425 protein-coding genes, 8 tRNA genes, 1 other RNA gene and 5 pseudogenes (1 of these 439 running past the window's edge) are annotated in these 451711 nt (G+C 68.0%); 248 read left to right on the forward strand and 191 right to left on the reverse strand.

Annotated features, from left to right (window positions below; translation table 11 throughout):
* The 3 genes in view from N788_RS13655 to yidD are tightly spaced (at most 49 nt apart) and all read right to left on the reverse strand, a layout consistent with a single transcriptional unit that may run on beyond the window.
* Positions 1-701: the beginning of a peptidoglycan DD-metalloendopeptidase family protein gene (locus N788_RS13655; RefSeq protein WP_051924187.1), read on the reverse strand. It extends 853 nt beyond the left edge of the window; 701 of the gene's 1554 nt are visible here — the first part of the coding sequence; it begins with the start codon at positions 699-701; its stop codon lies beyond the left edge, outside the window.
* Positions 702-750: 49 nt separating this feature from the next.
* A complete protein-coding gene (locus N788_RS00280; RefSeq protein ID WP_051924188.1) occupies positions 751-1638 on the reverse strand; it encodes a M23 family metallopeptidase in 888 nt (295 codons plus the stop codon).
* On the reverse strand, positions 1635-1874 hold the full coding sequence (gene yidD / locus N788_RS00285; RefSeq protein WP_034219829.1) for a membrane protein insertion efficiency factor YidD: 240 nt from the start codon (positions 1872-1874) through the stop codon (positions 1635-1637). The genes N788_RS00280 and yidD overlap by 4 nt, the downstream gene beginning before the upstream one ends.
* Positions 1875-1975: 101 nt before the next feature.
* Here yidD and dksA point away from each other — a divergent pair, with 101 nt between their 5' ends.
* On the forward strand, positions 1976-2935 hold the full coding sequence (gene dksA, locus N788_RS00290) for an RNA polymerase-binding protein DksA (protein WP_051924189.1): 960 nt from the start codon (positions 1976-1978) through the stop codon (positions 2933-2935).
* A gap of 116 nt (positions 2936-3051) precedes the next feature.
* Here the strand turns inward: dksA and N788_RS00295 are convergent, their stop codons facing one another.
* Genes N788_RS00295 through cysS form a run of 3 tightly spaced genes read right to left on the reverse strand, consistent with a single transcriptional unit; the run spans position 3052 to position 6604 of the window.
* Entirely contained in the window at positions 3052-4788 is a 1737-nt protein-coding gene (locus N788_RS00295) for a DUF885 family protein (protein WP_051924190.1), read from the reverse strand.
* 14 nt (positions 4789-4802) lie between these two features.
* On the reverse strand, positions 4803-5234 hold the full coding sequence (locus N788_RS00300) for a SufE family protein (protein WP_034219835.1): 432 nt from the start codon (positions 5232-5234) through the stop codon (positions 4803-4805).
* Positions 5234-6604 (reverse strand): cysteine--tRNA ligase, encoded by a 1371-nt coding sequence (cysS, locus tag N788_RS00305; protein WP_034219839.1) that lies wholly within the window; start codon positions 6602-6604, stop codon positions 5234-5236. Before cysS ends, N788_RS00300 begins: the two co-directional genes overlap by 1 nt.
* A 120-nt stretch (positions 6605-6724) precedes the next feature.
* On the opposite strand from cysS, the gene N788_RS00310 reads away from it, so the two are divergent.
* The 9 genes from N788_RS00310 to N788_RS00350 all read left to right on the forward strand — a co-directional run bounded on the left by N788_RS00310 (position 6725) and on the right by N788_RS00350 (position 15814).
* Positions 6725-7291, forward strand: coding sequence for a glycine zipper 2TM domain-containing protein (locus tag N788_RS00310; protein ID WP_034219841.1), 567 nt, complete (start codon positions 6725-6727; stop codon positions 7289-7291).
* Between the two features lie 242 nt (positions 7292-7533).
* Positions 7534-8538 carry an N-acetylornithine carbamoyltransferase gene (locus tag N788_RS00315; RefSeq protein ID WP_034219845.1) on the forward strand — a complete coding sequence of 335 codons (1005 nt, stop codon included), beginning with the start codon at positions 7534-7536 and terminating at the stop codon, positions 8536-8538.
* A 55-nt stretch (positions 8539-8593) separates the two neighbouring features.
* Positions 8594-9790, forward strand: a complete 1197-nt coding sequence (locus N788_RS00320) for an argininosuccinate synthase (RefSeq protein WP_034219847.1) — start codon at positions 8594-8596, stop codon at positions 9788-9790.
* Entirely contained in the window at positions 9787-10887 is a 1101-nt protein-coding gene (locus tag N788_RS00325) for an acetylornithine deacetylase (protein WP_034219848.1), read from the forward strand. The genes N788_RS00320 and N788_RS00325 overlap by 4 nt, the downstream gene beginning before the upstream one ends.
* Positions 10888-10892: 5 nt before the next feature.
* On the forward strand, positions 10893-12191 hold the full coding sequence (locus N788_RS00330) for an acetylglutamate kinase (protein WP_051924274.1): 1299 nt from the start codon (positions 10893-10895) through the stop codon (positions 12189-12191).
* 2 nt (positions 12192-12193) lie between these two features.
* Entirely contained in the window at positions 12194-12799 is a 606-nt protein-coding gene (locus N788_RS00335; RefSeq protein WP_034219853.1) for a GNAT family N-acetyltransferase, read from the forward strand.
* Positions 12796-13746, forward strand: coding sequence for an N-acetyl-gamma-glutamyl-phosphate reductase (argC, locus tag N788_RS00340; protein WP_034219854.1), 951 nt, complete (start codon positions 12796-12798; stop codon positions 13744-13746). The genes N788_RS00335 and argC overlap by 4 nt, the downstream gene beginning before the upstream one ends.
* Complete coding sequence (locus tag N788_RS00345) at positions 13743-15029, forward strand: argininosuccinate lyase (RefSeq protein WP_034219857.1); 1287 nt, start codon at positions 13743-13745, stop codon at positions 15027-15029. The genes argC and N788_RS00345 overlap by 4 nt, the downstream gene beginning before the upstream one ends.
* 20 nt (positions 15030-15049) lie before the next feature.
* Positions 15050-15814, forward strand: a complete 765-nt coding sequence (locus tag N788_RS00350) for a CPBP family intramembrane glutamic endopeptidase (protein WP_084695801.1) — start codon at positions 15050-15052, stop codon at positions 15812-15814.
* Between the two features lie 72 nt (positions 15815-15886).
* On the opposite strand, the gene N788_RS00355 is transcribed toward N788_RS00350, so the two are convergent.
* The 4 genes from N788_RS00355 to N788_RS00370 all read right to left on the reverse strand — a co-directional run bounded on the left by N788_RS00355 (position 15887) and on the right by N788_RS00370 (position 21007).
* Complete coding sequence (locus tag N788_RS00355; RefSeq protein ID WP_084695802.1) at positions 15887-16633, reverse strand: TMEM175 family protein; 747 nt, start codon at positions 16631-16633, stop codon at positions 15887-15889.
* A 99-nt stretch (positions 16634-16732) separates the two neighbouring features.
* The gene (locus tag N788_RS00360; protein ID WP_034219860.1) at positions 16733-18076 is read right to left on the reverse strand and encodes a DUF3999 family protein; all 1344 of its coding nucleotides are present in this window, start codon (positions 18074-18076) and stop codon (positions 16733-16735) included.
* 4 nt (positions 18077-18080) lie between these two features.
* A complete protein-coding gene (locus tag N788_RS00365; RefSeq protein WP_051924191.1) occupies positions 18081-20834 on the reverse strand; it encodes a DUF2339 domain-containing protein in 2754 nt (917 codons plus the stop codon).
* A 96-nt stretch (positions 20835-20930) separates the two neighbouring features.
* Positions 20931-21007 (reverse strand) — tRNA-Pro (locus tag N788_RS00370).
* 129 nt (positions 21008-21136) lie between these two features.
* Here N788_RS00370 and hisS point away from each other — a divergent pair.
* The gene (hisS, locus tag N788_RS00375) at positions 21137-22525 is read left to right on the forward strand and encodes a histidine--tRNA ligase (protein ID WP_034219861.1); all 1389 of its coding nucleotides are present in this window, start codon (positions 21137-21139) and stop codon (positions 22523-22525) included.
* A 1-nt stretch (position 22526) separates the two neighbouring features.
* A complete protein-coding gene (locus tag N788_RS00380; RefSeq protein WP_034219862.1) occupies positions 22527-24425 on the forward strand; it encodes an HAL/PAL/TAL family ammonia-lyase in 1899 nt (632 codons plus the stop codon).
* Positions 24426-24501: 76 nt separating this feature from the next.
* Here the strand turns inward: N788_RS00380 and N788_RS00385 are convergent, their stop codons facing one another.
* On the reverse strand, positions 24502-26313 hold the full coding sequence (locus N788_RS00385) for a sensor domain-containing diguanylate cyclase (RefSeq protein WP_160171895.1): 1812 nt from the start codon (positions 26311-26313) through the stop codon (positions 24502-24504).
* A 118-nt stretch (positions 26314-26431) separates the two neighbouring features.
* Here N788_RS00385 and N788_RS00390 point away from each other — a divergent pair, with 118 nt between their 5' ends.
* The 10 genes from N788_RS00390 to N788_RS00435 are packed head-to-tail and all read left to right on the forward strand — an operon-like array spanning position 26432 to position 35477.
* Positions 26432-26758 (forward strand): YerC/YecD family TrpR-related protein, encoded by a 327-nt coding sequence (locus N788_RS00390; RefSeq protein WP_034219867.1) that lies wholly within the window; start codon positions 26432-26434, stop codon positions 26756-26758.
* 29 nt (positions 26759-26787) lie between these two features.
* Positions 26788-27687 carry an ATP phosphoribosyltransferase gene (gene hisG, locus N788_RS00395; RefSeq protein WP_034219869.1) on the forward strand — a complete coding sequence of 300 codons (900 nt, stop codon included), beginning with the start codon at positions 26788-26790 and terminating at the stop codon, positions 27685-27687.
* A complete protein-coding gene (hisD, locus tag N788_RS00400; protein ID WP_034219871.1) occupies positions 27684-28982 on the forward strand; it encodes a histidinol dehydrogenase in 1299 nt (432 codons plus the stop codon). Before hisG ends, hisD begins: the two co-directional genes overlap by 4 nt.
* Positions 28979-30061, forward strand: a complete 1083-nt coding sequence (gene hisC / locus N788_RS00405) for a histidinol-phosphate transaminase (RefSeq protein ID WP_034219874.1) — start codon at positions 28979-28981, stop codon at positions 30059-30061. The genes hisD and hisC (N788_RS00405) overlap by 4 nt, the downstream gene beginning before the upstream one ends.
* Positions 30058-31146, forward strand: coding sequence for a bifunctional histidinol-phosphatase/imidazoleglycerol-phosphate dehydratase HisB (gene hisB, locus N788_RS00410; protein ID WP_034219876.1), 1089 nt, complete (start codon positions 30058-30060; stop codon positions 31144-31146). Before hisC (N788_RS00405) ends, hisB begins: the two co-directional genes overlap by 4 nt.
* Entirely contained in the window at positions 31143-31739 is a 597-nt protein-coding gene (hisH, locus tag N788_RS00415; RefSeq protein WP_034219879.1) for an imidazole glycerol phosphate synthase subunit HisH, read from the forward strand. Before hisB ends, hisH begins: the two co-directional genes overlap by 4 nt.
* Positions 31739-32488: a 1-(5-phosphoribosyl)-5-[(5-phosphoribosylamino)methylideneamino]imidazole-4-carboxamide isomerase gene (hisA, locus tag N788_RS00420; RefSeq protein ID WP_034219881.1), complete on the forward strand. Its 750-nt coding sequence runs from the start codon at positions 31739-31741 to the stop codon at positions 32486-32488. The genes hisH and hisA overlap by 1 nt, the downstream gene beginning before the upstream one ends.
* On the forward strand, positions 32482-33258 hold the full coding sequence (gene hisF / locus N788_RS00425) for an imidazole glycerol phosphate synthase subunit HisF (protein ID WP_034219884.1): 777 nt from the start codon (positions 32482-32484) through the stop codon (positions 33256-33258). Before hisA ends, hisF begins: the two co-directional genes overlap by 7 nt.
* A complete protein-coding gene (hisIE, locus tag N788_RS00430; RefSeq protein WP_034219885.1) occupies positions 33248-33862 on the forward strand; it encodes a bifunctional phosphoribosyl-AMP cyclohydrolase/phosphoribosyl-ATP diphosphatase HisIE in 615 nt (204 codons plus the stop codon). The genes hisF and hisIE overlap by 11 nt, the downstream gene beginning before the upstream one ends.
* A gap of 43 nt (positions 33863-33905) precedes the next feature.
* Positions 33906-35477: a calcineurin-like phosphoesterase C-terminal domain-containing protein gene (locus N788_RS00435; protein WP_034219887.1), complete on the forward strand. Its 1572-nt coding sequence runs from the start codon at positions 33906-33908 to the stop codon at positions 35475-35477.
* Here the strand turns inward: N788_RS00435 and mtnC are convergent.
* From mtnC to N788_RS00450, 3 genes are read right to left on the reverse strand one after another with little or no spacing between them, the layout of a single operon-like run.
* A complete protein-coding gene (mtnC, locus tag N788_RS00440) occupies positions 35474-36163 on the reverse strand; it encodes an acireductone synthase (protein WP_034219889.1) in 690 nt (229 codons plus the stop codon). The genes N788_RS00435 and mtnC overlap by 4 nt on opposite strands.
* Complete coding sequence (locus N788_RS00445; RefSeq protein WP_034219890.1) at positions 36160-36717, reverse strand: 1,2-dihydroxy-3-keto-5-methylthiopentene dioxygenase; 558 nt, start codon at positions 36715-36717, stop codon at positions 36160-36162. The genes mtnC and N788_RS00445 overlap by 4 nt, the downstream gene beginning before the upstream one ends.
* Positions 36714-37349, reverse strand: a complete 636-nt coding sequence (locus tag N788_RS00450; protein ID WP_034219892.1) for a methylthioribulose 1-phosphate dehydratase — start codon at positions 37347-37349, stop codon at positions 36714-36716. Before N788_RS00450 ends, N788_RS00445 begins: the two co-directional genes overlap by 4 nt.
* A gap of 122 nt (positions 37350-37471) precedes the next feature.
* Between N788_RS00450 and N788_RS00455 the strand changes: the two genes are divergently transcribed.
* The 4 genes from N788_RS00455 (at position 37472) to N788_RS00470 (ending at position 41334) form a co-directional block, all read left to right on the forward strand.
* Positions 37472-37792, forward strand: a complete 321-nt coding sequence (locus N788_RS00455; protein ID WP_034219894.1) for a high-potential iron-sulfur protein — start codon at positions 37472-37474, stop codon at positions 37790-37792.
* 83 nt (positions 37793-37875) lie between these two features.
* On the forward strand, positions 37876-39216 hold the full coding sequence (locus tag N788_RS00460; RefSeq protein ID WP_034219897.1) for a DNA recombination protein RmuC: 1341 nt from the start codon (positions 37876-37878) through the stop codon (positions 39214-39216).
* Between the two features lie 148 nt (positions 39217-39364).
* A complete protein-coding gene (locus tag N788_RS00465; protein ID WP_211250663.1) occupies positions 39365-40900 on the forward strand; it encodes an alanine/glycine:cation symporter family protein in 1536 nt (511 codons plus the stop codon).
* Between the two features lie 170 nt (positions 40901-41070).
* A complete protein-coding gene (locus tag N788_RS00470; RefSeq protein WP_152560308.1) occupies positions 41071-41334 on the forward strand; it encodes a hypothetical protein in 264 nt (87 codons plus the stop codon).
* 101 nt (positions 41335-41435) lie between these two features.
* Here the strand turns inward: N788_RS00470 and N788_RS00475 are convergent, their stop codons facing one another.
* Together N788_RS00475 and nhaC are read right to left on the reverse strand one after the other, a co-directional pair.
* Positions 41436-42791 carry a sodium-dependent transporter gene (locus N788_RS00475; protein ID WP_034219901.1) on the reverse strand — a complete coding sequence of 452 codons (1356 nt, stop codon included), beginning with the start codon at positions 42789-42791 and terminating at the stop codon, positions 41436-41438.
* A 19-nt stretch (positions 42792-42810) separates the two neighbouring features.
* On the reverse strand, positions 42811-44307 hold the full coding sequence (nhaC, locus tag N788_RS00480) for a Na+/H+ antiporter NhaC (protein ID WP_034219903.1): 1497 nt from the start codon (positions 44305-44307) through the stop codon (positions 42811-42813).
* 96 nt (positions 44308-44403) lie between these two features.
* Here nhaC and N788_RS00485 point away from each other — a divergent pair, with 96 nt between their 5' ends.
* Positions 44404-44952, forward strand: a complete 549-nt coding sequence (locus tag N788_RS00485; protein WP_034219905.1) for an NUDIX hydrolase — start codon at positions 44404-44406, stop codon at positions 44950-44952.
* Positions 44953-45037: 85 nt separating this feature from the next.
* On the opposite strand, the gene yeiP is transcribed toward N788_RS00485, so the two are convergent.
* From yeiP to N788_RS00515, 6 genes are all read right to left on the reverse strand, one after another.
* The gene (gene yeiP, locus N788_RS00490) at positions 45038-45601 is read right to left on the reverse strand and encodes an elongation factor P-like protein YeiP (RefSeq protein WP_034219908.1); all 564 of its coding nucleotides are present in this window, start codon (positions 45599-45601) and stop codon (positions 45038-45040) included.
* 17 nt (positions 45602-45618) lie between these two features.
* Positions 45619-46389 carry an SDR family oxidoreductase gene (locus tag N788_RS00495; protein WP_034219910.1) on the reverse strand — a complete coding sequence of 257 codons (771 nt, stop codon included), beginning with the start codon at positions 46387-46389 and terminating at the stop codon, positions 45619-45621.
* 127 nt (positions 46390-46516) lie between these two features.
* On the reverse strand, positions 46517-49063 hold the full coding sequence (locus N788_RS00500) for a sensor domain-containing protein (RefSeq protein WP_051924192.1): 2547 nt from the start codon (positions 49061-49063) through the stop codon (positions 46517-46519).
* Positions 49064-49177: 114 nt separating this feature from the next.
* Positions 49178-50074, reverse strand: a complete 897-nt coding sequence (locus N788_RS00505) for a hydroxymethylglutaryl-CoA lyase (RefSeq protein WP_034219914.1) — start codon at positions 50072-50074, stop codon at positions 49178-49180.
* On the reverse strand, positions 50071-52077 hold the full coding sequence (locus N788_RS00510) for an acetyl/propionyl/methylcrotonyl-CoA carboxylase subunit alpha (RefSeq protein WP_034219918.1): 2007 nt from the start codon (positions 52075-52077) through the stop codon (positions 50071-50073). Before N788_RS00510 ends, N788_RS00505 begins: the two co-directional genes overlap by 4 nt.
* Positions 52078-52135: 58 nt before the next feature.
* A complete protein-coding gene (locus N788_RS00515; RefSeq protein WP_034219922.1) occupies positions 52136-52921 on the reverse strand; it encodes an enoyl-CoA hydratase-related protein in 786 nt (261 codons plus the stop codon).
* A gap of 123 nt (positions 52922-53044) precedes the next feature.
* Between N788_RS00515 and N788_RS00520 the strand changes: the two genes are divergently transcribed.
* The 3 genes from N788_RS00520 to N788_RS00530 are packed head-to-tail and all read left to right on the forward strand — an operon-like array spanning position 53045 to position 55396.
* Complete coding sequence (locus N788_RS00520) at positions 53045-53290, forward strand: FeoA family protein (RefSeq protein ID WP_034219925.1); 246 nt, start codon at positions 53045-53047, stop codon at positions 53288-53290.
* A complete protein-coding gene (feoB, locus tag N788_RS00525) occupies positions 53287-55122 on the forward strand; it encodes a ferrous iron transporter B (protein WP_034219927.1) in 1836 nt (611 codons plus the stop codon). Before N788_RS00520 ends, feoB begins: the two co-directional genes overlap by 4 nt.
* A 31-nt stretch (positions 55123-55153) precedes the next feature.
* Positions 55154-55396, forward strand: a complete 243-nt coding sequence (locus N788_RS00530) for a DUF6587 family protein (protein WP_051924193.1) — start codon at positions 55154-55156, stop codon at positions 55394-55396.
* 85 nt (positions 55397-55481) lie between these two features.
* Here the strand turns inward: N788_RS00530 and N788_RS00535 are convergent, their stop codons facing one another.
* From N788_RS00535 to N788_RS00570, 7 genes are all read right to left on the reverse strand, one after another.
* Complete coding sequence (locus N788_RS00535; protein ID WP_160171896.1) at positions 55482-55970, reverse strand: REP-associated tyrosine transposase; 489 nt, start codon at positions 55968-55970, stop codon at positions 55482-55484.
* Between the two features lie 148 nt (positions 55971-56118).
* Positions 56119-57726, reverse strand: a complete 1608-nt coding sequence (locus tag N788_RS00540; RefSeq protein WP_034219930.1) for a carboxyl transferase domain-containing protein — start codon at positions 57724-57726, stop codon at positions 56119-56121.
* A 97-nt stretch (positions 57727-57823) separates the two neighbouring features.
* Entirely contained in the window at positions 57824-58186 is a 363-nt protein-coding gene (locus tag N788_RS13660) for a hypothetical protein (RefSeq protein ID WP_051924194.1), read from the reverse strand.
* Between the two features lie 95 nt (positions 58187-58281).
* A complete protein-coding gene (locus N788_RS00555) occupies positions 58282-58662 on the reverse strand; it encodes a hypothetical protein (RefSeq protein WP_034219933.1) in 381 nt (126 codons plus the stop codon).
* A gap of 186 nt (positions 58663-58848) precedes the next feature.
* Positions 58849-60024, reverse strand: a complete 1176-nt coding sequence (locus N788_RS00560; RefSeq protein ID WP_034219934.1) for a thiolase family protein — start codon at positions 60022-60024, stop codon at positions 58849-58851.
* 150 nt (positions 60025-60174) lie between these two features.
* Positions 60175-61332, reverse strand: coding sequence for an isovaleryl-CoA dehydrogenase (locus N788_RS00565; protein ID WP_034219936.1), 1158 nt, complete (start codon positions 61330-61332; stop codon positions 60175-60177).
* A gap of 69 nt (positions 61333-61401) precedes the next feature.
* On the reverse strand, positions 61402-62502 hold the full coding sequence (locus N788_RS00570) for a Glu/Leu/Phe/Val dehydrogenase dimerization domain-containing protein (RefSeq protein WP_034219939.1): 1101 nt from the start codon (positions 62500-62502) through the stop codon (positions 61402-61404).
* A 492-nt stretch (positions 62503-62994) separates the two neighbouring features.
* Here N788_RS00570 and N788_RS00575 point away from each other — a divergent pair, with 492 nt between their 5' ends.
* From N788_RS00575 to N788_RS14140, 6 genes are all read left to right on the forward strand, one after another.
* Positions 62995-63645, forward strand: a complete 651-nt coding sequence (locus tag N788_RS00575) for a hypothetical protein (protein ID WP_034219941.1) — start codon at positions 62995-62997, stop codon at positions 63643-63645.
* Positions 63646-63696: 51 nt separating this feature from the next.
* Entirely contained in the window at positions 63697-65253 is a 1557-nt protein-coding gene (locus N788_RS00580; RefSeq protein ID WP_034219943.1) for a tetratricopeptide repeat-containing sulfotransferase family protein, read from the forward strand.
* Positions 65254-65268: 15 nt separating this feature from the next.
* Entirely contained in the window at positions 65269-65988 is a 720-nt protein-coding gene (locus N788_RS00585) for a tetratricopeptide repeat protein (RefSeq protein WP_051924195.1), read from the forward strand.
* A 99-nt stretch (positions 65989-66087) separates the two neighbouring features.
* Positions 66088-69831, forward strand: coding sequence for a methylmalonyl-CoA mutase family protein (locus N788_RS00590; protein WP_034219944.1), 3744 nt, complete (start codon positions 66088-66090; stop codon positions 69829-69831).
* 30 nt (positions 69832-69861) lie between these two features.
* Positions 69862-71118 carry a DUF6161 domain-containing protein gene (locus N788_RS14485; RefSeq protein WP_152560310.1) on the forward strand — a complete coding sequence of 419 codons (1257 nt, stop codon included), beginning with the start codon at positions 69862-69864 and terminating at the stop codon, positions 71116-71118.
* Between the two features lie 385 nt (positions 71119-71503).
* Positions 71504-73504 (forward strand): ATP-dependent nuclease, encoded by a 2001-nt coding sequence (locus N788_RS14140; protein ID WP_084695805.1) that lies wholly within the window; start codon positions 71504-71506, stop codon positions 73502-73504.
* A 40-nt stretch (positions 73505-73544) separates the two neighbouring features.
* Here N788_RS14140 and N788_RS00595 read toward each other — a convergent pair whose 3' ends face one another.
* The gene (locus N788_RS00595; RefSeq protein ID WP_034219947.1) at positions 73545-73778 is read right to left on the reverse strand and encodes a hypothetical protein; all 234 of its coding nucleotides are present in this window, start codon (positions 73776-73778) and stop codon (positions 73545-73547) included.
* A pseudogene (locus N788_RS14490) lies at positions 73778-73945 on the reverse strand (TFIIB-type zinc ribbon-containing protein); the annotation flags it as partial. The gene N788_RS00595 and the pseudogene N788_RS14490, both read right to left, overlap by 1 nt.
* Positions 73946-74143: 198 nt before the next feature.
* On the opposite strand from N788_RS14490, the gene N788_RS00600 reads away from it, so the two are divergent.
* Together N788_RS00600 and N788_RS00605 are read left to right on the forward strand one after the other, a co-directional pair.
* Positions 74144-75169, forward strand: a complete 1026-nt coding sequence (locus N788_RS00600; protein ID WP_152560311.1) for a M50 family metallopeptidase — start codon at positions 74144-74146, stop codon at positions 75167-75169.
* Between the two features lie 181 nt (positions 75170-75350).
* Positions 75351-76154, forward strand: coding sequence for a cytochrome c (locus tag N788_RS00605; protein WP_160171897.1), 804 nt, complete (start codon positions 75351-75353; stop codon positions 76152-76154).
* An 88-nt stretch (positions 76155-76242) separates the two neighbouring features.
* On the opposite strand, the gene N788_RS00610 is transcribed toward N788_RS00605, so the two are convergent.
* Entirely contained in the window at positions 76243-77796 is a 1554-nt protein-coding gene (locus N788_RS00610; protein ID WP_034219955.1) for a winged helix-turn-helix domain-containing tetratricopeptide repeat protein, read from the reverse strand.
* A gap of 191 nt (positions 77797-77987) precedes the next feature.
* On the opposite strand from N788_RS00610, the gene N788_RS00615 reads away from it, so the two are divergent.
* Positions 77988-78212 carry a tautomerase family protein gene (locus tag N788_RS00615; RefSeq protein WP_034219958.1) on the forward strand — a complete coding sequence of 75 codons (225 nt, stop codon included), beginning with the start codon at positions 77988-77990 and terminating at the stop codon, positions 78210-78212.
* Between the two features lie 16 nt (positions 78213-78228).
* Here N788_RS00615 and N788_RS13665 read toward each other — a convergent pair whose 3' ends face one another.
* Positions 78229-79143 (reverse strand): TolB family protein, encoded by a 915-nt coding sequence (locus N788_RS13665; protein ID WP_051924196.1) that lies wholly within the window; start codon positions 79141-79143, stop codon positions 78229-78231.
* Positions 79144-79335: 192 nt separating this feature from the next.
* Between N788_RS13665 and N788_RS00625 the strand changes: the two genes are divergently transcribed.
* Positions 79336-80688, forward strand: a complete 1353-nt coding sequence (locus tag N788_RS00625) for an MBL fold metallo-hydrolase (protein ID WP_034219960.1) — start codon at positions 79336-79338, stop codon at positions 80686-80688.
* Between the two features lie 56 nt (positions 80689-80744).
* On the opposite strand, the gene N788_RS00630 is transcribed toward N788_RS00625, so the two are convergent.
* Positions 80745-81230, reverse strand: a complete 486-nt coding sequence (locus tag N788_RS00630) for a VOC family protein (RefSeq protein WP_034219962.1) — start codon at positions 81228-81230, stop codon at positions 80745-80747.
* Positions 81231-81292: 62 nt separating this feature from the next.
* Here N788_RS00630 and N788_RS00635 point away from each other — a divergent pair, with 62 nt between their 5' ends.
* A complete protein-coding gene (locus tag N788_RS00635; RefSeq protein ID WP_211250664.1) occupies positions 81293-82231 on the forward strand; it encodes an alpha/beta fold hydrolase in 939 nt (312 codons plus the stop codon).
* 15 nt (positions 82232-82246) lie between these two features.
* On the opposite strand, the gene N788_RS00640 is transcribed toward N788_RS00635, so the two are convergent.
* On the reverse strand, positions 82247-82678 hold the full coding sequence (locus N788_RS00640; RefSeq protein ID WP_152560312.1) for a hypothetical protein: 432 nt from the start codon (positions 82676-82678) through the stop codon (positions 82247-82249).
* Between the two features lie 142 nt (positions 82679-82820).
* Here N788_RS00640 and N788_RS00645 point away from each other — a divergent pair, with 142 nt between their 5' ends.
* From N788_RS00645 to N788_RS00660, 4 genes are all read left to right on the forward strand, one after another.
* A complete protein-coding gene (locus N788_RS00645; protein WP_051924197.1) occupies positions 82821-83198 on the forward strand; it encodes a cupin domain-containing protein in 378 nt (125 codons plus the stop codon).
* Between the two features lie 3 nt (positions 83199-83201).
* The gene (locus tag N788_RS00650) at positions 83202-84434 is read left to right on the forward strand and encodes a cation:proton antiporter (protein ID WP_034219967.1); all 1233 of its coding nucleotides are present in this window, start codon (positions 83202-83204) and stop codon (positions 84432-84434) included.
* Positions 84435-84449: 15 nt separating this feature from the next.
* Entirely contained in the window at positions 84450-84872 is a 423-nt protein-coding gene (locus tag N788_RS00655; protein WP_034219970.1) for a cytochrome c oxidase assembly factor Coa1 family protein, read from the forward strand.
* 246 nt (positions 84873-85118) lie between these two features.
* Positions 85119-86282, forward strand: a complete 1164-nt coding sequence (locus N788_RS00660; protein ID WP_034219973.1) for a N(5)-(carboxyethyl)ornithine synthase — start codon at positions 85119-85121, stop codon at positions 86280-86282.
* Between the two features lie 33 nt (positions 86283-86315).
* On the opposite strand, the gene N788_RS00665 is transcribed toward N788_RS00660, so the two are convergent.
* Positions 86316-87116 carry an MBL fold metallo-hydrolase gene (locus N788_RS00665; RefSeq protein WP_051924198.1) on the reverse strand — a complete coding sequence of 267 codons (801 nt, stop codon included), beginning with the start codon at positions 87114-87116 and terminating at the stop codon, positions 86316-86318.
* Between the two features lie 117 nt (positions 87117-87233).
* On the opposite strand from N788_RS00665, the gene N788_RS00670 reads away from it, so the two are divergent.
* From N788_RS00670 to N788_RS00695, 6 genes are all read left to right on the forward strand, one after another.
* Complete coding sequence (locus N788_RS00670; protein WP_051924199.1) at positions 87234-87824, forward strand: TetR/AcrR family transcriptional regulator; 591 nt, start codon at positions 87234-87236, stop codon at positions 87822-87824.
* A 103-nt stretch (positions 87825-87927) separates the two neighbouring features.
* Positions 87928-89352: a circularly permuted type 2 ATP-grasp protein gene (locus N788_RS00675; protein ID WP_034219977.1), complete on the forward strand. Its 1425-nt coding sequence runs from the start codon at positions 87928-87930 to the stop codon at positions 89350-89352.
* Positions 89352-90293, forward strand: coding sequence for an alpha-E domain-containing protein (locus N788_RS00680; protein WP_034219980.1), 942 nt, complete (start codon positions 89352-89354; stop codon positions 90291-90293). The genes N788_RS00675 and N788_RS00680 overlap by 1 nt, the downstream gene beginning before the upstream one ends.
* A 2-nt stretch (positions 90294-90295) precedes the next feature.
* The gene (locus N788_RS00685) at positions 90296-91111 is read left to right on the forward strand and encodes a transglutaminase family protein (RefSeq protein WP_034219982.1); all 816 of its coding nucleotides are present in this window, start codon (positions 90296-90298) and stop codon (positions 91109-91111) included.
* Positions 91112-91138: 27 nt separating this feature from the next.
* Positions 91139-91882, forward strand: coding sequence for a proteasome-type protease (locus tag N788_RS00690; protein ID WP_034219984.1), 744 nt, complete (start codon positions 91139-91141; stop codon positions 91880-91882).
* 11 nt (positions 91883-91893) lie between these two features.
* Entirely contained in the window at positions 91894-92655 is a 762-nt protein-coding gene (locus N788_RS00695; RefSeq protein WP_034219986.1) for a hypothetical protein, read from the forward strand.
* A gap of 6 nt (positions 92656-92661) precedes the next feature.
* Here N788_RS00695 and trmY read toward each other — a convergent pair whose 3' ends face one another.
* From trmY to N788_RS13670, 3 genes are all read right to left on the reverse strand, one after another.
* Positions 92662-93261: a tRNA (pseudouridine(54)-N(1))-methyltransferase TrmY gene (gene trmY / locus N788_RS00700; protein WP_034219988.1), complete on the reverse strand. Its 600-nt coding sequence runs from the start codon at positions 93259-93261 to the stop codon at positions 92662-92664.
* 43 nt (positions 93262-93304) lie between these two features.
* Positions 93305-93661: a DUF1428 domain-containing protein gene (locus N788_RS00705; protein ID WP_034219991.1), complete on the reverse strand. Its 357-nt coding sequence runs from the start codon at positions 93659-93661 to the stop codon at positions 93305-93307.
* A gap of 131 nt (positions 93662-93792) precedes the next feature.
* Positions 93793-95703: a vWA domain-containing protein gene (locus N788_RS13670; protein ID WP_051924200.1), complete on the reverse strand. Its 1911-nt coding sequence runs from the start codon at positions 95701-95703 to the stop codon at positions 93793-93795.
* A gap of 122 nt (positions 95704-95825) precedes the next feature.
* Here N788_RS13670 and N788_RS00715 point away from each other — a divergent pair, with 122 nt between their 5' ends.
* From N788_RS00715 to N788_RS00745, 8 genes are all read left to right on the forward strand, one after another.
* Positions 95826-98096 carry an FdhF/YdeP family oxidoreductase gene (locus N788_RS00715; RefSeq protein WP_034220599.1) on the forward strand — a complete coding sequence of 757 codons (2271 nt, stop codon included), beginning with the start codon at positions 95826-95828 and terminating at the stop codon, positions 98094-98096.
* On the forward strand, positions 98089-98895 hold the full coding sequence (gene fdhD / locus N788_RS00720; RefSeq protein ID WP_034219993.1) for a formate dehydrogenase accessory sulfurtransferase FdhD: 807 nt from the start codon (positions 98089-98091) through the stop codon (positions 98893-98895). Before N788_RS00715 ends, fdhD begins: the two co-directional genes overlap by 8 nt.
* An 80-nt stretch (positions 98896-98975) precedes the next feature.
* Positions 98976-99899, forward strand: coding sequence for a M14 family metallopeptidase (locus N788_RS00725; protein ID WP_034220600.1), 924 nt, complete (start codon positions 98976-98978; stop codon positions 99897-99899).
* Positions 99900-99915: 16 nt separating this feature from the next.
* On the forward strand, positions 99916-100110 hold the full coding sequence (locus N788_RS14495; RefSeq protein ID WP_152560313.1) for a hypothetical protein: 195 nt from the start codon (positions 99916-99918) through the stop codon (positions 100108-100110).
* A 4-nt stretch (positions 100111-100114) separates the two neighbouring features.
* Entirely contained in the window at positions 100115-101203 is a 1089-nt protein-coding gene (locus tag N788_RS00730) for a DUF1615 domain-containing protein (protein WP_244444055.1), read from the forward strand.
* Positions 101204-101295: 92 nt separating this feature from the next.
* A complete protein-coding gene (locus N788_RS00735) occupies positions 101296-101823 on the forward strand; it encodes a type 1 glutamine amidotransferase domain-containing protein (RefSeq protein ID WP_034219996.1) in 528 nt (175 codons plus the stop codon).
* A 137-nt stretch (positions 101824-101960) separates the two neighbouring features.
* A complete protein-coding gene (locus tag N788_RS00740; RefSeq protein ID WP_034219999.1) occupies positions 101961-102608 on the forward strand; it encodes a peroxiredoxin-like family protein in 648 nt (215 codons plus the stop codon).
* A gap of 93 nt (positions 102609-102701) precedes the next feature.
* Complete coding sequence (locus tag N788_RS00745) at positions 102702-103979, forward strand: PA2928 family protein (RefSeq protein ID WP_034220001.1); 1278 nt, start codon at positions 102702-102704, stop codon at positions 103977-103979.
* 21 nt (positions 103980-104000) lie between these two features.
* Here N788_RS00745 and N788_RS00750 read toward each other — a convergent pair whose 3' ends face one another.
* On the reverse strand, positions 104001-104651 hold the full coding sequence (locus N788_RS00750) for a hypothetical protein (protein WP_034220004.1): 651 nt from the start codon (positions 104649-104651) through the stop codon (positions 104001-104003).
* Positions 104652-104792: 141 nt separating this feature from the next.
* Here N788_RS00750 and N788_RS00755 point away from each other — a divergent pair, with 141 nt between their 5' ends.
* A complete protein-coding gene (locus N788_RS00755; protein ID WP_034220006.1) occupies positions 104793-105935 on the forward strand; it encodes an NAD-dependent epimerase/dehydratase family protein in 1143 nt (380 codons plus the stop codon).
* Here the strand turns inward: N788_RS00755 and N788_RS00760 are convergent.
* Positions 105932-106531, reverse strand: coding sequence for a DUF1579 domain-containing protein (locus tag N788_RS00760; protein ID WP_051924201.1), 600 nt, complete (start codon positions 106529-106531; stop codon positions 105932-105934). The two genes, N788_RS00755 and N788_RS00760, sit on opposite strands and share 4 nt — an antisense overlap.
* Before the next feature lie 112 nt (positions 106532-106643).
* On the opposite strand from N788_RS00760, the gene N788_RS00765 reads away from it, so the two are divergent.
* Positions 106644-107723, forward strand: coding sequence for a c-type cytochrome (locus tag N788_RS00765; protein ID WP_034220009.1), 1080 nt, complete (start codon positions 106644-106646; stop codon positions 107721-107723).
* A 15-nt stretch (positions 107724-107738) separates the two neighbouring features.
* Here the strand turns inward: N788_RS00765 and N788_RS00770 are convergent, their stop codons facing one another.
* Positions 107739-110708, reverse strand: a complete 2970-nt coding sequence (locus N788_RS00770) for a ligand-binding sensor domain-containing diguanylate cyclase (RefSeq protein WP_152560314.1) — start codon at positions 110706-110708, stop codon at positions 107739-107741.
* A 278-nt stretch (positions 110709-110986) separates the two neighbouring features.
* Between N788_RS00770 and N788_RS00775 the strand changes: the two genes are divergently transcribed.
* The 3 genes from N788_RS00775 (at position 110987) to N788_RS00785 (ending at position 112212) form a co-directional block, all read left to right on the forward strand.
* The gene (locus N788_RS00775; protein ID WP_034220011.1) at positions 110987-111226 is read left to right on the forward strand and encodes a hypothetical protein; all 240 of its coding nucleotides are present in this window, start codon (positions 110987-110989) and stop codon (positions 111224-111226) included.
* Between the two features lie 75 nt (positions 111227-111301).
* The gene (locus N788_RS00780; RefSeq protein ID WP_034220013.1) at positions 111302-111565 is read left to right on the forward strand and encodes a DksA/TraR family C4-type zinc finger protein; all 264 of its coding nucleotides are present in this window, start codon (positions 111302-111304) and stop codon (positions 111563-111565) included.
* Between the two features lie 5 nt (positions 111566-111570).
* Positions 111571-112212, forward strand: a complete 642-nt coding sequence (locus N788_RS00785) for a DUF6445 family protein (RefSeq protein ID WP_051924204.1) — start codon at positions 111571-111573, stop codon at positions 112210-112212.
* An 18-nt stretch (positions 112213-112230) separates the two neighbouring features.
* On the opposite strand, the gene N788_RS00790 is transcribed toward N788_RS00785, so the two are convergent.
* From N788_RS00790 to N788_RS15160, 5 genes and pseudogenes are all read right to left on the reverse strand, one after another.
* Entirely contained in the window at positions 112231-114765 is a 2535-nt protein-coding gene (locus N788_RS00790) for a hypothetical protein (protein ID WP_034220016.1), read from the reverse strand.
* A 34-nt stretch (positions 114766-114799) separates the two neighbouring features.
* Complete coding sequence (locus N788_RS00795; RefSeq protein WP_034220019.1) at positions 114800-116479, reverse strand: dipeptidyl-peptidase 3 family protein; 1680 nt, start codon at positions 116477-116479, stop codon at positions 114800-114802.
* A 65-nt stretch (positions 116480-116544) separates the two neighbouring features.
* Positions 116545-117591 carry a diguanylate cyclase gene (locus N788_RS00800; protein WP_034220021.1) on the reverse strand — a complete coding sequence of 349 codons (1047 nt, stop codon included), beginning with the start codon at positions 117589-117591 and terminating at the stop codon, positions 116545-116547.
* A gap of 69 nt (positions 117592-117660) precedes the next feature.
* Positions 117661-117834, reverse strand: coding sequence for a hypothetical protein (locus N788_RS15010; RefSeq protein WP_244444056.1), 174 nt, complete (start codon positions 117832-117834; stop codon positions 117661-117663).
* A 219-nt stretch (positions 117835-118053) separates the two neighbouring features.
* Positions 118054-118431, reverse strand: a pseudogene (locus N788_RS15160) (histone H1-like repetitive region-containing protein); the annotation flags it as partial.
* Between the two features lie 102 nt (positions 118432-118533).
* On the opposite strand from N788_RS15160, the gene N788_RS13680 reads away from it, so the two are divergent.
* The 6 genes from N788_RS13680 (at position 118534) to N788_RS00835 (ending at position 125352) form a co-directional block, all read left to right on the forward strand.
* The gene (locus N788_RS13680; RefSeq protein ID WP_051924207.1) at positions 118534-119247 is read left to right on the forward strand and encodes a hypothetical protein; all 714 of its coding nucleotides are present in this window, start codon (positions 118534-118536) and stop codon (positions 119245-119247) included.
* Positions 119238-120098, forward strand: coding sequence for a transporter substrate-binding domain-containing protein (locus N788_RS00815; RefSeq protein ID WP_034220024.1), 861 nt, complete (start codon positions 119238-119240; stop codon positions 120096-120098). Before N788_RS13680 ends, N788_RS00815 begins: the two co-directional genes overlap by 10 nt.
* 33 nt (positions 120099-120131) lie before the next feature.
* Positions 120132-120710 carry a hypothetical protein gene (locus tag N788_RS00820; protein WP_034220026.1) on the forward strand — a complete coding sequence of 193 codons (579 nt, stop codon included), beginning with the start codon at positions 120132-120134 and terminating at the stop codon, positions 120708-120710.
* 88 nt (positions 120711-120798) lie between these two features.
* On the forward strand, positions 120799-121950 hold the full coding sequence (locus tag N788_RS00825) for a GGDEF domain-containing response regulator (protein WP_051924208.1): 1152 nt from the start codon (positions 120799-120801) through the stop codon (positions 121948-121950).
* Positions 121951-122041: 91 nt separating this feature from the next.
* A complete protein-coding gene (locus N788_RS00830) occupies positions 122042-123376 on the forward strand; it encodes a M24 family metallopeptidase (protein ID WP_034220029.1) in 1335 nt (444 codons plus the stop codon).
* Positions 123377-123678: 302 nt separating this feature from the next.
* Positions 123679-125352, forward strand: a complete 1674-nt coding sequence (locus N788_RS00835) for a beta-propeller domain-containing protein (protein WP_160171898.1) — start codon at positions 123679-123681, stop codon at positions 125350-125352.
* Between the two features lie 5 nt (positions 125353-125357).
* Here N788_RS00835 and N788_RS00840 read toward each other — a convergent pair whose 3' ends face one another.
* Positions 125358-126311 carry a DUF808 domain-containing protein gene (locus N788_RS00840; RefSeq protein WP_034220034.1) on the reverse strand — a complete coding sequence of 318 codons (954 nt, stop codon included), beginning with the start codon at positions 126309-126311 and terminating at the stop codon, positions 125358-125360.
* 141 nt (positions 126312-126452) lie between these two features.
* On the opposite strand from N788_RS00840, the gene N788_RS00845 reads away from it, so the two are divergent.
* From N788_RS00845 to N788_RS00865, 5 genes are read left to right on the forward strand one after another with little or no spacing between them, the layout of a single operon-like run.
* Positions 126453-127040: a hypothetical protein gene (locus tag N788_RS00845; RefSeq protein ID WP_034220037.1), complete on the forward strand. Its 588-nt coding sequence runs from the start codon at positions 126453-126455 to the stop codon at positions 127038-127040.
* 33 nt (positions 127041-127073) lie between these two features.
* The gene (locus tag N788_RS00850; protein WP_051924209.1) at positions 127074-127658 is read left to right on the forward strand and encodes an SRPBCC family protein; all 585 of its coding nucleotides are present in this window, start codon (positions 127074-127076) and stop codon (positions 127656-127658) included.
* Between the two features lies 1 nt (position 127659).
* Entirely contained in the window at positions 127660-128028 is a 369-nt protein-coding gene (locus N788_RS00855) for a DUF6164 family protein (RefSeq protein WP_034220039.1), read from the forward strand.
* The gene (locus N788_RS00860) at positions 128021-128959 is read left to right on the forward strand and encodes an acyltransferase (protein WP_244444058.1); all 939 of its coding nucleotides are present in this window, start codon (positions 128021-128023) and stop codon (positions 128957-128959) included. The genes N788_RS00855 and N788_RS00860 overlap by 8 nt, the downstream gene beginning before the upstream one ends.
* Positions 128959-129540, forward strand: a complete 582-nt coding sequence (locus N788_RS00865) for a DUF922 domain-containing protein (RefSeq protein ID WP_034220041.1) — start codon at positions 128959-128961, stop codon at positions 129538-129540. The genes N788_RS00860 and N788_RS00865 overlap by 1 nt, the downstream gene beginning before the upstream one ends.
* Before the next feature lie 7 nt (positions 129541-129547).
* Here N788_RS00865 and ypfJ read toward each other — a convergent pair whose 3' ends face one another.
* Positions 129548-130417, reverse strand: coding sequence for a KPN_02809 family neutral zinc metallopeptidase (gene ypfJ, locus N788_RS00870; protein WP_034220044.1), 870 nt, complete (start codon positions 130415-130417; stop codon positions 129548-129550).
* Entirely contained in the window at positions 130414-131664 is a 1251-nt protein-coding gene (locus tag N788_RS00875; protein ID WP_051924210.1) for a lytic murein transglycosylase, read from the reverse strand. Before N788_RS00875 ends, ypfJ begins: the two co-directional genes overlap by 4 nt.
* Positions 131665-131748: 84 nt before the next feature.
* On the opposite strand from N788_RS00875, the gene N788_RS00880 reads away from it, so the two are divergent.
* The 3 genes from N788_RS00880 to dbpA are packed head-to-tail and all read left to right on the forward strand — an operon-like array spanning position 131749 to position 134205.
* On the forward strand, positions 131749-132195 hold the full coding sequence (locus tag N788_RS00880; RefSeq protein WP_034220047.1) for a hypothetical protein: 447 nt from the start codon (positions 131749-131751) through the stop codon (positions 132193-132195).
* Positions 132195-132800, forward strand: a complete 606-nt coding sequence (locus N788_RS00885; protein ID WP_211250665.1) for a rhomboid family intramembrane serine protease — start codon at positions 132195-132197, stop codon at positions 132798-132800. Before N788_RS00880 ends, N788_RS00885 begins: the two co-directional genes overlap by 1 nt.
* Positions 132801-132834: 34 nt before the next feature.
* A complete protein-coding gene (dbpA, locus tag N788_RS00890) occupies positions 132835-134205 on the forward strand; it encodes an ATP-dependent RNA helicase DbpA (protein ID WP_034220049.1) in 1371 nt (456 codons plus the stop codon).
* A 66-nt stretch (positions 134206-134271) separates the two neighbouring features.
* Here dbpA and N788_RS14500 read toward each other — a convergent pair whose 3' ends face one another.
* Complete coding sequence (locus N788_RS14500; RefSeq protein ID WP_152560316.1) at positions 134272-134454, reverse strand: hypothetical protein; 183 nt, start codon at positions 134452-134454, stop codon at positions 134272-134274.
* Positions 134455-134709: 255 nt separating this feature from the next.
* Between N788_RS14500 and N788_RS00895 the strand changes: the two genes are divergently transcribed.
* Entirely contained in the window at positions 134710-135423 is a 714-nt protein-coding gene (locus tag N788_RS00895; RefSeq protein ID WP_034220052.1) for a pseudouridine synthase, read from the forward strand.
* Positions 135424-135492: 69 nt separating this feature from the next.
* A complete protein-coding gene (locus tag N788_RS13685) occupies positions 135493-136392 on the forward strand; it encodes an FKBP-type peptidyl-prolyl cis-trans isomerase (RefSeq protein ID WP_051924212.1) in 900 nt (299 codons plus the stop codon).
* Here N788_RS13685 and N788_RS00905 read toward each other — a convergent pair.
* On the reverse strand, positions 136381-137631 hold the full coding sequence (locus N788_RS00905; RefSeq protein ID WP_034220054.1) for a TIGR03862 family flavoprotein: 1251 nt from the start codon (positions 137629-137631) through the stop codon (positions 136381-136383). The two genes, N788_RS13685 and N788_RS00905, sit on opposite strands and share 12 nt — an antisense overlap.
* A 43-nt stretch (positions 137632-137674) precedes the next feature.
* Between N788_RS00905 and N788_RS00910 the strand changes: the two genes are divergently transcribed.
* A complete protein-coding gene (locus N788_RS00910) occupies positions 137675-138160 on the forward strand; it encodes an NUDIX hydrolase (RefSeq protein WP_034220624.1) in 486 nt (161 codons plus the stop codon).
* 255 nt (positions 138161-138415) lie between these two features.
* Entirely contained in the window at positions 138416-138865 is a 450-nt protein-coding gene (locus N788_RS00915) for a PA2169 family four-helix-bundle protein (protein WP_034220056.1), read from the forward strand.
* A gap of 75 nt (positions 138866-138940) precedes the next feature.
* Here the strand turns inward: N788_RS00915 and N788_RS00920 are convergent, their stop codons facing one another.
* Positions 138941-141100: a M3 family metallopeptidase gene (locus N788_RS00920; RefSeq protein ID WP_034220058.1), complete on the reverse strand. Its 2160-nt coding sequence runs from the start codon at positions 141098-141100 to the stop codon at positions 138941-138943.
* Positions 141101-141260: 160 nt separating this feature from the next.
* Here N788_RS00920 and N788_RS00925 point away from each other — a divergent pair, with 160 nt between their 5' ends.
* A complete protein-coding gene (locus N788_RS00925; RefSeq protein ID WP_034220060.1) occupies positions 141261-141743 on the forward strand; it encodes a glutathione peroxidase in 483 nt (160 codons plus the stop codon).
* Between the two features lie 6 nt (positions 141744-141749).
* On the opposite strand, the gene N788_RS00930 is transcribed toward N788_RS00925, so the two are convergent.
* Positions 141750-142526 (reverse strand): ferredoxin--NADP reductase, encoded by a 777-nt coding sequence (locus N788_RS00930; protein WP_034220062.1) that lies wholly within the window; start codon positions 142524-142526, stop codon positions 141750-141752.
* 176 nt (positions 142527-142702) lie between these two features.
* On the opposite strand from N788_RS00930, the gene N788_RS00935 reads away from it, so the two are divergent.
* From N788_RS00935 to N788_RS00980, 10 genes are all read left to right on the forward strand, one after another.
* Positions 142703-142912: a cold-shock protein gene (locus N788_RS00935; protein WP_034220063.1), complete on the forward strand. Its 210-nt coding sequence runs from the start codon at positions 142703-142705 to the stop codon at positions 142910-142912.
* 170 nt (positions 142913-143082) lie between these two features.
* Entirely contained in the window at positions 143083-143565 is a 483-nt protein-coding gene (gene slyD / locus N788_RS00940) for a peptidylprolyl isomerase (RefSeq protein ID WP_034220065.1), read from the forward strand.
* A 3-nt stretch (positions 143566-143568) separates the two neighbouring features.
* A complete protein-coding gene (locus N788_RS00945) occupies positions 143569-144015 on the forward strand; it encodes a CoA-binding protein (RefSeq protein ID WP_034220067.1) in 447 nt (148 codons plus the stop codon).
* A gap of 89 nt (positions 144016-144104) precedes the next feature.
* Positions 144105-144494 carry a hypothetical protein gene (locus tag N788_RS00950; RefSeq protein WP_034220069.1) on the forward strand — a complete coding sequence of 130 codons (390 nt, stop codon included), beginning with the start codon at positions 144105-144107 and terminating at the stop codon, positions 144492-144494.
* Positions 144495-144531: 37 nt separating this feature from the next.
* The gene (locus tag N788_RS00955) at positions 144532-146421 is read left to right on the forward strand and encodes an ATP-binding cassette domain-containing protein (protein WP_034220072.1); all 1890 of its coding nucleotides are present in this window, start codon (positions 144532-144534) and stop codon (positions 146419-146421) included.
* 71 nt (positions 146422-146492) lie between these two features.
* Complete coding sequence (locus N788_RS00960; protein ID WP_051924213.1) at positions 146493-147086, forward strand: hypothetical protein; 594 nt, start codon at positions 146493-146495, stop codon at positions 147084-147086.
* Positions 147087-147168: 82 nt separating this feature from the next.
* The gene (locus tag N788_RS00965) at positions 147169-148686 is read left to right on the forward strand and encodes a fumarate hydratase (RefSeq protein WP_034220075.1); all 1518 of its coding nucleotides are present in this window, start codon (positions 147169-147171) and stop codon (positions 148684-148686) included.
* A 261-nt stretch (positions 148687-148947) separates the two neighbouring features.
* Entirely contained in the window at positions 148948-149157 is a 210-nt protein-coding gene (locus tag N788_RS00970; protein WP_034220077.1) for a cold-shock protein, read from the forward strand.
* Positions 149158-149251: 94 nt separating this feature from the next.
* Positions 149252-149896: a glutathione S-transferase family protein gene (locus N788_RS00975; protein WP_244444059.1), complete on the forward strand. Its 645-nt coding sequence runs from the start codon at positions 149252-149254 to the stop codon at positions 149894-149896.
* Positions 149897-149900: 4 nt separating this feature from the next.
* Entirely contained in the window at positions 149901-150593 is a 693-nt protein-coding gene (locus tag N788_RS00980) for a Rossmann-fold NAD(P)-binding domain-containing protein (protein ID WP_034220084.1), read from the forward strand.
* Between the two features lie 2 nt (positions 150594-150595).
* Here N788_RS00980 and N788_RS00985 read toward each other — a convergent pair whose 3' ends face one another.
* A complete protein-coding gene (locus N788_RS00985; protein ID WP_034220085.1) occupies positions 150596-151732 on the reverse strand; it encodes a PQQ-dependent sugar dehydrogenase in 1137 nt (378 codons plus the stop codon).
* A gap of 30 nt (positions 151733-151762) precedes the next feature.
* Positions 151763-152422 carry an arylesterase gene (locus N788_RS00990; RefSeq protein WP_152560317.1) on the reverse strand — a complete coding sequence of 220 codons (660 nt, stop codon included), beginning with the start codon at positions 152420-152422 and terminating at the stop codon, positions 151763-151765.
* 27 nt (positions 152423-152449) lie between these two features.
* On the opposite strand from N788_RS00990, the gene N788_RS00995 reads away from it, so the two are divergent.
* Together N788_RS00995 and N788_RS01000 are read left to right on the forward strand one after the other, a co-directional pair.
* A complete protein-coding gene (locus N788_RS00995; RefSeq protein ID WP_034220088.1) occupies positions 152450-153148 on the forward strand; it encodes an ABC transporter ATP-binding protein in 699 nt (232 codons plus the stop codon).
* Positions 153145-155640: an ABC transporter permease gene (locus N788_RS01000; protein ID WP_034220091.1), complete on the forward strand. Its 2496-nt coding sequence runs from the start codon at positions 153145-153147 to the stop codon at positions 155638-155640. Before N788_RS00995 ends, N788_RS01000 begins: the two co-directional genes overlap by 4 nt.
* 16 nt (positions 155641-155656) lie before the next feature.
* On the opposite strand, the gene N788_RS01005 is transcribed toward N788_RS01000, so the two are convergent.
* Both N788_RS01005 and N788_RS01010 read right to left on the reverse strand, forming a co-directional pair.
* Entirely contained in the window at positions 155657-156145 is a 489-nt protein-coding gene (locus N788_RS01005) for a DUF456 domain-containing protein (protein ID WP_034220093.1), read from the reverse strand.
* A 67-nt stretch (positions 156146-156212) separates the two neighbouring features.
* Positions 156213-156719 (reverse strand): fasciclin domain-containing protein, encoded by a 507-nt coding sequence (locus tag N788_RS01010; protein ID WP_034220094.1) that lies wholly within the window; start codon positions 156717-156719, stop codon positions 156213-156215.
* Between the two features lie 179 nt (positions 156720-156898).
* Here N788_RS01010 and N788_RS01015 point away from each other — a divergent pair, with 179 nt between their 5' ends.
* Positions 156899-157738 (forward strand): alpha/beta hydrolase family protein, encoded by an 840-nt coding sequence (locus N788_RS01015; protein WP_034220095.1) that lies wholly within the window; start codon positions 156899-156901, stop codon positions 157736-157738.
* Here N788_RS01015 and N788_RS01020 read toward each other — a convergent pair.
* On the reverse strand, positions 157728-158126 hold the full coding sequence (locus tag N788_RS01020; protein WP_051924214.1) for a cytochrome c: 399 nt from the start codon (positions 158124-158126) through the stop codon (positions 157728-157730). The genes N788_RS01015 and N788_RS01020 overlap by 11 nt on opposite strands.
* Before the next feature lie 71 nt (positions 158127-158197).
* Positions 158198-158683 carry a glycine zipper 2TM domain-containing protein gene (locus N788_RS01025; RefSeq protein WP_034220098.1) on the reverse strand — a complete coding sequence of 162 codons (486 nt, stop codon included), beginning with the start codon at positions 158681-158683 and terminating at the stop codon, positions 158198-158200.
* 129 nt (positions 158684-158812) lie between these two features.
* Between N788_RS01025 and N788_RS01030 the strand changes: the two genes are divergently transcribed.
* Positions 158813-159601, forward strand: a complete 789-nt coding sequence (locus N788_RS01030) for a tRNA threonylcarbamoyladenosine dehydratase (protein WP_034220099.1) — start codon at positions 158813-158815, stop codon at positions 159599-159601.
* A 12-nt stretch (positions 159602-159613) separates the two neighbouring features.
* On the opposite strand, the gene N788_RS01035 is transcribed toward N788_RS01030, so the two are convergent.
* The gene (locus tag N788_RS01035) at positions 159614-160375 is read right to left on the reverse strand and encodes a TatD family hydrolase (RefSeq protein ID WP_034220102.1); all 762 of its coding nucleotides are present in this window, start codon (positions 160373-160375) and stop codon (positions 159614-159616) included.
* Complete coding sequence (locus N788_RS01040) at positions 160372-160605, reverse strand: DUF6116 family protein (protein ID WP_034220105.1); 234 nt, start codon at positions 160603-160605, stop codon at positions 160372-160374. The genes N788_RS01035 and N788_RS01040 overlap by 4 nt, the downstream gene beginning before the upstream one ends.
* Before the next feature lie 140 nt (positions 160606-160745).
* Here N788_RS01040 and N788_RS01045 point away from each other — a divergent pair, with 140 nt between their 5' ends.
* From N788_RS01045 to N788_RS01065, 5 genes are all read left to right on the forward strand, one after another.
* The gene (locus N788_RS01045) at positions 160746-161429 is read left to right on the forward strand and encodes a glycine zipper 2TM domain-containing protein (protein ID WP_051924215.1); all 684 of its coding nucleotides are present in this window, start codon (positions 160746-160748) and stop codon (positions 161427-161429) included.
* Positions 161430-161543: 114 nt separating this feature from the next.
* A complete protein-coding gene (locus tag N788_RS01050) occupies positions 161544-162707 on the forward strand; it encodes an acyl-CoA dehydrogenase family protein (RefSeq protein ID WP_034220108.1) in 1164 nt (387 codons plus the stop codon).
* 26 nt (positions 162708-162733) lie between these two features.
* Positions 162734-163288: a GNAT family N-acetyltransferase gene (locus N788_RS01055; protein WP_034220110.1), complete on the forward strand. Its 555-nt coding sequence runs from the start codon at positions 162734-162736 to the stop codon at positions 163286-163288.
* 22 nt (positions 163289-163310) lie between these two features.
* Positions 163311-165575 carry a thiamine pyrophosphate-dependent enzyme gene (locus N788_RS01060; RefSeq protein WP_034220112.1) on the forward strand — a complete coding sequence of 755 codons (2265 nt, stop codon included), beginning with the start codon at positions 163311-163313 and terminating at the stop codon, positions 165573-165575.
* Positions 165576-165591: 16 nt separating this feature from the next.
* Positions 165592-166494, forward strand: a complete 903-nt coding sequence (locus N788_RS01065) for an adenylate/guanylate cyclase domain-containing protein (protein ID WP_051924216.1) — start codon at positions 165592-165594, stop codon at positions 166492-166494.
* Between the two features lie 64 nt (positions 166495-166558).
* Here the strand turns inward: N788_RS01065 and N788_RS01070 are convergent, their stop codons facing one another.
* Both N788_RS01070 and ygfZ read right to left on the reverse strand, forming a co-directional pair.
* Positions 166559-167464, reverse strand: coding sequence for a phosphate/phosphite/phosphonate ABC transporter substrate-binding protein (locus N788_RS01070; RefSeq protein WP_084695812.1), 906 nt, complete (start codon positions 167462-167464; stop codon positions 166559-166561).
* 117 nt (positions 167465-167581) lie between these two features.
* The gene (gene ygfZ, locus N788_RS01075) at positions 167582-168463 is read right to left on the reverse strand and encodes a CAF17-like 4Fe-4S cluster assembly/insertion protein YgfZ (protein ID WP_034220115.1); all 882 of its coding nucleotides are present in this window, start codon (positions 168461-168463) and stop codon (positions 167582-167584) included.
* 24 nt (positions 168464-168487) lie between these two features.
* Between ygfZ and N788_RS15020 the strand changes: the two genes are divergently transcribed.
* The 25 genes from N788_RS15020 (at position 168488) to N788_RS01195 (ending at position 188655) form a co-directional block, all read left to right on the forward strand.
* Complete coding sequence (locus N788_RS15020; protein ID WP_084695813.1) at positions 168488-168664, forward strand: DUF1674 domain-containing protein; 177 nt, start codon at positions 168488-168490, stop codon at positions 168662-168664.
* A gap of 57 nt (positions 168665-168721) precedes the next feature.
* On the forward strand, positions 168722-169117 hold the full coding sequence (gene sdhC / locus N788_RS01080) for a succinate dehydrogenase, cytochrome b556 subunit (RefSeq protein ID WP_034220117.1): 396 nt from the start codon (positions 168722-168724) through the stop codon (positions 169115-169117).
* The gene (sdhD, locus tag N788_RS01085; protein ID WP_034220120.1) at positions 169114-169491 is read left to right on the forward strand and encodes a succinate dehydrogenase, hydrophobic membrane anchor protein; all 378 of its coding nucleotides are present in this window, start codon (positions 169114-169116) and stop codon (positions 169489-169491) included. Before sdhC ends, sdhD begins: the two co-directional genes overlap by 4 nt.
* Before the next feature lie 7 nt (positions 169492-169498).
* Positions 169499-171289: a succinate dehydrogenase flavoprotein subunit gene (gene sdhA, locus N788_RS01090; RefSeq protein ID WP_034220123.1), complete on the forward strand. Its 1791-nt coding sequence runs from the start codon at positions 169499-169501 to the stop codon at positions 171287-171289.
* Between the two features lie 15 nt (positions 171290-171304).
* Positions 171305-172087: a succinate dehydrogenase iron-sulfur subunit gene (locus N788_RS01095; RefSeq protein ID WP_034220126.1), complete on the forward strand. Its 783-nt coding sequence runs from the start codon at positions 171305-171307 to the stop codon at positions 172085-172087.
* A 2-nt stretch (positions 172088-172089) separates the two neighbouring features.
* Positions 172090-172506, forward strand: a complete 417-nt coding sequence (locus tag N788_RS01100; RefSeq protein WP_034220128.1) for an MAPEG family protein — start codon at positions 172090-172092, stop codon at positions 172504-172506.
* Complete coding sequence (locus N788_RS01105) at positions 172503-172751, forward strand: FAD assembly factor SdhE (RefSeq protein ID WP_034220130.1); 249 nt, start codon at positions 172503-172505, stop codon at positions 172749-172751. Before N788_RS01100 ends, N788_RS01105 begins: the two co-directional genes overlap by 4 nt.
* The gene (locus N788_RS01110) at positions 172735-173166 is read left to right on the forward strand and encodes a hypothetical protein (protein ID WP_051924217.1); all 432 of its coding nucleotides are present in this window, start codon (positions 172735-172737) and stop codon (positions 173164-173166) included. The genes N788_RS01105 and N788_RS01110 overlap by 17 nt, the downstream gene beginning before the upstream one ends.
* Positions 173167-173172: 6 nt before the next feature.
* On the forward strand, positions 173173-174417 hold the full coding sequence (locus tag N788_RS01115; protein ID WP_034220134.1) for a lipoprotein-releasing ABC transporter permease subunit: 1245 nt from the start codon (positions 173173-173175) through the stop codon (positions 174415-174417).
* Positions 174410-175111, forward strand: a complete 702-nt coding sequence (gene lolD / locus N788_RS01120; RefSeq protein ID WP_034220137.1) for a lipoprotein-releasing ABC transporter ATP-binding protein LolD — start codon at positions 174410-174412, stop codon at positions 175109-175111. Before N788_RS01115 ends, lolD begins: the two co-directional genes overlap by 8 nt.
* Position 175112: 1 nt before the next feature.
* Positions 175113-177629: a DNA internalization-related competence protein ComEC/Rec2 gene (locus N788_RS01125; protein WP_051924218.1), complete on the forward strand. Its 2517-nt coding sequence runs from the start codon at positions 175113-175115 to the stop codon at positions 177627-177629.
* The gene (locus tag N788_RS14155; RefSeq protein WP_084695814.1) at positions 177517-178137 is read left to right on the forward strand and encodes a MotA/TolQ/ExbB proton channel family protein; all 621 of its coding nucleotides are present in this window, start codon (positions 177517-177519) and stop codon (positions 178135-178137) included. Before N788_RS01125 ends, N788_RS14155 begins: the two co-directional genes overlap by 113 nt.
* Positions 178134-178556 (forward strand): ExbD/TolR family protein, encoded by a 423-nt coding sequence (locus N788_RS01135; RefSeq protein ID WP_034220141.1) that lies wholly within the window; start codon positions 178134-178136, stop codon positions 178554-178556. Before N788_RS14155 ends, N788_RS01135 begins: the two co-directional genes overlap by 4 nt.
* Positions 178553-180307, forward strand: coding sequence for a lipid A export permease/ATP-binding protein MsbA (gene msbA / locus N788_RS01140; protein WP_034220144.1), 1755 nt, complete (start codon positions 178553-178555; stop codon positions 180305-180307). Before N788_RS01135 ends, msbA begins: the two co-directional genes overlap by 4 nt.
* Positions 180304-181311, forward strand: coding sequence for a tetraacyldisaccharide 4'-kinase (gene lpxK, locus N788_RS01145; protein ID WP_244444061.1), 1008 nt, complete (start codon positions 180304-180306; stop codon positions 181309-181311). Before msbA ends, lpxK begins: the two co-directional genes overlap by 4 nt.
* On the forward strand, positions 181308-182081 hold the full coding sequence (gene kdsB, locus N788_RS01150) for a 3-deoxy-manno-octulosonate cytidylyltransferase (protein ID WP_034220147.1): 774 nt from the start codon (positions 181308-181310) through the stop codon (positions 182079-182081). Before lpxK ends, kdsB begins: the two co-directional genes overlap by 4 nt.
* A gap of 17 nt (positions 182082-182098) precedes the next feature.
* Positions 182099-182560: a low molecular weight protein-tyrosine-phosphatase gene (locus N788_RS01155; protein ID WP_034220149.1), complete on the forward strand. Its 462-nt coding sequence runs from the start codon at positions 182099-182101 to the stop codon at positions 182558-182560.
* A 28-nt stretch (positions 182561-182588) separates the two neighbouring features.
* A complete protein-coding gene (locus N788_RS01160; protein ID WP_034220152.1) occupies positions 182589-184004 on the forward strand; it encodes a redoxin domain-containing protein in 1416 nt (471 codons plus the stop codon).
* An 18-nt stretch (positions 184005-184022) separates the two neighbouring features.
* Positions 184023-185855, forward strand: a complete 1833-nt coding sequence (gene uvrC, locus N788_RS01165; protein ID WP_034220154.1) for an excinuclease ABC subunit UvrC — start codon at positions 184023-184025, stop codon at positions 185853-185855.
* Positions 185856-185882: 27 nt separating this feature from the next.
* Positions 185883-186443 carry a CDP-diacylglycerol--glycerol-3-phosphate 3-phosphatidyltransferase gene (pgsA, locus tag N788_RS01170; protein WP_034220155.1) on the forward strand — a complete coding sequence of 187 codons (561 nt, stop codon included), beginning with the start codon at positions 185883-185885 and terminating at the stop codon, positions 186441-186443.
* Positions 186444-186495: 52 nt separating this feature from the next.
* Positions 186496-186571 (forward strand) — tRNA-Gly (locus tag N788_RS01175).
* 80 nt (positions 186572-186651) lie between these two features.
* Positions 186652-186725 (forward strand) — tRNA-Cys (locus tag N788_RS01180).
* 55 nt (positions 186726-186780) lie between these two features.
* Positions 186781-186867, forward strand: a tRNA-Leu gene (locus N788_RS01185).
* 28 nt (positions 186868-186895) lie between these two features.
* Positions 186896-188524, forward strand: coding sequence for an FMN-binding glutamate synthase family protein (locus tag N788_RS01190; protein ID WP_034220156.1), 1629 nt, complete (start codon positions 186896-186898; stop codon positions 188522-188524).
* Positions 188525-188579: 55 nt separating this feature from the next.
* A tRNA-Val gene (locus N788_RS01195) sits at positions 188580-188655 on the forward strand.
* A gap of 38 nt (positions 188656-188693) precedes the next feature.
* Here N788_RS01195 and N788_RS01200 read toward each other — a convergent pair.
* The 3 genes and pseudogenes from N788_RS01200 to N788_RS01205 all read right to left on the reverse strand — a co-directional run bounded on the left by N788_RS01200 (position 188694) and on the right by N788_RS01205 (position 192039).
* Positions 188694-191072: a cation-translocating P-type ATPase gene (locus tag N788_RS01200; protein ID WP_244444062.1), complete on the reverse strand. Its 2379-nt coding sequence runs from the start codon at positions 191070-191072 to the stop codon at positions 188694-188696.
* 21 nt (positions 191073-191093) lie between these two features.
* Positions 191094-191198 (reverse strand): annotated as a pseudogene (locus tag N788_RS15165) (cation-transporting P-type ATPase); the annotation flags it as partial.
* Positions 191182-192039, reverse strand: a complete 858-nt coding sequence (locus N788_RS01205; RefSeq protein ID WP_034220161.1) for a hypothetical protein — start codon at positions 192037-192039, stop codon at positions 191182-191184. The gene N788_RS01205 and the pseudogene N788_RS15165, both read right to left, overlap by 17 nt.
* Before the next feature lie 144 nt (positions 192040-192183).
* Here N788_RS01205 and N788_RS01210 point away from each other — a divergent pair, with 144 nt between their 5' ends.
* Positions 192184-192528 (forward strand): hypothetical protein, encoded by a 345-nt coding sequence (locus N788_RS01210; protein ID WP_034220163.1) that lies wholly within the window; start codon positions 192184-192186, stop codon positions 192526-192528.
* A 63-nt stretch (positions 192529-192591) separates the two neighbouring features.
* On the opposite strand, the gene N788_RS01215 is transcribed toward N788_RS01210, so the two are convergent.
* Positions 192592-192882: a DUF1244 domain-containing protein gene (locus N788_RS01215; protein ID WP_034220165.1), complete on the reverse strand. Its 291-nt coding sequence runs from the start codon at positions 192880-192882 to the stop codon at positions 192592-192594.
* 37 nt (positions 192883-192919) lie between these two features.
* Here N788_RS01215 and folD point away from each other — a divergent pair, with 37 nt between their 5' ends.
* The 8 genes from folD to tadA all read left to right on the forward strand — a co-directional run bounded on the left by folD (position 192920) and on the right by tadA (position 201092).
* A complete protein-coding gene (gene folD, locus N788_RS01220; protein ID WP_034220167.1) occupies positions 192920-193795 on the forward strand; it encodes a bifunctional methylenetetrahydrofolate dehydrogenase/methenyltetrahydrofolate cyclohydrolase FolD in 876 nt (291 codons plus the stop codon).
* Between the two features lie 17 nt (positions 193796-193812).
* Positions 193813-194703 carry a TRAP transporter TatT component family protein gene (locus tag N788_RS01225; RefSeq protein ID WP_034220170.1) on the forward strand — a complete coding sequence of 297 codons (891 nt, stop codon included), beginning with the start codon at positions 193813-193815 and terminating at the stop codon, positions 194701-194703.
* A gap of 13 nt (positions 194704-194716) precedes the next feature.
* Positions 194717-195703 carry a TRAP transporter substrate-binding protein DctP gene (dctP, locus tag N788_RS01230; protein WP_034220173.1) on the forward strand — a complete coding sequence of 329 codons (987 nt, stop codon included), beginning with the start codon at positions 194717-194719 and terminating at the stop codon, positions 195701-195703.
* A 3-nt stretch (positions 195704-195706) separates the two neighbouring features.
* Positions 195707-196192 (forward strand): TRAP transporter small permease, encoded by a 486-nt coding sequence (locus N788_RS01235; protein WP_051924222.1) that lies wholly within the window; start codon positions 195707-195709, stop codon positions 196190-196192.
* The gene (locus tag N788_RS01240) at positions 196189-197469 is read left to right on the forward strand and encodes a TRAP transporter large permease (RefSeq protein ID WP_034220176.1); all 1281 of its coding nucleotides are present in this window, start codon (positions 196189-196191) and stop codon (positions 197467-197469) included. The genes N788_RS01235 and N788_RS01240 overlap by 4 nt, the downstream gene beginning before the upstream one ends.
* Positions 197470-197577: 108 nt before the next feature.
* On the forward strand, positions 197578-199035 hold the full coding sequence (guaB, locus tag N788_RS01245) for an IMP dehydrogenase (protein WP_034220178.1): 1458 nt from the start codon (positions 197578-197580) through the stop codon (positions 199033-199035).
* A gap of 9 nt (positions 199036-199044) precedes the next feature.
* Positions 199045-200613 carry a glutamine-hydrolyzing GMP synthase gene (gene guaA, locus N788_RS01250; protein WP_034220180.1) on the forward strand — a complete coding sequence of 523 codons (1569 nt, stop codon included), beginning with the start codon at positions 199045-199047 and terminating at the stop codon, positions 200611-200613.
* Positions 200610-201092, forward strand: coding sequence for a tRNA adenosine(34) deaminase TadA (gene tadA, locus N788_RS01255; protein ID WP_034220182.1), 483 nt, complete (start codon positions 200610-200612; stop codon positions 201090-201092). Before guaA ends, tadA begins: the two co-directional genes overlap by 4 nt.
* Before the next feature lies 1 nt (position 201093).
* Here the strand turns inward: tadA and N788_RS01260 are convergent, their stop codons facing one another.
* A complete protein-coding gene (locus N788_RS01260; protein WP_034220183.1) occupies positions 201094-201561 on the reverse strand; it encodes a DUF2721 domain-containing protein in 468 nt (155 codons plus the stop codon).
* A 66-nt stretch (positions 201562-201627) separates the two neighbouring features.
* On the opposite strand from N788_RS01260, the gene orn reads away from it, so the two are divergent.
* Positions 201628-202203: an oligoribonuclease gene (gene orn, locus N788_RS01265; RefSeq protein ID WP_034220642.1), complete on the forward strand. Its 576-nt coding sequence runs from the start codon at positions 201628-201630 to the stop codon at positions 202201-202203.
* Between the two features lie 8 nt (positions 202204-202211).
* On the opposite strand, the gene N788_RS01270 is transcribed toward orn, so the two are convergent.
* Together N788_RS01270 and ppsA are read right to left on the reverse strand one after the other, a co-directional pair.
* The gene (locus N788_RS01270) at positions 202212-203240 is read right to left on the reverse strand and encodes a mechanosensitive ion channel family protein (RefSeq protein ID WP_051924223.1); all 1029 of its coding nucleotides are present in this window, start codon (positions 203238-203240) and stop codon (positions 202212-202214) included.
* The gene (gene ppsA / locus N788_RS01275) at positions 203240-205612 is read right to left on the reverse strand and encodes a phosphoenolpyruvate synthase (RefSeq protein WP_034220186.1); all 2373 of its coding nucleotides are present in this window, start codon (positions 205610-205612) and stop codon (positions 203240-203242) included. Before ppsA ends, N788_RS01270 begins: the two co-directional genes overlap by 1 nt.
* Before the next feature lie 85 nt (positions 205613-205697).
* On the opposite strand from ppsA, the gene ppsR reads away from it, so the two are divergent.
* From ppsR to N788_RS13690, 24 genes are all read left to right on the forward strand, one after another.
* On the forward strand, positions 205698-206519 hold the full coding sequence (gene ppsR, locus N788_RS01280) for a posphoenolpyruvate synthetase regulatory kinase/phosphorylase PpsR (RefSeq protein ID WP_034220189.1): 822 nt from the start codon (positions 205698-205700) through the stop codon (positions 206517-206519).
* A 16-nt stretch (positions 206520-206535) separates the two neighbouring features.
* Positions 206536-207036: a DUF1249 domain-containing protein gene (locus N788_RS01285; protein WP_034220190.1), complete on the forward strand. Its 501-nt coding sequence runs from the start codon at positions 206536-206538 to the stop codon at positions 207034-207036.
* A gap of 43 nt (positions 207037-207079) precedes the next feature.
* Positions 207080-207155: transfer RNA gene (locus N788_RS01290), tRNA-Ala, on the forward strand.
* Between the two features lie 20 nt (positions 207156-207175).
* Positions 207176-207251: transfer RNA gene (locus N788_RS01295), tRNA-Glu, on the forward strand.
* 98 nt (positions 207252-207349) lie between these two features.
* Positions 207350-208081 carry a beta-ketoacyl synthase chain length factor gene (locus N788_RS01300; protein WP_034220193.1) on the forward strand — a complete coding sequence of 244 codons (732 nt, stop codon included), beginning with the start codon at positions 207350-207352 and terminating at the stop codon, positions 208079-208081.
* Positions 208074-208859: a lysophospholipid acyltransferase family protein gene (locus tag N788_RS01305; protein ID WP_034220194.1), complete on the forward strand. Its 786-nt coding sequence runs from the start codon at positions 208074-208076 to the stop codon at positions 208857-208859. The genes N788_RS01300 and N788_RS01305 overlap by 8 nt, the downstream gene beginning before the upstream one ends.
* Positions 208840-209100 (forward strand): phosphopantetheine-binding protein, encoded by a 261-nt coding sequence (locus tag N788_RS01310; protein ID WP_034220196.1) that lies wholly within the window; start codon positions 208840-208842, stop codon positions 209098-209100. Before N788_RS01305 ends, N788_RS01310 begins: the two co-directional genes overlap by 20 nt.
* Positions 209101-209134: 34 nt before the next feature.
* A complete protein-coding gene (locus N788_RS01315) occupies positions 209135-209404 on the forward strand; it encodes an acyl carrier protein (protein WP_034220199.1) in 270 nt (89 codons plus the stop codon).
* Between the two features lie 2 nt (positions 209405-209406).
* Positions 209407-209940, forward strand: coding sequence for a COG4648 family protein (locus N788_RS01320; protein ID WP_034220201.1), 534 nt, complete (start codon positions 209407-209409; stop codon positions 209938-209940).
* Entirely contained in the window at positions 209930-211612 is a 1683-nt protein-coding gene (locus tag N788_RS01325) for an ApeI family dehydratase (RefSeq protein ID WP_034220204.1), read from the forward strand. The genes N788_RS01320 and N788_RS01325 overlap by 11 nt, the downstream gene beginning before the upstream one ends.
* Complete coding sequence (locus N788_RS01330) at positions 211609-212367, forward strand: glycosyltransferase family 2 protein (protein WP_034220205.1); 759 nt, start codon at positions 211609-211611, stop codon at positions 212365-212367. Before N788_RS01325 ends, N788_RS01330 begins: the two co-directional genes overlap by 4 nt.
* On the forward strand, positions 212367-213311 hold the full coding sequence (locus N788_RS01335) for a lysophospholipid acyltransferase family protein (protein ID WP_034220207.1): 945 nt from the start codon (positions 212367-212369) through the stop codon (positions 213309-213311). The genes N788_RS01330 and N788_RS01335 overlap by 1 nt, the downstream gene beginning before the upstream one ends.
* Positions 213292-214845: an HAL/PAL/TAL family ammonia-lyase gene (locus N788_RS01340; protein WP_051924224.1), complete on the forward strand. Its 1554-nt coding sequence runs from the start codon at positions 213292-213294 to the stop codon at positions 214843-214845. Before N788_RS01335 ends, N788_RS01340 begins: the two co-directional genes overlap by 20 nt.
* Positions 214835-215251 (forward strand): acyl-CoA thioesterase, encoded by a 417-nt coding sequence (locus tag N788_RS01345; protein WP_034220210.1) that lies wholly within the window; start codon positions 214835-214837, stop codon positions 215249-215251. The genes N788_RS01340 and N788_RS01345 overlap by 11 nt, the downstream gene beginning before the upstream one ends.
* The gene (locus tag N788_RS01350; protein ID WP_152560320.1) at positions 215248-215871 is read left to right on the forward strand and encodes a LolA family protein; all 624 of its coding nucleotides are present in this window, start codon (positions 215248-215250) and stop codon (positions 215869-215871) included. The genes N788_RS01345 and N788_RS01350 overlap by 4 nt, the downstream gene beginning before the upstream one ends.
* On the forward strand, positions 215864-218173 hold the full coding sequence (locus tag N788_RS01355; RefSeq protein ID WP_034220213.1) for an MMPL family transporter: 2310 nt from the start codon (positions 215864-215866) through the stop codon (positions 218171-218173). The genes N788_RS01350 and N788_RS01355 overlap by 8 nt, the downstream gene beginning before the upstream one ends.
* Positions 218174-218196: 23 nt before the next feature.
* Positions 218197-219438 carry an NAD(P)/FAD-dependent oxidoreductase gene (locus N788_RS01360; RefSeq protein ID WP_034220214.1) on the forward strand — a complete coding sequence of 414 codons (1242 nt, stop codon included), beginning with the start codon at positions 218197-218199 and terminating at the stop codon, positions 219436-219438.
* Positions 219426-219965, forward strand: coding sequence for a DUF3261 domain-containing protein (locus N788_RS01365; protein ID WP_034220215.1), 540 nt, complete (start codon positions 219426-219428; stop codon positions 219963-219965). Before N788_RS01360 ends, N788_RS01365 begins: the two co-directional genes overlap by 13 nt.
* Positions 219962-221149 (forward strand): beta-ketoacyl-ACP synthase, encoded by a 1188-nt coding sequence (locus tag N788_RS01370; protein WP_034220216.1) that lies wholly within the window; start codon positions 219962-219964, stop codon positions 221147-221149. The genes N788_RS01365 and N788_RS01370 overlap by 4 nt, the downstream gene beginning before the upstream one ends.
* Positions 221146-221607: a hotdog family protein gene (locus tag N788_RS01375; protein WP_034220217.1), complete on the forward strand. Its 462-nt coding sequence runs from the start codon at positions 221146-221148 to the stop codon at positions 221605-221607. The genes N788_RS01370 and N788_RS01375 overlap by 4 nt, the downstream gene beginning before the upstream one ends.
* Positions 221604-222332, forward strand: a complete 729-nt coding sequence (fabG, locus tag N788_RS01380) for a 3-oxoacyl-ACP reductase FabG (protein WP_034220219.1) — start codon at positions 221604-221606, stop codon at positions 222330-222332. Before N788_RS01375 ends, fabG begins: the two co-directional genes overlap by 4 nt.
* The gene (locus N788_RS01385; protein WP_034220221.1) at positions 222329-223576 is read left to right on the forward strand and encodes a beta-ketoacyl-ACP synthase; all 1248 of its coding nucleotides are present in this window, start codon (positions 222329-222331) and stop codon (positions 223574-223576) included. The genes fabG and N788_RS01385 overlap by 4 nt, the downstream gene beginning before the upstream one ends.
* A 24-nt stretch (positions 223577-223600) precedes the next feature.
* Positions 223601-224038, forward strand: coding sequence for a hypothetical protein (locus N788_RS01390; RefSeq protein WP_034220222.1), 438 nt, complete (start codon positions 223601-223603; stop codon positions 224036-224038).
* A gap of 9 nt (positions 224039-224047) precedes the next feature.
* Entirely contained in the window at positions 224048-224731 is a 684-nt protein-coding gene (locus N788_RS13690; RefSeq protein ID WP_051924226.1) for a 4'-phosphopantetheinyl transferase family protein, read from the forward strand.
* A gap of 21 nt (positions 224732-224752) precedes the next feature.
* On the opposite strand, the gene cueR is transcribed toward N788_RS13690, so the two are convergent.
* Positions 224753-225202: a Cu(I)-responsive transcriptional regulator gene (gene cueR / locus N788_RS01400; protein WP_051924227.1), complete on the reverse strand. Its 450-nt coding sequence runs from the start codon at positions 225200-225202 to the stop codon at positions 224753-224755.
* Between the two features lie 16 nt (positions 225203-225218).
* Positions 225219-227459, reverse strand: coding sequence for a heavy metal translocating P-type ATPase (locus N788_RS01405; protein WP_034220223.1), 2241 nt, complete (start codon positions 227457-227459; stop codon positions 225219-225221).
* Positions 227460-227625: 166 nt separating this feature from the next.
* Here N788_RS01405 and N788_RS01410 point away from each other — a divergent pair, with 166 nt between their 5' ends.
* Both N788_RS01410 and N788_RS01415 read left to right on the forward strand, forming a co-directional pair.
* On the forward strand, positions 227626-227880 hold the full coding sequence (locus N788_RS01410) for a heavy-metal-associated domain-containing protein (RefSeq protein ID WP_034220225.1): 255 nt from the start codon (positions 227626-227628) through the stop codon (positions 227878-227880).
* A gap of 63 nt (positions 227881-227943) precedes the next feature.
* Positions 227944-228270 (forward strand): antibiotic biosynthesis monooxygenase family protein, encoded by a 327-nt coding sequence (locus tag N788_RS01415; RefSeq protein ID WP_034220226.1) that lies wholly within the window; start codon positions 227944-227946, stop codon positions 228268-228270.
* Between the two features lie 66 nt (positions 228271-228336).
* Here the strand turns inward: N788_RS01415 and N788_RS01420 are convergent, their stop codons facing one another.
* From N788_RS01420 to N788_RS14785, 7 genes are all read right to left on the reverse strand, one after another.
* On the reverse strand, positions 228337-228828 hold the full coding sequence (locus N788_RS01420; RefSeq protein ID WP_244444063.1) for a DUF411 domain-containing protein: 492 nt from the start codon (positions 228826-228828) through the stop codon (positions 228337-228339).
* Positions 228829-228842: 14 nt separating this feature from the next.
* Entirely contained in the window at positions 228843-230150 is a 1308-nt protein-coding gene (locus N788_RS01425) for a multicopper oxidase family protein (protein ID WP_211250666.1), read from the reverse strand.
* The gene (locus N788_RS01430; RefSeq protein WP_034220228.1) at positions 230147-231853 is read right to left on the reverse strand and encodes a TolC family protein; all 1707 of its coding nucleotides are present in this window, start codon (positions 231851-231853) and stop codon (positions 230147-230149) included. Before N788_RS01430 ends, N788_RS01425 begins: the two co-directional genes overlap by 4 nt.
* An 87-nt stretch (positions 231854-231940) precedes the next feature.
* Positions 231941-232291: a CopL family metal-binding regulatory protein gene (locus N788_RS01435; protein WP_034220230.1), complete on the reverse strand. Its 351-nt coding sequence runs from the start codon at positions 232289-232291 to the stop codon at positions 231941-231943.
* A 109-nt stretch (positions 232292-232400) separates the two neighbouring features.
* Positions 232401-232829 carry a hypothetical protein gene (locus tag N788_RS01440; protein WP_034220231.1) on the reverse strand — a complete coding sequence of 143 codons (429 nt, stop codon included), beginning with the start codon at positions 232827-232829 and terminating at the stop codon, positions 232401-232403.
* Complete coding sequence (locus N788_RS13695; RefSeq protein WP_051924228.1) at positions 232826-234943, reverse strand: toll/interleukin-1 receptor domain-containing protein; 2118 nt, start codon at positions 234941-234943, stop codon at positions 232826-232828. Before N788_RS13695 ends, N788_RS01440 begins: the two co-directional genes overlap by 4 nt.
* Positions 234940-236670: a hypothetical protein gene (locus N788_RS14785; protein WP_034220233.1), complete on the reverse strand. Its 1731-nt coding sequence runs from the start codon at positions 236668-236670 to the stop codon at positions 234940-234942. The genes N788_RS13695 and N788_RS14785 overlap by 4 nt, the downstream gene beginning before the upstream one ends.
* Before the next feature lie 124 nt (positions 236671-236794).
* Here N788_RS14785 and N788_RS01455 point away from each other — a divergent pair, with 124 nt between their 5' ends.
* Complete coding sequence (locus N788_RS01455) at positions 236795-238534, forward strand: DUF885 domain-containing protein (protein ID WP_084695817.1); 1740 nt, start codon at positions 236795-236797, stop codon at positions 238532-238534.
* Here the strand turns inward: N788_RS01455 and N788_RS01460 are convergent.
* The 5 genes from N788_RS01460 to N788_RS01470 all read right to left on the reverse strand — a co-directional run bounded on the left by N788_RS01460 (position 238524) and on the right by N788_RS01470 (position 243222).
* Entirely contained in the window at positions 238524-239174 is a 651-nt protein-coding gene (locus N788_RS01460) for a glutathione S-transferase family protein (protein ID WP_051924230.1), read from the reverse strand. The two genes, N788_RS01455 and N788_RS01460, sit on opposite strands and share 11 nt — an antisense overlap.
* A 297-nt stretch (positions 239175-239471) precedes the next feature.
* Positions 239472-240398, reverse strand: coding sequence for a hypothetical protein (locus N788_RS14510; RefSeq protein ID WP_152560322.1), 927 nt, complete (start codon positions 240396-240398; stop codon positions 239472-239474).
* An 890-nt stretch (positions 240399-241288) separates the two neighbouring features.
* Positions 241289-241636 carry a hypothetical protein gene (locus N788_RS01465; protein ID WP_034220235.1) on the reverse strand — a complete coding sequence of 116 codons (348 nt, stop codon included), beginning with the start codon at positions 241634-241636 and terminating at the stop codon, positions 241289-241291.
* Positions 241637-241819: 183 nt separating this feature from the next.
* Complete coding sequence (locus N788_RS15155) at positions 241820-242098, reverse strand: BPSL0761 family protein (protein WP_084695818.1); 279 nt, start codon at positions 242096-242098, stop codon at positions 241820-241822.
* Positions 242099-242313: 215 nt separating this feature from the next.
* Entirely contained in the window at positions 242314-243222 is a 909-nt protein-coding gene (locus N788_RS01470) for a DNA-binding protein (RefSeq protein ID WP_034220237.1), read from the reverse strand.
* Positions 243223-243327: 105 nt separating this feature from the next.
* Between N788_RS01470 and N788_RS01475 the strand changes: the two genes are divergently transcribed.
* A complete protein-coding gene (locus N788_RS01475) occupies positions 243328-244413 on the forward strand; it encodes a site-specific integrase (RefSeq protein ID WP_034220238.1) in 1086 nt (361 codons plus the stop codon).
* Between the two features lie 9 nt (positions 244414-244422).
* Here the strand turns inward: N788_RS01475 and cap2-3 are convergent, their stop codons facing one another.
* Both cap2-3 and mblB read right to left on the reverse strand, forming a co-directional pair.
* Entirely contained in the window at positions 244423-246696 is a 2274-nt protein-coding gene (gene cap2-3 / locus N788_RS01480; protein WP_034220240.1) for an anti-phage 6A-MBL system cap2_3 protein, read from the reverse strand.
* Between the two features lie 2 nt (positions 246697-246698).
* Positions 246699-247865 carry an anti-phage 6A-MBL system MBL-fold protein gene (gene mblB, locus N788_RS01485; protein WP_034220242.1) on the reverse strand — a complete coding sequence of 389 codons (1167 nt, stop codon included), beginning with the start codon at positions 247863-247865 and terminating at the stop codon, positions 246699-246701.
* Positions 247866-247999: 134 nt separating this feature from the next.
* Here mblB and N788_RS01490 point away from each other — a divergent pair, with 134 nt between their 5' ends.
* The 4 genes from N788_RS01490 (at position 248000) to N788_RS01500 (ending at position 252036) form a co-directional block, all read left to right on the forward strand.
* A complete protein-coding gene (locus N788_RS01490; protein WP_034220244.1) occupies positions 248000-248902 on the forward strand; it encodes a helix-turn-helix transcriptional regulator in 903 nt (300 codons plus the stop codon).
* Between the two features lie 267 nt (positions 248903-249169).
* Complete coding sequence (locus tag N788_RS14515) at positions 249170-249796, forward strand: hypothetical protein (RefSeq protein ID WP_152560323.1); 627 nt, start codon at positions 249170-249172, stop codon at positions 249794-249796.
* Between the two features lie 69 nt (positions 249797-249865).
* On the forward strand, positions 249866-250864 hold the full coding sequence (locus tag N788_RS01495) for a hypothetical protein (protein ID WP_034220245.1): 999 nt from the start codon (positions 249866-249868) through the stop codon (positions 250862-250864).
* A 404-nt stretch (positions 250865-251268) separates the two neighbouring features.
* A complete protein-coding gene (locus N788_RS01500; protein ID WP_034220247.1) occupies positions 251269-252036 on the forward strand; it encodes a helix-hairpin-helix domain-containing protein in 768 nt (255 codons plus the stop codon).
* A 358-nt stretch (positions 252037-252394) separates the two neighbouring features.
* On the opposite strand, the gene N788_RS14520 is transcribed toward N788_RS01500, so the two are convergent.
* The 3 genes from N788_RS14520 to N788_RS14165 form a co-directional block, all read right to left on the reverse strand.
* Positions 252395-252934, reverse strand: coding sequence for a hypothetical protein (locus N788_RS14520; protein WP_152560324.1), 540 nt, complete (start codon positions 252932-252934; stop codon positions 252395-252397).
* Positions 252935-253467: 533 nt separating this feature from the next.
* Positions 253468-254082: a cation efflux transmembrane domain-containing protein gene (locus N788_RS01505; protein ID WP_051924231.1), complete on the reverse strand. Its 615-nt coding sequence runs from the start codon at positions 254080-254082 to the stop codon at positions 253468-253470.
* Positions 254083-254164: 82 nt separating this feature from the next.
* On the reverse strand, positions 254165-254605 hold the full coding sequence (locus N788_RS14165; RefSeq protein WP_084695819.1) for a MerR family transcriptional regulator: 441 nt from the start codon (positions 254603-254605) through the stop codon (positions 254165-254167).
* 74 nt (positions 254606-254679) lie between these two features.
* Between N788_RS14165 and N788_RS01510 the strand changes: the two genes are divergently transcribed.
* The 13 genes from N788_RS01510 to N788_RS01570 all read left to right on the forward strand — a co-directional run bounded on the left by N788_RS01510 (position 254680) and on the right by N788_RS01570 (position 273010).
* Positions 254680-255330 carry a cation efflux transmembrane domain-containing protein gene (locus N788_RS01510; RefSeq protein ID WP_034220249.1) on the forward strand — a complete coding sequence of 217 codons (651 nt, stop codon included), beginning with the start codon at positions 254680-254682 and terminating at the stop codon, positions 255328-255330.
* Entirely contained in the window at positions 255327-255671 is a 345-nt protein-coding gene (locus N788_RS01515) for a DUF3703 domain-containing protein (RefSeq protein ID WP_034220251.1), read from the forward strand. Before N788_RS01510 ends, N788_RS01515 begins: the two co-directional genes overlap by 4 nt.
* A complete protein-coding gene (locus N788_RS01520; RefSeq protein ID WP_152560325.1) occupies positions 255655-256074 on the forward strand; it encodes a hypothetical protein in 420 nt (139 codons plus the stop codon). The genes N788_RS01515 and N788_RS01520 overlap by 17 nt, the downstream gene beginning before the upstream one ends.
* A 54-nt stretch (positions 256075-256128) precedes the next feature.
* A complete protein-coding gene (locus tag N788_RS01525; protein ID WP_034220255.1) occupies positions 256129-257406 on the forward strand; it encodes a TolC family protein in 1278 nt (425 codons plus the stop codon).
* The gene (locus tag N788_RS01530; protein ID WP_034220256.1) at positions 257403-258662 is read left to right on the forward strand and encodes an efflux RND transporter periplasmic adaptor subunit; all 1260 of its coding nucleotides are present in this window, start codon (positions 257403-257405) and stop codon (positions 258660-258662) included. Before N788_RS01525 ends, N788_RS01530 begins: the two co-directional genes overlap by 4 nt.
* Positions 258652-261852, forward strand: coding sequence for an efflux RND transporter permease subunit (locus N788_RS01535; RefSeq protein ID WP_034220257.1), 3201 nt, complete (start codon positions 258652-258654; stop codon positions 261850-261852). The genes N788_RS01530 and N788_RS01535 overlap by 11 nt, the downstream gene beginning before the upstream one ends.
* Positions 261853-262924: 1072 nt before the next feature.
* Positions 262925-264067 carry a TolC family protein gene (locus N788_RS01540; protein WP_244444064.1) on the forward strand — a complete coding sequence of 381 codons (1143 nt, stop codon included), beginning with the start codon at positions 262925-262927 and terminating at the stop codon, positions 264065-264067.
* Complete coding sequence (locus N788_RS01545; protein WP_084695820.1) at positions 264064-265392, forward strand: efflux RND transporter periplasmic adaptor subunit; 1329 nt, start codon at positions 264064-264066, stop codon at positions 265390-265392. Before N788_RS01540 ends, N788_RS01545 begins: the two co-directional genes overlap by 4 nt.
* A 1-nt stretch (position 265393) precedes the next feature.
* On the forward strand, positions 265394-268555 hold the full coding sequence (locus N788_RS01550) for a CusA/CzcA family heavy metal efflux RND transporter (protein ID WP_034220259.1): 3162 nt from the start codon (positions 265394-265396) through the stop codon (positions 268553-268555).
* A 187-nt stretch (positions 268556-268742) separates the two neighbouring features.
* Positions 268743-269492, forward strand: coding sequence for a c-type cytochrome (locus N788_RS01555; protein ID WP_051924234.1), 750 nt, complete (start codon positions 268743-268745; stop codon positions 269490-269492).
* Between the two features lie 25 nt (positions 269493-269517).
* Positions 269518-270054, forward strand: a complete 537-nt coding sequence (locus N788_RS01560) for a YybH family protein (protein ID WP_034220260.1) — start codon at positions 269518-269520, stop codon at positions 270052-270054.
* Positions 270055-270123: 69 nt separating this feature from the next.
* Positions 270124-272454, forward strand: a complete 2331-nt coding sequence (locus tag N788_RS01565; protein ID WP_084695821.1) for a heavy metal translocating P-type ATPase — start codon at positions 270124-270126, stop codon at positions 272452-272454.
* Positions 272455-272563: 109 nt separating this feature from the next.
* Positions 272564-273010 carry a DUF305 domain-containing protein gene (locus N788_RS01570; RefSeq protein ID WP_034220262.1) on the forward strand — a complete coding sequence of 149 codons (447 nt, stop codon included), beginning with the start codon at positions 272564-272566 and terminating at the stop codon, positions 273008-273010.
* A 257-nt stretch (positions 273011-273267) separates the two neighbouring features.
* Here the strand turns inward: N788_RS01570 and N788_RS01575 are convergent, their stop codons facing one another.
* Positions 273268-273528 (reverse strand): helix-turn-helix domain-containing protein, encoded by a 261-nt coding sequence (locus N788_RS01575; RefSeq protein WP_034220264.1) that lies wholly within the window; start codon positions 273526-273528, stop codon positions 273268-273270.
* 654 nt (positions 273529-274182) lie between these two features.
* On the opposite strand from N788_RS01575, the gene N788_RS14170 reads away from it, so the two are divergent.
* Positions 274183-274944: an SseB family protein gene (locus N788_RS14170; protein ID WP_160171899.1), complete on the forward strand. Its 762-nt coding sequence runs from the start codon at positions 274183-274185 to the stop codon at positions 274942-274944.
* Positions 274945-275000: 56 nt separating this feature from the next.
* Here the strand turns inward: N788_RS14170 and N788_RS01585 are convergent, their stop codons facing one another.
* From N788_RS01585 to N788_RS01630, 10 genes are all read right to left on the reverse strand, one after another.
* On the reverse strand, positions 275001-275993 hold the full coding sequence (locus N788_RS01585; protein ID WP_160171900.1) for an ATP-binding protein: 993 nt from the start codon (positions 275991-275993) through the stop codon (positions 275001-275003).
* A 4-nt stretch (positions 275994-275997) separates the two neighbouring features.
* Positions 275998-277869: a hypothetical protein gene (locus N788_RS14525; RefSeq protein ID WP_152560326.1), complete on the reverse strand. Its 1872-nt coding sequence runs from the start codon at positions 277867-277869 to the stop codon at positions 275998-276000.
* Positions 277853-278425, reverse strand: coding sequence for a hypothetical protein (locus N788_RS01595; protein ID WP_034220270.1), 573 nt, complete (start codon positions 278423-278425; stop codon positions 277853-277855). The genes N788_RS14525 and N788_RS01595 overlap by 17 nt, the downstream gene beginning before the upstream one ends.
* Before the next feature lie 346 nt (positions 278426-278771).
* Positions 278772-279896, reverse strand: coding sequence for a hypothetical protein (locus N788_RS01600; RefSeq protein ID WP_152560327.1), 1125 nt, complete (start codon positions 279894-279896; stop codon positions 278772-278774).
* Positions 279893-281482 (reverse strand): efflux transporter outer membrane subunit, encoded by a 1590-nt coding sequence (locus tag N788_RS01605; protein WP_084695824.1) that lies wholly within the window; start codon positions 281480-281482, stop codon positions 279893-279895. Before N788_RS01605 ends, N788_RS01600 begins: the two co-directional genes overlap by 4 nt.
* Positions 281482-281952, reverse strand: a complete 471-nt coding sequence (locus tag N788_RS01610; protein WP_034220274.1) for a hypothetical protein — start codon at positions 281950-281952, stop codon at positions 281482-281484. The genes N788_RS01605 and N788_RS01610 overlap by 1 nt, the downstream gene beginning before the upstream one ends.
* Before the next feature lie 35 nt (positions 281953-281987).
* Positions 281988-282713 (reverse strand): ABC transporter ATP-binding protein, encoded by a 726-nt coding sequence (locus N788_RS01615; protein ID WP_034220275.1) that lies wholly within the window; start codon positions 282711-282713, stop codon positions 281988-281990.
* Positions 282706-283911, reverse strand: a complete 1206-nt coding sequence (locus tag N788_RS01620; RefSeq protein ID WP_034220277.1) for an ABC transporter permease — start codon at positions 283909-283911, stop codon at positions 282706-282708. Before N788_RS01620 ends, N788_RS01615 begins: the two co-directional genes overlap by 8 nt.
* A complete protein-coding gene (locus N788_RS01625; RefSeq protein WP_034220278.1) occupies positions 283908-285059 on the reverse strand; it encodes an efflux RND transporter periplasmic adaptor subunit in 1152 nt (383 codons plus the stop codon). The genes N788_RS01620 and N788_RS01625 overlap by 4 nt, the downstream gene beginning before the upstream one ends.
* A complete protein-coding gene (locus N788_RS01630; RefSeq protein ID WP_034220280.1) occupies positions 285056-285664 on the reverse strand; it encodes a TetR/AcrR family transcriptional regulator in 609 nt (202 codons plus the stop codon). Before N788_RS01630 ends, N788_RS01625 begins: the two co-directional genes overlap by 4 nt.
* Before the next feature lie 430 nt (positions 285665-286094).
* Here N788_RS01630 and N788_RS01635 point away from each other — a divergent pair, with 430 nt between their 5' ends.
* The 3 genes from N788_RS01635 to N788_RS01645 are packed head-to-tail and all read left to right on the forward strand — an operon-like array spanning position 286095 to position 289557.
* Positions 286095-287507, forward strand: coding sequence for an MBL fold metallo-hydrolase RNA specificity domain-containing protein (locus tag N788_RS01635; RefSeq protein WP_034220283.1), 1413 nt, complete (start codon positions 286095-286097; stop codon positions 287505-287507).
* Positions 287504-288397 carry an LOG family protein gene (locus N788_RS01640; RefSeq protein WP_084695825.1) on the forward strand — a complete coding sequence of 298 codons (894 nt, stop codon included), beginning with the start codon at positions 287504-287506 and terminating at the stop codon, positions 288395-288397. The genes N788_RS01635 and N788_RS01640 overlap by 4 nt, the downstream gene beginning before the upstream one ends.
* Positions 288394-289557, forward strand: coding sequence for a lipid A deacylase LpxR family protein (locus tag N788_RS01645; RefSeq protein ID WP_034220668.1), 1164 nt, complete (start codon positions 288394-288396; stop codon positions 289555-289557). The genes N788_RS01640 and N788_RS01645 overlap by 4 nt, the downstream gene beginning before the upstream one ends.
* Before the next feature lie 197 nt (positions 289558-289754).
* On the opposite strand, the gene N788_RS01650 is transcribed toward N788_RS01645, so the two are convergent.
* Together N788_RS01650 and N788_RS14175 are read right to left on the reverse strand one after the other, a co-directional pair.
* Positions 289755-290252, reverse strand: a complete 498-nt coding sequence (locus tag N788_RS01650) for a MarR family winged helix-turn-helix transcriptional regulator (protein ID WP_034220285.1) — start codon at positions 290250-290252, stop codon at positions 289755-289757.
* Positions 290249-290845, reverse strand: a complete 597-nt coding sequence (locus tag N788_RS14175) for an ester cyclase (protein WP_160171901.1) — start codon at positions 290843-290845, stop codon at positions 290249-290251. Before N788_RS14175 ends, N788_RS01650 begins: the two co-directional genes overlap by 4 nt.
* On the opposite strand from N788_RS14175, the gene N788_RS01660 reads away from it, so the two are divergent.
* The 4 genes from N788_RS01660 (at position 290844) to N788_RS01675 (ending at position 293551) form a co-directional block, all read left to right on the forward strand.
* Complete coding sequence (locus N788_RS01660) at positions 290844-291446, forward strand: TetR/AcrR family transcriptional regulator (protein ID WP_034220287.1); 603 nt, start codon at positions 290844-290846, stop codon at positions 291444-291446. The genes N788_RS14175 and N788_RS01660 overlap by 2 nt on opposite strands.
* A gap of 22 nt (positions 291447-291468) precedes the next feature.
* The gene (locus tag N788_RS01665) at positions 291469-292398 is read left to right on the forward strand and encodes an alpha/beta hydrolase (protein WP_034220290.1); all 930 of its coding nucleotides are present in this window, start codon (positions 291469-291471) and stop codon (positions 292396-292398) included.
* Positions 292399-292419: 21 nt separating this feature from the next.
* Entirely contained in the window at positions 292420-292920 is a 501-nt protein-coding gene (locus N788_RS01670) for a DinB family protein (protein ID WP_034220292.1), read from the forward strand.
* A gap of 211 nt (positions 292921-293131) precedes the next feature.
* Positions 293132-293551 (forward strand): MerR family transcriptional regulator, encoded by a 420-nt coding sequence (locus N788_RS01675; RefSeq protein WP_084695826.1) that lies wholly within the window; start codon positions 293132-293134, stop codon positions 293549-293551.
* Here N788_RS01675 and N788_RS01680 read toward each other — a convergent pair.
* Complete coding sequence (locus N788_RS01680) at positions 293524-293784, reverse strand: heavy-metal-associated domain-containing protein (protein WP_034220294.1); 261 nt, start codon at positions 293782-293784, stop codon at positions 293524-293526. The two genes, N788_RS01675 and N788_RS01680, sit on opposite strands and share 28 nt — an antisense overlap.
* Before the next feature lies 1 nt (position 293785).
* Positions 293786-294304 (reverse strand): porin family protein, encoded by a 519-nt coding sequence (locus N788_RS13700; protein WP_084695827.1) that lies wholly within the window; start codon positions 294302-294304, stop codon positions 293786-293788.
* 351 nt (positions 294305-294655) lie between these two features.
* On the opposite strand from N788_RS13700, the gene N788_RS01690 reads away from it, so the two are divergent.
* The 5 genes from N788_RS01690 (at position 294656) to N788_RS01710 (ending at position 298742) form a co-directional block, all read left to right on the forward strand.
* Positions 294656-294994, forward strand: coding sequence for a hypothetical protein (locus N788_RS01690; protein ID WP_034220298.1), 339 nt, complete (start codon positions 294656-294658; stop codon positions 294992-294994).
* A gap of 1 nt (position 294995) precedes the next feature.
* Entirely contained in the window at positions 294996-295439 is a 444-nt protein-coding gene (locus N788_RS01695; RefSeq protein ID WP_034220299.1) for a DUF2231 domain-containing protein, read from the forward strand.
* 82 nt (positions 295440-295521) lie between these two features.
* Positions 295522-296235 carry an RNA polymerase sigma factor gene (locus N788_RS01700; RefSeq protein ID WP_034220300.1) on the forward strand — a complete coding sequence of 238 codons (714 nt, stop codon included), beginning with the start codon at positions 295522-295524 and terminating at the stop codon, positions 296233-296235.
* 107 nt (positions 296236-296342) lie between these two features.
* Complete coding sequence (locus N788_RS01705) at positions 296343-298178, forward strand: hypothetical protein (RefSeq protein WP_152560329.1); 1836 nt, start codon at positions 296343-296345, stop codon at positions 298176-298178.
* A gap of 9 nt (positions 298179-298187) precedes the next feature.
* Positions 298188-298742: a DUF2058 domain-containing protein gene (locus N788_RS01710; RefSeq protein WP_034220303.1), complete on the forward strand. Its 555-nt coding sequence runs from the start codon at positions 298188-298190 to the stop codon at positions 298740-298742.
* A 33-nt stretch (positions 298743-298775) separates the two neighbouring features.
* Here the strand turns inward: N788_RS01710 and N788_RS01715 are convergent, their stop codons facing one another.
* The 4 genes from N788_RS01715 to N788_RS14530 form a co-directional block, all read right to left on the reverse strand.
* The gene (locus N788_RS01715; RefSeq protein WP_034220305.1) at positions 298776-300440 is read right to left on the reverse strand and encodes a phosphoethanolamine transferase; all 1665 of its coding nucleotides are present in this window, start codon (positions 300438-300440) and stop codon (positions 298776-298778) included.
* 119 nt (positions 300441-300559) lie between these two features.
* On the reverse strand, positions 300560-301774 hold the full coding sequence (locus N788_RS01720) for a sensor histidine kinase (RefSeq protein ID WP_034220306.1): 1215 nt from the start codon (positions 301772-301774) through the stop codon (positions 300560-300562).
* Positions 301771-302442 carry a response regulator transcription factor gene (locus N788_RS01725; protein ID WP_034220672.1) on the reverse strand — a complete coding sequence of 224 codons (672 nt, stop codon included), beginning with the start codon at positions 302440-302442 and terminating at the stop codon, positions 301771-301773. Before N788_RS01725 ends, N788_RS01720 begins: the two co-directional genes overlap by 4 nt.
* An 8-nt stretch (positions 302443-302450) precedes the next feature.
* Complete coding sequence (locus N788_RS14530; protein ID WP_160171902.1) at positions 302451-303068, reverse strand: glycosyltransferase family protein; 618 nt, start codon at positions 303066-303068, stop codon at positions 302451-302453.
* Between the two features lie 257 nt (positions 303069-303325).
* Between N788_RS14530 and N788_RS01735 the strand changes: the two genes are divergently transcribed.
* The 3 genes from N788_RS01735 to N788_RS01745 all read left to right on the forward strand — a co-directional run bounded on the left by N788_RS01735 (position 303326) and on the right by N788_RS01745 (position 305025).
* Complete coding sequence (locus N788_RS01735; RefSeq protein WP_034220309.1) at positions 303326-303787, forward strand: DUF305 domain-containing protein; 462 nt, start codon at positions 303326-303328, stop codon at positions 303785-303787.
* Between the two features lie 90 nt (positions 303788-303877).
* Positions 303878-304375 (forward strand): hypothetical protein, encoded by a 498-nt coding sequence (locus N788_RS01740; protein WP_034220312.1) that lies wholly within the window; start codon positions 303878-303880, stop codon positions 304373-304375.
* Positions 304376-304464: 89 nt separating this feature from the next.
* The gene (locus N788_RS01745; RefSeq protein WP_051924239.1) at positions 304465-305025 is read left to right on the forward strand and encodes a BLUF domain-containing protein; all 561 of its coding nucleotides are present in this window, start codon (positions 304465-304467) and stop codon (positions 305023-305025) included.
* Between the two features lie 73 nt (positions 305026-305098).
* Here N788_RS01745 and moeB read toward each other — a convergent pair whose 3' ends face one another.
* From moeB to ndk, 10 genes are all read right to left on the reverse strand, one after another.
* Entirely contained in the window at positions 305099-306190 is a 1092-nt protein-coding gene (moeB, locus tag N788_RS01750; RefSeq protein ID WP_051924240.1) for a molybdopterin-synthase adenylyltransferase MoeB, read from the reverse strand.
* A 9-nt stretch (positions 306191-306199) separates the two neighbouring features.
* Positions 306200-307426 (reverse strand): molybdopterin molybdotransferase MoeA, encoded by a 1227-nt coding sequence (locus N788_RS01755; RefSeq protein WP_034220313.1) that lies wholly within the window; start codon positions 307424-307426, stop codon positions 306200-306202.
* Positions 307423-307995 (reverse strand): molybdenum cofactor guanylyltransferase, encoded by a 573-nt coding sequence (gene mobA, locus N788_RS01760; protein ID WP_034220315.1) that lies wholly within the window; start codon positions 307993-307995, stop codon positions 307423-307425. The genes N788_RS01755 and mobA overlap by 4 nt, the downstream gene beginning before the upstream one ends.
* Positions 307992-309392 (reverse strand): ribosome biogenesis GTPase Der, encoded by a 1401-nt coding sequence (der, locus tag N788_RS01765; protein ID WP_034220316.1) that lies wholly within the window; start codon positions 309390-309392, stop codon positions 307992-307994. Before der ends, mobA begins: the two co-directional genes overlap by 4 nt.
* A gap of 31 nt (positions 309393-309423) precedes the next feature.
* Complete coding sequence (bamB, locus tag N788_RS01770) at positions 309424-310647, reverse strand: outer membrane protein assembly factor BamB (protein ID WP_034220319.1); 1224 nt, start codon at positions 310645-310647, stop codon at positions 309424-309426.
* Between the two features lie 4 nt (positions 310648-310651).
* Complete coding sequence (locus N788_RS01775; protein ID WP_034220320.1) at positions 310652-311302, reverse strand: YfgM family protein; 651 nt, start codon at positions 311300-311302, stop codon at positions 310652-310654.
* 66 nt (positions 311303-311368) lie between these two features.
* A complete protein-coding gene (locus N788_RS01780; RefSeq protein ID WP_051924241.1) occupies positions 311369-312247 on the reverse strand; it encodes a helix-turn-helix domain-containing protein in 879 nt (292 codons plus the stop codon).
* Positions 312244-313017 carry a type IV pilus biogenesis/stability protein PilW gene (pilW, locus tag N788_RS01785; protein WP_034220679.1) on the reverse strand — a complete coding sequence of 258 codons (774 nt, stop codon included), beginning with the start codon at positions 313015-313017 and terminating at the stop codon, positions 312244-312246. Before pilW ends, N788_RS01780 begins: the two co-directional genes overlap by 4 nt.
* A gap of 13 nt (positions 313018-313030) precedes the next feature.
* The gene (rlmN, locus tag N788_RS01790) at positions 313031-314203 is read right to left on the reverse strand and encodes a dual-specificity RNA methyltransferase RlmN (RefSeq protein ID WP_051924243.1); all 1173 of its coding nucleotides are present in this window, start codon (positions 314201-314203) and stop codon (positions 313031-313033) included.
* Positions 314191-314616, reverse strand: coding sequence for a nucleoside-diphosphate kinase (gene ndk / locus N788_RS01795; protein ID WP_034220326.1), 426 nt, complete (start codon positions 314614-314616; stop codon positions 314191-314193). The genes rlmN and ndk overlap by 13 nt, the downstream gene beginning before the upstream one ends.
* 232 nt (positions 314617-314848) lie before the next feature.
* Between ndk and N788_RS01800 the strand changes: the two genes are divergently transcribed.
* From N788_RS01800 to N788_RS01810, 3 genes are read left to right on the forward strand one after another with little or no spacing between them, the layout of a single operon-like run.
* Positions 314849-315469 (forward strand): TetR/AcrR family transcriptional regulator, encoded by a 621-nt coding sequence (locus N788_RS01800; protein ID WP_034220327.1) that lies wholly within the window; start codon positions 314849-314851, stop codon positions 315467-315469.
* A gap of 51 nt (positions 315470-315520) precedes the next feature.
* Positions 315521-317890, forward strand: coding sequence for a 3-hydroxyacyl-CoA dehydrogenase/enoyl-CoA hydratase family protein (locus N788_RS01805; protein ID WP_034220329.1), 2370 nt, complete (start codon positions 315521-315523; stop codon positions 317888-317890).
* 20 nt (positions 317891-317910) lie between these two features.
* Positions 317911-319107, forward strand: a complete 1197-nt coding sequence (locus N788_RS01810) for an acetyl-CoA C-acyltransferase (RefSeq protein ID WP_034220331.1) — start codon at positions 317911-317913, stop codon at positions 319105-319107.
* A 46-nt stretch (positions 319108-319153) separates the two neighbouring features.
* Here the strand turns inward: N788_RS01810 and N788_RS01815 are convergent, their stop codons facing one another.
* The 15 genes from N788_RS01815 to N788_RS13705 form a co-directional block, all read right to left on the reverse strand.
* The gene (locus N788_RS01815) at positions 319154-319507 is read right to left on the reverse strand and encodes a tRNA-binding protein (protein ID WP_034220333.1); all 354 of its coding nucleotides are present in this window, start codon (positions 319505-319507) and stop codon (positions 319154-319156) included.
* Positions 319504-320790: an NAD(P)/FAD-dependent oxidoreductase gene (locus N788_RS01820; RefSeq protein ID WP_034220336.1), complete on the reverse strand. Its 1287-nt coding sequence runs from the start codon at positions 320788-320790 to the stop codon at positions 319504-319506. The genes N788_RS01815 and N788_RS01820 overlap by 4 nt, the downstream gene beginning before the upstream one ends.
* Before the next feature lie 18 nt (positions 320791-320808).
* Positions 320809-321687, reverse strand: a complete 879-nt coding sequence (galU, locus tag N788_RS01825) for a UTP--glucose-1-phosphate uridylyltransferase GalU (protein ID WP_034220339.1) — start codon at positions 321685-321687, stop codon at positions 320809-320811.
* 10 nt (positions 321688-321697) lie between these two features.
* Positions 321698-323587 carry a nucleoside-diphosphate sugar epimerase/dehydratase gene (locus N788_RS01830; protein ID WP_034220342.1) on the reverse strand — a complete coding sequence of 630 codons (1890 nt, stop codon included), beginning with the start codon at positions 323585-323587 and terminating at the stop codon, positions 321698-321700.
* The gene (locus tag N788_RS01835; RefSeq protein ID WP_244444069.1) at positions 323584-324591 is read right to left on the reverse strand and encodes an MraY family glycosyltransferase; all 1008 of its coding nucleotides are present in this window, start codon (positions 324589-324591) and stop codon (positions 323584-323586) included. The genes N788_RS01830 and N788_RS01835 overlap by 4 nt, the downstream gene beginning before the upstream one ends.
* Before the next feature lie 5 nt (positions 324592-324596).
* Positions 324597-325769: a lipopolysaccharide assembly protein LapB gene (lapB, locus tag N788_RS01840; RefSeq protein WP_034220344.1), complete on the reverse strand. Its 1173-nt coding sequence runs from the start codon at positions 325767-325769 to the stop codon at positions 324597-324599.
* Entirely contained in the window at positions 325762-326034 is a 273-nt protein-coding gene (locus tag N788_RS01845) for a lipopolysaccharide assembly protein LapA domain-containing protein (protein ID WP_034220346.1), read from the reverse strand. The genes lapB and N788_RS01845 overlap by 8 nt, the downstream gene beginning before the upstream one ends.
* Before the next feature lie 56 nt (positions 326035-326090).
* Positions 326091-326423, reverse strand: a complete 333-nt coding sequence (locus N788_RS01850; RefSeq protein WP_051924245.1) for an integration host factor subunit beta — start codon at positions 326421-326423, stop codon at positions 326091-326093.
* A gap of 80 nt (positions 326424-326503) precedes the next feature.
* Complete coding sequence (rpsA, locus tag N788_RS01855) at positions 326504-328186, reverse strand: 30S ribosomal protein S1 (RefSeq protein ID WP_034220347.1); 1683 nt, start codon at positions 328184-328186, stop codon at positions 326504-326506.
* Positions 328187-328336: 150 nt separating this feature from the next.
* The gene (gene cmk / locus N788_RS01860) at positions 328337-329029 is read right to left on the reverse strand and encodes a (d)CMP kinase (protein WP_034220350.1); all 693 of its coding nucleotides are present in this window, start codon (positions 329027-329029) and stop codon (positions 328337-328339) included.
* A gap of 10 nt (positions 329030-329039) precedes the next feature.
* The gene (aroA, locus tag N788_RS01865) at positions 329040-330365 is read right to left on the reverse strand and encodes a 3-phosphoshikimate 1-carboxyvinyltransferase (protein WP_034220352.1); all 1326 of its coding nucleotides are present in this window, start codon (positions 330363-330365) and stop codon (positions 329040-329042) included.
* Entirely contained in the window at positions 330362-331477 is a 1116-nt protein-coding gene (hisC, locus tag N788_RS01870) for a histidinol-phosphate transaminase (RefSeq protein WP_034220355.1), read from the reverse strand. The genes aroA and hisC (N788_RS01870) overlap by 4 nt, the downstream gene beginning before the upstream one ends.
* A 2-nt stretch (positions 331478-331479) precedes the next feature.
* Complete coding sequence (pheA, locus tag N788_RS01875; RefSeq protein WP_034220682.1) at positions 331480-332643, reverse strand: prephenate dehydratase; 1164 nt, start codon at positions 332641-332643, stop codon at positions 331480-331482.
* Between the two features lies 1 nt (position 332644).
* A complete protein-coding gene (gene serC / locus N788_RS01880) occupies positions 332645-333730 on the reverse strand; it encodes a 3-phosphoserine/phosphohydroxythreonine transaminase (protein ID WP_034220356.1) in 1086 nt (361 codons plus the stop codon).
* Positions 333731-333792: 62 nt separating this feature from the next.
* Positions 333793-336996, reverse strand: a complete 3204-nt coding sequence (locus tag N788_RS13705; RefSeq protein WP_051924246.1) for a PAS domain S-box protein — start codon at positions 336994-336996, stop codon at positions 333793-333795.
* 76 nt (positions 336997-337072) lie between these two features.
* On the opposite strand from N788_RS13705, the gene msrP reads away from it, so the two are divergent.
* On the forward strand, positions 337073-338038 hold the full coding sequence (gene msrP / locus N788_RS01890; RefSeq protein WP_034220358.1) for a protein-methionine-sulfoxide reductase catalytic subunit MsrP: 966 nt from the start codon (positions 337073-337075) through the stop codon (positions 338036-338038).
* Positions 338039-338049: 11 nt separating this feature from the next.
* Positions 338050-338674 (forward strand): annotated as a pseudogene (locus N788_RS01895) (protein-methionine-sulfoxide reductase heme-binding subunit MsrQ); the annotation flags it as partial.
* A 202-nt stretch (positions 338675-338876) separates the two neighbouring features.
* On the opposite strand, the pseudogene N788_RS01900 reads toward N788_RS01895, so the two are convergent.
* Positions 338877-339500, reverse strand: a pseudogene (locus N788_RS01900) (FHA domain-containing protein); the annotation flags it as partial.
* A 98-nt stretch (positions 339501-339598) separates the two neighbouring features.
* Here N788_RS01900 and N788_RS01905 point away from each other — a divergent pair.
* Positions 339599-339874: a polyhydroxyalkanoic acid system family protein gene (locus N788_RS01905; RefSeq protein ID WP_034220365.1), complete on the forward strand. Its 276-nt coding sequence runs from the start codon at positions 339599-339601 to the stop codon at positions 339872-339874.
* Here N788_RS01905 and N788_RS01910 read toward each other — a convergent pair.
* Positions 339819-340592: a DUF8198 family protein gene (locus N788_RS01910; protein ID WP_244444065.1), complete on the reverse strand. Its 774-nt coding sequence runs from the start codon at positions 340590-340592 to the stop codon at positions 339819-339821. The genes N788_RS01905 and N788_RS01910 overlap by 56 nt on opposite strands.
* Positions 340593-340703: 111 nt before the next feature.
* Between N788_RS01910 and N788_RS01915 the strand changes: the two genes are divergently transcribed.
* From N788_RS01915 to N788_RS01925, 3 genes are all read left to right on the forward strand, one after another.
* Positions 340704-341954 carry a patatin-like phospholipase family protein gene (locus tag N788_RS01915; RefSeq protein WP_034220367.1) on the forward strand — a complete coding sequence of 417 codons (1251 nt, stop codon included), beginning with the start codon at positions 340704-340706 and terminating at the stop codon, positions 341952-341954.
* 119 nt (positions 341955-342073) lie between these two features.
* Complete coding sequence (locus tag N788_RS01920; protein ID WP_034220369.1) at positions 342074-342751, forward strand: phasin family protein; 678 nt, start codon at positions 342074-342076, stop codon at positions 342749-342751.
* Positions 342752-342966: 215 nt separating this feature from the next.
* Complete coding sequence (locus tag N788_RS01925; RefSeq protein ID WP_034220370.1) at positions 342967-344025, forward strand: restriction endonuclease; 1059 nt, start codon at positions 342967-342969, stop codon at positions 344023-344025.
* A 3-nt stretch (positions 344026-344028) separates the two neighbouring features.
* On the opposite strand, the gene N788_RS01930 is transcribed toward N788_RS01925, so the two are convergent.
* The gene (locus N788_RS01930; protein ID WP_034220372.1) at positions 344029-346017 is read right to left on the reverse strand and encodes an SDR family oxidoreductase; all 1989 of its coding nucleotides are present in this window, start codon (positions 346015-346017) and stop codon (positions 344029-344031) included.
* Between the two features lie 150 nt (positions 346018-346167).
* Between N788_RS01930 and N788_RS01935 the strand changes: the two genes are divergently transcribed.
* The 7 genes from N788_RS01935 to N788_RS01965 all read left to right on the forward strand — a co-directional run bounded on the left by N788_RS01935 (position 346168) and on the right by N788_RS01965 (position 350926).
* Positions 346168-346425 (forward strand): acyl-CoA-binding protein, encoded by a 258-nt coding sequence (locus tag N788_RS01935; RefSeq protein WP_034220374.1) that lies wholly within the window; start codon positions 346168-346170, stop codon positions 346423-346425.
* Between the two features lie 9 nt (positions 346426-346434).
* Entirely contained in the window at positions 346435-347061 is a 627-nt protein-coding gene (locus N788_RS01940) for a TetR/AcrR family transcriptional regulator (protein WP_034220376.1), read from the forward strand.
* 120 nt (positions 347062-347181) lie between these two features.
* Positions 347182-347307, forward strand: a complete 126-nt coding sequence (ykgO, locus tag N788_RS01945; protein ID WP_005913193.1) for a type B 50S ribosomal protein L36 — start codon at positions 347182-347184, stop codon at positions 347305-347307.
* A 150-nt stretch (positions 347308-347457) separates the two neighbouring features.
* Positions 347458-347796 (forward strand): hypothetical protein, encoded by a 339-nt coding sequence (locus N788_RS01950; protein WP_034220377.1) that lies wholly within the window; start codon positions 347458-347460, stop codon positions 347794-347796.
* A gap of 6 nt (positions 347797-347802) precedes the next feature.
* Positions 347803-348834 carry an agmatine deiminase family protein gene (locus N788_RS01955; RefSeq protein ID WP_034220379.1) on the forward strand — a complete coding sequence of 344 codons (1032 nt, stop codon included), beginning with the start codon at positions 347803-347805 and terminating at the stop codon, positions 348832-348834.
* The gene (locus N788_RS01960; protein ID WP_034220381.1) at positions 348831-349715 is read left to right on the forward strand and encodes a carbon-nitrogen hydrolase; all 885 of its coding nucleotides are present in this window, start codon (positions 348831-348833) and stop codon (positions 349713-349715) included. Before N788_RS01955 ends, N788_RS01960 begins: the two co-directional genes overlap by 4 nt.
* Positions 349712-350926, forward strand: coding sequence for a TraB/GumN family protein (locus N788_RS01965; RefSeq protein ID WP_034220384.1), 1215 nt, complete (start codon positions 349712-349714; stop codon positions 350924-350926). Before N788_RS01960 ends, N788_RS01965 begins: the two co-directional genes overlap by 4 nt.
* Positions 350927-351000: 74 nt before the next feature.
* Here the strand turns inward: N788_RS01965 and N788_RS01970 are convergent, their stop codons facing one another.
* The 3 genes from N788_RS01970 to N788_RS01980 are packed head-to-tail and all read right to left on the reverse strand — an operon-like array spanning position 351001 to position 358665.
* Positions 351001-354093: an efflux RND transporter permease subunit gene (locus N788_RS01970; RefSeq protein ID WP_034220385.1), complete on the reverse strand. Its 3093-nt coding sequence runs from the start codon at positions 354091-354093 to the stop codon at positions 351001-351003.
* On the reverse strand, positions 354090-357566 hold the full coding sequence (locus N788_RS01975) for an efflux RND transporter permease subunit (RefSeq protein WP_084695833.1): 3477 nt from the start codon (positions 357564-357566) through the stop codon (positions 354090-354092). The genes N788_RS01970 and N788_RS01975 overlap by 4 nt, the downstream gene beginning before the upstream one ends.
* On the reverse strand, positions 357526-358665 hold the full coding sequence (locus N788_RS01980) for an efflux RND transporter periplasmic adaptor subunit (protein WP_152560332.1): 1140 nt from the start codon (positions 358663-358665) through the stop codon (positions 357526-357528). The genes N788_RS01975 and N788_RS01980 overlap by 41 nt, the downstream gene beginning before the upstream one ends.
* Positions 358666-358896: 231 nt before the next feature.
* Here N788_RS01980 and N788_RS01985 point away from each other — a divergent pair, with 231 nt between their 5' ends.
* Positions 358897-359223 (forward strand): c-type cytochrome, encoded by a 327-nt coding sequence (locus N788_RS01985; RefSeq protein ID WP_051924249.1) that lies wholly within the window; start codon positions 358897-358899, stop codon positions 359221-359223.
* A gap of 11 nt (positions 359224-359234) precedes the next feature.
* Entirely contained in the window at positions 359235-359588 is a 354-nt protein-coding gene (locus N788_RS01990) for a c-type cytochrome (RefSeq protein ID WP_051924250.1), read from the forward strand.
* Between the two features lie 62 nt (positions 359589-359650).
* On the opposite strand, the gene N788_RS14920 is transcribed toward N788_RS01990, so the two are convergent.
* Together N788_RS14920 and N788_RS02000 are read right to left on the reverse strand one after the other, a co-directional pair.
* Positions 359651-361123, reverse strand: a complete 1473-nt coding sequence (locus N788_RS14920) for a hypothetical protein (RefSeq protein WP_051924251.1) — start codon at positions 361121-361123, stop codon at positions 359651-359653.
* 87 nt (positions 361124-361210) lie between these two features.
* The gene (locus N788_RS02000; RefSeq protein ID WP_034220387.1) at positions 361211-361798 is read right to left on the reverse strand and encodes an NfuA family Fe-S biogenesis protein; all 588 of its coding nucleotides are present in this window, start codon (positions 361796-361798) and stop codon (positions 361211-361213) included.
* Positions 361799-361855: 57 nt separating this feature from the next.
* Here N788_RS02000 and N788_RS02005 point away from each other — a divergent pair, with 57 nt between their 5' ends.
* A complete protein-coding gene (locus tag N788_RS02005) occupies positions 361856-362194 on the forward strand; it encodes a 4a-hydroxytetrahydrobiopterin dehydratase (protein WP_034220388.1) in 339 nt (112 codons plus the stop codon).
* Positions 362195-362290: 96 nt separating this feature from the next.
* On the opposite strand, the gene N788_RS02010 is transcribed toward N788_RS02005, so the two are convergent.
* Positions 362291-363253: an RluA family pseudouridine synthase gene (locus N788_RS02010; protein WP_034220390.1), complete on the reverse strand. Its 963-nt coding sequence runs from the start codon at positions 363251-363253 to the stop codon at positions 362291-362293.
* A gap of 365 nt (positions 363254-363618) precedes the next feature.
* On the opposite strand from N788_RS02010, the gene N788_RS02015 reads away from it, so the two are divergent.
* Positions 363619-366639: an Rne/Rng family ribonuclease gene (locus N788_RS02015; RefSeq protein ID WP_084695834.1), complete on the forward strand. Its 3021-nt coding sequence runs from the start codon at positions 363619-363621 to the stop codon at positions 366637-366639.
* 65 nt (positions 366640-366704) lie between these two features.
* On the opposite strand, the gene N788_RS02020 is transcribed toward N788_RS02015, so the two are convergent.
* Positions 366705-367355 carry a response regulator gene (locus N788_RS02020; RefSeq protein WP_034220392.1) on the reverse strand — a complete coding sequence of 217 codons (651 nt, stop codon included), beginning with the start codon at positions 367353-367355 and terminating at the stop codon, positions 366705-366707.
* 265 nt (positions 367356-367620) lie between these two features.
* Between N788_RS02020 and N788_RS02025 the strand changes: the two genes are divergently transcribed.
* Positions 367621-368607 carry a CPBP family intramembrane glutamic endopeptidase gene (locus tag N788_RS02025; RefSeq protein ID WP_034220394.1) on the forward strand — a complete coding sequence of 329 codons (987 nt, stop codon included), beginning with the start codon at positions 367621-367623 and terminating at the stop codon, positions 368605-368607.
* Between the two features lie 10 nt (positions 368608-368617).
* On the opposite strand, the gene N788_RS02030 is transcribed toward N788_RS02025, so the two are convergent.
* From N788_RS02030 to serS, 3 genes are all read right to left on the reverse strand, one after another.
* Positions 368618-368707, reverse strand: a tRNA-Ser gene (locus tag N788_RS02030).
* Positions 368708-368727: 20 nt separating this feature from the next.
* Complete coding sequence (locus N788_RS02035; RefSeq protein WP_034220396.1) at positions 368728-369699, reverse strand: LysR family transcriptional regulator; 972 nt, start codon at positions 369697-369699, stop codon at positions 368728-368730.
* Positions 369696-370976 (reverse strand): serine--tRNA ligase, encoded by a 1281-nt coding sequence (gene serS, locus N788_RS02040; protein ID WP_034220397.1) that lies wholly within the window; start codon positions 370974-370976, stop codon positions 369696-369698. Before serS ends, N788_RS02035 begins: the two co-directional genes overlap by 4 nt.
* Positions 370977-371229: 253 nt before the next feature.
* Between serS and N788_RS02045 the strand changes: the two genes are divergently transcribed.
* The gene (locus tag N788_RS02045) at positions 371230-371952 is read left to right on the forward strand and encodes an RNA pseudouridine synthase (protein WP_034220399.1); all 723 of its coding nucleotides are present in this window, start codon (positions 371230-371232) and stop codon (positions 371950-371952) included.
* Positions 371953-371959: 7 nt separating this feature from the next.
* Here N788_RS02045 and crcB read toward each other — a convergent pair whose 3' ends face one another.
* The 4 genes from crcB to N788_RS02065 form a co-directional block, all read right to left on the reverse strand.
* The gene (gene crcB / locus N788_RS02050; RefSeq protein ID WP_034220401.1) at positions 371960-372349 is read right to left on the reverse strand and encodes a fluoride efflux transporter CrcB; all 390 of its coding nucleotides are present in this window, start codon (positions 372347-372349) and stop codon (positions 371960-371962) included.
* On the reverse strand, positions 372350-373621 hold the full coding sequence (locus N788_RS02055; protein WP_084695850.1) for a replication-associated recombination protein A: 1272 nt from the start codon (positions 373619-373621) through the stop codon (positions 372350-372352).
* A gap of 93 nt (positions 373622-373714) precedes the next feature.
* On the reverse strand, positions 373715-374362 hold the full coding sequence (gene lolA, locus N788_RS02060; protein ID WP_034220403.1) for an outer membrane lipoprotein periplasmic chaperone LolA: 648 nt from the start codon (positions 374360-374362) through the stop codon (positions 373715-373717).
* Between the two features lie 101 nt (positions 374363-374463).
* On the reverse strand, positions 374464-376803 hold the full coding sequence (locus N788_RS02065; RefSeq protein WP_051924253.1) for a DNA translocase FtsK: 2340 nt from the start codon (positions 376801-376803) through the stop codon (positions 374464-374466).
* Between the two features lie 169 nt (positions 376804-376972).
* Between N788_RS02065 and trxB the strand changes: the two genes are divergently transcribed.
* The 4 genes from trxB (at position 376973) to infA (ending at position 380180) form a co-directional block, all read left to right on the forward strand.
* A complete protein-coding gene (gene trxB / locus N788_RS02070; RefSeq protein WP_034220405.1) occupies positions 376973-377923 on the forward strand; it encodes a thioredoxin-disulfide reductase in 951 nt (316 codons plus the stop codon).
* Positions 377924-378020: 97 nt separating this feature from the next.
* Entirely contained in the window at positions 378021-379169 is a 1149-nt protein-coding gene (locus N788_RS02075; protein ID WP_034220407.1) for a GNAT family N-acetyltransferase, read from the forward strand.
* Positions 379135-379881, forward strand: coding sequence for a leucyl/phenylalanyl-tRNA--protein transferase (gene aat / locus N788_RS02080; RefSeq protein ID WP_152560333.1), 747 nt, complete (start codon positions 379135-379137; stop codon positions 379879-379881). Before N788_RS02075 ends, aat begins: the two co-directional genes overlap by 35 nt.
* Before the next feature lie 80 nt (positions 379882-379961).
* Complete coding sequence (gene infA / locus N788_RS02085) at positions 379962-380180, forward strand: translation initiation factor IF-1 (protein WP_034220409.1); 219 nt, start codon at positions 379962-379964, stop codon at positions 380178-380180.
* Here infA and clpA read toward each other — a convergent pair whose 3' ends face one another.
* Together clpA and clpS are read right to left on the reverse strand one after the other, a co-directional pair.
* Complete coding sequence (gene clpA, locus N788_RS02090) at positions 380181-382457, reverse strand: ATP-dependent Clp protease ATP-binding subunit ClpA (protein ID WP_034220410.1); 2277 nt, start codon at positions 382455-382457, stop codon at positions 380181-380183. It abuts the gene before it with no gap.
* Between the two features lie 38 nt (positions 382458-382495).
* Complete coding sequence (clpS, locus tag N788_RS02095) at positions 382496-382822, reverse strand: ATP-dependent Clp protease adapter ClpS (RefSeq protein ID WP_034220412.1); 327 nt, start codon at positions 382820-382822, stop codon at positions 382496-382498.
* Between the two features lie 60 nt (positions 382823-382882).
* Here clpS and N788_RS02100 point away from each other — a divergent pair, with 60 nt between their 5' ends.
* The 5 genes from N788_RS02100 to acnA all read left to right on the forward strand — a co-directional run bounded on the left by N788_RS02100 (position 382883) and on the right by acnA (position 388366).
* Positions 382883-383347: a hypothetical protein gene (locus tag N788_RS02100; RefSeq protein ID WP_034220414.1), complete on the forward strand. Its 465-nt coding sequence runs from the start codon at positions 382883-382885 to the stop codon at positions 383345-383347.
* A complete protein-coding gene (locus N788_RS02105; protein ID WP_034220416.1) occupies positions 383344-383808 on the forward strand; it encodes an NUDIX hydrolase in 465 nt (154 codons plus the stop codon). Before N788_RS02100 ends, N788_RS02105 begins: the two co-directional genes overlap by 4 nt.
* A complete protein-coding gene (gene mnmA / locus N788_RS02110) occupies positions 383805-384923 on the forward strand; it encodes a tRNA 2-thiouridine(34) synthase MnmA (RefSeq protein ID WP_034220417.1) in 1119 nt (372 codons plus the stop codon). Before N788_RS02105 ends, mnmA begins: the two co-directional genes overlap by 4 nt.
* Entirely contained in the window at positions 384920-385531 is a 612-nt protein-coding gene (hflD, locus tag N788_RS02115) for a high frequency lysogenization protein HflD (protein ID WP_034220418.1), read from the forward strand. Before mnmA ends, hflD begins: the two co-directional genes overlap by 4 nt.
* 84 nt (positions 385532-385615) lie before the next feature.
* Positions 385616-388366 (forward strand): aconitate hydratase AcnA, encoded by a 2751-nt coding sequence (gene acnA / locus N788_RS02120; RefSeq protein ID WP_034220419.1) that lies wholly within the window; start codon positions 385616-385618, stop codon positions 388364-388366.
* A 92-nt stretch (positions 388367-388458) separates the two neighbouring features.
* On the opposite strand, the gene N788_RS02125 is transcribed toward acnA, so the two are convergent.
* Complete coding sequence (locus N788_RS02125) at positions 388459-388851, reverse strand: Cif family virulence factor (protein WP_244444066.1); 393 nt, start codon at positions 388849-388851, stop codon at positions 388459-388461.
* Positions 388852-389005: 154 nt separating this feature from the next.
* Here N788_RS02125 and N788_RS02130 point away from each other — a divergent pair, with 154 nt between their 5' ends.
* Entirely contained in the window at positions 389006-390688 is a 1683-nt protein-coding gene (locus N788_RS02130; protein ID WP_034220420.1) for a long-chain fatty acid--CoA ligase, read from the forward strand.
* Positions 390689-390829: 141 nt separating this feature from the next.
* Positions 390830-391723, forward strand: a complete 894-nt coding sequence (locus N788_RS02135; protein WP_034220421.1) for a crotonase/enoyl-CoA hydratase family protein — start codon at positions 390830-390832, stop codon at positions 391721-391723.
* 52 nt (positions 391724-391775) lie between these two features.
* Here N788_RS02135 and N788_RS02140 read toward each other — a convergent pair whose 3' ends face one another.
* From N788_RS02140 to dapB, 11 genes are all read right to left on the reverse strand, one after another.
* Positions 391776-393899 carry an ATP-binding protein gene (locus N788_RS02140; RefSeq protein WP_034220422.1) on the reverse strand — a complete coding sequence of 708 codons (2124 nt, stop codon included), beginning with the start codon at positions 393897-393899 and terminating at the stop codon, positions 391776-391778.
* A gap of 10 nt (positions 393900-393909) precedes the next feature.
* Complete coding sequence (locus N788_RS02145; RefSeq protein ID WP_425476471.1) at positions 393910-394998, reverse strand: HD domain-containing phosphohydrolase; 1089 nt, start codon at positions 394996-394998, stop codon at positions 393910-393912.
* Between the two features lie 81 nt (positions 394999-395079).
* Positions 395080-396603 carry a lysine--tRNA ligase gene (lysS, locus tag N788_RS02150; protein WP_034220423.1) on the reverse strand — a complete coding sequence of 508 codons (1524 nt, stop codon included), beginning with the start codon at positions 396601-396603 and terminating at the stop codon, positions 395080-395082.
* Positions 396604-396705: 102 nt separating this feature from the next.
* Positions 396706-397828 (reverse strand): peptide chain release factor 2 gene (prfB, locus tag N788_RS02155; RefSeq protein ID WP_152560334.1). Its coding sequence is split into 2 segments (ribosomal slippage): positions 396706-397755 and positions 397757-397828, totalling 1122 coding nucleotides; the frame shifts between segments, so codons are not numbered across the junction.
* Between the two features lie 114 nt (positions 397829-397942).
* Positions 397943-399667, reverse strand: a complete 1725-nt coding sequence (gene recJ, locus N788_RS02160) for a single-stranded-DNA-specific exonuclease RecJ (RefSeq protein ID WP_034220424.1) — start codon at positions 399665-399667, stop codon at positions 397943-397945.
* The gene (locus N788_RS02165; protein ID WP_034220425.1) at positions 399664-400566 is read right to left on the reverse strand and encodes a hypothetical protein; all 903 of its coding nucleotides are present in this window, start codon (positions 400564-400566) and stop codon (positions 399664-399666) included. The genes recJ and N788_RS02165 overlap by 4 nt, the downstream gene beginning before the upstream one ends.
* 10 nt (positions 400567-400576) lie before the next feature.
* Complete coding sequence (gene greA / locus N788_RS02170; RefSeq protein WP_034220426.1) at positions 400577-401053, reverse strand: transcription elongation factor GreA; 477 nt, start codon at positions 401051-401053, stop codon at positions 400577-400579.
* Positions 401050-404292, reverse strand: a complete 3243-nt coding sequence (carB, locus tag N788_RS02175) for a carbamoyl-phosphate synthase large subunit (protein ID WP_034220427.1) — start codon at positions 404290-404292, stop codon at positions 401050-401052. The genes greA and carB overlap by 4 nt, the downstream gene beginning before the upstream one ends.
* A gap of 71 nt (positions 404293-404363) precedes the next feature.
* Complete coding sequence (locus tag N788_RS02180) at positions 404364-406274, reverse strand: S9 family peptidase (protein ID WP_034220428.1); 1911 nt, start codon at positions 406272-406274, stop codon at positions 404364-404366.
* A 4-nt stretch (positions 406275-406278) separates the two neighbouring features.
* Positions 406279-407421: a glutamine-hydrolyzing carbamoyl-phosphate synthase small subunit gene (carA, locus tag N788_RS02185; RefSeq protein ID WP_034220429.1), complete on the reverse strand. Its 1143-nt coding sequence runs from the start codon at positions 407419-407421 to the stop codon at positions 406279-406281.
* A 202-nt stretch (positions 407422-407623) separates the two neighbouring features.
* Complete coding sequence (gene dapB, locus N788_RS02190) at positions 407624-408361, reverse strand: 4-hydroxy-tetrahydrodipicolinate reductase (protein ID WP_084695836.1); 738 nt, start codon at positions 408359-408361, stop codon at positions 407624-407626.
* Positions 408362-408415: 54 nt separating this feature from the next.
* On the opposite strand from dapB, the gene N788_RS02195 reads away from it, so the two are divergent.
* Genes N788_RS02195 through N788_RS02205 form a run of 3 tightly spaced genes read left to right on the forward strand, consistent with a single transcriptional unit; the run spans position 408416 to position 411647 of the window.
* The gene (locus tag N788_RS02195; RefSeq protein ID WP_051924257.1) at positions 408416-410266 is read left to right on the forward strand and encodes an adenylate/guanylate cyclase domain-containing protein; all 1851 of its coding nucleotides are present in this window, start codon (positions 408416-408418) and stop codon (positions 410264-410266) included.
* The gene (locus N788_RS02200; protein WP_152560335.1) at positions 410263-410808 is read left to right on the forward strand and encodes an SH3 domain-containing protein; all 546 of its coding nucleotides are present in this window, start codon (positions 410263-410265) and stop codon (positions 410806-410808) included. Before N788_RS02195 ends, N788_RS02200 begins: the two co-directional genes overlap by 4 nt.
* Complete coding sequence (locus N788_RS02205) at positions 410805-411647, forward strand: M48 family metalloprotease (RefSeq protein ID WP_051924258.1); 843 nt, start codon at positions 410805-410807, stop codon at positions 411645-411647. Before N788_RS02200 ends, N788_RS02205 begins: the two co-directional genes overlap by 4 nt.
* Before the next feature lie 89 nt (positions 411648-411736).
* Here the strand turns inward: N788_RS02205 and dnaJ are convergent, their stop codons facing one another.
* The 4 genes from dnaJ to hrcA all read right to left on the reverse strand — a co-directional run bounded on the left by dnaJ (position 411737) and on the right by hrcA (position 416630).
* On the reverse strand, positions 411737-412861 hold the full coding sequence (gene dnaJ, locus N788_RS02210) for a molecular chaperone DnaJ (protein WP_034220431.1): 1125 nt from the start codon (positions 412859-412861) through the stop codon (positions 411737-411739).
* A 136-nt stretch (positions 412862-412997) separates the two neighbouring features.
* The gene (gene dnaK, locus N788_RS02215; protein WP_034220432.1) at positions 412998-414920 is read right to left on the reverse strand and encodes a molecular chaperone DnaK; all 1923 of its coding nucleotides are present in this window, start codon (positions 414918-414920) and stop codon (positions 412998-413000) included.
* Positions 414921-415019: 99 nt separating this feature from the next.
* Positions 415020-415538 (reverse strand): nucleotide exchange factor GrpE, encoded by a 519-nt coding sequence (gene grpE, locus N788_RS02220; RefSeq protein WP_034220433.1) that lies wholly within the window; start codon positions 415536-415538, stop codon positions 415020-415022.
* Between the two features lie 45 nt (positions 415539-415583).
* Positions 415584-416630 (reverse strand): heat-inducible transcriptional repressor HrcA, encoded by a 1047-nt coding sequence (gene hrcA / locus N788_RS02225; protein WP_034220434.1) that lies wholly within the window; start codon positions 416628-416630, stop codon positions 415584-415586.
* 145 nt (positions 416631-416775) lie between these two features.
* On the opposite strand from hrcA, the gene recN reads away from it, so the two are divergent.
* Entirely contained in the window at positions 416776-418449 is a 1674-nt protein-coding gene (recN, locus tag N788_RS02230) for a DNA repair protein RecN (protein WP_034220435.1), read from the forward strand.
* 3 nt (positions 418450-418452) lie between these two features.
* Here the strand turns inward: recN and fur are convergent, their stop codons facing one another.
* Positions 418453-418860 (reverse strand): ferric iron uptake transcriptional regulator, encoded by a 408-nt coding sequence (gene fur, locus N788_RS02235; protein WP_034220437.1) that lies wholly within the window; start codon positions 418858-418860, stop codon positions 418453-418455.
* Between the two features lie 100 nt (positions 418861-418960).
* Here fur and N788_RS02240 point away from each other — a divergent pair, with 100 nt between their 5' ends.
* Complete coding sequence (locus N788_RS02240) at positions 418961-419359, forward strand: outer membrane protein assembly factor BamE (RefSeq protein WP_051924259.1); 399 nt, start codon at positions 418961-418963, stop codon at positions 419357-419359.
* Here the strand turns inward: N788_RS02240 and N788_RS02245 are convergent.
* Both N788_RS02245 and N788_RS02250 read right to left on the reverse strand, forming a co-directional pair.
* Entirely contained in the window at positions 419356-419640 is a 285-nt protein-coding gene (locus N788_RS02245; RefSeq protein ID WP_034220438.1) for an RnfH family protein, read from the reverse strand. The genes N788_RS02240 and N788_RS02245 overlap by 4 nt on opposite strands.
* Position 419641: 1 nt before the next feature.
* On the reverse strand, positions 419642-420067 hold the full coding sequence (locus N788_RS02250) for a type II toxin-antitoxin system RatA family toxin (RefSeq protein WP_034220440.1): 426 nt from the start codon (positions 420065-420067) through the stop codon (positions 419642-419644).
* A 66-nt stretch (positions 420068-420133) separates the two neighbouring features.
* On the opposite strand from N788_RS02250, the gene smpB reads away from it, so the two are divergent.
* Both smpB and ssrA read left to right on the forward strand, forming a co-directional pair.
* Positions 420134-420640 carry an SsrA-binding protein SmpB gene (gene smpB / locus N788_RS02255; RefSeq protein WP_034220709.1) on the forward strand — a complete coding sequence of 169 codons (507 nt, stop codon included), beginning with the start codon at positions 420134-420136 and terminating at the stop codon, positions 420638-420640.
* A gap of 94 nt (positions 420641-420734) precedes the next feature.
* Positions 420735-421087, forward strand: a transfer-messenger RNA (tmRNA) gene (gene ssrA / locus N788_RS14185).
* A 51-nt stretch (positions 421088-421138) separates the two neighbouring features.
* On the opposite strand, the gene msrB is transcribed toward ssrA, so the two are convergent.
* From msrB to N788_RS02305, 10 genes are all read right to left on the reverse strand, one after another.
* Positions 421139-421606: a peptide-methionine (R)-S-oxide reductase MsrB gene (msrB, locus tag N788_RS02260; protein ID WP_051924260.1), complete on the reverse strand. Its 468-nt coding sequence runs from the start codon at positions 421604-421606 to the stop codon at positions 421139-421141.
* Positions 421590-422018 (reverse strand): hypothetical protein, encoded by a 429-nt coding sequence (locus N788_RS02265; RefSeq protein ID WP_034220442.1) that lies wholly within the window; start codon positions 422016-422018, stop codon positions 421590-421592. The genes msrB and N788_RS02265 overlap by 17 nt, the downstream gene beginning before the upstream one ends.
* 158 nt (positions 422019-422176) lie before the next feature.
* On the reverse strand, positions 422177-423535 hold the full coding sequence (locus N788_RS02270) for an NAD-dependent succinate-semialdehyde dehydrogenase (RefSeq protein WP_034220443.1): 1359 nt from the start codon (positions 423533-423535) through the stop codon (positions 422177-422179).
* A gap of 6 nt (positions 423536-423541) precedes the next feature.
* On the reverse strand, positions 423542-424384 hold the full coding sequence (locus N788_RS02275) for an ABC transporter permease subunit (protein WP_034220444.1): 843 nt from the start codon (positions 424382-424384) through the stop codon (positions 423542-423544).
* Complete coding sequence (locus N788_RS02280) at positions 424381-425289, reverse strand: ABC transporter permease subunit (RefSeq protein WP_034220711.1); 909 nt, start codon at positions 425287-425289, stop codon at positions 424381-424383. The genes N788_RS02275 and N788_RS02280 overlap by 4 nt, the downstream gene beginning before the upstream one ends.
* Positions 425290-425294: 5 nt before the next feature.
* Positions 425295-426392, reverse strand: a complete 1098-nt coding sequence (locus N788_RS02285; protein WP_051924286.1) for an ABC transporter ATP-binding protein — start codon at positions 426390-426392, stop codon at positions 425295-425297.
* A 54-nt stretch (positions 426393-426446) separates the two neighbouring features.
* The gene (locus N788_RS02290) at positions 426447-427577 is read right to left on the reverse strand and encodes an extracellular solute-binding protein (protein WP_244444067.1); all 1131 of its coding nucleotides are present in this window, start codon (positions 427575-427577) and stop codon (positions 426447-426449) included.
* Between the two features lie 72 nt (positions 427578-427649).
* Positions 427650-429023 (reverse strand): aspartate aminotransferase family protein, encoded by a 1374-nt coding sequence (locus N788_RS02295; protein WP_034220447.1) that lies wholly within the window; start codon positions 429021-429023, stop codon positions 427650-427652.
* Positions 429024-429037: 14 nt separating this feature from the next.
* Positions 429038-430423, reverse strand: coding sequence for a glutamine synthetase family protein (locus tag N788_RS02300; protein WP_034220448.1), 1386 nt, complete (start codon positions 430421-430423; stop codon positions 429038-429040).
* A 5-nt stretch (positions 430424-430428) separates the two neighbouring features.
* Positions 430429-431199, reverse strand: coding sequence for a gamma-glutamyl-gamma-aminobutyrate hydrolase family protein (locus N788_RS02305; protein WP_034220449.1), 771 nt, complete (start codon positions 431197-431199; stop codon positions 430429-430431).
* A 134-nt stretch (positions 431200-431333) separates the two neighbouring features.
* On the opposite strand from N788_RS02305, the gene N788_RS02310 reads away from it, so the two are divergent.
* The gene (locus N788_RS02310; RefSeq protein WP_034220451.1) at positions 431334-432701 is read left to right on the forward strand and encodes a glutamine synthetase family protein; all 1368 of its coding nucleotides are present in this window, start codon (positions 431334-431336) and stop codon (positions 432699-432701) included.
* A gap of 1 nt (position 432702) precedes the next feature.
* Positions 432703-433992: an NAD(P)/FAD-dependent oxidoreductase gene (locus N788_RS02315; protein ID WP_034220453.1), complete on the forward strand. Its 1290-nt coding sequence runs from the start codon at positions 432703-432705 to the stop codon at positions 433990-433992.
* Between the two features lie 18 nt (positions 433993-434010).
* Here the strand turns inward: N788_RS02315 and N788_RS02320 are convergent, their stop codons facing one another.
* A complete protein-coding gene (locus N788_RS02320; RefSeq protein WP_084695853.1) occupies positions 434011-435513 on the reverse strand; it encodes an FAD-binding oxidoreductase in 1503 nt (500 codons plus the stop codon).
* A 253-nt stretch (positions 435514-435766) separates the two neighbouring features.
* Between N788_RS02320 and N788_RS02325 the strand changes: the two genes are divergently transcribed.
* The 4 genes from N788_RS02325 to N788_RS02340 are packed head-to-tail and all read left to right on the forward strand — an operon-like array spanning position 435767 to position 437646.
* Complete coding sequence (locus N788_RS02325; protein WP_034220454.1) at positions 435767-436135, forward strand: ArsR/SmtB family transcription factor; 369 nt, start codon at positions 435767-435769, stop codon at positions 436133-436135.
* Between the two features lie 32 nt (positions 436136-436167).
* Positions 436168-436629 (forward strand): VOC family protein, encoded by a 462-nt coding sequence (locus tag N788_RS02330; protein WP_034220456.1) that lies wholly within the window; start codon positions 436168-436170, stop codon positions 436627-436629.
* 3 nt (positions 436630-436632) lie between these two features.
* Positions 436633-437154 carry an SRPBCC domain-containing protein gene (locus N788_RS02335; protein WP_034220457.1) on the forward strand — a complete coding sequence of 174 codons (522 nt, stop codon included), beginning with the start codon at positions 436633-436635 and terminating at the stop codon, positions 437152-437154.
* A 21-nt stretch (positions 437155-437175) separates the two neighbouring features.
* Positions 437176-437646, forward strand: a complete 471-nt coding sequence (locus N788_RS02340; protein WP_034220458.1) for an SRPBCC family protein — start codon at positions 437176-437178, stop codon at positions 437644-437646.
* 25 nt (positions 437647-437671) lie between these two features.
* Here the strand turns inward: N788_RS02340 and N788_RS02345 are convergent, their stop codons facing one another.
* Together N788_RS02345 and N788_RS02350 are read right to left on the reverse strand one after the other, a co-directional pair.
* On the reverse strand, positions 437672-439642 hold the full coding sequence (locus tag N788_RS02345) for a TonB-dependent receptor plug domain-containing protein (RefSeq protein WP_084695838.1): 1971 nt from the start codon (positions 439640-439642) through the stop codon (positions 437672-437674).
* Positions 439643-439715: 73 nt separating this feature from the next.
* Positions 439716-440126, reverse strand: a complete 411-nt coding sequence (locus N788_RS02350; RefSeq protein ID WP_034220459.1) for a MerR family transcriptional regulator — start codon at positions 440124-440126, stop codon at positions 439716-439718.
* A gap of 84 nt (positions 440127-440210) precedes the next feature.
* Here N788_RS02350 and N788_RS02355 point away from each other — a divergent pair, with 84 nt between their 5' ends.
* Entirely contained in the window at positions 440211-440840 is a 630-nt protein-coding gene (locus N788_RS02355) for a cation efflux transmembrane domain-containing protein (protein WP_034220461.1), read from the forward strand.
* Positions 440841-440864: 24 nt separating this feature from the next.
* Here the strand turns inward: N788_RS02355 and N788_RS02360 are convergent, their stop codons facing one another.
* Entirely contained in the window at positions 440865-442367 is a 1503-nt protein-coding gene (locus N788_RS02360; RefSeq protein ID WP_034220462.1) for an aldehyde dehydrogenase, read from the reverse strand.
* Positions 442368-442375: 8 nt separating this feature from the next.
* A complete protein-coding gene (locus N788_RS02365; RefSeq protein ID WP_034220464.1) occupies positions 442376-442921 on the reverse strand; it encodes a cupin domain-containing protein in 546 nt (181 codons plus the stop codon).
* Positions 442922-443028: 107 nt separating this feature from the next.
* Between N788_RS02365 and aptA the strand changes: the two genes are divergently transcribed.
* The 3 genes from aptA to N788_RS02380 all read left to right on the forward strand — a co-directional run bounded on the left by aptA (position 443029) and on the right by N788_RS02380 (position 447166).
* Positions 443029-444393 carry an omega-aminotransferase AptA gene (gene aptA / locus N788_RS02370; protein ID WP_034220465.1) on the forward strand — a complete coding sequence of 455 codons (1365 nt, stop codon included), beginning with the start codon at positions 443029-443031 and terminating at the stop codon, positions 444391-444393.
* Positions 444394-444444: 51 nt separating this feature from the next.
* Positions 444445-445560, forward strand: a complete 1116-nt coding sequence (ald, locus tag N788_RS02375; protein ID WP_034220466.1) for an alanine dehydrogenase — start codon at positions 444445-444447, stop codon at positions 445558-445560.
* A gap of 112 nt (positions 445561-445672) precedes the next feature.
* Positions 445673-447166 carry a CoA-acylating methylmalonate-semialdehyde dehydrogenase gene (locus N788_RS02380; RefSeq protein WP_034220467.1) on the forward strand — a complete coding sequence of 498 codons (1494 nt, stop codon included), beginning with the start codon at positions 445673-445675 and terminating at the stop codon, positions 447164-447166.
* Between the two features lie 88 nt (positions 447167-447254).
* Here the strand turns inward: N788_RS02380 and msrA are convergent, their stop codons facing one another.
* The 4 genes from msrA to N788_RS02400 all read right to left on the reverse strand — a co-directional run bounded on the left by msrA (position 447255) and on the right by N788_RS02400 (position 451673).
* Positions 447255-447875 (reverse strand): peptide-methionine (S)-S-oxide reductase MsrA, encoded by a 621-nt coding sequence (gene msrA, locus N788_RS02385; RefSeq protein ID WP_034220468.1) that lies wholly within the window; start codon positions 447873-447875, stop codon positions 447255-447257.
* Between the two features lie 91 nt (positions 447876-447966).
* Positions 447967-449430, reverse strand: a complete 1464-nt coding sequence (locus N788_RS02390; protein WP_034220470.1) for a WS/DGAT/MGAT family O-acyltransferase — start codon at positions 449428-449430, stop codon at positions 447967-447969.
* A gap of 47 nt (positions 449431-449477) precedes the next feature.
* Positions 449478-450926 (reverse strand): cryptochrome/photolyase family protein, encoded by a 1449-nt coding sequence (locus N788_RS02395; RefSeq protein ID WP_051924261.1) that lies wholly within the window; start codon positions 450924-450926, stop codon positions 449478-449480.
* A 6-nt stretch (positions 450927-450932) separates the two neighbouring features.
* On the reverse strand, positions 450933-451673 hold the full coding sequence (locus N788_RS02400) for an SDR family NAD(P)-dependent oxidoreductase (protein ID WP_034220471.1): 741 nt from the start codon (positions 451671-451673) through the stop codon (positions 450933-450935).
* Positions 451674-451711: the final 38 nt, after the last annotated feature.

A 451711-nucleotide genomic window follows, 5' to 3' on the forward strand; every position in this document is an offset into this window, starting at 1 on the left:
CGCAGTTCGAAGTGCAGGTGCGGCAGCTTGGAAATGCCCGAACTGCCGACCTTGCCGATCACCTCGCCGGCGGCGATGGCGCTGCCGATGGGACGCGGGGTGACCGAGCCGCGTTTCATGTGCAGGTAGCGGGCGATGCTGCCGTCGGCGTGCAGCACGATCACGTAGTTGGCGTTGTCCGGGCCGTCCCAGTTGCAGGCGCGGTCGCTGGCGCCGTCGCGCTTTTCGATCAGGGTGCCCGGCGCCGCCGCGCGGATGTCCACCGGCGCGTTGTCCATCAGGTGCCAGGGAAACGGCCAGGGGATGTAGTCGATGCCGCGGTGGTTGTAGCCGGCCGCGGTGTCGTAGGTGCGCGTGCCGCAGGTGTAGTCGCGCAGCTGGCCGGGAAAGGCCGGGTTGAGGTCGACGAATCCCGAGGTCGCGTGCCATTCGGCGGCCGGCCCGGTGGCGGGACCCATCGGCCAGACCAGGCCGGACACCTTGGCGGCGGACTTGGCGGGCAGGCGGCCTTCGCGGCGCAGCATTTCGATGTTGCGGTCCACGGCCTCGACCATCCGGCGGTCGAGTTCGGCGGGGACGTGGTCCATGGCCGGTTCGGCGTCCAGCAGCTGGCGTCCCTGCGGCGTGGTGGCCGCGACCGGCGAGGCCAGGGCGGCCAGCAGGGCGCCCAGGGCCAGCAGACGGGGGAGTGCGGGACTCATGCGCGGGCTCCTGGCGACTGACGATCCAAGCATACGCCTCCCGCCGCGCTCATTCAGGCGGGGATGTCCCGAGCGTGCCGGCGGTTGCGGGCCATTTTTCCAGCACGGCCCGCGGATCCACGCGCACGCCGAACCAGTTCATGCCCCAATGCATGTGCGGGCCGGTGGCGCGGCCGGTCGCGCCCACCAGGCCGATGACCTGGCCGGCCTCGATCCGGTCGCCGACCGCGACGTCGATGCGGCTCAGGTGCAGGAAATTCGAGCTGACGCCGTGGCCGTGGTCGAGCAGCACGGTGCCGCCGGTCAGGTACAGGTCGGCGTCGGCGAAGGTGACCACGCCGGCCGCCGGCGCACGGATCGGCGTGCCCGAGGGTGCGGCGACGTCCAGGCCCGAGTGCGGTGAGCGCGGCGTGCCGTTGTAGATGCGCTGGCTGCCATAAACACCGCTGACGCGGCCCTTGAGCGGCCACTCGAAACCACTGGCGAAGTCGCTGCGGTCGTCGTCGCGCTCGCGGGCGGCGACCACGCCGGCCTGCTCGCGGGCGATGCGCGCGGCGATGGCCGGGTCCGGGGTGACGGTCTGCTGCGGGACGCCGTCCACGCGCTCGATCTTCCACTCGCGCCTGGTCACGGCCCGCTGGGCGGTTTCAAGGCGGCCATCGGGCAATTTCACCACCAGGCTGACCGGGCCCGCTTCGTCGCGACCGACGCCGAAGACGAAGCGTCCTTCCGGGTCCACGCGCAGCGTCGTGTCACCGTACGCGACCTCGCTGCCGGGCACGGTGCGGCCGATCACCAGGTCGCCCTGGGCGACGGCATCGGGCAGCTGCACGGGACTGGCGGCTGCGCCGGCCGCGAGCAGGGCCAGCAGCGCGAACAGCGGCCACAGCAGGGCGCGATCGATGGCGGGGAGGTCCGGCAGGCGCGACGGCTTCATTCGGGGTCTTTTTCCTGGTTCCAGGTCTCGGGGACCGGGTCGGGTCCGCCAGGGTGGAGGGGGTGGCACCTGGCGATGCGCCTGGCGCCGAGCCAGCCGCCGCGCAGCACGCCGAAGCGTTCGATCGCCTCCATCGTGTAGCTCGAACAGCTGGGATAGAAGCGACAACGCTGGCCCAGCAGGGGGCTGATGGCCACCTTGTAGCCACGAAGCAGCAGGAGGACGGGTTTTTTCACTGATTGCGCCGGCGGAGCCACCGGCATAAGGTTGCTGCTGGAGAAGGACTAGGCTATAACACGCCGCCTTCGAGCCTCAAGGAAAGAGAGGAATTGCCCTAGTGGCCGCTAAGAAACCAACCAAGAAGGCCGGCAAGCCGGCCGCCAAGAAGCCCGCCAAGGCGGCCAAGTCCTCCAAGTCCGCCAAGAAGCCGGCGGCAAAGGCCAAGGCGCCTGCCAAGAAGGCCGCCAAGCCGGCCGCAAAGCCGGTGAAGAAGGCGGCTGCCAAGGCCAAGCCGGTCAAGAAGGCCGCTGCCAAGGTCGCCAAGAAGGTCACCAAGGTCGTCAAGAAGGCCGCCAAGGCGGTCAAGCCGGCCGCCAAGCCGGTCAAGAAGGCGCCTGCCAAGCCGGCCAAGAAGGCTGCGAAGCCGGCTGCGAAGCCGGCCAAGAAGGCCGTCGCCAAGCCGGCGCCGAAGGTTGCGCAAAAGCCTGCCGCCAAGGCCGTGGCCAAGCCAGCGTCCAAGGCCCCGGCCAAGCCGGTCGCCAAGGCCGTGCCGCCGCCCGCCCCGGCCGTCAAGCCGGTCCGGCGCAGCAGTGGCGTCGTGGCTGGCTACGTCAAGCCGACCACCCCGCGTCCCGAGCGCATCAAGCCGGCGACTTCGCGGGCTGTCCGGGTGGACCTGCCGGCCGGCTACAAGCCCAGCAACAAAGAGGAATACATGGGCCCGATGCACCTGGAGTACTTCCGCCAGCGCCTGCTGCAGTGGAAGGAAGACCTGGTGGAGGAGTCCAAGCAGACCATCGAGAACCTCAAGGAAGAAGTGCGTGACGTCGGCGACGAAGCCGAGCGCGCCAGCCGTGAGTCCGAGAACAGCCTGGAATTGCGCACCCGCGACCGCTATCGCAAGCTGATCAGCAAGATCGACAGCACGCTCAAGCGCATCGAGGACGGCAGCTACGGCTATTGCGTGGACACCGGCGAAGAGATCGGCCTCGAGCGCCTCGAAGCCCGCCTCACCGCCGAGCGCACCATCGACGCCCAGGAGCGCTGGGAACACCGCCAGAAACAAATGGGCGAGTGATCCAGGTCGCGCCTTGAGTCAGGAAAAAGCCCCGGGAAACCGGGGCTTTTTTTTGGTCCGCCGTGGGAGGGGCTTCAGTCCCGAAAGGCGTCGGGACTGAAGTCCCTCCCACGGGTTCAGTCGTAGAAGCGCCAGTCCGCGCGCAGGTCCGAGGCCGGCACGTTGCCCGACAGCCGGGCCCGGACGGCGGCAACCGGCATCGGCCCGCCCTTGAGGATGGCGTCGTGGAACTCGCGTTCGGTCATCTTGCCCGAGACGACGAATTCCTCGTGCAGGGCGCGGAACTGCAGGCCGCCAATCATGTAGGCGATCTGGTAGAGCGGGCCATAGTCGCCGGCGAAGCTGCGGCGCACTTCGGCGCGCGCGTTCTCGCGCTCGTGGCCGACGCGGTCGACCAGCAGTTGCACCGCCTCGTCGGGCGACAGTTTGCCCAGGTGGAACCCCAGCGAGAACAGGATGCGGGCGGCGCGGTGGCTTCGCCAGAACAGCATGCCGATCTTGTCCTCCGGCGTCTGCGCGAAGCCGCGCTCGTAGAGACGGAACTCCCAGTACAGGGCCCAGCCCTCGGTCCAGAACGGGGTGTCGAACAGCTCCCGGTGCGTCTGGTAGCGGTTGTTGTAGAAGTACTGGAGGTGATGGCCGGGGATCAGTTCGTGGTGCACCACCGCCCGCGAGAAATGCCGGTTGTTGCCGCGCAGGGCCATCAGCTTCTTTTCGTGCGGCATGGTGTCGGTGGGGTAGGCCACCCAGACGTCCTGGCCGCCGAGGAAAAACGGCGCGGTCAGCTGGTACTCCGGCGACAGCATGGTCATGCGCCAGTCGCGCTTGGCCAGCTCGGGCACCGTCAGCAGGTCGTTGGCCTCGAGGTAGTGGACGGCTTCGTCAGCCAGTTCCACGACCAGCTTGGGCTGGTCGCCGGGTGCGGGGTGCAGGCCCTTCACCCGCTCCAGTGCCTCGCGCCAGTCCCTGGCGCCCATTTCGGTGGCGGCCTTGGCCAGTTCCGCCTCGCACCAGGCAAGCTCGCGTTCGGCCAGCGCCATCAGTTGTTCGGGCGTGTAGGGGATCAGCTCGTGCTGCAGGCCGGCGAGCAGTGCATCGCGGCCGATCGGGTCGCCGATGATGGTCTCCGGGTCACTGGCGCCGGCCAGCTTGTCGCGCAGCAGTTTGGCGTGGGATTCGAGCTGGGCGTCCAGCGCTTCGTAAGGCTGGCGGGTCCACCAGGTGAACTCCGGGTCGTAGCCGGCATGGAAACCGTGCCACTGCTTGAGGTCTTCGCGCACGCGCTCGAGCAGGCCGGCCGCGCGGTAGGCGACGATGGGCGTGGTGCCCAGGGCCTTGGGGTCTTTTTCCAGGCGGGCCTGCAGGTCGGCCAGGCGTTGGCGCGTGCGGTCGAGCGTCGTTGCCGTCGTCCGGCCGTCCGGGTACTCGAGGGCGCGGCGGGCCTCGGCCAGGGCGATCAGGTCGGAGACGCCCGGTAGCAGCGGCGCGGCGTCGGTGTAGCGGCCGCGCTGGAAGTCGAGCTGTTCGAGCCGGTAGGCCAGGTCGCGGCGGAACAGGGCGTGGTCGAGCCGGTCTTCGTCGGCCAGGCTGGCCGGGTCGATCTGTGCCAGGCGCTGCTGCCAATCGCCGTACAGTCGCCGCAAGGCCTGTTCGCGGCGCGGCCCGGCGGTGGTGTCGTGCACCCGCTCGAGGCTGGCCAGGTCGGCGCGAAAACGCGCCACCACCGGGGCCATCACCTGGGCCTGGGCCGGCATCTGTGCCAGCGGCGGGGCCAGGCTGGGGGTCGCGACGGCCAGGCCGGGAACGACGAGGGCGGCAGCGAGACAGCTGGCGAGCAGGCGACGAAGCGGCATGGCGTTTCCTTGGATCAGGCCGGCGCGTGCCGGCGGGCGGTGTCCTGGATGAACTGCAGCAGCGCGGCCAGGCCGTTGCTGCGCGTGGGGGAAAGGTGCTTGGCCAGGCCGATGTCGGCGATGTAGTCGGGCGTGGTGGCCAGGATTTCTTCGGCGCTGCGGCCCGAGTAAACGCGCAGCGCGAGGTAGATCAGGCCCGAGACGATGCTCGAGTCGCTGACGGCATCGAAGTCGAGCTCGCGGGCGTCGCCCCGGGCGACGATCCAGACCATCGACTGGCAGCCGTGCAGGCGGTGTTCCTCGGTCTTGAGCGCGTCGGGGAAGTCGGGCAGCTTGCGGCCCAGGTCGATCAGGTACTGGTAGCGTTCGGACCAGTCGCCGAAGAACGAGAACTCCTCGGCGATCGCGGCCTGGGCCTCGGCGGCGCTGGGTTCGGTCGGGCGCATCAGGCGCGCCTCCAGCGTACGCCCTGGGCCGTGTCCTCGAGCAGCACGCCTTCTTCGGCCAGCTGTCGCCGGATGGTGTCGGCGCGCACGAAATCGCGCGAGGCCTTGGCGGCGTTGCGTTCCTCGACCAGGGCCTGGATGCGGGCATCGTCGCCGGCATCGCCGCCGCGGTTGAACCAGGCTTCGGGCCTCTGCTGCAGCAGGCCCAGCAGCATGCCGCCGCCAAGCAGTTCGGCCTTGAGGCTGGCGCGGGCGATCGGAGACCCGGCCTTGCGCGCCTCGGTGGCGATGCGCGAAAGCTCGGCGAGCGCCGCCGGCGTGTTGAGGTCGTCGCACAGGGCAGCTTCCACCGCCACCGGCACGATGGCCTCGGTGGACGGCACGCCGGACAGGTCGCGCAGGGTGCCGTAGAGACGGTCGAGCGTGCGTACGCTTTGTTCGATGACGGCGTCCGACCACTCCAGCGGCTGCCGGTACTGGGCCGAGAGCAGCGCATATCGCAGGGCCTCGGGCGGATGTTTTTCCAGCAGCTCGTGCACGCGGGCGACGTTGCCGACGGACTTGGACATCTTGGCGCCGTCGAAGTTGAGCAGCCCGTTGTGCAGCCAGTAACGGGCGAACACCTGGCCGCCGTGGGCGCAGGTGGACTGGGCGATCTCGTTCTCGTGGTGCGGGAACTGCAGGTCGATGCCGCCGGCGTGGATGTCGATGCTGTCGCCCAGGTGGGCCTCGGCCATGGCCGAGCATTCGATGTGCCAGCCCGGGCGGCCGATGCCCCAGGGCGATTCCCAGCCGGGCAGGTCGGGCGTGGACGGCTTCCAGAGCACGAAGTCGCCCGGGTCGCGCTTGTAGGGCGCGACCTCGACGCGGGCTCCGGCCAGCATTTCGTCCGGGTCGCGGCGCGAGAGGCGGCCATAGTCGGGATAGCTGCCGACCGAGAACAGCACGTGGCCGTCGGCGGCGTAGGCGTGGCCGGAGGCGATCAGCCGCTCGATCATCGCGATGATGTGCGGGATGTGGGCGGTGGCATGCGGCGTGACGTCCGGCGGGGCGATGCCCAGGCCGGCCATGTCCTGGGCGAAGGCCTCGGCGAACTTGCCGGTGATCTCGCCGATGGCCACGCCCTGCTCGCGGGCGGCCTGGTTGATCTTGTCGTCGACATCGGTGATGTTTCGGGCGTACACCACCCGGCCGTAATGGCGGCGCAGCAGGTTGGCGAGCAGGCCGAAGACCACGTAGGGGCGGGCATTGCCGATATGTACGTAGTTGTAGACCGTGGGCCCGCAGACGTACATCGTGACCCGGTCCGGATCCTGGGGTTGGAAAACCTCCAGCTGTCGGGTCAGGGTGTTGTAGAGGCGCAGTTCCATGGCGGGGCAGGCAGTCAAAGTCCTGAGTCTAGCAAGCCAGACCCCCCGTTTAACGAAATTCTTAGGCAAGGGTTCAGCGTCGGGATGCTTGAATTCCGCCGTCCGCCCGGAGGTTTCCCCATGTCGTTCGCCCTGCGTCTGCTCCCCCTGCTGGCCCTGGCCGCCACCCCGGCCCTGGCCCAGTACCCGTCCGATCCTTACGAGCAGGAGGATTACGGCCAGTACGAAGCCGCGCCGGTGCCGGAAAACGTCAGCTATGGCTACGCCCAGGTGCTGCGTGCCGACGAGGTGACCCAGATCGTTCGCACCCGGACCCCGGAAGAGCGCTGCGACGGCGTCGAATACCGCCAGTCGGGGCAGACCACCGGCGGCACCGTGATCGGCGCACTGGTCGGCGCGGCCCTCGGCAACCAGGTGGGCAAGGGCAATGGCCGCAAGGCCGCCACCGTCGCCGGTGCCGTCGCCGGCGGTGCCATTGGCAACAACATCGCCCGCAACAAGGCCGAGGCCGAAGCCCGCGGCTGCCGCATCGTCGAGGTCGAGCGCGAGGAGCGCCAGGTCGTCGGTTACGACGTCGAGTACATGTACAAGGGCGAGAAGTACATGTCGCGCCTGCCCTACGACCCGGGCAATCGCCTCCGCATCCGGGTCGCTGTGACCCCGGACGAGACCGGCTACAGCCGCTGAGTTGCGGCCGTGCCGGCCCGCCGGCATACTCCTCCCCCATGACCTGCACCGCCCCCACCGCCGCCGTGATGACCTCCGCCTGGATGGCGGCGGGCATGACCTCGCGTGCGCGTCGACCGGAAGCCCACATCCACGCTGGGTAGCCGGGGGCGAGTGCCTGTCCGACTGAAAGCCCAGCCCCGTGCTGGGCTTTTTTGTTTTTCGCGCCTCCCGAACCTCCTTTTCACTCCATGGAATCCCCGATGAAGCACTTCCTCAACACCCAGGACTGGTCCCGCGCCGAGCTCGACGCCGTGCTGGCCGAGGCCGCGGCGTTCCGCCAGGGCAAGGCCAGCCAGGCGCTGAAGGGCAAGTCCATTGCCCTGGTGTTCTTCAACCCCTCGCTGCGCACGCGCACCAGCTTCGAGATCGGTGCCTTCCAGATGGGCGGGCACGCGGTGGTGCTGCAGCCGGGCAAGGATGCGTGGCCGATCGAGTTCGAGCTGGGCACGGTGATGGACGGCGAGGCCGAGGAGCACATCGCCGAAGTAGCGCGGGTGCTTTCGCGCTACGTGGACCTGGTGGCGGTGCGGGCCTTCCCGAAGTTCCAGGACTGGTCGGTGGACCGCCAGGACACCGTGCTGCGCAGCTTCGCGAAGTATTCGACGGTGCCGGTGATCAATCTCGAGACCATCACCCATCCCTGCCAGGAGCTGGCCCACGCCCTGGCGCTGCAGACGCACTTCGGTACGCCGGACCTGCGCGGCAAGAAGTTCGTGCTGACCTGGACCTACCATCCCAAGCCGCTCAACACGGCCGTGGCCAATTCGGCCCTGACCATCGCCACGCGCCTGGGCATGGACGTGACCCTGCTGTGCCCCACGGCCGAATACGCCCTGGACGAGCGTTACCTGGGCTGGGCCCGCGACAACGTGGCGGAATCGGGCGGCAGCTTCCGGATGAGCCACGACATCGAGGAGGCCTACACCGGCGCAGACGTCGTGTACGCCAAGAGCTGGGGCGCGATTCCGTATTTCGGCCGCTGGGACCAGGAAAAGCCGATCCGCGACGCGCACAAGCACTTCATCGTCGACGAAGCCAAGATGGCGCTGACCAACCGCGGCGTCTTCAGCCATTGCCTGCCGCTGCGCCGCAACGTCAAGGCGACCGATGCGGTGATGGATTCGCCGCAGTGCATCGCCATCGACGAAGCCGAAAACCGGCTGCACGTGCAAAAAGCCGTGATGGCGGCGCTGGCCACGCAGTAACTCCCCTTTTCCCGCCTTTCCCTGCACGGGGAGGGGCTTTCCAGAGAAATTCCCCATGTCCGACAAGCACATCGTCCTCGCGTTTTCCGGCGGCCTCGACACCAGTTTCTGCGTGCCTTACCTGAAGGAGCGCGGCTGGGCCGTGCACACCGTCTTCGCCGACACCGGCGGCGTGGATGCCGACGAGCGCGCCTACATCGAGGCGCGCGCCGCCGAGCTCGGCGTCGCCAGCCACGTCACCGTCGATGGCGGGCCGGCGATCTGGGACGGCTTCGTCAAACCCTTCGTGATGGCGGGCGAGGGCTACCAGGGCCAGTACCCGCTGCTGGTGTCCGACCGCTACCTGATCGTCGACGCAGCCCTCAAGCGTGCCGGCGAGCTGGGCACGCGGGCCATCGCCCACGGCTGCACCGGCATGGGCAACGACCAGGTGCGCTTCGACCTGGCGGTGAAGGCCGCCGGCGACTACCAGATCGTCGCGCCCATCCGTGAAATCCAGAAGGAACACACCCAGACGCGCGCTTACGAGCAGGCCTACCTGGAAGAGCGCGGTTTCCAGGTGCTCGCCAAGCAAAAGAGCTACACCATCAACGAGAACCTGCTGGGCGTGACGCTCAGCGGCGGCGAAATCGACCGCTGGGAAATCCCGGGCGAGGGCGCCCGCGGCTGGTGCGCACCGCGTGCCGAGTGGCCGGCCGATGCCTTGCAGGTGGCGATCACGTTCAAGGCGGGCGAAGCGGTGGCCCTGGATGGCCAGGCCATGCCCGGCGCGAAGCTGCTGGCGACCCTGAATGGCCTGTTCGGCAAGTACGGCGTCGGCCGCGGCATGTACACCGGCGACACCACCATCGGCCTCAAGGGCCGGATCATCTACGAGGCCCCGGGCCTGGCCGCGCTGCTGGCCGCGCATCGCGCGCTAGAAGAAGCCGTGCTGAGCAAGCACCAGAACCGATTCAAGCCGGACGTGGCCCGCAAATGGGTCGAGCTGGTGTACGAGGGTTTTTACAACGACCCGCTCAAGGCCGACCTGGAAGCCTTCCTCGTCTCCAGCCAGCGCTGCGTCAACGGCGAGGTGGTGCTGCAGACCCAGGGTGGCAAGGTCGATGCCGTGGCCGTGCGCAGCCCGCACCTGCTGCACGCCAAGGGCGCCACCTACGCCCAGTCCGCCGACTGGGGCGTCGAAGAGGCCGAAGGTTTCATCCGCCTGTTCGGCATGTCCAGCACCCTGTGGGCCGAGGTCAACCGCAAGTGAGCGCATTGCTTCCCGACGTCCTCAAGCACCTCGAAGCCCTCGTGGCTTTCGACACGCGCAACCCGCCGCGCGCCATCGGCACCGACGGCATCTTCGACTACCTGCGCAGCCAGCTGCCGGGCTTCGAGGTCCGGGTCACCGACCACGGCGCCGGCGCTGTTTCGATGCTCGCGGTGCGCGGAAATCCGAAGCGTGTTTTCAACGTGCACCTGGACACCGTGCCCGGTTCGCCGCACTGGAGCGCCGATCCACACGTGCTGCGCGTCACCGACGAGAAAGCCATTGGCCTGGGCGCCTGCGACATCAAGGGCGCCGCCGCCGGCCTGGTGGCGGCCGCCAACGCCACCACCGGTGACGCCGCCTTCCTGTTCAGTAGCGACGAAGAAGCCAACGATGCCCGCTGCATCGCCGCCTTCCTGGCCAGCGACCATGGCTTCGACGAGGCAATCATCGCCGAGCCGACGCTGTGCGAAGCGGTTCTGGCCCACCGCGGCATCAGCTCGGCGCTGATGCGCTTCCAGGGCCAGGCCGGCCATGCGTCCGGCGCCGATGCTTTTGAACTCAGCGCGGTGCACCAGGCGATGCGCTGGGGCACGCGCGCGCTCGAGCATGCCAAGGCGCAGTCCCATGCCCGCTTCGGCGGCCTGACCGGCCTGCGCTTCAACATCGGCCGCATCGAGGGCGGCATCAAGGCCAACATGATCGCGCCGGCCGCCGAGTTGCGCTTCGGCTTCCGGCCGCTGCCGTCGATGGACATGGACGGCCTGCACGCGCGGTTCCGCGAACTGGCCGACGCCAAGGCGCTGGCCCACTACGAAGAAACCTTCCGCGGCCCCTCGCTGCCTGCCGGCGACGTCGCCCGCGCGGAGGAAAAGCGCCTGGCCGCCCGCGACCTGGCCGACGAGCTCGGCCTGCCGATCGGCAACGCGGTCGATTTCTGGACCGAAGCCTCGCTGTTCTCGGCGGCCGGCCTGACCGCCTTCGTCTACGGCCCGGGCGACATCGCCCAGGCCCACACCGCCGACGAGTGGGTGGCCCTGGAACAGCTGGCCACCGCCGCCAACACCTACCACCGCCTGCTGGAGCAAACCGCGTGACCGAGATGCGCACCACGATCGTCCGCCTGCTGTCGAACATGGCCAGCGCCAAGGAGATCCAGCAGTACCTCAAGCGCTTCTCGCAGGTGGACGCGGCGCGCTTCGCGGTCGTCAAGGTCGGTGGCGCCATCCTGCGCGACGAGCTCGATGCGCTGGTGTCCTCGCTGTCCTTCCTGCAGCAGGTCGGCCTGACGCCCATCGTCATCCACGGCGCCGGTCCCCAGCTGGACGAGGAAATGACCGCCGCTGGCATGGACAAGAAGATCGTCGACGGCCTGCGGGTCACCGACAGCGCCGGCCTGGCCGTCGTGCGCCGGGTCGCCCAGCGAGAGAACCTGCGCCTGGTCGAGGCCCTGCAGGCCCAGGGCGTGCGCGCCACGTCCATCACCGCCGGCGTGTTCGAGTGCGGTTACCTGGACCAGGCGAAATTCGGCCTGGTCGGCCAGGTGCAGCGCGTGGACGAGGCCGGCATCCAGGCGGCGATCAAGGTCGGCTCGATCCCGGTCATCGCTTCGCTGGGCGAGACCGCCGGCGGGCAGATCCTCAACATCAACGCCGACTGGGCCGCCAACGAACTGGTCAAGGCGCTGCAGCCGTACAAGATCATCTTCCTCACCGCCACCGGCGGCCTGCTCGACGGCGACGGCGAGGTGATCGACTCGATCAACCTGAGCACCGAATACGAAACCCTGCTGGCCCAGCCCTGGTTGCACTCGGGCATGCGGGTGAAGATCGAGCAGATCCACGACCTGCTGATGCAGCTGCCGCTGTCGAGCTCGGTGTCGATCACCCGGCCCGACCAGCTGGCCAAGGAGCTGTTCACCCATCGTGGTTCGGGAACCCTGGTGCGCCGCGGTGAAAAGGTGCGCAAGGTAACCCGCTGGGACGAAATGGATCCCGAGCGCCTGCGGCGGCTGGTCGAGCGTGGTTTCGGCCGCAAGCTGGCGCCGGACTATTTCGAGACCACCAAGCTGCTCAAGGCCTACGTGAGCGAACACTACCGTGCGGCGCTGCTGATCACCGACGAAGATGGCCTGCCGCACCTGGACAAGTTCGCCGTCAGCGACGACGCCCAGGGCGAAGGCCTGGGCCGCGCCGCCTGGCAGGTGATGCGGGACGATACGCCGGCGCTGTTCTGGCGCGCCCGCGAAGGCAACCCGGTGAACGACTTCTATTTTGCCGAAGCCGACGGCTGCCTCAAGGGCGAGACCTGGAACGTGTTCTGGTACGGCCTGGAGGGCTGGGACCAGATACGCTACGCCGTGGACCATTGCCTGGCCCGCCCGGCCACCCTCAAAGGTTGAACATGCAGAACCTGCACTGGACGATCCCGCCGATCCTGGAAGGCCACCACGTCAAGCTCGAGCCGCTGCAGCCCGGGCACGGCGAAGAACTGCTGGCCGCGGCCGCCGACGGCGAGCTGTGGAACCTCTGGTACACCTCGGTGCCCAGCAGCGAAACCGTGCGCGGTTACCTCGCCCGCGCCATGGCCGAGCGCGAAGCCGGCATCGCGATGCCCTTCCTGGTGCGCGACGCCAGCGGCGAGCCGGTGGGCAGCACGCGCTATTTCCGCATGGACCCGGTGATCCCCAGCCTGGAGATCGGCTACACCTGGTATTCGGCGCGGGTGCAGCGTTCGGCCCTGAACACCGAGGCCAAGCGCCTGCTGCTGGGCCATGCCTTCGATGCCATGGGCTGCAGCGTGGTCGAGCTTCGCACCCACGTCATGAACCATCGCTCCCGCGCCGCCATCGAGCGCCTGGGCGCGCACTTCGACGGCATCCTGCGCCGGCAGATGCGCATGCCCGACGGCCACCTGCGCGACACCGCGGTGTATTCGATCCTCGACACCGAGTGGCCGGTGGTGCGGCGCGGCCTGGACTTCAAGCTCGAGCACGGGGGCAGGGCATGAGCCACCGGATTTCCCTCGGCCTGGTGGGCGCCCGCGGCCATGTGGGCGCCGAGCTGATCAAGCTGGTCGTGGCGCACCCTTGTTTCGAGCTGGCCTTCGTATCGTCGCGCGAGCGCGATGGCCAGCGCCTGGCCGACCACGAGCCCACCTACGCGGGTGGACTGCGCTACGCCAACCTCGATCCCACTGCGGTGGCGGGGCAGGGCGTGGATGCCCTGGTGCTGGCCCTGCCCAACGGCATGGCGGCGACGTTCGTGGCCGCGCTGGACGCCGCCAGGGCCGACCCGGTGGTGGTGGATCTGTCCGCCGACTACCGTTTCGACGATGGCTGGTATTACGGCCTGCCGGAACTCAACCGCGGGGTCGCCGACGGCGCCCGCCGCATCAGCAACCCGGGCTGTTACGCAACGGCCATGCAGCTGGCGCTGGCGCCGCTGCGCGACGCATTGGCCGGCCCGGCGCAGTGTTTTGGTGTCTCCGGCTACAGCGGTGCCGGCACCGGCCCGTCGGACAAGAACGACCCGGACAAGCTGCGCGACAACCTGATGCCGTATGCGCTGGTGGACCACGTGCACGAGCGCGAGGTCACCCGCCAGCTGGGCCACGTCGTGGAGTTCATGCCGCACGTGGCGCCGCATTTCCGCGGCATCACCCTGACCGCGAACATGCACCTGGAACGGGCCTTCGACCGCGACGAAGTGCTGGCGCGTTTCCGCGATGCCTATGCCGACGAACCGCTGGTGGACGTGCTGGACGCTGCCCCGTGGGTCAGCCGCATCGCCGGCCGCCATGGCGCCGAAGTGGGCGGCTTCACCCTGTCGGCGGACGGTCGGCGGCTGGTGGTGGTGTCCACGCTGGACAACCTGCTCAAGGGGGCCGCCACGCAGGCCCTGCAGAACCTCAATCGGGCCTTCGGCCTGCCCGAAACCATGGGAATCGATACATGAGCGACCTGCTCTGGCAAAAACCCGGCGTGCAAGTCGACCCGCGCATCCAGGCGTTCCTGGCCGGCGACGACGTGGTGCTGGACCGCGAGTTCATCCAGGACGACATCACCGCCTCGGCCGCCCACGCGCGCGGGCTGGCGCGCATCGGCATCCTGACTGCTACGGAATGCGACGATCTGTGCCGCGAGCTTGGCACGCTGTCGGAAGACCTGAAGTCCGGCGCCTTCGTGCTCGACGACCGGTTCGAAGATGGCCATTCGGCCATCGAATCACGCCTGGTCGAGCGCCTGGGCGACACCGGCCGCAAGATCCACACCGGCCGCAGCCGCAACGACCAGGTGCTGGTGGCCACCCGCCTGTGGCTCAAGCGCAAGCTGGGCGAGCTGCAGGCCCTGTGCCGCGAAACCGCCGACGTCTGCCTGCAGCGTGCCGAAGCCGAACCCCTGCCCATGCCCGGCTACACCCACCTGCAGCGCGCCGTGGTGTCGTCCACCGCCATGTGGTGGGCCGGCTTCGCCGAAGCTTTCATCGACAACGCCGTGCGCGCCAAACAGGCCCACGACTGGATAGACGCCAACCCCCTGGGCACCGCCGCCGGCTACGGCGTGAACCTGCCGCTGGACCGCGAGGGCAGCACGAAGGAACTGGGCTTCGCCCGCATGCAGGTCAGCCCGATCTACGCCCAGCTCAGCCGCGGTAAGTTCGAGATCGCCGCCGTCGACGCGCTCGGCGCGGCGGCGCTCGACCTGCGTCGCCTGGCCTGGGACCTGAGCCTGTTCACCACCGCCGAGTTCGGATTCGTGAACCTGCCGGCGCAATACACCACCGGCAGTTCGATCATGCCCAACAAGCGCAATCCGGACCTGGTCGAGTTGCTGCGGGCGACTTACGCCAGCATTGCGGCCTCCCGCACCGAACTCGAACAGCTGCTGTCGCTGCCCAGCGGCTACCACCGCGACCTGCAGTTCACCAAGGGCGCCCTGTTCCATGCCTTCGGACGCGGCCTGGGCGCGATGGCGCTGCTGCCTGACCTTTTACGCGGGCTGGAATGGAATACCGAGCGACTGGCGAAGGGATTCGATGACGGCATGTACGCCACCGACAAGGCGGTCGAGATGGCGCTCTCCGGCCTGCCGTTCCGCGAGGCCTACAAGCAGGCAGCCGCCGAACCCCTGCCCAGGGCGGGCGCCGATCCGCAGGCGAGCCTTGACGCCCGCAGTTCCCCCGGTGGCGCGGCTGCACTGGGACTGGCCGCGCTGCGGCAGCGCCTGGCGGCCGGCTGACGCGTTCGGGAGACGCACCGATGGCTGAATCTGCACAGGCCGGATCCAGGCAGGGCGCAGGCGGGCCTGTACTGCTGCCGATGGCGGGCATCTACCTGGCGGTGATGGCAGCCCAGTTCATCAGCCTGGCCTTCGGCCGCCTCGACGCCGGGCAGAGCCTCGCTTCGATCGCCCTTCCCAGTTTCGTGTTCCTGACCCTGCTGACGTTGCCGGCGTGTTGGGTCGGGGTGGTCGCAGGGCGCCAGTTGGGACTGGGCATCCTGCGAAGCGGCGCGGGCTCGGGAGGATCGGCCGGCGGCGTGGGACGCGGCATCGCGCTCGCAAGTGGGCTCGGCCTCCTGCTCGGTGGCGTCTTGCTGGCTCTGCGCTTCGCTTGCCAACCCTACCTTCCGCCGGAGCTCCCCGAGCTCGGCTTTCGCGGCGTCGGCGGCGGACTGGCGGTTTCCGTGGGCGCCGCCGTCGGCGAAGAAGTCTGGTTCCGGTTCGGGCTGATGTCCGCCTTGCTCTGGGTGGCCGGCCGCGTCTTGCGCGTCGGCGCGCTCCGCGATGCCGTGTTCTGGCTCGTGATCGTCCTGGCATCGATGGGCTTTGCCCTGGCGCATCTGCCGCAGCTGGTCTCGTATGGCGCTTCAGCGCCCTTCGCCGTCGGGGCGACGATCGCGGGAAACGTTGCGGTCGGAATCCTCTATGGCTGGTGTTTCTGGCGCTTGGGGCTGCTGGCAGCCATCGCGGCCCACTTTTCCGTCGACCTGGTCTTGCACGTGATAAGCGCGCTGATCGTCTGAGCGGCCTCGACCGGCTCATCGTGGCGCTCGATGCGCAGGCTGCATTCGGCTGAAGCCGGGGATTGCCGGCGATCAGGTGGCGTCCGGAGGTGGCGATGGTTCCCGGTTTCTCCAGCGCGTGAACCACGCGAAGAGCGGTATCACCACGCCGAGCGGCGCATAGACCCAGCCCGCAACGGGCATGGCATGCGGCATCGCGGCAGCGACCGCCGTCGAGAGCAGGCCCGCCGTGAAAAGGACGCACCATGTGACGATTTCCACCTTGGTTTCGACCCGCTCGGCATGGCTCAGGCCCAAGAGCGCACGGCGTCGCCAGGCGTGCACGTTCAGCAGCACGATGCTCGCGGACATGGCCATGAATCCCACGCCATAGACGACGAACATCCGGTTGACGTCCTCACGTCCGGTCAGACCCAGCGTATCGAGCTCGGGGCCCACCGGCAGCCCGGTGAGCGTCGCGATAAAGCCCGAGAGCGCGCTGGTCATGTAGCGCAGCGGATAGACGAACAGCAGTACCGTGAAAACCAGCAGGCAGCTGAGGAGGATCGTATTGCTGTCATCGAGCCCGAAGCGTCGGCTCCAGCGGTGGTGGGCGTTCCAGAAGACCATGAGCAGGGTGGCGCCGAGCAGGAAGCCCGGCACATGCACCAGCGTGTCGGCCAGCGATTGCATGGTGGTCGGCGGATCAAGCGAAATGACGAGCAGCGTGAGCGCGAAGGCAAAGGCAGCATCGGTGAAAGTTTCGATGCGCGTCATTTCGCGTCCACGCACGCGAAAACCGTCCGGATCCCGATGCGCGGGCTGATGTGGATCGTTCATTGGCTGCGATCTCCCCTCGACAAGGCCTGGGGTGTCTCTCGACTCGGTGCCTGCATTCTTCCAGACATACTCAAGGCACGGCGAACCGCTGCGCCGAGGCTAGTCGGCCTTGGGGTGCCTGAGTACCTTCAGGGACACCGCCAGCACCAGGGCTGCACCCACACCCAGTACCGCCCACAGCAACCACCGCTGCCAGTCCTGGCCCCGCTTCGGCGCCAGGGCCGCTTCACCGCCGGCTTCCATCCGGATGCCCAACGTCGCGGGCGCGGGCGGGGTGCTGGAGGCTTCCAGTGCGGCCTTCACCGGGTAGTCGGCACGCTCGGCGCGCAGGCTGCCCGCGGCCAGCGTGTACGGGCCGGGGCCCTGGGCCAACAGCACGAAACGCTCGGGGCGGTAGCTCAGCAGCAGCTTGGGCGCCTTGGTGAGCGCGGGCTGGGTGGTGAGGCGCCACTCGCGGTCGCGGCGGCTGTCGATGTCGGGTGGCAGGTGCCGGACTTCGTCGCTGCCGCTGCCCAGGCGGAAGGCGGCGAAGTTGGCGACCGGACGCCACCAGTCTTCGCCGGGATTCTTCGAACCGATCTGGGTGGCGGCGACGGTGTTGGCGTCGGCCAGTTGGATGTCGGCGCGGGCCACGGCGACGGGGCCGGGGGACATGAAGTCGTAGACGCCCGGCTGCTGGGTGTAGGCGGTGCCGGTGAGTTCGAGTTCGATCCACGCGCGGTCGTCGCCGCTCTCGACACGACGTTCGGCGGACAGCGACGCCAGCGCCGGCCAGTTGCCGTCGCCTTCGATCGCCAGGCGCAGGTAGCGGGCGTCGGTGGCGGGGAATTCCAGCTGCAGGCGCTCGATGCGCAGGCCGTTGTCGTCCAGGGCGACCAGGGGCATGCCGCTGCCCAGGCGCTGCCAGTCGGCCAGGTCGTCGGAGGCGCTCAGGCGGACTCGCAGGTTCACCGGCAGCTCGGCGGTTTCGGCCAGGGCCACGTGCAGCACGGACACCGGCGGCGGCTCGTCGCCGCGGTCGATCAGCAGGTCGTGGCGTTCGTCGGGGACCGGCGCATCTTCCTGGGTGCGCAGGTCGAGGCCGCGCAGGCGGCCGCTGGCGTCGCGCTCCAGGCGCAGGGCCAGGCTTTCGGGCTGCCCGGCGGCAGGCAGGGGCACGCGCAGCCAGGGCACCGGGTCGCGCTTGGCCTCTTCAAGTTTCTTCGGCGGCCATGGCGCGAAGGCCACGGGTTCCCCATTGGCATTGAAGACGGCCAGGTCGCGCAGGTCGTTGCGGGTGACGTATTGCAGCACCTCGGCATCGAGCTCGAGCACGTAGGCCGATGCCTCGCCTTCGGTCTGGATGGGCCATTGCCAGGCGTAGTCCTGGGCGGTGTCGGCCGCGCCTGCGGCGGCGGCGAACAGGGAAGCCAGTGCGGCGGTAGTCAGGATGGAAAGGCGCATGCGCTTACTCCGAACGGGGTGGGGTGGGGGCGATGCGGCCAACGACGATCAGCAGCAGGCCCACGACCACGAAGGACACGATGCCGGCGATGTTGCCGACGAACTGGCGATCCACGACCAGCAGCTTGAGCAGCACCACGCCGAGCAGGCCAGCGCCCAGCCACCACAGTGCGCGATCGCCCCGGCGCGAGCCCAGGATCCAGACGGTCACGCCGGCCACGCACCAGGCCACGGTCAGGCTGGCCTGCGCCAGCGTCTCGCCCAGCAGGTCGGCCGACCAGGGCAGGTCGGCCAGCTGGTGGCAGGCACGCAGCACGCCCATGGAAAGCGTGAACAAGGCCGCGCCCGCCCAGGCCAGCCAGCCCAGCCGGTGCACGTCGCTGTGCGAACGCAGGAATTGCGCCGCGGTCACCAGTCCCAGCAGCAGGAACAGTTCCAGCGGGTTGAGCACCGGCAACCAGGGCAGGGGCGAGCTGTCACCCGCCAGGAAGTGGCCAAACAGCCAGCCCATGGCCAGACCGAACCCGGCCATCGCCAGCCAGGCGCTCCGCCAGCGCGGGAACTCACCCGCGACCGGCCAGCCGCCGATGTCGGGGCGTTTCCAGGCCAGCACGAACAGCACCGCCAGCGGCGCCAGCACCGCCGGCAACAACCAGCCGTCGGCCAGTCCTTCCCTGTCGCCAAGCACGCGCACCAGGGTGATGCCACCGGCCATCGCGACGGTGCTCAGCCAGGCCAGGTGGGCGAGGATCAGACCGAACGAGCGCGGCGCGCGCAGGGCCCGCAGCGTCAGCAGGGCGCCTGCCAGCAGCGGCCACCACAGCAGCAGCGGCCAGTCGAACAGCGTCGTGTCGTAATGGTCCTGCGAGAACAGCGACAGCGGCAGCAGCATCACCACCGAGGCGGCGACCGGCCAGGACAGGCGCGGCCAGACCATCGGCTTGCGCAGGGCGGCGGCCAGCGCGGCGGTCAGCAGGCAGAAGCCGGCGTAATACAACGCATCGAACTGGGGCGAGAGGTTGACCGCGATCTCGCGCACGCCCAACAGTACCCAGAAGCCCAGGCCGACCAGGAACAGCAGGATCTGCAGCACCCGCGACGCGCCGGCGCGCATGTAGAAGAACGATGCGCCCAGCCAGCCCAGGGCCAGCAGGCCCAGGTTCATGGCGTGGCCGTTGATCACGAAGCGGTCCGCCCGGTCGAAGCTCGATCCCAGGTTCCAATCAACGAGGCTGACCACCCACGCACCGCAGGCCAGCACCAGCAGCACCAGGCCGGACCAGCGCGTCAGGCGCCGGCCCTGGCGCAGGCCCAGCCAGACCATGCCCAGGCCCTGCAGGGCCCAGGCCGCGGACGTCCAGCGTGCGTTGAGCGCCAGCGGGATCGCCAGCGTGGCGAACACCACGCCCATGCCGGCGGCGCTTTGCGCCAGGTCGCGCAGGCGGGCATTGCGCGTGGCCCATAGCGCCAGCCCGGCGAAGATGGCGGCCACAACCACCGCGCTGGTGGCCAGGCCGAAACGGTCGCCTTCGAGCAGGCCCACCTGCATCGGGAAGGCCAGCAGCGGCGTACCGAACAGCAAGGTGCCGTCGACCTTGCCGTTCCTGCGGCGGCCCGCCAGCGCGTACAGCACCGGGATGGCGACGTAGAACAGGAAGAACAGCACCAGGAACGGTTCGACGGTCGCGAACAGCTCGGGCCGGTAGTACTTCGCGCCCCAGACGCCCCCGATGGCGAAGGTGAAGACAAAGCCCACCAGGTTCAGCGCCCGCCAGGGTTTTTTCCAGGCAATGGCGAACACCGCGGCGTTGAGCACGGCGTAATAGCTGAAGAGCGCCACGTGGTTGCCGGTGCCGGTGGACAGCAGCACCGGCGCCAGGTAACCGCCGATGAAACCCAGCACGGCCAGGGCCGGCGCGTCCTGTTTCACCGCCAGCACGCTGGCGCCAGCGACCAGGATCACCACCATCGCGAAGGCCGGCATGGCAGCCAGCACCTCGTAACGTCGGAAGGCCGCGAACACCACCAGCAGCAGGATGCCGATGGCACCGCCCTGCAGGCTCAGGCCGAAGGCCGGGCGCTCGGCGGCGTTGCGCAGGCCCCAGATCAGCAGGGCGATGGCGGCCGCGGCGATGCCCGCCAGGCGCAGCTCGATCGGCACCACCAGCCAGCCGGCGTCGGCGGCGTACTTGATGCCCGCGGCGACGCCGAACATCAGCACCAGCACGCCCAGCTTCACCGGCACGTTGCCTTCGAACAGCCAGGCCTTGGCGGCCAGCACGGCACGGGTGAGGGGGTCGGGTTCGGCCGGTTCGGCCGGAGCTTCGACGCGTGGGGCCGGCGCGGTCGCGGCGACGGCGCGGGCGGCTGCGGGTCCGGGCTGGCCGGGGATCGGCGGCGGCTGGCGCACGCCGGAAGCCGGGGCGGGCGCTGGCGTCGTTTCGATGGGGGCGGTGGACGTCGGTCCGGGGCCGGGCGAAACCGCCGGGGCATCCACTTCAGGGCGGGTGCCCGTGCTCGAGGCTTCCGCTTCAGGCATGGCGGCCGGGGCGGGGCGGGCCTGGGCAGTGGCCGCCGCGGTCTGGCCACGCAGCGCGGCCATCTGTTGTTCGAGCTGGCCCAGGCGGCTACGCAGGCGGAGCAGGGCGCCAAACAGCGCGCCGAGACCAGCGCCGGCCAGGAACCCGAAGAACATGCGGCTTTCGTCGGCGACCAGGGCGCCCAGCAGCGCGCCAATGAAACCCAGGATCCAGCTCATCCGTTTCCCCGACGGTGTGGTTGCGGGGAGTGTAGCGGAGGTGTGAAGGCAGCCGGCAAACAAAAAGGCCGCACGAGGCGGCCTTTTGGGTTCGATTGGTCGGGGAGACAGGATTTGAACCTGCGACTTCTACGTCCCGAACGTAGCGCTCTACCAGGCTGAGCTACACCCCGAGGGATCGAGCCGGCAATTCTAGGGACTCGGGCCCGATTCGGCAAGCCCGACGTGCCGGGTGGGTCCGGCGGGGCGCGCCCGGCGGGCCGCAGCCGCTAGAATGCGGCGGTTCGCCCAGGAGTGCCGTCTTGATCAAGCCCCGCACCACGCCCGGGGTCATGGAGCTGCTGCCCCGTGACCAGATTGCCTTCCAGCGCATGCTGGACGTCATCCGCCGCAACTATGAACGTTTCGGCTTCCTGCCGGTGGAAACGCCGGTGTTCGAGCTGTCCGAAGTGCTGCTGACCAAGACCGGCGGCGAGACCGAGCGCCAGGTCTATTTCGTGCAGTCCACGGGCGCCCTGGCCAATGCCGCCGAAAGCGACGGCAGCCAGCCCGAACTGGCGTTGCGCTTCGACCTCACCGTGCCCCTGGCCCGCTACGTCGCCCAGCACGAACACGACCTGGCCTTCCCGTTCCGGCGCTACCAGATCCAGCGCGTCTACCGCGGTGAACGCGCCCAGCGCGGCCGCTTCCGCGAGTTCTACCAGTGCGACATCGACGTCATTGGCAAGGACACGCTCAGCGTGCGCCACGACGCCGAGATGCCCGCCGTCATCCACGCCGTGTTCTCGGAGCTGGGCGTCGGCGAGTTCACCATCCAGCTCAACAACCGCAAGCTCCTGCGTGGTTTCTTCGAAGGCCTGGGCATCGCCGAAGGCGAACGCCAGGCGCTGGTGCTGCGCGAGATCGACAAGCTCGACAAGCGGGGCGCGGACGCCGTGCGCGCGACACTGGTCGGTCCGGATTTCGGCCTGGCCGACAATGTCGCCGACAGGATCATGGCCTTCGTGCAGGTGCGCTCGAACTCGCACGCCGACGCGCTGGCGCGGCTGGACGCACTGGGCAGCGGCAACACCACGCTGGCCGAAGGCGTGGCCGAGCTGCGGGAGGTCATCGGGCTGCTCAAGGCCCAGGGCGTGCCCGAGACCGACTACGCGGTGAACTTCTCGATCGCCCGTGGCCTGGACTACTACACCGGCACCGTCTACGAAACGACCCTGGACGCGCACCCGCAGATCGGCTCGGTCTGCTCCGGTGGCCGCTACGAGAACCTGGCCAGCTCCTATACGAAGTCCCGGCTCCCCGGCGTCGGCATTTCCATCGGCGCCACGCGCCTGTTTTTCCAGCTGCGCGAGGCCGGCATCCTGTCCACGGCGGAAAGTTCGGTGGACGTCATGGTCGGCCTGATGGACGAAGCCCGCCTGGCCGATTCGCTCGACATCGCCCGCCAGCTGCGCGGCGCCGGCATCAATGCCGAAGTGCAGATGGAAGCCAAGAAGCTGGCCAAGCAGTTCCAGTACGCCGACAAGGCCGGCATCCGGTTCGTTGTGCTGTACGGCGAGGATGAAGCCGCGCGCAACGTGGTCACGGTCAAGGACCTGCGCGCCAAGGAACAGTTCGAAGTCGCCCGCGACGACCTGGCCAGGACCTTGCGGGTTGAAATCGAACAGCAGCGCGCCATGGGAGGCGTCTGACATGAAGCCCATCACCCTCGACGGCCGCAGCCTCAACCGCGCCCAGGTGGCCGAGATCGCGCACGGCGCGCCGGTCACGCTCGACGCCGGCCAGATGAAGGCGGTGCAGCGCGCCGCCGACTTCCTGGCCGACCAGGTCAAGAAGCAGGAGCCGATCTACGGCGTGTCCACCGGCTTCGGCTCCAACGCCGACAAGCTGCTGGGCTCGCGTCGCGTGCGCCAGGGCATGCCCGGCGCGGTGGAGACCGGCGAAACCGTGCTGCAGGAATTGCAGCGCAACCTCATCGTCACCCATGCCGTTTGCGTGGGCGAACCGTTCGCGCCCGATGTCGTGCGCGCCATGCTGGCGATCCGCATCAACACCCTGATGATGGGCCACTCGGGCATCCGCCCGCAGGTCCTGGAAGCGCTGGCGGCCATGCTCAACGCCGGCATCGTGCCGGTGGTGCCGCGCAAGGGCAGCGTCGGCGCCAGCGGCGACCTGGCACCGCTGTCGCACCTGGCCATCGTGCTGCTCGGCGGCGGCGAAGCCTTCTACGACGGCCAGCGGCTGCCCGGTGCCGAGGCCCTGGAACGCGCCGGCCTGCAGCCGGTGACGCTGTCGCACAAGGAAGGCCTGGCGCTGAACAACGGCACCGCCCAGATGCTGGCCACCGCCGTGCTGGCGATCGAAAAGCTCGAGGACCTGCTCGACACCGCTGATCTCGCCGGCGCCATGACGCTCGACGCCTTCGCCGGCCGCCTGCGCGCCTTCGACCCGCACGTGCACGCACTGCGCCCGCATCCGGGCCAGGTGCACGTGGCCAGGCAGCTCCAGCGACTGCTGGCCGGCTCGACCCTGTCCGACATCGCCTACCACCTGGTGCCGAAATTCCGTTCCTGGCAGCCCGAGAGCTGGCAGGACGAAGAGCAACAGGCCCTGGGCTTCGACATCGGCTGGGACTGGGTGCCGCTCACCCAGCGCCATGGCCGCGAACGCTTCTACCAGCGGTTCCGGCCCTTCCGGGGCGGCAAGAAGCACCAGCCGCAGGACAGCTACTCGCTGCGCTGCATCCCGCAGGTGCATGGCGCCGTGCGGGACGCGCTGGAACAGGCCAAGCGCGTGATCGACATCGAGCTCAATGCCGTCACCGACAATCCGCTGCTGTTCCCGGGGCTGGAAGGCGCCAGGGAGATCGAAGACCAGGTGGTCTCGGCCGGCCACTTCCACGGAATGCCGCTGGCGCTGGCGATGAGCTACCTCAAGGCCGCCATCCCGGTGCTGGCCTCGATCTCCGAGCGGCGCCTGAACAAGCTGGTGGATCCGGCCACCAACGATGGCCTGCCGGCCTTCCTGATCGGCAACGAAGATGGCACCGAAAGCGGCTTCATGATCGTGCAGTACACCGCCGCCGCGCTGGTGAACGACCTGTGCAGCCGCGCCCACCCGGCCAGCGTGTATTCGGTGCCGACCAGCGCCAACGCCGAGGACCACGTATCCATGGGTGCCAACGAAGGCCGCCACGTGCTGGAGATGGTGGAGGACCTGGCGCATGTGCTGGCGCTGGAGCTCTACACCGCCGCCCAGGCCCTGGATTACCGCCGCGACATGATCAACGCCGCCCGCGCCCTGGCGCGCGCCGCCGACGCCGAGGGACTGGCGGCGAAGGTGCAGGGTGCGCCGCTGCCCGGCCATGCCGACCGGGTGCCGTTCCTGGAGGAAGTCGAAGGCCTGCGCCGCGAGCTGGCCGAGTCGGCCGAGTTCGAACCCGGTGTCGCCGTACGTGCCGCCTGGGCCGCGCTTCGCGAGGCGATTCCGTTCATGCCGCGAGACCGGGCGATGGACGGTGACGTCAACGTCGCCGTCGAACTGGTTCGCCGCGGCACCCTGCTGCGCGCCGCGCGCCAGGCCCTGGACTGACCGTGTACCCCTGTGGGAGGGACTTCAGTCCCGAAGCCTTTCGGGACTGAAGTCCCTCCCACAGGGCGGCTGCGAACTACCCGGTGACGTCTTCGGCCGCGTGCACGCAGTTGCGGCCGCGGTCCTTGGCCGCGTACAAGGCATCGTCGGCGCGGAGCAGGGCGTCGTCCACGCCCAGGCCATTGCCCGGGCGCAGCACGAACACGCCGATGCTGGCGCTGATGCCGATGTTGCTGCCGGCGTAACGAACCGGCTCGCTGCAAATGCGCACCCGCAGCTGTTCCGCCAGGTGCAGCAGGCGGTCGCCGGCCATGTCCGGCACGACGGCGACGAACTCCTCGCCGCCGAAACGCGCGATCACCGCGCCGTGCACCGACAGGCTGTCGGTGAGGCAGCGGCCCATCCAGCGCAGGCATTCGTCGCCGGCCAGGTGGCCATGGGTGTCGTTGACACCCTTGAAGTGGTCCAGGTCGATGAGCAGGACACCCAGCGGCTGCCGGTGCTCGGCGGCGTGGTGCATCTGGTGTTCGAACAGGTCGCGGAAATGCCGGCGGTTGAACAGCCCGGTCAGGGCATCGCGGCGGTTGGATTCACGCAGGCGCTGGTTGGCTTCGGCCAGCTGCTCAAGGGCCGTGCTCAGTTCGGACGTGCGCCGGGCGACGTGGCGTTCGAGCTGTTCGTTGTGCTCGCGCACCAGCACCTCGTTTTCCCCGCGCAGCTTGGCGTAGCGGTAGGCCAGCGCGAACGAGAGCAGGATCATCTCCAGCGCCGAACCGATCTGGATGCCGTATTCGGTGAGGAAGTTCTTGGGCAGCAGCCCGAAGGAGACCGACGCGTAGAGCGCGGTGCCGAACAGCAAACAGCCCCAGGCCAGCAGGAAAACCTTGGCCGGCGCATAACCCCGGCGCAGGGAGATCAGCGCCAGCGCCAGGATGAACAGGGCGCCCGGGAAGACGGCCAGGGTCATCGGCAGCACGACCGCGCGGTAGGGCAGGACGAAGGAGCCCAGGCCCATCAGGAGGTAGAAGGCCATGACCCCCAGGGACACCCGGTTGGCCCAGGGAATGCGCTCGGGAAGTTCCAGGAAGACGCGGCAGAACTGGTGCATCGCGACCTGCGAAATCGCCATCGACAGCGGGATCGAGTGGTTGGCCAGCCACGGTGAATTGGGCCAGAAGTACTCGAAGGACAGGCCGTTCAGGCACAGCACTACCAGGCCGAAACCCGCGACGTGGAACATGTACCAGAAGTGGCTGGCATCGCGCAGCGACAGCCACAGCACCAGGTTGTAGCAAAACAGCGCCACCAGGATGCCGTAGAACAATCCGATGCCGAACTGGGTGTCGCGTTCGCGCTCGGCGAAGGCGGTTGGCGTGTACAGCACCAGCGGCACCTGCATCGAGCTGCGGCTCTGCACCCGCATCAGCAATTCCACCCGGCTGCGCTGGGGCAGGTCGAGCCAGAAGTTCGGCTGCCGGTAACTGATGCTGCGCGCCGAAAAGGGCAGGTTGTCGCCCGAGGCCATGTGCTCGACCCGGCCGTCCGGGTAGCGCAGGTACAGGTCGATGTTGTCGAGCAGCGGGTAGTGCAGCACCAGCAGCCAGCGTCGCAAGCTGGGGTGCGCGTTGAAGACTTCGGCGTGGAACCAGTAGGCGCCCTCGGTGAAGCCGAACGCGTCGCTGCCGCCGGGCAGGGGCGCGAACTCGCCGCGCCCGGCGCGGGCAAACATGGCCGTGGCGTCGGCGCGGCCGTCGGGGTCGACGAAATAGCCCAGGTGGGGCGTCAGGGGGAGCTGGTCGGAGTATTCGTCCAGTTGCGCTGGCTGGGCCTGGGCCATCGAGGCCATGGCGACCAGCAGCAACGCCAGGAACACCGATATTGGACGCATAGCCGCCGAATTCCCCCGAGTCGGCCCAACTCTAGACCGCGTGCGCAGGGATGACCAGCCGAACCGACCCGCAAAAGGCGCTTGACAATGTAATAGCGCGTTATTACATTGGCCGCCCATGAAGCGCCGCGATCCCGCCACCCGCCCCGACAACGCCGACCTCGACGCCCTGGTCGCGGCTTTGCTGAGCCTGCGGGCACCGGCCGAGCTGCGGGCCTTCCTCGAGGACCTGTGCACGCCCGCCGAACTCGAGGCCCTGGCCGACCGCTGGCGGGTCATCCCGTTGCTGCAGCAGGCGGTTCCCTACCGCGAGATCCACGAGCGCACGGGCGTCAGCGTCACCACCATCGGCCGCGTCGCCCGCTGCCTCGAGCGCGGCGCCGGCGGCTACCGCCTCGCCGCCGAACGCCACGCCGACACCCTGCCGCACGACGCGGCGCACTGAATTCCCCTTTTACCGACCCGGAGGGCGTCATGAGGACGCACGACCGCCTGCGCATTGCCATCCAGAAATCCGGACGCCTGTCCGACCCCGCCCGCGACCTGCTCGCGCGCGCCGGCCTGGCGTTCCGGGAAAGCCGCGACCGGCTGTTCTGTTATGGCGAATCCCTGCCCATCGACCTGCTGCTGGTGCGCGATGACGACATCCCCGGCCTGATCGCCGAAGGCACCTGCGACCTGGGCGTGGTCGGCCAGAACGTGCTCGAGGAGCAGGCGCTCGAACGCGCCGCCAGCGGCCAGCCGGAGGCCTACCGCGCCATCCGCGAGCTGGGTTTCGGTCGCTGCCGGCTTTCGGTGGCCGTGCCCAATGACTGGGACTGGCCCGGCCCCGGACGCCTGGCTGGCCTGCGCATCGCCACCAGCTATCCGCAGCTGCTGGCGCGCTGGCTGGCGGCACAGGGCGTGGCGGCCGATCCGGTGGTGCTGTCGGGCTCGGTGGAAATCGCGCCGCGCCTGGGCAAGGCCGAGGCCATCTGCGACCTGGTGTCCACCGGCGCCACCCTGATGGCCAACCAGCTCAAGGAAGCCGCCAAGGTGTTCGAGAGCCAGGCCGTGCTGGCCGCGCCGGCCCAGCCCTTCGGCGATGCCCGCGCCGAACTGGCGGCGATGCTGCTGCGCCGCCTTGACGCGGTCCTGAGCGTGCGCGCGAGCAAGCTGGTCCTGTTCCAGGCCGCGCGCGACGCGGTGCCGGGCCTGATCGAACTGCTGCCCGACGCCGAACCGCCCACCGTGATGGCCATCGAGGGCCAGCGCGACCAGGTCGCCCTGCAGGCCCTTTGCCGCAGCGCCATGACCTGGCAGCGGCTGGAAGACATGAAGCGCGCCGGGGCCACGGGCCTGCTGGTGCTGCCCGTGGAGCAGATGCTGGCATGAAGCGACTGGACTGGACATCGATGGGCCCCCAGGCCCGGGAGCGCGCCCTGGCACGCCCCGGTGGCAGCGAGCAGGGCGAACTGGAAACCGCGGTGCGCCGCGTCTTCGGCCAGGTGCGTGAAGACGGCGACGGCGCCCTGCGGGCGCTGACCCGCCGCTTCGACGGCGTCGAGCTGGCTCAGTTCGCGGTGGACGACTACGAATTCGCCCACGCCGAAGCGTCCCTGGACCCGGCGCTGCGCGCTGCCATGGTCGAAACCATCGCCCGCCTCGAAACCTGGCACCGCGCCGGCATGGGCGCGGGCTTCGAGGTGGACACCGCTCCCGGCGTCGCCTGCGGGCGGATGCTGCGGCCGATAGCGCGGGTCGGGCTGTACGTGCCGGCCGGCTCGGCGCCGCTTCCGTCCACCGCGCTGATGCTGGGCGTGCCGGCGGCGCTGGCGGGTTGTCCGCAGGTGGTGCTGTGCACGCCGCCACGCGCCGACGGCCGCGCCGACCCGGCGGTGCTGGTGGCGGCGAAGCTGTGCGGCATCGACCAGGTCTTCAAGCTCGGCGGCGCCCAGGCGATCGCCGCGATGTCGCTGGGCACCGACTCGGTGCCACGCTGCGACAAGCTGTTCGGACCGGGCAACCGCTACGTCACCGCCGCCAAGCAGCACGCGGCGATGATGGCCGGCGGCCCGGCCATCGACATGCCCGCCGGCCCGTCGGAAGTGCTGGTGATCGCCGATGCCGGCGCACCGCCGGTGCACGTCGCCGCCGACCTGCTGTCGCAGGCTGAACACGGGCCGGATTCGCAGGTGATCCTGGCCACCAACTCGGCGGCGCTGATCGATGCGGTTGACCACGAGGTCCGCAGCCAGCTGATGGCACTGCCGCGCCGCGAGATTGCCGGCCAGGCCCTGCAGCACGCCCGCCTGTGCCTGGTCGCGAACCTGGACGAAGCCTTCGCGCTGTCGAACGACTACGCCCCCGAACACCTCATCCTGGCCCTGCGCGAACCGCGGGCCTGGCTCGACAAGGTCGAAAGCGCCGGTTCGGTCTTCCTGGGCGATTACGCGCCAGAAGGCCTGGGTGACTACTGCTCGGGCACCAACCACGTGCTGCCCACCCACGGCGCCGCGCGTGCCTGGAGCGGCGTCAGCGTCGCGAGCTTCCAGAAGGCGATCAGCTACCAGGAAGTCAGCCGGGAAGGCCTGGCCGCCATCGGCCCGGCGGCGGTGACGATGGCGCGTGCTGAGGGCCTGGAAGCCCATGCGCAGTCGGTGCTCCGGCGCCTGGAGGCGTCGGCATGAGCGCGCTGCTCGAGCTGGTTCGCGAAGACCTGCGGGCGTTCGCCGGTTATGCCTCGGCGCGCCGCAGCGGCAGCAACGGCAGCATCTGGCTCAATGCCAATGAAAGCGCCTGGCGCAATCCCGCCGACGGCGGCCTGGGCGTGAACCGCTACCCCGAGCCCCAGCCCGAGGCGCTTCGCAGCCGGCTGGCATCGCTGTACGGCGTGCGCGCCGAGCAGGTGCTGGTCGGCCGCGGCAGCGACGAAGCCATCGACCTGCTGGTCCGCGCCCTGTGCCGGCCGGGCCAGGACGCAGTGGTGATCGCGCCGCCGGTGTTCGGCATGTACGCGGTCAGTGCCCGCCTGCAGGGCGCGCCGCTGGTGGACGTGCCGCTGCGCGACGGCGGCAACGGCTTCGAGGCCGACCTCGACGCCATCGCCAGTGCGGCCATCGCCCACGGCGCCAAGCTGGTCTTCATCTGTTCGCCGGCCAATCCGACCGGGCAGTCCATTGCCGCCGGCGACCTGCGCGACCTGGCACGGCGACTGGCCGGGCGGGCCCTGGTGGTCGTCGATGAAGCCTACGGGGAATACAGCGACCAGCCCTCGCTCGCCCGCGACATCGACGCGCAGCCCAACCTGGCCGTGCTTCGCACCCTGTCCAAGGCGCACGCGCTCGCGGCGGCACGCATCGGCTGCCTGCTGGCCGACGCCAGCCTGGTGCAGGTGCTGCGCAACTGCCAGGCGCCGTACCCGCTGCCGTCGCCCTGCGTGCAGCTGGCCCTGGCCGGCCTGTCGGAACCCGCGCTCGCCCTGACCCGCCAGCACGTGCAGACGGTGCGCGGCGAGCGCGAACGCCTGCGCGCGGAGCTGGCCGCGTGCCCCGGCGTGCGCCGGGTCTACCCTTCGCAGGGTAATTACCTGCTGGTGCGTTTTGAAGATGCCAGCCTGGCCTTCGCGCGCCTGCTGGCGGCCGGCGTGGTGGTGCGCGACATGCGCGCCTCGCCGCAGCTGGGCGACGCGCTGCGCATCAGCATCGGCAAGGCCGAGGAAAACGATGCGGTGCTGTCGGCGCTGCGGACGGGGAGGGCGGCGGCATGAGTGGCCAGCGCATCCTGTTCGTCGACCGCGACGGCACGATCATCGAGGAGCCGCCCGATTACCAGGTCGACGCCCTGGACAAGGTCCGCTTCGTCGAAGGCGTCATCCCGGCCATGCTGCAGCTGCGCGACGCCGGCTGGCAGTTCGTCATGGTGACCAACCAGGACGGGCTGGGCACGGCGTCCTTCCCGCGCGAACAGTTCGAGGCGCCGCAGGCGCTGGTGCTGCAGGTGCTTGGATCGCAGGGCATCGTCTTCCGCGACATCCTGGTGGACGAGAGCTTCGAACACGAGAACAAGCCCACCCGCAAGCCGGGCCTGGGACTGCTGATGCCCTACCTGCGCGACCGCTCGATCGACCTGGAGAATTCGGCCGTGGTCGGTGACCGCGAGACCGACCTGCAGCTGGCCCGCAATCTCGGCTGCCGCGGCTTCCGCCTGGCGCCGGGCCCGGACACCTGGGCCGGCATCGCCCATGCGCTCGCCGCGGCGCCGCGTACCGCGGTGGTGGAGCGCACCACCCGGGAAACGCGCATCCGCGTCGCCGTCGACCTCGACCGGCCGGCGGAGCCGAAGGTCCGGACCGGCCTGGGCTTCTTCGACCACATGCTCGAACAGCTCGGCAAGCACGGCGGCTTCGCGCTCGACCTGCGTTGCCAGGGCGACCTGCACATCGACGAACACCACACCGTCGAGGACTGTGCCCTGGCCCTGGGCCAGGCGCTGCGCGAGGCGCTGCAGGACAAGCGCGGCGTGAGCCGGTACGGCGACTCGGTCGGCCGCGGCGCCATCACGCTGCCCATGGACGAAACCCTGGCGGGCGCGGCGGTGGACCTGTCCGGCCGGCCCTACTTCGTCTTCGAAGGCCAGTTCGGCCGTAGCGAAGTCGGTGGCCTGGCCACCGAGCTGGTGCCGCACTTCTTCCGCTCGCTCGCCGACGAGGCGCGCATCAGCCTGCACCTGCGCGTGCAGGGCGAAAACACCCACCACCAGGTGGAAGCCTGTTTCAAGGCGGTGGCACGCGCGCTGCGCAAGGCCATGCGTCGCGAAGGCCGGGAGCTGCCCAGCACCAAGGGTGTGCTGTGAAGGTCGTGCTGGTGGATGCCGGCGGCGCCAACCTCGGGTCGGTGCACTACGCGCTCGGGCGCCTGGGCATCAAAGCCCGGGTGAGCGGCGACGCGGCCGAGATCGCCGCCGCCGACCGGGTGATCCTGCCCGGCGTCGGCGCGGCCGGGCCGGGCATGGCGCGTCTGCGCGAACTGGGCCTGGTCGAAACGCTGCGCCGGCTGGACAAGCCCCTGCTCGGCATCTGCCTGGGCATGCAGCTGCTCTACGAATCGTCCGAAGAAGGCGGCGTCGATTGCTTGGGCCTGCTGCCCGGCCGCGTGCAGCGGATGCCGGCGGCGCCGGGCCTGCGCGTGCCGCACATGGGCTGGAACCGGCTGCAGCGGCGAACCGACAGCCCGCTGCTCGAAGGCATTCCCGAAGGCGCCCAGGTGTATTTCGTGCACGGCTATTGCGCGCCGGTGGACGCCAGCTGCCTCGCCAGCAGCCAGCACGGTGAGGCGTTCGCCGCCGTCGTGCAGCGCGGCCGCGTCGCCGGCGCGCAGTTCCACCCGGAACGCTCCGGTCCCTTCGGCTCCCGCCTGCTGGCCAACTTCATCGAACAGGGTTCGTGATGGACACCTTCACCGTTTATCCCGCCATCGACGTGCGCGAAGGCGCCGTGGTGCGTTTGCGCCAGGGCGACTACGGACAGGAAACCCGCTACCCGGCCGACCCGTTCGCGCTGGCGGCGCAGTACGCCCGGGCCGGCGCCCGCTGGCTGCACCTGGTCGACCTCGATGCCGCCCGCGCCGGCGGCTACACGCTGGCGCCGCTGTTGCGGCGGCTCAAGGCCGAAACGCCGCTGCAGGTGCAGACCGGCGGCGGCGTGCGCGCCGAAGCCGACGTCGATGCGCTGCTCGAAGCCGGGGCCGACCGCGTCGTGGTCGGGTCGCTGGCCGTGAAGGAACCGGGCCGCGTCGCCGCCTGGGTGGCGCGTTACGGCGCTGCGCGACTGACGCTGGCGCTCGACACGCGACGCGATGCCCAGGGCCGCTGGCGCCTGCCGGTGCACGGCTGGACCGAGGAGGGCGGCAAGGAACTCGACGTCCTGGCCGCCGCTTATGACGAAGTCGGCCTGCGCCACCTGCTGTGCACCGACATCAGCCGCGACGGCATGCTGTCGGGCCCGAACATCGACCTGTACCGCTACCTGTGCCAGCGCTTCCCGCGGCTGGCGGTGCAGGCCTCAGGCGGCGCCCGTGACCTCGCCGACGTCACCGCGGCCCGCGAGGCCGGCTGCGGCGGCATCGTGCTGGGCAAGGCCTTGCTCGACGGCAAGCTCGACCTGGGCGAAGCGCTGGCGGAGGGTGCGCCATGCTGAGCCGCCGGCTGATCCCCTGCCTGGACGTGCGCGATGGCCAGGTGGTCAAGGGCGTGCAGTTCCGTGACCACGTGGTCATGGGCGCGATCGAGGACCTGGCGCTGCGCTATCGCGACGAAGGCGCCGACGAACTGGTGTTCTACGACATCACCGCCAGCCCCCAGGGGCGCGGCGTCGATGTCGCGTGGGTGGAGCGCGTGGCCCGTTTGCTGGACATCCCGTTCTGCGTGGCCGGCGGCATCCGCGGCGTCGAACAGGCGCGGGCGGTGCTGCATGCCGGTGCCGACAAGGTGTCGGTGAACACGCCGGCGCTGGACCGCCCGGCGCTGGTGTCCGAGCTGGCCGCTGAATTTGGCGTGCAGTGCGTGGTGGTGGGCATCGACAGCCTGCGCGATGACGACGGTGAATGGCGGGTGCGCGCCTACACCGGCGACCCCGACCGGACCCAGGCGCTGCCGCGCCGCACCCTGGACTGGGTGCAGGACGTGCAGGCCCTGGGCGCGGGTGAAATCGTACTCAACTGCATGGGCGCCGACGGCGTGCGCAGTGGCTACGACATCGAACAGCTGCAGGCCGTGCGTGCCGTCTGCCACGTGCCCCTGGTGGCATCCGGGGGTGCCGGCGAGTCCGCGCACTTCGCCGCGGCGTTCGAACAAGCCGACGTCGACGCGGCCCTGGCCGCCAGCGTCTTCCACGCCGGTACCGTCCGGATCCGGGATCTGAAAGCTACGCTGCGCCAGCGCGGCATCGAGGTGCGAGATGACGCCTGAACAAATCGAGACGCTGGCTTGGGACAAGCAGCAGGGCTTGTTGCCGGTCATCGTCCAGGACGCCGACAACCAGCGCGTGCTGATGCTGGGCTACATGGACCGCGCCGCTTTGGCCGCGACCCTGGAAACCCGTCGTGTCACCTTCTACAGCCGCAGCAAACAGCGTCTGTGGATGAAGGGCGAGTCCAGCGGCGACGTACTGGATCTGGTGTCGCTGGAAGCCGATTGCGACGCCGACACGCTGCTGGTGCAGGCGCGTCCGGCCGGCCCGACCTGCCACCTGGGCCGTACCAGCTGTTTCCCGAGCGCACCCGGCGGATTCCTGCCCGAACTCGACGCCCTGGTGGCACAACGCGAACGTGAGCGCCCCGAAGGTAGCTACAGCACGCGCCTGTTTGCCGACGGCACCCGCCGCATCGCCCAGAAGGTGGGGGAAGAGGGCGTGGAAACCGCACTGGCCGCCGTCGCACAGGACGATGCCGCCTTGCTCGGCGAAGCCGCCGATCTCGCCTTCCACCTGCTGGTGTTGCTGCGTTCGCGTGGTCTGGGCTGGTCCGATGTCGAGGCCGTGCTGCGCGAACGCCACGCTGCGGCTGCAGGCTGAGGGCAGGCAGGCAATAATGCCGGCTCCCGACCTGGAGCCCGGCATGCGAGCACTTCTGGTTTTTTTGCTGGTGACCTGCGCTGCCATGCCTGAAGCGCTGCACGCGCGGGCCTGCAGGGCCGGCCTGGTTTTCGAAGACCGCGACGGGGATGGCCAGCAGGGCGAGGGCGAGCCGGGGCTGGCCGGCATCGCCGTTTCCGACGGGCAGCGGATCGTTCGTACGGACACGCTGGGCCGCTGGAAGCTGCCGCTGGCGCACGGGCCCAGCGTGTTCGTGATCAAGCCGCCCAGCCATGGGCTGCCGACCGGCGCCGACGGCCTGCCGGCGTTCTGGCGTCCCTTGCCGCGCAGGGGTGACGAGTCTGCGCCGGATGTGGATTGCGCTGCCTTCGCGCTGCGCCCCCGTGCCGCTCCGGCTCCCGAACCGCTGAAGGTTCTGTTGATGGGCGACCCGCAGCCCAAGACGCTGGTCGACGTTGTTTATTACGAGCGCGACATCGTGGCGCCGCTCGTGGTGGCCGCCGATGGCAATCCCGTCGCCGACCTCGGCCTGACCCTGGGCGACGTGGTCAGCGACGACGCCTCCCTGTATCCGCGGATGATCGAACTCACTGCGCGCCTGCGTACGCCCTGGCTGCACGCCGCGGGCAACCACGACCTGGATTTCCAGGCCATGGGCGACGTCCGTTCGCTGGACAGCTTCCATCGCCACTTCGGCCCGGACACGTTCGCCTGGGAAGAACCGCAAGCCAGCTTCATCGTGCTCGACGACGTCATCTACCAGCCCCGGGCGGGCAAGCCGTACATCGGTGGCCTGCGCAGGGAGCAGTTCTTCTTCCTCGAGGCCTACCTGGCGACGGTGCCGCGTGATCGCCGCCTGGTGCTGGTCGCGCACATTCCATTTTTCGACGAGCCTGGTCGCGAAACCTTCCGTCAATCAGACCGTGAGCGCTTGTTCGCGATGCTGGAACCGTTCGAAAACGTCCTGCTGCTCACCGCCCACGGCCACGTGCAGCGCCACTATCGCCACGGGCCAGCCGACGGCTGGCACGGCAGCGAGCCGCTGCACGAGTACAACGTGGGCGCCGCCTGCGGCGGTTACTGGAGCGGCGAAAAAGACGCCGACGGCATTCCCGACGCGCGCATGTCCGACGGCACGCCCAACGGCTACGCCCGGGCCGAATTCCGCAGTGACGGAAGTTACGGCCTGTTCTGGCAGGTCGCGCGCGGCGGCGACGCGGCCATGCACCTGCACGCGCCCCGCGTACTGCGCACCGGTTCCTACCCGGCGGCGGGCGTTTACGCCAATGTCTACATGGGCGAGGCCGACACCCGCGTTGAATTCCGCATCAACCAGGGCCCGTGGCGCCCGATGGCACGCACCGACGAGCCCGACCCGGCGCTGCGCCGCGAGAACCTGCTCGACGACGCCACCAGTATCCTGCGTGGGTACGACCGTCTGCCCGAAGCCGAGGCCACGACCCACCTGTGGCGGGCAACGCTGCCGACGGATCTGGGTGACGGGGACCACGCGGTGGAAGTGCGCGCCTTCGACCGCTGGCGCGGCGAGGTCCGCGCGTCCACGACCTATCGGCTGGTGGACGCGTCGCCCTAGGGCGTTATGGCGGTGAAATCCTCGACGCGTTGATGGCCGTGCGTGGCCTCGCCCAGGCGCGGGGCAGGGTAGTCCTGACGCCGGTCCACCAGCACGGTGTCCAGGCCGGCCTCGCGCGCGGCATCGAGTTCTTCCACGACGTCCGACAGGAACAGCACCTGCGCCGCCGGCACGCCCAGGGCTTCGACGATGCGCCGGTAGCTGGCGGCCTCGCGCTTGCCGCCCATCTCGGTGTCGAACCAATTCGAGATCATTCCCCTCAGGTCACCGGCGTCGGAGTGTCCGAAGAAGAGATGCTGAGCCGGAACCGATCCCGACGAATAAACATTGATCGAATGCCCCGCCGCATGCCAGGCCCGCAGCGCGTCCACCGCGTCCGGATACACGTGCGCCGTGAAGTCCGCCTGGCCGTAGCCGTCCTTCCAGATCATGCCTTGCAGGGCTTTGAGTGCGGTGTGCTTGCGGTCCTGGTCGATCCAGCCCTGCAGGGTCTCGACGATCATGTCGTCCTGGCACAACCCGCCGCTTTCGGCCGCGACCTGGTCGAGCCACTTGCGTACGTCCGGCTCGTGCCCGCGGGCCGCCACGAACGCCGGCAGCGCCCGCCGGGCGTAGGGAAACAGCACGTCCTTGACGAACGAGATGCTGGACGTGGTGCCTTCGATGTCGGTGAGGATGGTTTTCATCCCGCCTGGCCGGGCTCGTAGCGGGGGAAACGCCGGGCGATGTCGGTGCCGGTGAAGTGGCCGACCCAGCCATCGGCTTCGGTGAAGAAGCGGATGGCGATGAAGCTCGGCTCCGGACCCATGTCGAACCAGTGCGTGGTGCCGTCGGGCACGCCGACCAGGTCGCCGGCCTCGCAGCGGATTTCATAGACCTTGTCGTCCACGTGCAGCGAGAACAGGCCCGAGCCGGCGACGAAGAAACGCACTTCGTCTTCCTTGTGGTAGTGCTCGTCCAGGAACTTGGCGCGGGCCGCGTCCTTGGCCGGGTTGTCCGGCGAAATCGACACCACGTCGACGCTGTTGAAGCCGTTTTCGGCCACCAGGCGGTCGATGTCGGCGCGGTAGGCAGCCATCACCTCGTCCGGCGAGGCGCCGGGCTGAAGAGGCGCACTGGCCTGCCATTGTTCGAAGCGCACGCCGATGGGCGCCAGGCGGGCGGCCATTTCTTTCTGGTCTTCGGTCACCGACAGCGGGGTGGCCGGATCATCGTGCTTGAAGATCCGAAGGCGGCTCATGATTGCAGTCTCCTCAGGTCGAGTTCGCAGGACAGCAGGAATTCGAAGGCTTCCAGGTGCCGGCGGGCCTCGGCCATGTCCTTGCCCCAGGCATAGAGCCCGTGGCCATTGATCAGGTAACCCCACATCGGCTGCTGGTCGAGCAGGGTTTCGACCCACCCGGCCAGTTCGTCCATGTCCTGGGTGTTGGGCAGCACCGGTACGTCGACCGCCATCTCGTGGGTCTGGTTGCCGGCGAAGGCCTTGAGCAGTTCGTAACCCTCCAGGTGCACGTGGCCCTGGGGCGCATACAGGCGCGAGGCCACCGTCTGCACGTGGGAATGGGTGTGCAGCACGCAGCCTACGTCCGGGTAGCGGGCATAAAGCTGGGTATGGAGCAGGGTCTCCGCCGACGGGCGGTGCTCGGTGGCGACGGGCTTGCCGGCCAGGTCCACGACCATGATGTCCGAGGCCAGCAGCTTGCCCTTGTCGCGGCCGGACACGGTGATCGCGGCATGGCGATCGTCCAGGCGCATCGAGAAGTTGCTGCTGGTGGCCGGGGTCCAGCCCAGGGCGGACAATTCGCGGGTGGCGGCGACGATTTCGTCGGCCCGGTTGGCCAGTTGGGCCGGGTCGTAGGGCAGGGTGTTCATGGGGCCAAAGTTTAGCCGAAGGGGCCCCCCGTCGTCGGCTTGACCTGCATCAACACGGCATTCACCTGTCCGGCGTAAACTGCGCCCAGCCATCGGAAATCCTCCGTAGCCAAGGAGTCCCCATGAACACCCCGAACACCTCCCGCCGCGGCTTCCTGGTCAAGGCCGCCCTGTTTGCCGTCGCCGCCCCCTTCGTGGCCCCGGCCCTGGTCGGCCAGGCCTACGCCCAGGAGCTCAAGCCGCTGCCGCTGGACAACCCGCAGGCCAAGGCCCTGGCCTACGCGCTGGATGCCTCGGCCGTGAAACACCCGAGCTACAAGCCGGGCAGCAACTGCGCCAACTGCCAGTTCTTCACCGCCGCCAGCGGCGCCTGCACGCTGTTCCCGGGCTTCTCGGTGCCCGCGGCCGCCTGGTGCAGCGCCTGGGCCAAGAAGGCCGCCTGAGCCACGCCTCTCCCGGCCGTCTCGGCCGGTGAGACGCCCCGGAGGCTAGAATCCCCGGCATCACCAGATGCCGGGGTTTTCTTTTGTCCGCAACACAGCTCGTATTCCTTCTGATCGGCGTCCTGGCCGGTGCCGCGCTGGCTTTCGTCGTGGTTTCGGCCGGGGCCCGGCGCCAGCGCGAGGCCCAGCAGGCCGAACAGCGCGAGGACCGCGCCCGGCTCGAGGCCGAACTGCGCGACCAGCGCGCGGCCCGGGACGCCAGTGAAACCCGCGCCGCTGCCGCCGAAGCCCGCGCCGCCGCGCTCGAGGCCCGCCTGGCGGCCGAGCAGGCCGCCGCCGACCAGCGCTACCGCGACCTAGAAAGCGCCCGCGAACGCCTGAAGTCCGAGTTCCAGGCCCTGGCCGCGGAAATCCTCGAGGACAAGTCAAAACGTTTCGGCGAACAGAACGCCAGCCAGCTGGGCCAGTTGCTCAACCCGCTGCGCGAGCAGCTGGTGGATTTCCGCAAGGTCGTTTCCGACACCTACGAAAAGGAAGGCCGCGAGCGGGTCACCCTGCAGGCCGAACTCAAGCAGCTGCTTGAACTCAACCGCCAGCTCAGCGACGAGGCCGGCAGCCTTACCCGCGCCCTGACGGCCGACAACCGCACCCAGGGCTACTGGGGCGAGCTCAAGCTCGAACGCCTGCTCGAAAGCGCCGGGCTCGAGAAGGGCCAGCAGTACCTCACCCAGGAAAGCTTCAAGGACGAAGCCGGCGACCGATACCGGCCCGATGCCGTGCTGCTGCTGCCCGAGGAGCGCCACATCGTGGTCGATGCCAAGGTGGCGCTGCTCGACTACCAGCGCGCCTGCGCCACCGACATCGACGACGGCGAGCGCGAACGCTTCCTGGGCCAGCACACGGCGGCGCTGAAGAGCCACGTGCGCGAGCTGGGCGACAAGGACTACAGCCGCCTCAAGGGCCTCACCAGCCCCGACCTGGTGCTGATGTTCGTACCGGTGGAAGCGGCCTTCCTCGAAGCCCTGCGCCGCGACCCGGGCCTCTACGACTTCGCCTTCGGCAAGAAGATCATCCTGGTCGGGCCCAGCAACCTGCTGGCCTCGCTTCGGCTGGTGGCGCAGATCTGGCGCACCGAGGCCCAGACCACCAATGCCCGGGCCATCGCCGACCGCGGCGCGGCCCTGTACGACAAGTTCGTCGGCTTCACCGAGGACCTGGGCAAGGTCGGCGAGCACCTCGAGCGGGCCCAGAAGGCCCAGCACGACGCCGTACGCAAGCTGGCCCAGGGGCCCGGCAACCTGGTGCGCCAGGCCGAGATGCTGCGCGACCTGGGCGTGGCGCCCACCAAGAAGCTGCCGGCGGCGCTGAAGGACGCGTCGCTGCCGGACGAGGGTGGGGGCCCGGAGGACGTGGAAGCCCCATAACCCCCTGTGGGAGGGACTTTAGTCCCGAAGGCTTTTCGGGACTGAACTCCCTCCCACAACGCCACCTGGGCGGCCCTTCACGCCAGCCTGTGGGCAGCGGGGCACCGCTCGGGTTAGGCTGCGCGCTGGCTTGGGAGGAGCTGCAACAATGCTGAAACGCCTTTTGATGGTCGCCATGATGTGGCTGGCCGTGGGATCCGTGGCCGTCGCACAGGAGGCCGTCGAGGGGACGGTCGCCGAACCGACCACCGCCGAGCGCATCGACGCGACGGTGCGGCCGATCGCCGACGCCGTGTCGCGGGCCATCTTTTTCGAAGTGCCGGTCGGAGGCGTGGGTTTTCCGCTGATCGTAGGCTGGCTGATCCTGGCCGGTTTCATCTTCACGATCTATTTCGGCTTCATCAACGTGCGTGGTTTCAAGCACGGTTTCGACCTCATCAGCGGCAAGTACAGCGATCCAAAGGCAAAGGAAGCCGGTGAAGTCAGCCACTTCCGCGCGCTCACCTCGGCGGTGTCCGGCACGGTGGGCCTGGGCAACATCGCCGGCGTGGCGGTGGCGATCACCATCGGCGGCCCCGGTGCCACCTTCTGGATGATCCTGGCCGGCCTGCTGGGCATGAGCTCGAAGTTCGTCGAGTGCACCCTGGGCGTGATGTACCGCCTGGAAAAACCCGACGGCACGATCTCGGGCGGCCCGATGTACTACCTCAGCCGCGGCATTTCCGAGAACTATCCGGGCCTGCGCCTGTTCGGCAGCGCGTTGGCGATCATCTTCGCCCTGTGCGCCATGATGGGCGCGATCGGCGCCGGCGCCATGTTCCAGGCCAACCAGGCCTATGCGCAGATCGAGAACGTCACCGGCGGCATGACCAACGGCAGCCTCTGGTTCGGCCTGGCGTACGCCATCCTCGGCGGCATCGTCGTGATCGGCGGCATCACCCGCATCGGTTCGGTCACCGCCCGCCTGGTGCCGACCATGGCGGCGCTGTACGTGGTCGGCGCGCTGTTCGTTATCTTCACCAACTTCAGCCAGGTGCCGGCGGCGTTCGGGGCGATCATCGACGGTGCCTTCACCGCCGAGGGCGTCACCGGCGGCGTGATCGGCGCGCTGATCCAGGGCTTCCGCCGCGCCGCGTTCTCGAACGAGGCCGGCCTGGGCTCGGCGGCCATCGCGCACTCGGCGGTCAAGACCAAGGAGCCGCTGACCGAGGGCTTCGTCGCGCTGTGGGAACCGTTCATCGATACGGTCGTCATCTGCACCATGACCGCGCTGGTGATCATCATCACCAACCAGCACATCGTCGGCGGCGCCGACGGCGTGCAGCTGACCTCGAACGCGTTCGCGACGATCGGCGACTGGACGCCCTATGCGCTGGCGGTGATCGTGCTGCTGTTCGCGTTCTCCACGACCATCACCTGGGCCTACTACGGGGCCAAGGCCTGCAGCTTCCTGTTCAAGGAATCCAAGGTCGCCCTGTACGGCTTCAAGTTCTTCTACCTGGCCATGGCCGTGGTCGGCTGCACCATGCCGCTGGGCAGCATCGTCGACATCGCCGACGCCCTGCTGTTCATCATGGCGATCCCGAACCTGATCGGCGTCTACCTGCTGATGCCGGTCGTCAAGAAGCACCTGGACGCCTACTGGGCCCGCCTCAAGTCCGGCGAAATCAAGAAGTTCGCCTGACCCCCGGCACCCTCTGTGGGAGGGACTTCAGTCCCGAAAGAACGGCCCGCGAAAGCGGGCCGTTCGTTTTTCCATGGAGGGGGAAGCCGGGGCGTCCGCGGACGCGGTAGTCTGTGCGCATGACTCCCAGGCAAGTGGTTCGCTCCAGGTGCGAAAAGGCGCTTTGGCTTTTGCTCATCGTGCTTGCATTGTTCATCGCGCTGGCGCTCATCAAGCCAGCTCCGCCTGCCGGCTGGATCGGAGGTGTCCTTTTCCTCGTCTTCGCCGGTGCGGCGACCTACGCGAACTGGGTCATTGACTGCCCGAAATGCCAGGTTCCGTTTGGTCAAATGGTCTGGCAGGTGTCGTTTCCAAGCATCGGCCTGATGCCGATCAAGGTTTGCCCCCATTGCGCCCTGGACCTGGACAGCGAATGGCCCTTGCGTCGGGACTGACGGGTCGTTCGAACTGAATCGGGGTCCGCAACAAAAGCGGCCCGCTTTCGCGGGCCGCTTTTCGGGACTGAAGTCCCTCCCACAGAGGGGAGGGTGGGCGGTCAGCCCAGTATCTTGGCGGCCAGGACGATGAGCACCAGCACCGGGGCGATGATGCAGATCAGGAAGCGCCAGACCTGGTAGCCGCGGTCGCCGAGGTGGGACAGCTGGTCACGGGAGATCTTGCGGCTGAGCGTGTAGCCGGCGAACAGCGCGATCAGCAGGCCGCCGACCGGCAGCATGATGTCCGAGGCGACGAACTCGATGGCGCCCTGCAGGTCGCGGCCGAACACGCGCACGTTCTGCCAGACGTTGAAGCCCAGGGCCGTCACCAGGCCGATGGCCCAGATCACCAGCGCCGCAATGACTGCCGACTTCTTGCGCGACAGGCTGCCTTTTTCGACCAGGAAGGCGGTCGGTGGCTCGAGCAGCGAGATCGACGAGGTCCAGGCGGCCACGAACAGCAGGCCGAAGAACGCCACCGCGTACGGGATGCCGAAGGGCATGTCGTTGAAGGCCAGCGGCAACGAGGTGAAGATCAGGCCCGGGCCACCGCCCGCCGGATCCAGGCCAAAGGCGAACAGCACCGGGAAGATCGCCAGGCCGGCCAGCAGGGCGATGGTGGTGTCCATGCCGGCCACCGTGACCGCCACCCGCGGGATCGAGATGTCCCGGGGCAGGTAGGCGCCGTAGGTCATGATTCCGCACATGCCGAGGCTGAGCGAAAAGAAAGCCTGGCCCAGCGCGGCGAGCAGGGTGTCGCCGGTGACTTCGCTGAAGTCGGGCTTGAACAGGAACTCGAAGGCCTGGCCGATCTTGCCGGTGCTGACGCCGTAAGCCAGCAGGCCCAGCAGGATCAGGAACAGCAGCGGCATCAGGAACTTCACCGCACGCTCGAGGCCCTTTTCCACGCCCATCGCCACCACGCCCACGGTCACCAGCATGAAGACGCTGTGCCAGAACACCAGGGTGGTCGGGTTGGCCAGCAGGGTGGTGAAAGTGGCGCCCGGGTCGGTGATCGGCGCGCCACCGAAGATCTGCGCGACGTACAGCCAGGCGTAGTGCAGGGTCCAGCCGCCGACCACGCTGTAGAAGCTGAGGATGGCGACCGCGGCGAGCATGCCGATCCAGCCGATCACGGTCCAGCCGCCGCTGTGGCCGCCTTCGCGGGTGAGCTTGCGCAGCGTGTTCACCGGGCTCATCCGGCCCTGGCGACCCATCAGGATCTCGGCCGCCATGATCGGCAGGCCGACCAGCAGGATGCAGCCCAGGTAGATCAGCACGAAGGCGCCGCCCCCGTTGTCCGAGGCCAGGTAAGGGAAGCGCCAGATGTTGCCCAGGCCCACCGCCGAACCGCTGGCGGCCAGGATGAAGGCCAGACGCGAGGACCACATGCCGTGGATCGAGTTGTTATCCATCGTCAATCTTCTTCTTCGGTTAGTCGTGGGAGGGGCCGGCGCGGTGCTGGATGGCCACCTGGGGTTTGGTCTTGAGGATCTTGAAGCCAACGTAGGCCAGGATGCCGGCGATCACCGGATTGACCAGGTTGAACAGCGCGTAAGGCAGGTAGTCGAGCGTGGCCACGCCCAGCGTCGCGGCCATGTAGGCGCCGCAGGTGTTCCACGGAATCAGCGGCGAGGTGATGGTGCCGGCGTCCTCAAGGGCGCGCGAAAGGTTTTCCGGCGCCAGGCCGCGCTTTTCGTATTCGCTCTTGTAGATGCGGCCCGGCAGCACGATGGCCAGGTACTGGTCGGCGGCCAGCACGTTGGTGCCAAAGGCGGTGATCAGGGTCGCGACGATCAGCGAGCCGGTGGAGCGGGCCATCTTGAGCACGCTGCGGATCAGGCGCTCGAGCAGGCCGACCTTGTCCATCACCGCGCCGAAGCTCATCGCGCAGATGATCAGCCAGACGGTGTTGAGCATGCTGGCCATGCCGCCGCGGTTGAGCAGGTCGTCGACGGCGGCGTTGCCCGATTCACCCTTGTATCCGTCGAACAGCGCCGTCCAGGCGCCCGAAAGCAGGGCCATCGGCCGCGCCAGGTCGTCGTTGCCGGCCAAGGCGACCACCAGCTCGGGCTGGAACACCACCGCGAAAACGGCGCCGAGCAGGGCGCCGATGAAGATGGTCGGAAACGCCGGGAAGCGCTTGATCGCCAGCGCAAACACCACGACCAGCGGGATCAGCAGGTGCGGACCGAGGTTGAACTGCTTATCGAGTTCGGCGGAAAGATTGCCGAAGCCCACGGCGGCATCGCCGGCGACCGCGCCGACGGACAGGAAAGCGAAGCCGACCAGGGCGATGGCCAGGCTGGGCAGGGTGGTCCAGGTCATGTGCCGGACATGGGCGAACAGCTCGCCACCGGCGGCCGCCGGCGCCAGGTTGGTGGTGTCGGACAGCGGCGACATCTTGTCGCCGAAATAGGCGCCGGAGATGATCGCGCCGGCGGTGATCGCCACGTCCAGGCCCAGGCCCTGGGCGACGCCGATCAAAGCCACGCCCAGCGTGCCGGCCACGGTCCAGGAGCTGCCGATGGTCAGCGCGACGACAGCGCAGACCAGGCAGACGGCCGGATAGAAGAAGGATGGGTGCAGGATGGCCAGGCCGTACTGGATCATCGTCGGCACGGCGCCGGAGAGGATCCAGGTGCCGATCAGGGCACCGACGGCCAGCAGGATCAGGATGGCCGTGGTGGCGATGGAGATGCCGCTGATGAAGGCGTCCTGGATATCGTCCCAGCGCATGCCGTTGCGCAAGCCGACCAGGGCGGCGATGCCGGAGGCCAGCAGCAGCGAGATCTGGTTGGCGCCGTAGGACGAGTTGTCGCCGTACAGGTAAACCGCCAGTGGCAGCAGGATGAACAGCGCCAGCAGCGGCAGCGAGGCCTGCAGCAGGCTCGGTTCGCGGCCCGTGCGGACCGGCGGGTGGTCGGACATGAACGCTCTCTCCCCAGAGGTTATCGCCCGAGTTTACCCGAGCCCGCCGGCCGCCGTGGGTAGACTGATGGCCTGTCCCAACCTTCCCGGAGCACCATGACCCCCGCCTTCGACCTGGCCGCCGCACTGGCCGACTATCGCCGTCGCCACCCCGGGGAGTCGGCGGTGGTGGACCTGTTCCAGGGCCTGCTGGCCGATCCGGGGCCGATCTACGAGCGGCGCCGGCTGGGCGGCCATTTCACCGGTTCGGCCTGGCTGGTGGACCGGACCGGCGAGCGGGTGCTGCTGACCCATCACCGCAAGCTCGGGCGCTGGCTGCAGCTGGGTGGGCATGCCGACGGCGACCCCGACCTGGCGGCCGTGGCGCTGAAGGAGGCGCAGGAGGAATCCGGGCTGGCGGACCTGGTCGTCGAGCCGGCGGTGTTCGACCTGGACCGGCACGCCATCCCGGCCCGCGGCGAGGTGCCGGAACACTGGCACTACGACGTGCGATTCGTGGTGCGGGCGACGGGCAGCGAGGACTTCCTGGTTGGCGAAGAGTCGCTGGACCTGGCGTGGAAGCCGGTGCGTGACATGGCTAACGACCCCGGCGCGGATGAGTCGCTGCGCCGCATGGCGCGGAAGTGGCTTTTCGGGACCTTGTAGGAGCGCCTTCAGGCGCGAATCTTTTTGCCTTTGCCTTTGGCAAAGAAGAAATTCGCGCCTGAAGGCGCTCCTACATGTCGTTGGCTCAGGCGCGGCCGGCGAACTCGCCCGTGGTCGTGTTCACCAGGATGCGCTCGCCGTTGACGATGTACTCGGGCACCATGATTTCCAGGCCGGTGCTGAGCCGGGCCGGCTTGGGCCGCTTGGTGGCGGTGCCGCCCTTGAGTTCGGGCGGGGTCTCGACCACTTCGAGCTCGACGCTCGGCGGCAGCTGCACGGCCACCGGTGCGTCCTCGATCAGCTGCACGTAGCAGTCTTCCAGGCCGTCGGTGATATAGCCGGCGGCGTCGCCCACGACATCGGCGTCGAGCTGGTAGGGCGTGTAGTCCTCGGCGTCGAGGAAGACGAAGGCCTCGCCGTCCTTGTAGCTGAAGGTGCTGGCGCGACGGGTCAGTTCGACCTCGCGCAGCTCGTCGTCGGCGCCCTGGCTGAGGTCGTACTTCACCCCGCCGGGCACGCTGTACATGGTGAAACGGAACTTGACGTTGCCGCCGCGGCCCTGCGGCGAGCTGCGTTCGATGTCGCGGACCTGGTAGACGGTGCCGTTGTACTCAACGACGTTGCCCTTCTTGATGTCGGAAGCTTTCATGGATTGGCTCGGTGGGTTTACTTGGGGGCCAGGCGCACGGCGCCGTCGAGGCGGATGGTTTCGCCGTTGAGATAGCGGTTGGACAGGATATAGGCGACCAGGTCGGCGAACTCTTCCGGCCGGCCCAGGCGCGACGGGAACGGGATGGACGCCGACAGCGACTGCTGCACCGATTCGGGCATGCCGTCGACCATCGGGGTCCAGAAGATGCCGGGCGCCACGGTGTTGACGCGGATGCCGAAGCGGGCGAGCTCGCGCGCCATCGGCAGGGTCATGCCGACCACGCCGCCCTTGGAGGCGGAATAGGCGGCCTGGCCGATCTGGCCCTCGTACGCGGCCACCGAGGCGGTGTTGACGATGACGCCGCGCTCGCCTTCGTCGCCGGCGTCGTTGTGCTGCATCAGGTCGGCGGCGGCCTTGGCGACGTTGAAGCTGCCGACCAGGTTGACCATCACGGTCGTGGCGAAGTTCTTCAGGGGCATCGGCGCCTCCTTGCCCAGCACGCGGCCGGCACCGAGGATGCCGGCGCAGTTCACCGCGGCGTTGAGGCCACCGAGGAAGGCCTTGGCTTCGGCGAGGTTGCCGGCGACCTGGGCCTCGTCGGTGACGTCGGTCTTCCAGTAAGCGGCCTTTTCCACGCCCAGCTCGGCCACCGCGTCCGCGCCCTTGGCGTCGTTGATGTCGAGCAGGGCGACCTTGCCGCCGCCGGCCACCAGGTGCCGGGCCACGGCCAGGCCCAGGCCGGAAACGCCGCCGGTGATGACGGCGCGGGTGTCTTGGATCTTCATCGGTGCCCCCAGGGGAATGCGAAAGCCGGGATTTTACCCGTTTGCACGCCCCCTGTAGGAGCGGCTTCAGCCGCGAATCTCTTGACTTTGCCTTTGGCAAAGAAGGACTTCGCGGCTGAAGCCGCTCCTACAGGGAGCTGGCGGGCTGGCCGGTCTGGCGCAGGTAGGCGGCGAAGGCGTCCGGGTCGAGGGCCGGGCTGAACAGGAAGCCCTGGCCGGTGCGCACGCCCAGGCCCATCAGGAAGTCGCGCTGCACGCTGCTTTCCACGCCCTCGGCGACCAGGTCCAGGCCCAGGGCCTGGGCGATGCCGGCGACGGCCTGGCAGATCGCCGCGTCCGACTCGTTGCCGGGCACGCCCCTGAGGAAGGGCTGGGCCAGTTTCAGGCCGTGGATCGGCAGCCGGCGCAGGTAGTTCAGCGCGCTGTAGCCCTCGCCGAAGTCGTCGATGGTCAGCACCACGCCCAGCTTGCGCAGGCCTTCGAAGGTGCGGTGGGTGTCGGGCGCGTCCTCGATCAGGACGCGCTCGGTGAATTCCAGCTCAAGCAGTTCGCCCGGGAGTTGGTTTTCCTGCAGGCAGGCTGCAACCAGCGGTACCAGGTCCTCGGTGAGGAACTGGCGGTAGGACACGTTCACCGCCACCCGCGCCGGGGCCAGTCCGGCCTTGCGCCAGGCGGCCATCTGCCGGCAGGCGGTCTGGATGACCCAGCCGCCGATGCGCACGATGTCGCCGGTGGTCTCGGCGTGGTTGATGAAAACCTCCGGGCTCAGTTCGCCCAGGGCATGGTTGCGCCAGCGGATCAGGGCTTCGGCCGATCGCACGTGGCCATCGGCGAGGTTCACCAGGGGTTGGTAGACCAGCCGGAATTCGCCGTTGTCCAGGGCCTTTCGCAGCTGGGCCTCGACCTGGACGCGGTCGTGCTGCTGCCGGGCCAGCTCCGGGGTGAAGGTCTGCCAGGTGTTGCGGCCACGGCGCTTGGCGTCGTACATGGCGGCGTCGGCGTTGTTGACCAGCTGCTGCACGGTGGCGCCATGTTCCGGGTAGCGCGCCAGGCCGACGCTGGTGGTGATGGTGAATTCCTCGCCGGCGTAGCGGAAGCTGTCGCCGAAGGCCTGCGTGATGCGCGCCGCCAGCGCCTCCGCGGCGCCGGGATCGTCCTTGTTGCTGGCCAGCACCAGGAATTCATCGCCGCCGAAACGCGCCAGCACGTCGTCGTCGCCGGCGCAGCTTTCGAGCCGCCGCGCGGCGTTGATCAGCAGCTGGTCGCCGGCGGCGTGGCCGAGCAGGTCGTTGACCAGCTTGAAGCGGTCGAGGTCGATGTAAACGACGGTCAGCCCTTCTTCGCCCTCCATCACCCGGCGCTCGAGTTCGGTCAGTACGCCGTCGCGGTTGAACAGCCCGGTCAGGGCGTCGGTGCGGGCCTGGCTGCGCAGGGCTTCCTCGATCTGCCGGCGCTGGTTGATGTCCTGCAGGATGCCGGTGATGCGCGCGGTCATCGGCACCCGGCTCTCGGACTGGCCGATAAGGCGCGCCCAGTGCGAGCGGCCGTCGGGGCGGCGCAGCTGGACCTCCATGTCGAAGGCGCCGCCGTCGCGCAGCACGCTCTGCAGGGCCTCCTCGACCCGCGGCCGGTCGGCGGGCACGACCTGGGTCAGCGCCTCGCGCAGCGTGCGTGGGGGATCGTCGCGCCGGCCCAGGATGCGCAGCGCTTCATCGGTGAAATACAGGCGCTCGCGGCCGCCGTCCCATTCCCAGCCGCCGATGCGGGCCAGGGCCTGGGTGCGCAGGAACAGCGCGCTGTCGCGCTTGAGATCGGTGACGTCGGAGAACAGCGAGATCACCCGGTAGGGCGTGCGTTCGCCGGGCCGGAACTGCGGCACCGAGGTCGCCGACAGCCAGGTCAGCTGCTTGCGGCCGGTGTGGTACACGCCCATCAGGGTGGATTCGATGATGCGTCCGGTACGCGCCGCGCGCATCACCGGCATGTCGCCGAAACGCAGCGGCCAGCCGCGGTGGTCGACCACGCGCCAGTCCTGCCAGCGCAGGCCGGTGACGATGTCCTCGTCTTCGGAAAGTCCCAGGATGCGCATGGCGGCGGCATTGGCCGACAGCACGTTGCCTTCGTGGTCCTGGATCATCACGCCCTTGTCGATGACCGACAGCAGGGTGTTGAGGTTTTCCTCGGCCTCGCGCCGGCCGGTGAGGTCGCGGGCCACGGCGATGACGAACTGGTGCGGGCCGTCCTCGAAGCGCGCCGAGTGCACTTCCACGGGGAAGCGGCTGCCGTCGGCACGCTGGTTGTAGACCTCGATCACGTGCGTGCGCTTGCGGGCCAGGGTCTCGAGCACCGGCACCATGTGGTCGGCCGGCAGGTCCGGGTTGATCACGTGCACCAGCTTGCCGACGATTTCGTCGCGGGGCAGGCCGTAGGCCTGTTCGCCGGCGGTGTTGAGGTCGATGATGCGGCCCTCGGCGTCGATCAGGCTGACCGGGTCGGGCACGGCGTTGAACAGCTTGAGGTAACGCAGGCTGGCGCTATCGGCCTCGCGGCGCAGTTCGTGCAGCGTGGCCAGCAATTCGGACAGCAGCACCGGGTCGTCGCAGCCACGGCCTTCGGTCAGCAAGGCCTCGAGCTGGGCCAGCATCGCCTCGTCGTCGTGCCTGGCCTCGTCCATGCGGTCTCCCCAAGAACCGAACCCCGAGAATACACTGCGTCATTCGGTGTTTGTGGGAGGGACTTCAGTCCCGAATCGCTTCGGGACTGAAGTCCCTCCCACAGGATGCGTCGGTTACAGCGGGGCGGCGAGGGTCACCTTGCTTCCGGAGCTGCGGCCCAGCTTGCCGGCCAGCCAGCGGCCCGTCTCGACCAGCTTCGCCAGGTCGACACCGGTGGCCACGCCCAGGCCTTCGAGCATGTAGACGACGTCTTCGGTGGCGACATTGCCGCTGGCCCCGGGGGCGTAGGGGCAGCCGCCGGTGCCGGAGACCGCGGCGTCCACCACGCCCACGCCGTCTTCCAGGCAGGCCAGGATGTTGGCCAGGGCCTGGCCGCGGGTGTCGTGGAAATGCACGGCCAGCGCCGCCATGGGGACCTCGGCCGCGACGGCGCGCAGCATCGCCCGGGCCTTACCGGGAGTGCCGATGCCGATGGTGTCGCCCAGCGACACTTCGTAGCAGCCCGCTTCGTGCAGGCGACGGGCCACGCGAACCACGTCGGCCAGCGGCACCTCGCCCTGGTAGGGGCAGCCGAGCACCGTGGACACGTAGCCGCGGACCTTCACGCCGTCGGCGCGGGCGCGTTCCAGCACCGGCAGGAAACGTTCGATGCTCTCGTCGATCGAGGCGTTGATGTTCTTGCGGTTGAAGGCCTCGGAAGCGGCGCTGAACACCGCCACTTCGCTGGCGCCGACTTCGCGGGCGCGTTCATAACCCTGCAGGTTGGGCACCAGCACCGGGTAGGCGACGCCGGGGCGCTGCGTGATGCCGGCGAACACCTCGGCGGCATCGGCCATCTGCGGCACCCACTTCGGGCTGACGAAGCTGGTGGCCTCGATGCAGCGCAGGCCGGTGGCTGAGAGCCTGTCCACCAGTTCAATCTTGTCGGCGGTCGGGACCAGGGTCTTTTCGTTTTGCAGGCCGTCGCGCGGCCCGACTTCGACGATGCGGACCTCGGCTGGCGCGCTCATTGCCCGGCCTCGAGCGTCAGCAGCACGGCGTCGGCTTCCACGAACTCGCCTTCGCTGGCCTGTACCTTCTCGACGGTGCCCGCCCGCGGCGCACGCAGGCTCAGCTCCATCTTCATCGCCTCCATCACCAGCAGTTCCTGGCCTTCTTCGACGGCCTGGCCGGCCTGGGCCTTCACCACCACGACCCGGCCGGGCATCGGCGCGGTGAGACGGTCGGCGCCGGCGCCGGCTTCGCCCTGGTCGAACAGGAAAGCCGGCACGCGCTCGAGCGGGTAGCGCTGGTCGCCGTCGTGCACCAGCACGCGCGCGGCGTCGGCGCGGGCGCGCACGCGATGCTGCCGGGCATCCACGCGTGCGACCAGGCGGCCGGCGACGAAGGCGGCGCCTTGCACGCGCAGGGACAGGCCGTCCGCGCCTTCAAGCGCGTAGTCGCCGGCACTGCCGTGGGCGCGCAGTTCCAGGCGTTCGCCGCGGTAGTGGAAACACAGCAGGCGCTCGCCGCCGTGGCCCAGGCGCCAGCCATCGGCGATGCCCCAGGGCGAAGACGGATCGTTGCTGGCGGCGGTGGCGGCGTGCGTCGCGGCTTCGTCGTGCAGCAGGCAGGCGGTGGCGGCCAGGGCCAGCAGGTCCGGCAGCAGCGGGTCTTCCTTGGGCAGCACGTCCTCGAGATGGCGGTCCAGGTAGGCCGTGTGGATGGTGCCTTCGACGACCTCGCGGTGGCGGACCAGCTTTTCCAGGAAGGCGATGTTGGACTTCGGGCCGACGACCTCGCAGTCGGCCAGGGCCTCGCGCAGGCGGGCGAGGGCACGCGGGCGATCGGCGTCGTGCACGATCAGCTTGGCGATCATCGGGTCGTAGTGGATCGTGACGGTGTCGCCCTCGACCACGCCGGTGTCCAGGCGCACGTGGGCGCTGGCGTCGGGAAGTCGCAGCACCTCGAGCCGGCCGGAGCCCGGCAGGAAACCCTGGGACGGGTCTTCGGCGTACAGGCGCACTTCGATGGCGTGGCCCTGTCGCGTGATGGCGTCCTGGGCCAGCGGCAAGGGTTCGCCGGCGGCCACGCGCAGTTGCCACTCCACCAGGTCCAGGCCGGTCACCAGCTCGGTGACCGGATGTTCGACCTGCAGGCGGGTATTGATTTCCATGAAGTAGAAATCGCCCTGCGGGCCCACGATGAATTCGACGGTGCCGGCGTTGACGTAGTCGATCGCGCGGGCGGCTTCGACCGCGGCCTGGCCCATGCGCTCGCGCAGTTCCGGGGTGACGAAGGGCGAGGGCGATTCCTCGACGACCTTCTGGTAGCGCCGCTGGGCCGAACATTCGCGTTCGCCCAGGTGGATGACCTGGCCGTGGCTGTCGCCGAAGACCTGGATCTCGATGTGGCGCGGCGTTTCGACGAAGCGTTCGAGCAAAACGCGGTCGCGGCCGAAGGCGCTGGTGGCTTCGCGCTGGCAGCTTGCCAGCGCCGCGGCGAATTCCTCGCTGGCGCGCACGATGCGCATGCCCTTGCCGCCGCCACCGTGGGCCGCCTTGATCATCAGCGGGTAGCCGATGCCGTCGGCTTCGCGCTGCAACAGCGCCGGATCCTGGTCTTCGCCGGTGTAACCGGGCACGACCGGCACGCCGCGCGCCTGCATCAGCTGCTTGGCGCCGGCCTTGCTGCCCATCTTGCGCATGGACGCGGCCTTGGGCCCGATGAACACCAGCCCGGCGGCCTCGACGGCTTCGGCGAAGTCGGCGTTTTCGCTGAGGAAGCCGTAGCCCGGGTGGATGGCCTGGGCGCCGCTGAGGCGGGCGGCCTCTAGGATGGCATCGCCGCGCAGGTAGCTGTCCTGCGGCCGCGGCCCGCCGATCGGCCAGGCCTCGTCCGCCAGCCGGGCATGCTGGGCCCCGGCATCGGCCTCGGAATAGACGGCGACCGTGCGGATGCCCAGCGTGCGGCAGGTGCGGATGACCCGGCAGGCGATTTCGCCGCGGTTGGCGATCAGTACTTTTTCAAACATTTGGTTTCTGGCCACGTAGCAATACGGAGTCGGCGTCCCGAGTGTACCCGGCGCCCGGTCAGGACCACGAAGGCCGGCGCTTTTCCAGGAAAGCGGCCAGGCCTTCCTGGCCTTCGGGGGAAACGCGCAGGCGGGCGATGAGCGCGGCGTTCTGCATGTCGGTGGCGGCGGCGGATTCCGGGCTCATGCCGGCCATGCGCAGCGCCAGCTGCTTGGCTTCACGCTGGGCCAGGGGGCCGCCCTTGAGCCAGAAGTGCAGCGTGCGATCCAGGCGCTCGTCGAGCTGGTCGGGCGCGGTGGTTTCGTGCAGCAGGCCGATGGCCCGGGCTTCGTGGGCCTCGATGATTTCGGCGCCGGTGAACAGGCGGCGCGCGTGCCGGCCGCCGATGGCCTGCACCACGTAGGGGGAGATCACCGCCGGCACCAGGCCGAGCTTCACTTCCGAGAGCGAGAACTTGGCCGTATCCACGCCGATGGCGTAATCGCAGCAGGCGACCAGGCCGACGCCGCCGCCGTAGGCCGAACCGTTCACCCGGCACAGGGTCGGCTTGGACAGGAAGTTCAGGGTGCGCATGAGCTTGGCCAGGCGCAGGGAGTCGTCGCGGTTCTCGTCCTCGCTGGCCTGGGCCATGCGGCGCATCCAGCCCAGGTCGGCGCCGGCCGAGAAGGTGGCGCCGTCGCCGGTCAGGACCACGGCGCGCACGCCGGCGTCGGCGTCCAGGGCTTCCAGGGCGCCGGTCAGTTCGGCGATCAGCTCGTCGTCGAAGGCGTTGTGGACGGACGGGCGGGCCAGGGCCAGGCGGGCGACGGGGCCGTCGCGGTCGAGTCGGATGGCGGAGGTCATGCGGGCTCCTTCAGGCAAGCGGCCATGATAGCGGCTGGGTTCCGGTCGCCGGCACCCCGGGCGGCTGTCGCGGCGGCCGGGAACGGCTTATAATGCGAATCATTCTCACCTGAGCCGCCGCCCATGGTCCTGTCCGATCTGCCCACCGGCAATGAAGCCATCGTCTCCGACGTGCACGACGCCGGACCGGGCGACGCCGTCGCGCGGCGCCTTCGCGACATCGGTTTCGTGCCCGGCGAAAGCGTTCGCCTGCTGACCCGCGGGCCGCTGGGCGGCGAGCCGCTGCTGGTGCAGGTGGGCTTCACCCGGTTCGCCATGCGCCGGCAGGAAGCCGCGCGCGTGAAGCTCGAGGTCGCGCCGGCCCAATGAGCGCGCTCAACATCGCCCTGGTCGGCAATCCCAACTGCGGGAAGACCGCGCTGTTCAATCGCCTCACCGGCAGCCGCCAGAAGGTGGCCAACTACGCCGGCGTCACCGTCGAGCGCAAGGAAGGCCAGTTCCGCACGCCGGCCGGACGCGGCGTGCGCGTGCTGGACCTGCCGGGCGCCTACAGCCTGGATGCGACCAGTCCCGACGAAGCCATCACGCGGGCGGTCTGCCACGGCGAACTGCCCGGCGAACCGGTGCCCGACGTGCTGGTGTGCGTGGCCGACGCCACCAATCTGCGCCTGCACCTGCGTTTCGCGCTGGAAGTGCGGCGACTGGGCAAGCCGATGGTGCTGGCCCTGAACCAGATGGACCAGGCCCGGCGCCGCGGCATCGTTATCGACGTGCCGGCGCTGCAGGCGCGCCTGGGTATTCCCGTGGTCGAAACCGTCGCGGTGAAACGCGATGGCGCTGCCGCCTTGCTGGCGCAGCTCGATGACGCCGCGCCCACGGCCCCCGAGCCGGGCGACGACCAGGGCGACCTGCATGCCCAGGTGCAGGCCCTGCTGGCCGAAGCGGTGACCATGCCCGACCGCACTAGCCGCCTCGACGAGCGTCTGGATCGCTGGCTGCTGCACCCGGTGTGGGGGTTGGTGATCCTGGCGGCGGTGATGTTCCTGATGTTCCAGGCGGTCTTCAGCTGGGCCGGGCCGCTGCAGGACACGCTGGCGGGCTGGATCGGCCTGCTGGGCGAAACCCTCGGCGGGCTGCTGCCCGACGGCGCACTGCGCAGCCTGGTGCAGGACGGCATCTTCGCCGGCCTGGGCACGGTGATGGAGTTCCTGCCGCAGATCCTGCTGCTATTCGTCTTTATCCTGGCACTGGAGGAATCCGGCTACCTGCCGCGTGCGGCCTTCCTGCTCGACAAGCCGATGCGTGCCTGCGGCCTGACCGGGCGCAGCTTCATCCCGCTGCTGTCGAGCTTCGCCTGCGCGATCCCCGGGGTCATGGCCACGCGTTCGATCCAGGACCCGCGCGATCGCCTGGCGACGATCTTGGTGGCGCCGCTGATGACCTGTTCGGCGCGGCTGCCGGTGTACGCACTGCTGATCGGCGCCTTCATTCCCGACCAGTCGGTGTGGGGCGTGTTCAACCTGCAGGGCCTGGTCCTGTTCGGGCTGTACGTGGCCGGCATCGTCAGCGCGATGGGCGCGGCCTGGGTCATCCAGAAGGTGCGCCACACCGAAGGCGAACACGTGCTGCTGCTCGAGCTGCCCAGCTACCGGCTGCCGAACCCGCTGGACCTGGGCATCGGCCTGTGGGAACGCGCCAGCATCTTCATGCGCCGGGTCACCGGCATCATCCTGTCGCTGACGGTGCTGCTGTGGTTCCTGGCCAGCTACCCGGCGCCGCCGGAGGGCGCGACGCTGCCGGCCATCGACTACAGCCTGGCCGGGCGTATTGGCCACTGGCTGGAACCGATCTTCGCGCCGATCGGCTTCAACTGGCAGATCTGCATCGCGCTCATTCCCGGCCTGGCCGCGCGCGAAGTGGCGGTGGCGGCGCTGGCGACGGTGTACGCGCTGTCGGCCAGCAACGACAGCGAGGCGATCACCCAGCTCTCGCCGCTGCTGGCCGCCGACTGGTCGCTGGCCACGGCGCTGTCGCTGCTGGTCTGGTACGTCTACGCGCCCCAGTGCCTGTCCACCATCGCGGTGATCAAGCGCGAAACCAACAGCTGGAAGCAGGCGGGGTACGCCACGGTGTACCTGTTCGCGCTGGCCTACCTGGCCTCGCTGATCACCTACCAGCTGACCGCGTGGCTGATGTCATGATCCGTCGCCAGACGACGCTCGGGAGCCTTCCATGAGCCCGCAGCTGCAAGCGCTGTTGGTGGCGATGATCGTGCTGGCCTGCAGCCTGTCGCTGCTGCGCCGCCTGGCGCCACGCACGGCCTGGCAGGCGCAGGCGCGGCTGTCGTATTTCCTCGAACGCAGCGACCGCCCGGCCTGGCTGCGCCGCCTCGGCCAGTCCCTGCGCCCGCCGATGCAGGCCAGCGCCGCCGCCTGCGGCACCGGCGGCTGCAACACCTGCAACACCTGCAAGTAGCACCTTGATCTCTGTAGGAGCGCCTTCAGGCGCGAATCTTTTGACTTTGCTTTGGCAAAGCAAAGCTTCGCGCCTGAAGGCGCTCCTACAGGAGGGATGTGTCGGTGAGCCAGGCGGCGTCCCAGAAGGGGTAGTTGCCTGCGCGATCCGCCAGCCCGGCGCGCAATGGGTTTCCCACGAGGTAGCGGGCTACGGCGCGCAGGCATTCATCGTTCCTGATGGCCCGGTCATGGAAGCCTCGGGACCATAGGGCACCTGTGCGGCCTGTCATGAGGTTGAAGCTTGAAGCGGTTGCGCCCTTTGCCTGTCCAACAACCTTGGACAACTCGCCGGAACATTCAAGCACCAACAGGCCATGCCAATGGTCGGGCATCAGCACCCAGGCCATAAGCCGGGCCTTCGGCCAAGTCGAGGGTTCGCTGACCAGGCGGGACATGGCGGCACCTGGCTCCCAATCCCTGAAAACCCGCTCGCGCCGATGCGTGGTGAAGGTCAGGAAGTAGGCTTGCCCACTCAAGGAGCGACGGCCTTTGCGGAGCGACGCCTGGCCCGGTGTATTCAGGAGGAATGGCATGCCACCAGCATGCAGCGCCACCTGCCAGGAGCCCATCGGAGCCCATCCACATTTTTTGTAGGAGCGCCTTCAGGCGCGAAGCTCTGCTTCGCCAAAGCAAAGTCAAAAAATTCGCGCCTGAAGGCGCTCCTACAGGGGTGGGGCCGGGTTACATGCGGAAGACGCCGAAGCGGTCTTTTTCGATGGGGGCGTTGAGGCTGGCGGAGATGGCGAGGCCCAGGACGCGGCGGGTGTCGGCGGGGTCGATGATGCCGTCGTCCCAAAGGCGCGCGCTGGCGTAGTAGGGGTGGCCCTGGTGTTCGTACTGGTCGCGGATGGGGGCCTTGAAGGCTTCTTCCTCGTCGGCGGACCAGGTCTTGCCGGCGCCTTCGATGCCGTCGCGCTTGACCGTGGCCAGGACGCTAGCGGCCTGTTCGCCGCCCATCACCGAGATGCGGGCATTGGGCCACATCCACAGGAAACGGCCGCCGTAGGCGCGGCCGCACATGGCGTAGTTGCCGGCGCCGAAAGACCCGCCGATGACCACGGTGAACTTGGGCACGTGGCTGCAGGCCACGGCGGTGACCATCTTGGCACCGTCCTTGGCGATGCCGGCGTTTTCGTATTTCTTGCCGACCATGAAGCCGGTGATGTTCTGCAGGAACACCAGCGGGATGTCACGCTGGTTGCACAGTTCGATGAAGTGCGCGCCCTTGAGCGCGCTTTCGGCGAACAGGATGCCGTTGTTGGCGATGATGCCCACCGGGTAACCGTGGATGTGCGCAAAGCCGCAGACCAGGGTCTTGCCGTAGCGCGCCTTGAACTCCTGGAACTCGCTGCCATCGACAACGCGGGCGATGACCTCGCGGATGTCGAAGGGCCGGCGGGTGTCCTTGGGGATGACGCCGTAGAGCTCTTCAGCCGGGTAGAGCGGTTCGCGCGGCGGCAGCACGGCCACCGGCAGCTGCTTGCGCCGGTTGAGGTGCCGGACCACGTCACGGGCGATCTGCAGCGCATGGCGGTCGTTTTCAGCGAAGTGGTCGGCGACGCCGCTGACGGACGTGTGCACCTCGGCGCCGCCAAGTGATTCGGCGTCCACCACTTCACCGGTGGCGGCCTTCACCAGGGGCGGGCCGCCCAGGAAGATCGTGCCTTGTTCCTTGACGATGATCGATTCGTCGCACATCGCCGGCACGTAGGCGCCGCCGGCCGTGCAGCTGCCCATCACCACGGCGACCTGCGGGATATTCTTCGCGCTCAGCCGGGCCTGGTTGTAGAAGATGCGGCCGAAGTGCTCCTTGTCCGGGAAAACCTCGTCCTGCAGCGGCAGGAAGGCGCCGCCCGAATCGACCAGATAGATGCAGGGCAGGTGGTTTTCCAGCGCCACTTCCTGGGCCCGCAGGTGCTTCTTGACCGTCATCGGGAAGTAGGTGCCGCCCTTGACGGTGGCGTCGTTGGCGACGACCACCACCTCGGTGCCATGCACGCGGCCGATGCCGGTGATGACGCCGGCGGCCGGCGCGGCGCCGTCGTACATGCCCTCGGCGGCCAGGGCCGACAGTTCGAGGAAGGGGGAGCCGGGGTCGAGCAGGGCGGCGATGCGCTCGCGCGGCAGCAGCTTGCCGCGTTCGGTGTGCTTCTTGCGCGGCTTCTCGCCGCCGCCCAGGGCGACCTGGGCCAGACGCGCCTCCAGGTCCTGCACCGCGGCGCGCAGCTGCGCGGCGTTGTCCTGGAAGGCCGGGTCGCGGGGATCGATGTGGCTGCTGAGGATGCTCATGCGCTCGGTTCTTGGGGCAATCCCCCGAGTTTAAGCGCCCCGGCAAAAAAAAACCGCCGGCACGGGGCCGGCGGTTTCCTTGGCGACGCTGCGGGGATCACTCCTCGCCGGCGGCGGCCTCTTCGTCGGTGGTGATGGCTTCGTCGGCGTTCTCGGCGGCTTCGTTCGCCGCGTTCTCGATGGCGTCACCGGCATTTTCCATGGCGTCCTTCATTTCGTCGCCGGCTTCTTCCATCTCGTCGCCCATTTCGTCCATGGCGGCGTTGGCTTCGGCAGCGGCTTCTTCCATGTTGGCTTCGGCGTTGGCGGCGGCGGCCTCGGCGATGTCACCGGTTTCTTCGGCGGCGTTCTCGATCGCGGCGCCGGCTTCGTCGGCTTCCTGCTCGGTCTGCGGGCTGCAGGCGGCCAGGCCGAAGGCGAGGGCGATGGCGGAAGCAAGTGCAAGGGTCTGGGTGCGCATGTCTGATGTTCCTTTAATTATGGTTTTCGCGACCAGTGTCGGTCGCCGTTGGGCAGCATACCCGTGTCGAAGGGCAAGTGCGATTCAGTGCTGTATCAGTCGTTGCCTTCGGCGGCTTCGTCGGCGGCCTGTTCGGCCACGTCCGCAGCTTCCTCGGCGATGTCTTCGGCCTGCTCGGCCATGTCGGCAGCAGCGTCGGCCATTTCCTCGGAACCCGCGGCAACCGCGTCGGCAGCGGCGTCGGCAGCGACGTCGGCTGCGTCAGCAGCGACTTCGGCCGAGCTGGCCGCGGCATCGGCCGCAACTTCGGTGGCAGCGTCGGTGGCTGCCGCGGAAGCTTCGGCGGCCTCCATGGCCGCGTCGTCGGCGGCCGCGGCGGCGTCTTGAGCTGCATCGGCCGCCTGCTCAGCTTGGTTGGAGCAGGCTGCCAAGGCCAGGCCGAGGGCCGTGGCGAGCAGCATCTTGTTCAGGGACATGGATGAATTCCTCGTCTGGACGTAGGGAAAACAAAACGTGTTCGGAATGAACACGCCGACAAAATCATGTCAGGAACTGAACGGGAGTCAAGCGGTCGCTTGTTTTAACTAAAATTGAACGAATTACTGATCAGGACTAAACAAGCCCTGTGAACGGGCGCCCCGCGGTGCGGGGCGCCCCGGCGCTCAGGCGAGTTCGATCGCCAGCGCGGTCGCTTCGCCGCCGCCGATGCACAGGGCGGCCACGCCGCGCTTGCCGCCACGGCGCTTGAGCGCATTGACCAGGGTCACCACCAGCCGGGCGCCGGAGGCGCCGATGGGGTGGCCCAGGGCGCAGGCGCCACCGTGCACGTTGAGCTTGTCGTGCGGCACGCCCAGCTCCTTCATCGGGGCCATGGCGACCACCGCGAAGGCTTCGTTGACCTCGAACAGGTCGACGTCGCCGACCTTCCAGCCGGCCTTGTCCAGCACCTTCTGGATCGCCGTCACCGGGGCGGTGGTGAACCACTCGGGCGCCTGGGAATGCGTGGCGTGCGCCACGATGGTGGCGATCGTGGCCAGGCCCTGGGCCTTGGCGGCTTCTTCCGAGGCCAGCACCACGGCGGCGGCGCCGTCGTTGATCGACGAGGAGGCCGCGGCGGTGATGGTGCCGTCCTTCTTGAAGGCCGGGCGCAGGGTCGGGATCTTCTCGATGTTGCAGCGGCCGGGCTGTTCGTCGGTGTCGAACACGACGTCACCCTTGCGGCCACTGACGGTGACCGGGGCGATTTCGTCCTTGAACGACCCATCGGCCTGCGCCGCCAGGGCGCGGCGCACGGATTCGGCGGCGTAGGCGTCCTGCTCTTCGCGGCTGAAGCTGTACTTTTCGGCGCACTTCTCGCCGAACACGCCCATGGCCTGCTTGTCGTAGGGGTTGACCAGGCCGTCCCAGGCCATGTGGTCGAGCATCTCGGTGCTGCCGAACTTGGTGCCGGTGCGCGAGTTCATCAGCAGGTGCGGCGCGTTGGTCATCGACTCCATGCCGCCGGCGACGACGACGCTGGCCGAGCCGGCCTTGATCAAGTCGTGGCCCATCATGATGGCCTTCATGCCCGAGCCGCAGACCTTATTGATGGTGGTGCAGCCGGCGGAGATCGGCAGGCCGGCGCCCAGTGCCGCCTGGCGGGCGGGGGCCTGGCCCAGGCCGGCGGGCAGCACACAGCCCATGATGACTTCATCGACCTTGTCGGCGGCGATGCCGGCCTGTTCAACCGCAGCCTGGATGGCGGTGCTGCCCAACTGGGTGGCGGGCACGCCGGTGAACTGGCCCAGCAGGGCCCCGAGGGCGGTGCGCTTGGCACCGGCGATGACGACCTTGGACATGACGACTCCGGGAGGTGTGGGGAATTCCCCATTATATGCCGCCCGCCAAGCCCCGGTAGGAGCGGCTTCAGCCGCGAAGCTTCTGATTTCGCCCTGGTTGCCGGGCCCTGGAAAAGATTCGCGCCTGAAGGCGCTCCTACAAGGGGGCGCTCAGCCGCGGTCTTCGAACAGTTCGCGGCCGATCAGCATGCGGCGGATTTCGTTGGTGCCGGCGCCGATGGCGTAGAGCTTGGCGTCGCGCAGGATCCGGCCGGTGGCGTATTCATTGATGTAGCCATTGCCGCCCAGCGCCTGGATGCCTTCCAGGGCGACCTGCACCGCCGACTCGCTGGCGTGCAGCAGGCAGCTGGCGGAATCGACCCGGCTGGCGTGGCCGGCGTCGAAGTCGCGCGCCACCTGGTAGGCGAACGCCCGGGACGACTGCAGCGCGGTATACATGTCGGCGATCTTGCCCTGCATCAGGCCGAAGGTGCCGATGGCCGCGTCGAACTGCTTGCGCTCGCGCACGTAGGGCAGGGCGATGTCCAGCGCCGCCTGCATCAGCCCCAGCGGGCCGCCGGTGAGCACCAGGCGCTCGGTGTTGAGGCCGCTCATCAGGACCTTCACGCCCTGGTTCACTTCGCCCAGCACGTTTTCCGCCGGGATTTCGCAGTCCTCGAACACCAGCTCGCAGGTGTTGGAGCCACGCATGCCCAGCTTGTCGAGCTTCTGGGCGGTGGAGAAACCCTTCATGCCCTTCTCGACCAGGAAGGCGGTCATGCAGCGCGAGCCCGCGTCCTTGCCGGCGGTGCGCATGTAGACCACCAGCACGTCGGCCTCGGGGCCGTTGGTGATCCACATCTTGTTGCCATTGGCGACCCAGACGCCGTCGCGAAGTTCGGCGCGGCAGCTCATCGAGCCGACCACGTCGGACCCGGCGCCCGGCTCGGACATCGCCAGCGCGCCCTTGGACTCGCCGCTGCACAGCTTGGGCAGGAACTTGCGACGCTGCTCGTCGCTGCCGTTGGCGTAGAGGTTGGCCACGCACAGGTTGCTGTGCGCGCCGTAGCTCAGGCCGACCGAACCCGAGGCGCGGGAGATTTCCTCCATCGCCACCAGGTGGGCCAGGTAGCCCATGTCCGAGCCGCCGAATTCCGAGGGCACGGTCAGGCCCAGCAGGCCCATCTCCCCCAGCTTGGGCCACAGGTCCTGCGGGAAGGCGTTGTCTTCGTCGATCTGCGCCGCCCGCGGGGCGATCTCGCTGTCCGCGAAGCGCCGGACGGCGTCGCGCAGGGCGTCGAGGTCTTCACCGAGGGGGAAAGGGCGCATGGACGACTCCGTGTCTGTGGGTAACGCAATGATGACCGGGCCGCCGTGGCGGCCCGGTCAAGGCCGGGCTCAGTTGCCCCGGCGGCCCTGGAAGCGCGGCGCGGCGGCGCCCAGGTGCGGCAGGCGCAGCTTGCCGATGGCGGTGATGCGCTCTTCGGCCATGCGGTCGGCGGCCTTGTAGGTCGGGATCTTGTCGCGGTCGGCGATCTCGAAGATGCGGCCCAGGTTGTAGTAGATGGTGCGCATCATGCGCATGGCGCGCTCGCGGTTGTAGCCGTCGATCTCGAGCGAGACGTTCATCAGGCCGCCGGCGTTGACGGCGTAGTCCGGGGCATAGAGCATGCCGCGCTTTTCGAGCTCGACGCCGATTTCGTCGTTGGCGAGCTGGTTGTTGGCGGCGCCGCAGATGACCTTGCACTTCAGGCGCGGCAGGGTCTGTTCGTTGATGGTGCCGCCCAGGGCGGTCGGCGAGTACACGTCGGCGTCGACGTCGTAGATGTCGTCCAGGGCCACGGCCTCGCAGCCGAACTCATCGACGGCGCGCTGCACGGCGGCCTTGTTGATGTCGGTGACGAAGACCTTGGCGCCGCGCTCGCGCAGCAGCTTCACGAATTCCATGCCGACGTGGCCGACGCCCTGCACGGCGTAGGAGTACTTGCCCACGTCTTCGTCGCCGAACTTCACCTGCAGCGAGGCCAGCAGGCCCTGCAGGGTGCCGTAGGCGGTGAACGGCGACGGGTCGCCCGAACCACCGTGCACCTGGTGCACGCCGGTGACGTAGTCGGTTTCGCGCAGCACGTATTCCATGTCGTTGACGTCGATGCCGACGTCCTCGGCGGTGATGTAGCGGCCGCCCAGGGAGTTCACGAAACGGCCGAAGGCGCGGAACAGCGCTTCGGACTTGTCCTTGTTCGGGTCGCCCCAGATCACCGCCTTGCCACCGCCCAGGTTCAGGCCCGACACGGCCGCCTTGTAGGTCATGCCGCGGCTCAGGCGCAGCACGTCCTTCAGGGCCTCTTCCTCGGAGGCGTACGGCCACATGCGCGTACCGCCCAGGGCCGGGCCCAGCACGGTGTTGTGGATCGCGATGATGGCCTTCAGGCCCGCGTCCTTGTTGTGGCAGAACACCACTTCCTCGTGGTTCGAGGTCGAGATGGTTTCGAAGATCATGGAAGGCTCCGGTCTGGCGGACTGCGCGGGGCCGGGGTCGGCGCCTCGTGCGATCAAACTTGAAATAAAGCCCGCAAGTTATTGAATTTAATGGCCTGCAATATGCAATCGCAGGGCCTCGCCGGCTGGCGGCGCGGCGTAGTGTAAAGCAAACGCTCTAGCCGGGCAGGGCCGTGCGTGGCGGGTCGCCCGGGTACGTCCGTCGGCCAGGACGGACCGTCCGGCGGTGGCGCCGCAGCGGCATGGCCGATGCGCCCCGGTCCCGGCGTTGGTCTAAGTGCTTGGCGGTTTTGTCTCTCCCCGGAGAACCGCCAGCCTCCAACCCTAGAGCAGGGTTCGTTGGGCGACCACCGCGTGGTCGCCCTTTTTTTTTGCAGTTCTCTGTGGGAGGGACTTCAGTCCCGAATCTTTTGATTTTCGGCCTTTGGCAAAAAAGCTTCGCGCCTGAAGGCGCTCCTACAGGGTTCAGGGCCTTGGTTTAGACTGCCGGGCATGGCCGAATCCACCCGCGTCGACGATCTGCCCGGCACCTTTGGTTATGGCGCCGGCGTGCTTTACGGCCTGCCGCAGCCGCCGCGCTGGATGGGCGAGGTCGGGCCGGACCTGAGCAAGGTGCTGCTGCTGATGGCCGGCGGTGAGCTGCTCTACGGCCACCTCACCGGGCTCGACTGGGAAGGCGGCAACGTGCTGCTGCGGGCCAAGGACGAGACCCTGGTGCACCCGCTGTCGGACCTGCGCGGGATCCTGCTCAGCGGCGAGGCCCGGCTGGGCCGGGCGCCGGTGGCACCCGTCGGCACCCTCACCAGCACCCTGAACTACCGCGACGGCGGCGACTGGATGCTGCAGGCGCACGCGGTGCACGTGGACCTGTTCGGCGCCGGTTTTTTCACCATCGCCGAGAGCCGGCTGCAGGCCGTGTTCGTGCCCTGGCGGGTGCTCACCGACAACGAACTGAAGCTGCGCTCGGGCCTGTCCGACCACCAGCGCGCCCGCATCCAGCGCGAGGTCGCCTTCCGCCGCGGCGCCGACATCGACCGCCTGGAAAAGGCCAGCCTGAGTCGCGTCCCGGGCGAGGTTCGCGACGATGCCGACGTCCGGCGCAGCGCGTTTGCCAAGGCCTTCTGCAAGGCCCTGGGCGGTTGAGCACGCCTTGACGCATTGCCAGCGCCGGCACGCTTGCCGGACACTTCGCCCATGACCACCGATGACGCCCTGGCCACCTGGCAGGCCGCCGAACAGCTGCGCGCGCGCGGCCAGGCGGTCCAGGCCGGCGAGGCCTACACCCGCCTGGCAACGCACCCGGACTGGGTCGCGCCGGCCCGCCTGCGGCTGGCCCAGGGCGCCCTGGACCGGGGCGACCTGCGCGAAGGCGTGGCCCAGGCGCTGCTGGCCCGCGACGCCGACGAGTCCGACCCGGTGGTGCTCGAAGCCATCGTCGACCTGCTGTGCCAGGTTGGCGAACTCGAGGCCGCCCTGGCGTTGGCGCAGTCGCCGCCCCTGGTCGAGGCGCCGGACCCGGCGGTGCAGCTGGGGGTGGGCCAGCGCCTGCAGGCGCAGAGTTTCCCGGTGCAGGCCCAGGCCTTCCTGAAGCGGGCCCGCAAGCTGGGCGCGGACAGCCCGGAACTGCATTACCAGCAGGGCCTTTCGGCGCTGTACGCCGGCGAGCACGACGCCGCCGAAGCGGCCTTCGAAGCCTGCCTGGCGCGCCAGCCGCTGCACGGCGGCGCGCACCGGCAGCTGGCCAAGCTCTGCCGCGCCACGCCGGACAAGAACCATGTCTCGCGCCTGCGGGCCGCGCTGGCGGCGATGCCGGCCGACTACCCGGACGCACCGCCCCTGCACTACGCGCTGTTCAAGGAACTCGACGACCTCGGCGACATCGACGCCGCCTGGCAGGCGCTCGAGGCCGGCATGCGTGCCCGCCGCCAACAGGTGGCCTTCGACCCGGCGCAGGAACAGGCCGTGTTCGACCGCCTGATGCAGGTGGACGGGCAGGGCGCCGCTGCCGTGGCCGACGACGGCCCCGCGCCGGTGTTCATCCTGGGCCAGCCGCGCTCGGGCACCACGCTGCTCGAACGCATCCTGGCCGGCGCCGACGACGTCGCCGACGCCGGCGAGCTGCGCGACTTCGGTTTCCAGGTGCGCTGGTGCTGCAACCGGATGGGGCGGCCCGGCCCGGACCTGGCCCTGCTGGAGGCGGCCGCGAACATCGATGAGGCCGAGCTGGGCCGGCGCTACCTGTCGCACACGCAATGGCACGCCGGCGGCAAACGCCTCTACACCGACAAGCTGCCGGCCAACTTCCTGTGGCTGGGCCACATCGCCCGGGCGCTGCCGCAGGCCAGGTTCCTGCATCTGGTGCGCGACCCGATGGACGTGGGCTTTTCCAACCTCAAGGAATTGTTCGCCGACGCCTATCCGCACAGCTACGACCAGATCGAGATGGCCGGCCACCTGCGCCGCTACCAGGCCTTGATGGCGCACTGGCACGCGGCCTTCCCGGGCCGGATCCTGGACGTGCCCTACGATGCGCTGGTGACCGAAACCGAGGCGACGGCGCGTCGCGTCTTCGCTTTCCTGGATTTGCCCTGGCAGCCCGGCGCGGCCGACATCGCCGGCCGCACCGGCGCCGTCGCCACCGCCAGCGCCGTGCAGCTGCGCGAACCGGTTCACGCCCGGTTCCTGGGCCAGTGGCGACGCTACGAAACCCGGCTGCAGCCGATGCAGCAAGCCCTTTCCCTTGAATCCTGACCCACGGAATCCACCATGCGCACCTTGCTCCTGCCCCTGCTGCTTTCCCTTGCCCTGACCGCGAACGCCGACGACGCGCCGGCCGGCGCCGCCGCGTTCAAGCAGGGCCAGTCGCTCTACGACAAGGGCAAGCAGGCCGAAGGCCTGGCCAAGCTCGAAGCCGCAGCCGAGGCCGGCCACGCCCCGGCCATGGCGATGCTGGGCTGGCTGTACATGAACACCGCCGAAGGCCTGCCCGAGCGCGACGTCGAACGCGGCCTCGCCTACTACCGCCAGGCCGCCGAAGCCGGCAATGCCGAAGCGGCCAACAACCTGGCCATCCATTACACCCACGCCATCGGCGTGCCCCTGGACAAGACCCTGGGCCTGCAGTGGTTCCTGCGCGCGGCGGCGCTGGGCCATGCCCCGGCGATGACCTCGATCGGCCTGTTCCACGAAACCGGCACCGTCGTGCCCGCCGACCCGGCGCAGGCGCAGGACTGGTACCACAAGGCCGCCAAAGCCGGCGACGCCCAGGGCATGTACAACCTGGGCATGTTCCTGGCCCGTGGTGTCGCCGGCCCGGCCGACCCCGAGCGTGGCCGCAAGTGGCTGCAGGCGGCGGCCGACAAGGGCGAGCCGGCGGCGAAAGAAGCGCTGGCCAGGCTCGAGGCGGGCGAGCCGTTGGTGCCGGCCTCGGCCGACGCCGAGGGCGAGCCCGCGTCCGAAACTGGCCAGGACGCCGGTTCCGACTAAGCCCGGGCGCGCCGGGGCGGCGCGGGGCGGGGGTTAGGGCGGACCATACGGTCGGCGCTACAATCGGGCGTATCCGTCTTTCGTTTGCGAGACCGCCCCATGAGCACGCCCGCCAACCAGCTTCCCGACCGCGATCCCGAGCGCAGCCCGCTGCGTTTCGTCACCGCCGCCAGCCTGTTCGACGGCCACGACGCCGCGATCAACATCATGCGCCGGCTGATCCAGGCGCAAGGCGTGGAAGTGGTGCACCTGGGCCACAACCGCAGCGTCGAGGACGTGGTGCGGGCCGCCCTGCAGGAAGACGCCGACGGCATCGCGCTGTCGAGCTACCAGGGCGGCCACACCGAATACTTCAAGTACATGGTCGACATGCTGCGCGAGCGCGGCGCCGGCCACATCCGCGTGTTCGGCGGCGGCGGCGGCACGATCACGCCCGAAGAAATCAGGGAGCTGCAGGACTACGGGGTCGAGCGCATCTACCACCCCAACGACGGCATGCAGATGGGCCTGGTGGCGATGATCGAAGACCTGGTGCGCCGGACCCGGGAAGCCAAGGACAAGCGGGCCAAGGGTGAGCCGGCCGACGGCAAGGGCAAGTCCGCCAAGGCCAGGAAGGACAACGGCATCAGCCCGCGCGTGGACATCGACGACGAAATCGCCGTCGGCAAGATGCTCACCGCGCTGGAACAGGAAGCCATCGACGAATCCCAGCTGGCCTCGATGCGCAAGGAATGGCAGCTCGCCGGCGGCAAAACCCCGGTGGTCGGCCTGACCGGCACCGGCGGCGCCGGCAAGTCCAGCGTCACCGACGAGCTGATGAACCGGTTCCTGCAGCACTTCCCGGAGATGCGCATCGCGGTGATCTCGGTCGACCCGACCCGCCGCCGCACCGGTGGCGCGCTGCTGGGCGACCGCATCCGCATGAACTCCCTGCGCAGCCCGCGCGTCTTCATGCGCTCCATGGCCACCCGCCGCCAGCACGTGGCCACCAATGCCGTGCTCAAGGACTGCGTGGCCTTCCTGCGCGCCCAAGGCTACGACCTGGTGATGGTGGAAACCGCCGGCATCGGCCAGTCCGACTCCGAGATCGTCGACCTGGTCGACTTCCCGGTGTACGTGATGACCAGCGACTTCGGCGCGCCCAGCCAGCTCGAGAAGATCGACATGCTCGACTTCGCCGAGCTGGTGGTGCTCAACAAGTTCGACAAGCGCGGCGCCGAAGACGCCCTGCGCGACGTGCGCAAGCAGTGGAAGCGCAACCGCGTCGCCTTCCAGATGAAGGACGAGGACGTGCCGGTCTACCCGACCATCGCGAGCCAGTTCAACGACCCCGGCGTCACCTGGATGTTCGCCAACCTCTGCCGCCTCTTGAGGGAAAAGCTCGGGACTAAAGTCCCTCCCACAAAGGACGGCGACTCCCCTGTGGGAGGGACTTCAGTCCCGATAGGCTCCAGCCGCTGCGACTTCGCCCCCGAAGCCGACGTAGACGAAAAATCCCCACGCGCCACCGTCCTGATCCCCGGCAACCGCACCCGCTACCTGGCCGAGATCGCCGAGCAGGGCCGCCAGGTCAACGCCAGCATCGAAAAGCAGGCCGAAGCCGCCGAGCGCGCCCAGCACTACTACGAATCCCTGCGCGAACTGGGCGACCCGGACCTGCCCAAGCCGCTGGAACTGTTCGACCCGCACCACCTGGTGGTGCCCCAGCCGGGCAGCAGCGGCGCCCAGAAGGACGCCGCGCAGTGGCCCGACTGCGGCGAACGCCGCCAGGGCCTGCCGGACCGCCGCAAGATGGTGTTCCAGTGGGAGCGCCGCCAGGGCGCCGCCAGCGGCGACAACCCGAACGCGCCGCAGGTCAGCGTCGACCGCAGCCTGGTCACCCTGCGCCAGCGCTACAACGACGCGGTGAAGGCGCTGAGCGCCAATTCGATCAACCTGCTGCGCGAATGGCCCGAGCGCCTGAAGTCGATCACCGAAGAGGTGACCGAATACACCGTGCGCGGCAAGGTCATCCGGGTCGAGAACTACCGCGAGTCCCTGAGCCACCAGAAGATCCCGAAGATCGCCGGCCCGCAGTGGAAGAGCTGGGGCGAACTGCTGGTCTTCCTGGGCAAGGAAAACCTGCCCGGCCATTACCCCTACACCGGCGGCGTGTATCCGTATCGCCGCACCGGCGAAGACCCCATCCGCATGTTCGCGGGCGAGGGCACGCCCGAGCGCACCAACCGCCGCTTCCATTACCTGAGCAAGGGCCAGCCGGCCGCGCGCCTTTCCACCGCTTTCGACTCGGTCACGCTGTACGGCGAAGACCCGGCCGAGCGCCCGGACATCTACGGCAAGATCGGCAACTCCGGCGTCTCCATCGCCACCCTGGACGACATGAAGAAGCTGTACTCGGGCTTCGACCTGTGCGCGCCGACCACCAGCGTGTCGATGACCATCAACGGCCCGGCGCCGATGATCCTGGCGATGTTCATGAACACCGCCATCGACCAGCAGGTCGAGAAGTACCTGCGCGAAGACCAGAAGCGCTGGGACGACGCCCACGCCAAGATCGAGAAGTTCTTCGAAGGCAAGAAGCGCCCCGAATACAGCGGCGAAGTGCCCGAGGGCAACGAAGGCCTGGGCCTGGGCCTGCTGGGCGTCACCGGCGACCAGCTGGTGGACGCGGAAACCTACGAGCGCATCAAGACCCAGACCCTGGCCACCGTGCGCGGCACCGTGCAGGCCGACATCCTGAAGGAAGACCAGGCGCAGAACACCTGCATCTTCAGCACCGAATTCGCCCTGCGCATGATGGGCGACATCCAGCAGTACTTCGTGGACAACAAGGTCCGCAATTTCTACTCGGTGTCCATCAGCGGTTACCACATTGCCGAAGCCGGGGCGAACCCGATTTCGCAGCTGGCCTTCACGCTGAGCAACGGTTTCACCATCGTCGAGTACTACCTGGCGCGCGGCATGCACATCGACGACTTCGCGCCCAACCTGAGCTTCTTCTTCAGCAACGGCATGGACCCGGAGTACACCGTGATCGGCCGCGTCGCCCGCCGCATCTGGGCAAGGGCAATGCGCGAACGCTACGGCGCCAACGAGCGCAGCCAGATGCTGAAGTACCACATCCAGACTTCCGGCCGCAGCCTGCACGCCCAGGAAATCCAGTTCAACGACATCCGCACGACCCTGCAGGCCCTGTACGCGCTGTTCGACAACTGCAACAGCCTGCACACCAACGCCTACGACGAAGCCATCACCACGCCCACTGAAGAAAGCGTGCGCCGGGCCGTGGCCATCCAGATGATCATCAACAAGGAGCTGGGGCTGAACTTCAACGAAAACCCCTGGCAGGGCAGCTTCGCCGTGGAGCAGCTGACCGACCTGGTGGAAGAGGCCGTCTACAAGGAGTTCGAAGCCCTAAGCGAGCGCGGCGGCGTACTGGGCGCCATGGACACCATGTACCAGCGCGGCAAGATCCAGGAAGAAAGCCTGTACTACGAGCACAAGAAACACGACGGCAGCCTGCCCCTGGTCGGCGTCAATACCTTCCTGCCCAAGGACCACGCCGGCGAGGTAATGACCGAGATCGAACTGATCCGCTCGACCCCGGAAGAGAAGGGCGCCCAGATCGCCAATGTCCGGACCTTCCAGGCCGCGAGAAATTCTCTCAGTGCCCCCGCCACGGCGTCTTCCGGCGCGAAAAACCCCCTAAGCTACCTCCAGACCACCGCCCGTGACCGAAAGAACATCTTCGCCGCGTTGATGGAAGCGGTGAAGACCCACAGCCTCGGACAGATCAGCCATGCGCTCTATGAGGTGGGTGGGGAGTATCGGCGGAATATGTAGCTTAGCGTTCGACTGCAAGAAGAGGTTGATGTGACTGAGAATCCAGCATTTCATCTCAATGTGGAAGTTGGACTCCAAGAGCCAATTACCTTCGACACCCCGGGGAAATTCTCGCATTGGATACAAAGTGAGGCATCCCACTGGAAGCCCTTTAGTGAGGGCGGCGGGTACCACGAATCAGATGTGGTCGGGGATTTGGGGCAGCGAGGATCAGCGGAGCATGCGGCCGAGTGGTCAAACTATGCAGAGAGGGCAGAGCAGGCTGCATCAGCCTCTGATGCAGTCCGTGAGACCCTCATCTTCAGCCTCGCAACTGAGGTCTCTGAAAGGATACTTGCACACGAAATTATCTATTCCAGGAGCCAGCTGGGTTTTCGCATCATCTCGCTATTCGAGGTCGATGAGGCCGCCGCTAGAGTGCTGGTTGCAATAAGTACTGGTAGAGATATCAGTCGCGTCATACATCCGAGTAATCTTCGGCGCTTGTGGCGATCGATACCTAGAACACTTCTGGCCGGTAGCGAAGAGTCTCTGCGCACACATGCCGCACAAGGGGTTCGAGATATCGAATTGAGCGTCGCTGGCGCTAGAGATAAAGAGGAGGGCCTGGGGCGCACGTTGCGTCAAGCTAAGGAGGCCACTGCTGCAATGGCAGAGGATGCCGAAGTTTTGCTTAGAGAGCGACTAGAAGTCCTGAAAAGCGAAGCCGATGAGTTCCTGGGCAGTGTTCAGGAGGAGTGGACGGATCTTCGCGCGACCTATGACACACAGTTGGCCTTGAGAGCACCAAGGAACTATTGGAACGATCGCCGAAGGTCTCATCGTGTTGGTGCATCTATTTGGGGCGCGCTAGCCGCAATATTTGCACTTTTTATTGCATTTAGACTCGTACCACACGCTTCAGAAATGCTTATCGCAAAGTCGGCCACAATCGTTATTTCGGGGGCCACAAAATTGGATCTTGGTGTCATCCCTTTTTTACCCGAGCTATTTCAGATTGCTGTCGTCGGGTTCTTGTGCTTGTGGGCGCTCCGATTTTCGGTTCGGCAGGCCGCTGAACACCTCGGTCGACTTCAGGAAGCATCCATCCGGGTAACCATGGTGGAAACGTTCCTGGCGCTCTCGAACCCTAACCAAGAGAATCGAGCACTGGTAGACGAAGCGGACAGAGCCGTAATCGTTCAAGCCCTATTTCGCCCGGGGCTGGGTGAGGGAATCGATGATGCACCGCCAGTCCACTGGATCGAGGATGTCTTTCGCCGACTTCGGAAGCCATCTGACAGGTAGCCGTTTGTCGAGTTGCTGCTCTGTGACCGTCAAAATTCTCGCCAACCTGTGAACGCGGTAGGGCGCTGATCGGCGTGGAAGCGGGTAGGTGGGCGCCGTAATGGCCTACTCAGAATCCTTCCGATGGCCAAGAACGAGTCTCTGTTGCCTCTTTAGCTAACAGAAGGGGCAGGGAGGGATTAAGCCAGGCTCGATCGAGGCCCCCAAGTGCTCGCTGAGAATTTTTCAGCGCACCGCGCTTGACCTTCAAAACATCCTCACCGCGTATCTGGAGGTAGTGGAGACGATTCCATCATCTACCGCCATGGCTGCGGTCGGCCTAACCCACCGATCGGCTCGCTTACCGATCTGTCTCGAAATGAAATGCTGCTGAGGAAGGGAGTCGATGCAACTTGAGCGTGCGCGAATCAAGAACTTTCGGTCACTACGGGACGTGGAAGTGAACTTTGGCTCTCATACAGCGTTTGTCGGCGGTAACGGAGCGGGAAAGTCATCAATTCTAAAGGCAATTGAGAGGTTCTATTCGACCTCAAAGACGTGCGATCCCGACGATTTCTTTGGTCGTGATCAGGCGCAGGCGATTGAGATTGAACTGACGTTCCATCAGCTCAGCGAGCAAGAAGACGAAGCATTTGAGGGTCGAGTTCGCGAAGGAAAGCTGGTCGTTACTCGAATCTTCGATGGCGGTCCTTCAAGTGGGCGCTACCTCGGCGTGGTGCCACAGAATCCTGACTTCGTAGCGATTAGAGCGCAGTCAGCAGCTACCCCAAAGCGTGCTGCCTACAACACTCTTCGCGATGACCCGCAATACACCAACTTACCCATCGCGGGCAGTGCGGCAGCGGTAGATCAGGCGCTTCTTGAATGGGAAGCAAACCACCCAAATCAACTAGTGCTGTTGCACGACGACGGTCAATTTTTTGGATTCCAAAACAATAGCCGCGGAAAGCTTCAGCAGCATACAAGTTTTGTTTTTGTGCCGGCAGTGCGTGAGGCGTCAGCCGATGCGGCGGACGGCAAGACAAGCGTTATCGGGAGGCTTCTGGAACTAGTAGTGCGCAGTCAGATTCTCCAGCGAAAGGATGTCCAAGCGTTCAAGGCACAAATGACTCAAGCCTATCAGGCACTAGTTTCTGCCGAGAACATGCCTGAACTCGGATTGCTGGGTGAAACGCTAACTACCGACTTGCGCGAGCTATACCAGGACGCTGAAGTCACGCTGCGCTGGCGTGAGGTAGGCGAAATGCCGGTCCCGCTTCCAATGGCGGACGTGCTCCTCAAAGACGATGGATTTGGTGGTCCCGTGGATAGGCAAGGTCACGGACTGCAGCGCGCATTTATTTTCACTCTGCTACAGCATCTCGCGCGCACAGCAGTGCCAGACTCCGAAAATGCTCGCGCGGATGACGAAGCTGGTTCGGCTGCAGTCGTCGATGGCGAGGCGCAAGCACCGACCCTCATATTGGCGATCGAGGAGCCCGAGCTGTACCAGCATCCGACCAAGCAGCGGCATTTCGCAGAAGTTTTGCGGGGCCTTAGTAGTGGCACGCTCCCAGGAGCTCACGGTAAGACGCAGATCATCTTCGGGTCGCATTCACCGATGTTTATTTCAATGGGGAAGGCCGACGAGGTTCGACTTGCGCGTCGCGCTCCATGTGCGGACAGTGAGTTCAAGCAATGCAGCCTGCAAGCCCTGGATCTCGATGTCGTAGCTAAGACACTAGAGCGTGGTTGGAGGAAGCCCGCCGGCACCTTCAGTGCGCAGACGCCGATGCCACGGCTTCATATTCTTGGCATTGAATTGTCTGAAGGATTCTTCGCTAGTGGGGTCATTCTAGTTGAAGGGCGGAGCGATAAGGCTGCGCTAGAAGCAACGGCGAGGATGCTGGGTGTCAGTTTCGAGGCTGCGGGCATTGCCATTCTGTCGGCTGAAGGGAAATCCAATCTTGATCGCCCTTATGTCATATTCCGTGAGCTTGGGATTCCTACTTTTATATTGTGGGATTGTGATGGTCATCTGCCAGAAAACAAAAGGTCACCGGGCACTGATCTTGCGTTGATAAGGCTGGCCAGCCCAGGCGCTGAGTTTGATGCAGCTCCTAGCACTGATTTCGTTGGTGATTGCTACGCACATTTCAGAGAAACATTGGAGCTTAAGCTTGAGGATGAGTTAACTCCTGATGTCTACGCGGCCTGCCTTGCCGAAGCTTCTGAGCCTTTCGGCGTGTCGCCGGGGCCAGACACTCGGAAGATTCCTGAGATCGTGTATCAGACGCTCCTCAAAGCAAGGGATAGAGGCAAAGAGAGCCAAATGCTCCAAGATATTGTGCGAGCCGTTTGGCGCTTTCTTCGAGGAGAGGAAATCGCTGAGCCGCCAAAGAACTAGCTTGGTCAGTGTCGCCACATTTGTCGTTAGCTGATTCATTTCACCCGCTCCGATACGCCCGCACATTGTCCCCAGCAATCCGCATCTTCCGCGTTCCCTCTACCTCGCTCACCTTGTGATCCGGCCGCGTAATGGGCTCGGCGTCAACGGTCGTCTCGCGCTCGAAGGCATGCGACTTGTCGGTATTGCGGTAGTAGCGGTTGATGGCCCAGTACAGGCCGGCGGCGCCGGCGGGGTCGAGGGCGAGTTGCCAGAGTCCACTGGCGTCGCTCATCAGTTCATTCCTATCAGGGCGGCGATGACGGCCGGTTCAGTGAAGGTGCCGATGGTCAGTGCGGCCATCAGCAGCTTCCAGCGCTGGATCGGGATACTGCCCATGGATTCGCCAGTGCGGCCGTTCACTGCAATGTAGCGCAGCATGTGGCCGTTGGCGTCGGGCTGAGCGGCGTGTGGTCCATTGGCGGCCAGCCGCGATCTGGATAATCAGGCGACCCTGACCGACAATCTCGACAGCCCCAGCTTCCCCGGAAGTCCATGAATTCTCCTCAGTCTCCCGTTTTCTGGACGCCTGGCGCCTGGCTACGGAGTCTCTCTCATCTGATTCTGTGGGCCGGGGTGGTCATCGTGATGGGGCCGGTCATGCGCGAGGTGATGCCGGCCGTGCGTGGTCTGGAGTACCGGCTCCTCGCCGGGCTGAGTCTCTTTCTGGGTTTGGCTTTGCTTGCGTTGGTTCTCCATGAGCTGGGTCACTACCTGGCCGCACGGTGGCAAGGCTGCAGGGTGCTGAGTGTGCATCTGGGGCCGGTTGACCTGCGGCCGCAGCGGGGTCGTTGGCAATTTCGGTGGGTTGGCAGCGCCTCCTGGCTCTCCGGTGCGGTGATGGCGCTTCCTCGCATGGACAAGCCCTTTCGTACGCAGATGCTCTGGTACGTCAGCGGCGGCTCCTTGGCGGGTTTGCTGGTAGGTGCCTTGGCCGCATGGGCGGGCTGGGCAGGCGGTGATGCCGATTGGGCGGGGGTCCTGACGGGCTTCGGCGTTATCAATGTGCTCATCGGGGCCGCCAACTTGCTCCCTCTGGGCCCCATGACCGACGGAACGCAGCTTGTCAGGCTACTCAAAGGTATGGATCTGGGTCAGCCCGGCATGGAGGCGATTGAACTGAACATGCGGGCAATGGAAGGACAAACCGCAGACGAAATGCCCGAGCACCTGATGGAAGGACTGGAGCGTGAATCACCGCCGATGGCTCTCTGGTTTCGCACCTTCGCCGCATTGAACCGTCAGGACTGGGACGCCGTGCAAGCGCAGAGTGATTGTCTGGACGCCTGGGAGGCTTCCCTGGGTCGGTCGTCCCGTCCGGCTTGGGCTGTTTTCATAGGAGTTCTCCGCGGAGAGATGCGGTTCGTCCGGGGATTGCAGGGTGCCGGGTTTGTACCGGAAAAAGACGATGCTTTGCGCCGGGAGATTTGTCGGCTGCGTCCAGGTGTGGAAGACAGGCACCTGGCCTTGGTTCATGCGCTGGCAGGGGACACGGTCAAACGTGACAACGCGCTGGAGCGAGCGGAGCGGGAGTCCGAGTTCAACCCGGACCCTGCGTCACGAAAAACGGAACAACGGCTGCGGAACCTGGTTCGCAACCTTCCCATTGCCGAGAGGGCTGCCTGAGGGCCTGGAATTTTTCATTGACCGTTCTGGTCATGGCCAAGGCGAACGCCGCCTAGCGACCGGCCGGTCAGGGTGGGGCCGTCGTGCCTCAAATTCCCGGTGAGCTGAAGGCCGGTTGCGGGTTTGTCCAGCGTTTCACTTAGGATCGTGGCGGCTGGTGGAGCAGGCTATGGGTGCCAGAGTGGTTTGCGTATGGCTGGTCGTCGGGCTGGTGTCGGCCTGTACCTCGCAGGCACCCGAGGCGCCCGCAGTCGCCGCTTCAACCCCGGTCGCTTTGGGGCCGCCAGGCGATCCGGTAGAAGGCCTGCGTGTCGCCACTCGCGTCGGTTGCAACGGCTGCCACGGCGCCGACGCCGCCGGCCGGGTGTTCTTGGAGGACCCGGCGCAGGGCCTCATCGTCGCGCCCAACCTCACCGAACGGCGCCACCTCTACACCGACGACGGCCTGGCGGCCCTGCTGCACGAAGGCCGCACGCACGATGGTCATGTTCCCTGGAGCATGCCCATCCAGATGTTCCAGCACCTCAGCCACCAGGAGGTGCGGGACATCACCGCCTGGCTGCGTTCCTTGCCCGACGTCGCCGGAAGCGCCCCGGAAGCGTCCGCCTGGTCGCCGGAGCTCACAGCCACCATTGCCGACGGCAGCCACGAGTGGCTGCCCGACATGAAGCCCAGCCCGGGCAACGTGCCGCCCGCCGCACCGCCGACCGAAGGCCTGGCGCTGGGCCGCCACTTGGCATTCACGAGCTGCAGCGAGTGCCACGCCTGGGATCTGAACGGCTGGGGCGGCCCCACCGATGCGCCGAACCTGGTGGTCGCCAAGGCCTACACATTGGAGCAGTTCACTCGGCTGATGCGGACCGGCGAGGTCGCCGCGGGCGGGCAATCGGCCAGCGGCATGATGAGCAAGGTGGCGGCGTCCCGTTATTCGGTTCTGACGGACGCGGAGATCGCAGCGCTCAAGGTCTACCTCGACAGTCGCTGATGACCCTGGTGATGCCGAACCGGTGGGCGGGTTCGGTTAGGGTCATGCGGCAGTGGTGCAACCGTTCTTGATCGCCGACGGTCGCGTTTCAGTAGCCAAGCGAGGAAAGCGCTCCCGTCACGCGGGCGCGGGCTTTTTCGGACTGCATCGGAAACGCCCGGAAGAAGTCTTCGCTGCGCAGCGTCGGGTTGCGCGACGTTACGTTTTGCACCCAGGCCTGTGCCTTGGCAGGGTCGCCCGCCAGGCTGTTCGCCACCGCGGCAATCATGGCGATGAGCACGTGCGCCCCCGGCGAGCGCGCGGCGCGTTCCGCCCACGCGGCCGCTTCGGCATCTTCGCCTTGCACCATATGCGTGAACGCCCGCGTACCCACCATCGCGTAGTGCATCGGGTCGAGCGGACTCAGGCGCATGGCCAGGTCCACATGCTCGCGGCTTTCCAGGCTGCGGTCGGCCAGGGACTCGGCCCAGGCGCGGGCGTACAGGCCCTGCGCGTAGTGCGGGCTCAATGACGTCGCCCGCTCCAGCCAGCCCAGGCTGGTCTGCAGGTCGCCTTCGAGCCAGAAGGTGCGGCCCATGGCGAAGTTGACGAAGGGGTCGAGGGGGTCGAGCTCCACGCCACGTTCGGCGAAGCGGCGGGAGAGGGCGGTTTCGCCGGCGATGTCTTCGCTGTGCCGGAGGAAGGCGCTCTGGAAATGCACGAACGACAGCCCGGCGTGGGCGCGGGCGAAGTCCGGGTCCTTGGCGATCGATTGCTGGAACAGCGCCAGCGCCGCCGCATTGTCGGTGCGGTTGAAGCGGTACATGTGCTGCAGGCCCAGGTGGTAGGCCGCCCAGGCGTCTAGGTTTTCGGTGACCGACAGCCGCGCCAGCGTGGCTTCGTGGGCGGGGATGCGGATCTCCAGCGCCGAAAGCGTTTGCGTGCGGATCTGCTCGCGCAGCGCGTGCACCTCGTCCACCGGCAGGGTGAAGTGCTCGGCCCAGACCACGCCGCCGGTGCGGGTGTCGGTCAGTTCCACCATCGCCGTGAGTCGCGGCCCCGCCTGTTCGACGGTGCCGGACAGGTAATAGCGCACGCCCAGCAGGCGACCGATTTCGCCGGGGTCGGCTTCGGCGCCGCGCAGGCGGAACGAGGACTCGCGCGCGGTGACGAACAGCCAGTGCAGCCGGGCCAGGTCGGCGATCAGTTCGTGGGCCAGGGCGTCGGCCAGGGGCGCGTAGGGGCCCAGGACGCCCAGCACCCGGAAGGGCAGTACGGCGATCGAAGGGCGGGCCGGTGTCGTGGGGTCCTTCGCTTCTTTCGGTGCGGCGATAGTAATCGCGGGCTCGGACCCCACCACCCGCGCCTCGGCCACGAACCGGAAGCCCCTACGCTGCAGCGTGCGGATGAGACGCTGGCTGCGGCCGTCGTCGCCCAGGGCCTGGCGCACGCTCTTGATGCGGCTGTCGATGGCCGACTCCGACACCACGCGGCCGTCCCACACCTTGTCGATGATCTCGTCGCGCGACACCACGCGCTCGGCGTTGGCCACCAGCAGCGCGAGCAGGGCGAACACCTGCGGTTCCAGCGGCCGGACGACGCCCTCGGCCCGTAGCTCGAGCTTGGCCAGGTCCAGTTCGAAACCGTCGAAGCGGTAAATCATCGCCTGAGTATAGGCCTGCGATGGTCGCCGCCGGCCGGGGTTCGTTGGCGCCCCGGCAAACCTCCAGAACTTCTCCAGGAAATCGCCAAGCCTGCGACCGGGGCGGGTGGTGAACTGGCCTCCGCGGCATCCACCCCCGGGTGTCGCCACTGGAACCCCATCGCAAGTTTTACCCTCACAAGGAGATCCCCATGCCCCTGGTCACCATCGACGTCATCAAGGACGTCTTCACCCCCCAGCAGAAGCAGGCCCTGATCAAGCAGGTCACCGAAGCGGTGGTTGCCGTCGAAGGCGAAAGCCTGCGAGGCGTCACCTGGGTACGCATCAAGGAGTTCGAAGGCGGCGACTGGGCCATTGGCGGAAACGCCCTGGCCGCGGCCGACGTGCACGCCCTGGCCAAGGCCAACGCCGCCTGAGCCTTGGTGCGGCGGGTTATTCCAATAACGCTTCGAGCAAACCGGTGCCGGCCTGGTAAAGGTCCGCCGACCCTTCGGGGTCGGCGGGACCCTCCGGTCCCTGCCGCTGGCTGGCCCAGCGCAGGTGTTTGCCGTTGGCGGTGAAGGCCGGCGTGAAGTCCATGCCAGGCTGGTTGAACGGCGCCGACAGTCGGACCGCCGCCGACCAGTGCCCGCCCTCGCGCCGGACAGCGAACAGGTCCGGCTCGCGGCTGTCGCCCCGAATGCTCCAGAACAGGGCCAGCTGGCCGTCCGGCGAGAAGGTCAGGTCGCCCTGCACCAGCCCGTCGTTGAAGGGGGCTGGCATGGCCTCGGGGGCGTCCAGGCCCGTGTCGGTCACGCGTGCGCGGTAAAGCGCCATCTGCGCCGGGCCGCCGGGGCGCGTGCTGTTGAACACCAGCCAGCCTTGGTGCAGTTCAGGGCCCAGCTCCTCGCCGGGGCTGGACGCCATGGCGAGGTGCTCGGGTTCGCCAATCCGGCCATCGGTCACGGGTGCGCGCCACAGGTCCAGGTCCTCGCGGCCCGGCTCACGGGCGGCGGCGGGGCGGCTGGACACGAAATACAGCCAGCGCCCGTCGGGCGTCAGCCAAGGATCGGAATCGCGCCAGCGCGGGTCGGAAAACGGCGCCGGCTGCGGGTCGCTCCACTGGCCATCTTCTTGCCGTGCCACCCAGACCCGGGAATCACTGAAGTCGCCACGGCTGGAGCGTCCGAACACCAGCAGCTGCTCGCCCGCATCCGTGGACAGGTTGTAGTCGTTCGCCAGCGTGGACAACCAGCCTGCGCCCAATCGGACCACGGCGGGGTCATCGGGGAACACGCGGTTGGCGCCGGCCGCACTCGCGGTGGCCAGGGAGGCAGCGAACAACAGGATCAGGCGGGCGCGGGCCATGGAAGCAGGGCGGCTGTGGAAAGGCGCGCAGTCTCGGGCATCGCAGCGGCCGGGACGCCTGCCGGAGGTCAGGGTGCCGACAGGGGCGACCCGACGGATTCAGGTTTTGGTGATGCGGGGCTGGGTACAGTGATTTGAACCCCGACGCATCGGTTCGCGCCGATCCCGCTGTTTCCTGGCAAGGAGGACGAGATGCTGCTCGAGAAAATCAAGACGCCTGGCCTGTCCCATCTTTCCTATCTGGTCGCTTCTGGCGGCAAGGCGGCGGTCATCGACCCGCGCCGCGATTGCGAGTGCTACCTCGACATGGCACGTGCCAACGGAGTCGAGATCACGCACATCTTTGAAACCCACCGCAACGAAGACCTGGTATCGGGCGCGCCCATCCTCAAGGCGCTGACCGGGGCCCGCGTCCTGCACGGCCCCAACGCCGGCGGCAAGGTCACCTACGCCGAAATCGCCACCGAAGGCGATGAATTCGACATCGGTCAGCTGAAGATCCGCGTGCTCGAAACGCCCGGGCACACCGACGACCACCTCGCCTTCGTTCTCCACGACACCGCTTATCCCGAAGGCCCGGTCGGCGTGTTCACCGGCGATGCGCTGTTCGTCGGCGACGTCGGCCGCACCGATTTTTATCCCGACCGCAAACGCGAAGTGGCGGGTCTGCTGTACGACTCCCTGCAGAAGATCCTGGCACTGGGCGACCAGGTGATTCTTTACCCGGCCCATGGCGCCGGCTCGGTGTGCGGTTCCGGCATGGCCGAGCGCGAGTTTTCCACCCTGGGCCACGAACGCGCCAACAACCCGCGCCTGCAGTTCAAGAGCCGCGAGGCCTTCATCGACTTCAAGGTCGGCGAGAACCATTACCAGCCGCCTTACTTCCGGCTGATGGAGCGGCTCAACCTCGAAGGCGGCGAGCCGGCGCCGCGGGTGCTGCGGCCGCGGCGGCTGACGCTCAAGGAACTCGACGACGTGGCGGCGGACCATCTGGTTGACGTCCGCGAACCGCTGGCTTATGCGGCCGGCCACCTGCGTGGCGCCATGAACCTGCCCGTCGACATGATTCCGGCCTTCGCGGGCTGGTTCATCGGTGAAGGCGAACGCGTGGCCCTGGTGGCTTCCAGCGAAGACCAGCTCAAGGCCGCCATGACCCATCTCGTGCGCATCGGCCTGGACGACGTCGCCGGCGGCTATGTCGGCGTGGTGCCCGCCGCCGCGCAGGGCCACGACATGCGCTCGGTCCCGATGATCGGAACCGACGAGGTCAGGCAGCGCCTGGATGCGGGCGACGCGGGCTGGACCATGCTGGACGTGCGCGACGCCGACGAGCGATCGGAAAGCGCCATCGACGGCTCGATGCATATCTACGTCGGCGAACTGCACACGCGCTACCGCGAGCTCGACCCGGCGCGGCACTACACCCTGATGTGCGCCAGCGGCATGCGGGCCACGGTGGCCGCAGGTTGGCTCGCCAGCCGGGGCTTCGACACGCTGGACGTCTACCTGGGCTCGATGGGCGCCTGGAAGGCCGGCCGGGGCTGAGGGCGCGAAAGCCCTCCCGACGCGCAAGGCCTACCCGGCCGACAGAGCTTGGCTGACTAGCCAGTCCCCCGTCGCGCCGCCTCGATGGCGGCCACGTCGATCTTGCGCATCGTCTGCATCGCCGCGAACGCCCGCTTGGCCGCCGCGCGGTCCTTGCTGGTGTAGGCCTCGGTCAGCACGCGCGGGGTGATCTGCCAGCTCAGCCCCCACTTGTCCTTGCACCAGCCGCAGGCGCTTTCCTGGCCGCCGTTGTTGACGATGGCGTTCCAGTAGCGGTCGGTTTCCTCCTGGTCGTCGGTGGCAACCTGGAAGGAAAAGGCTTCGCTGTGCTTGAAGGCCGGGCCGCCGTTGAGGCCCAGGCAGGGAACGCCGAGCACGGTAAACTCGACGGTGATCACCGCGCCCTCCTCGCCGGACTCGTAGTCGCCGGGGGCATGGTGCACGGCCTTGACTTCGCTGTCGGGGAAAGTGGCCGCGTAGAAGGTGGCGGCTTCCAGTGCGTCGCCGTCGTACCACAGGCAGATGGTGTTCTTCGGGATCATCGGTACGCTCCTGGATTTGCCGGAGGGGCCATAATGCCGCCCTCGATAACCGGTTTTCCAGAATGCGCACGCCCACTCCCACCGTCTTCCGCCCCCTGGCCCACCAGGCCGCCACCGCCTGGATGCAGGGGCTGGCGTCCGGGAGCCGGGTGACGGGTTTCGAGGACGCCGCCAAGTTCGTTCTGCCGTTCCAGGGCCATCGCCTGAAAGCACGACGTGGGGGCAAGGGACCGGCGCTGTGGCTGGTGCACGGGTTTCCCACGTCCAGCCGAGATTGGCGCAGCCTGTGGCCGGCGCTGGCCGAGACGTATGAGCTGTTCGCACTGGACATGCTGGGTTTCGGGCGCTCGCCCAAGCCGCGGCGCTTCAAATATTCCATCGTCTCTTCAGCCGACCAGTGGGAGGCGCTGGCTGCCGCCACGGGCGTGCGCGAGGTCGCGGTGCTGGCGCACGACTACGGCAATACCGTGGTGCAGGAGCTGCTGGCACGCCAGCGCGAGGGCCGGCTGGGCTTTCGGATCACCTCGGTGGTTTTCCTCAACGGCGGGCTGTTCCCGGAAGCGACCCGGCCGCTGCTTGTCCAGCGCCTGCTGGCCAGCCCGCTGGGGTGGCTGCTGGTGCGCTTCACCGGCGAACGCCGGTTCACGGCCAGCCTGCAGCGCATCTGCGCACGGCCCTGGCCCAAGGGCGAGCTGGCCGAGGCCTGGGAACGGCTCAGCCAGGACGGGGGCAGGGCGGTGATGCCCAGGCTGCTGCGCTACATCGCCGAGCGACGCCGGCACCGCACACGCTGGGTCGGCGCGCTGCAACAGGCGGACGTGCCGCTGGCGCTGATCAATGGCCTGGAAGATCCGATCTCCGGCCGCAGCATCGTCGCCCGCTGGCGGGAACTGCTGCCGGACTCACCGGTGTTCGAACTGCCGGGCGTGGGCCACTATCCGCAGGTGGAGGCGCCGGACGATGTAGTGGCGGCGTTCCGCGAGTTCACCCGGCGCCTGTAGCCGCAAAGGGGGTGGCTACCTCCTGCAATCCACGTCGAACCGCCCCTCGGCCTGCTTTTCGATGCCTCGCATCGTGCCGGTGAAGTAGCCCGCGCCCTGTACCCGTTGGCGCTCGATCTGGAAGTTCATGCTGGCGTAGGCGGTCCAGTCGACCGTGCCGTCAGGCTTCTTGACGCTGGCGCCGGTCGGCTCCTGATTGCCGTTGTAGTCGATGACGATCTCGACCGCTTCGTCATCGGCGGCGTGGCCGGCGATGGCCACCACCGGGCCGGGGAGGACGCTGCACTGGACGTCCGCAATCACTTCCCAGGTACGGCCGTCGATGGTGATGGTGCCGGCCTTGTGGGGGCCGGTAGCCTCAGTCGGCGCCGGTTCCGGGGCTTGCTTGCATCCACCGGCAAACGTGGCGATCAACAGTGCTCCAAAAAATGCGTTCGTTCGATTCATGGCGTCCTCCGTTCAGGGCGACAGCCTACCGCGACCAAGCTGCCGCCAACCTGTACGACCGGCGGAGCCACCCAGCTCTTGGAGAAATGCAGGCCGCCGGTGCACGATGGCGCAACCGGCTGCATGCCGAGCGGAGTCGCCCATGAATACCGTCCGTGCGCCAAAAGCAATCGCCGCCTCCCTGGTCGACCTGTGGTCGCCCCACGTCATCGCCGAAATCGACGACAGCTACGTCAAGGTCGCGAAAGTGCAGGGCGAGCTGGGCTGGCATGCCCATGCCGACGAGGACGAGTTGTTCTTCATCCTGCACGGCCGGCTGCGCATCGAGATGGAGGCCGGCAACGTGGAGTTGGGCGAGGGTGAGCTGTACGTGGTCCCCAAGGGGGTGCGCCACAACCCGGTGGCCGAGCAGGAATGCCACATCATGCTGGTCGAGAGAAAGTCGACCTTGCACACAGGCGACCAAGTCACTGACAAGACCCGCAGCGTGGCCGAGCAGCTGCAAGGTTTGGGGTCGTAGAGCGTGGACGCATACGAACTGGCGCTGTTGCTTGTCGGCCTCGCCCTTCTCGGCGCCGCCTGGGTGCCGTACCTGACCAAGCGCAATCCGCTGACCTTCCCGATCCTGCTGGTGGCGGTGGGCGCGCTGGTTTACCTGCTGCCACTGCCGATGCCGGTAGTGGACCCGGTGCGCTTTCCGTTGGTGGCCGAGCACCTAACCGAGCTCACCGTCATCGTCGCCCTGGTCAGCGTCGGCCTGCGCATCGACACCCGCTTTGGCTGGCGGCGCTGGGCGCTGACCTGGCGGCTGCTGGGCATCACGATGCCACTGACCATCCTGGCCGGCCTGTGGCTGGGCCAGGCCTGGATGGGCTATGGCGTGGCCACGGCGATGCTGCTGGGCGCAGTGCTGGCGCCGACCGACCCGGTGCTGGCCGGCGACGTGCAAGTGCACGGGCCCGGCAAGGGCGGCGAAGACCCGGTGCGCTTCGGGCTGACCTCGGAAGCCGGGCTCAACGACGGCCTTGCCTTTCCCTTCGTCTGGCTGGCGGTGGCGCTGGCGCAGGCCACGGCGGGTGAGCCGTTGGACTGGACCCGCTGGCTGCTGCTGGACGTGCTGTGGCGCGTGATCGGCGGCGTGGCCATCGGCTGGCTGGTCGGCTACGCGCTGATGCACCTGATCTTCCGTATTGAAGACCAGCCGCGCCTTTCCGGCAGCGGCGAAGGCCTGATCGCGCTGGCGATCACCCTGATCGTCTACGGCGTGGCCGAGCTGTGCCATGCCTACGGTTTCCTGGCGGTATTCGTGGCGGCGCTGGTGGTGCGGCAGAAGGAACGTGACCACGACTACCACGACGTGCTCGACTCCTTCGCCCAGCAGTGCGAGAAGCTGCTGATGGCGGTGATGCTGCTCTTGTTAGGCGGCGCGCTCGCCAGCGGCATCCTGTCGGAGCTGACCGGGCGCGGCATCGTGTTCGCACTGGTGTTCGTGTTGCTGGTGCGGCCGGTGGCCGGCTGGCTGGGCCTGATTGGCGCCGATCTGTCGCGACGCGACCGCTGGGGCATCGCCTTCTTCGGCGTCCGCGGCATCGGCTCGCTTTACTACCTGGCCTTCGCGGTGAACCACGCCGACTTCTACGACGCCCGTGAGCTATGGGCGGTGGTCACCCTGGTGGTCGTGTTCTCGATCCTGCTGCACGGCCTGACGGCCAGTGGGGTGATGGGGTGGTTGGACCGGCGGCGCAAGCGCGCTTAGTTCGAGGAACCGGTAATGAAGACTGAAAGCGGCGATGTCCAATGGTTGAAGCGCAACATCAAGTGGGTACTGCTCCTGGGCTTCCTGGGCACGGTGATGATGGTTTCAGCCGCCGTCGCATCGATTGCGTATATGGTCATGTCCGCCTTCAGGGCTTCGGATCCGTACGTCTACGCGCTGTCCGAGGCAAGAGGGAATGAAGTCGTCGTCGCCGCGCTCGGGGATCCGATTGACGAAGGCTGGCTGGCGACAGGCAGCATTACTTCATCGAGCACATCGGGAACGGCTTCGCTGGCCATTCCCATCGCCGGGCCCAAGGGCGGGGCCACGATCTACGTGGAGGCACGCAAGTCTGCCGGGGCCTGGAAATATCGCGATCTCGTCGTTGAACTTAAGCCAAGCGGAGAACGGATCGACCTGCTCGCAGCCGACGAGTGACTGTCCCGCAGGCGTGCCCGGCCCGTTTCCCGTGACCACGCGTTCGCATCGCATGAGGCGCCGGAACAGGTGTTCGCCGCGTACCGAATAACAACTCAGTAAGGAAGCGGGGCGTACTGTGGTCCGGCAGCAGATGCAGGCTGGTGACCCCCACCCAGTAGCGTGATGCTGCATCCGGCTCCGGCCCCACGCGTTCCGCCGCACCCTATGGGGTCGCGGGCGGCGTGCCTTACCCAGGCCAAAGCCATGTCCCTTACGCCCCAATCCCTTGGCATCGTCGGCAGTTCCCGCAAGCCCGACGAGCGCCGCTTTCCCGTGCATCCCGACCACCTGCCGCGCCTGCCTGAAGCCGTGCGCCGGCTGATGGTGTTCGAGACCGGTTACGGCGAGGCCTTTGATATGTCCGATGCCCAGTTGGCGTCCCAATCGGGCGGCGTGGCACCGCGCGCGGCGCTGCTGGCGGAGGCCGGCACGGTGGTGATCGCCAAACCGACGGTGGCCGACCTGCAGGAAATGCGGGTGGGCGGCCAGCTGTGGGGCTACGTGCACTGCGCCCAGCAGCGCGCCATCACCCAGGCGGCCATCGACCGCAAGCAAACGCTGATCGCCTTCGAAGACATGTTCGTCTGGGGGCCGGATGGCCGCGTCGGCCGCCACACCTTCTACAAGAACAACGAAATGGCCGGCTACTGCGCCGTGCTGCACGCGCTGGCGCTCAAGGGCATCGATGGCCACTACGGCAACCAGCGCAAGGTGCTGATCTTCAGCTTCGGCGCGGTCAGCCGTGGCGCGATCTACGCGCTCAAGGCGCACGGCTTCCGCGACATCACCATCTGCATCCAGCGGCCCGACCATGAAGTGCGCGAGGAAGTGCTCGACTGCCACTACGTGCGCCTGGAAACCGGCCTGGCCGGCGAAGCCCGCATGATGGTGGTCGAACACGACGGCAGCCGCCGGCCCCTGGGCGAGCTGATCGGCGAAGCCGGCATCCTGATCAACGGCACCTTCCAGAACCCCGCCGCCCCGATCGACTTCGTCACCGAAGACGAAGCCGCCTGCCTGCGTCCGGGCAGCCTGGTCATCGACGTCAGCTGCGACGAGGGCATGGGCTTCTACTTCGCCAAGCCCACCAGCTTCGCCGACCCGATGTTCAAGGTCGGCACGGTGGACTACTACGCCGTCGACCACACCCCCAGCTACCTGTGGGAAAGCGCCACGCGCTCGATTTCCGCGGCGCTGGTGGTCTACATGGAATCCATGGCCCGCGGCCGCGAGGGCTGGGAACACGACGCCACCTTGCAGCGTGCCCTGAACATCGATCGTGGCGTGGTGCAAAAGCCGGGCATCCTGGCTTTCCAGGGCCGCATGGCGACCTATCCACACGGCCCCGTGGCCCAGGCGGCGGCCTAGCTCACCAGGCCCTGCCGATTGGCTCCGTTCCGGTCACGCCATCGCCATTTCGCCCAGCCCCTGCGCGGCTCGCGCCAGAACCGCTGCATCCAGTGCCTGCATGTCGGCCGGGAGTCGCTCGTTGGCTGCCAGTGCGGCCTTGGGCAATCGGCCGGCGGTGCGCGTGCCGATGGGCAGGTGTGCGGTCATCAGCAGCGAAGGCGCGAGCTTTTCGATGGCGCCGAAGCGACGTTCACGCAGCGCGGGGTCCAGGTCGGCCTGCCACGGCGCGTCGAGGGCGCCCCAGGCCACCATGCCGTTGCGCAGCGTGGTTTCGTCGACGTCGTCGAGGTTCGGCGTGACGTCGGGCAGCACGGCGCCGAAGCTGTCAACGGTGTACATGGCGCCGGCGTCGTCGATGAAGCCCAGGGTCTCCGGGGCATCGTAGATGGGCGGGCGCACGGCGCGCAGGCGGCGGTTGCCCAGGGTCAGTTCGTCACCCGGCATCACCACCTGGGTGCGGGAGACGTCCATGCCCGAGAGGCCCAGTTTGGCCTGGCCCAGCACGCCCACCAGCACCCGGGCGCACGGCGCCAGCTCCAGGATGCGCTGCAGGTTGCCGGTGTGGTCGGGGTCGGTGTGGCTGAGCCAGATCCAGTGGATGTCGGCGGGGTCGACCACGCTGCCCAGGGCGTCGATAAAGGCGTCGCCGAACATGCCCATGCCGGTGTCCACCAGCATCGGCTCCCGCCCGGCGTGCAGGTAGGCGTTGTTGGCCAGCATGCCCAGGCCGGGAATGGGCGCCCAGCTGGGCAGGGCCCACCAGCCGGCGCTTAGCGCCTGGGGCGGGGTCATGAGGGGGGCGAGGGTGACGGAAGTCATATTCAATGAACAGGTGTGTTTAGGGAAGGGCAGCCTATTGGCGACCGCCCGGTCTTGTCAATACATTCGGTGAACAAATATGATTACCGAATGACACAAAAACGCAGATACAAGATGGGGCGCCGCGCCCAGGCGCAGGAGGAAACCCGCCAGCGCATCGTCGAGGCCACCATGGCCCTGCACGAGGAGGTGGGCCTGCGGGCCACCAGCATCTGCGCCATCGCCGAGCGCGCCGGCGTCCAGCGGCTTACCGTCTACCGGCACTTCCCGGACGATGCCGCGGTTTTCTCCGCCTGTACCGGGGAATGGAGCCGGCGCAATCCAGCGCCCGGGCCGGAGCTATGGCAGGGAATCGACGATCCGGCAAAGCGCGTTTCCGCGGCCCTGGCCGCGTACTACCGCTACTACGCCGGCACCCATCGCATGTGGTCGGTTGCGCATCGCGAGGGTCACGAAGTGGCCGTGGTTCGGCAGGTCCTGGTCGAATACGACCAGTCGCTGGCCGCGCTGGCCCGCTCGCTGGCGCCTGGCCGACGGGGTAGCAAGGCATACAAGCGTTCGGTAGCGACGATCCACCACGCGCTGTCGTTCCCTGCCTGGGAGCTGATGCAGCGCCAGGGCCTGGATGACGGCGAAAAGGTGGCGCTGGTCGCCGGCTGGCTGGTCGGCGCTACGGGCTGATCCGGAAGAATGCCCCGATGGGGGATACCCTCATCTTAAATTTGCGTGAAGCGTGAAAAACGCGGGGTGTTACCCTGAGCCTTCAGTCGCCGAAGGAGCCAGGATGCCGCAGCAACCGCCGCCGTTCGACGAAATGGGTTGGCCCGACGCCATCCGGCCGCCTTATTCGCTGATCGATGCCTGGCTCAAGTCCGCCACGGCCGATCAATTGGCGCTCAAGCGGCGCGAAGCGGAAGTGCTGTTCCGGCGCATCGGCATCACCTTCGCGGTGTACACCGAGGGCGGGGACGCCGAACGCCTGATTCCTTTCGACCTGATCCCGCGCGTCATGGCCCAGGCCGAATGGCAGCGGCTTCGCAAGGGCCTGGAACAGCGCGCCAAGGCGCTCAACGCCTTCCTGCACGATGTCTACCACGACCGCGACATCATCCGCGCCGGGAAGATTCCCGAGAAGCTGATCCTGCACAACGCCGAGTTCCGCCCGGAAATGAACGGGCTGGACCTGCCGGGCCACATCTATTCGCATATCTCGGGCATCGACATGGTGCGCACCGGGCCCGACGACTACTACGTGCTCGAAGACAACTGCCGCACGCCCTCGGGTGTGTCGTACATGGTCGAAAACCGGGAAGTGATGCAGCGGCTGTTCCCCGACCTGTTCCGGCGGGCGAGGGTGGCGCCGGTGGCGCATTACGCCGACGAGCTGCTCGAAACCCTGCGCTCGGTGGCACCGCCGAACTGCCACGGCGAACCGACCGTGGCCTTGCTGACGCCGGGCATCCACAACAGTGCCTACTACGAACACGCCTTCCTGGCCGACGAAATGGGCATCGACCTGGTCGAGGGCGCCGACCTGATCGTGCGCAACGACATTTGTTACATGCGCACGACGGCGGGCCTGGAGCGCGTGGACGTCATCTACCGGCGCATCGACGATGCCTACCTGGATCCGCTGGTGTTCCGCCCCGAATCGATGCTTGGCTGCGCCGGCCTGCACTTCGCCGAGCGCGCCGGCAACCTCACCATCACCAATGCCATCGGCGGTGGCATCGCCGACGACAAGGCGGTGTACATCCACGTGCCCGAGATGGTGCGCTTCTACCTGGGCGAAGAGCCGCTGCTGAGCAACGTGCCCACCTACGACTGCAGCAAGCCCGACGAGCTCAAGTACGTGCTCGAGCACCTGGACGAACTGGTCGTGAAGGCGGTCCATGGCTCCGGCGGCTACGGCATGCTGGTGGGGCCGCACGCGAGCAAGGCGCAGCTGCAGGAGTTCCGCGACCTGCTCAAGACCAAGCCTGAAACCTATATCGCCCAGCCGACGCTGGCGCTGTCCACGGTGCCCACCTTCGTCGAGTCCGGCGTCGCGCCGCGCCATGTCGACCTGCGGCCGTTCGTGCTGTCGGGCAGCGACAAGATGCGCGTGGTGCCGGGCGGGCTGACCCGCGTGGCATTGAAGGAAGGCTCCCTGGTGGTCAATTCGTCGCAAGGCGGTGGCACCAAGGACACCTGGGTGTTGGAGGAGTGATGCTCGCACGTACCGCCGGCGACCTGTTCTGGCTGGCCCGCTACATGGAGCGGGCCGACTACGTGGCGCGCCTGCTGCAGGTGGCCGGCCACATGAACGCCGTGCGCGTGGACGACGACCGCAGCAGCGAATGGGAATCGGCCATCGTCGCGGCCGGCTGCCTGGAGAGCTTCAACGAGGCCGGCGACACGCCGGACGAGGAAAGCGTCATCCGCTTCCTGGCCTTCGACCGCAGCAATCCCTCGTCCATCGTCAACTGCATCGATACCGCCCGCCGCAACGCGCGCTCGGTGCGCACCTCGCTGACCACGGAGATGTGGGAGGCCGTGAACGTGGCTTCGCAGGAACTGGGCAGCTTCACCGAGGGCCCGCTCGACGCCGACCGCCTGGCCGAGTTCCTTGAGTGGGTGAAGGCGCGGGTGGGCCTGTTCCACGGCGTCTGTTCGAACGGCATGCTGCGCCGGGACAGCTTCTGCTTCATCCGCACCGGCCAGTTCCTCGAACGGGCCGACAACACCGCCCGCCTGCTGGACGTGAAGTACCACGTGCGCCTGCCCGACGTCAGCGACGTCGGCGGCGTGGTGGACTACTACCAGTGGCTGGCCATCCTGCGCGTGGTCGGCGCCCGCCGCGCCTACCGGGTGCTGTTCAAGGGCCGGGTGCAGCCGGCGCACGTGGCCGAACTGCTGATCAAGCGCACGGTGTTCCCGCGCTCGCTGGCTTTTTGTTACGAACAGATCACCCAGCACCTGGACGCCATCCAGGCCCAAGACCCGGACCTGGCCGCCGACGCCCGGCGCCAGGCCCATGCCATGTACGCCCAGCTGCGATTCGCCCGCATCGAGAAGGTGATCGAAGACGGCCTGCATGAGTACCTCACCGACGTCGTCGACCGCACCCGCGACCTCGGCTCGGAAATCGCCAAGGGACATTTGTTCTGACCATGTTGCTGACCCTCTTCCACGATTCCCATTACCGCTACGCCGATCCCGCCTGGGGGGTCGCGCAGGCCTTGCGGCTGTGGCCCGCGCCCAGCGGCAGCCAGACGGTCAAGTCCTGGCGCGTGGACGTCAACGGCAAGCCGCTGCGCTCGACCTCGGTGGACGGTCTCGGCAATCCGGTGGCCAGCCACGCCATCGATGGCCCGGTCACCGAACTGCAGGTCACCGTGCGGGGCCAGGTGCAGACCCACGACCGCAGCGGCGTGCACGGCGACGACGCCGGCGGCCTGCCGCCGATGTTCTTCCTGCACCCGACCCCGCTGACGGCGCCATCGCCGGGCATCTGCAGCCTGGCCGACGCCGTGGGCGGGCAGGGCAGCACGCTCGAGCGCCTGCACCGCCTGGTGCAGGCCGTGCGCGACAAGGTCGACTACGTGCCCGACACCACCCACGTCGGCACCGTCGCCGCCGAGGCCTTCGAGGCCGGGCAGGGCGTCTGCCAGGACCACGCCCACGTGCTGATCACCGCGGCCCGCCACCTGGGCGTGCCGGCGCGCTACATCAGCGGCTACCTGTGCCCGATGGAACAGGAATCGGCGGCGGCCAGCCATGCCTGGGCAGAGCTGTTCATCGAGGGGCTGGGCTGGGTGGGCTTCGACCCGGCCAACCGCGTCTCGCCCGACGAGCACTATGTCCGGGTGGCCTGCGGCCGCGACTACCACGACGCCGCCCCCATGCGCGGCGTGCATCGGGGCGGTGGCGAGGAAACCCTGGACGTGGACGTCCGCATCACCCAGGGCACGCAGGGTGCACAATAGGCGTTACCCGCTTCAAAGGAGTCTCGCGTGACCTATTGTGTTGGCTTGCTGCTCGACAAGGGCCTGGTAATGCTGGGCGACACCCGCACCAATGCCGGGTTCGACAATATTTCCTGCTTCTCGAAGCTGCAGAAATTCCACGTGCCGGGCGAGCGCCTGATGGCGACGCTCACGGCCGGCAACCTGGCGATCTCCCAGGCGGTGCTCAATCTCGTCCAGGACGGCTTGCCCGATCCGGAGACCGGCAACGTCGAAACCATCTATACCGTGCCCACGATGTTCCGGGCTGCCGCCCTGCTCAGCGAGGCGGTGCGCAAGGTGCACCGCACCCACGGCGAGGCGATGAAGCAGCAGGACGTGTCCTTCGACGTATCCATCATGCTTGGCGGGCAGATCGCCGGGCGCACCCTGCGCCTGTTCCACATCTACGCCGCCGGCAACTTCATCGAAGCCACCGCCGATACGCCGTACCTGCAGATCGGCGAGCACAAGTACGGCAAACCCATGCTCGACCGCGCCGTCACCCGCGACACCAGCCTGATCGAAGGCGTGAAGCTGGCGCTGATCTCGATGGATTCCACGCTGCGTTCGAACCTCAGCGTCGGCATGCCGCTGGACCTGCTGGTCTACCAGAACGACAGCATCGACGGCGTCGTCGAGCAGCGCATCAATGAAGGCGACAAGTACTTCGAGATGATGCGCACCGAGTGGTCCAAGGGTCTTACAGAAGCGCATACGCGCATCCCGCCGCCGGATTGGCTTTCGCCCTAGGAGGCAGCACCATGGAGAAACTGGCCGACACCTTCTGGAACATCCGGGGTGTGTTCCGCGTCGTGGGCGTGCTCAACATCGGCACGCACATGTCCGTGGTCAAGCGTGACAACGGCAAGTTCGTGGTCATCGACGGCTGCGAGCTCGACGACGCCCAGCGCGAAGCGTTGCTGGCCCTCACCGGCAATGGCGAGAAGGTCGAGGCGGTGATGCACGTGCATCCCTTCCATACCCTGCACGTGGAAGCCACGCACCAGCTGTTCCCGAAGGCGACCCTGTACGGCACGGCGCGCCACCGCCAGAAGGCGCCGTCGCTGCCCTGGTCGGGCACGCCGGTCGAAGACTGGGGTGACGACCATCCGCTGGCCGACACCTTCAACCTGTCCGTGCCCGAAGGCGTGCACTTCGTGTCGGCGGACGAGCGCGTGCACGTGGCTTCGGTGCTCGTGCGCCACCGGCAAAGCGGCATCGTGCACGTGGACGACACCTTCAACGTGATGGCTGCCTCCGGCACCCTGGGCAAGATCCTTCCGCAGTCTTCGCTGCGCATGCACCCGATGCTGTCGCGTGCCCTGAAGCAGGAGCCCGGGGCCGCCGACGCCTACGCTGGCTGGGCGCGCTGGCTGGCCTCGGCCTGGTCGAAGACATCGATAGTCTGCGCCGCCCACTCGGCGGTACGCGAACTGCCGCCTGGCGGCTTCAAGAAGGAAGTCGAAGACGCGCTGCAGAAGGTGTCCGGCGTGCTCGACGGCCACCGCCGGCGCTACGGTTAGCCGGCATTAGCCCTGGCGCTGGTCCAGTTCGTGGTGGATAAGCACCACGCACTGGGAGGCAAACAGCATCGTCTTGCCCAGCGTTATCCGGGTCGCGCCCAGGCGGTCCAGGGTATGGAAGGTGTTCTTGGGCATCGGGATGTGGTCGGTCAGCAGGAAGCAGGGATTGGCGGGGAAGGCCTGGTCGCGGATCGGCTTGCCTTTCCTGTCCATCACGAACAGCGGCTGGGTTTGCGCGAGCTGCTGCACCAGCCGCTCGAAGCTGATGGTCTGCACGGTGACGCCGCTTTCCACCGGCCGGGTTTCTTCCTTGCCCATGCCCCGCGAGGCATCCAGGGCCTTGGCGACCTTGCCCAGCAGCGCCTGTTCGTTGAAGCCGTCGAATTCATGCATGGCGCTGGCTTCGAAGCGGATGCTGCGAGAAAAGTCCGCCGTGCTTTCCAGCACCAGGTAAACCACCACGTCGGGCCGGTGCGACTGGGCCACGAAGATGGCGTTCATCAGCGTGTGCGCCAGGATCTCGGCGTGGGCGTCGCCGCCGACCGAAGCCAGCAGCTTGGCGCTGTCGGTGGGGGCCGCCCGGGCCCGGAGTACGAAAGTCCGCATGGGGCTATTGTCTGCTATCCGGGGGCGCCGGCGCACGAAGACGCTATTTGATGTCGATCACCGGCCGGAAGCCGCCGAAGATCATCCGCGCCCCATCCAGCGGCATCGGGTTGGTCTTGGGGTCCATGCGCGGGTCCTGCATCATCTTTTCCATGCCGGCATCGCGGGTCGCCTTGTCGGGCCACTCGATCCAGGAAAACACCACGGTTTCGTCGTCCTTGCACTGCACGGCGCGCATGAAATCGGTCTGCTTGCCGGCGGGCACGTCGTCGCCCCAGCACTCGACCACGCGGGTGGCGCCGAATTCCATGAAAAGGGTGTCGAACGTGTTGGCGAAATCAATGAACGCCTGCTTGTTGGCATTGGGTACCGCGAGTACGAAGCCGTCGACGTAGCTCATGGGTTTCTCCTTGCTCACTCGCACGCCGTTGCGTGCCGTCGGGCAAGCCTACTGCCGCACACGGCCCGCCGGTAGTCCCGTCACGCACCGACCACGGCCAGTCCAGCCCGCACCGAGCCCCCGCGCGACCATCAATCGGGACTGACGATCGTCTCCTCGCCGGAAGCCACCGTGGCCGGCAGTTCGCGCGTGCCGATGCGAAGGGTGTACTGCCCGGGTGCCAGCTGGAGGGCCTGGCCGCCGACGACGCCCGAGGCTACGGCCTCGTTGCCGCGCAGCACGGTATACACGGCCGGCTGGGTGGCCTGGGAGATGCCGCTGGCCAGGCCGGCGGCGTCGGTGGCGGCGAAGTAGGCGCCGTTGCCCAGCCGGGCCCACTCGCGGAACTGCTGTTCGAGCGCGAACTCGTCGATGGCGAAGCCGACGATGTTGAGCGACACCTGGAAGCCCGCAGCCTTGAGTTTCGCGATGGCCGCGGCCGGATCGCCGCCGCAGGTTTCCTCGCCGTCGGTGACCAGCACCACGACGGCACGGCCTTCGACGCCGGCCAGGTCGTCGGCGACGGCCTCCAGCGATGCCCCGATGGGGGTCTTGGCCAGGTTTTTTGCCTCGATGCCGCGAACCGCCGCCGCCAGCGCGGCGCGGTCGAGCGGCGCCAGCGGCGACAGCAGTTCGGTGTCGCAGGCATCGGGCTTGCGATGGCCGAAGACGCGCAGGGCAACCCGGGTGCCGTCGGCGAGCTGGTCCTGCACCAGGCTCGCCAGCGCCTTGCGGGCGATGTCGATGCGGCGCTCGTTGCCCAGGCGCTGGAGCATGCTGCCGGACGCATCGAGGATCAGCTCCACGGCATCCGCCCCCTGGGCGCCCCCGCCGGCACCCGCACCGGCGGCACCTGCGGACGGGGACGACACGACACGCAGGGTGCCCGGCTTGGCGGCCGGCGTGACCCGCAGTGGCTGGCTCGCCAGCGTCTGGTCGGTGCGGCCGGTGAGGTAATGCAGCTCGTAGTCGCCGGGCGTGCGCGGGGCGCGCAGGTCCAGCGGATTGCCGCGCCGGGTGTAGGTGTACTCGAGGTACTTCTCCGGTTTGCCCGGCTCGGTCACGGCCACGTAGTCGAGCTCGTTGCCGGGCCCTGTCCACGTGACCTCGAAGGTGCTGCCGGCCTCGACGTTGGCGGGTGCCTGGACGCTGGCCTGGGCGGCTTGCACGGAGATGGGCTTGCGCGCCAGTACGCGGGTGCTGTCGGCGCTGACCAGGCGCACCTCGAAGTCGCCCGGGGTTTCCGGCGCCACCAGGGTGACCGAAGGTGCGCTGGTGTAGGCGAAGTGATCATAGGCACCCGTGGCGGCATCCGGCGCGACCACGGTCAGGAAGTTTCGGGCGTTGTCGGGGCCGGTCCAGCCGGCCTCGAAGGAGGCACCCATGGCCACGGTGGCGGGCGCGGTCACGCTGGCTTCGCTGTCGCCCACGCGCAGCGGGCGGCGCGCGAGCACCTTGTTCTTGTGGCCGGTCATGAAGCGCAGTTCGTAGTCACCCGGCGTGGTGGGCGTCGTCAGCGTCACCGTTCCCTTGCCGTCGCCTTCGGCATAGGCGTAACCGTCGTAATTGCCGTCGGCGGCGTCGGCCGGCACCAGGGTGATGTACTCGCGGTTCTGGCTGGGGCCCGTCCAGTCAATGCTGAAGGCGGTGCCGATGGGCTGTTCGTCGGGTGCCTTCAGGGACGCGCCGGGCTGCACGATTCTGATCGGCCGCCGGGCCAGGGTCGGGTAGGGCGACTGGGCGTCGAGCAGGCGCACTTCGTAGTCGCCGGCGCTGTCGGGCGTACGGATCTGCAGGCGCGGCTGGCTGGTGTATTCGTAGCTGTCGTAGCTGCCTTCGGCGGCGTCGGGCGCGACGATGGAGACGAACGCCCTGGCATCGACCTCGCCCACGACTTCGACCATCACCTTGCTGTCGAGGTTGGCTTGATCGGGGGCCTTGAGTTCGGTGGCCTGGGTGGCGGCGCTGGTCAGCAACAGCAGTGGCAGCAGCAGTGAACGCATGGGGGTGCCTGGGTGGAGGGGATGTCCGCGGATAATACGTAGCCGAGGCAGCGGACAGGCCAGGCAAGCAGTCACGCGCTAGACTGGCGGCGGCCAGGGCCACAGCCGATGTGCGCGCACGCATGAGCAAACCGAAGGTTCCCGGAATCGAAACATTCAGCGGCCCGGCCGGCGGTTGGCCGGCGTTGGGCGCGGTGGCGCGGGTCCTGAAGGACCAGATGGCCGTCGGTCGCGAAGCGGCTGCCTTGCGCAAGGTGAACCAGCCGGCGGGCTTTGATTGCCCCGGCTGCGCGTGGCCGGACCCCGCGCATACCTCGTCCTTCGAATTCTGCGAGAACGGTGCCAAGGCGGTGGCCTGGGAGGCGACCGGCAAGCGGGCGACGCCGGCGCTGTTTGCGGACCACACCGTGTCGCAACTTTGGGAGTGGACCGATCACGCGCTCGAGGACGCCGGCCGGCTGACCGAGCCGATGGCCTACGACGCCGGCAGCGACCGCTACCTGGCCATCGGCTGGGACGAAGCCTTCCGTCGCATCGGTGAGGCGCTTCGGGCATTGCCCAGCCCGGACATGGCCGAGTTCTACACCTCCGGGCGCACGTCCAACGAAGCCGCCTTCCTGTACCAGCTGATGGTGCGTGAGTTCGGGACCAATAACTTCCCCGACTGTTCGAACCTTTGCCACGAGGCCACTTCGGTGGCGCTGCCGCAGTCGATCGGCGTCGGCAAGGGCACGGTGACGCTGGACGACTTCGCGTTGTGCGATGCGCTCTTCAGCTTTGGCCACAACCCGGGCACCAACCACCCGCGCATGCTGTCGACGCTGCGCGAGCTGTCGCTGCGCGGCGTGCCGATCATCGCGGTCAACCCGCTGCGCGAGCGCGGGCTGGAACGTTTCGCCTCGCCCCAGCACCCGTCGGACATGCTGGGCGGGCAGGGCACGCCGATCGCGCAGACCTACCACCAGGTAAGGATCGGCGGCGACGTCGCCTTCCTCAAGGGCATGATGAAGTGGCTGCTGGCGAACAATGCGCTCGACCACGCCTTCATCGCCGAGCACACGACCGGCATCGAGGCCCTGTGCGCCGACCTGGACGCCACGCCGTGGTCGGCCATCGAGGCCGAATCGGGCCTGCCCCGCGCCGACATCGAAGCCGCCGCCCAGGTTTATGCCCGGGCCGAACGGGTCATCGTCTGCTACGGCATGGGCATGACCCAGCACCGTTTCGGCACCCGCAACGTGCACCAGATGGCCAACCTGCTGCTGCTGCGCGGCAATATCGGCAAACCCGGGGCGGGCATCGCGCCGATCCGCGGCCATTCCAACGTGCAGGGCGACCGCACCGTCGGCATCACCGAAAAGCCGACGCAGGCCCTCGCCGACGCCATCAAGCGCCGCTATGGCTTCGAATTCCCGGTCACCCACGGCCATGACGCGGTGGCGGCGGTGCAGGCGATCCGCGATGGCCGGTCCAAGGCCCTGGTGTGCCTGGGCGGCAACCTGGCGGTGGCGCTGTCGGACCCGCAGGCCACCTTCGCCGCGATGCGCAAGCTCGACCTGGCCGTGCACGTCGCGACCAAGCTCAATCGTTCGCACCTGATCACCGCGAAACAATCCTTCCTGCTGCCGTGCCTGGGCCGCACCGAAGTGGACCTCAAGGCCGGCGGGCCGCAGTTCGTCACGGTCGAAGATTCGATGTCGATGGTGCACGCCTCCCAGGGCGGCCTGAAACCGGCTTCGCCCCGGCTCAAGTCCGAGCCGGCGATCGTGGCCGGCATCGCCCGGGCGCTGCTGCCCGACAGCCAGGTCGACTGGGACCACCTGGTGGCCGACTACGACCGCATCCGCGACGGCATCGAGGCAGTGTTCCCGATCTTCAAGGACTTCAACCAGCGCGTGCGCCAGCCGGGCGGTTTCCGGCTTTACGTGGGGGCGTCGGTGCGGGATTGGGGCGGTCCCGGTGCCAGGGCCCGCTTCATCGTCTCGCCCGGTTTGAACGAGGACCTGCGCGTGCAGGGCGACGGCGTATTGACCCTGACCACGGTGCGGTCCCACGACCAGTACAACACCACCATCTACGGTTACAGCGACCGCTACCGGGGCGTCGAAGGCCGCCGCGACGTGGTTTTCGTGAACGCCGACGACCTGCGCGAGCGTGGCCTGGCGCCGGGGGACCGCATCGACATCGTGTCCTGCCTGCCGCCAAACGAAGCGGGGGGCGTGCGTGAAGTGCGCGGGTTCACCGCCGTCGCCTACGAACTGCCGCGTGGCTCCGCGGCGATGTACTTCCCGGAAGGCAATGCGCTGGTGTCGCTGGACTGCCACGATGCGGCGTCCGGGACGCCAGGCTACAAGTCCATCCCGGTGCGCATCCGCGCCGCCGTCGATGGCTGACTCGCCGGCGCGCCGCGAAGGCCTGGCCCAACGCCCGGTGCTGGACGTGCAGGGCGGGCAGGTGCAGGGCCGCCAGGACCAGCTGGCCGAAGAAGTGCCGGTGGCCCTGTCCTACGACGACGCAGCCTTTGCCGTGATGATGGCCTCGCCCGGCGACCTGGAGGATTTCGCCATCGGGTTTTCGCTCACCGAGCGCGGGCTGGCGCTGGACGAGGTGGTCGCGCTGGACATCCGTCCCGAACTCGAGGGCTGGCGAATCAACCTGCGCACGCGCCATCCTGCCGCCGTGCAGGCGCGCACGCTGCCGGGGCGCAGCGGCTGCGGCCTGTGCGGCAGCCGGGAACTGGAAGACGTATTGCGACGGCCAGGTCCGGTGGGGCAGGGTGGCCTGGTCTCCGCGCGTGCGCTCGAAAATGCCCTGGAAAACCTGCAGGCCGGCCAGCCGCTCAACACCGCGACCGGCGCCCTGCACGCCGCGGCCTGGTGCGATCCCGACGGCAGGCTGCTGCTGGTGCGCGAGGACATCGGCCGCCACAACGCCCTGGACAAGCTGGTGGGCGCGATGCAGCGCCAGGGCCTGTCCCCGCAGGCGGGATTCGCGCTGATCACCAGCCGAGCCAGCTACGAAATCGCGATGAAGGCCGCGGCGGCGGGCATGACGTTCATCGCCGCGGTGTCGGCACCGACGGCGTTGGCGGTGGACCTGGCCCACGCCTGCGGCTTGACCCTGGTGGGCTTTGCGAGACCCGGGCGCCAGGTCGTCTACAGCCATCCGCAGCGATACCAGGGAAGCCGCTGAGGGCTTGGGGCCATTGGCAGGGCCTTGGCCACGCGGGTGATAAAGTGGCGGCCGATTCCTGATCCAGGGTGATTCATTACGTGACTACTCCCCATTTTTATCCCATCGGCACCCCCGGCCAGCCCTGGGGCGACGATGAGCGCGCCGCCTGGCGCGCCGCCCAGAAGCCCAGCCGCAGCTACGAGGCCGACGTGCTTGCCCGCATCGAGGCGCTGCGCGCCAGCACCGACGTCGTCGCCTATGCCGTGATCGACCACCAGCCCGACGGCACTTATCCGATGTACGCCGTGCGCAGCAAGGCCTGGGACGACGCGCTGCCGACGGCCCTGGTCACCGGCGGCGTGCACGGCTACGAAACCAGCGGCGTGCACGGCGCGCTGCAGTTTCTCGAACAGCACCTGGCCGACTACGACGGCCGCATGAACGTCCTGGTCGTGCCCTGCGTCAGCGCCTGGGCCTACGAGCGCGTGCAACGCTGGAACCCGCTGGCCATCGATCCCAACCGCAGCTTTGTCGCCGACAGCCCCTGCGCCGAGTCGGAGGCGCTGATGCGGTTGGTGCAGCCGTTCGGCGACAAGTTCCTGGTGCACATCGACCTGCACGAAACCACCGACACCGATGACTCCGAGTTCCGGCCCGCCAAGGCGGCCCGCGACGGCAAGACCACCTCGCCCGAGGAGATTCCCGACGGTTTTTACCTGGTGGGCGACACCGAAGACCCGCAGCCCCGGTTCCAGGCCGCCATCATCGCCGCCGTCGAGAAGGTCACGCACATCGCGCCGGCGGACGCGAAGGGCGAAATCATCGGTTCCGAGGTGGTGGCGCCGGGCGTCATCAACTACGCCTGTCGCGACCTGCACCTGTGCGCCGGGGTCACCCGCGCCAAGTACCGCAGCACGACCGAGGTCTACCCCGACAGTCCGCGCGCCACGCCCAAACAATGCAACGACGCCCAGGTGGCGGCGGTCCGCGCCGCCCTGGACTACGCGCTGGCGCACGGCTGAACAGGAGGGCTCGCCGATGAACTGGAGCGCGGGGCTGCTGCACATTCTCCCGGCCATGGTGCTGGTGCTGGTCTTCGTGCCGATGGCCTGGCTCCGGTGGCGATCCGGCCGGCGACCGAATCGCTGGGGCTACCTGGCCTGGACGATGATGGCGGCCATGGTCACGTATTCCCTGGTTTTGGGCGTGCTGGCGATGCTGCGGAGCCCCTGACGACGTGTCGGGGCCCTCCCTGGTACGGGTGATCGCCCTGGGCTTGCTTGCCGGGTTGCTCGGCGCCTGCGCCACGGCGCCGCGCGGTCCGTCGGTGGACCAGATGCGGGCCGACGTGGCCAGGCGCATCCCGGGCAACGTCAGCGATCGCCAGGGCTGGGCCACCGACATCGCCGTCGCGATGCACGCACAGGGCATCGTCGCCAACCCGGAGAACATCTGCTCGGTATTGGCGGTCCTTGAACAGGAATCGGGCTACGTCGCCGACCCGGTGGTGCCGAACCTGGCCCGGGTGTCGCGCGGCGAGCTCGAACGCCGCGCCCGGGCCAAGCGCATCCCGCTGTTCGCCTTGAACACGGCGCTCAAGCTGCCTTCCAGCGACGGTCGCAGTTATGCCGAGCGCCTGGCCGTGGTGCGCACCGAGCGCGAGCTCAGCGAGGTTTACGAGGACCTGGTCGGGCGGGTCCCCCTGGGCAAGCGCCTGTTCGAAAACTGGAACCCGGTGCAGACCGGCGGGCCGATGCAGGTGTCGATCCCGTTCGCCGAGAAAAACGACCGCGGTTATCCCTACGAAGTGCAGGGCAGCATCCGCAACGAAGTCTTCACCCGGCGGGGCGGCATGTACTTCGGCATCGCCCACCTGCTGGGCTATCAAACGCCCTACGTGCGCAAGGTGCACCGGTTTGCGGACTACAACGCCGGCTGGTACGCCAGCCGCAATGCCGCCTTCCAGGCTGCCGTGGCCGTGGCCACCGGCCGCGACCTGGCGCTGGACGGCGACTTGCTCGATCCCGGTGCGCCACTCGACCGGCCGGGCGAGACCGAGCGCGCGGTGCGCGAGCTGGCGCCACGGCTGGGGCTGGACGAACGCGGCATTCGCCGGGCGCTGGCGCAGGGCGATGAGCTGGCCTTCAACGACAGCGTATTGTTCAAACAGGTTTTTGCCCTTGCCGAAGCACGCGCGGGCAAAGCCTTGCCGCGCGAACGGATCCCGGGCATCCGGCTGGAAAGCCCGAAGATCACCCGTGAACTGACCACGGCCTGGTTTGCGAACCGCGTCTACGATCGCTATCGCCGCTGCCTCGCACGCTGAATCCAGCCTTTCCGGCGACCGCGCCGAATTCACTTCGCGGCAATACGCGCAGCGCAATACTCGGGCTCCCCCCAAGAACAAGGAGCCTGCCCATGAGCAAGCCCAAGCGCATCGCGATCCTCGCCACCAACGGCTACGAACAGTCCGAATTGATGGACCCGCGCGAAAAACTCAAGAACGCGGGGTTCACCGTCGACGTGGTCTCGCCGGAGTCCGGCAGCATCCGCGGCTGGAAGGGCAAGGACTGGGGCGATCCGGTCGAGGTTGACGTGGCTTTGTCGAAGGCGAAGGCCGACGATTACGACGCGCTGGTATTGCCCGGCGGCGTCATCAATCCCGACCAGCTGCGCATCGACAAGGAGGCACTGGCCTTCGTCCGCAGCTTCGATGCCATGAAGAAACCCATCGCCGCCATCTGCCACGCCCCCTGGCTGCTGGCCGAGACCGGCATCGCCAAGGGCCGCGATGTCACCTCCTGGCCCTCGCTGCGCACCGACCTCGAAAACGCCGGCGGCCGCTGGCAGGACAAAGAGGTCGTGGTCGACGGCAACCTGATCACCAGCCGCAAGCCCGACGACATCCCGGCCTTCACCCAGGCCGTGGTTGACGCCCTGGGCTGACGGCATCGCCGACAGGGCCAGGGACGGCCCCGTCCGGCTTGAAAGCGCGGTTCCGGGCCTGCATGTGGGAATCCACGCATCCTTTTTCCCCCTGGCACACTCTTGGGGGTAGTCCCCACGAAATCCGGAGGTTCCCGATGATCCGCCACGCCCTTGCCGTACTCATGCTGACCGCGTCCAGCGGCTGGGCCGCCGCCGCCGAACTGGCGGCCTCGGCCAGCGAAGTCCGCCCCATCCTGCTGGGCTCGAAGCTGCCCGACGTGCCGCTGCGCACCCACGACGGCAAGGCGACGACCCTGGCCGCCCAGGTCGGGGGCCAACCGGCCATCCTGGTCTTTTATCGCGGCGGATGGTGCCCGTACTGCAACCTGCAGCTGAGCGAGCTGCGGCTGATCGAGGATGAAGCCAAGGCCCTGGGTTACCAGATGATCGCCATCAGCCCCGACCGGCCGGAGGAACTCTCCAAGTCGCTGGACGCGGCCGACCTGAGCTACACGCTGCTCTCGGACAGCCAGGCCGACGCACTGCGCGCTTTTGGCATCGGCTTCCGCGTCGACGACGCCACCGCCGCCAAGTACAAGGAATACGGCATCGACCTGGAAGCGGCCTCCGGCGCCAGCCACCGGGCCCTGCCGGTGCCCTCGGTCTACATCGTGGACGGCGAGGGCACCCTGCAGTTCGGCTACAGCCATCCCGACTACACCGTGCGCATCCCGGGCGACGTGATCCTGGCCGCCGCCAAGGCGATCGCCGAACGACGCGACCACCTCAAGCCCAAGCGCTGAGCACCCGCCGGGGGCGGCCCTGTCCGGTGCCGTCCCCGGGCCCCGTTGGTTTCGCGAAGGCACGCCGTCGGAATCGGGCCTGGGAGCTAGGGCATGGGACGACTGGGTGTGCTTGCCGCCGGACTGGTGGCGCTGCTGGCGGCGTGCAGCAGCACGCGCTTTGAACCACCGCAGGTGCAGGGGCCCGTCGGCCTGGTGCAGGCCGACTCGGGGCGACAGCTATGGGTGCTGCAAAAGCAGGAAGAAGTGCGCGAGGTCCGGTCCGGCAGGGGCGGGCGACGCAACAGCGTATCCTCGCTGCGCAAGGACACCTTCTTCCACTTCGACGTGCAGGCGTTCGATCCGGTGAACGTGCAGCCGCTCTGGAAGCAGCGCATCGTGACCTACCAGGATGACGAGGTCGCGCCAGGGCAGGTACAGCCCTCGCGGATCGTCGGTTCGTCCGTGTCCGGCCGCCTGCTGGGCCAGGACGGCAGCCTGGTCTGGCTGCTGGTCGGCAGCGATCCCTATGCCCTGGACGCGGAAACGGGCGCCATCGTGCATGACCCCGAAGGCCTCCAGCGCCTGCGGCCCGAACTGGCGGGCCTGCTGCCCTCCGAAAGCCGGCTCTGGGGCTTCGACCAGGGACCGGTGATCACGCTGGCCGATGCCCGGGTCGTGCGCCTGTCCGGCCGCGACCTGCAGGTCCGCGACCACCTGCCGCGCGAGCCGTCGTCCCCGGCCTTGCCAGCCAAGGCCAACGGCATGCCGGACGTGGCGCCCCTGCGGCCGATGACCCCGGTGGTGCGGCACAAGGTGCAGTCGGAGGCGGCGTGGCTGGCGCTGTACACCGACGACGAAGCCGCGGACGCCGTCGATGATTCGTTCGGCGACCACGCCCGGTTTCCCTATTCGATCGACGACGACGGCTCCCTGGCGCGTCGTACGTTCCGGCGTATCCGCCTGGCGCCGACCCAGCGCTTCGAGGAAACCTTCCTGCGGATCGTCGAACAAGCGCCCGTGCCCGATTCCCCGGTGCTGCTGCGCGGGCGCTTCGTCCGCGACCCGGTGACGGACGCCCCGGTGCAACTGGACAACGAGGACCTCCTGGTCTGGCACCGCAGCCGCATCGACGACGCGGGTCGCCTGCTGCTCACCCGCTTTGGCCCCGACCTGGTTGCGCGCTGGCAGACCGAATTGCCGCTGACCGACGGCGGTGCCGACCTGCCCGTGCATGCCTGGCTGCTGGACGGGCACCTGGTGGTGCACGGCGTTGCGCAGCGCTTCGATGACGAGGTCCGAAGCCGCGAACCGCACCTGGTGAGCGTGTCCCTGCAGGACGGCACGCTGTCCGCCTGGAATCTCAGTACGGAAGTCGCCGCCGACCCCTGAGCGACGGCCCGAAGGCGGGCATCAGGGCCGCGAGGCCGGCCCCGGAGGGAGATCGCCAGTGCGCAGGCGCCAGTCAAACACCTTGACCAGCGCCAGCACGCCAAAATAGAAGGCACCAAACGCCACCACCGACTGTGGATGGCTCAGCCAGTGGCCGCCGTCGCCGGGCAGGTCGGCGGCGGCGACCGCGGTGCGCGTCAGCCCGAGTCGCGGCAGCGGAAGGAAGGTCGTGAGGAAGACGCCGGCCAGGTAGGCCATGACCCCGATCGCCCAGTCCGACTGCAGGCGGTGGCGTTTGTCGGCGTCGGGCAGCGGCTGCAGCACCAGCGACAGCTTGCCGGCCAGCAACCAGCCCAGCGCCAGGAAGGGCCACCAGGCCTGGAACTGCCAGGACCAGGCGGCGATGAACACCAGGTACATCGCGCCGAATCCCAGGATCGGCTTCCAGCGCTGGCCGGGTTCGCCTTGCCGCGCCATCACCATGCCGCCCAGCATCCCGGCCGCATGCACCAGGATGAATTCGACCAGCATCATCAGCAGGCCGGTGCGCAGCGCCTGCGGCCACAGCAGCTGGGGCGCCACCCACAGCACGACGAAAAACCCCGCCGTCAGCGCGTCGGGCAGGGCGCCGAAGCAGCGCGCCAGCCAGTGGGCCTCATGCCTTGCCGTCATCGTCCTCGTCTTCGTCTCAGGGGCGGGGTCGGCGGCAGTCTACGTGCGGACACCCCGGACCCCAACTTTCGCCATGTGCGCAGGCACACCGGGCCTGCCATCGTGCGGGCTCGTGTCGAACCACCCATCCCAAGGACAGCCATGACCACCCGTCGCGACCTGCTCAAGCTGGGGGCCCTTGCGGCCGCCGGTGCCGCCCTGCCTTCCTTCGCGGCCGCCCAGGCGGCCATGGCCAACATCCCCAAGGCCGACAAGCCGCTGAACATCCTGATCCTGGGCGGCACCGGTTTCACCGGTCCCTTCCAGGTGGCCTATGCGCTGGCGCGTGGCCACAAGGTCACCACCTTCAACCGCGGCAAGCGCCCGTCGCTGGAGTGGGCCGACCAGGTCGAGCAACTCTCGGGCGACCGCATCACCGGTGACCTCAAGTCGCTGGAAGGCCGCAAGTGGGACGTCTGCATCGACAACCCCACCAGCCTGCCGTACTGGGTCCGCGACGCGGGCAAGGTGCTGGCCGGCAACGTCGGGCATTACCTGTTCATTTCCACCATCTCGGTCTACGCCGATGGCAGCCAGCACGGTATCGACGAGGACTCCGCGCTGGCCCAGTACGCCGGCCAGGATGCGATGGCGGAAACCTGGGAAACCATGCGCGCCAACATGGAGCTCTACGGCCAGCTCAAGGCCCTGAGCGAAGCCGAGGCGCACAAGCAGTTCGGCAAGAACGTCACCATCGTGCGCCCGGGCTACATCGTCGGCCCGCGCGACGAAACCGACCGCTTCACCTACTGGCCCAAGCGCATCGCCGAAGGTGGCGAGGTGTTGGTGCCGGGCGACGGCGAGGACCCGATCCAGATCATCGACGGTCGCGACCTGGGCGAGTGGATGATCCGCCTGGCAGAGAACGGCACCACCGGCGTGTTCAACGCCTGCGGTCCGGACTACACGCTCACCATGGATGCGGCCATGCACGGCTGCCATGCGGTCACCGGCGGCCCGATTTCCTACACCCACGTGCCGATGGAGTTCCTGGAGAAGAACGAAGCCAGCCTGCCGATCTGGGTGCCGCGCGCCGGCTCGCCGTACTCGGGCTATGGCACGGTCAGCAATGCCCGCGCCATCGCCGCTGGCCTGACATTCAGGCCCCTGGCGACCACCGTCGCCGACTTGCTGGCCTGGTACCGCGGGCTGCCGGCGGAACGCCAGGCCGAGGTCCGCGCCGGCATCACCCGCGAGCGCGAGGCCGAGCTACTCAAGGCCTGGCACGCGCAACATCCCGCCTAGGGGTTCGTCCGGGTGTAGGTGATCTGCATCATCTTCATTTCCTTGCCGTCCGGACCGGGGCCATACATTTCGAAGATCTCGGTGTTGGCGTCGGTCCAGCGGGTGGTCATGCGTGCCGTCACCTTGTCCCGGGTGACCGGGTCGTTCCAGCTGCCGGTGAAGGTGCAGTTGCCCTGGTCGTCGCAGTCGCCTTGGCTGACCATCAGGCCCGTGGACATGCTGTCGTTCCAGGTGCTCCAGTACTTGCCGCTGACGTTGTCGTAACCATGCAGGCCCATGCCGGTGAAAGCCTGGCCCATCATCGTGGATTCGACTTCCTCGATGAGGACGCGGCCTCCCAGGTCCATGCGCCGGCGGGCCTTGCCGGATTCAACGGTCGGCGGGGCGTCGGGCGCCTGCCAGGAGGTCACGCTCAGGGTGTAGTCACCGGCGGACCTGGCCATGGCCGCGTGCTGCGGGCCAGGCGTGCCGGCTTGCTGGTAGGCCTCCATCATCGCTTTTTCTTCGGCGCTCATGGCCGGTGCTTCCTGGGCGGCACTGGGCAGGGCAGCCGCCAGGGCCAGGACGAGGGATGAAACGAGAGGGAACGTGCGCATGGTGATCTCCCGATAGAAAACACGGACAGATTTCCGCAGCGCCGAGTGTACGCCGCCTCCGCCTGTCCGGTATGGCAGAGTAGGGGCCTCCTCGCCGACGCCCGGGACTGCCATGAAGCCGACTTCCCTGACCTTCCTGCTAGCACTGGCGCTGCTGGTCCCGCCGCTCGCCCAGGCCCAGGCTGCGCGGGAGCTCCCCACGCTGTCCGGGGACGACGCAGCCGCGGCGGCGGCGGATTACCAGCGTTATTGCGCCCTGTGCCACGGCCCCGACAGGGCCGGCCATGCCAATGACCACGCACCGTCGCTGAAGTCGCAGTCCCTGCTGAGCACGGGTTTTCCCTGGCTGCTGCGCGAGGCGGTCGCCTACGGTCGCCCGGGCACGCCGATGGGCGGATACCTGGACGAAATCGGCGGTCCGATGAGCCAGGCCGAAGTGCGGCGCCTGGTGCTGTGGCTGTACGAGCAGGGCGGCAGCCCGGAACTCCACCGCGTCGGCATCGATCGCATCGCCGGCGACGCCGCCGCCGGTGCCAGGGTTTACGAAGAAAACTGCGCCAGCTGCCACGGCGACGAAGGCCAGGGCGTCACCGGCACCGCCCTGGGCAACCCGACCATGCTGGCGACCACGCCCGACCCGTTCCTGCGCCACGCCATCGAACACGGCCGTGACGGCACGCCGATGGCGGGATTCGCCGATACGCTTTCCTCCGCCCAGATGGACGACGTCACCGCGTTCCTGCGCAGCCGGGCGACCGGCTGGAAAGCCGAGCCGCGGCCCTTGGTGCCGCCACCGGCCCTGGCCGACGCGGTGCTGAACCCGGGCGGGGAAGCCCCGGAATTCGAGTTCAAGGACGGCCACTACATCACCGCCGCCGACCTCGACCGCATCCTCAAGGAAAAGCGCCGGCTGGTGCTGCTCGACACCCGCGTCGCGTCGATGTGGCAGCTGGCGCACATCAAGGGCGCGGTGCCGATTCCGTATTACAGCGATCCCGAAAAGGTCGTCGCAGCCCTGCCCACCGACGGCACCTGGATCATCAGCTACTGCGAATGCCCGCGTGCCGCCGCCGATTCGGTGAACCGCTTCCTGCGCGAGAAGGGCTTCACGAACACCGCGGTGCTGTGGGAGGGCATCGGCGGCTGGGTGGCGCTGGGTTACCCGACGGCGGTCGGTCGCGCCGACGACTGACCCGGCGCCCCCGGGTCAGGCCGTGCAAACGCGGTTGCGGCCGCTGGCCTTGGCTTCGTAGAGCGCCTGGTCGGCGATGTGCAGCAGGTCTTCCGGGCTCTGGCCGTCCGCGGGGATGGCGCTGACGACACCGGCGCTGATGGTCAGGGTCTGGCTGTCGTTGCCCAGGGCGCGCGGCGGCAGGGCCTCGACCAGCAGGCGCATGCGTTCGGCCACGCGCCGGACCGTGGCCAGGTCGGCGTCGATCATCAGGCAGGCGAACTCCTCGCCACCGAAACGCGCCACCAGGTCCTGTTCGCGCATGGCACTGCCCATCGCGCTGGCGATCGCGCGCAGGGCGGCATCGCCGGCGAGGTGGCCGAAGCGGTCGTTGTACTGCTTGAAATGGTCGACGTCGGCCACGATCAGGCCCAGCGGTTTGTCCTGTTCGAAGGCCCGCAGCATCGCGTCCTTCATCGCCTCCACCAGGCGGCGGCGGTTGGCGATGCCGGTCAGCGGGTCGAGGTAGGACAGTTCCGTGAGCCGTTCGTTGGCCGTATTGAGATCGGCGGTGCGCTCGTCGACTTCGCGGCTCAGCTGCCGCTGGCGCTTGCGCAGTCCCCGGTTGTAGAGCGACACCACGGTCACGGCCAGGATCACCAGCAGGGCGAAGACCAGTGCCTGCAGCCAGGTCTGCTGCCACCAGCGCGGTGGCACCACGATGCCCAGTTCCAGCGGGGCGGCGTCGATGCCGGCATAGTCGCGGGCCTGCACCCGCAGGCGGTATTCCCCGGGCGGCAGCTGGCTGAAGGTGCGGTCGCGCTGGCTGGTCCAGGGGCCGGGCTCCGTTTCGAGTCCGATCATCTGGCTGCGGTAAAGCGACTCGCGTTCGCGCATGCCGGTCAGCAGGCTGTATTCGATGCGCAACTCGCGCTGGCCGGCGGGCAGTCGCACATCGTCCGCGTCCGGCAGCGGCCAGTCCTTGCCGGCGACGCGCAGGGACGTCAGGTGCAGCGGCTTGGGCCGTGGATCATGACCCGGCAGGCTGAGGTTGGGGTCGTACATCGACAGGCCACCCAGGGTGCCCACCCAGTAGCGGTCGTGGCGATCGATGAACTGCGAGTTGGTGTTGCATTCGTCGTGCACCAGGCCATCGCGGCGGCGGAACACGCGCTCGTCCCAGCCACCGTCGGCACGCGGCGTCAGCTGCTGGACGCCATTGTTGGTGCACACGTAGATCCGGCCCTGGCTGTCGCGCAGGGTGCTGTAGATGGTCGGGTCGGGCGGGGCGGGCAGGGCGTCGTCGGGCAGGCGACGCGGGTGCAGGGGGTCCTGCACGTCCAGGCGGATGACGCCATGGTGGGTGCTGCTGCCCCAAAGCACGTCGCGGCCACCCTGTTCGAACACGGCCAACGAGCGAAAGCCGTCGCGCGGCAGCTGCAGGTCACCATTGAGCCGTTCCCAGCGCTCGCCATCGAAGCGGGCAATGCCATGCGAGTCGGCGGCCCACAGCCAGTCGCGACCCTGCGCATCGGTGTGCGGAAGCAGCCAGTGCACCACGGCGTGGGTTTGATCGCCCAGGAACCGGTAGCCGGTCCATTCGCCGTCGCGCAGACGGTAGACGCCGGCGTGGCTGGTCGCCACCCACCATTCCATCCGTCCGTCGTGCTCGCGTGCGGTGATGTGGCTGGCGCCGTTTTCAGGTTGCACCGGCCAGGGCACGCGCAGTCGCCGGAACTCCAGCGCGGGGCTGATTTCTATCAGCGGCGCGCCATGCTGGGACAGCAGCAGGTGCTGGCGGCCGTCGTCCCCGGGGATCTGCCATAACCCGCGTACCGAGCGTGCCGCCAACATGCCCGGGCCTTCCTGGAAGTACCGCCATGCACCGTCCTCGAGCAGGGCCAGGCCATCGCGGGACGACCCCACCCACAGGCGCTGCTTGCCGGTCTCTCCGGTTTCGACCAGGACACCGAAGCTGCCGTTGTCGGCAACGCCGTGCAGGGACACGGTATGCCAGGGGCTCGCGGCCAGGGTGGCGCGCGCCATGCCGCCTTCGGTGGCCAGCCACAGCGCATCGACGCCGTCCGCACCCCGGAACAGCTTGATGCCGCGAATGGCGTCGGAGGGCAGTCCGTGGCGCCGGTTGAAGACGTCCATGCGTTCGCCCCGGAAACGCAGCAGGCCGGCGCGGGAGGCGACCCAGACCTGGGCTTCGCCGTGGGCGTCGTGGGTCGCGATCGCCGAGTACAGGGCCTCCGTGGGCAGTTCGCCGGTTTCGGCGCGCCACAGTCGCAGCTGGTCGCCGCGCAGGCGGGCGATGCCGCCGCCATAGCTCACCACCCACAGGGATTCGACGCCGCGGTCGACGACACGCTCCAGGTCGGTGAGCGCCAGGTTGGCCAGGGCAGGGTGGTCATACTGGCGCCAGGGCTCATCGTTGGAACGCCGGTACCAGAGGCCGCGGTCGGCGGTGGCCAGCCACTCGCGCGACTCGCCGCCGATGCTGCTCGTGCGTTCGTAGGCGATCGCCCGGCCCAGGCGGTCGGTGGAATTGCCGGGGTCCTCGACCCAGGCGTCACCGTCGAGCCGGGCCAGGCCATTGTTGTGGGCGACCCACAATTCCAGCGTGTGGCCTTCGCCGACGGTCGAGAAGCGCTGGTGGAAGCGCGCCTCGCCGGCTCGTTGCCAGTGCTTGCCGTCGAAGCGGGCCAGGCCCTCGCGTTCGAAGATCGCCCACAGCCGGCCCTGGCGATCCGTGGCCATGTCGCGCACCAGGCTGCGACCGGGGGCATCGGCCAGTTCCTGCCAGCGATAGCCATCGAAGCGCGAAAGACTCGATGCCGAGCCCGCCCACACGAAGCCGTCCGATCCCTGGCCGACGGTGCTCCAGATTTCATCGCTCAGGCCATCGCGCGGCGTGAACGTGGTGAAGGTGGGTGGGCTGGCCGCAGGGACGTCCAGCGGTTCGCGGGCACCGGTCGGGCCGGCCAGGCAGGTCGTCAGCACCAGCCAGGCGCAGGCGAGGCTTCGCCACGATCGGACGCAGGGTGCCTTCGGCGATGCGGTGCGGCGACAGGCGGCGCTCAAGGGCGGGGACATTGGGCTGAAAGTTAGTATCCGATAGTAGTTAATCCTCAGCTGTAGTGCAGGTTTTTTCGTCATTGTGACGCGAGAGTTAGTGATACTTACGTCTTGGGGAGGCTTGATCCGGGTCAGGGCAGGGAATCCGCCTGGCGCCGATAGTGGCTCCCGGCGGCAAGCTCGCCGCAGCCAGGGAGTAGTCAATGGAATTCAGGGTAGCGATGCCGACGGCCACGGTGGATATGGACCAGGTGCGACGGCTGCTCTGCGATGCCGATCCGGCGGCGCTGGTCGACGTCGATCCGCTGCAGACGGGTCTGCGCATTTCGGTGCAGTTGACCACCGGCGAATTGGCGGGTGTGCTCGAGCAGGCCGGTTGCGTACTTGGCCCGCTCGCCATCCAGCCACAGCCGTCGGTGTGCTGCGGCGGCTGCGGCGGCTGAACTGGCCCGTCAGGAACGGTGACCGTGGCGCGCCTATAATGGCTGTCTTGAATTGAGACGCCTCAGGAGACCGCCATGGCGACGGGTTGGGCCGGCGACGGCGCCGTCCAGGACCAGATCGACGCGACCGTGAAGGACGCGATCAAGCGCGCCCGCAGCAAGCTGCCCAAGGGACCGAGCCTGGAACATTGCGAAGAGTGCGACGCGCCCATTCCGGAGGCACGGCGCCGGGCGCTGCCCGGCGTCCGGCTGTGCGTGCCCTGCCAGGAGGCCGCCGACAAGGTGTCTGCCGGCAGTGGCTACAACCGCCGCGGCAGCAAGGACAGCCAGTTGCGCTGACGCCCATGCCCACGACCACGATCATCGTCGACGACTTCTTCGATAGTGCCGCGCAACTGCGCGAAGCGGCCCTGCGCATGGACTACCCGGACGTGCAGGGCAAATTCCCCGGTCGCAATTCCCAGCAACGTTTGCAGCTTGAAGGCCTCGACCAAGAAGTCTCGCGGCTGGTCGGCGAGCCGCTGGTGTCCATGCCCCCGCCGCAGGCGCATGGCAAGTTCCGCATCGCCACCGCCGGTGACGTGGGCAGCGCCAAGGTCCACGTGGATACCGCGCACTGGTCGGGCATCCTGTACCTGAGCCGGCCCGAGGATTGCCGCGGCGGCACCGAGTTCTTCCGCCATCGCGCGACCAACAGCGACCGCGGACCGATCAGCGACGAGGAGGCGCGGGCCCAGGGGTATGCCAGCGCCAGGCAGATGATCTCGGACATCCTCGAGCGCGACACCATGAATGACGCCGCCTGGGAACTGACCATGCGCGTGCCCATGCGCTTCAACCGCCTGGTGCTGCTGCGCCCCTGGCTCTGGCATACCGCCGGCGAAGCCTTCGGCGATTCGCTCGAGAACGGCCGGCTGATCTATCTGATGTTCTTTGCGTCGGCGCGCCAGTTGCCGTCCTACAACGCCGGGTCCGCGCCCGCCTGAACCATTACCCGGATGGGGTTAATCGCCGGTTTTCGCGCGCGCGGCGCGCAGCTTGGCGGCCCAGTCCTCGCGCAGTGCCGTGGGCATCTTCATCACCGTGTCCACGGTGCCCGTCGACATTTCCGAACGCATCGGTTCGGGCATGTCGCGGAACATCCAGTCGGCCAGTGAAGCGACTTCCTCCCGCGTCACCTGAGCGCCTTCGGGGCAGGCGGCGTAGATCTCCGCCATCGAGGCCCGGCAGGTGGGACTGACGTTTCCCTGGCGGACGATTTCGCAGTCCAGCGTGCATACGACGTCGGCGTCGCGGTTGTCCCGGGCCGACGACCGGCCACGCTGGTTGGCCGCGCGCCGCGCCATGCCTGCGCCAACCTCTGCCGGGTCCCGGCCCATGGCGGCCAGGGTTTGCACCAGGTTGCTCGCGACGTAGTCCAGCGGGTCGGCCAGGGCAATGCGCTCGTCGGTCGGACTGCGCCAGACGAGGAAGTCGCCGCTCAGTTCGCCGTTGGCGTTGTTGGCCGGCGCGGTAAACCTCGCCGTGAAGCGACCCCGCACGAACGCCGCATTGGCCAGTGAAACGGTGATGTCCACGTCGTCGGTGCGGGCGTCCACGTGCTGGTCGGCCGGCTTGCCCAGTCCCGGGTCGTCCCACATCGCGATGACACGACCGCCGGCCACGGGGCCGGTGTGACCATCGGGAATGGCGGGAAGCTCCAGTTCGACATCCGGCTTCAATGCCGGATTTCCTCCCCGGCGCGAGGCATCGCCGGAGGCCTTGAGGCAGATCGCCATGAGCCGCGACGCCCCGTCATGCCCGGCGTTTTCATCGAGTCCGAACGCCAGCTGGCCGGCCGATTTCGCGGTGGCATTCATGCAGTCGTCCTTGCCGGCCATCGATGCCGGTACCACCGCCATGCTCAGCGTCCGGCCCTCACGCACCGCCTTGACCTGCCCGGGAATCACGTGCGGTCGCGGGGCGACACGCACGCTGGATGCCGGCTTGTTCGACTCGGCGGGCTTGACCAACTGGCCGGACACTTCGCTGGTACCCACGCCCAGGTGGATGTCATAGGTGCGCCGGCTGGCGCGAAGAGGGTCTGGCGGGACGTTGGTGAACGTGATGACGGTTTCGCCGTCCGTGTTCGCCGCCTGCCCTGGATCCAGCGACAGCCCGCTCCACGCCAGGCTGGGCCGCCCCGTGGCGGGGTCCAGGAAAGGGTCGGTCTTGCCCAGGTTGGTCCCGTGGATGCCCAGGTGCAGGTCAGTCAGTGCGGCCTCGCCGCCGCCATCCGCCGACGAGGCGACCACGGCAAAGGCCGGCCAGCCGCTGTCGCCTACCGACGGGCCGGTCCACTTCACGCGGATGCAGGTGGCGGCCATTTCCCGCACCGCCACTTTCACCGTGGCGGTGGGATTGGCCTGGTCGAATTCATGCAGCGGGCAACCATCGACGAAGGCATGGCCCAGCCAGCGGGCATGTGCGAATTCGCCCTTGCGGCTGCGCATCACGGCGTCGGGGTATGCCACCCACCAGGGGATGAAGGCAGGCAGGGCATCGTAGAGACCGCGGGTCCATGCCGGGTGCTGGTCCCTGAGGCTGCGGTCGGTCCAGGCCAGGCTCTCCTCGCGAACGCCCGACGTGCCGGCCCGCGCCGTGCGGACCATCAGGGCGTGCCGGACGGGCTTCCATTCCTGGCCCCGGGGCATGCTGTGTTGCCAGACGTAGGCCCAGAACGAATTGCTCATGTAAGAGGCCATTTCCCGGCGGCTGTCGGCGGAGGTGCCGGCCGGGAAGATCGGCATGCGTGGCGGCGCCGTGCGCAGGTCCAGCGGGTAGTCGTAGGGACGCAGCCCCAGGACCTTGCCGAAACGCGGGCTGCCGCTGGCGAAGCGGCGTCGTGGGTCGAAGGGCGGATTGCCCATGAACGACAGGCCCTCGATAGCCCACAGGCCGATCGCGTCCGGCAAGGCTTCGGTGACCCATTTTTCTTCGTGCAAATGACTGTTGTCGTGCACGTTCCAGTTGGCATAGCTGGCCTGGATGCCATGGAATATTTCGTGGGCCACCGACACGGCCACCTTCTCGGGGAAAAGCGCCAGGTCGGACCCGAACCCATCGGCTTCCCCGACGATCATCACCCGGTCCCAGTCATCCTCGTTCAGCCGCATCGCTTCGGCGACGCCGAACTGGCCGAAACCCGGGCCGTACTGGGCCGCGGCACTACCAAGATCGCGCACGTAATAAATCGGGTAGACGCCGTCCCGGCGGGTGATGCGGGGGGCGCGCAAGCCCACCGACGCGTAACGTGCGGCGATGTGGGACGCGCTTGTTTCCAGCGCGGCCAGGCGCTTCGGGTCCGGGTCTAGTGGCGGCAGCAGCCAGGGCAGCAGGCCCAGTCGCATCTCCATCGCGGCGCCGGCCCTGGTCGGCGCAGCCAGGCCTTCGGCATGGGCCTGGAAAGGCGGTGGCTGGCGACGCCAGAGTTCTTCGCTGGTGGGTTCCTGCGCGGTGGCGTGGGCCGACAGTGCAAGCCCGACGGCGAGCCAGGGCAATGCCGCCCGCCGCCGGCCACTCACGAAGCCGACCTCACAAGCCCAGGACCTTTTCGCCCTGCTTGAACACGATGTCCACCGGGATGCCGGCGGCTTCGACGCGGTTGAGGTCGGCCTGGAGGTCGGGGCCGATCACGCCCATCTCGTCGAGCAGCGCCTTGGCGCCTTCGTAGTCACCGTCGCCTTGCAGGGTGAGGATCTTCGCCGACAGCGAATCAACGGCCGCTTGCATCTTGTCGTAGTCGACGCGGTAGTGGCCCGTGTCCGGGTCGCGGCTGAAGGCGCCTTCGCGCTGCAGCCAGTTGAACGCGACCATGTTGGCCTTGCCATGGGCGCTGGACGCGCCAAAGCGCACCGAACGGAAGATGCCGGCCAGGAAGGTGACGTAGTTGTCCATGCGTTTGTCGGCGTCGAGCTCGCCCATGTCGCCCAGCGCGCCGATCATGTACAGGCCCAGGATGTCGGCCTTGCCTTCTTCGTAGGCACTGGTCAGGTCGGTCAGCGCCTCGCGCACGGTGCCCTTGCCGTCGAGGGTGTTCTTGATGCCCAGGCCATGCGCGACTTCGTGGAACATCACGTTTTCGAAGAAGGCGTCGAACGTGATGTGCTGCTGCTGGTCCTCGGCGATCAGCTGGTCGGAAATCGGCACGAGGATCTTGTCGAACTTGGCGCGCATGCTGTTCTTGAGCTGCAGCCGGCGCGAACCCATGGCGAGCTGGACTTCTTCGTCGTTGGGCAGGTTGATGGCGATGGTCTTGGCGCCGGAATTGGCGTCGCCACCATAGAAGATCGCGTCGTACGCATTGAGATCCGCATCGGTGCCAGGCCGCTCGGACTTGTAGCGATCCTCCACCGGCAGGCCGCGCTGCAGTGCGGGCAGGTGTGCGGCAAACCGCGACAGGCGCTCGCTCCATTCGATGTCGCGCACCAGCACGAAAGCCTCGAAGGCGGTCTTGGTGCCGAACAGGGCGTCCTGGTAGCTCTCGATCGGGCCAATCACGACGTCGATGGGGCTGGTCTTCATGTCCATCCAGGCCATGTCGCTGGCCTGGTACTCGCCCGACACCAGGGCGTCGGCGCGCATGCGCAGGTAGGTGCGGAAGCCTTCGTCGGTGGCTACTTCGGCGGCCTGGCGCAGCAGGTCGGCCGCCTCGCCCAGTTCCTTGGACCACTTGACGTGGTAGGGCACCACGATCAGCTTGCCGGCGTCGTCGCGGCGCAGCAGGGTGTAGAGCCCGTCCTTGCCGGGCAGGTCGGCGGCGGCGAATTCTTCCTTGCTCATGTCAGGCGGGTAGAAGCGCGCACCGGGCGGCCGCGGGCCGACGCCGTCGACGAAGGGGGCGTCACCGTCCAGGCGGTCCCAGGGGCCGTAGTTGATTTCGATGAAACGGCGGGTGGCGCGATCGCTGACCCCGGCGAACAGCAGGTCCTTGTCGCCGTAGACCTGTTCCCAGAACAGGTCGTCCATGATCTGGCCGGCCTGCAGCAGCAACCGGATGGCTTCCCGGTCGCCTTCGGCCAGGTGCGAGAGGTCGGCCTTGAGCTCGACTTCGGCATAGGCGTCCACCTTGGCCTTGATGTCGGCCTGCGCCGCCGTGTCATCGGCGCTCGGGTCGCCACCGGTTGCCGAAGGAGACTCTCCGCCGGGTTGGCAGGCCAGCAGGCCCAGGGAAAGGGTGATCGCGAGGGCGAGTCGGGGCAGGTGCGTGCGCATGGCGGGCTCCGGAGCGGTCGGGTAGGCCCATCCTAAGACAATCGGCGGGGCCTGGGCGGGCCGGCCTAGGTAGCAGGGGTGGCGGCCAGGGGCTCGGTCCGCTCGATCCGGTTGCGGCCGCCGTGCTTGGCGCGATACAGCGCATGGTCGGCCACCTCCAGCCAGGCACGCAGGTCGCCGCCGTGCGGCGGTGGCGCCAGGCCCAGGCTGATCGAGATCGACAGCTCCGGCACTTCCGGGAACTCAAGCGCCTGCACGGCGGCACGAAGGCGTTCGGCGTGTTCGAGCGCCTCGGTGACGGGAAGCGGCAGCGCGACCACGAACTCGTCGCCGCCCAGCCGACCGTGGATGCCGGACGCGGGCAGCGTCTCGCCCATGCGCCTGGCCAGCGCACGCAGGACGTCGTCGCCGACGCCATGGCCGTGGCGGTCGTTGATGGTTTTGAAGTGGTCGATATCGAGCAGCAGCAGGCAGGCGGGCGCGGCTTCGCGCTGGTGCTGGTCGAGCAGCTTCCGGGCCTGGTCTTCCCAGTGCGAGCGGCTGTCGACGCCAGTGAGGCTGTCGCGGCGGGTCATCAGCGCAAGCTGCCGGTTCTGGTCCTGCACCCGCCGCACCAGCCGGTACAGGTTGGCGCTGACGGCCAGGGTATGGATGGTCATGATCGGCAGGCAGGCCAGGATCACGCCGGTTCGACTGGCCAGGTCCACTTCGAATCCGGTGAGCAGGCCAACCGCGAGCACGGCCAGGACCATGCCGGGCAAGGCCCGGAGCCACAGTCCCGGCACGCCCGAATTGACCTTGTCGGCGGTGGCCACCGTCAACAGCACGGCCGAGGGCAGCAGGTTGAAATGCATCAGCGGCAGGAAGCTGCCGGCGATCGCGGAATCGATGAGGAAATTTCTCGCCTCGGCGCCATAGGGGTCCTGGCTGCGCCGGGCCCAGGCGTAGGCGAGGTGGGGCCACGCCAGGCACGACAGCCCCAGCCAGGTCCAGGCCAACCAGCCCGCCTGCACGTCGTGCAGGACCACGCCGACGGGCAGCGCGGTGAGACCCATGCCCAAAATGCGGAACGGGTAGGTGAGCCTGGGCAGGTAGCGTGGTCGAAAAGCCATGGGCCGCATATCACCACATATCGACCCCTCCGGCAGCGCCGGGCGGCGCCTGGCCGCCCGGCGCGCGGGTCAGCGCGGGATCTTTCGGTGCATGTAGCGATGCCCGTTGTTGGGCTTGAACTTCGAACCGTGCGGGCCGGGCAATTCCCGCTGGATCGGGATGTGCGCCTTCTGCGAGCGGGCCTGCTGCGGGCCCTTGCTGCTTTCGTTGCTCGCCGCCGCGGCCGCCGGCAGGGCCGGCATGGGCGCCGGGCTCGGAACCGCGGCCGCCGGCTTGCGTGCGGACGTGGCGGCCGGGGCGGCGCGGGGCGCGGGCACTTTCGCCGCGACCGGCTTGCGGCTGGCCGACTTGCTGGCCGGGGCCTTGGTGGCCGCCGGTTTTTTGGCCGCGGACTTCCTGGCGGCCGACGGCTTCGCGGCAGCCTTTTTCGCAGTGGACTTGCGGGCAGCGGTTTTTTTCGCCGCCGGCTTGCTGGTCGTGGCTTTCTTCGCACCGGATTTGCGGGCAACGGTCTTCTTTGCCGCGGACTTCTTCGCCACCGGCTTTTTCGCCGTGGTCTTCTTCGCTGCGGACTTTTTCGCTGCCGGCTTCCTGGTCGACGACTTTTTCACGGAGGCCTTCTTCGCTGCGGCCTTCTTTTTCGTCGCCGGCTTGCTGGCGGTGGACTTCCTGGTCGCTGCAGTCTTCTTCGCTGCGGTCTTCTTTTTGGCGGCAGGCTTCTTGTCGGCGGATTTGCTGGAAGCCACCTTCTTGGCCGGCTTCTTCTTCGCCGGGGCCTTCTTGGCCACCGGTTTGCGGGCAGGGGACTTGCGGGCGGTACTGGCCATTGCAACCTCCATGGTTTCGGGGGCGAAGCGAACGGGTCCAGTCTAGACCAAAGCAGGCAAAAGGCGGCCGGGTTGCCTGCTGGTCCGCGTGCCCTATGATCAAGCTCCCCCCGAATGGATTTCGCGCCCATGAAAGGCCCGCTTTTCGCGCTCTTCCTGGCCTCGGCCGCCTTCGCCAGCCTGCCGGTCCAGGCGAACGTTTATAAATGCACCATCAACGGCGAAACCCGCTACCAGGATGATCCTTGCCCCGGCGACCGGGACGCCGCCCCACACCTTGAGTTCCCGTCCGAACCCCAGTCGCAGCCGCCGCCCCCACCGCCCCCACCGCCGCCGCCGCCAGCATCGGTGCCGGCATCGCCGGCCGAGCCGGAGCAGGATCCGGACCAGGCGTCGGATACGCGCAACAAACGCAACGCAAGCGACGCGACCGGGTCGACCGACACATCCGGCGGCAACGGACAGGAGCGGCCGGATGGCAATCCGGAGGTCGCCCGGACCCGACGGGCGCGCACGCCGGCCCCGCCGCCGCCGGACGACGACCGTCCGCTTGATCGTCCGGCCCAGTTGGGCGTGGACATCGCTGCCGCCGAGGCAGAGCTTCGGGACCTCGTGGATGAGCGCCGGGATACCCTGGCAGCGATCGACGTCCGCATCGCCGCCGGGGGCGACCCGGGGGCGCTAAACGCCGAACGCGAGCGGCGCGACGCCGTCTTCCGCGCGCGTCGACTGGAAACCGCCAGCCGCCTGGGTCGCCTGAAGGCGGAGCTGGCCGACCTGTGCCCGAACGGCACGTTCCAGGACGTGCACAGGCTGGCATGTCGCTGACAGGCCAGCTCCGGCGGCTGGCCGGCCCGGCGCTGCTGCTGGTGGCGTCGGCGACGCTGGCCCAGCCGACCCTGCCGGTGCGGGTTGGCGGGGATCCCCACTACCCGCCGCATCATTACCTGGACGTCGACGGGCAAGCGCAGGGTTTCGACATGGCCGTGCTGCGGTCGATCGGCGAAACCCAATCGCTGGCGCTGGTCTTCGAGTTCGGTGAATGGGGGCAGGTGCTCGACCGGCTCGAGCGCGGCGAGCTCGATGTGGTGCCGATGTTCATTTCGGAGGACCGGCAGGAACGTTTCCTTTTCAGCCGGCCTTTCATGCGACGAAGCCACTTGCTGTTCAGCCGCAACGGCGAGTGGATCGAAGATCCGGCGCAACTGGCGGGCCGCCGGGTCGCGGTGCAATTCGGCGGGATGGCCTGGGAATGGCTGATCAATGAGCGCGTCGACGCCATGTTGCACCCGGTCAATGAAGAATCCCTGGTGCTGGTCGAAGTCAGGCGCGGCGACGCCGACTTCGCCCTGCTGCCGGCCGACATCGGCCGCTATGCCATCGCCACCCAGGGGCTCGAAGGCCTTGCGGTGGCCAGTCCGCCCTGGCTCGAACGGGACTATGCCTTCGGCGTGAATCCGGCCCGGCCCGAGCTCGTGGCCAGGCTCGACGCGGGGCTGGCAAGGCTGGAGCAGGAAGGGGGTCTCGAGGCACAGCGGCAGCGCTGGCTCGATCCCTCGCCATCGGGGCGCCAGCGCGGCGGCCTGGGCTGGTGGCTGCTGCCGGCAGTGCCGGTGTTGCTGGCCGGACTGGTGTACCTGGTGGCCGGACGCAGGGCGCAGCTGCGTAAACCCAGGTAATGCCCCTCGAGGCGTGCCGCCGGGTCGTGGTCGATGTCTTTTCGCTACCAATGGGTGCTGGGCGTGGCCATGGCCTTCTCGGGCTGCGTGGGCGCCGTCGGCAAGGACGGAACCGGCGTGTCGGCCGCGAACGCCCCGACGCTGCCCCCGGCGCCATCCGGCGAGGCGACGATGGGGGGCAACCGGGTCCGCTTCGAAGTGGATGGCCAGGAGTACGCCTTCCGGACCCCGGAAGTCAGGCACAGCCGCGCCCGGGTCGCCGAACACGTGGTGGCCCAGAGTTTCGAATTGGCCAACGCCGACAACAGCCTCTACGCCCGCCTGGTCCTGAACGTAACCGACGACAGGATCAACCTGTCCGGCGAGTATGCGGCCGTCGCCCTGGACGACCAGGCGCAGCGGGAGAGGCCCGGCGTCGGGGAGGTGGTGCTGGCAGAGGAAACCGATGCCACCCGCGGACGTCGCATGCTGCCCAGCGGCAGCGGGGTGATCGTCGTCGAGCACGTGCACGGTCGCCTGAAGGTCCGGTTCAGCACGGGTGGCGATGGCCTGTTCAGGAAAGCGGACGCCAGCCCGGTGACGGGCACGCTTGATTTCCATTGGCGGCCCTGAGCGGCATACGGAACTGTGATGCTGCTCTTGGGCGCCCCGGGCGGGCATGCGGTAACGTGATCGGAAAACGTCAGGTCAGGGGCAGCCAATGAGTGGCGAAGGCACGGGCAAGGCCCGCATCCTGGTGGTGGATGATTCCAAGCTCATGCGCAAGGCCGCGCACAAGATGCTTGGCGACGAGTTCGAGGTGATCACCGCCGAGGACGGCCAGGACGCCTGGGGACAGGTGGGGCAGGACGCCGGCATCCAGGTGGTCTTCACCGATCTCAACATGCCCAATCTGGATGGCTACGGGCTGCTTCGGGCCATCCGTGACGCGCAGGACCCCGGCATCCAGGGGCTGCCGGTGATCGTGGTCACCGGTGCCGAAAACGACGAGTCGGCGCGCATGAAGGCGCTCGAACTGGGCGCGACCGATTTCATCACCAAGCCCTTCACCACCTCCGACCTGGTCGCCCGCGCCCGTGCGCACTCGACCTACCAGCGCGTGACGCGGCAGCTGCAGTCGCAGGTGACGATGGACGCCCTGACCGGCCTGGCCAACCGCCCCGGGTTCATGGACCGTTTGCGCCAGGACATGGCCTACGCCCGCCGGCACCAGCAGGCGCTGTGCCTGGTACGGCTGGACGTGGAGGATTTCCAGCGTTTCTTCCTGCACAACGGCCGCGATGTCGCCGAAGGCCTGGTGCTCCAGATCGCGCGTTTGCTGCGGGCGCGGCTGCGCAAGGAGGACACCGCAGCGCGGATCGGGCTGGGCAGCTTCGCCCTGAGCCTGCCCGGTGGCCAGGAGGCGGGCATCGCGGGCATGGTCGAACGGCTGCAGGCCGAGGTCATGGCCAACCCGCCGCTGCACGAAGGCGAGCCGGTGGCGGTCGCCTTGCATGCCGCGGTGCTGAGCCCGCTTACCGACGACGGCCTGGGTCCCGACGAGGCCATGGATGCTTGCCAGGCGCGCCTGGATGTCGCGCGCGAGTCTGGCCTGGCCGTGCTGCCGCCGAGTCCGGCGGCCGTTGCGCCGCCCGCCGTCGCAGAAGCCATGCCACCGGTCGCTGCACCGCCGCCCCCGGCCCAGGCCCAGCAGGCGCCCGCGGGGATCGACGAAATCCTTGACCGGATCCAGGCCGGCCAGGCGCAGGAGGTGCTGCCCCAGCTGCCGGCGATCATCGGCCGGCTGCTGCCATTGCTTCGCCTGCTGGGCCCGAACCAGCGCAAGCAGCTGATCGAATTCCTGCAGAAATAGCCATCGCTGGCACCGGTGGCCGCCGGGATTGACGGCACGTACGCGAACTTGATTATGCTCGGGGCATCACGCCGACGCGAAGGACCTTTCCATGCACCACCGCTGCCTGTCCTTCGCGCTGCTGCTGGCCGCGAGCTTGCCCGCCCTGGCCAACCGGGCTTCGCCGGCGATGCCGGTCCTGCTGCCGGCACCCGAACGCGTGGGGGTCGAGAACCAGATCCTCGAGCACCGGCTGCAGACCCTGCTGCCCCGCCTGATGGCCGAAGCCGGGTTGGACATGTGGCTGGTGCTGTCGCGCGAATACGCCGAGGACCCGGTCTATTTCACCCTGGTGCCGCAGCCGAGCTTCGCGGCGCGCCGGACGACGCTGCTGGTCTTTCATCGTCGCGCCGATGGCTCGGTCGAGCGCCTGGCGGTCAATCGCTATCCGCTTGGCCCACCGTACGAGTCGGCCTGGTCGGGCGGCGACCTGGACGAACAATGGCAGGCCCTGGGCGCCCTCATCGCGGAACGTGATCCTGCCCGCATCGGCATCAATACCTCCCGGCAGTGGGCCATCGCCGACGGCCTCAGCCACGGCCTGCACCAGCGGTTGCTGCAGGCGCTTCCCGACGGTTATGCCGGGCGACTGGTGTCGGCCGAAGACCTGGTGGTGCGCTGGACCGAGACGCGCACCGCGCCGGAGCTCGCACACCACGCCAAGGCCATGGCGGCGGCCCGTGCGGTGATCGCCGAAGCGTTCTCCAACCGCGTCATCGAGCCCGGCAAGACCCACACCGACGACGTGGCCTGGTACATCCGCCGCCGGCTCGAGGGCCTGGGCATGCCGGTGTGGTTCCATCCCGACGTGAACCGCCAGCGCGCCGGCGACGACTGCGGCCGGGACAGCGTGTTCTGCGGCGCCGAGGGTGTCATCGAGCGTGGGGACGTCCTGCATACCGACATCGGCGGCTGCTACCTGAAGCTGTGCACCGACACCCAGGAAATGGGCTACGTGCTGCGGGAGGGAGAAACCGAGGTTCCTGAAGGCCTGAGGCGGGCGCTGGCCGCCGGCAATCGCTGGCAGGACCTGCTGGCCGCCGAATTCGCCACGGGCCGCAGTGGCGACCAAATCCTGCATGCCACGCATGCCGCGGTGGAAAAGGCAGGGCTGGCGGCCAGTACCTACACCCACCCGCTGGGCTTCTTCGGCCACGCCGCCGGCCCGACCATCGGCATGTGGGATGCACAGGAGGGCGGCACGCCAGGTAGTGAATGGCCGCTTCATCCGTCGACGGCCTACGCCATCGAAGGCAACGTGCGCTCACCCGTGCCCGAATGGGGGGACACCTGGGTGCAAGTGAAGCTGGAGCAGGGCGGCTTCTTCGACGGCGAGACGCTCGACTACCCGGCGGGACGGCAGACCCAATGGCACGTGGTGCGATGACTGTGCCGCTGCATCCAAGGGTCGGACGGCGTGCCGTCTGCGCCTTGCTCATGCTGGGCCTTTTGGCCGGCTGCGCGTCGGTCGAGCGGGTCCAGTTGGGCAGGGCCGCCGATGCAACCGCATCGCCGGCCCTGCGCAAACTTTCTTCACCACAGGACCTGGACCGCCTGGTGTCCAATGGGCAGCGCCTCGCTGCACTGTTGGAAGAGCAGCGGTGGCGGCGCACCTGCCGCCTTCCGAAGGCGGAGCGACCAGCGTGGGTACGCTGCCGGGGCACGCGTCCGGCCGAGGCGGATTCGGACGTGCTCGAGACCATCGAGGTCACCGGTTCGCGCATCGATCCCCGCGACCTGATCACCAATAACCAGGAGGGCGGCGTCGACGAGGGCGACATCGTCAAGAAGTCCGGCGACTTCCTGCTGGTGCTGCGCGGCGGCAGCTTGCATTCAGTGCGCATCGCGCGCCAGGGCAGGGCGGTGCTGGAACACGCCGGCAGCCTGCGTCTGGCCGAGGATGGGGACGATCGCATCTGGTTCGACGAGATCCTCACGTTCGGCCCGCGCGTGCTTTTGCTGGGATTCAACTACGGCGAAGACGAACCCGTGGCGGAGCTGCAGCTGTTCCATCTCGATGCCAATGGCGGACTGGTGCGCGACGCCCGATTCTGGCTGCGCAGCAACGACTACTTCGACGGCGACAACTACGGGGCCCGGCTGCAGGGCGACAACTTGCTGATGAGCCTGCAGCTGCCGCTGCAGCTGCAGGGGGAGATGGCTTGGCCAGAGTGGTCGCGCCGCGACGTGCCGGCACCCGGTTGGACGCCGCTGCTGGAGGCAGCGGACCTTTATTACCCCATGCTGCCCGGCCGATTGCCGCGCATACACGTGCTGCTGCAGTGCCCGCTCGCGGGTCTGGACGACGAACGGCTGGCATGCCGCAGCACGGGTTTCGTCGCGGAAGGCCGTTCGGAACTCTACGCAACCCGCACCCACGCCTACTTGGCGCTCGGCGGGCTGGCGCCGCAGGCCTGGCGCAGCAAGCTCGTGCTCCCGGACGACGGCGACTGGCCCGTGGAGGCCTGGCCGCTTCGCCGCACCTCGATCGTTCGCGTGCCCTTCGGTGCCGGTGATCCGACGGTTGCGACCGTTCACGGCGATATCGACCAGTCCTTCCAGTTCCGCGAAGACGCTGAGGGTGCGCTATGGGTGCTTCCACTGTCTGGAGAGCACGATGACGACGAGCGAACAACGCGCTACGGGCTGTACCGGCTCGCCCCGGAGGACTTCTCCGGCTTCGCCGGCGAGCCGTCTCCCGCGCGGGCCTTCGCCGAGGTGCCGGGTGGCGTCGGTACGATCCGATTCGACCGCGAGGTCGTCTGGTTCGGTGAGTCGAGCTGGTGGGGCCAAAAGAAGCCCAGTCCCGGCCGGCTCTGGGCCCTGGGCCTGGGCGATGGCGTACTGACGCCGGTGCCGGTCACCCATTCGGTGCAATTCATGCAGCCGGCCGGAGACCGCATGCTGGCCATCGGCCTGGTGCCCGGTGGTGGCATGGCGGCCAGCGTGCTGGCGGGTGCCGGCCAGCCGCGACGGCTGCATACGCTGGACTGGCCGGGGTATTTCAGTTCGGAAAGCCGCAGCCACGCGGTGAACGTCGGTCGCCTGCCGGGCGGTCCGCTGCTGCTGGGCCTGCCGGCCTGGCCCGAATCGAGCCGGAGCCGCGACGACGATACCTGGCCCGAAGAACAGGCCTCGGACCTGCTTTATGCACGCATCGACGGCGACCGCCTTTCCGCGGCCGGCGTGCTCAGCATGCAGGATGCTGGCGGCCAGGATTGCGAGGACTGCTGGGACTGGTACGGCAACGCCCGTACGTTTTTCGTCGGCGGGCGGGTATTCGCCCTAAGCGGAAGCTTGCTGGTGGAAGGGGCATGGACCGGGGACCGCGTGCAGCGGCGCGCGCGCCTGCTGCTGCCTTGAATGGGTCAGTGCGCGGCGGCTTTGCCGCGCAGCTTGCCCCAGGCGGTGGTCGCCAGCACGACAACGATGCCCACCAGGATGCCGACCACGGCGTCGGCAAGGATGGAAACCACCGTGCCGGCGCCTCCCGAGGGAAGCAGGCCTCCGACGAGGTGGTGCAGGTAGGGGATGGAGTGCGTGAAAATGCCGCCGCCGACCAGGAACATCGCGGCGGTGCCGGCGACCGACAGGAACTTCATCAGCCAGGGCGCGCTGTAGAGGATGCCGCGGCCGAATGCGCGCAGGCTCCTGGCCGCCGAGCCGGCCCCCTGGCGGCGGCTCAGGTGCAGCCCGGCGTCGTCGAGCTTGACGATGCCGGCGACGAGGCCGTAAACGCCGACCGTCATCAGGGCCGCGATGGCGACCAGGACGCCCAGCTGCACGGTGAACTCCCGTCCGGCCACCGTTCCCAGCGTCAGCACGATGATCTCCGCGGACAGGATGAAGTCGGTGCGGATGGCGCCCTTAATCTTCTGCTTCTCGTAGGCGACGAGGTCGCGCTTTTCGTCCGAGGCCGCTTCCAGGAGTTGCGCCACTTCGGCTTCCTGCTCTTCCGGCGAATGCAGGAACTTGTGCGCGAGTTTTTCGACGCCTTCGTAACACAGGAAGGCGCCGCCGATGAGCATCAGGCTGGTGATGATCGGCACGTCGATGCCGCGTTCGCGCAGCCAGGCCTCCAGGGCCGCGATCGCCAGCGCGCCGGGGACCAGGATCAGCTTGTTGCGGGCCGACCCCTTGGCGACCGCCCACACCACCGGCAGTTCCCGGTCGGGTTTGACGCCGCTGACCTGCTGGGCGTTGAGCGCCAGGTCGTCACCGAGCACGCCGGCCGTTTTCTTGGTCGCCACCTTGGTCATCACCGACACGTCGTCGAGCAGGGTGGCGATGTCGTCGAGCAGGGCAAGCAGGCTGGAGGCCATGGGCAGGTCCGGTGCGATTGAACGACGATTCTGGCATCCCCGCGCCGCCGAAGGGGAGCCCTGGGCCGCCGGGCGGCGGAACCCGGACGGTCCGGCGCGCTTAAACTCGCCGGACCGGCACGATGCAAGGAGTCCCCGAAGATGCAGATTCGCGCACTGATGCTGCTGTGGGTGGTGGCGCTGGCTGGCTGCCAGCCCTCCGGGCAGGCGGGTGGCGAGAGCGACCCGGCCCGGAAAGCCGCCGAGGCCGCAGAGGCCGCCGAACGTGCGCAACTCGAGACACTGGCCTCGCAGATCGCCGCCGACCGCGATGCCGTCGCCGGGTTCGAGGTTCTGCATGCTGGCTACGGCCATGGACCGGACCCTCGCAGCGGCCAGTCCGTGCCCACGATCAAGGTCGCCCTGGCCAACGGCAGCCCGGTGACGGTGACGCGGGTGTCGCTGCACGTGCGGCTCGCCAACGAAGGTGGCGGTGCACCCTGGCTCGACCAGGTATTCGACGTGCCGCTGTCGGCGCCACTGGCGCCGGGGGCCGGCGACGCGGTGACGATGACCCCGACCGGTGACAGCGACTGGGCCCTGAAGGCGCCACCCGAAGGCGTGCCGGTGCGGGTTCGCGTCCAGGCGCTGGCGCTGCGCACGCCCGAAGGCCGGGAACTGCTGACCGAACATGCCATGGACGATCTGCAGCGCGAGCGATTGGACGCACTGCGCGCGGCTTCGCGCTGACCGGGCTTGCCAGCGGCGCCGCGGGGCGGCTAAATGACTGAATCCCGCTGGAGATTCACGATGCGCCTGCCGTCGTTCGCCCTCGTCGCCTGTTTGCTGCCGCTCGCCGCCTCGGCCGAGGTGGTCGACAGCGGCCCTTCGGGTTTCACGCTCGAGAACAGCGCCGTCGTGGACGCCGATCCCGACCAGGCCTGGAAGGCCCTGGTCGGGGACGTGGGGCGCTGGTGGCCCGCCGACCACACCTGGTGGGGCGACGCCGGCAAGCTGAGCATCGAAGCCCGGGCCGGCGGCTGTTTCTGCGAACGCGACGGCGACCGGCAGGCGCGCCACCTCGAGGTGGTTTTCGTGGACCCCGGCCGCACCCTGCGCCTGGCCGGCGGCCTGGGTCCCTTGCAAGGCATGGGGCTGCACGGAGCGCTGGAGTTCCGCCTGGCGCCGGTCGAGGGCGGCGGCACCCGCATCACGCTGTGGTACCGCGTCGGCGGCTACAGCCCGGACGACCTGTCGGGCTTCGCCGCGGTGGTTGATCGCGTGCAGGCGCAGCAGCTCGACGGGCTGGTGCAGTTCCTCGCCGCGCACGAAACCGGGTCCGCCGCCGCATCCGGGCAGGGGAACTGACATGCCGCTGCTCCTGCTCAACCTTCGCAACGTACCGGACGATGAGGCCGACGAGGTGCGAGCCCTGCTCGACGAAAACCAGATCGACTATTACGAAACCCGCCCCAGCCTGTGGGGGGTGTCGGGCGGGGGGCTGTGGCTGCCCGATGACCGCCAGGAAGACCAGGCCCGCGCCCGCCTGGCCGCCTACCAGGCGGCACGCGGCGAGCGTGCCCGGCGCGAGCGCGAACAGGCGTTGTCCGAAGGGCGTGCGCCCAGTCCCTGGGCGGCCTTCCGGGAGAATCCGCTACGGGCCCTGGCGACCCTGCTCGGCATCGTGCTGATGCTGGGCCTGGCGACGCTGCCTTTCCTGTTCTTCACCCGTGGCTGAGCCGACCGGACCGGCGAAGCCGGCGCGCCGTACCCCGCTGCACTACCTGCCGGCGGCGTTGCGGGTGCCCCTGGCGGCCCTGGGTTTCGTGCTCAACACCCTGGTGCACGGACCGGTGTTGATTGCCGCAGCGCTGGTGAAACTGCTGCCGATCGCGGGCTTGCAGCGCTGGCTCGAGCGCCGGCTGCCGGCCATCGCCGAAAGCTGGATCGCGGTGAACAGCGCCATGATGGACGGCTTCACCCATACCCGTTTCGTCATCGAGGGACTCGAACGCCTGCGCCCGGACGGACACTACCTGGTGCTGGCCAACCATCGCAGCTGGGTGGACATCCCGGTGCTGCAGAAGATCTTCAACCGACGTATCCCGCTGCTGCGGTTTTTCCTCAAGCGCCAGTTGATCTGGGTGCCGGTGTTGGGACTTTGCTGGTGGGCGCTGGATTTTCCGTTCATGCAGCGGGCAACCAAGAGCCAACTGGCGAAACGGCCCGAACTGGCCGGCCGCGACCTCGCCGCCACGCGCCGCGCCTGCGAGAAATTCAGCCACATCCCGTCCTCGATCATGAATTTCGTCGAAGGCACGCGCTTCACGCCCGCCAAACACGCGTCGCAGGGCGGTAACTACCGCAACCTGCTGCGGCCTCGCGCGGGCGGGGCGGCCTTCGTGCTGGGTGCGATGGGCGACTCGCTGGATGCCGTGCTTGATGTCACCGTGCACTACGACCGGTCCCAGCCCAGCCTGGCCGACCTGTTCGCGGACCGGATCGGTACCGTTCGCGTTCGCGTGGTCGAACGCCCGATCCCCGACGGTTTCGCGGGCGCCAACTACGAAGGCGACCGCGACTTCCGCCGGCGCTTCCAGGCCTGGCTCAACCAGATCTGGCTGGAGAAGGACGCCTGCCTCGACGCGTGGAACCAGGAGTCGGCCTGATGCCACTGATCCCGGCGTGCATGGAGGCCTGTCTGTTTGTCGTGGCTGCCGTGGCCACGCCCTCGGATCCCGGACTGCGCTACACCGAGCAGCGGGAAACCTATGCCGTGCAGGGCATCAACCGGCGGGAGCTGCGTACCGCACTGCGTCGTGCCCAGGCCGAGGCCGGGACCATGGGCGACGGCTCGGTGGCGCGCACATCCCAGGACCTGTCGATGCGCTACGAGCTCGAGCCGGTGGAAGGTGGCTGCCGGCTCAAGGACCTGGCGGTCAGCCTGGACGTCACCATCCATCTTCCCGAATGGGTGCCCGAAGGCGCGGTGCGCAAGGACCTCATGGACGACTGGAACCGCATGCGTGATGCGCTCGAGCGCCATGAGGAAGGACATCGCGATATCGCGCTCGAAAGCGCCCGCTATTTGCTGGCCGGCCTTCGGGACCTGGGCCTGCAGGCGGACTGCCAGTCACTTCGGCGCGAGGCGCAGAAAGTCTTCTTCCGGGCCCAGCTCAGGTATTCGGTCCGCGATGGCGCCTACGAACACCGCACCCAGCACGGGATCGCCCAGGGCGCCGTGCTCTGAGCGTGGTTCAAAGGCTGTTGGCGGCGAAGGTGTCGCAGCGTTCCACCTCGCCCGATTCGAAGCCGATCCGGAACCAGCGCACGCGCTGGGCAGCGCTGCCGTGGGTGAACGAATCGGGCACGACCTGGCCCTGGCCCTGCCGCTGCAGGGTGTCGTCGCCGATGGCGGTGGCGGTGTTCATCGCCTCCTCGAGATCGCCGGGCTCGAGCCAGGCGTGGCGTCGCTGCGCATGGTGGGCCCACAGGCCGGCATAACAGTCGGCCTGCAGCTCCTGGCGCACGAGGGGTCCCTGCGCGCCCTCGACATTGCCGCCACGGCGGCGGATGTCGTTGACCCGGGCCGAGGTGCCGGTCAGCGTTTGCACGTGGTGGCCGACTTCGTGGGCGATGACATAGGCTTCGGCGAAGTCGCCGCCGCCGCCGAGCCGGCGCTCCATCTGTTCGAAGAAGCTCAGGTCGATGTAGACCTTCTGGTCTGCCGGGCAGTAGAAGGGACCGACCGCGGCGCTGGCGCCGCCGCAGGCCGACTGCACCTGGCCGGTGAACAGCACGAGCTTTGCCGGCGTGTACTGGCTGCCGCTGGCCTGGAAGATCGCGCTCCAGACGTCCTCGGTTTCGCCCAGGATGCTGGCGACGAACTGCGAGGCTTCGTCATCGGCCGGCGGCGCGCCGGCCGGGCCGCCTGACTCGGCGGGCATCTGCTGCTGCACCTGGGCCACGAGGCCCAGCAACTCCATGGGGCTCTTGCCAAGCAGCAGGCCGATGACCACCACGGCGGCCACGCCACCCAGGCCCAGCTTGAGGCCACCGCCGCCGCCACCGCGCCGGCCACGAACGTCCTGGACATTGCTGCTGCGTCGGGCGCTGCGCCATTTCATGGGTTCGTCTCCCGGGGCTGGGTCTCGATTGTGGCTTCTTCCGGCGGAGTGGGCGAGGGGGCCGCCGCACGCAGTGCCTCGAGCAGGCGCTGGCCGGCGCGGCCGTCCACGGGCAGGCCCAGCCGTGCCTGTTCGCTGCGGATGGCTTCGCGAGAGAGCTTGCCGATCATGCCGTCGACCGGACCGATGTCGTGGCCCAATGCGAGCAGGTGCTCCTGCACCTCGCGCCGGCCGGCCCGGGACAGGCCGGGGTCGTCGGTGGGCCAGGCCGCTTGCAGCCCCTTCCCGCCGCGCAATTGGTCGGCGAGCAGGGCGATCGCGAGCGCGTAACTCTCGGCGGCGTTGTAGGAATAGATCGCGTCGTAGTTGCGGAAGACCAGGAAGGCCGGCCCCTGCTTGCCCGCGGGCAGCAGCAGGGCGGCGGCACGGTCGTCGGCCGGGAGCTCGCCACCATCGGCGCGCACCACGCCGCGGGCGCGCCAGTCCGTAAGCGGACGGCGTGCGGTGCGCCCGCTCAGCCCGGTGTCGAATCCGGCGGGCAGCCTGGCTTCGTGGCCCCAGGGCTGGCCGCTGCGCCAGCCGGCGCGCTTGAGGTAGTTGGCCGTGGAGGCGAGGGCGTCCGGGACCGAGCCGACCAGGTCGCGCCGACCGTCGCCGTCGCCGTCGACGGCGATGCGGGCATAGGTGGACGGCATGAACTGGGTGTGCCCGAAGGCACCGGCCCAGGAGCCGGTGAGGTCCTTGCCGGACAGGTCGCCGGCCTGGAACAGCTTGAGCAGGGCGAACAGTTCGCCCTGGAAAAACGCCTGGCGCCGGCCGGCGCAGGACAGCGTCGCCAGCGAGCGCAGCAGCGGCTTGCTGCCGAAGGTCCGGCCATAGTCGCTTTCGACGCCCCAGACGGCGACAACGGTGGCGGGGTCGACGCCGTACGCGGCTTCGATGTCCCGCAGGAGCGCGGCATGTTCTTCGAGCAGGGCCTGGCCGTCCTGTACGCGCTGCGCGTCGACCAGGCCAGCCAGGTAGTCCCAGATCGGGGTGCGGAACTCAGGCTGGTAGTCCAGTGCGTCCAGGACCGTGTCGTCGGACTGCAGGCCCTGGGTGTACCCGGCAAAAACGTCGGCGCGGATGCCGGCGGCTTTCGCCTGCGGCTGCAGGCGGGCCAGGCAGGCAGAGAGATCGTCGTTTGCCGACGTATGGCCAGCCGACAGCGCCAGCAGCAGTGGGAGGATCAGGGAAGGCGTTCGCATGGACGCTACTTTGCCACCCCGGGACTGAATCGTGTCCACCGGGCCGCGTTATGCTCCCCGGGTCCCGACGACCGGAGCCTTGCCATGGCGACACGATTCCCCCTCCGACTGACCGCCGCGCTGTCGCTGGTCCCCGCGCTGGCGCTGGCCGAACCGCCGCAAGCCGCGCCGGCTGCCTCCACCGACACGCCCGCGACCGAAGCGGCCGGCGACGGCCTGGCATTCGCCGCCTCGCTGGAGGCCTGCGTCGTCGCCAGCCACCAGTCGCCGCATCCTTTCGTCAGTGGCTTCGTTGTCGAGCACGCGGTCAGCGGCATCGAAGGCGAGCACTGCGGCTACAGCCAGACCATGCCGGGCGGGATGCGCATGGAATGCAGGCTCAGCCAGGCTGGTCGCAACGGCCTGGCCGCGGAGTTCAGGGAGGTGGCCGCTGGCCGCCTGGCCGGTGGCACCGCCGAGCAGGCGGCCTGGACCCGCGAGTGCGACATCATCACCGCCGACGGCAAGCGCATGCCGCTGGGCAAAGACTGATGGAGCTCAACTTCACGCTCGGCATCATCGTCGTCACCGGCCTGGTTTCCTGGCTTGCCTTCAGCAACGAAGGGCTGCTCCAGCGCCTGCTGCTGTGGCCGCCGGCGGTCACCCGGGGAAGGGAGTACCACCGGTTCATCACCTACGGCGTCGTGCATGGAGACTTCATGCACCTGCTGTTCAACATGATCACGCTGTATTTCTTCGGCGGCTACATGGAGTACTTCTACGCCGAACGGCTGGGTACCTTCGGATTCCTCGGTTTCTACGTCTCGGCGCTGGTGGCGTCGGCGCTGCCGAGCTACCTGCGCCACCGCAACGATCCGGAGTACGCCACGCTGGGTGCCTCGGGCGCGGTGTCGGCGATCCTGTTCGGCTTCATCCTGCTCGAGCCCTGGCAGACGATCTATGTCTACGTGATCCCGGTGCCGGCGATCATCTTCGCGGTGCTCTACGTCGGTTATTCAATCTACGCCGAGCGCCAGCAGGCCGATCGCATCAACCATAGCGCCCACCTGGCCGGTGCCGCCTACGGCATCCTGTTCACGGTGATGCTCGAGCCCAGGGTGATCGGCCACTTCTGGGCCAGCCTGCTCAACCCCTGAGCCGAAGCTCCAGGGTGGCGTGCGAGAATGCGCCATGAGCGCATTCTCCGATTTCCCCTTGCCCATCCCCCTGGCCGAAGCCGTGGCCTCGCTGGGCTTCGATACCCCCACCCCGGTGCAGGCCGCCAGTCTTGGGGCCTTGCTCGACGGCCGCGACGTCAGCGCGCGGGCCCGCACCGGCAGCGGCAAGACCGTGGCCTTCGGCCTGGGCCTGCTCGCGCGCGTGGACGCCGGCGCCGGTGGCGTGCAGGCCCTGGTGCTGTGTCCGACGCGGGAACTGGCCGACCAGGTCGGCAAGGAAATCCGCCGCATTGGCCGGCAGTTGCCGAACCTGAAGGTGTCGGTCTTCTGCGGCGGCGTGCCGCTTCGGCCGCATCTGGCGTCGCTGGTGCACCCGCCCCAGGTCGTGGTCGGAACCCCGGGCCGCATCCAGGAACTGATCGACGAGGGCGCGCTCAAGCTCGACGGCCTGCGGGTAGCGGTGCTGGACGAAGCGGACCGCATGCTCGACATGGGGTTCGCCGACGACATCGCCGGCATCCTGGGCCAGGCGCCCGGCTCGCGGCAGACGCTGCTGTTTTCGGCGACCCTGCCTGAAGCGGTGCGCGAACTGGGAGCGCGCTACCAGCGCGACCCGGCCTGGATCGAGGTGGCCGACCCCGACGGCGAAGCCATCGAGCAGCGCTTCTACGAAGTCGAGTCGCCGCGCAAGACCGACGCCGTCGCGCTGTTGCTGGGTGACCTGGCGCCGGAGGCGGCGCTGGTCTTTTGCAATACCCGTCGCGACGTTCAGCAGCTTTGCGACGACCTGCAACAGCGGGGGTTTGCCGCCCTGGCGCTGCACGGCGACCTGGACCAGCGCGAGCGCGACGAGGTGCTGGTTCAGTTCGCCAATGGCAGCTGCCGGGTGCTGGTCGGAACCGACGTGGCGGCGCGTGGCCTGGACATCGCCGGCCTGCCGCTGGTGCTGAGCCACGGCCTGGCCAGTGACGTGGACATCCACACGCACCGGATCGGGCGCACCGGACGGGCCGGGCTGGCCGGCCTGGCGCTGGCCCTGGTATCGGGCGACGAGCGCCGGCGGGTGATCGCGATCGAGGACGCGCTGGGCAAGGCGGTGCGCTGGGAACGCATCGACCTGTCGCGGCGACCGGCGCGACCGGCGCCGCCGGCGATGCAGACCTTGGTGATCGATGCCGGCCGGCAGGACAAGCTCCGGCCCGGCGACGTCGTGGGCGCGCTGACCGGGGCCGGCGGGCTGGACGCTACGGCGATCGGAAAGATCGCCGGTTTCCCGACCCGGACCTACGTCGCCATTGCCCGCAGCCAGGTCCAGAAGGCGATGGACAGGCTGCGCACCGGCAAGATCAAGGGCCGCAACTTCCGGATACGGAAGCTGGGCTGATACCGATGGCGCCGGCGGGCGTGGCTGCGCCGCGCCCAGCGGTTGGGGTCCCTGGCGAACATGGTTTCAGCGGGCCGGCGCGGCGTAGCCCGGTGCCGGGCGCATATTGCCGCGGCGGCGGTTGATCTCGGCGTCCAGGCGGCGGTACTCGGCGCTGCCGATTTCCCCGGCCATCACCAGCTCCCAGAGCTGGATAGCCAGTTCGTCGTCCATTACCTGCTTGCGGGGGAAGGGGATAACGATGCCCATGGTGTTCTCCGAAGGTCGGGGGGATTGGCTTGCAGCCAGAGCGCTGCATATTCCGTGCCATGTCCCGGGGGGATCCCGGCCTGCTTCGAGGATAAACGAGTCCCGGACCCAGCCGAGGACACCCGCGGGGGTCCGGAACCCCAACATCTTCGGTTTCCGGCCCGCGGAGGCCGGGCGGGCGCCGTCGTCGGGGCGGGATGACTTGCCTGCCGCGGCATGCCAGCATTCGCGCCACTTCTGACGCGGCGCGGCACCATGCGAGTCAACAAACACATCGCCGAAACCGGCTTTTGCTCCCGGCGGGAGGCCGACCGGCTGGTCGCCGAAGGCCGGGTGAGCGTCAATGGCGCCCGGGCCGGCATTGGCACCCAGGTCGAGCCCGGCGACGAGGTCCAGATCGACGGGCAGGTGCTCAAGCCCCGGGAGGCCCGCCCCGGCAAGCGCCGCCACGCCTACATCGCGCTTTACAAGCCGGTTGGCATCACCTGCACCACCGACACCAGCGTGAAGGGCAACATCGTCGACTTCGTCGGCCACCAGGACCGGATCTTCCCGATAGGCCGGCTCGACAAGGACAGCGAGGGCCTGATCCTGCTGACCAGCAACGGCGACATCGTCAACCGGATCCTGCGCGCCGAGGAAAAGAAGGAAAAGGAATACCTGGTCGGTGTGAACCAGGCCGTCACCGACGATTTCCTGCGCGGCATGGCGCGCGGCGTGCGCATCCACAACCAGATGACCCTGCCGTGCCGGACCCGCAAGATTGCCCGCTACGGCTTTTCCATCGTGCTGACCCAGGGCCTGAACCGGCAGATCCGCCTCATGGCCGCCGCCTTCGGCTACCGGGTCAACCAGCTTCGGCGTATCCGCATCGCCAATGTAAAGCTGGGCGAGCTCCGGCCCGGTCGCTGGCGCAACCTGACCGACGCTGAACTGCGCGGCCTGCTGCCGGGGGAAGAGGGCTGGTGAGCCCGGGGGCCTGCGCTATCCTGTGCGCCGGCCCGCAAGGCCTCCCGGAATCCCGATCGGAGTGAATTGATGCTGCTTTCCCGCTTGCTCGCTGTCCTGCTGTTCGGCCTGGCGCTGCCCGTCCTCGCCCAGGTCAACCCGCTGCCCGCGCCCAGCCCGCTGGACGCGCCGCCCAAGGACGCGATCGAAACCGCGACAGGCATCCACTACAAGGTACTCAAGCCGGCGCCGGCGCCGGTGGTCCATCCTACGGGCGACTTCGTGGAGTTCTCGGCCAATGTCTGGAGTGCCGACGGCGAGACCCGCATCAATGGCCGCCAGGCCGGCAAGATCCTGGTGTCCATGCGTCGCCTGGCCAATGACCAGCCGGCGATGGTGCGCATCGTCAAGAGCACCCCGATCGGCGAAACCCGCCGCTGGTGGGTGGACGCCGAGCGGATGAAGCCCGGCTACCCCGGCATGCCCGACCTGCCGCACGTGTTCGACATCACCGTGCACGGCGAAAAGGACCCGACCCGGGCGCCGCCCGACGTCGCCGCGCCGCCGGAAGACGCCATCCGTACCGCCAGCGGCCTGGCCTACAAGGTGATCGAACGCGGCAATCGTGCCCCGGGGCACCCGGCCGCCACCGACCACGTGCAGGTGCATTACACCGGCTGGACCCCGGCCGGCCAGGTCTTCGACAGCTCCCTGTTCAAGGACAGGCCGGCGACGTTCCCGCTGCAGGCCCTCATCCAGGGCTGGCGCGAGGGCATCCTGCTGATGCAGCGCGGCGACAGCTTCCGGTTCTGGATCCCGGGCCACCTGGCCTATGACAACGTGCCCGGCAACCAGGCGCCCAAGGGCATGCTGGTGTTCGACGTCACCCTGCTGGCGTTCGGGCCGATGGGTTCGGCGCGCCCGCCATTGCAGGCCGACGGCACCGAAGCGGCGCCGGCTGCGGACGCCGGCGACGGTTCAGCGCAATAACCAGCGCGCCGCCGCCGCGCCGGCGACCCGGCCGCTGGCGAAACAGGCGGTGAGCAGGTAGCCGCCGGTCGGGGCCTCCCAGTCGAGCATCTCGCCGGCCGCGAACGTTCCGGGCCGGTTGCGCAGCATCAGGTCCCCGGTGAGGCCTTCCAGGCGCAGCCCGCCTGCCGTGGAAATGGCTTCCGCGATCGGGCGGGCGGCCCGAAGCCGCAGGGGCAGGGCCTTGATTGCCGCGGCCAGGGCGGCCGGCTCGCCCTGCAGGACCCCGGCGGGCAGGACTTCGCGCAGCAAGCCGGCCTTGACGCCCGACAGGCCCGCCTGCCGACGCAGGTGTTCACTGACGCTGCGGCGGCCGCGACCGCGTGCCAGGTCGGCGGTGAGGCGCTCGAGGTCACGCCCCGGCACCAGGTCGGCCAGGAGCAGGGCTTCGCCCTCGCGGGCAATGGTGTCGCGCAGGGGCGCCGAAAGCGCGTAGACCAGGCTGCCTTCGATGCCCGTGGCGGTGGCCACGCATTCGCCCTGCCGCCATCGCGGCGGTTGCGGGCCGGCCAGGGCCAGGCGCACGGGTTTGATCGGCGCACCGGCGAACCGGGAAGCGAAGTGCTCGCTCCAGCCAATGTCGAAGCCGCAATTGGCGGGTAGCAGGGGCGCGATGTCGGCGCCCGCGGCGGCCAGCGGCCCGGTCCAGCGGCCGTCCGAGCCCAGCTGGGGCCAGCTGCCTCCACCCATTGCCAGGACGGTGGCGCCCGCCCGGAAGGACAGCTCGCCGGCAGGCGTTTCAAAACGGTGGGCGCCGGCGTTGTCCAATCCGGACCAGCGATGATGGACATGGAAGCGCACGCCCTGTTCGCGCAGCCGGCGAACCCAGCCACGCAGCAGGGGCGCTGCCTTGAGGTCGCTGGGGAAAACCCGGCCGGAGGAGCCGATGAAGGTTTCCACGCCCAGCCCGGCCGCCCACTCGCGCAGCTCGCTGGGGCCGAAGTCCTGAAGCCAGCGGCCGACCTCGGCGCTGCGTTCGGCGTAACGGCGGCGGAAACGGTCGGGATCTTCGCCATGGGTCAGGTTCAGGCCGCCTTTGCCGGCGATCAGGACCTTGCGGCCGACCGAGCCCATGGCGTCGAACACGTCGACCTCGACGCCGGCGGCACGGGCGGTTTCTGCCGCCATCAGGCCGGCGGGTCCGCCGCCGATGACGGCCAGGCCGGGGAGGGCCGGTCCGGGGGAAGGGTTCGTGGACATGGGGCGATTATGCTTGTTGCCCGCCCCGACCGCCGAGGACACCGTGCCCTACACCCCCATCGTCGCCACCCTGGGTTACGTACTTTCGCGAGATGGCGAGCGTTGCCTGATGGTCCATCGCAACGCCCGGTCCGACGACAACCACCTGGGCAAATACAACGGACTGGGCGGCAAGCTCGAGGCCGACGAAGACGTGATGGCGGGGATGCGTCGCGAGATCCGCGAAGAAGCCGGCATCGAGTGCGAGGCGCTGCGGTTGCGGGGCACCATCAGCTGGCCGGGATTCGGCAAACACGGCGAGGACTGGCTGGGGTTCATCTTCGTCATCGACCGCTACCGGGGCGAGCCGCCGGCCCGCAATGCCGAGGGCGACCTGCATTGGGTGCGCCTGGACGCGCTCGGGACGCTGCCGCTATGGGAGGGGGACCGCCATTTCTTGCCCCTGGTCTTCGACGCCGATCCACGGATGTTCCACGGGGTGATGCCCTATCGCGGTGGTCAAATGGTGTCCTGGGCGGTTTCTCGCTGAAATGTCAGCTAAAAGCAGCTAAAATCGGCTAAAGTGCGGTTCTGGAGTGTTTGAAACCCCTGTGGCCTGTGGATAACCTAATTTTTACGTGGGGTAGCGTATCCTTAACCGGTTCCAGGGCACCCGTGGGGTCCCCGGAACGGCATCAGAGCTTTCCTTCGTGATCGCTGCGTCCCGGGTTTCCTGGACACCCCGCCGCCCGGTCTGGGCCGCGGGACGATCACGCTGACTATCCATCACGCCAAGGAGCGCCGCATGACCGATACCACCAGCAGCATTTCCGACCTGATCGAGATCAGCGAGGATGGCACCGCGTTCTACGAAGAAGCGGCCGCCAAGGTGAAAGACAAAAAGGTCAGCACGCTTTTCGCCCGGCTGGCCAAGGCGAAGTCGGACCTGGCCACCGAGCTCTCGGGCGAGGTCAAGCCGGTCGCCAAGACCAAGGCCAGCAAGACCACCAAGAAGCCGGCCAGCAGCCTGGTCGAGCTGAGCAAGGTTTACGCTGGCATGCGCAAGCAGTGGCCGGACTCGCCGGCCGAGCGTTTTACCCGCATGGCCGAGATCGAGGGACAGCTGCAGACCACCTTCCAGAAGGTCGTGCTCGACCGCGACCACAGCTTCGTGGTCCGCGTGCTGGCCAAGCAGTACGTGTCCAAGGCCGAGGTCCTGAACAAGGAACTGCGCGCCTGCCAGCGCAACGCCTGATTCGCGGGAAGCCTGCAAAAAGAAAACCGCCCGGAGCGATCCGGGCGGTTTTTTTATTGCTTCGTCGGAGATGGCTTATTCCGACGTGCCGTCCGGCTCCAGGCCGCGGCGCTTGAGCAGCGGGCCCACTTCCGGGTCACGGCCGCGGAAGTCGCGGAAGATCTCCATGGCATCGGCGCTGCCGCCGCGCGAGAGCAGGGTCTTGCGGAAATGGTCGCCGTTCTCGCGCTTGAGGCCACCGTTTTCCTTGAACCATTCCACCGACTCGGCGTCCAGGACCTCGGACCACAGGTAGGCGTAATAGCCCGCCGAGTAGCCACCCATGATGTGGGAGAAGTAGGCGCTGCGGTAACGCGGCGGCACCGGCGCGTAGTCCAGGCCGGCGGCCTTGAGCGCCTTGGCCTCGAAGGCCAGGGTGTCGGTGGCGACATTGCCCGCGACCTGCTGGTGGATCGACTGGTCGAGCATGGCCGCGGCCAGGTACTCGGTGGTCGCATGGCCCTGGCCGTATTGCTTGGCGGCCAGCACCTTGTCCAGCAGGGCCTGCGGGATCGGCTCGCCGGTCTCGTAGTGCTTGGCGTAATTGGCCAGGATCGACGGCCAGGTCGCCCACATCTCGTTGACCTGCGACGGATACTCGACGAAGTCACGCGGCACCGAGGTGCCGGCGAATTGCGGGTACTTCACGTCCGAGAACAGGCCGTGCAGGGCATGGCCGAACTCGTGGAACATGGTGGTGACCTCGTCGAAGGTCATCAGGGTCGGCTGGCCGTCGGCCGGCTTGGGGATGTTCTGGTGGTTGGCCACCACCGGCTTGGTGCCGGTCAGGCCGTTCTGCGGCACGTAGGCATTCATCCAGGCGCCACCGCGCTTGCTCGGGCGGGCGTAGAAGTCGCCGTAGAACAGGCCCAGCGGCGTGCCGTCGGCCTCGAAGACTTCCCACACGCGCACGTCAGGGTGGTAGGTCGGGATGTCCTTGCGCTCCTTGAAGTCCAGCCCGTAGAGCTGGTTGGCGGCGTAGAAGACGCCCTTCTCGAGCACGTTGTTGATCTCGAAGTAGGGCTTGAGCTGGGCTTCGTCGAACGCGTACTTCTGCTGGCGCACCTTGTCGGCGTAGAAGGCCCAGTCGGCGGCCTCGAGCTGGAAGTCGCCGCCTTCGGCGTCGATGATCGCCTGCATCTCGGCCGCTTCCTTGCGGGCATTCGCCACCGCGGCCGGAGCCAGGTCAGACAGCAGCTTGTTGACGGCCCCGACGGTGCCGGCGGTTTCATCCTCGAGCACGTACTGGGCGTGGTTGTCGTAGCCGAGCAGCTTGGCGCGCTCGGCGCGCAGCTTGGCGACCCGGGCCACGATGGCGGTGTTGTCCCATTCGTTGCCGCGGGTGCCGCGCACCAGCGAAGCCGCCATGATCTTCTTGCGCAGCTCGCGGTTGGTCAGGTTGGTCAGCGGCGGCTGCCCGGAGGTGTTCTGCAGGGCGATGAGGTACTTGCCTTCGTGGCCGGCATCCTTGGCCGAGGCGGCGGCGGCGGTGATCGCCTGGTCGGACAGGCCATCGAGCATCGCCAGGTCGTCCACCAGCACGGCCGAGTCGTTCACTTCCTTGAGCACGTTCTGGCTGAAGGTGGTGGCCAGGCTGGCCAGCTCGGCGTTCATCGCCTTGAGCGTTTCCTTGTCGGCGTCGGAGAGGTTGGCGCCGGCGCGGATGAAATCGGTGTGGTAGCGCTCGAGCAGGCGCTTGGACTCGGCGTCCAGGCCCAGCGTTTCACGCTGGTCGTAGAGCGACTTGATGCGGGCGAACAGCTTGCCATCGAGCACGATCGCGTCCTGGTGGGCGGCGAACTTCGGCGCCAGGGTCGCCTGCACCTTCTGGATCTCGGGATTGGTGTGGGCACCGGCCAGGTTGCCGAACACGGCGCCGGCGCGATTGAGCAGCGAGCCGGTCTTTTCCAGGGCGGCGATGGTGTTCTCGAAGGTCGGGGCATCGGGATTGCCGGCGATCGCGTCCACCTCGGCGCGCTGCTCGGCCATGCCGCGCTCGAGCGCCGGCTGGTAGTGCTCGTTCTTGATCAGGTCGAAGCGCGGCGCCTGGTAGGGCAGGCTGCTGACCACGAAGAACGGATTGGCGGATACCGGTTCGGCCGCGGCGTCGGTGGACGCCTTGTCCTGGGCCGTCAGCAGGCCGGGGGTGGCGGCGGCCAGGGCAGCGGCCAGCGCGAGGGAGAGCTTGTGCTTCATCGAAGGTCCTTGCAGGCAGGTAAACGACGAGCGTACCGCAAGGCCCATGAAGCCGACCGTGACGAAAGGCATGGCCAGGGCCGGGGCGTAAAGGCTGTGTGAAAGCCGCGCCGCCGGGTCCGGCTTGCGCTAGTCTGGCCAGACCCGCCAGGAGACCGTCATGACCACTGCATTCGATTTTTCCGCCCAGGCCATCGACGGCAGCCCGCAGTCGCTCGAGGCCTATCGCGGCAAGGTGCTGCTGGTGGTCAATACGGCCAGCAAATGTGGCTTCACGCCCCAGTACCAGGGCCTGGAAGAGCTGTGGCGCGACTACAAGGATCGCGGGCTGGTGGTGCTGGGCTTTCCCTGCGACCAGTTCGGTCACCAGGAACCGGGGGACGCGGAGGAAATCAGGAACTTCTGCTCGCTCACTTACGACGTCAGCTTCCCGATGTTCGAAAAGGTCGAAGTCAACGGCGGCGCGGCGCATCCGCTGTGGAAGTGGCTCAAGTCGGAGAAGGCAGGCCTGCTGGGCCTGGAAGGCATCAAGTGGAACTTCACCAAGTTCCTGGTCGGCCGCGATGGCCAGGTCCTCAAGCGCTATGCACCGACCGACAAGCCCGAGTCCATGCGCAAGGACGTCGAGAAAGCCCTGGGCTGAGCGGGCTTACTTTTCCACGAAGGCGCGCTCGAACACGTACTGTCCGGCCGTGCCGATGCGCGGGGCTGCGCTGAAGCCGCGGGCATCGAGCAGGCCGCGGAAATCGGCCAGCATCTGCGGGCTGCCGCAGATCATGGCCCGGTCCTTGTCCGGGTCCAGGGCATCCAGGCCCAGGTCGCGCATCATCTGGCCGGTTTCCATGAGCGTGGTCAGCCGGCCGGCATGGCGGAAGGGCTCGCGGCTCACCGCCGGGTAGTACAGCAGCTTCTGTGAAATGACCTCGCCCAGGTATTCGTGGCGCGGCAATTCGCGGGTGATGTAGTCGTGGTAGGCAAGGTCGGCGACGTTGCGCACCCCGTGGGTGAGGATCACCCGGTCGAAGCGCTCGTAGGTTTCCGGGTCCTTGACCACGCCCAGGAAGGGCGCCAGGCCGGTGCCCGTGCCCAGCAGGTACAGGTTGCGCCCCGGGTGCAGGTCGGTAATGAGCAGGGTGCCGGTGGGCTTGCGGCTCACCAGCAGGTCGTCCCCGGGCTGGATGTGCTGCAGCCGGGACGTCAGCGGGCCGTCGGCGACCTTGATCGAGAAGAACTCCAGCTGCTCCTCCCAGTTGGCGCTGGCGATCGAATAGGCCCGCATCAGCGGCCGGCCATTGACCTCCAGCCCGATCATGACGAACTGGCCGTTGTCGAACCGGAGCCCGTCGTCACGGGTGGTGGTGAAGCTGAAATACGCGTCGGTCCAGTGCCGGACGGACAGGACCCGCTCGGTGGCGAAGGCAGACATGGCGTCCCCGGGAGTGCTTTGGGAGGGGGATCGGCGGGCGGCGGCAGGGCGATCCAATAACCCGCCATTCTAAACCATTCGCTTTCCCGGCCGTAAGCGGGTATGTTCAGCGAACTGCGGTTGCCCGTCATGGCTGATCGCGGGTACCCAACCTTAATTGTTACAAGGAATGAGATATGTCTGACCGTCAGACCGGCACCGTGAAGTGGTTCAACGACGCCAAGGGATTTGGCTTTATCACCCCCGAAAGTGGCGAGGACGTGTTCGTCCACTTCCGCTCGATCCAGGGCACCGGCTTCAAGTCCCTGCAGGAAGGCCAGAAGGTCTCCTTCAAGGTCGTGAAGGGCCAGAAGGGCATGCAGGCGGACGAAGTGCAGCCGGAATAAGGCGCCTTCCCGCGTGAATTCGAGGCCCCGGCCGGGAACGGCCGGGGCCTTGTCTTTTCCGCCCCGCGGTTTGCGCCCATCCGGCGCATCGCCTAGCCTATGTGGCCTCAATTCCCCCACGCCACCGGGTATTGTCCCCGGCCGGCCCGATTCCCCAAGGATTCCCAACCATGCAGATTGCTGAGCGCACCGTCGCTACCTTCCACTACACGCTGACCGACGACGCCGGCAAGGTGATTGATTCCTCCACCGGCGCCCAGCCGCTGGCCTACCTCCACGGGGTCGGCAACATCGTCCCCGGCCTGGAAAAAGCCCTCGAGGGCCGCAGCGCCGGCGACAAGTTCGACGTGGTCATCGGCCCGGAAGAGGGCTATGGCAACCCGAACGAGGCGCTGGTGCAGACCGTGCCGCGCGAGGCCTTCCAGGGCGTCGACGAAATCGAGGTCGGCATGAACTTCCAGGCCCAGACCCCGCAGGGCGCCATTTCGGTCGTCATCGCCAAGATCGAGGATGGCATGGTCACCGTCGACGGCAACCATCCGCTGGCCGGCCAGAACCTCAACTTCTCGGTCGAGGTCGTCGATGTCCGTGACGCCAGCGTCGAAGAACTGGCGCACGGCCACGTGCATGGTGCAGGCGGACACGAGCACTGAACCATGGCGAACCCGGGCCGACTGATCGAAGACGACGACGGCCTGCGGGCCTTGCTTGGCCGGGTGCGGCGCATTGCCGTGCTCGGCATCAAGACCGAGGCCCAGCGCGGCCAGCCGGCCATCGACGTGCCGCGCTACCTCGAGCGCGTCGGTTACGACATCGTGCCGGTTCCGGTTTATTACCCGGAGGTCGAGCGCATCCTGGGCCAGCCGGTGTTCCGCCGGCTCCAGGACATTCCCGGCCAGGTGGACCTGGTGAACGTGTTCCGCCGTCCCAAGGACCTGGCGCCGCACCTTGACGACATCCTGGCCAAGCGGCCGGGCGCGGTATGGCTGCAGCTTGGCATCCGCGACGATGCCTTCGCCGCCGCCCTGGTCGCCCAGGGCATCGAGGTCGTGCAGGACCGCTGCATCCTGGTCGAACACAAGCGGCTGTCGGCTGCCGCCTGACCCGGTCGCGCAACAAGGCAAGCGTGCCGCGGAGCGACGAGCGCGCCCGCGACCCGCTAGAATGCGCCACCCCCCACAGCCTGTTCATCGTGAATCCACTTCCCCCCGACATACGGCTGGTCTTTGAAGACCGTGCCGACTATCTCCATGTTGCCGTCAGCGGCCCGCGCGACAGTCAGGAAATCTCCAAGGCCTACTGGGTCCGCATCGCCGAGGAATGCCAGCAGCGCGGCACCCGCAAACTGATGGTCGTCGAGAACCTGGGCGACTTCGAAGGCGATCGCGACCTGCCCACGACCGTGGACTTCCTGTTCGAGCTGGGACTGGACAAGCTGCAGGTGGCTTTCGTGGTCGGCCGTATCGAGCTGCTTGCCCACATGGAGCACGGCGAGATCCTGGCCCTGGAGCGCGGAGCCCGGGGCAGGGTGTTCGGTTCCGAAGCGGTGGCCGAACGCTGGCTGCGCCATGGCGCAGCCTGAGCCGGCGCGCCGGCCCCGGTCGCGGTAGAATTCGCCCATGTCCCTGATCACCCTGCAAGGCGTCGACTACGGCGTCGGCGGCCCGCTGCTGCTCGAATCCGTCGACCTGGCCATCGAGCGCAACGAGCGCGTCTGTATCGTCGGCCGCAATGGCGCCGGCAAATCCACCCTGCTGCGCCTGCTGGCGGGCGACATCCTGCCTGACGACGGGGTGATTCGCCGCGAGGGTCGCATCGCCGGCCTGGCGCAGGAGGTCCCCCAGGGCCTGTCGGGCACGGTCTTCGACGTGGTGTCGATGGGCCTGGGCGCCCTGGGCGCCGACCTGGCGCGTTACCACCACCTGCTGCACGACGGCGCCGACATCGACATGACCGAACTGGGCGACGTCCAGGCGCGCATCGACGCCGGCGACGGCTGGCAGATCGAGCAGCGCGTCGAGCAGGTCATCAGCCGGCTGGACCTGCCCGAGGACGCGGATTTCGCCGCCCTGTCCGGTGGCATGAAGCGCCGGGTGCTGTTGGCGCAGGCGCTGGTCGCGGCGCCGGACCTGTTGCTGCTCGACGAGCCGACCAACCACCTGGACATCGAATCGATCGCCTGGCTCGAGGAGTTCCTCAAGAACTTCGGCGGCTCGGTCGTGTTCGTCACCCATGACCGGCAGTTCCTTCGCAACCTGGCCACCCGCATCGTCGAGATCGACCGCGGCCAGGTCAGCAGCTGGCCGGGCGACTACGACAACTTCCTGCGTCGCCGCGAAGAACGCATGCACGCCGAGGCCCAGGCCAATGCGCTGTTCGACAAGAAGCTGGCGCAGGAGGAAGTCTGGATCCGGCAGGGCATCAAGGCCCGGCGAACCCGCAACGAAGGCCGCGTCACCGCGCTCAAGGCCATGCGCCGGGAACGCGCGGAGCGGCGCGAACGGCAGGGCAACGTCAAGCTGGCGGCTGCCGGGGCCGAGAAGTCGGGCAAGCGCGTCTTCGAAGCCAAGCACGTTGACTTCGCCTTCGGCGACCGGGTGCTGGTCCGCGACCTGAGCACCATCATCCAGCGCGGCGACAAGGTCGGCCTGATCGGACCCAACGGTTCGGGCAAGACCACCTTGCTCAAGCTGCTGCTGGGCCAGCTCGAGCCCGATGCCGGCGAGATCCGCACCGGCACCAACCTCGAGATCGCCTTCTTCGACCAGCTGCGCGGTGCGCTTCGGGAAGACTGGAACGCGCTGGACAACGTCTCGGAAGGCCGCGAGTTCATCGAGATCAACGGCAGCCGAAAGCACGTGATGGGCTACCTGCAGGACTTCCTGTTCAGCCCCGACCGCGCGCTGTCGCCGATCACCAAACTCTCCGGTGGCGAACGCAACCGCCTGCTGCTGGCCAAGCTGTTCGCCAAGCCATCGAACGTGCTGGTGATGGACGAACCGACCAACGACCTGGACGTGGAAACCCTGGAGCTGCTCGAGGAGTTGCTGGCCGACTACCCGGGAACGCTGATCCTGGTCTCGCACGACCGCGCCTTCATCGACAACGTCGTCACCAGTTCGCTGGTGATGGAGGGCAAGGGCCGCGTTGGCGAATACGTCGGCGGGTATTCCGACTGGCTGCGCCAGCGTCCCATCGCCGACCGCATCGCCGCCGCCGCGGCGCAGTCCTCGCCCAAGCTCACCCCGCAGGTGGCACCCGTGGCGAAGGCGCCCGCGGTGGCCGCACCGGCCCGGCGGAAGCTGTCGTTCAAGGAACAGCGTGAACTGGACGAGCTGCCGGCCCGCATCGAGGCCCTGGACGCCGAGATCGCGGCGCTGACGGCCCAGATCCAGGACCCGGCCTTCTACCGCCGGCCCGCCGAGGAAGTCACCGAAACCAATGCCCGCCTGGCGCAGGCGCAGGCGCAGCTCGAGCAGGCCTACGCCCGCTGGAACGAGCTCGAATAGGCCGGCCGGTTTAGACTCCCCGTCAGGCGCGCGCCAGCCCGGCGCCGCCGCACCACCAGGGGAGCTACCGGATGTCGCCGCTACGCACGCTGCAAACCATCATGCTGGGCCTGTGCCTGATCGCACCTGCCGCACTGGCCAAGGACAAGGTCGACGTCCAGGCCTCGTCGGCCACTAATCCGGCGCCGCTGGAAGCATTTTCCGCGTTCGACCGCATCGAGGTCCGGCCGATCACCATGGGCGCGCCCTGGGCCGGGCAAAAGCCCAACGAGGCCGCGCTGGTGAACCTGCAGGCCAACCTCGACGAACGCCTGGGTCCCTGGCTGGCCGAGGTCAATGCCGCGCCGGCCCGCGAAGGGCAGGCCAGGGTCCTGCGCATCGAGCCCTACGTCGCCGGCATCCGCTATATCAGCGGTGGCAAGCGGGTTTTCGCCGGTGCGTTTGCCGGCAAGTCGCGCGTGCTGCTCAAGCTGCGCATCGTGGACGCGGCGTCCGGCCAGGTCATCGCCGAACCCGAGTTCTACCAGCATGCCGCCGGCATGGCCGGGGCCTACAGCTTCGGCGGCGCCGACAAGGCAATGCTCGAACGGGTCGTCTCACTGGCGCTGGACTACCTGCGTGCCAACCACGCCGCCGCCGTGGGTGGTCCCACGGGCGGCGAGTAGGCATGTCGCGGGTCGCGCCGGTCGGCGCGACCCGCGCACCCTGGGGTAAAATGCGGGCCACTTCGCCAGCCCCCAGCCCGCCGTGAGCCAGATCAAGCAGGAAGACTTCATCCAGTCCGTCGCCGACGCGCTGCAGTACATCTCGTACTACCACCCGGTGGACTACATCCGGAACCTGGCCGCCGCCTACGAGCGCGAAGAGTCACCGGCGGCGAAGGACGCCATCGCGCAGATCCTGATCAACTCCCGCCTGTGCGCCGAAGGCCACCGGCCGATTTGCCAGGACACCGGCATCGTCACCGTCTTCCTTGAGATCGGCATGCAGGTGCAATGGCCCGACGCCACGATGGGCGTCGAGGACATGGTCAACGAAGGCGTTCGTCGCGCCTACAACCACCCTGACAACAAGCTGCGCGCCAGCGTGCTGGCCGACCCGGCCGGCAAGCGCGCCAACACCCGCGACAACACGCCGGCCGTGGTCAACGTGAAGGTCGTGCCGGGTGAAACCGTCGACGTGATCGTCGCGGCCAAGGGCGGCGGCTCGGAGGCCAAGTCCAAGTTCGCGATGCTCAATCCTTCCGATTCCATCGTCGACTGGGTGCTCAGGACCGTGCCGACCATGGGCGCCGGCTGGTGCCCGCCGGGCATGCTGGGCATCGGCATCGGCGGCACGGCCGAGAAGGCGATGCTGCTGGCCAAGGAGTCGCTGATGGAGCCGATCGACATCGCCGACCTGCAGGCCCGCGGCCCGGCCAACCGCGCAGAGGAGCTGCGGCTTGAGCTGTATGAAAAGGTCAACGCGCTCGGCATCGGCGCCCAGGGCCTGGGCGGCCTGACCACCGTCCTGGACATCAAGGTCAAGGACTACCCGACCCATGCCGCGAACCTGCCGGTGGCCCTGATCCCCAACTGTGCCGCCACCCGGCACGCGCACTTCACGCTCGACGGCAGCGGCCCGGTGCAACTAGAACCGCCGTCGCTCGAAGACTGGCCGGAGCTGACCTACGACGCGTCGAAGGGTCGCCGCGTCGATCTGGACACGGTCACGCGCGAAGACGTCGCCAGCTGGAAACCCGGCGAAGTCCTGCTGCTCAACGGGAAACTGCTTACCGGCCGCGATGCCGCGCACAAGCGTTTGGTGGACATGCTCAACAAGGGCGAGCCGCTGCCGGTGGACCTGCGCGACCGGTTCATCTACTACGTCGGCCCGGTCGACCCCGTGCGCGACGAAGTGGTGGGGCCCGCCGGCCCGACCACGGCCACCCGCATGGACAAATTCACCGAGCAGGTGCTGGCCCAGACCGGCCTGATGGGCATGGTCGGCAAGGCCGAGCGCGGCCCGGCGGCCATCGAGGCCATCCGCAAGCACCGTTCGGCCTACCTGATGGCGGTCGGCGGCGCGGCCTACCTGGTGTCCAAGGCGATCAAGGCCGCCCGCGTGGTCGGTTTCGCCGACCTGGGCATGGAAGCGATCTACGAATTCACCGTCCAGGACATGCCCGTGACGGTGGCCGTGGATGCCCAGGGCGAGTCGGTGCACCGCACCGGCCCCCGGGAATGGCAGTCCCGCATCGGCAAGATCCCGGTCGCCATCGAATAAGCCGGACCCGGGGGCGAAACTGAACGGCGGGCACGGCCTGGTGCGGCAAGGTCCCCCAAGCTGCCGAAATCGTTGGCTTTCTTCTTGGGAAAGGTGTAGGGTGCGCGGGACTGTGTTTGCTAAGGGTCACTGTGAATCGTGGCCTGATGCGGTAGATCCACCGATCCGCTACATCTTTTCACCTCGCTCCTCCTTGCAACCCAGTCGCGCGTCGGGATGTCCCCGTCAGCGATTTCTATTTTTTGTTCCAAGGAGTTAGCAATGTCGGATCGTCAGGTCGGTACCGTTAAGTGGTTCAACGACGCCAAGGGTTTTGGTTTCATCAGCCGCGACAACGGTGAGGACGTTTTCGTCCATTTCCGTTCCATCCAGGGCACCGGCTTCAAGTCGCTGCAGGAAGGCCAGAAGGTCACCTTCAAGCTCGTCAAGGGCCAGAAGGGCATGCAGGCTGACGAAGTACAGCCCATGTAATCCAGTCCCCACGGACTGAAAAAAGCCCCGGGTGGCGACACCCGGGGCTTTTCTTTTGCCCGGTCGCCCAGCGTATGCTTGCCCGGACCCCACCATGGACGGACGCATGTACACGCTGTACTACGCCCCCGGCACGGCCAGCCTGGTCGTGCACTGGCTGCTGATCGAGATCGGTGCCCGGCACGAACTGCGCAAACTCGACCTCGCCCTTCGCGAACACAAACGGCCCGAATACCTGGCGCTCAACCCGGCCGGGCGCGTGCCCACCTTGCTCATCCATGGCGAGCCCATGACCGAGGCGGCGGCAATGGTCATGCACCTGGCCGATGCGCACCCCAATTTCGGGCTGGCACCGGCGGCGGGCACGGTGGAGCGGGCGAAGTACTACCAGTGGATCGTATTCCTGGCCAATACCCTGCAGCCCGCCTTCCGCAACTGGTACTACCCCGCGGAAGCCGCCGGTCCGGACAACGCCGATGCCACCCGGACCCGTGCCGCCGAAGCGATCGAAGCCGCCTGGGAACAGGTGGAGGCACACCTCGCACGACGGGGCCCCTATCTCCTGGGTCCTTCGGTCAGCGCCGCCGATTTCCTGCTCACGATGCTGATGCGCTGGTCACGCAACCTGCCGCGACCAGCGACGGACTGGCCGCAACTGGCGGCCCTGGCAGAGCGGATGAAAGCCCGGCCGGGTTTCGCCGTCCTGTACGAGCGCGAAGGCCTGACCGAGTGGGCCTGAGGCCGTGAGCGCACGCCCCGCGGTGCTGCTGGCCGGGGCCAGTGGCCTGGTCGGCGGACTGGCGCTGCAGCGCTGGCTGGCCGATGACGATGGCCCGCTGCTGCTGGCCCCCGTGCGGCGACCGCTGGCGACAGCCCATCCGCGCCTGGTCGAGCTGCCCGGGGGTTGGGACGAAACAACGGTGCGGGATGCGCTCGCGGCGCACGGCGCACGCCTGGCGGCATTCGCCTGCTGCCTGGGCACGACTATCCGCCAGGCGGGTTCGCGCGAGGCCTTCCTGGCCGTGGACCGGGACCTCGTGCTGGCTCTGGCCGGCATCGCAAGCCGGCTCGGTGCCGGCCAGGCGATCCTGGTGTCCTCGGTCGGGGCCAGCGCCCAGTCCGGGAACTTCTACCTGCGGGTCAAGGGCGAAGCCGAGCGTGGCCTGGGCGCCCTGGACTTCGACCGGGTCGATTGCCTGCGGCCGGGTCTGTTGCTGGGCGAGCGCGCCGACCGCCGGCCGGCCGAAGCCCTGGGCCAGCGCCTGGCCCCGCTAGCCAACGCACTGGCACGCGGACCACTGCAGCGCTACCGGGCGATCGCCGCGACCGAGGTGGCGGCGGCGATGGTCGCGCTTTGCGGCCAGGCCGGGCAGGGCCGGTTCGTGCACGAATACGCGGCGATGCGGGCGCTCGCGCAGGGCGGCCCGCGCGACTGAATTCAGTCGCCGTCGGCCAGGCCGATGCGCAGGACCTCGCCGTTGGCGTCGTCGGTCAGCAGGTAGAGGAATCCGTCGGGGCCCTGGCGTACGTCGCGGATGCGTTCCTTCAGGTCCACCAGCAGCGGTTCTTCGGTGATCACCTTGTCGCCGTCCAGCTCCAGGCGCACCACGCGCTGGAAGGCGAGGGCGCCGACGAACAGGTCGCCCTTCCAGGCCGGAAAGCGGTCGGCGGTGTAGAAAGCCAGGCCGCTGGGCGCGATCGACGGCGTCCAGTGGTGGATGGGCTGCTCCATGCCTTCGCGGGTCTTTTCGCCCGAGCCGATCGGCGCGCCGCTGTAGTTCACGCCCAGGGTGATCACCGGCCAGCCGTAGTTCTTGCCGGCTTCCGGGATGTTGAGCTCGTCGCCACCGCGGGCGCCGTGTTCGGTCTGCCACAGGACGCCGGTGTCCGGGTGCAAGGCGGCGCCCTGCGCGTTGCGGTGGCCGTAGGACCAGATCGCGGGGTTGGCGTCTTCGCGCCCGACGAAGGGGTTGTCCGCCGGGATCGAGCCATCCTTGTTGATGCGGAAGATCTTGCCCTGGCCCTTGTCGAGTTGCTGGGGGTTGTCCCAATTGCCGCGGTCGCCGCTGGTCACGTAGAGGCGGCCTTCGCGATCAAAGACCAGGCGCGAACCGAAATGCTGGCCGGCATCGAGCTTGGGCGCCTGCCGGAAGATGACCTCCACGTCCTCCAGCCGGTCGCCTGCCAGCTTCCCGCGTCCCACCGAGGTGCCTGCACCCCCGTCGCCGGGTTCGGAAAAGCTGAAATACACCCAGGGCGTGTCGGCGAAGTCCGGATCGATGGCGACGTCGAGCAGGCCGCCCTGGCCACGGGCCCAGACCTCCGGGAGACCGCCGAGCGGGGCGGAGAGGCTGCCGTCGGCGGCGACGATGCGCAGTCGGCCCGGACGCTCGGTGACCAGCATCCGGCCGTCGGGCAGGAAGGCCAGGCCCCAGGGATGTTCGAGGCCGCTGGCAACAGTGTCCACTTCGACGTCGCCGTGTTCACTCGGGAAGCTGCGGGCCCGGTCGTTGCTGCCATCGGCGGCGCAGGCGCCGACGGCGAGCATCAGGGCGAGGGCAAGGGGCGTCTTCATGCGGGGCTCCTGGGTTACCTGGAAGGGAGGTCAGTCAAGCAACGGCCGCAGGGCCGGCCAGACGTGGTCGCGCAGTGTCGGCTGGGCATCGGCCACCGGATGCAGGTTGTCGGCCTGGAATGCCTCGCGGTCCATGGCGATGGGCTCGAGCAGGAAGGGTAGCAGGGCCACCTCGTGCTCTTCGGCCAGCGCCTGGTAGTTGCGCTCGAAGCCCCGGGTGTAGTCGGGACCGTAGTTGGGCGGGATGCGCATGCCGAGCAGCAGCACCCGCGCCCCGGCCGCCTTGGCGGCCTCGACCATGCGTTCGAGATTGGCACGGGTCTGGGCCAGGTCGAGGCCGCGCAGGCCGTCGTTGGCGCCGAGCTCGATCACCACGACCTCGGGCTGGTGGCGCTTCAGTTCGCCGGCGATGCGGCTGGCGCCGCCGGCGGTGGTCTCGCCGCTGATGCTGGCGTTGGCCACCTTCCAGCCCGGGCTTTCCGCGCGCAGTCGCTCGGCCAGCAGCGCCACCCAGCCCTGTTCGGGCGCCAGTCCATAAGCGGCCGACAATGAGTCGCCCATGACCAGGACGGTCCGCTCCGCCGCGAAGGCCGGCAGCGCGGCAAGCAGCAACAGGACCGTCAAGACGGTCGTTACCCCGCGTTGAACCCGGCCCAGGCAAGCTCCATATACTGCGTTGATGCTTTTCATCGATTTTTCTTTCCTGACGAGGATTTCATGGCCGATACCCCCGGAACGCCCGCCACCCGAAGTGCACTGGTCGTCGAACGCCTCGGCAAGCGGGTACCCCTTCCTTCCGGGGACCTGACCATCCTGGATGGGGTTGGTTTTACCATCCAACAGGGTGAAGCGGTCGCGATAGTCGGTGCCTCCGGTTCAGGTAAGAGCACGCTGCTGTCGCTGCTGGCGGGCCTGGATGTTCCCAGCGAGGGCGAGGTAAGGCTGGACGGCGAGGCCCTTTCGAGCCTGGACGAGGACGGCCGGGCCCGGGTGCGTGGCGAGAAGGTCGGCTTCGTATTCCAGAGTTTCCAGCTGCTGCCGTCGCTGACGGCGCTGGAGAACGTGATGCTGCCGTTGGAGCTGCGCGGCGATGCCGATGCCGAAGGCCCCGCGCGGGCGATCCTGGGGCAGGTTGGCCTGGCCGAGCGCCTGGGTCATTACCCGCGGCAGCTTTCGGGCGGTGAGCAGCAGCGCGTGGCGCTGGCGCGTGCCTTCGTCACCCGGCCGGCGGTGCTGTTCGCCGACGAACCTACCGGTAATCTCGACACCCGCACCGGCCAAAGCATCATCGAGCTGCTGTTCCGGCTCAACCGGGAGTCGGGCACGACCCTGGTGCTGGTCACCCACGACGAAGCCCTGGCCGCGCGATGCAGCCGCCAGCTGCGGCTCGAGTCGGGCCGGCTGGTGGCGGCATGATCTGGCCGGGCCTGGCCCTGCGGCAGCTGCGGCGTGACCTCGCCTCGGGCGATGTCCGCATCCTGCTGGCGGCCCTGGTGCTGGCGGTCACCGCGGTCTGCGCCGTCGGTTTCATCACTGATCGCGCCGAGCGCGCCCTGGCCCAGGAAGCCAACCGCCTGCTCGGCGGGGACGTCGTCGTGCGTTCGGATTCCGAGATCGGCGACGACCTGCGCGCATTGGCCGCGGCGCCGGGGCTGTCGAGCACCGAAACCTGGTCGTTCAACAGCATGGTCCGGGTTGGCGAATCGCTTCGCCTCGGCGACGTCAAGGCGATGGCGGAGGGCTTTCCCCTGCGCGGCAGCTTCGTGGTCCAGCAGCGGGCCGATGGCCGGGACGTGCAGGCCAACGCCATCCCCGCGCCAGGCACGATCTGGATGAGCCGCGCGGGCGCCGAGGCGCTCGACGCCCGGATCGGCGACCGCGTCGGCATCGGCAGCAGCCAGCTGCAGCTGGCCGCGCTGGTCGTGCAGGAGCCGGATGCGGCGCTGGATTATTTCAATACCGCGCCGCGGGTCTTCCTCAATCTCGCCGACCTGCCCGCCACCGGCCTGGTGCAGCCGGGCAGCCGTATTTCCTACCGCCTGGTCCTGGCCGGCGAGGCCTCGGCGGTCGAGCGCTTCAGTGCCGCAGCGACGCAAGTCCTGGGTCGCGGCCAGCGCCTGGAAACCGCCGCCGAAGCGCGTCCGGAGATCCGTCGCGCGCTCGATCGCGCCGACCGTTTCCTGGGCCTGGCGGCCCTGGTGTCGGTGGTGCTGGCCGCGGTGGCCGTGGCCATGGCCGCACGCCGCCACAGCGCCCGCCACCTGCAGGGTTCGGCCGTCATGCGCTGCCTGGGTGCCAGCCAGTCCACGCTGGTCGGCATCCACGTTGGCGAATTGCTGCTGCTGGGCCTGTTGGGCAGCGCGCTCGGTATCGTCCTGGCCTATGGCCTGCAGTGGGGCGTCGCTGGCTGGCTCGCCAGTGCCCTGAAGCTCGACCTGCCGGCGGCCGGCCTGGTGCCTGCGCTCGAAGGCCTGGGCGTCGGGCTGACGGTGCTGCTGGCCTTCGGCGTGCCGCCGGTGCTGGCGCTGCGGCGGGTACCGGCGCTGCGCGTCCTGCGCAGCGACCTCGATCCGACCGAGCCCGCGGCCTGGGTGGTCGCGGTGACGGGCCTGTCGGGCCTGGCGGTGCTGCTGTGGTGGAAGGCCGGTTCGGCGACCCTGGGCACCGCCATGCTCGTGGGCATCCTGGCGACGGTGGCGGTGCTGGCCTTGCTGGCCTGGGCACTGATCGTGCTGATGCGCCACCTGCGCAGGCGGCTGCGCGGTCCCTGGCGCTACGGCCTGGCCAACGTCAGCCGGCGTGCCGGTGCGTCGATCGCCCAGGTCTCGGCCCTGGGACTGGGGTTGATGGCGCTGCTGTTGCTGACGTTCGTGCGTACCGACTTGCTCGATCGCTGGCGCCAGGCGATGCCGGCCGATGCGCCGAACCGGTTCATCGTCAACGTGCAGCCCGACCAGGTGCAGCCCGTGCGGGAATTCCTGGCCGCACAGGGGGTTTCCGAGCCCGAGCTGTATCCGATGATCCGTGCGCGGCTGGTGGAGGTGAATGGCGACGCCGTCACCGGCGATGCCTTCGAGGAAGGCAGCCGCGGCCGGCGCATGGCCGAACGCGAGTTCAACCTCTCCAGCGCCGACGCGCTCCGCGACGACAACCAGGTTACGTCGGGCCGGTTCTGGACCGGCGTGCCGGCGCAGCCCGAGCTGTCCGTGGAGGAAGAATTCGCCGAATCCATGGGCTGGGTCGTGGGCGACCAGGTCGCCTTCGACATCGCAGGTTCCCGCTACGCCGGTCGCATCACCAGCCTGCGCCGGGTGGACTGGGAGAGCTTCCGGCCCAACTTCTTCGTCATCGGCTCGCCGGGCTCGCTCGACGAGTTCGCCGGCAGCCACATCACCGCGGTCAAGGTGCCCGAGGGCCGGACGCGTTTCACCGCCGAGCTGGTGTCGGCATTCCCGAACCTCTCGGTGATCGACATCGACGCGGTGCTCGACCAGGTCCGTGGCACCGTCGAGCAGGTCAGCCTGGTGGTCGAAGCCGTCTTCGGCTTCTCGCTGCTGGCCGGCGTACTGGTGTTGCTGGCGGCCGTGAGCGCCAGCCAGGACGAGCGCCTGCTCGAAGGCGGCGTCATGCGGGTGTTCGGCGCGAGCGGCTGGCAGCTGCGACTGGCGCAGGCGTCCGAATTCGCGGCCATCGGCCTGATTTCCGGGGTCGTCGCCGCCATCGCGGCGTCGGTCCTGGCCGGCGTGGTGGCCAAGGAGGTTTTTGACCTGCCCTGGCAGACCGACTGGGGCCTGGCGGCGTCGGGCGCCCTGGCGGGCACGCTGGCCGCGCTGGTGGCGGGGATGTGGGCGACGCGCAGGATCGTGCGCGTGCCGCCTTCGGTGACGCTGCGCGAGCTGCAGGCTTGAGCGTCGACGCGGGTGCCTAGCCGACCAGCAGGGCGCCCGCGAACAGCACCAGCATCGCCAGCGCCAGCACCACCTTGAGGATGGCGCCTACCAGCAGGCCAATCCAGGTGCCGACGCCAATGCGCGAGGCGTCGCGCCAGGCCCGGCCATGCGCCATTTCACCGGCCGTCGCGCCCAGCAGCGGTCCGGCCAGCAAGCCGGGCAGGCCAAAGAAGATGCCGAGGAATCCGCCGATACCGGCACCCCACAGGCCCTTGTTGGAGGCGCCTGCCCGGCGTGCGCCGAGCAGGCTGGCCAGCAGGTCGGTGACGATCGATAGCGCGACCAGGATGCCCAGCACGACCAGTACGCCGGCGCCGATGCGCTGGTAACCGTCCGCCCAGGCCGCCAGCCACATGCCTGCGAACATGACCGGCAGGCCCGGCAGCACCGGCAGGATGGTGCCCAGCAGGCCGATCACGATCAGTGCGCCGGCGACGATAAACCAAATGGTCTGGGTGTCCATCGCGGCAGCATAACAAGCGACGGCCCGCCGAAGCGGGCCGTCGCGGGGTGACGCAGGGGAGGGTGGATCAGTCGGGGATGATGACGGTGTCGATCACGTGGATCACGCCGTTGCTGGCGTAGATGTCGGTGGCGGTTACGGTGGCGCCATCAATGCGCACCGTGTCGCCCATCACGGTGATGTCGGCGGACTGGCCGTTGACGGTGGTGGCGCTGTCCATCTTGACCACGTCGGCGGCCTTCACCTTGCCGCTGACCACGTGGTAGGTGAGGATCGAGACCAGCTGGTCCTTGTTTTCGGGCTTGAGCAGCGACTCAAGGGTGCCGGCGGGCAACGTGGCGAACGCCTCGTCGGTCGGGGCGAACACCGTGAACGGGCCTTCGCCCGAAAGGGTTTCGACCAGGCCAGCGGCCTTGACCGCGGCGACGAGGGTTTCGAAGTCGGCGTTGCCGGCGGCGACGTCGACGATGGTGCCGACGGCCTTGTCCTTGCCTTCGTGGTGGCCGGCCAGGGCCGGGGTCGCGACGAGGCCGGACATCATCAGGGCGAGCGCGGTTTTGCGAAGCAGGGTCATGGTTTTCTCCAGGTGGGGGTGATGCCGGTTCGGGCACGTTTGCAGTGTCCGGCAGGCGACGTCATGGGGCCGTCGCGGTGGCGTCAGCTTCATGTATGGGAACCGTGTCGCCGGCGTGAGGACCGCTGCCGTCAACGCCGGCGGCTGGGTATGCTTCGGGTTTTCACGGAACCCCGAACATGCCGCCGGAAGAAATCGCGCTGCGCACGGCCGATGGCCACGAATTCAGCCTGCGGTTGCGGCGTCCGCCGCAGGCGCGGTCCGGATTGCTGTTCCTGCCGGCCTTGGGCGTGCCGGCTTCCAAATACGACGGGTTCGCCGCGGCGCTTGCACGGCGGGACGTTGCCGTCGCCGTGCCGGACTGGCGCGGCACCGCCAGCAGCAGCCTGCGCGCCGGACGTTCCACCGATTGGGGCTATGGGCAGTTGCTCGACCAGGACCTGCCTGCCGCCCTGGACGCCTTGCCCGCCGGGCCGGCCTGGTCGCTGGGCGGCCACAGCCTGGGCGGACAGTTCGCGACCATGCTGGTCGCGCGCCAGCAGCGGCCTTGTGCCGGGCTGGTCCTGGTCGCCACCGGTGTTCCGCACTGGCGCCGCTATCGCGGCAGCCAGCGTTGGGCCATTGCGGCCTTTGCGCACGTGCTGCCGCCGTTGACGCGGCTGCTCGGCCACTACCCGGGCGAGCGGTTGGGATTCGCAGGGCGTGAGGCGGGGGGCCTGATGCGCGACTGGTCACGCACCGTGCGCCGGGGCCGCTACGAGGGCGTCGGTGGTACTCCTGGTCTCGAAGCAGCGATGGCCGGCGTGCATTGCCCGGCGCTGGGCGTGCATTTCGAGAAGGATCCCCTGGTTCCGCTGTCGACGCTCGAACTCCTGCTCGACCGGCTGGGACCGGGCGAGCGGCGCATCGAACGAATCGACGATGCCCGGCTCGGCGCGCGTGCCGACCACTTCCGATGGATGCGCGAACCCGACGCCGTTGCGGGCATCGTGGCGGACTGGCTGCCGGTCAGCCCTTGAAGTCGCGGTGGCAGGCCTGGCAACCGTTCTGGATCCGGTCAAGGGCGACGCCGGCGGCCGCGCAGTCGGCGGGCGGGGTCGCCAGCGCCGCGTCCAGGGAAGCGCGCAGCACGGTGGCGTGCTGCACGAAGCGCTCGTCGTCCTGCGTCGGCAGGAACGCCGGCTCGAGGTCGTTGGATAGGTGGCGCAACGTCTGCAGGTGCGGCAGCAAGTCGGTGCTGGCGCAGCGGTTCTGCTTCACGTTCGCCCCAAGGCCCTGCATGTGCGCCGACATCACGGCCATCACGCCGTTGGGGTAGGCAGTGCCCTGGCGCAGCGCGCTCATGGCGATCAAGGCGCAGGCCGCGCCGACGAACAGGCCGATCAGGACGAGTATCAGGGAACGCATGCGCAGGCTCCGGACAAGGAAAGACCGCCGCGAAGATACCACGGCGGTCTTCCTGGTCGGCCTGCGGGGGGTTAGCGCAGCGGCTGCAGCCGGGTGCCGTCCACGCGCACGTAGGCGCCTTCGCGGATGCCGTTGCCCAGGCTGTTGCGATTGATCACCACGAGGCGACCGTCATCCATGCGAACGTGGATGTCGAAGGTCTCTTCGTTGACCTTGTTTTCGATCGCGTTGCCGGCCACCGCGCCGGCCACGGCACCCGCGATGGTGGCGGTGTTCTTCTTGCCTTCGCTGCCATGGGTCGGGACTTCGCGGGCCGCGACCGCGCCGACCAGGCCGCCCAGGACGGCGCCGGTGCGGCTGTTGCGACGGGCGCCGTAGACGGGTTCGATGCGTTCGATGCGGCCGCAGTCATAGCAGCGCTGTGGCTGGGAATAACCGCGGTCGTAGGGGGCAGGGCCGTAGCCACGCTCATAACCGTAGCCGGACGAGCGCGGCTGGCTGGCGCAGGCGGCCAGCGAGGTGGCGAGGGCGGCGACGACCAGCATACGGGTCTTCATGGCGAACTCCTTGCAAATGGTTCGGGGGACTCGCGGACGAAGCTAGGCTGCCGGCGCTGAACCGGAACCGACCGGTGGCCTCGGGCGCCCGGGTCCGTTCAGGCCGCGGCCCCCGGCTAGAATGCCGCCATGAACGATCCCCGATTCGCCGGCATCGACCGGCTCTATGGCCAGGGTGCGGCCGCCAGCCTTTCCCGCCGGCAGGCCTGCGTGGTTGGCCTGGGCGGCGTCGGCAGCTGGCTGGTGGAGGCGCTGGCCCGCAGCGGCGTCGGCCGACTGGTGCTGGTGGACGCCGATGAAGTCTGCCTGAGCAATACCAATCGTCAGCTGCACGCCCTCGAGGGCCAGTTCGGGCGTGCCAAGGCCGAGGTGCTGGCGGAACGTTGCCGGGCCATCAATCCGCGCATCGAGGTCGAAGTGGTCCAGGCCTTCCTGCTGCCGGGCAACATGGAAACCATGCTCGATCGCGGCCACGACCTGGTGCTCGACGCCTGCGACAGCTTCCGCAGCAAGCTGGAGATGATCGCCTGGTGCCGCCGGCGCAAGCTGCCGGTGATCGCCTGTGGATCCGCCGGGGGCCGGACCGATCCGACCTTGGTGCGCGTGCGTGACCTCTCGCGCACCGAGCACGATGCCATGCTGGCGCTGGTGCGCAAGAAGCTGCGCGCTGATTTCGGCTTCCCGCGCAACCCGGACCGCTACTTCGGCGTGCCGGCCGTGTATTCGCTCGAGAACGTGAAGTATCCCCAGGCCGACGGCAGCGTCTGCGGGGTGCGCCCCAAGCTGGGCGCCGACGCCGCGCTCAAGCTCGACTGCGGGGCCGGGCTGGGAGCGGCGACCCATGTCACCGGTGCGTTCGCCTTCGCGATGGCCGGCAAGGCCGTGCAGCTGCTGCTCAAGGAGCCGTCCGGCGGCTGAACCGCGCCCCGCCTAGCCGAACAGCCGAAGCGCGTTGGTGGTGGTTGCCTCGGCGATGGCGGCGACCGGTTGGCCGCGCAGTTGCGCGACCACGTCCAGCACGTGGCGCAGTCGCGCCGGCTCGTTGCGCCGCCCCCGCCACTGGGCATCGGGCTGGTCGGGGGCGTCGGTTTCAAGCAGCAGGTGGTCCAGCGGCATGTCCGCCACCGTGCGCCGCAGCCGCTTGGCCCGCTCGTAGGTGACCGGCCCGCCGATACCCAGGCAAAAGCCCATTTCGAACAGCTGCCGCGCCTGCTCCTCGCTGCCCGACCAGCTGTGCACGACGCCTCGCAGCCCGCCGACCTCGCGCAGGGTCGCGATCACTTCCTCCACCGCACGCCGCGCATGCAGGACCACCGGCAGGTCGAACCGGCGGGCCAGTTCCAGCTGGCGACGGAAGTACCGGCGCTGGCGCTCCGGATCCAGGCCTTCGACGAAAAAGTCCAGGCCGCATTCACCCACCGCCGCGGGCCGTTCGGTCTCGAGCCACTGTTCGAGTTCCTCCAGGTGTGCCGGCGCGTGCCGGTCCAGGAACATCGGGTGCAGCCCGTAGGCCGGACGCAGGCCCGGCTCGGCGGCGCACAGGCTCCGGATGGCGTCCCAGCTTGCGCGGTCGACCGCCGGTATCAGCTGCCGCGCCACCCCGGCGTCGCGGGCGCGTCGCAGCACCCCGGCACGATCGTCGTCGAAACCCGCCGCGTCCAGGTGGCAGTGGCTGTCGTACAGGGGACTCATTCGCGCCGCGACTCGCCTTCGATCACGTCGCCGTCCGACGGCCGCGTATCGTTCCGACGCCAGTTGGCGAGCACCAGGGTCGCCAGCGCGGTGACGATCTCGTCGATGAAGGGGATCGGGTCGGGCAGCAACCAGCTGAGCAGCATCAGGCCGAGCGTGATCTTGAACAGGGTGGGGTGCTTCAACCGCGAGGCGAAGGCGGTCAGCGGACCGGTAATGGGGTGGGGCATGGGGGGCCTCCGTAGAAAGCGCTTCCCGGGAAATTAACATGCGGTGAGGCGTCTTCACGGGCTTATGGCGGCGTTCAGGTCTACTGGACCAGATTGCACTCGCGACAACGGGCACCAACCCGCCCAAGGAGGAAAACACCATGAACAAGACGATCCTGGCCGTAGCGGCCGGCATGCTGGTCGGGGGTGGCGCCATCGCCGCCTACCAGGCCTACGCCACCCCGTACGCGGAGGTGCTTTCGGCCACGCCGATCACCGAGAAAGAGGAAATCTGGGCCGACGTGGTGGCCTCCGAACCCATCGTCGAAATGCGCACCGGCCAACGCCAGGTCTGCGAGGACCGCGTGGTCGAGGTCCGCCAGCCCGAGCGCTTCGGCGACAAGGACGGCATGGTCGTCGGCGCCGTGGTCGGTGGCCTGCTCGGCAACCAGGTCGGCAAGGGCGATGGCCGCAAGCTCGCCACGGTGGCCGGTGCGGTGGGCGGTGCCTACGCCGGCCGCGAGATCGATCGTCGCCACGTCGGCGGCAAGAAGACCACGGAAGTCCAGCAGGTCTGCCAGACCGTCACGGAGCCGCGCGAGGAGGTGGTGGGCTATGACGTCACCTACCGGTCCGACGGCGAGCTGGGCAGCCAGCGCACCGACCGCAAGCCGGGCGCGCAGCTGTTGCTGGGCGAGCGCGACAAGGTCGTCGGCTACAACGTCACCTGGCGCTACGAGGACCAGACCGGCGAACTGGTGATGGCCGAGGATCCGGGCGACCGGCTGCCGATCGAAAACGGCGTGATCGCCGTTGCCAAGCTCGATACGCCCCCGCAGGGTTGATCCCCAGGGTGGGAGCGGTGTGAAGGGGCCGGCTCGTCCGGCCCCTTTTCAATGGCTGACCGGGGCCGAACCCGCTAGAATCGCGGGCTTTCCCGACGTCTGAATACCGCAGCCATGGCCCTGAACCCGACCGACCTGTTCGACATCCGCTCCCTGCTCAGCGAAGAGGAGCGCATGATCCAGGACTCCGTCGCGCGATTCACCGACCAGAAGGTCCTCCCGATCATCGGCGACTGCTTCGACCAGGGTCGTTTCCCGAAGGAACTCGTGCCGGAAATCGCGGCCATGGGCCTGCTGGGCTCGTCGCTGCCCGAGAAGTACGGGTGTGCCGATCTCAATGCCGTCAGCTACGGCCTGATCTGCCAGGAACTCGAACGCGGTGATTCCGGCATCCGCAGCTTCGTATCGGTGCAAAGTTCGCTGTGCATGTATCCGATTTATGCCTACGGCTCGGAAGAGCAGCGCGAGAAGTACCTGCCCGGCATGGCCCGCGGCGAGATCATCGGCTGCTTCGGCCTGACCGAGCCGCACGGCGGCTCCGATCCGGCCAACATGAAGACCGTGGCGAAGAAGGATGGCGGCGACTGGGTCATCAACGGCGCCAAGATGTGGATCACCAACGGCAACCTGGCCGACATCGCGATCGTCTGGGCCCAGACCGAGGAAGGCATCCAGGGTTTCATCGTCGAGAAGGGCACCAAGGGCTTCGAGGCCCAGGAAGTGCACAAGAAGATGAGCCTGCGCGCGTCGGTCACCTCGGCGCTGTATTTCGATTCCGTGCGGGTGCCCGACAGCCAGCGGCTGCCGAACGTCAAGGGTCTCAAGGGTCCGCTCGGCTGCCTCACCCAGGCCCGCTACGGCATCACCTGGGGCCCGATCGGTGCCGCCATCGCCAGCTATACCTCGGCCCTTGAATACGCCAAGGAGCGCGTGCTGTTCAACCGGCCCATCGCCGCCACCCAGGCGGTGCAGCTCAAGCTGGCCGACATGGCCCGGCGCATCACCCTGGCGCAGCTGCTGAGCCTGCAGCTGGGACGGCTCAAGGATGCCGGCACCATGCAGCCGGCGCAGGTGTCGCTGGCCAAGTGGAACAACTGCCGCATCGCCATCGACATCTGCCGCGAGGCCCGCGACATCCTCGGCGGCGCCGGCATCACCACCGAGCACCCGCCGATCCGCCACGCGCTCAACCTCGAGTCGGTCATCACCTATGAAGGCACCGAAACGGTCCACCAGCTGGTGATCGGCCGCGAAGTGACCGGCATCAACGCGTTCTGAGCCCCCCTGGCCGCAACGCCCCGACCATGGACCTGGAAGGCCTGAAGCTCGAGACCGAACGGCTGCTGCTGCGGCCGGTCCGTGGCGATGACTTCGAGTCCTGGGCGGCATTTTGCGCCGACCCCGAAACCATGCACTTCCTGGGCGGGGTCCAGCCGCGGGCGATTGCCTGGCGGGCCTTCCTGTCCACCGTTGGCGCCTGGCACGTGCAGGGCTTTTCCTTCTTCTCGGTGTTCGAACGCGCCACCGGCGACTGGGTCGGCCGCGTCGGCCCCTGGCAACCCGAGGGCTGGCCCGGCACGGAAGTGGGCTATTCCCTCGCGCGCCACGCCTGGGGCAAGGGCTACGCCACCGAAGCCGCGGCCACCTGCATCGACTGGGCGGTGGACACGCTGGGCTGGACCGACATCATCCAGACCATCGATCCGGCCAATACCGGCTCCCAGGCCGTGGCCCGACGCCTTGGCGCAAGCCTGCGCGGACCCGGCAGGTTGCCGCCGCCCTACGAAAACCAACCCACCCAGATCTGGGGCCAGACCCGCGAACAATGGCAGGTCAACCGCCTGCGCCTGCGTCGCTGACCCCGCTTTCCGCGAGCCTTACATGTCCGTCGCCACGCCCATTCCCGCCCGTCAAAAGGACGTCAACCGCGCCAAGGTCTGCGACGACAACTTCGTCGAGTTCGTCAAGGCCTGGGATGGCCGGCCTGGCCATCGTCCGGCGCCCGAGGAGGCCGTGCTCGAAGGCAGCCACTGCAGTGCCCACGATTTCCTGGAACTGTTCGAATCACAGATGGTGTCCCGGCACCTGGACCTGATGGCGCGGGTGCTGCGCGTGCAGCAGAAGGTTTTCTACACCATCGGCAGCTCGGGCCACGAAGGCAATGCCATGGTCGCAAGGCTGGCCCGGCATACCGATCCCGCCTTCCTGCACTACCGTTCCGGCGGCTTCATGGCCGAACGTTTCCGCAAGCTGCCAGGCATGGACCCGGTGATGGATTCGGCGCTGAGCTTCGCGGCCAGCAAGGACGACCCGATTTCCGGCGGCCGCCACAAGGTCTGGGGAAGCAAGCCGCTCTGGGTGCTGCCACAGACCTCCACCATCGCCTCGCACCTGCCCAAGGCGCTGGGCACGGCGATCGCCATCGAGCAGGCCCGGCGGATCGGGCATGCGCTGCCGATTCCCGAAGATTCGATCGCGATCTGCAGCTTCGGCGATGCCTCGAGCAACCATGCCACCGCCCAGACCGCCTTCAATACCGCCCAGTGGACCGCCTACCAGCGGCTGCCGGCGCCGGTGCTGTTCGTTTGCGAGGACAACGGCATCGGCATTTCGGTGAAGACGCCGGGCGGCTGGATCGGCAACGCCTTCCGCCAGCGCCCCGGCCTGGACTACTTCTTCGCGGACGGCCTCGACCTCGCGACCGGTTACGGCCAGGTGCAGGCGGCGGTTGAACATTGCCGCCGCACGCGCCGCCCGACCTTCCTGCACCTGCAGACGACCCGGATCATGGGGCATGCCGGCACCGACTTCGAGATCGAATGGCGCAGCTTCGAGGAGCTGATGGCGGTCGAGGCCACCGATCCCCTGCTGCGTTCGGCGGCGATCGCGCTGGCCTCCGGGCTGATGGACAAGGACGAGCTGCTCGCCCGTTACGAGGCCACGCGGGCGCGTTGTTTCGCCGCCGCCGAAGAAGCCGACCGCCGGCCCAAGCTCGACGACCTGGCCGAAGTGATGGCGCCGCTGGCGCCGTACACGCCGGACCAGGTGCAGGCCCAGGCCCGCCGCACCGATTTCGGCGAACGCCGCCTGGCGGTGTTCGGCAGCGAGGCCCGCCTGCCCGAGAACCAGCCGCCACGGCACCTGGCGATCCAGATCAACCAGGCCCTGCACGACCTGTTCTGCCAGTACCCCGAGGCCCTGCTGTTCGGCGAGGACGTGGCCCAGAAGGGCGGCGTCTACACGGTCACCAAGGGCCTGCACAAAGCCTTCCGCAACGCCCGGGTATTCAACACCCTGCTCGACGAGACCATGATCCTCGGGCTGGCCCAGGGCTACGCCAACGTCGGCCTGCTGCCGATCCCGGAGATCCAGTACCTGGCGTATTTCCACAACGCCTGCGACCAGATCCGCGGCGAAGCCTGCAGCCTGCAGTTCTTCTCCAACGGCCAGTACCGCAACCCGATGCTGATGCGCATCGCCTCGCTGGGTTACCAGCGCGGCTTTGGCGGCCACTTCCACAACGACAACTCGATCGCGGCGCTGCGCGACATCCCGGGCCTGGTCGTGGGCTGCCCCAGCCGCGGCGACGACGCCGCCACCATGCTGCGCACCCTGATGGCCTTGGCGAAGGTGGACGGCCGGGTCTGCGCCTTCCTCGAACCGATCGCCTTGTACATGACCAAGGATCTCTACGAGCCGGGCGATGGCCAGTGGCTGACGCCGTACCCGGCGCCGGGCGAGGCCATGGTGCTGGGCGAAGAGCGCGTCTACGCGCCCGAGGCCACCGACCTGGTCATCTTCAGCTTCGGCAACGGCGTGCCGATGAGTCTGCGCGCCGCCCGGCGCATCGAGGCCAGCAAGGGCTGGAAGGTACGCGTGGTCGACCTGCGCTGGCTGCAGCCGCTCAATGCCGACGCCATCGGCCGCCATGCCGGTGAGTGCGACAGGATCCTTGTGGTCGACGAAGGCCGGCGCTCGGCCGGCGTGGGCGAGGGCATCATCACCGCCGTGGTCGAGTCCGGGCAGGGCGCCAAGCCGCTGCGACGCGTGGTCGGCGAGGACACCTACACGCCGCTGGCCGGGGCCGCCTTCCTGGTCATTCCCTCCGACGACGACATCGTGGCGATGGCCGAGGGCATTCCCTGATATCGTTTGCCCCGTCATGAGCCAGTCCCGGCCCCAGACCATCCTGTTCGCCGACGTCAGCGGCAGCACGCGCCTGTTCGAGACCAAGGGCGACGTCGAGGCCCGGCGCCTGATCGCCCTGGTGCTCGATGCCTTGTCCGCGGTGTGTGGCCAGCATGGCGGCCGGGTCATCAAGACCATCGGCGACGAGATCATGTGCACCTTCCCGCGTGCGATGAATGGCGTGCTGGCGGCCTGCGACATGCAGCGACGCCTGGCCCGCGACATCGTCTTCGTGCGTGACAACCTGGCCGTGCGCATCGGCCTGCACCATGGTGATGCGCTGGAAGAGGCCGACGGCGACGTGTATGGCGATGCCGTCAACGTGGCCGCACGCATGACCTCCCTGGCCAAGCGCGAACAGGTGGTGACGACGGCCGCGACCTACGATGGCCTGACCGGCAAGGCGCCGGAGGCGCGCAGCCTGGGCAAGGCACGGGTCAGCGGCAAGCTGCTGCCCATCGCCATCGTCGACCTGGTCTGGCAGGAGGACACCTCCGGCATGACCCTGGTGCAAACCGGCCCGCGCCAGGGCACCGGCGAGGACGGCGGCGTGGAGACGGTGCTGCGGCTCAAGCACCGGGGCGAGGTGGTCGAACTTCGGCCCGATTCCGAACCCTTCCTGATGGGGCGCGAGCCGGGCAACCAGCTGGTGGTTGAGGCCGACTGGGTCAGCCGCACCCACGCGATGGTCGAATTCAAGCGCGGGCACTTCATGCTTGCCGATCGCTCGACCAATGGCACCTACGTGCGCATGGGCGAGGACGACGAACTAAAACTGCACCGGGACGAGGTGCACCTTCGCAAGTCCGGCACCATCAGCCTGGGCCAGAGCTTCGCGGCCAACAGCGGCGACGTGATCCACTTCGAAGCGGACTGAGTGCGCGAACCGGGCGTCCTGCATGGGCGCGCCCGGGGCCAGCCCGGGCGGCCCGTGGGCAGGGTCAGTCGCCCGCGGTGACCTCCAGGCCACCGAGTTCTTCATCGCTGATCGAATCGAGGTCGATGGCCTCGGGCTGCGGTTCGTCCTCGACGACCGGCGCGGCCGGGCGCGGCTTGTAGCCAAACACGCCAGCCAGCAACGACTCACTGCGGGTGTAGTCGCTTGCCGGCGCGTCCACGAAGCTGCTGGCACCGAGTTCGACCAGCACCTCGTACGAGCCCGGGTCTTCGTGCAGCTTCAGCATGGCTTCCGCCACCGCGTCCTGGACGTCCGAAGGCACCGTGCCGGCAGCGCTGAGCGTACGCCCGACGAACTCACGCGACTCCGAGACCACCACCAGGTTCGGGTACAGCTGCGCGATGTAGTTGGGCACCATCGCGGCCTGGGTTTCCTGGGAGAAGATCATCTCGACGCCGTCGCGCCAGCCGGTGCCGACCGACTTGATTTCAGGCGCCGCGATCGGATTGCGGTAGATCTCGAGCATCAGCAGGTAGCCCATGCTGGGAGAGGGCATGGACACCACCGGCCGGCCGATCAGGCCCGCGGTGCCTTCCTCGGCGATCATGCTGTCGGCCACCAGGGAATAGCGCGTGGGCTCGGCCGTGCGCACCAGCGGCGTGAAGCCCAGGCGGCCCATGCGGTAGCCGGCGAAGTGGGCTTCCTCGAAGGCGAAGTCGACCTTCATGCCGGCGCGCAGGTCGCGCCAGTAGACATGGTAGTTGGCCGCGGTCTTGAGCTTGAATTTGTGCCCGGTCGAGGCCGACAGGTAGTCCAGCAGCGGCTGGTAGACCATTTCGGCCTGGGCCGGCGGGTAGTTGGGCTCCACGGCGAGCGTGTAGTTGGCTGCCATTGCCGGTGCCGCAGCAAGCGCCATGGCCACCGTCAACAAACAATTCCTGATCATCATGTTCTGTTCCTCCCTGTGGCAGCGGGTATAGCAGACAAACGCCCGGGGGCCAAGCGAGCTACCGGCCTGTTTCCACGTTGTGTGCGGTGGGTTCCGGTATCCGGAAGCGGGTGTTGGTCAGCGCGCCAGACCGTCGTTCAGCGGCAGTGCCGAGAGTCCGGCACCGGCACTGAGCCGGGCGTCCGGATCGCGGTCCGCGGGCAGCACCGCCAGCACCTGGTGACCCTGTCCGGCCTCGGCCTGGCAGACCACGCGCCCCAGCTCCCGCCCGACCTCGTCGAGCACGGGGGCGCCTTCCGGGACCGCCGCGTCGGCCGCCAGCCGGGCCAGCACGCGCTTGGCCTGGCCCAGGTAGTGGGTCCGGGAGACGATTTCCTGGCCGGGATAACAGCCCTTCTTAAGGCTGAAGGCGCCCAGCCGCTCGAGCGAAAGCATCTGCGGGGTCCAGGCTTCCCGCTGGTCGGCAGGCAGGCGCGGCAGGCCGTGGGCCAGGTCGGCGGCGCGCCAGGCCTGGCTTGCCGTCGGGTTCTCGGGGGCGAGGGCGGGATGGTCGGCCGGCAGCAGCCAAAGCCCGCGGTTCGCGTCTGCCCCGGAGATGTCCAGCGCCCAGCCGGCGTCCGCGTTGCCGGTGGCCCTCGCGGCAGCGCCGGTGTCGGGGGCCGGGCCGGCGGCGGCGCGCCAGCCATCAAGCGGTGCCAGGCGCAGCTTGCTGCGGAAAACGAAGCGCCCGAGGTGTGCGGCCATCGCTTCCGCGTCGAAGTCGGGCAAGACCAGCAGGAACTGTCCGTCGGCCTCCCGCAGCAGCGCGAATAGCGCAATCACGCGCCCCTTGGGCGTCAACAGGCCGTTCCACTGCCATCGGCCGGGGGCCAGCGCCGTCACGTCGTTCATCGACTGGGCCTGCAGGAAAGCCGCGGCATCAGGCCCGGCGACACGCAGCAGGCCGATGCCGGGCAGGGTGGGCAGGGACGCCGGGGCAGGATTTGGCTTGAACGACATGGGGGTGGGACTTAACATATTCGAATGACCACGGAGCCGCGCATCATAGGCGATACCCCCGCTCGTCCCGAAACCCCGGACGGCGGCGCCGGCGGCAACGAGGCCGGCAAGGCGCCTCCCGCGGAGATCGGCGGGCGCGACGGCCCGGACCCCACGCGCTACGGCGACTGGGAGAAAAACGGCCGCTGCATCGACTTCTGACGCCACGCCGACATCCGGCGGGGCATCCTTCCCCACACCAACCTACGAGCGCAGCCCATGGCGACGCAAGAACGACCCCTGTCCCCACACCTGCAGGTCTACAAGCCGCAAATCACGATGGTGATGTCCATCCTGCACCGCATCACCGGCGTGGTGCTGGCCCTGGGCTCGCTGCTGTTGGTCGCCTGGCTGGTGGCGGTCGCCGGCGGCGCCGCGGGTTTCGAGCATGCACGCTCTGTGCTGGCCTCGGTGCCTGGACAGATCATGCTTTTCGGCCTGTCGGCCTGCCTGGTCTACCACTTCCTCAACGGCATCCGGCACCTCGCCTGGGACGCCGGCCATGGTTACGACATTCCCCGTCTCTACGCCAGCGGCTACGCCGTGGCCGTGCTGACCCTGGTGCTGACCGGCGGCCTGTGGTGGCTGGGCCTGCGCATGGGAGGTGCGGCATGAGCCTGCGCAACCCGCTCGCCCGGGCCAAGGGCCTGGGGTCGGCCAAGGACGGCACCAGCCACTGGTGGCACCAGCGGCTCACCGCGATCGCATTGCTGCTGCTGAGCCCGTGGTTCGTCATCCTGATGGTCGGGATGATCGGCGACGACCAGATCACCGTGCGCGCCGTCCTGGCGCAGCCACTGACCGCCGCGCTGATGACCGCCTTCGTGCTGTCGCTGCTGTGGCACGCCAAGCTTGGCCTGCAGGTGGTGATCGAGGATTACGTGCACGGCGGCGCCGAGCTGCTGCTGCAGGTGATCGTCAAGTTCGTCTTCGCCATCGCCGCCATCGCCTCCCTGCTGGCCATCGGCCGCATCGTATTCACTGCCTGAGAACGCCATGACGTCCGCCTACAAGATCCACGAGCACAAGTACGACATGGTCGTCGTCGGCGCCGGCGGTGCCGGCCTGCGCGCCACGTTCGGACTGGCCCAGAAGGGCCTCAAGACCGCCTGCATCAGCAAGGTGTTCCCGACCCGCTCGCACACCGTCGCGGCGCAGGGCGGCATCTCGGCCGCGCTGGGCAACATGGGCGAGGACGACTGGCGCTTCCATTTCTACGACACCATCAAGGGGTCGGATTGGCTGGGCGACCAGGACGCCATCGAATACATGTGCCGCGAAGCGATCCCGGCGATCATCGAACTCGAGCACCAGGGCGTGCCGTTCTCGCGCACCGACGACGGCAAGATTTACCAGCGCCCGTTCGGCGGCATGACCACGCACTACGGCAAGGGCACCGCCCAGCGTACCTGCGCCGCCGCCGACCGCACCGGCCACGCGATCCTGCACACGCTGTACCAGCAGTCGCTGGCGCACTCGGCCGAGTTCTTCATCGAATACTTCGCGCTCGACCTGATCATGGACGAGGAGGGCGCCTGCCTCGGCGTGCTGGCCCTGGACATGTCCACCGGCGAACTGCACCTGTTCCGCGCCCAGGGCACGGTGCTGGCGACCGGTGGCTACGGTCGCGCCTACTTCAGCGCCACCTCGGCCCATACCTGCACCGGCGACGGCGGCGGAATGGCGCTGCGCGCCGGGCTGCCGCTGCAGGACATGGAGTTCGTGCAGTTCCACCCGACCGGCATCTACGGCGCCGGCTGCCTGATCACCGAAGGCGTCCGCGGCGAAGGCGGCATCCTGCGCAATTCGGACGGCGAGCGTTTCATGGAACGCTACGCGCCCAATGCCAAGGACCTGGCCTCGCGCGACGTGGTGTCGCGCTCGATGACCATCGAGATCCGCGAAGGCCGCGGCGTCGGCCCGAAGAAGGACCACATCCACCTCGACCTCACCCATCTCAACCCGGCTGACATCCACGAGAAGCTGCCGGGCATCGCCGAGACCGCCAAGATCTTCGCCGGCGTCGACGTCACCAAGCAGCCGATCCCGGTGCTGCCGACCGTGCACTACAACATGGGCGGCCTGCAGACCAACTACCACGGCGAGGTCGTCACCCTGCGCGACGGCAACCCGGACACCGTGGTGCCGGGCCTGTACGCCATCGGCGAAGCCGCCTGCGTGTCGGTGCACGGCGCCAACCGCCTGGGCTCGAACTCGCTGCTCGACCTGGTGGTGTTCGGCCGCGCTGTCGCCAACCGCTGCGCCGAGACCATCAAGCCCGGCGCGCCGCACAAGTCGCTGGCGGCCTCGGCCTGCGAGAAGTCGCTGGCCAACCTGGACAAGTTGCGCAACGCCAGCGGCGGCACGCCGACCGCGGTCATCCGCGACAACATGCAGCAGGTGATGCAGAACAACGCCGCGGTCTTCCGCACCGGCGACACCCTGCGCGAAGGCGTCAGCAAGATCAGCGAGGTCCACGCGTCCTTCGCCGACGTGCGGGTCTCGGACCGGTCGCTCATCTGGAACTCCGACCTCATCGAAACCCTGGAACTGCAGAACCTGCTGGGCCAGGCGGTGGCGACCATGGTGTCGGCGGAGAACCGCAAGGAATCCCGCGGCGCCCACGCCCGCGAGGATTTCTCCGAACGCGATGACGACAACTGGCACAAGCACACCCTGTGCTGGGTGGACGACGCGGGCCAGACCCGCCTCGACTACCGCCCGGTGCACATGTACACGCTGAGCAAGGACGTTGACGTCGTCCCGCCCAAGGCGCGGACCTACTGACCAGGAAAAGCACAGATGGCTGAGTTCACCCTCCCCAAGAATTCCAAGGTCGGCAAGGGCAAGCATTTCGCGGCCCAGGGCGCGAAGAACGTGCGCACCTTCAAGGTCTACCGCTGGAACCCCGACGACAGCGCCAACCCGCGCACCGACACCTACGAAGTCGACATGGACGCGTGCGGGCCGATGGTTCTCGACGCGCTGATCAAGATCAAGAACGAGATCGACCCGACGCTGACCTTCCGGCGTTCGTGCCGCGAGGGCATCTGCGGCTCCTGCGCGATGAACATCGACGGCACCAACACCCTGGCCTGCACCAAGGCGATCGAGGACTGCGGCAAGAAGGAAGTACCGATCTACCCGCTGCCGCACATGCCGGTGGTGAAGGACCTGGTGCCCGACCTCACGCACTTCTACGCGCAGTACGCCTCGATCAAGCCCTGGCTGCGCACCCAGAGCGCGGCGCCGGCCAAGGAGCGCCTGCAGTCCAAGGAAGACCGCGCCAAGCTCGACGGTCTCTACGAATGCATCCTGTGTGCCTGCTGTTCGACCAGTTGCCCCAGCTACTGGTGGAACGGTGACCGCTACCTGGGGCCGGCCGTGCTGCTCCAGGCCTACCGCTGGATCATCGATTCCCGCGACGAGGACACCGGTGCGCGCCTGGACGACCTCGAGGATCCGTTCAAGCTCTACCGCTGCCACACCATCATGAATTGCACCCGCACCTGTCCCAAGGGCCTGAACCCGGCCCGTGCCATCGGCGAGATCAAGAAGCTGATGCTGCAGCGACGGGGTGCCTGAGCATGGACGCCCGCGACCTCCTGCTGCCGGGTTTCGCGATGGCGGCCCTGACCATGCTGGTGATGTTCCGGATGGGGTTCGAACGCCTGAGCCAGCTGGCCCGCGAGCGAATCCACCCGCAGGCCGTGGCCACGTCGGCGCAGATGTCGGCGCGCCTCAAGGACAGTCGCGCCGCCGACAACTTCCGCAATCTGTTCGAACTGCCGGTGCTGTTCTACCTGGCGCTGCTGGTCGGGGTGAACCAGGACCTGGCCTCGCCGCTGACGGTCGGGCTGGCCTGGGCTTTCGTCGGGCTGCGCGTGGCGCACAGCGCCATCCACTGCAGCTACAACAAGGTCCCGCACCGCTTCGCCGTCTACGCCCTGGGCGCACTGGTGCTGTGGACGCTGTGGGGCGTGCTGTTGGCCGGGGTGCTGTGAGCGAAGACGCGGAGCTCAAGCGCCTGCGCTGGCGCTGCCGGCGCGGCATGCGCGAACTCGACCAGCTGATGTTGCGCTATCTCGACGGCCGCTGGACGAGCGCGGACGACGCGGAACGGGCGCAGTTCCTACGGCTGATGGACACCGAGGACGATAAGCTCTGGCGATGGTTCATGGGCCGCGAGCGCCCGGAGGACACCGGCCTTGCCCTCATCGTCGAACGCATCCTTGCCCTGCCGCATTGAATGGCGCCCCTCGCGCTGGCTGGTCGGTGCACTCTGCCTGCTCGCCGGGCTGGCGGCCGCGTCGGTGCTGGCCAGCGGCTTGCCGGACGCACTCAAGCCGATGCTCGCCGGCCTGGTCGTCCTGGCCGGCCTGGCCCGGGCCCGGCGCGAGGCACTGCGCGCCCCGGTGTCCCTGGTCTGGCAAGGCGACACCCTGGTGGTGCATGACCTCGCCGGCGGGCGCCACCGCCTGAGCTCGCCCCGGCTACGGGAACAAGGTCCCTTGCTGCGCATCCAGGCCCGCACTGCGCAAGGGCGGCGCTGGTCGCGCAGCTGGTGGCCCGATACGCTAGCCGGTCCCGACCGCCGCCGGCTTCGCCTGGCCGCGGCCGTCAGCCCCCGTTCCGGAATCCACCTGCCTTCCATGGCAGCCTAGGCCCCCATGCTCCCGAATCTTTCCCTCGCCATCGGCCTGCGCTACCTGCGCGCCAAACGCCGCAATGGCTTCATCTCCTTCATCTCGATGGCGTCCATCCTCGGGATCATCATCGGCGTGATGGCGCTGATCACCACGATTTCGGTGATGAGCGGCTTCCAGCAGGAGCTGCGCGACCGCATCCTGGGCATGGTGGCGCATGCCACCGTGTCCGGCCTCGACGGCCCCCTGCAGGACTGGCCGCGGGCCGTGGCGCTGGCCGGCGAGGACCCGCGCGTGCTCGGTGCCGCGCCCTACGTCGAAACCGAGTCGCTGCTGCAGGGGCGCACGCGGCGGGGCGCGATCATCCGCGGCGTGATGCCGGCGCTGGAGCCCCAGGTCTCGGAGCTGGCCGACAAGATGGTGCAGGGCAGCCTGGACGACCTGCAGGCCGGCGAGTACCGGATCATCCTGGGCCGCGAGCTGTCGCTGCTGCTCGGCGCCGGCGTTGGCGATTCGGTCAATGTCTATATCTCCGAGTCCACCGTCACCCCGCTGGGCGCGATGCCGCGGGCGCGGCGGTTCGAGGTGGTGGGCATCTTCGAAGCCGGGGCCCAGGAGTACGACCTGGGCATGGCCCTGGTGCACATCGCCGACGCCCAGCGGCTGGGGCGGATGGGCGAGGGCGTCAGCGGCGTGCGGCTCAAGCTCGAAGACCTGTGGGAAGCCTGGCCGGTGGCGCGGGACCTGGCCGACCGCATGCAGGGCCACTACCGCGTGCGCGACTGGACCCAGGACCACGCCAATTTCTTCCGGGCGCTCAAGCTCGAGAAGACGGTGATGTTCATCCTGCTCTCGCTGGTGATCGCCATCGCCGCCTTCAACCTGGTGTCCTCGCTGGTGATGCTGGTGCAGGACAAGCAGTCCGACATCGCCATCCTGCGCACCCTGGGCATGTCGCCGGGGGCGGTGATGCGGGTCTTCATCGTGCAGGGCATGGTGATCGGCGTGCTGGGCATCGGCATCGGCGTCGCCAGCGGCGTGCTGTTGGCCAGCAACCTCTCGGAAATCGTGCATTTCATCGAACAGACCTTCAAGACCGAACTGATGCCCTCGGACGTCTACTACATTTCCGGCGTGCCCACCCTGGTGGACGCGGCCGACGTGGCCATGGTGGCCGCCGTGGCCTTCGTGCTGTGCCTGCTGGCGACGATCTACCCGGCCTGGCGCGCCTCGCGCACCGATCCGGCCACGGCGCTGCGCTATGAATAAGCCCATGAACGACGTCGTCATCCGCTGCGAGGACCTGGGCAAGACCTACCAGGAAGGCGACCTGCGCACGCCGGTCTTCGACGGACTGGAACTTTCCGTGCGCCGCGGCGAAACCGTCGCCATCGTCGGTGCCTCCGGCGCCGGCAAGAGCACCCTGCTGCACCTGCTCGGTGGCCTGGACAGCGCCAGTTCGGGCGAGGTGCACGTGGACGGGCAACGCATGTCGGCGCTGGGCGAGCGCGAGCGTGGCCTGTTGCGCAACCGGGCCCTTGGCTTCGTCTACCAGTTCCACCACCTGTTGCCGGAATTCACTGCGCTCGAAAACGTGATGATGCCGCTGCTCATCCGAGGCGACCGCGCCAGCGCGGCGCGTCCGGCGGCGCAGGCGCTGCTCGAACGCGTCGGCCTGGGCCACCGGCTGGGCCACAAGCCGGGCGAACTTTCTGGCGGTGAACGCCAGCGGGCCGCGGTGGCACGTGCCCTGGTCACCCGGCCGGCCTGCGTGCTTGGCGACGAACCGACCGGCAATCTCGACGAAAAGACGGCAGCGACCGTCTTCGACCTGCTGCTCGAACTCAACCGCGACCTGGGCACGGCCCTGGTCATGGTGACCCACGATCGCCGCCTGGCGCGGCGACTGGATCGGACCCTGGAACTGACCCAGGGACAACTGCGACCCGCCACCGGGGACTGATTTGCCGGGCCAGCGTGCCCCGGTCCCGGCGCCCTTCGGGCCCGGCGTCGCGGCTGCGCTGCTGGCCGGCGTGCTTTGGGTGCAGGGCTTGGCCAGCCTGCCGGGCCTGGCGATCTGCCTGGCCTGGGGCCTGTCCGGGTTATGGCTGTGGTGTTCGCCAACGCGCTGGCGCTGGCTCGGTGCCGGCCTGGTCGGTGTTTGCCTGGCCAGCGTGCATGGCATGCATGCACTGGCCTTGCGCCTGCCCGCGCCGGACGCGACCGGGATGCACGCGGTGCGCGGCTACGTGCTTGGCTTGCCTGAAGCCAACGATGGCTCCGTGCGCTTCGGCTTCCGGGTGGAGCAGGGGCAGGGCGACAGTGCCTGGCTCGAGGGCAGGCGGCTGCAGCTGGGCTGGTTCGTCCGGCCTGGCGAGCCCTTGCCGGCGATCGGGGCGGGCAGTCGGTGGCAGTTCGATCTCCGGCTGCGCGCACCGCGGGGCGTGGTCAACCCCGGGGGATTCGATTTCGAACGGCGGGCGCTGGAGCGGCGGCTCACCGCCACCGGCTACGTGCTCGCCGGCAGGCCCGCGGGCGAGCCGGCGGCCAGCCAGGCCATCGACCGCCAGCGAGAGCGGCTCTCGCTGGCGATCGCAGCGGCCGTGCCCGATGCCCGGGCCAGGTTCGTGCAGGCCCTGGCCCTGGGCGATACCCGTGGCCTGGACGACCACGACTGGACCGTGCTGCGTGCGACCGGACTGACCCACCTGATCGCGATCTCCGGATTCCACGTCGGCCTGGTCGCGGGTTTCGGCGCCCTGCTGGGCCAACTGCTCTGGCGGTTGTTCCCGGTGCTGGCGAGACGCTGGCCCCGGCCGCTGGGCACCGCAGCCATGGCCCTGGCGCTGTCGCTTGCCTACACCGCGCTGGCGGGTTTCGCGCTTCCCACCGTGCGAACCGCGCTGATGATCGCGGTGGTCGTGCTGGCGCGCTTGCTGCGCCGGCCGCAGGCCGACGGCCAGTCGCTGGCGTTGGCGACCATCGCCGTGCTGCTCGCGGACCCGCTGGCGGTGCTGTCGCCTGGCTTTTGGCTCAGCTACCTCGGGGTGGCCTGGCTGCTGTGGTGCCTGCCCAGGGAGCCGGGCCAGGGCTGGTGGCGTCCCTTCATCGGCGCCCAGGCCGTCGCGATGCTGGGACTGTTGCCGATCGGCGCCTGGTTCTTCAGCCAGGCCTCGCTGCCGGGTCCGCTGGTGAACCTGGTCGGCATTCCCTGGATCAGCCTGGGCGTGGTGCCGCTGGCCTTGCTGGGTTTGCTCCTGCATCCCGTGCACGAAGGCGCCGCGGCCCTGGCCTGGCAGGCGGCGGCCGCGATGATGGACCTGCTCTGGCAGGGCCTGGCCTGGGTGGCCCGGTGGCCGGCCGCGCTGGCCTGGCTGCCGGAGCCAAGCCTGGTGAGCGTGGCGCTGGCCCTGGCCGGCAGCTTCTGGCTGCTATTGCCCAGGGGCGTGCCCGGGAAAGGCCTGGCCGCGCTGTTGCTGTTGCCCTTGTTCTGGCCGGCCGCGGACCGGCCCGCACGCGGGGACGTCGACCTGTGGCTGGTGGACGTCGGGCAAGGCCTGGCGCTGGCGGTGATCACCCACCGGCACGTGCTGCTCTACGATGCCGGGCCGGCGCCACCGCGCGGCATGGACTTTGGTGAAGCCGCGGTGCTGCCGGCGCTGCGGGCGGCCGGCGTGCGTCGCATCGACCGCCTCGTGCTCAGCCACGGCGACAACGACCATGCCGGCGGCGCGAATGCCGTTCGCGCCGGCCTGCCGATCGCCCGCACGCTGGCGCCGGAGGCCTGGGCACGCCCCGGGATGCAGCCCTGCCTGGCGGGCGAGGGCTGGCAATGGGACGGCGTGCAGTTCACTTGGCTGCATCCGACGCCGCACTTTCCCTACCTGCGCAATGACAGCAGCTGCGTGCTGCACATCCGCTCGGCCGGCGCCAGCGCACTGCTGCCGGGCGACATCGGCAGGCACGTCGAGGCCCGGCTGGCGAAGCTGCCCCCCGGGGCGCTGCGCAGCGACGTGCTGGTGGTGCCGCACCACGGCAGCGACACCTCGTCGAGCCTGGATTTCCTTGCCGCGGTGAGGCCCCGGGTGGGGCTGCTGCCGGTTGGCCACGACAACCGCTTTGGCCTGCCCAAGCAGATCGTGCTCGACCGCTACCAGCGCTACGACGTGCGCCTGCTCGACAGTGCGTCGCTGGGGGCCATACGACTGCGCCTTGGACGCGACGGCGTGCGCGTGATCGAACGCCTTCGCCGTGACCGTCCGCGCTACTGGCGCCATGCCCCGGCTGGCGGCACAGGCTATGCTATCGGCGACCCCCCAACGGCAAAGGTGAGGCGTGCTGGAACTGATCAAGGCAGGCGGCTGGGTAATGGCGCCGATCATCGCGCTGGCGATACTGGCGCTGGCCATCATCCTGGAGCGCTTCTGGAGCCTGCGCCGGCAGGAAGTGCTGCCGCCCGGCCTGGGCGAAGAGGTCCGTGACTGGGCCCGCGGCCGGGAGCTGGACCCCAAGCACATCGACATCCTGCGCCGTAACTCGCCCCTGGGCGAACTGCTGGCCGCCGGGCTGGACGTGCGCCACCGCCCGCGCGAGATCATCAAGGAACGCATCGAAGACGTCGGCCGCCATGTCGCGCACCGCATGGAGCGTTTCCTCAACACCCTGGGCACCATCGCCGCCGTCGCGCCCTTGCTGGGCCTGCTGGGCACCGTGTTCGGCATGATCGAGATGTTCCTGGACATCCTCACCGCCGGCGTCGGCGACGCCAACCGCCTGGCGGGCGGCATCGGCCAGGCACTGATCTCGACCGCCGCCGGCCTGTGCGTGGCCATCCCCGCGGTCATCTTCCATCGTTACCTGCGCGGCCGGATCACCGGCTACGTGGTGGAAATGGAGCAGCAGGCCACCGCGCTGCTCGACGCCCTGGAGGAGGAGCCATCGGCCACGCCCGGCAAGCCGCCGCGCGCCACCAAGCGGAGCAAGGCGTGAAACTCAGTACCGGCCGCGTTCCCGATGAACCGGAGATCAGCCTCGTCTCGCTGATCGACGTGGTGTTCTGCCTGATCATCTTCCTGGTGGTCACCACCACCTTCGACCACCGTTCGGCGCTCAAGATCGTGCTGCCCAAGACCGATTCACGCACCGAGGTCCAGGTCGAGCAGCCGCTGACCGTGCTGATCGACGCCGAGGGCCGGATCTTCATCGGCAACAACGAGGTGCTCAAGACCGACCCCGCCTCGCTGCGCGCCAGCCTGGCCAGCGAGGCCGGCAGCGACCGCACGCGCCAGATCGTCATACGCGCCGATGCCCGTTCGCAGACCCAGCACCTGGTGACGGTGATGGACAGCCTGGGCCAGCTGGGCTTCACCCGGGTCAACCTGGCGACCACGCCCGGGGCGGAACCATGAGCTCGGAAACCCCGGCCTGGGTGGTCTACCGGCGACTGCTCACCCGCGCCCGCCGCTACTGGCCGCTGCTGCTCGCAGCCGGCATCGGCATGGTCTTCGAGGCCGGCGCGGCGGCGGCTTTCACCTGGATGATGAAACCCATCGTCGATGAAACCTTCGTCGCCCAGAACCCGGGCATGCGCTGGACGATCCCGCTGGCGATCGTCGCGCTGTTCGTGCTGCGCGGCATCGCCACCTTCGCCACCGACTACGGCATGGCCCGCACCGGGCGCAGCGTCGTGCGCGACCTGCGCGAGGACATCCTGGCCAAGTACCTGCGCCTGCCCAGCGAACGCTTCGACCGCGAACCGGTGCCGGCGATGGTGTCGCGCCTGAACTACGACACCGAGCAGGTCACCCAGGCCAGCTCGGACGCGCTCAAGACCATCCTCACCGACAGCCTCACCATCGTCGCGCTGCTGGGCGTGATGTTCTGGTACAGCCCGCTGGTGACCCTGGTGATGCTGGTGCTGGCGCCGTTGATCGCCGGCATTTCCGCCGTGGTGGGGCGCCGCTACCGGCGCATCAACCGCGGCATCCAGGACGGCGTGGCCAACATGGCGCAGATCGCCGAACAGGCGCTGTCGGCGCAGCAGGAAGTCAAGATCTACGGCGCCCAGGCATCGGAACTGGCGCGCTACCGCAGCCTGATCGGCCAGAACCTGCGCCTGGGCGTGAAAGTGGAGGCGACGCGCGCGGGTGCTTCCTCGCTGGTGCAGACCCTGGCGGCGGTGGCGCTGGCGGTGATCCTGCTGGTCGCCGGCCACGAAGCCAGCCAGGGCCGCATGACCGCCGGCATCTTCGTGGCCCTGCTGACCTCGATGATGGCGATGCTGCCTTCGCTCAAGCGCATCGCCAACGTGCAAAGCGTGGTCCAGCGCGGCGTCGCCGCGGCCGACCGGCTGTTCTTCATCCTCGACGAGGCCGACGAAGCCGATGGCGGCCGGCGCGAACTGGCCCGCGCCCGCGGCGAGATCGAATTCCGCGACGTCTCGGTGATCTATCCCGGGCAGGAAACACCGGCCCTGTCCGGCATCAGTTTCCGGGCCGCGCCTGGCACCGTCACCGCCATCGTCGGCCGTTCGGGCAGCGGCAAGTCGACGCTGATCCGCTTGCTGCCGCGCTTTTACGAAGCCAGCCAGGGCGAGGTGCGCGTGGACGGCGAGCCGGTCGGCGATTACCGCCTCGCCGACCTGCGCCGCCAGATCGCCATGGTCGGCCAGCGCGTGATGCTGTTCGATGACTCGATCAGCGCCAACATCGCCTATGGCGCCGACGCTGGCGCCGACCCCCAGCGCATCCGTGCCGCCGCCGAAGCCGCCAATGCGCTGGAGTTCATCGAGCGCCTGCCTGGCGGCATGCAGGCCACGATCGGCGAGAACGGCGGCCTGCTTTCCGGCGGCCAGCGCCAGCGGCTTGCCATCGCCCGCGCCATCCTCAAGGACGCCCCGATCCTGATCCTGGACGAGGCCACCGCCGCGCTGGACACCGAGTCCGAACGGCTGGTGCAGGACGCCCTGAACCGGCTCATCCCGGACCGCACCACCCTGGTCATCGCGCACCGCCTGTCCACGGTGGAACACGCCGACCAGGTGCTCGTGCTCGACGGCGGCAAGCTGGTGGAGCAGGGCACCCATGCCAGCCTGCTGGCCAAGGGCGGGCTCTACGCCCACCTGCACCGCATGCAGTTCCGCGAGCCGGAGGCCGGGTGAAGGCCCGGCTCGAGCGCTGGCTGCTGCGGCGCTGGTATGGCGACGTGGCGCCGGGGCCGGCACTTCGGCTGCTGGCGTGGGTCAACGGCGGGATCATCCGGATGCGACGGCATTTTTATGCCAGCGGCTGGCTGCGCACGCACCGGCTGCCGGTGCCGGTGCTGGTGGTCGGCAACCTGGTCGCTGGCGGCGCCGGCAAGACCCCGTTGACGATCGCCCTGGCGCGGGCGCTCGCGCGACGTGGCTGGAAGCCTGGCATCGCCAGCCGGGGCCACGGCCGGACCAGCCGGGAACCCACCTGGGCGCGGCCCGACTCCAGTCCCGCCGACTGTGGCGACGAACCGCTGCTGATTGCGCGCCAGACCGGCCTGCCGGTGGCCGTCGATCGCGATCGCGCGGCGGCGGCGCGCCGGCTGGTCGCGGCCGGCTGCTCCCTGGTGATCGCCGATGACGGCCTCCAGCACCTGCGCCTGGGCCGCGACCTGGAAATCGAAGTCCGCGACGGCGAGCGGCGGCTCGGCAACGGCCGGCTGATCCCGGCCGGGCCGCTGCGCGAACCCGCCGGCCGCGGGGTCGATTTCAGGGTGATCAACGGCGGCGACGCCGACACCGGTGAATGGCGCATGGACCTGCGCCTGGGCGATGCCCAGCCCTTGGGGCCGGGCGAGCCCCGGCCCCTGGGCCTGTTCGAACCCGGCCCGGTGCACGCGATCGCTGGCATCGGCCATCCGGCGCGCTTTTTCCGGGCGCTGCGCGCCGCAGGCCTGCAGGTGATCGAACACGCGTTTCCCGACCACCACCGCTACCGGCCGGGCGAGCTGGAATTCGCCCCGGCGGCGCCACGACTGATGACGGAAAAGGATGCCGTCAAATGCGCCGGTTTCGGCCTGGCCAATACCTGGTCGGTGCCGGCCGTGGCGGACCTGCCGGACGCCTTCGTCGAGGCCGTCCACGAAAAGCTGCTCGTACACCGTCGCGAACCGGCACCCGGAACCCCGCCATGAAAACGCCTGACTTCATCGTCGCCATCCCGGCCCGGTACGGCGCCACGCGCTTGCCGGGCAAGCCGCTGCGCCTGATCGCCGGCGAACCTATGGTCGTGCACGTGGCCCGCCGCGCCCTTGCCGCCGGGGCGAGCGAGGTGGTGGTGGCGACCGACGACCCGCGCATCGCCGAGGCCCTGGCCGGGCAGCCACTGCGCGTGTGCATGACCCGCGCCGAGCACCCTTCGGGCACCGACCGCCTGGCCGAATGCGCGGCGCAGCTGGGCTGGGACGACGACCAGATCGTCGTGAACCTGCAGGGCGACGAACCGTTTGCCCCGCCCGAGGGCATCCGCGCCGTCGCCGCCGCGCTGGCCTCGGGCGGCGCCGAGATGGCCACCCTGGCCACGCCCATCGAGGACGCGCAGACGCTGTTCGACCCCAATGCCGTGAAACTGGTCCGGGACGCCAACGGCCTGGCGCTGTACTTCAGCCGCGCCCCCATTCCCTGGCAGCGCGAGCGTTTTGCCCGTGACCGCCTGGGCCCGGTGGCGGGCACCGCGCTGCGTCACATCGGGATCTACGCCTACCGCGCCGGCTTCCTGCGCACCTTCACCCGCCTGCCGCCCGGCCAACTCGAGCAGCTCGAAGCCCTGGAACAACTGCGCGTGCTCGAGGCGGGCCATCGCATCAGGGTCGGCCTGAGCCCGGTCGAGTTCCCGCCCGGGGTCGACACCGAAGCCGACCTGGCGCGCGCCGAGCGTCGTTTCCTGGCTGAGAAAAAGAATTAATTAACCGATACAAGCTATTGAATATATTGTTTATATGCATGGGCAATATCTGCCGGTCGCCGCTGCTGGAGGGCTGGGCCGGCCATCGGCGCCCGGACGCGCAGGTCGCCTACACGGTCGATTCGGCCGGCACCGGCGGCTGGCATGCCGGCGATCCGCCCGACGCGCGGGCCGTCGCCGCGGCACGGCGCCGGGGCGTGGACATTTCGGCTCAGCGCGCCCGCCAGCTGCAGGCCAACGACTTCCAGCGCTTCGACCTGCTGCTGTGCGCCGACCGCGACAACCTCGCCGCCGTGCAGACGCTGGCTCCGTCGGACGCGCGTGGGCGCATCGCGCTGGCCCTGGACTGGTGCGGCGTCTCACGGGGCGGGGAAGTGCCCGATCCTTATTACGGCCAGGAACGCGATTTCGACCACGTCTGCCAACTCGCCAGCGAAGCCGCCGAAGGCCTGCTGCGGCGTTTGGCTTCGCAGGCATAATGACCCGAGCCCCCTGGACACCCTGCCCATGACCGTCCACGCCGCCCCCGAACTGCCGGCCCAACTGCAGTGGCTCAATGCCGACCCGCAGCGGATCGAAACGCACCGGGGCCGCGTGCTGGGACTGGTGTTCTGGAATGCCGCCTCGGCCTATTGCCACACCCTGCTCGGGGAGCTCACCCGGCTGCAGTCGAAGTTCCCGCTCGGCCTGACCCTGCTGGGCATCCACTTACCGCGTTTCGATTCCGAGCTCGACGGTCGCCTCGTGCTCAAGGCGGCCAACCGCCTGGGTATCCCTTTCCCGGTCGCCAATGATCGTGGCTGGAGCGCCTGGCAGCACTACGGCATCCAGTCCTGGCCGTCGGTCGCGCTGGTCGACACCCGTGGCCGCCTGCGCGAGGTCTTCACCGGCGACGACCAGGCCGTGCGCCTGGAGAACGCCATCCGCGGCCTGGTCGACGAGGTCGGCGGCGCCGTGTTGCAGGCCGATCCGCCGCGCCGGCTGGGCAGCGAGCCCCGGCTGCCGCTGGCATTCCCTTCGGGCCTGGCGGTCGGCGAAAACCACCTTTACGTGGCCGACACCGGCCACCATCGCATCCTCGAATGCACGCATTCGGGCCGCGTGCTGCGCGAGTTCGGCACCGGCCACGGCGACCTGGTCGACGGCGCCGCCGAGGACGCCGCCTTCCGCCTGCCGCGCGGCCTGTGCCTGGTGCGCGAATCGCTGTACGTCGCCGACACCGGCAACCACGCCCTTCGCCGCATCCGCCTGCTCGACGGCGCGGTGGAAACCCTGGCCGGCACCGGCCGCCCGGGCACGCCCCGCGAGGGCAGCGGCAAGGCCTTGGAGCTGCCGTTGAACCAGCCCTGGGACGTGGTCGGCAACCTCGACCGCATCTATATCGCCCTGGCCGGCAGCAACCAGGTCTGGGAATACGAACTGGGCCAGTCGCGGCTCAAGCTGACGGCGGGCTCGGGGGACATGGGACTCGCCGACGGCCAGGCCCGCAACGCGATGTTCGCGCACCCGGCGGCGCTGGCCCAGGTGCAGCAGACGCTCTACATCGCCGATGCCGCCAGTTCGGCCATTCGCTCGCTGCAGATCGCCCAGGGCCAGGTGCAAACCCTGGTGGGGCAGGGGCTGTACGAATTCGGCGACCAGGACGGCCAGCGCCGCGATGCGCGCCTGCAATACCCGCTGGCGCTGGCGCTGGATCCCGCCAGCCCGGTGCTGTGGATCGCCGACAGCTACAACGGCTGCCTGCGCCGCCTGCGCCTGGGCGGCGGCGACGTCGCCACCCACGAATTGCCGCAGACGCTGGAACAGCCCGCGGCCCTGGCCGCCGGTCCCGGCTCGCTCTGGATCGCCAACACCGGCGCCCACGAAGTCCTGCGCTACGACCTGGGCACCGGCAAGCTGGGCCGGCTGCCCATTGGCGAATAACGGGCGGATGGCCGGCGCATGACCGACGGGCCGGAGCAGACCCAGGATTTCGATGGCAAGGCCTTCGTCCGCCAGCTGACCCCGGCGCCCGGGGTCTACCGCATGCTGGCGGCGGACGGCACGGTGCTCTACGTGGGCAAGGCGGCCTCGCTCAAGAAGCGCGTCTCCAGCTACTTCCTCAAGGAGCAGTCGTCCAGGCGCATCGCGCTGATGGTGGCGCAGATCGCCGGCATCGAAGTGACGGTCACCCGCACCGAAAGCGAGGCGCTGATCCTGGAGAACCAGCTGATCAAGTCCCTGCGTCCGCGCTACAACGTGCTGCTGCGCGACGACAAGAGTTACCCGCACATCCTGCTGACCGATGAAACCTGGCCACGGCTGGCCTACCACCGCGGACCGCGGGCGGTGCCGGGCCGCTACTTCGGTCCCTACCCGGGCTCGGGCGCGGTGCGCGAGACCCTGGACCTGATGTTCAAGCTGTTCAAGCTGCGCAGCTGCGAGGACAGCGTCTTCCGCAACCGCAGCCGGCCCTGCCTGCAACACCAGATCGGCCGCTGCAGCGCGCCCTGCGTCGGCCTGGTGCCCACCCGCGAATACGACGCCACCGTGCGGCGCGCGGCGCTGTTCCTGGAGGGTCGCAGCACCGAGCTGGTGGACGAACTGGGCCAGGCGATGGAGTCGGCCAGCGCCCGCCTGGAGTTCGAACAGGCGGCGCAACTGCGCGACCAGATCGCCGCCGTGCGCCGTATCCAGGCCCGCCAGTACGTCGAGGGCGAGCAGGTGGAAATGGACGTGCTGGCCTGCGTGCTCGAACGCGGCCAGGCCTGCGTGCTGCTGATGGCCTTTCGCAACGGTTTCAACCAGGGCACGCGCAGCTTCTTCCCCAAGGCCAATGGGGCCGAAGCCTGCGAGGAAGTGCTGGGGGCCTTCGTAGCCCAGCATTACCTGGAACACGCGCCGCCGCGCGAGATCGTGCTCAGCCACGCCATCGCCGACCAGGCCCTGCTGCAGGAGGTGCTCGGCGCCCAGGCCGGGCGCAAGGTCGAGATAAAGGCCTCGGTGCGCGGCGAGCGTGCACGTTACCTGGACATCGCCCGCAAGAACGCCGCCCTGGCCCTGGGCACCGAGCTGGCCAGCAGCGCCAGCCAGCGGGCCCGGCTGGTCTCGCTGCAGGGCCTGCTGGGCATGGCGCAGGCGCCATCGCGCATCGAATGCTTCGACATCAGCCACACCATGGGCGAAGCGACCGTGGCCTCGTGCGTGGTTTTCGACGCCGAGGGCCCGGTGCGCGGCCAGTACCGGCGCTACAACATCACCGGCATCGAACCCGGCGACGACTACGCCGCGATGCACCAGGCGCTCGAACGCCGCTTCCGCCGCGGCATGGAAGACGGCGTGCTGCCCGACCTGCTCCTGATCGACGGCGGCGCCGGCCAGCTGGCGCAGGCCAGGGAGGTGCTGGCCGGCCTCGGGCTGACCGGCGTCACCATGGTCGGCGTCGCCAAGGGCGAGGCACGGCGTGCCGGCCACGAGGCCCTGGTGTTTCCCGATGGCCGCGAGATCCGTCCGGGAGCCGCGTCGCCGGGCCTGCAGCTGGTGCAGCAGGTGCGCGACGAAGCGCACCGCTTCGCGATCACCGGCCATCGCGGCAAGCGGCAGAAGGCCCGCGAGACCAGCCGGCTCGAAGACATCCCGGGCATCGGTCCGCGCAGGCGGTCGGCACTGCTCAAGCACTTCGGCGGACTGGCCGGGCTGCGGGATGCCGGCGTCGAGGAAATCGCCCGCGCCGAGGGCGTCAGCGCTGCGCTCGCGCAGCGCATCTACGATGCACTGCATGGACTTGAGCCATAATCGCGCGACCCCATCCATGGCGTACTGATGAACCTGACCATCCCCACCATGCTCACCATCTTCCGGATCCTGCTGATCCCGGTGCTGGTGGCGGTGTTCTACCTCCCGTACAGCTGGACCAATATCGCCGCGGCGGCGGTGTTCATCCTGGGGGCGGTGACGGACTGGGCCGATGGCTGGATCGCGCGGCGCTTCGGCATGTATTCGGCGTTTGGTGCCTTCCTGGACCCGGTGGCCGACAAGCTGACGGTCGCCTTCGCCTTGCTGCTGGTGGTCGAGCGCTACCCGACGCCGCTGATGGCGATGCTGGCCGCGATCATCATCGGTCGCGAGATCACCATCTCGGCCCTGCGTGAATGGATGGCGCAGATGGGGGCCCACGGCCTGGTCAAGGTGGCCGGGCTGGGCAAGCTCAAGACCATCGTGCAGATGACCGCCATCAGCTGCCTGCTGTTCCAGGAAGACCTGTTCGGGCTTCCGGTCTTCCAGATCGGCGAATGGCTGCTCGGCGTGGCCGCGGCACTGACCCTGTGGTCGGGCTGGGACTACCTGCGGGCCGCCTGGCCGACCATGCGCAAGAAGGGTTGAAGGAAAAAAGTATTGACAGGGGGGCGGCCGATCCCCAAAATACGCGTCTCTTGCGGGAATAGCTCAGTTGGTAGAGCACGACCTTGCCAAGGTCGGGGTCGCGAGTTCGAGTCTCGTTTCCCGCTCCAGTTTCAGACAAAGCCCCGTTCGCCGGGGTTTTGTTTTTTCCGGATGCCTCGCGCTAAGCTTGGCACCGGTATCGCTTCCCGGCCGGGTGGCAGAGTGGTCATGCAGCGGACTGCAAATCCGCGTACGCCGGTTCGATTCCGACCTCGGCCTCCAAAGCTTTCAAGCCCCGCTCCGGCGGGGCTTTTTCTTTGTGGCACCATGGCGCGATGCCCGGGTGGCGAAACTGGTAGACGCATGGGACTTAAAATCCCCCGGCCGCAAGGCCATGTGGGTTCGACCCCCACCCCGGGCACCATCTGAGGCCCCAGGGGAGTTACCTACCGATGTTGCCAAATCGCTACTGGCCCTTCGCAAGCTGCCTACTGCTGACGGTGCTCTCCAGCCTCGCCGCGCTGTACGTGCCCCTCGCCGGCTGGGGCGTGGTGGCCTTCGGCACCTTGTCGCTGGTGGGTCTTTGGGACCTGGTGCAGAAAAAGCACACCTTGCGGCGCAATTACCCGTTGACGGCGCACTTCCGCTACGGGCTCGAGTCGATCGGCCCGGAAATCCGCCAGTACTTCATCGAGTCCGATACCCACGAAGCGCCGTTTTCACGCCTGCAGCGCGCCATCGTCTACCAGCGTGCCAAGGCCGTGACCGACACCCGGCCCTTCGGCACCATGCGCGACGTCTACGGCGACGACTACGAGTGGATCAACCACTCGATGCAGCCGGCCAGGGTTGATTCGCACGACTTCCGGATCGCCGTCGGCGAAGATCGCGCGCAGCCCTACCAGGCCAGCGTCTTCAATATTTCGGCGATGAGCTTCGGCTCGCTGTCGGGCAATGCCATCCTGGCGCTCAACGCCGGTGCCAAGCGGGGCGGGTTCTACCACGACACCGGCGAGGGATCGATTTCGCGCTACCACCGGGAACACGGCGGCGACCTGGTCTGGGAAATCGGTTCGGGCTACTTCGGTTGCCGCGACGCCGAGGGCCGCTTCGACCGCGAACGCTTCCAGAGCAATGCCGTCGATCCGCAGGTCCGCATGATCGAACTCAAGCTCAGCCAGGGCGCCAAGCCGGGGCAGGGCGGCATCCTGCCCGCGGCCAAGGTCAGCCCCGAGATCGCCGAGGCACGCGGCATCCCGGAAGGGGTGGAGTGCCACTCGCCGTCCTCGCACAGCGCGTTCTCGACGCCGATCGGACTGCTCGAATTCATCCAGGAACTGCGGGACCTGTCGGGCGGAAAGCCCACCGGCTTCAAGCTGGCGGTGGGGCATCCCTGGGAATGGTTCGCGATCGCCAAGGCGATGCGCGAAACCGGCATCACCCCGGATTTCATCGTCGTCGACGGTGCCGAGGGCGGCACCGGCGCCGCCCCGATGGAGTTCATCGACCACGTCGGCGCGCCCATGCGCGAGGCGCTGATGCTGGTCCACAACACCCTGGTCGGCCTGGACCTGCGCGCGAAGGTGCGGGTCGCCGCGGCCGGCAAGGTCGTGACTGCCTTCGATATCGCCCGGGCCCTGGCCCTGGGGGCGGACTGGTGCAATGCCGCGCGCGGATTCATGTTCTCCCTGGGTTGCATCCAGTCGCAGAGCTGCCATACCGACCGGTGCCCGACCGGCATCGCCACCCAGGACCGCAGCCGCCAGGCCGCCCTGGACCCGGTGGACAAGGCCACGCGGGTCTACAACTTCCATCGCAACACGGTGATCGCGCTCAAGGAACTGCTGGCGGCCGCCGGGTTGACCCATCCCTCGCAGCTGGGGCCCGAACACATCGTGCGCCGGGTGTCGTCGACCGAAGTGCGGTCGCTGGCAAGCCTGCACCAGTTCGTCGCCCAGGGCCGGCTGCTCGAGGGCGTACCGGAGCACCCGGTCTTCCAGGTTTTCTGGGACCGGGCCCGGCCGGACAGCTTCGCGGCGCCCCCGGAAGCCGCCCGGATGATGGCCACGAAGCTGCGCTAGCGGCGCCCGGCGCCTTGACCGCTTGGGTGCCGGTGGGTAAGATTCGCCGCTCTTCGGGCGGTTAGCTCAGTTGGTAGAGCATTGCTTTCACACGGCAAGGGTCACAGGTTCAAGTCCTGTACCGCCCACCAGGTTTCGAAGGAAAGGCCCGGCACTGCCGGGCCTTTTTTCATGTCCGCGGCCGCCCGCCCTTTCCTTGCCGACCCAGGATCGCCTGGACCGCGGGAACCGGCTTGAACAGTTCCAGCGCGAGGCCACCGACCAGGCCCAGGGCCAGGGCCTGCCCGGCCTGGCCCAGGCTGGGCAGGCCGAACTTGAACAGCTCGCGCAAGGCCGGCACCCCGATGCAGGCGGCCAGGATGGCGGCGGCACCGAGGGCGATCACCACGAACGCGCGACCATTGCCTCGCAGCCAGGCCCGGCCTCGCCGGGAGAGGCTGGCCACCATCGCCAGGTTGCCGGCCGTGAGCGCCAGGATGGCGAGCGTGCGCGACACCTCGTCGTCGGCACCACCGGCCTGCGCCAGCAGGTAGGCGACCATGCAAAGTGCCAGCAGCACCAGGCCCATCCCCACCGCCAGGGCCAGTTGCGCGCCGCCCACCAGGGACTCGGACAATGGGCGCGGTGGCTGCTGCATCAGGTCCGGTTCACCGGGCTGGGCTTCGAAAGCGACCGAGCACATGGGGTCGATCACCATTTCGATCAGCACGACGTGGGCCGGCAGCAGAAGCGGCGGGAAACCCATAAGCAGGGGCAGCATCGCCAGACCGGCGATCGGCACGTGCACCGCGACGATGTACAACATCACCTTGCGCAGGTTGTCGAAGATGCGCCGCCCCTGGCGCACGGCGTCGACGATCAGGCCGAAGTCCTCCTGCATCAGGACCAGGGGCGCCGCCTCGCGGGCGACGTCCGTGCCGCGCTGGCCCATCGCGATGCCGATGTGCGCGGCCTTGAGGGCGGGAGCGTCGTTGACCCCGTCGCCGGTCATGGCGACCACGTCGCCCCGTGCCTTGAGCGCCTGCACCAGGCGCAGCTTCTGCTCCGGCCGCACCCGGGCGAACACGCCTTCGCCGGCCGCTGCCGCCGAGAACTCGGCATCGTCCATGCCGTCGAGTTCGCTGCCCAGGTGGACGTGGTCGGGCGCCTGCAGGCCGGCCTGCCGGGCGATCGCACGCGCCGTGGGCGCGAAGTCGCCAGTCAGCATCACCACCCGTATGCCGGCCTCACGCGCCTCGGCGACGGCCGCGGGCACCGTTGGCCGCAGCGGATCCTCGAAGCCGACCAGGCCGAGCCACTCAGGCCTGAGATCGGCGTGGTTGGCGGGGAGGCTTTTGCCTGGGTGGCCATGCGCCACGCCGAGAACCCTGAGCCCCCGCGCCGCAGCGGCGGCAGCCGCCTCGAGCACCGCAGCTGTTTCGTCGGCCCCGAGCCTGCACAGCCGCGCCACGGCCTCGGGTGCGCCTTTGGTGGCCACCCGCAGCCCGCCGCCGGGAAGCGCATGGGCGACGCTCATCGCCGGCAGTTCGGGAGACACCGGGAAGTGGCCGGACTCGGCCTGCTGCAGCCCTTCCCGCGCCAGGGTTTGCAGTGCGCGGTCCATGGGGTCCATGGAGTGGGAACGGCTGGCCAGGATCGCGACGTCCAGGAGCGATGCCATGTTCGCGGGCGACAGTTCGCCGGGCTTGAGGGAGACGTCCCGGTCGCCCTCGCACAACCAGGCAACCCGCATCCGGTTTTCAGTGAGCGTGCCGGTCTTGTCCACGCACAGCACCGTCGCCGCGCCCAGGGTCTCGACCACCGCGGCGCGGCGAACCAGCACGCCGACCCGGGCCATCCGCCAGGCACCGAGCGCGAAAAAAACCGCCAGCGCCAACGGGAATTCCTCGGGCAGCATCGCCATCGCCAAGGCAATGGAGGACAGCAGGCCCTGGACCCATTCGCCGCGGACCAGGCCATGGAACAACATCAGTGAAAGGCTCACGGCCAGCGCCACGACCCCGAACAACCGCACCAGGCGCGCCGTGTTGCGCTGGAGGCGGGTCGATTCGATCTCGATGTCGCCGAGCGCCTGGCCGATCCGGCCGCTGCGGGTCGCGACCCCCGTACGGGTGACTTCGGCCAGTGCATTGCCACCAATGACCAGGGTACCGGCGAATACTTCGCCTGCTTCGCCTTCGCCCCCTGCGCGTTTTTCGACGGGCAGGCTTTCGCCGGTCAGCAGCGACTCGTCCACGGCCAGCGAACGCGCGTCATGCAGCGTCGCATCGGCGGGCACGCGCACGCCTTCCTCTACCACCAGAAAGTCGCCGGGAACCACCTCGGCGGCAGGCAGCCGTTGCGCCACGCCCCCGCGGATGACCACGGCAACGGGCGCGCCCAGCGCACGCAAGGCTTCCAGCGCGCGCTCGCTGCGGCGCTCCTGGACCACGACCAGGCCAATGGTGACCAGGGCGAATCCACCCAGCAGGGCGCCTTCGGCCGGTTCACCCAGGACGAGGTAAGCGCCGGCTGCCAGCGCCAGCAACAGGAACATGGGTTCGGACATCACCTGGACGGCGATGCGGCCCAGCCCCCGCCGCGGGGGCGGCGGTAGTTCATTGCGTCCGTGCGCCGCGAGGCGGCGTGCCGCTTCCTCGGGCTCGAGTCCCCGTGGATTACTCGAGCTGGTCACGCGCGAAACCGGCGTCCAGGGCCTCCATCGCGTCGCGTGCCTTGAGCTTGGCGGCTTTTTCGAACGCCGCTGCGGCCTGGTCTTCCTTTTTCTCACCGTGCAGCAGCAACAGCAGGTTGGCGTGCTCGACGTGGGTGATCGGCGAGGACGGCGTCAGCTTGAGCGCGGTGGCCATGTGTTTTTCAGCGGCGGCGGCCTTGGCGCCATAGGTCAGCCCGCCGACCAGGGCGCCGACCTTGTCGATGATCTCGGCGTGGTAAAGCGCCATCGCTGCCTGCGCTTCGGCGTGTTTGGGTGCCAGCTCGAGGGTCTGGTCGAGGGCCTTCCTGACCTTGCCGGCCAGGCCCATCTTCAAGGCCTTGGCGATGGAGATGCCCTGGCTGTAGCGGCCCATGGCGTGGGCGAAGCGATAGTGGCTGTTGGCCTCCGCGGGCAGGGCCGCGATGGCGGCCTCGGCCAGCTTGCCGGCCTGTTCATAGCGCCGGAGCTGTTCGTCCTCGTCGTCCACCAGGTAGGAGGCATGGATGGCCAGGGCCTTGCAGGCCACCGAGGCGCCCACCGGCCCCAGCGCCGAACCGGCCTCGAAGGCCTGCTGGAAATCGCCGCGGTGGAAGTCGCGCCAGGCGTCCTGGAGCGACTGGGCCAGGGCCGCCGCGTCCCCTCCCTTTGGCGCCGCCTTGCCAGCCGCCTTGATCAGGGCGCCTGCACGCTTGTCGTCGGGGAAAGGCTCGACGTCCCCGGCATGCAGGGCCGGCCAGGCCTTCTTGAGCTTGTCGCCGGCGTAGTCGAACGACTTGTCGGGGTGGGGGAAACGGGCCCATGCGGTTTTCTTGGCGGCCATGCCGATGCTCCTGCGCGTCAGGCAGCCAGCATCGCCCGAGCCACGCCGGCCCGCAAGCCGGCCCACTAGTGTGAAAGCTCGGGTCGCAGCGACCACACTGGCCTTCGACACGGGGCCTTCCGCCCCCCGACAGTGAGGCACGCCATGACCCGCCAGACCCCCAATCGTCGTCGCAAGGCCCAGATCGAAGTCAACCCGCGCACCCTGCTGCTCGCCGGCCTGGGCGCCGCGGTGCTCGCCCGCAAGCAGGCCCGCCGTTCGCTCGACGCCGTCGCCGGCAACGCCGACCTGCTGCGCGAGCGCGCCGAAGCCGCCGCCTGCGAGGCCGGCCGCCAGGTCGCCCGCCTGCGCACCCAGGCCGAAGCCTTCGCCGAACGCGCCCAGGCCGAATTCGAGCAGCGCTTCGTCGCAGGCAAGACCACCAGGAAGGCAGGTGCCCGCCGCGCCCAGCGCGCCACCGCGCCGCGCAGCCGCCGCAAGCGCGCCTGACACCAGACTCTCTATCCCGTCAGTGGGACTTCAACGCCCCGGCTTCGCAGCCGGGGCGTTTTTTTATCCGCGGTGCCGGGTGGCTTCGAAGGCCGCCAGCTGCTCCGGCGTGGCCTCGCGCTGGTGCAGGCGCTTGAATTCCGCGAAAGGCATGCCGTACACGTGTTCGCGGGCCTGGTCGCGGTCCATCGCGACGCCGGCCTCCCCGGCGGCCTCGCGCAGCCAGTCGGCCAGGCAGTTGCGGCAAAAGCCCGCCAGGATCATCAGGTCGATGTTCTGTACTTCGGTGCGTTCGCGCAGGTGGGCAAGCAGGCGCCGGAAGGCGGCGGCTTCAAGGGCAGTCGTGTCATTCATGTGGCGGTACCGGGTGGGGTTCGGGGATAATCGTGCCATGAGCGCCCGCATTCTCGACGGCAAGGGCATTGCCGATACCCTCCTGGTCGACCTCGCGCAGCGCGTGAAAGCCCGGCTGGCCGCCGGAAAGTGCGCGCCAGGCCTGGCGGTCGTGTTGGTGGGGGCGGATCCGGCCTCGGCGGTTTACGTGCGCAACAAGCGCCGGGCGGCGAAGAAGGTCGGCATCCGCGCCGTCGACTTCGACCTGCCGGCCGCTGCCTCCGATGCCGAGCTGGCCGCGCTGATCGATCGCCTCAACGCCGATCCGGACATCCACGGCATCCTGGTGCAGCTGCCGCTGCCGGGGAACCGGGACGCCAGCTGGCTGATCAATCGCATCGACCCGCGCAAGGACGTGGACGGATTCCACCCGGAAAACGTCGGCCACCTGGCCCTGCGCCAGTTCGGCCTGCGACCCTGCACGCCACGCGGCATCACCACTTTGCTGGCCTACACCGACCAGCCGGTTCGCGGTCGCAGCGCCACCATCGTCGGCGTCAGCAACCACGTCGGCCGGCCGATGGCGCTGGAACTGCTGATCGCCGGTTGCACCACCACCAGCTGCCACAAGTTCACGCCGCAGGACGTACTGCGTCGCCATGTCGGCGAGGCCGATATCCTGGTGGTCGCGGTCGGACGGCCCGGCATCGTGCCCGGGGAGTGGGTCAAGCCCGGCGCCGTGGTCATCGACGTCGGCATCAACCGGCTCGATGACGGCCGCCTGGTCGGCGACGTCGGTTTCCAGGCCGCCGCCGAGCGGGCCAGCTGGATCACCCCGGTGCCCGGCGGCGTCGGCCCGATGACCGTGGCGACGCTGATGCAGAACACGCTGGAAGCCGCCGAAGCGCTCGACGCCGCGCAATCGTCACGCTGAGCCGGCACACTGGGCCCATGTCCGACCCCGTGCACCCGACCCGCCTGCTCCGGATGATCGCCGCCAGCGTCGTCCTGCTGGTGCTGGCCGGCTGCGCCGCGGTCGTGGGCCGGGCAGGGGACCGGTTCGCGCATGACCTGGGCGCCGCCGTCTACGACAGCAACGATCCTGCAACGGTCCGCGATGGCCTGCCGGCCTACCTGTTGCTGCTCGACGCCCTGGTCCAGGGGCAGGCGCCGGGCAAGGCCGCCAACGCGCCGCTGCTTTTCGCCGCCGCCAGCCTCAATGGCGCCTACGCCGGCAGCTTCACCGGCGACGACACGCTGCGGGCGCAGCGCCTGTCGGAAAAGTCCCTCGATTACGCCCGGCGCGGCACCTGCCTGCGCGATGCCGGCCTGTGCCAGGCCATGGCCGGCCCGGTCGAACCCTTCGAGGCCGAGGTGGCCGCGGCCGGCGTCGACGACGTGGACACCCTGTACGCGCTCGGTGCCGCCTGGGCAGGCTACCTGCAGGCCCATCGCGACGACTGGGGCGCGATCGCCGAACTGCCCAAGATCCAGGCCCTGCTCGAACGGGTGGTGGCCCTGGACCCCGGCCACGACCGGGGCATGGCGCGGGTCTACCTGGGGGTGCTGCACTCGCTGCGGCCGGAAGCCGTCGGTGGCCGCCCCGACATCGGCCGTGGCCACTTCGAAGCGGCCATCGCCCAGTCAGGCGGCCGCAACCTCTACGCCAAGGTGCTGATGGCGGAAACCTATTCCCGGCTGGTGTTCGACCAGGCGCTGCACGACCGGCTGCTGGCCGAGGTCCTGGCCGCTGATCCCGCCGAACCGGGTTTTACCCTGATGAACGTGCTGGCCCAGGAGCGTGCGCATGCGCTGGTGGCCAGCGGCAAGGACTTTTTCTGATCCGGGAGTCGCCATGTTCCGCCTGCTGCTGACCTGCCTGCTGCTCGCGTCCTCGTGGTCCGCCGCGGCCCAGGTGCTCAAGATCGCCACCCTGGCTCCCGAGGGGTCGGCCTGGATGCGCGAACTGCGCGCCGCCGCCGACGAAGTCGGGCAGGGCAGCAACGGCCGGATGCAGGTGAAGTTCTACCCCGGCGGCGTCATGGGCAACGACGCCGTCGTGCTGCGCAAGATGCGCCTTGGGCAGCTGCAGGGGGGCGTGCTCACGTCCAGCGAGCTGTCCCTGGTCTATCCGGACGCGCCGGTCTACAGCCTGCCTTTCATGTTCGACGACTGGGACGACGTGCAGCGCGCCCGTGCCGCCGTCGACCCGCTGCTGGCCAAGGGTTTCCAGGAACGTGGCCTGCGCATGCTGGGCGTGTCCGGCGTCGGCTTCGCCTACCTGATGGGTGACCGCCCGCTGCGCGACCGGGGCGACGTCGCGGGCATCAAGTTGTGGGTGCCGCAGAACGACGTCATCGCCATCCGCACTTTCGAGGCCGCCGGCATCAGTCCGATCCCGCTGCCCATCGGCGACGTCTTCACCAGCCTGCAGACCGGCATGGTGGACACGGTGGCCAACACCCCGAGCGGCGCCATCGCGCTGCAGTGGCACGGCAAGCTCGGGCACATGGTGGACCTGCCGCTGACCTTCGTCATCGGTTACCTCGTGCTCGACGAGAAGGCCTGGAAGCGGCTCTCCCCGGCGGACCAGCAACTGCTGGCGACGGCCTTTGGCAACGCCGCGACGCGCATGGATGCCACCGTCAAGCGCGACAACCTGGCCGCGCTCGAGGCCTTGAAGAAGCAGGGCATGCAGGTCAACGCCCTGGCGCCCGAAGAAGCCGCGCGCTGGCGTGCCGCCGGTGCCGGCGTGGTCGCCGACATGGAGGCCAGGGGTGAACTCTCGCCCGTGGTCATGACCGCCCTGCGGCGCGCCCTGGCCGGGTCCGGGGACGACTGAGGCATGAGCCGCGCCTGGGTCCGGCGCCTGCACCAGGCGGAGGACGTACTGCTGGCGTCCTTGCTGGGATCCTTGCTGCTGCTGTCGCTGGCACAGATCGCGCTGCGGCTTTTTTTCGACACCGGCCTGGCCTGGGCTGAACCGGTCGGCCGCGCCGGCGTGCTCTGGCTGGCGCTGCTGGGCGCCCTGGGCGCCACCCGCCGCCATCGCCACATCGCCATCGACGCCTTGCCGCGCCTGCTGCCGCCCGGGGCGCGGCGGGTGGCCTGGGCGGTGGCGCAGGCCTCGACGGCGGTGCTCTGCGCCGGCATGGCCTGGCTGGGCTGGGGACTGGTGCAGCTCGAGCGCGAGATGCCCTTGCCCTTCGTCGCCGGCGTGCCCAGTTGGGTGCCGATGCTGGCGCTGCCGCTTGGCTTTGGCCTGATGGCGCTGCGTTTCGCGATCGCCGCCGCGGCGCCGCCGCCAGCGCCGATGGATTCGACGTCATGAGCCTGGGCCTGGGCCTGCTGCTGATCGCCCTGCTGGCGGCGCTGGGCAAGCCGCTGTTCGCGGTGATCCTGGCCGTGGCCCTGCTGGGCTTTCACCTGGCCGGCTACGACCTGATGGTGGTGGCGGTCGAGGTCTACCGCCTGGGCGACCTGCCCGGGCTGGTGGCGATCCCGCTGTTCACCCTGGCGGGATACCTGCTGGGCGAAAGCGGGGCACCCGGCCGGCTGGTCCGGCTGTCGAACGCGCTGCTGGGCTGGTTGCCCGGCGGCCTGGCGATCGTGGCCATCGTCGCCTGCGCGCTGTTCACCGCCTTCACCGGGGCCTCGGGCGTGACCATCGTCGCGCTCGGCGCGTTGCTGTACCCGGCGCTGCGTGAGGCGGGCTATTCCGAGCGCTACAGCCTGGGCCTGGTTACTTCGGCGGGCAGCCTGGGCCTGCTGTTCGCGCCGTCGCTGCCGCTGATCGTCTACGGCTTCGTGGCCGGGCAAGTGGGTGGGCCGACGCCGGTGACCATCCCCGATTTGTTCCTGGCCGGGCTGCTTCCGGGCCTGCTGATGATCGCGATGCTGTCGGCCCATGCGATGTGGGCGGGGCGGGGCCTGGCCAGTGCCCGCCGTGGCTTCGACGGCCGGGAACTGCGGCAGGCGCTGAAGGAGTGCGCCTGGGAGCTGCCGCTGCCGGTGATCGTGCTGGGCGCGATCTATTCGGGAGCGCTCGCCGCCAGTGAAACCGCAGCTGTTACAGCACTTTATGTGTTCATCGTAATTGTTTGTATAAAAAGGGAAATAAGCTGGTCGAAACTGCCTGGCGTGATGGCCGAATCGATGCGCCTGGTCGGCGCCATCCTGATGATCCTGGCCGCGGCGCTGGCACTGTCGAACTGGCTGGTGGACCAGCAGGTGCCGACCCGGCTGTTCGAGTGGATCAGCCGGCACGTGGACAGCCCGTGGGTATTCCTGGGCCTGCTGAACCTGTTCCTGCTGGCCGTGGGCATGCTGCTGGACATCTTCTCGGCCATCGTCATCCTGGCGCCGCTGCTGATCCCGGTCGCCGCGGCCTTCGGCATCCACCCGGTGCACCTGGGCATCGTGATGCTGGCCAACCTGCAGCTGGGCTACTTCACGCCGCCGGTCGGCATGAACCTGTTCATCGCCGCCTACCGCTTCTCCAAGCCCATCGGCACCCTGGTCCGGGCCTGCCTGCCGTTTTTCCTGGTGCTGGGGCTGGCGGTCGCGCTGCTGACCTGGTGGCCGGCCTTGAGCCTGGCGTTGCTGTAGTTGCCCCTGTGGGAGGGACTTCAGTCCCGAAGCTTTTCGGGACTGAAGTCCCTCCCACAGGGACCGACCGGCTATAATGCCGCGCTTCCTCTCCCCCGGAGCCGCTCCATGCTGCGCATCCAGGCCGAAGCGCTCACCTTCGACGACGTCTCGCTAGTTCCCGCCCACTCCGCGGTCCTGCCCAAGGACGTCAGTCTTGCCACGCAGCTCACGCGCGGCATCCGCCTGAACCTGCCGATCGTTTCGGCCGCCATGGACACCGTCACCGAAGCGCGCCTGGCGATCGCCATGGCCCAGCTCGGCGGCATCGGCATCATCCACAAGAACATGAGCCTGCAGCAGCAGGCGGCGCACGTGGCGCAGGTCAAGAATTTCGAGGCCGGCGTCATCCGCGAACCCTTCACCGTCGGTCCGGAAACCACCATCGGCGAAGTGATCAAGCTCACCCGTGCCCGCAACATCTCCGGCGTGCCGGTGGTGGACGGTGGCCGCCTGGTCGGCCTGGTCACCAGCCGCGACATGCGCTTCGAGAAGAAGCTCGACGATCCCGTCCGCCACATCATGACCAAGAAGGAAAAGCTGGTCACGGTGCGCGAAGGCGCCGGCGACGACGAAGTCCTGCAGCTGATGCACACCCACCGCATCGAGAAGGTGCTGGTGGTCGACGACCAGTTCGCCCTGCGCGGCCTGATCACCGTCAAGGACATCCAGAAGGCCCGCGACAACCCCAACGCCGCCAAGGACGCCGATGAGCAGCTGCTCGCCGGCGCCGCGGTTGGCGTCGGCGGCGACACCGAGGCCCGCATCGAGGCCCTCGTGGCCGCCGGCGTGGACGTGGTGGTGGTCGACACCGCCCATGGCCACAGCCAGGGCGTCATCGAGCGCGTCGCCTGGGTCAAGAAAACCTACCCGAACCTGCAGGTCATCGGCGGCAACATCGTCACCGGCGACGCCGCGCTGGCGCTGATGGACGCCGGCGCCGACGCGGTGAAGGTGGGCGTGGGCCCGGGCTCGATTTGCACCACCCGCATCGTCGCCGGTGTCGGCGTGCCCCAGATCACCGCCGTGGGCATGGTCGCCGACGCGCTCAAGGGCCGCATCCCGCTGATCGCCGACGGCGGCATCCGCTTCTCCGGCGACATCGCCAAGGCCCTGGTGGCCGGCGCCAGCGTCATCATGATCGGTGGCCTGTTCGCCGGCACCGAAGAGGCACCGGGCGAGGTCGAACTGTTCCAGGGCCGCAGCTACAAGAGCTACCGCGGCATGGGCTCGCTGGGCGCGATGGAGCTGGGCAGCAAGGACCGCTATTTCCAGGATGCCTCGGACGCCGACAAGCTGGTGCCCGAGGGCATCGAGGGCCGCGTCCCGTACCGCGGGCCGGTAGGCAACATCGTCCACCAGCTGGCCGGCGGCCTGCGCTCGTCGATGGGCTACGTCGGCTGCGCCAGCATCGAAGAGATGCGCACCAAGCCCAAGTTCGTCCGCGTCACCAATGCCGGCACCCGCGAGGCGCACGTGCACGACGTGACCATCACCAAAGAGCCGCCGAACTACCGGATGGGCTGATCCGACCCCATGACCGACATCCATAGCGACAAAATCCTGATCCTCGATTTCGGGGCGCAGTACACCCAGCTCATCGCCCGTCGCGTCCGCGAACTGGGCGTCTATTGCGAGATCTGGGCCTGGGACCACGACCCGGCCGAGATCGCCGCCTATGGCGCCCGGGGCATCATCCTCTCGGGTGGGCCGGAATCGACCACCGAAGCCGGCTCGCCGCGCGCGCCGCAGGAAGTCTTCGACGCCGGCGTGCCGATCCTGGGCATCTGCTACGGCATGCAGACCCTGGCGATGCAGCACGGCGGCAAGGTCGAAGCCGGCCACCACCGCGAGTTCGGTTATGCCGAGGTCGAGGTGACGGCGCCCTGCGAACTGTTCGACGACCTCAAGGACCACGCCGGCAGCCCGCCGCGGCTGGACGTGTGGATGAGCCACGGCGACCGCGTCACCCAGGTCCCGCCGGGGTTCGAGGTCGTCGGCCGCACCGATTCGGTGCCGATCATCGCCATGGCCGACAACACCCGGCGGTGGTACGGCGTGCAGTTCCACCCGGAAGTCACCCACACCAAGTCGGGGCAGCAGATGCTGCATCGCTTCGCGGTGGATATCTGCGGTTGCCGCACGCTGTGGACCGCGGCCAACATCATCGAGGACCAGGTCCAGCGCGTGCGCGAGCAGGTGGGCGAGGGCACGGTGCTGCTGGGCCTGTCCGGCGGCGTCGATTCGTCGGTGGTGGCGGCGCTGCTGCACAAGGCCATCGGCGACAAGCTGACCTGCGTGTTCGTCGACACCGGCCTGCTGCGCTGGCAGGAAGGCGACCAGGTGATGGCGATGTTCGCCGAGCACATGGGCGTGAAGGTCATCCGCGTGAATGCGGCCGACCGCTATTTCGATGCGCTGGCCGGCGTCGCCGACCCGGAAGCCAAGCGCAAGATCATCGGGCGGCTGTTCATCGAGATCTTCGACGAAGAGGCCAGCAAGCTCGACGACGTGCGCTGGCTGGCCCAGGGCACGATCTACCCCGACGTCATCGAGTCGGCCGGCTCCAAGACCGGCAAGGCCCACGTCATCAAGAGCCACCACAACGTCGGCGGCCTGCCCGAACACATGAAGCTGGGCCTGGTGGAACCGCTGCGCGAGCTGTTCAAGGACGAGGTGCGCCGCATCGGCGTCGAACTCGGCCTGCCGCGCGAGATGGTCTACCGGCATCCCTTCCCGGGTCCCGGCCTGGGCGTGCGCATCCTGGGCGAGGTCAAGCGCGAATACGCCGAGCTGCTGGCGCGGGCCGACGCGATCTTCATCGAAGAGCTGCGCAAGGCCGGCTGGTACGACAAGACCAGCCAGGCCTTCGCCGTGTTCCTGCCGGTCAAGTCGGTGGGGGTCGTCGGCGACGCCCGGGCCTACGAGTGGGTGATCGCGCTGCGCGCCGTGGAAACGGTCGATTTCATGACCGCGCACTGGGCGCACCTGCCCTACGAATTCCTCGACAAGGTTTCTCGTAGAATTATCAACGAGATACGAGATATTTCTCGCGTTGTTTATGACATCAGCGGGAAGCCGCCCGCGACCATCGAGTGGGAATGAAACCCGACTTCTCCGCCCAGGACACCGCCTGGATGCAGCAGGCCCTGGCGCTGGCCCGGCAGGCCGAAGCCGAGGGTGAGGTCCCGGTCGGCGCGGTGCTGGTCGGCCCGGACGGCGAATGCCTCGGCAAGGGCTGGAACCGCAACATCGCCGAGCATGATCCGACCGCACACGCGGAAATCGTCGCCATGCGCGAAGCCGGGCGGGCGCTTGGCAACCATCGCCTGGTCGGCTGCACCCTCTACGTGACGTTGGAGCCCTGTGCCATGTGTGCGATGGCCATGGTCCATGCGCGCCTGGCCCGGGTGGTCTACGGCGCCAAGGACCCCAAGACCGGCGCCGCCGGCAGCGTCTTCGACCTGCTGACCGATTCGCGACACAACCATCGACTCACCGCCCAGGGCGGGTTGCTGGGCGAAGAGGCGGGGCAGCGCCTGACCGACTATTTCCGCCGCAAGCGGGCCAGGCCGGGGCTCTGACTCAGTCGCTGCGTCCGCGACGGGACATTTCGATGTCCAGTTCGGCATCGAAATTGCGCACCGCCATCACCACTTCCAGGCCCATGAACAGGCTGGCCGCCAGCATGCTCAGCACGCCGGCGATCGCCAGCACGGTCGGGGCCAGGCCCATCCGGAAGCCGCTGAAGGCGTCCGCGGCCAACGCCAGGCTGGTGCCGACGAAGCAGCCCAGGGACACGTAGAGCATCACGCAGGCGCGCATCACATGGGTGGCGCGCGCCCGGTGGCGACGAATCTGCACCTCCAGCACGGCCCGGTGTTCGGTGGCCGTGGACTCCCACTGTCCCAGCACGCTGCGCAGGCGATCGACCACGCGCGCCAGCCGGTTGTTGGCCGAGATCAGCAGCGAGCCGGTAGCGGCCATCAGCAGGGCAGGGGCCAGCATCGAGGACAGGATGCGGTAGTGGTCGAGGTTGTCGAGCGGGAACATGGGCGGGCCTGGCGGCGTGTGGGTGCGCGGTATGATGCCGGCTTCGCCACCTTCACGGCCACCCGCATGCCCGCCAGTCCGAACAACCTGATCTGGATCGACCTGGAAATGACCGGCCTGGACCCGGACACCGATTCGGTCATCGAGATCGCCACCCTGGTCACCGACAGCCAGCTCAACATCCTGGCCGAAGGCCCCGAACTGGCCATCCGGCACCCGCTGGCGCGGCTCGAGGCGATGGACGACTGGAATCGGGGCACGCACACCCGCTCGGGGCTGTGGCAGCGGGTGCTCGACAGCGAGATCACGATGGCCCAGGCCGAGGCACTGACGATTGCCTTCCTGGCCGACTGGGTGCCGGCGGGGAAGTCGCCGATCTGCGGCAACTCCATCTGCCAGGACCGACGCTTCCTGGTGCGGCACATGCCGCGCCTGGAACGTTATTTCCACTACCGCAACCTGGACGTCTCCACGCTCAAGGAATTGTCGCGGCGCTGGTCGCCGCAGGTGTTGGCGGGCGTGGAGAAGGTCGGGGCGCATACCGCGCTTTCCGATATCCGCGAATCGGTGAAGGAGCTGGCGCATTACCGCCGGCACATGGGCCGGCTCGGCGGGCTGCCGGAGGCAGGCGACGGCGCCTGAGCCCCGGCTCAGTCCTTGGGGTCGGAGACCAGCCGCACCTGCGGCGATTCGAGCACCTTGCCGTCCTGGCCGTGGTGGTAGATGTGCAGGTCGCGCTGCGGGAACGGGATGGAGATGCCGATCTCGCCGAAGTTGCGGTGCACGGCTTCCTTGAGGTCGCTGCCGGTGGCGATGTAGTCCGGGGTTTGGGTCCAGGCCCGCAGCACCAGGTCCACGCTCGACTCGCCCAGCCCGGTGACCAGCACCTGCGGTTCGGGGTCCTTGAGCACCTTCTCATGCCCGTGCGCCAGCGCCATCAGCGCTTCCCGGGCCTTCTTGATGTCGTCGTCGTAGCCGATGCCGATGGCCAGGTCGATGCGACGCTGCCCGCGCGCCGTGTAATTGATGATGGGCGCCGTGGTGATTTCGCTGTTGGGCAGCACGATGTCGTGGTTCTGGTAGGCCCGCAGCACCGTCTGGAAGATGCCGACGCGCTCGACCACGCCTTCTTCGCCGGCGGCCTGCACCGCGTCGCCGGCCCGGAACGGCCGCAGCACGATCAGCATCACGCCGGCGGCGATGTTCGACAGGGAATCCTTCAGCGCCAGGCCGATCGCCAGGCCGGCGGCACCGAGCACCGCCAGCAGGGACGTGGTCGGCACGCCGATCGCATCGAGCACCGCCACGAACACCACCACCAGGCCAACGACACGCACCAGGTTGCCCAGGAAGTTGCGCAGGATTTCTTCCATGCCCGAGCGCACCATCACCCGGTCGGCGCCTCGCACCAGCAGCTTGATCAGGAACCAGCCAACCAGGCCAACGGCAATCGCCAGCATGACCTTCACGGCCCAGGGCGGCATGTTGAGCAGGTCGGCCAGCTGCGATTCGACGCCGTCTATCCGTGACGCCGCACGCGCCGCGGCGTCCGCGGCCTCCGCGGCCTCACTGGCCGATTCGGCGGCCTGCTCGACGGTCCCGGCCGCATCGGCGCTGGCCGCGGCGGCCTGGGAGGGGGTGGATGGATCGTTCGTCGGGGCAGGGGTCGCCTGGGTCATCAATTCGCCTTTAGTTTGGCCAGTCGCAGCCAGGTATCAATGACGGTATCGGGGTTGAGCGATACCGATTCGATGCCCTGCTGCATCAACCAGTCGGCCAGGTCGGGGTGGTCGGACGGGCCCTGGCCACAGATTCCGATGTACTTGCCCTTGGCTTTCGCGGCGGAAATGGCCATGGACAGCAGCTTCTTGACGGCGGGATCGCGCTCGTCGAAGAGATGGGCAACGATACCCGAATCGCGGTCCAGGCCGAGTGAAAGCTGGGTGAGGTCGTTCGAGCCGATCGAAAAACCATCGAACATTTCGAGGAATTCATCGGCGAGCAGCGCGTTCGAGGGCAGCTCGCACATCATGATGATCTTGAGTCCGTTTTCGCCGCGCTTGAGTCCATTGGCTTCCAGCGTTTCGATCACGGCCCGGCCCTCGGCCAGGGTGCGGACGAACGGGATCATGATCCAGCAGTTGGTCAGGCCCATCTCGTCGCGGACCTTGCGCACGGCCCGGCACTCGAGCGCGAAACACTCCCGGAACTCGGGGTGCACGTAGCGCGAGGCGCCGCGGAACCCGATCATCGGGTTCTCCTCGTGCGGCTCGTACTGCTTACCACCGACCAGGTTGGCGTATTCGTTGGACTTGAAGTCCGACAACCGCACGATGACCGCATTGGGCGCGAAGGCGGCCGTCAGGGTGGCGATGCCCTCGACCAGGCGCTCGACGTAGAAGGACACCGGGTCGGCATAACCGGCGGTGATCTGGTCGATCTGCTTCCTGATGTCGGCCGGCTGCTTCGAATACTCCAGCAGCGCCCGCGGATGCACGCCGATCTGGCGGGCGATGATGAACTCCAGGCGCGCCAGGCCGATGCCCTGGTTGGGCAACTGGGCAAAGTCGAAGGCCCGCTCGGGGTTGCCGACGTTCATCATGATCTTCAGCGGCGCCGGCGGCATGTTGCCCAGGTCCGTGGTGGTGACCTCGAAACCCAGCTTGCCGTCGTAGATGTAGCCGGTATCGCCCTCGGAGCAGCTGACGGTGACGTCGGCGCCCTCCGGGATCGACTGCATGGCGTCGCCGGTGCCGACGACGGCCGGCACGCCCAGTTCGCGGGCGATGATGGCGGCGTGGCAGGTGCGACCGCCGCGGTTGGTGACGATGGCCGCGGCGCGCTTCATGATCGGCTCCCAGTCCGGGTCGGTCATGTCGGCCACCAGGACGTCGCCGGGCTCGAACTTGCTCATCTCGGCCAGGCTGCGCACGATGCGCGCCTTGCCGGCGCCGATCTTGTGGCCGATGGCGCGGCCTTCCGACAGCACCTCGCCGCGCTTGTCGAGGTGGAAACGTTCGATCTGGGTGGCGTGCGAGCGCGACTTCACCGTTTCCGGGCGCGCCTGCACGATGTAGAGCTTGCCGGTGTTGCCGTCCTTGGCCCACTCGATGTCCATCGGACGCTCGTAGTGTTTTTCGATGACCAGGGCCTGGCGGGAGAGCTCCTCGACATCGGCGTCGGAGATCGAGAACTGGCGCTGCAGTTCGACCGGCGTGTCTTCGGTCCTGACCCGCTCGCCGGGCGCATCGGAATACACCATGCGCAGCTGCTTGCTGCCCAGGGTGCGACGCAGCACGGCCGGCTTGCCCTGCTCAAGGGTGGGCTTGTAAACGTAGAACTCGTCGGGATTGACCGCGCCCTGGACCACCATCTCGCCCAGGCCGAAGCTGGAGGTCACGAAGACCACGTCGCGGAAGCCCGACTCGGTGTCGAGCGTGAACAGCACGCCCGAGGCGCCGATGTCCGAACGCACCATCAGCTGCACGCCGGCGCTGAGGAAGACGTCTTCGTGCTTGAAGCCGTGGTGCACCCGGTAGGCGATGGCGCGGTCGTTGTAGAGGCTGGCGAAGACCTCCTTGACCTTGCGCACCACGTCGTCCTCGCCGGTGACGTTGAGGAAGGTCTCCTGCTGGCCCGCGAAGCTGGCGTCGGGCAGGTCCTCGGCGGTGGCCGACGAGCGCACGGCCACGGCGATGTCGCCGGCACCGGCGTCCTCGCACATGCGGCGATAGCCATCGCGGATGGCCTGGTCGAGCTCGGGCTGCAGCGGCGCCTCGATGACCCAGCCGCGGATCTCGCCGCCGGCCTTGACCAGCGCCTCGACGTCCTCGACGTCCAGGTCGGCCAGACGATCAAAGATGCGCTGGCTCAGGTTGTTGTGGGCGATGAAGCGCCGGAAGGCATCGGCGGTGGTGGCGAAACCGCCGGGCACCGACACCCCGAGCTGGGCCAGGTGGCCGATCATCTCGCCGAGCGAGGAATTCTTGCCGCCGACCTGGGCCAGGTCGGTCAGGCGAAGTTCGTGGAGCCAGAGGACGTCGGCGTTCAAGGGGGTCTCCGTACGCAGCCAAGCTGCGTATGATGCGACCCGAGCGCACGCCATACAAGCTTGAATTTTCTGGAGAAAGCAGGGCATGGAAGGGATCAGGCCGGTTTTTTACGTCTCCGACGGCACGGGCATTACGGCCGAAACCATTGGCCACAGCCTGCTGACCCAGTTCAGCGACGTCGAGGTCACCACCCGGCGCATCGCTTTCGTGGACAGCGTCGAGAAGGCCGACGCCGCGGTGGCCGAGATCCGGGCCGCCGGCGAGTCCAGCGGGCTGCGGCCGGTGGTGGTCAATACCGTCGTCGACCCCGACCTCAACGCCCTGCTGGCCGAGAGCGGCGCCCTGATGCTGGACGTCTTCGCGCCCTTCATCAGCCCGCTGGAGCAGGAGCTGGGGCTCAAGCGCCAGGCCCGGGTCGGCCGCGCCCACGGACTGGTGGATTTCGCCGCCTACGAACAGCGCATCAACGCCACCAACTACGCGCTCACCCACGACGACGGCATGGACATCCATTACGACGATGCCGACGTCCTGCTGGTCGGCGTGTCGCGTTCCGGAAAGACGCCGACCTGCCTCTACCTGGCCCTGCATTACGGCGTGAAGGCGGCCAACTACCCGCTGACCGAAGAGGACCTGGAGGGCCGCGAACTGCCGCGACGCCTGCGCGCCCACCGCAGCAAGCTGTTCGGGCTGAGCATCGACCCCGAGCGCCTGTCCCATATCCGGGAGGAGCGCCGCCCCAATTCCCGCTACGCCAAGCTCGACACCTGCCGGTCGGAAGTGCTGGCGGCCGAGGCCCTGTTCCGCCAGGAAAACATCCCGGTGCTGAGCACCACGCATACCTCGATCGAGGAAATCGCCGGCAAGGTTTTGGCCAAGCTGGGCATCCACCGGCACATGTACTAGGTGCTAGCATCGGGCCATGCCTGCTGCCGCGCATAAACCCCGGTTCCCGCCGCGAATGGGCCGCTTCGAGTGGCTCATGGGGCTGTATGGCGAGAACTTCGGCCGCCTGACCCGGATGTTCCAGCCGCAGGTGCTGGTCGAGGGACGCTACCTGTCGCGGGTGCCCGGGGGTCTGGACCTTCAGGTCGACGTGCTGGCCCAGCACGCCTACACGGTCGAACTCCGCCTGAGCTACCTGATGATCGACGCCCGGACCGGCCAGCCCGACCCCTCGGCCTACGTCCGCCTTTACCGCGACGCACGCCAGGCGGAGGCCACGCACTGCTACGTGGGCCGCCACTGGCAGGACGTGCTTGGTCTGCGGCCGAGCGTGCAGGCCCTGGTCGGCCACCGGCTCCGGATGAACGGATTCCTAAACAAGTGGCTCGACTATCTGGAAGGGCAGGGCCACGGCCCGCACTCGCTTACCGACGGCGACCCGAGCCCTGCGGAGAAGAAAAACGTCGCATGCGCTTGACGGATTAGCGAGGCATGTCTAAACTTCCGCTTCTTCCTTCGGTGGGGCTATAGCTCAGCTGGGAGAGCGCTACAATGGCATTGTAGAGGTCATCGGTTCGATCCCGATTAGCTCCACCACCCGATTCAAAGTGTTCACTGTCCCCATCGTCTAGAGGCCTAGGACATTACCCTTTCACGGTAGCGACCGGGGTTCGAATCCCCGTGGGGACGCCACTTGAGCGTCGTGAAAAAGCCCGGCTCCGGCCGGGCTTTTTCTTTGTCCGCACTGCGGCCAACATGGCGCCTGGGAACAGACCGGGGAGCGACAAAGGATGCACAACCGATTCATCGTCGCCGACTGGTCCGCCTTCGCGTCCGGCCTGGACAGCCCCGAGGACTGGCGGGCCTGGGCACGGGCACCGCGACTGCCGGAAGGCGATCCGATGCCGGCCCTGGCCGAGATGCCGGCCATGCAGCGGCGGCGGCTGGAGCGGCTGGGACGCATGGCGCTGCAGGTGGCCTGGCGCCTGCAGCCGGAGCCCGAGCCCGAGGTGCCGGTGGTGTTTTCCTCTCGCCATGGCGACATCACCCGCACCTTCCAGATGTTGCGCGACCTGGCGCGCGGCGAGCCGCTGTCGCCGACCCAGTTCGGCCTGTCCACGCACAACGCCGTGATCGCCCAGTATTCGATCGCCCGCGGCCTCACCGGCAACTACCTGGCGACCTCGGCCGGCCGCGAGTCCCCGGAAGCCGCAGTCACCGAAGCGCTGGGCCTGCTCGCCGACGGTGCCGGTTCGGTCGTGGTGGTGCACTGCGACGACCGCACGCCGGAAGACTATGCGGGCTACCGCGACGAGCCCGAAGCCCCGTTTGCCTGGGCCTGGCGGCTGCGGCAGCCCGGCGCCGGCGAACCGGCCCTTTGCCTGTCGCCGGCCGGCGAGGGCAGGGCGGTCGCCGGTGCGGGCGGGTTGCCGCATGGCCTGGACGTCCTGCGGTGGTTCCTCTCGGGCGACGCCAGCCTGCTGGCCCCGGCGTCCGGGCGGCGCTGGACCCGCGATGGCTGACCTGGCCGGCCGGGCCTGGCGGACCTTCGGCACCGCGGTTTCGTTCGTGGCCTTCGGGCTGGGCGGACTGGTGCTGGGCCTGCTGGTCTTCCCGCTGCTGCGGCTGGCCGTCCGCGACCCGGCGCGCCTGGGTGGACTGGCGCGCGGGCTCATCCAGCGCAGCTTCGCCGGCCACATCGCACTGATGCACCGGCTGGGCGTGCTCAGCTACGAGCTGCACGGGCTCGAACGGCTCGATCGCCGCGGGTTGCTGGTGCTGGCCAACCACCCGACGCTGATCGACGTGGTGTTCCTGGTGTCGCTGATCCCCCAGGCCGACTGCGTCGTCAAGTCGCGCCTGCTCGCCAACCCCTTCACCCGCGGCCCGGTCCGCGCCACCGGCTATGTCTGCAACGACAGCGGCGCCGGCCTGGTCGAGGACTGCATCCGGACGGTGCAGTCGGGCCGCAACCTGGTGATCTTCCCGGAGGGCACCCGCACCCCGCGGGGCCAGGCCCTGGGACCCCTGCAGCGCGGCGCCGCCAACATCGCGGTGCGCGGCCGCATCGACGTCACCCCGGTGCTGGTCACCTGCCAGCCGCGAACCTTGGCCAAGGGTGAGAAATGGTATCGTGTGCCTTCACGGCGATTTCACGTCAGGATCGAGGTGTTGCCGGACATCCCGGTCGCTCCTTTCCTGGACGGAGCCGCGGCCGAAGCACTGGCCGCCCGGCGCCTGACCGAAACCCTGGACCACTTCTTCAAGACGGAGCTGTCGCGTGTCGGCGCTGCAAACTGAAATCAAGGAACTGATCATCGCCACGCTGTCGCTCGAGGACATCACGCCCGGTGACATCGACGCGTCCGCGCCCCTGTTCAACGAAGGCCTGGGCCTGGATTCGATCGACGCGCTGGAGCTGGGCCTGGCCCTGCAAAAGCGCTACGGCGTGACCCTCGCGGCCGATTCGGCCGAAACCCGCCAGCATTTCGCCAGCGTCGATGCACTGTGTGCCTTCGTCGCCGCGAACCAGAAGCCGTAAGCCCGGCCCCGGGCCGGAGCAAGAGTTCCAGAAAATGACCAAGGACCAGCTCTTCCAACGCATCGTCGGCATCCTGCACGACACCTTCGACATCGAACCGGACCGGGTGACGCCGGACTCGCGCCTGGGCGAGGACCTGGACATCGACAGCATCGACGCGGTCGACCTGATTGTGCAGCTCAAGCCGCTGCTGGGCGGCAACCTCAGGCCCGAGGCCTTCCGCTCGGTGCGCACCGTCCAGGACGTCGTGGACGCGCTGTATTCGATGATGCACGCCGGCGACGGTTCCGCCGCGGTCGGCTGAACATGCGCGCCGCGACCGGCCTGGCCTGGCTGGCGACCTTGCTGTACCCGCTGGCCGTCTGGTTCGGCCTGGCCCATTTCGAACCGCGCTGGCTGGCCCTGGTGCTGCTGGTCGTGGCCGGCCTGCGCGCCCTGGCCTCGCCCGAACCGATCTGGCGGGTTGCCGTGGCCGGCGCCTGCCTGCTGGTGCTGGCCAGCTTCCTGGCCAACGACGGCCTGCCGCTCAAGCTCTACCCGGTCCTGGTCAACGCGGCGCTGCTGGGCGTCTTCGCCACCAGCCTGTGGCGGCCGCCGACGGTGATCGAACGGCTGGCGCGCCTGCAGACCCCGGACCTGCCAGCGCAGGCGATTCCCTACGTCACCCGGGTCACCCAAGTCTGGTGCGCCTTTTTCGTGCTCAACGGCGGTATCGCCCTGTGGACCGCGCTGGCCGCCTCGGATGCGACCTGGGCGTTGTACAACGGGCTGGTCGCCTACGTGTTGATCGGCGCCCTGGTCCTGGGCGAACGCCTGCTGCGCCCGCGCCATGAGCACTGACGCGCGCCTGCCCCTGTCGCGCCTGTGTGCGCCGGGCGCCGTGCCCGCCGGCCGGGACATCCTGCCGGGCGTGCCCGCCCGCGCCTGGCTGGCGCGGGTGGATGCCTGGCGGCGGACCCTGCTGGCGGCGCCGCCGGGCGACGTGGCCCTGTTCGAGGAGGACGCCGGCGAATTCGCCGCCGCGCTCTTCGGCGCCTGGCAGGCCGGGCGCACGCCCTGGCTGCCCGGCGACGCGTTGCCGGCGACGCTTCGGCGGCTGGAGGCGCACGCCGGCCTGGCCATCGGCCAGCTGCCGGGCGCCCTGGTCGCGGACCCCGGCGGCGACCCCGGCGCGCTGGACCAGCTCGATCCTGCCGCCTGCCGGCTGGTGCTGCATACCTCCGGGTCGACCGGCGAACCGGCGGCGATCATCAAGACCCTGGACCAGCTCGACCGCGAGGTGGATGCCCTGGAAGCCGCCTTTGGGCCGCGCCTGGCGGGCGTCCAGGTCCATGGCACGGTGTCGCACCAGCACATCTACGGGCTGCTGTTCCGGGTGCTGTGGCCGCTGTCTGCCGGACGCCCGTTCTCACCGCGGCGCCTGGCCTTCAACGAACAGCTCACCGCCTTGGGCGCGACGCCGCTGGCCCTGGTCGCCAGTCCCGCGCACCTCAAGCGCCTGCCGGCGAACCAGGACTGGTCGGGGCTGTCGGCCGGCCTGCGGGCGGTTTTTTCTTCCGGTGGCCCGCTGCCATCGGACGCCGCGCTGGACGTGTGCCGGCTCTGGGGACAGGCGGCGATCGAAGTTTTTGGCAGCACCGAAACCGGCGGCATCGCCTGGCGCGCCCCTGGCGGCGAACAGGCCCCGTGGCAGGCCCTGCCCGGGGTGCAGTGGCGTGTCGAGCAGGGGCGCCTGCACCTGCGCTCGCCGCATCTTGGCCACGACCAGTGGCTGGCCACCCAGGACCGGGCCGAAGCCTCGCCGGTCGGCGGTTTCCTGTTGCTGGGCCGGGCCGACCGCATCGTCAAGATCGAAGAACGCCGGGTGTCCCTGGAAGCAATCGAGAGCGCACTGCAAGGCCTGCCCTGGGTCGCCGAGGCACGGGTGGTGCCGCTGCCCGGACACCGGGTGCTGCTGGGCGCGGCCATCGTGCCGACCGCGGCGGGGCAGGCCATTCTGGACGGGCAGGACCGGGCCGCACTGGCCGGCCTCCTGCGCGACGGTCTGGCCGGCCAGGTCGATCCCATTGCCTGGCCGCGGCGTTGGCGGTTCATGACCACCCTGCCGACCGACGCCCGCGGCAAGACGTCCCAGCGCGAACTGATGGCCTTGTTCCGCCCACACATGCCGACGCCCCGGTGGCGCGAACGCAGTGAAGATTGCGTGCGCCTGGAACTGGAAGTGGACGGCGGCCTGGCGGTTTTCGACGGGCATTTCCCGGACGTCGCCATCCTGCCGGGCGTGGCGCTGCTGGATTGGGCTAACCGGCTGGGCCGGGAGGTCTTCGGCCTGCAGGGCGATTTCACCGGCATGGACGCGGTGAAATTCCAGCACCTGGTGCGCCCGGGCGCGCATCTGGACGTGGAATTGACCTGGCGTGCCGACAAGGGCCAGCTGGGTTTCCGCTTCAGCTCCGACACCGGCGTGCATGCCAGCGGGCGGCTTCGCTTCGCAGCGGGGCAGGGCGCATGAGCACGGCATTTTCGCCGCTGGTGGTGGTGCCGGTGTTCGACCACCCCCAGGCCATCGCCGGCCTGGTGGAGACGATCCGCGGCCACGGCGTGCCCTGCCTGCTGGTGGACGACGGCTCGGGCCCCGAATGCGCGGCGCTGCTCGAACGCCTGGCCGCACGCGACCCCGGCGCCGTGTCGCTGCTGCGGCTGGCAAGCAACCAGGGCAAGGGAGCCGCGGTGATGGCCGGCCTGCGCGAGGCCGGCCGCCGCGGCCACAGCCACGCGCTGCAGATCGACGCCGACGGCCAGCATGACCCGCGCGACATACCGACCTTCCTGGCCATGGCGCGTGAGACCCCCGATGCCGTGGTCAACGGCCGCCCGGTCTACGACCGATCGGTTCCCAAGGCGCGGCTCTACGGTCGCTACGCCACCCACGTCTGGGTCTGGATCAACACGCTGTCGCTCGACATCCGCGATTCGATGTGCGGATTCCGGGTCTACCCCCTGGCCCCGACGCTGGCGCTGCTCGACACGCAGCACGTGGGCAGGCGCATGGACTTCGACACCGAAATCCTGGTGCGCCTGCACTGGCAGGGCCTGGCCATCCGCGACTGCCCGGCGCGGGTGACCTATCCCGAGCACGGCGTCTCGCATTTCCGCCTGCTGCACGACAACCTGCGCATCTCGGCCATGCACACACGCCTGTTCTTCGGCATGTTGCGACGCCTGCCGCGGCTGCTGGCCCGCAAGGCAAGACGGGGGCGGCGCTGATGGCCGGCAGGCACTGGGCCGACCTGGGCGAGTCGACCTTCGTCGCCGGCACCTGGCTGCTTTACGGCGTGCACCGGTTTCTTGGCCGCTGGCCGTTCCGGCTGTGCCTGTACCCGGTCGTGCTGGCGTATTGGCTGGGCAGTCCGCTGGCGCGTCGCAGTTCGTTGCAATACCTGCGACGCCTGCACGCGGCCGAACCCGGCGTCTTCGCCCATAACCCGGGCTGGCGTGAAAGCCTGCGCCACTTCACCTGTTTCGCGGAAACCCTGCTCGACAAGATGCTGGCGATCGGCGGCCGTTACCGCCGCGACCGGGTCAGGTTCACTGGCTACGCGCCGATGCTGGCCGCCGCGCGCGAAGGGCAGGGCGGCATCATCGTCACCGCCCACATGGGCTGCCTGGAACTGATGCAGGTGGCGGCCACGTGGCGCGAGGGCCTGCGCGTCTCGATCCTGGTGCACACCGCGCATGCCCAGCGTTTCAACCAGATCCTCGACCGGATCAACCCCGACGCCAGCGTGCGCCTGCTGCAGGTGACGGACTTCTCGCCGGCCACCGCCATGATGCTGGCCGATCGTGTTGCCGACGGCGAGTTCATCGCCATCGCCGGCGACCGCGTGCCGGTGGCCGGCGACCGCATCGCCCGGGCCCCCTTCCTGGGGCACCTGGCCGAGCTGCCAGCGGGCCCCTACCTGATGGCCGCGGTGCTGCGCTGCCCGGTCTGGCTGCTGTCCTGCCAGCACGAAGGCGAGGGCTACCACGCCCGCATCGAGGCGCTGGCCGCGAAAGTGACGCTGGCCCGCCACGACCGCCAGGCCGGCCTGGATGAACAAGCCACCCGCTTCGCTGCCTGGATGGCCGCGCGGCTGCGAGAATCCCCGTATGACTGGTTCAACTTCTATCCCTTCTGGGAACCAAGCCCCCATGCCAAGCGCCCTGACTGAAACGCGCACCCTGGCCATCGACGGCAGCCCGCTGCGCATCGAGGACGTGGCCGACGTCGCCCGCGGCCGGGCGCACTGCCGCCTGTCCGGCGAAACCAGCTTCCGGGACCGCATCAACCGCGGCGCCGAGTTCGTCGACCGGCTGATCGCCGAGGACGGCGCCGTCTACGGCGTCAGCACCGGCTACGGCGATTCATGCACGGTGGTGATCCCGCCGGCCCAGGTCGCGGAACTGCCGCACCGGCTCTACACCTACCACGGCGTCGGACTGGGACGGTTCCTGGATCCGGAGGAAACCCGCGCCGTGCTGCTCGCGCGCCTGGCCTCGCTGGCGCAGGGCATGTCGGGTGTCAGCCTGGGCCTGCTGCAGCAGCTGCAGGCCCTGATCGAACACGACATCCTGCCGATGATCCCGGCCGAGGGCTCGGTCGGCGCCAGCGGCGACCTGACCCCGCTGTCCTACGTGGCCGCGGTGCTGTGCGGCGAACGCGAGGTCTGGCACGCCGGGCGCGTCCGCCCGGCCGCCGAGGCGCTGGCGGAACACGGCCTGGCGCCGTTGAAGCTGCGCCCCAAGGAAGGCCTGGCCATCATGAACGGCACCGCGGTGATGACCGCGCTGGCCTGCCTGGCCTGGCGCCGGGCCGACTACCTGGGCCGGCTGGCGACGCGCATCACCGCCTTCAACGTGCTGGCCAGCGATGGCAATGCCCACCATTTCGATGAAGCCCTGTTCGCGGTCAAGCCCCATCCGGGGCAGCAGCGCGTCGCTGCCCGCCTGCGCCGGGACCTGGCCTCGGACCGGCCACCGCGCAATGAGCTGCGCATCCAGGACCGCTATTCGCTGCGCTGCGCCCCGCACGTGATCGGCGTGCTCGAGGACGCGCTGCCCTGGCTGCGCGCCAACATCGAGAACGAACTCAACAGCGCCAACGACAATCCCATCATCGACGCCGGCCAGGAGATGGTGCTGCACGGCGGCCACTTCTACGGCGGCCACATCGCCTTCGCGATGGATTCGCTCAAGAACCTGGTGGCCAACCTCGCCGACCTGCTCGACCGCCAGATGGCCCTGCTGGTGGACGCGCGCTACAACCACGGCCTGCCAGCCAACCTGTCGGCCGCCTCGGGCGAACGCGCCGCGCTCAACCATGGCCTCAAGGCGCTGCAGATCAGCGCCTCGGCCTGGACCGCCGAAGCCCTGAAGCTGACCATGCCGGCCTCGGTGTTTTCACGGTCCACCGAGTGCCACAACCAGGACAAGGTGAGCATGGGCACGATCGCCGCCCGCGACTGCCTGCGCGTGCTCGAGCTCACCGAGCAGGTGACGGCGGCGCTGCTGGTCACCGCGCGCCAGGGCGTGGCCCTGCGTCGCGCCCTCGAGCGCGGCACCCGGCTGTCGGCGGCGCCCGAGGCGATGCTCGAAGACCTGGGCGCGCGCATCCCGCTGCTGGTCGAGGACCGCGCCCTGGACGGCGAGCTGCGCCAGCTCCTGCAGGCCATCCGCGAGCGCGCCTGGAGCCTGTATGAAGACTGAGTTCACCGTCGAAGTGACGCTGTCCCCGGCCTTCCATGACGTCGACGTCATGGAGATCGTCTGGCACGGCCACTACGTCAAGTATTTCGAGATCGCGCGCTGCGCGCTGCTGCAGTCGTTCGACTACGACTATCCGCAGATGCGCGCGTCCGGTTACGCCTGGCCGATCGTCGACCTGCGCAGCAAGTACGTGCGTCCGGCGCGCTACGGCCAGCCGCTGACCGTGCGCGCCACCCTGGTGGAATGGGAAAACCGGCTGAAGATCGACTACCAGGTGCTCGACGCAGGCACCGGCGAGGTGCTGACCCGCGCCAGCACGATCCAGGTCGCCGTGGACCTGGCCTCCGGCGAGATGTGTTTTGCTTCGCCGCCGGTGTTGTTCGAACGCCTGGGGAAAACGCCGTGAGCCGCGCCGGAGGGCTCATGGTTTGCCTGGCCTGCCTGCTGTGGCTGGCCGCGCCGGTATCCGCGGCGGACGTCGCCGCCGGTGTCCGCGAACGCCTCGAGCAGCCCACCGTGCTGCGCGGCCGATTCGAACAGGAGAAGCAGGTCCAGGGCTTCAAGAACCCCCTGCGTTCCAGCGGCGACTTCCTGCTGCTGCGCGAGCACGGCATCGCCTGGGACACCACCGCGCCCTTCGCGTCCAACGCGGTGCTCACGCGCCAGCGCATGGCCACGCGCCTGCCCGACGGCAGCGAACAGGTCCTCATCGATGCCGCCGAGGGCCCGGCGGCCAGCGCCACGGCCAGCCTGCTGATGGCCCTGGTGGCCGGCGACCTGGACGTGCTGGCGGAACGATTCGACATCAGGGAAACGCTGCACGGCAGCGCTGCCTGGGAGTTGCACCTGGTGCCGAAGGAGGCCGCGCTGCAGCGTGTCTTCAGCGGCTTGCGCCTGGCCGGGGACCGCCATGTCCGCGAGGTGCTGATCGAAGAGGCGGGGGGTGACCGCACCCGCGTGCGCCTGCTCGACCTGGCCAGCGATCCGCCCGCGCCGAGCGACGCCGAGGTCGCCCGTTTTGACTGAACCCCGTTCCCGCGCCTGGGCCGGGCTGGCCCTGCTGTGGTTGCTGGCCGTGGCCGGACTGGCCTGGCAGCAAACCGGCTTCTGGCAGGCGGCCCGGCTCGACAGCGATGTGCTGGCCCTGCTGCCCGGCGCCGCCGAGGACGGCCGGGTCGCCCTGGCCAACCAGCGGCTGGCCCAGGGTAGTACCCGGCAGATCGTGGTCTTGCTCGGCCACGACGACTGGGCACCCCTGCAGCGCGGCGCGAAGGCATTCGCGAGCCGGCTGCAGGACGAGCCACGCCTGCAGGCGTTGCCGCCCGATGCCGCCGTCGGCGACGCGATGGCGGCCTACGCGCCCTACCAGCGCGGGCTGCTGACCCGCGACCAGCGCCAGCGCCTGCTGGACGAGGAACCCCAGGCCCTGGCCAGCCTCGCGCTGGCGCGCCTGTTCGCCCCCGGCGCGGCGCCGGACTGGGCCGCCGACCCGCTGGGCCTGGAGCTGGGCTGGTGGCAGGCCAGGGCAGGGCGCGGCCCGGCACCCCGCGAAGGCCTGCTGGCCCTGGACAGCCCGGTGGGTCCTTGGGTGGTGCAGCGCTTCGAACAGCGCGGATCACCCTTCGCGCTCGACGGCGATCGCCATCTGCAGGCGGCACTGGACCGTGCGTTCGCCGACGCCCAGGCCGCCGCCGGGCGGCCGCTGCGGCGACTGCAGGCCGGCGTGCCGCTGCACGCGGAAGCCGCCGCGGCCCGCGCCAGCCAGGAAGTCGCCACCATCGGCCTGGGCTCGCTGCTGGCGGTGCTGTTGCTGGTCTGGCTGGCGTTCCGAAGCCTGCGGCCGATCCTGCTGGTGGCGCTGTCGCTGCTGGTCGGCGTCGCCGCCGGCGTGGCGGCGACGGCCTGGGTTTTCGGGCAGGTGCACCTGCTGACCCTGGTCTTCGGCGCCAGCCTGGTCGGCGTGGCCGAGGACTACGGCATCCACTATTTCGCCAGCCGCCAGCAGGACGGCGCCGCGCCGCGGCCGCTGATGCGACGCCTGCTGCCCGCCTTGGCCCTGGCCCTGGCCACCAGCGTGGTCGCCTACCTGACCCTGGCGATCGCGCCATTCCCCGGGCTGCGGCAGATGGCGGTTTTTTCCGCCGCCGGATTGGCCGCCGCCTTCCTGACGGTGGTGCTGTGGTTCCCTTTCCTGGACCGCGCCTCGCCCCGTCCCAGCCGGTTCAGCCGATGGGTGGCGGGCAGCCTGGCACGCTGGCTGCGCTGGCCGCGCGGCGTCGCCGGCATCGCCATCGGCCTGGCGCTGGCCACGGTCGTGGGCGTGGGCCTGCTGCAGCTGCAGGTACGCGACGACCTGCGCAGCCTGCAGGCCTCGCCGCCGGAATTGCTGGCCAGCGAGCGCGAGGCCGCGGCCCTGCTTTCCCTGCCGAGCCCGGCGCAATATTTCCTGGTCGAAGCCGGGGACCCGCAGGCCCTGCTGCGCGCGGAAGAATCGTTGGTGGACGCGCTGCATGAGCTGCGTGCGTCCGGAACCCTGGCCGGTTGGCGGGCCGTGTCGGACTACCTGCCTTCTCAGTCGCGCCAGCAGGCCGATGCCGGGCTGCGCCGGACGGCGGAGGCCGCGATCCTGGCGCAGGCCTCCGCGGTGCTCGGTGAATCCCTGGTCGCCGCGCCCGAACCCGATGCCTGGCTGGGCCCGGACACCTGGCTGGCGGCGCCGGCCTCGGCGCCCCTGCGACCGCTGTGGCTGGGCGAGCAGGGTGGCCCGGGCTGGGCCTCGGTCGTGCTGCTCGAAGGCCTGACGCCCGACTCGACGGCGGCGCTGGCGCGTCTGGCCGAATCCAGGCCGCAGGTCCGCTGGATCGACCGCACCGCGAGTTACTCGGCGCTGCTGTCGCATTACCGCCAGATGATGGGCTGGCTGGTCCTGGTCGCCTATGTCGCCGTCGGTCTCGCCCTGGTGCTGCGATTCGGCCGCGCGGCCTGGCGGGCACTGCTGCCGACCGCGCTGGCGGCGACGATCACGCTGGGCCTGCTGGGCTGGCTGGGCGTGCCGCTGGACCTGTTCGGCGTGCTCGCGCAGCTGCTGCTGCTGGGTTTTGGCATCGACTACGGCATCTTCCTGCTTGAACACGACGGCGACCCGGCCAGTTGGCTGGCGGTGTGCCTGGGCGCGGCCAGCACCTCGCTGGCCTTCGGCCTGCTGGCGCTCTCGGCGACGCCGGCGCTGCACAGCTTCGGGCTGAGCCTGCTGCTGGGCATCAGCCTGGTCTGGCTGCTGTCGCCGTGTTTCCGACCGCGCCGCGAAATCGGCGCATTGGCCCGATGACCCCTTCCTGCGAGACTGAGCCGATGCATTCCCGGATCGAATCCACCCACGTCCTGATCATCGGCGCCGGCCCGGCCGGCTCCGTCGCCGCCGCCCTGTTGCGCCAGCAGGGCAGGCAGGTGCTGATGCTGGAAAAGCAGCAATTCCCGCGTTTTTCCATCGGCGAAAGCCTGCTGCCCCAGAGCATGCAGTTCCTGGAGCAGGCCGGGCTGCTGCAGGCGGTGGTCGAGGCGGGCTTCCAGTACAAGAACGGTGCGGCCTTCGCCTGCGACGGCCGCCACACCGCCTTCGATTTCCGCAACAAGTCCAGCGCCGGCTGGGGCACCACCTACCAGGTCCAGCGCGCGGACTTCGACCACGTGCTGGCGCTGGAAGCCGAGCGCGCCGGCGCCGAGCTGCGTTTCCAGCATGAAGTCCTGGCCGTGGACGTCACCGGCGACAAACCGCAGGTCACCGTCAGGTCGCCCGAGGGCGAGACCTACCAGGTGCAGGCCGACTTCCTGCTCGACGCCAGCGGCTTCGCGCGCATCCTGCCGCGCCTGCTGGACCTCGAGCGCCCCTCGCGGTTCCCCGTGCGCGGCGCGATCTTCACCCACGTGCGCGACGGCATCGCGCCGGGCAGCGCCGGTTTCGACCGCAACAAGATCCTGATCACCGTGCATCCACGCCACCAGGACGTGTGGTACTGGACCATCCCGTTCTCCAACGGCAACTGCTCGCTGGGCGTGGTGGCCGAGCAAGCCTTCCTGGCGCGCTACGAAGGCAGCGAGACCGAACGCCTGCAGGCCATCGTCGGCGAGGATCCCGGTTTGTCGCGCCTGCTGGCGAACGCCGAGTGGCACACGCCGGCGCGCCAGATCGTCGGCTATTCGGCCAACGTCGATTCACTCTGGGGCCGCAACTATGCGCTGCTCGGCAACGCCGGGGAGTTCCTCGACCCGGTGTTTTCCTCGGGCGTCACGATCGCCTTCAAGTCGGCCAGCCTCGCCGCGGCGTGCCTTGAACGCCAGTTCGCCGGGGAAACCATCGACTGGGAGGCCTCCTACGGCGCGCCGCTGCGCAAGGGCGTGGACACGTTCCGGGTCTTCGTCGAAAGCTGGTACGCCGGGGGCTTCCAGAAGATCATCTTCCACGAGAACCAGAACCCGGCGATCCGGGAAATGATCTGCTCCATCCTCGCCGGCTACGCCTGGGACCTGTCCAACCCCTACGTTGCCGACGCCAAACGACGGCTGGGGGTCCTGGAACAGCTATGCGCGGAATGATCGCCCTGGCCGCGGCGGCGTTGCTGGCCGCGTGTTCGACGCAGCCGCCGCGCGCCGTGGCCCGCGGCATGCCATCGCTGCAGCTGGCACCGTCCTCGCTGGGCGGCACCCTGGCGCTGCAGCAGCGGCTGGTCTTCACGCACGGCCAGCGCAGTGACACCGTCGATGCCTTGCTCGAAGCCGACGCCGACAGTGTGCGCGTCGTGCTGCACCAGCACGGCCAGGTGATGCTGCGACTGGTTTGGGACGGCGAATCGCTGCGACAGGATCGCGCCGCGCAGTTGCCCGAGGCGCTGTCGGCGCAGCGCGTGCTCGACGACCTGCAGCTGGTGCATTGGCCAGCGCCCGCGATCCGCGCGGCGCTGCCGCCGGGATGGCAGCTTCTCGAAGCCCCCGGTGCCCGGCACTTGCTCAACCACGGCGAAACCGTGGCAAGCGTGAGCTGGCCGGACGAGCATGCCGCACGCCTGGACAACCACCGTGAGGGCTATCGCCTGGACATCCGTTCGGCAGCCGCGCAGCCATGAGCGCCGTTTTCCTCAACCAGCTCGGACTCGCCTGCGCCCTCGGCGCCGACCGCGATGCGGTGGCGGCGGCGCTGTTTGCGGCGGAGGCGCCGGGTGGCCTGGTCCAGAGCGATATCGCCAGCCCCGGCCAGCCCCTCGCCGTGGGCTGCGTGCCCGGCGAACTGCCGTCGCTGGACGAACTGGATGTCGCCCTGCGCGGCCGCAACAACATGCTGCTCGAGCTCGCGCTGTCGTCGATCCGCAGCGATGTCCAGGCGCTGGTCGCCAAACACGGGGCCGACCGGGTCGCCGTGGTGCTGGGCACCAGCACGTCCGGCGTCGGCGAGAGCGAAGCGGCGCATCGTTATTACCTCGCCCACGGCCGCTGGCCGGACAACTTCCACTACAGCCAGCAGGAAATGGGCATGCCCGCCCGGTTCATCGCCAGCCGGCTGGGGCTGCGGGGACCGGCGCACGTGATCTCCACGGCGTGTTCGTCCAGCGCCAAGGCCCTGGCCTCGGCCGCCCGGCTGTTGCACGCCGGCCTGGCCGACGCGGTGGTTGCCGGCGGCGCGGATTCGCTGTGTGCCTTCACCGTGGCTGGTTTCAGCGCCCTGGGCTCGGTGGCCGAAGCGCGCTGCCAGCCGTTTTCGCGTCATCGCTGCGGCATCAACATCGGCGAGGGCGCGGCGCTGTTCGTGGTCACGCGCGACCCCGGGCCGGTCCGGCTCAGCGGCTGGGGCGAAAGCTCGGACGCGCACCACATGTCGGCGCCCGAGCCCGAAGGGCAGGGGCCCGAACGCGCCATCCGTGCCGCCCTTGAACGCGCCGGCCTGCAGCCTTCCGACATCGACTACGTCAACCTCCATGGCACCGCCACGCCCCAGAACGATGCGATGGAAGCGCGCATGATGGCGCGCGTGTTCGGGCCGGGCGTGCCCTGCAGTTCCACCAAGTCACTGACCGGGCACACGCTGGGCGCCGCCGGCGCGATCGAGGCGGGCATTGCCTGGATCACCCTGGCGCAGAATCCCGGCCGGCACCTGCCGCCGCACTGGTGGGACGGCGCCGCCGACCCCGAGCTGCCGCCGATCCACCTGGTCGCGCCGGGAACACGCGCCCTGCACCCGCCGCGGCGGGTGCTGAGCCAATCGTTCGCCTTCGGCGGCTCCAACGCCGCGCTCGTGCTCGAGGCCACGGCATGAACGACGCCGTACGCGCCGCCGTCGAGCGACTGGTGCCGCACCGCGGCGGCATGCTTTGGCTGGACCGCATCCTGGAATGCGACGACGAAGGTGCCGTGGCCGAAGCGGTCGTGCGCGACAACCACCCCTTCCTCGACGGCGAAGCCGTGCCGGCCTGGGTCGGCATCGAATACATGGCCCAGTGCATCGCCGCCTGGGCCGGCGGCCAGGCGCTGGCACGCGGCGAACCGGTGAAGCCCGGCTTCCTGCTGGGCACGCGGCGCTACGATTGCACGCGGCCGGCACTGGCGCTCGGTACCCGCCTGCGCATCGAAGCCCGCCGCGAACTGATGGGCGACAACGGCCTGGGGCTGTTCGCCTGCCGCCTCTTCGACGGCGACGACGAAATCGCCGTCGCCAACGTCTCGGTGTTCGAACCACCCGACCCCGACGCTTACCTGGGAACCCACGCGCAATGACTTCACGCACCGTCCTGATCACCGGCGCCAGCCGCGGCATCGGCCGCGCCATCGCCCTGCGCCTGGCGCGTGACGGCTTCGACCTGGTCGTGCACTGCCGCAGCCGGCGCGAGCAGGCCGAGGACGTCGCCACGCAGGCACGCGAACTCGGCCGCCAGGCGCGGGTCCTGTGCTTCGACGTCGCCGATCGTGGTGCCTGCGCCGAAGCCCTGGCGGCAGACATCCAAGCGCACGGTGCCTACCACGGCGTGGTCTGCAACGCCGGCATCGCCCGCGACAACGCGTTCCCGGCGATGCCCGGCGAGGACTGGGACGCGGTGGTGCACACCAACCTCGATGCGTTCTACAACGTGCTGCAGCCGGTCGTGATGCCGATGGTCCGGCGCCGGCAGCCGGGCCGCATCGTCACGATGTCCTCGGTCTCGGGCCTGGCGGGCAACCGCGGCCAGACCAACTACAGCGCCGCAAAGGCCGGCATCATCGGCGCCACCAAGGCGCTGGCGCTGGAGCTCGCCAAGCGCGAGATCACCGTCAACTGCGTCGCCCCCGGCCTGATCGACACCGAAATGCTGGACGAACATGTCATCGAGGAAGCCCTGAAGATGGTGCCGCTGCGGCGCGTGGGCAAGGTCGATGAAGTCGCCGCCGTGGTCTCCTTCCTGATGTCCGACGACGCCGCCTACGTGACCCGCCAGGTCATCTCGGTGAACGGGGGCATGCTGTGAGCCGGCCGGCGACGGAGCGCCGCGTCGTCGTCACCGGCCGCGGCGTGATCAGCCCGCTGGGCCATGACTGGCCGACGGTGCTGGCGCACCTCAGGTCCGGCCGCAACGCCGTGAAGCGCTTTGACGACTGGGGGCGCTACAAGGGGCTCAACACCCGCCTGGGCGTGCCCGCCGCCGATTTCGAGCTGCCGGCGCACTACACCCGCAAGACCACCCGCAGCATGGGCCGGGTGGCGTTGCTGGCGAGCCTGGCCAGCGAACGCGCGCTGGCCGATGCCGGCCTGCTCGGCGACCCGCTGCTGTCATCGGGCAAGGTCGGCATTTCCTACGGCAGCTCCGCGGGCACGCCCTCGTCGATGAGCGATTTCGGGCGCATGCTGGCCGAGCTCAACACGCAGTACATCAACGCCACGACCTACATCAAGATGATGAGCCACACCGCGCCGGTGAACATGGGCGTGTTCTTCGGCATCACCGGCCGCATCATCACCACGTCCAGCGCCTGCACCTCGGGCAGCCAGGGCATTGGTTATGCCTACGAAGCGATCCGTGCCGGCAGGCAGGTCGCCATGCTGGCCGGTGGTTCGGAAGAACTGGACGTCACCGCGGCGACCGTGTTCGACACGCTGTTCGCGACCAGCAATGCCAACGACACGCCCGAACTGACGCCGCGCCCCTTCGATGCCGACCGCGACGGCCTGGTGGTGGGCGAGGGCGCCTGCACGCTGGTCCTGGAGGAGCTCGAGCACGCGCTTGCCCGCGGCGCCACCATCCACGCCGAGATCGTCGGCTTCGGCACCAACAGCGACGGCCAGCACGTCACCCAGCCGAACGCACCGACCATGGCGGCGGCCATGCGCCTGGCCCTGGACGACGCCGGGCTGGCGCCGGACGCCATCGGCTACGTCAATGCCCACGGCACCGCGACCGGACACGGCGACATCGCCGAAACCACGGCGACGCACGATGTATTCGGCGAGCGCATGCCGATCAGTTCGCTCAAGAGTTACACCGGCCACACCCTGGGCGCCTGCGGTGCGCTCGAAGCCTGGGTGACGCTGGAGATGATGCGCGAAGGCTGGATGCACCCGACGCTCAACCTGCGCAATGTCGACCCGCTCTGCGGATGCCTGGACTACATCACCGGCGAGGGCCGGGCGCTGGACACCGAATTCGCCATGAGCAACAACTTCGCCTTCGGCGGCATCAACACCTCGCTGGTGTTGCGCCGCTGGAAGAACTGACCGAGCAAGGGAGCCCCACGCCTGATGAAGCTGCTAGCCCCGATTTTCCTGATCGCCGCCCTGGCCACCACGACCGCGCAGGCGCGTGATTCACGGCTTCACCTGGATTTCGCCGAAGCCGTGGAGTCCGGCCTGGCCGACGGCACGCTCGATGGTTCGGTCAGCTTCCACCTGGCCGGCGCGGCCACCCCGGCCATCAGCAAGCGTCACGGCCCGGCCAACTCCAACCGCAAGACCAATGCGCTCAACAAAAGCGACGAGGAAGCCTGCCGCTGGGTACTGATGAGCGTGCTGGTGGCCATGCAGGACCAGGCGCGTTCGCAGGGCGCCAACGCGGTGGTGGACATCACCAGCAACTACAAGAAGCAGGCATTCTCCAGCCCCACGCAGTACGAATGCGCGGCCGGGGCGATCATGGCCGGCGTGGCGCTCAAGGGCACCTACGCCACGGTTTCGCGCTGATTGCGCACAATGGCTGACTGCCACGTCGAGCTGGCCGCACTGGAGGCGATCGAGTCGCTGGCCATCGTCGGTCTCGACTGGCTGGTCGACGACGAGCGCGAGCGGCTCGGGAAAATCACGGCACCGCTGCGGCGGCGCCAGTACCTGGCCGGCCACTGGCTCGTTCGCGACCTGGCCGCGCGCATCCGGGGCGGCACGGCCGCCGACTGGCAGCTGGCAAGTGATGACCGCGGGCAGCCGGCGCTCCGACGCCGGAACACCCGCCTGTCGGCCTCGATAAGCCACAGCGGCGGCTTCGTGGCCGTCGCGGTCGCGAACCAGCCCGTGGGGCTGGACCTGGAATTTCCCGGCCGCCCCCGCGACCTGGAGGCGCTGGCCGCCTTCACGTTTTCACCGGAGGAATGCCGCGCCCTGGAAGCCAGCCCGGCCGAACGGCGGGTGTGGCAGTTCCTGTCCACCTGGAGCCTGAAGGAAGCCTTCGGCAAACGAAGCGGGGAAGGGCTGCAGCCCTCACGCGCCCGCCGCATGCTGGCGCGCGAAGCGGATCCCGCCTCCGCCGAGGCCTGGCTGTGGGATCTGCCGGGGCAGGGGGTGCTGGCGCTGGCCGCCTGGCCCGGCGCCCGGGTCAGCGTGCAGGCCGCCCAGGCGCTTCGAGCGCCGAGCGCCTGGTGCTACGGGGACCTCCCGGCCTGAATCCGGCCCGGCGACAGGCGACTACAGTTCCCCGGCCGCCAGGTCGTCGAGAATGGGGCAGTCGGGGCGGTTGTCGCCGTGGCAATGCTGCGCGAGCCTCTCGAGCGTGCGCTGCATGGCCTGCATTTCGGCGATCCGGTTCGACAGATCCCGGGCATGCGCCAGCGCCAGCTGTTTGACCTCCGCGCTGCTGCGCCCGGGATCGGACCACAGCCCGAGCAACTGTTCGATCTGCTTCATCGAAAAGCCCAGGGTGCGCGAGCGCTTGATGAATCGCAGGCGGTGCAGGTCGGCCTCGCTGTAGAGCCGGTAGTTGGCGAAGGTGCGGCTGGCCGGCGGGATCAGGCCGGTGGCTTCGTAGTGCCGGATCATCTTGGCCGACACGCCGGTCTGGGCCGAGGCCTCGCCGATGTTGTGCAGGCCCCGGCCCTTGGCTTCGGACAGTTCGGGACGAATGGCGCGTGTGGCCATGGCGATCTCCTTGGTCTCAATGCCGCGCCCGCGGCGCCCAGCGGCGCAGCAGCAGGGTGTTGGATACCACGCTGACGCTCGACAGCGCCATGGCCGCCCCGGCGACCACCGGGTCGAGCAGACCGGCCGCGGCCAGCGGGATGCCGACAACGTTGTAGATGAAGGCCCAGAACAGGTTCTGGTGGATCTTGCGGGTGGTGCGGCGGGACACATCAATAGCGTCGGCGACCAGGCGCGGGTCGCCGCGCATCAGGGTGATGCCGGCGGCGTGCATGGCGACATCGGTGCCGCCACCCATCGCGAAACCCACGGCCGCCGCGGCCAGCGCCGGGGCGTCGTTGACGCCGTCGCCGACCATGCCCACGGGACCGTGGGCGGAAAGCGCGCGGACCACGTTCGCCTTGTCGGCGGGCAGCACGTCGGCGCGCACGTCGGACGGATCGATGCCCACCGTCGCGGCGACGGCGCGGGCGGCGCCGGCGTTGTCACCCGACACCATCACCGGGCGGACGCCCTGCGCCCTGAGCAGGGCCATCGCCTCGGCGGCTTCCGGGCGCGGCGGGTCACCGAAGGCCAGCAGGCCGACCAGGCGCGGTGCCTGTCGGGTGCCAGCCGCCAGCCACGACACCGAATGGCCCTGGTTGGCCTGTTCGCCGCCGATTTGCGCCAATGCGCCAAGGTCGACGCCCAGCTCCTGCATCAAGCGTGCGCTGCCCAACACGACGTGTTCACCGGCCACCGTGCCCTCGATGCCGCGACCCTGCAGCACCGCGGTATCCGACGCCGGTGGCGGCAGCGCACCGCGGGCCGATGCGGCGTCCAGAACGGCGCGGGCGAGGGGGTGTTCGCTGCCCTGCTGCAATGCAGCGGCCAGCGCAAGCAGTCGGCCGTCGTCGCCTTCCACGGCCTGCAGCGCCGCAAGCGTCGGCGCACCCAGGGTCAGCGTGCCGGTCTTGTCGAAGGCGATCGTGCGCAAGCCGCGGGTGGTTTCCAGCGCCTCGGCGTCCTTGATCAGGATGCCCGCCTTGGCCGCGACGCCGGTGCCGGCCATGATCGCCGTCGGCGTGGCCAGTCCCAGCGCACAGGGGCAGGCAATGACCAGCACGGCGACGGCGTTGAGCACGGCGTTCGTCCAGTCGCCGGTGGCCAGGCCCCAGCCCAGCAGCGTCGCCAGCGCGATCAGCACCACCACCGGCACGAACACCGCGCTGACGCGATCGACGATGCGCTGGATCGGCGCCTTCCTGGCCTGCGCGTCCTCGACCAGGCGGATGATGCGCGCCAGCGCCGATTCGGCACCGACCGCGGTCGTGCGCACGAGCAGGCGCCCTTCGCCATTGACGGCGCCGCCGGTAACCCGGTCGCCGGATTCTTTTGGAACCGGCAGCGATTCGCCGCTGATCAGGGATTCGTCGGCGTGGCTGCGCCCTTCGAGCACTTCGCCGTCCACCGGGAAACGCTCACCCGGCAGCACGACAACCGCATCGTCAACGCGCACCTGCGACACCGGCACCTCGGTTTCGCGCCCGTCGGGCTGGCGCACGCGCGCCGTCGACGGCCGCAGTGCCTGCAGCGCGCGGATCGCTTCGGTGGTCTGGCGCTTGGCCCGCGCCTCGAGCCACTTGCCCATCAGGATCAGCGTGATGATCACCGCCGAGGCTTCGAAATACAGCGGCGGTTCGCCATGATGCGGCTGGGTGAACAGCAGGTGGTAGACGCTCAGGCCGTAGCCCGCGCTGGTGCCCAGCGCGACCAGCAGGTCCATGTTGCCGGCGCGGGCCTTGAGGGCTTTCCAGGCCGCCTTGTAGAAGCGCGCACCCAACCAGAACTGCACCGGCGTCGCCAGCGCCAGCTGCCACCAGCCCGGCAGCATCCAGTGCGCGTCGAAGAGCATGCCAATCATCGGCAGCGCCAGGGGCAAGGAGAGCAGGGCGGCGATGATCAGGTGCCGACGTTCGCGGTCGGCCGCCTGCGCCTGCGGCGTCGTTGGCGTCGCGGCATCGTCGGGCCCGCTGATGATCGCCACGCGGTAGCCCGCCTTCTCCACGGCGGTGGCGAGGGCGGCGGCCGGGGTGCTGCCATCGGTGGCGATGGTGGCTGACTCAGTGGCCAGATTGACGCTGGCGGACTGTACGCCCGGCACCTGCGCCAGCGCTTTTTCAACCCGACCCACGCACGAGGCGCAGGTCATGCCGGTCACGCCGAACCGGAAGTGCGACGCGGCGTCGATGGGAGGGGTGGGCAACGTCGTGTTCATGGCAGGGCTCCTGCAAGGGGTGGATGCAGGCTGGGGCTTCCCATCATGGCAAGGTCAACCGGCATTTTCAGGGGCTCGACCCCAGGCTTGACCTTGCCCCCGGGGCAATCCGGACGATGTCGCCAAACCGGCCCCCGGCCGGCCCCGAAACCCTCTGGAGAAAACCATGAAATTCAACGTCAGCCCCCTTACTTGCGGCCGCTGCGTCACCACCATCACGCAGGCCCTTCAGGCCGTCGACCCGGATGCCCGGGTGACGGTCGACCTGGCCGCCGGCACCCTCGATTTCGACGGCGGCCTGGACGCCACCGCGCTTGCAGCGACCCTGGCTCCCCACGGTTACAGTGCGGTTCCGGCCGATGCCCCGGCCGATCCGGGCCCCGCGGGCGCCGCTTCATGCTGCGGGACCTGCCACGCCTGACCCCTTCGCGCTGCGCTGCGCCGGGCTTATCCTGCGCGCAGCCGGTGCCTTCCCGAGACAACCATGTACATCGCAGCGTTCCATTGGTTACCCGCCCAGTACGACGAGCAGTTCCACCAGCTCAACGCACGCATCGACGCCGTCGCGCGCGCCAACCCGGGATTCATTGGTTCCGAATCCTGGCAAAACGACGACGGCACCCGTCGATGCGCCAGCTACTACTGGCGCGACCTTGACTCGCTGCAGGCGTTCGCAACCGATCCCGCCCACCTGGAAGCCAAGCGCGAGTACGCCCGCTGGTACGCGGGCTACCAGATCGTCATCTCCGAAGTCGTGCGCAGCTACGGCGACGGGCGCATGCCGCACCTGGCGGCGGCCACCGCCGGCTGACCACCCGGCGATCCGTCGCCCGCGCAGGCCGCTGCCCAATGCAATGCCTGGACCGCTGCCTGCGCCTCAGCCGCCGTGGCGGGCGAACGCCTCGGCCTTGCCGTCCGGCGTGATCAGCTCGACGGTGTAGGGCTGCACGCGACCGTCCGGCATTTCCATGCCGGGCGAGCCGGCAGGCATGCCCGGCACGGACAACCCGCGAGCGTCGGGGCGCTCACGCAGCAGGCGCTTGACGTCGTCGGCGGGCACGTGGCCCTCGACGAAATAGCCGTCCACTTCGGCGGTGTGGCAAGAGCCTTTCGCAGGCGGGATGCCGACCCGGGCCTTCACCGGACCCAGGTCCTCGGTTTCCACGACCTTTATTTCGAAGCCTTCGCTGCGCATGTGCTCCACCCACTTCGTGCAGCAGCCGCAGTAGGGGCTCTTGTGCACGGTGACCAGCGGCAGGCTGTTGTCCACCGGACTGGCGTTGGCGGGCGCCCCGGCGGCCGGTTGCGCGGCTGCCGGTGCGGCAAGCAGCAGCGCGGCCAGGGCGAGGGTGGCGGATATCATTTTCATGGGGAGTCTCCTGCTCAGGGGTTCTGGCGGCGCACGGGGGCACCAAACGAGGGATCGCTGCTGACGCGGCGCGCGACCGTGCCGGGCGGGTTCGCGTACCAGCCGGGGTCGCTGAAGTCGCCGGGCGCGATGTCGTCGCGCACCTTGACCACGGTGAACATGCCGCCCATCTCGATGTTCCCGAACGGCCCCTTGCCGGCCATCATCGCCAGCGTGTTCTCCGGGCCCTTCATGTGGCCGCTGTCGGTGTGTTCCTGGTGTTCGGACATGCCGTGCTGGCCCATGGCCATGTAGCCCGGCAACATCCGGCGGATCTTCTGCTCGACGCCGGACTGGTCCACGCCCTGGGTATTGGGGATTTCGTGCCCCATCGGTCCCATGGTGTGGTGCGACATGTGGCAGTGGAAGGCCCAGTCGCCGGGCACGGCGGTGAACTCGATGTCGCGCATCTGGCCGACGCCGACGATTTCGGTGACTTCCCGGCGCCACTGCGCCTTGGGCCAGCGGCCGCCGTCGCTGCCGGTCACTTCGAACTGCACCCCATGCAGGTGGATCGGGTGGTTCCACATGCTCAGGTTGCCGACGCGGATGCGCACGCGCTCGCCGGTACGGGCCACCATGGGTTCGATCGCCGGGAAGACCTTGGAATTGAAGGTCCACAGGTCGAAGTCCTGCATCACCGAGGGGTCGGGCCGGTAGGTGCCTGGGTGCAGCGCGAAGTTGTGAAGCAGCAGTGCGTAGTCGCGGTCGACGTGGTCGCCGCCCTTGGGGTGGATGATCAGCAGGCCCATCATGCCCATGGCCAGTTGCACCATTTCGTCGGCGTGCGGGTGGTACATGTGGGTGCCGTGCTGGACCAGGTCGAACTCGTAGGCGAAGGTCTCGCCGGGCTGGATCTGCGGCTGGCTCAGGCCGCCGACGCCGTCCATGCCGCTGGGCAGGATCAGGCCGTGCCAGTGGATGGTGGTGGCTTCCTTGAGGCGGTTGGTGACGTAGATGCGCACGCGATCACCCTGCGTGGCCTCGATGGTCGGGCCGGGCGTTGATCCGTTGTAACCCCAGACCACGGCCTTCGAACCGGGCGCGAACTCATGCTCGAACTCTTCGGCGACCAGGTGGAATTCCTTGACGCCGCCGTTCATGCGGTGGGGCAGGGACCAGCCGTTGAGCGTGCGCACCCTGCCGTGGGCGCGCCGGGCGGCCGGGGCGTTTTCGGTGGCTGTTCGCATCGCGGGGGCGGTCTGGGCGAGTGCGGGCAGGGCGGCGGCACCGGCCAGGCCGGCACCGGCGCCGATCAGCAGCTTGCGTCGGGACAGGCTCATGGGGTGGCTCCGTGGTGGTGGTGGTGATGTTCGTCCGCTTGCGTGTCGTCACCGGCGTCTTCAGGCGCGTCGGTGGGTTCAGGGCTCGCCGGCATGTCGTGCCCGGAATGGTCCATGCCCTTGTGCTCGGTGGGGTCCGTCTGCGCCGGCCCGGCGGGCGGCGCCGCCTGGTGCATCGAATGGTCCATGCCCCCATGCATCGAGTGATCCATTTCTTCCGTTTCGGCAGGCTTGTCCTGTTCGTGCATGGAGTGGTCCATGCCTGCATGCGCCGAGTGGTCCATGGCCGGCGCCTCCGGCGGGCCGAGGATTTCCTCAAGCGAAGGTGTGCGCGCCTCGATGTCCGCGTCACTGGGGAGGCGGCGGCCGACCAGGCGGGCCAGCTCGACGCGCGCCAGCCAGTAGTCGCGCACCGCCTCGAGGTAGGCCTGGTAGGCGTCGTACTCGGCGACCTTGGCCTGGATCAGCTCGAACACGCCGATCAGCATGAAGTTCTGGCGTTCCTGCTGGCGCGCCACGATCGACTCACGCTGCGGCACCAGGGCCAGGCGGTGGATGTCCACGACCTCGCGCAGCGCCGCCACGGCCTGGGCGCCCATGCGCACGCCGTTGTCGGCGGCCAGCTCGGCTTGCTGCAGGCGCGCCAGCGCTTCCATCAAGCGGGCTTCGGCCCGGGCCAGCTTCGCCTGGCCCTGGTTGAAGATCGGCAGCTCCAGCGAGATCTCCGGACCCTGCAGGCGGGCGCCGTCGGCTTCGCGTTCGCGCTCGTAGCCGATTTCACTGCCACCGAACCAGCGCAAGGTGCGGGTCAGGCCCAGCGCATCGGCCAGCACGTCGGCTTCGGCGCGTGCGGCCAGGACGCCCAGGTTGCCGTCGCGGGCCAGGCTCGCAAGCTGCTCCGGGTCGTCTTCGACGGGAACCGGGAGCGGCAGGGACTCGCTGGCTTCCCAGTTCGTTTCCTCGCCGCGCAGGCCCAGCAGGGTATGCAGCGCCAGCCGATGACGGCCGGCGTCGGCGCGCGCTTGCAGCGCTTCGATGTAGGCCTGGCTGGCGGCGGCCTGTTCCTGCGCCAGTTGCAGGGCGCTGATGTTGCCGGCCGCGTGGAAGCGCCCGGCCAGTTCGGCGCTGGCCGCGGCGGCTTCGCTGACCGCCTCGCGCATGCCCGCCACCTGGCGGGCGGTCACGTAGGCGTACCAGGCGGCTTCGACGTCGGCCACGGTGTCGAGCACCGCGCCGGCGACGTCGTACCGGGCCCGGTCGTAGTCGGTGGCGGCCAGGCGCGCCTTGGCCGGCAGCAGCAGCAGGTCCAGCAGCGGCATCGACAGCCCGGTCGTCCGGTTGTGGCCGCCGCCGTCGATCGACATCCGCTGGAAGGACAGCCGCGGATTCGCGATCTCCACCGCTTCCAGGACCTCGGCCCGGGCCAGGCCGAGCCGGGCGTAGTGTTCACGCAGGCGCGGACTGCGCAGCATCGCCACGCGGGTGGCGGCATCCAGGGTCATGGGCTGGGCAAGCCAGCGGTCCAGGCTTTCGGCTTCTTCGTCGGTGCCGGCCACGGCCGACCAGTCGACGGCGGGACCGCCGCGTTCGGACAGCAGTTGGGCGATATCCGCATCGCGCGGTTGCCGCGACAGCGAGGCACAGCCGGCAAGCGCCGACATCAGGACCAGCGCCATCAGGGCGCGGGAGGGCAGGGTACTCATGGAAATCTCCGAAAACGTCCCGTCGGGGGACCCGGCCCGGCGTCAGCCGGGCGGCAGCAGGCGTGGCGGACGAGCGTCCGCCAGGCCTCAGGCGATCGGAGGTCGGGTCGCGGGTAGTGTTCGCGCCGGCACGTGGCCGGGCGTACCGGACTGGGCGGGCTGGCGTGCCGTGGCGATCTGCGCAAGCTGGCGCAGCGCGGCCACGCCGGCCGGGGTGTGCTGGAGACAGTCGCAGCGGCAGTCGCCGGCGTCGCAGCAGTCCGCATGGACCACGGGCTCCGGCGCCACGTCGACCCGTTCACCGTCCATGCCATGGCAGGGCGAATGCATCGGCGCCTCGGCCACCGGATGCGCCTCCTGGGCAAAACCGGGCGCCACGCCACCGGCCACGAGGGCCAGGACAAGCACCAGATAGCTCAGGATGCGAAACAAGGGCATGGGCGTGAGTTTACACCGGGCAAGTGCATCCAGCGTGAGCCTTGCCCCTGGGTCAAGGTCAAGCTTCCCGGCATGGGCTCCCGGTGGGCGCACTCACGCCTTGCGAGGTTCAGGCCGGCGGACGATTCACGATGGGCGGATCGATCAGCCCGAGCGCTTCCTCGTTGATACCGACGACGAGCATGGCGAACTCATAGCTCGAAGACGTGTCGGCGGTGTCGGTCAGGGTCAGCGTCGAACTGCTTCCGGCGAGGTTGAGAACGACATTGGGAAAGGTGCAGGTGCCGTTGGGGTCGGACTTGCCGGAGCCGGTTTCCCTGAAACAGATGCCGGCCAGCAGATAGGCCCCTGTGGCGGTGAAGACGATTTGCACGGGGCTCTTGGAGGACACCGTGAGCGTGTTGGTCGACGGGTCCAGGGTCACCACCGAACCGCCGCCGGCCAGGGACATGCTGTAGTCGCAGTAGCGGTGCTTGCCGCCGATCTTGTGGAACTTGGTGATGTCGAACGTGACGGTGGGCACGGTGGGCTCGGTCATGGCGCTGTCCTCTGGCTGGCGGGTTCGCCCGCGAAATCGTTGACGCAGGCCGCCGGCAAGGGCTCGGGAACGGCACCGGCCTGGTGCAGGCGCTTGAGCGAGGCATCGGCTGCCTCGTCGTCACCCAATGCACGCTGCAGCGAAAGCAATTGTTCGAGATGGGCGAATGGGGCTTCGCCCCCCCGGGGGTCGAGAAGTCGCGCCAAGGCCGCCAGTCTCAGCGTGCGTGCGGCCCCGTCGTCGCCGCGCAGGTCGAAGACGGCGGCTTCGAGTTGGTCGCGCCGGGCCAGCAGTTCCAGCAAGGTGTCCGAGCCCGCCCGCCGGGAGGCTTTCGCCAACGGCGCTGCGATGCGGGCAAGTGCCTCGGTCGCCATCGCCGGCTGGCCGGCCCGAAGCGCCCATTCCGCGTCGAGCAAACCGGCACGCACGAAATAGGCGATCGCAAGGTTTTCCTCCGGCGCTTCCGCCAGGGCCTGCGACAGGATCGGCCGTGCCTGGGCGAGCGCCGACGCCGCGGCCTCGTCGTCCCCGCAGGCCAGGTCAACCGCGGCCAGCGAAAGCAGGGCATTGCCGTGCGAACGACGCCAGGCCGCGTTGTCGGGATCGTGGAGGGACAGTGCCGCCGCCTGGTCGACCGCAGTCCGCAGGCCGGCGCGCGCGTCGGCCAGCTTGCCCAGGCGAACACGAACCCTGGCCAGCAGGACCGAGCTGTCGATGCGGTTGTCGGTCCAGGCCATGACGTCGGGCTCAAGGGCCTGGTTGGCGGCATGGCCCCGGTCGGCTTCCAGGAAATACGATTCCGCCTCGGCCAGGTGGCCCAGGCGCTGTTTCACCGAGCCGAGCCAGGAAGCGACATTGGCGGCCTCGAAGCGGAGCATGCTGTCGCGCGGGTGGTCCGGCAGCCAGTCGCGGTAGAGCGCGAGTTCACGCTCGAAGGCTTCGGCGGCCTCGGCGTGGCGGCCCCGGCCGTCGTCGAGCACGGCCAGGTTGTGGTACCCGTAGGCCACTTCGCGCTGCCAGTCGAAGCGGGAGGGGTCGAGCGCGACCAGCGCTTGCGAACGGTCGCGATAGGCGCGCAGCCAACGTTCGGCGACATCGAGGTCGCCCTGGCGCCAACCCACCAGGCCGATCCAGTATTCGGCCTGGGCCAGGTCGAACAGGCGGGCACCGTCATCCGGCGCACGCCGCGAAAGCTCCAACGCGCGGGCATGCGCCGCCATGAAGGCCGCCAACGCGGGCTCATGCTTGCCCTGGTCCAGCCTGACCTGGCCGATCTGGGTAAGCGCGCGCACTTGCTGCGAGAGCGCGGTGTCGGTCTGGTCCCGGGAGGGCAGGGAGTCGAAGTAGTCCAGCGCCTTGTCTCCCACCGCGTCGAGCAGGCTGAGCTGGCCGAGGCGTTCAAGCTTGGGCCGCAGATCGTCGATCATGAAACCCAGCAGGTCCTCGGCCTGTGCCTGGCGGCGCAGGGCATCATTGCGCGCCACGTGGGCCTGGCCGGCCAGGACCGCGGCGACCGCCATGCCGGCGATCGAGGCGGCGGTGATCCAGACAAGACGCCGTTGGCGGCGCTGCGCCTCGCGCTGGCGCAGGTCGTCCAGGCCAAGCCCGAGCAGGCCCGCGATTATTTTTTGCCGGGCGAGGGCAGGGCCGTCACCGCTTGCGCGCAGATCGGCGGCGATCGGTTCCGGCGGCATTTCCGCCGCATCGATCACTTCGACCAGGGCAGGGGGGAAGTGCGGCGCGCCGTCGTCACCGGAAGGGTCCGGCACCAGCAGGCAGTGGATGCGACCGGACCGGCCGAGCCGACGGTAGCTGCGGATCTCCTCGTTCACCCACGGCGAGCGTGCCGCGGCCGCGGAGCAGACCACCACCAGTGCATCCGAGGCTTCCAGGGCCTGCCTGATGCGCCCGCCGAGATCGTTCGCACTGGCCAGTTCCTCGCGGTCGCGGAACACCGGCGCCAGCCGCGACGGCACCGGGCCGTTTTCACCGGCCGTGCCGACCAGCCGGCGCGGCACCCGAAAGGATTCAAGCTGCTTTTGCAGCCACGACGCCCAGCGCGCATCGGCATGGCTGTAGCTGATGAACGCGGCGTAGCGCCGTCGGCTGCTCACTGCGGCCCCTGCAGCTCGAGCGGCCGGTCGCGGTGGAGCAGGATCCACTCGGCGTGTTCCTCCAGGCAGGCGCGGCCCAGGGCGAGCAGCAGTTCGCGCCGTTCTTCGTCGGACGCGGCGCGGGCGAGCCTGGCGCTGCAGCTGGTGAACAGGCGCGCCATGAACTGGAACTGCTTGATCAGCTCCTTGTCGGCCTTCTTGAAGGAATAGGCCTCCCGGATACCCGCGATCAGTGGCAGCAGGCCCATGAAGATCACCAGGCCTGCCTGGCTGCTTTCGTCCAGACCCGGTCCGGCCAGGGCCAGCACCAGCGCGCCGCCCAGGCCCGCCAGGAGGGCCAGTCGCCCGAGGCGTTCGGTATAGAGGTAAGCCGTGGCACGTTGCTGGCTGCCGTGGCGGAAATACGCCAGCTGGCCGCCGTCACCTTCGGCGTCACCCACCCAGTTTTGCACCGTCCAGTGCAGCCAGCGCGAATCACTGGGGGCGCCGCTGTCCTGGACCAGGCTGGTGCCGCGCATGGCGTGGCGGATCCAGCTCAGTTCGACGTCCTGTTTTTGCAGGAAGCTGTCGTAGCCCAGGCTGCCGTCCGCCGGGACCTGCACGCCGGCCAGTCGCCAGTAGAGCTGCACGCGAAGCCCCTCCGACAGGCCGCGGTAGTCGAGGTACTTGCGCTGCCACTGGCGGCGCTGGCCGATCCAGGCCACGGCATAGCCGAGCACGAACAACGCCAGGAAGGCGATCACCAATTCCCGCCGTGGTGCCAGGTCGGAGTACACGATAAAGGCCAGGCCCATCAGCGCGGCCGCGAGGTGCGTGGCCTGCAGGTTCATGCGAACCCGCTGGCGAAAGTGCAGGGCCAGCCAGTCGGCGGCACCGAACAGGCGTTCGATGCGAAGGATGCCAGCAGGTACCGGCGCCGGCGGATCGGCCGGCAGCAGGCGAGGGTAGTTGGCTTCGATCGCAGGCCAATGCCGCTGGGTGTCGAGGTTGAAGGCCGACATCTGCGCGAACACGCGGCGATAGGCAGCAGGCACCTCGACGCTGTCGTCGGCAGTTCCTTCGGCCGTGACCCAGCGGCCGACGCCGGCCACCTGCAGGGGCGACGCGCCGCCGGGCGCCAGCTGGCGTGAACAGGCGATATGGAAAACCAGGTCGCTTTCGTCATCGGCCAAAAGGTTGGGAGCGACCTCGCGGGCGCTGACCTCGGGCATGACGTTGGCGATATGGAAGGCCACGACCTGGCCGGTTCCACCCAGGGCCGTGCTGGGCTTGCCGTCCCAAAGCGCCAGCAGCACCTGGCAATGGGAGGAAATGAACATGCCCAGCTGCGCGTACTGGAGGTTGCGGGCCTGGCCGCGCTCGCGAATGGCTTCTTCGGTGATGCCCGGCGCCAACGGCAGCACGCGCACCTGGCTTCCGGCCAGCAGCTCGCGGAACTCGGCGAGCGACTCCGCTGTCTCGAAGTCCTTTTCATATTCCGCCACGGAAAAGGGCAGGGGCACGAACAGGGGCACCGCCTGCGCCAGGGCGGCCCGGGCCGCGATGCGGTCGCCGCCTTCGGCGAGCGGATTGAGCATGAGCAGCGGGAGATGGGGAAACTGCGCCCGCAGGGAACGAATCAGGTCGGTCACCCGGGCATGCAGCGCCGCATGTTCCGCGACCGGGATGTCCCTGTGCCCGGTGACGCCAATCACCAGGGTAAGCAGGGCATCGTGGACCTGTGGCATGGATTCCCCCCAGGATCGCGGCGCCGATGGCAACGGGTGTCCACCAGCCAACGGCACATGCGGGAAAGACCGGCCAGGCCCAAGCTGACCGATTCCGCAGTCCGCGCGAGACAAGGTACCGACCATGAGCCTTCCCGCAGCCATTCTTCAGTGCCGTGCGTCTGCTGCCTGGCTGCTCTGCCTGCTGTTGGCCGGCACGGCAGGGGCGAAGAATCCAGACGAACCCATGCGCCGGCTTGCCGACGACTACCTGCACGCCGAACTCGCGCGCGACCCTGCACAGGCCTATTTCGTGGGCTTGCCGGCACCGCGCCACGACCGCCTGGCCGATCGTTCACCCGAAGCGCTGGCCGCCTGGCGGGCGAGGGAAGACCAATTCCTGGCCCGCTTGCTGGCCATCGACGCCGCCACCTTGCACGACCGCGCCCTGGCACGGGCCCATGCCCAAATGCGCGAACACCTGGAGGCGAGCGTCCAGCAGCGCGTTTGCCGGCGCGAGGGCTGGCACCTGAGCCACATGGATGGTTGGCACCTGGTGATGGCCGAAGTCGCCAGCCGGCAGCCGGTTGAAACGGCCTCGGAACGTGCGCAAGCCCTGGCCCGCCTGCGCGAGATGGCGCGGTACGTGGCGCAAGAGCAGGCCAACCTTGCCACGGGCCTCGCGGCCGGCTATTCGGTGCCGCGCACGGTCGTGGAACGTGTCATTGCCCAGATCGAAGGCTACGCGACCGACGACCCGGCCTTGTCGCCCCTCGATTCCCCGGCAGCGCGCAGCGAGGACAACACCTTCCGCCAAGCCTATCGACGGCGCCTGCAGGTCGAGGTCGTGCCCGCCTTGCGCCGTTACCGCGACTTCCTGTCGGCACAATACCTGCCACGTGCAAGGACCACGCTGGCGGTTTCCGCGCTGCCGGATGGCGAACGCTGTTATCGCGCACTCTTGCGTGCCGCCACCACGCTCGACGTCGCGCCCCGGGAAATCATCGAACGCGGCGAGCGCACCGTTGCCGGCAACCTGCAGACGGTTTCAGCCCTGGGCCGGCAGTATTTCGACCAGGCCGACCTGCCGTTGCTGGTGGCCCGGCTCGATGCGGATCCGGACAACCGGTTCCAATCCGCCCAGGAGCTGCTGGCGTTCTCGCGCGAGCTGGTGGCGCGTTCGGAAACCGCGACGCGGCCGCTTTTCCGGCAATGGCCGCGGCAGGCGATGCAGGTCCTGCCGCTGCCCGAACATGAGCAGGGCTCCGGGCTGAGCTCGCACTACGATCCCGAACCCGACCCAGGGCAGCCGGCAACCTATCGCCTCAACCTGGATCGCTGGCAAACCGACACCCGCGCCACCGCCGCCATCACCGCGGTGCACGAGGGCTGGCCCGGCCACCACCTGCAGATGGCCATCGCGGCCGGGCAGGGCGACCAGCACCCGGTGTCCCTGCTTTTCTATAACCCGGCCTACGTCGAAGGCTGGGCCCGATACGCCGAAGGCCTGGCCGAAGAGGCCGGGCTGCTGGACGACCCCAAGGCCCGCATCGCACGGCGCATCTGGCCCGGCCGGGGCATGGTCGTGGACCCGGGGATCCATGCCGGTGGCTGGACCCGTGAACAGGCCCGTGACTACCTGGTGGCCAGCGGCCGTTTTGACCCGGTACGCGCCGAGGCCCAGATCGACCGCATCGCGGCCATTCCCGGACAGCTGACGTCGTACGACACCGGCGCGCTGGAGATCGCGGCGCTGCGTGCGGAAGCCGAAGCCCGCCAGGGCGCCGACTTCGACCTGGCCGCCTTCCACGAACAAGTGCTCGATGCCGGCATCGTGCCGCTGGGTGAGTTGCGCCGCCGGCTGGAAGCCTGGATCAGCCGGTGAGGCGCTCGAGGCTGTCGAGGCGGATGCCTTCGGCGGCCAAGGCGCCCGCCATGGCCGGATGCGCAGCCATGCGCGTGCGCAGCGCTTCGCATTCGGGGCCCAGGCCCTGTGGATCAACGGCGGCGGACCAGCGCAGGAATACACCGGTATAAAACGCCAGGAAACCTTCCGGCGCGCCCTGGCCCCAGCTTCCTTCCGCCAGGCGCTGTTCGAGTTCGCCATGGAATTCGCGCAGGCGACGGGTTGCGGTGGACTTGAGCGTGTCATGGGCCGCCGGGTCGTCGGCGAACCAGCCTGATCGCCACAGTGCGCGGTACAGGGGGTGGATGTCCGATGACAGCCGCTGGATGGCCGCCATGTCCTGGGCCCGGGCGAAATCGTCGGTCGGCAGCAGCGCCGCCTGCGGGAAACACCGGTCGAGGTAATCGGCAATGGCGACCACCTCGACCAGCGCCCGGCCATCGACGCTCAGCGTCGGAACGCGTGCCTGGGGATTGAGGCGCAGGTAGTCCGGGGCCAGTTGCTGCTTCTCGCGCAGATCGACGCGAACTGCTTCGAAGTCGGCCTGCGTCTGCCGGAGCGCCGCGTGGACGGCAAGCGAACACGCACCGGGGGAGTAGAAGAAGACCAGGGAAGCCATGCGGGTGCCGGATTGCGCCAAGAGGGCGTCAATGATGAGGCTTGCTCAAGGGGCAAGGTCAATGGCCCGGACTGGGGTCATCCTTGATTTGACATAATATACATTATGCGCATTTCAATATGGTCCGCTCGGGCGCTTCTGCGCCGTTGGCGGTCGCTGATTGTGGCTGCGCGCCTGAGTTTCCCAACTCACGACACCAAATTTGGTTCGAATGCGGCTGCAACTCGTTGGCTTGGGGAGGAAACGGATTTCAGCATCAGATCTTTCCCAGTTCGCAGCGGAACATCTTGATTTACCCTACTCGGCGGCTTCGCCCTGCTTGCGCCGCAGCAACCAAGCTGCGGCCTCCGCGGTCCGAGCCGAGGTGTCCCAGATACAGCGGTACAGCTTTGACTCCTCTTTTTCATATCGGCGCATGGGTACCGGAATCAAGTATGCGGTCAGTTGGGTGTTGGCAGCGATCGCTGCAAGCATCCATGACTGGCCCGGCGGCGGCCGGTTCATGTCTACGAGGGGCCATCCCGGAATTACTTCCGTTTCCGGACACTCCTTCGGAGAAAGCCGCGCAGATTCGTGGATTGCCGTCGTCGTGGTTTGAATAAGCGAAAGTGACAACAGGTGCTCGTACCACCAGGCAACGACCCCACCCACAGCGCCCTCATCTTGATATTCCAAGCTACGCCTCATCTGGTTTACAACTGCCAACAGCCGCACGCAGGTAAGCCCTGACAACCGTCCCTTAGCGACCGACAAAGACGTATCACCCACAAGACTGGTCCCGACGAATACGGTCACGGCCCGAGACCGATATCCGCGTGCTCGAACAGATGCCGGCGGCGGACTGGACTTGTGATAGTCGATATGAAATGACGGGTGCGTCAGCGCCTTCTTCTCCTGCGGTGTCAGGCCCTGGAGCTTTCGCCATCGTCTGTAATAGTGATAGTGATCGCGCACCGCTCGTGACTCGGTTTGGTCCGACTTATCCTGCAGGCGTCTCTCCAATTTTACGAGCCACCGGGACTGCTCAAGTGAGCAAGGAAAATACTTGAACTCCCCAAGCGGCGCATCCACCGCCCTCTTAAACAACTTACACAGCTGGTCAATTTCGGTCTGGCTCGAAATCACCGCGGAGCGCGATAAGCCTGGCAAGCGCGCCTGACTCGAGGCGACGTAGGGCGCCAGTTCCTTAGGCCAGCCCACGCCGGTAACGTCGATCAACGACATCAACGTGCTGCGGTCGGGTTCGACTTCGCCACCGGGACAGGTCGGCGGAACCGCGTACGCATCTGACATCTTTCGACACCAACGAAAATGAGAGGCGACTACCTCGTTCCATCGGTCTGAACTCGCATGCGTGGCCATAACGATGGCGTCAGACTCAGCGAGAACTCGCCTGCAACGCGTGCACGTAAAGGCTTCCATAGGATCATACGGATGAGACAGCCCTCGAAGCTTGCCTCCGCAGTGTCGGCACGAATCGCACAATTCGACTGCGTGAACCGGGCAGCGCAATAGCCACGGCAAATCAAACAAGTGCGAATGGTAACCCTGCTTCAGGCATTCGGGGCAAAAGCGCGGTGGCGCACTGAAGGTAGAAAATAGCGGCTGAAGCGCGCGGGGCCACCAAGCACAGCTGTCAAAAGCCAGCGTCAATTCGGAAGGACGCAAGCGAAGTGTTTTCTCGACGAATCGCTTCTTGATTTTTAAGCGACCCTCCGTATGCAGCGAACTCACAAGCGATTGCAGGTACGCCTGGCTTGGCGTGAACGCAGCCGCCACGTCCTGTGGTTCCAGCACATTAATCTGTGCCAGGCAGCCTAAAAGGCTTAGGGCGGACGGAAACGGCCATGGATGGCGTACGAAAAACAACGGCACGGGTTTGACGGCCTTCACGCCTGGGCACACACTTGATTGTGTAGCAGCGGCCCTTTGAGCCAAGTCACGTCGCTCACCAGGGATGCCTCACTATCAAGAGACTCCGGCTTGGCCAAGACCGAAGAAGCCGGTGGGCTCGATTCGGTTGGTCCCAGCCATGCGGGCAGCCAGCGACTGCTTAGCACCTTCCACGTGCTTTCCTCCGCCCAACTCGAGAATCGATGGGCCATTCGGTGAGCCTATGGCATATCGGAGATCAACCCGCGATAGCGCGCGAAGGCCATGTCCGCTTCGACCTCCGTCGGCACGGGCTGCAAATGTGCCCCGTGCCGCACTCGCCACGCCACGCAATACCACGACCCGAACTCTTCACGCGTCAGCTGGATCCCCGCGCGTGCCAGGTCGTACTCCACCGCCAGTGAATCACTGTGATCGAGCCCCAAGCGACGCAAGTCCGACACTAAAGCATCGGCGTGTTCGGCTGCAAAAGTCGGATCGTCCGGGTGTTGCGCGTAGCTTGACGCCCAAACTAAGCGCTCGCGGTCCGTCAGGGTCTGCCAAGGAAAAAAGGCGCAGCGGTCAGCCATGGGCGCTCCTCCCATGTTTCGGATCGCCGAACGGTCAGCGACCAGCTTCCTATGTTACGCCTGTACGCGAGCGGTGACGAGGTGCTGGCCCAAGAGCGAAACTGGGCTGCGTTCCGCGCGCACCCCGATAACCATGTTGTTCAGCGGAAAGCAGATTCCCCTGAAAAGCCAATCCGAAGACCGTCAGTCCGGCCAACGAAGGCGGGTCATGTCGGTTAACGGCCCCTGTTCTAGATCATTGCACCATGTCTCTAGCCCCCTCTGGCTCAGGCGGTCAACACTTGGCACTAGGAGATCCACTTGCGTGGGTAGTCGCCCAACATCTTCGATTGTGGGGAAATGCCGCGCAATGACAGTCGCCTGTCGGCGCAGCTCCAGCGGCAGGCTGGGGTTACGGCTTATTTGAACGAGAAACCCGCCAGCCCACACAAGGGCTCTGGCTTTCTCATCAGGTGTCGACATGACAGCTCTCCTGGTTCGCTGGCTGGCAATAGTCCCAGCTTGTTGTCTGTCGTACCGCTACTGGGTCAACCCCTTGGAGGCCGGATCCGGCAAACACCTAGAGCTTGACCCGACTTGCGGCCGAGCCACTTCAAAGTGAATTTAGGAAGTTTAGGGCGGTTTAGCCAAAATGAATAAACTTCGGTGGCACTTGTTGTGGCGGGAAGGCGAGGCCGCTACAGGGCCGAGTCCGTTTTCTTGGCCGCGGGCCTGCGTCGCGCAGGCCTCGACGGCTTCAATTGCGCCTTGATCTGCTCATGCAATCGATCCAGTTGGCTCTCGAGGGCCGCTGCACGCGCTGTTGCCGCCGCCTCCCGGCGGCCGACATCTCTGACCTGACCCGATAGTAATGAGAGCCGTGATTCTCCATCCTGGAGCTTGGATCGGAACTCCTTCTCCGCCTGCTGCAACTGGCGACTCATTCGAGTGCGCTCCTGCCGCAATTGGTCCACTTCGGTCAGCCAACGGTTCTCGGCGGCGCGATGACTTGCCTCTAGGTTCCGCCGGTCAGCGGCTGCCTCTTCCTGTGTCTGGGCTCGCGCGGCCTCCGCTCGCTGCAGCTGGATCGCCAGCTCAGAAGCACTCTTGTCGGCGGCTATAAGGCGGGATTGGAGGTCTGCAATCTGACTGCTTTGCTGGTCGACTAGGCGCTGCATATCCGCTAGACGAACTTGCGTGTCCAGATTGGCCTGCTCTGCACGGTTCTGGGCCAGCTGCGCGGCTGCCAAGGCAGCTGCCATGGCCTGTTTTTCGTCCTCCAGCGCCTGCCGTTCCGCGGTCAGGGCTTCCCTGACCCCTTCGAGATCGCGTTCAACCGCCTCCCCTGCAGCTTTCAGTGCTATTTCCCAGAGAGCAGATGCGGCGTCGACCACCAGAGTGGGCGCGTTCGGGATGGCCGCGGACCGTCGGTGGGCTGCCAGCCTCTCTCCGAGCCCCTGCCACCAGACGTCCAGCATGCGCGTCAGGGTGTTCGGAGACCCAGTTCCGAGCGTGGCCCGGACCCTTTCGATGGTGGGCCGCTCGCCAGCCAGCAGCAGCTGCTCGATCGCGGTGTTGACCTGTTCCTGGGTGACACCCCGTGCCATTGAAAAGTCCTCCTACTGCGACGCCCTACCCCGGGCTTGACCTACCGACGATAAGTGATGATTATCGTTGGTACAGACCAATTCGTGTAGTACAGACTACATATAATGAAGCGAAAGGACACTCTACCCGCCCTCGCCTCACCCGCAGCCGGACTCGCGTTGCCCGAGCAACTCGCGCAACAGGCCGCGGATGCCGTACGTGAGCTGCTGGCCGAAGCGGCGGCCGCAAACACCACGCGCAGCTACGCCTCGGCCTTACGTTACTGGGCCGGCTGGCACGTAGCTCGCTACGGGATTGAGCTGCCCTTTCCGACGCCTGAGGCAACCGTGCTGCAGTTCCTGGTCGACCACACGGCCCGCCGGACCGAGGATGGACGCCTGACCTGGGAGTTGCCGCTGGAGGTCGACCACGCGCTCGTGGCTGCGGGTCTCAAGGCCAAGCCCGGCGCTTGGACCTTGGCCACCGTTCGGCACCGGGTAGCTGTCCTGTCGACCGCCCATCGCCTTAAACATCTGACCAATCCCTGTGAGCAGCCAGCGGTTCGGACGGTCCTTAGCCGAGCTGGCCGTGCCGCCGTGAAACGCGGTGAGCGCCCCCGCAAGAAGACGGCCATCACCTTGACCGAGCTCGAGGCCATGCTGGCCACGTGCGACGACAGCCTCGAGGGGTTGCGGGATCGAGCCCTGCTCTGCTTTGGGTTTGCCAGCGGCGGACGCAGGCGGAGCGAAATCGCCGCGGCCGACATACGCGACCTGCGCCGGATCGGTCCCCAGGGGTTCATTTACCGCTTGGAGCACAGCAAGACGCAGCAAGCCGGCGTCACCGCATCCTCGACCCCTGACAAGCCGGTGCTCGAACGGGCAGCGCTAGCAATGGAAGACTGGCTCGAGGCTTCTGGGATTGCGGATGGTGCGATCTTCCGGCGGCTTTGGAAGCAGCGCGTGGGCCCCGCCCTATCCCCAGCTGCGGTCGGAGAGATCGTGCAGCGGCGTGCGCGCCTGGCAGGGCTGCAGGGGGACTTTGGGGGACACAGCCTCAGATCCGGGTTTGTGACCGAGGCAAGCCGCCAGGGCGTGGCGCTGCCGGCCATCATGCAACTAACTGAGCATCGAGCGGTGTCCAGCGTGATCGGGTACTTTCAGTCAGGAGGCACGACGACCAATCCCGCGGCGCGGCTACTGGAAGACTGATGGGTGCGTTCACGGCGCAAGATCCGGGGCGAACGTTAGGACTTGGCCCAAGGTAACGCCCAAACCATTCTCACCGGCGATCGCCATCACTGCCGGCACACCATCTGCGCTCAACTGCAGGGTCAATGTCGCGAGCAACTCGACGTCCATCATGCTCGGCGTGTTGGCCAGGCCCGGTGGGTGGGAATGCCACTCACCCACGTAGCCGACCATGTCGCGGGTCAACCGCCGGCACTCCTGAACCGCCTCCAGTACATTGAGCTTGCCTCGGGTGAAGCCGCTTTCATCTGCCTGGCTATCGGCAGGTGCAAGCCAGCCATCCACAAGGTGTATGGTCCGTAGCTTGTGGTCGATAACGCCCACCAGTACGCCCCCAGTTTCCGTCGGAAATGCCGCACGGCGAGCCGCTTCAAGCTGCGCCTCAAGGGCTGCGTCCCAGCGCACCTGCCAAGCGCCGCACTGCACCGATCGCGTGGGCGCCGGCAACATGCTCTCACAGGTCACCTCCCCCGTTGCGTCGTCCAGGCTCCATACGGCGATCTGCGCGCCGGGCTCGGCCACGCCACGGCGGATCCGCCGTGCGAGCTGCGCGGCGTGCAGATGAATCAATTCATCCGAGAGCACGAAAGAGCGGTCGCGGCAGCCACCACCTACGCGTAACGGCTGGACGGAGTCCAGATGGTGGCGCCCCCAAGGCTGTTGCAGCAACGCGCGGTAGTACTGCGCTTCCAGACTCGAAACCCGAATCGCGCGTGCGTCGTCCTCAAGAAGCAGTACGGCGGCTAGGCCAGAAGGTGTCAGGAACGCTGAAGCAATGCGCGGACCTTCGCGCTCGGACAGGTCTCGCGGGACGTCGATCGTCGTGGTGGCGTCGACCAGCAACTGCGCGCGCAGTAGCGCCGCCTCTACTTCGGCGCACTGTACGGCGTTAGCGCGCGCAACAATCGCAGCCCCTTGCGGCCCCGGGGTGTCGAGGAGCGCGTCGATCCGGGCGCGTACGAGTTCCGCCTTTGCCTGCCCGACATCGCGGAACACACCAACATGCCGTATTGGATTGTGCGGTTCGAGCGTGTCTGGATCGACAAGATCCCACTGTCCCCAGCCCTCCCGCGACCACAATTCCGCCATTACCGACCCCAACGCGCCCGTGCCTGCGAGGACACCGCGAAATTCTGCCTCCGTGGCGGAAACTCCGGATATCGCCTGCGCCAAGGCGCGATCGGGAGAAAATCGAACATCCACAGGATAGAGCTTGTATTCGCGCCATCGATGTTCGGTGGGAAGCAACGGCGTCGTGTCTGGCGACAGAATCTGAAACGAATACGCTTTGTTTCCCTGCAGCTGGAGCACGCCCAAGGCCATGCCCAAGCGGGCCAAGTCGATTTCCAGGATGAACCCGCGCACGTCGATGCGCTGCACCTGCCCTTCGTGCACACGCGGAATGCTCGCAAGCAAGAGCACGCGCCGTGGCGGTTCACTCGGTGCCAAGGTGATGCCGCCCTTCCCGTGCGTTCGCATCACCTCGAGCATCGATGGGAACAGGGAAGTTCCCATGGCCTGCAACCGCGCCTCCAACTCCGCGAGCGTATGCGGGGGACCCTGAATCGGCAAGTGGGAGATAGGCGCGAGTGTGATTTGCAGCAGGTCGAGGCCGGGGTGTGTGGGAGACGTACCGTCGAGACGTTCGACAATCATCGTGCCGCGATTGCCTGCCATCACCGTGCACGTCACGCGCAATGGGCCTGTCTTGCCGCCACCGGGACGCCCAAGCTCCGCTGGAACCACGACCTGCTCGCCGGTGGAGAAGAACAGCTGTTCCAGTGCTTGATCACCCTCATGCAAGGTGCCGTCGGCGGTTTTCTCGAGCCAGCGCAGCAGCTGGCGTAGGTGCGCTTGCGGGGTCCAACTGCGTTCCACGGTCGTCCACGAGGGCTCATACAGGCACAGGGAGCGTGGCTGCCCACTTTCAACTCCATTCTGGTGCAACGTGTCGGGAAAATCCCGACGCAGCGCACGCACCTCCGGCGGCATTTCCGCGCCCGATCGATAGGTGAGCGCCAGCCGCTCGCGACGCCGGATGCCCACCAAGTTCCCTGGGACCACGGCCCCATCCCCCGCATCGACGATGACCGCGAAATAATCAGGTGACCCGTCGATACGGCGCAGTTCGACCACGTCGAAGTCCGGGTGCGCCATGCACGCCTGCAGGATTTCCCGCAGACGCGCCTGCCCGGGCTCATTAGGAATCGCGGGGACTATCTCACCCCAGTCGATCAACTCCACGATCAGCCCGCACGCGGTGCTGCCGCAGCCGCGACTGCCGCGGCCGCCGACTTCCGAGCGGCCTTCTTCTTCGCGCCAGCGGCGGTGATCTCGATCTCCAGCGGCTCGGGGGCCCAGCTATTGGGCGATTCGCCGGTGCAAAGGAACACGCCGTCATGCTCGGCCAAGATCGCCTTGTACTCTCGTCGCGCACGCACACACGGCGGGTCCGCGTCATCATCCTTGATGGGCTTGCTGCTGGCGATGATTATCGCGCCGTAGCGCGCTTGCGCCAAGGCGGACCGCGCATCGGCAGCTACCTCGACCTTCTCCTTGAGCTTTGACCAGCTGTCATAAGACAGCGAGTGCCAAGAGCAGTGGTGCGGCGCCTGAAGCACGTCGTAGCTGAGCACATCGGGAGTATCTCGGTAGCGCTTCCACAACCGCTCCCAAATCGCTACCTCCGCGTCGCCAGCGGTGAGGAAGCGGCAGCTGTCCAAGAAGGACAACGAGCTAGCCAAGGTCATGTTCAAGATCACACTCGAGTGATTCTTTGACACCACGTCCTCATCATCATCGCTATCCGACGGCAGTGGAGCGAGCAGCTGCGCATTGAAGTAGGCGTTGTGCTTGCCGTTGATAGTCTGGAAGCGATCACCAACCTTCACAAGGATATCGCCCAAGTCGTCGGTCTTACCGTCCTCGTCCTCGCCCATGACTCGGATGCGATCACCCTCGCCCACCGCCCCGTCGCGGAAACACTGGACTCGGCGCTTGACCTCCCTGCTGAAGGCCTTGGCATCAGGGCAAAGCGGTAGGGTTTTGCTCGCGCGGCGAAACACAATCGGCGAAGACCAGATCTCCCGGATCACGATGCGTTTCTCGGCATCCGGCTTCTTATCGTCCGGATAGTCGGTCAGAGGTCCGAGATAGAAGTGCGCTTCCAGGCCGGTACAGTGATCCTTGTCAGGATGGCTGAGCAGAAAAGCATCGACATAAGGGCGCCCCTCGCTGTCGCGCTGAAGGCGCTCGCGCAGATCTGCAGCCACGTTGCGAGTTGGGTCATCCGAGTCGTCGGCGGCAGCGCGGATGTTGCAGTCGATCAGGAGCGTTGTGGCTTCCTCATCAGCCATGCGCACCAGGGTCATGTCGCCGCAGCCGACAGGGAAAAAGGTGAGATTGGCGTTCAATTGGGCGGTACCTACGAATAGAGCCGTGGCTTGCTACCGGTCACGGGACGGCAGCGCTATAATACGACTATTAAGCCGATGGGTCTACTCAATATGCGCGTTTACTCAGTACCATCAAACCCTTTCCAATCAATATGTTAACTGATTCTGACAACCGCAGGGGCCGCTGGGGGCAGGACCGACGTCTTGAATTTATAGACACCCGGCTAACTTGGTTAGGACGGATCAACCGTAAGGAACTGACCGAATTCTTCAAGATCTCGGTCCCTCAAGCGTCGCTGGACCTGGCCGAGTACCAGGCCCGCGCGCCCTCGAATGTTATCTACGACCGAAACGAGAAGGCATATGTAGCCACATCAGACTTCCAGCCCATCCTGATCGACGGCGGCAGCGCGCGGTATCTGGCTGAGCTGTACGCGCTAAGTACCGGCGTCATCGGTCCCGACGTAAGTTTTCTTGGCTGGACGCCGACGGCGGACGTAGTGCGTCATCCAACGCGGATGGTGTCGCCGAGTGTGTTGCGCTCGGTCGCGCACGCCATTCGCGAACGCGAGTCTTTGAGTATCCACTATCAATCAATGACGAGGCCCGAACCTACCGCGCGGGTCATCAGTCCTCGCGCCTTTGCCTACGACGGTTTTCGATGGCACCTCCGCGCGTACTGCCACCTACGAGACGATTTTCGCGACTTCGTCTTTGCGAGGATCCTGAATTTGGCCAAGGCGTCCGAACAAAAATCGGTTCCACACGTGGATGTAGAGTGGGAGCGTGAGCTTTCGATCGTCATCGGCCCCAACCCATTACTGGATGACAACAGGAAGCGTGTACTGGCGCTCGACTACGGCATGGCGAACGATCGTTTGGTCTTGAAGACCCGACAGGCACTCGCCTTCTACCTGCTCCGGCGACTAGGACTTGACAAGTCAATGGATCAGCCGCCAGAAGAACAGCAAATCGTCCTGCTCAATCGCGAAGACCTGGTGCCGTTTCTGCCGCAGCTCCAGAAGAGGAGTGAGAGAATGTCGCAGTCGCTCTAGTCCTGATGTGATGGCCCGAAACTTTGGTCCTGATGGAGCCAGCACGGGGCCTCACAGATCTGCGGGCCGCCCACCTCGCTTTGCAGCCACTGCCGAACATCCCTCCCGCAGGATGACAGGCCGCTTCATTTTTGCGTGCAGATGGACAAAGGGGCGCGAAGGGCCAAGGCTAGTTCGAGTGAGGGCGCGAAGACACTGCAGTGGACTACTGCGTGGACCCTCGATTCCACCGTGTGGGCGAGATAACCAAAACCGAGGTAACGCGTCATGTCTGCAAAGCAAGGCCTGCTCAAATGGTTGGGTGCGTTCGTAGCCTTCGATATCGTGGTGATTAGTGCCCTGCTAGCACCACAACTACTTGGCACACCTGCGGTCGGAGCCCGGATCGCCGGCGCCTTGACCGCGCTTCTCGCACCCCCTGTGCTGCTCTTACTGAACACGCTGGTGCCGCAGGACTTCAAGCACATACTCGTCTTCTGGCGCCTTCGTGACGTGCTTCCCGCACACCGCGCATTCACTCTCTATGTGAATGGCGATCCGAGGATTGATGCCGCTGCCCTCAAGGCGAGAATCGGCGAATTCCCCTTGGATCCGCGGGACCAACAGAACCTATGGTTCCGCATATACCAAAGGTACAAGACGGAACTTTCTGTAGTGGATGCGCATCGACCTTTTCTTATTTTTCGGGACTTGGCTGCGCTTTCCTTCCTGCTGGCGGTAATTGTACCGGTGGTGCTGTATGGACTCGCATTCTCGATCGCAGCGTGGAGTACGCTTGCCGTTTTTTCTGGCCAATATTTCCTGGCCACTTTAGCGTCGCGCCAAGCTGCTAGGCGTTTCGTTTGCACAGTCCTATCGCTGGAAAGCCACTCTCCTTCTCCGGCAAACTCATAAGCAAATTGAGTGAGAGGAAGAATGTCATCAAGAGCCTGACCACGCACCTTTCCTCGAGGACCACTACGCATGTTCTCGCGCGCTGAAATTGAACACCACGACTTCACCGCCGTTCCTGTCGATCGCGACATCTACTTGATGGACGAGAAGTGGATTCCGGAATACGAGGCGTACATCGACGCGATCTACGCAGGGAACCATCCCGACCCGCCGGGCTTCATCTCCTACGCCTCGGTGCGATCGATCGCCACAGACCATCTCGAGATCTCGTGGTACCCCAACATCCACGACCGCTACCACGAGCTACTGCTGCGCCTGCCGCATTGCGACTTCATTGTCTGCGTGGAGTGCAGAGATATCGACGAAAAGCCGCGGATCTTCGTGCGCAGCGAATGGCTCGATGACCTGCATCGCAGGCCGTACAGCGCATTCGCGCTAGTCGACGCGATCGGCGTAAAGAATGCGCTCCGTGCTGGGAACCTGGCCGAGAGCAGGCTTGTGGCTCTGCGGGGTGCCTTGGACGAAATCGCCGCCCGTCAAACCCAAATCGCTATCTTTAGCTTTGCCGACAGCGTGCTTATCAAGTCCCACTGGACCGTGGGCGCGTTTGATACACCAGTGGACTACACTTACACGCCTGAGATGATGATCGACCTCGTGGAAGAGGTCTTCTCGGCGTTCAAGATACATCTCAGTCTGGACTGCTATGCGTGCATCACGCAAGGCTTCAACGAGTACAGCGATGGTGCGATCGTGCACACATCGCCGTCTGGTCACCACATATCGCTCAACAGCCTCGGCCTGCCGTTCGCGCAACTCCTGAGCATCGATCACGCGACCCACCAGGCGATTCGTACTGGCCGCCATGCCGCTGCAGAGCTTTACCTCGACCAGCTCTACTACCGCTCTTTGCGCTGGCAATACGGCTTCGACCGGGATGGCCAACCGGCGGGTGAGTATGACGCACCGCTCAGCCACCACCCGGGTCAGTACTACTGCCTAAGCCTGGATCTGGTTCGCGCCAACCTGAAAGGGCCAGAAGGACGTGAGGATTTGGCTGCCGGGTAGTACATGGCGGCACGTCCGCGCAAGCGATGTAAGCCCCCGGACCATTCGCCGGGCCCATCAGGCCCTCGACCGACTAAAATTCCTTCACGGCGTCACTGGCTGATAGCCGCTGTGGGTCGAAAGCTGCCCTCCCCTACCCCCGATAATGGTCCCTAACCGAACCCCATGAGGGCCAACGTCGGGGAGAACTCCAGACGGCCACCAGCGGCAGCTGACGTCTCGCCCTGTTAAGGCAAGCCATCTTGGGGCCAGGCCCGGTGCCCCCCCGAAAGGGCTGAGAATTTTTCGCGCCCGAGTTGAGGTCAACCGGCCTGCTCACTTGCCAGATCGGCACTTAAGGGGACTTGCTTTGAGTTCGATACCGTAGTCAGGGTGGTGCAGGTGGAGCCAGCCAACTGACAGTCGTGCTGTATGACACGATCGAGGTGGCCCAAGATGGGCTCCAAAAGAGTGAGACCACTATGTGGGACTGGATCCGTAAGCTACTCGGCGCCCCAGCTGCCCGGCCGCCCGCCGCGACTGATGTCGCGCGATCGGTGAGCTTCACCGGCGACGAGTTCTATGGCGCGAACAGCGACATCCTGGATGGAGTTCAGTTCAGCGCAACGCTTCAGGTGCGCACGCCCCTATGGATACTCGAACACCACGGCGAGGTGTTCCGTGGCCCGCCATCGCAGGCACCCGATTACGGTGGCCAGGCACACGGGATCTGGCTACCAAAGACGAAGGACGAGCTGGGTGATCTTCTTCAGCAAGGCGCCACACATGCCAGTGACGCCGGCCCCGTAGCGCCCGCAGACTACCTCCCGTTTCTGAAGGCGTTCCGCGCAATCGTGGAAGGCCCCGGCGACGAGATGGAGAAGCTCCGCCTCCTGCGCCAGGTGCCCAAGGAATCGCCAGCGTTCAAGCGGTTCTGGAGCAAGCTCACGGCTTACTACCCGGACTTTCCCGAAAGCTTCTTCTACCTGCGGCTGACCGAGCTCGAGGGCGTCGGCCCAACGACAGCCAAGCGCCTGTTCGAGGTTGGGATCAAGTCGATTGAAGACGTGCACGCAGCCACGGACGCCGACCTACTCGCGGTTCGAGGGGTAGGCAAAGCGCTGGTGGCTAGGATCCGCGGCGCCGGCCCGTCAGGTGCCGCGCGGCAGCGGCAAGAGGGTGCATCCCCGTAGCAGCGCGGGATCGAAGCTGAAGTCGTGCTCGTGCGTCGCGGCAGCGCACCGACCGACAACGCGATCGGGAAACACCTTGCCGCCGTCTTGGAGTTCCACGTCGTTACAGCAATCCTCGATTGCCCCGGGTTCCAGCACCGAGATACGGAGCCCGTCGAGCGCAACAGCCCTACGGCTACCTCGCCAGCCCTTAAACGCGCGCGCTCACCAGCTATACGCCGACACAACGCCGCTTCGAGAAGCGGCTAGCTGACGGCGGCGGGGATTTCGCTGGCCGATGCAGAAACACAGCGTCAGCAGCTGCCCCACTTTGCCCCTTACGCAAGGGAAACCTAACTGCAGGAGGGGGCAAAGCCTACTACCTCTCCGAAATAATTAGTCGAACCAGCTGGATATTCCCGACAAGGGCTACGCCGAAAAGCACAAGACACAACGCAACCAGTTCATTGGTCCACGCAACAAGAAATGGCTGACCGACCCCATACATCGAAGTGACGGAGAGAAAAATCACGACACTTGAAAGAAGCAACAATCCGACGAGAACTTTCACAATCCGAGGCCGCCACCGGGACAGTGTCCGCAGATCTATCAAGTATCTCTGCTCAAGCTCATTAAGCTTCACTGCCGGCGTAGCTATCAGGAGGTCTCTGAGGAGCCTTGCGCCCTCATAAAAATACCCCCTAGCAATGGACTCCAATACCTCATCAGTTCGGCGATAGTCGAACAACCCAGGATTGCTTCTTACTACGCGCACCAGCGGCTCAGCTAGTTCGCGCATTTGCGAATCAATTGACTGAAGCCTAAATAGCGCCGCCGCAGACACTAAACCCATGATGGCAGCTAACGCCTGCGCGATCGTGCTAAGTGTGTAGAACGCTCTCGTAATTTCCAGTTCCATTCATGGCCCCACGCAAAGTAGCCGCACTGGTACTAATGAATCGCCCTGAGTTCTAAAGAGAACACCGGGGCGATTCAACCGCACCCATCTGCCAGCGCGCAGTAAACCGTCGGCTACGTCCTGAGCCTGAGAGTCGACTCACATATTGACGACGTCTGGCACGCATGCCCCATTGCCCTGTACTTCCTGGAGATTAGCGCAGAGCACGGCTCCGTGGCTGCAAAAGGGGCTGGTGACGTCGAGCCAAGGGCCGACCGACCCCGGTCCACACCCCCGATAACGTGTCCTAATCCCCGGCCTGGCCCGTCTCCTTTCGGCCTATTCTGTTGAAAAACCCGGGCTGCGAGATGTTGCCTCGGATTTGCACTGGGCGGTGCTCGCGACAGCATGTTTCTGATTCTCCAGATGACTGCTTACCGCGCAGAAGTGAACTGTCGCGAGCGTCACGCGACTGGTCGTCCAATCGAACCGCGTGTTTCAAAAGAATTGGCCGGAAGTGGACATGACGGGCCAGGAAATATACTTCGCGGCTGTCATTGAATTACATGCTTCCTGTGCTTGTCCGTCTCAAGATGGGCATCATGAAGTATTTCAAAGCCGCCCTTCAACGCGATACCCGCGACTGCAACTCCAACCGCGAGATCCGGCCATGATTGATCCAGCCAGAGCACGAGTCCGCCGCCCACAAGGACACCTGCATTCGCGACGAAATCATTGGTGCTGAAAGTGCTTGCGGCGCGGATGTTCACATCGGGACGACGGATGCGCTTGAGAAGCCAAACGCAGAGGAGATTGACTGCGGCCGCAGCCAAAGCCATCCACATCATCATGCTGCCAATCGGCTCGGTGCCGGTAAGGAACCGCCGCGCGACGTCGAACAGCACCCCCGCCGAAAACAGGATCAACAAGATCCCAGATACGCGAGCAGCACCGCGCTTCCACACAAGTGATCGGCTCAATGCGAGCAGAGTGATCACGTACACCACGCTGTCTGATAGGTTGTCCAAACCGTTGGCGATCAAAGCACTGGAATCGGCGGAAAGGCCGGTCACGGCGAACGCTGCAGCCAATCCGACGTTCAGTGCCAGAACTATCCAGAGGATCCTACGTTGGCTGGATGTTCCAACGTCGATATTTTCCTGGCTCATGGGCCTCTCAAGAATTAGCTTCAGTTCACGGCACTGTGACCCATACCCATTGAATGTTTCCTTATCGTGAGGAAAAGCTTCCTCAGGGCAGACGATGCACGTTTTCGGTGCGCTTCCGATTAGAGGGTTGGGATGCGGGTTGCTGCAATACCTTGAGTATCGCGCAGGTGCCCCGACGGCCACCGGCGCAGCCTGCAATGGTGCGCTCCAGTTCGCGGGCAATGCGCTGCAGTTCCTTCTGCCTGGCCCGAATCTCGCTCAAATGATGCCGCGCCAAGGAATCCACCTCTTCGCAGGACAGCTCAGGATCCTCGGCCAGGCGTAACAGGCTTCGGATCTCGTCCAGACTGAAGCCGAGATCCCGGCCGCGTGTGATGAACCGGATTCGCTCCACGTCCTGACCCGTATAGGCCCGATATCCGCCGGCAGTGCGCGCTGGGCGCGGCAGTAACCCGATGCGTTCATAGTAGCGGATGGTCTCCTGATGGCAGCCACTTGCGGCCGCGACCTCCCCGATCTTCAAGACGCACCTCCCAAGGGGCTTGACCCTGTAGCGACTACAGGCTTTAGGGTAGCGCCTCCAATGGAGAAAGCGCCATGTCCGGATGTCACTGCAACGACACCGCCAAAAGCCTGAGCCAGTTCCAGGACGCCACCCGGCGCCGGGTCCTGTGGACCGTGCTGGTCATCAACGCGGCGCTGTTCATCGGAGAGTTCACCGCGGGCTGGTGGGCCGACTCCAGCGCCCTGCAGGCCGATTCGCTCGACAGCCTGGGCGATGCCGGGGTGTATGCCCTGAGCCTGGCCGTCGTCGGCGGCAGCCTTCGCCGGCGGAATGGAGCGGCCGTGGCAAAGGGCTTGCTGCAGGGTCTGTTCGGGCTGGTGGTGCTGGCAGAAGTCGGGCGCCGGCTCCTGTTCGGGGCCGAACCGCTGGCGCCCCTGATGGCCGGGGCGGCGGCAATAGCTCTGCTGGCCAACCTGGCCTGTTTCAGACTGCTGATGCGCTTTCGGGGTGAAGACCTGAACATGCGCTCGGTCTGGCTGTGCTCGCGTAACGACCTGGCCAGCAATGCCGGGGTGATCGGCGCCGCGGGTATCGTGGCGCTGACGGGAAGTGCCTGGCCTGACATCGTGATCGGGACCCTCATCGCCATGTTGTTTTTGCATACGTCCTGGCAAGTGCTGCGCGAGGCCTGGCCGGGCTGGCGCCACCCGGCAGCAGCCTGCTCAAAGGAGACGACACCATGACGCGACTGGATCAAGCCTTCGCGCAGGAATGGGAGCTCGCCCAAGCCGCGCGACGCGGCGGTGACCTGAATCTCGCCTTCCACCATCTCGAGCGCGCCCACATCCTCGGTCAACGGCGTACGTGGCTGCATATGAAGAGCCATCTCGCGATGCTGCAGATTGGCTGGCAACGGCGCGACGGACGCGAGATCCGGGGGCAGGCGGCGCGTATCGTAGCGGCCGCGCTGTTCTCGCGCCTTTGGGTGCCGGTGGGCAACACCGGCGGCGCCAATGTGCCCGCGACCCAGCCGATGCCCGTGCCGCCGGATCTGCAGGCCGTGCTTGATGAACATGGTGCCTGAAATTGTGTTGCCGCCACCAAACCCGCTACCCTGCCTCGCGATGACTCTGTCTCTGCGCTCACTTTTGCACTCCGTGCGAAGCCTGTTCTGGGGCCTGACGGTGCTGTGCCTGCTGGCGCAGCCCGTGCTTTCGGCTGCGCATGAAATGCACGAAACCGAGCATGCAATTGCCGATGCCGCCGCAGGTGTCCTGGATGACGCGGTAGCTGGGGAGTCGCTGGCCCCCGGCACCTTGGATGGCCTGCTGCATGCGCTTGACTGCTGCCTGCACGCCAGCGCCGTCCCGGTTCCGATGCTGACTTGGACGCCTCACCCGCTCCAGTCTCTAGCGCCACGGGTGAGCCTGCCCGTGCACACCCCCTCCACTTTCTCCCGATTCCTGCGCCCTCCGATCACGGCCTGACGCCCTCACGTCCCCCGGGGCTTCGCCCCGCTTGCCCGATTCCGGAGAAATCCCATGTTGAACGCCAAGGCGGCGCTGGCCGCCCTGTGGTGCTGCGCTGTTCTCGCCCTTCCGGCGTGGGCCGCCGCACCGTCCACGACACTGGACCTGCGCCAGGCTTTTTCATTCACCCTTGAACGTCATCCCGACCTTCGCCGCCTGCCGTTGGAGCAGGCCATCGTTTCCTCAGAAGTTGAAATAGCAGCGCAGAAGCCCGCGTGGGTGGCCGGCGCCAGCCTGGAGAACGTGCTGGGCAGCGGCGACTACCGCGGCGCGGACGGCGCCGAGCTGACCCTGAGTTTGGGCTCCGTGCTGGAGTCCCCGGCCCGGCGCGAGGCCAGGATCGGGTTCGCCCAGTCGCGGATGGCCGGCCTGGACGTCGAAGCCGAGGCCCGCCGTCTGGATCTGTTGGCCGAAGTCGCCCGGCGCTATCTCGACGTCCTGGCGCTGCAGGAGGAAGCCACCGCGCTGGAAGCAACCCTGGCCCAGCGCGGCAAGGCGGCCGATGCCGCCCGTCGTCGAGTTGCCGCCGGCGCCTCGCCGTCCTCGGTGCAGTTGGGTGCCGAAGCAGCGCTTGCCCGCACCGAACTCGAACTCGCCCGCACGCAAGCGGCCGTCGACGCGGCGCGCCGTCGCCTGGCCCTGATGTGGGGCGGTGAGCCGACCGGCCCGGTGGCCGGGGAACTGCTCACCCTGCCAGCCACGCCCGATTTCGCGTCGTTTGCGTCGCTGCTTGAACGCACCCCTGAACTGCAGCGCTTCGCCAGCGAAGCCCGCGTGCGCGAGGCCCGCCTTCAGCTGGCCCAGGCACAGTCGCGCCCGGACCTGGAATGGCAGGTCGGCGTGCGCCGGCTGCAGGGCAGCGACGATTGGGCGCTGATGGGCGGGCTGTCGGTGCCGCTGGGCAATCGACGTCGGGCCGAGCCCGGGATACGGGCCGCCCGCGCCGAGCTCGACGCCTTGGCCCTCGAACGCGAGGCCGGTGAACTGGACCTGCGTGCCACCTTGGCCGAAGCCCACGGCCGCCTGCAGGTCGATGCCTTGGCCGTGCGCCAGACCACGGACAAGGTGCTGCCGGCGCTTGAGCGCGCCGAGTCCGCCGCCGGCCAGGCTTACCGCGCCGGCGCGCTGAGCTACCTGGAGTGGGCGCAGCTGCAGGCCGAGCTGTTGTCCGCCCGCCGCGACCGCATCGCCGCCGCCCGCGACTTCCATCGCGCCCTGATCGAAATCCAGCGCCTGACCGCCGAGCCGTTCGTGCTCGCGGACCGCGCCCCGAGCGAGACCACGCCATGACCCTGCGCCCTTTCCTGCTGCCCCTCCTACTCATTCTGGGCCTCGCGGCCTGCGGCGGCCCCGAGCCCGATGCCCACGCCCACGGCGAAGGCGCTGACCACGACGACCACGCCGAAACGGAGGCCGAGCCCGCCAAGGGCGCCCACAACGGCCGCCTGCTCACCGAAGGCCCCTACACCGTTGAGCTGGCGATCTTCGAGGAGGGTGTACCGCCCGAATATCGCGCCTGGCTCTACAGGGACGGCGAGCCGCTGCCGCCGACCGCCGGCGAGCTGACCGTCGTCCTTTCCCGACTGGGCGACATCACCGATACGCACACGTTTACCCCCAGGGAAGACTATTTGCTGGGCAGCCTGGAGGTGTACGAACCGCACTCGTTCGACGTGGCCGTCACCGCACGCATTGACGGCCAGGCAATGACCTGGTCCTTCCCCAGCTACGAAGGCCGCACCACCATTCCGGCCAGCGTGGCCAAGGACGCCGGCATCGACGTCGCCCCGGCCGGTCCCGGCGTGATCCGCGACGAACACGACGTGCAGGGCCTGCTTACGCCCATCGAAGGCCGGCATGCCCGCGTCGTAGCCCGCTTCCCGGGGCCGGTGAAGGCCGTGCGGGTCGGCCTGGGTGACACCGTGCGCGCCGGCCAGCCGCTGGCCATGGTCGAGAGCAACGTCAGCCTGTCGGACTACGCGGTGACCGCGCCGCTGGGCGGCACCGTGCTGGCACGCAATGTCGCCGTGGGCGACCTGGCGGGCGAGCAGCCGTTGTTCGAAATCGCCGACCTGTCCGCGCTGTGGGTGGACCTGCACCTGTTCGGCGCCGACGCCCAGCACATCACGCCCGGAATGCCGGTCGAAGTGACCCGGCTCAGCGATGGCGTCAGCGCCCGCACCACGCTCGACCGCGTGCTGCCCGGGACAGCGACCGCCAGTCAAAGCACGGTGGCTCGTGCGACGGTCGATAACGCCGATGGGCGCTGGCGGCCGGGGGCCGCAGTGCGCGCCCGCGTCACCGTGGCCGAGCAGCCGGTGGACCTGATGGTGCCCCTGGCGGCGCTGCAGCGGTTCCGTGACTGGGACGTTGTGTTCGTGCGCTTTGGCGACGACTACGAGATCAGGCCGTTGGAGCTGGGTCGCCGCGATGGCGTCAATGTCGAGGTGCTGTCCGGGCTGAAGGCCGGTGATCCGGTGGTGGTAGCGCAGAGTTACCTCGTGAAGGCCGACATCGAGAAGTCGGGGGCCTCGCATGACCACTGAGCAGCCTGGCTTCCTCGAACGTTTCATCCGGTTCGCGATCGCGCACCGGTGGTTGATGCTGCTGCTGACGGCAGCGCTGTGTGCGCTGGGCGTCTGGAGCTTCACCAAGCTGCCGATCGACGCCACGCCGGACATTACCAACGTGCAGGTCCAGATCAACACCGAAGCACCTGGGTACTCGCCGCTGGAGTCCGAGCAGCGGGTGACTTTTCCCATCGAGACGGCCCTCGCGGGTCTGGCGAAGCTTGAATACACGCGCTCGCTATCGCGCTACGGGCTGTCGCAGGTGACGGTGGTGTTCGAAGACGGCACCGACATCTACTTCGCCCGCCAGCAGGTGGCGGAGCGATTGCAGCAGGCCAAGTCGCAGCTGCCACCCGGACTGGAGCCCGAACTCGGACCCGTTGCCACGGGTCTGGGCGAGATCTACATGTACACGGTGGAAGCCGAACCGGGGACGACCAAGCCCGACGGCACGCCGTGGACAGCCACAGACCTGCGCACCCTGCAGGACTGGGTGGTGCGCCCGCAGCTGCGCAATACGCCTGGCGTGACCGAGGTCAACACCATCGGCGGCTTTGCCCGGCAGATCCATGTCACACCGGATCCCGCCCGCTTGGTGGCCTACGGGTTCACCCTTCAGGACGTCGTCGATGCTGTCGCCCGCAACAACCAGAACATCGGCGCGGGCTACATCGAACGCAACGGACAGCAATACCTGGTGCGCGTGCCCGGCCAGGTGGCGAACCTCGAGGCACTGCGCCGCATCGTGCTCGATCGCCGGGACGGCGTGCCGATCCGGGTCGGCGATGTCGCGGAGGTCGGCGAAGGCCCCGAGCTGCGCACGGGCGCCGCGACCCAGAACGGCGAGGAGGTTGTGCTGGGAACAGTGTTCATGCTGGTCGGCGAAAACAGCCGCGCAGTGGCCCGCGCCACGGCCGAGCGACTGGCGGAGGTGTCGAAGTCCCTTCCGCCCGGCGTAAAGGCCACAGCCGTGTACGACCGCACCTCGCTGGTCGACCGGACCATCGCCACCGTTACCAAGAATCTGGTCGAGGGCGCGCTGCTTGTGATCGTGGTGCTCCTGCTCCTTCTGGGCAACCTCCGGGCCGCGTTGATCACGGCGGCCGTGATCCCGATCACGATGCTGATTACTATCACCGGCATGGTGCGTGGCGGTGTCTCAGGCAACCTGATGAGCCTGGGTGCACTGGACTTCGGCCTGATCGTTGACGGTGCCGTGATCATCATTGAAAACTGTATCCGCCGCTTCGGCGACCGCCAGCACGCGCTGGGCCGGCTACTGACCCGGGAGGAGCGCTTCGATCTCACCGCTTCAGCCACCGCCGAGGTCATCAAGCCCAGTCTGTTCGGCGTGGCAATCATCGCGGCGGTCTACCTGCCCGTGTTTGCACTCACCGGGATCGAGGGCAAGATGTTCCATCCGATGGCTTTCACCGTCGTGCTGGCGCTGACTGCAGCGATGCTGCTGTCGCTGACATTCGTGCCGGCGGCGGTGGCGGTATTCCTGGGTGGCAAGGTGCAGGAAAAGGAAAGCCGGGTGCTGCGGTCCGTCCGCAGAGGTTATGGTCCGGCATTGGACTGGGCACTTCGGTTCCGGATCCCGGTGGTGGCCGGCGCGGCCGCCCTGGTGGTCGTGTTCGGTCTGCTGGCGTCGCGCCTGGGTTCGGAATTTATCCCCAGCCTGGACGAGGGCGACATCGCTCTGCACGCCTTGCGCATTCCGGGCACCAGCCTGGGTCAGGCCGTGACCATGCAGGCCACCCTGGAGGCGCGCATAAAGCAGTTCCCCGAGGTCGCGCGGGTGTTCGGCAAGCTGGGTACGGCCGAAGTGGCCACCGATCCGATGCCGCCATCCGTGGCAGACACTTTCATCATGCTCAAGCCACGCGAACAGTGGCCTGACCCACGCAAGACCAAGGCGGAGCTGGTGGCCGAGATCGAGGTGGCCGTCAAACAGCTGCCAGGCAACAACTACGAGTTCACCCAGCCGATCCAGATGCGCATGAACGAGCTGATCTCGGGTGTCCGCGCGGACGTCGCGATCAAGCTCTACGGCGATGATCTTGCGACACTTGTGGAAGTCGGCGAACTGCTCGAGGCGGTCGCCAAGTCCGTGCCTGGTGCCGCCGACGTCAAGCTCGAGCAGGCGACCGGGCTGCCGCTTTTGACCATAACACCCAACCCCGAAGGGTTGGTCCGGTATGGACTTAACCAGGTCGCGGTGCAGGATGCCGTGGGAACGGCGGTGGGCGGCACGGTGGCCGGCCAGCTGTTCGAGGGCGACCGGCGTTTTGACCTCGTGGTGCGACTGCCAGAGTCGTTGCGGGCCGACCCGGCACGCCTGGCCGACCTCCCGGTGCCGCTGCCCTCCCATGAGGGCGAGGATGATGAAACCAGCCGCGGCGCGAACTGGACAAGCGGCAACCCGACCACCGTGCCGCTGCGGGAACTCGCCACCCTAGAGATCGTTGAGGGCCCCAATCAGATCAATCGCGAGAACGGCAAGCGCCGCATCGTTGTGACAGCCAATGTCCGAGGACGCGATTTGGGCAGTTTCGTGGCGGAGCTTCGTCAGCGCATCGATGCCGAGGTTGCCGTGCCGCCGGGCTATTGGGTGGACTACGGCGGCACCTTCGAGCAACTGATCGCTGCCAGCCAGCGGTTGTCGGTGGTGGTGCCGGTGACCCTAGTGCTGATCTTCGGGCTGCTGTTCATGGCCTTCGGCTCGGGCCGGGACGCCGCTGTGATCTTCAGCGGTGTGCCATTGGCGCTGACGGGCGGGGTATTGGCGCTCTGGCTGCGGGATATCCCGCTATCGATCTCGGCGGGCGTGGGTTTCATCGCGCTCTCGGGCGTAGCGGTGCTCAATGGCATCGTGATGATCTCCTTCATCCGCAAGCTGCGGGAAGAAGGCTACCGGCTGGACGATGCGATCCGCGACGGCGCGCTGGGCCGGCTGCGACCGGTGCTGATGACTGCGCTGGTGGCTTCGCTCGGGTTCGTGCCGATGGCCTTCAACGTCGGCGCAGGCGCGGAAGTGCAGCGCCCTCTGGCCACGGTGGTGATCGGAGGCATCGTTTCTTCGACGCTGCTGACTCTGCTGGTTTTGCCGGCGCTTTATCGCCTGCTGCACCGGGATGAAGACGGTCGGTTGGCAGCAGGATGAGCCGACGTGTGCCGCCCGACGGGCGGCACCCACCCATTGCGCAGAGCTGGGCGCGAACCGCGTCTGGATCGACGGCCACGCAGAAGCAGTCGCGGTGCAAGGCTTCGGCGGTAACGGCTTCGACGCATGGCGCACCGCTCCGAGACGCGGCGAATGGTGAGCTGGGTGACAACGGTCACGGTGCGAGGCTCTCCTGTCTAGTGGACGGCAAACCGGCAGCGGCAGTCACGCATCAGAGGGTATCGCGTTGATCTACAGCCGGATTCTGAACCATGCGCCCTTCCGCTTGTCGTAGCGAAAGACCGAGTCAATTGACGCAGCTCAAGCCTTTTGCTACCAAATACCGTACTCTGCACCCCATCGATGAAGCGATTCCGCCGCCAACGCCTGCGTACCCCGCTCTCGCTCCTGGCGATAGTTGCGCTTCTGTGGTCGCAGATGCTGCTGGCCAGCCACCCTGCCTGCACGTTGGCCAGCATGGCGATGGACAGCACGCATGTCGCGCAGGCTGATCATGCCGGGCCCCAGGCGGCCCCGTGCCATTCGTCTTCGATGGCCGACAGCTCGCCGGTCTGCGATTCACATTGCAGCCGAGGGGACCTGAGCCCGGATGTCAGCCGCGTGCTGGCCGTACCCGCTTTGGGGCTCCTGCCGGCCATTCCGGTCGTGTGCGTCCAGCACCTGCCCCAAGCGCCGGATGCCGCCCAACCACCCGGACCCATGGGGTCCTGGCATCGACCTACTCCGCACCCCGCCAGCCTTCTGTTGATCTGATCCCTCGCCGATGACCGGCCGGCGCCGCTATGCGCCGACGCCGGAGACATCGGTTCGGCCGCGTCCCGCGGCCGGTGCCGTCCGACCCACCCCTGCGAGCCACTTGGTTTGCAGTCCGTGCAAGGCGAACACCATGGGATCCACCTCCACTTGCTCCAGTTCGGGGCGCCGCCCCGTCCCGTCACGCGGTATCGCGCTGCGGGCCCTGGCTATGGCGACGTTGCTGGCGTTCGCGCCGGCGACTTTTGCCCGGACGCCGCTTCCCGGCGCTGATATAGCGTCCGTTCGCGACTGGCTCATGGCCAACAATCCGGACCTGCAAGCCATGCAGTCCGAAGCCGAGGCCGCGCAGGCCCGCATCTACCCGGCCGGGGCGCTGCCGGACCCGATGGGGGCGATCGAGTTGCGGGAAATCGACCCTGATCGCCCTACCCTGCTGCCTGGCAACGTTGGCTCGACTCTTTACCGGGTCAAGCAGTCCATTCCGCTCTGGGGCAAACGCGGCCTGGCCCGCGACATCGCCGGACAGCAAGCCAACGCCATGCGTCTGGAGCGCGACGCGACCGCGCTTGGCCTGCTGGCGCAGGCGGAACAGGCCTACGTTCGCTACTGGCATGCCCGCGAAAGTGTCGTGGTGGTCGACCGGCTGATTGAACTGTTGGGCCAGGTCGAAGAGGTCGCCCGCATTCGCTACGGCCTGGGCGTGGCCGCGCAGCAGGATTCGATCCGCGCCCAAGTGGCGCGCACCAGCATGCAACGCGAACGGATCGAACGCCTGGCCGCCCGGCGCGAGGCGGCCGCAATGCTCAACGCGGTGTTGGGACGCCCCGCCGACGCGCCCTTGGCCGAGCCGGCTGGTGAGCCGGTACTGGGACTACCGGCCGGCTCGCTGGCCCAGGCCTTGGCCGGGCTGGAGAACGCACAGCACCCTGCCCTGCAGGCACGTCTGGCGGTAGCTGCGGCTGCCGACACCGCGGCGCAATTGCAGCGCCGCCAGCGGTTTCCGGATATCACGCTGGGCTTGGGCGCCATGCAGCGCGACGACCGAGTTGATGGCCTGGAGCTGATGCTTGAGGTCGAGATCCCGCTGCAGCAACGCGCCCGGCGCGAACGCGAGCGCGAGGCGGTGTTGATGGGCGATGCCGCGCGCTACCGCGTTCAGGCCCTTCGCAACGATCTGCAGGGCCAGTTGGGGCAGGCGTGGGCCCAGTCCGACAGCGCCCGCGATCAGCGCCAGTTGATCGAGCAAACCCTGCTGCCGCAATCGCAGGCCAACTTCGAATCGGCCTTGGCCAGCTACCGGGTCGGCGACGTGGACTTCGGGACGCTGCTGGAGGCGTTGGAGGCGTGGCAGGGCGCGGATCTGTCACGGATCGATGTCCGTCGCGATGAATTTTTGGGTGCTGCCGCTGTGCGCGCCATTGTTGGGAGTGTCGAATGAACCGCATGACCTGGACTGTATTGGTGATCACCGTCGCCGCCGCCCTCGGTGCCGGGTGGTGGATGGGTCGGGCGACGGCCCCTGATGGGGAAATGGCACCCGGCGCATCGTCGGCTCCCGCCGAGCGCGAGGTCCTTTACTACCGCAACCCGATGGGGCTGCCGGATACCTCGCCAGTACCCAAGAAGGACTCCATGGGCATGGACTACATCCCGGTGTTCGCTGGCGGCGAACCGGCCGCCGAGCCGGGCACCGTGGTCTTGCCGCCGGACAAGGTCCAGAAACTCGGCGTCCGCACCGAGCTGGCCGTCCGGGAGTCATTGGCCAGTTCGGTGCGTGCGAGCGCAACCGTGCAGGTCGATGAGACCCGTCAGTTCGTGATCGCTCCCAAGTTCGAAGGCTGGATCGAGACGCTGTACGCCAACCAGACGGGTATAACTGTCAAGCGTGGCCAGCCGCTAATGACCCTGTACAGCCCCGAGCTGTTGGCCGCGCAGAGCGAATATCAGATCGCCGACGCGGCCGCTGAGCGCCTGGCCGAAGGTGATCCAGCCAGCGCCGCGACCATGCGGCAGCTGCGCGATGCGGCGCGGACCCGGCTGCGCAACTGGGATATCAGCGGCGCGCAGGTAACGCGGTCTGGCAGCGATGCACGCCTGGTGCTCACGGCCCCGGCTGACGCCGTGGTCGTCGAGAAACTGGTCGTTCAAGGCGACCGTTTCGAGCCCGGCCAGACCATCCTGCGCCTGGCGGATCTTTCCACGGTCTGGGTCGTGGCCGACGTGCCGACCTCAGCCTCGACCAACCTGGCGGTCGGGGGCGCGGCGACTTTCCAGACACCGAGCCTGCCGGGGCAAACCTTCGAAGGCCTGGTCAGCTTCATCCAGCCAGTAGTGGACCTGGCCAGCCGCACAGTGGGCGTACGCATTGAATTGGCCAATACCGACGGCGTGCTGCGTCCCGGTCTGTTCGGAGATGTGGACCTGGTCGGAACCGCCAGCGAAGCCACCGTCGTGATCCCTCGCTCGGCGGTGATTGATTCCGGCACCCGGCAGGTCGTGCTGGTACAGACGGAACCCGGCCGGTTCGCGCCCCGCACCGTGCAATTGGGAGCGCGTGCAGGCGATCGCGTTGCCGTGCTGTCAGGCGTCGAGGCCGGAGAGTCGGTGGTGGTGTCGGCGAACTTCCTGATCGATGCCGAGAGCAACCTGCGCGCGGCATTGCAAGGCATGGACGCAGGCACCACACCGCCGGCAGCGGCCGAGGATGCTCCCGCCGAGCCAGACCCGCATTCGGGTCATTCAAATCATGCGGGAGGCCAGTGAAATGCTGGCCCGCCTGATTGAATGGTCGGTCCGCAACGTCTTTCTGGTGCTGGTGATGGCGATCGCGGTCACCGCTGCCGGCATTTATGCCGTGGCCAAGACCCCGCTCGATGCCCTGCCCGACCTGTCCGACGTGCAGGTGATCGTGTTCACCGAGGTGCCCGGCCAGGCGCCGCAAGTGGTCGAGGACCAGGTCACCTACCCGCTCACCACGGCGATGCTGGCGGTGCCAAAGTCCAAGGTGGTGCGAGGCTTCTCGTTCTTTGGCGCGTCGTTTGTCTATGTGATCTTCGAAGACGGCACGGACATTTACTGGGCGCGTTCCCGGGTGCTCGAGTACCTCAATTTCGCCTCCAAACAACTGCCCGAGGGCGTGACCCCCACCTTGGGGCCCGACGCCACGGGCGTGGGCTGGGTCTACCAGTACGTGCTCGAAGGCGAGCAGTGGTCGCTCGACCAACTGCGCGCCATCCAGGACTGGTATGTGCGCTACCAGCTCGCCACGGCGCCGGGCGTGTCCGAAATCGCCAGCGTCGGTGGCTTCGTGCGCCAGTACTCGGTCACGGTGGATCCTGGACGCCTGCGCCAATACGGCGTACCCCTGTCGCGCATCTCCGAGGTGATTGCCAGCAGCAACCGCGACGTCGGCGGCCGGGTACTGGAGATGGCCGAGACCGAGTACATGATCCGCGGCCGCGGCTACCTGCGTGGCATTGAAGACATCGAGCAGTTGGTGGTCAAAGCCGAGGACGGCACCCCCGTGCTGATCGGCGACTTGGCCCGGGTCGAACTGGTGCCTGACGAACGGCGCGGCATCACCGAGCTCAATGGTGAGGGTGAGGCGGTCGGCGGCATCGCGGTGGCGCGCTACGGCGAGAACGCCCTGACGGTGATCGAGGGCCTCAAAAGGAAGATTGCCGAGATCAGCCCCGGCATGCCCGAAGGCGTGTCAATCCGCACCGTGTATGACCGCTCGGATCTTATCCACCGCGCCATCAGCACCCTGCGCTGGACCCTGATCGAAGAGAGCCTGATCGTTGCCCTGGTGTGCATCATCTTCCTGTTCCATGTCCGCAGCGCCCTGGTGGCCATCATCATGCTGCCGGTCGGCGTGCTCATTGCTTTCCTGGCGATGCGCCTGCTGGGCATGAACTCCAACATCATGAGCCTGGGCGGCATCGCCATCGCCATCGGGGCGATGGTGGACGCCGCTATCGTGATGATCGAGAACGCGCACAAGCACATCGAGCGCGACGACGGCAGCAAACCCCGCATCCAATTGATTATCGATGCCTGCCGGGAAGTCGGCCCGGCGCTGTTCTTCAGTTTGTTGATCATTACCGTGTCCTTCCTGCCCGTGTTCGCGCTGGAGGCACAGGAAGGCCGCCTGTTCCACCCGCTGGCCTTCACCAAGACGTTTGCGATGGCCGGAGCTGCGCTTCTGTCGGTCACATTGGTGCCGGTAATGATGCTGCTGTTCGTACGCGGCAAGATCCTGCCCGAAGCGAAGAACCCCATTAATCGTTTCCTCATCGCGGTCTATCGGCCTGTGATCGCCGTTGTCTTGCGGCACAAGGCAGCCACCCTGGTGCTGGCACTGGTTGCCTTGTTGGGGACCCTCTGGCCGGCGACCCGACTGGGCAGCGAGTTCATGCCATCGCTCAACGAGGGCACCCTGCTGTACATGCCCTCGTCCCTGCCGGGCATGTCGGTGACCAAGGCCGCCGAGCTGCTCCAGCAGCAGGACCGGATCATCAAGACTTTTCCGGAGGTCGAGTCGGTCTTCGGCAAGGCCGGTCGCGCGCTGACCGCCACCGACCCGGCACCGCTGGAGATGTTCGAAACGGTCATCAACCTCAAGCCCGAGGACCAGTGGCGCGAGGGCATGGACATCGACACGCTCATCGCCGAAATGGACCAGGCGCTGCAGTTCCCGGGCGTGGCCAACTCCTGGACCATGCCCATCAAGGCCCGCACCGACATGCTGGCCACCGGCATCCGTACCCCGATCGGCATCAAGGTGTTCGGGACCGACCTGGTCGAGATGGAACGCCTGGCCAAGGAGATCGAGGCCGCCGTGCGCACGGTGCCCGCCACTACCAGTGTCTACGCCGAGCGGCTGACTGGCGGCTTCTACCTGGACATTGTGCCTGACTGGCGCCAGTTGGCGCGCTACAACATCACGGTGGGCGAGTTCCAGGATGTCATTGCGGCCGCGCTGGGCGGTGAGCGGGTCACCACCACCGTCGAAGGGCGCGAGCGCTTTGGCGTGATCGTGCGCTACCCGCGCGAGCTGCGTGAAAGTCCCGAGGCGATAGCGCAACAGGTGCTGGTACCGACCATGGACGGTGCCCAGATCCCCCTGGGCGAACTGGCCCGGATCACGGTCAGCAAGGGCGCGCCTTCGATCCGCACCGAGAATGCCCTGCTCTCGGCCTACATCTATGTCGACACGCGCGACGCGGACATGGGCGCCTACGTGCGCTCGGCGCAGGAGGCCGTAGCCAAGGCGGTCACCTTCCCGCCGGGCTACTACGCGACCTGGAGCGGTCAATACGAGTATATGCAGCGGGCGATCGCCAAGATGAAGATCGTGGTGCCGGTGACGCTGTCGCTGATCTTTTTGCTGCTGTACCTGAACTTCCGGCGCGTCACCGAATCGCTGATCGTGATGCTGTCGGTGCCCTTTGCACTGGTCGGTGGCGTCTGGCTGATGTGGGCACTGGACTACAACCTCAGCGTCGCGGTGGCCGTGGGCTTCATCGCTTTGGCCGGCGTCGCCGCCGAGACCGGCGTGGTCATGTTGCTCTACCTCGACCACGCCCTGGACGCCCGCGCCAAGGCCCGGCAGGCGAAAGGCGAGGCACTGACGCTGGCCGATATCACCGACGCCATCGTCGAGGGCGCGGTCGAGCGCGTACGCCCGAAGATGATGACGGTGGTCGCGATCATGGCCGGCCTGCTGCCGATCATGTGGAGCACGGGCACCGGCTCGGAAGTGATGCGGCGCATCGCCGCTCCGATGGTCGGCGGCATGGTGTCTTCGACGATCCTTACCTTGGTGGTGATCCCCGTCATCTATGCATTGGTCAAGCGTCGAGAGCTGTTGGGACCCCGCGGCCGGCCCGCGCCCGACCTGAGCTTGCCGGAGGGGACCTCATGAACGCCGGACTACTCCATTGGCCTGTGAGAGCCTTCTACTCGTCTGGTATGGCGCGCCGCCACTGGCTGGGCGCGTTCCCCGCACCAGGCCAGGACAGGCATGCACCGGCACGGTCGCCAGCCGCCTCAGTGGCGATCCTTCGTTTGGCAGCCCGCTGCGGCGCCCCACTTAACCAGGAGTCCTAGTCATGTCACTTATCAAGAGCGGTCTGATCATCATTGTGTTCGGTGTCGCGGCGGTGGCTGGCGGCGTCTACTTCGGCGCGATTCACCCGGGCGCCGATCAACCGCATTCATCGGCCGTCTTCAAGCTGATTGAAACGGCCCGGGATCGCGCCATCGCCGTCCGTTCGCACGACGTTGTGGTGCCGACGCTGGGCGACGAAGCGCAGGTACTAAGCGGCGCCGGCAACTACGCCGCCATGTGCACCACCTGCCACCTCGCCCCGGGAATGGCGGCGACTGAGCTCAGCCAAGGGCTGTACCCCGCGCCGCCCGCCCTGGCCGAGCTTGGCGCGCCCGATCCGGCGCGTGCGTTCTGGGTCATCAAGCACGGCATCAAGGCGTCGGGCATGCCTGCCTGGGGCAAGAGCATGTCCGACGAATACATTTGGAACATGGTCGCGTTCCTGCAGAAAATGCCTGCGTTGAGCCCCGAGCAATATCAGGCCCTGGTGGCCAGCAGCGGCGGGCATGACCACGGCGGCGGCGAGAGCATGCTGCACGACAACGGCATGGACGGCATGGCGAGCATGGACGGCGGCAGCGGCGACCACCATGGCGGCGCGGCTCCCGCCGCCCACGACGACACGGGTTCGCCGCCACACGGCCACGACATTCCCGCCCCGGCGCCTCATGACGATGCCGGAACCACGCCCCATGACCACGACAAGCCGCCAGCGCATGACGATGCCGGTGCGCCGCCGCATGACCACTGATCACCTTTTGACAGGAGCTCCTTTGATGAAGCGTATTGCCACTCTTGCTGTGCTCTCCCTTGCCGCTGTCGGCAGCCCCGCCTTTGGCAATGAGCTCGCCACCGCGCCTCACGCCCACGGCGCGACGGCGAAACATGTGCCCGCCGGCCCAGTGCTGAATATTCCGGCGAAGGCGCAGCCGGCGGTCGCGGCCGTCGAGCGCTTCTCCACTGCACTGGTGGCAGGCCAGCTCGACGCCGCCGGCGCCGAACTCGATCCCAACGTGCTGATCCTGGAAAGCGGCGGCGCTGAACGCTCCGCCGCCGAGTACCTGGGTGGCCACGCCAAAGGCGACGCGGCCTTCCTGAAGACCGCCCACATCCAACTGGTGCGACGCACCGCCCAAGTCAGCGGCGAACTGGCCTGGGTGGCCAGCGAGAGCGAACTGCACCTGAGCAAGGACGGCAAGCCGGTCACCGTGCTCAGCACCGAGACGATGCTGGTCCAGCGCTCGGACGCCGGCTGGAAGATCGTCCATATCCACTGGTCCTCGCGCACGAAAGCGCCAGGCGATCATCACTAAATTGCAACACTACGAGACGCTATCGCGCCGAGACGCATCCGTCATCAACCTACGACCGGAGCCGCGAACATGACCCAGCACCCCAGCCATTCGCCGGGCAATTCACCGCCCCCAGAAGACCTGCCGAAGGATCCCGTATGTGGCATGGCTGTGACTGGCCCGTTGTTCGTGCTGCACGAGGGCAGCCGATACCACTTTTGCTCGGAGCGATGCCGCCAGAAGTTCCTGGCTGAGCCTGGACGTTACACGGGTGCCGATGCGCCCCAGGCCGAAGCAATGCCGTCGGCGCCCGCTCTTCCCGGCACGCAGTACACCTGCCCGATGCATCCGCAAATCGTCCGGGACGGCCCGGGGACCTGTCCTATCTGCGGCATGGCGCTTGAGCCCATGCAGCCGTCCCTCGAGGACGACGACAACCCCGAACTCGCGGACTTCACGCGCCGCTTCTGGTTCACCTTGCCCCTGACGGCGATCGTGCTCGTGCTGGCCATGGTCGGGCACCGTTTCACCGGCCTGGATCCCCTGGTACGGACCTGGGTCGAACTGGTCCTGACCACCCCGGTGGTGCTGTGGGCCGGCTGGCCGTTCTTCGTGCGCGGCGTGGCCTCGCTGCGCACCGGCAATCTGAACATGTGGACACTCATCGGGACCGGCGTCGCCGCTGCGTTCGGCTACAGCGTGGCGGCTACCCTGGCGCCGGGTTGGTTCCCGGCCTCGTTCCAGGAACACGGCCGGGTTGGCGTGTATTTCGAAGCGGCAGCGGTGATCGTGTCGCTTACCCTGCTCGGCCAATTACTGGAACTCAAAGCCCGTTCGAAAACCTCGGCCGCCATCAAGGCACTGCTGCGGCTGGCGCCCAAGACCGCCCGGCGCATCAATGCCGACGGCAGCGAAGAGGATATTCCGCTCACCCACGTGCACGTCGGCGATCGCCTGCGCGTGCGTCCCGGCGAAAGCGTGCCCACCGACGGCGACGTCGTGGAGGGCCAGTCCAGCGTGGACGAGTCCATGCTCACCGGGGAACCGATGCCGGTGAGCAAGAAGCCGGGCGACCACGTGATCGGCGCCACCCAAAATGCGACCGGTAGCCTGGTCATCGTGGCGGGCAAGGTCGGCGCCGATACCGTGCTCAGCAAGATCGTGCAGCTGGTGGCCAATGCCCAGCGTTCACGGGCGCCCATGCAGCGCATGGCCGACACCGTGTCGTTCTGGTTTGTGCTGGCGGTGCTGGCCATTTCGCTGACAACGTTGCTGGTCTGGGGCCTATTCGGGCCAGAACCGTCCTGGGTCTTCGGCGTGCTCAATGCCGTGGCGGTACTGATTATTGCCTGCCCCTGCGCGCTGGGACTGGCGACCCCCATGTCGATCATGGTCGCCACCGGGCGGGCTGCCAGTGCGGGCGTCCTGTTCCGGGACGCGGAAGCGATCGAGAACCTGCGCAAGATCGACACACTCATCGTCGACAAGACGGGCACCTTGACCGAAGGCCGCCCCAGCTACCGCGACACGGTGGTCTTGGCGAGATTCACTGCAGAAGAGGTCCTGCGAATGGCCGCAAGCCTGGACCAAGGCAGCGAGCACCCCCTCGCAGCGGCCATCGTGGCCGAGGCCCGAGAACGCGGTATGAGCTTGTCGACCCCGGAGGCCTTTGAATCGGCCAGCGGCATTGGCGTGCGCGGGCGGGTCGACGGCCAGGCCCTGGCCCTGGGCAATGGCGCCCTGATGACCGAGGAAGGCGTCGACGTAACGCCCCTAAAGACGGACGCCGAACGGCTGCGGGCAGATGGCGCCAGCGTGATGTTCCTCGCCATTGATGGCCAGGCCGCCGGCCTGATTGCCGTGGCCGACATGATCAAGGAATCCACGCCCGAAGCACTCGACCAACTCCGGGCTGCGGGCCTGCGAATTATCATGGCCACCGGCGACGGCGAGACCACGGCGCAGGCCGTGGCCAAGGCCTTGGGCATCACCGAGGTGCACGGCGAGGTGCGGCCGCAGGACAAGGTGGACCTGGTGGCCGAGCTCAAGGCCGAAGGGCGCCGCGTCGCGATGGCCGGCGACGGCATCAACGATGCACCGGCGCTGGCGCTGGCCGATGTCGGCATTGCCATGGGCACCGGCACGGACGTCGCGATGTCCAGCGGCCAGGTGACCTTGGTCAAGGGCGACCTGCGCGGCATCGTCCAGGCCCGCAAGATTTCCGAGGCCACGGTCGCCAACATGAAGCAGAACCTGGGCTTTGCGTTCCTTTACAACGGGCTCGGCGTACCGCTCGCCGCTGGCGTGCTGTACCCCGTGTTTGGCCTGTTGCTCAGCCCGATGATCGCGGCACTGGCGATGAGCCTGAGCTCGGTCTCGGTGGTCATCAACGCTCTGCGCTTGCGCGGAACCGATGCCTGACGACTCCTCCGCAAGTCTGGCTGCCGCACGGGCCCCCAGCGCCCGGAGGCAGCGTGCATTTACTCGCTGGGAACTTCATCCCGTCATCGCAACATCAAGGAGAAAGCCCATGAAGTACTCACGATTCGGCTTGATGATCCTGGCGTCAACCACGCTGATGTTTGGCTTGATGTACCTAAACAACTACGCGCTCGACCACATTTACTTCAGCGAGACGCGCTTCTACATGTCGCTGGTTATGGGCGCCAGCATGGCGGTGGTGATGTTGCTGTTCATGCTCAATATGTATTCGAACAAAACGGCAAACGTTGCCATCCTGGCCGCGGCCGTACTAACGTTTTCGGGCGCCTTGTGGCTGGTCCGAAGCCAGTCCACCGTCGAGGACGTGTCCTGGATGAAGGCCATGATCCCGCATCACTCCATCGCCATCCTGACCAGCTCACGGGCCGAGATTTCCGACCCCCGTGTACGTGATCTTGCCGACCGCATCATCAAAGCCCAGGAAAGCGAGATCGCCGAGATGAAGAAATTGATCGCAGAACTTGAGGCCGAGTGACGCGACCCGACCTGACGTGATGCTATTCTGCAGGGCCGTCATGCGGTTTCGGCATTCGAGACGGTGCTTGGGGACAGCCACCTGCTCAACTCTTGTGTTCGGCAGGCTCGATGCCGACAAGGACGGCGAGCTCGGTCGCGGGGAGATGCCGGCCTGTTGCGGCCAGACCATTGATCAGCACTCCGCAAAAGACTCAATGAGCCAGCCCTACCCCCGATAAGCTGCCCTAATCGCCCCACCCTTTGGCGCCAACAGGCTCAACGGCCGCGTCCCTTCGGACGAAGGGTGAGGATCAACTCGAGTGCCTTTTCGGGAGACAAGCCAAGCTTGTCAGTGAGGACGAAGTACTCCATGACGTCCAAGCGCCGGGAGCCGCTCTCCACAGCAGACAGGCGCTGCTGAGGCCAGCCCAGAGCCTCGGCAAGGGCGACCTGAGTCAGGCCACGGTCCTTACGGATATTCCGAAGGCCATCGACCAGGTCCCGGTATTCCTTGGCGTAGATGGTCTTCTTGCGCATCGCGGTCCGGCCCTCTCTGGACGGACACGCTAGGCGGCGTGGTCAAATACATGAAAAATGTGTATTTTGGGTTTACCATCTGGTGGCGGAATGCGCCTAACCGGGTCCCGGCCTATGCCCCTGTTGCTGGTCCATCCGAGCGTGGACCTGACGCTCGAGCTCTACGTCTCCCCGGCTTTGGAGGAGGCCATTGCACTGCAATGGGAGCGGATCCGCCAACGCACGGTTCGGGATACTTATGTCAGGTCGCTGGAGTATCGACTGGAAGGCCTCCTCCAGGATTGCCTGGACTGGGACCTCAAGCCCCCTACGGACGCGCAAACCTCATACGCAACCCTCCTCGCTGCCCGCCATAGGGTCCCTGTGCCGTCGGAGGCTATGGCTTACCGGTTTCACATGGCCATGTTCATCGAAGCCTGGTCGCGCAAGCCTTTTCCTAATGACCAGCGCAACCTTAGACCGGGGGCGACTCCCAGCGCCTCCCCCCAACCGGACCCCGGGAAGCCGGTCGAGCCCTCCGACGCGAAACCAGACCCTGACGCCCAAGATGCTCCGTAGCGAACCCCGTCAATGCTGGGCCGTAGCATGCGTCAGCTGTGCCGACGGAAATCACTCTTGCGGCTCGGCTCAAAGAAAAACCGTGGCGCTCGCCCCATGAGCGACGCACAATCTCTGTCCCTAGATCAGCTAATCGCCCTAGCGGTGGACGACCCGTCACTCGAAGACGTGCTGTTTGCTCGATTGCTCGGAAGAACACTCTACGTTCACTCGCCAGAAGCACGAAGGGGCCCGACGCTGTCGCTCGTCCAGTTCACAACCCCGCAAGGGGTCTTGGCTATCCCCGTATTCACCGACCGCAGAAAATCCGAATTCGCCAGCGGCGGAAACGTCCAAACGGTACCGATCCAAGGCCGCCAGCTCCTCCACGCGACACAAGGGGCCACTATCGTCGTCAACCCAAACGACAACTGGTGCATCCTCTATCCGGAGGAAATACAGCTCCTTCTGCAGGGCAAGCCACTCGGCAGGACTCCAGAAAGCATGGAGCTTTCAAATCCTCCTGATCTACGTCCGCCACAGAGCGAACCCTCCTTCGTGCACGCGGTCGTCGCCTCACTCTCCTCTAGCGACCTGGCCCTGAATGCTTGGCTGACAGAGACGGACGCCACGGAGCTGGGCGCGCCGGTACGATATGTCATCGTAGTGGCTGCCGCGAAGCCACACCACGAAAGGATCGCCCGAATGTTGACTCTTGGGCTATCCGACACTTTCAGATCGTTGGATAACATCGTCGACATCACCTTTATCGAGCCCGGAAAGAACCACGCAACGTGGCTGAAGATCAAAGCTGATTGCCTGATTTTTAGTCGCCCCCGAAGCCTCGACTCGCCCTATGTCCCACATGGAAATACGTGACAGAACAGCGATCAGCGTAGCCCGGAGCGCGCAATCCGAGACTTTCTCTCCTTAAACTAGGACGCGTCCGTCTGCTCGGCTCCTTCCTCTTCGCCCCCGCCAGGGTTCTCGTCCTGACCCAACGCTTCCAGCTGCAACATACCCGCGCTGTCGACCACATCAGTCGTCTGCTCCGGTGTCAGTCCGGTAAACTCGGGCCGGTTCGCATAGTTCTGAAATATGTAGCTGGCCATTTTCGTCAGCGCCTCCATAGAGATTTCCTCAATCGGATTTAGCCTCATTTCCTCCCGTCGACTCGTATAGGCCGTCCACACGGGTTCAGCCTCATTGCCTAGCCGCCAGTCGGCCGCCCAAGCCTCCGGCGCCAACCCCTGTGTGAAGGTGGTGCCGCTACGCGCCGGGTAAAAGCAATGCTGATCAATGCGATTAAAGGAAAATTTGACTTCCTCAAGCGATCTCTGACCGACAAACTCAATCTCGTCAGCCATCATTCGGGCAGTTATCTGCTTCTCACCACTCGCGATAAGCAGATCCCGCTTGGTCTTTAGCTGAGGCTGACCGACCATCAGCGTGAACAACATCACCTTGTACTGCATGTAGAGTTCGTTCTGCAGAGTCATCAATATTTCGAAGTGCATGTTCTGCAAACGCTGCGCATCGTCCAGCACCAAGATGACCTTCTTGTATGGACACCGGCGCGCCAGAACCAAGAACCGGTTGACAATTACCTTCTGCCGCATCACTTTCCCGGCCCGCGAGGGGGTGGATTCTCCCAGCGCCTCCATAATCTCGTCTAGGAAATCATTCTCGCGATACGAATCGTGGAATCGCACGCACATCAGTACCACTGCGATCTTGTACCCCAACAAGTCCGAAAGGTACTTCTTGATGAACTCGGCGCAATGAGACTTACCCAGGCGACGCTGGCCGTAAACGATGGTTCCCGGCACGTTTAGCTGAAGCCAGCGCACCAGGCTCTTGATGACCCGGTCAATTGGCCGAGTCAGAATGAGATAATCGTTCCTAAGAAATGGGTGGGGAGCAGACACGTCGTCAGCCCTTGAGCTTGGCGCCCAAAATCGCTTCAATGTCGAAGTCCATAGACTTCGCAACATCTGCGATCAGCCGCGGCGCCCTGCTTGGTTTGGCCTCGGTGCGCTTTGGCGGCGGCGACTTGGGCCGGTCCGGCTCTGCGGCAGCTGAGTGTTTTGCACGGCGCAGCAACTGGTTTACGATCTGCTCCGGGTCTTTACCCTCTTCCCAGTGGAAGTTGCCGTCTTCGATTTCGCGGTTAAGGCGCTTGCGTAAGCGCTCGTCGTGAACGAAGGTCGCCCACGGCCCCCGCGCGAACAGCGTACCCAGCGGGATGCCACCGAAGGCTTGGGCCTCGACCGTCCGCAGATCTGTCAGGTCCACCGTAATAACAATGTCCTTTCCCACCAACATGTCGGCAGCGCGCAGCAGGTCATTGGTGTATTCGACCTTCAGATAATGAATGTGCGGCGGATGTCCGTCCCGAGCCCTCACCGGGACCGATAGTTCGATCTTGAGCAGATTCCGCCAGCTGGCGGATACGGAGGCGTCGATTCGCCTCAGCGCAAACTCGGACTCCTCTCGCAGGAACTGCAGTGGTGACTTTCCGTAATGCGCAGAGGTCGGGTGAGCGTTGTAGTTACACATCACGACCTCGAGGTACTCCTCCATCTGCTCAATGGTCATGCCACCTTTCTCGGCCGTTGTCATAGCGGCTGCTCGTTCCTGGTTGGACATTTCGGGTCGCACGCCGACTATCAAATGCTGGATGTTTCGGTGCGTGAGCGTATTGAAGAGCTGTTCAATTTCCGTGCGCGTGCGCGGCTCACCCGGAAATCCTAGGACCAGCACTGCGTTCAACTTCTTGAGAACTACCTCACGGATACGATCGGCATGGTGTGCCAGGGCGTTATCCAAGCTGACGGTAGACGGGTAACGGCAGGCACAATTTGCGAACATAGAAGGCATACCCGCGCCAGTCTTGTACGCATCAACCAAGCTAGGAACCAGGAATTCCGTGCGTCTCTTCCACGGCATCATGCATGCGTACAGGCATCGCAAGACATCCAGGTGACTGATCTCCTTTCCGACCGACAACGCAAAGCCTAAGGATGCGCCACTCTCAACTTCAACTGCGGCAATCAACCATGGCCGCAGGCTTCGCGTCTTGAACCGCCCCTTGCGTCCAACGAACCGCACCGGGATGAAGCTGTCCAATCGATGGGCGTCAATCTGGATCCGCCGATAGCGGGTGTCGATCTGCGGGCGAAAGGCGCGTTCAATTGAGCCGCGCAATGAACCATGCACCTTCCCGCGAATCTTCCCTATCAGCGCGTGCAGCGCTTGACGGAAACCTTCGCGGCCTCGGTTCTGTAAGTTGAATGGGTAACCCACCTCGCCTTTAACCTTAACCAACTCGTTAAGAAAACGAGTGTGCAGCTTCGCGATTGGTAGGCGACGATCCGGGCCCAATTTCGCGTACTCTTCGGCCTGCTCATTGAGCAGCTTTTGCAGCGGCTTGTGCTTGGCAACTAGTTGAACAAATAGACCGCTGGCGCCCTTTCCGGCGGCTAGCGCTTTGTCGCTCGGCGCACTTGAGCGCACGTAACCCTTTCGACGGGCATAGGGCACCAAGGTGCGGAAGCCGGCAATTTGCCCATCGATGTCTAGCGATGCGCATGCTTCCAACATCTCGTACAACTCTTTGCCTTTGATCCCTTCGGCCTCCTTAATGTCCTTAAGGGAATCACCGCGCATGTATTGTTCAATGGCTCGCTTACGGCTTTCATAAGCTGCCAGGAACTGCTTCTTGACAGCCTTCTCGGCCGGCACGGGCCAGCCGGCGGTGTCGCGCCATTGCGGAGCGAATAGCTGTTCAACTTTGCGGTGCATGGCTCACCTTCTCAAAGCGAGTTTGCATCGAAATGGCCTGCCCCCACTCCACCGTGACCTTGCCAGTTCGTAATAAGTGCATAACGGCGCACTGAGTGACGTAAGGCGAGGCATCCACCCGGCGACAGATGGCGTCTAAGCTCTCGCTCTCTTTCGAGAACCCAGATAGCAAGCGGGAGCACTGAGCCTTCAATCCGCCCTGCAATCGCGCGGCCACCGCGAAGGGATGCAGTCCCTCAAGCTCATGCAGCAGCGAGCGTCGCGCCCAAAGCCAGCGCGGAGTGATCCGGGCATTGCCTTCGTCTGACGCCGGCTGGAAGCCGTCCTGTCTTAGCGCCCAGGGATCTGAAGCCGCCCGGATGTCCTTCGGCCGCTCGCCAAATTCCACGTCGAGTAGGAACTCGTCATCTGCCGTCTTCACCCAAAAATCGGCGAGCTTGACTTCGGGATCATCTGGATTCGCAGGGAGCTCCACGTAATCGCGGACGCTCTGAGACCACTCCAGCCAGAACGCGAACCAATAGGCTTGTCCGGGGACAATCGCTTCGCGGCCCATTCTGGCGCTGTAGTACTCACAAATAGAGAGCGCGCGACGCTGCTTGAGCGTCAGCCGGATTGGATTCGGTTTCGGGCGCGCATTCACCCCACGGCTAGACCCCCCGGGTGACTCGCCCCCTTTATAGGACTTTTAGGTGTTGTGCACAACAGCTGATTTCCCCTAGGCCCGTACACCGACCCCGCAGCCTTCAATGGGTTACGTCAGGTGCCGCTGGGTGGAATTAGGCGCGCAGCCAGATTGCCCCCTGCTCCAGCCAGCCCCACGACATGGAGCTCTAGGAGATCTCTAGAGTAGCCGGGTCGGCTCAGGGCATTTGAGGATCGACTAATCGTCTATTCTTGGATTACTGAGTTCGCGCACTCTCCAGTTCCGGTGTAGGCCAGGGACGATAGCTAAGCCAGTCGCGAATTCGGGCCTCTCGAGCCGGCTCCAGACGCTTGAAGAACTGCATGCGTGCTTCTAAATCCGCCTTCTCATCGAGACGGGCACAAAGCCCGAGGTCCACCAGCACTTGGCGGATCTGCTCAACATGACTCAAAACCAGTGGAGCCAATTCCTTGGGCGGGAATCCTTTATGGGAGAACATCCCGAAGAGCACCCATTCCGCGCGTAGGAAACCTGGGGGATACCGCCCAGGGGACGCCTCGAACTGACAGAACGTCATGGCCACTGCTGTCATTACTTCCTGAACCAGATTCTTGCCGACCGGATCCGCCATCAATGCCGCTGGTGTCGGCCACGGCCGCAAATAAATATCTGAAAGGAATCGGCCGGTGAAGTCATCGGCGTCGATCTCCAGGAGGATTCGCTCACTCACGCCGTGTGCCGGCAACCCGGAGGGATCCTTTTCGTCGAACACCTCCAGCCCATGGATCATCGACAGGTAGTGGGTATGCCCGCGCAGAACGTGTGCCATCTCGTGCAGAAACGTGGCAAACAGTGCGCGCTGGGCAAGCCGGGCCGCCAGTTCACGGCGCGGCCTATCCGAGGGCATCGGAAGCGTCTTTCCAGTGGCAATGATGACTCCATCGGTCACGCCCTCAAAAGGCAATGTGCTCCAGACACTCCGCTCTGACAGAAGGCGGTAGGCAGTAAAGAGCGAGTCGAGAAAGGACCCGAATGTCACGCTGATGGCATGAACGTGCTCCTCGGGCCGTAGGGCGAACGCACAACCGTTGACGTCCTGTGAGTCGGTCATGAATCCCACAAGCTGGACTGGCTTGAAACGTTCGGCTACTGCCTTGCTCTGGAAGAGGGCCTGGATGGTGGAAAAGGCCGCACGAGCCACCTTGCTTCCGACAATTTCCTGCGGTCCCACCCTTAGGATGGGACGCGCAGCCGAAGTGTCGGTCAACAAGTTCCCCTGCCCCGCTCGCGCCAAGATGGCGTTGGCCAAGATGCGGTCACGGCTTTCGACGCCACCGAATTCAAAGGGTTTGGCCGGGAATACCCAATCAAGAAAACTCATGGTGCCGCTCCTACCCGCAAACCACCGCCACCGGCACTATTTTCCTCAGACGCCGGCTCTACATAGGCCTGGCCGGCATCTTCGCGTCCGTCCAAGTGATCAATTTCGTCGGGAAGGAACTCGCCGTCCGTCATGACGCGCAGGATCTCTGCCGTTGCCAGGAGGCGGTCCGACATGGCGTTGATGACACGGGTCTCGATCGCAACAAAGGCGATGTACTCAGGCAGCAAGTCGGCACGACTGAGGGCGCCATGCGCCTGTTTAGTCCGGAGGCTTTCAACTACGATCACCGAATCCTTGTAAGCGTCATTGGCCAGGGTCAGATTGATGGCCGTGATATCGGCCTGCTTGAGGCTCTCTGCGACCTCGCCCAAGGCCGATAGCAGCGTTCCCCGGTAATGGGCGGCTGCCGCGTCGACGGCCGCGAGCCGGACGCGCTTCATGCCATGCAACTCTCCATCCAGCAGGGGGGCCGTGAGCTGGGCCAACAGATTCCACCCTTGGGTGGTGCCGCTGAACAGGCCGCCCTCGCCCAACTGGTAGGCGCCGGTGCTGGCACTGAGTGTGATGTCCGGGTACAGGGAGGCCACGGCAACGCCGTAGTCCGCGGTCGCCGCTTCGAGCAGCCCCTCGGCCGCAAGGATGTCTGGTCGGGTTCGGACCAAGGCGGAAGGCACGACCAGGGGAATCGTTTCGGGCAACTGGAAGTCCTGCAGCGTAAAGGGCTCGCCCTGGTAGCTCGACGGCTCCTGACCTGCCAGTACTGCCAAGCGCTGGCCGAGCACCTCGATATCCGTCTCCAGGGTGGCCACGGTCTGTTCGGACAGGCGAAGGTCACGCTGAACCGCATGAACGTCCGCCTGGGTCGCGTGCCCAAGACGAAGCCCTTCCATGGTCAGGTAGAGCAGTTCGTCGTGGGCGCCGCGCCGCGCATTTTCTGCCCGCAACTGATCTACGAGGCGTGCCTGCTCGATGGCGGTGACCACAATGCCATGAGCCACGTCGCGACGGGCGGCGAGCGCCGCGTAGTACCGTGCATCCGCGCGGGCGGCAAGCGCCTCCAACTCCCGGCGAGTCCGGCCCGCCAGATCGAGCCGGAAGCTACCGAGCAGGCTGGCACTTTCCTGATTCACGACGGGACCGGAACCGCCTGCAACCGTCCCGGGCAGCCCATTGGTGCGTTCCCCCGTTAGCTGTCCGACCAGCCGAGGCAAGGTCGCACCTCGATGCTTGGCGTCGTAGAGTGCATTCGCCTCTCGCACACGGGAAAAGGCTTCATCGATCGTGGGGCTGTCGGCCAGGGCATGCTCGATCAGCTGGGCCAGACGGGGAGACTGAAACGCGTTCCACCACGCTCCGTCGACAGACTCCGCGGGCTGAAGGCGCTGGGCTTGTCCATGCAAGTTGTCGGTGCGCGCCGTTTCGACCACCAGCGAGCCTGCGTAGTAGGCATCGGAGGCCGGAGGATCCGGGCGCACAAAATCCGGGCCAGCGGTGCAGGCCGCCAGCGAGAAGCTGGCCAGCACCGCCAGCCCCACGGCGGCGCCACGTCTTCCGCACCCGTGTAAAAGGCTGTGGAGTCGCATCAGGGCGCGCCTCCATAGAAGTGGGTCCGGAATTCCTTCCGATGCGCCTGGTGGCAGGCAAGACAGGCCTGTTGCACCTCGGCATAGGCCTGGATCACGCCCTCGCCATCACGGCGCTGGGCGGCCCCACCCATCTTCATCGCTGCATCGTGGGTAAGCCGGTCGGCGGCGCGGAACTCCGCGGCATGGCCACCCAGGAACGCCATGATGCGGGCCTTCTCGGTGAACGAAGGCGCGCGGTGCTTGGCGATCTTGGGCGCAACGTCGGCCACCGCCTCCCAGTCCTCTCGGGAGATGGCACCGGCGACGAGCTGCATCTGCTCGCCGAGCTCTTGCATGATCTTTTGCAGCTCCAGCGGATTTCGATCCGCAGCACCCACGGATGGGGCGAAGAAAAGCGAGAGCGCCAGAAGGACGGCAGCAGCTCCCGTGCCCGAGGGGGTTGGCGGGCTAAAAGGCTCAGTAGTCATGGATCAGGATCTCCTGATGGTTGGAGGAATGAGCCTCAGGGGCCGTCGACCGGCCTGCCCTCTCCCGCTTCTTCATGGGTCACGCCGTCGCGGATGTGGTAGATGCGACGGAACGTCGGGATGATTTTTTCGTCATGAGTGACCACGATGATCGCGGTCTCGAATTTCTTTGCCATGGCATTGAGGATGCGAATCACCGCCATGGCGCGATCACTGTCGAGCGGTGCCGTTGGCTCGTCGGCCAGGATCACCGGCGGACGGTTCACCAGGCCGCGGGCGATGGCCACGCGCTGCTGCTCACCTCCCGAAAGCTGGGATGGCATGGCCATCGCCCGGTGGTGAACATCCAGGGCCGTTAGCAGTTCAAGGGCCCGCTCGCGGGCTGCGCCATTGGCCATCCCGGCGAGCATGGGCAGCAGTGCCACGTTGTCGGTCACGTCCAGGAACGGGATGAGGTAAGGCGCCTGGAACACGAAGCCGATCTTGTCGCGCCGCAAAGCCCGCAGGTCGCGGGTGACCCAGCCGTTGTCGTAGATCACTTCGCCACCAAGGGTCATCTTGCCGGCCGTGGGATCGATTACTGCGCCAAGGCACTTGAGCAAGGTGCTCTTGCCCGAACCCGATGGACCGATGAGTCCGACCACCTCGCCCGGGGCGACATGCATGTCCACGCCTTTGAGCGCGTCCACGGCCGAATCGCCGGACCCATAGCGCTTGCGCAGGCCCTCGATCTTGATTCCTAGTCCACGCGTGTCAGCCACCGATCGCCTCCGCAGGGTCCACCTTGAGGGCCATCCGGATGGCGATCAGGCTCGCCAGGGCGCAGATGACCAGAACCGAACCGAATCCCATCGCAGCGTCCACCGGCAAGAGCAGCACGTACTTCGGAAACAGCGGCGCAGCGAACGTGGCGGTGATCTTGCCGACCACGAAGCCAATCACGCCCAGCACCAGCGACTGCTGCATGATCATCCAGGCAATGGTGCTGTTCTTCGTTCCGATCAGTTTGAGCACGGCAATCTCGCGGATCTTGTCCATCGTCAGCGTGTAAATGATGAACGCCACGATCGCGGCACTGACGATGGCCAGGATCACGAGAAACATGCCGATCTGCTTAGCTGAGGTGGCAATGAGCTTGCCAATCAGGATCTTCTCCATGTCGAGACGGGTATAGGCTGTCAATCGCTTCCATTTCTCGATATCGCCTGCCACCTGGTCCGGGTCGACACCCGGGTCAAGCCGCACCAGGACGGCGTTGACGAAGTTGTTGGTTGCCTGCGAGGCGTTCACCGACTCGAGCAGATCAGGCACGCCGGGACGGTTGAAGGCAGGGTTCTCGGCGGTACGCCTACGGCTCTGGTGGATGGCGTCGTTGTCGCGCAGGAATTGCGACTCCTGGGCATCCTTGAGCGGGATGAACACCATCGGGTCGCCACTTGAGGACACCATGCGCCGGGTCAGGCCGACAACGGTGTATTGGTTACGCCGGATGGTGAGGCGGTCACCTAGGGCGAATCCGGTGGCCACGTCGGCCACGGCCTCGTAATGGCTCCTTGTGATCTGGCGACCGGCGATCAGGTACGGAGGCCAGCCGGCGCTCGTGCCGTTCCCCCCGGGGGCAATACCGACCACCATGGCGCGTACATCGGACTCGCCCTTGCGTACCTGCATTGTCAGGTAGGTGACGTTGGAGGCTTCCTCTACGCCTGGCATGGCCGACAGGGCCCGGTACATGTCGTCGTTAACGCTCGACGATTCCGCATAAGGACCGAGTGTGCCCTGCTGGACCACCCACAGGTCGGCGCCGCTGTTGTCCAGGAGCGCCTTTCCGTCATCCACCATGCCCCGGTAAACGCCGGCCATGACCAAGGTGACGCCGATCAGCAAGCCAAGGCCGATGCCGGTGAAGACGAACTTTCCCCACGAATGCAGGATGTCGCGGCCGGCCAGGCTGATCACGGAGCGGCTCCCGGCAGCGCCTCGACCTCGCGGATCCGGGTGCGGGCCGCCAGAGTGGTTTCGCTGTAAAGAACGACAACATCACCCACCTGCAGCCCGTCGTGGACCTGAACGTAGCCATGCAGGTCCGTCGGACCAGTGCGTACGGGGGTGAACTCGATATCGCCGTCGACCACCTTCCAGACGCCAATCGCGTGATCGACCCGACGCAGCGCGGCCGAGGGGATGGCCAAGGCGGCCTTTCGCACCGGCAGGTGCACGGTCAGGTGGACGATCTCGCCCAGCGGCGGCAGCGGCTCGACCTTTTCTGCGAAGGCGAGCTTCGCGACGGTTTCCTCGGTGACCGGGTCAGCCTTGGGCTCCACGCGGACCACCTCGCCGTTGAACAACTCGCCCTCGCGGGAGCGCAACTCGATGACGGCCGGCAGGCCTGCAGCCAGCCCGTGGGCGCTGACCTGGTCGAAGCGCGCATTGAGCCAGACCTCGCCCGGCTCGATAACCTCGATCACCGGCTGGCCGGCGACGACCGTCGTTCCGGGGTCGGCCGTGCGGGCGGCGACGATGCCATTGACCGGGGCTCGCAGGACCAGGCTGTCGCGCTGGCTCTCGGCCGCCCGGACGTCGGCGCGGGTGCGGGCGATCTCCTTGTGCCCGGCGTTTAGCGCCGACTCTGCAATCCGCAGCTCCTGCCGCTTGGTGATGATCTGCTCCTCGCTGACCACCTGCGCGGTGAAGAGCTTTTCGTAGCGTTCGGCCTGCGACGCCGCGAACGCATGCCGCGCCTCGAGCTCGGAGAGGGTCGCCTCGGCCCTCTCGGCGGCAGCGCGCAGCGCGTCCAGGCGCTGCTCAAGATCCACCGGGTCCAGCTCAGCCAGCACCTGCCCAGCTTCCACCGTATCGCCCGGTTGCACATCGACCAGCAGCAAGCGGCCGGGGGTGATTGGGCCCACGCGGTGGGTGTACCGTGCGTCGACCGTACCGACGCCGGCGATCTGCGGTTTGAGCTCGCGCATGGTCACCGAGGCCGTCGTCACCGAAACTGGAGCCATGGGGCCGGATCGGACCACGACGTAAATGAACAGGACGACGATGGGAATCGCCACCGCGATCAGGCCCAAGGTGCGTCGGGACACAGCGGTGAGTTTCATCGCTTTGCCTCCAGGCCGCGGCGGTATATCGCAAAGACCTTGGGCGCCTCGGCTTTGAGCACCTTCGGGTCACCTGCCAGCATCGATTGCATGACGATCCCCTGGATCAGGCCGATGAACAGGATCGACGCCGTGTCCGGGTCCGTTTCCGGGGCGATCTCGCCCAGGGCGATGCCGTGCTGGACCTGCACCCGCAGGCGATCGGCATAGCGCGCCATCAAGGTCCGCGCCATTTCCTTGGCCGGGCTGGACTCCTTGCGCTGTAGCTCGCTGAACATCATCCGGGGAATGCCGGGGTGCTCGGACACGAACTCAATGTGGCTCAGGAACATGGCCTCCATGGCCGCCAGTGGCGACTCGACGCCAGCTGCGGCGCGCTCGATTCGATGCAGGAGCCGGGTTGTCACCCACTCCATGACGGCCTGCCAAATGGCGTCCTTGGTTGGGAAATGGCGGAACAGGGCACCCTGGGTCAGCTTCATGTGCTTGGCGATGGCTGAGGTGGTGATTTCGGCAGGGTTGCTCTCGCCCGCCAGCGCCACGACGGCTTCAACCGTGACAGCGCGGCGCTCGTCGGCGGGCAGATGCTTGGGATGCGTGCTCACAGGTCGCTCCGTGATATGTGCGAGTGAGTGCTTACTATCTTTATTCAGATGGCAGCCGTCAAGCCCCCTCACACATCCCAGTCATGACAGTCGGCTTCGGTTCAGGCATCTCGTCTGCTGCACTGAGTCCTCGACCCCCTTAACCCTTTATTTATAGGCATCTAAACAGGGAGATGGGTCCCGCAGTTCGGCGACAGATCCAGGCACCGGACCATCGGACCTACTGCTCAACTTGCCATCGGTGCACTTACGAAATAAGGTAGTGCCCACTTACTTTGCTCGACGGGACGCCCCCGCCGCCGCGGCCCACCACCGGCGCGCACGCAGGCCCCTCCCCTCCCGGCCTAGCCGCGGGCGGAGGCGAGCCACCCCACCAGACGCTGCGATCTCCCGTGATCCCAGGCAGCGCTCGCCGAAGAAGGTCCCCCACGTGAAGATTCATTTTGTCGGCGCCGCCCGCGAAGTCACGGGCTCCTGCTACCTCATCGAAACCGGGCAGGTTCGCTTCCTGGTCGATTGCGGCATGGTTCAGGGCGGGCGCGAGGCAGCGGCGCGAAACCACGCCCCCTTCCCCTTCGATCCCGCCTCCATCGATTTCGTCCTGCTCACCCATGCCCACATCGACCACAGCGGCCTGCTGCCCAAGCTCACGCGTCACGGATTCCAGGGGCCGGTCCATACGGTATCGGCCACGCGCGACCTGTTGGAGGTGATGCTGCGCGACAGCGCCCACATACAGGAGTTCGATGCCGAGCGCGCAGCCCGCCGGCGTGCCAAGCAGCGCAAGCCGTCTCGATCGGAAGAAGCTGTCATCTACGGGATGGCGGATGCCGAACAGGCGCTCCGGCAGGTGCGACCCACGCCCTACGACCAGCGCGTGGAACCGCATCCGCAGGTGATGTGCATTTTCCGCGACGCTGGCCACATCCTCGGCTCGGCCATCATCGAAGTCTGGGTCTCAGAGGGCGGGCGCACCACCAAGATCGTCTTCAGCGGCGACCTTGGCCAGCCGGGGCGTCCGATCCTGCGTGATCCGACGCCGATCGAGGACGCCGACCTCCTGTTCATCGAATCGACCTACGGCGACCGGTCTCACAAAGACCAGGAGGCCACGCGCGGTGAGCTTGCCGGCATCGTCGAACAGACCCTTGCCGGCGGCAACGTCATCATCCCGGCATTCGCCGTGGGTCGCACCCAGGAAGTCATCTACCACCTGCACCGATTGACCCGCGAGGGACGCATCGCCCCCCAAAACATCGTCGTGGACTCGCCCATGGCAACGCAGGCAACCCGCATCACGCAGAAGCACGCGGCGCTCTTCGATGAAGCTGCCCGGGAGCTCGTGCAGTGGAAGGAGGCCGGCACCGGGCTGCCGCGCCTGCGATTTGCGGAGACCGCCCAGGAGTCGATGGCCCTGAACAACGTCCGTTCGGGCCTGATCATCATTTCGGCCAGCGGCATGTGCGACGCCGGGCGAATCCGCCATCACCTCTTCCATAACCTCAGCCGGCGTTCGTGTGCGGTTCTCATCACCGGTTACCAGGCTCGCGGCACGCTTGGGCGCCGCCTCGTCGAGGGCCAGCAAACGGTTCGCTTGCTCGGCCAGGATGTCCGCGTGCGCGCCAAAATCCACACCGTGGGTGGACTGTCCGCCCACGCGGACCGCGAAGCCTTGCTCGGCTGGGCAGAGGGCTTCCGCAAGCCACCCCGACAGGTGTTCGTCATCCACGGCGAAGACACGTCGGCTCAGGCGCTAGCCAACGCGCTGGCCAACCGGCCCGGCTGGACGGTATCCGTTCCCCGCGTGGGTGATGTCTATGAACTGCCGGAGGCCATCGCATGAGCGCCGCAAACGACGAAGCCCTACTCCCGACAGAGGGGACGGCCGAGCAGATTGCCAGCGCCAGCGCCTATCGCCTGGCCCACGAGGACGCGGAGCTGTTGTCGTCGGATGACTTGCGCCCCCTCCGCCTGCAGCTCGAGTTCCTCAAGCCGGAGCGCGCCTTGCGGGCAGCCGGCATCCAATCGACGATCGTGGTCTTCGGAGGCGCCCGGATCTTGTCGCTCGAGGTCGCCGCTGCCCAGCTTGACGCGGTTCATGCCCGGGATCGGGAAGAACCAGGGCGTCCGAACTCGCACAAGGAGATGATAGCTGCCCGCCGAGCAGTGAAGTACTCGCGCTACTACCTCGAGGCGCAGCGATTTGCCTCACTCGTCTCGGGCCGCTTCCAGCATGAAGGCCGCAGAGAGTTCGTGGTGGTCACCGGGGGTGGACCGGGCATCATGGAGGCGGCCAACCGCGGGGCATACCAGGTCGGTGCGCGCTCGGTGGGGCTCAACGTCACCTTGCCACATGAGCAGCAGCCAAATCCGTATATCACCCCGGAACTGGCCTTTCGATTCCACTATTTCTCGCTGCGAAAGATGCACTTCCTGCTGCGGGCCAAGGCGCTGGTAGCGTTCCCCGGAGGCTTCGGCACACTCGATGAACTCTTCGAGGTACTGACCCTCGTGCAGACTGGAAAGGTACCCAGGGTGCCCGTCATCCTGGTCGGCTCGGCATTCTGGAAGTGCCTGATCGACTTCGACTTTCTGTGCGAGGAAGGGCTGGTCTCCCCTGGGGACCTGAAACTGTTTTCATACGCAGAATCTGCAGAGGACATCGTCCGGCAGCTCGAGGCCTTTTATGGTGGGCGCGTGCCTGATGCCAGCTTCCCGGAGTGGACGCCATGAGCGGCCGAACCCCGAGCCCGCTGGGGCTGCGCTTATCCCTGGGATCAGTGCGAATGGCGGTGGGCGCAGTCGCGCTGGTTGGAGCTACCATCAGCGCGTCCACCGCCCAGGCCACAGGTTCGTGTGAGTCGGGCACCGGCTTTGAGCTTCGGGGCGGAACGTTACGCCTGGAGAACGATCTGTTTTCCGGGACAGATCAAAACTACACGAACGGCGTATCGGCCACCCTGGTCTCGAAGGACCGCAGGCCGGGCATGTCCCGAGATTGCTTGCCCGGGTTGTTGCGAGCCCAGGCCCGGCTCATAGATGCTTTCAACCCCGAGTTTTGGGCAGGCGATCCAACGACAACGCGCGAGAATGTCGTGGTGAAGTTCGGACAGTCGATGTACACCCCTGAAGATTACGCGCGGACCGACCTGATCGAGAACGACCGCCCCTATGCGGGACTGCTTTATGTAGGCTCGTCGTGGAACCGACGTCGCCCGCTACCAACGCCGGGACGCGAAGTCCTCGACACGCGTGAGGTTACCTTCGGCGTGATTGGACCGCTTTCGCTCGCAGAACGGTCGCAGAACCTCGTACACGACCTCATTGGCGAGGACACCTTCCAAGGCTGGGAACATCAACTGGGGAACGAGCCGGCCTTCCAGGTCGCTGCGGACCGCCAGGCGCGGTACCGAAGCAATCATTTTGGTCAGGCTGGCGCATGGACCGTGGACCAGATCACTACCCGAGGGTTACGCCTCGGCAACATTGAGACGTCGGCAACCCTGAGTTGGGAGGGTCGCTTCGGCTGGAACCTGCCAGACGATTTCGGCACCTACCCGATCCGTCCGGGCGCCGAGAACCGCTCGCCCATGGCGGCCGGGCATGCCCAGCGTCCAAATCTCGCCACCTTTCTGGGCGGCCACTTCTTCGTCATGCTGGAGGCCAAGGCAGTTGGGTATGACTTCTCCTTGGATGGGAACCTGTTCGAAGACAGTCACTCGGTGAGCCGCCGCCTCTTGGTCGGACAGGCCGCAATTGGCTTCGCGCTGCACGGCTCACTCCTCGGGCGGCGAACGAAATTTGCGGTCATGCGCGTTTTCAAGACCCGAGAGTTTGATGAGCAGGAATCACGCCATGCCTACGGCTCGATTGCACTGAGCGTGGACCTCTAGTGCCGGCTCGGCGCCACACCTACCTGAATCGCCCCTGGTCTTCTAGACATCTCCAAGCCCGACTTTACGGCAATCAGGGAGGTGGGCATAAGCTCGAAGCGGCCCACCGGACCCGCCGGTCAAGTGTCCAGTAAAGGCTGGGAACTCCAGAACTTCACTTCGCAACATCCGCCGGATCTCGTCCACATTGTGTCGCGTCACCAAGATCCATCCTGGAGCTCAATCGCCAGTTTTCGGAGCCCGTCACTGACGGCACGCGCCTGTGCTGGGTCGAGGAGCTCCAGGACCTGTCTCGCGTCCTCGAACCGATCGCGAATGATCGGATCGACCCGTTTAGCTCCGGCCGGCGTCAGTCGGACGATTGTTCCCCGCCGGTCGGTTGGCTCGGGCCGCCGCTCGACCAGACCGGCCTCCTCCAGGCGGTCGATGCGATGGGTCATCGCACCGGACGAAAGGAGCATCTCGCGTTGCAGCTGCTTCGGTGACAGCCCGTCGGGGCCGTTGCGCCGCAGCGTGGCGAGCATGTCGAATTCCCAAACGGACAGTCCGTGCGCGGCCAGGACCTTGGCCAGCCGCTCTGATAAAAGTGCGTTCACGCGCATGATGCGAACGACCAGCGCCATCGGGGCGGCGTCGAGCTCCGGGCGGGCTTCACTCCACTGCGTAACCAGGTGCTCGGCAAAGTCGCGACTCATGAAGCAATAGTTCCTAGGTGGGCGCGGTAGGCCTCTAGACCGCTGCGCTCAACCCAACATTCGGCCAGCCTGCCGTCCCGCACCCGCCATATCGCGATGCCGGTGAATTCGATGTTCCGCTGGTCATCGGGGAGTCCGAAGATCCCGCGGTTCCTGCCTCGGCAGATCCAGCGCGACACGACGCGTTCACCGCTCGCGTCGGAGAAAACCTCGAGCACTTCGTTATTCGCAGCTTCCAACAGGCCATGGAAGCGACGCACCCACGCCTTGAAATTCTCGCGACCGCGAACGACGGTCCCTGCCGAAGTGATCACGTAGTCCTCTGCCATGAGCTGGTCGATGGCATCGAGATCGGCCGGGGCCCGCCAAACGCGCTCCAGGAATTCCCGGGCCAGTCGCACCGCTTCGCCCGGGGATCCTTGCCCGGACCCGGCCAGGGTCGCTGGGGTACTGGTCATGTGAATCGGCCTCCTTACTGCGCCGGCGACCTGGTCTTCATCAGTCTCTTCATAAAGTGTCTCGATATCAAGATAAAAAGGCGAGGCCTGGGAGCACTTGCATAGCACGACCGTTCGTGTTTTGATTGGCCACATGAGCCCCTCCCCCAGCAAAGGCGACCACACCCGCAACCGCCTCGTCGAGGCCGGTGCAGCGATTGCCCGCATCGAAGGCCTCGACGGCCTGACCATCGGCAACCTCGCGGCCGCTGCCGGCATGTCGAAAAGCGGGGTCTTCGCGCATTTCGGCTCACGCGAAGACTTGCAGCTGGACATCCTTGAACGGGCCTCGGAGGCGTTTGCCGATCAGGTATTCCGCCCGGCCTTTCGCGAGCGCCGTGGCCTGCCCCGCTTCCGGGCTGTCTTTCGCCAGTGGCTCGCCTTCCTCGGCGGCATGGGTGACGCCGGCGGCTGCATCCTGATGGCCGCCGCCAGCGAGTTCGACGACAAGCCGGGGCCCGTCCGCGAGCGGGTCCAGGCCAACCAGCGGCAGATGCGCGGGGAGATCGAACGTTGCGTGCAGATGGCCGTGGATGCCGGCGAATTGCGCGCCGACAGCGACGTCGCCCAGATCGCCTTTGAAACCTTTGCCCTGGTTCTGGGCAGTCACCATGACCTGCGCCTGTTCGGGGCCGATGAGGTCATTCCCCGCGCCGAGCGGGCCTTCGACGCGCTCCTGCAGCGCCACTATCCCTAGCTGATTTCCCTGGAAGCACACCATGGCCATCACTTCGCAGATTTCCCGCACGTCCGTTCGTTCTATTCGTCGCACCTCACCCCTGTTGCGACTGGCCATGGGCCTGGGCGGCTGGATCGCCCCGGAAAGCACCGGCCGCCGCGCTGAAGTGCTTTTTACGCAACCATTCGCCAGCAGCCGGCAGCGGGCCCTCGACGCGTCCCTCGAGGGCGCCGAGATGTCCACCCTGCAAGTGGCGGGGGAATCGGTGGTGCTCTACCGCTGGGGTGATCCGACCCGGCAGCCGCTGGTGCTGTTTTCGCATGGCTGGTCCAGCTTCGGACTGCGCGTACTGCCTTGGCTGGCGCCACTGCGTGCGGCCGGCTACGCGGTCGCCAGCTTCGACCAGGTCGCCCATGGCCGCAGCACCGGGCGCCACGCCACCCTGCCCGGCTTCGGTAGTGTGTTGACCGAGGTCGCCAGGCAGATCGGTCCCGTCGACAGCTTCGTTGGCCATTCGCTCGGTGCCGCCGCCATCGCCCTGGCGCTGGCCAACGGCATAACGGCCCGGCGCGCCGTGCTGATCGCGCCGCCTGCCGATGCCAGCGAAGCAGCGGGTCGCTTCGCGCGGCTGATCGGTCTTGGCGACGCCGCGCTACCGGCATTGCGGCAATCGGCTGAAAACCGCGCCGGCATTGAATTCGACGCCATCAGCGCCCAGCAGGTCGCCCCGCGAATTTCAGTCCCTGCCCTGGTCGTGCACGACCTGGATGACCGTGAAGTCCCATGGTCCGAAGGCGAGCGCTACGCCCGCTACTGGCCGCAGGCACGCCTGCTTACCGAGCACGGCTTGGGGCATCATCGGATCGTCAGTGACCCTGGCGTCATCGCGGCCGGGATGCGCTTTCTCGCTGGCGAGACCGTGGGCGTTCGCGTTGTTTCAACGCCCAACCTGCCCTACGGGCTTGCGTGATCCAACGACATCGGCACCGACATGAACTACCCACAGGTTCTGACGCGCTACAAGGCCTGGGCGGACGACCTGATCCTGTCCGTACTTTCTCCCCTCCCCGAGGCGGTGCTCTCCGCACCGCGTTCGATCGTCTTTGGCAGCCTGATTCGCACGATCAACCACTCACGTGCCATGGACCATGTCTGGAAGTGCCACCTGCTTGGAGTGCCCCATGGACTGAGCTCACGCAATCCGGAGGATTTTCCCACGATCAGGGAACTGGCTGAGGATCAACGCCGGATGGATGCGTGGTACGTGGACTACGCTGACTCGATCTCGGATACCGAACTGGTGGAGCCGGTCGAATTTGAATTCATTGGCGGCGGCGCCGGGCGCATGTCCCGTCGCGACATACTTCTTCACGTTGTAAACCACACGACCTACCATCGCGGACACGTGGCAGCCATGCTCTACGACCTCAACATCACTCCGCCAACCACCGACCTGCCGGTATTCCTTCGGCAACACCCGCTGGACAGTTAGCCTTGCCCGGGTTGCCGGCTGGCTGCGACACCCGTTGTTCGACATGTGCCACAGGTTGGCCGGGCCGAAACCTGGCCTTCGCGGCACACGGAAAAGACTCGCCGAGGATACGTCTCCGCAGACCAGGGACGCCCTGCCCCCGTGCCTGCCGCCCAGAATGATGAGCCGGCCCCGGTGATCCCCGTCCGGGCCCCTGAAGGACTCCCTCACCATGAACATCGGAGCAGCCTCGAAGCTGAGCGGACTCAGTGCGCGCATGATCCGCCATTACGAACACGTCGGCATCCTGCCGGCACCGTCGCGCACTGCCTCGGGCTATCGCCGCTATACGCCGGCAGACATCGAGCGCCTGCGTTTCATCAGCTGGGCCCGCGCTCTGGACTTCAACCTGCGGGAAATCGCCGAACTGCTGCGCCTGCGGGTCCAGGGCGAAGGCGGCTCGGAGCAGGTGCGCCACCTGGTTGAATCCAGGCTGCGCGCCATCGCCGGCCAGGTCTCCCGGCTGGAAGCCGCCAAGGCATCGCTGCATCGGTTTTGCGACTACGACGCGTCAGGCGACACCGAACCCCTGTCCATGGGCGGTGATTCGGGTGCGATGCACAATCAGCGCGAAAGCGGCGGATCCCGGTAGGCCGGATAACCCAGGCTGGACAAGGCCGTCTCGACGTCGCGCGCCGTCAGCGTGCTCGCCACGCTGACCCGGCCCGCGACCAGGTCGACATATACCTCCAGGCCCGGCGCCAGCTCCTGCAAGGCCGTCACGATCCGCTGGAGGCACTGCGCCCCGCGCAGGTTCAGCACCTCGAAGTGCAAGGCGTCGGGGTCGCGGCACCGGCCCGGCAAGGGCCGGGCCGGCGGGTTCATTTCATCGCAGTTCAAAGGTGACCATCACGACATCGAGATCATGTGCGTCGGTCTTGTATCGCGCGGCTTCCAGGCTGACGCTGAAGAGCTCCGTCAGGTCGTAGCCCAGGCCGACGCCAACATAGGGATCGACGCCGGTTTCCGAGCTGGACGTGCTGACGTTCGACCGGGTGATGTCCCAGCGGTGCGCGCCCAGGCGCGCCTGGGCAAACAGGCCCGACCGGCCCAGCGGGAACTTGCCGGCGAGGCCGAGCTCGAAGGAGCTGATCTCGGGGTCGAGCGGGCCGCCCGCGCCGGGCGTCGTGCCGAAATAGCTGCCGAGACCGTTGTAGCCGAGCTCGGCTGAAAAATGGTCGCTGAAGCGCCAACCAACGCCCAGGGTCCAGGCCAGGTTCTCGTCGCCCTCCAGGCCGGAAGCGTCGACGTGGCCGGCACCGCCGCGCAGGTAGAAGTCGTCCGCCTGGACCAGCCCCGGGACGGTGGCCAGCGCAAGTACCGCACACACACGTGCAAGTCTCATGGGATTCCTCAGGTTTTACGGTGGGGGTTGGAACCGGGGGAGGTTGCACGGTGACATCGTGTCAAGGTCAATCAGGCCCTCGAACCGGCGTTGTCCCACCGTTCACTCGCGGGCGACGAGGCGCCCCGGCGAAACGTCGGTGTCTGTGAAACCGGCAGCGGCCCACGAACCTTCCTGCGCAGTCGCGTCGAGACCGGCGATCCGCCGGGATGCGGCTCCCAGTCAATTCCTGGGGCCCGCGGGAACGCAGCGGCAACTCGCGACATCCAATGGGCAGGACGCGGACTTCCGCCGCGGCCCGTGGGTCCGTGACACCGGGCCTGCGCCTTCCGCCTGCCAGGAGTCGCCGCCATGCTCACCTATGCCCTGTTCGCTTTCGCCGTTGCCGCCTTGGGCGGCCTGGTCCTGGCCGCGCACGTGTTGCGCGGCAAGTTCGCGCCCTGGGCGCTGTCGCTGCTGCATGCCGCGCTGGGCGCCACTGGCCTGGTCCTGTTGATCATGCTGCTGCTACAGGGCCCCGTTGCCAAGCCAGTCCTGATCGGCTTCGGGCTGCTGGTGCTGGCGGCGCTCGGTGGCTTTTTCCTGGCCGCCTACCACCAGCGCAAGAAGCTGCCGCCCAAGCCCGTCGTTCTGATTCATGCCGGCGTGGCCGTGGCCGGCTTCCTGCTCTTGTTGGCGCAGGTGGTCTGAAATGCGTCATCCCCTGCATCCGGCCGTCGTTCACTTCCCCGTGGCCTGCTGGTCGCTGGCAACCGGCAGCGACTTCGCCAGCCTCTGGTTCGGGGAAGCCGCGTGGCAATGGTCCGCCGGCCTGCTGACCGTCGGTTGCGGGATGGCGGTAGTGGCCATGACCACCGGACTGATCGAACTGGCCCGCGTGCCCGAGGGTGCCGCCTTGCGTGATGCCTACCTGCACATGACTGCCATGCTGGTGGCGTTCGCCCTGTTCACCGCCAGGCTGTTGCTGCGGCAGGAAGCCCTGCAGCCGCTGCCGCCGGATGGCCTGGCGCTGGTTCTGGACGCTGCCGGCTTCATCGCGCTTGCCGCCGGCGGCTGGCTCGGCGGCCGGCTCGCCTACGGGCACGGCGTCGGCCGCGACCTGCAGCCAAAACCGGATTCCGCTCCGCACCCATGAGCCAGACCGCCGGTGAAGCTGGCTCCTCCCAGCCATGTATTCTCCGCTACGTCCACGCCTGAATCCCGTGCGAGGTCCAATCATGTCCAAGGCCAGCGGCCTACTCCACGCCGTCCCCGTCGAGGCGCTCGCCGACGCCGCGCTGGCCGCCCGGGCGGCCGCAGGCGATGCCACCGCCTTCGAAGTGATCATGCGCCGGCACAACCGGCAGCTGTTCCGTACCGCCCGCGCCATCGTCAAGGACGACAGCGAGGCCGAAGACGTGCTGCAGGAGGCCTACCTGCGCGCCTTCCGGGCTTTGGACACGTTCCGTGCAGAAAGCCGGCTGTCCACCTGGCTGGTGCGCATCACCGCCAACGAGGCATTGGGCCGGCTGCGCCGCAACGCCGCCGAAATCATTCCGCTGGAGGCTGCCATGGCCACACACGACACCGAGGTCATGGCGTCCCTGGTCGAGGCCAGCGAGCGCGGGCCCGAGCCATTGGCGGCGGGCAGCCAGTTGCGCCGGATCGTCGAACAGCAGATCGACCGGCTCCCGGATGCCTTCCGGGTGGTGTTCGTCCTGCGCGCGGTCGAGGAACTCAGCGTCGAGGAAGTGGCCCAGGCCCTGGACATCCCGGAGGCGACCGTGCGCACCCGCTTTTTCCGCGCCCGCAGCCTGCTGCGCGAGGGCCTGGCGCAGCGCACGGATGCCGCGCTGTCCGATGCGTTTGGCTTCGACGGCGAGCGTTGCGACCGGATCGTCGAAGGGGTGCTGGCGGGCATGGCGGCCGCCTCCGGCGGGTTGAGCCGTTGAATAGGGGCAAATGCCGGCAATCCGAGGGTCCTGCCATGCCACAGCGCAATCCCCCAGTCACCGCCTGGCGGAGCGTGCTTGCCGCGGTCGCCGTGGCTTTCGCGCCGATGGCGCAGGCCGCCGGCTGGGACATCCAGACCTTCCGGGTCGTCGACGCCGACCCGCGGTCGGGCCTGCCGTTGGACATGAATCCCACGATTGATTTCAGCGGCGACGAAGCCTTCCTGGTCGCGTTGATGGAAACGTATTTCAACGACGTCGGGCGCGAGTACCAGGCGCTGGGGCTGGCGGCGCCCAGCCTGCCGGTCTTCGATGACGGCCAGGGCGGGAAGGCCTATGCGGTCCACCTCAATGACTACCCCGACCAACGCCGGGATGGTTCGCAACAAACACGCGCCCGCTACGCGACGGACAACCTTTACATCGAAATCGACGCCTCGCGGGCGCTCTCGGGCAGTGAACTTTCCGAGCAACTGCTCGAGGACATCGCGCACGAACTGTTCCACGCGGTCCAGCGCAGCTACCGCGGCAACCCGGGTGCCACGCACGGCGACTGGATCATCGAGGGCCAGGCGCAGGCCCTGGGCATGGATACCGCGCGCAAGCTCCGCGGAGCGGACGTGCACGCGGGAACCCAGGACGACTATCGCCTGGGTGGCCGGGAGTATTTCCTTTCCTTGCCCACGCAGGTCCACGACGAGACCTACCGCACGGCCTCGTTCTGGCGCTACCTGGCCGAGGCGCTCCCGTCCGGCTATGGCTATCTTGCCGCGCTGTTCGCCGTGCCCTTCGAGACCGCCGGTGAAAACGCCGACCTGCTCTGGCTGGACGAGGGCCTGCGATCGTCGACCGGCGAGGGACTGGCGCTCCACTATGCGAACTTCGTCGTGAGCGTCGCTGGCTATGTCCCTGGTCGCCTGACCCGGGCACCCAGCGGCACCCCGGAGGCAGCGCGGGAGAAGTGGCTTGAACGGCTCTTTGGCAGCTGCCCCACCGGCAACCTCACCGAACGCTCGCCCGTGGGTGTGGTGCGCTCGCGTTTGCAGAAGAACGCGGCACGCTGCTTCAATGCGTATATCGAGCCTTCCGTGACGGCGTCGGCGTCCGCGCAAGGTGGTTCCGCCCTGCTCCGCCGGGTCCGGTCGCGGCGAAACAACAATCAGGTGGATCTGCTGGTGCGGGCACAGGCCCCCACCGTCGCCGCTCTTGAAGCCCTGTCGATCGGGCACGCCGGCAGCAAGGCGTCCCAGCCTGCGAACGTCGCGCCGGCTGCCGATGGCGATGGCTACACGGCGACCTGGGGATTTGGCGTCGAGGCCGGCAAGCCGCAAACCTTCATCGTCAGCAACATCGCCGGACTGCCCACCACCAGCCAGGAACAGGAGGTCTATTTCGACCTGCTCACCAGCTCGGCGCACATGACCGGCGCCGGAAGCGGCCTCAGCGGCACGATCGGGGGACCGGTAAACCTGCGATTCGACCGTTTTCCCAGCCGCGATATCCTGGCCACCGATGTCGAAAGCACCCTGAAGGCCGGCATCGACCGGCCGTGCATGCTGCGGCTGCTTATGACACAGACCGATGGCGAGGCCAGGTTCGCGCTGCAAGTCGACCATGCCGGCCCCATCCGGCCCGGCAGCTTCAGCGTGACCCGCGGGCAGGCCCCGGAAAAAACACCGGGCAACTTCATTGGCTACTTCAGCTTCGGCACGGGCCGGGACACGGCCGCCTATGGGATGGAAGGCGGCACCGTGGAGCTGACGGCCTTCGGTCCCCACCTCGTGCAGGGCAAGGCCAGCGTTCTGGGGCGGCTGCCGGCGCGGGGTTACGGAGATGCCCCGCCGGCGTGGCCGGAAACACTGTCAGTGCGGACCGAGTTCACCATCATCCCGCGGGTGAACCTCGACAGCCCCCTGTTCAAGCATAATTACTGCTTCGAATAGAGGCGCGACATGGCGAAGCTAAGCCCACTCCAGGAGCAGCTGCTGAAGGCCGGCCTGGCCAAGAAGTCCAAGGTCGCCGAAGTGGCGCGTGCCCAAGGCAAGTCCCGGCATTCCAAGGGGCCGTCCGAAAGCGACGAAATCAAACGCGAGACCGAGCGCCAGCGCGCGGAAAAAGCCGAAAGCGACCGGGCCCTGGAGGCCGCGCGCAAGGCCGAAGCCCGGGTCACCGAACTGCGCGCCCAGGCCCGCCAGATCATCCAGGACAAGAAGGTGCCGCGTACCGGCGACAGCGAGTATCGCTTCACCGCCGACGGCGCCATCCGGTCGCTGCTGGTCAACGACGAATTGCGCAGGAAGCTGTCGACCGGCGCCCTGGTGATCGCCCAGCTGGGTGATCGCTACGAACTGCTGCCACGCGCCGCCGGCGACAAGGTGCGCGAACGCGACGACAGCCTGATCGTGCTCGACAACGGCCAGGCATCAGACCACGACACCGCCGAAACGAGCTCGGAAGACGACGCCTACTACGCCCAGTTCAAGGTGCCCGACCACCTGGTCTGGTAACACCCCGTCCGGCTGCCCCGCCCTGCCCGTCCGTCACGTCGGCCGGCAGGGCCGGAACAGGTCCAGGCCAGGCTCGTAATCCTGCGTACTGACGTCCATCAGCCCCAGCACGGAACTGAACAGGTTGTCGTGGCTCAGCGGCTGGTTCCGGCGGCCGAGCAAGCAGGCCTGCGACAGACCCTCGGCCTCGCGCAGGCCCGGCGACAGCCAGACCAGCATCGGCACCTTGGTCTGCACGTCGGGGGCAATCGGGTAAGGCACGCCATGCAGGTACAGGTTCGCCTCGCCCAGCGACTCGCCGTGGTCGGAGACATAGATCAGCGCCGTGTCCCGACCCTCCTGGGCCTCCAGGAAATCGATGGTCGTCGCCAGGAAGTAGTCGGTGTAGAGAATGGCGTTGTCGTAGGCGTTCACCACCTCCTGGGACGTGCAGTCACCCAACTGGGCGTCGTGGCAGGCCGGCGTGAAACGTTCGAAGGCCGGCGGGTAGCGGCGGTAGTAGCTGGGCCCATGGTTGCCCAGCTGGTGCAGCACGATGACCTGGGCAGCTTCGGCCTCGGCCAACCGGGCCTGCAGGTCGTGCAGGAGCACTTCGTCCAGGCAGCGTTCGCCGTCGCACAGGCCGGCGATGTCGGCATGCAGGAAGGACTCGAACGGCAGGCCGTTGCAGACGCCCTTGCAGCCGGTCTGGTTGTCCCGCCAGGCCACCGCCACGCCGGCGTGGTCCAGCACCTGCAGCAGGGAGTCGGAACGCGCGATGGCGCCCTTGTCGTAATCCCGCCGTCCACGCTGGGCGAACATGCACGGCAACGAAACCTCCGTGCTGGTGCCGCAGGCGGTGACGTCGGTGAAATTCACGACATCACGCCGGGCCAGCATCGGCGTCGTATTCCTGGCGTAACCCGACAGGCCCCAGTTGCGGGCGCGCACGGTTTCCCCGACCACGATCACCAGGAGCCGGGGCCGGCCACCTGCCGGGGTCGCCAGGACCGCATCCGTGCCTACCGGGATGTGTGGCTTGTTCGCGCTGGAAACCGCATCGCCGGCGACGCGCGCCAGCGACGCGATCCAGTTGCCGGGCGTGACCAGGTAGCGCATCGGCTTGTGGTTGCGCATCAGCGACGCCATGTCCTGGAAGGTCGCCAGCGACGCGCCCAGCAGCAGGCACGACACCACGGTCATGACGACCGCACGTCGGCCCAGCGCCACCAGCCACGGTCGTTCCACCCATCGCACGCGGGCTAGCAGGGCCAGGGGCACGGCCGCGTACAGCGCCAGCGTCCACGCCAGGCCCGGCGTGACCAATTCGGCGGCTTCCTTGGGCTCGCTGTGCAGGACGTTGCGCAGCATGTCCACGTCCAGGAACACCGCGTACTCGCCCATGTAGTAAACGGCGATCGCGCTGACCACGATCATCAGCCCGACGATGAGCTTGGCGTTCCACCGCGCCAGCAGCACCAGCAGGAGCAAGGCATGCAGGCCCCAAACGACGATCGCGAACGCCGCCGCAACGGCCCATCCCCTGCCCTGGTGCAAGTCGACCCGGGCCGCGAGGAAGCGCCAGAAGGCATTGTTGTAGAACAGCGTGAACAGCGCGGCCGCCACCAGGGCGAAGGTCTCGAGGCTGATTGACGGACGCCAGCGGAAGAAACGCCAGACGCCAGGCGTTGTCGGGAAAGCGGAGCCAATCGTGTCCATCGGGCGGTGACCAGGAAGATCGCGAGCAGGCGTGTCGCGCAGGCAGGCAGCTTGCCGACGTGGCCCGTGGTTTCTTCTTGGCCGGTCCTGAGTGCGCTGTTAAGCGAACCGGATCGGGCTCAGCGCACCATTTCCAGCGCCACGCGCAGTCGGCCCTGCGCGTCCTGCCCCTGGACCAGCCGCCAGTCCAGCTCGCGGCACAGCCGCTCGACGAACATCAGGCCCAGGCCCCGGTCGCTGCGTTCGACCTTGCCATCACCGTCGGGCCCATGACCCTGCTCGGCCAGGACCAGGCCGCCGGGCGTGATGTCCAGGTCCCAGGCCACGCCGGGCATGCGGCTCAAGGCCCGTTGCAGCAATACGTTGACCACGCACTCGACCCAACGTTTGGGGGCGTGGACCTGCAAGGGGTGCAGGCCGCGCACGTGCACCAGCGCCTGGCCATCGGGATTGAGCCGGGCCAGGCGGGACAGTGCTTCGCTGACCACGGTCGGCAGCAGCACGGCGTCGGTTTCCACCGGCATGGCGCGCCCGCCCAGCAGCAGGGCTTCGACCAGCAGGGACAGTTCGTCGATGGCGCGGTCGATCCGGTCCAGTCGACGCCCCTGCGGGGCCGGCAGGCCGGGGTCGTCGCGCATCACTTCGACCGCGCCACGCACCACCGTGATGGGGGTGCGCAGCTCGTGGCTGGCGTTGGCATGGAAGGCCTGTTCAGCCGATTCGGCTTCGCTGAGCCGGGCCTGGTAGCCGTCGATCGCCGCCGCCAGGCGCCCGACCTCGTCGCGGCTGAATTCGCTGGCCAGGCGGGTGGCGACCGGGCGCACCGGCAGGGTTTCCACCACGTGGGCCAGGCGGCGCACCGGACTGACGGCGCGTCCGGCCATCAGCCAGCCCAGCCAGCCCGAGGCCAGGCTGCCCAACAGCACCACGGCCAGCATGATCTGCACCAGGTAGCGCTCCAGCGCCTCGATGGCGCCCAGGTCCACGACGAAGACCAGCCGATGCCCGGGTTGGCCGAACACGCCCACGTGCACGCCGTCCCGGCCTGAGACCCGGGGCTCGTGGATGCCAGGCGCGAGCGCGCGGAACGCTTCGGGCGCATCCGCCTCGCGGTAGGCGGAAAACCCCTGCGATACCGGCAGCGAAAGCCCAGGATGGGTCTGAAGACGTTCCTGGTAGTGCTCGCCCTGCGATTGCAGGATGGCGCCGATGAGGATGTGCTCGTAGTCCTCGGCGATGAAAAGCGTCGCTACCGCGAAGCCCAGGCTCATCAGGAAGCCCATCGCGGCGTAGGCGAGCGCGACCCGCCAGCGGAGGCTGGCCCGGGCGTTCACCAGGCCTCCCCCAGGCGATAGCCGATGCCATGCACCGTATGGATGAGCGCATTCCCGAAGGGCTTGTCCATCGCATTGCGCAGCGCGTGGATATGCGTGTGCAGCGCCGCCTGGTCACCGCCTTCCGCGCCCCAGACCACGCGGGCCAGGCGTTCGTGCGCCACCACCCGGGGCGACTCATGGATCAGGCACTCGAGGATCCGGGTTTGTGTGCGCGTCAGCGCGATGCTCTGGCCCTCGCGGCGCACCACGTGCGACTGCGGGTCGAGCTCGAGTCCGGCCGCCGACAGGATCGAACCCGGCGCGGGCTTGCCCATGCGGGCCAGCACGCCGATGCGCGCTTCGAGTTCCTTGAGCGCGAAGGGCTTGACCAGGTAGTCGTCGGCACCGTGGGCGAAGCCGCTGAGCTTGTCCTCGAGCTGGTCGCGGGCGGTGAGCATGATCACCGGCACGCCCTGCCCCGCTTCGCGCAGTCGCTGGCACAGCAGCAGCCCATCGAGCCGGGGCAGCCCCAGGTCGAGCACGATCACGTCGTAGCGCCCCTTGAGCGCCATGCGAAGACCCGTGGCACCGTCGGCCGCGTGGTCGACTTCGTGGCCACGGGCCGAGAAGTAGTCCCAGATGTTGGCGGCGACGTCCGACTGGTCTTCGACCACCAGGAGTTGCAGGGATTGGCTCACACGGTTTTTCCGGTAGCCCTTCGGCCGCCCAGTGCGGCCCATGTGCACAATGATGAGACCACCAGTCGCCGGAGTAAACGCCTGCACGCGCTCCATAGTGGCAGCGGCTCGCCTGCAACCCTGGGTTGCGTGCACCGCTGCCCGTCCAGGGCCAGGAGCTCGGGCAACCAGGCCGCCATGGCGGGGATGCGCGGCAAGGCGGAGAAAGCACCGGTCCGGAACAGCACGGGGCGTCCCCTGCCCGCCGCCACGCACGGGGAACCTTCGGGTTCCCGCCGCAGCTGTGCCAGCATCGCCTGCACGCAGGCCGCTTCGTCATCCGGACCGGCAAGCTCTGGAAACAGGACAACCCAGTCGGCCCTGGCCTGGTCGACGCCGTAGCCCAAGGCATCGGAAACCGGGCATCGCCGGGTATGCAGGACCGGCCGGCTCCTCGGGAAAGTTCGCGCCACGTCCCTGAACGCCAGGCTGGTGTCGTCTGGATGGCCATAGCCGACAAGCAGGAACTCGAAATCGACGTGACCGTCGAGGCGTTCTTCCAGTCGCGCCAGTCGCTCGACAAGAACCGCCGGGGTGGCGTGTTTCAGGCAAAAAAGCAGGCTCAGTTCGGGCATGGCAACGACCAGGTGAGGTCCGATGCCCCACGATGCGCCCGGCGGGCGTCGCTGGGCCTTGGGCAATCCTTGGTGGTTCGTTAAGCGGGCCCGGGCGGGTCGGCCTGCGATCTGCATGCATGCCTTGCAGCCTGCAAGGAGAAAGCGTCGCCCCGGTCCGGTGCGCGACCGGTGCCTTCGCCCGCCCTTGCGTCGCTGCCATGGCCTGGCACGAAACATGTATCGCAAAGAGCTGAGCCCCAAAACAAGGCAACGTGATGACCCCCCTGAATCCCTATCTCCGATTCGCGCTGATGCTGCTCACGTCCGGCCTCGTGATGTACGGCCTGATGTACCTGCATACCTACGAGCTCGCGCACGTGTTCTACAGCCAGACAAGGCTTTGGATGACCCTGATCATGGTGGCGGGCATGGCCGTGGTGATGCTGGCCTTCATGCAGGGCATGTACCGGAACCCGCGTGCCAACGTGGTGGTCGTGCTCCTGGCGGCACTCGGTTTCGCCGGCAGCCTGTGGCTGGTGCGCAGCCAGCAGACCGTCGACGACGTTTCCTACATGAAGGCGATGATCCCCCACCACTCCATCGCCATTCTCACCAGCAAGCGTGCCCAGATACGGGACCCGCGCGTGCGCCAGCTTGCCGACGACATCATCGCCGCGCAGGAGCGCGAGATCACCGAGATGAAGGCGCTGATCGAGGCGCTCGAATCACGCGAATGATGGCGACGTCGGCCACGCATCGTTCACCCTCGGGCAACGCAGCCCTGTGTATAGCTGTGGACGTCCCTTTCGTGCAGGAGTTAACGCGAAATGAAAACCAAACATGTTTTCCAGGCGCAGGACGTCGACATCGCGGCGAGCGCCGTGGGCAGCCTGCGCAGGCTCGGCATCGAGGATGAGGATATCTCCCTGATCGCGCGCTCCGACCTGGAAATGCAGGTCATCCCGGAGAAATTCCGCGAGTCCCGCTCGGACTTCATGCCGGCCGCCGTGAAAGGCGCGGTCGGTGGCGGTGCCACCGGCCTGGTCGCGGGTCTCGTGGCGGTCGCCATTCCCCCGCTTGGCGTCACCCTTGCGGGCGCGGCCGCCATTGCCGCGGTCGGCGCCGCCGCCGGCACCTGGTCGGCAGCGCTGATGGGGTCGGCCCTGCCCGACCCGGTGCGGCAGAAATTCGAAGACGAAGTGAAGGCCGGCCGCGTCCTGATCGTCGTTGACGCCACCGACGAAGACCACGCCAGGCTGGAGCCGGCCATGCGCGAAGCGGGCGTGCGACGCCTCGACTTCGAAGAGAGTTCCCAGATGACCTGAGCCCGGAAACGCAAACCGCGCGTTTTCACGGGCTCAATGCGGACGCTGCGACATCCTGCTGGCCAGCTTCGCCTTCTCCGGTCCGCCCTATGTCCCGCTACATCCGCCTCGTTTATGCCAGCCGCGCCACCTTTCCGCCCATCCGGGAGGGCGCCGGGATCCATCCCGAGGTGGCGCGCATCCTGGTGCAGTCGCGCCGCAACAACGTCCAGCAGCGCCTGGTCGGCGGCCTGCATTTCGCCGACGGCAGTTTCTTCCAGTGCCTGGAAGGCCGGGAGGATGACGTCGATGCGCTGTACACGCGCCTGGCCGGGGACCCGCGCCACTGCGACCTGCGCCTGCTGGACCGCCGGATCATCGATGAGCCCGCTTTCGGCGACTGGGCCATGAAGCACGTGCCCAACGCACCGGAGGTCCAGCAACTGCTGGCCCGCCACGGCCGTAGCGGCTTCGAGCCCCACTCGTTCCCGCCGCCGCTGGTGGACGCCATGGTGAACCTGCTGCTGCAGCGCCCCGACCTGCCGCCGCCGGGCGCGCACGACGTCGCGGAGCTGCAGGCGTCGGCGCGACGCATGCTGGTCGCCCGCATCGCGGTGGCCACCGGTTTGGCCGCCACCGTGGGCGCGGCGGCGGCGAGCTGGATGCGCTGAACCTTCCCGGCCTCGGGCCGGCCAGCGAATCCCGGGCAGCGATCCGAACGCGGCCCCTAGCTTGCCGGATGGCTCATGTGGCGCCCGGCCCGCAGCCCGGGCAGTCGGGATCGGCGCGCAGGCGGGTTTCCCGGAAGCGCATCGCCAGGGCATCGAAATGCAGCAGGCGGCCCGCGAGCGGTTCGCCAATGCCCAGCAACAACTTGATGACTTCGGTCGCCTGCAGCAGGCCAATGACACCCGGCAGCACGCCGAGCACGCCGGCCTCGGCGCAGTTGGGCGCGTCCTCGGCCGCGGGCGGCTCGGGGAACAGGCAGCGGTAACACGGCGACCTGCCGCGATCGCGGCCGGCGTCGAAAACACTCACCTGGCCCTCGAAGCGGTGCACCGCGCCGTACACCAGCGGCTTGCCGTGGCGCAGGCAGGCGCCGTTGAGCACGTAGCGGACCGGGAAATTGTCGGCGCCGTCGAGCACCACGTCGACCGCCTGCACCAGGGCGTCGACGGTCTGGGCGTTGACGCGCAGTTTTTCCGCCTGGACCTGCACGCGCGGATTCAAGGCCGCCAGGGTCTGCTGCGCGGAATCGACCTTCGGCACGCCGATGCGCGCTTCGGTGTGCAATACCTGGCGCTGCAGGTTACTGCGGTCCACGACGTCGTCATCGGCGACCACCAGCTTGCCGACACCCGCCGCGGCCAGGTACAGCGCCGCCGGCGACCCCAGGCCTCCCGCCCCCACCAGCAGCACGCGGGCCTGCGCCAGCCGGCGCTGGCCGTCCAGACCCACCTGGGGCAGGCGCAGGTGGCGCGAATAACGCTCCAGGAAGTCGGCGTCCTCCGGTGCCCCGGCGACGGTGGGCAGGCCGTCCTTGCACCAGGCCTCGTAACCGCCGGCCACCGAGCACAGGCGGCCGTAGCCGCGCGCCTGCAGCGCCTGCGCCGCGAGCAGCGAACGGCGGCCGCTGCCGCAGATCAGCAGCAGTTCGGCGCCGGTGTCGGGCGTCACCTGTCCGGGATTGGCTTCGAGCGCGGCGCGCGGCAGCGGCAGGGCACCTTCGGGCAGGCCCAGTGCATGTTCACCGGCCTCGCGCACGTCCAGCAGTCGACTGCCCTGCGCCATGCGGCGCCGCGCCTCGGCCGGGCTGATTTCCTCGATCTTCGGCATGCCGCCAGTCTAGCCGCGACCCGAGGAGCTGGGCAGGCAGTCAACGACGCTGCCCGCCGGGAAGTGCCCGGCGCCCTCGGGCAGCACCAGCAGCACGTCGTTGCCGGCGGCGGCCGCCAGGCGATGCGAGCCGGTGGCCGGGTCGGGCTGCACCTGCAGCTGGCCGGAGGCGTCGACCTGCAGCCGGCCACGCATGAACTCGAGCCGCTCGTGGCGCTTGTCCACGGGCAACGCCAGCTTCGCCCGCCAGCGGCTGCGCGGTTCGACGCGCCCCTGCAGGCCGTCGACCAGGCGTCGGCCCAGGGTGAGGAAGGTGGCCAGCACCGACACCGGATTGCCGGGCAGGCCAAGCAACAGCGCGTCGCCCAGGCGCCCGAACAGCAGCGGCATGCCGGGCTTCATCCGGACTTTCCAGAAATAGGTTTCGCCGCGCGCCTGCAGCAGGGCCGGCAAATGGTCTTTTTCCCCCGCGGACACCCCGCCGCAGGTGATGACCAGGTCGAAGGAGAACGCGGCGTCTTCGAGCATGGCCGCGATGCGCGCCGGGTCGTCGGGCAGGATGGGCCAGGCCACGGGTTCCAGGCCTTCGGCCACCAGCAGGGTCTGCAGCAAGGCCCGGTTGGAGTCGTGGATCTCGCCCGGGGCCAGCGCCTGGCCCGGTGGCCGCAGCTCGTCGCCGGTGGTGAACACCGCCACCGTGGGGCGGCGGGCGACCGAAAGCTCGGGCAGGCCCAGGGCCGCGGCGAGACCAATGCGCGCCGGCGTCAGCACGTCGCCGGCCGCCAGCAGCCGCGTGCCGGCCTCGACATCCTCGCCGGCCCGGCGGATGTGCTGGCGCATCGCGGGCGGGGTGTCGGTGAAGAGACGATCGCCCTCGACGCGGGCGTTTTCCTTGATCAGGATCGCGTCGGCGCCGGCCGGCAGCGGTGCGCCGGTGGTGATGCGGCTGCCCTGCCCCGTCTGCAGCACCAGCCCGCGGTCGGTGCCGGCGAACTGCTCGCCGACCAATTCCCAGCCCGCGTCCGGCATCGGCAGGCCCCGCACCGCGAAGCCGTCCATGGCGGCGTTGTCGAAATTGGGAAGACCGATCGGCGCGACCAGGTCGTCGGCCAGTACGCGGCCCAGGCCACGCTGGAGCGGAATGCGCTCAGGCGCGAGCCGGCGCTCGCGGGCCACGCGGTCGATGATGGCGGCGGCTTCGTCGAAGCCGATGCGGGTCGGGAAATCAACGTTCATGGCGCACCATCATAAGCGTCGGGGGTATTGGCATTGCCCAGGCGGCGGGGCGTGACGTCCAGCGTCGCCGGCTGCAGGGTCACCAGCGCTCGGTGTACCGCCCCTTCGCCCGCGGCCAGGGCTGCGGACGCGGCCTGTCCCAGCGCGGCGCGCGGCCACAGGCCAACGAGGGGCTGCAGGCCGCCCGCGTCACGCAGGCAACAGCCGTTTGGCGAGGCGAGCGCCGCGAGCCGGTCGAACAAGCCCGGTGGCAGGTCGAATACGTCCACGGGCAACAGCAACAACCACGGCGTGGTGCACGCGGCCGCCAGTGCTTCGATGCCTGCCAGCGGTCCCGGCTGGCCCGGGCGCAGGTCCGGGACGCAGCGAAAGCCACGTGCCGCCCAGCGGGCATCTTCATCGCGAACGCTCGCGAGTCGCTGGCCGAAGGCCTGGACCTTGAGCTCGGTAAGCAAACCATCGAGCGCCGGCAAACCGCCGCGCAGGAGCCAGGCCTTGTCCCGTCCACCGACCCGTTCGCCGCGCCCCCCGGCCAGGATGCCCAGGGCGACGTCGGCAGGTGCGATCACTTGCTGCGCTTGATGTGCCGGATCAGGCGGCGCTTGCGCTTGACCTGGCGTTCGGTCAGCACGTTCTTCTTGCCTTCGTACGGATTCTCGCCTTCCTTGAAGACGAACTTCACGGGCGTGCCGACCAGCTTGAACCGCTTGCGGAAGAAGTTCTCGAGGTAGCGCCGGTAGCTTTCGGTCAGCACCCGCAGGCGCGTGCCGTGCACGATGAAGGTCGGCGGATTGGCGCCACCGGGATGGCAATAACGCAGCTTCGAGACATGCCCGCGCACGGCCGGCGGCGGGAAGCTCTGGTAGGCGATTTCAAGCGCCTTGGTGACTTCGGAGGTGCTGAATTCCTTGGTCGCCGAGGCGTGTGCGCGGTGGATGGCGCGGAACAATTCGCGCATGCCGGTGCCGTGCAGGGCCGAGATGGTGATGCGTTCGGCCCACTCGCAGAACGACAGCTTGCGCACCAGCATGCCTTCAGTCTGTTCGCGCTGGTACTTGCTCTGGCCGTCCCACTTGTTGACCGCGATCACCAGCGCCTTGCCGGCCTGCAGCACCAGGCCCAGCACGGTCGCGTCCTGTTCGGTCACGCCTTCGCCGGCATCGAGCAGCACCACGGCGACCTGGCAGGTTTCGATCGCCTGCAGGGTCTTGAAGACCGAGAACTTCTCCACCGCCTCTTCGACCTTGGATCGCCGGCGCAGGCCGGCGGTATCTATCAGGCGGTAGTCGCGGCCGTCGCGGGTCAGGTCCACCGCGATCGAGTCGCGGGTGGTACCGGGGACGTCGGAGGCGATCATGCGCTCCTCGCCGAGCAGGCGATTCACCAGCGTCGACTTGCCGACATTGGGCCGGCCCAGGAAGGCGATGCGGATGCGGTGCGGGTCGTCGGCAAGCACGGCGGCATCGCCGTCTTCGGGCAATTCCGGCACCACTTCCTCGAGCAGCTCGGGAATACCGCGCTGGTGCGCCGCGGCCACCGGGATGACACGTTCGACGCCATAACGCGCGAACTCGCCCAGCACGGTCTGCAGGTCCAGGCCGTCGACCTTGTTGACCACCAGGAAGAAGCGCCGACCGGTCTTGCGCAGCCAGGCGAGGATGGCGTCGTCGATGGCCGAGGGACCTTCGCGCCCGTCAACGACGAACAGCACCAGGTCGGCCTCATCCACCGCCGCCCTCGCCTGCCGCGCCGTGGCGCCGGCCAGGCCTTCCTCGTCGCCGGACAGGCCGCCGGTGTCGCACAGGCCGAAGGGCCGGTCTTCGACCAGCCGGCAAAAGCCGTAATGACGGTCCCGGGTGACGCCGGGCTCGTCGTGGACGAGGGCGTCACGGCTGCGGGTCAACGCGTTGAACAGCGTCGACTTGCCGACGTTGGGACGGCCCACGAGAGCAACCAATGGCAACAAAAGAAACTCTCCCGTGGAATGCGAAGCCGGCTTATTGCGCCGGCGACGGGTAAGCGGACAGGCGGCCTTCGGAATCAAGGACCACCAGGATGCCGGTCGGGGTCACCTGCGGGGTGCCGCGGATCGGGGCCTTGCCGGCGCGGTCGCGGCCGACGATGACGCCGTCGTTGCTGCGCACCCAGTGCACGTAGCCTTCGATGTCGCCCACCACCAGGTAGCTGCCGTGGATGGCCGGCGTGGTCAGCCAGCGGCGGGCCAGGACGTCCTGGCGCCAGAGGGCCGAACCGGAATTGCGGTCCAGCGCCCAGAGGGTGCCGGCCGGGTCGGAGAGCACCACGCGGTCGGCCAGCAGCGCCAGGCCGGAATAACCGCCGGTGTCGCGGTTCCACAGCGGGCGGCCGTTCTGGGTGGAGATGGCCATGGTCTGGCCGACGAAGCTGGTGGCGTAGAGCTCGGAATAGCCCAGGGCGATTTCGCCATCGACGTCGGCCATGCGGTCGAGGTCGTTGCGGCCTTCGGCTTCGCCGACGAGCTGGGTCCAGGCGACCAGGCCGTCCTGCAGGCGCAGGGCGACGACGGTGCCGTCGTCATAGCCCAGGTACACCAGCTGGCCATCGCTGACCGGCGCGCCGTTGCCGCGCACGCTCAGCGCCGGGATGCCACGGTCGAACACCCACTTGCGGGTGCCGTCGGCCGGGTCCAGGCCGAAGGTGCGGCCGTCGTTGCTGCGAACGATGATGCGGTCGGCCGTGACCAGGGGCGCGGCCAGCACCTCAGAGGTGACCTTGACGCGCCAGCGCTCGGCGCCGGTTTCGGCGTCCAGGGCCACGACTTCACCGTTGCGGCCGCCGGCGATGACCATGCCGTTGCCGACACCGGGTCCGCCGCTGAGGCCGCCGTCCACCGCCTTGCGGCGCCAGAAGAAGATGCGGCTGCCCTGCTTGCCGCCCGGCGCGACTTCCGAGTCCCAGATTTCCTTGCCGGTGTTGGCGTCGATCGCCAGCACGCGGCCTTCGTCGTTGGACACGTACAGGCGGTCGCCTTCGATGGCGGGACGCTGGCGCAGGCCAAGCCGGGCATTGTCGTCGCCCAGCTTGCGCGACCACGCCTTGGACACCGCGATGGGGGTGGCGATTTCGGTGAGTTCAGCGGGCTCAAGGGCCTTGCTGGCCTTGTCGCCGAACCAGCCCTTGAGGGTCGAACAGCCGGTGGCGAACGCCAGCAGCGCGGCGATGATCAGGGTACGACGCAGCATGCGCTCAGGCCTCCGGGGTCTCGGGCAGGCGGCCGCCGGCCGCGGTGAATTTCATTTCGACGATGCCACGGGTCGGCGCGGCCAGGTCGAGCGCGGCCAGGGCCTGCTCGTAGGCCTGGCGGGCCTGTTCGCGGTTGCCCAGCGCGAGCTCGGCATCACCACGCAGTTCACCGGCGACGCCGGGATAGCTGGGCAGGGGCTGGGCGTCGAGCCGCTTGAGCACGTCTTCGTGGCGATCCAGGCCCGCCAGCAGGCGCATGGCGCGCAGCTGCAGCAGCTCGGCCAGGGCCGGGTCCAGGTGTTCGGTGGGAACGGCGTCGAGCTTGGCGATCGCCTCCTCGGCCTTGCCGTCGGCCTGCAGGCGCTGGGCTTCGTTGAGCGCGACCAGGGCGACGTAGGGCGTTTCCGGATGGTTCTGGCTGATCGCCGCGGCGTGGGCCAGGGCCTTGTCGGTCTGGTCGCCTTCCGAGGCGCGGGTGTAGGCCAGGAATTCGGACGCGGCCTCGACCTTGCGCAGCTCGCCCTGGTTCTGCCACCACTGCCAGCCACCCAGGGCGGCCAGGCCCAGGGCGACGCCGGTGATCAGGGAAGAGCCGTTGTTCTTGAGCCAGGCGCGAACGCGTTCGCCCTGTTCGTGTTCGTCAATGTCGGTCATGGATCACTTCTTCGGGCCCGCGCACGGTGGGCGCAGGCAGTGGGTCGGGTCGCCGGGCGCGGTGGTTCACCGGGCAGGCTGGGGTTCACCGCCAGAGGATACCGTAAAGCGGGCGACGTTCGCCGCGCGGAAGGGCGCCAGATCCAGCACCTTGCCGTCGTGCAGCACTTCCACCGCCCCGGCATTGCCCAGGGTGACGTAACCCACTTCACCATCGGCGTAACGGCGCTCTTCACCGGCCTTGAGCAGGGCGCGCTCGAGCCGGCGACCCTGGGGGTCGTTCACTTCCAGCCAGCTCTCGCCGCTGAACCGCAGCACAAGGCCGTCGCCGGCATCGAGCGCCGCCGGCGGCTCGGGCGAAGGATTCTTCTTGGGCACCGGTGCCATGGACGCCATGATCGGTTCCGGGCCGGCGTCTGCCGGTTGCGTACCGGGCGTCGCCAGGGCAACCGCGGGCGCGGCGTCGGGACCCGGCTCAAAGCCGGGGTCGAGCGCCGGCAGTACCGAGGGGTCGGCCTCAAGCGTCAGCGGCAGCGGCTTTTCGGCATTCTGGTAGTGCCGGGCCACCAGCACCACCGGCACGACCAGCACCGCGGTCATCACCAGGTACACGGCGTTGCGCAGGGAGGTGTCGAGCGTGCGGCGAAAGCGCGAGCGCGAGGCCATCGGCACCAGCACCGGCGCGGGCGCCGGCGCCAACACCGGCGCCGCCAGTTCCTGCGGCAGTCCCAACAGGCGCAGGTAGCTGCCCAGGTAGCTTCGCACGTAGATCGGCGCGCCCAGGCGGGCCCAGTCCTCGCGCTCCATGGCGTCGATGATCGCCACCGGCAGGCGCAGCTGCTGGCCGGCCTGTTCCTGGCTCATGCCCTGTTTGTCGCGGGCCGCGCGCAGGCGCAGGCCGATGGGTTCTTCGAACAAAGCTTCCTGCCGGCCTTCGCTGCTCATGACTGCGGAGATTCCTTACTGGCGGTTGGCGTGTAGTCGGGGTAGTTGGTGCGCAAACGGTTGCGATAGCGTTCGGCGGCGGCCCGGTCGCCGGCGCCCTCCTCGATGGCGATCGCCAGGTCGAGCAGTTCGGCGCCGACCTCGGCCACCGACTCGCGACGCTGGAAAAACGCCCGGGCACCGAGGAAGTCACCCTGCCGGAACTGCAGCCGGGCCATCTGTTCAAGCAACAGCGCGTTTTCGGGCTCGATGTCCAGGCCCTTGCGCAGGGCCGGCTCGGCGCGGCCGTACTGACCGCCGAGCATGGAACAGCGTCCGGCGTTGTAATACGCCTGCGCCTTGGCTTCGTAGAAGGGGTCGAGCACGGCGCGCGAGAAGACCTGGTCGGCCTCGTCGTAGCGCTGGCGCTCGCACAGCCAGGCGCCGTAGGCGTTGAGCACGTGGCCGGTGTCGGGGGCCAGCTTGGCCGCCTGGGCAAAATGTTCGCCGGCACGGGCGGAATCGTTCAGGGTCTGCCGGATCATGCCCATCACGACCTGCACGTCGGCCGAGCCGGGGTCGCTGCGCATCGCGCGCTGTGCCCGGTCCATGGCCACGTCGAGCTTGCCGGAGGCGAGGTAGTTCTGCGCCAGCTGCAGGTTGGCCAGGCCCTTGTTGCTCATCTCCGGCTGCACCTTGGTGGCGCGGGTCGCGCCGCTCCCCGTACCGGTGCCGGCGCAGGCCGCCAGGGTCAGCGCCAGGGCGCCGGCGAAGAGGAACTTGCCGGACATCGGCCACACTGCGTCACGCCGCATCGGAAACCCCCTGTTGTTCGAGCTTTCGCTTGAATTCGGACTGGCGACGCGTGCGATCCATGACCTGGCCCTTGAGCTGGCCGCAGGCCGCATCGATATCGTCGCCACGGGTGCGCCGGACCATGGCAAGCACGCCGGCGTCTTGCAGGATCTTCTGGAACGCGCGGATCTCGGTCTCGCCGCTGCGTTCGAAACGCGTGCCGGCGAACGGGTTGAAGGGGATCAGGTTGACCTTGCCCGCGTCGGCGTACTGCATCTTGTTGGAGAACGACTTCATCAGCTTCGCCAGCTCGCGGGCGGTGGCCGGGGAATCGTTGACGCCCTTCATCAGGGTGTATTCGAAGGTGATCGAGTCGCCCTTCTTCTTGCGCTGCAGGTAGCGCACGCAGGCGTCCATCAGCTCGGCCACGGGATACTTCTTGTTGAGCGGGATCAGCTCGGTGCGAAGTTCATCGTTGGGCGCGTGCAGGGAAACGGCCAGGGCCACGTCCGACTCGACCGCGAGCCGGTCGATCATCGGCACCAGGCCCGAGGTGGACAGGGTGACGCGCTTGTTGGCCAGGCCGAAGCCCAGGTCGTCGCGCATCAGGCTCATGGCGCGCACGACGTTGTCGAAATTGAGCAGCGGCTCGCCCATGCCCATCATCACGACGTTGGTGAGCTTGCGATTGAGGTGGGTCTTGTTGCCCAGGTGTTTGGAGGCGACCCACACCTGACCGATGATCTCGGCGGTGCTGAGGTTGCGGTTGAACCCCTGGGTCGCGGTCGAGCAGAACTGGCAGTTCAGGCCGCAGCCGACCTGGCTGGACACGCACAGCGTGCCCCGGCCCTTGTCGGGGATGAACACGGCCTCGATGGCGTTGCCGGCATCCATGCCCAACAGCCACTTGTGGGTACCGTCCGCCGACGGCTTGTCGAAAAGCACGTTCGGCGGAAGGATTTCGGCGACCGCCTCGAGCTTGGCACGCAGTGCCTTGCCGACGTCGGTCATTTCGGAGAATTCGGTGACGTGCTGGTGGTAGATCCACTTCATCACCTGGTGGGCGCGGAAGCGCTTCTCGCCGAGGGTATCGGCGAAGAAGTGCTCCATGCCCTCGCGATCGAGGTCGAGCAGGTTGGTCTTGGCGACGGCCTCGTTCACGGCATCACTCAGCGCGGGCAGAGCTCGGTGGCGCTGAAGAAGTACGCGGTTTCGATCGCGGCGTTCTCCAGGCTGTCCGAGCCGTGCACGGCGTTGGCGTCGATGGTCTCGGCGAAGTCGGCGCGGATGGTGCCCGCCGCGGCTTCCTTCGGATTGGTGGCGCCCATCAGGTCGCGGTTCTTCGCGACGGCGTTCTCGCCCTCGAGCACCTGGATCATCACCGGACCCGAGGTCATGAACTCGACCAGGGCGTTGAAGAAGGGGCGTTCGCGGTGCACCGCGTAGAAGCCCTCGGCTTCCTTGCGGGAAAGGTGCTTCATCTTGGCCGCGACGATCTTCAGGCCGGCCTTTTCGAAGCGGGCGTAGATTTCGCCGATGACGTTCTTGGCGACCGCGTCGGGCTTGATGATGGAAATGGTGCGCTCCAGCGCCATGGTGTAACTCCGTAGGTTCTAGGGGTTTTGGGAGCCCATGAATTTATCACAAAACCCCGTCCTGGCGAGGGTTTAGCGCAAATCCCTGAATATTTCCAGCAGCATCGGCCACCCCACTCTCACGGGGCGTGCCCGAGCGTTCCTCCCAGCGCTGGTTTGAATTGGCCATTTGACCGCGGCGCCAGTCCGGGTACACTCGCCAACACCTGTTTGAATCGAACGCTGGCAAGCCATGAGCACGAGTCATTTCAACACCAAGGAACGCATCCTGGGCGCCGCCGAAGAGCTGTTCGCCCAGCACGGCTTCGCGGGCACCTCGCTGCGCCAGGTCACCAGCCGTGCCGACGTCAACATCGCGGCGGTGAACTACCATTTCGGCAGCAAGGAGAACCTGGTCAACGAGGTCTTCCGGCGCCGCATGGACGAGATGAGCGAACGCCGCCTGGCCCTGCTCAAGCAGGCCCAGGACAAACACCCGGGCGATCTCGAGGCCATCCTGTCGGCCTTCATCGAACCCCCGCTGGCCCTGACCATCGACCGCCACGGCGGCTCGGCCTTCGTCCGGGTGCTGGCGCGTGCTTTCGCCGAGAAAAACGACCGGCTGCGCAAGTTCCTGTCCGACAACTACGGCCACGTGCTGCGCGAGTTCGCCAAGGCCCTGGGACAGGCCCTGCCCCAGCTGGCCAAGGAAGACCTGTACTGGCGGCTGGACTTCACCGCCGGCGCGCTCACCTACGCCATGGCCGACTTCGGCCTGATCAAGCGGCCGGCGGGCGTGTCCGAAAAGGCCCACTGCGAGAAGGCCGCCCAGGCCCTGATCCGCTTCGCGGCCGCCGGCCTGCGCGCCGGCTGAAATCCGGCCACTTCCCCCATCCTCCTCCCTCCTCCCCACGGAGCTGAACCCATGCCCCAACTTCGAATCCGCAAGGTGGCCGTGCTTGGCGCCGGCGTGATGGGCGCGCAGATCGCCGCCCACCTCGCCAATGCCGACGTGGAAACCATCCTGTTCGACCTTCCCGCCAAGGAAGGCAAGCCCAATGGCATCGTCGACAAGGCGCTGGCCAACCTGGCCAAGCTTTCGCCGGCGCCCTTCGCCAGCAAGGCCAAGGCCGCGGCGATCACCCCGGCCAATTACGACCAGCACCTGGACCTGCTCAAGGACTGCGACCTGATCATCGAGGCCATCGCCGAGCGCATGGACTGGAAGAAGGCCCTGTACGACCGCATCGAGGACCACGTGGCCCCGCACGCCATCCTGGCCTCGAACACTTCCGGCTTGTCGATCAATGGTTTGGCCGAGGTTCTTCCGGAATCACTTCATACCCGGTTCTGCGGCGTGCATTTCTTCAACCCGCCGCGCTACATGCACTTGGCCGAGCTCATCCCCTGCGCGAAGACTGACCGCGAAGTGCTTGAAGGGCTTGAGGAATTCCTGGTAACGACCCTGGGCAAAGGGGTGGTCTATGCCAAGGACACCCCGAACTTCATCGGCAACCGCATTGGCGTGTTCTCGATCCTCGCCACGATGCACCACACTGCCGAGTGCAAGCTGGGCTTCGACGAGGTCGACGCCCTGACCGGCCCGCTGCTGGGGCGCCCGAAGTCGGCGACCTACCGCACCTCCGACGTGGTCGGCCTCGACACCATGGCCCACGTCATCAAGACCATGGCCGACACCCTGCCCGACGACCCCTGGCACAAGTACTTCAAGACCCCCGACTGGCTCAAGGCCCTGATCGACAAGGGTGCCCTGGGCCAGAAGACCGGCGCCGGCATCTTCATGAAGAAGGGCAAGGAGATCCAGGTCCTGGACCTCAAGGCCCAGGACTATCGCCCGGCCACCGGCACCGCTGATCCCGAGCTGGTGGCGATCCTCAAGCACAAGAACCCGGCCGAGAAGTTCGCCCAGCTGCGCGCCAGCGAGCATCCGCAGGCGAAGTTCCTGTGGGCGATGTTCCGCGACCTGTTCCACTACAGCGCCTACCACCTGTCCTCGATCGCCGACACCGCCCGCGACGTCGACCTGGCCATCCGCTGGGGTTACGGCTGGAAGCTGGGCCCGTTCGAGACCTGGCAGGCCGCCGGCTGGAAGCAGGTGGCCGAGTGGATCGCCGAGGACATCGTGGCCGGCAAGGCCATGTCCAGCGCGCCCCTGCCCGACTGGGTCTTCGACGGCCGCGACGGCGTGCACGCCGCCGAGGGCAGCTTCAGCCCGGCCAAGGGCGAGAAGCTGCCGCGCTCGAACCTGGCCGTGTACAACCGCCAGCGCTTCCCGGACCCGGTGCTGGGCGAACGCGCCAGCCCGGGCGACACGGTGTTCGAGACCGACGCGGTGCGCATGTGGCACGACGGCGACGGCATCGCGGTGCTGAGCTTCAAGACCAAGATGCATACCGTCAACGACGGCGTGCTGGCCGGCGTCCAGGAGGCCATCGACCGGGCCGAGAAGGATTTCCGCGGCCTGGTGATCTGGCAGCCCAGCGAGCCTTTCTCCGCCGGCGCCGACCTCGCGGGGGCCCTGGGCTCGCTGCAGGCCGGCAAGCTCGACGAGTTCGACGCCATGGTGGCCAACTTCCAGGCCACCAGCCAGCGCATCAAGTATTCGCTGGTGCCGGTGGTGGCCGCCGTGCGCGGCCTGGCCCTGGGCGGCGGCTGCGAGTTCCAGATGCACGCGGCGCGCAGCGTCTTCGCGCTGGAAAGTTACGTCGGCCTGGTCGAGGCCGGTGTCGGCCTGCTGCCGGCCGGTGGTGGCCTCAAGGAAATCGCCGTGCGCGCCGCCCAGGCGGCCGGCCCGGGTGGCGACGTCTTCGCCCAGCTCAAGCCGATGTTCGAAGCCGTGGCCATGGGCAAGGTGGCGACCTCGGCCTTCGAGGCCAAGGAGCTCGGACTGGCCCGCGAGTCCGACCGGGTGGTCTTCAACGCCTATGAGCTGCTGCACGTGGCCAAGGCCCAGGCCCGCGGCCTGGCCGAGTCGGCCTACCGCCCGCCCCTGCCCGCCCGCGCCATCCCGGTGGCCGGCGACGTCGGCATCGCCACCTTCCGGATGATGCTCGAAAACATGATCGAGGGCCGCTTCATCTCCGAGCACGACTACGAGGTGAGCAAGCGCATCGCCACCGTGATGTGCGGCGGCGAAATCGACCGTGGCGCCCTGGTGGACGAGGCGTGGCTGCTCAGGCTCGAGCGCGAGCACTTCGTGGCCCTGGCCCAGATGCCCAAGACCCAGGAACGCATCGCCCACATGCTCAAGACCGGCAAGCCGCTGCGTAACTGAGCCGCGACGAGGACAAACACATGACCAAGCAAATCCAGGACGCCTACATCGTCGCCGCCACCCGCACCCCGGTGGGCAAGGCCCCGCGCGGCGTCTTCCGCAACACCCGCCCCGACGAAATGCTGGCCCACGTGCTCAAGGCCGTGGTCGAACAGTGCCCGGGCATCGACACCAGCCGCATCGACGACGCCATCATCGGCTGCGCCATGCCCGAGGGCGAGCAAGGCATGAACGTGGCGCGCATCGGCGTGCTGCTGGCCGGCCTGCCCGACGTGGTGGCCGCGCAGACCATCAACCGCTTCTGCTCCTCGGGCCTGCAGGCCGTGGCGCTGGCGGCCGACCAGATCCGGCTCGGCAACGCCGACCTGGTGCTGGCCGGCGGCACCGAATCGATGTCCATGGTGCCGATGATGGGCAACAAGGTGGCCATGAGCCCCAAGGTCTTCCAGGACGACAACGTGGCGATCGCCTACGGCATGGGCATCACCGCCGAAAAGGTCGCCGAGGAATGGAAGGTCAGCCGTGAAGACCAGGATGCCTTCGCCCTGGCCTCGCACCACAAGGCGCTCGCCGCGCAGGCGGCCGGTGCGTTCAAGGAAGAAATCTCGCCCTACGGCGTGATCTCGCGCCAGCCGGTGCTGGCCGGCAATACCGTGCAGCTGCGCGAGATGCTCGTCGAGCACGACGAGGGCCCGCGCCCGGACACCAGCGCCGAAGGCCTGGCCAAGCTGCGCGCGGTCTTCCGCAACGGCGGCTCGGTGACGGCGGGCAACAGCTCGCAGATGTCCGACGGTGCCGGCGCGGTGATGCTGGCCTCGGAATCGGCGATCAAGCAGTACGGCCTGACCCCGCTGGCGCGATTCGTCGGCTTCTCGGTCGCCGGCGTGCGCCCGGAAGTGATGGGCATCGGCCCGATCGCGGCGATTCCGAAGGTGCTCAAGCAGGCCGGCATCAGCCAGGACCAGCTCGACTGGATCGAACTCAACGAAGCCTTCGCGGCCCAGGCCCTGGCGGTCATCCGCACCTGCGAACTCGACCCGGCCAAGGTCAATCCGCTCGGCGGCGCCATCGCCCTGGGCCACCCGCTGGGCGCCACCGGCGCGATCCGCACCGCGACCATCGTGCATGGCCTGCGCCGCCAGAAGCAGAAGTACGGCATGGTCACCATGTGCATCGGCACCGGCATGGGCGCCGCCGGCATCTTCGAAGCACTCTGAGCCGCGCAACCGGGGACGGACCCACCGGGTCCGTCCCCTCCCCGCCCTAGGCCATGCGGGTGCCGTTGGGGACCGGGCGCTCGAGCGTGGTGATGACCACGCCTTCGTCGGTCGGGAAGCCGGTGAGCAGGAATTCGGAGCGCACCGGGCCCACCTGCTTGGGTGGGAAGTTGATGACGCCCACCACCTGGCGGCCGACCAGGTCCTCGGCGGTGTAGAGCGCCTTGACCTGGGCGCTGGTCTTGCGCACGCCATGCGGGCCGAAATCCACCCACAGCTTCCAGGCCGGCTTGCGCGCCTCGGGGAACTCCTCGACCCGCTGCACCGTGCCGGCACAGAGCATCACCTTCTCGAAATCAGCCCAGCTGATCAGCCCGGCCTGTTCGTCTGCTTCGTTCATCGTCTTTCCTGCCAGTCCTTCCAGGCGTCCCGCGCCTGGTACCACCAATAGCTTAGCTGGGCGCCGAGGAAACCGGCAGGCTTGAGCGCCGAGACCAGGCCATAGTCCGACATCTCCCGCCAGCGCGGGTCGCCGTGGGCGATCGCAGAAGCCAGCAGTTCCCCGGCGAAGGTGGTCGGCGCGACCCCGTGGCCGCCGAAGGCCTGGGCCAGCCACAGGCCGTCTTCGACTTTGCCCACCTGCGGCATCTGGTGCCGGGCATAACTCATCAACCCGGACCAGGCGCGCTCGATGCGCAGCCCATGCAGCTGCGGGAATACCCGCAGCAGGTCCCGGCGCAGCAGCCGCCGTACCGCGTCGGGCGAGCGATCGCGCACGGAGATGCGACCGCCCCAGAGCAGGCGGGTGTCCGGCAGCGGGCGGTAATAGTCGAACGCGAAACGGCTGTCGTAGATCGCCGCCGGCGTGCGCAGCACGTCCTGCAGGCGGGCACCCAGGGGCTCGGTGACCATCACGTAGGTGGCGATGGGCATCACCCCGGCGTCCACCTCCCGGCGCAGGCCGGCGAGGTAGCCGCCGCAGGCCAGCACGACATGGCGCGCCATGACCTCCCCGCCTGGCGTGCGCACCCGCCAGCCGCCGCCGTGGCGGTCGAGCGCGATGGCCGGACTCGACTCATGGATGCGCACGCCCTGCCCGGCGGCCACGTCGGCCAGGCCCCTGGCGTAGGCGAGCGGATCGAAATGCAGTGCGTTGGCTTCGAACAGGCCCTCGCCGTAGCGATCGCTGGCGATGCGATGGGCCATTTCCCCGCGGTCGAGCCATTGCCAGTGAATGCCGAAGTTTTCCGCCAGCAGCTGCTGGCGGTGCCGCAACACCGAGGCGTCGCGAAACCAGTTCGCCCAGATCACCCCGGCATCGGTGGCGTCGCAGGCGATCGCGTGGCGCGCGATGCGCCGGCGGATCAACTCGACCGCGTCCACCGTGCCCTGGTAGAGCGCCTGCGCCCGCTGCCGGCCGAGTTCGGCCAGCAGCTCGGCCTCGCCCCGGGAAAAACCGCCGAACACGAAGCCCCCATTGCGCCCGGAGGCGCCATGGCCGATATCCTTCGCTTCGAGCACCAACACGTCGCCGCGGCCGCGTTCGGCCAGGCCCAGGGCGGTGTTGAGACCCGCGAATCCAGCGCCGACCACGCAGGTGTCGGCCTCGTGCCGTCCGGACAGTGCGGCGCGGGCCGGCGGCGCCGGCGCGCGGGCGCGATAGAAATTGCTGGTGGCATCCACGCCGGGCGCCCGCGGGCTTCAGCGCGCCAGCGCGGCGCGCATGTACGCGCGGGCCGGCTCGGCCAGGTCCTCGTGGTCCAGCGCGAATTCGATCGTCGCCTCGACCAGGCCGATGCGGCTGCCGCAGTCGAAGCGGCGGCCCTGGAAGCGATAGGCCAGGGTGCGCTTGTCCGCCATCAGGCTGGCGATGGCGTCGGTGAGCTGGATCTCGCCACCGGCGCCGGGCCGGGTCTTGCGAAGCAGGTCGAAGATGCTGCCGTCGAGCACGTAGCGACCCACCACGGCCAGGGTGCTGGGCGCATCCTCGGGCCGGGGCTTCTCCACGATCGCCTCGATGTCGCCATGCCGGCCGGAAAAGTCGCGGGTCGCGACGATGCCGTAGCTGCCGCTCTGCTCGCGCGGCACGTCCTGCACGGCGATCACGCTGGCGTCCTCGGCTTCGGCCAGGTCGGCCATCTGCTTCAGGGCGCCGGGGCCCTTGTTCCAGATGAGGTCGTCGGGCAGGACGACGGCAAAAGGCTCGTTACCGATCACCGGTTCGGCGCACAGCACGGCGTGGCCCAGGCCCAGGGCCTCGGCCTGGGTCACGAAGACCGCCCGCACGTGGCTGGGCAACACGTCGCGGATCAACGACAGGAGTTCGGACTTGCCCTTCTTCTCGAGCTTGTGCTCGAGCTCGTAGGCCTTGTCGAAATAGTCCGCCACCGCGTGTTTGTATCGGTTGGTGATGAACACCAGGGTGTCGCATCCGGCCTCGATCGCCTCATCGACGGCGTACTGGATCAGCGGCTTGTCCACCACTGGCAGCATTTCCTTGGGCACGGTCTTGGTCGCCGGGAGGAAACGGGTGCCCAGGCCGGCGACGGGGAAAACAGCCTTTCTGATTCGGGAAGTCATTCGTCTCTCGTCAGTCGGGTTCAAGGTCCGCCGGGTACGGGTCGTCGCCCGCGCCCAGGCGGGTTTCGGGCCGGTAGTCCGGCACCGCCTCGCGCAGCAGTTCAAGCAGCGCGTCGCTCGCGCCCGGGTCGGCCAGCAGTGCATCCAGTTTCGCCAGCAATTGGCGCAGGTGTCCGGTGCCGATCTCGCGCGGCTGGGCCTGCAGGATGCGTGGGTGGCGGGTGCGCTGGTAGCGCTCCTGCGGATGGAAAAGGATTTCGTGCAGCTTTTCCCCCGGGCGCAGGCCAGTGTAACTCACGGCGATGTCGATGCCCGGACGCTTGCCGCTGAGCCGGATCATCTGCTCGGCCAGCTCGCGGATCGCCACCGGCCGGCCCATGTCCAGGGCGTAGACCGCGCCGTTCTCGCTGGCCAGGCTGACCGAGTGCAGGATCAGCTGGCAGGCCTCGGGGATCGTCATGAAATAACGCGTCACCTCGGGATGGGTGACGGTGACCGGGCCGCCGGCGGCGATCTGCTGGCGGAACAGCGGCACCACGGAACCGGCCGAATCGAGCACGTTGCCAAAGCGCACGACCGAAAGCCGGACCGCACTGCCCTCGAGCTCCGTCTGGCAGGCCAGTTCGGCGAACCGCTTGCTGGCGCCCAGGACGTTCACCGGGCAGATCGCCTTGTCGGTGGAAATGAGCACGAAGTTCTCGACGCCGGCCTCGCGGCAGGCGCGGGCCAGCACCGCCGACGCCGCTACGTTGTTGCGCAGCGCTTCGCGCACCTGCGATTCAAGCAAGGGCACCTGCTTGCATGCCGCCGCGTGGAAAACGAAATCGACCTTGCCGGCCAGCGCCATCGCGCAGGCCACCGGGTCGCCGCAATCGGCCAGCAGGGACACCACCGGCACGTCCGGGAACTTTCGCGCCAGCTCTTCGGTGATTTCGCACAGGGGCAGTTCGGCACGTTCGAACACCAGCAACTCGGCCGCGCCCGCCGCCGCGCACTGGCGCGCCAGCTCCGAACCAATCGAGCCGCCGGCGCCGGTCACCAGCACGCGCTTGCCCGCCACCCAGCCCAGTCCCAGCGAAGGATCGAACTGGACCGGCGGCCGCCCCAGCAGGTCTTCGATGCGGACCTCGGAAAGCTCCAGCCGCTGCGGGCGGCCGGCCAGCACGTCGGTCAGCCGCGGTGCGGCCCGGAACGGCAGCCCGGTGTCGTCGCACAGCTCGACCACGCGCTGCATCTCGCTGGCGCTGGCCGACGGCATCGCGATCACCAGCAGGTTGGGCGCGGTGTCCTGGGCGATGTCGGCCAGCTCGCTGATGGTGCCCAGCACCGGCACGCCGCGGACCTTGGCACCCTTGAGCGCCGGATTGTCGTCGAGCAGGCCCACCGGCGAATAACGCCCGTCGCTGTCGAGTTCGCGCAGCAGGTTCTCGGCCGTGCGCCCGGCACCCAGCACCAGAACGCGCTTGGCATCGGCATGGGTGGTGCGCTGCCGCGAGTCCTTCCAGAGCCGGTAGAGCACGCGCGGCAGCCCCAGCATCACCACCAGCGCCACCGGGTAGGGAAACAGCACGCGCCGCGGGACGTCGGGCAGCAGGCCCATCAGGAACAGGATCGCGACGATCAGCAGCACGCCAACCAGGGCACCGCGCACCAGGTTGGCCAGGTCGGGCACGCTGGCGAACCGCCAGAGCCCCTGGTAGAGGCCGACCATTTGCAGCACGAGGCCCTGGGTGAGGACCGCGATCACCAGTTCGGTGCCCAGCGACGGTGCCGGCGGTGCGCCCGCCACCGAAGCCAGCCAGCGCAGGCCCACCCAGACGGCAACGATCATCGCCAGGTCGTGCAGGACGATCAGCAGCCGGGGCAGCAGGCTGGTGAGGTTTCGGAACGCGGGTGTCATGCCTTGGGGATTCCGTGGGGGGCGCTGCCTGTGGCGGGCGGCCTGGGCCAGGCCCGCCCCAGGAGCGAATACGCAATGATGCCAAAGACCAGCCCCGCTACGCTGCCCGGCAGTGACCACGCCGGGTCTTGCCGGGCCAGCCAAAGCGCCAGGGCGATGGCGGCCAGGCTCCAGCCGGCATAAAGCGCGCAAATCCCGGCATGGCTCCAGCCATGGGCGACGGCGCGCTGGTAGAGGTGTTCCCGATGCGCCCGCCACACCACCTGCCGGCGCCGCGTGCGCGAGAGCAGGGTCAGGCCGGCGTCGAGCACCATCGCCGACACCGGCAACACCAGCAGCCAGGCCCGCGGCCCGGCGGGCGTGGCCGCCATCAACAAAAGGGCCGCCAGCGCATACCCCAGGACATGGCTGCCGACGTCGCCCAGGAACAGGCGCGCGCGGGGGAAATTCAGCGGCAGGAAGCCCAGGCAGGCGGCCGCCAACGCCACCGCCAGCCAGGTCACCGACGCCGCCGCGGGCACCAGCGCGGCCAGTCCGAGCGCGGCCAGCATCGCCTGGCTGGTCGCCAGGCCGTTGCTGCCGTCCATGAAGTTCCAGAAGTTCACCAGCACCAGCACCAGCACCCAGGCCAGCAGGTGGCCCAGGGCCACGCCCCAGAGTTCGGGCAGCAGCGGGAAACCGGCGGCCAGGCAGGCGGCGCCCAGGGCCTGCAGCAGCCCCTTGGCCAAAGGCGGCAGCGGCCGGATGTCGTCGATCAGCCCCGCCCCGCCGCACAGCACCAGGCCGGCCACGAACCAGCCGCGGCCGTCACCGAGCCAGGCCGCGGCGACCAGCAGCACCAGGGCGATGCCGATGCCGCCGCCGCGGGGCGTGGGGGTGTCATGCAGCCGACGGTCGTCGGGCGCGTCGAGCACGCCGCGTCGGATCGCCCAGGCGCGCCAGACCAGGGCCAGTGCGAAGGCCACTGCCAGCGACAGGCTCGCCAGCAGCCAGGTCGGCGGCATCGTGCTCACTCGCTGACCGCGCCGTGCACGGGTTTGATGCTGCCCCAGCTCTTGCAGCCCGGACACTGCCAGTGATGCGCGCGCGCCGAGAATCCACAGCGTTGGCAGCGATAGCCCGGCGTGCGGACCACCAGTTGTTCGGTGATCTGCTTGAGCGTCTTGAGCGCCACCGCCGGGTCGGAATCGGCGTCGCGCAGGCTCAGTTCGATGTAGGCCGCCTCGCCCCGCACCGAGGGGCGCTGGCGCAGCTGACGGGAGAGGAACTCCAGCGCCGCGCCCTTGCCTTCCTCGCGCTCGATCATCCGGGCCAGGGCCAGCACCGGGGACACGCCCGGGTAGTGTTCGGTCATCTCGAGCAGGAAACCGCGGGCACGGGCGGACTCGCCGCGACGCTCGTAGCAGGCCAGCAGCGGCTGCAGGATTTCCGGCAGGAATTCGATGTCATGCCGCGCAACCCGCTCGAAGGCACGGATGGCCGCGGCGTCGTTGCCTTCGGCCAGCTCCAGCCGGGCCTCGACCAGGCCGGCGCGTACCGAATGGCTGTCGGCGGCGTAGGCTTCGGCGACATGCTTGCGCGCCTCGTCGAGCTTGCCGTCCAGGCGGGCCATTTCGGCCAGTTCGCAGTGGAACTGCGCCACCAGTTTTCCCATTGGCTCGCCGCCGGCGTTTTCCAGCTGCCTTGCGTGCTCGATGGCCTTGGCCCAGTCGCGTTCGGCCTGGTAGACCGAAATCAGGTGCCGCAGCGCCTGGGGCGCCAGCACGCCCATGCGGACCAGGTCGGTGAACAGGGTTTCGGCCCGGTCCAGCAGGCCGGCGCGCATGTAGTCCTCGCCCAGCGCGAGCACCGCGCGGGTCTTTTGCTCGTCGCTCAGGCCCGGGCGCGCGACCAGGCTCTGGTGCAGGCGGATGGCACGGTCCACTTCACCGCGCCGGCGGAACAGATGGCCCAGGGCGAACTGGGTCTCGACCGTGTCCTTGTCCACGGCGGCAATCTGCAGGAAGACCTCGATCGCCTTGTCCTGCTGTTCGTTGAGCAGGTAGTTGAGCCCGCGGAAATAGGTGTTGGACAGCCGCGAGACGCGTGCCCCGCCCCGCCTTTCACCGCCGCGGCGACCGGCCAGCCAGCCACCACCCGCCGCCACCGGCAGCAGCAGCAGGAACCAGGCCAGTTCACTCATGGTGTTCCTGGCCGGGGGCCTGGGAAGCTTGCGCGGACTTGCCGCGGCGCAGGCGATGCCGCAGCGGCCAGACCACCGAAGCGGTCAGCACGAAGCCGGCAAGCACCGCGCCCACCAGGACGGCGAGCAGCAGGCTGGTGCCCAGGGAGATCGATTGCAGTTGCCAAAGGCCCAGGTCGATGCTGACCGGGTCGCGATTGAGCGCGCCGAAAAGCACGCCGAATCCGACGAACAACAGTGCAAGCAAAGCCTTGATCAGTCGCATGCGCGAGATTCCCGGTGCCGTTCGGCGGCAAGCTTAGCCCATCCGGGCCGGCGGGCTCAGCCTTCGGCGTGCGGGAGGGCAGCCGGAGCGGCCGGAGCGTCGGGCGCGTTGCGGGCGTTGACCCGATCGCGCAGCTCCTTGCCAGGCTTGAAATGCGGAACGTACTTGCCGGGCAGCGCCACGGACTCGCCGGTCTTGGGGTTGCGACCCAGGCGCGGCGGACGGAAATGAAGGGAGAAACTGCCGAAGCCGCGGATTTCGATCCGCTCACCCTGGGTCAGGGCGCCGCTCATCATCTCGAGCAGGGTCTTGACGGCCAAATCCACGTCGTCGGCCTTCAGGTGGGCCTGGCGCCGCGAAAGCACCTCGATCAATTCGGACTTGGTCATCTCCGGGCGGTCCCTCGGTGTTCTTGGGGTGGCGACGTGGCCCGGGCGAACCCGGGCCACGCGCCGATCTTGCAGGGGGCTTATTCGCCCTTGTTCAGCTGCTCACGCAGCAGCGCACCGAGCTTGGTGGTGCCGGCGGCCGCATCGGACGCCTTGTTGACCTCGGCCAGGGAATCGGCCAGCTCGGCCTCGTCCTTGGCGCGGATCGACAGCTGCATGGTGCGGCCCTTGCGGTCCATGCCCATGAAGCGGGCTTCGACGGCGTCGCCAACCTTGAGGTACTGGGTGGCGTCGTCGACGCGCTCCTTGGCGATGTCGTTGGCACGCACGTAACCTTCCACGCCGCCTTCGAGCTCGATGGTGGCGCCACGGGCGTCGACTTCCTTGACGGTGCCGTTGACGATGCTGCCCTTCTGGGTGCCGGCCATGTACTGGCCCACCGGATCCTGCTCGAGCTGCTTGACGCCCAGCGAGATGCGCTCGCGCTCGGGGTCCACGGCCAGCACGACGGCTTCCAGGTCGTCGCCCTTCTTGAAGTTGCGCACGACGTCTTCGCCGGTGGTGTTCCAGGAGATGTCGGACAGGTGCACCAGGCCGTCGATACCGCCGTCCAGGCCGATGAAGATGCCGAAGTCGGTGATCGACTTGATCTGGCCGGAAACCTTGTCACCCTTCTTGTGCAGGGCCGAGAAGGCCTCCCACGGGTTCGGGGTGCACTGCTTGATGCCCAGCGAGATGCGGCGGCGTTCGCCGTCGACGTCGAGCACCATCACTTCCAGTTCGTCGCCCAGCTGGACGACCTTGGACGGGTTGACGTTCTTGTTGGTCCAGTCCATCTCGGACACGTGCACCAGGCCTTCCACGCCCGGCTCGATCTCGACGAACGCGCCGTAATCGGTGACGTTGGAGACCTTGCCGAACAGGCGCGAGCTGGTCGGGTAACGGCGGGCGATGTTGTCCCACGGATCGTCACCCAGCTGCTTGAGGCCCAGCGAAACGCGGTTGCGCTCGCGGTCGAACTTCAGCACGCGGACGTCCAGCTCGTCGCCGACGTTGACCACTTCGGACGGGTGGCGCACGCGCTTCCAGGCCATGTCGGTGATGTGCAGCAGGCCGTCGATGCCGCCCAGGTCCACGAACGCGCCGTAGTCGGTGAGGTTCTTGACGACACCCTTGATCACGGCACCTTCCTGCAGGCGCTCCATCAGCTGCTCGCGCTCGACGCTCGACTCGGACTCGACCACCGCACGGCGGGAGACCACGACGTTGTTGCGCTTGCGATCGAGCTTGATGATCTTGAACTCGAGTTCCTTGCCTTCCAGGTAACCCGGGTCGCGGACCGGACGCACGTCGACCAGGGAGCCCGGCAGGAACGCGCGGACGTCGCGGATGTCGACGGTGAAGCCGCCCTTGACCTTGCCGGAGATGCGGCCGGTGACGATCTCGCCAGCTTCCATGGAAGCCTCGAGCTCGTCCCACACCATGGCGCGCTTGGCCTTCTCGCGCGACAGCACGGTCTCGCCGAAGCCGTTCTCGAGGTATTCCAGGGCGACCTTGACGGTCTCGCCCACGGACACTTCAAGCTCGCCCTCTTCATTACGGAACTGCTCGATCGGAATGATGCCCTCGGACTTGAGGCCGGCGTTGATCACGACCACGTCGTTGCGGATCTCGACCACGGTGCCGGAGACGATGGCACCCGGCTTGAGCTTGGACAGCGCGCCCTGGCTCTGCTCGAACAGTTCAGCGAAAGATTCAGTCATTGTTGGATACTCGGTTGGACATACGGGTCGGCGGCTCCGCCGCGACCCACCTGTTGGCGCTTGATGCGCGTGGATTTAACCCGTGCCTTCCGGCCCGGGAGCTGGTTTCTGCCTGGGAAGTCGCGCCGTTGCGGGCGGATGCGCCGGGGATCAGGCCTGTCGTGGCTGGCGGGATTTTTCCGGCAGCACCGACAGCACGCGCTCGATCACCTCGGTGATGGGCGTGCCGGTGGAGTCCACGACAACCGCGTCATCCGCGGGCTTCAGGGGCGCCACCGCACGCCCGGCATCGCGCTCGTCACGAGCGGCGATTTCGTGCAGCAGACTGTCAAGATTAACCGAAACCCCTTTTTCCTTCAACTGCTTATGGCGCCTTTTGGCCCGTTCCTCGGCGCTGGCGGTCAGGAAGACCTTGTAGGGGGCGTCCGGGAAGATGACGGTGCCCATGTCGCGGCCGTCGGCCACCAGGCCCGGCAGCCTGCGGAACCGGTGCTGCAGCTCCACCAGGGCGGCCCGGACCGGCGGGTGGGCGGCAATGGCCGAAGCCGCCGCGCCGGCGGTTTCCATGCGCAGCTGGCGGGTGGCGTCCTTGCCGTTGACGATGACATGGGGTTCGCCGGACCCCTGGGTTTCGAAGCGGATTTCGGTGCGGGCGGCGCACTGGGCCACGGCTTCGGGGTCGCTCAGGTCCACCCCCTCCCAGGCCGCCGCCAGGCCCACGGCCCGGTAGATGGCGCCCGAGTCCAGGTAATGCCAGCCCAGGCGTTCGGCCACGGCCCTACTGATGGTGCCCTTGCCGGAGCCGGAGGGCCCATCGATGGTGAGTATGGGGATGCGAGGCATGGCCGGGATTCTAGCCGACCGGCTGCCGGACCTGCAGGCCGAAGCCCAGCCCACGGGCTAGCGCCTCGAATCCGGGGAAGGAGGTGGCGACATTGGCGCAGTCGCGGATCCGGACCTCGCCGCCGGCGCACTGGGCCGCCACCGCCAGGGCCATGGCGATGCGGTGGTCGCCATGGCTGTCGGCGTCCCCGCCGCGCAGCCGGCCGCCGCGGATGATCGCGCCGTCCGGGGTTTCGTGGATGTCGGCGCCCAGGGCCTGCAGCGCGGCCGCCATGGTGGCGATGCGGTCGGATTCCTTCACCCGCAGCTCGGCCGCGCCGGAGACGCGGGTCTCGCCCTCGGCCAGGGCGGCGGCCACGAACAGCGCCGGGAACTCGTCGATCATGTCCGGCACCAGGGCCACCGGGACGTCGATGCCGCGCAGGCGGGCGTGGCGCACGCGCAGGTCGGCCACGGGCTCGCCGCCCTGCTCGCCGGCCTCAGCCACCGTGATATCGGCCCCCATCGCGCGCAGCGCATCGAGCAGGCCGGTCCGGCGCGGATTCATCCCGACCTGGCGCAGGCAGAGGTCGGAACCGGGTACCAACGACGCAGCGACCAGGAAGAACGCCGCCGACGAGAAGTCGGCCGGCACCCGGACCGGGATGGCGCGCAGGCGATGCCCGCCGTCGAGGCTGGCCTCGCCGGGACCAAAACGAACCGGCCAGCCGAACGCCGCGAGCATGCGCTCGGTGTAATCCCGGGTCGGATGGGGCTCGCTGACCCGGGTCGTCCCGCGGGCATACAGACCGGCCAGCAGCACCGCTGACTTTACCTGGGCGCTGGCCACGGGAGATTTAAAATCAATGCCTTGCAGTGTTTTCTTACCGTGGATTCTAAGAGGCGGCCGTCCCCCTTCGCCCGCTTCGATCGCGGCGCCCATGGCCTGCAGCGGCGAGATCACCCGGGCCATCGGACGACGCGACAGGGACGCGTCGCCCACCAGTTCGCTGTCGAAGCCCTGCCCGGCCAGCAGCCCGGCCAGCAGGCGCATGCCGGTCCCGGCATTGCCGCAGTCCAGGACCCCGGCCGGGGCCTGCAGGCCGTGCAGGCCGACGCCATGCACGATGCGCCGGCTGGCCGAAGGTGCCTCGATGCGGACGCCCAGGTTCGCGAAGATCGCCGCGGTCGCCCGGGTGTCCTCGCCCTCCAGGAAGCCTTCGATCTCGCAGCGGCCCTCGGCCAGGGCACCCAGCATCACCGCGCGGTGCGAAACCGACTTGTCGCCGGGGACCTGGACCTCGCCGGTCAGCGCGCTCCCCGCCGAGGCCTGCCAATCCAGGGTCGGGGCGCTCACGCCAGCACCTCGTCCAGCGCCTGCAGCAGCTTCCGGTTCTGGTCGCGCAGCCCGACCGTGATGCGCAGGCATCCGGGCAGCCCGTAACCCGCCATCGGTCGCGGCACCACGCCGCGGGCCACCAGGCCCTGCTCCACCGCCGCCGCGTCGGCGCCGAACCCGACCAGCAGGAAGTTGGTCTGCGACGGGGACACGGCCAGCTCGCGCGCGCGCAGCGCGTCGGCCAGCGCCTCGCGTTCGCTGGCATTGGCCTGGCGCACCCGTTCAACGTGTCCGGTGTCGGCCAGGGCGGCCTCCCCGGCGGCCAGCGCCGGCCCGTTGACGTTGAAGGACTCGCGCAGGCGCTCGAGCACGGCAACCAGGCCGGGCGCGGCCAGCAGGTAACCCAGGCGCAATCCGGCCAAGCCATGCGCCTTGGAGAACGTCCGGGTCACCACCAGGTTCTCGAACCGCGCCAGCAGGCCAACCGCCGAAACCAGGCCCGGCTCGGTGGCGTATTCCATGTAGGCCTCGTCCACCACCACCAGCACCGTCGGCGGCAGGCGGGCGAGGAAGGCCTCCAGGGCCGTGGCCGGGACCCAGGTGCCGGTCGGGTTGTTGGGGTTGGCCAGGTAGACCAGGCGCGTTCGCGGACCCACGGCGGCGGCCATCGCGTCCAGGTCGTGGCCGCGGGCCATGGCGTGTCCGGCCGGCAGGGCCGGCGCCTGCACCAGGTCGGCGCCGGCGGCGCGGGCGGCCAGTGCGTAGACCGCGAACCCGAACTGCGAGGCCAGCACGTCCAGGCCCGGCCCGGCGAAGGTCTGGCCGAGCATCATCAGCAGCTCGTGCGAGCCATTGCCCAGCATCAGTTGCCCGGGCGACACGCCATGGTGCGCCGCCAGGGCACGCTTGAGCCCGCCACCGATCGGATCGGGATAACGGTGGGCGTCATCGAGGGCGGCGACCGCGGCGGCGACCGCGGCGGGACTGGGGCCCAGCGCGTTTTCGTTGGAACCCAGTTCCACCAGGCCCGGGTGGGCCTGGCGCAGGGCCACCAGGTCCAGCCCCGGGTCGTAGGCCCGCAGGCGCTGCAGGCCCGGCTGGGCCAGGGCGGAAAAGGCCGCTTCGTCCATGCTCAGAGCAAGGCCACGGGGTACGCCCCGAGGATGCGGATGTCGGCGGCGAATTCACCCAGTTCGGCCAGCGCGGCGGCCACCGGGCCGTCCTGGGCATGGCCACCGACGTCGATGAAAAACGCGTACTGCCAGCGGCCCGTGTGCGCCGGGCGCGACTCGATGCGGTTCATGCTGACGCCGTGGCGCGCGAACGGGCTGAGCACCTTGTACAGCGCGCCGGGCTGGTCACGCACGAAGACCATCAGCGACGTCCGGTCATGCCCGCAGGGCGGAAGCAGTTCGCGCCCCAGCACCAGGAAACGGGTGGTGTTGTCGGGCCGGTCCTCGATCGGGCCGGCGAGGGTCTTGAGGCCGTAGACGTGGCCGGCGTTTTCGCCGGCGATCGCGGCCGAATCGTCGGCATTGCGGGCCCGGCGGGCGGCTTCGGCATTGCTCGAGACCGGGATTTTTTCGGCCTTGGGCAGGTGGTGGCGCAGCCAGGTCTTGGCCTGGGCCAGCGACAGCGGATGCGAATAGACGCGTTCGATGTCCTCCATCCGGCCGGTGCGCGACATCAGGAACTGGTGCACGGCCAGCTCGACTTCGCCGCAAATCTTCAGCGGCGAAGTGAGGAACATGTCCAGCGTGGACTGGATGGTGCCCTGCCCCGAATTCTCGACCGGAACGATGCCGAAGTCGGCGTGGCCGGCCTCGACCTCCTGGAATACCTCTTCGATGCTGCCCAGGGGCAGGCCCTTGGCCGAATGGCCGAAGTGCTTGTGCAGCGCCTGCTGGGAAAACGTGCCTTCCGGCCCGAGGAAACCGACCTTCAGCGGCTCCTGCTGGGCCAGGCAGGCCGACATGATTTCGCGGAAAAGCCGGAGCAGCACCTCGTCGTTGAGCGGCCCGTCGTTGCGGTCAAGCACCCGGCGCAGCACCTGCGCCTCGCGCTCGGGCCGGTAGTAATCGATCGCCGCCCGCAGCGGACCCTTGGCCTTGCCGACCTGGTGCGCCCAGCGGGCACGTTCGGCGATCAGGTCCTGGATCTGGCGGTCGATGCCGTCGATGCGTTCGCGCACCTGCTCAAGGTCGGGCCGGGCGGCAGCGGGCTTGCCGGAAGCCGGCCTGGCCGCGGCGGGTTTCGCCGCCGCGGACTTGCCCTTCGCAGGCTTGCGCGTGGCCACTTCAGCCGTGCCGCCGGGCGAAATCACCCATGAAATCCACCAGCGCCTGCACGCCGGCCTCGGGCATCGCGTTGTAGATCGAGGCCCGCATGCCGCCCAGGGCCCGATGGCCCTTCAGGCCGACCAGGCCGGCGGCCTTGGCCTCGGCGAGGAAAGCCTGCTCGCGGGTTTCATCGGGAAGGAAGAACGGCACGTTCATCCACGAACGCGCCGGAGCCTGGACGTTGTTGCGGTAGAAGCCGCCGGAGCCATCGATGGCCGCGTAGAGGTTTTCCGCCTTGCGCCGGTTGACCTCGCCCATGGCGGCGGCGCCACCCTGGGCCTTGAGCCACTGCAGCACCAGCCCCAGCACGTACCAGCCGAAGGTGGGCGGCGTGTTGAACATCGAGTCGTTGCGGGCCTGGTTCTGCAGTTCGAAGATCGGCGGCAAGGCGCGGCCATGCCGCCCGAGCAGGTCCTTGCGGATGATGGCGATGGCCAGGCCGGACGGGCCGAGGTTCTTCTGGGCGCCGCCGTAGAGCACGCCGAACCGCGAGACGTCCATCGGCCGCGACAGCACGTTCGAACTGATGTCCGCGACCAGCGGCACGTCGCCCACGTCCGGGATGTCGTGGAACTCGACGCCGTGGATGGTTTCGTTGGGCGTGTAGTGCACGAAGGCGGCGCCGGGCGTGAGCTGCCAGCCGGAGGGGTCGGGAATGCCGGTGTAGCCATCGCCCTTGCCGCTGGCGGCGACGTTCGCCTTCACCGAAGCGGCGATGTTGTCCAGCGCCTTTTCGCCCCAGTGGCCGGTCAGCACGACGTCCACGGCCTGGTCCGGACCCGCCAGGTTCAGCGCCAGCAGCGCCGAAAGCGTGGTGGCGCCGCCCTGCAGGAACAGCACGTGGTAGTCGTCGGGAATCGCCATCAATTCGCGCAGGTCGGACTCGGCACGCGCGGCGCACTCGACGAAGGCCTTGCCGCGGTGGCTGACCTCCATCACCGAGGCGCGTTCGCCCTGCCATTCCAGCATTTCGTCGCGGACCTGCCGCAGGACCGGTTCGGGCAGCGCGGCCGGGCCGGCACTGAAATTGTAGGCGCGTGTCATGGATTTCCTCGGAAAGCGTTCGTCGGCAAATTAGCACGGGGCCGCGAAGCCCCGGAAGGTGTTCAACCGACGATGCCCTCGGTTCCCGAGAGCATTTGCTCGAACTGCTCCGGCGGCAGTGCCCGGGCGAACAGGAAGCCCTGGCCGAACCGGCAGCCGATCTCGCGCAGCGCGTCGCGCTGGCCGGTGGTTTCGATGCCTTCGGCGGTCAGCGTCAGGTCCAGTTCGCCGGCGAAGCTGTTGATCGTCCGGGCAATCGCCCGGTGCCGGGCATTGGTCTGGATGTCGCGCACGAACACCTGGTCCATCTTCAGGGCGTCGAAGGGTGAGGCCGCGAAGGACTCGAGCGACGAGTAGCCGGTGCCGAAATCGTCCACCACCAGCCCCACGCCCAGCGCCTTGAGCGCCATCAGCCGCTGCTCGGCCTGTCCGCGACCGCCGCGGAAGGCGGTTTCGGTGACCTCCAGCCGCAGGCAGTCCGGCGGCAGCCGGTGCTTGCGCAGCAGCGACAGCACTTCGTCGACGATGCCGGGCGAAACCATCTGGCGCTCGTCCACGTTGACGTTGATCGACAGCCCGGACAGGGCCGGGTACGCCTGGCGCCACTGCGCCAGCTGGCCACAGGCCTGGCGCAGGACCCAGGCATCGAGCTCCATGATCAGGCCGGTTTCCTCGGCCAGGGGCAGGAACTCGGCCGGTGCCAGCAAGCCGCGACGCGGATGTTGCCAGCGCACCAGGGCCTCGGCGCCCACCAGCTGGCCGCTGGCCAGTTCCACGATGGGTTGGTAATGCACCCGGAACTCGGCGCGTTCGAAGGCCAGGCGCAAGTCGGTTTCCAGCTGCAGCCGGCTGAGCGCCTGTTCGTGCATGCCGGCGTCGAAAACCACGTAGCCGGACTTGCCGGCCGACTTGGCCCGGTACATGGCGGTGTCGGCATCGCGCAGGACCTGGTCGGGTGACTCGTAGTCGCCGCCGCCCAGGACGATGCCGATGCTGGCCGAGGAAAACACCTGCTGGCCCCCGATGTCGAAAGGCAGTTCGAACAGCGCGATCACCGCCTCGGCGATCCGGCGGGCCCGGTCGGCGTCGCAGGCGCCGTCGGGCAGCAAGGTGAACTCATCGCCCCCGTAGCGTGCGATCAGCACGTCGGCCAGCAGGCTGTCTTCCAGCCGCCGGGCGATCTGCACGAGCAGCCGGTCGCCGGCGCCGTGGCCGAGGCTGTCGTTGACCCACTTGAACCCGTCCAGGTCCAGGAACAGCACCGCGTAGGGCGTTCCGCCGGCACGGCTGGCGCCAAGCATCGCCGCCGCCAGCCGCTGGTTGAACATCATCCGGTTGGGCAGCCCCGTGAGCGGGTCGTGGGTGGCGTGGAAACGCAGCCGGTCCTCGGCCTCGCGCTGGCGGGAGATGTCGAGCACGGTGCCGGTGAGGTGCTGGGCACCGTCGATCTGCACCGGCCCGATGTTCACGCGGACATGAACCCGGTGGCCGTCGCGGTGCAGCAGGCAGGTCCCGAAGTCCGGGCTCACGCCCTCCCCGGCCTCGCGGTCGCGGTCGCGGCGCTCGGACTGGGCAATCGCCTCGGGCGCCATGATGTCGCGATAGCTCAGCCCCACCAGCTCCGGCTCGCGATAGCCCAGCATCCGGGCGAAGGCGGCGTTGACGTAGGTATAGCGTTCGCCCTGCATCACGAAGACGCCGACCTGGCTGTCCTCGACCAGGGTCCGGTACTTGTTCTCCGAACGGGCCAGCGCCAGCCTCGCTTCCTGGCGTTCATTGATGTCGAGCACCGAGCCGGTGAAGTGCAGCGGCTGCCCCTGCGCGTCATGCACGACGCGGACGCTGGCGCTGACCCACTTCGCGCTGCCATCGCGGCAGCGAACCCGGGTCTCGTAGTGGTCGAAGGACCCGTGCCTGAGCGCCTGTTCGACCAGCAGCCTGCGCTCGCCGACCTCGACGTACAGCGACTGGATGTCGCTGGCCGACTCGCGAAGCTGCGCGACGCTGTCGTAGCCCAGGATCCGGGCGAGCATCGGGTTCACTTCCATGATCTGGCCGTCGATGGTGGTGCGGAACAGACCGGCCGGCGAATTTTCAAACAGCTCGCGGTAGCGCAACTCGGCTTCGGCCACCGCGTCCTGGCGGGCACGGTCCTCGGTAACGTCGCGCAGGGTGCCGGTGGAGGCGATGTCGCCGTCGTATTCCACGGCGTCGGCACGCACTTCGCACAGGATGACCTGGCCGTCGCGCCGGCGCAGGCGGATCTCGTAGACCTGGGGCTCGGCCGAACCGGCCTCGCGCGCCGCCCGCCGGGCCATCTGGGCGTCGAGGTCGCCCGGATCGACCAGCGACATGTATTCGATGCCGCTCAGCTCCGCGACCGTGTATCCCAGGATGTCGGCCAGCGCCTGGTTGGCGAACGCGACCAGGCCCCGCTGGATCAGGAAAACGCCATCACGGCTGTTTTCCACCAGCACCTGGTAGAGCGTTCGCGATTGCCGCAACGCCTGCTCGGCCTCGACCTGGGCGGTGATGTCGACCAGCGAGCCTTCGTAGAACAACACCTGGCCCTGGTCGTCGTAGATGGCACGGGAGTTCTCGCTGACCCAGATGATGCTGCCGTCGCGCCTGCGGACGCGTGCGCGCACCCCGTCCAGGCGCTGGCCCGCCTGCAGCAGGGCATGGCTCTGGGCGGCCTGTTCGGCGTCCTCGTAGAGGGCGGACGCGCAGCGCGCGGTTTCGGCCAGCATCTGCGCCGGCGAGTCATAACCCAGGATGCGGGCCATGGCGGGATTGACGTCCAGGAACCCGCCGCCGGGCAAACTGCGATAGATGCCCTCGGAGGCCGCCAGGTACAGGGCGCGATAGAAACCCGCCGGGCGTTCCGGCGCGGGGGGCTGCGACCCCTCGTTGCCGGGCGGGTCCCGGCCGCCCAGGTGCAAGAGGCAGAAGACCACCGTGCCCTCGTCGGGATCCTGGGCGAACTCCACGCTCAGCCGCGCCGGTTCCAGCCGGCCATCGGCAAAGCGCACCCGGGTGGACACCGACACGGCCCGGTGTTCGGCCCGCAGCACGCTCCAAATCTGTGCCCGGAAACCCGGCTCGGCCCAGAGCCCGATCTCGTTCGGGATCTTCCCTATCACCTGGTCGCGACGGTAGCCGGTGCTACGCTCGAAGGCAGCATTGACCCCGAGGAACACCCCGTCGCTGGCGCGCATCACCGCAACCACGCTGGTGGATGAATCGAAAGCCTCGACCAGGCGCATCCATTTCCTCTCTGGACGACTCTTGTCGGGAGTATAGCCACGTGATTCGCCCCCGCGCCGCCAACGGAGCCACGCCATGAGCCGCCATCGCTACCCCCAGCCACCCGCCTCCGAGATCACCCCCGAGCCGGTCTACCGCGCCCGGCGCCAGTTGATGGGCCTGGGCCTGGCCAGCCCGCTGCTGGCCCTGGCCGGCTGTGCCGGTGCCGACGACGTGCCACCGGCCACCGCCCCGGTCGCGACCGATTCAGCGGACGGTTTTCGCAGCAACGAGACCCTCACCACCTGGCAGGACGCGACCACCTACAACAATTTCTACGAGTTCGGCACCGGCAAGGCCGATCCTTCGCGCCACGCCCATACGCTCGAACCGGCGCCGTGGACCGTGGTGGTCAGCGGCGAGGCGGAAACCACCGGCACCTTCGCGCTCGAGGACCTGCTGCGGCCACACGCGGTGCAGGAACGCATCTACCGCCTGCGCTGCGTGGAGGGCTGGTCGATGGTGCTGCCCTGGCAGGGCGTGCCGCTGGCCGAGGTGATCCGCCGGCTCAAACCGACCTCCAAGGCCCGCTACGTGGGCTTCACCACCCTGGCCGAGCCGGCGCAGATGCCCGGTCTCCGCTACCCGGTACTCGATTGGCCCTACCGCGAAGGCCTGCGCCTGGACGAGGCGATGCATCCGCTGACCCTGCTCGCCACCGGCCTGTACGGCAAACCGCTGCCCAACCAGAACGGCGCGCCCCTGCGCCTGGTCGTGCCCTGGAAATACGGGTTCAAGAGCATCAAGTCGATCGTGCGCATCGACTTCAGCGAAGACATGCCGGTGACCAGCTGGAACCAGTCGCAGCCACGCGAGTACGGGTTCTATTCCAACGTGAACCCCGACGTCGACCATCCGCGCTGGAGCCAGGCGAGCGAACGCCGCATCGCCGGCGACGGCAACCGGGTGTTCGCCAACCGCATCGCCACCCTGCCCTTCAACGGCTACGGCGAGCAGGTGGCATCGCTCTACGCGGGCATGGACCTTCGCAAGTGGTTTTGAGCGGGCGTCCCGTGCCATGGCGCTGGGTCGGCTTGAAGACCCTGGCGCATGCCCTGGCCCTGCTGCCGTTCGCGTTGCTGGTGCGCGGCGTGGTGCAGGACAGCCTGGGCGCCGACCCGGTCGCCGAGATCACCCACGCCACCGGCACCTGGGCCCTGCGCTTGCTGCTGCTGGGCTTGGCGCTGACGCCGCTGCGGCGACTGACCGGCCAGACCTGGCCGATCCGGTTCCGGCGCCTGGTCGGGCTGTACGCGTTCTTTTATGCCTGCCTGCACCTGGCGACCTGGCTGGCGCTGGACCTGGGCGGATTCTGGACGCAGGTCTTCGCCGACCTGGCCAAACGGCCCTACATCATGTTCGGCTTCGCCGCCTGGTTATGCCTGCTGCCCCTGGCCCTGACCTCGACCCGGGGCTGGATGCGCCGCCTGGGCCGGCGCTGGGGCCAGCTGCACAAGCTGGTGTACGGCGCCGCGGCGCTGGCGGTCGCCCACTACCTGTGGCTGGTGAAGGCCGACCTGCGCGAGCCGCTGGTGTACGCCGCGGTGCTCGCCGTGCTGCTGGGCCTGCGCGTGTTCTGGTACCTGCACAAACGCCGGGCTCAGGGCGCGTAGACCAGCAGCATCGTCAGCGACGCCGCCAGGATGGTGGCGGCGGCGATCAGCCACCACAGGCTGTTGGGATCCCGGGTGCGCGGCTGGCCCGGGGCCGGTGCCTCCTCCGGTGGCGGATCGTCGGCCACCGGCACGTCCACCGCCCGCATGGTCTGGGTATGGGGCGTCGCGGCGGACTTGCCCAGCGCGTCCTGGCCACGCAGCGGCAGGCCGGGCGCTTCGAGCACGAAGCGGTGCTGTTCCACCACCAGCTGGTCGCCGGGTGACAGCACCGCATCGCGGACCGGCACGCCGTTGAGCCAGGTCGCGTCCTTGCCCGGCGCGAGGGCGCGCAGCACGACGCGGTCGCCGTGCAGCTCGACCACCGCATGGCGGTCGGCGATGGCAGGGTCGTCCAGGCGGATGTCGGCCGCCGACGAACGTCCCAGCAGGCGGGGTTCGACCAGCGTGTGCGATCGCCCGAAATGCGGGCCGCTCAGTCCGCGCAGCACCACCCGCGAGGCAGCGACGCGCTGCGCCTCGCCAAGGCTGGCCGGCGCGGCGGACGGGATGCGGGTTTCTATGGCCGGCTGGTCGCTGCCCTTCACCACCACGCGCAGCTTGTCCAGGCAGACCAGGTCGCCCGCGCGCAGCAGGGCCAGGCGCTGGACCGGGCGGGCGTTCAGGTGGACGCCGGGCGCACCGTTGGGCACGCGAAGCCACAGGCCCCGTCGGTCGCTGATGAAGCTGGCATGGTGGGCCGCCAGGCCGCTGCCGGGCAGGCTGATCCGCAGCCCCGGGCGGCTGCCCACGGCCACTTCGCCCTGCAGGGGCACGTTGGGGTGTTCGCCATTGGGGAACGTCAGTTGCATCCGGCCTCCTCCGGCCGCGAATCTAGCATGGGCGCCGCGGACGGCCTGCTTGGTGGATACGGCGAAGCCACGCAGAATAGGCCGTCCAGGAGGAAACCATGTCCCATATCGACATCCGCCGCACCCACGGTCGCCCGCTCAAGGAAGCCAAGGCGGCGATCGAACGCGTCGCCGAGCACCTGGCCGAGAAATTCGACGTCGAATACGGCTGGGAAGGCAATACGCTTGCCTTCACCCGCGGCGGCGTCGACGGCCACATCGCCGTTTCCAGCAAGGAGGTGCACGTCACCGCCCAGCTGGGTTTCCTGCTGGGCGCGATCAAGGGCCCGATCGAGCGCGAGATCCACCAGTACCTCGACCGCGAGTTCGGCTAGGCGGCGAGTTGCCGAAGGGATCGGGATCGCCGGCGAACAGCCGGCGTGACGCCTCCCGCTCGCGATGACCGATCGCTTCCAGGAAGTCCCCGGCCCCGCCCAGGGCGTCGAAGGCGCTGAAGCCCCGCTCCAGGAAGCCCTGCAGCTCCGATAGCCCGGCCGCCCTGGCCGGGAAGCGCGAGGCGCGCAGGATCTTGTAGATGCCGTGTTTTTTCACCGCGGCGTCCAGGGTCCAGCCCACGCCGAGGATCATCTCGATCTGTCGTCGACGCAGGCGCGGACAGCCGACGGCGCGGTAGGCCTGCCCGTAGTCCGCCAGGGTGATGGGCGCCTGCGGTTCGGGGCGCCCGGCAAGGGCTTCGGCCATGCGCAGGTCGAAGGCATGGCTGAGCACCGCCAGCCCGATGGCGTCGGCGGCGGCCACCAGCAGGCTGTCCGGCAACAGCCGGGACATCAGCGGCATCACCTTGGCGACGTCGCGGTCCCGGCCGGAGAAGTCGCGCTCGCCGTACAGGTCGGTCAGGAAAAATTCCGCCGCCGGGCGCATGCGGGCGTTTTTCTTGAAGTCGGTGAAGCTGCCGGCCAGTCGCTGCGCCTGCCAGGCCTGCAGGGCGGCCAGCTGCGGCAATCGGTTGCGCGGATCGCGCACCGGATCGTAGACGGCCTTCTGCCAGGCCAGGCGCCGGGCCAGGCGCTCGCGCAGCAGGGCCTGGCTCATCGCTTCACCCGCCGGGGACGGTGGGAAATCGGTACATGCAAGCGGTTCACACTGGGCTGGGTCGTCATCCGGCTACAATCGCGGCGCCAATTCACTGGAGTCGCCCCTAGCATGCTCGTTCTTCAACCCGCCCGAAAGCGCAAGGCACCCAGCGAGGGCCGGATCGGCCTGGCCATCGCCGGCGGCGGGCCGATTGGCGGCATGTACGAGCTGGGCGCGCTGCGCGCCCTGGACGTGGCCATCGAGGGCCTGGACCTGACCCGCCTCGAGGTTTACGTCGGCGTCAGCTCCGGCGCGTTCCTGGCAGCGGGCCTGGCCAACCGGCTCGATACCGCCGAGATGTGCCGGATATTCATCAGCGGCGACAGCGACCAGGTCAAGTTCCATCCGCAGATGTTCCTGCGCCCGGCCTTCATGGAATACGTGCGCCGCGCCTCGTCGGTGCCACGACTGGCCTTTGACTGGTGGAAGGACCTGCTGACCGACCCCACCGGATCGCACCTGAGCGAACTGGTCGGCCGCTTCGGCGGGGTGATCCCGACCGGCCTGTTCGACAACCGCGGCATCGAACGGTTCCTGCGCAAGGTGTTCACCATCCGCGGCCGCAGCAACGACTTCCGTGAACTGGCGGCCAAGCTCTACGTCGTCGCGGTGGACCTCGACAGCGGCGAAGCGGTGCGCTTCGGCAGCCCCGGCTGGGACGACGTCAGCATCTCGCGCGCGGTGCAGGCCAGTTCGGCCCTGCCCGGCCTGTATCCGCCGGTGGACATCCGGGGCCACCATTTCGTCGACGGCGCCCTGCGCCGGACCATGCATGCCTCGACCGTGCTCGACCACGGCATCGACCTGATGCTGGGCGTCAACCCCTTCGTTCCCTTCAACGCCAAGACCGCCGGACGACCGCCCGACGGCATGAACATGCTCAGCGAGGGTGGCCTGCCGGTGGTGTTGTCGCAGACCTTCCGCACCTTGCTGCAGTCGCGCATGCGCGTGGGCCTGGAGAAGTACGCCGAACAGTACCCGGACGTCGACCAGGTGGTGTTCGAGCCCAACGAAGACGACGGCGAGATGTTCTTCACCAACGTGTTCAGCTACTCCTCGCGCCAGCGCGTCTGCGAACACGCTTTCCGTTCCACGCTCAACGACCTGCGCCGTCGCCGCACCGAACTTGCGCCGGTGCTGGCCCGCCACGGCCTGACGCTCAGGACCGAGGTGCTCGACAACCCGGCCGCGTCGATCATGGACGGCCTGGGGACGCCACGACGCCCGACCGAAACCACGGCGCGTCTGCGGCGGGCGCTGGACGACGTCGACCTGGTGCTGCGCGATCGCCAGCGTCCGGCAGGCCGGCGCCGGCGCTGAGGCGACGGCGGCGGCCACCCCGGCGACCGCTCGCCTATGGTGTGAAAACTCTAGACAGACGGCCCAGATTGGCGCCACTCGGCCTCCGTGCCCAAACCGAACAGATGGAGTAACGAAGCATGGCCAAGCTCAAGAAGAATGCCCGCGCCAAGGCCTCTGCCAAGCGCGCCCCGTCCGCCGCTTCCGCCGCCGACCTGCAGGCCCGCGCCGAGCAGGTGTCGCGTTCGATCGTCGGCTCCGCCCAGCAGATCTGGATGGCCGGCATGGGTGCCTTCCATCGCGCCCAGGGCGAAGGCTCGAAGCTGTTCGAAGCCCTGGTCAGCGAAGGCATGAACATCGAGCAGAGCACCCGCAAGCTGGCCACCAGCCGCGTTGACGCCGTGCGCGACGCCGTCGAGGACCGCGTCGGCGTGGCCCGCGAACGTGCCGTGGATACCTGGGACCGCCTGGAGAAGGTGTTCGAGGACCGCGTGCAGCGCGCGCTCAACCGCCTCGGCGTGCCCAGCCGCGAAGACCTCACCGAACTCAACCAGCGGGTCCATGAGCTCAACGGCGAGCTGCGCAAGCTGTCCAAGCCCTCGGCCAAGGCCGGTGCGGCCAAGGCGCGCAAGGCGCCGGCGGGCAAGAAGCCGGCGGCGAAAAAGGCCGGCAAGAAGGCCGCGACCAAGACCTCGGCACCGCGCAAGGCGAGCAAGAAGCCGGCGGCCCGCAAGGCCGCCAAGCCGGCGAAGTCCGCCAGCAAGCGCCGTCTGCCCAAGTCGCCCAAGCCGGTGGCCCCGCAGGCCCCTTCGGCCTGAACCCCTTCCCGTCCGCCAGCCAGTCGGGACCCCGCTTGCTCCCTCCCCTTGCGGATCCCGGCTGGCGGACGGATTTGAAGACCCCTGCCTGATCCCCAGGCAGGCAATCGAGATGGCCCGGCATTGCCGGGCCATTCGCGTTCAGGGCCAATGCCGCCGACTTTCCGCGTTATCCTCTGGCAGCTTCCCCCACCCCCCAGAACCGGAGTCACCGGATGTTCGGCCTCAGCCCCCTCGTCGCTGCCCTCGTCGCCACCATCGCCGCGCTGCTTGCCAGCACCTGGTGGTTTGGCGTGCATCGACGCCGGCTTGCCGAGACCCAGGCCGGCGTCCAGGCCCTGGCCGGGATGAAGTGGCGTGAGTGCGCTGGCCTGGTGCTCCAGGCCATGGAAGAAAAGGGCTTCAAGGAACTGCCCTCCAGCCGCCAACCGGGTGACGGTGGCGCCGAGTTCCTGCTGATCAAGGGCGACGAACGCTGCCTGCTTGGCTACAAGCACGGCACCGCCTACCGGCTGGGCGAAGCCAACGTGCGCGATTTCGCCAATGCGGTGCAGCTCCAGGGTGCCGATTCGGGAATGCTGGTGACCCTGGGCAGCGCCGAGGGTTTCGCCCGCGACCTGGCGCGCCGCTACGGCGTCGACCTCACCGACGGCCGCAGCCTGTGGCCGCAGGTCGAACCCTTCGCCGCGCCGCAGATGGTCGAAGCGATCCGGAAGCAGGCGGCCAGCGAAATCCACAAGGGCCAGCGCCTGGGCATGGTCGCCAGCGTCGCGCTGGGCCTGCTGGTTTTCGCCGTCGGATACGCCATGCAGCCCTCCGAACCAGAGCCGGCGAACACCCCGGCCGTCGCGGCACCGGCACCGACCGCCGGTCCGGAAGCCCCGGCATCACCTGCCGGCGCAGCCACCGACGCCCCGGCCAGCGCCGGAGCCGATGCGCCGCCGCCCTCGCGCTTCACCGACGACGCCTCGCGCCAGGCCGACGAGGCCCTGCGGGAGCTCGAGGAAGTCGCCAAGCTGACCGAACAACAGCGCATCGAGCGCCGCCTGGCGGCCGCCGCCGAGGTGGGTGAACTGGAAGCCGCGGACACCGCCACATGGTCGACCCAGTCGACCCTGGTCGTGCGCATGAACCGCCCGGACGGCATCGACACCGGCCTGGTCAACCAGGCCTGCGGCGTGCTCGTCCAGTACGAAGAGCTGCGCTATACGCGCCTGCAGCTCGAGCCCCCGGCCGGCGGAACCGGCCAGGTGCGCTGGCGCCAGTGCCAGTAAGTCCTACCAGTGCACGCCGCGCATCAGCGCGGCGAAGGCAACCTGTTCGTTGGTGGGCTTCTCGTCCTTGAGCGCCTTGCGGTCGCCCTTGGCGGCCGCCGAGTCGGGGAACATCTCGAAGGCCGTGTTCATGATCACCTCGTAGGCTTTCGGCGCCACGGCATTGAGCGTGGCGGCGAAGATGCCCATGCGGGTGGCGACGCGGCTCGGCCGTTCGATGATCGCCTTGACCACCAGGTCGGCGGCTTCCTCGGGCGACAGCGTCGGAACCGAGTCGTACATCTTGGTCGGCGCGATCATCGGCGTCTTCACCAACGGCATGTTGACGGTGGTGAAGGTGATGTTCTTGCCGCTGAACTCGGCCTGGGCGCAGCGGCTGAAAGCATCGAGCGCCGCCTTCGAAGCCACGTAGGCCGAGAACCGGGCCGAACTGGCGAGCACGCCGATCGAGCTGATGTTGATGATGTGGCCGCGACGGCGCTGGGTCATCATCGGCAGGAAACCCATGATCAGGCGCAGGCAACCGAAGTAGTTGAGCTGCATGGTCCGTTCGTAGTCGTGGAAGCGGTCGTAGCTGAGCTCCACCGAACGCCGGATCGAACGGCCGGCGTTGTTGACCAGCACGTCCACCGCCTTGTGTTCCGCCAGTACCGTCTTGACCAGGGCGTCGCAGCTCGAGAGGTCGGTCAGGTCGCAGGTGTAGGCCCAGCACTTGCCGCCGGCCGCGAGGATTTCGTCGCGGGTACGGAAGAGCTCTTCCTCGCCACGCGCGACGATGATGACCTTCGCGCCGGCATCGGCAACCTTGATCGCCGTGGCCTTGCCGATGCCCGAGGAACCGCCGGTGATCAGCACCACCTTGTTGGTGACGTGGCCACGCAGGGTGCGGTCGACGAACAGGTCGGGGTCGAGGTGACGCTCCCAGTAGTCCCAGATGCGCCAGGCGTAGGCGTCGAGCTCGGGCACTTCGATCTTGCTGCCCTTGAGCGCCCGCTCGACCACGCGCGTGTCGAACTTGGTCGGGTAGGTGATGAACGACAGCGTCGCCGGCGGCAGCTTCAGGTCACGCAACAGCATGGAGGTGAAGCGTTTCACCGGCGGCAGGTTGGTCACCGCGCTGCGCACGGCGCCGGGCACGACGGCCAGCATGCGCGCGTCCAGGCGCATGGTCATCTCCGGCGCGTGGGCGGCGCGGCAGAAGGTGTTCATCAGCTCGCCGAAACGCTTGGGCTCCGGGTCGACCAGGTGGAAACACTGGCCGTCCAGGCCCCGCTTGTGGGCGATGTGGTCCATGGCGTCGGCGACGAAGTCCACGGGCACCACGTTGATGCGGCCACCTTCGATGCCCAGGGTCGGCACCCACTGCGGCAGCGCCTGGCGCATTTTCTTGATCAGGGTGAACAGGTAGTAGGGACCGTCGATCTTGTCCATTTCGCCGGTTTTCGAGTGGCCGATGACCATCGACGGGCGATAGATGCGGAACGGCACCTTGCATTCGTTGCGCACGATGCCTTCGGACTCGTGCTTGGTGCGCAGGTAGGGGTCGCGCAGGCCCTCGGCCTCCTCGAACATGTCTTCGCGGAACACGCCCGGGTACAGGCCGGCCGCGGCGATGGAACTGGTGTGGTGGAAACAGCCGGCCTTGATGGCCGCGGCCAGCTCGATGGCGTGGCGGGTGCCGTCGATGTTGGCGACCTGCTGGGAGGCGGCATCGGCCGACAGGTCGTAGATGGCCGCCAGGTGGAAGAAGTGCTTTACCTTGCCGCTGAGCGCCTTGATCTTCGCCGGCGCCAGGCCCAGGCGCGGCTTGGACAGGTCGCCGGTGACCACGACGATGCGCTTGCGGTCCCAGCCCATCGACGTGGCGATGGCGTCGAGCTTCTTTTCCGAGCCCTTGCGCAGCAGCACGTGGATCGTGCCCTTGCGCTTGAGCAGGTTGCTGACCAGGAAGCGCCCGATGAAACCGGTGGCGCCAGTGACGAAATAAGACATGACCTCTCCCCTGCCCTTGACCCCGGGACCGGCCGCGATAGCCGGCAATGGGGTTAAGTTGCCAGACCCCGGCGCGGGCGGCAAACCCTTCGTTGAACTTCCACGGGGGCCGTGCTATCACCGGGGCTTCGAACGCGGGAACCCCAGACGATGGCCGACCTCAAAGCCGACTTCCAAAAAGCCTCCAAGGACGTGATGGACCTGGCCGAGCGGCCGGACAACGACACCATGCTGCGCCTGTACGCCCTCTACAAGCAGGGCTCCGAGGGCGATGTCAGCGGCCCCAAGCCCGGTTTCTTCGATTTCGTCGGCACCGCCAAGTACGAGGCCTGGGAAAAACTGGCCGGCATGAAGCCCGAGGAAGCCATGAAGAAGTACGTGGCCCTCGTGAAGACGCTTCGTAACTGACGGCCCCCGATGGCCAGGCAAACCCGCCAGCGCATCCTTGATGCCTCGCTCGCCATGTTCAACGAGCAGGGCGAGCCCAACGTCACGACCAACCATATCGCCGACGAGCTCGAGATCAGCCCGGGCAACCTGTACTACCACTTCCGCAACAAGGACGACATCATCGAGCAGCTGTTCGCGCGCTACGAGGAGCGCATGGACACCGCCCTGGTGGCCCCCGAGGGCCGCCTGCGCGACCTGGAGGACATCTGGCTGCAGCTGCACCTGGTGTTCGAGGCGATCTGGGACTACCGCTTCCTCTACCGCGACCTGGTCGACATCCTCAGCCGCAACCGCCGCCTGCGCCTGCGCTTCGCCCGCATCCTCAAGCGGGCCGCCGACAACGCCACCTCGGGCATGCGCGGCCTGGTCCAGGCCGGGGTGATGCGGGCGTCCGCCGCCGAGGTCGAGGCCACGGCCACCAATATCCTGGTCCTGGCCACGTTCTGGCTCAACTACGCCTCGGTCCGGGGCGACAAGGACGAAAACGAGGCCATCCGGCGCGGCATCGTCCAGGTGATGATGCTGCTCTCGCCCCTGCTCAGGGACGCCGAGCGCCTGCACCTGAACACCCTGACCCAGGCCTACCTGCGCTGAAAGCCTCAAAAGCTTCGGGGCTGAAGCCCCTCCCACAGGCCAAACGCTTGTATTGCAAGCCGTTTTGGACTCCGCTATAATCCCGCTTCTTTATCGCCCCAAACCCTTTGAGGAACTACCATGAAAGTGCTCTCGTCCCTGAAGTCGGCGAAGACCCGCCATCGCGACTGCAAGGTCGTGCGCCGCCGTGGCAAGGTCTTCGTGATCTGCAAGTCCAACCCGCGTTTCAAGGCCCGCCAGCGCTAAGCGCGGCAGCCAGGTTGGAAGCGACGACGCCGGCGAAAGCCGGCGTTTTCGTATCCGGGCCCGGCAGCCGGCCCGGCGATGGCGCGTTCAGGCCGGTTTTGCGATGATTCCCGGCCTACCCGTCATCCCGACGACCTGCGGAGGTGTTCCATGAAGGCGACCCACCTTTCCCTGGCCCTTGCCCTGGCCACCGGCCTGCTGGTGCAGGCGTCCCCGGCGACCGCCGACATCCTCCTGGTCGAGCGCGTGCAGACCGAGTCCGCGGCGCTGCCGGCCCGCGGCCAGTCCATGAGCCAGGTCGAAGCGGCCTACGGCGCCCCGGCACGCAAGCACGCCCCGATCGCCGGTCCGAACTCGCGCGAGCACAACCCGCCGATCACCCGCTGGGACTACCCCGGTTTCTCGGTGTACTTCGAGTACAGCCACGTGGTCGACGCGGTCGCCGCGAAGAGCCGGCCGGAAGAGATCGGCCCCAAGCCCATCCAGTAACGCCAAATGTCTGAAATCCTTCGCTTCCCGGCGGAATGGGAACCCCAGTCCGCCGTCCTTGTCGCGTGGCCGCACGAAGGCACCGACTGGGCCGACCGCCTCGCCCAGGTCGAACAGACCTATGTCGGCCTGGTGGCCGCCATCACCCGCTTCCAGCCGGCCCTGGTCTGCGTGGCCAGCGCCGCCCTGCGCGAGCGCGCCGCCGCGCAGCTGGCCTCGGCCGGGGTCGACCCGGGCCAGGTTCGGTTCTTCGAAGTGGACTATGACGACACCTGGCTGCGCGACTCCGGGCCGATCACCCTGCGCGAGGGCGCGGGCTTCCGCCTGCTCGACTTCCACTTCACCGCCTGGGGCGGCAAGTTCGAAGCCGGCCGCGACGACCAGCTGGTCGCGAAACTGCATGCCGCCGGCCTGTTCCGTGACGCACGCCACCGGCGCGTGGACTTCGCGCTGGAAGGCGGCGGCATCGAAACCGACGGCCGCGGCACCCTGCTCAGCACCTGGCGCTGCCTGCACGAGCGCCATCCGGGCAAGTCGCGGGCCGAGATCAGCGCCCTGCTCGAAGGCGAGCTGGTGCAGGACCGCACGCTCTGGCTCGAGCACGGCTACCTCGAGGGCGACGATACCGACGCCCACATCGACACCCTGGCGCGTTTCGCCGCGCCCGACGCCATCGTCTTCCAGGCCTGCGACGACCCGGCCGACAGCCACCATGCCGAACTGCAGGCGATGGCCGCCGAACTGGCCGGGCTGCGCACCGCCGACGGCCAGCCCTACCGGCTCTTCCCCCTGCCCTGGGCCCGCCCGGTGCTGGACGACGGCCGCCGGCTGGCCGCGTCCTATGCCAACTTCCTGATCATCAACGGTGCCGTGCTGATGCCGGCCTACGGCGACCCGGCCGACGCCGCCGCCGCCGCGGTGATGGCGCAGGCGTTCCCGGACCGTGAGATCGTGCCGGTGAACTGCCGTCCGCTCATCTGGCAGAACGGCAGCCTGCACTGCGTCACCATGCAACTACCCCAAGGCCTGCTGGCATGAACAAAAAATCCCTCCGCATCGCCCTGGTTCAGGACCGCGACCACGGCAGCGTCGAGTCCAACCTGGCCAACATCGAGGCCCGCGTCGCCGAAGCCGCCGCCGCGGGCGCCAGGCTGGTGCTGCTGCAGGAACTCCACAACGGCGCCTACTTCTGCCAGCACGAGGCCACGAGCGAATTCGACCGCGCCGAACCGATCCCGGGCCCCAGCACCGCGCGCCTGGGCGCGCTGGCCAAGAAGCACGGCGTGGTCCTGGTTTCCTCGCTGTTCGAGCGTCGGGCCGCCGGCCTGTACCACAACACCGCGGTGGTCTTCGAAACCGACGGCAGCATCGCCGGCAAGTACCGCAAGATGCACATTCCCGACGACCCGGGTTTCTACGAGAAGTTCTACTTCACCCCCGGCGACCTGGGCTTCGAACCGATCGACACCTCGGTCGGTCGCCTCGGCGTGCTGGTGTGCTGGGACCAGTGGTACCCGGAAGCCGCGCGCCTGATGGCCCTGGCCGGCGCCGAACTGCTGCTCTACCCCACCGCCATCGGCTGGGATCCGGACGACGAGCAGGCGGAAAAGGACCGCCAGCGCAACGCCTGGATCCTCAGCCACCGGGGCCACGCCGTCGCCAACGGCCTGCCCGTGCTCAGCTGCAACCGCGTCGGCCATGAAACCTCGCCGCTCGATACGTCCGGCATCCGCTTCTGGGGATCGAGCCACGTGCTGGGCCCCCAGGGTGAATTCCTGGCCGAAGCCGGCGACGAGGCCGAAGTCCTGGTCACCGACATCGACCTGGCCCGCAGCGAGGACGTGCGCCGCATCTGGCCCTTCCTGCGCGACCGCCGCATCGACGCCTACGGCGACCTGCTCAAGCGGTACCGGGATTGAACGCCGCCCAGGACGCCGTCCCGGACGGCCTGCACGACCAACCCCATGCCATCGTCGAACGCGACGGCGTGCGCTACACCCTGCTCGGCACCGCCCACGTGTCCCAGGCCAGCATCGACGCGGTCGAAGCGGCCCTGGCCAGTGGTCGCTACGACACCATCGCCGTGGAGCTCGACGCCCAGCGCCACCACGCCCTGACCGACCCGGACGCGCTCAAGAAGCTGGACCTGTTCCAGATCCTGCGCGAGGGCAAGACCGGCCTGGTCGCGGCCAACCTGGCCCTGGCCGCCTACCAGCGCCGGCTGGCCGAGCAGCTCAAGGTCGAACCCGGCGCCGAACTCAAGGCCGCCGCCGTCGGCGCCCAGGCCCGCGGCCTGCGCCTGGCCCTGGTCGACCGCGATGTCGGCATCACCCTGCGCCGCGCCTTCGGCGCGCTGGGCTTCTGGGGCCGCACCAAGCTGATCGCCGGGCTCGGCGCCAGCCTGCTGGCGGACGAGTCGGTGGAAGAAGACGAAATCGAGCGGCTGAAGAAAGGCGATTTCCTGGAAGCCAGCTTCGGTGAGTTCGCCGCCGGCAGCCCGCCGCTCTACCAGGCGGTGATCGCCGAACGCGACCAGTTCATGGCCCATCGATTGAGGCAGGTCGGCGCCGAGGGTGCGAACGAGGTACTGGCGGTGGTCGGTGCAGGCCACCTCAAGGGCCTGGCCGAGCACCTGCGCGAGGACGATGCCGCCCCGCAGCCGGCGATCGACGCACTCAACGAACTGCCGCGCTCGTCCAACACCCCCTGGTTCACCATCGCGCTGGCGGTCTTCCTGCTGGGCGGTTTCGCCTGGGGTTTCTGGCAAGGCGGCGCCGAACTGGGCGGCGAGCTGGTGCTGCAGTGGGCCCTGATCACCGCCATCGGCGGCGCCCTGGGCTGCCTGGCCGCAGGCGGCCATCCGCTGAGCATCCTGGCCGCCGCGGTGTCGTCGCCGCTGACCCCCCTGCACCCGGCCCTGGCGTCGGGCACGGTCAGCGCCGCGGTCGAAGCCTGGGTGCGCAAGCCGACCTATGCCGACTTCCTGCGGCTTCGCGACGACACCGGCCATATCAGCGGCTGGTGGAAGAACCGCGTCGCCCGCGTGCTGGTCAACTTCTTCCTGACCAGCCTGGGCACCGCCATCGCCGTCTGGGTCGGCGGCGCCACCCTGCTCAGCAAGCTGGCCTGAGGCCGGCTTTTTGTGGGAGGGACTTCAGTCCCGAGAGCTTTCGGGACTGAAGTCCCTCCCACAGCGGTAATGCATCAGCTTTCTGCAACCGCGCGACCCAGCGGCGCCTTGGCGCGGGCCTGGGCGATGCGGCGGGACACGGCCAGGCTCATGTCGTCCAGGATCGCGTAGATCGTCGGCAGGAACAGCAGGCTGACCAGGGTCGAGAACGCCAGGCCACCGGCGATCGCACGCGCCATCGGGTAATACGGCGGGCCGCTGCCGGCCATCTGGGTGGTGCTCAGCGCGATCGGCACCATGCCCAGGATCGCCGTGCCCATGGTCATCAGGATCGGCCGCAGTCGGTCGCGGCTGCCCTGCACCAGGGCGGTCGTGCGGTCCATGCCCTTGCGCCTGAGCGTATTGATGTGCTCGACCATCACGATGCCGTTGTTCACCACCACGCCCATCAGCACCAATATCCCGATCGACGCCATGATCGTGAACACCGTCCCGGTGATCCAGAACAGCCAGAACACCCCGAAGATCGAGAACACGATGCTCGACATGATCGCCGCCGGGAACAGCAGCGACTCGAACACGGCCGCCATCACCACGTAGATCATCAGCAGCGCGATCAGCGTATTGAACGCCATCTGGGCGCCGGCCTCGTCGTTGCGGCGGAAGACGCCGTCGAAGCTCCAGTGGTAGCCCGGCGGCAGGCTCAGCGCGCTCAGGGTCTCTTCCATCGCCTTGCGCGCATCCGGCGCGGTCACGCCTTCGCCCAGGTTGGCCTGGATGTTGAGCGTGGTCCGGCGGTTCTGCCGGAAAATCTGGGTCGCGGCCGCCTGGGTGTCCACCCGCACCAGGGCCAGCAGCGGGATGGCGGTGCCGTCAGGTGCCCGCAGCGTGAAGCCGGCCAGGTCCTCGACGCCGAACTGCTCCGAGCCCTCGAAGCGCACCCATACCGGTACCTCGGTCTCGCCGCGGCGGAATTCACGCAGCGGCGTGCCGCGCAGGGCGGTGCCGACGTAGCGGGCCACTTCCTCGGCGCTGAAGCCGTAGGTCAGGGCCTTGTCGCGATCCACGCTGATCGCCAGCTCGGAGTTTTCGTCGCCGGTGTCCACCCGGACGTCGCGCAGCTCGTCGCGCCGGTCCAGGCGCGGCACGATTTCCTCGGCCAGCTGCTTGAGCTGCTCGGAGGAGTCGCCGATCAGCGATACCTGCACCGTGTCCTGGCCGCCTCCCTGCCCGCCCTGCTGGCCGCCCTGCTCGAAGCCGACGGTCGCGCGGGCGGATTTGGGCATTTCCTTGCGGATCTGTTCCATCACTTCCAGCGGATCGCGCAGGCCGCCGCCTTCGCTGCGCAGGGTGACCTTGGTGCCGGCCCAGCCCTGCTCACTGAACCACGAATAGATCTGCTCGATCTGCAGTTCTTCCCGGTTCTGGTCCAGATAGCGCTCGACCCTGAGCACTTCCTCGGAGATCTGCGGCAGCGAGTAGGCGCCGTTCCAGCGGTAGAACATGTCCAGCTCGCGGCCCGGCTCCTGGTAGAAGAAATCGGTCTTGGTCTGGGTCATCGGCACCATGCTGACCGCGACGATGAGCAGGATGCCGCCGACGCTGGTCCAACGGTGGCGCAGGGTCCAGTCCAGGAAGCCGGCGTAGCGGTCCTGCATGCGCGCGATCATGCCGGTGCGCGAAGTGGCCGCCGGCGGCGTCTTCATGCGCGCCGAGAGCATCGGAATCAAACTGATCGCCACCAGCCAGGAGGCCAGCAGCGACACCGTGATGGTCACCGCGATCTGCACCATGAAGATGCTGATCTGGTTGGTCTCACCGAACAGGTTGGGCACGAAGACGATGCAGTGGCACAGGGTGCCGGCCGACAGCGCGATCGCCACCTGTTTGGTGCCGATGATCGAGGCGTAACGGGGATTGCCGGGATGCTTCTCGCGCTCCTGGTAGATGCTTTCCACCACCACCACGGCGTTGTCCACCAGCATGCCGACCGCCAGCAGCAGGCCCATCATGGTCAGCACGTTGAGCGTGACGCCCAGGAAGTGCATGAAGCCCAGGGTCATGATGAAGCAGATCGGGATCGCCAGGCTCACCATCAGGGTCGAGGGCCAGTGGCGCAGGAAGAAGAACAGCACCGCCACCGAGAGCACCAGGCCGATGATGCCGGCCTCGGTCAGCTCGAGCAGCGAGCCGGTGACGTTGTCGCCCTGGTTGTCGATCAGGATCATGCGCACGCCCTGGAACTCGGACTCCTCGCCGATGCGCCCGATCTCGGCCAGGGCCGTGCGCGAAACGTCGACCAGGTTGGCGTTGCGCTCCTTGAAGACGTCGATGCCGACGGCCGGGCGTCCTTCCAGGCGGCGGCCGTAGTTCATGCGCTGGGGCTTGAGCCGGACGTCGGCCACTTGCTCCAGGCGCAGGCCGTTGGCGCCGATCACCAGTTCGCGCAGCTCCTGCACGTCGCGCAGTTCGCCCACCGGCTGCACCCGCAGGCGACGCTCGCCGTCCTCGATGGTGCCGGCGGAGACGGAGAAATTGACGCCCTGCAGGGTGCGGGCGAGTTCGTTGAGGCTCAACCCGTGCGCGGCAAGGCGGTCGGGGTCGATGGCGACCTCGACTTCGCTGGGGGTGGCGCCGGAAATTTCGACGCGGGCCACGCCCGGCATGCGCTCGAGCCGGCGCTTGAGGTGCAGGTCGATCAGGTCGTATTCGTTGGTCAGGTCGCGTTCGCTGGCGAGGCGCACGCGCAGGACCGGCTCGTCGCTGGTCGAGAACTTCATCACCCGGTAGCGCTGGAAGTCGTCCGGCAGCTCGTCGCGGATGGCGTCGATGCGCTCGCGGGCCTCGGAAGCCAGCACCTCGACATCGCGGTCCCAGTCCGAGAACTCGATCCAGACGCTGCCGCCGTCGGCGCGGCTCATCGAATTGAGGTTCTTGATGCCCTGCAGCGTGGACAGCGCCTCCTCGACCGGCCGCACCAGGCCCTGCTCCACTTCGTCCGGGGTCGAGCCCGGGTACGGCAGCTCGACCGCGATGAAGGGGGCGTTGAGATCCGGGAACTGCTCAAGCGGCAGCCGGAAGGCGGCGATCAGGCCGATGACCACCATCGACACGAAGAACATGATCGCCGACACCGGCCGGCGCAGGCTGAGCTCGGCGATGGTCATGCGCGCGCTCCCTCGGCCTCGCCGTCGTCGGCTTCGATGACGATGGGCTTGGCGCGGGCGACGTAACTTTCATCACTGCGCCGGTCGAGCAGGTTGTACACCACCGGGATCACCACCAGGGTCAGCAGCGTCGACACCGCCAGGCCGCCGATGACGGTCGCGGCCATGGGCGCGCGCACCTCGGCACCTTCGCCGGTGGCCAGCGCCATGGGCAGGAAGCCCAGCAGCGCCGTCAGCGAGGTCATCGCGATCGGCCGCAGGCGCGAGGACGCACCCTGCAGGATGGCCTCGTGCTTGGGCACGCCGGCGATGCGCAGCTGGTTGACCTTGTCGATCAGGATGATGGCGTTCTTGACCACGATGCCGACCAGCAGGATCAGGCCGATGAAGACCACCACCGACAGCGACGAACGGGTGATGAACAGCGCCAGCACCGCGCCGACCAGGGCCAGCGGGATGGTGAACATGATGACGAAGGGGTGCAGCAGCGATTCGAACTGCGAGGCCATCACCAGGTAGACCAGGAAGATCGCCAGGCCGAAGGCAAAGACCAGCGAGGCCACCGACGCGGCGAGTTCTTCGCCCTGGCCACCGATGCGCATGCCGACGCCGCTGCCCAGCGGGTTCTCGGCGACCAGGCGCTCGACTTCCTCGACCGCGCTGCCCAGGTCGCCGTAGGCCAGGGCCGAGGAAACCACGGCGACGCGGCCCTGGTTGGCATGGCGGATCTCGCCCGGGCCGGTGGTCTGGATGACGTCCGCGACCGCGTCCAGGGTCACCGGTACGGCGGCCTCGGGATTGACGATCAGCTTGCGGATGTCCTGCACGGACGCCCGGTCGGTGGCCTGCGAACGCACCAGCACGTCGATCTTGCGGTCATTGAAGCTGTAGCGGGTCGCGACTTCACCGCGGACCTTGCGCACGACCTGGTCGGCGACCTGGCGGGTGCTCATGCCCAGGGCGGCGGCGCGCTCCTGGTCGAAGCGGATCTGGATCTCGGGGTAACCCTCGGCGACGGACGACTTGATGTCCACGAACCGATCCGAGCCCTCCATCAGGGCCACCAGGCGCTGGCCGGCCTGCTCGAGCTGACCCAGGTCGGCGCCGTGCAGCTCGATCTCCAGCGGCGTCGAGAAGCTGAAGATCTCGGGCCGGCCGAAGCTGACTTCGGCGCCCGGGAAGCGCTGTTCCATGGTCCGGCGCAGGCTGCGGGTGGCCGCCGCTTCGGTTTCGCTGTCGTAGCCCTCGCCGAGCACGACGGTGAGCGTGCCGATGTTCTCGCCCGATTCGGTCGGGCTGGCGTCGAGCCGCGTGCCGGTGCCGCTGACGCCGTAGAGGGCGCGCACGCCGGGTTCTTCGGCATGCTGTTCCTGCACGCTGCGCATCACCGCGTCGGTGTCGCGCAGTTGGGTGCCGGCGGGCAGCTTCACGGTCATCTCGAAGCGGTCCTGGGCGAGCTGCGGGATCATGTCCAGGCCCAGGGTCGGCACCAGGGCCAAGGCCACGGCGAAGGCCAGCGCCGCGAAACCAAGCACGCGTCCCGGTCGCGCCAGCGCCGCCGGCAGCAGGCTCGCGTAACGACGCTCGGCCCAGTAGTAGGGAATCATCACCCAGCCACCGATCCAGGCCAGGACCTTGCCGGTGGGCACGACGATGCCGCGGAACACGGTGAACGCGAGCCAGGAGAGTCCGAGCACGATCCAGCCGACCAGCGTCGCCAGGCCGTGGCGGACGAACGCCACCGCCTTGAGGCCCCTGTTGGCCGGCTGCCACCGGGGCGCCGGCGCTTCGTCGGGATAGCCCATGGGCGACTTGGCCTTGAGCGAGGACAACATCGGGATGAGCGTCAGCGACACCACCAGCGACATCAGGATGGCGATCGAGATCGTCAGCGCCTGGTCCTTGAACAGCTGTCCGGCCACGCCCTCGACGAACACCAGCGGCAGGAACACCGCGACATTGGTCAGCGTCGAGGCGACCACCGCCATGCTCACCTCGCGGGTGCCGGCCACGGCGGCCTCGACGATGCCCAGGCCGCGCTCGCGGGCCTTGGCGATCGATTCGAGCACGACGATGGAATCGTCGACCACCAGTCCCGTCGCCAGCGCCAGGCCGCCCAGGGACATCACGTTCAGGCTGAGGCTGAACTGGTCCATGAAGAAGAAGGTCGCGATCAGCGAGATCGGCAGCGACAGCGAGATGACGAAGGTGCTCCAGCCATCACGCAGGAAGAAGAAGATCAGCAGGATCGCCAGGCCGCCGCCGAAAAGCGCGTCGAAGCGCACGTCGGCCAGGGCCTGGCGGATGAACACGGCCTGGTCGTCGACCACGGTCAGTTCGATGCCGTCGGGCAGTTCCTCGCGCAGGCGGCCGAGGTTCTCGTGCACGGCGTCGGCGACGCTGACGGTGTTGGCATCGCCTTCCTTGTAGATCGCCAGTTCGACGGCTTCGTTGCCGGCCAGGCGGATGATCGACTCGCGTTCCTTGAACCCCTGGGTGACCGTGGCGATGTCGCGCAGGCGGATCGCCTGGCCGCCGCCGGCGGCGTTGCCGCCACCCGAGGCGGCGCTCTGCGCCGACGCCGACGCCGCCAGGGCCTCGGCCGAACCAGTCAGCGCCGCCACCCGGGCGGCCGCCGCGGCGGCTTCCTGCGCCGCGGAATTGCCGCCGCCGTTGCTGCGCGCGGTGACCAGCAGGTCGCGGATCTGGCCAACGTCGGCGAACTGGTTGACGGTGCGCACGAGGTAGCGCTGGGTGCCGTCCTCGATGCGGCCGCCGGAGATGTTGACGTTCTCGGCGCCGAGCCGGTCGATGACCGTACCGATGCCCAGGTTGAGCTGGGCCAGCTTCTGCTGGTCGATCTCGACCTGGATTTCATCTTCCAGGCCACCACCGGCCTTCACCGCGGCCACGCCTTCGACCGGCTCGAGCTGCTTCTTGAGCTCCTCGTCGGCATAGCGGCGCAGCCGGACCAGGGCCGCGTCGGAGCTGCCCTGGTTGGCGTCGGAGAGCACGAGGCGCATCACCGGCTCGGTGGACGGGTTGAAGCGCAGCAGTACCGGCTGCTCGGCCTCGAGCGGCAGGTTCAGGGTCTCGAGCTTGTCGCGCACCTCGAGGCCGGCGCGATCCATGTCGGTGCCCCAGGCGAACTCGAGCACCACGTCGCTCTGGCCGGTGCGCGAGACCGACTTGAGCTTGCGCAGTCCCTTGACCACGCCAACGGCCTCTTCCACCGGCTCGCTGATCAGGGTCTCGATTTCGGCCGGCGCGGCACCGGTGTAGTCGGTGCGCACCGTCAACGTCGGGTAGCTCAGGTCCGGCAGCAGGTTGACCGGCAACGCGCCGAACCCGATCAGTCCGAACAGCACGAAGGTCAGCGTCACCATCAGCACGGTGACGCGACGGCGTACGGAAAACTCGGCCAGGCTCATGTCAGCGTCCGGCGGCGTTGGCGTCGGCGACCTGGGCGACATCCACGGCCGTGGCACCCGCCGGGGGATTGAGCACCTCTACGACGGCACCGTCACGCAGCGCGACCTTGCCGGCGGTGACCACCTGCTCGCCTTCCTCCAGGCCCTTGCGGACCTCGGCCAGGTCACCGCTGAGGTGGCCGAGCTCGATCGGCACGCGCACGGCCTTGCTGTCGCGCACGGAGAACACGGCGGTTTCGCCGGCGTCCTGCAGCAGCGCCGAACGCGGCACGGTCAGGGCGTCGTTGCGCTGGTCGTAGACCACTTCGATGCGGCCGAACATGCCAGGACGCAGGCCTTCGCCGCCGGGGAAAGCCGTGACCACGCGGAAGGTGCCGCTGCCGGCGTCGACCACCGGGCTGACGCGGTCGATGCGGCCCTCGAAGGTCCGGCCCGGCATGGCATCGGCGGTCATGCGGACCGCCAGGCCTTCCTTCATCGTGGCCAGGTCGCGCTCGGGCACGTTCAGTACGGCCTCCAGGCGGGAGTCGTCGACGATGCGGAACAGGCTGGAATTGAGCTGGATGAGGTTGCCGGGCTTGACCGCGCGGGCGGCGATGACGCCGTCGATGGGCGCGACGATATTGGTGTACGACAACTCAAGCTGGGCCATCTGGTAGACGGCGCGCGCGGCTTCGAGGTCGTAGCGGATCTGGTCGCTGGCCTCGGCGCTGACGAGCTTGGACTCGAGCAGCTCCTGCGAGCGACGGTAGTTGTTCTCCAGCTTGCGCACGTTGGCGCGGGCACGCTCCATCTCCAGGCGCGGACGCTCAGGGTCGATGCGGGCCAGGACCTGGCCGGCCTTCACCTGGTCGCCCTCTTCGACCAGCAGTTGGAGCAGGACGCCGGAGGTCTTGGCGACCACCTGCGCCTCGCCCGGGGCTTCGAGGTTGGCGGTGCCGGAGAAGCTTGCCGCGATCGGTCGGCGCGCCACGGCGGACACTTCCACGGGCACGGCCTCGACCTTCTTGTCGTCGGTCTTCTTGCCATCGGCCTGGGCCGTGGCGTCGTCGCCGGCCCCTGCCGTCTCGGGCTCGCCGCCGCTGCAGCCCGCCAGCGCCAGGGAGATCGCCAGTGCCAGGACGGCAAGGGAGCGGGTCATCGGGGCTTTGCTGGGAGTCTTCATTGGGGGCACTTCTGGCTGGGGTGTTGTAGTTGAATAGAACAGTACAGGAGGGCTCGCGGCGTCCGTATGTGCCGGAAGTCGGGATGCCCTCCGGGAAGCCCGCCCTGCGGCGGCCTCGCACCGGCCCCCTCGTCTCGGGAAGGATGCTCCGGCTATACTTTCGGTTTACGCCGCCCGTCCGACCCTTTCGAGCCGGAAAAAACACTGATGAAGCGAATCCTCCTGCCCGCCGCCAGCCTGGCGCTTGCCCTCGCCGCCTTTCCCGCCGCCGCCAAGGGCGACGCCGAGAACGGCAAGGCCCTGTTCTATACCTGCACCGGCTGCCACGGCATCGAAGACTACAAGAACGCCTACCCGACCTACCGGGTCCCGAAGGTGGGTGGCCAGAACGAGGCCTACCTCGTCGCGGCGCTGAATGCCTACAAGAAGGGCGAGCGCAAGCATCCGACCATGCAGGCCCAGGCCGAGTCCTTCTCCGACCAGGAGATCGCCGACATCGCCGCCTACCTGTCCAGTGTGAAGAACGAGAAGTGAGGGCCGCGCCAATGAACCACATCCGTACCCTCGCCGCGCTCTGCGCGCTGGCCCTTGCCGCCCCGGTGCTTGCCGCCGGCCCGAAGGGCAATGTCGCCGCCGGCCAGGAAAAGTCCAAGACCTGCGCTTCCTGCCATGGTCCGACCGGCAACGAATCGCTGGACCCGAGCTACCCGAAGCTGGCTGGCCAGTACCCGGAGTACCTGGCCAAGGCCCTGCACGACTACCGCTCGGGCGAGCGCGGGAACGCCATCATGGCCGGCATGGCCGCCGCGCTGACCGACGAGGACATCGACGACCTGTCGGCGTTCTACGCGGCCCAGGCGGGCGACCTGCAGGACCTGAGCGACGTCAAGCAGCGCTGATCACCACAGCCAGTTCGAGTTCCAGAGGCCCCGCCCAGTGCGGGGCCTCGTCGTTCCGGGGCTCAGCCGGGCGGCATCCGGTCGACCGCCGGCGGCTTGCGGCACTCTATTTCGTAAAGTGCGCGCGTCCGGCGCCAGGCGGCGTGGCTTTCGGGATCGACGATCTGCTCCCACCACTGCTGGCATTGCTGCTGCTCTTCCGGGCTGAGCGTATTGGGGTCGTCGCCGGCGTTGACCACCGCATCGTTGTCATTGGCATTGACGATGCCGCAGCCACCGCCGGCCGCCAGCACGACGACGCCGCAGCGCAGTTTCGAACCCGGACTGCCCGGGATCGGGATGTCGACGTACATGGTCGAGGCTTCGACCGCTTTTTCCAGCAGTTCGGTCAGCAGGTCGGTTTCCGGCCGCCAGCTGGCATCGAACCGCGTGGGTTCGTACTCGAGGACCTTGCGTCGTTTCATGAACTCCGCCGACTCCTCCAGACCGGGCTGGCGGAAGCCGAAACGACGGTCATCGCCGCTGGATTCGGCCAGTTGCTCACGCACCTCGTCGGGCAAGGCCAGCGAGCCGTCGGGGTTGTAGAGCGATAGCGAACCAGCGCCGGGCGAGGCCTCGACCGCCTGCAGCGCCTGGGAACCGGCGCGGGGCTGCGGCGCCCAGACATCCGCGGCCTGCTGGCCCGGAGACGGCGGCGGGGGTGGCACCGGCTCGCCGCCCACGGCTTCGTCGATTTCGATCGGTTCGAGCGTGATCGGATCGATCACGATGCGCGTTTTTTTCTTCTTGTCCGGATCCAGGGGCTCGAACTCGACCATCGGCCGGGCGCGTTCGGGTTCGGTGACGTCGATCACCGGCGCCAGCGCAACCGCCGGGGTCGGGCTGGGCGGCGCGGTCTGCGGCGCAGGCTCGAGAGTCGGCGCAACGGCTTCGATCCGGGCCAACTCCGGAGGCGGCGGCGCGTCGTCGACGGCGATGTCCACCGTGACCGGTGAAGGCCGGGGCACCGGTGAATCGAACACCGGTTCGGTGACTTCAACCGCCTCGAGCACGGGGCGATCGATCGTCGGCCGCTCGAGTTCGATCTCGGGCTCGGGTTCGGGTACGGGCTCGGGCTCTGGTTCCGGCTCTGGTTCCGGCTCTGGTTCCGGCTCTGGTTCCGGCTCTGGTTCTGGTTCCGGTTCCGGTTCCGGTTCCGGTTCCGGCTGAGGCTCAGACTCGGGCTGAGGCTCCGGTTCGGGCTCGGGCTCGGGCTCGGGCTGAGGCTCCGGTTCGGGTTCGGGCACAGGCTCGGGTTCGGGCAGCGGCAGCGGCTCGAGCAACACCAGCGTCGTTTCGCGCTGTGGTGGCAGCGGATCCACCCAGCGACCGGAATCGAGCACCCAAAAGGCCAGCAGGTGGCCACCGGTGATGATCAGCCACAGGCCGATGCGCAGTCGCATCGGCATCGGATCGGCGTCGGGGATCGGACGCCAGGGGTGGTCGGCATCCACCAGGACCTGTGCGGGATCGGGGGTCTCGATGTCTTCGCTCACAGGCCACGCGCAGGTGAAGGGCCCGCAGAGACTAACGGCCCCCCCTGAAAAAAATCGGTTAAGGCACCGTTCGGTCGCGGCTGGCGTTCAGCCCCGGGCTATGTAGGGCGCGCTGCCGGTGCTGTGGTCGGTGGCGTCGCGCACCGCCGTGACTTCGGGGAAACGGGCCATCATCGTCTTCTCGATGCCCTGCTTGAGCGTCACGTCGGCCATGCCGCAGCCGTGGCAGCCGCCACCGAAGCGCAGGTAGACCACGCCGTCGGCATCGATCGATTCCAGCGCCACCTGGCCCTTGTGCGACGCCAGCTGCGGGTTGATCTCGGTTTCGATCAGCCAGCGCACGCGCTCGACCAGGCTGGCCTCCGAACCCGGCGTTTCACCCTTGATGCGCGGCGCCTTGATGGTCAGCTGGCCACCGGTGGCGTGGCTGGCGTAGTCGATTTCCGCCGAATCCAGGTAGGGCACGCTGGCGCCGTCGACGAACAGCGTGAAGCCTTCGCAGTCGATGGCCCATTCGTCGCCGAGCAGGTCGCCGTTGTCGCAAAACTCCAGGCGCGCATCCGCGCGCGGCGTGCCGGGCTCGACGGCGGACAGGCGGATGCCAACGGCGTCGCCGCCCTGGGTTTCGAGCAGGCGGCGGAAATAGGTCTGGGCGTTCGCGGACAGGTTGATCATGGCGTGCATTCTAACGCCCGGCCCTATACTTGGCTGCCCATGCACCGGAACGCTGTCATGACCACGATCAATGAACTCGCCGACCGCGACTGCCAGCCCCTGAAGGGGCCGCAGCACCAGCTCGACGCCGATGCCGTGGCCGCGCGCCTGGCCGCCCTGCCCGGCTGGGAGCTGGCCGACGAAGGCAAGGCCATCACCCGCACCTTCCGTTTCAAGGACTACTACCGGACGATGGCCTTCGTGAACGCCCTGGCCTACGTCGCCCACGCCCAGGACCACCATCCCGACCTGGGCGTGCACTATGACCGGGCGGTGGTGCGCTATTCCACCCACGACGTCGGCGGGCTGAGCGAGAACGACTTCACCTGCGCCGCCAAGGCCGAACAGCTGGCCTGACACCCCTTCCTGTAGGAGCGCCTTCAGGCGCGAATCTTTTGACTTTGCCTTTGGCAAAGAAGGGATTCGCGCCTGAAGGCGCTCCTACAAGATTGTTCAGGCCAGGCGGTCGAGCACGGCCTTGAGGTCGTCGGGCAGCGGCGCGTTGATCAGGTAGGGCTTGGCGCCGTTCTCGAGCGCGAACTCGATCGACGCCGCGTGCAGGAACAGCCGGCGCAGCCCGGCCTGTTCGACCAGGCGCTTGTTGGCGTCACGGTCGCCGTATTTTTCGTCGCCCGCCACCGGATGGCCCAGGTGCGCGGCATGCACGCGGATCTGGTGGGTACGACCGGTTTCGATGCGCACCTCGCAGAAGCTGTGGCCGCCGCGGCGCTCGAGCACCTTGACGTGGCTGATCGAGGGTTTGCCCGACGGATCCACGCGGACCATGCGCTCGCCGCCCTGGAGCACGGATTTCTGTAGCGGCGCGTCGACGGTCAGCGTGCCGTTGGGCACGCGCCCGACCAACAGGGCCAGGTAGCGCTTGGCCGGCCCTTCGTCGTCCTCGCCGGCGCGCATCAGGCGCTGCAGCTCCAGCAGGGCCGAACGCTTCTTGGCCAGCACCAGCACCCCGGAGGTGTCCCGGTCGAGCCGGTGCACCAGCTCCAGCGGCTCGCCCGGGCGCAGCGACCGCAGCGCCTCGATCACGCCGAAACTGATGCCGCTGCCACCGTGGGTGGCGATGCCGCTGGGTTTGCTGATCGCCAGCAGGGCCTTGTCCTCGAAGACGATGCTCGCTTCCAGGCGTTCGAGCATGCCCTTGGGCGGTGCCTTCACCTCGCCCGGCTCGGCCAGCCGGACCGGCGGGATGCGCACCTCGTCCCCCCCGGCCAGGCGGCTGTCGGCCTTGGCCCGCTTGCCGTTGATCCGGACCTGGCCACTGCGCACGAGCTTGTAGACCAGGCTTCGCGGGGCCCCCTTGAGCTGCAGCAGCAGGAAGTTGTCCAGCCGCTGGCCCTCCCGGTCCTCGGGGACCCGGACCAGTCTCACGCCGGTCGAGACGTCTTGGTTTGCCGCCATGGGGGTTGCCCCTATACAATCACTGCGCGAGATAACGTCCTGATTTCGAAGGGGCTCCCCGGCCAAAAGCCGACCCCTGCGAATCCCGAGGAACCGCTACCACACCCCACGGGGGTGACCATGTTAGCCGGTGCCGAAGGCGGACGGATATTGCCGCAGGCCTGAATGCCTGCGAACACCGGACGCCGCGCGGCGGGGTCCGGGCCCTAAGACCGAACAAAACAAACAAGCGCTCCCGTGGGTTCGCCCAAGGTCTGTAGCGCTGGAAGTTCCTGCCAGGCCCGGGCGCGCCATGCGCCCCGGGCCAGTTACATCGGGCGCGGACCCCGGCGTTCCTCGCGGTACGAGCGCGTGAGGAATCCACCATGAAGCGTATGCTGATCAATGCCACGCAGGCTGAAGAATTGCGCGTGGCGATCGTCGATGGCCAGAACCTGTACGACATCGACATCGAGCAGCCCTCGAAGGAACAGAAGAAGTCCAACATCTACAAGGGCCGCATCGTCCGGCTCGAACCCTCACTTGAAGCCGCCTTCGTCGAATACGGCGGCGAACGACACGGGTTCCTCCCGCTCAAGGAAATCTCCCGCGACTACTTCGTCCCCGGCGTCGACCCGAACAAGGCCGGCCTGAAGGAATTCCTGCGCGAAGGCCAGGAAGTCGTGGTCCAGGTCGAAAAGGAAGAACGTGGCAACAAGGGCGCTGCCCTGACCACCTTCATCTCGCTGGCCGGCCGCTACATGGTGCTGATGCCCAACTCGCCCTCCGCCGGTGGCGTTTCGCGCCGGGTCGAGGGCGACGACCGCGCCGCGCTGAAGGAAGCGATGGATGCGCTGACCATTCCCGAGGAAATGGGCGTGATCATCCGCACCGCCGGCGTTGGCCGCGCCGCCGACGAGCTGCAGTGGGACCTCGATTACCTGCTCCAGGTCTGGAAGTCGATCACCGACGCCGCGCTGTCCAAGCCGGCGCCCTTCCTGATCTACCAGGAATCGCGCCTGATCATCCGCGCCCTGCGTGACTACCTGCGCGCCGACGTCGGTGAAATCCTGGTCGATACGCAGGAGATGTACGACGAGGCCCGCGACTTCATGCAGTCGGTGATGCCGCAGAACCTGCGCAAGCTCAAGTTCTACGAAGATCCGACCCCGCTGTTCAACCGCTACCAGATCGAGTCGCAGATCGAAGGCGCCTACGAGCGCCAGGTGCGCCTGCCCTCGGGCGGCTCGATCGTGGTCGACCAGACCGAGGCGCTGACCGCCATCGACGTCAACTCGGCGCGCGCCACCAAGGGCAGCGACATCGAGGACACGGCGTTCAACACCAACCTGGAAGCCGCCGACGAAGTGGCCCGCCAGATGCGCCTGCGCGACCTGGGCGGCCTGGTGGTCATCGACTTCATCGACATGGCCTCGGGCAAGCACCAGCGCCAGGTCGAGGAACGCCTGCAGGTCGCCCTGAAGCAGGACCGCGCCCGCGTGCAGATCGGCCGCATCTCCCGCTTCGGCCTGCTCGAAATGAGCCGCCAGCGCCTGCGCCCGAGCCTGGGCGAGTCCAGCCAGGTGGTCTGCCCGCGCTGCGAAGGCCACGGCCGCATGCGCAGCGTCGAATCGCTGTCGCTGTCGATCCTGCGTCTGGCCGAAGAGCACGCGATGAAGGAAAACACCGGGCAGGTGCTGGTCCAGGCGCCGCCGGAAATCGCCAACTACCTGCTCAATGAAAAGCGCCGCGCCCTGGTCGAGATCGAGACCCGGCACGACGCCCCGGTGGTGGTGGTCGCCGACGACCAGATCGAGACGCCGCACTTCAACATCACCCGCCTGCGCGACAACGAGCTGGGTGAAGAGTCGGGCAAGCCCAGCTACCACCGCACCAGCCCGCGCAAGCAGGCCGTGCATGCCCTGACCAAGTCGCACATCAACGTGCCTGACCTGCCGTCGGTCACCGCCGTGCGCCCGCCGAACCCGGCGCCGGTGCGCGAAGAGGCGCCCGAACCGGCACCGCTGCCGGCGGCAATCAAGGAACCGGCGGCCAAGCGTGGCTTCTTCGCCCGGCTGGCGGCCCTGTTCAGCGGCGACGACACGCCCGCCGAGGCGCCGGCCAGGGCCAAGCGCAACGATCGCGGTGACCGATCCGAACGCGGCGAGCGCGGCGAACGGGGTGAGCGCAACGAACGCGGCGGTCGCCGTGAACGTGGCGGTCGCCGCGAGCGCATCGAGCGCGACCGCGGCGGCAAGCCGGCCCAGGCCGGCAAGCAGAAGGCCCCCAAGCCCGAGCGCACCGAAGAACAGAAGCAGCAGGACGAGGCCAAGCGCGCCGAGGCCCAGAAGCGCCGCGAGGAAAACCAGAAGAAGGACGCCGAGCGTCGCGAGCAGCAGCGCCAGGAAAACCTCAAGCGCGAGCAGGAGCGCCGCGAGGCGCGCGAGGCACGGCAGCAGGCCGCGGCCGCTGGAGGCGCAGGTGCTTCCGCGGCCGATGCCGCCGACGAGGCCGACCTGGAGCGGACGGACGCGGCCCTGGCCAGCCAGGAAGGTAGCAGCGAGGACACGGCGAATGATTCGTCGGCCTCGACCGAGGGCACCGGCCGTCGTCGCCGTGGCCGTCGCGGCGGTCGCCGCCGCCGTCGTTCGGAAGCCGGTGCCGAGACGAGTACCAACGAGGACTCGGGTGACGAGGGCGAAGAGTCCGCTGGCGCCGACGACGGCCAGGGCGGCGGCAAGTCTGCGGAAGCCAGCACATCGGCCGTGACCGCGGCAGAGTCGGATTTCGAGGACCTGGCGCCGACGCCGGCCGTCGTGCCGGTCGTGGCGACGTCGGCCGCCGCCGTTGTGACGGTGGAGCCGCCGGCTCCGATGCCGAAGCCGGAGCCTGAGCCCTCGGTGCAGGCCGTGGCCATCGACACCACGCCGGTGCCGGTGGCGGCGCAGCCCGCCGCGGCGGAAGCGGTCGCGCCCGGCAAGGACGATGCGAAGCCCGAGGTCACCGCCAACGCGGAGCCGGCTGCGCCCGTCGCCGAGGCCGTGGCGGCCGAAGCACCGCCGGAAGCCACCAAGGCGGACGCGGTCGCCGACGCGGCTCCGCCGAAGCCCGAGCCGACGCAAGCGGCGAAGCCCGCCCCCGCGCCGAAAGCCGAGCCCCAGCCGGAAGCGAAGCCGGAGCCCGAGGCCACGCCCGCGCCCAGCCAGCGCGCGGCCCAGCCGACGCAGCCGAGCCTGATTCCGGAGCAGGACCCGGTCAATCCCTACCTGCGGACCCAACCGGCACAGTTCGACAGCCCGCCGCGCCCGCAGACCCAGGAAAAGCCTGTCGAAGCCCCCGAGGCTCCGGACTGGTCCCTGGCTGATCCTGACGCGTCCAAGCAGGCGCAGGACGACAAGGCCAGCTGACGCTGCTGCACGAGATATCGGACAAGGGCGCCTTCGGGCGCCCTTGTTCGTTCCGGACCGGGGTTTCAGGCGCTGAGCGCGGAGGCGGGGTCGGAAACGCCGTGCTGCCCGGCCAAGCGGGCCAGCGAGATGGCGTCCCGGATGCCCAGTTTCTCGAACAACCGGTATTTGTGCGTGGCCACGGTTTTTCCGCTCAGGCTGAGCCGACGGCCGATTTCTTCCATGCGCAGTCCCTGGCAAAGCAGGCGCGCCACTTGCAGTTCCCGCGGGGACAGTGCGTCGAAAGGCGATGACTGGCCACCAAACCCGTCCAGGGCCATGCGCTGGGCGACGTCGCTGGCCAGGTAGCGACGACCGCGGAATACGTCGCCGACGGCACGCACCAGTTCCTGCGGGTCGCAGCCCTTGCCCAGGTAACCCGACGCACCCGCTTCGATGAGCCGGCGCGGCATCGGCCCGTCTTCCTGTATCGAGACGATGATCACGCGCGTGCCCAGGTCGGCACGCACGACGCGCTCGGTGACGTCCAGCCCGCTGATCCCGGGCAGGTGCAGGTCGCAAAGCACCACGTCTGGCTGCAGCCGGCGCACCAGCGGCAGCGCCTCTTCGCCGGTGGCCGCTTCGCCGATGATCTCGATGCCGCCGGCCTGCTCGAGGATGAGGCGGTAGCCGGTGCGCACGAGCGCGTGGTCGTCGACGATGAATACTCGGATCATGTGTGTCCCTCCCCAGGGTTCGCGTTCCACGCTAGGCGAGCGAGCGCCGACGCGACAAGGGCAACTTGCCGCCATTTCGCTAGGTTATTTCCTACCCGGGGGTCAATGGCACGAACCCTGTTATCGGTGCCTGACAAGTTGCGCGGATGCCTGCCTGCGACGGGCCGATCACGCGGAAAATGACTACGACACCCAGCGATGGCGGACGACAGACACCGTGGCGACGCGACCGGACACTGGGCACCTTCCACCGGGTTGAACCGACATGTCGCCTTCCCAACTCCTGCAGCGCCTTGGCCTGCTCGGACTCTCGCTGCTGCTGCCGGCACTGCTGCTGGGCCTGGCGGCCACGTGGATGTTCGCGCTCGACAAGCTGGGCCACCACGACCGCGTCCTGGCCTGGGTGCAGGGCACGCCGGCCCAGCTTCAATCGCTGCAGGCCCGCGTCACCCGCCACCCGGTGTTCGCGGACGGCGAGTTCGTTCCCGACGGTTTCCCCGACCATCGTCCCGAAGAATGCGCGGGCCTGGACGTCGCCGTGGGCTTCTCGCGCCTGCGCACCTTCGAGCTGTCGGCGGCGAGGACCACGCTGCAGGACCTCGTGCGCGCCTCCGGCGTCCGCAGCTGCGAAGCGCACGCCACCGTCTACAACGACCTGCCCAGCCCCTTTGATCCCGAGGCCTGGGACGATTCCCTGGTGACGGCGCTGCTGATGCTGGTGGTGCCCACCGGCACGCTGCTGATCGCCTATTGGGGCTTCGGCGTTGGCTTCAGGCTGCCCTCGCCCTTCGCCCTTCCCCGCCCTGTCTGGCCTGCCTTGGGCATCGCTGTCGCCGCGGCCGTGGCCGGCGTGGCCGCCGTGCATCTCATCGACGGCTTGAGCCGCCTGGTCTGGCCCGGCAGCGGCATGGGCAGCGACGCCATCCTGGGCATGGACGCGGACGCGCCGTGGTGGCCGATGTTCCTGATCGTCGGCCTTTACGCTCCCTTCCTGGAGGAACTGGCCTTCCGCGCCTGGCTCATCCCAGTCGCCGAGCGCGCCGTGGGCCTGTTGCCCGCGTGCGGGCTGTCGGTGCTGGCGTTCACCGCCGTGCACCTGCCCTTCGTCGGCCCGGAGCTTCCGGGCACGGTCGTGCTGGCCGCCATCTTCTCCGCGGTCTACGCCCTCACCCGCTCCCTGCCCGCCTGCCTGGTCGCGCACGGCGGCTACAACGTGCTGGCCCTGGCCCTGCACGCCGCCTTTTCAGGATAAGACCGGGAGATGGCGGAAGAGGTGGGATTCGAACCCACGGAAGGTTTGACCCTTCGCCGGTTTTCAAGACCGGTGCCTTAAACCGCTCGGCCACTCTTCCGAAACTGTTGCAAGTCGCGGCTAAGGGGCCGCGACAATCTTCTCGCAGGGCACGCCGCCGGGCGTGCCGCATTTGAGCTTGCTGTCCTGGATCTTCGGTGGCAAGTGCTCGGCCAGGAAATCAATGAACACCCGCACCGCCGGCAGCAAGCCGCGGCGCGAAGGATAGATCGCGTGGCAGATGCCCTGGGGCAGGTTCCAGTGCGGCAGCACCACTTCCAGCTCGCCACGCCGGATGGCTTCGGCGCAGCTCAGCTCCGGCAGCAGCACCACGCCCAGGCCGTCGCGGGCGGCGGCCAGTTGAAGCGGGAAATCCCCGGCCATCAGCACCGGCGTCAGGTCAACGCGCTGCACCTGGCCCTCGGGGCCGTGCAGGGTCCAGCGCTGGCGTGCGTCGTCGTCGCTCGTACTCAGCGTCGTGTGGCCGGCCAGGTCGGCCGGCACCTGCGGTCGCCCGACGCGGTCGAGATAGCGCGGGCTGGCCACCAGCAATTCGCGCAACTGGCCAAACCGGCGGGCCACCATCTCGCCGTCTTCGTCCAGCTGCATGCGCACGCGCAGGGCCACGTCGAAACCTTCCTGGATCACGTCCACGCGCCGGTTGCTCACGTGCAGCTGGATGCGCACCTGGGGATGGGTCTTCATGAAGGTCGGCAGCAACGGCGCAAGCAGTTCCTGCGCCAACGCGATCGGGCAGCTTACCTTGATGGTGCCGCGCGGCGCGGCGGACACGCGGTCGACCGCCTCGCGGGCCGCCTGGGCCTCGGCCAGCATGGTCTGGGCGTGGCGGTAGACGCTCTGGCCGACGTCGGTGACCGCGAACTTGCGGGTCGAACGCTGCAGCAGGCGCACGCCCAGCTCGTTTTCCAGCTGGGCGATGCGGCGGCTCAGGCGCGACTTGGGCACGCCCAGGGCGCGTTCGGCCGCTGCGAAGCCGCCGTGTTCGACGACCATGGCGTAGAACTGGAGATCGTTGAGGTCGGGGTGGTTCATCCGATGCACTCCTGGTTGCCCATGTAGGGCCGCAGCACCGCCGGGATCTCGATGCTGCCGTCGGCTTGCTGGTAGTTTTCCATCACCGCGATGAGCGCGCGGCCGACGGCCACGCCGGAACCATTGAGCGTGTGCACCGGCTCGGGCTTGCCGGTGGCCGGATTGCGCCAGCGCGCCTGCATGCGCCGTGCCTGGAAGTCGCCGCAGTTCGAGCAGCTGCTGATCTCGCGGTAGGTGTCCTGGCTCGGCAGCCAGACTTCCAGGTCGTAGGTCTTGACGGCCGAAAAGCCCATGTCGCCGGTGCACAGCAGCACCTTGCGGTAAGGCAGGCCGAGCTTTTGCAGCACCGCTTCGGCGCAGCCGGTCATGCGCTCGTGTTCGGCATCGGACTCGGCAGGACGGGCGATCGAGACCAGTTCGACCTTCTCGAACTGGTGCTGGCGGATCATGCCGCGGGTGTCGCGGCCGTGGCTGCCGGCCTCGGCGCGGAAGCACATCGAATGCGCGGTCATGCGCAGCGGCATCACGGCGTCCTCGACGATGCTGTCGCGCACGATGTTGGTCAGCGGCACTTCGCTGGTCGGGATCAGGTAGCGGCGGTCATCGCCAAGCGCGGTCGCGAACAGGTCGTCCTCGAACTTGGGCAGCTGGCCGGTGCCACGCAGGCTGTCGGCATTGACGACCAGCGGCACGTTGGTTTCTTCGTAACCATGCTCGCCGGCGTGCAGGTCCAGCATGAACTGGGCCAGGGCGCGGTGCAGGCGCGCGAGCGGGCCGCGCAGCACGGTGAAACGCGCGCCGCTGAGCTTGGCCGCGGTGTCGCCGTCGAGCCAGCCATCGCGGGCGCCGAGTTCGACATGGTCCTTCACCGCGAAATCGAACTGGCGCGGCGTGCCCCAGCGGCTGATTTCCTGGTTGTCGGTTTCGTCCTTGCCGGCCGGCACGCTGGCGTCGGGCAGGTTGGGGATGGCCATCGCGATCGCATCGATCTCGGCACGCAGGGCATCGAGCCGGGCCTCGGAGGCCTTGAGTTCGTCGCCGATGCCGGCGACCTCGGCCATCAGGGGCGCCACGTCCTCGCCCTTGGCCTTGGCCTGGCCGATGGCCTTGGATCGGGTGTTGCGCAGGTTCTGCAGTTCCTGGGTACGGCCCTGGATCGCCTTGCGCTCGGCTTCGAGCCGCTCCAGTGCGGCCACGTCCAGATCGAAGCCACGGGACTGCTTGAGACGGGCGGCGGTCTCGGCGAGCTGGCTGCGCAGGAGGGTCGGGTCGAGCATGGGGTCATTCCAGAAATGAAACGGGACGTCGCATTATCGCGCCCCGGCCGACGCCCCTGCAACGAAAATCGTGGCCATTCCGCGGCAGCTGGCGCATGCTTGCCGCCGCCGGGCCGCGCATCCGCGTGGCGGCACCACGGAGCATGACCATGGCCAAGGGCCTGAACCAGAAAAAGAACGAAAAAAAGAAGCCGGAGAAGACCCCGAAGGAAAAACGCGCGGAAAAGGACCTCAAGAAGGCCGCCCGCAAGTCATGACCGAACCCGTCCGCCTGGCCCGCCGCGTGGTCGAGATCACCGGCTGCACCCGCAGCGAAGCCGAGCGCTACGTGCAGGGCGGCTGGGTCACGGTGGACGGCGTGGTCGTCGAGGCACCGCAGCACCCGGTCACTGATGAAACGGTGGCCCTGCTGCCCGATGCCGCCGCGGAAGCCGCCGAGCCGGCGACGATGCTGCTGCACAAGCCCGCCGGCTTCGACCCCGGGGCCGGCGACAATCCGGCCGCGAAGCTGCTGGTGCGCGACAACCGCTGGGAAGACGACCCGTCTGGCTGGCGCCTGCTCCAGCGCCACTTCCCGCGCCTGGAGCCGGCGATGCCGCTGCCTGCCGAAGCCAGCGGCCTGATGGTCTTCAGCCAGGACGGCCGGGTGCTGCAAAAGCTCAGGCAGGACGGCGAGCGCCTGGAACAGGAATTCAACGTCGATGTCGAAGGCGAACTCGCGCCCTACGGCTGGAGCCGGCTGACCGGCGGCACCACCTACCAGGGCTGGCCGGTCGCCCCTTTCCGGGTCAGCTGGCAAAGCGAACAGCGCCTGCGTTTCGCCATCAAGGGCGTACGCCCCGGCCTGCTCGAACACCTTTGTGCCGAAGTCGGCCTCAAGGCCACGGCGGTGCGCCGCCTGCGCATTGGCCGGGTCGGCCTGGCCAAGATGCCGGTCGGGCAATGGCGCTACCTGCCGGTGCTGGAACGCTTCTGAAACCGGTTCAGACCGGCCGCAGCCAGCCGGCCAGCCGCGCCCCGGCCCAGACCAGGGCCAGGCCGCCCACCAGGGTGACCGCCAGGTAGCCCAGCATCAGCCCGGGCTTCGCCGTACGCGCGAACACCAGGCATTCGAGCATCAGCGCCGAATACGTCGTCAGCCCGCCGAGCACGCCAACGACCAGGAAGGCGCGGGCGTAAAGCGCCCCGGATCCGCGGTCTTCCAGCCAGACCAGCAGGAAGCCCGCCAGCAAGCTGCCGGCCAGGTTCACCGCCAGCGTGCCCCAGGGCATGCCGTCGCCGAGCTGGCGCAGCAGCCAGCCGCCCACCAGGTGCCGTCCGCCGGCGCCGATCGCGCCGCCGGCCATCACCAGCCAGAGCAGGGTCCAGTTCACTCAGCCCTCCCCGCGCGCCTGTTCGCGCGACGCCCGCAGGCGATCGAGTTTTTCCTTGAGCTTTATTTCCAGGCCGCGCTCGACCGGCCGGTAATAGACCCGCTCACCCATGGCCTCCGGGAAGGCGGTCTGGCCCAGGGCGATGCCCTCGGGCGCGTCGTGGTCGTACTGGTAGCCGCTGCCGTAGCCCAGCGACTTCATCAGCTTGGTCGGCGCGTTGCGCAGGTGCAGCGGCACGTCCAGCGTGCCGGCCTCGCGGACATCGGCCTGGGCCGCCTTGAAGGCGACGTAACCGGCGTTGGATTTGGCGGTGCTGGCCAGGTAGATCACTGCCTGCGCCAGCGCCAGGTCGCCTTCGGGGCTCCCCAGGCGGTCGTAGGTGTCCCAGGCTTCGACGCAGATCTGCAGGCCACGCGGATCGGCCAGGCCGATGTCCTCGACCGCCATGCGGGTGATGCGCCGGGCCAGGTAGGCCGGGTCGCAGCCGCCGTCGAGCATGCGCGCGAACCAGTACAGGGCGCCGTCGGGGTTCGAACTGCGCACGGACTTGTGCAAGGCCGAAATCTGGTCGTAGAACTGCTCGCCGCCCTTGTCGAAGCGGCGGGTGCGGTCGGCCAGCACCTGGGCCAGCGTGGTTTCGGTGATGCGGCCGCCTTCGTCCGCGGCCAGTTCGGCGGCGATCTCGAGCAGGGTCAGCGCCCGCCGGACATCGCCGTCGGCCGCGCCGGCGATGTCGCGCAGGCGCGCGGCGTCGACCTCGATGCCCTGCCCGCCCAGGCCGCGTTCGCCGTCGTCCAGCGCCCGCTGCAGCGCCGCGACGATGTCGTCCACCGACACCGATTCGAGCACGTGCACGCGGCATCGGGAGAGCAACGCGGAATTGAGTTCGAAGCTGGGATTTTCGGTGGTGGCGCCGACGAACAGGATGCTGCCGCGCTCGATGTGCGGCAGGAAGGCGTCCTGCTGGGTCTTGTTGAACCGATGCACCTCGTCCACGAACAGCACCGTGCGACGACCCTCGGCAAACCGCGCCTCGGCCGCCGCCAGCACCTCGCGCACCTGCGGCAGGCCCGAGAGCACCGCCGAAATCGCCACGAACTCGGCTTCGGCATAACGCGCCAGCAGCAGCGCCAGCGTGGTCTTGCCGCAGCCCGGCGGGCCCCAGAGGATCATCGAATGCACCCGCCCGGATTCAACCGCGCGGCGCAGTGCCGAGCCCGACGAGAGCAGCCGGCGCTGGCCGACCATGTCGTCCAGGCTGGCCGGGCGCATGCGTTCGGCCAGCGGCTTGAGGGCCTCGGGCGGGGCGAACAGCGGGGGCGTGGCGGGGGCTTTGCGGCTCACCGCGACAGTGTAACGGCTTGGCTAATCCGCCAGCGGCATGACCTCGGCAGCCTGCGCCTTCTCGCCCACCACCTCGGTGCCTGGCGGCGGGGTGAAGCGGAAGGTGTCGGCCGCCACGGCCGGGTTGCGCTGCCAGTCGCTGAAGCGCACCTGGGTACGCTGGCCCAGGCCATCGTGCATTTCCATCACGACCAGGCCCTTGGCGTCGAAGCCCAGGCGGGCCTTCTCGAACGGCGACTCCGCGGGCTTGACCGGATCCAGGTCCAACCAGGCCAGGCCGTCGGCCTGGCCGGCTTCGCTGACCTTGAACTGGCGCTCGAGCTCGGTCGGGTCCACCAGCACCGACAGCGGGCTGCCCTGCTCTTCATGGCTCTGGATGCGCACGGTGACCTGTTCCAGGTCCGGGTCGTGGATCCAGACGTGGGTGCCATCGGCGACGATCAGCTGCGGGAACGGCTCGACCACTTCCCAGCGGAACTGCCGCGGCGCGCGCAGCTGCAGCTTGCCGCTGGACGACTCGAGCAGTTCGCCGTCCGGGTCGTAGACCCGCTGCCGGAAGTCGGCGGCCATGCCCTGCATGCCGGCGCCGAAGGCGTCGAGTTGGTCGCGCGCACCGGCGTTGGCCAGCGGCGCGGCGAGGGCGAGCATCAGCAATACGAAAAGGCGCATCGAAAAAACCTCGTGGGCAATTGCGGGCCAGTGTGGCGTGGCTTGGCTGAACGGCGGATGCGGGCCTTGAACGGTGGCTTAAACCCTTGGGCCCTGCCGCTTCAGCGCGGCGGTGGCGGCGCGATCACCTGGCGGTCGCCGTTGTGTTCGGGCGGCGTGACGATGCCGGCGGCCTCCATGGCTTCGATCAGGCGGGCGGCGCGGTTGTAGCCGATCTTCAGGCGCCGCTGCACGCCGGAAATCGAGGCGCGCCGGGTCTCGGTGACCACCTTGACCGCCTCGTCGTAGAGCGGGTCGGACTCGTCCCCCGACGACGCGCCAGACTCGGGCAGGCCGGTCGGGCCGATGACCACGCCGTCGCCCATGGACTGCACATCCTCGAGCACGCCCTCGATGTAGTCCGGTCCCTTGCTGTTCTGGCGCAGGTGCGCCACCACGCGGTGCACTTCCTCGTCGCTGACGAAGGCGCCGTGCACGCGCTCGGGCATGGCGGTGCCCGGCGGCAGGTAGAGCATGTCGCCGTTGCCCAGCAGGGTCTCCGCGCCGGACTGGTCGAGAATCGTGCGCGAGTCGATCTTCGAGCTCACCTGGAAGGCGATGCGGGTCGGGATGTTGGCCTTGATCAGGCCGGTGATCACGTCCACCGAGGGCCGCTGGGTGGCCAGGATGAGGTGGATGCCGGCGGCGCGGGCCTTCTGCGCCAGGCGCGCGATCAGTTCTTCGACCTTCTTGCCGACGATCATCATCATGTCGGCGAATTCGTCGATGAACACGACGATGTACGGCAGCGCCTCGAGCGGCCGCGGCACTTCGTCCAGGTCCGGGTTGGGCCGGAACAGTGGATCCATCAGCGGCTGGCCGGCGTCCTGGGCGTCCTTGACCTTGCGGTTGAAGCCGGCCAGGTTGCGCACGCCGACCGCGCTCATCAGCTTGTACCGGCGCTCCATCTCGGCCACGCACCAGCGCAGGCCGTTGGCGGCCTCCTTCATGTCGGTGACCACCGGCGCCAGCAGGTGCGGGATGTTCTGGTAGACCGACAGCTCCAGCATCTTGGGGTCGATCATCAGCATGCGCACGTCCTTGGCGCTGGACTTGTACAGCAGGCTGAGCACCATCGCGTTGACGCCGACCGACTTGCCCGAACCGGTGGTGCCGGCGACCAGCAGGTGTGGCATGCGCGCCAGGTCCACCACCACCGGGCGTCCGCCGATGTCCTTGCCCAGCGCCATGGCCAGCGGCGAGGCAACCTTGTCGTATTCCTTCGAGCGCAGGATCTCGCTGAGGTAGATCATCTCGCGGTGCGAGTTGGGGATTTCCAGGCCCACCACGGACTTGCCCGGGATCACGTCCACCACGCGCACGGACTTGACCGACAGGCCGCGGGCGATGTCCTTGTCCAGGGAACTGATCTGGCTGCCCTTGACGCCCGGCGCCGGCTCCATTTCGAAGCGCGTGATCACCGGGCCCGGGTAGGCGCCGACCACCTGCACCTCGACGCGGAAGTCCTTGAGCTTGAACTCGATCTGGCGCGACAGGGTTTCCAGTGTCTCCTCGGAATAGCCCTTGGGCTGTTCCTTGGGGTCGTCGAGCAGGGACAGCGGCGGCAGGCCCTCGCCGCCACCGACGTTGAACAGCGGGATCTGCTGCTCGCGCTGGGCGCGTTCGGATTTTTCGATGACCGGTTTGGCCGGCGGTTCGATCCGCACCGGCTCGCGCTTGGCGCGCTTGGCGGTGTCGACCTTGCGTACCTCCTCGCGTTCCTCGCGCATCGCGCGGGCGCGCTGCCATTCGGCGGCCTCGCGGGTGCGGGTTCCCAGCCGGGCGAACAGCGCCAGCACCTTGCCGCCGATCCAGTCCATCAGCGCGAACCAGCTCAGGCCGGTGGCCAGGGTGACCGACATCAATACGACGGCCAGCAGGAACAGGTTGCCGCCCATGCCCCCGAACACCTTGCGCATGGACGCGCCGACCAACTCGCCCAGGATGCCGCCGGAGCCGTTGGGCAGGTCCAGGGCCGCACCGCCAAGTACATGGGCCAGGCCGCAGGCCGAAACCAGGAAGCCGACGATGCCGACCAGGCGCAGCGCCGGCCCGAAGTCCACGCGCCCGTCGCCGTCCGGATCGAGCCCGAAAAGCGCGATCCAGGCCACGCCACCGAGCAGCACCGGCAAGGTGTAGGCCACGAAGCCAAAGACCCAGAACGCCAGGTCGGCCAGGTAAGCGCCCACCAGGCCACCGACGTTGTTCAGCGGCCCGGCGACGGAGCCGGTGCGCGACCAGCCTTCGTCGTTCGGGTTGTAGCTCAGCAGGCTCGCCAGCAGGTACAGCAGCAGGGGCGCGAGCGCGACCAAGGCGAGTTCGCGCCAGAGCTTCTGGCGGCGGTCGATGCCGGCATTGGAGCTTCGATCTGGAGTGCGCGCCACCGAGAGAAAAAGCCTCAGAAAGTCGTTATAGCTGGCTGTTTATACAGCAGTTGATGCCCTCGCGCCCAGTGACCGCCGGACGGTGCCCCGGAACAGTGAGGTCCGGTGGTTCACCTTGATTTGCCCGGCCGTGGCCTACAAGCTAGATGGCTTGAGTAACAAACCCCTCGAACCTGAAGAATCATACATGACCGCCCCCAAGCACTGCCGCCTGCTCATCCTCGGTTCCGGCCCGGCCGGCTACTCCGCCGCCGTCTACGGTGCCCGCGCCAACCTCAAGCCGGTCCTGGTCACCGGCCTGCAGCAGGGTGGCCAGCTGATGACCACCACCGAAGTGGACAACTGGCCGGGCGACGCCCACGGGCTGATGGGGCCGGACCTGATGGCGCGCATGCAGGCCCACGCCGAGCGTTTCGAAACCGAAATCGTGTTCGACCAGATCCACACCGCCGACCTCTCCCGTCGCCCGTTCCGCCTGGTCGGCGACAGCGGCGAGTACACCTGCGACGCCCTGGTCATCGCCACCGGCGCCAGCGCCAAGTACCTGGGCCTGCCCAGCGAACAGGCCTTCATGGGCAAGGGTGTATCCGCCTGCGCCACCTGCGACGGCTTCTTCTTCCGCGACCAGGACGTGGCGGTGATCGGCGGCGGCAATACCGCCGTGGAAGAGGCGCTGTACCTGTCCAACATCGCCCGCAAGGTCTACCTGGTCCACCGCCGCGACAAGCTGCGCTCGGAGAAGATCCTGCAGGACAAGCTGTTCGCCAAGGCCCAGGCCGGCAAGGTCGAGATCATCTGGGACCACACCGTCGACGAAGTGCTGGGCGACGCCACCGGCGTCACCGGCATGCGCATTCGTTCGACCAAGGACGACACCCCGCGCGAGATCGCCGTCCAGGGTTTCTTCGTGGCCATCGGCCATACCCCCAACACCTCGCTGTTCGAGGGCCAGCTGGACATGCGCAACGGCTACCTGACGATCAAGTCGGGCCTGGAGGGCAACGCCACCGCCACCTCGATCCCGGGCGTGTTCGCCGCCGGCGACGTCGCCGACCAGGTCTACCGCCAGGCCATCACGTCGGCTGGCTTCGGCTGCATGGCGGCCCTGGACGCCGAGAAGTTCCTCGACAAGGAATGACCTGCTGCCCCGTAGGAGCGCCTTCAGGCGCGAATTCCTTCCTTGCCCAAGGCAAAGGCAAAAGATTCGCGCCTGAAGGCGCTCCTACAGGCTCGGGATGAGCCTGCAGCTCCGCCTCCACGAACGGCTCGACGACATTCCGGCGCAGGCCTGGGACGCGCTGCACGATGGCGCCAACCCCTTCCTCGCCCATGCCTTCCTGGCCGGGCTCGAACGCCACGGCTGCCTGCGCCCCGCCTGGGGCTGGACACCCCGACACGCCAGCCTCTGGCGGGATGGGGAAATGGTCGCGGCGGCACCGGCCTACCTGAAGGGCAACTCACACGGCGAATTCGTCTTCGACCACGCCTGGGCCCAGGCCCACCAGCGCCTGGGCCTGGCCTACTACCCGAAATGGCTGGTGGCGGTGCCCTATTCGCCCGTCACCGGCCCGCGCCTGCTGGCGCGCGAAACCAGCGACCGCCGGGCATTGCTCCAAGCGATGCGCGAACGCGGCGACCGCGACGGCCTGTCCTCGCTGCACGTCAATTTCCATCCGTCCACGGAGTCGGCCGCCTTCGGCGACGGCTGGCTGCAGCGCGACGACATCCAGTACCACTGGCGCAACCGGGACTGGCCCGACTTCGACGCCTTCCTGGCCGACCTGCAGCCGCGCAAGCGCAAGAACATCCGCCAGGAACGCGCCCGCGTCGCCCGCGACGGTTTCCGGCTGCGCTGCGTGCACGGCGACGAGGCCAGCGAGGTCGAGCTCGAGGCGATGTACTACTTCTATTGCCGCACCTTCGCCGACTACGGCAACCACCCGGCGCTCACGCTTGAATTCCTGCAGCACCTGGCCCGGGTGATGCCGCGGCAGCTGGTGCTGGTGTTGGCAGAACGCGAGGGCGAGATCGCCGCCGGTGCCTTGTGCCTGCGCGGCGGCGACACGCTCTACGGCCGCTATTGGGGCTCGGTGGAGGCCTCGCCCGGGCTGCACTTTGAAACCTGTTACTACCAGGGCATCGAATATTGCCTTCGCGAGGGCCTGGCGGTCTTCGAGCCCGGCGCCCAGGGCGAACACAAGGTTCCGCGCGGTTTCCTGCCGGTGCGCACGAGCAGCCACCACCACGTCGCCGAACCGGCTTTTGCGCAGGCCCTGGCGCAGTGGTGTGCGCAGGAGCGCCAGGCCGTGGCCGAGCACCAGGCGCTGGTGCTCAGGCATCATCCCTATCGTGGCCTTCCTGCCGATACCTCCGCTGGACCCTGAGCAACCGGCGTGGTTCCCGCCGGCCTCGCAGGCGCTGGCCGACCCGAACGGCCTGCTGGCCTGGGGCGGCGACCTGTCCCCCGAACGCCTCAGGGCGGCCTATGCACGCGGCATCTTTCCCTGGTACAGCCCGGGCCAGCCACCCCTGTGGTGGTGCCCGGACCCACGCGCCGTCTTCGACACGCGACGGATACACCTGTCGAGCCGGTTCCGGCGGCGCCTGCGGTCGAGCAACTGGATCGTCCGCGCCGACACCTGCTTCGACGCCGTGGTCCAGGCCTGCGCCAGCGCGCCGCGGCCCGGACAGGACGGCACCTGGATCCTGCCCGCCATGCGCGAGGCCTACGGCGAGCTGCACCGGCTCGGGCACGCCCACAGCATCGAGGTGTTCGATGGCGATCGCCTGGTGGGCGGCCTTTACGGCGTGGCCTCGGGCGAAATGTTCAGCGCCGAGAGCATGTTCAGCGCGGACCCGGGGGGATCCAAGGTGGCGCTGGCGGCGCTGGGCCACTGGCTGGCCGGCTGGGGCTGGCCGCTGGTGGACGCACAGATCACCAACCCACACCTGGTGTCGCTGGGGGCCCAGGCGATTTCGCGCGGGCACTACCTGGCGCGGCTAAAAGTGCTGGCGGCCGCCGCCGGACGCCCCGGCAGCTGGTCGGGACTGGCCGCGCTGCCGGCAGCAAGTTTGGCCCCGGTCATTCCCGATTAACCAAATTTTTGCAACTGGGGCAAGGAGATGGCAGAATCACCGGCTTCCAAGCGCGGTTTCCCCGCCCAGCGAAACAGAGAATGTCCAAAGACGATTGCATTGAATTCGAAGGTACGGTTCTCGAGACCCTCCCGAACACCATGTTCCGGGTCAAGCTCGAGAACGGCCACGTTATCACCGCCCATATTTCCGGTCGCATGCGCAAGAACTACATCCGCATCCTCACCGGCGACAAGGTCAAGGTCGAGATGACTCCCTATGACCTGACCAAGGGCCGCATCACCTACCGCATGAAATAATCATACGGTCGCGGGGAGCAGCTTCTCGGGCTCGGCATAGGCCTCGACCACCAGCTCCCCGTCGCGCACGTCCACCGTGACGCGTCCGCCATTGGCCAGCTTGCCGAACAGCAGTTCGTCCGCCAGTGGCCGCTTGATCTTGTCCTGAAGCAGACGCGCCATCGGGCGCGCGCCCATCTGCGGGTCGAAGCCGTGCTGGGCCAGCCACTGCCGCGCTTCGGGCGTGGCGGACAGGCTCACGTGCTTTTCGTGCAGCTGGGACTCGAGTTCGATCAGGAACTTGTCGACCACGCGCAGGATGTGGTCCAGGCCCAGCGAGCCGAACTGGATGATGCCGTCCAGGCGATTGCGGAACTCCGGCGTGAACGCCTTGCGGATCGTTTCCATGGCGTCGCTGGTGTGGTTCTGTTCGATGAAGCCCATGGTCCGGCGCGACGCCTGGGCGGCGCCGGCATTGGTGGTCATGACCAGCACGACGTTGCGGAAGTTCGCCTCGCGGCCGTTGGTGTCCGTGAGCACGCCGCGGTCCATGACCTGCAGCAGGATGTTGAACACGTCCGGGTGCGCCTTCTCGATTTCATCGAGCAGCAGCACGCAGTGCGGGGTCTTGACGATTTTTTCGGTCAGCAGACCCCCCTGGTCGAAGCCGACGTAGCCCGGGGGCGCGCCGATCAGGCGGCTGACCGAATGTCCCTCCATGTACTCGGACATGTCGAAGCGCACCAGCTCGATGCCCAGCTGCATCGCCAGCTGGCGGGTCACTTCGGTCTTGCCCACGCCGGTGGGGCCGGCGAACAGGAAGTTGCCGATCGGCTTGTCCGGGCTGGCCAGGCCCGAACGGGCCAGCTTGATCGCCGAGACCAGCGTTTCGATGGCCGGGTCCTGGCCGAAGATCACCATCTTGAGGTTGCGCTCGAGGTTCTCCAGCACGTCCTTGTCCGACGCGCTGACCTGCTTGGTCGGGATGCGCGCCATCTTGGCGACGATCAGCTCGATTTCCTCCACGTCCACGACCTTCTTGCGCAGCTCGTCGGTGAGCAGGCGCTGGCGGGCGCCGGCCTCGTCGATGACGTCGATGGCCTTGTCCGGAAGCAGCCGGTCGTTGATGTGCTTCACCGAGAGATCGACCGCCGCCTGCAGCGCGTCGGCGGCGTACTCGACGTCGTGGTGCTGCTCGAAGCGGGTCTTGAGCCCGTTGAGGATGGCCACCGTCTCGGCCACGGTCGGCTCGACCACGTCAATTTTCTGGAAACGACGGGCCAGCGCGCGATCCTTTTCGAACACGCCGCGGTATTCCTGGAAGGTGGTGGAGCCGATGCAGCGCAGTTCGCCGCTCTGCAGGACCGGCTTGATCAGGTTCGAGGCATCCATGGTGCCTCCCGAGGCCGAGCCGGCGCCGATGATGGTGTGGATCTCGTCCACGAACAGGATCGCGCCCGGCTCCTTCTTGATCTGCTGGATGACCGCCTTCAGGCGCTTCTCGAAGTCGCCGCGGTACTTGGTGCCGGCGACCAGCGCGCCCAGGTCGAGCGAATAGATCGTCGCGTCGCGCAGCACCTCGGGCACCTTGCCCTCGACGATGCGCCAGGCCAGGCCTTCGGCCAGGGCGGTCTTGCCGACGCCGGCTTCGCCGACGTAAAGCGGGTTGTTCTTGCGGCGGCGGCACAGCACCTGGATGGTGCGCTCGACCTCTTCCTCGCGGCCGATCAGCGGGTCGATCTTGCCCTCGCTGGCCAGCGCGTTGAGGTTGGCGGCGAACTCCTCGAGCGGGTTGCCCTTGGCTTCCACGCCCTCCTCGCCCTCCGGCTTGGCCTCGGGGGCCGCCTTTTCCTCGGGACCGTCGCCGATCTTGGCGATGCCGTGCGAAAGGTAGTTGACGACATCGAGCCGGGTGATTTCCTGCTGGTTGAGGAAATACACCGCATGGGAGTCTTTTTCGCCAAAGATCGCCACCAGCACGTTGGCGCCGGTGACTTCCTTCTTGCCCGAAGACTGCACGTGGTAGACCGCGCGCTGCAGTACGCGCTGGAAACCCAGGGTCGGCTGGGTATCGCGCGGGTCGTCGGTGGGAAGCACCGGCACGGTGTCGGCGATGATCTGCCGCAGGCCGGTGGCCAGCCTCGGCTGGTCGGCGCCACAGGCCTTGAGCACGCCGGCCGCGGAGGGGTTGTCGAGCAGCGCAAGCAGCAGGTGCTCGACCGTCATGAACTCATGGCGGGCTTCGCGGGCCTGCTTGTAACACTGGCCGATGGTGTACTCGAGATCCTTGCTGAACATGCTCTGCTCCGGAACGTTTGCTCCGATATGGGGCCAGCCTAGGCTTTTTCCATGGTGCACAACAGGGGGTGCTGGTGCTCCCGGGAGAACTCGTTGACCTGCGTTACCTTCGATTCAGCCACTTCGCGTGTGTAGACGCCGCAAACGCCCTTGCCACGGGTGTGGACATGCAGCATCACCTGGGTGGCCTGCTCGCGGTTCATGGCAAAGAAAACCTGCAGGACCTCGACCACGAAGTCCATGGGCGTGAAGTCATCGTTGAGGATGATCACCTGGTAAAGGGGCGGCCGGACGACCTCGGGCTTTGCGGTCTCGACCGCCAGGCCGTGGTCGTGTTCGCGTTCGGGTGGGCGTTGCTGGGGCATGGCGCAAGTATAAGATGGCCAGGCCGGATTCCGCCGGTTCCCGACCCGGAGTACTCGAACATGACCCGTCACATCGCCCTGATCTCCCTGGCCTTGCTGGCCATGCCGGCCTTCGCCGCCAACCACGACGCGGTGGTCAAGGCGCAGCTGGAGGCCAAGGGAACGCCCTTCACCATCGACGACGACGGCGACTTCCAGATCACCGTCCGCGTCAGCGACAAGCGTACGCAGCTGGTCTGGGTCCGCTCCGGCGTCGAATCGACCGACCATTACAAGGTGCGCGAGATCTGGTCGCCGGGCTACCGGGCGCCGGGCGGCGACTTCAGCGCCGCCATCGCCAACGACCTGCTCGAGCGCAGCAACAACCTCAAGCTCGGCGCCTGGGTGAAACAGGACGATGTCGCCATGCTGGTCATCAAGATCCCGGCCGACGCCAGCGCCGACGCCCTGGACGAGGCCATCGACCTGGCCGCCGCCTCGGCCGATGCGGTCGAGCGTGAACTGCTGGGCTCGGACGCCCTTTGAACTATCGCAGCGGCCGCTTCTGGCAGCCCGACGTCACCGTCGCCACCGTCGTGGTGCGCGAGGGCCGGCTGTTGATGGTGGAAGAACGGGTCCAGGGCGAGCTGGTGCTCAACCAGCCGGCGGGCCACCTCGAGCCGGACGAAAGCCTGGTCGAGGCGGCCCGCCGCGAGACCCTGGAGGAAACCGGCTGGGAGGTCGAGCTGACGGCCTTCATCGGCGCCTACCAGTGGACCTCGCCGCGGGACGGCAAGCAGTTCCTGCGCATGGCCTTCGCGGCCGAGCCGCGTCGCCACGACCCCGACCGCCCGCTCGACGAGGGCATCGTGCGGGCCCTTTGGCTGACACCGGCCGAGCTTGCCGCCGAGTCGGCCCGACACCGCAGCCCGCTGGTCTGGCAGGTGGCCGAGGACTTCCTGGCCGGACGGCGCCTGCCCCTGCAGGCCCTGACCCAGGTCGCATGAGCGGGGCCCGGGTCATCGTCGGCCTGTCCGGCGGCGTGGATTCGTCGGTGGCCGCCCTGCTGCTCAAGCGCCAGGGCGAGTCGCTGGCCGGGCTGTTCATGCAGAACTGGGACGACGGGGAAGACGGCACCGGCGAGTGCCGCGCGGAGGACGAACGCCGCGATGCCCTGCGCATCGCCGGCCTGCTGGGCATCCCCTTCCACAGCCGCAACTTCGCCGCCGAGTACTGGCGCGACGTCTTCAAGCACTTCCTGGACGAATACCGGGCCGGGCGCACGCCGAACCCGGACGTGCTGTGCAATCGCGAGATCAAGTTCAAGACCTTCCTCGACGAGGCCCGGGCCCTGGGCGCCGAGGCCATCGCCACCGGCCACTATGCCCGGGTGGAACGACGCGACGGCCGCTGGTGCCTGCTGCGCGGCGTCGACACCGGCAAGGACCAGAGCTATTTCCTGCACCAGCTCGGCCAGGAGCAGCTGGCCGCGACGCTGTTCCCGGTCGGCCACCTGCCCAAGGCCGAGGTCCGCCGCCTGGCCGCCGAAGCCGGCCTGCCGACCGCGGCCAAGAAGGACTCCACCGGCATCTGTTTCATCGGCGAGCGCGACTTCCGCGAGTTCCTGGGCCGCTACCTGCCCGCCCGGGCCGGCGAAATCCGCGACCCCCGCGGCGTCGTGGTCGGCGAGCACGCCGGCTGCTGGTATTACACGCTCGGCCAACGCGAAGGCCTGCACATCGGCGGTGTCCGCGGGCGCCCGGCGGCGCCCTGGTTCGTGGTCGGCAAGGACGTCGCCGCGAACGTGCTGGTGGTGGACCAGGGGGGCGACAGCCCCTACCTGTTCTCGAACCGGCTGGCGTCCGAACCGGCCCACTGGGTCGCCGGGTCGCCACCGGCCCGCCGATTCGAATGCACCGCCAAGACCCGCTACCGCCAGGACGACCAGGCCTGCACCGTGGAGGTGGACGCGGACGGTTCGCTTTCCGTAGCCTTCGCGTCCCCGCAGCGCGCGGTGACCCCCGGCCAGTCCGTGGTGCTCTACCGCGACGATGAATGCCTCGGTGGCGCCGTGATCGCCACCACCGACGCCCCCCTGGAAAGGAAAACCGCCCCACCATGAAGGACCGCGCCCTCGCCCTCGCCGGCCTGCTGCAGGCCGTGCAGCTGGTTCAGCAGATGGCCCAGACCGGCCAGGCCGAGTCGGCCCCGCTGGCCGCCAGCATCGACAGCCTGTTCCGCTTCGACGCCGAAACCCCCGAAGCGGTATTCGACGGCGCCGACAAGCTGCGGCCCGGGCTCGAACGCCTGCTCGGCCAGCTCGAGGGTGGCGCCGGCCGCGACGCCGGCCTTACCCGGATGGCCATGACGGTGCTGCACCTGGAACGCAAGTTCATCGCCCACGCCCGCGCGCCGGGCGCCGTGCACGAGGCGCTGGAAGACATCGCCCGCCAGCGCGGCCACTTCGGCCCGGCGCATCCGACTGTGCTGGCGCGCCTGGGCGAGCTGTACGCCAACGAAGTCTCGCCGGTGGGACCGCGCGTGCTGGTGCAGGGCAACCCGGTCTACCTGGGCCAGCCCGACGTGGTCGGCGAAGTGCGCGCCACCCTGCTCGCCGCACTGCGCGCGGCGGTGCTGTGGCGCCAGCTCGGCGGCAGCTACTGGGACTTCCTGCTGGGGCGCCGGGCGCTGGCCCAGGCGGCCAGGGAATGGCTCGCCGCAACGGCCTGAGGGCGCCGCGTCGCGGTTTCGAACCGGACGGGAGGGTACGGGTTGAGGCATAATACGGGGCTAACCAGCCCCCGGAGCCTGTCCATGAGCGACTCCTTCGCCACCCGCGACCAATTGGCCGTCAACGGCAAGTCCTACACCTATTTCAGCCTCGCCAAGCTCGGCCAGCGCTTCGACCTCAAGCGCCTGCCGTACTCGATGAAGATCCTGCTCGAGAACCTGCTGCGCTGCGAAGACGGCGGCATGACCGTGGGCAAGGAACACATCGAGGCCGTGGCCAACTGGGACGCGAAGAAGGAGCCCGAGACCGAGATCGCCTTCATGCCGGCGCGTGTGGTGCTGCAGGACTTCACCGGCGTGCCCTGCGTGGTCGACCTGGCTGCGATGCGCGACGCGGTCGTGAAGCTGGGCGGCAACGCCGACCAGATCAACCCGCTGATCCCCTCCGAACTGGTCATCGACCACTCGGTGCAGGTGGACGTGTTCGGCAAGCCCGAAGCGCTGGACCTCAACGGCAAGATCGAATTCCAGCGCAACCAGGAGCGCTACAGCTTCCTGCGCTGGGGCCAGAAGGCCTTCGACAACTTCAAGGTGGTGCCGCCCAACACCGGCATCGTCCACCAGGTCAACCTCGAGCACCTGGCCCGCGTGGTCATGACCGGCGAGAAGGACGGCGAGCTGATCGCCTACCCCGACACCGTCTTCGGCACCGACTCGCACACCACGATGATCAACGGCATCGGCGTGCTGGGCTGGGGCGTGGGCGGCATCGAGGCCGAGGCGGCCATGCTGGGCCAGCCCAGCTCGATGCTCATCCCGCAGGTCGTGGGCTTCAAGCTCACCGGCAAGCTGCCCGAGGGCGCCACCGCCACCGACCTGGTGCTCACCGTCACCCAGATGCTGCGCAGCCTGGGCGTGGTCGGCAAGTTCGTCGAGTTCTACGGCGAAGGCCTGGACCACCTGCCCCTGGCCGACCGCGCCACGATCGCCAACATGGCCCCGGAATACGGCGCCACCTGCGGCATCTTCCCGGTCGACGAAGAATCGCTCACCTACCTGCGCCTGTCGGGCCGGGACGAAGACCAGGTCGCCCTGGTCAAGGCCTACGCCCAGGCCCAGGGCCTGTGGCGCAACCCGGGTGACCCGGAGGCCGAATACAGCGCCACCCTGCACCTGGACATGGCCGACATCAAGCCGTCGCTGGCTGGCCCCAAGCGCCCGCAGGACCGGGTGCTGCTGACCGACCTGAAGAAGAACTTCGAGGAAAGCCTCGTCGGCCTGACCGCCAAGCGCAAGCCGGCCAACAGTGAAGTCGCGCGCATGGACGCCGAGGGCGGCCACCAGCCGCAGGCGGACCACCTGGCCGCCCGCCCGACGTCCAAGCTGCGTATCCAGGAACAGGACGTCGAAATCACGGACGGCTCGGTGGTCATCGCGGCCATCACTTCCTGCACCAACACCTCCAACCCGGCGGTGATGCTGGGCGCCGGCCTGCTGGCGCGCAATGCCGCCGCCAAGGGCCTCAAGGCCGCGCCGTGGGTCAAGACCTCGCTCGGCCCGGGCTCGCTGGTGGTCACCGACTACCTGAAGAAGGCCGGCCTGCTCGACGACCTCGAGAAGCTGGGCTTCTACGTCGTCGGCTATGGCTGCACCACCTGCATCGGCAACTCCGGTCCGCTGCCCGAAGAAGTCTCCAAGGCGATCGCCGAAAACGACCTGGTGGTCTCCTCCGTGCTGTCGGGCAACCGCAACTTCGAAGGCCGCGTGCATTCGGAAGTGAAGATGAACTACCTGGCCTCGCCGCCGCTGGTGGTCGCCTACGCCATCGCCGGCACGGTCGACATCGACCTGTCGAGCGAGCCGCTGGGCACGGGCAGCGATGGCAAGCCGGTGTACCTGAAGGACATCTGGCCCAGCAACAAGGAAATCGGCGACTTCATCGCGCGCACGGTCGGCCCGGAGATGTTCAAGGCCAACTACGCCAACGTCTTCGCCGGCGACAGCCGCTGGAACGAGATCAAGTCCCCGGACGGCGCCAAGTTCGCCTGGGACGAGGCCTCGACCTACATCAAGAATCCGCCCTACTTCGACGGCATGCAGATGGACGTCGGCACCATCGCCGACATCCAGGGCGCGCGCGTGATGGGCCTGTTCGGCGACTCGATCACCACCGACCACATCAGCCCGGCCGGCAACATCAAGGCCAGCTCGCCGGCCGGCAAGTTCCTGCAGGCGCGCGGCGTGCAGCCGGCGGACTTCAACAGCTACGGCTCGCGCCGCGGCAACGACGACGTGATGGTGCGCGGCACCTTCGCCAACATCCGCATCAAGAACCTGATGCTGGGCGGCGAGGAAGGCGGCAACACCATCCACTACCCGTCCGGCGAAAAGATGCCGATCTACGACGCGGCCATGAAGTACAAGGCCGAACGGGTGCCGCTGGTGGTCTTCGCCGGCAAGGAATACGGCACCGGCTCGAGCCGCGACTGGGCCGCCAAGGGCACCAACCTGCTGGGCGTGAAGGCCGTGGTCGCCGAAAGCTTCGAGCGCATCCACCGCTCTAACCTGGTCGGCATGGGCGTGCTGCCCTGCCAGTTCCTGGACGGCCAGAACGCCGAAACCCTGGGCCTCAAGGGCGACGAGCTGGTGGACATCACCGGCCTGGATGACGGCAACGCACGCCAGGCGACCGTGGTCGCCAAGCGTCCGGACGGCACCGAGGTTCGTTTCCAGGTGCAGGTGCTGCTGCTGACCCCGAAGGAAGTCGAGTACTTCCGCCACGGCGGCATCCTGCACTTCGTGCTGCGCCAGCTGGCCGGCCGCAAGACCGCCTGACCCCACCCGGCGCTCCTTCCCCGGAGCGCCCCGGGCACGAAGCCCTCCCCGATTGTGGGAGGGACTTCAGTCCCGGCGACTGGGACAGCGGGTCACTCCCAGTCGGCGGAGATCAGCTTCCAGTCGTCGTCTTCCAGGCGCCAGCCCGTGTTGACCTGGTAGACCTCGGCGCGCTCGGGCAGCCACCTTCCGCCGCCACGGGCGGCCGCCGTGAACCTGACCCGGGCGCGGTCGGCTCCCACCAGTTCGACGTCCAGCGGCCCCAGCGTCACCCCGACCTCGCGGTTGCGCAGCCAGATCAGGGCCAGGTAGCGCCTGAACCGCTCGCGATCCATCCCGCCCGGGCCGGCGAAATCCTCCGCGAAGTGCTCGACCAGGCCGGCGCTGTCGCGCGCCTCGGCGGCTTCCTCCATCGCCGAAATCGTCTCGCGCAGGGCCTGTTCCGGCGGCGTCCGCGAACAGCCCCCGGCGACAACCACGCTCACCGCGGCCAGCGCCGTGAAGACCGCGCGAAACCATACGCGGGCCGCCTTGCCTGACCCCCGACGGTATGCTCCAATCGAGCGAATACTCCAATTCCGTTCAGGTGCACGATGCGCCGTGCGGGGAGTGCAGTCATCGGGTATCGAGGGGAAATGCATGGGTTTCGAACGTCCTTGGCTGGCCAATTATCCGAAGGGCATCGACCCCGAGGTCGACCTGGAGAAATACAGCTCGATCGTCTCGGTGCTGGAGGAATCGTGCCGGACCTACCGGGACAATCCCGCCTTCGCCAATTTCGGCAAGCAGCTGACCTACGGCGAGGTCGACAGGCTCAGCACCCAGTTCGCAAACTACCTCCTGCACGAGCTCAAGCTCAAGAAGGGCGACCGGGTCGCCCTGATGATGCCCAATGTCCTGCAGTACCCGGTCGCCATCTTCGGCGTGCTGCGCGCCGGCCTGACCGTCGTCAACACCAACCCGATGTACACCGCCCGTGAGCTTCGCCACCAGCTCACCGATTCGGGCGCCAGCGCGATCGTGGTGCTCGAGAATTTCGCCCACGTCGTCGAGGAAGTCGTCGCCGACACCCCGGTCAAGCAGGTCATCGTCACCGGCGTCGGCGACATGCTTGGTTTCCCCAAGGGCGCGCTGATCAACTTCGTGCTTCGCCACGTCAAGAAGCAGGTGCCCGACTACGGCCTTCCGGGCCACGTACGGTTCAACGACGCGCTGGCCAAGGGCGCCGGCCAGACCTTGCCGGCCATCGAGCTGCGCGGCGAGGACATCGCGTTCCTCCAGTACACCGGCGGCACCACCGGGGTCGCCAAGGGCGCCATGCTGACCCACCGCAACCTGGTGGCCAACATGCAGCAATCGTCCGCGTGGCTGGGAGCCAACGCCACCATGGGCAAGGAGGTGATCATCACCGCCCTGCCGCTCTACCATATCTTCGCGTTGACGGCGAACTGCCTGGTCTTCATGAAATTCGGCGGCCTCAACCACCTGATCACCAACCCGCGCGACATGAAGGGGTTCGTGAAGGAACTGCGCGGCATCCCGTTCACCGCCATCACCGGCGTGAACACGCTTTTCAACGGACTGCTGAACACGCCCGGGTTCGAGGACGTCGATTTCTCACGCCTGCACCTCACCCTCGGCGGCGGCATGGCCGTGCAGCGGGCGGTCGCCGAGCGCTGGAAGAAGGCCACCGGCATCACCCTGGTCGAAGCCTACGGCCTCACCGAGACCTCGCCGGCGGCCTGCATCAATCCCATGGACTTGTCCGAATACAACGGCGCCATCGGTCTGCCCATCCCGTCCACGGACGCCTGCGTCAAGGACGATGACGGCAAGATGATGCCGGTGGGCGAAGTGGGCGAGTTGTGCATCCGTGGCCCGCAGGTCATGGCCGGCTACTGGCAGCGCCCTGAAGAAACCGCCAAGGTGATCGACGCCGATGGCTGGTTGCACACCGGCGACATGGCCAAGATGGACGAGAAGGGTTTCTTCTACATCGTCGACCGCAAGAAGGACATGATCCTGGTCTCGGGTTTCAACGTGTACCCGAACGAAGTCGAGGACGTGATCGCACTGATGCCCGGCGTGCTGGAAGTGGCGGCGGTCGGGGTGCCGGACGAAAAATCCGGCGAAGCGGTGAAGGTTGTCATCGTCAAGAAGGACCCCTCCCTCAGCGCCGACGAGGTGAAGGCCTTCTGCCGCGAGAACCTGACCGGCTACAAGCACCCCCGGTACGTCGAGTTCCGGGACGAGCTGCCCAAGTCCAACGTCGGCAAGATCCTTCGCCGCGAGCTTCGCGACGGCCCCAAGACCCCGGCCTGACAGTCTCTCCAGCGGACCCCGGACGGCGGCCCCCGAGGCCGCCGCTGGCGTTTTGGCGCGGTCTCCAGTGTAGACTGGCCAGGCCCCTTGCGCTCCAAGCCCGGAACGTGTAGGGCCGCCCCCTTGCCTGGAGAATCCATCATGTCAGTCGTCGAAAACATCATCCGCGAGCCCGCCCTCACCCTGGTCGACCACCGCACCGAAGCCGAAGCCGGCATCGAATGGTGCTTCATGCACCACAAGCCGGCCGCCGGCTACCGCCCCTGTTTCAGTGAACAACTGCTCGTGGACCTGCGCGAATGCCAGCGACAGGTCGCCAATCGCCTGGCCAACGACCCGGACCAGGCCGGCAACGAAGTCCGCCACCTGGTGCTGGCGTCCCACTCCGACGTCTTCAACCTCGGCGGCGACCTCGAGCTGTTCTCCCGCCTGATCCGCACCGGTGACCGGGCCCGCCTGCTCGCTTATGCCCAGCTCTGCGTTTCCGTGGCCTTCCATTTCGCCCGCCTGGCCGATGATCGTGTCCACAGCATCGCGGTGGTCCAGGGCGACGCCCTCGGCGGCGGCTTCGAGGCCGCCCTTTGCTGCCACACGATCATCGCCGAGGAAGGCACCGGCATGGGCTTCCCGGAAGTCCTGTTCGACCTGTTCCCGGGCATGGGTGCCTATACCTTCCTGTCGCGCCGGGTCACCCCGGCACAGGCCGAACGCATGATGCTCGACGGCAACGTCTACTCCGCGGAAGACCTGCATCGCATGGGCGTGGTTGATTTCCTGGTCCCGCGCGGCGAAGGCCTGGCCGCGGCCCGCGAACTGGTGCGCCGTCGCAAGCGCATGGGCAATGCCTTGCGCTCCATGAACACCGTGCGCATGACCTGCAACCCGGTCAGCCTGGACGAACTGATGCGCGTCACCACGACCTGGGTGGATGCCGCGATGCGTCTTGGCGACCGCGGCCTGCAGACCATGGAGCGCCTCGTGCGCGCCCAGAAGCGCCGCGTGGCGGGTGGCTCGCCGCTGCGCCAGGTGATCTGAGGATCGCCCCGGATGGCCGCCTCGCAAGGGGGGCGGCCATTCCGGCCGGGGCTCAGCCCGACTCGTTGTCGGTGGGCCGGCCCTCTTCCCCTTGCGGCCGTGCAGAAATGCGCGCGACTTCGCTGCGGACCTGGGCAGCCGTGCCCTCGAGCTGGGTACCGATGCTGCCGACGAGGCGGCGCCATTCCTTGGCCAGCACGGCATCACTTGAACGCATCAGTTCGGCGCTGCGCACCACCAGCGCCTGCGCGCCGAGGTTCTCCGACACGCCCTTGAGTGCGTGCGCGGCCTCGCGCAGCCCCTCCCAGCGCCCGGACGCCGCGGCCCGCTCGGCTTCGGCCAGGCAACGGCTGGCGTCGCGCAGGCACTGCTCGGAAAAATCCCGAAGGAACTGTTTGCCCAGGCCCATGCCGGCCAGCTCCTCGAGCACGTCCGTGCGCAGGCTTGGCAGGCTGTCCTTGCGCTTGGGCGCAGCGGATTCGCCGCCGGCACCGCTGGCGATCTCGGCCAGGGTGTCGAGCAAGCGCGCGACCACCACCGGCTTGGTGAGGAAACTGTAGGCGCCCGCGGCCTCGGTATCGCGGACGGCGTCGACCGTGGCGTCGGCGCTGAGCACGACGATGGGCGTGCGCGTCCCGCCCGCCTGCATCACCCTCGCCTGCTTGATGACCTCGAGCCCGTCGACACCCGGCATGTGCAGGTCGACGATCGCCGCGTCCAGGGTTTCCGTCTCCAACCGGTCCAGGGCCTGCTCGCCGTTCTCAGCGAACACCGGCTGGTGGCCCGCGCGCTCGAGCAGTCGCTGCAGGACCAGCCGGTTGGCCGGCTGGTCGTCGGCCACCAGCACACGCATGGGCCGGACCCGGGCCCGGTGGCGCACAAAGGGATCGTCGAAGGAAATGATCTTGCCCTCGACCGCCTCGGACGCGGACTCGCTGTCGTCCACCACCCGCAGCTCGAGGTCCACCCAGAAATGGGTGCCGCCCCCGGGGTTGTCCTCGAGGCCGATGCTGCCGCCCAGGAGCTCGGTCAGCGTCTTGGCGATGGTCGTGCCCAGGCCGGTGCCACCAAAACGCCGGGTCGGGCCGCTGTCCACCTGTTCGAAGGCCTGGAACAGCGTTGCCTTGGCCTTGTCGGGCACGCCGATGCCGGTGTCGCGCACCGAGATGCGCAGCGCCACCTTGTCCTGGTCCCGGGAGCGCTGCTCCATCGTCAGGCTGACGCCGCCGGCGTCGGTGAACTTGATGGCGTTGTGGGTGAGGTTGAGCAGGATCTGGCCGAGGTGGCCCACGTCGCCGTGCAGGCGCGCCGGCACCTGTTCTTGCACGCTGATGTGCAGCTCGAGGTTCTTCTGCGCCGCCATGGGCTGGAGCATCGTCCGGATGCGCCGGGCCAGTTCCCGGGGCGAGAAGTCGCTGTCCTGCCGCTTGAGCTTGCCGGCTTCGATGGCCGAGATGTCGAGCACGTCCTCGACCAGCAGCAGCAGGGACTGCGCCGACGTCTGGATGACGTCCGCGGCTTCCCGCTGCTCGGGCGCCAGGCGCGTGCCCGACAGCAGTTCGGCCATGCCGATGATGCCGTTGAGCGGCGACCGGAACTCGTGGCTCATGTTGGCCAGGAACCGGCTCTTGGCGGCGTTGGCGCGCTTGGCCTCCTCGCCGGCGCGGCGCAGGTCGCGCAGCAGGCTGATCAGGTAGGCCGGGATGGCGACCAGCCCGACCAGCAGGCCCCAGGCGATGTAGGGGTTCTGTAGCCAGTACGGCGTCGTGAGGATGACCGCCAGGAAGCAGGCCATGGCCAGGCCGATGGCCGCGAAGAGGTAGGTAGTGCCGTAGCGCAGGCCGTTGCCGACGGTGACCCAGAGGATGATCACGTACAGGGGCGCCAGCACCTCGCCCTTGAGCATCATCATCGCGGCCAGGGTGCTGTAGTCGGCCAGCATGCCGACCACCCGTCGCGCATGCGACACCCCGGGCTGCACCACGATCGCGATCACGATGCCCAGGCCCAGCACGGTTTCGGCGAGCAGGATGAGCACGCTCAGCCGCAGCTCTTCACCTGCCGACTGGCTGCTGGCCAGCCCCGCCAGGTAGGCGAGCAGGAACCCGGCGATGATCAACCTCACCAGCGCCTGGCCGTGCTCGCTGTCGGGGCGATTGGCGAACGCGCGGATCATGGCACGGTGATCAGGGGAGCGCGGGGCCCGGCGCGACCATGCGGAAGACTTCCTCGAGCTGCTCCCTGCGGGCCAGCGCCGCCGAAACGACGGCCGGGTCGAACAGCGTGCCCGCGCTGTCCTTGATGTGGGCGATGGCGTCTGCGAACGAATGGGCCTCGCGCCAGGTCCGGGGTGATGTCATCGCGTCCAGCACATCGGCCACCGCGACGATGCGGGCCGACAGGGGGATGTCTTCGCCCGCCAGGCCCGCCGGATAGCCGCTGCCGTCCCAGCGCTCCTGGTGGCCCAGGGCGATCGCGGCGCCGGTCTGCACGAAGCGGCTGCTGCTGCCCGAAAGCAGTTCCTGGCCCAGGGTCGGGTGGCGGCGGACTTCGTCCATCTCGGCGTCGTCGAGCGCCGAGGGCTTGCGCAGGATGGCGTTGGAAATCGCCAGCTTGCCGATGTCGCGCAGCGGCGCGGCCAGTTCGATCATTCTCACTTCGTCCTCGCCCAGGCCCAGGGCCTCGGCGATGAGACCGGCATACCGACCCAGGCGCTCGAAGCTGGCTACCGAGCCGCCGTCGTGGAAGGCCGTGGCCTTGGCCAGGCGATGCAGGATTTCGCGCTCGCGCTCGTCCAGTTCGTGCATGCGCGCCAGCAGCTGGCGTTCGAGTTCATGCGCGCGGGACTTGAGGTTTTGCTGTTGCTGGCGCAGCGCCAGCAGGTTGCGGCAGCGCGAGCGCAGTTCGCGCGGGCGCACCGGCTTGACCAGGAAGTCGATGACGCCGGCTTCGAGCGCGGCGTTGCGGATGGGCTCGTCGCCCACCACGGTGATCAGGATGATCGGCACGTCGCGGTGCGACAGCGGACGTCGGAAGCGGCGGGCGAACTCCAGGCCGTCGAGCTTGGGCATCCGGTAGTCGAGCAGCAGCAGGTCGGGCGAGCTACGCTGGGACCAGAGCAGGGCCTCGACCGGGTCTCCGAAATCGGTGACCTTCACCTCGGGACTGATGTCCTCCAGCAGATGGCGGAACATCGTCCGCTGCGAAGGCTGGTCGTCGACGATCAGTACGTTCACGTAAAGCTCCCGGGTGCGGACACCGTGATTGCCGCGGATCGCGGCTCGGGTCCAGCTTACTCCCGGGAATTCAATGCCGGCAAGCACTTGCCGCTCATTCTTGCTGTCCGGTCTGCGGCCTTAGGAGGCCTCCGGACGCATGTAGGGGAACAGCAGCACGTCGCGGATGGAGGCCGAATCGGTAATCAGCATCACCAGGCGGTCGATGCCGATGCCCAGGCCCCCGGTCGGGGCCATGCCGTACTCGAGCGCACGGATGTAGTCAGCATCGAAGTGCATCGCCTCCTCGTCGCCCCCGTCCTTGGCCTCGACCTGGGCCAGGAAACGGGCCTTCTGGTCTTCCGGGTCGTTGAGCTCGGAGAATCCGTTGGCGATCTCACGGCCACCGACGAACAGTTCGAAGCGGTCGGTCAGCCCCGGGTCCCGGTCCGAGGCACGTGCCAGGGGGCTGACTTCCACCGGGTGGTCGGTGATGAAGGTCGGCTGCACGAGGGTGTGTTCGACGGTCTTCTCGAAAACCTCCAGCAGCAACTTGCCCCAGCCGTAGCCGTCCTTGAACCGGATGCCCAGGCGGGTGCAGTGCGCGCGCATCCTGGCGACGTCGCGGAGCTCGTCGCGACCGATCTCGGGGTTGTGCTCGAGCACGGCCTCGGTCATCGACCAACGCCGGAACGGGGGTCCCAGGTCGATGGCCATGCCTTCCCATTCCAGGTGGGTGGTGTCGCGCACCCGCAGGGCGGTTTCGCGGATCAGCTGCTCGGTGAGGTCCATGACTTCGTGGTACGTGGCGTAGGCCTCGTACAGCTCGAGCATCGTGAACTCGGGGTTGTGCCGCGTGGACACGCCCTCGTTACGGAAATTGCGGTTGATCTCGTAGACGCGCTCCATGCCGCCGACGACCAGGCGCTTGAGGTAGAGCTCGGGCGCCACGCGCAGGTACAGGTCCAGGCCCAGCGCGTTGTGGTGCGTGGTGAAGGGCTTGGCCGTGGCGCCGCCGGGGATGTAATGCATCATCGGCGTTTCGACTTCCAGGAAGCGACGGGCGTCGAGCCAGGCCCGCATCGCCGAAACGATGCGCGAACGCTGCACGAAGACCTCGCGCGCTTCCGGGTTCATGATCAGGTCGACGTAGCGCATGCGGTAGCGCTGCTCGACGTCGGCCAGGCCGTGGAACTTGTCCGGCAGCGGCCGCAGCGACTTGGTCAGCAGGCGCAGCGACGTCGCCTTGACCGAAAGCTCGCCGGTGCGGGTGCGGGTGAGCCCGCCCTGCACCGCGACGATGTCGCCCACGTCCCAGCCCTTGAAGGCGTCGTAGGCGTCGCCCAGGTCGGTGGCCTGCAGGTACAGCTGGATGCGGCCGGACATATCCTGGACCTGGGCAAAACTCGCCTTGCCCATCACCCGCTTGGCCATCAAGCGGCCGGCCACGGCGACCCGCCGGTCCAGGGCTTCGAGCTTCTCCGCCGGCCAGGCGTCCTTGTCGGCGAACTCGGCCTGCAGGTCGCCGGCGTAGTCGGCGCGCGCGAAATCATTCGGGAAGGCGATGCCGCCGGCGTCGCGAAGTGCCGCCAGTTTCGTCCGGCGCTCGGCGATCAGGGTGTTTTCGTCGGCGGCGGGAGTGGTCGGGTTGGGCTTGTCGGTCATGGCGGTCGGGCCGGTAAGGCTGCAGGTTGGGTTTTCGTGGGAGGGACTTCAGTCCCGAAGGGCTTTCGGGACTGAAGTCCCTCCCACAGGGTAGCCGTTGGCTCAGGCGTCGGAGCGTTTGGCGCCCACTTCCAGGCCGGCCTTGAGGCTGGCCTCGATGAATTCGTCGAGGTCGCCGTCGAGCACCTTCTGGGTGTCCGAGCGTTCGATGCCGGTGCGCAGGTCCTTGATGCGGCTCTGGTCGAGCACGTAGTTGCGGATCTGGCTGCCCCAGCCGATGTCGGACTTGGTCGCCTCCACCGCGTCCTTCTCGGCGTTGCGCTTCTGGATCTCCAGCTCGTAGAGCTTGGCCGCCAGCATCTTCATCGCGGTGTCGCGGTTGGCGTGCTGGCTGCGGCCGGTCTGGCAGGCCACGACGATGCCGGTGGGTTCATGGGTGATTCGCACCGCCGACTCGGTCTTGTTGACGTGCTGGCCACCGGCGCCGGAAGAGCGATAGACGTCGGTGCGCAGGTCGGCCGGGTTGATGGTGATGTCGATGTTGTCGTCCACTTCCGGCGACACGAACACCGAGGTGAAGCTGGTGTGCCGGCGGTTGTCGGAGTCGAACGGCGACTTGCGCACCAGCCGGTGCACGCCGGTCTCGAGCTTGAGCCAGCCATAGGCGAAGTCACCTTCCACCCGGAACGTGGCCGACTTGATGCCGGCGACGTCGCCGCCGCTGACTTCCATCAGCTCGGTCTTCCAGCCGCGGGCTTCGCACCAGCGCAGGTACATGCGCAGCAGCATTTCGGCCCAGTCCTGCGCCTCGGTGCCACCGGCGCCGGCCTGGATGTCGACGAAGGCGTTGGCCGAATCCATCTTGCCGGAGAACATGCGGCGGAACTCGAGCTGTTCGACTTCGCGCGCGTGCTTTTCAACGTCCTCGACAACGGCGTCGGCGGTGTCCTGGTCGTCCTCGGCCTCGGCCAGGTCGAGCAGTTCGCCGGCGCCGGTCAGGCCCTCGGTGAGCGTGCGGATGCCGTCGACGACCTTTTCCAGGGAGGCGCGTTCGCGGCCCAGGGCCTGCGCGCGCTCGGGATCGTTCCAGACGTCGGGGCTTTCCAGCTCCCGGTTTACTTCCTCGAGACGTTCGACCTTGAGGTCGAAGTCAAAGATACCCCCTGAGCGAATCCAGCCGGCCAATGAGGTCGGCGATGCGCTGGCGGACGGGATTGAGTTCCATGGGATTCCGCGGTTGTTTGGACGAAAGACCGCGAATACTAACATCCGACCCCCTGTGGCAGGGACTTGGGTCGCGAAGGTTTCGGGACTGAAGTCCCTTCCACAAGGCGCGCAATCAGGCCGGCTGCAGGTGGCGGATCAGCAGCTGGACGCCGCGACGACCGTTCCAGTCGTCGGCTTCGAGCTGGAAGGCGACGTGAACCTGCGTCGGCGGCGCGGTGCCGGTCCAGCCCCCGAAATGGATGGCCGACAGCTCAGGTCCGCCGGCCTCCGGAGAGAGCGCCAGCTTCAGGTGGCGGTCGCCGACCTTGCGCCAGGACGCGACCCGGAACCGGCCGTCGAACACCGGCTCCGGGAACCCCTGGCCCCAGGGACCGGCCAGGCGAAGCTGGTCGACCCGCTCGCGGCTGAAGTCGCCGGCCTCGAGCTCGCCGTCGCTGGCGAGTTCGGCGCGCAGCCGGGCCGGGTCGAGCAGCCCGGAAACGACGGTCTCCAGCGCCTGGCGAAAGGCCGCCAGCTGCCCTGCCCCCAGGCTCAGGCCGGCCGCCATGGCGTGCCCGCCGAATCGTTCGATCAGGCCCGGATGGCGGGCATCCACGGTGGCCAGGGCGTCACGCAGGTGCAGGCCCGGGATCGACCGCGCCGATCCCTTGAGCCGGTCGCTGCCGGGCTCGTCCGGCGCGAAGGCGAGCACCGGCCGGTGCAGGCGATCCTTGAGCCGGGAGGCCACCAGGCCGACGATGCCGGGATGCCAGCTGGCGTCGTGCAGGCACAGGACCGACGGCAGGTCGCCCTCGCCCAGCGGCAGGCCGTCCACCAGCGCTTCGGCGGCGTCCACCATCTGCTGCTGCAGGTCCTTGCGTTCGGCATTGATGCCGTCGAGCACGGCAGCCAGTTCGCGGGCACGCACTGGGTCGTCGCAAAGCAGGCATTCGATGCCCAGGGCCATGTCCTCGAGCCGGCCGGCGGCGTTCAGGCGAGGGCCGATCGCGAAGCCGATGTCCGAGGCGGTGAGCGCGCATTCATCCCGTTTGGCCAGTTCGATGAGCGCACGCAGGCCCGGCTGGCCCTGGCCGTTGCGCAAGCGCTTGAGCCCGGCGGAAACCAGCAGGCGGTTGTTGTAGTCCAGCGGCACCAGGTCGGCGACCGTGCCGACGGCGACCAGGTCGAGCAGCGCCGACAGGTCGGGCTCCCCGCCCGGGAAGGCACCGGCCTCGCGCAGCCGGCGGCGCAGGGCGAGCAGCAGGTAGAAGACCACGCCGACCCCGGCCAGCGCCTTGCTGGGGAAAGCGTCGTCACCGAGGTTGGGGTCCACGATCACATCCGCCGGCGGCAGGGTCTCGCCGGGCAGGTGGTGGTCGGTGACCAGGACCCGCCAGCCGCGGGCGCGTGCGGCGGCGACGCCGGCATGGCAGGCGATGCCGCTGTCGACGGTCAGCACCAGGTCGGGCGCCATGGCCACCATGTCCTCGACCAGGGCCGGGCTCAGTCCATAGCCATGCCGGGCCCGGTGCGGCACCTGGTAGGACACCCGGCGCGCACCCAGCAACCGCAGTCCACGCACGGCCACCGCGGTGCCGGTGGCGCCGTCGCAGTCGAAATCCCCGACCACCACGATGTGGCGGTCGTCGGCGATCGATTCGGCCAGCAGGGCCGCGGCCTGGTCGACCCGGCCCAGTGCGTCCGGTGGCAGCAGGCGCGCCAGCCGCAGTTCCCCGTCCGCCGGGGTCAGCACGCCGCGCGCGGCATAGACCCGCTGCAACACCGCCGGCACGTTGCCGGGCCACGGCGCGAAGTGCGGTACCTGCCGGCGGACGATGCGGGTCGCGGGCGGCGTCATTCCAGCCCGGCCAGCGGCCTGCGCCAGAATCGCCAGCCCTGCCCGGCCCGCAGCCACCAGCCGGCACCGTCGGCGAAATCCAGCACCAGGCCGGCGCCATCGACGCCTGGCAGCCGCGGCAGCAGTTCGGCCTCGACCGCCGCCCAATCACGGCTCCCACGAAGATCGAGCAGCTCGCCCGCGTTCGCCGCGACGCCGGCGGACAGCGCGGCCAGCGACGCCAGCTGGGCCTCGTCCGAGCGCACGTCGCCCAGGCGGCACCGGACCTGGTCCGGCAGCCGCCCCGCCCCCCAGAAACACAGGCTGTTGGCCGGCACGCGGCCAGCAGCGATGCGGGCGGCGTTGACCGGGTGGTTGTGCAGGATGATCTGCGCTTCGTTGAGCAACGACCGCCAGCGCCGCCCTTCCGGACCTTCGGGCAGGTGCAGGAACAGGTCGTCGCCCAACACCGCTTCGGGCGCCGCAAAGTCAGGCAGGCGCGCTTCGGGCGGCAGCGCCAGGTACCAGCGCGCCGGGTTCGGCGCCGAAATCGGGAAGCCGGCGTCGCCGAACAGCGGCCCCAGCGCAGCGCAGAGCGCTTTGGCTTCGTCGGCCGACAGGCCCAGTTCGCCGATCGCCAGCACCCGCGCGCCGGTCATGTCCGGACGCACGTAGGCCGGGTCGGCGCGCAGCCAGGCATGCAGCGCGGCGTCGCCGGCATCGCGCTGGCGGGTGATCGCCGCCATCGGCCAGCCGCGCGGCAGCAGGTCGAACCAGCGCTGGAGTTGGGCCTGTTCGCCCGTGCCGGCTTGCGGCATCGGGTCGGCGCGGCCCAGGGCGCGCGCCACCGCTTTCGACAGCGGCTGGCCGGCGAAGCGCCGGCTTTCGGGCAGCAGCAGGACCTGGCGCGGAGGGAGCATCCGGGGCCGCTCAGGCCCCGTAGCGTACGGCGACGATGTCGTAGTCGCGGTCGCCGGCAGGCGCCTGGATGGTGACCGAGTCACCCTCGTGCTTGCCGATCAGCGCGCGCGCCAGCGGCGAGGACACCGACACCAGGCCCTTCTTGATGTCCGCTTCCAGGTCGCCAACGATCTGGTAGGTGACTTCTTCACCCGAGTCGCAGTCGGCCAGCTCCACCGTGGCACCGAACACCACGCGCGAGCCGGCGTTGAGCGTGGACACGTCGATGAGCTGGGCATGCGAAAGCGTGTACTCGAGCTCCTGGATGCGGCCCTCGATGAAACCCTGCTGTTCGCGGGCGGCGTGGTACTCGGCGTTTTCCTTCAGGTCGCCGTGGGCGCGGGCCTCGGCGATGGCGTTGATGACCGCCGGCCGCTTGACCGACTTGAGCTCGTCGAGTTCGGCGCGCAGGCGTGCGGCGCCCTGGGTCGTGAGGGGTGCTTTCATCCGTGCAGTTCCTTGTGCAATTCCTGCAGCGACCAGACCCTGGGGTTGTCACGGGTGTCGGTGCTGCGGATCAGGGCGCGCGCGCCCGGAATGGTGGTGGAATAAGTTACCCGGTGCTGCAAGGCCTCGCGGCGGATCGAGAACGAGTCGGCGATGGCCTGCTTGCCTTCGGTCGTGTTGACGATGTAGCAGATTTCGCCGTTCTTGATCAGGTCGACGATGTGCGGCCGGCCTTCGATCACCTTGTTGACGCGGTCGCAGGCGATGTCCTGCTCACGCAGGAATCGGGCGGTGCCCTCGGTGGCCACCAGGGTGTAACCGCGCTCGACCAGGTCGCGCGCCACCGGCAGCAGGCGCTGCTTGTCCGGGTCGCGCACCGACAGGAAGGCCTTGCCGGGCTTCGGGGCCCGGATGTTGGCGGCCTCCTCGGCGCGACCAAAGGCCTCGGGGAAGGTGCGGCCGACGCCCATCACCTCGCCGGTGGAACGCATCTCCGGACCCAGGATCGGGTCGACGTTCTGGAACTTGGCGAAGGGGAAGATGGCTTCCTTGACCGAGAAGTAATCGGGCACGACCTCGCGGGTGGCGCCCTGCTCGGCCAGCGACTTGCCGGCCATGCAGCGTGCGGCGATCTTGGCCAGGGGCACGCCGATGGCCTTGGACACGAAGGGCACCGTGCGCGAGGCGCGCGGGTTCACCTCGAGCAGGTAGATGGTGTCCTCGCCGTTCTCGTCGAAGGTGATCGCGAACTGGGTGTTCATCAGGCCAACGACCTTGAGCGCCCGGGCAAGCTGCGCCACCTGGACACGCAGCTTGTCCTGCACCTTGGCCGACAGCGAATACGGCGGCAGCGAGCACGAGGAATCGCCCGAGTGCACGCCGGCCTCCTCGATGTGCTCCATGATGCCGCCGACCAGGATGTTGCCTTCGGCGTCGGCGATGGTGTCGACGTCCACCTCGACGGCGTTGTCGAGGAACCGGTCGAGCAGCACGGGCGAGTCGTTGGAGACCTTGACCGCGTCGCGGATGTAGCGCGTCAGGTCCGCGTCCGAGTAGACGATTTCCATGGCGCGACCGCCGAGCACATAGCTCGGACGCACCACCAGCGGGTAGCCGACCTGGTTGGCCAGCGCCACGGCCTCGTCGGCGTTGCGGGCCAGGCGGTTGGGCGGCTGCAGCAGGCCCAGCTCGTCGACCAGCTTCTGGAAGCGCTCGCGGTCCTCGGCCAGGTCGATGCTGTCCGGGCTGGTGCCGATGATCGGCACGCCGGCGGCTTCCAGGGCCCGCGACAGCTTGAGCGGGGTCTGGCCGCCGTACTGCACGATCACGCCCTTGGGCTTCTCGACCTCGACGATCTCGAGCACGTCCTCGAGCGTCAGCGGCTCGAAGTACAGGCGGTCGGAGGTGTCGTAGTCGGTCGAGACCGTTTCCGGGTTGCAGTTGACCATGATGGTTTCATAGCCGTCCTCGCGCAGGGCGAGCGCGGCATGCACGCAGCAGTAGTCGAACTCGATGCCCTGGCCGATGCGGTTGGGGCCGCCGCCGAGCACCATGATCTTCTCGCGGTCGGACGGATCGGCCTCGCACTCGTCCTCGTAGGTCGAATACAGGTAGGCGGTCTGGGTGGCGAACTCGGCGGCGCAGCTGTCCACGCGCTTGTACACCGGACGCACGCCGAAGGCCCGGCGCAGTGCACGCACGGCCGACTCGTCGGTGTCGGTGAGCTGGGCCAGGCGGGCATCGGAGAAACCCAGGCGCTTGAGACGGCGCAGCGCCGCCGCGTCCAGGCCGGACAGGCCAGCCGCGGCCACGTCCTTCTCGGCGGCGACGATTTCCTCGATCTGGTCCAGGAACCAGGGATCGATGAAGCTCAGGCCGAACACATCCTCGACCGACAGCCCGGCGCGGAACGCCTCGGCGACCGAGAACAGGCGTTCCGGACCCGGCTCCTTGAGCTCACGCCGGATCTTGACCAGGCCTTCTTCGCCACGGTCGGCGTCGCCGGTCGGGTCGAAGCCGACCTTGCCGGTTTCCATGCCGCGCAGGGCCTTCTGCATTGATTCCTGGAAGCAGCGGCCGATCGCCATCACCTCGCCCACCGACTTCATCTGGGTGGTCAGGCGCGAATCGGCGGCCGGGAACTTCTCGAAGGCGAACCGGGGGATCTTGGTGACCACGTAGTCGATCGCCGGCTCGAACGAGGCCGGGGTGGCGCCGCCGGTGATCTCGTTGCGCAATTCGTCGAGCGTGTAGCCGACCGCCAACTTGGCCGCGACCTTGGCGATCGGGAAACCGGTGGCCTTCGAGGCCAGGGCCGACGAACGCGAGACACGCGGGTTCATCTCGATCACCACCACCCGGCCGTTTTCGGCGTTGATGCCGAACTGCACGTTGGAGCCGCCGGTGTCCACGCCGATCTTGCGCAGCACCGCGATGGAGGCGTCGCGCAGGCGCTGGTATTCCTTGTCGGTCAGGGTCTGGGCCGGCGCGACGGTGATCGAGTCACCGGTGTGCACGCCCATCGGGTCGAGGTTTTCGATCGAGCACACGATGATGCAGTTGTCCGCGGTGTCGCGGACCACCTCCATCTCGAACTCCTTCCAGCCCAGCACCGACTCTTCCACCAGCACTTCGTGCACCGGCGAGAGATCCAGGCCGCCCTTGACGATTTCCTCGAACTCCTCGCGGTTGTAGGCGATGCCACCGCCGCTGCCGCCCAGGGTGAAGCTGGGGCGGATGATGGTCGGGAAGCCCACCTTGGCCTGGATCTCCACGGCCTGCTCGAAGCTGCGGGCGACCTCGGCCTTGGGGCACTCCAGGCCGATCTCGGCCATCGCCACGCGGAACAGTTCGCGGTCCTCGGCCATGCGGATGGCTTCGCGCGAGGCACCGATCAGTTCGACCTTGTACTTGTCCAGCACGCCGGCATCGGCCAGGTCCAGGGCGCAGTTGAGCGCGGTCTGGCCGCCCATGGTCGGCAGCAGCGCGTCGGGCTTTTCCTTGGCGATGATGCGTTCGACCGTGGCCGGGTTGATCGGCTCGATGTAGACCGCGTCGGCCATGTCCGGATCGGTCATGATCGTCGCCGGGTTCGAGTTCACCAGCACCACCCGGTAGCCCTCGTCGCGCAGGGCCTTGCAGGCCTGCGCGCCCGAATAGTCGAATTCGCAGGCCTGGCCGATGACGATCGGACCGGCACCGATGATCAGGATCGTCTGGATGTCTGTGCGCTTGGGCATGGCGTGGGGTCTTGTGTGCTTGGGGGAAACCGGGCGCCGATGCTGGAACGGCACCCGGGTGAACCGTTTGGTCAGGGCGCCTCGCCAACCTGGCGGGGCGCCGTGTGCTTGTCCAGGAAGGCCTCGATGGCGGTGTAGAGCTCGACCTGGTTGTCGTAGTCGTAGAAGCCATGGGCCTCCTTGTCCTTGACGATCGTGACTTCCGGCGGACGGCCGGCCTTTTCCAGGTTCTTCTTGAGGATTTCGTACTGCGACATCGGCACGCGCTCGTCCTTGGCGCCCTGGACCAGCATCACCGGGATGCGGATCTTGTCGACGTTGTACGCCGGCGACTGCGCCTGCTGCTCGGACAGCGTTTCAGGCATCACGCGGTTGAGGAAGCTGCGGCCGGACTCTTCTTCCGGGATGTCGCCATCCTTGAACATCAGCGGCAGGCTGTAGACACCGACGTAGCCAATCGTGCAGCGGTATTTTTCAGGTTCGCGAACCACCATCTGCAGCGCGGCGTAGCCACCGTAGGACGCGCCGTAGGTGCAGATGCGATCCTTGTCGACGATGCCTTCCCGGATGGACCAGTCCACGGCGTCGGTCATGTCGTCGATCATCACCTTGCCCCAGTTGCGGTAGCCCTGGCGCTCGAAGGCGCTGCCGTAGCCACCGGAACCGCGGAAATTGAGCTGCATCACGGCATAGCCACGATTGGCCAGGAACTGCACCGCCGGATTGAAGCCCCAGGTGTCGCGCACGCCGTGCGGGCCGCCGTGCGGGTGGAACACCAACGGCAGGTTCTTGCCGTCGCTGCCCGCCGGGATGGTCAGGTAGCCATGGATGGTCGTGCCGTCACGGGCAGGAATGGCCACCGCACGCGTTTCGGACATCTGCTCGGGCTTGATCCAGTCCATCGCCGAGAGCAGGAACTGGGCCCGGCCGGCCTCGCGGTCGAACAGGTAGTAGGTGCCGGGGTCACGATCGGAAAAGGCATAAACAAGGATGTAACGGCCGTCACGACTGATGTCCGGGAAGACAACCGACTTGTTGGGGAACGCGTTCATCAGGCCGGCGTAGACCTTCGACTCCGGGTGCTCGGTGTCCAGGAACTCGTAGGAAGGCAGGCCGTCGTGGTAGCGAACGGCCAGGACCTGGTCATCGTCCTCGCTCGCCGAAATCGAACCACCGGGCGTCACGTTCGGGTTGCGCGTCACCAGCTCTTCCTCACCGGTCGCCGGGTCGACCAGCGCCCACCGGGACGGCTCGCCCTTGTCGCTGATCGAGAACAGCACGCGCTTGCCGTCCTTGCCAAAGCCGATGGGCGTGCGGTGCCCCTCGCCCATGGTGCTGCGGAAGGTTTCCACCCAGCGATCGCCGTCGCGGCGCAGGATGATGTTGTTGAGCTTTTCGTCGCCACCGACCACGTAGCGGATGTTCTGGTCCTTGTCGAGCACGAAGCCACCGAATCGCACCGGTGCCGTGGCCATCGTGACCACGCGGCCACTGTAGACGTCGTACTTGAACAGGAAGGCCGACTCCACCGAGCGCTGCACGATTATGCTGCGCGGGTCATCCCAGTTCAGGTCGACGATGCCGTAGGTGCCCAGGTTCGGCATGTCGGCCCGCTGGGTGCCATCGACATTGCTGGCGTAGACGTCCGGCGTGCCGACGCGGAAGTCGAAACGGCCGAGCTTGAGCGACACGTACATCAGGAATCGTTCGTCGCTTACCCACGTGACGTCTTCGATATGCTTCTTCGGGCCATAGTCCCACTTGCCCACCAGCTTCATGCCGTCGACCTCGAAGGCCGCCAGCAGGGTGCGGTCGCCCTGGGGCACCGACACGGTGATGTACTTGCCACTGGGCGACAGGGACACCGAGGTGAACTCCGGATCCTTGAAGAAGTCACCGACCGGCAACTGCGTCGGCTTGGCCAGCACGAGGGCCGGCAGCGCGAGTAGCGCGGCGAGCAGGAGTTTCCCGAAAATACGCATGGATCTATTCCCCGAGTGAAGGTCGGCCCTGGGCCGACATCATGCTGACGAACTTGTCGAACAGCCCGGCCACGTCATGCGGGCCGGGGCTGGCTTCCGGGTGCCCCTGGAAGCTGAAGGCCGGGGCATCGGTCAGCTCGATGCCCTGGTTGGACCCGTCGAACAGCGAACGGTGCGTCACCTGCACGCCGGCCGGCAGGCTGGCCTCGTCGATCGCGAAGCCGTGGTTCTGGCTGGTGATCATCACCCGCTTGGAAGCGAGGTCAATGACCGGGTGGTTGGCGCCATGGTGGCCGAATTTCATCTTCATGCTGCGCGCCCCGGCGGCGATGCCCAGCAGCTGGTGGCCCAGGCAGATGCCGAAGGTCGGCACCTTGGCGGCCAGCACCTCGCGGATGGCCGCGATGGCGTAGTCGCAGGGCTCGGGATCGCCCGGGCCGTTGGACAGGAAGACGCCGTCGGGCTTTTCCGCCAGCACCTGCGCCGCCGGCGTCTGCGCCGGAACCACCGTGACCCGGCAGCCGCGCTCGGCCAGCATGCGCAGGATGTTGCGCTTGACGCCGAAATCGTAGGCCACCACGTGGAAACGCGGCTCGGCGCGCACGAATTCGTTGGAATCGAGGTCAAGCGAGCCCTCGGACCAGCTGTAGCGCTCGCGGGTGCAGACCTCCTTGGCCAGGTCCATGCCCTTGAGGCCGGGGAACTTGCGCGCGGCTTCGATGGCCGCCTCGCGGTCGATCTCGCCGGCCATCAGGCAGCCGTTCTGGGCGCCGCGGTCGCGCAACAGCCGGGTCAGCTTGCGGGTGTCGATGCCGGCGATGGCCACGACGCCGCGCGCCTGCAGCCATTCGGGCAGCGAGGCCTGGCTGCGCCAGTTGCTGGGCCGGCGCGGCACGTCGCGCACGATCAGGCCGGCGGCCCAGGGCTTTTCGGCCTCGTCGTCGCTGGCGGTGCAGCCGGTGTTGCCGATGTGTGGGTAGGTCAGGGTGACCAGCTGCCGCGCATAGGAGGGATCGGTGAGGATCTCCTGGTAACCGGTCATGGCGGTGTTGAACACCACTTCACCGGTGCGGCTGCCGGTAGCGCCTACGGATACGCCCTCGAATACGGTGCCGTCTTCGAGCGCAAGGATTGCTGGATGGTTCACGGGCTGGCGCCTTGGCTTGGGGGAACCCGTTCGCCGGGTGTGCGAACACCCGCGGACTGGGCAGGACCATGTCCGGACGGATGTGGGTTCAGGCGAGCCGGAAGTCTAGCGAAAACCGTTCCAAAAGAAAAACGCAACGGCCGCGGGCTCGGCAGGTTCAGCCAGTTCAGGTCCGATGGCGGGGCGAAATCCCGCCCGGAACTCAGGTCCGGCCCGAGGCCAGCAGCAATTCGCCGAAGTCGTAGCGGCCCGGGCCCTTGCCAGCCAGCCGCACCGCGGCCTCCAGCGCGCCCCGGGCGAAGATGTCGCGGTCGGTGGCCCGGTGCACCAGTTCCAGGCGCTCGCCGGGGCCCGCGAACTGCACCAGGTGTTCGCCCACCACGTCCCCGCAGCGCAGCGAGGCATAGTGCGGCTGGCTGCCCCGCCCCAGCGCCACCATCGCCCCCAGCGACAGGGCCGTGCCCGAGGGCGCGTCCTTCTTGTGCACATGGTGGGATTCGACGATGTCGGCGTCCCAGGCCGGCAGCGCCGCCGCGGCCTGGTGGACCAGGACCCGCAGCACCGCGACACCGACGCTGAAATTGGCCGACCACAGCACCGGCATCAGCTCCGAGGCTTCGTCCAGCGCTTCAAGCTGGCCCGGGGACAGCCCGGTGGTGCCGCTGACCAGGGCGGCGCCCTTGGCCCGGCAGGCCGCCACCAGCGGCTCGAAGGCCTCCGGCAGGCTGAAATCGACCGCCACGTCGAAATCCGGCACTTCGGCCAGCCGCGCCACCGGCAGCACCGGTACGCCGTCCGGCGCTTCGGCCAGCGGCTCGCCGCTGCGGGACACCGCCGCCACCAGCTGCAATTCCGGACGTTCGGCCGCCAGGCGCAAGAGCGCGCGACCCATGCGTCCGGAGGCACCGTGGATGAGCAATCGGGGTTTGGCCTGGTCCATTGCCGGACGCTAGCGGAAACCGCCCGCCGGTGGCAAACCGCTACACTCCGGCGCATGACCCGGACCAAGCACGTGCCCCTCCGCCTGCCCCTGCTGGCCCTGGCCGTCATCACGCTGGCCCTGCATGTCGCGGGCGCCCTGGACCGGGCCGACGATCGTCTTGGCGACTGGCTCGTGGCCTGGCACGCGCAATCGCGCCAGCCACCCGAAGACATCGTGGTGGTCGCGATCGACCAGCGCAGCCTTGAGGAGATGAACGAAGTCGCCGGCAACTGGCCCTGGGCCCGCGCCGTGCACGCCGAGGTGCTGGCCGGGCTGGCGCCGCATGGCCCGAAGGCGGTTGCCTTCGACATCATGTTCAACGAGACCGATGACTTCCGGGCCGACAGCGACCTCGTCTTCCGGGAGGTCGTGGCCAGCCAGGACAATCTGTTTTTCGCCTCCCTGCGCCTTGTCGATGGCCAGCAGGGCCCGCTGGCGCTGCTGCCGCCGAGCTTCGGCGCGGAAAGGACCGCGGCCGCCAAGCCAGATGCCAGCGCGACCCTGTTGGTGCCAGCGGTGCTCGGGCCCGCCAGCTGGCGCGGCGGCCTCATCAATTTCGAAGCCGACGGCGATGGCACGGGCCGCTACTACCGCCTCTACCAGCCCATCGACGGCTGGCGGCTGCCGTTCCTGGCCGCGAACCTGGCGCGTTTTTCCGGCACCCCCCTGCCCGACCGCGAACGCGTGCGCCTGCACTGGTTCGGCCAGCCGCCGCCGACGATCGCCTACGTCGACCTGTTCAGGGACCTGGAACAACGCGAGCCCGTCATCGCGCCCACCCTGGCCGGCAAAACCGTTCTGATCGCGGCCACCGCGCCGGGCATGCATGAGAACCGCCCGACGCCGCTGGGCCAGCACACGCCGGGCGTGCACGTCATCGCCACCGCCCTGGCCAACCTGCGGGCCAACGACTGGCTGCGCGAGTGGCCGGCCCGCTGGCCGCTGGTGGTGGTGCTGGTGGCCGGCACCGTGCTGGCCTTCCATCGCCGGCTGAGCCCGGTGCAGGCCAGCCTCGGCCTGGGTGCGGCCAGCCTGCTGTTGCTGGCGGTCGCCTGGGCCGTACTCAGCGCCAACCTCTACCTGCCCCTGGGCACGGCGCTGCTGCTGGCCTGGCTGGGCTTTGGCCTGCTGACGATCGAGGCGCAGTGGCTGGAACGGCGCCAACGCGAGGCCACGGTCGGCATCTTCGGGCGGTTCCTGGATCCGCGCGTGGTGGAGGGCCTGGTCGAAAGCGGCGAACTCGACCGCGAACGCAAGCCCGAGGCCCGCGACATCACCATCCTGTTTTCGGACATCCGCGGTTTCACCACGCTTTCCGAGACGCGCACGCCGGAGCAGGTGGTGCACCTGCTCAACCGCTACTTCAGCCGCCAGGTGGACGTGATCTTCCGGCACGGCGGCACGCTGGACAAATTCATCGGCGACGCCATCATGGCCTTCTGGAACGCCCCGACCGAAGTACCGGGGCACGCCGAAAAGGCGGTGGAGGCTGCATTGGACATGACCCTGGCCCTGGACGAATTCAAGCGCGAACTGGCCGCCAACGGCGAGGGGCTGGGCGACTTCGACGTCGGCATCGGCCTGCACACGGGCCCGGCGGTGGTCGGGTTCCTCGGCAGTGACACCCGGATGGAATACACCGCCATCGGCGACACCGTGAACCTGGGCAGCCGCATCGAGGGCACGACCAAGGGCGTGGCCCGCGTGCTGGTTTCGGGCGCCACCAAGGCCGCCTGCGAGGGCTCTTCCCGTTTCACCTTTACACACCGCGGCCAGTTCAAGGTCAAAGGCCGCGAAGAGCCGGTCGAACTTTACGAACCGGCCCGTTCCAACGACGAAACCCGAGCAGGAGACATTCCGTGAAGCGCAAACGTACGTCCCCCACCCCCTGGCGCCCGATGCCCCTGGCATTGGCGCTGGCCGCGACGCTGGCCAGCAGCCTGGCCTTCGCCGAATCCGCGACCACGCTGCGCGCGGTCGACATGCACAGCGAACCGCTGGGATCGGCCGAGGTCGTGGCCAAGCTGGGCGCCAAGGCCCCCGTCGACATCACCCAGCGCCAGGGCGCCTGGGCCGGCGTCAAGAACGCCGAGGGCCTGGACGGCTGGGTCCGCATCCTGAACCTGCGCACCGGCACCTCCGACGGCAAGTCCGCCGGTGGCGGCAACCAGCTGGCCGCCGCCTTCCTGACCGGCTCCAGCGGCAATACCGTCAGCACCGGCGTCAAGGGCCTCTCGCCCGACAAGCTGCGCAATGCCGGGGAGGCCCCGGGTGAAGTGGCATGGCTCGAGCAACTGGCGGTCGCGCCCGATGACGCCCGGCAGTTCGCCGCGTCCGCCCCGCTGGCCTCGCAGCAGGTCGATTACCTGAAAGAAGAACGCCGTAGCCGGAGGAGGCAGCGATGAAAACCAAGCACCTGCTAACAGCGCTGATCGCCCTGGCGCTGGCCTCCCCGGCCGCCGGCTTCGGCCGCCTGGGCGACGCCGAAAAGCTGTTCAAGTTCGGCAAGAAGGCCGCCGATGCCTCGGCGCCGATCACCGACGAGGACGAAATCGAACTCGGTCGCGGCATCGCCGCCAAGCTGCTGGCCGCCCGGCCGCTGGTACGCGATGAAGGCCTGCAGCAGTACGTCAACCGGGTCGGCCTGTGGCTGGCCCTGCAGACCGAACGCCCGGAACTGCCCTGGCGCTTCGGGGTGATGGACAGCACCGACGTCAATGCCTTTGCCCTGCCCGGCGGCACCATCCTGATCACCCAGGGCCTGTACGACCGCCTGCGCGACGAAGGCGAGCTGGCCGCGGTGCTCTCGCACGAGATCGCGCACGTGGTCGAACGCCACCAGGTGAAGGCCATCAAGAAGGAAATGGGCACTGCCTTCGCCACCGAGCTGGCCGGCGAGGCCGCCGGCCACAGCGACAACCAGGCCGTGCGCATGTTCGGCCAGAAGGCCTTCCAGGCCGGCACCGAACTCTTCGTTCGTGGCCTGGACAAGGGCGATGAGCACCAGGCCGACGTGCATGGCATGGTCATCGCCGCGCGCGGGGGCTACAACCCCTACGCCCTGGCCTCGGTCCTGCACACGCTCGACGGCAGCAAGGCCGACGACGTCGGCGTGGCGCTGATGTTCTCCACGCACCCGACGGCGGTCAGCCGCCTGGAGCACCTGGAAACGGTGGTGGGCGACAAGCTCGAGGCGTATGCGATGAACCAGGCGCCCGCGCGCATGGTCCGTCCGGCGCAGTAAGGCCGTTGGACTGCGGGGCTTCTTGTGGGAGGGACTTCAGTCCCGAAAAGCTTCGGGACTGAAGTCCCTCCCACAAGAAGCCCCGCGGTTCAGGAGGTCATGCGGTCCCAGAAGGCCTTCACGCCGTCGAGGAACCCGCTCGAGCGCGGCGAGTGCTTGGCGCCCAGCTCGCCGGCGAACGTGGACTCGAACTCCTTGAGCAGTTCGCGCTGGCGCGCGGTCAGGTTGACCGGCGTTTCCACCACCACCCGGCACAGCAGGTCACCGGTGCCATGGCTGCGTACCGACTTCACGCCCTTGCCGCGCAGGCGGAACAGCTTGCCGGTCTGGGTCTCGATCGGCACCTTGATCAGGGCCTCGCCCTCGAGCGTCGGCACCACGATGTCGGCACCCAGGGCGGCCTGCGAGAAACGCACCGGCACTTCGCAATACAGGTCGTTGCCGTCGCGCTGGAAGATCGGGTGCTCGCGCACGCTGACCTCGACGTACAGGTCGCCCGGCTGCGAACCCGGCGGGCCGGCTTCGCCCTCGGCGGCCAGGCGGATGCGGTCGCCGGTATCGACACCGGCCGGGATCTTCACCTGCAGCACCTTTTCGTCCTGCACCCGGCCGTTGCCGTGGCAGGTCTTGCAGGGCCTGGCGATGGTCTGGCCGCGGCCGCCACAGGCCGGACAGGCCTGCTGCACGGCGAAGATGCCGCGCTGCATGCGCACCTGGCCGCGACCGCGGCAGGTGCTGCAGGTCTCGACCTTGCCGTCCTCGGAGCCGCTGCCGTTGCACGGCTTGCAGCCGACCAGGGTGGGCACCTCGATGCGCTTTTCGACGCCGAACACGGCCTCTTCGAGGTCGAGTTCGACCACGTAGCGCAGGTCGGCGCCCCGACGCGGGCCACGCTGGCGTCCACCGCCGAAGATGTCACCAAAGATGTCGCCGAAAATGTCGTTGACGTCGGCGAATCCGGGGCCGCCGTTGCCCCCGCCCATGCCGTTCTCGAACGCGGCATGGCCGTGCTGGTCGTAGATGCGGCGCTTGCCACCGTCCGACAGCACCTCGTAGGCCTCCTTGGCCTCCTTGAAGCTGGCTTCGGCGGCCTTGTCGCCCGGGTTGCGGTCGGGGTGGAACTTCTGCGCCGCGCGGCGATAAGCCTTTTTCAGCTCGTCCTCGCCCGCGTTACGCGCAACCCCCAGCACTTCGTAGTAATCACGCTTGCTCATCAAATCCCCAGCCTTGGCACCCTGCATGGCACGGGCCGCAATTGCGGCCCGGCCCTGAGCCGGCGTTGAGCCTCACGAACGTGAGGCTCGAACGGCGGCAGTTATTCCGTTGCGCGAAGCGCGACAGGGAATAACCTTATTTCTTTTCGTCGTCCTTGACCTCGGTGAACTCGGCGTCCACCACGTCTTCGGCCTTGTCCTGCGGACCCGGCTCGGCACCGCCTTCCGGGGCGCCGTCCTGGCCACCGGCCGCCGCCGCGTAGAGCGACTGCGCCACCTGCTGCAGGGACTGGGTCTTGGCTTCGATCTGGGCCTTGTCGTCACCCTTCATCGCGGTTTCGAGCTCGGACAGCGCGGTCTCGATGCCGGCCAACTGATCACCCGGCACCTTCGAGCCGTGTTCGGTGATCGCCGTGCGGGTGGCGTGGATCAGGCCGTCGGCGGCGTTGCGGGCGGTCACCAGCTCGTGGAACTTCTTGTCCTCTTCGCGGTGCGCCTCGGCGTCGCGGACCATCTGGGCGATCTCTTCCTCGCTCAGGCCCGAACCGGCCTTGATCTCGACCTTCTGTTCCTTGCCGGTCTTCTTGTCCTTGGCCGACACATGCAGGATGCCGTTGGCGTCGATGTCGAAGGACACCTCGACCTGCGGCATGCCGCGCGGCGCGGCATCGATGCCGGACAGGTCGAACTTGGCCAGCGACTTGTTGAAGCGGGCCTGTTCGCGCTCGCCCTGCAGCACGTGCACGGTCACGGCCGACTGGTTGTCCTCGGCGGTGGAGAACACCTGCGAGGCCTTGGTCGGGATGGTGGTGTTCTTCTCGATGATCTTGGTCATCACGCCGCCCAGGGTCTCGATGCCCAGGCTCAGCGGGGTGACGTCGAGCAGCAGCACGTCCTTGACGGTACCGGCGAGCACGCCGCCCTGGACCGCGGCGCCGATGGCGACGGCCTCGTCCGGGTTGACGTCCTGGCGCGGGTCCTTGCCGAAGAACTCGGCCACCGCCGCCTTCACCTTGGGCATGCGGGTCTGGCCACCGACCAGGATGACGTCGCCGATGTCGCTGGCGCGCAGGCCGGCGTCGTTCAGGGCCACGCGGCACGGTTCGATGGTCTTCTTGATCAGGTCGTCCACCAGCGCCTCGAGCTTGGCGCGGGTGAGCTTGATGTTCAGGTGCTTGGGACCGGAGGCGTCGGCAGTCACGTACGGCAGGTTCACTTCGGTCTGCTGGTTGGACGAGAGCTCGATCTTGGCGCGTTCGGCGGCGTCCTTCAGGCGCTGCAGGGCCAGGGGATCCTTGCGCAGGTCGATGCCCTGCTCCTTGTTGAACTCGTCGACCAGGTAGTCGATGACGCGGGCGTCGAAGTCTTCGCCACCCAGGAAGGTGTCGCCGTTGGTGGCCAGCACTTCGAACTGCTTCTCGCCGTCGATCTCGGCGATCTCGATGATCGAGACGTCGAAGGTGCCGCCGCCGAGGTCATAGACCGCGATCTTGCGGTCGCCGCCCTTCTTGTCCATGCCGTAGGCCAGCGCGGCCGCGGTCGGTTCGTTGATGATGCGCTTGACGTCCAGGCCGGCGATGCGGCCGGCGTCCTTGGTGGCCTGGCGCTGGCTGTCGTTGAAGTAAGCCGGCACGGTGATCACGGCCTCGCTGACCGTCTCGCCCAGGTAGGCTTCGGCGGTCTTCTTCATCTTCTCGAGCACCTTGGCCGAGATTTCCTGCGGGGCCATCTTCTTGCCGTCCGCGGTCTGCACCCAGGCGTCGCCGTTCTCGTGCGCCAGGATGCCGTAGGGCACCAGGTCCAGGTCCTTCTTGACTTCGGCGTCGGTGAACTTGCGGCCGATCAGGCGCTTGACGGCATAGAAGGTGTTCTTGGGATTGGTGACCGCCTGGCGCTTGGCCGAGGCGCCGACGATGACTTCACCATCCTTGGTGAAAGCGACGATGGACGGCGTGGTGCGGTCGCCTTCGGAGTTTTCGATGACCTTGGCGACGCCGCCTTCCATCACGGAAACGCAGCTATTGGTGGTGCCCAGGTCGATGCCGATGATCTTGCCCATGGTGTAACTCCCTGAAATTACGAATCTGTGTTGGCGGCGGCGGCCGCGGATGTTCGGTAGATGGGGCCCGCCGCGGATTGTTCAAGGGCCGTGAAGCCCTCAGCCGGCGGCGACGACGACCAGGGCCGGCCGCAGCAGGCGTTCGTTCAGCGCGTAGCCCTTCTGGAAGACCTGCAGCACGCTGCCGGGCTCGGCGCCCGGGGACTCGAGCTGGCTGATCGCCTGGTGCCACTCGGGGTCGAAGGCCTCGCCCTCGGGATTGATCTGCGCCAGGCCGTTGTCCTCGCCCACCTTGAGCAGCTGGCGCAGGGTCAGCTCCAGGCCGTCCTTGAGCGGGCCGGTGGCGTCGCCGGCGGCCTTGAGGCCGGCCTCGAGGCTGTCGAGCACCGGCAGCAGCTGCGAGAGCAGTTTCTCGTTGGCGAAGCGGCGGGCCTGGTCGACGTCCCGGGCCAGGCGCTTGCGCTGGTTTTCCAGCTCGGCGCGCTCGCGCAGGGCCTCTTCGCGCAGGTCACCCAGGGCGCCGCGGAGCTGCTCGAGCTCGTTGGCCAGGCTGTCGGTGTCCAAATCGGGGGCGTCTTCGGGCGCCTGGGCGTCCGGGTTCGGGTTCTGGTTTTGCATGGCGGTCCAATGGCTTGACCCGCGTCCTGCGGGCGTCGCCTACCCCTATGGGGTCGGCGGTTCGGGATTCAAGGCGGCACCGAGCAGGTCGGCGGTGGCCTGGACCATGGGAATGACCCGCTCGTAGGCCATGCGCGTGGGCCCGATGACGCCGAGCACGCCCAGGACCTTGCCCTGGGCGTGGTAGGGCGCGGTGACCACGGTGCAGGCGTCGAGCGGCGCCAGGCCGGTCTCCTCGCCGATGAACACCCGCACGCCCTGGGCCTTGAGCGTGCCCTCGAGCAGCTGGAGGATCTCGCGCTTGCGGGAAAAGGCCTCGAACAGCTCGCGCAGCCGGTCCATGTCGGACAGGTCCTGCACGCCCATCAGCCGGGTCTGGCCGGCCAACAGCATGTCCTCGGGCAAGGTGCCTCCGCCCAGGGCCTGTTCGGAGAGCTCGACGGCGGCCGACAGCAGCCGCTCCATCTCGCTGCGGGTGGCACGCAGGTCGCGCAGCAAGCGCGTCCTGATCTCCGCCAGCGGCTGGCCGGCGAAGTGGGCGTTGAGGTAATTGGCGGTCTGCTCGAGCTCGGCCGGCGTATAGGTCCGCCGGGGGCTGATGATGCGGTTCTGCACCTCGTTGTCGGTGAAGACCAGGATCACCAGGATGCGCTGCCCGTCCAGCGGCACGAAATCGATGTGCCGGAAGGCGAACTGGCTGCGCTGGGGAACGGTGACCACGCCGACGAACTGGCTCATCGCCGACAGCAGTTCGCTGGTGTTGGACAACAGGGCCTGGGTGCCGCCGCCGGCCGGCAGCAGGGACCGCAGCTGCTGCATTTCGGTGTCGTGCAGCGGCTTGATCGGCAGCAGGCTGTCGACGAAGACCCGGTAGCCCTGGGAGGTCGGCACGCGCCCGGCCGAGGTGTGCGGCGCCGAGACCAGGCCGATTTCCTCGAGGTCGGCCATGATGTTGCGGATGGTGGCCGGGCTCACGTCCAGGCCCGAGCGCTTGGCCAGCGTGCGCGAGCCCACGGGTTCGCCGTCGCGGATGTGCTGGGCGATCAGGGTGCGCAGCAGGCGGCGGGCGCGCGGGTCGAGTTCGAGGTCCATGCGCCATAGATAAGGCCGCCGGGCCCCTGGCGCAAGGCGCAGGCCCGTCCGGGACGAACCCCTACCCGGTCCGGGGCGGCCAGCGTCTTGGTCCGTGAGACAGGGGCAGCCGAAACTCGGTCTTTCAGGCAAAATCGCCGCCACCATGCTCAGCCACCTCACGCTCCAGGATTTCGCCGTCGTCAGCCGCGCCGAACTGGCCTTCGGGCCCGGCATGACCGTGGTTTCGGGCGAAACGGGCGCCGGCAAGTCACTGCTGGTGGATGCGCTGATGTGGCTCACCGGCGCCCGTGCCGACGCCGGCATCGTCCGCCATGGCGCCGAACGGGCCGAACTGGCCGCCGAATTCGACCTCGGTGATGCCCCGGCGGCGCTGCATTGGCTGCGCGAGAACGAACTCGACGACGACGGAGCCTGCCAGCTGCGCCGGGTCATCCGGGCCGACGGCGGCTCGCGGGCGTGGATCAACGGCCGCCCGGCGACCCTGGGGCAGCTTTCGGCCCTGGGCGGCCTGCTGGTGGAAATCCATGGCCAGCACGAACACCAGGCCCTGCTCGACCGCGGCCAGCAGCTGGCCCTGCTCGATGCCTTCGGACAGCACGGCCCGTTGCTCGACGCGGTGCGCGATGCGGCCCGGCGCTGGGCCGGGCTCGACCGCGAGCTGGCCGACCTGGCCCGCGCCGGCGACGTCGGCGAGCGCCTGGCCTGGCTCGAACACCAGGTCCAGGAACTGGCCGCCGAGTCGCTGGATGCCGAGTCCCTGGAAGAACTCGCCGCCGCGCACCGCCGCCAGGCCAATGCGGCCGGCCTGATCCAGGGCTGCGAAACGGCGCTGGCCCGGCTCGCCGGCGACGAGGGCCTGTCCCTGCAGCGCCTGCTGCACCAGACCCAAAACGAACTCGCCCGCCTGGCCGGCGACGAGCCGCGCCTGGCCGAGGTGCTGTCCCTGCTGGAATCGGCCGGTATCCAGCTCGACGAGGCCGCGGCCGGCATCGAACGCCTGCACGACGACTTCGACCTCGACCCCGACCGGCTGCGCACGCTCGAAGACCGCCTCGCCCGCCTGCACGACCTGGCCCGCAAACATCGCGTGCCGCTGGAGGACCTGGCCGCCCGGCGCGACCAGCTGCAGGAGGAACTCGACGGCCTGGCCGGCGCCGGCGAGCGCGCCGCCCGCCTGGGCCGCGAACGCGACGTCGCCGCGCGCGAATACAACGAGGCCGCCACCCGCCTGGGCCAGGCCCGGGCCGGCGCCGCCCGGCGGCTGGGCGAGGCCGTGGCCGCGCTGATGGACGAGCTGGGCATGTCGGGCGGCGTTTTCACCGTCGCCCTGGAGCCGCTCGACACGACCCGGCCGGCGCCGCAGGGCGCCGAACGCTGTGAATTCCTGGTCTCCGCCAATCCCGGCCAGCCGCCGCGCGCCCTGCGCAAGGTCGCCTCCGGCGGCGAACTGGCGCGTATCAGCCTGGCGATCGAGGTGGCCGCCCTGGGTCTGGACGCCGTGCCGACGATGGTCTTCGACGAGGTCGACACCGGCATCGGCGGCGCCGTGGCCGAGGTGGTCGGCCAGAAGTTGCGGGCCCTGGGCGCCGAGCGCCAGGTGCTGTGCGTCACCCACCTGCCCCAGGTCGCGGCCCAGGGCCACCACCACTACCGGGTCAGCAAGGCGGTCGAGGCCGACACCACCCACAGCCAGGTCCAGGCGCTGGACGACAAGGCCCGGGTCGAGGAGCTCGCCCGCATGCTCGGCGGTGTCGAGATCACCAAGGAAGTACGCGCCAACGCCCGTCAGCTGCTTTCCCGGGCCAGCGGCAAATAAGCCTTATTTCTTCTTGCGGGCGCGCACGTACAGGACCAGCGAGTGGTCCTCGATGTCGTAGCCGTGCTTGGCGGCGATGTCGTGCTGGAGGCGTTCGATTTCCGGGCTGGTGAACTCGATCACCTTGCCGGTGTCGACGTCGACCATGTGGTCGTGGTGCTGGCCGCGGTCGAGTTCGTAGACGGCCTGGCCGCCTTCGAAATTGTGCTTGAGCACCAGGCCGGCCGATTCGAACTGGGTGAGCACCCGATAGACCGTCGCCAGGCCGATGTCGTCGCCGCTGCCGAGCAGCTGGCGGTAGATGTCCTCGGCGGTCAGATGGCGCGGGCTGGTGGTCTCGAGCACCTCGAGGATCCGCATGCGCGGATGCGTGACCTTCAGTCCGGCCTTTCGCAGGTCCTGGGATTCCATGTCGTCTCCTGAATGCCTTCCGTCATGTGCCGTGGCCAGGGCTGGCGGCTGCGGACCGTAGTGTATCATCGGCCCCGGACAGTCCCGGATACCCCACGCAATGCGCAAGGCCTTCACGCTCCTGCTCGCCACTTTCCTGATCGCCGGCTGCGGCATCATCTATCGCCAGCCCGTGTTCCAGGGCAACCTGCTCGAGACCAGGAACGTCGAACAACTCCAGGTCGGCCTGAGCCGCGCGCAGGTGTTCAGCCTGCTCGGTTCGCCACCGGTGTCCGACCCCTTCCACCAGTCGCGCTGGGACTACGTCGCCACCGAACGTCGCCGCACCGGCGACACCGAGATCAAGAACCTCACGCTGTGGTTCGAAGGCGATTCGCTGGCGCGCTGGGAAGGCGAGTATTTCCCCGAGGCCGACACCGAACTGGCCGCTGAAATGCGCCGTTTCGGCAACCTCGCCCGCGACAAGGACAAGCCGCGCCGTCCGCCCAGCGGCGGCTAAGCGTCCCTGGCCCGGCGCCGCCGGGCCTGCATCGGATCCACCAGCAGCGGCCGCAGCACCTCGACGCGGTCGCCGTCGCGCAGGGCATCACCGGGTGCCGCCGTCCGGCCGTGGATCGCCAGGCAATCCTCCTGCACCACCAGACCGGGCACCTTCGTGGGCAGGTCGGCGGCAGCCAGGGCATCTGCGACCGTCGCGCCGGCGGGTAGCGCCAGCGTCAGCCGCCAGGCGCGACCGGGGCGCGCGCAGACCACTTCGATCCGCAGCGGCGCGCCGGCCATGTCAGGCCCGGTCGGCTTCGCGGCAGAAATCGTCGACCATGCGGTCGGCCAGGCCCTGGAACCCCACGGCCATTGCCGTGCCCAGGACCTTGCCGGCGACGTCGAAGTCGAGCGTCAGGCTGACCTTGCAGGCGTCCTCGGCCAGGCTGTGGAAATGCCAGTGGCCGCTGAAACGGCGGAACGGCCCTTCCTCCAGCTCCAGGTCGATGCGGGTCGGGGGTTCGAGCCGGTTCCGGGTGGTGAAGCTGGTGCGCATGCCGGCCACGCGCAGGTCCAGCCGCGCCAGCATGTGGGACTCCGAGGCCTCGAAGACCTCCGAGCCCTCGCACCACGTGAACCGCGCCGCGTAGGACCCGACGTCGTTGACCAGGTCGTACATGCGCCGGGCCGAGTGCCGCACCAGGGCGTGCCTGTGGATGCTTGTCATGGGCTCCTTGCCGCGCCCTCCCCCAGCCGGCCCGCGATGGGCGACAATGACCGCCAAGGAAAGGACATGTCGAAGAAAAACAACGCCAAGAATACCGGAACCGGCTCTGACGGCCACAAGACCATCGCCCTCAACCGCAGCGCCCGGCACGAATTCCACCTCGAATCCCGCTTCGAGGCGGGCATCGCCCTGCAGGGCTGGGAGCTCAAGTCCATCCGTGCCGGCCGCATGAACATGGGCGACGCCTACGCCGTGGTCAAACGCGGCGAGATTTTCCTGTTCGGTTCCCAGATCACCCCGCTCAGCCAGGCCTCGACCCACGTGGTGGCCGACGACCGTCGCACCCGCAAGCTGCTGCTGCACCGGCACGAGATCGACAAGCTGGTCGGCAAGGTCGAACGCGACGGCTACACCCTGATCCCCACCGCCGTGTACTGGAAGGGCAACAAGGTGAAGCTGGAACTGGCCCTGGCCAAGGGCAAGCAGAGCCACGACAAACGCCAGGCGAGCAAGGACCGCGATTGGCAGCGCGACAAGCAGCGCACCCTGCGCAGCCACAACAAGAACGCGTAAACCAGCCCTGAAGGACCTACCACCGGTCCTTGTGGTCCCCAGCCCGGACCCCCATACTCACCGTGTCGGTTGATCCAAAGCTTTCCGCGTTTCCGGGGGTGTCCTGGCTTCGACGGGGGTTGCAAGGTCGACTGGCGCATGCCGAGGGGGTAGCTTTCCTCGATAATCCAGCTGCAAAACTTTAGTTGCCAACGACGACAACTACGCTCTCGCCGCTTAAGGCGTAAGCCCCGAACCCACTTGTGTCCGTGCTCGTGGATGTAGGGTCATTATCACGGATCAGCGCCCGGCGGCGACCCGCCAACCGGGTGTCTACATAGCGGGTGTGGACGGTGGTGTGCTTCGCACGCTGTGTTGCCACCGGACGAGAATCAACAGCGAGCTAAGCATGTAGTGCCAGAGATTGAGTGCTCTCGGACGGGGGTTCAACTCCCCCCACCTCCACCAAACCACGCCAACGCCGCCCACCCGGGCGGCGTTGTCGTTCATGGGTCGGTTTCAGTCCGGCAGCTTCTGCAGCGACAGCGCGTTGGTGCAGTAGCGCAGGCCGGTCGGCGGCGGGCCGTCCGGGAAGACGTGGCCCAGATGGGCGTCGCAGGTGTTGCAAAGGATTTCGACCCGCTGCATGCCATGGCTGTGGTCGCCCTTGTAGGCAACGACGTTGTCGGCAAGCGGCGCGGTGAACGAAGGCCAGCCGGAGCCGGACTCGAACTTGGTGCCGGCGTCGAACAGGGCTTCGCCGCAACAGGCGCAACCGTAGCGTCCGGGTTCGAACAGGCCGCACATCTGCGAACTGAAGGGCCGTTCGGTGCCGGCCAGTCGCGTCACCTGGAAAACCTCCGGGGCCAGCAGCTCTCGCCACTGCGCCTGGGTTTTCCCGACCCGACGCGCGGGCGGCGGGTTGCCCGCGCCCACCCGCGCGATGACCAGCGACCAATCGTGCACGGACTCAGGCACCGGGCTCATCGCCCAGGTACCGGGCCACGCTGGCGCTGGCTGCGTCGACCGCCGACTTGGCCGCCAACAGCGTTGCCTGGCCTTCGTTCATCGCCGACTCCAGGCCTTCGATTTCCTCGCGGGCCCGGCGCACCGCCTCGCCCGCGCGATTCGCCGCCTCCCGGTCCTGGTCGACCTGTCGCCGGGTGACCCGGCCCTTGGCGGCCTGGGCCTCGGCGCGGGCCAGCCGCTCCGCGGCCTGGCCACGGGCGCGCTCGGCGCGCGCCAGGCTTTCCTGCGCCGCTTCGAGCTGGGCCTGGCGCGCTTTCACTTCCAGGCTCGCCGCATCGACGGCCGCGGCGGCCTGGGCCAGTTGCGACTCGACCTGGTCGCGGTCGGGCCGGTCCTGCGCCCACGATGGGCCAGCCAGGGCGATTGCCATGGCCAGGATGCATCCTCGCGCGGCCAAACGCCGCGAGTGTTTCGTATCCAAGCGTCACCTCCTGTTATCAGGCAGGCCGCCCCCTTCGGACCACGCCAACGGGCCGAGTCTAGCTTTTTTTATCGCGCCTGCGACCCCCTGCCAGGGACCCGCGGGCCTCACTGGACATAAATGGTCTGGATGTTGGTGAACTCGTGCATGCCGTGCTCGGCCAGCTCCCGGCCGAAACCTGAGGCCTTGGTGCCACCGAAGGGCAGCCGTACGTCGGACTTCACCAGCGAATTGACGAAACAGGCGCCGGCATCGATCTGCCGGGCCACGCGCTCGCCGCGCGCGGTGTCGGTGGTCCAGACGCTGGCACCGAGCCCGAAGCGGGTCGCGTTGGCGACGCGGATGGCTTCGGCTTCGTCGGCGACGCGCAGGACCGATGCGACCGGCCCGAACAGTTCCTCGTCCCAGGCCGGCATGCCCGGCTGCACGCCATCGAGGATCGTTGCCGGGTATTGCGTTTCGCCCTGCCCCGGCTGCCCGCCCAGCAGCACGCGGGCCCCCTTGGCGACGCTGTCCTGCACCTGCCGGTGCAGTTCGTCCCGCAGGTCGGCCCGGGCCATCGGCGCCAGGGTGCTGGCATCGTCATTGGGGTCACCCACGATCAGCTTCGAGGCGGCGTCGGCGAAGGCCTGGACGAAGCGGTCGGCGATGCCGGGCGTGACGATGAAACGCTTGGCGGCGATGCAGGTCTGGCCGGCGTTGCCGAAGCGCGAACGCACGGCGATCTTCACCGTTGCGTCCAGCTCGGCATCGTCGAGCACCACGAAGGGATCGCTGCCACCCAGTTCGAGCACGCACTTCTTGAGGTGCTTGCCAGCGGTGCCCGCCACGGAGCGCCCCGCCCGCTCGCTGCCGGTCAGGGTGACCGCCTTGACCCGGGGGTCGGCGATGACGTCCGCGGCCTGGTCGTTGTCGATGTGCAGGACGCCGAAGACGCCTTCGGGAATGCCCGCCGCAGCCAGAACCTCGGCGATGGCGTCGGCGCAGCTGGGCACGTTGGTGGCGTGCTTGAGCAGGGCGACGTTGCCGGCCATCAGGCCCGGCGCCAGGAAGCGGAAGACCTGCCAGACCGGGAAGTTCCACGGCATGATCGCGAACACGCAGCCCAGCGGCGCGTAGCGCACGTAGCTGAGGCTGGCCTCGGTGGCGATGGGCTGGTCGGCCAGGTAGCCGGCCGCGTGCTGGGCGTAGTACTCGCAGGCGTCGGCCGACTTCTCGACTTCCACGATCGCCTCGCGATGCAGCTTGCCCATTTCCGCGGTCATGGTCAGGGCCAGGTCGCGTTTGGCGCTGCGCAGGCCGGCGGCCACCCGCCGCAGCAGTACGGCACGTTCGTTGATCTCCCGGCCCGACCACGCCGGGAATGCCGCCTCGGCGGCGGCAAGCCGGGACTCGATGGCGGCGTCGTCCATCTTGGGAAACGGACGGACCTCCCCGGTCCAGGGATCACGATTGGCTTGGCTCATTTTTTTTCAACCCTTCTGCAGCGCCAGCTGCGCATCGCGCTGGCGTTTCCTTTCCTCGCGGTGCATCACCCACCAGCCGATGACGGCCGCCGCGGACACCGCGGCGATCATCAGCGTGGCCAGGGCGTTGATCTTGGGGCTGACCCCAAGCCGCACCGAGGAGAACACCTTCATCGGCAAGGTTGTCGATGAAGGACCCGTGACGAAGCTGGCGATCACCAAGTCGTCCAGACTCAGGGTAAACGCAAGCAGCCAGCCGGAGATGAGCGCCGGCGCAATGATCGGCAGCGTGATGACGAAAAACACCTTGAGCCGGTTCGCGCCCAGGTCCATGGCCGCTTCTTCCAGTGACCGGTCCAGTTCGCCCAGCCGGGAGCTGATGACGACGGTGACGAAGGCCATGCAGAAGGTGACGTGGGCGATCCAGATCGTCAGCATGCCGCGCTGGCCGCCGATGCCGATGACCGGCCCGATGGACACGAACAGCAGCAGGATCGACAGGCCGGTGATCACCTCGGGCATCACCAGCGGCGCCGTGATCAGGCCGCCGAACAGGGTCTTGCCCGGGAACTGGCGAAACCGGGTCATCACCATCGCCGCCATGGTGCCCAGCACCACCGATGCGCAGGCGGTCCAGAACGCCACCTGGATGCTGACCCAGGCCGCGTCCATCATCTGCTGGTCGCGGAACAGTTCGCCGTACCACTTCACCGAGAAGCCCGACCACACCGTCACCAGCCGCGACTCGTTGAACGAGTACACCATCAGGCTCAGGATCGGCGCGTAGAGGAATACGAAGCCCAGCACCAGCATGGCCTTGGTGAAACCGGAGTTGCCGCGCCCGTTCATGACAGCCGCGACTCCATTTCCCGGGACTGGTAGCGGTGGAAGATGGTGATGGGCACGATCAGCAGCACCAGCATCACGATCGCCACCGCCGAGGCCACCGGCCAGTCGCGGTTGTTGAAGAACTCCTGCCAGAGCACCCGGCCGATCATCAGCGTATCGGGACCGCCGAGCATTTCCGGGATCACGAACTCGCCCACCACCGGAATCAGCACCAGCATCGACCCGGCGATGATGCCGGCCTTCGACAGCGGCAGCGTGATCGACAGGAAGGACTTCCAGGGCGGCGCGCCCAGGTCGTTGGCGGCTTCGATGAGCCGGTGGTCGTGCTTGACCAGGTTGGCGTAGAGCGGCAGCACCATGAACGGCAGGTAGGCGTAGACGATGCCGATGTACACGGCCACGGGCGTATGCAGGATGGCCAGCGGCTCGTCGATCAGCCCCATCCCCATCAACGCGTTGTTGAGCAGGCCATTGTTCTTGAGGATGCCGACCCAGGCGTAGATGCGGATCAGGAAGGAGGTCCAGCTCGGCAGGATGACCAGCATCAGCGCCACGTTGCGGGTGGCCGGATCCATGCGCGAGATGCCGTAGGCGATCGGATAGCCGATGAGCAGGCACAGGAACGTGGACACCACGGCGATCTCGAGCGAGCTCAGGTAGGCCTTCACGTACAGGCTGTCACGCACCAGGTACAGGTAGTTGGCGGTGTTGATGCTGACTTCGAGCTTGTCGCCGGCCCACGACACCAGGTCGGTGTAGGGCGGCATCGCGATGGCGGCGCTGGCGAAGCTGATCTTGAGCGCGATCGCGAACGGCACCGCGAAGAACAGCAGCATCCACAGGTAGGGCACCGCGATCACCAGCCAGCGTGGTCCCGGCAGGCGCTTGCGGATCGAGCGCGGCAGGTTCTTCACGTGGTCAGCACCACCCCGGCCTGGTCGTCCCAGCTCAGCCACACCGAGTCGTTCCAGGTGAACTTCTCGCTGGCCCAGCGCTGGCTGTTGATCATGTTCGCCAACAGCTTGGTGCCACCCGGCAGGCGCACGTGGAAGACCGAGTGGCTGCCGAAGTAGGCGATGTCCTCGATGATGCCGCGCACCTTGTTGTGGGCCTGCGCCGGCTCGTCCTTGTCGACCTGGATTTTCTCGGGCCGGATCGCCAGGGCGACTTCCTGTCCCTCGAAGCCGGTGACGCCGTGGCCGACGTAGGCCATGTGCTCCAGGGCCGGGCTGGCGATGGTGACGTAGTCGTTCTCGTCTTCGACGATGCGGCCGTCGATCAGGTTGACCGAACCGATGAACTCCGCGGTGAACCGGCAGCTGGGCTGCTCGTAGATTTCGTCGGGACTGCCGACCTGGCGGATCCAGCCGGCGTCCATCACCGCGATGCGATGCGCCATAGTCATCGCCTCTTCCTGGTCGTGGGTGACCATCACGCAGGTCACGCCCAGGCGCTCGACGATGTTCACCAGCTCGAGCTGCATCTGCGAGCGCAGCTTCTTGTCCAGCGCGCCCATCGGTTCGTCGAGCAGCAGCAGCTTCGGGCCCTTGGCCAGCGACCGCGCCAGCGCCACGCGCTGCTGCTGACCACCCGAAAGCTGGTGCGGCTTGCGCCGGGCGAACTTCTCCATCTGCACCAGGGCCAGCATCTCGGCGACCTTGCGCGTGACATCGGCCTTGGCCAGGCCGTCCTGGCGCAGGCCGAACGCCACGTTCTGCTCGACGCTCATGTGCGGGAACAGCGCGTAGGACTGGAACATCATGTTGATCGGCCGCTCGTACGGCGGCAGCCCCGTGATGTCCTGGCCGTCGAGCACGATGCGACCGCGGGTCGGCTTCTCGAAACCAGCCAGGCAGCGCAGCAGGGTCGACTTGCCACAGCCCGAGGCCCCGAGCAGCGCGAAGATCTCCCCCTGCCGGATCGACAGGCTGACGTCGTCCACCGCGACGAAACCATCGAACTCCTTGCGCACCGTCTCGATGCGCAGGTAGCCCTCGGCCCCCAGCATGTCGTTCTTGGGGGCGCCCGCCAGGGCGCCGCTCGCCGTCGTCGCCATCGTGGCTTATTGCCCCGTCTTGAGGGTGGTCCAGTGCCGGTTGAACAGGCGGTCCACTTCCGGCGGCAGCACCGCCAGGGTGAACAGCTTGGCCTTGGTGTCTTCGTCCGGGTAGATGCCCGGGTCGTCAAGCACCGCGTCATCGACCATCGGCAGCGCCGCCTGGTTGGCGCTGGCGTACATGACGTAGTTCTGGATGCCCGCCATCACGTCCGGGCGCAACAGGTAGTCCAGGAACAGGTAGGCGTTGTCGACGTTCCTGGCGTCCTTCGGGATCGCCAGCATGTCGAACCACATCGGCGCGCCTTCCTTGGGGATCGAATAGGCGACGTCGACGCCCTTGCCGGCCTCTTCGGCCCTGGCCTGGGCCTGGATGATGTCCCCCGACCAGCCCACCGCCACGCAGATGTCGCCGTTGGCCAGGTCGTTGATGAACTGCGAGCTGTGGAAGTAGGTGATGTGCGGACGCAGTTCCTTCAGGCGGTCGACGCCTTTCTGGATCACCGCCTCGTCGAAGCTGTTGGGTTGCTCGCCGAGGTAGAGCAGCACCGGCGGGATGATCTCGGACGGGGTGTCGAGGATCGCCACGCCGCAGCCCTTGAGCTTGGCCAGGTTCTCCGGTTCGAACACCAGGGCCCAGCTGTCGACGGGCGCGTCTTCGCCCAGGGCTTCCCTGACCTTCTCGACGTTGTAGCCGATGCCGGTGGTCCCCCACAGGTAGGGCAGAGAGTGCAGGTTGCCCGGGTCGTTGGTCGCCAGCAGGGCCATGAAGGCAGGGTCGAGGTTGCCGTAGTTGCTCAATCGTGACTTGTCGAGTTCCTGGAACACGCCAGCCTGGACCTGCCGCGACAGGAAGGTCAGCGACGGCACGACGATGTCATAGCCCGTGTTGCCGGCCATGAGCTTGGCCTCGAGCACTTCGTTGGAATCGAAGACGTCGTAGGTGACCCGGATGCCGGTCTCTTCCTGGAAGCCGGCGATGGTGTCTTCGCCGATGTAGTCCGACCAGTTGTAGACGTTGAGCACCTTTTCGGCGCCGGGCGCCGCGTTGGCGGCGCTGCCGTCGGCACCGGCCGGCGGATCACCCCCGCAGCCGGCCAGCAGGGCCGCGGCAAGGGCGGTAAAAAGAGCAGACATCCTGGCGTTCATCGGCACACTCCCCTCGGGGTGAATGAAGCGGTTGGACTGCGGGTGCATCATAACCACTGGCTAGCCGGTCGCCATGCCCAATTCGCGGGCGGTCAGGTCCAGGGCACGCCAGGTCTTCCCGGCCAGCTCGTCGACCTGGTCCCGGCTGATCACCAGCGGCGGCGACAGCAGCATGGCGTCGTTGGTGGCGCGCAGGATCAGGCCTTCGGCCAGGGCGAAGTCGCGGCACAGCTGCCCCACCCTGCCCCGGTCCGGGAAATAGGCGCGCGAAGACTTGGACGGCACCAGCTCCAGTGCCCCGACCATGCCGACGAAACGCGCCTCGCCGACCAGCGGGTGCTCGGCCAGGGCCTTCCAGCGCTCGCCCAGGTAGGGCCCGATGTCGGTCCGGCAGCGATCGACGATGTGTTCTTCCTCGAGGATGCGGATGTTTTCCAGGGCCACCGCCGCGCAGACCGGATGGCCCGAGTAGGTGTAACCATGGGCCAGTTCACCGCCGCGGCTCGACAGCACGTTCGCCACCCGGTCGTTGAACATCACCGCGCCCAGCGGGATGTAGCCCGAGGTGATGCCCTTGGCCAGGGTCATGACGTCGGGCCGGAAGCCGAAGGTCTGGCTGGCGAACCACTCGCCGGTGCGGCCGAAGCCGCAGATGACCTCGTCGGCCACCAGCAGCACGTCGTATTTGCGGCAGATGCGCTCGACTTCCTGCCAGTAGTTGCGCGGCGGGATGTATACGCCGATGGCGCCCATCACCGGCTCGCCGATGAAGGCGGCGACGCGTTCGGGCCCGAGCGCGAGGATCTTGTCCTCCAGGCGCTTGGCGCAGTGCCGGCCGTATTCGTCTTCGTCCATGTCGCCGCCGTCGCCGAACCAGTACGGCGGGTCGATGTGCACGATGTCCGGGATCGGCAGGCCGCCCTGCTTGTGCATGCCCTTCATGCCACCCAGGCTGGCGCCGGCGACGGTGGAGCCGTGGTAGCCGTCGTGGCGGCCGATGAAGATGTTCTTCTGCGGCTGGTCCTGCACGGCCCAGAAATGCCGGACCAGGCGCAGGATGGTGTCGTTGGCCTCGGAGCCGGAATTGGTGAAGAAGGCGTGGTTGAGGTCGTGCGGGCACAGTTCGGCCAGCTTGGCCGACAGCCGTACGGTCGGCTCGGTCGTGCACTGGAAGAAACTGTTGTAGTAGGCCAGTTCGGTCATCTGGCGCGAGGCCGCCTCGCCCAGTTCCTTGCGGCCATAGCCGACGTTCACGCACCACAGGCCGGCGAAGGCATCGAGCAGCTTGTTGCCCTCGGCGTCCCAGACGTAGCAGCCCTCGCCCCGGGTGAGGATGCGGGTGCCGCGCTTGGCCAGGGCCGCATTGTCGTTGAACGGATGCAGGTGGTGGGCGGCGTCCAGGCGCTGCAGGGTGGCGGTGTCGATTCCGGGCATGGTGGATCCTTGGGTCAGACGTTGAGCAGCAGGAACTCGCGTTCCCAGCTGCTGATCACGCGCAGGTAGGTTTGGTGTTCCTTGTCCTTGACGGCGGTGTAGGCGCGCACGAAACGCTCGCCCAACAGGTCACGCAGGGGCTTGCAGGCCCGCAGCGCCGCGATGGCTTCCTCCAGCGAACGCGGCAGGTCGTAGCCCTTGTCGTGGGCGCTGCCGACCAGGGGTTCGGTCGGCTGCAGTTTTTCCTTGATGCCCAGGTAGCCGCAGGCCAGCGTCGCCGCCAGGGCCAGGTAGGGGTTGACGTCGGAACCGGCGAAGCGGCTCTCGACGCGGGTGTTTTCCTGGTCGTCGTGGGGCACGCGCAGGCCGCAAGTGCGGTTGTCGTAGCCCCACTGCACGTTCTTGGGCGAGACCTCGCCGAAGGCCAGGCGGCGGTAGGAATTCACGTTGGGACCAAAAAACGGCATGGCCGCCGGGACGTACTTCTGCAGGCCGGCCAGGTAATGCATGAACAATGCGCTCTGCTGCCGCGACTTGCCGCCGGCGAAGGCGTTCTTGCCGGTTTTCGGATCGCGCAGGCTCTGGTGGATGTGCATCGAGCTGCCGGGCTCGTTCTCCATCGGCTTGGCCAGGAAGGTGGCGTACACGCCGTGGCGCATCGCCGCCTCGCGCATGGTGCGCTTGAACAGGAACACCTGGTCGGCCCGCGACAGCGGATCGGCATGCACGAAGTTCACTTCCAGCTGGGCGGCGCCGGATTCGTGCACCAGGGTGTCGACATCGAGCTCCATGGCCTCGCAGTAGTCGTACATCAGGTCGAGGATGGGGTCGAATTCGTTGACCGCGTCGATCGAATACGACTGGCGCGCCGTTTCCGGGCGACCGCTGCGACCGGCCGGCGGCAGCAGCGGGAAATCCGGGTCGGTATTGCGCTGGACCAGGTAGAACTCCAGCTCCGGCGCGATCACCGGCTCCAGGCCGATGCCTTCGTAAAGCTCGAGCACCCGGCGAAGCACGCTGCGTGGCGCCAGTTCGTGCGGGCGGCCGTCCTTGGTGAAGCAGTCGTGGATGACCTGGGCCGTGGGATCGGTGGCCCAGGGCACCATGCGGATGGTTTCGGGATCCGGGCGCAGCACCATGTCCGAGTCCGAGGCGCTGACCAGGTCGTCGTATTCGTCCGGGTAATCGCCGGTGACCGTGGTCGCGAAGATGCCCTCGGGCAGGCGCGTGCCGTAGTCGTGCGAGAACTTCGCGGCCGGGATGATCTTGCCGCGGGCGTTGCCGGTGATGTCGGGCACCAGGCATTCGACTTCGGTGATCCGGCGCTCCTTGAGCCAGCGCTTGATCGCACTCTCCTGCTGGGCCTGTTCGTCCTTGGGACTGGTTTTTTTCCGGGCCATGGGCCTTAGCGCCTTTGCTGTGCACGTTGGCGGCAGGCTGCCGCGAACGCCTGGAAGATACCCAGGTAGAAGGGATTCTCGGTGACCCGCCACTCCGGGTGCCACTGCACGGCCAGCAGGAAGGGGTCGGGCTGCCCGGACACGCCGCGGTCCAGGCGGGCCGCTTCCACCAGGCCGTCCGGTGCCGTCGCCTCGACCACCAGGCCCGGGGCCAGCTCGCGGATACCCTGGCCGTGCAGCGAGTTGACCATGGCCTCGGACGAGCCCGCGATGCGCTCGAGCCAGCCACCCGGCGCGAGGGCCACCGGATGCGCGGGCGCGTAGCGCACGCCCAGGGGTTCGTCGGGATTCTCGCGGTGGTCGGCGTAACCGATCAGGTCGTGCACCTTCTGGTGCAGGCTGCCGCCCAGTGCCACGTTGACTTCCTGCATGCCGCGGCAGATGGCGAGCACGGGCAGGCCACGTTCGATGGCCCGGGGCACCAGGGAGAGCGTGTTGAGGTCGCGGGCGGGATCGTGTTCGTTGCCCGGGAAGCTCGCTTCACGGCTGTAGTGGTGCGGTTCGATATTGCTGTGCGCGCCGGTCAGCACCAGCCCGTCGAGTTCATCGAGCAGGTCGCCCAGGTCCAGCGGCGGCGACAGCGACGGCAGCAGGACCGGCAGGCAGCCGGCGCCGTCCACCACCGCCCGGAGGTACTTTTCGCCCACCGCATGGAAGGGGTGGGGCCCGATCTGCTTGCGATCGGAAGGCAGGCCGACCAGCGGACTCGAACGCATAAAGGCCTCGGCGAGGGGAAGCCAGACATTACGCCCGGCGTTTGATTTTATCAACGCATTCGCCAAAGTGATGATTATTCTTTACAGCCGGGCCCCCGGTGATAAACTCCCGCGACCCCCGCGGATGCCCGTTCATGAACCAGCTTGCCCTGCCCTCCGAAGACGCCGCCACCCTGGCCCAGCTGCAGGACTGCGAGCAGGTGGATTTGCTGCTGCCGGACATGAACGGCCTGCTGCGCGGCAAGCGCATCACCCGCGACGCCCTGGAAAAGGTCTACCGCGACGGCGTGTGCCTGCCGATGTCGCTGATCGCCACCGACATCACCGGCAACACCGTCGAAGAAACCGGCCTGGGCTACGACATCGGCGACGAGGACCGGCTTTGCCGGCCCGTGCCCGGCAGCCTGCGCCCGGTCCCCTGGCAGCCACGGCCTTCCGCCCAGCTGTTGCTGCAGATGGAGGACGGCCAGGGCGGCCTGTTCGCCGCCAATCCGCGCGAAGTGCTGCGCCGGGTGCTCGACGGCTTCCGCGACCTGGGCCTGACGCCCGTGGTGGCGGTGGAACTGGAGTTCTACCTGCTCGACGCCGCGCTCGACGCCCAGGGCCGCCCGCAGGTGGCCCGCAACCCGGCCACCGGCGAACGCAACCAGAGCACGCAGGTCTATTACATCCAGGACCTGGACGATTACCGCGCCTTCACCGACGAGGTCAGCGCGGCCTGCCGGGCCCAGGGCATCCCGGCCGATACCGCCGTGGCCGAATACGCGCCGGGGCAGTTCGAGATCAACCTCAAGCACCGCGCCGACGCCCTGCAGGCCTGCGACGACGCGCTGATGCTCAAGCGCGTCATCAAGGCCGTCGCCGCCCGGCGGGGCCTGATGGCCAGCTTCATGGCCAAGCCCTTCGCCGACCAGGCCGGCAGCGGCGCGCACGTGCACGTGAGCCTGCTGGACCGGGAGGGTCGCAACCTCTTCGCCTGCACGCCCGAGGCGCCGGCCGATGCCCTGCGCCACGCCGTCGCCGGCCTGCAGCGCGCCAGCCGCGACTGCATGCTGATGTTCGCGCCGCACGCCAACAGCTACCGGCGCTTCGTGCTCAATGCCTTCGTGCCGCTCAACGACGCCTGGGGTTTCAACAACCGCACGGTCGCCATGCGGGTGCCGCACAGCGACCCGGCCAACCTGCGCATCGAGCATCGCATCGCCGGCGCCGACGCCAATCCCTACCTGGTCACCGCGGCGGTGCTGGCGGGCATCCTGCAGGGACTGCGCGACAAGGGCGACCCGGGCCCGCCGACGGTGGGCAACGCCTACGAACAGGGCGAGCACCGCGAACTGTTCTGGCGCGACACCCTGCGCGACTTCCTGGCCAGCGAGTTCGTCGCCAGCCACTTCGGCGAGCAATTCCGGCACATCTACGGCCAGCAGAAGCTCAAGGAGCTGCGCAGCTTCCATCGCGAAGTGACCACGCTGGAAGTGGACTGGTACCTGCGCCAGGTCTGACATGAGCCTGCGCGAGCCTTCGGCGCACGCCGACTCCTGGTACGCGCAGGGCGCCACGCCCTCGCCCGCCCACCCGCGGCTGGAAGAACGCACCCGCGCCGATGTCGTCATCCTCGGCGCCGGCCTGACCGGGCTTTCGACGGCGATCGAACTGGCCCAGGCCGGCCTGGATGTCGTGGTGCTCGAAGGCCGCCGCGTCGGCTGGGGCGCCAGCGGGCGCAACGGCGGCCAGGTGATCTTCGGTTATGGCTGCGACCAGGCGAAGATCGCCGCCCTGCTGGGCATGGAGGCTTCCCGGCAGTTGTTCCAGTGGTCGGTGGACGCCGTCGACCTGGTCCGCCGCCGGATACTCGAGCACCGCATCGACGCGCACTGGCGCGACGGCCACGCCCACGTGGCGATCAAGCCCCGCCACCTCGGCGAGCTCAAGGCCTGGCAGGCCGACCTGGCGGACAACTACGGGTACCCGCTGCAGTGGTGGGAACGTGACCAGGTGCAGGCGGTGGTGTCGAGCCCGCGCTACATCGGCGCGCTCTACGATCCGTGTTCGGGCCACCTGCATCCGCTCAACTACACCCTGGGCCTGGCGCGCGCCGCCACCGGCGCCGGCGTGCGCATCTTCGAGCACTCGCCGGTCACCAAGCTGGAACGTGGCGGCCGCCCGCTGATGCGCACGGCCACCGGCGAAGTGCAGGCCGACTTCGCGGTGCTGGCCGGCAACGCACTGGTGCATGGCATAACACCCGAGCTCGACGCGCGGGTGATGCCGGTCGGCACCTATATCGGCGCCACCGCGCCGCTGGGTCCGGAACGCGCACGTGCGCTGATCCGCAACGACATGGCGGTGGCGGACACCAACTGGGCCCTGGACTACTTCCGGCTCAGCCGCGACCACCGGCTGCTGTTTGGGGGCCGTGCCAGCTATTCCACCTTGCCGCCGCCGGGACTGGCCGGGGTGATGACCCGGCGCATGCGGCGAGTCTTCCCGCAGCTGGGCGACGTTGGCTTCGAGCAGGTCTGGGGCGGGCTGATCGACATCAGCCTCAACCGCGCCCCGCACTGGGGTCGGCTGGGCGACAACGTCTATTTCGCCCAGGGCTTCAGCGGCCACGGCGTCGCCGCCACCGGCCTGGCCGGACAGGTCATCGCCGAAGCCATCCGCGGCCAGGCCGGGCGCCTGGACGCCTTTGCCCGCATTCCGCACCGGCCGTTCCCTGGCGGCCGGACCCTGCGCACGCCGCTGCTGGTGGCGGCGATGGCCTGGTACAAGCTGCGCGACGCGCTGTGGTGAGCGCGTCGCGCGCCCCGGTCAGGCCGTGGGCTGCACGTTGGCGTTGAGGCGGAACAGGTTGCCCGGGTCGTAGCGGTTCTTCACCTGCACCAGCCGCTCGTAATTGCCCTGGTAATTGCCACCGACCACGCGGGCGGATTCGTTGGTGACCTCGTTGGCGTACCAGCCGTCGGTGAACCGCTCGAAAGGCTTCCACTCCTCCCGAATGTAGGCCACGTGCTGCTCGGGCGACTCCGCCAGCGGCCAGCGCACGAAGAACAGCATGTTGGCGATGGCCTTGCGCTGTGCGAACGCGGTGGCGTCGGCCGGCACCCGGCTGATCGCGCCGCCGGCATGCTGGAACGCCAGCATGGTGCCGCGTTCGACGAAGCCGTCGAAGTTGTCCGCGATCAGGTCCACCAGCGCGTCAGGAAGCTCATTGATGAAACCCGACTTCAGGTACTGCGCGTGGTTGCGCGGGTCGGAGTTGTCGTGGATCTGCTGGATGGCGACGTAGTCACGCCGTTCGATGCCGTCCCGGATCGGCTTGCCGGCCTTGTACAGCGGCGCGAGCACGGCTTCCGCCTTCTCCTCGGGGCCGGAGTAACACACGTGCATGCCGACGATGCCGTCCGGCTTGCCGATGGGCGAGTTGGCCATCATGTCGAGGTACAGCTCGTCCGGCGCCTGCCGTGAATAGTCGGCATAGAACCGCGCGATGTCGCGGAGCTGGGACAGCGGGAAGAGCAGGTCGCCGCCGACCACCGTTCGCTTCATCGGATGGAGCTGGAACTCGAAGCGGGTCACCACGCCGAAATTGCCGCCACCGCCGCGCACGCCCCAGTAGAGGTCCGGGTGCTCCTCGGCGTTTGCGTGCACCAGCTTGCCGTCTGCGGTGACGATGTCGACCGCCGTCACGTTGTCCAGCGCCAGGCCGAAACGCCGCGCCAGGCGGCCAAAGCCACCGCCCAGGGTCAGGCCACCCACGCCCGTGTGCGACACCGTACCGGCGGTGGTGACCAGGCCCTGCGCCATGGCCTCGTGGTCGAGCGAGGCCAGCAGGCTGCCACCGGCGACATGGGCGCGGCGCGTGCGGGCATCCACGTGGGTGCCACGCAGCGTCGACAGGTCGATCTGCAGGCCGCCGTCGCAGGTGGACTTGCCGCCGTAGCTGTGGCCACCGCATTTCACGGCCAGCAGCAGGTCCCGCTGCCGGGCAAATTCCACCGCGCGCATGACGTCGGAGGCCCCGGTGGGCTGCACCACCAGCGCCGGGTACTTGTCGATGCCGGCGTTGACCACCCTTCGAGCGGCGTCATAGCCCTCGTGGCCCGGGAGCAGCAGACGCCCCTGCAAGCTGTCGCGCAATTCCTCCAGTGCCGCGTGTTCCAGCGTCAGCTTGCGCCCGTCCAGGCCGATGGCTTCGACGGCGCCATCCACCCTGGACAGCGTTTGCACGGCTTGCGCGAGGGCGGCGGAAGTGGGCAGCGCGGCAACGGCGGCTGCACCGAGCGCGGTTTGCATGAATCGGCGTCTTTGCATGACCTCTCCCCTTTCGTGGCGGGACGGCCCGACGGGGCAGGTCCCGTGACTTCATGACGTGCCCTTGCGGCACCACGCGCACGACCTCGTGCCGATCGCCGAAGCCCAAGCCCCCTGGACTCCCTGCAGAGCCAGCCCGGTCGCTGTCCTGGAGTGGAACGCACTCGGGCGCGGCTCCCGGCCGGTCCGGGTTTGCTTGACGCGGATCGTTCCGGGAAGTTATATAACCACTTGGTTATCTTCAGGCTGACCCATGGCCGACCGACTCAGCGCCACCTTCGCCGCCCTCGCCGACCCGACCCGGCGCGCCATCCTGGCGCGGCTGACCGAGGGCGAGTGTTCGGTCACCGCACTGGCGGAACCGTTCGCCATGAGCCAGCCGGCCGTGTCCAAGCACCTCAAGGTGCTCGAGCGTGCCGGCCTGGTCAGCCGCGGGCGCGAGGCGCAGTGGCGCCCGTGCCGCCTCGATGCCGGCCCGCTGAAGGACGCGACCGACTGGCTCGAACCCTATCGCCAGCTTTGGGAAGCCCGCTTCGACCGCCTCGACGCCTACCTGGCCGAACTGCAGGCCGGGGCTGGCCCGGCGAGCAAGTCCAAGCCCAAGCCGCGCAAACCCCGCTGACCCATCCATCGATTACCCGACAGGAGCCCCCGATGGCCATCACCGCGATCCACCCCTACCTCAACTTCCAGGGCAACTGCGAAGAAGCCTTCGCCCATTACGCCAAGGTGCTGGGCGCCAAGAACACCGGCATCTTCCGCTACGGTGACGCGCCGCCGGAGCCGGGCGAGGCGTCGACATCCTCGCCGGAGGGCTGTAATCCCGCGCTGCCGCCTGGCTTCGAGGACAAGGTGATGAACACCGCCCTGCGCCTGGGCGACATGATCCTGATGGGCAGCGACTGCCCGCCCGGCATGTCCGAGCCCGGCGCCAACTTCACCGTTTCGATCCAGGTCACCGACGAAGCCGAAGCCGAACGCCTGTTCGCCGGCCTGATGGAAGGCGGCGGCAAGGTGCAGATGGCCATGGGCGAAACCTTCTGGGCCCGGCGTTTCGGCATGGGCGTGGACCGGTTCGGCACGCCCTGGATGGTCAACTGCGACCGGGAGGCCTGAGCCATGGCGCGCACCACCCTGCAGGCCGACCTGGCCGAGCGCCAGGTCATCCTCACCCGTGATTTCCAGGCGCCGCGCGAGCTGGTGTTCCAGGCCTTCACCGATGCCGGCGCCCTCGCGCGCTGGTGGGGCCCGCATGGCTTCAACACCGAGATCGTCGAAAACCAGGTCCAGGCCGGCGGCCGCTACCACTTCGTGATGCGCGACGGCGAGGGCAACGCCTACCCGGTACGCGGCCAGTACGTCGAAGTGACGCCGCCCGGGCGCCTGGTGATGACCGACGACTGCAGCTGCATGCCTCCCGAGTGGCTGAGGGAACACGCCGCCGACGAGATGGCCCGCGGCGAGGCGATCGTGAACACCAGCGTGACCACCTTTGAAGACCTGGGTGATGGCCGCACCCGCATGCGCATGGAAATCACCTGCCCGAACAACCGCCTGCGCGACGGCCTGGTCAAGGCCGGCATGAACGAAGGCTGGGGTGAGAGCTTCGAGAAGCTCGACGCCGCGCTGCGAACCCCCTGACCTGTCCCGGGAGCCGAACCGATGAGCGCCACCGCCGCACCACCGGCCCGCGAGGGCCAGGACGAACTGATCATCGTCCGCGACTTCCGCGCCCCGCGCGCGCTGGTCTTCCGGGCCTGGACCGACGCGAGCATGCTGCCGCGCTGGTTCTGCCCGGAAGGCTGCGACCTGCCCTTCCAGCGCTTCGACCCTCGGGTGGGCGGCAGCTACCGCGTCTGCCTGCGCGGCAGGGAAAGTGGCACCGAATGGTGGATGCAGGGTGAGTTCCTGGCCATCGAGCCGAACGAGCGCATCGTCTTCACCCACGTCTGGGACGACGTGGCCCGCCGCCCCGACCAGGACTCCGTGGTCACCGTCACCTTCTCCGACACGCAAGGCGGCACCCGCATGCACTTCCACCAGCAGCGTTTTGCATCCGAATTCGAGCGCGACGACCACCGCGGTGGCTGGAACAGCTGTTTCAACCGGCTCGAGGCCCTGGTCCGGCACTGAGCCGACGCCCGAGCCCGGGACCGCGCTAGAACTTCAACCGCACCCCGCCGTTGACCACGAACCCGTCCAGGGGCGCCCAGGCATCCACGGTCCACTGGCCATCGCTGGTGCGGCGCTGGCGCAGCATCGGGTCATGCTTGCTCTGGCGAACGTCGAGGATGTTCTCCAGGTTGAGGAAGAGGCTGACGTTGCCCAGCACGATCTCGCCAAGCGCACCCAACTCGACGTAGGGACGGCTGCGGCGGCGCCATGGGTTGTCGTCCAGCGCCTGGGTCCCCGTGTAATACGCCTCGAGCCCGATGCGGCCGCGGCCATGCTGTTCCCACATCGCCACGATGCCGGCGGAATGACGGGGCGTCAGGGACACTGCACGGCGGCCGCCACCTTCGCCCGGCTCGTCGGCGTCGGTGTAGACGTAGCTGCCGGTCACCGTGGTGTCACGCCAGCGGTAGCGCAGCAGAAGCTCGCTGCCCCGGGTGCGGGTGACACCCCGCACGTTGATCAGCTGCACGCGTTCACCTGGCGCGGACAGCGAATCGACCAGTCGCACCGCATCGTTGATGTTCGACGCGAACAGGCTCACGTTGGTTTCCCAGGGGCCACGGGTATAACCCACGTCGATCGAACCGGTCGTCGCCGTTTCCGCCTGCAGCCCTTGCAGGGGGTCGAGACGGGACAGGCCGGCGGCCTCGATTTCCTCCACGAAGGGCGTGGGTGCGTAGAAGCCCCCGCCCATGGCCGCCCGCAGGGTCCAGTCGCCGGGCCGGAAAAGCAGCGACACGCGCGGACTGAGGTGCCCTCCGTACTCGCTGTGCTCGTCCCAGCGGGCGCTACCGGAGAGCGTCAGGTCTCCACCCAGCGCCTGCTCGGCCTGCACGAACACCGCCGGCACCGTATGGCGGTAATCGAACTGCCGGAACTGCCGCAACCTGAACCGGTCCTGCTGCGCCGCCACGCCGGCCAGCCAGCTCGTGTCGCCGAAGCCGGAGGCATAGGTTGCTTCGGCGAAACCCGTCCAGTGGGCGTCCTGTTCCAGGGATTCGCCGTAACGATGGCGATGGTCGGTCGACATGGCCGAAGCACGCAGCTGCAGACGGTCCGTCTCCCGGAGCGGGATCTCGACCACGGCGCCCGCGTCATGGCGATCGGTGTGCTGTTCCAGCGCGAATGGCTGGCCATCGGGCGCGAGCCGGCCGGGCAAGGTGCCGCCCCTACGGCTTTCGCGCGTGCTGCCGCCGGTCACCAGCGCGCGGGCGCCCGTGTCCGCTTCCCAGAAGAGGCGCGGGCGCAGGGTGGAGCGTTCATAGCCGGGCATGTCGGCCCAGCCATCGCTGTCCAGGTCCTGGCGATCCTGCCGGTGGTGGCCGGCCACCACCGACAGCCCCCATTGCCCGGTGAGTGGCCCGGCGGCATACCCCGTCAGGTCCTGGCCTCCGCGGCTGGTGGCGTTGAACAACATCTCGGCCTCGCGGGTTTCGCGCGGCCGACGGGAAACAAGGTTCACCACGCCGCCCAGGGCCGCCGGGCCGTATAGCGCCGACGCACTGCCCTTGATGATCTCCACGCTGCCCAGGTCGGTGGGTGGAATCTGCAGCAGGCCGATTGACGAAGACTGGCCGCCGTACAACGGCAACCCATCCGCCAGCAGCTGGGTGTAGCGGCCGCGCATGCCCTGGATGCGGATGTTCGACCCGCCCATCCCGGGCGATGTGTTCTGTACGCGAACGCCTGCGGTTTCAGCCACCAGCATCGACACGTTTCCCGGCGACATCAGCAGTTTTTCCTCGATTTCCTCCCTCGGGACCACGTCCACCCGGATGGGGTCGTCGCTGACACGACGGCCCGAGCGGGTGGACTGCACCACGACGGCTTCCAACGCCACCGCGTCGTCGTGGTCGTCGTGCGTCGTCGCCGGCTCATGCGCGCGCGTGGTGGTGGAACCGGCGAAAAGGGCGATGCCCAGGGCCAGTGCAAGGGGGTTGAGGGACGAAGTCATGGAAACGGAGGGCGCAGCCAGGCCGCAGGATGGCGAAGAGGCGTGTCTTGTAAACCCTGAAGTGACTACAGGGTCAAGCGGCAGGCGTTGGCTGCAAGGCTTCGAGCACGCGGCAATCGGCGACGCGCCCACCCGGGCAGCTCCCGAGCATCCGTCCGAGCTCGGCCTGCAAGGCCTGAAGATCCCGGATCCTGAGGCCGATGTCGGCGATATGGGCTTGAACGAGGCCGTCCACCGAGCTGCATTGGAAGTCCCGCTGCTCGCCAAGCGCGATGAGTTCCCGGATCTGCTCGATGGAAAAACCGAGTTCGCGCGCCCTGCGGACGAACGAAAGGCGCTCCAGGTCCTTGGCGCCGTAGTAGCGGTAGTTGCCTGCGGAGCGCATGGCCTCGGCCAGGAGGCCGATCTTTTCGTAATAGCGGATCGTCTCCACCTTGGTGCCGGTCTGGCGGGCCAGCTGGCCGATGGTGAACGTTGCGGACATGGGCTTGACCCTGTAGTGGCTACAGGGTTGATAAAGGTTACCGGAGCCGATTTCAAGACCGGGATCCCCCGACAGGAGCCCCCCGTGGACCATTGCTGCAGCCAGAAGCGCCAGGACCTGCAGAGCCTCGCCCTTCACAGCGCCCAGCGGCGCGTGCTGGTCGCGCTGCTGGTGATCAACCTGGCCATGTTCCTGCTCGAGTTCGGTGCCGGGGTGGTGGCTCGTTCCAGTGCGCTGAAAGCCGATGCGGTGGACATGCTGGGCGACGGCATCGTCTACGGCCTGAGCTTGTGGGCCGTGAACCGGGGCCCCCGGTGGGAAGCCGGTGCCGCCCTGGTCAAGGGCCTGCTGATCCTTCTGCTGTTCATGTTCATCGTCGTCGAACTGATCGGCAAACTGGTCAACGGCGTGCCGCCCTCCAGCACCCTGATGCTGGTCTTCGGTGCGATGGCGCTGGTGGCGAACCTCACCTGCCTCGCGTTGCTGTGGCGGTTCCGCGTACTCAACATCAACATGAAGAGCACCTTCGAATGTTCCCGCAACGACGTGGCGGCGAACCTCGGCGTACTGGTCGCGGCCTGCGGCGTCGCGTTGACCGGACGCGGCTGGCCGGACATCGTCGTTGGTGCCGCGATCGGCTTGCTGTTCCTGCGGTCCGCCCTGCGCATGATCGCCGAGGCCTGGCCAGCATGGCGGGCGGCGCGGACAGGGTGAGTCGGCCGTCGCGGAAGGGCGGCCTCAGGACGCCAGGTTGATCCAGGTCGCCTTTACTTCGGTGTACTTGTCGAAGGCATGCAGCGACTTGTCCCGGCCGTTGCCGCTTTGCTTGTAGCCGCCGAACGGCGCGGTCATGTCGCCGCCGTCCCAGTAGTTCACCCAGACGCTGCCGGCGCGCAGCTTTCGCGCGACGCGATGGGCGCGACCCAGGTCGGCCGTGAAGACACCGGCGGCCAGGCCGTAGTCGCTGTCGTTGGCGATGGCGAGGGCTTCGGCTTCGTCGTCGAAGGCGATGACGCTGAGCACGGGGCCGAAGATTTCCTCGCGCGCGATGGTGTGGCTGGCGGCCACGTCATCGAAGATGGTCGGCGCCACGTAGCAGCCGCCGTCGACGGTGGCCAGGCGCTCGCCGCCGATCACCACGCGGCCGCCCTCTTCCCGGCCCCGGGCGATGTAGTCGAGCACGCGCCGGGTCTGGCCTTCGTCCACCAGCGCGCCCATCGGCGCGCCCGGTTCCAGCGGGTGCCGGGGCTGCATGGTTTCGCCGTGCCTGGCGACGCGCGCGACGAACTCGTCCTTGATGCGGCGCTCCACCAGCAGGCGAGAGGCCGCGGTGCACACCTCGCCCTGGTTGTAGAAGATGCCGCTGGCCGCCGCCTTGGCCGCCAGGTCCAGGTCCGGGGCGTCGGCGAAGACCAGGTTCGGGCTCTTGCCGCCGCATTCGAGGTAGACGCGCTTCATGTTCGATTCGCCGGCACACACCAGCAGGTGCTTGCCGACGGCGGTCGAGCCGGTGAACACCAGGCCGTCTACGCCCATGTGCCGGGCCAGCGGCTCGCCGGTGTCCTTGCCGAAGCCGGGCAGGACGTTCAGGACGCCCGGCGGCAGGCCGGCCTCCATGGCCAACTCAGCGAAGCGGATGGCGGTCAGCGGCGACTTTTCGGAGGGCTTGAGCACCACCGAATTGCCCATCGCCAGCGCCGGCGCCAGTTTCCAGGCGGCCATCAGCAGCGGAAAGTTCCAGGGCACGATGGCGGCCACCACGCCCAGCGGTTCGCGGGTCACCAGGCCCAGTTCGTCGGAGCCGGTGCTGGCGATCTCGCCGTAGACCTTGTCGATGGCCTCGCCGGTCCAGGCCAGGCAGCGCGCGGTGGCGGCCATGTCCACGTTCAAGGCGTCGTCGATGGGCTTGCCCATGTCCAGGGTTTCGAGCAGCGCCAGTTCGTCGGCGTTCGCGCGCACCAGCTCGGCCAGGCGCACCAGCACCTTCTTGCGCCAGGCGGGCTTGGCCTGCGACCAGTCGCCGGCATCGAAGGCCCGGCGCGCGGCACGAACGGCCCGGTCCACGTCCTCCGACCCGCAGGCGGCCACCCCGGTCAGCACGCGCCCGTCGATCGGGCTCAGGCACTCGAAACGTTCGCCGCCGGCGGCGTCCACGTAGCGGCCGTCGATGAAGGCCTGGTTCCGGAAGGACAGGCGCTGGGCGAGGGCTTCCCAGTCGGCGCGGGTCTTGGGGTCGGTCATGGCGGGCCTCAGAAAGTGGGGGGCGTGCTGGCGCTGATGATCACGGCATCATCGTCGCCGAGGTTGCGGAAGCGATGCGGCTGCCGGCATTCGAAATAATAGGCTTCGCCGGGGCCAAGCACCCGCCGTAGCGCGCCGACCGTGATCTCCACCCGGCCTTGCACCACCACCCCGCCCTCCTCGCCTTCGTGGGTGATCATGGACTCGCCGGTGTCGCTGCCCGGTGGCATCACTTCGCGCAGCACGCACATGCGCCGGTTGCGGCTGCGATGGCCGACCAGGAAATAGTGGATGTCGTTGTTGCCGACGTCGGGCAACTCACCGGCCGCGTAATAGGGACTGTCGCCGACGTCTTCCAGGTCCTGGGTGAAAAAGTCGGCCAGCGAGATCGGAATGCCGTCGAGCACCTTCTTCAGGGAACTGATGGACGGGCTGACCTTGTTTTGCTCGATCAGCGAAATGGTGGAGTTGGTCACCCCCACCCGCTTGGCGAGTTCGCGCTGGCTCAGGCCCTTGCTCTTGCGCACGGCCTGGAGCCGGATGCCGATGTCCAATGGACGTCTCCACGCGGAAATTGCTCAATATTTGACACCGTTTGTAAAGTTTATTCAACACTGATAGCGTTTCCGCCGCTTCCCTTCCCCAACGCCTGAGCCCCGCCATGTCCGCCTCCCAAACGCCCGCCCTCGCCGACCTCCAGGCCCAGGCGACCGCCGCGCCCGAACACCATGACGCGTTCTGGATGCCCTTCACCGCCAACCGCCAGTTCAAGAAGTCGCCGCGGCTGCTGGCGAGCGCGGAGGGCATGTATTACCGCAGCACCGACGGCCGCGAGATCCTCGACGGCACCGCCGGACTGTGGTGCGTGAACGCGGGACACGGGCATCCGCACATCGTCCAGGCGATCCAGAAACAGGCGGCCACCCTGGATTACGCACCGACCTTCCAGATGGGCCATCCGCTGCCCTTCGTGCTGGCCGAGCGGCTGGCGAAGCTGGCACCCGACCCGCTCAAGCACGTGTTCTATACCAATTCGGGCTCGGAATCGGTGGACACGGCGCTGAAGATCGCCCTGGCCTATCACCGCGTGCGCGGCGAAGGCCAGCGCACCCGGCTGATCGGCCGGGAAAAGGGCTACCACGGCGTCGGGTTCGGCGGCATTTCGGTCGGCGGCATGGTCAACAACCGCAAGTTCTTCGGGCCGATGCTGCCCGGCGTCGACCACCTGCCGCACACCCTGGACATTGCCCGCAACGGCTTCAGCCGCGGCCTGCCGGCGCACGGCGCCGAACTGGCGAACGAGCTCGAGCGCCTGGTCGCGCTGCACGACGCCAGCACCATCGCCGCCGTGATCATCGAACCCGTCTCCGGCAGCGCCGGCGTGGTGCTGCCGCCCGAGGGCTACCTCCGGCGCATCCGCGAGATCTGCGACAAACACGGCATCCTGCTGATCTTCGACGAAGTCATCACCGGCTTCGGCCGGGTCGGCGAGGCCTTCGCGGCCCAGCGTTTCGGCGTGGTGCCGGACCTGATCACCACCGCCAAGGGCCTGAGCAACGGCGCCGTGCCCATGGGCGCGGTGTTCGCCACCTCGGCCATCCACGATGCCTTCATGCACGGGCCGGAAGGCGCCATCGAGCTCTTCCACGGCTATACCTACTCCGGCCACCCGTTGGCCTGTGCGGCCGCCCTGGCGACCCTGGACGTCTACGAGGGCGAAGGGCTCTTCCAGCGGGCCATCGAGCTGGGGCCCTACTGGGAACAGGCCATCCATGCCCTCAAGGACCTGCCCAACGTCGTCGACATCCGCAACTTCGGCCTGGTGGGCGCCGTGGAGCTGGCGGCCCGGCCCGAGGGCGCGGGCCTGCGCGGCTACGAGGTCTTCAACCGGGCCTTCTTCGAGCAAAACCTGATGGTGCGCTGCACCGGCGACGTGATCGCCCTCTCCCCGCCCCTGATACTGAACAAAGAGCACATCGACCGGATTTTCGACCGCTTGGCGGCTACCATACGCGCCACCGCCTGACCGGGCGGCCCGCTTCCCCTTCAGACAGACCCGCCCCGGGAGGGCAGTTGCATGCTTATCGGCGTCCCCAAGGAAATCAAGAACCACGAGTACCGCATCGGCCTGACCCCGGCCGGCGTCCGCGAACTGTGCTCCCACGGCCACCAGGTGATGGTGCAGCGCGACGGTGGCAAGGCCATCGGCCTCACCGACGAGATGTATGAAGCCGCCGGCGCCAGCATCGTCGACAGCGCCGCGGCGATCTTCGCCAAGGCCGAGATGATCATCAAGGTCAAGGAACCGCAGCCGGTCGAGTGCGCGATGCTGCGCAAGGGGCAGATCCTCTACACCTACCTGCACCTGGCCCCGGACCCGGAGCAGACCGCGGCCCTGGTGAAGTCGGGCTGCACCGCCATCGCCTACGAAACCGTCACCGACCGCAAGGGCGGCCTGCCGCTGCTGGCGCCGATGTCGGAAGTCGCCGGTCGCATGTCGATCCAGGCCGGCGCGCACGCGCTTGAAAAGGCCCAGGGCGGCGCCGGCGTGCTGCTGGGCGGCGTCCCGGGCGTGAAGCCGGCCAACGTGCTGGTGCTCGGCGGCGGCGTGGTGGGTCTCAACGCCGCGCGCATGGCCATGGGCATGAACGCGCGCGTGACCATCCTGGACCGTTCGCTCGACCGCCTGCGCTACATCGACGAACTCTACGGCGACCGCATGACCACCCTGTACTCGACCGTGGACACGGTGGAATACCTGCTGCCCTTCGCCGACCTGGTGGTCGGTGCCGTGTTGGTCCCGGGCGCCGCCGCGCCCAAGCTCATCACCCGCAAGCAGCTGGCGCTGATGAAGCCCGGTTCGGTGCTGGTGGACGTCGCCATCGACCAGGGCGGTTGCTTCGAGACCTCCAAGGCCACCACCCACCAGAACCCGACCTACGAAGTGGACGGCATCATCCACTACTGCGTCGCCAACATGCCCGGCGGCGTCGCCCGCACTTCGACCTTCGCGCTGACCAACGCCACCCTGCCCTATGCGGTGAAGCTGGCCAACCACGGCCTGCAGGCGATGCTGGCCGACGAGCACCTGCTCAATGGCCTGAACGTGCATGCCGGCAAGGTCACCTACGAAGCCGTCGCCCGCGACCTGGGTTACGAGTTCGTGCCGGCGGCCGAGGCGCTCAAGGCCTGACAGTCCCTTGTAGGAGCGGCTTTAGCCGCGAATCTCTTCTTTGCCACAGGCAAAGTCAAAAGATTCGCGCCTGAAGGCGCTCCTACAGGCCACCCCATCGAGGCCAGCGCGTATGCGACGGATCGGTCATTTCATTGGCGGGCAGGTCGTAAACGGCGATGGCGAGCGCCTGGCCGATGTCTTCAATCCCGCCACCGGCGCCGTGCAGGCGCGGGTGGCGCTGGCTTCCAACGAAGACGTCAAAGCCGCGGTGACGTCGGCCCAGGCGGCCTTCCCGGCCTGGGCGGCCACGCCGCCGCTGGCGCGGGCCCGCATCCTGTTCCGTTACAAGCAGCTGCTCGAAGCGCACGCTGACGAGCTTGCGGCTGCGATCACCGCCGAACACGGCAAGGTCCTGGCCGATGCCCGCGGCGAAGTGACCCGCGGCATCGAGGTGGTGGAGTTCGCCTGCGGTGCGCCGCACCTGCTCAAGGGCGAGCACTCGATGGACGTGGGCCGCGACGTTGACTCGTGGTCCGAGCGCGCGCCCCTGGGCGTGGTCGCCGGCATCACGCCGTTCAATTTCCCGTGCATGGTGCCGATGTGGATGTTCCCGGTGGCCATTGCCTGCGGCAACAGCTTCGTGCTCAAACCCAGCGAACGCGACCCGACGGCGCCGATGATCCTGGCCCGCCTGCTGCAGGAAGCCGGCCTGCCCGACGGCGTGTTCAACGTCGTGCACGGCGACAAGACCGCGGTCGATGCCCTGCTCGACGACCCGCGCGTGCAGGCGGTCAGCTTCGTCGGCTCGACGCCGATCGCCGAATACATCTATGCGCGCGGCAGCGCCGCGGGCAAGCGCGTACAGGCCCTGGGCGGCGCCAAGAACCACATGGTGGTGCTGCCCGACGCCGATCTCGACCAGGCGGCCGCGGCGCTGCTCGGCGCGGCGTATGGCTCGGCCGGCGAGCGCTGCATGGCGATCTCGGTGGCGGTCTGCGTCGGCGACGCCACCGCCGACGCGCTGGTTGCGCGGCTGGCGCCGAAGGTCGCGGCGCTGCGCGTCGGCGCGGGCGACCAGGGCGAACCCGACATGGGTCCACTGGTGACCGGTGCCCACCGCGACAAGGTCCAGGACTACATCGACGCCGGCGTGGCCGAAGGCGCCGAGCTGGTGGTCGATGGCCGCGGCCTGCAGGTGGACGGCGCGCCCGATGGTTTCTTCCTCGGCGGCTGCCTGTTCGACCGGGTCACGCCCGGCATGCGCATCTATCGCGAGGAAATCTTCGGCCCGGTGCTGTGCGTGCTGCGCGTGCCGGATTTCGACGCGGCGCTGGCGCTGGTCAATGCACACGAATACGGCAACGGAACGGCGGTGTTCACCCGCGACGGCGACGCCGCCCGCCAGTTCGCGCACCAGGTGCAGGCCGGCATGGTCGGCATCAACGTGCCGATCCCGGTGCCGATGGCCTTCCACAGTTTCGGCGGTTGGAAACGCAGCCTGTTCGGCCCGCTGCACATGCACGGCCCCGATGGCGTGCGCTTCTACACCCGGCTAAAGACCGTCACCGCCCGCTGGCCCACCGGCGTGCGTGATCCCGAGTTCGTCATGCCCACCATGAAATGACGCAACCGCGTGTAGGAGCGCCTTCAGGCGCGAATCTCTACTTTGCCAAAGGCAAGCAAAGTCAAAAGATTCGCGCCTGAAGGCGCTCCTACAGGTTGGGGAAATAGCGCCGGAGCTTTTCCACTTTCGGCATCGAAACGTATTGGATGTAGGGCGCTCCCGGATTGCGCGCCGCGTAGTCGTGGTGCGCTTCTTCGGCGACGAAGAAAGTATCCATGTCCTCGATGGTGGTCTCGATCGGTCCCGCGTACACGCCTGCTTCCTGCAGCTGCGCCAGGTAGGCGCCGGCGACGTAACGCTGGTCGGCGTCGAGCGGGAAGATCGCCGACCGATACTGCGGTCCGACGTCGTTGCCCTGCCGGTCCTTCTGGGTCGGGTCGTGCGCCACCGCCATGAACACCTTGAGCAACTGGCCGAAGCTGATGCGATCGGGTTCGTAGCGAATGCGGATGGCCTCGGCGTGGCGGGTCCGGCCGCTGCAGACGGCTTGGTAGTTGGCGGTGTCGGCGCTGCCGCCGGCATAACCGGGCAGGACTTCGGTCACCCCGGCCAACTGCCGGTACACCGCTTCGGTGCACCAGAAGCAACCGCCGGCCAGCACCAGTTCGCCGCGGTCGTGGGCGGTGGCGATGTCCTGGGCCGGATCGGGAACGTCGCCGGGCGGGACGCGCAGGCCCTGGCCGGGCACGTCGCAAGTTTGGTTGGCCATTTGGTATCTCCTGTAGGAGCGCCTTCAGGCGCGAATCTTTTGACTTCGCCTTTGGCAAAGAAGAAATTCGCGCCTGAAGGCGCTCCTACAATCAGATGGGGGTCAGGCTGTCCTGCATCAAGGCTTCGGCGTCCTCGGCGCAGAAGTCGCCCTCCCAGCGCGCCATCAGCGCCAGGTAAAGCAACTTCTCGAATTCCGGGCGGAAGCGCCGGATGACCGAGTCCGGATCCGGCATCAGCTTGGCGTCGGCGATCAGGCCAAAGTGCACCGCGCCGTTGTAACTGAGGATGGAAATGCCCAGGCCGATCGAACCGTTCTGCGGCACCCAGAACATCAGGTCGGTGATCTTGCTGCCGCCCAGGTACAGCGGCATCTGCGGCCCCGGCACGTTGGTGGCGACGGCCGAAGCCTTGCGGCTGAACATCTCCAGCGCGAAGGCCTGCACGGCCGGTGGCGCCATGCCCACCGCCGCCAGGGCCCCGAAGGTGGCCACCGCCTGCCGGGACTTGCGCAGGACCTTCATCGAGGCGGCGACGCGCTCGAGTCGTCGCATCGGGTTGGGCTCGCCCACCGGCAGGTCCAGGAACACCAGGCCGAAGTGGTTGCCCAGCTGCTTGGCATGCTCCAGTGGCCGCAGGTTCACTGGCACGGTAGCGCGGATGGTGATGCCGTCGAGCTGCTCGCCGCGCTCGATCATGTAGCTGCGCAAGGCGCCGGTGGCCGACGCCAGCAGGAGGTCGTTGACCGTGCAGCGCAGGGCCCGGCTGACCGACTTCACTTCGTCCAGCGACAGCGGTTCGGCCCAGGCCACGCGCTTGCTGACGCCCAGGCGACCCTTGAGCACGGTGTCGGGATCGTCGGACAGCGAGAGCGCCAGGCCGATCTCCCGGGCGATGTCCACGCCCTCGCTGGCCAGCACGGCGGCCAGGGAGGGGTCGCGATAAAAATCCATGCCCTTCTCGAGCATCTTGTTGCCCAGCTGCATGTAGCGGTCGATCGCACCCACGCGCTTGGCGACCGGGGCGTGTTCTTCCTTCTTCAGCCAGCGCTTGGCAAGCGACTTCCTGCGCTTGTCGTCCTCGCCCATCTCGGTGAGCGAAAGCAGCACCTGCACCAGGGCGATGCCGTCGGCGTAACAGTGGTGGATGCGCGAAATCAGCGCCGAACCGCCGTCGTAACGTTCGACCAGGTGGAACTGCCAGAGCGGCTTGGATTTATCCAGCGGCGTCGAGGCCAGCTGGCTGGTCAGGCGTTCGAGCTCGCGCTTGCCGCCCTTGCCCGGCAGCGCGGTCAGCCGGATGTGCCAGTCCAGGTCGAAGTCGACGTCGTCCTGCCAGACCGCGCCGGTGGGCCCGTCCACGGCCTTTTGCCGGAAGCGCGGATAGGCCAGGAATTTCTGTTCGATCACCTTGCGCAGGGTGCGGATGTCGAGATGGGACTCGAACATCATCACGCCGGTGATCATCATCAAATTGGTGGCACGCTCCATGCGCAGCCAGGCGGTGTCCACCCGCGACATCGGCGTCTTGCGGACCTTCTTGCGCGCCTCGGCCATGTTTCCTCCCCGGTTCAGGGCAGGATGCCGGCCGCGTGGCGTGGGCGTCAACGCCGGGCGGCGCCGTCGGCCTTGACGGTCTCGTAGGCAGCCAGGGCGGCCTCACGGCTTTCGCGCAGGTCCACCAGCGGTTGGTCCGGGTATTCGGGCGCCTTTTCCCGCAGCAAGTCGGCGTGCTCCCAGGGTGCCGCCAGGGCCTTGTCCGGCAGCTGCGCCAGTTCCGGGACCCAACGGCGGATGTAGTCACCGGCCGGGTCGAAGCGTCCGGCCTGCGCGACCGGGCTGAAGATGCGGAAGTACGGCGCGGCGTCGGCGCCTGTGCCGGCGGTCCACTGCCAGCCCTGGGTGTTGTTGGCCAGGTCGGCGTCCACCAGGGTGTCCCAGAACCAGTCGGCGCCGTGGCGCCAGTGCAGGCGCAGGTTCTTGGTCAGGAAGCTCGCGGCGACCATGCGCACGCGGTTGTGCATCCAGCCGGTGGTCCAGAGTTCGCGCATGCCGGCGTCCACCAGGGGCACGCCGGTGCGGCCACGCTTCCAGGCCGAAAGCAGCGCCTCGTCCGGATCGACCCAGGGGAAATCCTCGAACTTCGGGTTGAGGTTGTCCTGGGCGGTCTGCGGGAAGTGGTAAAGCAGGTGGTGGCTGAACTCGCGCCAGCCCAGCTCCGAGAGGTAGTGCGTGAGGTCGGCTTCGATGGCCGCCGGCCAGTCCCCGTCCTGCAGCGCCTTGACGATGGTGCGCGGCGAAATCTCGCCAAAATGCAGGTGCGGCGACAGCCGCGAGGTGCCGACCCGGCCTGGCTTGTCGCGTTCGGCCTTGTAGCCGCGCAGGGCGCCGTCGAGGAAAACCTCCAGCATTTCCAGCGCGCCCGCCTCGCCGGGGGCCCAGTGCTCCCAGAAGCCAGCGTCCCAGTCCGGTTCGTGTGCCGGCGGCCGCAGGCCCAGGTCGCCCACGTCCAGACCCGCCAGCGTCACCGGCGGTTCGGGCAGGCGCTTGGGTGCGCTGCCGGCGCGCAGGCCTTCCAGCCGCTGACGGGCGTTTTTCCAGAATGGCGTGAATACGCGGTAGGGACCGCCCTGACCGGTCTGCACCGTCCAGGGTTCGACCAGCAAGGCGGCGTTGTGGCTCTCGACCGGGATGCCACGGGACTTGAGCCCCTGTTTGATGCGCGTGTCGCGGGCGATGCTGGCCGGTTCGTACAGGCGATTCCAGTGCAGTGCCGCGGCCTGGGTCTCTGAAATGAGCTTCTCGAGTTCGGACAGGCTGTCGCCCTGGCGGATCACCAGACGCGAGCCGCGTGCCTGCAGGTCGGCGTCGAGCGCCTGCAACGAACGATGCAGCCAGGCGCGGCTGGCGGCACCCGGCGCCCACGGCGCCTCTTCTTCCGGGGCGTGGATGTAGACCGGCACCGGCACGTGGCCGGCATCGAGCGCGGCCTGCAGGGCCGGGTTATCGGCCAGGCGCAGGTCGCGGCGGAACCAGACCAGGGCGTTGGACATCGGCGCTCAGCCCGCCCGCACCATCGGACGCACGGCCTGGAAGCCGCCGTCGAGGGCGACCACCTGGCCGGTGACCCAGGCGGCGTCTTCAGACAGCAGGAAGGCGCCCAGCGCCGCCGCGTCCTCGGCTTCGCCGTGGCGGCCGAGCGGGTACTGGGCCTTGATCGACTTCACCGAAGCCTCGTTCGACAACAGGCGGGCCGTAGCCGGCGTGCGCATCAGGCCCGGGGCGATCGCATTCACGCGCAGGCCCGAGGCGGAGTAGTCGGCGGCCAGCGCCCGCACCAGGCCTTCGACACCGCCCTTGGCCGCGGCGATGGCGGCATGGTTGGCCACGCCCATGCCGGCGGCGACCGAACTGAAGAACAGCAGGCTGCCGCCCTGCCCGGCCTTGTGTACCCGCGGTGCATAAGCCTGGGCGACGAAAAACGCGCTGTCGAGGTTGGCGGCCAGGCAGTCGCGATACATGGCCTCGGTCGTGCGGGGCAGCGAGCCCAGCACCACGGCGCCGGCGCAGTGGGCCAGGGCCATCGGCGGCGACCCGAAGGCGCCCTCTGCAGCCGACAGCGCGTGGTCGGCGCCGGCGGCCGTGGAGACGTCGGCTTCTATCACCAGGTCGGCGGGGTCGGCTTCCAGCTTGTCCGGCTGGCGGGTCACCAGGGCCAGGCGCCAGCCGGCGTCACGCAGGCGGCTGGCCAGGGCGGTGGCGACGCCGCCGGAGGCACCGGTGATCAGGCAGGTGGGCATGGGCAGGTCCGTCGAACGTGTCGCCACAGCCTAGCGCC

The sequence above is a fragment of the Arenimonas donghaensis DSM 18148 = HO3-R19 genome (genome assembly GCF_000743535.1).
GTDB classification, from domain to species: Bacteria; Pseudomonadota; Gammaproteobacteria; order Xanthomonadales; family Xanthomonadaceae; genus Arenimonas; species Arenimonas donghaensis.

What these genes read in the sequence shown, in the direction of transcription:
- ypfJ (WP_034220044.1), bottom strand. Translation starts at nt 130,417, where the DNA reads ATGAAATGGCGCAGCGCCCGACGCAGCAGCAATGTCCAGGACGTTCGT.
- N788_RS00310 (WP_034219841.1), top strand. Translation starts at nt 6,725, where the DNA reads ATGTCGTTCGCCCTGCGTCTGCTCCCCCTGCTGGCCCTGGCCGCCACC.
- N788_RS00495 (WP_034219910.1), bottom strand. Translation starts at nt 46,389, where the DNA reads ATGAAGATCCAAGACACCCGCGCCGTCATCACCGGCGGCGTTTCCGGC.
- N788_RS00665 (WP_051924198.1), bottom strand. Translation starts at nt 87,116, where the DNA reads ATGACCCCGCCCCAGGCGCTAAGCGCCGGCTGGTGGGCCCTGCCCAGC.
- recN (WP_034220435.1), top strand. Translation starts at nt 416,776, where the DNA reads ATGCTCAGCCACCTCACGCTCCAGGATTTCGCCGTCGTCAGCCGCGCC.
- N788_RS14170 (WP_160171899.1), top strand. Translation starts at nt 274,183, where the DNA reads ATGAGCGACGCACAATCTCTGTCCCTAGATCAGCTAATCGCCCTAGCG.
- N788_RS00985 (WP_034220085.1), bottom strand. Translation starts at nt 151,732, where the DNA reads ATGAAGACGCCCCTTGCCCTCGCCCTGATGCTCGCCGTCGGCGCCTGC.
- ald (WP_034220466.1), top strand. Translation starts at nt 444,445, where the DNA reads ATGCTTATCGGCGTCCCCAAGGAAATCAAGAACCACGAGTACCGCATC.
- N788_RS00660 (WP_034219973.1), top strand. Translation starts at nt 85,119, where the DNA reads ATGTCCCTTACGCCCCAATCCCTTGGCATCGTCGGCAGTTCCCGCAAG.
- N788_RS01510 (WP_034220249.1), top strand. Translation starts at nt 254,680, where the DNA reads ATGTCCGGATGTCACTGCAACGACACCGCCAAAAGCCTGAGCCAGTTC.
- N788_RS02130 (WP_034220420.1), top strand. Translation starts at nt 389,006, where the DNA reads ATGGGTTTCGAACGTCCTTGGCTGGCCAATTATCCGAAGGGCATCGAC.
- N788_RS01545 (WP_084695820.1), top strand. Translation starts at nt 264,064, where the DNA reads ATGAACCGCATGACCTGGACTGTATTGGTGATCACCGTCGCCGCCGCC.
- N788_RS15020 (WP_084695813.1), top strand. Translation starts at nt 168,488, where the DNA reads ATGACCACGGAGCCGCGCATCATAGGCGATACCCCCGCTCGTCCCGAA.
- N788_RS01695 (WP_034220299.1), top strand. Translation starts at nt 294,996, where the DNA reads ATGCGTCATCCCCTGCATCCGGCCGTCGTTCACTTCCCCGTGGCCTGC.
- N788_RS01920 (WP_034220369.1), top strand. Translation starts at nt 342,074, where the DNA reads ATGGCCAAGCTCAAGAAGAATGCCCGCGCCAAGGCCTCTGCCAAGCGC.
- N788_RS01025 (WP_034220098.1), bottom strand. Translation starts at nt 158,683, where the DNA reads ATGAAGACCCGTATGCTGGTCGTCGCCGCCCTCGCCACCTCGCTGGCC.
- N788_RS01835 (WP_244444069.1), bottom strand. Translation starts at nt 324,591, where the DNA reads ATGCCGCCGACCTGGCTGCTGGCGAGCCTGTCGCTGGCAGTGGCCTTC.
- N788_RS00565 (WP_034219936.1), bottom strand. Translation starts at nt 61,332, where the DNA reads ATGCGCCCTTTCCCCCTCGGTGAAGACCTCGACGCCCTGCGCGACGCC.
- N788_RS01435 (WP_034220230.1), bottom strand. Translation starts at nt 232,291, where the DNA reads ATGCCCTTGTTTCGCATCCTGAGCTATCTGGTGCTTGTCCTGGCCCTC.
- N788_RS01320 (WP_034220201.1), top strand. Translation starts at nt 209,407, where the DNA reads ATGCGCGCCGCGACCGGCCTGGCCTGGCTGGCGACCTTGCTGTACCCG.
- N788_RS02015 (WP_084695834.1), top strand. Translation starts at nt 363,619, where the DNA reads ATGAAGCGTATGCTGATCAATGCCACGCAGGCTGAAGAATTGCGCGTG.
- N788_RS00585 (WP_051924195.1), top strand. Translation starts at nt 65,269, where the DNA reads ATGCGCACCTTGCTCCTGCCCCTGCTGCTTTCCCTTGCCCTGACCGCG.
- N788_RS01420 (WP_244444063.1), bottom strand. Translation starts at nt 228,828, where the DNA reads ATGAAAATGATATCCGCCACCCTCGCCCTGGCCGCGCTGCTGCTTGCC.
- N788_RS00390 (WP_034219867.1), top strand. Translation starts at nt 26,432, where the DNA reads ATGAAGCGCCGCGATCCCGCCACCCGCCCCGACAACGCCGACCTCGAC.
- carB (WP_034220427.1), bottom strand. Translation starts at nt 404,292, where the DNA reads ATGCCCAAGCGCACAGACATCCAGACGATCCTGATCATCGGTGCCGGT.
- N788_RS02330 (WP_034220456.1), top strand. Translation starts at nt 436,168, where the DNA reads ATGGCCATCACCGCGATCCACCCCTACCTCAACTTCCAGGGCAACTGC.
- argC (WP_034219854.1), top strand. Translation starts at nt 12,796, where the DNA reads ATGAGCCACCGGATTTCCCTCGGCCTGGTGGGCGCCCGCGGCCATGTG.
- N788_RS01640 (WP_084695825.1), top strand. Translation starts at nt 287,504, where the DNA reads ATGAGCGCCGCAAACGACGAAGCCCTACTCCCGACAGAGGGGACGGCC.
- N788_RS01425 (WP_211250666.1), bottom strand. Translation starts at nt 230,150, where the DNA reads ATGAGCCTGTCCCGACGCAAGCTGCTGATCGGCGCCGGTGCCGGCCTG.
- fur (WP_034220437.1), bottom strand. Translation starts at nt 418,860, where the DNA reads ATGGAATCCCAGGACCTGCGAAAGGCCGGACTGAAGGTCACGCATCCG.
- N788_RS01575 (WP_034220264.1), bottom strand. Translation starts at nt 273,528, where the DNA reads ATGCGCAAGAAGACCATCTACGCCAAGGAATACCGGGACCTGGTCGAT.
- N788_RS00875 (WP_051924210.1), bottom strand. Translation starts at nt 131,664, where the DNA reads ATGCGAACGCCTTCCCTGATCCTCCCACTGCTGCTGGCGCTGTCGGCT.
- N788_RS00380 (WP_034219862.1), top strand. Translation starts at nt 22,527, where the DNA reads ATGAAGCCCATCACCCTCGACGGCCGCAGCCTCAACCGCGCCCAGGTG.
- N788_RS00345 (WP_034219857.1), top strand. Translation starts at nt 13,743, where the DNA reads ATGAGCGACCTGCTCTGGCAAAAACCCGGCGTGCAAGTCGACCCGCGC.
- N788_RS01040 (WP_034220105.1), bottom strand. Translation starts at nt 160,605, where the DNA reads ATGCCCCACCCCATTACCGGTCCGCTGACCGCCTTCGCCTCGCGGTTG.
- N788_RS00885 (WP_211250665.1), top strand. Translation starts at nt 132,195, where the DNA reads ATGGAGCTCAACTTCACGCTCGGCATCATCGTCGTCACCGGCCTGGTT.
- acnA (WP_034220419.1), top strand. Translation starts at nt 385,616, where the DNA reads ATGAGCGACTCCTTCGCCACCCGCGACCAATTGGCCGTCAACGGCAAG.
- N788_RS01375 (WP_034220217.1), top strand. Translation starts at nt 221,146, where the DNA reads ATGAACGACGCCGTACGCGCCGCCGTCGAGCGACTGGTGCCGCACCGC.
- N788_RS00515 (WP_034219922.1), bottom strand. Translation starts at nt 52,921, where the DNA reads ATGACCTCCGCCATCCGACTCGACCGCGACGGCCCCGTCGCCCGCCTG.
- N788_RS00785 (WP_051924204.1), top strand. Translation starts at nt 111,571, where the DNA reads ATGCCCACGACCACGATCATCGTCGACGACTTCTTCGATAGTGCCGCG.
- N788_RS00845 (WP_034220037.1), top strand. Translation starts at nt 126,453, where the DNA reads ATGCAGATTCGCGCACTGATGCTGCTGTGGGTGGTGGCGCTGGCTGGC.
- N788_RS01325 (WP_034220204.1), top strand. Translation starts at nt 209,930, where the DNA reads ATGAGCACTGACGCGCGCCTGCCCCTGTCGCGCCTGTGTGCGCCGGGC.
- N788_RS02345 (WP_084695838.1), bottom strand. Translation starts at nt 439,642, where the DNA reads ATGACTTCGTCCCTCAACCCCCTTGCACTGGCCCTGGGCATCGCCCTT.
- N788_RS01300 (WP_034220193.1), top strand. Translation starts at nt 207,350, where the DNA reads ATGCACAACCGATTCATCGTCGCCGACTGGTCCGCCTTCGCGTCCGGC.
- N788_RS01430 (WP_034220228.1), bottom strand. Translation starts at nt 231,853, where the DNA reads ATGAGTACCCTGCCCTCCCGCGCCCTGATGGCGCTGGTCCTGATGTCG.
- N788_RS01745 (WP_051924239.1), top strand. Translation starts at nt 304,465, where the DNA reads ATGTCCCGCTACATCCGCCTCGTTTATGCCAGCCGCGCCACCTTTCCG.
- N788_RS13665 (WP_051924196.1), bottom strand. Translation starts at nt 79,143, where the DNA reads ATGGCCCGCGCCCGCCTGATCCTGTTGTTCGCTGCCTCCCTGGCCACC.
- N788_RS00815 (WP_034220024.1), top strand. Translation starts at nt 119,238, where the DNA reads ATGTCGCTGACAGGCCAGCTCCGGCGGCTGGCCGGCCCGGCGCTGCTG.
- msrA (WP_034220468.1), bottom strand. Translation starts at nt 447,875, where the DNA reads ATGGCCAACCAAACTTGCGACGTGCCCGGCCAGGGCCTGCGCGTCCCG.
- N788_RS00315 (WP_034219845.1), top strand. Translation starts at nt 7,534, where the DNA reads ATGAAGCACTTCCTCAACACCCAGGACTGGTCCCGCGCCGAGCTCGAC.
- N788_RS01845 (WP_034220346.1), bottom strand. Translation starts at nt 326,034, where the DNA reads ATGCGACTGATCAAGGCTTTGCTTGCACTGTTGTTCGTCGGATTCGGC.
- N788_RS00670 (WP_051924199.1), top strand. Translation starts at nt 87,234, where the DNA reads ATGACACAAAAACGCAGATACAAGATGGGGCGCCGCGCCCAGGCGCAG.
- N788_RS01815 (WP_034220333.1), bottom strand. Translation starts at nt 319,507, where the DNA reads ATGAACGAAGCAGACGAACAGGCCGGGCTGATCAGCTGGGCTGATTTC.
- N788_RS01475 (WP_034220238.1), top strand. Translation starts at nt 243,328, where the DNA reads ATGAAGCGAAAGGACACTCTACCCGCCCTCGCCTCACCCGCAGCCGGA.
- folD (WP_034220167.1), top strand. Translation starts at nt 192,920, where the DNA reads ATGAGCGCCCGCATTCTCGACGGCAAGGGCATTGCCGATACCCTCCTG.
- N788_RS00640 (WP_152560312.1), bottom strand. Translation starts at nt 82,678, where the DNA reads ATGAATCGAACGAACGCATTTTTTGGAGCACTGTTGATCGCCACGTTT.
- tadA (WP_034220182.1), top strand. Translation starts at nt 200,610, where the DNA reads ATGAAACCCGACTTCTCCGCCCAGGACACCGCCTGGATGCAGCAGGCC.
- serC (WP_034220356.1), bottom strand. Translation starts at nt 333,730, where the DNA reads ATGACACGCGCCTACAATTTCAGTGCCGGCCCGGCCGCGCTGCCCGAA.
- N788_RS00915 (WP_034220056.1), top strand. Translation starts at nt 138,416, where the DNA reads ATGACCGATACCACCAGCAGCATTTCCGACCTGATCGAGATCAGCGAG.
- N788_RS02075 (WP_034220407.1), top strand. Translation starts at nt 378,021, where the DNA reads ATGAGCCTGCAGCTCCGCCTCCACGAACGGCTCGACGACATTCCGGCG.
- N788_RS00705 (WP_034219991.1), bottom strand. Translation starts at nt 93,661, where the DNA reads ATGAGCTACGTCGACGGCTTCGTACTCGCGGTACCCAATGCCAACAAG.
- cysS (WP_034219839.1), bottom strand. Translation starts at nt 6,604, where the DNA reads ATGGAACTGCGCCTCTACAACACCCTGACCCGACAGCTGGAGGTTTTC.
- N788_RS00920 (WP_034220058.1), bottom strand. Translation starts at nt 141,100, where the DNA reads ATGAAGCACAAGCTCTCCCTCGCGCTGGCCGCTGCCCTGGCCGCCGCC.
- N788_RS01330 (WP_034220205.1), top strand. Translation starts at nt 211,609, where the DNA reads ATGAGCACGGCATTTTCGCCGCTGGTGGTGGTGCCGGTGTTCGACCAC.
- N788_RS01530 (WP_034220256.1), top strand. Translation starts at nt 257,403, where the DNA reads ATGACCCTGCGCCCTTTCCTGCTGCCCCTCCTACTCATTCTGGGCCTC.
- N788_RS00465 (WP_211250663.1), top strand. Translation starts at nt 39,365, where the DNA reads ATGCTGAAACGCCTTTTGATGGTCGCCATGATGTGGCTGGCCGTGGGA.
- N788_RS00385 (WP_160171895.1), bottom strand. Translation starts at nt 26,313, where the DNA reads ATGCGTCCAATATCGGTGTTCCTGGCGTTGCTGCTGGTCGCCATGGCC.
- N788_RS01625 (WP_034220278.1), bottom strand. Translation starts at nt 285,059, where the DNA reads ATGAAACTCACCGCTGTGTCCCGACGCACCTTGGGCCTGATCGCGGTG.
- N788_RS02325 (WP_034220454.1), top strand. Translation starts at nt 435,767, where the DNA reads ATGGCCGACCGACTCAGCGCCACCTTCGCCGCCCTCGCCGACCCGACC.
- N788_RS02140 (WP_034220422.1), bottom strand. Translation starts at nt 393,899, where the DNA reads ATGATCCGCGCGTTCGCCAATCGCCCCGACAGCGAGCACGGCCAGGCG.
- N788_RS00995 (WP_034220088.1), top strand. Translation starts at nt 152,450, where the DNA reads ATGGCCGATACCCCCGGAACGCCCGCCACCCGAAGTGCACTGGTCGTC.
- N788_RS01410 (WP_034220225.1), top strand. Translation starts at nt 227,626, where the DNA reads ATGAAATTCAACGTCAGCCCCCTTACTTGCGGCCGCTGCGTCACCACC.
- fabG (WP_034220219.1), top strand. Translation starts at nt 221,604, where the DNA reads ATGACTTCACGCACCGTCCTGATCACCGGCGCCAGCCGCGGCATCGGC.
- N788_RS00680 (WP_034219980.1), top strand. Translation starts at nt 89,352, where the DNA reads ATGCTCGCACGTACCGCCGGCGACCTGTTCTGGCTGGCCCGCTACATG.
- N788_RS02350 (WP_034220459.1), bottom strand. Translation starts at nt 440,126, where the DNA reads ATGTCCGCAACGTTCACCATCGGCCAGCTGGCCCGCCAGACCGGCACC.
- N788_RS00840 (WP_034220034.1), bottom strand. Translation starts at nt 126,311, where the DNA reads ATGGCCTCCAGCCTGCTTGCCCTGCTCGACGACATCGCCACCCTGCTC.
- N788_RS00820 (WP_034220026.1), top strand. Translation starts at nt 120,132, where the DNA reads ATGTCTTTTCGCTACCAATGGGTGCTGGGCGTGGCCATGGCCTTCTCG.
- hisC (WP_034220355.1), bottom strand. Translation starts at nt 331,477, where the DNA reads ATGGACGAAGCGGCCTTTTCCGCCCTGGCCCAGCCGGGCCTGCAGCGC.
- moeB (WP_051924240.1), bottom strand. Translation starts at nt 306,190, where the DNA reads ATGCCGAAGATCGAGGAAATCAGCCCGGCCGAGGCGCGGCGCCGCATG.
- N788_RS01000 (WP_034220091.1), top strand. Translation starts at nt 153,145, where the DNA reads ATGATCTGGCCGGGCCTGGCCCTGCGGCAGCTGCGGCGTGACCTCGCC.
- hisG (WP_034219869.1), top strand. Translation starts at nt 26,788, where the DNA reads ATGAGGACGCACGACCGCCTGCGCATTGCCATCCAGAAATCCGGACGC.
- N788_RS01670 (WP_034220292.1), top strand. Translation starts at nt 292,420, where the DNA reads ATGAACTACCCACAGGTTCTGACGCGCTACAAGGCCTGGGCGGACGAC.
- N788_RS14785 (WP_034220233.1), bottom strand. Translation starts at nt 236,670, where the DNA reads ATGCCACAGGTCCACGATGCCCTGCTTACCCTGGTGATTGGCGTCACC.
- N788_RS02245 (WP_034220438.1), bottom strand. Translation starts at nt 419,640, where the DNA reads ATGGCCGGCGCGCCGCTGCGGATCGAAGTGGTCTGCGCGCGCCCCGGT.
- sdhA (WP_034220123.1), top strand. Translation starts at nt 169,499, where the DNA reads ATGACGTCCGCCTACAAGATCCACGAGCACAAGTACGACATGGTCGTC.
- bamB (WP_034220319.1), bottom strand. Translation starts at nt 310,647, where the DNA reads ATGCTGCGTCGTACCCTGATCATCGCCGCGCTGCTGGCGTTCGCCACC.
- lolA (WP_034220403.1), bottom strand. Translation starts at nt 374,362, where the DNA reads ATGCGCCTTTTCGTATTGCTGATGCTCGCCCTCGCCGCGCCGCTGGCC.
- N788_RS14500 (WP_152560316.1), bottom strand. Translation starts at nt 134,454, where the DNA reads ATGGGCATCGTTATCCCCTTCCCCCGCAAGCAGGTAATGGACGACGAA.
- N788_RS01050 (WP_034220108.1), top strand. Translation starts at nt 161,544, where the DNA reads ATGGCCCTGAACCCGACCGACCTGTTCGACATCCGCTCCCTGCTCAGC.
- N788_RS01550 (WP_034220259.1), top strand. Translation starts at nt 265,394, where the DNA reads ATGCTGGCCCGCCTGATTGAATGGTCGGTCCGCAACGTCTTTCTGGTG.
- N788_RS01830 (WP_034220342.1), bottom strand. Translation starts at nt 323,587, where the DNA reads ATGACACCCGCGTTCCGAAACCTCACCAGCCTGCTGCCCCGGCTGCTG.
- N788_RS01905 (WP_034220365.1), top strand. Translation starts at nt 339,599, where the DNA reads ATGTCCCATATCGACATCCGCCGCACCCACGGTCGCCCGCTCAAGGAA.
- N788_RS14175 (WP_160171901.1), bottom strand. Translation starts at nt 290,845, where the DNA reads ATGTGGCCAATCAAAACACGAACGGTCGTGCTATGCAAGTGCTCCCAG.
- greA (WP_034220426.1), bottom strand. Translation starts at nt 401,053, where the DNA reads ATGAAAGCACCCCTCACGACCCAGGGCGCCGCACGCCTGCGCGCCGAA.
- N788_RS00970 (WP_034220077.1), top strand. Translation starts at nt 148,948, where the DNA reads ATGTCGGATCGTCAGGTCGGTACCGTTAAGTGGTTCAACGACGCCAAG.
- N788_RS00880 (WP_034220047.1), top strand. Translation starts at nt 131,749, where the DNA reads ATGGCGACACGATTCCCCCTCCGACTGACCGCCGCGCTGTCGCTGGTC.
- N788_RS00750 (WP_034220004.1), bottom strand. Translation starts at nt 104,651, where the DNA reads ATGACGGCAAGGCATGAGGCCCACTGGCTGGCGCGCTGCTTCGGCGCC.
- N788_RS01735 (WP_034220309.1), top strand. Translation starts at nt 303,326, where the DNA reads ATGACCCCCCTGAATCCCTATCTCCGATTCGCGCTGATGCTGCTCACG.
- N788_RS00945 (WP_034220067.1), top strand. Translation starts at nt 143,569, where the DNA reads ATGGCGAACCCGGGCCGACTGATCGAAGACGACGACGGCCTGCGGGCC.
- N788_RS00800 (WP_034220021.1), bottom strand. Translation starts at nt 117,591, where the DNA reads ATGGCTTTTCGACCACGCTACCTGCCCAGGCTCACCTACCCGTTCCGC.
- N788_RS01360 (WP_034220214.1), top strand. Translation starts at nt 218,197, where the DNA reads ATGCATTCCCGGATCGAATCCACCCACGTCCTGATCATCGGCGCCGGC.
- N788_RS13705 (WP_051924246.1), bottom strand. Translation starts at nt 336,996, where the DNA reads ATGCGCCTGGTCGAGGCTTTCGATTCATCCACCAGCGTGGTTGCGGTG.
- N788_RS01570 (WP_034220262.1), top strand. Translation starts at nt 272,564, where the DNA reads ATGAAGTACTCACGATTCGGCTTGATGATCCTGGCGTCAACCACGCTG.
- uvrC (WP_034220154.1), top strand. Translation starts at nt 184,023, where the DNA reads ATGACCGACGGGCCGGAGCAGACCCAGGATTTCGATGGCAAGGCCTTC.
- N788_RS00925 (WP_034220060.1), top strand. Translation starts at nt 141,261, where the DNA reads ATGACCACTGCATTCGATTTTTCCGCCCAGGCCATCGACGGCAGCCCG.
- N788_RS00360 (WP_034219860.1), bottom strand. Translation starts at nt 18,076, where the DNA reads ATGCGCCTTTCCATCCTGACTACCGCCGCACTGGCTTCCCTGTTCGCC.
- trxB (WP_034220405.1), top strand. Translation starts at nt 376,973, where the DNA reads ATGACCGCCCCCAAGCACTGCCGCCTGCTCATCCTCGGTTCCGGCCCG.
- hisC (WP_034219874.1), top strand. Translation starts at nt 28,979, where the DNA reads ATGAGCGCGCTGCTCGAGCTGGTTCGCGAAGACCTGCGGGCGTTCGCC.
- N788_RS01190 (WP_034220156.1), top strand. Translation starts at nt 186,896, where the DNA reads ATGTTGCCAAATCGCTACTGGCCCTTCGCAAGCTGCCTACTGCTGACG.
- N788_RS02035 (WP_034220396.1), bottom strand. Translation starts at nt 369,699, where the DNA reads ATGAACCACCCCGACCTCAACGATCTCCAGTTCTACGCCATGGTCGTC.
- N788_RS00960 (WP_051924213.1), top strand. Translation starts at nt 146,493, where the DNA reads ATGTCGCCGCTACGCACGCTGCAAACCATCATGCTGGGCCTGTGCCTG.
- N788_RS00595 (WP_034219947.1), bottom strand. Translation starts at nt 73,778, where the DNA reads ATGAGCGACGCCAGTGGACTCTGGCAACTCGCCCTCGACCCCGCCGGC.
- N788_RS00590 (WP_034219944.1), top strand. Translation starts at nt 66,088, where the DNA reads ATGAGCACGCCCGCCAACCAGCTTCCCGACCGCGATCCCGAGCGCAGC.
- N788_RS01440 (WP_034220231.1), bottom strand. Translation starts at nt 232,829, where the DNA reads ATGACCGAGCCCACCGTGCCCACCGTCACGTTCGACATCACCAAGTTC.
- N788_RS00520 (WP_034219925.1), top strand. Translation starts at nt 53,045, where the DNA reads ATGGTCCTGTCCGATCTGCCCACCGGCAATGAAGCCATCGTCTCCGAC.
- N788_RS13685 (WP_051924212.1), top strand. Translation starts at nt 135,493, where the DNA reads ATGCTGCTTTCCCGCTTGCTCGCTGTCCTGCTGTTCGGCCTGGCGCTG.
- N788_RS01515 (WP_034220251.1), top strand. Translation starts at nt 255,327, where the DNA reads ATGACGCGACTGGATCAAGCCTTCGCGCAGGAATGGGAGCTCGCCCAA.
- N788_RS02055 (WP_084695850.1), bottom strand. Translation starts at nt 373,621, where the DNA reads ATGCGCCCGGCCAGCCTGGACGACATGGTCGGCCAGCGCCGGCTGCTC.
- N788_RS02390 (WP_034220470.1), bottom strand. Translation starts at nt 449,430, where the DNA reads ATGGCCGAGGCGCGCAAGAAGGTCCGCAAGACGCCGATGTCGCGGGTG.
- pilW (WP_034220679.1), bottom strand. Translation starts at nt 313,017, where the DNA reads ATGTCCGGCAAGTTCCTCTTCGCCGGCGCCCTGGCGCTGACCCTGGCG.
- hisIE (WP_034219885.1), top strand. Translation starts at nt 33,248, where the DNA reads ATGACGCCTGAACAAATCGAGACGCTGGCTTGGGACAAGCAGCAGGGC.
- N788_RS02380 (WP_034220467.1), top strand. Translation starts at nt 445,673, where the DNA reads ATGCGACGGATCGGTCATTTCATTGGCGGGCAGGTCGTAAACGGCGAT.
- N788_RS01470 (WP_034220237.1), bottom strand. Translation starts at nt 243,222, where the DNA reads ATGGCACGGGGTGTCACCCAGGAACAGGTCAACACCGCGATCGAGCAG.
- N788_RS00645 (WP_051924197.1), top strand. Translation starts at nt 82,821, where the DNA reads ATGAATACCGTCCGTGCGCCAAAAGCAATCGCCGCCTCCCTGGTCGAC.
- N788_RS01600 (WP_152560327.1), bottom strand. Translation starts at nt 279,896, where the DNA reads ATGAGTTTTCTTGATTGGGTATTCCCGGCCAAACCCTTTGAATTCGGT.
- N788_RS13670 (WP_051924200.1), bottom strand. Translation starts at nt 95,703, where the DNA reads ATGCGTTCACTGCTGCTGCCACTGCTGTTGCTGACCAGCGCCGCCACC.
- N788_RS02300 (WP_034220448.1), bottom strand. Translation starts at nt 430,423, where the DNA reads ATGGCCCGGAAAAAAACCAGTCCCAAGGACGAACAGGCCCAGCAGGAG.
- N788_RS14520 (WP_152560324.1), bottom strand. Translation starts at nt 252,934, where the DNA reads ATGGAACTGGAAATTACGAGAGCGTTCTACACACTTAGCACGATCGCG.
- N788_RS01595 (WP_034220270.1), bottom strand. Translation starts at nt 278,425, where the DNA reads ATGGGCCGCGAAGCGATTGTCCCCGGACAAGCCTATTGGTTCGCGTTC.
- dbpA (WP_034220049.1), top strand. Translation starts at nt 132,835, where the DNA reads ATGAGCGCATTCTCCGATTTCCCCTTGCCCATCCCCCTGGCCGAAGCC.
- N788_RS01960 (WP_034220381.1), top strand. Translation starts at nt 348,831, where the DNA reads ATGAACAAAAAATCCCTCCGCATCGCCCTGGTTCAGGACCGCGACCAC.
- N788_RS00365 (WP_051924191.1), bottom strand. Translation starts at nt 20,834, where the DNA reads ATGAGCTGGATCCTGGGTTTCATTGGCGCGCTGCTGGGCGCCCTGGTC.
- pgsA (WP_034220155.1), top strand. Translation starts at nt 185,883, where the DNA reads ATGAACCTGACCATCCCCACCATGCTCACCATCTTCCGGATCCTGCTG.
- N788_RS02315 (WP_034220453.1), top strand. Translation starts at nt 432,703, where the DNA reads ATGAGCCTGCGCGAGCCTTCGGCGCACGCCGACTCCTGGTACGCGCAG.
- N788_RS00560 (WP_034219934.1), bottom strand. Translation starts at nt 60,024, where the DNA reads ATGTCCAAGGTCGTCATCGCCGGTGCCAAGCGCACCGCCCTCGGGGCC.
- N788_RS00695 (WP_034219986.1), top strand. Translation starts at nt 91,894, where the DNA reads ATGGAGAAACTGGCCGACACCTTCTGGAACATCCGGGGTGTGTTCCGC.
- N788_RS01235 (WP_051924222.1), top strand. Translation starts at nt 195,707, where the DNA reads ATGAGCCGCGCCTGGGTCCGGCGCCTGCACCAGGCGGAGGACGTACTG.
- cueR (WP_051924227.1), bottom strand. Translation starts at nt 225,202, where the DNA reads ATGGCCACACGCGCCATTCGTCCCGAACTGTCCGAAGCCAAGGGCCGG.
- N788_RS00990 (WP_152560317.1), bottom strand. Translation starts at nt 152,422, where the DNA reads ATGAAAAGCATCAACGCAGTATATGGAGCTTGCCTGGGCCGGGTTCAA.
- N788_RS01115 (WP_034220134.1), top strand. Translation starts at nt 173,173, where the DNA reads ATGCTCCCGAATCTTTCCCTCGCCATCGGCCTGCGCTACCTGCGCGCC.
- N788_RS01020 (WP_051924214.1), bottom strand. Translation starts at nt 158,126, where the DNA reads ATGCGTTCCCTGATACTCGTCCTGATCGGCCTGTTCGTCGGCGCGGCC.
- N788_RS00740 (WP_034219999.1), top strand. Translation starts at nt 101,961, where the DNA reads ATGATCCGCCACGCCCTTGCCGTACTCATGCTGACCGCGTCCAGCGGC.
- N788_RS01955 (WP_034220379.1), top strand. Translation starts at nt 347,803, where the DNA reads ATGTCTGAAATCCTTCGCTTCCCGGCGGAATGGGAACCCCAGTCCGCC.
- N788_RS01775 (WP_034220320.1), bottom strand. Translation starts at nt 311,302, where the DNA reads ATGACCGACATTGACGAACACGAACAGGGCGAACGCGTTCGCGCCTGG.
- N788_RS01650 (WP_034220285.1), bottom strand. Translation starts at nt 290,252, where the DNA reads ATGAGTCGCGACTTTGCCGAGCACCTGGTTACGCAGTGGAGTGAAGCC.
- N788_RS00300 (WP_034219835.1), bottom strand. Translation starts at nt 5,234, where the DNA reads ATGCGCCCGACCGAACCCAGCGCCGCCGAGGCCCAGGCCGCGATCGCC.
- N788_RS00320 (WP_034219847.1), top strand. Translation starts at nt 8,594, where the DNA reads ATGTCCGACAAGCACATCGTCCTCGCGTTTTCCGGCGGCCTCGACACC.
- clpA (WP_034220410.1), bottom strand. Translation starts at nt 382,457, where the DNA reads ATGTTCAGCAAGGATCTCGAGTACACCATCGGCCAGTGTTACAAGCAG.
- N788_RS01850 (WP_051924245.1), bottom strand. Translation starts at nt 326,423, where the DNA reads ATGACCAAGTCCGAATTGATCGAGGTGCTTTCGCGGCGCCAGGCCCAC.
- N788_RS02395 (WP_051924261.1), bottom strand. Translation starts at nt 450,926, where the DNA reads ATGTCCAACGCCCTGGTCTGGTTCCGCCGCGACCTGCGCCTGGCCGAT.
- N788_RS02285 (WP_051924286.1), bottom strand. Translation starts at nt 426,392, where the DNA reads ATGCTGGGGGCCGAGGGCTACCTGCGCATCGAGACGGTGCGCAAGGAG.
- serS (WP_034220397.1), bottom strand. Translation starts at nt 370,976, where the DNA reads ATGCTCGACCCGACCCTCCTGCGCAGCCAGCTCGCCGAGACCGCCGCC.
- N788_RS02135 (WP_034220421.1), top strand. Translation starts at nt 390,830, where the DNA reads ATGTCAGTCGTCGAAAACATCATCCGCGAGCCCGCCCTCACCCTGGTC.
- N788_RS01565 (WP_084695821.1), top strand. Translation starts at nt 270,124, where the DNA reads ATGACCCAGCACCCCAGCCATTCGCCGGGCAATTCACCGCCCCCAGAA.
- N788_RS00535 (WP_160171896.1), bottom strand. Translation starts at nt 55,970, where the DNA reads ATGCCATTCCTCCTGAATACACCGGGCCAGGCGTCGCTCCGCAAAGGC.
- N788_RS00735 (WP_034219996.1), top strand. Translation starts at nt 101,296, where the DNA reads ATGAGCAAGCCCAAGCGCATCGCGATCCTCGCCACCAACGGCTACGAA.
- N788_RS02400 (WP_034220471.1), bottom strand. Translation starts at nt 451,673, where the DNA reads ATGCCCACCTGCCTGATCACCGGTGCCTCCGGCGGCGTCGCCACCGCC.
- guaA (WP_034220180.1), top strand. Translation starts at nt 199,045, where the DNA reads ATGACCGACATCCATAGCGACAAAATCCTGATCCTCGATTTCGGGGCG.
- ppsR (WP_034220189.1), top strand. Translation starts at nt 205,698, where the DNA reads ATGGAAGGGATCAGGCCGGTTTTTTACGTCTCCGACGGCACGGGCATT.
- N788_RS00625 (WP_034219960.1), top strand. Translation starts at nt 79,336, where the DNA reads ATGCTGCTCGAGAAAATCAAGACGCCTGGCCTGTCCCATCTTTCCTAT.
- N788_RS00435 (WP_034219887.1), top strand. Translation starts at nt 33,906, where the DNA reads ATGCGAGCACTTCTGGTTTTTTTGCTGGTGACCTGCGCTGCCATGCCT.
- clpS (WP_034220412.1), bottom strand. Translation starts at nt 382,822, where the DNA reads ATGCCCCAGCAACGCCCACCCGAACGCGAACACGACCACGGCCTGGCG.
- N788_RS01455 (WP_084695817.1), top strand. Translation starts at nt 236,795, where the DNA reads ATGAGCCTTCCCGCAGCCATTCTTCAGTGCCGTGCGTCTGCTGCCTGG.
- N788_RS00955 (WP_034220072.1), top strand. Translation starts at nt 144,532, where the DNA reads ATGTCCCTGATCACCCTGCAAGGCGTCGACTACGGCGTCGGCGGCCCG.
- N788_RS00510 (WP_034219918.1), bottom strand. Translation starts at nt 52,077, where the DNA reads ATGTTTGAAAAAGTACTGATCGCCAACCGCGGCGAAATCGCCTGCCGG.
- N788_RS00530 (WP_051924193.1), top strand. Translation starts at nt 55,154, where the DNA reads ATGAGCCCGCAGCTGCAAGCGCTGTTGGTGGCGATGATCGTGCTGGCC.
- N788_RS01210 (WP_034220163.1), top strand. Translation starts at nt 192,184, where the DNA reads ATGACCCGCCAGACCCCCAATCGTCGTCGCAAGGCCCAGATCGAAGTC.
- N788_RS00455 (WP_034219894.1), top strand. Translation starts at nt 37,472, where the DNA reads ATGAACACCCCGAACACCTCCCGCCGCGGCTTCCTGGTCAAGGCCGCC.
- N788_RS14495 (WP_152560313.1), top strand. Translation starts at nt 99,916, where the DNA reads ATGAACTGGAGCGCGGGGCTGCTGCACATTCTCCCGGCCATGGTGCTG.
- N788_RS01035 (WP_034220102.1), bottom strand. Translation starts at nt 160,375, where the DNA reads ATGAGTCCCCTGTACGACAGCCACTGCCACCTGGACGCGGCGGGTTTC.
- N788_RS14510 (WP_152560322.1), bottom strand. Translation starts at nt 240,398, where the DNA reads ATGTCGTTGATCGACGTTACCGGCGTGGGCTGGCCTAAGGAACTGGCG.
- N788_RS02265 (WP_034220442.1), bottom strand. Translation starts at nt 422,018, where the DNA reads ATGGCAATCGCCCTGGCTGGCCCATCGTGGGCGCAGGACCGGCCCGAC.
- N788_RS01540 (WP_244444064.1), top strand. Translation starts at nt 262,925, where the DNA reads ATGGCCAACAATCCGGACCTGCAAGCCATGCAGTCCGAAGCCGAGGCC.
- N788_RS01910 (WP_244444065.1), bottom strand. Translation starts at nt 340,592, where the DNA reads ATGAGCCAGGCCCTGCTGCGCGAGCGCCTGGCCCGGCGCCTGGCCTGG.
- N788_RS01415 (WP_034220226.1), top strand. Translation starts at nt 227,944, where the DNA reads ATGTACATCGCAGCGTTCCATTGGTTACCCGCCCAGTACGACGAGCAG.
- N788_RS02305 (WP_034220449.1), bottom strand. Translation starts at nt 431,199, where the DNA reads ATGCGTTCGAGTCCGCTGGTCGGCCTGCCTTCCGATCGCAAGCAGATC.
- N788_RS01460 (WP_051924230.1), bottom strand. Translation starts at nt 239,174, where the DNA reads ATGGCTTCCCTGGTCTTCTTCTACTCCCCCGGTGCGTGTTCGCTTGCC.
- N788_RS00555 (WP_034219933.1), bottom strand. Translation starts at nt 58,662, where the DNA reads ATGTCCCTGAACAAGATGCTGCTCGCCACGGCCCTCGGCCTGGCCTTG.
- N788_RS00350 (WP_084695801.1), top strand. Translation starts at nt 15,050, where the DNA reads ATGGCTGAATCTGCACAGGCCGGATCCAGGCAGGGCGCAGGCGGGCCT.
- N788_RS02045 (WP_034220399.1), top strand. Translation starts at nt 371,230, where the DNA reads ATGACCGAACCCGTCCGCCTGGCCCGCCGCGTGGTCGAGATCACCGGC.
- N788_RS00335 (WP_034219853.1), top strand. Translation starts at nt 12,194, where the DNA reads ATGCAGAACCTGCACTGGACGATCCCGCCGATCCTGGAAGGCCACCAC.
- lapB (WP_034220344.1), bottom strand. Translation starts at nt 325,769, where the DNA reads ATGAGTGAACTGGCCTGGTTCCTGCTGCTGCTGCCGGTGGCGGCGGGT.
- N788_RS01505 (WP_051924231.1), bottom strand. Translation starts at nt 254,082, where the DNA reads ATGAGCCAGGAAAATATCGACGTTGGAACATCCAGCCAACGTAGGATC.
- mtnC (WP_034219889.1), bottom strand. Translation starts at nt 36,163, where the DNA reads ATGAAAACCATCCTCACCGACATCGAAGGCACCACGTCCAGCATCTCG.
- mnmA (WP_034220417.1), top strand. Translation starts at nt 383,805, where the DNA reads ATGAGCGGGGCCCGGGTCATCGTCGGCCTGTCCGGCGGCGTGGATTCG.
- N788_RS01060 (WP_034220112.1), top strand. Translation starts at nt 163,311, where the DNA reads ATGTCCGTCGCCACGCCCATTCCCGCCCGTCAAAAGGACGTCAACCGC.
- sdhC (WP_034220117.1), top strand. Translation starts at nt 168,722, where the DNA reads ATGGCGACGCAAGAACGACCCCTGTCCCCACACCTGCAGGTCTACAAG.
- N788_RS02275 (WP_034220444.1), bottom strand. Translation starts at nt 424,384, where the DNA reads ATGAACGGGCGCGGCAACTCCGGTTTCACCAAGGCCATGCTGGTGCTG.
- N788_RS01610 (WP_034220274.1), bottom strand. Translation starts at nt 281,952, where the DNA reads ATGACTACTGAGCCTTTTAGCCCGCCAACCCCCTCGGGCACGGGAGCT.
- N788_RS01065 (WP_051924216.1), top strand. Translation starts at nt 165,592, where the DNA reads ATGAGCCAGTCCCGGCCCCAGACCATCCTGTTCGCCGACGTCAGCGGC.
- N788_RS01340 (WP_051924224.1), top strand. Translation starts at nt 213,292, where the DNA reads ATGCCAAGCGCCCTGACTGAAACGCGCACCCTGGCCATCGACGGCAGC.
- trmY (WP_034219988.1), bottom strand. Translation starts at nt 93,261, where the DNA reads ATGCGGACTTTCGTACTCCGGGCCCGGGCGGCCCCCACCGACAGCGCC.
- N788_RS02005 (WP_034220388.1), top strand. Translation starts at nt 361,856, where the DNA reads ATGACCACGATCAATGAACTCGCCGACCGCGACTGCCAGCCCCTGAAG.
- N788_RS15010 (WP_244444056.1), bottom strand. Translation starts at nt 117,834, where the DNA reads ATGCCGGCCCTGCCGGCGGCCGCGGCGGCGAGCAACGAAAGCAGCAAG.
- slyD (WP_034220065.1), top strand. Translation starts at nt 143,083, where the DNA reads ATGCAGATTGCTGAGCGCACCGTCGCTACCTTCCACTACACGCTGACC.
- N788_RS01495 (WP_034220245.1), top strand. Translation starts at nt 249,866, where the DNA reads ATGTTCTCGCGCGCTGAAATTGAACACCACGACTTCACCGCCGTTCCT.
- hrcA (WP_034220434.1), bottom strand. Translation starts at nt 416,630, where the DNA reads ATGGACCTCGAACTCGACCCGCGCGCCCGCCGCCTGCTGCGCACCCTG.
- N788_RS01980 (WP_152560332.1), bottom strand. Translation starts at nt 358,665, where the DNA reads ATGACCCGCTCCCTTGCCGTCCTGGCACTGGCGATCTCCCTGGCGCTG.
- N788_RS01315 (WP_034220199.1), top strand. Translation starts at nt 209,135, where the DNA reads ATGACCAAGGACCAGCTCTTCCAACGCATCGTCGGCATCCTGCACGAC.
- N788_RS00895 (WP_034220052.1), top strand. Translation starts at nt 134,710, where the DNA reads ATGCGAGTCAACAAACACATCGCCGAAACCGGCTTTTGCTCCCGGCGG.
- N788_RS00575 (WP_034219941.1), top strand. Translation starts at nt 62,995, where the DNA reads ATGGCCGAATCCACCCGCGTCGACGATCTGCCCGGCACCTTTGGTTAT.
- N788_RS01520 (WP_152560325.1), top strand. Translation starts at nt 255,655, where the DNA reads ATGAACATGGTGCCTGAAATTGTGTTGCCGCCACCAAACCCGCTACCC.
- N788_RS00775 (WP_034220011.1), top strand. Translation starts at nt 110,987, where the DNA reads ATGGAATTCAGGGTAGCGATGCCGACGGCCACGGTGGATATGGACCAG.
- N788_RS02340 (WP_034220458.1), top strand. Translation starts at nt 437,176, where the DNA reads ATGAGCGCCACCGCCGCACCACCGGCCCGCGAGGGCCAGGACGAACTG.
- recJ (WP_034220424.1), bottom strand. Translation starts at nt 399,667, where the DNA reads ATGACGCCGCCCGCGACCCGCATCGTCCGCCGGCAGGTACCGCACTTC.
- N788_RS00975 (WP_244444059.1), top strand. Translation starts at nt 149,252, where the DNA reads ATGGACGGACGCATGTACACGCTGTACTACGCCCCCGGCACGGCCAGC.
- N788_RS01925 (WP_034220370.1), top strand. Translation starts at nt 342,967, where the DNA reads ATGTTCGGCCTCAGCCCCCTCGTCGCTGCCCTCGTCGCCACCATCGCC.
- dapB (WP_084695836.1), bottom strand. Translation starts at nt 408,361, where the DNA reads ATGGACCAGGCCAAACCCCGATTGCTCATCCACGGTGCCTCCGGACGC.
- N788_RS01305 (WP_034220194.1), top strand. Translation starts at nt 208,074, where the DNA reads ATGGCTGACCTGGCCGGCCGGGCCTGGCGGACCTTCGGCACCGCGGTT.
- N788_RS01705 (WP_152560329.1), top strand. Translation starts at nt 296,343, where the DNA reads ATGGCGCAGGCCGCCGGCTGGGACATCCAGACCTTCCGGGTCGTCGAC.
- N788_RS00505 (WP_034219914.1), bottom strand. Translation starts at nt 50,074, where the DNA reads ATGAGCGCGCCAGCCGAGGTCCGCATCGTCGAAGTCGGGCCGCGCGAC.
- N788_RS01740 (WP_034220312.1), top strand. Translation starts at nt 303,878, where the DNA reads ATGAAAACCAAACATGTTTTCCAGGCGCAGGACGTCGACATCGCGGCG.
- N788_RS02335 (WP_034220457.1), top strand. Translation starts at nt 436,633, where the DNA reads ATGGCGCGCACCACCCTGCAGGCCGACCTGGCCGAGCGCCAGGTCATC.
- N788_RS01070 (WP_084695812.1), bottom strand. Translation starts at nt 167,464, where the DNA reads ATGATGATCAGGAATTGTTTGTTGACGGTGGCCATGGCGCTTGCTGCG.
- lolD (WP_034220137.1), top strand. Translation starts at nt 174,410, where the DNA reads ATGAATAAGCCCATGAACGACGTCGTCATCCGCTGCGAGGACCTGGGC.
- N788_RS00855 (WP_034220039.1), top strand. Translation starts at nt 127,660, where the DNA reads ATGCCGCTGCTCCTGCTCAACCTTCGCAACGTACCGGACGATGAGGCC.
- N788_RS00630 (WP_034219962.1), bottom strand. Translation starts at nt 81,230, where the DNA reads ATGATCCCGAAGAACACCATCTGCCTGTGGTACGACGGCGACGCACTG.
- N788_RS00715 (WP_034220599.1), top strand. Translation starts at nt 95,826, where the DNA reads ATGAGCAAACCGAAGGTTCCCGGAATCGAAACATTCAGCGGCCCGGCC.
- N788_RS01935 (WP_034220374.1), top strand. Translation starts at nt 346,168, where the DNA reads ATGGCCGACCTCAAAGCCGACTTCCAAAAAGCCTCCAAGGACGTGATG.
- N788_RS01660 (WP_034220287.1), top strand. Translation starts at nt 290,844, where the DNA reads ATGAGCCCCTCCCCCAGCAAAGGCGACCACACCCGCAACCGCCTCGTC.
- N788_RS00500 (WP_051924192.1), bottom strand. Translation starts at nt 49,063, where the DNA reads ATGGACGAGGCCAGGCACGACGACGAGGCGATGCTGGCCCAGCTCGAG.
- N788_RS00445 (WP_034219890.1), bottom strand. Translation starts at nt 36,717, where the DNA reads ATGAGCCGCCTTCGGATCTTCAAGCACGATGATCCGGCCACCCCGCTG.
- aptA (WP_034220465.1), top strand. Translation starts at nt 443,029, where the DNA reads ATGTCCGCCTCCCAAACGCCCGCCCTCGCCGACCTCCAGGCCCAGGCG.
- N788_RS00930 (WP_034220062.1), bottom strand. Translation starts at nt 142,526, where the DNA reads ATGTCTGCCTTCGCCACCGAGCGGGTCCTGTCCGTCCGGCACTGGACC.
- N788_RS01405 (WP_034220223.1), bottom strand. Translation starts at nt 227,459, where the DNA reads ATGAACACGACGTTGCCCACCCCTCCCATCGACGCCGCGTCGCACTTC.
- dctP (WP_034220173.1), top strand. Translation starts at nt 194,717, where the DNA reads ATGTTCCGCCTGCTGCTGACCTGCCTGCTGCTCGCGTCCTCGTGGTCC.
- hisD (WP_034219871.1), top strand. Translation starts at nt 27,684, where the DNA reads ATGAAGCGACTGGACTGGACATCGATGGGCCCCCAGGCCCGGGAGCGC.
- N788_RS01270 (WP_051924223.1), bottom strand. Translation starts at nt 203,240, where the DNA reads ATGACCCAGGCGACCCCTGCCCCGACGAACGATCCATCCACCCCCTCC.
- N788_RS00905 (WP_034220054.1), bottom strand. Translation starts at nt 137,631, where the DNA reads ATGTCCACGAACCCTTCCCCCGGACCGGCCCTCCCCGGCCTGGCCGTC.
- kdsB (WP_034220147.1), top strand. Translation starts at nt 181,308, where the DNA reads ATGAAAACGCCTGACTTCATCGTCGCCATCCCGGCCCGGTACGGCGCC.
- N788_RS01055 (WP_034220110.1), top strand. Translation starts at nt 162,734, where the DNA reads ATGGACCTGGAAGGCCTGAAGCTCGAGACCGAACGGCTGCTGCTGCGG.
- N788_RS01205 (WP_034220161.1), bottom strand. Translation starts at nt 192,039, where the DNA reads ATGGCCGCCAAGAAAACCGCATGGGCCCGTTTCCCCCACCCCGACAAG.
- N788_RS15155 (WP_084695818.1), bottom strand. Translation starts at nt 242,098, where the DNA reads ATGTCGACACCTGATGAGAAAGCCAGAGCCCTTGTGTGGGCTGGCGGG.
- orn (WP_034220642.1), top strand. Translation starts at nt 201,628, where the DNA reads ATGCCCGCCAGTCCGAACAACCTGATCTGGATCGACCTGGAAATGACC.
- msbA (WP_034220144.1), top strand. Translation starts at nt 178,553, where the DNA reads ATGAGCTCGGAAACCCCGGCCTGGGTGGTCTACCGGCGACTGCTCACC.
- ygfZ (WP_034220115.1), bottom strand. Translation starts at nt 168,463, where the DNA reads ATGTCGTTCAAGCCAAATCCTGCCCCGGCGTCCCTGCCCACCCTGCCC.
- N788_RS01005 (WP_034220093.1), bottom strand. Translation starts at nt 156,145, where the DNA reads ATGGACACCCAGACCATTTGGTTTATCGTCGCCGGCGCACTGATCGTG.
- N788_RS01940 (WP_034220376.1), top strand. Translation starts at nt 346,435, where the DNA reads ATGGCCAGGCAAACCCGCCAGCGCATCCTTGATGCCTCGCTCGCCATG.
- fdhD (WP_034219993.1), top strand. Translation starts at nt 98,089, where the DNA reads ATGGCTGACTCGCCGGCGCGCCGCGAAGGCCTGGCCCAACGCCCGGTG.
- N788_RS01015 (WP_034220095.1), top strand. Translation starts at nt 156,899, where the DNA reads ATGCCGCCGGAAGAAATCGCGCTGCGCACGGCCGATGGCCACGAATTC.
- N788_RS01985 (WP_051924249.1), top strand. Translation starts at nt 358,897, where the DNA reads ATGAAGCGAATCCTCCTGCCCGCCGCCAGCCTGGCGCTTGCCCTCGCC.
- N788_RS14525 (WP_152560326.1), bottom strand. Translation starts at nt 277,869, where the DNA reads ATGCACCGCAAAGTTGAACAGCTATTCGCTCCGCAATGGCGCGACACC.
- N788_RS02010 (WP_034220390.1), bottom strand. Translation starts at nt 363,253, where the DNA reads ATGGCGGCAAACCAAGACGTCTCGACCGGCGTGAGACTGGTCCGGGTC.
- N788_RS00610 (WP_034219955.1), bottom strand. Translation starts at nt 77,796, where the DNA reads ATGATTTACCGCTTCGACGGTTTCGAACTGGACCTGGCCAAGCTCGAG.
- N788_RS00850 (WP_051924209.1), top strand. Translation starts at nt 127,074, where the DNA reads ATGACTGAATCCCGCTGGAGATTCACGATGCGCCTGCCGTCGTTCGCC.
- N788_RS02025 (WP_034220394.1), top strand. Translation starts at nt 367,621, where the DNA reads ATGTCGCCTTCCCAACTCCTGCAGCGCCTTGGCCTGCTCGGACTCTCG.
- N788_RS02195 (WP_051924257.1), top strand. Translation starts at nt 408,416, where the DNA reads ATGACCCGGACCAAGCACGTGCCCCTCCGCCTGCCCCTGCTGGCCCTG.
- N788_RS02290 (WP_244444067.1), bottom strand. Translation starts at nt 427,577, where the DNA reads ATGTCTGCTCTTTTTACCGCCCTTGCCGCGGCCCTGCTGGCCGGCTGC.
- N788_RS00600 (WP_152560311.1), top strand. Translation starts at nt 74,144, where the DNA reads ATGCGCGAGGTGATGCCGGCCGTGCGTGGTCTGGAGTACCGGCTCCTC.
- N788_RS00865 (WP_034220041.1), top strand. Translation starts at nt 128,959, where the DNA reads ATGCCACTGATCCCGGCGTGCATGGAGGCCTGTCTGTTTGTCGTGGCT.
- yeiP (WP_034219908.1), bottom strand. Translation starts at nt 45,601, where the DNA reads ATGAAAGCTTCCGACATCAAGAAGGGCAACGTCGTTGAGTACAACGGC.
- N788_RS02320 (WP_084695853.1), bottom strand. Translation starts at nt 435,513, where the DNA reads ATGCAAAGACGCCGATTCATGCAAACCGCGCTCGGTGCAGCCGCCGTT.
- N788_RS00765 (WP_034220009.1), top strand. Translation starts at nt 106,644, where the DNA reads ATGAAGCCGACTTCCCTGACCTTCCTGCTAGCACTGGCGCTGCTGGTC.
- N788_RS01285 (WP_034220190.1), top strand. Translation starts at nt 206,536, where the DNA reads ATGCCTGCTGCCGCGCATAAACCCCGGTTCCCGCCGCGAATGGGCCGC.
- N788_RS01690 (WP_034220298.1), top strand. Translation starts at nt 294,656, where the DNA reads ATGCTCACCTATGCCCTGTTCGCTTTCGCCGTTGCCGCCTTGGGCGGC.
- N788_RS13690 (WP_051924226.1), top strand. Translation starts at nt 224,048, where the DNA reads ATGGCTGACTGCCACGTCGAGCTGGCCGCACTGGAGGCGATCGAGTCG.
- N788_RS01465 (WP_034220235.1), bottom strand. Translation starts at nt 241,636, where the DNA reads ATGGCTGACCGCTGCGCCTTTTTTCCTTGGCAGACCCTGACGGACCGC.
- N788_RS00475 (WP_034219901.1), bottom strand. Translation starts at nt 42,791, where the DNA reads ATGGATAACAACTCGATCCACGGCATGTGGTCCTCGCGTCTGGCCTTC.
- N788_RS02000 (WP_034220387.1), bottom strand. Translation starts at nt 361,798, where the DNA reads ATGATCAACCTGTCCGCGAACGCCCAGACCTATTTCCGCCGCCTGCTC.
- N788_RS01680 (WP_034220294.1), bottom strand. Translation starts at nt 293,784, where the DNA reads ATGAACCCGCCGGCCCGGCCCTTGCCGGGCCGGTGCCGCGACCCCGAC.
- N788_RS14515 (WP_152560323.1), top strand. Translation starts at nt 249,170, where the DNA reads ATGTCTGCAAAGCAAGGCCTGCTCAAATGGTTGGGTGCGTTCGTAGCC.
- N788_RS00570 (WP_034219939.1), bottom strand. Translation starts at nt 62,502, where the DNA reads ATGATCTTCGAAACCATCTCGACCTCGAACCACGAGGAAGTGGTGTTC.
- N788_RS01560 (WP_034220260.1), top strand. Translation starts at nt 269,518, where the DNA reads ATGAAGCGTATTGCCACTCTTGCTGTGCTCTCCCTTGCCGCTGTCGGC.
- N788_RS00540 (WP_034219930.1), bottom strand. Translation starts at nt 57,726, where the DNA reads ATGAGCATCCTCAGCAGCCACATCGATCCCCGCGACCCGGCCTTCCAG.
- N788_RS00825 (WP_051924208.1), top strand. Translation starts at nt 120,799, where the DNA reads ATGAGTGGCGAAGGCACGGGCAAGGCCCGCATCCTGGTGGTGGATGAT.
- N788_RS00745 (WP_034220001.1), top strand. Translation starts at nt 102,702, where the DNA reads ATGGGACGACTGGGTGTGCTTGCCGCCGGACTGGTGGCGCTGCTGGCG.
- N788_RS02270 (WP_034220443.1), bottom strand. Translation starts at nt 423,535, where the DNA reads ATGAGCCAAGCCAATCGTGATCCCTGGACCGGGGAGGTCCGTCCGTTT.
- N788_RS00450 (WP_034219892.1), bottom strand. Translation starts at nt 37,349, where the DNA reads ATGAACACCCTGCCCTACGACCCGGCCCAACTGGCCAACCGGGCCGAC.
- N788_RS01260 (WP_034220183.1), bottom strand. Translation starts at nt 201,561, where the DNA reads ATGTTCCCGCTCGACAACCTCGACCACTACCGCATCCTGTCCTCGATG.
- N788_RS00685 (WP_034219982.1), top strand. Translation starts at nt 90,296, where the DNA reads ATGTTGCTGACCCTCTTCCACGATTCCCATTACCGCTACGCCGATCCC.
- N788_RS01370 (WP_034220216.1), top strand. Translation starts at nt 219,962, where the DNA reads ATGAGCGCCGTTTTCCTCAACCAGCTCGGACTCGCCTGCGCCCTCGGC.
- N788_RS02205 (WP_051924258.1), top strand. Translation starts at nt 410,805, where the DNA reads ATGAAAACCAAGCACCTGCTAACAGCGCTGATCGCCCTGGCGCTGGCC.
- sdhD (WP_034220120.1), top strand. Translation starts at nt 169,114, where the DNA reads ATGAGCCTGCGCAACCCGCTCGCCCGGGCCAAGGGCCTGGGGTCGGCC.
- N788_RS01390 (WP_034220222.1), top strand. Translation starts at nt 223,601, where the DNA reads ATGAAGCTGCTAGCCCCGATTTTCCTGATCGCCGCCCTGGCCACCACG.
- N788_RS02295 (WP_034220447.1), bottom strand. Translation starts at nt 429,023, where the DNA reads ATGCCCGGAATCGACACCGCCACCCTGCAGCGCCTGGACGCCGCCCAC.
- smpB (WP_034220709.1), top strand. Translation starts at nt 420,134, where the DNA reads ATGTCGAAGAAAAACAACGCCAAGAATACCGGAACCGGCTCTGACGGC.
- N788_RS01335 (WP_034220207.1), top strand. Translation starts at nt 212,367, where the DNA reads ATGGCCGGCAGGCACTGGGCCGACCTGGGCGAGTCGACCTTCGTCGCC.
- N788_RS01805 (WP_034220329.1), top strand. Translation starts at nt 315,521, where the DNA reads ATGCCCCAACTTCGAATCCGCAAGGTGGCCGTGCTTGGCGCCGGCGTG.
- N788_RS01010 (WP_034220094.1), bottom strand. Translation starts at nt 156,719, where the DNA reads ATGACCCTGCTTCGCAAAACCGCGCTCGCCCTGATGATGTCCGGCCTC.
- N788_RS00330 (WP_051924274.1), top strand. Translation starts at nt 10,893, where the DNA reads ATGCGCACCACGATCGTCCGCCTGCTGTCGAACATGGCCAGCGCCAAG.
- N788_RS00295 (WP_051924190.1), bottom strand. Translation starts at nt 4,788, where the DNA reads ATGCCGCTTCGTCGCCTGCTCGCCAGCTGTCTCGCTGCCGCCCTCGTC.
- lysS (WP_034220423.1), bottom strand. Translation starts at nt 396,603, where the DNA reads ATGACCGACAAGCCCAACCCGACCACTCCCGCCGCCGACGAAAACACC.
- N788_RS13660 (WP_051924194.1), bottom strand. Translation starts at nt 58,186, where the DNA reads ATGCGCACCCAGACCCTTGCACTTGCTTCCGCCATCGCCCTCGCCTTC.
- N788_RS02360 (WP_034220462.1), bottom strand. Translation starts at nt 442,367, where the DNA reads ATGACCGACCCCAAGACCCGCGCCGACTGGGAAGCCCTCGCCCAGCGC.
- N788_RS01160 (WP_034220152.1), top strand. Translation starts at nt 182,589, where the DNA reads ATGACCGTCCACGCCGCCCCCGAACTGCCGGCCCAACTGCAGTGGCTC.
- N788_RS01915 (WP_034220367.1), top strand. Translation starts at nt 340,704, where the DNA reads ATGCTCGTTCTTCAACCCGCCCGAAAGCGCAAGGCACCCAGCGAGGGC.
- N788_RS02240 (WP_051924259.1), top strand. Translation starts at nt 418,961, where the DNA reads ATGCGCAAGGCCTTCACGCTCCTGCTCGCCACTTTCCTGATCGCCGGC.
- N788_RS02310 (WP_034220451.1), top strand. Translation starts at nt 431,334, where the DNA reads ATGAACCAGCTTGCCCTGCCCTCCGAAGACGCCGCCACCCTGGCCCAG.
- hisF (WP_034219884.1), top strand. Translation starts at nt 32,482, where the DNA reads ATGCTGAGCCGCCGGCTGATCCCCTGCCTGGACGTGCGCGATGGCCAG.
- N788_RS01715 (WP_034220305.1), bottom strand. Translation starts at nt 300,440, where the DNA reads ATGGACACGATTGGCTCCGCTTTCCCGACAACGCCTGGCGTCTGGCGT.
- N788_RS02180 (WP_034220428.1), bottom strand. Translation starts at nt 406,274, where the DNA reads ATGCGTATTTTCGGGAAACTCCTGCTCGCCGCGCTACTCGCGCTGCCG.
- N788_RS01215 (WP_034220165.1), bottom strand. Translation starts at nt 192,882, where the DNA reads ATGAATGACACGACTGCCCTTGAAGCCGCCGCCTTCCGGCGCCTGCTT.
- hisB (WP_034219876.1), top strand. Translation starts at nt 30,058, where the DNA reads ATGAGTGGCCAGCGCATCCTGTTCGTCGACCGCGACGGCACGATCATC.
- N788_RS00780 (WP_034220013.1), top strand. Translation starts at nt 111,302, where the DNA reads ATGGCGACGGGTTGGGCCGGCGACGGCGCCGTCCAGGACCAGATCGAC.
- N788_RS02100 (WP_034220414.1), top strand. Translation starts at nt 382,883, where the DNA reads ATGACCCGTCACATCGCCCTGATCTCCCTGGCCTTGCTGGCCATGCCG.
- nhaC (WP_034219903.1), bottom strand. Translation starts at nt 44,307, where the DNA reads ATGTCCGACCACCCGCCGGTCCGCACGGGCCGCGAACCGAGCCTGCTG.
- N788_RS00675 (WP_034219977.1), top strand. Translation starts at nt 87,928, where the DNA reads ATGCCGCAGCAACCGCCGCCGTTCGACGAAATGGGTTGGCCCGACGCC.
- N788_RS14140 (WP_084695805.1), top strand. Translation starts at nt 71,504, where the DNA reads ATGCAACTTGAGCGTGCGCGAATCAAGAACTTTCGGTCACTACGGGAC.
- N788_RS00485 (WP_034219905.1), top strand. Translation starts at nt 44,404, where the DNA reads ATGACCCCCGCCTTCGACCTGGCCGCCGCACTGGCCGACTATCGCCGT.
- N788_RS01045 (WP_051924215.1), top strand. Translation starts at nt 160,746, where the DNA reads ATGAACAAGACGATCCTGGCCGTAGCGGCCGGCATGCTGGTCGGGGGT.
- N788_RS01555 (WP_051924234.1), top strand. Translation starts at nt 268,743, where the DNA reads ATGTCACTTATCAAGAGCGGTCTGATCATCATTGTGTTCGGTGTCGCG.
- N788_RS01800 (WP_034220327.1), top strand. Translation starts at nt 314,849, where the DNA reads ATGAGCACGAGTCATTTCAACACCAAGGAACGCATCCTGGGCGCCGCC.
- N788_RS01490 (WP_034220244.1), top strand. Translation starts at nt 248,000, where the DNA reads ATGTTAACTGATTCTGACAACCGCAGGGGCCGCTGGGGGCAGGACCGA.
- N788_RS01225 (WP_034220170.1), top strand. Translation starts at nt 193,813, where the DNA reads ATGTCCGACCCCGTGCACCCGACCCGCCTGCTCCGGATGATCGCCGCC.
- N788_RS01240 (WP_034220176.1), top strand. Translation starts at nt 196,189, where the DNA reads ATGAGCCTGGGCCTGGGCCTGCTGCTGATCGCCCTGCTGGCGGCGCTG.
- N788_RS01605 (WP_084695824.1), bottom strand. Translation starts at nt 281,482, where the DNA reads ATGCGACTCCACAGCCTTTTACACGGGTGCGGAAGACGTGGCGCCGCC.
- N788_RS00615 (WP_034219958.1), top strand. Translation starts at nt 77,988, where the DNA reads ATGCCCCTGGTCACCATCGACGTCATCAAGGACGTCTTCACCCCCCAG.
- N788_RS01665 (WP_034220290.1), top strand. Translation starts at nt 291,469, where the DNA reads ATGGCCATCACTTCGCAGATTTCCCGCACGTCCGTTCGTTCTATTCGT.
- N788_RS14530 (WP_160171902.1), bottom strand. Translation starts at nt 303,068, where the DNA reads ATGCCCGAACTGAGCCTGCTTTTTTGCCTGAAACACGCCACCCCGGCG.
- galU (WP_034220339.1), bottom strand. Translation starts at nt 321,687, where the DNA reads ATGACTTCCCGAATCAGAAAGGCTGTTTTCCCCGTCGCCGGCCTGGGC.
- N788_RS01970 (WP_034220385.1), bottom strand. Translation starts at nt 354,093, where the DNA reads ATGACCATCGCCGAGCTCAGCCTGCGCCGGCCGGTGTCGGCGATCATG.
- msrP (WP_034220358.1), top strand. Translation starts at nt 337,073, where the DNA reads ATGAGCCGCCATCGCTACCCCCAGCCACCCGCCTCCGAGATCACCCCC.
- guaB (WP_034220178.1), top strand. Translation starts at nt 197,578, where the DNA reads ATGCTGCGCATCCAGGCCGAAGCGCTCACCTTCGACGACGTCTCGCTA.
- N788_RS02165 (WP_034220425.1), bottom strand. Translation starts at nt 400,566, where the DNA reads ATGCTCCCTCCGCGCCAGGTCCTGCTGCTGCCCGAAAGCCGGCGCTTC.
- dnaK (WP_034220432.1), bottom strand. Translation starts at nt 414,920, where the DNA reads ATGGGCAAGATCATCGGCATCGACCTGGGCACCACCAATAGCTGCGTT.
- N788_RS00760 (WP_051924201.1), bottom strand. Translation starts at nt 106,531, where the DNA reads ATGCGCACGTTCCCTCTCGTTTCATCCCTCGTCCTGGCCCTGGCGGCT.
- N788_RS00830 (WP_034220029.1), top strand. Translation starts at nt 122,042, where the DNA reads ATGCACCACCGCTGCCTGTCCTTCGCGCTGCTGCTGGCCGCGAGCTTG.
- dnaJ (WP_034220431.1), bottom strand. Translation starts at nt 412,861, where the DNA reads ATGAGCAAGCGTGATTACTACGAAGTGCTGGGGGTTGCGCGTAACGCG.
- ykgO (WP_005913193.1), top strand. Translation starts at nt 347,182, where the DNA reads ATGAAAGTGCTCTCGTCCCTGAAGTCGGCGAAGACCCGCCATCGCGAC.
- N788_RS01710 (WP_034220303.1), top strand. Translation starts at nt 298,188, where the DNA reads ATGGCGAAGCTAAGCCCACTCCAGGAGCAGCTGCTGAAGGCCGGCCTG.
- N788_RS01200 (WP_244444062.1), bottom strand. Translation starts at nt 191,072, where the DNA reads ATGTCCGAACCCATGTTCCTGTTGCTGGCGCTGGCAGCCGGCGCTTAC.
- msrB (WP_051924260.1), bottom strand. Translation starts at nt 421,606, where the DNA reads ATGAGCCCGGTGCCTGAGTCCGTGCACGATTGGTCGCTGGTCATCGCG.
- hflD (WP_034220418.1), top strand. Translation starts at nt 384,920, where the DNA reads ATGAAGGACCGCGCCCTCGCCCTCGCCGGCCTGCTGCAGGCCGTGCAG.
- N788_RS02020 (WP_034220392.1), bottom strand. Translation starts at nt 367,355, where the DNA reads ATGATCCGAGTATTCATCGTCGACGACCACGCGCTCGTGCGCACCGGC.
- N788_RS01810 (WP_034220331.1), top strand. Translation starts at nt 317,911, where the DNA reads ATGACCAAGCAAATCCAGGACGCCTACATCGTCGCCGCCACCCGCACC.
- N788_RS01780 (WP_051924241.1), bottom strand. Translation starts at nt 312,247, where the DNA reads ATGAGCAGCGAAGGCCGGCAGGAAGCTTTGTTCGAAGAACCCATCGGC.
- N788_RS01675 (WP_084695826.1), top strand. Translation starts at nt 293,132, where the DNA reads ATGAACATCGGAGCAGCCTCGAAGCTGAGCGGACTCAGTGCGCGCATG.
- N788_RS01755 (WP_034220313.1), bottom strand. Translation starts at nt 307,426, where the DNA reads ATGAACGTTGATTTCCCGACCCGCATCGGCTTCGACGAAGCCGCCGCC.
- ndk (WP_034220326.1), bottom strand. Translation starts at nt 314,616, where the DNA reads ATGGCGCTGGAGCGCACCATTTCCATCATCAAGCCCGACGCGGTCGCC.
- N788_RS00755 (WP_034220006.1), top strand. Translation starts at nt 104,793, where the DNA reads ATGACCACCCGTCGCGACCTGCTCAAGCTGGGGGCCCTTGCGGCCGCC.
- N788_RS01345 (WP_034220210.1), top strand. Translation starts at nt 214,835, where the DNA reads ATGAAGACTGAGTTCACCGTCGAAGTGACGCTGTCCCCGGCCTTCCAT.
- N788_RS00280 (WP_051924188.1), bottom strand. Translation starts at nt 1,638, where the DNA reads ATGAAGCCGTCGCGCCTGCCGGACCTCCCCGCCATCGATCGCGCCCTG.
- N788_RS00355 (WP_084695802.1), bottom strand. Translation starts at nt 16,633, where the DNA reads ATGAACGATCCACATCAGCCCGCGCATCGGGATCCGGACGGTTTTCGC.
- N788_RS01950 (WP_034220377.1), top strand. Translation starts at nt 347,458, where the DNA reads ATGAAGGCGACCCACCTTTCCCTGGCCCTTGCCCTGGCCACCGGCCTG.
- rpsA (WP_034220347.1), bottom strand. Translation starts at nt 328,186, where the DNA reads ATGACTGAATCTTTCGCTGAACTGTTCGAGCAGAGCCAGGGCGCGCTG.
- infA (WP_034220409.1), top strand. Translation starts at nt 379,962, where the DNA reads ATGTCCAAAGACGATTGCATTGAATTCGAAGGTACGGTTCTCGAGACC.
- feoB (WP_034219927.1), top strand. Translation starts at nt 53,287, where the DNA reads ATGAGCGCGCTCAACATCGCCCTGGTCGGCAATCCCAACTGCGGGAAG.
- N788_RS01100 (WP_034220128.1), top strand. Translation starts at nt 172,090, where the DNA reads ATGGACGCCCGCGACCTCCTGCTGCCGGGTTTCGCGATGGCGGCCCTG.
- N788_RS14155 (WP_084695814.1), top strand. Translation starts at nt 177,517, where the DNA reads ATGGCGCCGATCATCGCGCTGGCGATACTGGCGCTGGCCATCATCCTG.
- N788_RS00655 (WP_034219970.1), top strand. Translation starts at nt 84,450, where the DNA reads ATGAAGACTGAAAGCGGCGATGTCCAATGGTTGAAGCGCAACATCAAG.
- N788_RS00580 (WP_034219943.1), top strand. Translation starts at nt 63,697, where the DNA reads ATGACCACCGATGACGCCCTGGCCACCTGGCAGGCCGCCGAACAGCTG.
- N788_RS00635 (WP_211250664.1), top strand. Translation starts at nt 81,293, where the DNA reads ATGCGCACGCCCACTCCCACCGTCTTCCGCCCCCTGGCCCACCAGGCC.
- N788_RS00935 (WP_034220063.1), top strand. Translation starts at nt 142,703, where the DNA reads ATGTCTGACCGTCAGACCGGCACCGTGAAGTGGTTCAACGACGCCAAG.
- cmk (WP_034220350.1), bottom strand. Translation starts at nt 329,029, where the DNA reads ATGCCTCGCATCCCCATACTCACCATCGATGGGCCCTCCGGCTCCGGC.
- N788_RS01700 (WP_034220300.1), top strand. Translation starts at nt 295,522, where the DNA reads ATGTCCAAGGCCAGCGGCCTACTCCACGCCGTCCCCGTCGAGGCGCTC.
- hisA (WP_034219881.1), top strand. Translation starts at nt 31,739, where the DNA reads ATGGACACCTTCACCGTTTATCCCGCCATCGACGTGCGCGAAGGCGCC.
- grpE (WP_034220433.1), bottom strand. Translation starts at nt 415,538, where the DNA reads ATGCAAAACCAGAACCCGAACCCGGACGCCCAGGCGCCCGAAGACGCC.
- N788_RS13680 (WP_051924207.1), top strand. Translation starts at nt 118,534, where the DNA reads ATGGATTTCGCGCCCATGAAAGGCCCGCTTTTCGCGCTCTTCCTGGCC.
- N788_RS13700 (WP_084695827.1), bottom strand. Translation starts at nt 294,304, where the DNA reads ATGAGACTTGCACGTGTGTGTGCGGTACTTGCGCTGGCCACCGTCCCG.
- N788_RS01535 (WP_034220257.1), top strand. Translation starts at nt 258,652, where the DNA reads ATGACCACTGAGCAGCCTGGCTTCCTCGAACGTTTCATCCGGTTCGCG.
- N788_RS00795 (WP_034220019.1), bottom strand. Translation starts at nt 116,479, where the DNA reads ATGCGCACGCACCTGCCCCGACTCGCCCTCGCGATCACCCTTTCCCTG.
- N788_RS01525 (WP_034220255.1), top strand. Translation starts at nt 256,129, where the DNA reads ATGTTGAACGCCAAGGCGGCGCTGGCCGCCCTGTGGTGCTGCGCTGTT.
- N788_RS01975 (WP_084695833.1), bottom strand. Translation starts at nt 357,566, where the DNA reads ATGTCGCCCAGGTCGCCGACGCCAACGCCGCCGGACGCTGACATGAGC.
- N788_RS01095 (WP_034220126.1), top strand. Translation starts at nt 171,305, where the DNA reads ATGGCTGAGTTCACCCTCCCCAAGAATTCCAAGGTCGGCAAGGGCAAG.
- N788_RS01930 (WP_034220372.1), bottom strand. Translation starts at nt 346,017, where the DNA reads ATGTCTTATTTCGTCACTGGCGCCACCGGTTTCATCGGGCGCTTCCTG.
- N788_RS01990 (WP_051924250.1), top strand. Translation starts at nt 359,235, where the DNA reads ATGAACCACATCCGTACCCTCGCCGCGCTCTGCGCGCTGGCCCTTGCC.
- N788_RS02250 (WP_034220440.1), bottom strand. Translation starts at nt 420,067, where the DNA reads ATGACAAGCATCCACAGGCACGCCCTGGTGCGGCACTCGGCCCGGCGC.
- N788_RS01365 (WP_034220215.1), top strand. Translation starts at nt 219,426, where the DNA reads ATGCGCGGAATGATCGCCCTGGCCGCGGCGGCGTTGCTGGCCGCGTGT.
- N788_RS01030 (WP_034220099.1), top strand. Translation starts at nt 158,813, where the DNA reads ATGAACGATCCCCGATTCGCCGGCATCGACCGGCTCTATGGCCAGGGT.
- N788_RS01645 (WP_034220668.1), top strand. Translation starts at nt 288,394, where the DNA reads ATGAGCGGCCGAACCCCGAGCCCGCTGGGGCTGCGCTTATCCCTGGGA.